The organism is Arthrobacter sp. 1088 (assembly GCF_031455315.1).
In the GTDB taxonomy this organism is placed as follows: Bacteria; Actinomycetota; Actinomycetes; order Actinomycetales; family Micrococcaceae; genus Arthrobacter.
In genome coordinates, this window is sequence record NZ_JAVDSM010000005.1 from 1 (window position 1) to 380,997 (window position 380,997).

Consider the following 380,997-nt stretch of genomic DNA (forward strand, 5'->3'; position numbering starts at 1 on the left):
CCCCGCCAACGCTTCGACTTCTGCACCCCAAATGAGATGATCAGAACCTTCCTGTTGCGATAACCGCTAGAAACCGCCGCCCCTAAACGCGCTCTACTGCGACCTAGACTCACAGTTGGGCGGGGCAGGTGCCGAAGCCGCACGCCGCCGTCGTACTCATTCCGTTACATACCGCCCGGTTCGGTTTCGATCCCATATCGACACGGCCGCGGAGCGATTCTGTGCTGGCCGAAAACCATGCCCACCCCTAATGTCGGATCATCGACGCAGCCACGCCGCGTCTACCCACGCACTGTCGCATAGGGGGAACCATGGATTTCGACTTCACTGCTCTGGAAACAGCCACCTACGTATTCATTGGAACGCTGGTCTTCGCCGCCATTTTGGTGGCGTTTATCGCAGCAGCGGCCATAGCAACAATCGTTCTGATCGGTGCCATGGGAATGGCCTGGTACACCGTCAAGGCAGTCCTGGGCGGCTTGGTGCATGGCATCAATTTTGCGTGGGACAGCCTGGTCCATCACGCAGGACAAGTGGAAATCCCGGCCGAATTCCAGCCCCAGGTTTCCTCTGGCACGGGTAGCTACCCGCGGGTAGCATTGAGGGACAGCTGAAGGGTTCCCACCCGAGGCGGACCCTGGCTCCATCCGGCACAACCGGCTAGAGGAGTTATTCCATGACGTCCGCTACTGACAACAGTCTCACCGCCGCAAGCGTCAACGCCACAGCAGAAGAAGCCCGCGCCGTCGCCGAGGCCGCCCGCGAAACTGAATGGAACCGGCCCAGCTTTGCCAAGGGCCTGTACCTGGGCAGCTTCGACCTCAGCCTGATCCATCCGTGGCCACAAGCCAAAACGGAGGACGTGGAGCGCGGCGAAGAGTTCATGGCCAAGCTCGAGGCGTTCTGCAGGTCCATGTCCGGACGGGTGATCGAACGCGACGCGAAGATCCCGGATGAGTACCTTGCAGGCCTCGCGGAGCTTGGCGTTTTCGGCATGAAAATCCCCCGCGAATACGGTGGCCTGGGATTGTCCCTGGTCTACTATGGCCGCGCGCTGGCTTTGGTGGGCTCCGTCCATCCGAGCCTGGGCGCACTGATCTCGGCGCATCAGTCCATTGGCGTTCCGGAGCCCGTCAAAGAATTCGGCACGCCCGAGCAGAAGCAGGAATACCTTCCGCGCTGCGCCGCCGGCGCCATCACGGCTTTCCTCCTGACCGAGCCCGACGTCGGCAGCGACCCCGCCCGAATGGGCGCTACTGCCGTTCTGTCCGACGACGGCCGGTCTTACCTTTTGGACGGCGTGAAACTCTGGACCACCAACGGTGTCATCGCCGAACTCGTGGTGGTCATGGCAAGAGTTCCGGCCCACACCGACGCCGACGGCACCACGCACAAAGGCGGCATCTCGGCGTTCGTCGTGGAGATGGACTCCCCCGGCATTACGGTGGAAAACCGGAATAGCTTCATGGGCCTACGCGGTATCGAGAATGGCGTGACCCGTTTCCACCAAGTGCGCGTGCCGGTGGAGAACCGCCTGGGTCGTGAGGGCCAAGGCCTCAAAATCGCCCTCACCACGCTCAATACAGGACGTCTCTCCATCCCCGGGCTCTGCGTTGCCGCTGGGAAGTGGAGCCTGAAGATTGCCCGCGAATGGTCAAACGCCCGTACACAATGGGGCCGTCCGGTAGGCAAGCATGAGGCTGTGGGAAAGAAGATTGCGTTCATCGCCGCCACGACGTTCGCGTTGGAAGCCGTGTTTGAATTGTCGGCCGAGATGGCCGACGCCGGTCAGAAGGACGTGCGCATCGAAGCGGCGCTGGCCAAACTCTGGTCCACCGAACTCAGCTGCCGGATAGCCGATGAACTGGTTCAGATCCGTGGCGGCCGTGGCTTTGAAACCGCCGAGTCCCTTGAAGCCAGGGGCGAGCGCGCCGTGGCGGCCGAGCAACTCCTCCGGGACCTCCGCATCAACCGGATCTTCGAGGGATCCAGCGAGATCATGAAACTCCTCATCGCCCGCGAAGCCGTGGACGCGCACCTTGCCGCCGCAGGTGACCTCGCCTCAGCGGACGCGAGCCTGCAGGACAAGGCGAGGGCCGCCGTCGGCGCTTCAGGTTTCTACGCCCGCTGGCTGCCGAAACTCGTTGCCGGAGCAGGCATGGATCCGCGGTCCTATGGCGAGTTCGGGCGCCTGGGCAAGCACCTGCGGTTTGTTGAAAGGTCCTCGCGACGGCTCGCCAGGCAGACTTTCTATGGCATGGGGCGCTGGCAGGCGAAGCTGGAACACAAGCAAGCGTTCCTGGGCAGGATCGTGGACATCGGCGCCGAACTGTTCGCCATGGCAGCATGTTGCTCACGTGCCGAAATGCTGCTTCGTACCCATCCGGAACACGGCGCCACCGCCTTTGAACTCGCCGAGGCCTACTGTGAGCAGGCACGGGTGCGGGTGGACGAATACTTCGACCAGCTGTGGCGGAACACCGACGACGGCGACCACCACCTTTCGCGCAAAGTCCTCGCCGGGGATTACGCCTGGCTTGAGGCCGGAGTCCTGGACCAGTCCGAAGGCACCGGGCCGTGGATCGCCGATGCATCCCCTGGTGCCTCAAGCAAGGAGAACCTGCACCGCAAGTATCGGTAATCCGGCGCGTTCCTTCCCATTTAGTCCCAGGCGCACCTCGCCGCGTCCGCAAGGATACGCGGGCTGAAGCTCCGGTTCGGCCGTTTTTGCCGTGGCAACCGGGAGGGAGCGTTAGCGCACGTCGCCGTCCACGTAGTACCAGACCTTGTCCTCGCGTACGAAACGGCTGAGTTCCCGCTGGACGCCCCGTTCCCCGTCGGACCGATAGTGCGCAGCGAACTCAACAGTCCCGGTGCTGTCCAGGGGCCCGCCCTTGGACGTGCCCAGGATGTCGAGCCTGCGCCAGTGCATGTCAGCGTCCAGTTCCAAGGAAGCCGGGCGGGTTGAGGCGTGCCACGTTCGCAGGAGGTACGCCGGGTCCAGAATGACGAATGCCGAATACCGGGAGCGCATCAGCTGCTCGGCTGTGGGCGCGTCGGCCTCACCGCGGTGGAAGCGCCCACAACAATCGTCGTACTGCTCTCCGGAGAGACAGGGGCATGCACCGTCGCGGAGTCGGCTGAAATCAGGGGTCACTTGATCCCAATCTGAGGCTGAAAATGAGAGCTGGGCAACATATTTTCCCACGCCGTATAACAGCTTCGAAACAACCCTGCCCGAGGGTGGTGCGGGGCGTGATTCCGTCGGTGCTGGACCGTAGGCTAGATGTGCAAGCTGGGTGGGCAATGCGCGCATCGCAAAACGACAGCCAGGGGAGGCTACGTGGAGGATCCGACAACACTCGCCATCAACCTGACATATTTGGGCACAGTGGGGATGGCTATCCTCATGTTCCTGGGCCTGGGTGTGGTCGTCATCATCACTCTGGTAGTTGCCGGAGTGGGACGGCTTGTGTCGGTGATTCTTTTAGCGATGGTCGGCATCTTCCCCAAGAAGGAAACAGTCACCATCGTCCACTTGCCCCCGGCTCCGGAACGCGTACCTGCACCGGCGGGTGACGACGTCGATTACTCCAGTCACGCTGTTGAATCGCCGCTTGAAGATCTTGCCTACGTTCCTGCCGGATCCGCTGCCAAGCCAGCCCACAATCCTGCCGCCGCGGAACCCAAGAAGGACCTCCTTGGCGATGTTCGACGCCGGGTCTCGGATGCCACTTCTGCCGTCAAGGACGGTGCGTGGAAGGTTCGCCCTAAAAAGGTGCCCAAGCCGGTCCACGTTAAGGAAGTGGTGGAAACGCAAACCGCCCACCACCCCTTGCTTGTGGCCGCCAGCAAGGAACCCCCCGTACTTGCAAAGGACTGGGCCGACGCCGTCGCGGAAGCTGACAGGAGGGCGGCCGAGCGCGCAAAGGCAGAGGAACCGCCCGCCATCAAGGTGACGGTCCGGGAGCTGGACGAGCCAACACCGCCGTCCAGCAAAGACGAACCGTCCGCCCCGAAGACCCCGGACGCGCAGCAGTCTCCTGGCAGCGGTCCTGAAAAGTCCGGGCCTCAATCCAACAGGTCCGGCCAAGGGAACGGCCCCACCCAAGGGAACAGCCCGAAGAAATCGGGCCCGAACACTTCCAAGAATGGAAAGTCTTCGAGCCCCATCCGTAAAGGATCGCTCAGCGGGGCAAGCCGCAACTCCTAGGCTGCGAGCTGCCGGAACGATGCTCCGTGGTAGATCAGTGGCTTGGATTCGTGGTTGATGGTGGTGGCCTTGACCTCGAGGACAACGATCGCGTGATCCCCCGCCGGCGTTTCGGAGACAACTTCGCATTCGAAACCCAGCACCGCGCCGTCGATCAGAACGGCCCCCGAGTCGCTGACACTGGTGGACAATCCGGCGAAGCGGTCACGGGTCTTGGAGGACAGCTGAAGGCAGGCAGCTTCCTGGCCTTCGGCCAGCACGGACACACCCAACCTGCTGGCCTGCCGAAGCTTGGGCCACGTTGTGGAGGAGTTCTGCACCGCGAACATCACCAACGGCGGTTCCAATGACACGCCCACAGTGAAGGACGACGCCACCAGGGCCTCCGGCGTGAAATCCACCATGGCACTGAAGGCAGCCACTCCGGACGGGAACTGCGCAAATGCAGCCTTGATGGCCGCCGTTTCTTCCACGGTCGTCTGTGTCATTGTGCTGTCCCCTATCGTGCGTTGCTTGAGTTCCTTTCCCATAATTCACCCGCTTCCGGGAACGGCAATATTTGTTGATTCGAAAGACATTTGTGTTGCCGCATGTCAAGAAATGTCGCGAAGTAAGGCCCCTTCCATTACCTCGCAAGACGAAAAACGAAGAAGTTCTACCGTTTGCATTTCGGGGTCCCACGGCCCTGTGTAGCCTCGATTGGACATCCCTTGATGACGGTTGAGCCATCCACTGGCCCGCAGCTGTCAAACCACTGACCCACCACAGGAAGCCGACATGAGCCTCAACGAGCTACGAACGCTTGGACGCACTGGCGCCCTGATCAGCCCCCTCACGCTGGGTACTTTGAACTTTGGCACCGGGACCGCTCCCACCGGCCCTGCGGAGAGCATCCGCATCATCCAGGCGGCATTGGACGGCGGCATCACCAGCATCGACACCGCAGATATCTACTCGCAGGGTGAGGCCGAAGTCGTGGTGGGCCAGGCAATCCACGGACGGCGCGACGACGTTTTTCTCGCCACCAAATTCCACGGCCAGATGGGGTCCAATCCAGCGCATGCCGGAAATTCGCGCCGGTGGATCGTCCGGGCTGTTGAGGACAGCTTGAGGCGGCTGAACACGGACAGGATCGACCTCTACCAAGCGCACCGTCCCGACTACAACACTGATCTTCTTGAGACGATCACCACCCTGAACGATCTCATCCGGCAGGGCAAGATCCTCTACTACGGCACCTCAGTGTTCAGCCCGGCGCAGCTCGTCGAGGCACAGTGGATCGCGAACACCAACCACCTGACGCCCCCGGTGGTGGACCAGGTTCCCTACTCCCTTCTGGTTCGCGCCAACGAACGCGACGTCTTCCCCATCACCCAGCAATACGGCGTCGGGGTTTTGAGTTATGGACCACTCGACGGCGGTTGGCTGGCTGGCGGTTACCGCGTTGGCGCGGGCCAGCCCGAAAGCTCACGTGCGGCTGCGGTTCCCGGCCGCTTCGACGTGGCCGCTCCCTTCAACCAGGGCAAGCTGCACGCGGCGGACGCACTCGCACAGCTGGCGGCCAGGTACGGACTGACCCTCATCCAGCTTGCCGTCGCCTTTGCCCTGAACCACCCCGCCGTGACCAGTGTGATCATTGGACCGCGGACCGAGGACCATCTCACCGACTACCTGAAGGCCGCCGACGTGGTGCTCAGCGAAGCGGTGTTGGATGAAATCGATGACATCGTGGCCCCCGCCGTCAACTTCCTTGAGCGGGACGCCGGCACGGTCGCTCCCCATCTGGAGTACCCGGAACTTCGACGCCGGTAGGTTCCTTGCGCTGTGAGGCCCGCTCCGTGGCCTTCAGTCCTAGTGAAGCACGTCGGGCAGGGCGCACAATCACCTATTGACGGCATTGGACCATGGCGTGATCCTTGTCCTAAGTGCTGCGGCACGCCCGCAGCGTCAGGTCCAGTAGAACGCCGCCTCCCATGTCCAAACCCCATGTCAAGCAAGAAGCGGCGAAAGCCGTCATCCCGGGACAGCCGACCGAAGGTCCCCTGACCCACGAAGAGTTGCAGCTCTCCGGCCGCAACCATTCAATGCCGCTCGAAGCCCTCCACGACGACATCACGCCGGCGGGCCTGCACTATCTGCTCATACACTTCGATATCCCGCACGTTTCCGCCGAGGCATGGCGCCTGCGGCTCGGTGGCGCGGTTGATCACAGCTTGGAACTGAGCCTCGACGACATCAAGGCGCGGCCCTCCGTGACCATGCCAGTCACCATGGAATGCGCCGGAAATGGACGCTCGCTCCTGCAGCCACGTCCGCTCAGCCAGCCCTGGGTGCTGGGAGCAGTAGGCACTGCAGAGTGGACAGGAACCCCTTTGGCACCACTGCTGGAGGAGGCAGGTTTGGCGGATGACGCCGTCGAGCTTGTCTTTACGGGCGCCGACAGCGGTATCCAAGGCGGAGTTGAGGAACCATACGCCCGCAGTCTTTCGATCGCCGAGGCGATGCACCCCGAAGTCATGCTGGTCTACGCCATGAACGGCAACCCGCTCCCGATCCAGCACGGTTTCCCGCTGCGGCTGCTGGTGCCGGGCTGGTATGGCATGGCAAGCGTGAAGTGGTTGACGTCCATTGAGGCAGTGACTTCACGGTTCATGGGATTCCAACAGGCCGTGGCCTACCACTACCTCCAGGGACCCGATGGGCCAGGTTTGCCCGTGACGCACATTCGCGTCCGTTCCCTGATGGTGCCGCCCGGGATTCCTGACTTCTTCACCCGACGCCGGGTAGTGGATGCCGGCCCAGTCATGCTGCACGGCAGGGCGTGGTCCGGGCACGGTGAAGTGGAACGCGTGGAGGTAGGAATCGACGGCGAGTGGATGCCGGCCCACCTGGAACCTGCTGTCGGTGACTTTGCTTGGCGTTCGTGGACCATGGTGTGGGTCGCGAGCCCGGGAGAGCACGAGTTGCGGTGCCGTGCGATGGACTCCTCGGGTGCGCTGCAGCCCAGCGATCAAGTGTGGAACTACCAGGGCATAGGGAACAACATGGCCCAGCGGGTTGAGGTAACAGTTCGGTAGGGCTTGTCCGTCCGGCTTCTCGAGATCGCTGTCAACGCCGGACTAGACTCGTTCAAATCATGAGTATCCCGTCTTCATCTCCAGCGAATGTCCGGGTGGATGCCTGGTTGTGGGCGATCCGCGCTTACAAGACCCGATCCGCGGCTACCGCTGCCTGCCGCGCCGGCCACATCCGCATCAACGGAAACCCCGCGAAAGCCTCGCAAAGCGTGATTATTGGCGACACCATCAGGGTCCGCGAATCCGGCTGGGAACGCATCCTCGAAGTGAGGCGACTGATCGCCAAACGCGTCGGAGCCGAGGCTGCGTCGCACTGTTTCACCGACCACACTCCCCCACGGCCCGTCGCCCCCAAGCTCGGCCTTCCCCAGCGCGACCGCGGCGCCGGCCGACCCACCAAGAAGGACCGGCGGGACATGGAGAAATTGCGGGGTTAGTTGTCCACATACGGTCACCCGCTGACCCGCTGCTGGCTTGCGGCCGTTTAGCTTGGTTGAGTGATCCCTCTGCCCCCTGCTCCTATCGACGTGAACATCCATACTGGGCCGGTCGAGTGGTGGCAAACTGTTGCAGGGCTGGCGCCCTTGGCTGCGCTGGCCGCAGCCGTCATTGCTGCTTGGATAGCGTGGAAGTCGCTGCGGCAGAAAACGGCGTCCGATAACAGGGCAGAATGGTGGCAAGCGATACCAGATAAGAGGTCGACGATGACGGAGCCAATGAGAACACCGGCACACCACGGCGAACGCAACGGGGCAACCGACAGGATCGACCGCGGCGCTGCTGCGCGTGACCGCGGTGTGCAAATCGCAGCCGCCCAGCTACGTCTGGTCACAGACCGCCGGCTGGGAAAAGAAACTCCCGACTGGGTCAGGCAGCTCGCGGCCGAGAAGCCTCGGCGCGACGTCTCGTAGGCTGCGGGCAAACATCTCCACAAACAACAATAGTTATCCACAAGCGGCCCCCTTCGACGTGAAACCCTGCCTCTGCCCCGCCTAGACTGGCCGACACATCGCCAAACAGCTGCTGGGGGAGCCTGTCATGTCACGCCTTTCTGCCAATTCTTCACGTGCCCTTGTTCGAGGAGCGGTCTTCGGACTCGGACTAACAGCCGCGTTGCTGCTCACTGGCTGCCAGGGCGGCCAGCCCGGCGGTCCTCCTTCCGAAACAAGCTCGACGACGGCGTCACCCACCTCAGGGGTTTTGTCACCACGTCCTTCGGCTACTGAACCTTCGGGGAGTGCTACTCCCGCCGCTGTCTACAAGCCAGCGGACGCGAAGGGCAAGGCAGAGAATGTGCCGGTTCCTGTGATGCCCGAGTTGGCGAAGGAGAACTCGAAGGAGGGGCTGGAGGCGTTTATCAGGTATTGGTACGCGCAACTGAACTACAGCTATGAGTCTGGTGAGACAGGAACGCTTCGGTCCCTCAGTGCCGCGAACTGCTCTTGGTGCACCTCACTTCGCGAAAGTGTTGAGGCTGCATGGAAGGACGGTCGGTGGGTCGCTGGGGCGGGAATACTTACCGCTTCACTGGAAATGGATTTCGATCCTGCAAGATCCTCGCAAGTGGCCATTGTTCAAGTAATACAAGAAGCTGTTGAAATCAGAAACGGCGACGGATCCCTGTATCAAGACCCCACGCCAGCGACGAATTCAGCCAGTCGGGCTGAATTCGAGTTCAAAGATGAATGTTGGATCATGGTCGATCTCGGCCTGATTCGTTGAGCCAATGGTGATCAAACTTTGGCTCCCCGCATCAACTTTTGTCATTGCTGCGGGCGTTATCCTCCTACTGCAGGGCCCCGGGGCCACCGCCAAGGAGCCCAAGATCGACATCGGGTACGTAGACAATGGACTTAACCTGACAGCCACGCACTGGAGGAAGGACCCTGCCACCGGAAGCTTCGTGCCGAAGCTGGACGGCCCGTCCGCTGCGGAAGACCCCAACCAGTACATGCCGGATGTTCACTGCCGCTCGGGAGGGTCAGACACTCCGGACAGGGGGTGCCTAACGATGGAATGCCCCGCTAAAACACCTGGCGGTGAAGAAGGAACACCCGTGATCTGGAAACAAGCTCCAAAGTCAATCGCGAACCCGCAGTGGACTGACTACCCGGCGATCAGCGGACCCACCTGCCTGTACGACGCCCAGCCCGAAAACGTTCTCGCGAACATTGCAGCCCGGATCCTGAACGACTTCCGCCAACTCCCCGTCAACCCGGGAACCCTCCAAGCCCAACCCTTCCCCCACACCCTCAAAGGCGGACCAACAAACTTCTACACCACCGCCACCGAACAAGCCTTCAACATCACCATCCTCGGCCAAACCGTCCAACTGAGAGCAACCCCGGCAAGCTTCACCTACACCTTCGGCGACGGCACCAGCCTCGGCCCCACCCCGGCAGCTGGCTATTCGATCCCCGAAGCCGACTGGCTCCTCAACGACACCCGCACCAGCCACAGCTACACGGCAACAGGGAACTACCCCGCCACCATCACCACCAGCTTCACCGGCACCTACTCCGTAAACAACGGCCCGCCACTGCCCATCAACGGAATCCTGGACCTGACCACCCCACCAAAAACCATCCAGGTCTGGAGAACAGAAAAAGCACTCGTCGCCGACACCTGCCAGGAAAACCCCACATCCTGGGGCTGCCCCAACGCCAAAAAATGACAGGGCCCGTCGCTTCCCGACCCTCATTGAGAGAAAAAGGGAGCCAGATCGCCGGAAAACAGCAGCGTCGACCCGCAAAGAAGGTCAGGAAACCACAGCACCCAAAAGGACCACAGGCAAGGAGATCAGGAGAACCACGTGTCCGGCGGACCCATGAAGAGCAGGAAGCTGAACACGCCCGCGACGCCCACCAGAACAATCGCAACGGCCCGGATGGGGTATCTGAGAATCCAAGCTTGCAGCTTCTCCAGCCCGCCGTGAGGTTCCTCTCCTCCGGCAGCCAAGCGCCAATCGCCGGCAAGGAGGCCTCGACGGTCGAGCGACTTTTCCACGGGAATCGTGGCATACGGGACCACGGCAGAGACGATTGCAAGCAGTCCTGTGCGGGCATTCCATTTCTGGTTGATCCATGTGAAGGCTGCTGTGGCTCCATAGCAAAGGAAGACAAAGCCATGGATGCCTCCGGCTACACTGACGCCCACTTCCGTGGTGTGCGTGACGTACTTAAGGAACAGCCCAATCAGCAACAGCGTCCACGTCACAGCTTCGGCAAAAGCAACGGTACGAAACAGGGTGCGGGGCAGCATGGAAGTCCTCAGCTGGGAAACGGGAGTCACGTCCAATTTACCGTGACAGGACAAGCACGTTCACCCCAGGAGAGGAAGCGAGCCGCGATTCCGGATCTGCGAGTCCCCGAATTCGACAGGCACGGGGGCAATTTCCATCGGCGGCTCACGGCGGGTCCGGGCCTTGCCAACAGCAATGTGGGGCAACCACCGGGGTGACCAGTAACCAAGGGCAGGTGAACTCAGGATGAAGTCGTCGATGTTGTTCAGGCCCAGGTCGTCCAGAAGCACATGGAGCCCCTGGACCAGAAGGGCCTGATAGTCGTGCACCTCTTGGGGAACGTCCACTTCCAGGCCCATGAGGCGGCCACCGCCCAGGGGGATCAGCTTGTCCGACTTTCCCAGAAATCCTTGCAATACAGGCAACCCTGTCAGCCAACCCGCAATCTCCGGAAGTACCTTCTCTGACCGCGACATTCCTTTGGTCCAGGCTTCAATGTCCTGGACCAAATCATCGAGGATACCCACGTGCAGCAACGTCATGTGCAGCCCTTGCGGCTTCCGAAGGAAGTCGACGTAATGGCTTAGTCCCTCGTAATCGGTTTGCCCGGCGCCTATGCGGAGGACAGGCACCTCGACAGTGATCCGAGGTCCATGCGGTTTGCCTCCAGCGGGGTTACTGGCCGTCATGCATGACATTATGCGCCGCCCGCCGCTCCCATGGCAGGCCCCGAACAGAAGCCCAGTGCCGCCGTCGTGCTTGACGCCCTACTTCCTGGAGCGGGCTTGAACCAGATTCGCAAACGGCAGGCGGCCATAGGTCGCAACGAAATCAGCGTGGTAGGCAGCCTCGGCTGCGTTCACTTCCGAAGGAGGTAGTTCTTTCCACGCGATGATCAGGTCCAAGGCGTCCCGAAGCTGCCAGATGAGGCGGGCATCCCAGACGACGGTGGGTCGCCCGCGGCCGTAATCCATGAACTCCTGGATCTGCTTCCGAAGCCCCCGGTTTCCCTGGCTTCCGGCGCTGGCTTTGCCCAGGTACAACAGGGAAGCATCGGGAACCCACTCCGCTTCCAAAGCGTCACGCTTGAGGGATGGGTCTTTCTTCTTGAAGGTTCCGGCGGTGCCCTTGTTGAGGAAAACGGGCTCGAAGCCGGCAGGGCAAAGCAGGGCAAAGACCCCGGGACCTTGGGGGACGCGCATGACGTCGAGGTCGTCCAAGGCTCGGAAGCCCGTGAAACCTTGGGCGGTGAGGGACTTTTTGGTGAAGAGCATGGTCCATTGTGTCAAGCCGCAACCAGCGTAGCGCTGCTGGGCCCAGCCGCCCGATGGCACAGTGAGTAGCCACCGAGTCCTCGAGCGTCTGCCCCTGCCACTAAACTCGCAGGGGTGATCACAGGTGAAATTAAGTCCCAAGTAGACAAAGTCTGGAATACGTTCTGGAGCGGCGGTATCTCCAACCCCTTAGAAGTCATCGAACAGATCACCTATCTGCTGTTCCTCAAACGCCTTGACGAGAAGCACACTCTCGAAGAGAAGAAGGCCAACATGCTGGGCCTACCACTTCAAAATGCCGTATTCCCCGAGGGCTTGGATCCCCAGGGTCGCCCTTACGGAGACCTTCGTTGGTCCAAGTTCAGAGACTTTGGCCAAACCGAGCTGTTCACGGTCTTTTCGCAGAGCATCTTCCCGTTCTTGCGTAACGAACTGCCTAAGCTGGCCAACGGCGAAGACTCCACATACAGCCACCACATGAAGGATGCTCAATTTAAGATACCCAACGCGGGCGTCCTGAAGCAGGTAGTTGATGTCATCGATTCCATCAATATGGAAGGCAAGGACACCAAGGGCGATCTGTACGAGTACATGCTGTCCAAGCTTGCTTCGGCGGGTACGAACGGTCAGTTCAGGACGCCCCGGCACATCATCGATCTCATGGTTGCGATGACCGCGCCGAAGCCGCTGGAGGCAATCTGCGATCCGGCGTCCGGCACGTGCGGATTCTTGGTCCAAGCAGGTGAATTCCTCAGGGACAAGAATCCCAACCTGCTCACCAATGATGAGAGCAGGAAGTTCTTCCACAATGACCAGTTCCATGGATTCGACTTCGACTCCACCATGCTTCGTATTGGCTCCATGAACATGCTGCTGCATGGTGTTGAGAATCCGGACGTCTCGTACCGCGATTCGTTGGCCGATCTCCATGCCGAGGAGGAGGAAAAGTACAACGTAATTCTGGCTAACCCTCCGTTTGCCGGCAGCCTGGACTACGACAATGTGGCCAAGGATCTCCTAAAAGTCGTGAAGACAAAGAAGACGGAGCTGCTTTTCCTGGCACTCTTCATCAAGCTGCTCAAGCCTGGTGGACGAGCTGCGGTCATTGTTCCCGACGGCGTGCTCTTCGGTTCCACAGGGGCCCATAAATCGCTCCGCAAAACACTCGTCGAAGGTCACAAGCTCGACGCCGTTGTGAAGCTTCCGTCGGGCGTATTCAAGCCGTACGCCGGTGTCTCCACGGCCATCCTCTTCTTCACGAAGACCAACTCCGGGGGCACGGACAACGTTTGGTTCTATGACGTAAAGTCCGACGGCTTCAGCCTCGACGACAAACGGACCCCGCTTGGCTCATCAGACCTCCCAGATGTGCTCTCGCGCTGGAATGAACGCACGACGGCGGAGCTTGAGCGGGTGCGCACGGACCAGTCGTTCTGTGTGCCGCTTTCAGAGATAGCAGCCAACGACTATGACTTGTCCCTGAACCGATACAAGGAGATTGAGTACGAAGAAGTCGAGCACGCTACACCCGAGGAGATCCTGGCCGCGTTGGACGAAATCGAGACGGAGATTGCTCAGGGGTTGGATGTGCTGCGGGAGTTGTTGAAGTGAAGCTAGGCGATCTTGTTAAGCCCGCGAAGGTGGAGCGTGCCGGCAGCACCGAATACCCGCTGCTTTCCATGACGATGCGCAACGGGCTTGTTCCTCAGGGCGAGAAGTTCAAGAAGCGCGTCGCCGGAGCCGACCTGTCCCAGTACAAAGTAGTTCAAAACGGGCAGCTTGTAGTTGGATTTCCGATTGACGAAGCTGTTTTGGCCTTCCAACGGACCCTTCCGGCCGGAATAGTCAGCCCCGCCTATGCTATATGGGATATCAAAGACAGCTCCGTCACTGATGCCTTATATCTTGAACGATTCCTCCGGTCACCCGTGGCAATCGCATATTACTTAGCCAAACTTCAGGGTTCGACAGCAAGGCGTCGTTCGCTACCCAATCGAGTCTTCCTGGACATGGAAGTTCCGCATCCGCGCATTCAGGAGCAGCGGAGGATCGCCGCTATTCTCGATGAGGCAGACGAGCTCCGCACCAAGCGCCGCCAAGCCATTGCCCACTTTGACACCCTCACAGAGTCGATATTCCATGAGCTAGAAGCTCAAGCACTTACGATGTCCCGACTCAAACTGGCGGAAGCCTGCTCCAAAATTCAAACGGGCCCATTCGGTTCCCTCCTGCATAAGGAGGACTACGTCGTCGACGGCATTCCCTTGATTAACCCTATGCACATTCGAGACGGCAGGATAGTTGTCGACTCCTCTTTTTCGATCACGACGAACAAGTTCAGTGAACTGTCGGGTTACCACCTCTTTCCAGGCGATGTTGTGCTCGGTAGACGTGGTGAGATTGGGCGATGCGCGGAAGTCTTAGACACCCACGGGCCATTGTTGTGCGGAACCGGGTCCCTAATCGTCCGCCCTTCCCCTCACCATCTTTTGCCCACCTACTTGAGTGCAGTGTTGTCCAGCCAGTCGACACGTCGCCGGCTCGGTGACGTTGCACAGGGTGCCACGATGCTGAATCTGAACACAAAAATTGTGGGAAGCCTGGAGATACCCGTCCCTCCGCTCGAGCTCCAGCAGACCTTCGCAGCCCGCGTCGCCGCCGTCGAGCGTCTGAAGGAAACGCAGCGCAAGCACCTGATCGAATTGGATACCTTGTTCGCTTCGCTCCAGCACCGCGCGTTCCGAGGAGAGCTGTAATGCGACCCCTAAGGTAGTGAGCCTCACTCTGGTCAAGGCGCTGTCGCCGTACGGCAACAAATGCTAAAGTCGGCGTACGGCGACATTTGTGAAAGTTGCCGTACGGCGACAGGAGGCTGGAATGCGAACCGTCCGTGAGGCTGGTCCACTCATACGTGAGCTCCGTGAAGAGCGGGGCTGGGCCCAAGCAGAACTGGCCCGCAGGGCAAACGTTTCGCGAACCTTCGTCATCGACCTTGAGTCCGGCAAGGCCACAGTGGAGACGTCGAAATTCATGGACGTCTTTCAAGCCTTGGGGTTCGAAGTTGCCATACGCAACACTGAAACTGGCCAGGTCCGATGGTAAACGCCCGGGCACTCGACGTCTTTATGGATGGGACCCATTGCGGCCGAGTCGAGCAGACAAGCTCAGGCAATCTGACGTTCCGCTACTCATCCGAGTATCGAGCCATGACGAACGCAACTCCGTTGTCGCTGTCCATGCCGCTGGCCGCCGCTTCGCATAAGAAACGGGCAGTCCTGCCCTTTCTACAAGGCTTGCTGCCGGACAGTGAGGGTGCCCTGCGGACAATAGCCAGGCGCTTTGGGGTATCCTCCTCAAATCCTTTCGCCATACTGGAGCACATCGGAGCAGATGTGGCAGGCGCTCTCCAGTTCATGCCACCGGACACGGAATCTTCCGATAGAGCACTCACGCGCAATGTGGTCACCCCTGTCACCGAATCTGAGGTTGCCGACATGCTGGATCATGTCGTGGCCGAATACGAGGATGGCACGCCCTATGACGACGCTGCGGGACGCTTCAGTCTTGCAGGAGCGCAACCAAAAATTGCCCTACACCAGTTCGCCGACGGCACATGGGGAGTCCCCTCAGACGCAACGCCAACGACACACATTTTGAAGCCTTCCGCCGGCACCTTCAGCCGGCTCGACGTCGTCGAGCAGCTGACCATGAGGGCAGCGGCTTTTCTGGGACTTGATGTAGCAGCATCTGAACTCGCCCGCATCGGCTCTTGGGATGTGTTCGTTACGCGGCGATATGACCGTCAAGTCACAGACGGAACTTGGCGCCGCATTCACCAAGAAGACCTCTGCCAGTCTCTAAGCGTTTCACCTGCAAAGAAGTACCAGCATCGCGACGGCGGCCCAGGAGCCAGCGATATGGCATCCCTCGCGCGGTCGCTTCCTCTCGAGGCAGATCGCCGGACAGCAGGAGAGGTGCTTTATCGTGCCTTCGTCTTCAACACTGTGGCCGGCTGCACTGACGCACATGCCAAGAACTACTCCTTGCTGCTCAACGGCAGCGCAGTGAAAGTGGCCCCGCTCTATGACCTCGCCACCTATGCGCCGTATTGGGACGGAGAATCAAGCATCGACCTCGCAATGAGCGTGAAAGGCGAATATCGCCTGCAGCGAATCAGCAGGCAGATGCTGGTCTCCACGGGTACGCAGTTCGGCGTCGCGGTAGATGTAGCAGAAGACGTCGTCGATCGCTACTGTCGGCACATGGTGGAAGCATTCGACTACGCCAGGGACGATTTGCAGAAGTGGATGGGCCCCCTTCCGAAAGTTGCCGATGACGCAGCGGCCAACGTGCGTAAACTCCCGCTGGTTCAGTCTCCGGACACGAAATAAGACATGAACTGTCACTCCCCCATGGTTGACTGATCCCAGGACATCGGTGCGTGTGAACGGAGACGACTGCATGGGGGCAGTAAACAGCAATTTCGGATTCATGCTGGCCGAATGGCCGGACTTGGCACAGCAGGCCAGACGCGCTGAGCAGTTTGCCCGCATCGATCCCCGAGCGTCCGTGTTCTACGCCCGCTACACAGTCGAACGCCTTGTTGAATGGCTTTACAAGGTGGAAGCGGCACTAGAGCTTCCCTACAAAGACGATCTCAATGCGCTTCTCAACGAGCCTGCCTTCAAGCGGCTCGTGGGCGGCGCCATCGGCAACAAGTTCACCATTATTCGCAAAGCCGGAAACAATGCGGTCCACAACCCTGTGGGACCCACGGTTCAAGGTGCAGAACTCGTCCTACGCGAGCTCCACCACGTTTGCTACTGGCTCGCCCGAAACTACGCCAAGAACGGAAGCCAACTGCCGCCGTCGTTAGTATTCGACGCCGCGGTTCTCGCTCCGGTTCCCAAGTCGCCTGTCCCGCAGCAGTCACCCGAGCAACTCCAGAAGCTTCAAGAAGAACTCAAGGCCAAAGACGAAGCCCTTGCTAAGGCGACAGCGGAATCTGCAGATCTCAACGCACAGCTGATACAGCTTCAGGCGGAGATTGCACAGGTCAAGAAGCAGAACCAATCCGTCCCTGACCAGCACGACTATGACGAAGCCCTTACTCGCCGACACCTTATTGACCTTGATCTCAACGAAGCCGGGTGGCCACTCTCCAGCCCGGAAGATCGTGAATTCAAGGTAGACACCATGCCCACTTCAAGCGGCACGCTGAGCGGCATCGGGTATGTCGACTACGTCCTGTGGGGTGCAGATGGGCTGCCTCTGGCGGTCGTCGAAGCGAAACGTACGACGAAGGACCCTCACGTCGGGAAGCAGCAGGCAAAGCTCTACGCTGACTGTCTCGAACGACGTTTCGGCCGGCGACCTATCATCTACTACACGTCCGGCTATGAAACATGGATCTGGGACGACTCCATGTACCCCGAACGGACTGTCCAAGGGTTCCACACGCGGGATCAACTCCAGCTGTTCGTGAATCGGCGGGAAATCCGTAAACCCTTGGCCGAGCAGCAAATCGACAACTCGATTGTCGAACGGCCGTACCAGCACAATGCCATCCGAGCCGTAACAGAGGCTTATGAGAATGACTGTGAACGCAAGGCTCTTGTGGTCATGGCAACCGGCACCGGCAAGACGCGCACCGTCGTCGCACTCGCCAAGCTGCTGCAGGAAGCCAACTGGGCTAAGCGTGTTCTCTTCCTGGCCGACCGCGTCACTTTGGTAAGGCAGGCAGCAAATGCATTCAAGACCCACCTGCCCGGTTCCGGGCCAGTGATACTTGGCTCCGGTGACGAAGCTGACAGCCGCATCCACGTCGCCACGTATCCCACAATGATGAACCTCATCAATCAGACCGAGGGAAACCTGGGTCAACGCAAGTTTGGAGTGGGCCACTACGATCTCATCATCATTGACGAGGCTCACCGCTCCATCTATCAGAAGTACCGTGCGATCTTCCAGTACTTTGATTCCCTACTCATTGGCCTTACAGCCACTCCCCAGTCAGAAGTGGACCGGAATACTTACAGTCTTTTCGGCATCGAAGACAACGTCCCTACTTTTGCTTACGAACTCAATGAAGCAATCGAGGCTGGCTACCTCGTGCCCCCTCGCGTAATTCCCGTGCCGCTTAAATTCCCCTATGAAGGCATCTCCTATGACGACCTACCCGACAGCGAAAAGGAGCAATGGGACGAGCTCGAATGGAACGAAGACGGTGAGATCCCGGAGTTCGTCGATCCAGCCGTAGTCAATTCCTGGCTGTTCAACACCGACACCGTCGACAAGGCCCTGGAAGTGCTCATGACCCACGGCCATAAGGTTGCCGGAGGGGACCGACTTGGGAAGACCATTATCTTCGCGAAGAACAACCAACATGCAGACTTCATCGCAGCCCGCTTCGATAAGAATTACCCAAACTACAAGGGACACTTCGCTCGGGTAATTACCTACCAGGTGAACTATGCCCAGGCACTCATCGAAGAGTTTTCCACCCGAGACGGAAACCCGCACATCGCGATCTCTGTGGATATGCTGGACACCGGAGTGGACGTGCCGGAAGCCGTCAACCTTGTCTTCTTCAAAATGGTTAGATCCAAAACGAAGTTCTGGCAGATGGTGGGACGCGGAACACGGCTCTGCCCGGATCTATTCGGCCCTGGGGAAGACAAAAAAGACTTCTTCATCTTCGACATCTGCCGCAATGCAGAGTATTTCAACGCCGGAATGCCAGGCAACGAAGGGTCCCTGGGCAAGTCCCTAGCAGAGAGCACGTTCGCTACCCGCGTCCAACTCTTGCGTCTTGCCGCCGACCTTTCGTGGGACGCCGATGCTCCATACGTTGCGGACTTGAGGAAAACCCTGAAGCACACCGTCGACCGGCTGCCGCACGACAACTTCCTGGTGAAGCCTGTACGCAAGTGGGTCGAAAGGTTCACTCATGCATCCGCTTGGGATTCCCTCAAGGCGGAAGACTTCAGCGCTCTTGAGTCAGATATTGCGCGGCTGGCGTCCATAGGAGCCCTGCCGGATACGGAAGAGGCCAAGCGCTTCGACTACTTGGTGCTCCAGACAGAGCTTGCCGTACTGGAGGGCCGGGGCTTAGCTCCTTACTGCAAGAAGATCCAGGCGGTTGCGACGGCGTTGCAAGACCAGCCAAACATTCCCGCCATTGCAGCCCAATTGCCTCTGCTCGAAACAATCCTGGACGACGGTGAGTGGGACTCAATATCGGCTGAGTGGCTGGAAGATATCAGGCTCAGGCTTCGCGAACTTGTTCACCTCATCGAGAAGCGCAAACGCAACGTCGTTTACACAAATTTCCAGGACGAACTCGGCGAACTGGAAGAGATGGAACTCGCCGGAGCCAGCAATGGCACCGTGGACCTAGTCCGATACCGAGAGAAAACACGCCTCTACCTCGCGCAGCATCAGCAGCACACCACCATCCAACGTCTCCGCAGGAACAAACAGCTAACGGCTTTGGATATCGCCGAGCTCGAGCGCATCCTGCTCGAAAGTGGTTTGGGGTCCTCGCAAGACCTGGACCGTGCAGCAAGCGACGGCTTAGGTGTCTTCGTACGCTCCCTTGTCGGACTCGACCGCGATGCAGTGGAGGAAGCACTGTCGGAGTTCGTTGCCGACACCACTCTGACGGCACAGCAACTCGACTTCCTCCAAGTCCTGACCAACCATCTGGTGGAGAACGGGAGAGTGGATCCCGCTGCCCTCTTCGATTCCCCCTACAACGAGTTGGCACCGTCCGGTCCGGACGTGTTGTTCGGCGACGAAGGTGTGGTGAAGCTGTTCGGCATCCTCCGGTCTATCGAGCGTCATGCGCGCGTGAGCTAGGTCCCCGCCGCAATCAGCGGCGCTCGCCCCAACCCCAAAGCGTGAAGCGAATCTTTCAGCGTTGACACAGCCTTGTGACCCGTGCCATATTCGATAACGTGAACCTGTCAGACAGCCGGACAGCCGGACAGCCAGCCCCTCAGGGCTCTTCCACTGGGCATACGCCGATCTCGCGCATTTCCGCGGCTGAGGCTGTCTTCGCGGCACTCAGAAGGGCTATCGAGGGCGGTCAGTTCGATATCGGCACCAAGCTGAGTTCTGAAGCAACGCTGGCAGCCCAGTATGGCGTGAGCCGCTCGGTCATTCGCGAAGCCCTACGGTCCTGCAACACGCTGGGATTGACTGTGACCAAGACCGGTAAGGGCACGTTCATTGTGGCCAACAAGGTCGCCAATGACCTTACCTTGGGCCAGTACAGTGCGCGTGATCTGAACGAGGCACGTCCGCACATTGAGATTCCCGCAGCCGGACTGGCAGCGCAGCGCCGCACCGAGGAAGAACTTGAGCACCTGAAGGACATCGTCCAGGAAATGCTCAACGAGAACGATCCCGAAGCGTGGGTAAACCTGGACGCCAGCTTCCATTCCGCCGTCGCCCGGGCCAGTGGCAACCGGGTGTTCGCCAGCGTCGTCTCCGATATCCGCGACGCCTTGGCCCACCAGTCCGAAACCCTCAACCTCGTCGCTGACCGGCAACACCGCTCGGACGAGGAACACGTTGCCGTGCTGAACGCAATCGAAGCAGGCGACGCCGAAGCAGCGAGCAAAGCGATGGCCGATCACCTTCAGGCCGTCAGCGTCGCACTGGACACGATCCTCAGCAAATGAACCACCCAAAGGACACCATGCCTCAAGCGACCGCGGCAGCAGCGGCCCAAACAGCACAGAGAACACCCAACCACGTCCCGCTCGTCGAACAGACCCGCGACGGCTTGGTGGAGAGCATCCACTATGGATCGTTGATCGCCCTGAACGCCGATGGCAGCAGTGCCATCGAAGCCGGCGAGCCGGACGCGCCGATGTATCCGCGTTCCTCCCTTAAGCCGCTGCAGGCCGTTGCCCTCCTCCGCGCTGGCTTGGACATCCCCCAGAACCTCCTCGCCCTGACGGCGGCCAGCCACTCGGGCAGCAAAGCGCATCGCGACGGCGCCGCCGAGATCCTGGCGCTTCACGGCCTCACCGAAGCGGCACTGGGCAACAGCACTGACCTGCCATACGGCGTCGTTGAGCGCGAAGAATGGCTCCGCGCTGGCAACGGCCCAACCCAACTTGCCCAGAACTGCTCCGGCAAGCACGCGTCCATGACCGCAGTGTGCGTTATTAACGGTTGGCCCGTGGAGGGCTACCTCAGCCCGGAGCACCCGCTTCAGGTCCTGGTTCGTGACACCATCACCGAACTGACCGGCGAGGATGCAGCCGCAGTGAGCACGGATGGCTGCGGTACGCCGCTTTTTGCCCACACGCTTCACGGCATGGCCCGCGCCTATGGCCGCCTCGCCGCCGCTGACCAAAGCACCGTCGAAGGCAAGGTTGCCCACGCCATGCGCCGTTTCCCGGAGATGGTTGCCGGGGAAGGCCGCGACGTCACTGCGCTGATGCGCGCAGTCCCGGGGTTGCTGGCCAAGGACGGTTTTGAAGGCCTCCAGTTGGTGGGCTTGCCGGACGGCCGCGGCGTGGCCGTGAAGATTTCCGACGGCGGTGACCGCGCGCGCATGCCCGTCACCGTTGAGGTTCTCCGCCAGTTGGGCGTCGACGGCGGCAGCCTGGACACGCTTCAAAGCCCACCGGTGCTGGGCGGCGGCCTTCCGGTCGGCGAGCTCCGCGCAGCGCAATTTTTCAGCAAGAACTAAACCAAGGACAGCTATGACCACCGTCGATCAGGCGATCCCCATCCGTTCCGAACACGACCTCCTGGGGGACCGCGATATCCCCGGGAACGCCTACTGGGGCGTCCACACCCTGCGGGCCATCGAGAATTTCCCCATCACAGGACAGCCTCTGTCCACCAACCGCCATCTGGTCCGCGGCCTCGCCGCGGTAAAGCAAGCGGCAGCCCGCACGAATCATGAGCTCGGCCTCCTGGATGCCGAACGCGCCGGAGCCATTGACCAGGCATGCCAGGACGTCATGGATGGCATGCTCCAGGAGCAGTTCATGGTGGACGTGATCCAGGGCGGCGCGGGCACCAGCTCCAACATGAACGCCAACGAGGTCATCGCCAACCGTGCACTGGAAATCCTTGGCCACCCCAAGGGTGATTACTCAAAGCTGCACCCCAATGACCACGTCAACCTGAGCCAGTCCACCAACGACGTCTACCCGACGGCGGTGAACCTCGCCACGATCTTCTCGGTGAAGGAACTCCTCCTCGCCCTGGAAGAACTCGAGTTGGCGTTTGCCGAGAAGGGCCGTGAATTCCGCACGGTAGTGAAGATGGGCCGCACCCAGCTTCAGGACGCCGTTCCCATGACCTTGGGCCAGGAATTCGGTGGGTACGCCGTGACCATTGGCGAGGACCGTGCCCGCCTGGACGAGTCCCACATGCTGATCCACGAGATCAACCTTGGGGCCACCGCCATTGGCACGGGCCTGAACGCGCCAGTCGGTTACGCAGATGCTGCCTGCCGTCATCTGGCCGAAATCACTGGCCTTCCGCTCCTGACGTCTGCGGACCTCATTGAGGCCACGCAGGACGTTGGCGCTTTCGTTCATCTGTCAGGCGTCCTCAAGCGTGTGGCAGTGAAGCTCTCCAAGATTTGCAACGACCTCCGCCTGCTGTCCTCTGGACCGCGTGCGGGTTTGGGCGAGATCAACCTGCCGGCTGTTCAGTCCGGCTCGTCGATCATGCCCGGCAAGATCAATCCGGTGATCCCGGAAGTGGTCAGCCAGGTGGCGTACGAAGTCATCGGCAACGATGTCACAGTCACCATGGCCGCGGAGGCGGGCCAGCTTCAGCTGAACGCCTTCGAACCGATCATTGTGCACAGCCTGCACAAGAGCATCTCCCACCTGGAAGCAGCGTGCCGCACCCTTACGGCACGCTGCGTCCGGGGCATCACAGCAAACACCGAACGGCTACGGCTTACCGTGGAGCAGTCGATCGGTCTCGTCACGGCATTGAACCCCCACATCGGTTATGCCTCCGCCACGGCCATCGCCCAAGAAGCGCTGGCTACCGGCAAGGGTGTTGCAGAACTCGTCCTGGAGCACGGTCTGCTGACTGCTGCCCAGCTTGAGGAACTGCTCAGCCCGGAACGTCTGGCAAACCTGAGCAAGTAAGCCGAAACCGGCCAGTAAGCCCAGCGGCTCAAGAGAGCCGTCCCGCCCGATAAGGCACACCCCCACGAGGCCCTGTCCTGCGCTCCGGCCCCCGATCGGACGCGTCCAGGACACCCCCAACAGGACACCCCTAAGGATTCCAATGACCAACCCACCCATCACGGACCACACGGTCCCGGCCCAAGCGCATGCCAGCGAGAAAGCCCTCCACAAGGAGGACAAGGGCTACCACAAGGATCTGAAGCCCCGCCAGATCCAAATGATCGCGATCGGCGGTGCAATCGGCACCGGGCTGTTCCTCGGCGCCGGTGGCCGCCTCAACGCTGCGGGCCCTTCGCTCGTCATCGCGTATGCCGTATGTGGCTTCTTCGCATTCCTGATCCTCCGCGCTCTCGGTGAGCTCGTTCTCCACCGCCCCTCGTCCGGATCCTTCGTTTCTTACGCCCGTGAGTTCTTCGGTGAGAAGGCAGCTTTCGTTTCCGGCTGGTTCTACTGGATCAACTGGGCCACCACCACCATCGTGGACATCACAGCAGCGGCGCTGTACATGAACTTCTTCGGCAAATACGTCCCGTGGATCGGTGTGGTTCCACAGTGGGCATGGGCGCTTATCGCACTTGTCGTGGTCCTGAGCCTGAACCTGGTCTCGGTCAAGGTCTTTGGCGAGCTTGAATTCTGGTTCGCCCTGGTCAAGGTCGCTGCTTTGGTGGCCTTCCTGGTGGTAGGCAGCTACTTCGTCATCTTCGGCACCCCGGTGGAGGGCCAGGAAGTTGGCTTCAGCCTCCTCTCCGACAACGGCGGCATCTTCCCCAATGGCATCCTTCCCATGATCATCCTCATGCAGGGTGTGCTGTTCGCTTACGCATCGATCGAGCTCATCGGCACCGCCGCCGGTGAAACTCCGAACCCTGAGAAGATCATGCCCAAGGCCATCAACTCCGTGGTCTTCCGTATCGCAGTGTTCTACGTTGGCTCGGTCATCCTGCTCGCTCTGCTGCTCCCCTACACGTCCTACGAGAAGGGCGTCAGCCCGTTCGTGACGTTCTTCGGTTCCATCGGCATCCAGGGCGTGGACGTGATCATGAACCTCGTGGTCCTCACCGCCGCGCTGTCTTCGCTGAACGCCGGCCTGTACTCCACCGGCCGTATCCTGCGCTCGATGTCCGTTGCAGGGTCCGCCCCGAAGTTTGCCCAGCGCATGAACAAGGCCGGTGTCCCCTACGGTGGCATTGCGATCACGGCAGGTGTCTCGCTCCTCGGCGTTCCGCTGAACTACCTCGTCCCGTCACAGGCGTTCGAAATCGTCCTGAACGTTGCTTCCGTGGGCATCATCGTCACGTGGGCCACCATCGTCCTGTGCCAGATGCAACTCAAACGCTGGGCGGACAAGGGCTGGCTCAAGCGCCCGTCCTTCCGGATGTTTGGTGCGCCGTACACCGGTTACCTCTCGCTCCTGTTCCTGGTGGGCGTGCTGGTGATGGTCTTCATCGACTCCCCGCTCACCATGCTGGTCACGGCGATCGCATGCGCACTTATGGTGGTTGGCTGGTACCTGTGCCGCAAGCAGATCCACGAGCTTGCTGCGACCCGCGATGGCTACACCGGCAGCGCCCCGGTGGTTGCCAACCGCCCCATGCGCGGCGGCGACTCCTAAAAGGTCCCCAATAGCGCCAGTTCCAAGTAACGCCCGACGGCGGCACCTGGGTTCCGTAACAACGGAACGCACGTGCCGCCGTCGTTGGTTAACGAACCCAAGTAAGTCGCAGCAGATGCCGTTTTGAGCGCTCAAAAGGGCATCTGCTGCTACGTAGTTGGGTGAGAGCGCGCCTAAGCCAAACATCCGATGATTCGCGACTACTATGGATCCATGGCTGTCACAGATGAGGCGATTGGCAAGATCAAGGACATGCTGATCCGCGGGGAACTCAAGGCCGGGGATCGGCTTCCGCCCGAGAAGGAACTGAGCGAGCGGCTCGGTCTTTCGCGCAGTTCACTGCGTGAGGCGGTGAAGGCACTGGAGCTGATCCGCGTGCTCGACGTCCGCCGCGGCGACGGAACCTACGTCACCAGCCTCGATGCCAAATTGCTCAACGAAGCCGTGGCGTTTGTGGTTGACCTGCATCAGGACCGCTCCATCCTGGAACTCTTTGAGGTCCGACGAATCCTTGAACCGGCCACCGCCCACCTCGCTGCCGGCAAGATCGGGCCAGCAGAGCTTATGGCGCTCCGGGCCACCATGGACGGCATCGATGAAAACACGGACGTCGAAGAACTCGTAGCCCACGATCTCGAATTCCACCGAATCATCACGGAAGCGGCGGGGAACGACTACCTTGGCAGCCTCTTGGAAGCCCTGTCCAGCAGCACGGTCCGAGCCCGGATCTGGCGTGGCCTGACGCAGGAAAAAGCCGTGGCCCATACGCTGGCAGAACACCGCGCTATCGCCGACGCCCTGGAGCGCGGCGACGCCGAACTGGTCCGGGCCCTCGTGACTGTCCACATTAGCGGCGTGGAGAACTGGCTGCGGCAGGCGCTCTAGTCCGGGAAGCTCCAATCCCTGGAAATAGCTAGTCCTGTGGAAGCGGCGTGACCGGCAGCCCGTAGGCGCGGATTGCTGTCGCCTCGAGCACGGCATCCTGTTCAGGGACGCTCAGTGAAGAGACGAGTTCCAACAACACATCCAAGGTCCTGCCGTAAGGCGCACCCAGTGTGCTGACCGGCCAGTCGCTGCCGATCATCAAGCGATCGGGACCGAAGGCTTCCAGCGCTTCGTCGAACAGTGACCGCAACGACTCGGCCGAATACTCCACGCCGGGCAAGTGCAAGCCGGACAATTTGGCCACGGTGTTGGGCAGACGCCCTAGTTCTCGAAAATCAGCGCGCCAAAGGTCCATCGCAGTTGCGTCCGCAAGGGGTGGCTTGCCGAGATGATCCAGGACCACGGTCAGCTCAGGAAGTTCGCGGGCAAGCCGTACAGTGCCTCCCAGGTGGCGTGGGAAGGCATCGGGGACGTCGAAGGCCAGGCCGCGTGCGGCAAGCAAAGCCAGGGATTCGCGTACCGGGGGCAGGTCAAGGAAGTCATCCCGGGGATCATCGTGCACCAAATGCCGCACGCCCCTGAAGACGGAATGAGTGGCGAAGCGGTCCAGTTGGGACGCGGCTTCCGCGGGAGAGTCCAGTTGGATCCACCCCACGACGCCGAGTACCCACGGATTGCGCGACGCCACCCCCAGCATGCTCTCGGTGTCAGCAACTGAGTCGTCGGCCTGGACCAGGACCGCTCCCCTGACCCCCGCTGCGGCCAGGACCTCTTCGGCCTCATCCTCGCCGAAGCTGCGGAACAGCCCACCGTGCTGCGGGCCGAGCCATGAGTAGGGCCGGGCACCTCCCGTTACGAAGGTATCGAGATTCCAGAGATGCAGATGCGCGTCAATCACGCCGCAGGGCCTCCAACGCGTCCCACAATTCTTCGGGCACCGATTCCTGCATACGGCTGGCGTTCGAAGTGACCTGTTCAGGTCTGCTGGCCCCGACTGTCACATTCACCACGGCCGGATGCCGCAGGGGGAACTGGAGTGCCGCCGTCGGGAGTTCCACCCCGAAGTCGCGGCAGACTGCCGCGAGCGCACGCGCACGCTCAACCACTGCACGCGGTGCGCGGTCGTAGTTGTAATGCGCGTCGTCGGGGACTTCTGGACGGGCCAGCAGCCCGGAGTTGTAGACGCCAACATCCACGACGCCGGTGCGGTGCTCCACGCAGCGCTCGAGCAGCGGGGCGCTGGGCTGCTCAAGCAACGTGTAGCGTCCTGCGAGCATGATGAGGTCCAGGTCCGCGGCCTCGACACATTCCAAGGCTGCTTCCGCGGAGTTGGTGCCGACGCCGATGGCTTTGACCAAGCCCTCGGCGCGCAGTTTCTCCAGCGCTGGAAGGGCGTGGGAGATGCCCTTCTGGAGATCGTGGACATCGGGATCGTGGAGGTATGCGATATCCACATGGTCCAGGCCCAGGCGTTCCAGGGAGTCCTCGATGCTGCGCCGGATGCCGGCTTCGGTGAAATCCCATACGCGCCTGCTGGTAGCGGGGACGTCGAAGCCCTCGTCGTCCTTTGCCGAGCCGGCCGCTGCCGGGCCAGCCGTTGCCGAGCCGTCCGTTGCCGAGCCGGCATGGGGGTTGGCTTCCAGCAAGCGCCCCACTTTCGTGGAGATGACGAATTCTTCCCGGGGTTTGTCCCGGAGGACGGCGCCCAATCTCTGCTCGGACAAGCCCAGGCCGTAGTGGGGTGCGGTGTCGAAATAGCGGACCCCTGAATCCCAGGCCGCCAGGACAGTGGCCAATGCTTCCCCATCCGGGATGGCTTTGTACAGGTTTCCGATGCCGGCCCCACCGAATCCGAGCCTGCCGAGAGTCAGTGGTTCAGAGTTCATGGCAGTTCCCATACTTTCTGGATACCCGAATCGTTTCCGGAGTAATCGTCCTGAACCTCAAGAAGTTCTGCCATCCGGGCCTGCCAGGGAACGTTCGCCGGATGATCCGCGAGCGCATGGCGCATGGCTTGGTAGTCCTCGACGTCCACCACGTGGAAAAGGTCCAGCCCGCTGCGCCAGATCCGCCAATTCCGTACGCCGGCTCCTTTGAGGGCTTCAACGAGTTCGGGCGGGATGTTCGCGTGGGCGTCTGCGTATGCCTCTTCGGTTCCGGGTTTGAGCCGGGTGTGGAGGGCGATGCTTTCAGTCATTGAGATTCCCCGGCTTCAGGAAAAGTTCAAGCACGGGCACAGCGACGTCGGGCCGCTGGACGGGGAGCTTGATGGTCAGGGTCCCGGCTGGTTGGCCTCCGGGGGTCATGTTCATGGCCTGCTGTGCGGGGTCCACCTGTTGGAGGAAGACCTCGGATGCGTCGTTGAGGAGTTGGGCATACTCCACTTTGCCGGCCAGGTCCGGGAGATGGACGTATTCAAAGGGCCAGGCGAAGAGATGCACGTACAGGCGGTCCCCGCGCTGGGTGTAGCGGGCATCCGCAGGTGCTGTGAACTGTGAAGTCCCCGCGCCGTAAATCGAGCGGGAATGCAGTTCCATCCACTCGCCGATGCCTTCAAGGGAGGCGAGCGCCCGGGGGTCGATGCTGCCCCGGCCTGTTGGGCCTACGTTAAGCAGCAGGTTGCCGCCTTTGGAGACGCCATCCACCAGCATTCGGATGAGCAGGTCCACGGATTTGTAGTTGAGGTTGTCGCGGTCGTAACCCCAGCTGCCGTTCAAGGTCTGGCAGGCCTCCCAAGTGACGGGGACGCCGTCGACCATCATGGGTCCGGCCGGCTGGTACTGCTCGGGGGTGACGAAGTCGCCGGGGATACCAAGGCGGTCGTTGACCACTATGCCCGGCTGCAGTTCCCGCACCATGGCGAGCAGGGTTTCGGAGTCCCAGTCCTTGGCACCCTTGCCGCCCCAGAACTCTGCGTGTCCGTCTCCTGCGTAGGAGAAATCGAAGAACAGGTAGTCGATGGTGCCGTAGTTGCCCAGGAGCTCGCGCACCTGTCCGTGCAGGTACTCGCGGTAGCGTGCCATGTCGCGTCCGGCGTTGAGGTTTTCGACGTCGGCTGCGTTGCGTTGGGGGTGCACGCCGTCGATGGTGAAGTCCGGGTGGTGCCAGTCGATCAGCGAGTGGTAGAAACCGACTTTGAGCCCTTCAGCCCGCAGCGCGTCCACGTAGGGTGCAATCAGGTCACGGCCCGCTGGGGTGTTGGTGGCTTTGTAGTTCGTCAGGGCTGAGTCCCATAGGCAGAAGCCATCGTGATGCTTGGTGGTGAGGACCACGTATTTCATGCCGGCCCTGCGCGCGGCCCGTGCCCATTCGTGGGGATCGTAGAGATCGGGGTCAAAGCGCCGGAAGTATTTGGAGTACTCCTCCACAGTGGTTTCCTCGCGGTTCATCACCCACTCGTGCCGGGCGGGCAGGGCATACAGGCCCCAGTGTACGAACATGCCAAAGCGTGCCTCTTCGAACCAAGGTGCGTGCTGGATCAACGGGATACCTTCCGTGTGCCGGGATTTGGCAGTGCTTTTTGGAGCGTCAGGCCCGGATTGGGAGCCGCTCAGCGCTTCCCAATCCGGGCTGATTCTATTGGTAGAGGTTGGGCTTAATGGTCTCGGAGTCGATGTTCTTGGCGTCGTACCAGTAGAAGCCGGTATCGATCTTGCCCGGCAACTTCTCACCCTTGATCGCGGCAACGGCGGCCTTGATCGTCTCATAGCCGATGCCAACGGGGTTCTGGGTGACGGCGCCTGCCATGAGCCCGGACTTGATCGCGTCGATTTGCGCCTTGCCGGAGTCGAATCCGACGATCGTCAGCTTGCCCTTGAGGCCAAGCTCCTCCACGGCCTTGACGACGCCGATTGCCGAACCTTCGTTGGTTCCGTACATGCCTTTGAGGTTCGGGTTGGCGGTGATGATCGCCTTGGCAGCGTCTGCCGAGAGCAGCTGGTCACCACCGGCGTACTGGATGGCGACGATCTTGACGCCGGGGTTGTTCTTTTCGATGTATTCCTTGAAGCCGTCCCGACGGTCCGTGCCGGACTTGGACGTCTGGTCGTGGCCGATGATGGCGATCTCCCCTGATCCGCCAATCAGTTCAGCAAGGTGCTTGGCAGCCTCAGCTGCTGCAGCCTTGTTGTCGGTGGAAGCCGTGGTGGCCGGGATGGTGGAGTCAACGCCGGAGTCGAACGCAATGACCGGGATGTTCTTGCTCTTGGCCTGCTCCAGGAGGGGCGTGGCGGCCTGTGAGTCCAGCGCTGCGAAGCCGATGGCTGCAGGCGATTTGCCCAGTGCCGTGGTGAGCATCTGGATCTGCTGGTCGACGTCCTTCTCGGTGTTCGGGCCCTCAAAGCTGATCTCGACGTTGAATTCCTTGGCAGCCTTGTCCGCTCCTTGCTTGACGGCCTGCCAGAACTGGTGCTGGAAACCTTTGGACACGACGGCGATGTACGGCTTGGCGCCGTCGGCTGCTGCTCCGCTGGCGGAGGCGGATCCGGCCGGTGCCTCGCAGCCGGCGATGGCAACGGCACCTAGGGCGAGGCCGGTGAGGGTAAGGAAGGAACGGCGGTTGTGGATGGACTTGCTCACGATTGAAGACTCCCTTTTCTGAGGATGCGTTCTGGAGAAGATGCGTTCTGGAGAGGATGCGATTGGGTGGAGCGGAAGCGGGTGGTTGGAGCCGAAACGCAGCGGCTATTTGGTGGTCTCCTTCCTGCGCAGCATGTCCAGATAGACCGCCACGAGGATCACGACGCCGATTGCCACGTTCTGCCACTCCTGCGGCACGGAGATAATGCGCAGGCCGTTGGTCAGGACGGACATGATGAGGGCGCCGATCACCGTTCCGACGATGGAGCCTTTGCCTCCGGCCAGGGATGTTCCACCGATCACGACGGCGGCAATCGCCTGCAGCTCGTAGCCCATGCCCTGCCCCGGCTGGGCGGAGTTCAGGCGGGCTGCAATGATGACGCCGGCCAGGCCTGTGAAGGCTCCGGCGGCCGTATAGATCCACAATTTCCAGTTCCGCACATTGATGCCGGAAAGTGCTGTTGCTTCCTCGTTGGAGCCGATGGAAAAGGTGTAGCGGCCCAAGAGCGTCTTGCTCATGACGAGTCCGGCCAGTACGGCCACCGCGAAGAAGATGAATACTGCGTTGGGAACTACCAGGCCCGGGATGGGCTTGCCGAGGGCAAGGTTGGCGAAGCCTTCAGTGCTGGTGAAATAGATGGGCTTGGTTCCGGAAACCACCAGGGCCATGCCCTGTGCTACGAGCATCGTGGCCAAGGTGGCAATGAACGGTGGGATCTTCAGGAACGAAATAAGGAACCCATTGACGGCACCGATCACAGCACCCATCAGGATGCCGCCAATGACGCCGGCCCACAGCGGCAGCCCGAGATAGGTCAGGACCACGCCCGTCATGACCGAGCACAGGCTCATGCCGGTACCTACGGAGAGATCAATGCCTCCGGTAATGATCACGAACGTCGCGCCCAGGGCCAGCAACCCGATCACGACGGTGGAGAGAAGGATGTCCGAAAGATTGCTTGGCACCAGGAACCTTGAGTTCATCGCACCGAAAAAGATGACCAGGACAATGAGTGAACCGAAGGCCAGGAGCTGTTGAAGGGATGAACGGAACCGGGTTGCCAGGTCACGTACGGGCTTCTGTTCGGCGGGTCCGGGCTTTGTACCCTGGTTGCGGGACGCGGGGGTCTCTACAAGGCTCATGCTGTCATTGCTCCTGGTGTGGCGATGGCGCGGCGGGTGGCCAGCTCCATGATTTGTTCCTGGGTGGCTTCAGCGTTGCTGAGGAAGCCTGTGATCCGGCCTTCGGCCATAACGGCGATCCGGTGGGACATGCGCAGGATCTCGGGAAGCTCCGAGGAGATCATGATGATCGATTTCCCACCGGCGGCCAGTTCGTTAAGGAGCCTGTAAATTTCCTCCTTGGCACCAACGTCGATTCCACGCGTGGGTTCATCAAAAATGAGAATGTCGCAGTCCTTGACCAGCCACTTGGCGATCACGATCTTTTGCTGGTTGCCGCCGGAGAGATTGCGCGCCAGCTGGTTGATGGATGGCGTTTTGATCCGTAGCTTCCTGCTGTATTCCTCAGCGGTCCTGCGCAACGCCGAATCCTTGATGAAACCACCCGGCGCGTTCGCCGCGAGTGAGGAGAGCATGATGTTTTCCTTCACGTCCCGCTCAAGCATGAGGCCAAGATGCTTTCGGTCCTCGGACAGGTAGCCGATGCCCAGCTTCGCGGCAGCGGCAGGGTTCGGGATGGCCGCATCAACACCGCGTACCTGTAGCCGGGTGAACGTGGCACGATCGGCGCCCACCAGGGCCCGTGCCACCTCCGTCCGACCTGCGCCCATGAGCCCGGCGAAGCCAAGGATTTCGCCGCGTCGCAGTTCGAATCCGACATCCCGCAGCAAGGCTCGCGTCGATAACCCCTCAACCGAAAGCACGACGTCGTTACGCACCTCGGCGGGGACCGCCGTCGGGCGCTGTTCTCCCGAAATCCGACGCCCCACCATCAGGGAGATGACTTCCTTCATGGTGGTTTCCGCTGTATTGACGGTGTCCACGTACTCGCCATCGCGGATGACGGTGATGCGCTGTGAGATCTGCTTGAGTTCGTCCATCCTGTGGGAGATGTAGATGACGCCTGTGGTGGGAGAGATGAATCCACGGATGATCTGGTGCAGGGCGGCCACCTCGGCGTCATTCAGTGCTGCCGTTGGTTCGTCCATGATGATCACTTTGGAATCGTGGCTCAGTGCTTTCGCGATCTCCACCATCTGCTGCTTGGCGACCGTCAGCTGCCCCACTTTCTGACGGGGATTCAACTGCAGCCCGATCCTGTCCAGCAGTTCCCGGGCCTGATGGTTGAGGGCCCGTTCGTTCAGCACTCCGAAGCGCCGGGGTTCGCGGCCGATGAAGATGTTCTGGGCCACGGTGAGGTCCGGCATCAGGTTGAATTCCTGGTGGATGATGCTGATGCCCAGTTCCTGCGCGTGCTTGGGACTGTTGGGGACAAAGGCCGTTCCGTTCAGCTCGAAGGCGCCGCTGTCCGGTGTGTAGATGCCGGATAGAAGCTTCATCAGCGTGGACTTTCCGGCGCCGTTCTCACCCACGAGCGCAAGGACTTCACCATGGCGAAGCTCCAGCCCCATGTTGTTCAGGGCCCGGACTCCGGGGAAACTCTTGCTGACTCCATGAAGGGAGAGCAGCGGTGGTGCTTGCTGGGTCATGCGATCACTTCCTTGTGAGCGTGCACGTGCTGTCGCGGTACGTTATCGGGCCCAGACGGGGCCGTCGGGGAAGGCGTATTCCGTCAGTGTTTCACGCACCATTTCGTTGCCCGCGCCAGGAGCCGACGGCGGCCAGTAGACGCCGCTTCGGACGTCCACGGGTGTGATGAAGTGCTGGTGCAGATGGTCCACGAACTCGATCATCCTGCCTTCTTTGGTACCAGAGACTGCAACGAAGTCGAACATGGACAGGTGCTGAACGGCCTCGCACAGCCCCACGCCGCCGGCATGCGGACACACCCGGATCCCGAACTTGGCCGCGAGCAGCAGGATGGCAATGTTCTCGTTGACCCCGGCTACACGGGCCGCATCTATCTGCAGGACCTGGAGGGAGCCAGCCTGGAGCATCTGCTTGAACACCACCCGGTTCTGGACGTGCTCGCCTGTTGCCACGGGGATGGGGGCAACCCCGCGGGCAATGGCCGCATGCCCCAGGACGTCATCGGGGCTGGTAGGTTCCTCGATCCAGGCGATGTCATAGGGAGCCAGGTGGGCCATCCAATCGATGGCTTCCTGGACATCCCAGCGCTGGTTGGCGTCCACCGCGATCCTGGTGTCCGGACCCACCGCCGCCCGGGCAATCCCGACGCGCCGGATATCGTCCTCCAAGGAGGCACCCACCTTGAGCTTGATCTGCGCAAACCCATCGGCCACGGCTTCCTTGGCAAGGCGCGTAAGTTTCTCGTCGCTGTAACCCAGCCAACCCGGCGTCGTGGTGTAGGCGGGGTAGCCTTCAGCGCGGAGGGCTGCTTTGCGTAGCTCCTTTCCCGGCTCCGCCATCCGGAGGATCGCCAGCGCTTCATCCGGCGTGAGGGCGTCGGAGAGGTATCTGAAGTCCACCAATGCCACGAGTTCCTCGGGACTCATGTCTGCCAGCAGTTCCCAGAGCGGCAAGCCTGCCCGCTTGGCCTTCAGATCCCAGAGAGCGTTGACCACCGCACCTATGGCCATATGTATGACGCCCTTCTCCGGTCCAAGCCAGCGGAGCTGGGAATCGTGGGCCATCAGCTTCCAGGTGGCACCCATGTCGCCCAGGAGGTCCTCCACGTTACGGCCCAGAATGTGCTCCCGGAGGGCGTCGAGGGCTGCCGTCTCAACCTCGTTTCCGCGCCCGATCGTGAACACGAAGCCGTGGCCTTCATGACCGTCACCGGCATCAGTGCGAATGATCAGGTACGCGGCTGAATAGTCGGGGTCCGGGTTCATGGCATCGGAGCCATCGAGGTCCTGTGAGGTGGGAAAGCGGATATCGAAAGTGTCCACTGCGGTGACGACGCTCATTGCGCTCCTTGCTTGGCAGCTGGCGGTTGATCTAGGTAGAGCTAAACATCCGATGTCTACCTTGTCAATGGGTCACATTTCCGTATTATGTAGTGAAACAGCACACTAGAGCTCGGATGTTAGTCCCAAACGCACGGAGGAAGCCATGACCTTGAAATTCGCCAGGCTGGGTACGGCCGGAAACGAACAACCGGCCGTCATCGCCCAGGACGCCGACGGCACAGAGAAGTACTTCGATCTCTCGACGCTGACCAACGACATCGACGGCGTTTTCCTCGCCTCCGACGGTTTCACCCGGACCCGCGCAGCCCTCCAATCGGGGGAACTTGCGGAAATTTCCGTCGAGGGCATGCGCATCGGCGCTCCCATTGCCCGGCCCGGCTCGGTGATTGCCATCGGCCTGAATTACACCGCGCACGCCGCCGAATCCGGGGCCACGCCGCCCGAGGTACCAGTGGTTTTCCTCAAGCCGTCCAACACCATCAGCGGACCTTTCGACGCAGCGCCCATCCCGCCGTCGTCGGAAAAGTACGACTGGGAAGTGGAATTGGCAATCGTGATCGGCAAGGAAGCGTCCTACCTTTCCTCCCTGGACGAGGCCGAAGCATGCATCGTCGGCTACGCAGTGGCCAACGACCTGTCCGAGCGCGACTACCAGATTCCCGGAGCCGCCGGACAATGGACCAAGGGCAAGTCACTCCCCGCCTCCACTCCCTTGGGCCCGTGGCTTGTACCCGCCGCTGACGTTGATGCCAACAACCTCCGGCTGAGGACCCTGGTCAACGGCGAAGCCCGCCAGGACTCGAACACCTCGGACATGATTTTCGATCCCGCCACGATTGTCCACCACCTCAGCCAGTACATGGTTCTGGAGCCAGGTGATGTCATCATCACCGGCACACCCGAAGGTGTGGCCCTCTCCGGTAGGTTCCCGTACATCCAGCCCGGCGACGTCGTGGAACTGGAGATCGACGGCTTGGGCCGGCAGCGCCAGGAATACTACCGCGCGCAGGCCGGCACCGTTTCCGCCGTCCCTGCCCACATCAGCGCCTGATGGCAACCCCTATGGGCCAGGAATTCGAAGGCCTGGCAGCACTCGTAACCGGCGGGGCCTCCGGGATTGGTGCTGCCATCGCCCACCGGCTCTCCGCCGGTGGCGCGCAGGTCGCCGTCCTGGACCTGGCACCTGAAACCAGCCCGCACTTCGGCGTGGAATGCAACGTGGCCGATGACGCCTCGGTGCGTTCCGCCGTCGAGACCGTTGCCAGGCAGTTCGGCCGCCTGGACATCGTGGTCAACAACGCCGGTATAGGCGCCCAAGGTGACATCGCCGCAAACGACGACGACGAGTGGCTCCGGGTCCTGAACATCAACGTCGTGGGAATTGCGCGCGTCAGCAGAGCGGCGCTGCCCTACCTGCGTGAGTCGCCGTCCGCGGCCATCGTGAACACGTGCTCGATTGCCGCGACCGCCGGGCTGCCCCAGCGGGCGCTGTACTCGGCGTCGAAGGGTGCGGTGCTGTCCTTGACGCTGGCCATGGCTGCCGACCACGTCCGCGAGGGCATCCGCGTGAACTGCGTCAACCCAGGCACCGTGGACACTCCTTGGGTGGGCCGCCTCCTGGATTCCGCCGCTGACCCTGCAGCTGAGCGCGCCGCGCTCAATGCCCGTCAACCTCATGGCCGGATGGTGGACCCTGCCGAGGTTGCAGGCGCGGTCGCCTACCTCGCGAGCCCGCTGTCCGGTTCGACGTCGGGAACCTCCCTGGCCGTCGACGGCGGCATGCAGGGTTTGCGGCTAAGGCCGGTTCAGTAGGGGGTGCGTTGGTTGGGGATGGCTCCTGAGTTGGCTCACGGGCTCAGGTCTCGCGGACCGGCAGGCCGCTGAGCTGCGGTGTTGTGTCAAAAGAGAGATGGACAGTGGGACTTCGAACCTTCCGAGGCAGGCGCCGGAACCCCTGGCCTCGAAGCTGGCTGTGCCGACTGCTAGCCGTCCAGCCGATCCGGCGTGGTTATCCTGTCGTGCCCCTCGTCCATACTTGACGTTGGATGCCGAGTGACAATGGGGCGCTGGTTATCGTACCGATGAGAGCAAAGCTTACTACCACTTGCGCGGCTTCCTGTGTCGCCTACGGGGTACCCATCGGTTGTCGCTTGTTGTGGCATTTCGGTTTGTGCCAGGCACGGGTGAGCGTAGCGAGCGACGCCCTGTCTGCTCGGTCTGCTGGCAGATGCCCGGCGACTGACGGGCTGGAACAGCTGGGCAGCGACCGAAGGGTCTGCGGCCGATTCCATCCCACTGCACTGCAACCACCAGTTCCGTTGCCCTTGCGAAACTCGTCCAAACCCTCCCCGGTCCGCCTGCGCTCCCACGCGGTTCCCACTAAGAACCCAAGTGGGACGGTTCTTCACTGCACCTTGTCAAAGTGCTTGAGTAAGGCCGCGTCCCAGATGAGATGACGAGGCACGGATAGTCTGTGGTCGAGGTCCAAGGGAGGAAGAAGGGCCGCTGCGTGAACTCTTTTGTGGCCAGCGGTCAATACATAGTGTGAGCACAGACAGCGAAATCATCAGGCGGTCCCGGGACAGCCCCGCAGTTTTCGGGGAGCTGTACGATCGGCATGCCTCAGCCATTTACAGGTATGCGGCCAGAAGGGCAGGGGAATTCGCCGCGGACGACGTTACCTCGGAAACCTTCCTGGTCGCTTGGGAGCATCTGGAAAGATACGACACGAGCCGGGACGATGCCCGGCCATGGTTGTTCGGCATCGCTACCAACTTGCTTCGACAGCATCACCGGGCCGAAGCCAGCGTCCTCAGAACAGCCGCGAAAACGGCTTCAAGTGAGGCCATAGCCGATGACTCCGACCGGATCGCTGCTGAGGTCGACGCCAAGGTAGCCACCGGGAGAATTGCTCAAGCCCTCCGGGATATGGCTGCGATCGACCGGGAAACGTTGTTGCTCTACGCATGGGCTGATCTGACTTACGAAGGCATTGCCCAGGCCATGGGCGTTCCGGTCGGGACGGTTCGCTCCCGCTTGAACCGTGCGCGGCAAACACTTCAAGCCCAGCTCAACCTTGAAAGACCTACCGAAACGGAGAACCACCATGGACGACCTTCAGCTGCTCCGCGAGATGCGTAGCGATGTCGGCTCAGCACCACCTGCTACGTTGGCCCGGGGCAGGGAAAAAGTCATGGCCAAAGTGCAAGCGTCCGTCAGCTCAGCGTCTCAGCGGAAACCCACCGTTTCGCCTATTCGGTTCCGGCGACGTGCCCTTTTCGCTTCTGCCGCTGCCGCGCTGTTGGTCGGCGGTATCGTCATTGCCGATGTCGTCAGACCTGGAGGTCCGGGAACCACGGCAGAGGCGGCCGAGGTGCTGAACAACGCCGCTGCTGCAACCATTCAAACGTCCGACCCTGTGGTGGGACCCGGCCAGTATCTGAAGATCGCAACGAGGTCGGTCTTTGGAACGGGGGGGCAGGCTGCCAATGTAAGCGACGTGAGATGGGAAGAGACCACAAACAGTCAGATGTACGTGCCAGCCGACAGGGCAGATGTATGGGTCTGGAACCGGGAACCTCGCCTGATTTTGGACTCGCCGAGCGAGGAAGCCAAGGCTCTGCCAGACGAGGTCCGTGAGGCTCAGGAAGCCGAGTGGGATGGGCAGCCTGAGTTCGTCGGGATTCTGCGTTCCCCGGGAGGTGTCTTCTATGGGAGTGAGCCGACCGTCATCGTTGGTACGCCGTTAAGGGAGGCCGCGAGTCTGCCTAGGGATCCACGGGCTCTCCTGGATTTGATCTACGAACGCATCAAGGGCGCCGGGAAGTCTCCCGACGGTGAGGCTTTCACGGCAATCGCGGACGGCCTGCGGACAGGAGTCGTTCCGGCTGACCTGCGCGCTGCGCTGTACAAGGCAGCTGCTCTAATTCCCGGCGTTACGGTGACTGACAGGCACGCAATGATCGACGACCGCACAGGCATCGCCATCGGTATCGCATCATCTGACGGAGTGACGGGAGCGAACATCGTTATCGATCCTGCCTCGGGTCTGGTCATCGGGGTACAGTCCGTGTTGCTCAAGGACTATCCCGGATATCCCGCGGGGACCGTCACGACTTGGACCTCGCTGAGGACCTCAGTGGTGGACTTCGCTCCCTAAGCTGTCGCCCCAGAGAGATTTGCCCCACATCACGGCGGGGCGGTCGCCGTTGGGGGATGACCGCCCCAAGTGGACGGACTGAGCCCGAACGGTCCGTCCACCGGCCCTGCATGCCTACCTCGCGATGATGGTTCTCCTCACCGCTGGGATGAACCCCAGGGACGCTAAACCCCTTTAATCTGGCATAGATTTTGAGATTCGGAAATCTTTGACCGAAGGAGTGCTGGAGAGTATCCGGAAAGTGATTCTCGTTTGTCACGCCCTATGAACTTGTTTTGCGATTCGACAGCAACAGGACGCCGAACGTCGCGAGGCACGTTCAGCAGAACATCATTTCGTTAGAGGAAGAATCGTCGGCTTCACTTAGCCAGCCAATTCCCGCCCACGCGAAGCAGTATTGAGCAGTTTCCCATTGCTGCGGCGTCCTAGGCGAGTTCACCGGCAGAAACAGCGAGCCCGTTACTCCCGCTTTCCGCCCTTGTATTTTCCTTACGACGGCGGCTCCAGATCGCAAAAGGCGTGGCGAAGCCAGATTGTCTGAGGAACAGGTTAGAGTCTGCTCCAGTCGGCGTGGTCGACAACCAAATCTCAATTATGGGGGCAATATGCGGAAGTTAATCAAGGGCGGGATCTCTGGGATCTCGGCCCTGATTGCGGCACTTTTTGTCGTTGTGATCGGCGTGCAGCCGGCTCACGCAGGGTGGTACAACTATTTGGCTGGTCACCCGATGTACAAAGGCACTTCGCCTTGGTGTACCGGCAGTTATGTCATTAACGGCACGAGCGGGACTTTTATCCTGACGGCTGGCCATTGCTTTTCTGTGGGCGAACGGGTGTCCGGCACGGGCGCCCAGTTCGGCACGCTGGAGTACCGAAAGAACAACGGCACTGACGGTGACTCCGGGCTCGTTCGACCCGACGCCGGCGTCGACGTGTACCAGACCATTGTTGATCCGAAGACAGGGAATGCTCCTGGCAGCGGACATGTAACGGGAAAGATGCCCAGTGCTGATCAGACTCTCGGCACTGCGGTCGGCAAGATGGGCAATACAACAGGCTGGACTGAAGGAACGATCCAATACCGCTTTTTGGATTGGAACGGAGTTTACGTCTACTGCGCCAACTATGCCCGAGCCGGAGGTGATTCCGGCGGTCCCGTTTGGCGACAGGACAGCCAAGGTCTGCGAGCTGTTGGCATGCCCGTCGGGGCCCTTAACTACAACGGTTCCGTTCTCGGTTGCTACATCCCCATAGACACTCTTTTGAGTCAGTGGGGAGCGAGCATGAACTTCTGGCCAGCGTACGCAGCTCGTGGGACAGTTTCAGAGGAAGAATTGATGCCTCCAAGCCCGAGCAACGAGCTCCCGCCCGTACTCACAGCCGCCGATGGTGTGCAGCTGATCCTGGACTAGTGGGAGTCTCCGGAAGCGGTAGCTGGGCAAACGTGTTTGCTCGCTAATACAAACTAAATATGGGATGTCCTCCTGGTTGCTCAGAAAACCAATGCAGCAGCTAGGAGGATATCCATTTAATGTGCTGTCAATTCGTCACGGCAACCTGCCCAGCTTGGCGGCTGATGCCAGCTGCCCGGCCAATATCCGTCCAGGAAGCGCCTGCCGCTTTCGCAGCCGCAACGGTCTTATCCAGACGATGCCCGGCCTGCCGGTGCTCCCTCGCCGCCGCCTCCACCCCAGGAATCGCTTCGGGCCTGAGTTGGCTCACGGGCAGTGGTCTCGCGGAGCGGCAGGCCGCTGACCTGTGGTGATGTTTGCGGATGTACAGTTTTTCACGCACTGATGGAACTTGATCTAGTGTCACGGTGTGGCATTGATCAGGAGGGTGCGGACGGCATCTGGCGCTCAGCGACCATCACCATCAACGGCACACGCAGACCTTCGCACCCGACATCGCCAACGAGCAACAAGCCATTCTCGATGCCATCCGGAGTCCAAAACTCACGCACTGAGCAAATGAGCCACGTCAGGCCGGATGGTGGACCCTGCCGAGGTTGCAGGCGCGGTCGCCTACCTCGCAAGCCCGCTGTCCGGTTCGACGTCGGGAACCTCCCTGGCCGTCGACGGCGGCATGCAGGGTTTGCGGCTAAGGCCGGTTCAGTAGGGGCGCTGTGATTGGGACTGCCTCGGTTGGGGCTGGTTTGACGTGGCGTTTCAGTAAAGCCCGTTGAAGATGTTCCAGCCCCAACCGACAGTCTCCATGCCCTTCCAACCACCGCGACCATCGCCGTAGTACATCACCAGATCGCCGGCGGCATTCACGCCATGGACATCATTGAAACCGTCCCGGTTGAAGTCGCCAGCACTGCCAACCATGGTCAGGACGTTCCAGCCTTGGCCGATCTGGCGCACCATGGTCCAGCCACCGTGGCCGTCACCGCCATACAGATACAGTCGTCCGGCTTTGTCTTTCGCCAGGACGTCCACGTTGCCGTCTCCATCCCAGTCACCAGGCCCGATGAGCAGGTCCATGACGTCCCAGCCTTGGCCGACTTTCACGCGAGGATTCCAGCTGCCGAAGGGCTTGGACGGATAGATGTAAAGGTCGCCGTTCGTCTCTGCGCTGAGGAGATCGTTCATTCCGTCCCCGTCGAAGTCCCCTGGTCCAATCGCAAGAACCGTCGGCTGCCACTCCCAAGTGGCTTGCGGGTACAGCGTATGGAACCCTCCGTCGCCCGTTCCCGGGTAGCGGTAGAGCGTCCCCGAGGTGTTCTCGACCATGAGGTCGGCGATGCCGTCGTGGGTCACGTCGCCCGGGGCGATGATCGTGGTGAAGAAGCCCCACCCCGGACCTACATAGCGGGATTCCTTCCACCCTTTGACGTTGTCCTTACCGAGGTACAAAATGAGTGCGCCGCCATGGGTACGGCCAAGCAGCTCAAAAACCCCACGGCCGGTGAAGCCAGCCGCGCGCACCGGTCCCTGCGCTACGGCCGGTGTTGCTTCCGTGACCAGTTCCTGGCCGGGGCACTTGCCGGGCGAAGCCTTGACTATTGCCGAGATTCGCCCGCCGATGTCGTCTTTCTCCAGGACGTAGAGATTCCGGTTGTAGAGCGGGTTCCCGTCTACGGGTTGGCCGTCCCGGAGCCATTGGACGGAGTAGCCAGGATCCCCGTCTCCTCCGCAGCCCGAAAAGTAGTCCTGGGCACCCTGAACGAACAGCGCCGAGCCGACAATAGGTGCACCGGAGATCTTCACGCCAGACGCATCCGCAGCGTGGGCAGGGGAAACGAAGCCCGAAACAACGAGCGCCGGACCGAAGAACAGCGCCGCAATGCTTTTGATGATCGAGTTCTTTGGTGACATGTTCGCCCTCCCCCTCAGTGGGCCTTGAATCAGTGGAGCCCGTTGAAAATGTTCCAGCCCCAGCCGATGGTCTCGACGCCCTTCCAACCGCCGCGGCCATCGCCGTAGTACATCACGAGGTCATCGGCGTCGACAGCTTCCGCGGGCGGAGCAAACGTTGTGCCAATCAGCAAACCCACGGATCCCCCTCTTTACGGCGTGGCCCAGCCAGGTGTTGCGCTTATCTTAGGTGCGGGAAACGACGCCGGGACGAAAGCGGGTGGCGACAGGCCGCCGTCGGGTGTTGGCTGCGTAACGCAACGGGCCTGCAACGTCCCAGGGCGGATGCTTCCCCTATGCTCAACTCCAAGGAATCAACGGCGATCCACCAAGCACACCCAGGAGAAACCCCATGACCAACTGGCGTATCAGGGACTTCCATTCGTCCGATCTTGACGGCATCCTGCACCTCTGGGAGTCACTCAAGGCTGATGGTGTTGAGCCCGTGTACGCACTCTCTGAGGTCCTTGCCTCGTGTGAGAAGGACCATGCAGTGGTGGCTGTCCAGGGCGATCAAGTGGTTGGCGCCGCGGTTGGACGTGCGGCGCATGACCAAGGCTGGGTCGTTTTCCTCGCCACGCTGACGGAGTTCCGTGGCAGGGGCATCGGCACTTCGCTGCTGTCCGCCGTCGAGAACCGCATGGCTCCGCACGGCCTCAACAAGCTGTCCGCGCTCATGCCGGAAACCGAAACCCGCGTGGAAGCGTTCCTGGGGCGCGGCTTCGTGGTGAAGAAGAACCTGCGGTACTTCGAACGGACCATTCCCGTGCAGCGCCAGGAGCTGGAACCGCTGAGCCTTCTCGGTGGCCGGATCCTGGCCCGCGACCTGTGGGAAAACGTGGCGGGCATGAAGCGCGAGAAGGAACTCTTGGAACGCCGTTTGGTCCTTCCGCTGGCTGAGGCGGACCTCGCCGACGAATACGGTGTGGTGCCGCCGCGCGCCGTCGTGCTTTTTGGTCCTCCGGGCACCGGCAAGACGACCTTTGCCAAGGCGATCGCTTCACGTTTGGAGTGGCCGTTCGTGGAGGTGTTCCCGTCGCGCCTGGCTTCTGACCCCAAGGGCCTGGCCGGGGCGCTGCGGGAGACGTTCCTGGAAATCGCCGAGCTGGAACACGCAGTGGTGTTCATTGACGAAGTGGAGGAGATCGCCTCGCAGCGCGCGGGCGATCCCCCGTCGCCGCTGCAGGGCGTCACCAACGAGCTCCTCAAGATCATCCCGGCTTTCCGCGAACAGCCAGGCCGCCTCCTGGTCTGCGCCACCAACTTCATTCGCGCCCTGGACACCGCGTTCCTGCGCCACGGCCGGTTCGACTACGTCATCCCCATCGGCCTGCCGGACGTCCACGCCCGCGAAGCAATGTGGCAGCGGTTCATCCCCGCCACCGTTGTGGACGACGTCGATATTGCCCAGTTGGTGGAACGCACCCAGGGTTTCTCGCCGGCAGACATCGAGTTTGCCGCGCGCAGCGCGTCCCAGCGCGCCTTGGAAAAGGCCGTGTACGACGACGGTGCTGCTTCGGGTGCGTCGTCCGCAGTCTCGTCGAACGGACGGAAGGGGCCGGTCACACAGGACTACCTCGACGCAATCGCCGATACCCGCACGACGGTGAGCGACGAGGTGTACCAGGAGTTCCTCGAAGACATCGATGTGCTGGGGCGCGTGTAAAGTTTGGCAACGGTAATCTTTGACGCATGTCCACAAACCCACTTCGCCATGCCCTGGCCCGCATGGGCGGCCGAGATCCCCACGAGAAGCACCGCACGGCCACTCCGCTGGAGCTGTTTTTCGACCTGACGTTTGTCATTGCCTTCGGGGTTGCCGGCAGCCAGTTCGCCCATGCTGTTGCAGAGGCGCATTTCTGGCCAGGACTCCTGGCGTTCGCGTTCGCCATGTTTGCCGTGATCTGGGCCTGGATAAACTTCACCTGGTTCGCGAGCGCCTACGACACCGACGACTGGGTGTTCCGTGTGGTCACCATGGTCCAAATGGTGGGTGTGCTGATCCTGGCCATGGGCATAGAGCCGGTATTCCACTCCATCATCGAAGGCAAGCACGTGGACAACGTGACCATGGTGCTGGGCTACATCATCATGCGTGTCGCCTTGATCTTCCAGTGGCTGCGCGCCGCCCGCCAGGATCCTGCCCGCCGAGAAACGTGTTTGCGGTATGCAAAATACGTCGCACTGGTACAAGTGGGGTGGGTCGCAGTCCTCTTGATCGATGCGAGCATCGCCACTACCTTCCTCATGGCAGCCCCGTTGTTCATCCTGGAGATGGCGGCGCCATACTTCGCAGAACGGAAGATCCGTACCCCTTGGCATGCCCATCACATCGCCGAACGGTACGGTCTACTGGCCATTATTGCCCTGGGCGAGTGCCTGATCGGCGCCATTGAAACGCTTCGCGCAATCGTTGCCCTCCACGGCTGGACCTTGGATGCTGCGCTGGTTGGTTTGAGCGGGACGGGCCTGGCCTTCGCCCTGTGGTGGATTTACTTCATCCTGCCCTCAGGTCCTGCCCTCCACGTACAGCGGCACCGCTCGTGGATCTTCGGCTACGGGCACCTCCCCCTTTTCGCAGCTATCGCAGCAACCGGCGCCGGACTTCACGTTGCCGCCTACTTCATCGATCATGAGGCACACATCCCGGCGGCTGGCGCGGTCGCCTCGATCGCCATCCCTGTCATCCTGTTCAAGGTCTCGCTGACTACGCTCTACAGCATTATGCTCGGCCCGGACCGGGAGCTTCTCTGGAGCTCAGCGCTGGTGGTGATCGCTTTGGCGGGAAGCATCGCCATGGCGGCAGCGGGCGCGTCCGTACCCCTCTGCATGTTGGAAATGATGGTGGTGCTTGGGCTCTCGATCATTTTCGATGAACGCCGTGGACACAAGGGACGGGCAGCAGCCCTGCGTCGGCTGGAGGCGGCGGCGGGCTGAGGGTGCACGGATGGAGTCGGTACGTTCGTGCCGGTTTTTCACAGGAATGCCTTGATTTGCCGCTGTTTCCGGGTGCAAACTTGGGGAATCGGCACGTTCGTACCGATTCACGAAGTGGGAGGACCTCATGCCAGCCAACAGCCTCATGGCAACTCTCGGTTCTGAAGTCCGCGCCCGCCGCGCCTCATTGAGCCTGAGCCAGCAGGACGTCGCCGATCTCGCGGGCGTCTCCGAACGGTTCGTCCGGTTCGTGGAAACAGGCAAGAGCACAGTCCAGCTTGAGCCCCTTGTGGCAGTGCTGGACACCCTCGGCCTGGAACTTTCCCTCCAACAAGCCGGTAGGCCTGGCGCTTCCTGGACAGCTTCCGAGCCAGCACAATGACCTTCCACCGCATCGCCGACGTCTACAAACGGGGCATCCTCGCGGCGCGCCTCGAACGGCATGAGGGCGGCACCAAGTTCAGCTACCTTCCGAAGTACCTCGACGCCGGCCTACCCGCCGTGGCAACGACGCTCCCTGTGAGCGCCGAGCCTGTTTTCACGCCGAGCGGCGCAGTACCGCCCTACTTCACCGGCCTGCTGCCTGAGGGCCGGCGGCTCAACTCCCTGCGGCGCAGTGTCAAGGCGAGCGCCGACGACGAACTCGCCCTCCTCATGGCAGCGGGCGGCGACGCAGTGGGCGACGTCCAGACGGTCCCCCACGGCGAGGCACTGGCGGAAGGGGGCGCCGCCGTCGTGCTTGATTCAAAACTGCCGCTGGACTTCGATGCGTTGCTGGGCGATTCCGGATTGATCGATCCCGTGGCGCTGGCGGGTGTGCAGGACAAGTTGTCTGCCGGGATGATTTCACTGCCCGTGGCGCAGGCTGGCAAGCGGTACATCCTTAAGCTCAACGCCCCGGAGTTCCCCTCTGTGGTGGAAAACGAGTTCCTGATGTTCCGTTATGCGCGCCGGCTGCGGATTCCGGTGAGCAACGTGCAGTTGGTGCACGACGTCGGTGGCAGGGCCGGTCTCCTGGTGGAGCGTTTTGATCGGGTCACCGCAGCCGACGGCTCGCCTCTGCGGCTGGCGGTGGAGGACGGCGCCCAGATCCTGGGGCTGTACCCCGCGGACAAGTACAGTGTTCCGTTCAGCGAGGTCTGCGCGGCGCTGGCCGGGCATTGCCCTGCCCGCCTTCCAGCACTGCGGAATCTGGTCATCCAACTCGCCTTTGCCTGGCTGACGGGGAACGGGGATCTGCACGCCAAGAACGTTTCCATGGTGGAGGCGCCCGGGGTTCTTGGCGCGCGCGAATTCACCATCGCCCCGGTCTACGACATTCCCTCCACAGTGGTTTACGGCGACAAGACGCTCGCGTTGGCCGTCGGCGGGAAGAAGACCGGTATCTCCCGAAAGCACTTCCTCGCCTGGGCCGCGAAGCTTGGGCTGACTGAACGGGCGGCATTGCATTCGGTAGACATCGCCCTCAAAGCAACCGGCTCCTTGATCAGCGACCTCGACGGCGGCGCCTCGCCCTTCGCGGCGAGGCAAACCAAGGAGTGGACCAAGGAGCTCAAGCATCGTCGGCGCCTGATGGAGGGCTGACTCCCGGGTTACCCAGGAACGATTTCGTCGAGCTCCGGAAGCAGATACGGGTTCACCCGCTGCAGGATCAGCGCCACTTCATCACGCGGCACGGCCCGGTAGAGCACCGGTCGGGCGTCGGCGTAGCGCGTCATGGGCGGCTTGTCGGGCCATTTCTCCGCCAGTGCCTGGACGCGTTCCGGCAGGGAATTGTGGGCATTATCGGCGATTTTGACCAAGGTGGCGTCGTGGTCCTCGGCCACAAACCGGATTCCTGCTTCATAATCGTCGGGGTCATCGTGGAAGCGGCGGGTGACACGTTCGATGATGGCGAGGGCGCGATCGGACACTCCCATGTCCAACAGGGCTTGCCGCGTGATGGGAGTATCCTCGGCGATGTCGTGAAGGTAGCCCGCAATCCGGATGTCCTCGTCAAAGTCGGCGAGCGCGTCCCCCACCGCCAGGACATGCTCCCGATAAGGGCGCTTGAGCTTGTCCTTTTGGCGGTTGTGGGCCACCTCGGCGAGTATCTTCGCCGTCTCAACGGTGAAGCGTGGTTCGGTCATGCGGGCCTCCGGATTGATGTAGGCACCGAACAGGAATCGGACCTCTCTTCAGGCTATCCGTAAAGTCCCTCGCAGCGCCTACCCAGGCACTGGCACTACTCCTGAACAGGTCCTACTCCTGAACGGCGCGGGCGGCGATGCCTACTGCGAGCGCCCTCGGCACGCGCTGCGCCAGACCGGCGGCGATCCGGTTGGCCCAGCCGGACACGACACTTGCCGGCGTTCCGGGGCGGTCCAGCGCTTTGAGCGCTGTTTGCACAACCTGCGCCGAAGTTTGCATGCGGCCAACTGCAGCCGATTCGCTGCCAAGGACATCGAAGAACTCGGTGCGGGTGGCGCCCGGGCAGAGAGCGAGTACACGAAGTCCTGAACTCTTGACCTCGTGGGCGACGGCCTCGGTAAAGCTGAGGACGAACGCCTTCGTGGCACCATAGACGGCCATGCCGGGGATGGGCTGGAAAGCGGCTGTGCTGGCGACATTCAACAGGGCGCCCTTGCCCGAAGAGAGCATGGCTGGCAGGAAGGCCCGGGTGATATCCACCAGGGCAGCCACATTGAGTGCGATCTCGGAAGCGATGACTTCCGGATCTTCCTCTACCAAGGGAGAGCGTGTTCCGAACCCGGCATTGTTGATGAGGGTGTCCACGGTGATTCCGCGCTTGGCCATTTCGTCCACGAGTTCGGCGCCAACACCGGCCCGGCCCAGGTCCATGGGAAGCACTGTGACGGCTACGCCATGCTCGGAGCGCAATTTCCCGGCCAGTTCTTCGAGACGGTCTGCCCGGCGGGCTACGAGGACCAGGTTGGAACCTCGAGCGGCAAAGCGGCTCGCGAATTCAGCGCCAAGCCCGGAGCTGGCGCCTGTGATCAATGCGGTAGTACCCGAATAGGTCATGGTCATGGCAAGTCCAATCTGTAAGCGCCGGCTCCGGATGAAGCCCGCTGACTCGATGTAGTCAATGCCAACATCGTAGGCACTGTCTACATTGTTGTCAATGACTACTTCTCCGCTAGACTATCGGTATGACGGACCAGCCCTACCACCACGGCAAGCTGCGCGAGGCCTTACTGGAGCGCGCCATGGAAACCATTGAGCAAGCCGGCGTCGACGGACTCTCCCTCAGGCAGCTGGCCAGGGACCTCAATGTCAGCCATGGGGCCCCGGCCAAACATTTCCGCGACAAGCAATCCCTCATCGACGCCTTGGCGTTGGCTGGGTTCGAATCAATGAACCATCGGATCCTCGCTGCCTCCCAGGCCGGAGATGACCTTCGTCAGCGCTTCGCAAGCGTGGCCACTGCCTATGTGGACTTCGCAGTCACCCACCCGGCGCTCTTGACCGTCATGTATTCCACCAAGCATCACCCCGGGTCCAGCACCGAGTTGCGGAACATCGGCGAGCAAGGAATCCATGTAGCCCGCGCCCTCATTGCGGAGGCACAGGATGATGGGGCCTTGGCCCCGGGCGACACCGAAACCCTGGCAATGGTGTGCTTCGTGAGCTTGCATGGCGCCGCGCTCCTGGCAGCAGGCAAGCAACTGGACGGCAACAGTGTTGAGGACGTTGTTGCTGCCACTACTGACACCCTGTGGGCCGGCATGGCGGCGGGAGTTCCAGCCGCGCAGCTCTCACAGACAGCGGGCGCCTGACCAGCCTGATGAGGGCCAGCCAGCCTGAGGGCCGGCCAGCCTGAGGGCCAGCGAGCGTGAGGGCGCAGGCAGGACTACGAAAGCCCTGCAATTGCCTCCCGGACGGCTGAACTGAGCAGGAGGTTGCGGCATCCAACTCCTCCCGGCTCGGCCTGTTGCGGGACGTATCCAAAGCCAAGTTCATACACCGGGTCCGCGAACCCCAAAGCCGCGCTGGCGCCGTCGTGCCCGAACGCGCGGTAGCTGCCGAAGGGCATGCGGCTGTGGGGCTTCATGAAGACAGTGGCAAAGCAACCGGCCTCGCCGAAGACGCGATCAATTCCGAACACTTGCTCAGCGGAAACCCTGCGGATGGTCTCCTCCGTCAGGAAGGGTGCGACGGCGTCCTGACCGCCGGCGGCCAACCCCGTTACCGCCGCAGCGTAGATCCTGGCCATCCCCTCAGCGCTGGAGACGCCTGCAACCGAACTCATACCCGCGGCGCGGACCTCGAGGATGTTCGGAAGATCCAGGATGTCGCCCTCTGCAGCATTGGCTGACAATCCGAAGTGGCTGGCGGGGTCTACCCAGGGCCAGGTGGGGTCGGCCGCCCAGCGGAAAGGCGCGAAGCGTTCTTCCTCAGCATCCGGTAGGCCAAGGTAGAAGTGGGCACCGGTGACGGAGCGGATGCGCTGTTCGAAGACCTCCTGGAGCCTGGAACCCGTGATTCGACGGCACAGCTCCTCCATGAAAATGCCGATTGTCAGGGCGTGGTAGCCGAACGCCGCACCGGGCTTCCACAGGGGCGGAAGTTTGGCGAGCTTCGCGGCCGCGAGTTCGGAATTGTTGACTTCCTCAAGGCTCACGCCGCCCTCGACGCCCAACAGACCGGCCTGGTGCGAAAGGAGTTGGGAAACAGTGACGGAGGCCTTCCCTTCAACACCGAACTCCGGCCAATATTTGACCACTTCCGCGTCGGGATCCAGCTCGCCGTCTTGAGCGAGCAGAGCCATAACAAGGCCTGCCATGCCCTTGGAGCACGAGAAAACACCTGTCACTGAATCTGCACGAGTATGGGGCCCGCCGCTGATATCCAGCACCTTGACACCCCGATGGTACGCCGCCAGCTGGGCGGAATATTCAGGGTCTTGTTCGAGGAAACTTTCGAAGAGCCCGGCTACGGATTCGAAACCTGGGGCGATCACCTGTGAATGCATCCAGACAGCCTACTTGGCCTGCCTTCAGCCGTTGGGCGTTTTCCACACCCAGGGCTCCCTTGGCAGCCTTTCGGGGTCGAATTCGGGCACCGCATCCTGCAAGGAACCTGCCGGCAATCCCAACGACTCAAGGAGGAGGTCGCGCACGCGCACCGCTGAAACCCCGACGGCGGCGAGGTCGCCAAGCGTCACCGCACCGTCGCGCTTTGCCAGCCTCACGCCGTCGTGGTTTATAACCAGCGGAACGTGGGCATATTCCAGCACTGGCAAGCCCAACAGGGTGGCCAAGTAAGCCTGCCGCGGAGTGGACGGAAGGAGGTCATCGCCCCTGACCACCTGGTCGATTCCCTGGGCGGCATCGTCTACTACAACGGCCAGGTTGTAGGCCGTGACGCCATCGTTGCGACGCAGTACAAAGTCATCCACCACACCCACGTAGTGTCCGTGCAACTGGTCCTCAACAGCCCACTCAGCGACGTCCGACCGGAGGCGGATCGAGGCCGGACGCGACGCCCGGCGGATCTCGCGCTCGGCCTCGGACAGCCTGCGGCACGTCCCCGGATACGCGCCTTGTGGAGAGTGCGGCGCAGACGGCGCCTCCTGGATTTCGCGGCGCGTGCAGAAGCATTCGTAGGTGCGGCCCTGGACAGTCAGGCGGCCAATTGCGTCCTCGTACAGCGGTCCGCGCTCAGTCTGACGCACGACGGCGGCGTCCCAACTGACGCCGACGGCCTTCAGGTCGCGGAGCTGCTCAGCTTCCGAGCCGGACCGGGCACGGTCCAGGTCTTCAACACGGAGCAGGAAGTCGCGGCCAGTCGATTTGGCGAAGAGCCAGGCGAGGATCGCCGTCCGGAGATTGCCTACATGCAGTTCCCCGGAAGGACTCGGGGCGAAGCGGCCGGCAGACGTCATGATCCAAGCCTATGCGTCCGGGCACAACACAAGAGCCCCTCAGCTACCGCAACGATCCGGTGGCTCAGGGGCTCTTGCTGTGCTGCCCGTCAGGACGGGCGGGTGCAGAATGACAATGCTGTGAACAAGAGTCAATCAGCGGCTGCTTCCTTGCGGGAAACCTGTACAGGGGTCCGGGTGGTGTTCCAGGTGCCTGCTGCCTGCGGGATCCGGCGGTAGCCTCGCCCTGCTTCGTTGTCACCATTTCAACAGTACGCATACAGTAGGTGCAATAGACATGGCATTGAGTGGTCGATCTGACTAATCACAGTTGAATTTGTAGACAGGAAGTGGTCATTTTGCAGGAACTCGATGCGACAGACCGTAGGATCATCGCCGCGCTTGATGAGGATCCCCGCGTCCCCATCATGGTCCTCGCCCAGAAACTTCACCTGGCGCGCGGCACGGTCCAGTCGCGGCTGGAGCGGATGACGGCATCGGGCGCATTGCGCGCCAACAGCAGCCGCGTGCTGCCCTCGGCACTTGGCCGGGGTGTGGCCGCCGCTGTCAGCGCCGAACTCGATCAAAGCCACCTCAACGAAGCCATCGCGGCCCTACGGGAGATCCCTGAGGTACTCGAATGCCATGCACCCGCGGGCGATACCGATCTCATCATCAGGGTGGTTGCCAAGAGCCCGGATGACCTCTACCGCGTCTCGGAGGAAATCAGGCTCTGCCCGGGAATCGTGCGTACGTCCACCAGCATGTTCCTACGCGAAGTGATTCCCTACCGGACAACCGGGCTGCTGAAGGAATAGCGCTCAGACCGGCGGTCCGATATTGGTCTTCAGGTTCTTCATCACCAACGTTGAAGTGAGTCGCTCAACAGCCGGGAGGGCTGCGAGTTCGTCGTCATAGAAGCGTTGATAGGCAGGGAGGTCTGCCGCGATGACCTTCAACAAGTAGTCCGGCGAGCCGAACAGCCGCTGCGCCTCCACAATGTTGGGGCTTGCCGTCACGCGCTCCTCAAACTCCGCCATGATGGTGCGCTCCACCTGCCGGAGCGTGACGAACACAATTGCCTCGAATCCGAGCCCCACCGCTGCTGGATCGACGTCCGCGCGATACCCGCGGATAACTCCCGAAGCCTCCAGATCCCGGAGCCGGCGATGGCACGGAGCAACCGTCAATCCCACCTTCGATGCCAAGGCAGTGGCGGTCATTCGGCCATCCTCTTGAAGGTGGCGCAAAATACTTCTGTCAATGTGGTCAATCACGCAATGATCTTACCCGGATTGAAGGTTTTGGGGATAAATCAGGGAACACTTATCGGGCGATTTTCCTTAGAGTTTTCCTACCACTAACCCTCTGGAGAGATCGTGAACCCACAGCTGTTCCTCGCCTTCATGCTCGTCGCAGTCTCATTGGCCTGCACCCCCGGCGTCGACTGGGCTTACTCGATCTCGGCTGGACTTCGCCAGCGCAGCTTCGTGCCCGCTGTCGCCGGATTATGCAGCGGATATGTGATTCACACCGTGCTCATGACGGCAGGTCTGGCAGCCCTGCTGGCGGGAGTGCCAGGCCTGCTGGGGTGGCTCACGGTTGCCGGCGCCGCGTACCTGTTGTGGCTTGGCTTCGGGACCATCCGTTCCTGGCGAGGGGCCAGCTTTAGTGCGGAAGGCGCCGTCGTGCAGTCCGGAAACCAGCTCCGCACGTTCTTCCAAGGCATGGGCACCAGCGGCATCAACCCCAAAGGCCTGCTGTTCTTTGTGGCGCTGGTGCCGCAATTCGTCAGCCCGGAAGCCGCACTGCCTGTTCCTGTTCAGTCCGGGTTGCTGGGATTAACGTTCGTGATCCTCGCCGGCCTGGTGTACACCGGGGTCGCACTGACCTCGCGGAAACTGCTCGCTTCACGTCCAGGCGCAGCACGCGTGGTGACGCTGGCAAGCGGGATCATCATGATCGGGCTGGGAGCAGTGCTGTTGACGGAGCAACTCCTTCCCATCCTGATGCGGGGCGCGTAGCAGGGGCCGGCCCCGGAACCCGCTGGAACCTAGGCGGCCAGTACCTCATCGAGTCGCTCGTACCCTTCGATCACGCCGTAATTCATGCCTGTGGCGAGGGCCATGTCACGCGCTTCCACCGATGGGTAGACCTCGTGGACGACGATCCTGGTGCGACCGTCAGTTTCCTCGAACCTGGTGGTGCTGATGCCCACTTGGCCAGGGGCCCCGTCGAATTCGAAGGTCATGATGATCAGCTCATCGGTGTCCACGGTGTGGAAGACCCCGCGGAATCCGTACATCGCGTTTTCGTGGCCACTTTCGTAGTGCCAGCTGCCGCCCGTGGTGGCGTTGTATTCGGTGACGTTCAGTATCGCGTCCCGCGGACCAAGCCACTTGGCCAGGAGATCCGGGTCCACGTGGGCCTTGAATACCGCGCTGACTGGCGCATCGAATTCTCGGACAGTATCGACGAACGGAACGCCGTCATCAGCAGTGATTGCTGTTGGATTGCTCATTTCAATTCCTCTTCATCTTGTGGTTGTGACCCCTGGAGGACCCCGTGGCCGGACTCGACCAGGAGTTCGTCGAGCAGCCGGAAGCGACGCTCGGCGATCAGTCGATATTGGCCTATCCATGCCGTCAGCTCTTCGAGGGCGGCTGCATCCAGGTGCACGGGCCTGCGTTGGGCATCACGGGACCGGGTCACCAGCCCTGCGTGCTCCAGGACCTGGATGTGTTTTGAGACGGCCTGCTTGGTGATCGCAAAGGGCTCCGCCAATTCGTTGACCGTTGCGTCTCCCCGGGACAGACGGGCAACGATTCCCCGCCTGACGGGATCAGCAAGGGCCATGAAGGCCTTGTCCAGAGCGTCTGGATCCATAACCCTGCGCGACCTTTCTTTGTCAACCAAATGCTTTATCAATCACTTGGTTGATTACAAGACTACGCTTGCATCAGGGCGTGCACAATGCCTTATTCCCCGCTTAGCTGCCTGAAGTCGTTCTCCCACAAACGGCGCATCTCGGCGTCCTTGCGGATCACTTCCAAGGCCTCCAGCTCTGCCGGCGGGGCGGGGCGTTTGGAACGGGGAGTCAAGGTCCGGCGGCCCTGGTCCAACGCCAGAAGGGCGCGGTCCGTGAGGGCATCATTGCGCAAGGCCAGGCTGGTCTTCCTGCGCCGAAGGACCTCCTTCAGCGCCGCCTGCGCCGATTCAAAGTCGCCACGCGCCCGTTGCGATCGAGCCCGGATCAGGAGCAATGCCGCCGAGAGATCATCCGTATTCAACAGCCCCTCCGTACACATCACCACATCCCGGTGCCGGCCCAGAGCAAACGCTGCGGTGCAGCGCGCCAGAGCAGAAGGCAACGACGGCGGCAAACCCACCACTGCTTCCAACGCCGACTCGATCATTCCCATCTCCCGAAGGCAATGGGCCAACGCGAGGAACACGGACTCCTCGCTGAACAAGACCGGGACTTCAATGCGTTCGGCCACCTCAACCCGGGTGACCACCTGCCCAAGGTAGAGAGCCGAGAACTGGCTCGCGTCGTCGTCGATCCTTGTTGTTAAGCCGCGCCGCAACAACTCAGACGCCCGCAGATAGCCGCCGTGTTTGTACGCCAACAGCCCCGCCATCACGTAACACAAGCCCGCCCACCCCGGATAGACCCGACCCAGGGAGATCAGCCGGTCAGGCTCAGTAGAGGTGAAAACGGCCTCGTGCATTGCCTTTGCCTGCTTGGTGGACAGGCGCTTCAAACGGGGAACATCGCCCAGCACGGAAAGGCGGGCAGGATCCCGGCCAGTCAGGACGCCGGACAACACTTCACCCACGCCGTCGGCCAATCCACGGACGGTCGTGCGCACATATCCTTCGCGGAAGGGAGTGAGATCCCGGGTGTCATGGAAGATTGATTGGAAATCGCCGTTGGGAGCCTGGCTCATGAACCCATGCTAACTGCCACCTGACTGGCCATTCCCCTGCAATTGGAGGCATTTCAGGAGTATTATGGCGGCGTCGGCAAGGTTTTCCGACACCCTTGCCGCGGGACGGCTCTCCATGAGAAGAGCCGTGTAACTGCGTGAAAGGGAGGACTTCATGACCACCGCTTCGCACCCCACCGAACACCATCATGCGATGGGGTTGACTCTTCACAACACCGCCATGGGCGTTGGCATTGTATTTCTGCTCGTGGGTGTTCTGGGCTTCATCCCGGGTATCACCACCAATTACGGCGCCATGACCTTCGCGGGACATGAATCCGGCGCCATGCTGCTTGGTGTGTTCCAAGTATCCATTCTCCACAACATCGTCCATCTGCTGTTTGGTGTAGCCGGTTTGGCCATGGCCAGGACAGCACGCATGGCTCGCCTCTTCCTCATTGGTGGCGGCGCCGTATATCTCGTTCTGTGGATCTACGGCCTGATCATCAACCAGGAAACGGGCGCCAACTTTGTTCCGTTCAACACCGCTGACAACTGGCTGCACTTTGTTCTTGGCGTGGCCATGATCGGTCTGGGTGCTTGGCTGGGCAGGGATGTCATGGACGAGACAACGGCGGCACGGCGGAGGATGTAACGTCGCGGACGTCGGTTCAACGAACGACGGCGGTCGGACCCTTCGTGGGGACGGTCGCCGTTCTTTTTTGTCTCGGCCGAGATGGCATTTAATGCCAATCCTTGGCTCTCGGATTGGCATTAAATGCCATCTCGGCGGGGCTCAGCGTGGTGCGCGCCCACCAAGGCGCGTGGTGACCTTGGCGGCGGCATCGGCGCAAGCTTCACCGAGACTCGTAAGCGTATCCTGCGAGACGCGGAACTTTGGCGCGGGGATGAGCACGGACGCCACAATGTTTCCCCTGTGGTCATAGACGGGCGAGGCCACGCCCACTTCCTCGATGGACGTTTCGCCAAAGTTCACCGTCCAGCCGCGCTTCGTCGAGTCCTCAAGCCGCTGCAGGTACGCCTCCACGGCTTCTTCATCGAGGCCCGGAAGAGTGACCGCACCGCTCCTGAGCAGATTCCGGACGCGATCCTTGTCTTCCGCGGCCAGGAAGACCTGAACAGAGGAACTGAGTGCCTCGTTGTAACGCACGCCCAAAGGGGCCAGGTGCTTGACCTGGTGCCGGCTGGGGATCTGCTCCACACTCATGGATTCAGTGCCGTTCCAGACCATGAGCGCGCTGGTCTCCCCGGTTCGCTCGGTCAATTCAAGCAGTACCGGATACGCCACGCGCCGCTCTTCGAGTTCCGCCAGGAGTGGGCCCGCCATGGCGATCATTCCCAGCCCCAAGCGGAACCTGCGCGAATCGACGTCGCGCTCCACCAAATGCTCTTGCTCCAACGTGGCCAGGATGCGGGAGACCGTGCTCTTGTGCAGGCCAATGCGCCCTGCGATTTCAGTTACCCCCAACAGCGGCTCTTCGGCACTGAAACTGCGCAGGACCGCGATGGCGTTGACAATGACCGAGGTACCTTTGGCTTCGCCGTTGCCTGAAACGTCGCTGGATTCCGTGGGAGTCATGGGTTCACTATATTTGGCTGAAGCTCACGGACAGGGACAGGGTTCGGCCGGTGGACGCCGTGCACTGCGTCCACCGGCCGGATCACCTAGGCTCCGATGATGTTGTACTCGGGGCCGAACGGGAACTTGGTGATGTTCTCCGCACCGTCTTCACCCACCACCAGGATGTCGTGCTCGCGGTAACCGCCGGCACCCGGCTGGCCGTCCAACACCGTAATCATCGGCTCCATGGAAACCACCATGCCCGGTTCCAGCACCGTATCGATGTCTTCACGAAGTTCAAGGCCTGCTTCGCGTCCGTAGTAGTGGCTCAAGACGCCGAACGAGTGGCCGTAGCCGAACGTGCGGTTGGCCAGGAGCCCGTGACCGATGTAGATCTCGTTGAGCTCGGCGGCGATGTCCTTGCAGACCGCGCCGGGCTTGATGAGTTCCAGGCCCCTCTTGTGGACCTCCACGTTGATGTTCCACAGTTCCAATGAGCGGGCGTCCGGTTCGCCATAGAACAGGGTGCGTTCCAGTGCCGTGTAGTAGCCGCTTGTCATAGGGAAGCAGTTCAGGGACAGGATGTCGTGTTCCTGGATCTTCCGCGTAGTTGCCCAGTTGTGCGCGCCGTCGGTGTTGATACCGGACTGGAACCAGACCCACGTGTCACGGATTTCGGAGTCCGGGAACGTGCGGGCGATCTCGTGGACCATGGCTTCGGTGCCGATCAGAGCAACCTCGTACTCGGTGATTCCCGCCGTGATGGCGCTGCGGATGGCCTCTCCACCGAGGTCGCCGATGCGGGCGCCATGCTTGATGACTGCGATTTCTTCGTCCGACTTGATCATGCGCTGGCGCATCGCAGCCTGGGCAACATCCACCAGCGTTGCTCCGGAGAATGCGGCCTGGATCTTGTTGCGGTTATCCAGCGGCAGGGAGTCATCCTCGACGCCGATGCGGCGCGGGTTGATGCCGCGGGTGCGCAGGACTTCCTGGATGGCGTGGATGTAGTTGTCCCGGCGCCAGTCCGTGTACACGAGGTTGTCGCCGTAGCTGCGGCGCCAAGGCATACCGGCGTCGATATTTGCCGTAATGGTGACGGTGTCATCCTTGGTGACCACCATGCCGTAGGAGCGGCCGAAATAGGTGAAGAGGAAATCGGAGTAGTACTTGATGGAGTGGTAGCTGGTAAGGATGACGGCGTCGAGGTCTTTCTCGGCCATGATGTTGCGAAGTCCGGCGAGTCGACGCTCGAACTCTGCATCGGAGAAGGTCAGGGAAACCTTCTCGCCGTTGTTGAGGACCTTGAGTCGATCGAGCTTGGCCACATCGTTGATGGCCTCGTTCTCGGTGATGGTCATGGTGTTCCTTTCAATGGGTTGGTTGGTTTCAGTCCTGCTGCAGTGGCTTCTTGGAAGTCTCGGCGGCGAACAGGACTGCGATGAGGGAAACAAGGGCGGCAGCCACGAGGTACCAGCCGGGGGCCAGTTGATTGTGGGTCATGCCGATGAGGAGCGTTGCCATGAACGGCGCAGTACCGCCGAACAACGCGTTGGAGAGGTTGAAGCTGACAGCGAATCCTGTGTAGCGGACCTTCGTCGGGAATAGTTCGGCCAGGAAGCTCGGCAGGGTGCCGTCGTTGAGGGTCAGCATTCCGCCCAGCAGGATCTGGACCAGCACGATCACCAGGAAGTTGCGAGTATCCAGGAGCATGAACGCCGGGACCGTCAGCACCACGAACAGTACAGACGCCGTGATGAGCATGCGCTTGCGGCCGAACTTGTCCGACGCGATGCCGGTCAGGAAGATGAAGCCGATGTAACTTGCCAGGGCGATGGTGGTGGCAAGGAACGATTCCGCTGCTCCGAAGCCCAGTTCCACGGACAGGTATGTGGGCATGTAGCTGAGGATCACGTAGAAGCCGACGGCGTTCAGCAGCACTGCGCCCGTGGCGATGATGAGCTGCTTGCGGTAGGTCTTGAACATCGCCAGGGCCGGAGCCTTGACAGGGGTCTCCTTCTCGGACAGTTCACGGAACGCAGGGGTGTCCTCGAGCTTGGTGCGGATGTACCTGCCGATCAAGCCCATGGGCGCCGCCAACAGGAACGGCAGCCGCCAGCCCCATTCGTTCAGCTGTTCCGGCGTCAGGACTGAACTCAGCAAGGCCGCCAGCAAGGAGCCCAGCAGGAGACCCGCTGCGGTACTGGCAGGCACGACGGCGGCATAGAGTCCGCGACGATTCGACGGCGCATACTCCACCAGGAAGGCGGACGCGCCGGCGTACTCCCCTGCAGCGGAGAAACCTTGGACCACCCTTACGAGCAACAGCAGGATCGGGGCCATGACCCCGATAGTGGCGTAGCCGGGAATCAGGGCGATGCAGAACGTGGCCACCGACATCAGGACGATCGAGAGCGACAACGCCTGCTTCCGGCCCAGCCTGTCTCCGATGTGGCCCCAGATGAATCCACCAAGCGGCCTTACGAAGAAGCTGACGGCGAAGACACCGAAGGTCGCGAGAAGGGCTGTCTGCCGGTCCGACTCGGGGAAGAAGACGGTCGAGATGATGCCGGCCAGGTATCCGTAGACGGCGTAGTCGAACCACTCAACGAAGTTGCCGATGAAGCTTGCGGTGACTACGCGTCGGCGCGTGTCCTTGCTGACTGTGTGAATGGGGCCGGCTTCGGGAGAAGTGCCGAGTCCACCATTGGACTGATCTCCCGGAACGGCTGCCACAGAGGAAAGTTCATTACTCATGTGTCCACCAAGAATATTTGGGGTTGCATTAGAAGCAACGCTGTTGCACCAGACTACGTGTGGGCCGCGTCACGGTCAAGAGTGTTTTCAAAAGTCATCTTGGGGCTTGTTGAGCGTTCCGGGTATGTTCAACGCTCGCGAACCCGATCCAGTGGTTGTTGCAACTGAAGCGACTGAGTTGCACCAGTCGCCCCGTCCATCGGATGTTCTCTCACATCCAGCGGCCCTTTTCCGGACGCTCTCTCACATCCAACGGCCCATTTCGCGACGCTCTCTCACATCCAACGGCCCCTTTCCGGACGTTCTCCCACATCCAACGGCCCCTTTCGCGACGCTCTCTCACATCCTGCGGGCCATTGCGGGACGTTCTCTCACTTTCATAAAGAAAGCCCGACGCAGGACACCCACGGTGACTGCCGACGTCGGGCTTTAGCGCGTGACAGCGAGTCAGACGCCGCCGCAGGATTTGAGAGAACATCCGCCAAGAGACCGTCGGACGTGAGAGAGCATCCGCCAAAAGACCGTCGGAAATGAGAGAACATCCGCCAAAAGACCGTCGGACGTGAGAGAACATCGGCCAAAAGACCGTTGGACGTGAGAGAACATCCGCCAAAAGACCGTTGGATGTGAGAGAACGTGCCGGCGGCGGAGCCGGCGGGGGCTCTAGAGGACCTTGCGGATCGTCTCTTCGAAGCTGACTACGTGGTGCAGGGCAAGTTCGGCGGCGCGGTCTTCGTCGCCATCGGCGATGGCTGTCAGCAATTCCGCATGCTCGGAGATGTGGCCTGAGACGGAGGGCATCCGTTCCAGCATGTAGCACCAGATGCGGGTAGCCAGGTTGTCATACCGGATCAGGACGTCTTCCAGGTGTGCGTTCGCGGAGGCCTTGTAGATCAGGCGGTGAACCTGGATGTCGTAGCGCATGAGTTCCTGGGAGGAATTGTCCTGGCCTTCAAGATCGCGAATTGCGCCAGCGACAGCGCGGAGTTCTGAACGCATTGAAGCGCTGGCCATGCGGGCGGCCTTCCTGGAGGCGAGTGGCTCCAGGAGCTCGCGGATCTCGGAGACCTCAGCGAGCTGGGTGATGTCCACGCCCGTGGCAAACGTCCCACGCCGCGGGTAGGAGACCACCAGGTGGTCGCTTTCGAGACGCTTGATGGCTTCGCGGACGGGTGTGCGCCCAATGCCGAGCTCGGCAGCAATCTGGCCATCGTTGATGGGGTCGCCGGGCTTGATGTCCAGCATGATGAGCCTGTCGCGCAGGAGCAGGTAGGCGTTCTCCGCCAGGGACGAACCCTGTGGAGCTGATTCCAGTGCTTCCAATGCTGCGCTCATTGCTCTCTCCCGTTGTCGCCAATCCAGTTTGGGTGGATTGCCGCAGACCTGTTGACGACCTTGTGATCTTCAACATACTATGGCAATAGTTCTAATATATCAGTTGCCTAACAGTCGGCCACTAGACAAGCTTTTGAAGGAGAACACCATGGTTGAACCGCTGATCCGCCCGCTCGCACAGGCGGACCCGGAGGTCGATCAGGCGATCGCCCTGGAACTCATCCGCCAGCAGTCCACGCTGGAAATGATCGCCTCTGAGAACTTCGCCCCCACGGCCGTCATGGAAGCACAGGGCTCGGTCCTTACCAACAAGTACGCCGAGGGATACCCGGGCAAGCGCTACTACGGCGGCTGCGAACACGTTGATGTGATCGAACAGCTGGCCATCGACCGCCTGAAGTCCCTGTTCGGCGCAGAATTCGCCAACGTCCAGCCCCACTCCGGCGCCCAGGCAAACGCCTCGGCAATGCACGCACTGATCACCCCTGGCGACACCATCATGGGCCTGAACCTCGCCCACGGCGGCCACCTGACGCACGGCATGCGCATCAACTTCTCCGGCAAGCTGTACAAGGTTGTCCCGTATGGCGTCCAGGAGGACACACACACCATCGACATGGCCGAGGTGGAGCGCCTCGCCCTGGAAAACAAGCCGCAACTGATCGTGGCCGGCTGGTCGGCATACTCCCGCCACCTGGACTTCGCAGAATTCCGCCGCATCGCGGACCTCGTGGGCGCCTACCTGATGGTGGACATGGCCCACTTCGCGGGTCTCGTCGCCGCAGGCCTCCACCCCAGCCCGGTGCCGCACGCCCACATCGTCACCAGCACCACCCACAAGACCCTGGGCGGTCCCCGCGGTGGCGTCATCCTGACGAACGACGCCGACATCGCCAAGAAGGTTAACTCAGCCGTCTTCCCCGGACAGCAGGGTGGCCCGCTGGAGCACGTCATCGCAGCCAAGGCCGTAGCGTTCAAAATGGCTGCCGAGCCGGAGTTCAAGGAACGCCAGGTCCGTGTACTTGAGGGCTCCAAGATCCTGGCCAATCGACTCCTCCAGGACGACGTAGCAGCAGCCGGCATCTCGGTTGTCAGCGGCGGAACAGATGTTCACCTGGTGCTCGCGGACCTCCGCCACTCCGTCCTCAACGGCCAGCAGGCCGAGGACACGCTGCACCACATCGGCATCACGGTCAACCGCAACGCCGTCCCCTTCGACCCCCGCCCGCCGATGGTTTCCTCGGGCCTGCGTATCGGCACCCCCGCCCTCGCCGCCCGCGGCTTCGGCGCTGAGGACTTCACGGAAGTCTCGGACATCATTGCGACGGCGTTGATCGCCGCAGCGAACAGCGGCACCAACGGCGAGGGAACCGAAGCAGGCACCGATGGTGACGTCACCCTTGACGATGCGACCGCCGTCGAACTCCGCCGCCGCGTGAGCGCGCTGGCCGACAAGTTCCCGCTTTACCCACACCTCAGCAACGGCAAGGACGCCGCAGCTGAACTCGAAGAAATGATTGGAGCAGCCCAGTGAGCGCGGACCACCTCCCCGAACACCCCGACTTCCTCTGGCGCAACCCGGAACCAAAGAAAAGCTACGACGCCGTTATTGTCGGCGGCGGCGGGCACGGCCTGGCCACGGCCTACTTCCTGGCCAAGAACCACGGCATGACCAACATCGCCATCCTTGAAAAGGGCTGGCTGGCCGGTGGCAACATGGCCCGCAACACCACCATCATCCGGTCCAACTACCTCTGGGACGAGAGCGCTGCGATTTACGAGCACGCCCTCAAGCTGTGGGAAATCCTGCCGGAAGAGCTGGAGTACGACTTCCTGTTCAGCCAGCGCGGCGTGATGAACCTGGCCCACACCCTGGGCGATGTCCGCGAAAGCATGCGCCGCGTGGGCGCCAACCGCCTCAATGGTGTGGACGCAGAGTGGCTGGAGCCGGACCAGGTCAAGGAACTCTGCCCCATCCTGAACACCAGCGACAACATCCGCTACCCCGTCATGGGCGCCACGTATCAGCCGCGTGCAGGCATCGCCAAGCACGACCACGTGGCCTGGGCCTTCGCCCGCAAGTGCGATGAACTCGGCGTGGACATCATCCAGAACTGCGAAGTCACCGGCTTCATCAAGGACGGAAACCGGGTTACGGGCGTCAAGACAACCCGTGGCACCATCAACACCGAAAAGGTAGGCCTCTGCGCCGCAGGCCACAGCTCGGTCCTTGCCGAGATGGCCGGGTTCCGCCTCCCGATCCAGTCCCACCCGCTCCAGGCGCTCGTGTCTGAACTGCACGAGCCTGTCCACCCCACGGTGGTCATGTCCAACCACGTCCACGTGTATGTGTCCCAGGCACACAAGGGTGAACTGGTGATGGGCGCTGGCGTGGACTCCTACAACGGCTACGGCCAGCGCGGATCGTTCCACGTGATCGAGGAGCAGATGGCAGCCGCCGTGGAGCTCTTCCCGATCTTCGCCCGGGCCCACGTGCTCCGGACCTGGGGCGGCATCGTGGACACCACACTGGACGCCTCGCCCATTGTTGGCCTCACCCCGGTGGAGAACATGTTCGTCAACTGCGGTTGGGGAACGGGTGGCTTCAAGGGCACTCCTGCGGCTGGCCTGACCTTCGCGCACACCATCGCAACCGGCGCCCCGCACAAGCTCAACAAGCCCTTCGCCCTGGAACGCTTCGAAACGGGAGCGCTCATCGACGAACACGGCGCCGCAGCCGTGGCCCACTAGTAAGGACGGGAAAAGACATGCTTCTCATTTCATGCCCCAACTGCGGGCCACGCGACGAAACCGAATTCCACTACGGCGGCCAGGCACACGTTGCCTACCCGGAGAACCCGAACGAACTCACCGACCGCGAGTGGGCCGAGTACCTGTTCTACCGCGAGAACACCAAGGGTGCATTCGCAGAACGCTGGGTCCACAGCACAGGCTGCCGCCAGTGGTTCAACATGCTGCGGGACACCGTGACTTACGACATCCACTCCATCTACGCGATGGGCCAGCCCCGCCCGGATACAACCGGCGAGTACGGCCAGGCCGGCGGAGCAGGCCTCGCCCCCGGCGCCCCCACCACCCCGACGGCCACTGCCGCCCCCACCTCCTCGGAAGGAGTCTAGAAGTGACCAGCAAGAACGCACGCCTCGCCACTGGCGGACGCATTGACCGCAGCATCGCTTGGCGCTTCACTGTGGACGGCCAGGAATTCACCGGCCACCCCGGCGACACCATCGCCTCGGCGCTGCTGGCCAACGGCCACATCAACGCAGGCAACTCCCTTTACGAGGACCGCCCCCGCGGCATCATGGCCGCCGGCGTGGAGGAATCCAACGCCCTGGTCAAGATCGCTCCCCGCTTCCCGGGCCACGTCGCCGAATCCATGCTCCCCGCCACCGCCGTTTCACTCGTGGACGGCATGAACGTAGAGCTTCTCTCCGGTTTGGGCAAGCTTGACCCTGCCGAGGACAAGGCTGAGTACGACAAGAAGTACGTGCACACGGACGTCCTGGTGGTCGGCGGTGGTGTTGCCGGCCTGGCAGCCGCCCGTGAAGCAGTCCGCACCGGCGCCCGCGTCATCCTGATCGACGACCAGCCCGAACTGGGCGGTGCACTGCTCTCCGGTTCCACGGCCGAAGGCCTGCAGGAAACCATCGAGGGCAAGCCTGCCCTGGAATGGGTTGCCGACGTGGAAGCCGAGTTGGTCTCCGCCGAAGAATGCACCGTGCTGAACCGCACCACTGCCTTCGGTTCCTACGATTCCAACTACTTCATCGCAGCGCAGAACCGCACGGATCACCTGACCGTTCCGGCCGCGCCGGGCGTTTCGCGTCAGCGTATCTGGCACATCCGCGCACAGCAGGTTGTCCTGGCACCGGGTGCCCACGAGCGTCCGCTGGTCTTTGAGAACAACGACCGCCCGGGCATCATGCTCGCCTCGGCTGTCCGCACGTACCTCAACCGCTACGCGGTCGCGGCCGGTTCACGCGTCGTCATCAGCACCACCAACGACTCCGCTTACCTGCTCGCCTCAGACCTGAAGGCAGCAGGCGTGGCAATTGCCGCCGTCGTCGATGCCCGTCCGCAGATCAGCGCGAAGGCCGCTGCCGCCGTCGAGTCCGGTATCCGGGTCCTCATTGGCAGCGCGGTTGCTGACACGAGCGCCGATGACAAGGGCCGCCTCAGCGGCGTCACCGTCCGCAGCATTAACGACGACGGCGAGCTCACCTCGGGCGTCGAGCAGATCGCCGCAGATCTCCTTGCTGTTTCCGGCGGCTGGAGCCCGGTGGTGCACCTCCACAGCCAGCGCCAAGGCAAGCTGCGCTGGGACGACGAGCTCGCAGCGTTTGTTCCGTCCACGGTGGTTCGGGACCAGCAGGTTGTTGGCGCAGGCCGCGGCAGCTACGAACTCCAGGACTGCCTCGCAGAGGGCATCTCGGCTGGAGCGGCAGCATCCATCGCTGCTGGTTTTGAGTCCGCAACCACCCCGGTGGACCTGCAGGCACCTGTGGCTAGTGCGCCGACACGGCAGCTGTGGCTGGTTCCCGGCCAGGAAGGCGAACCTGGCGAGTGGCACCACCACTTCGTTGACTTCCAGCGTGACCAGTCCGTGGCTGACGTCCTTCGCTCCACGGGCGCCGGCATGCGCTCGGTGGAACACGTGAAGAGGTACACCTCCATCAGCACCGCCAACGATCAAGGCAAGACCTCCGGCGTCAACGCAATCGGCGTCATCGCCGCTGCGTTGAAGTTCGGCGGCGCGGAAAGCGTTCCCGGCGTCGGCGAGATCGGCACCACCGCCTACCGCGCACCGTTCACCCCGGTCGCATTCGCCGCTTTGGCAGGCCGCCAGCGCGGGGAGCTTTTCGATCCCGCCCGAGTGACCTCCATCCACCCGTGGCACGTTGCCCAGGGTGCGCTGTTCGAAGACGTCGGACAGTGGAAGCGCCCTTGGTACTACCCGCAGTCCGGCGAGGACATGGACACGGCAGTCCTGCGTGAGTGCGCAGCAGTCCGCGATTCCGTGGGCTTCATGGACGCAACCACGCTGGGCAAGATCGAGATCCGCGGCACGGACGCCGGCGAATTCCTGAACCGTGTGTACACCAACGCCTTCAAGAAACTCGCACCGGGATCCGCACGCTACGGTGTCATGTGCACCCTGGATGGCATGATCTTCGACGACGGCGTGACCCTGCGCCTGGACGAGGACCGCTACTTCATGACCACCACCACCAGCGGCGCTGCCAAGGTGCTGGATTGGCTGGAAGAGTGGCACCAGACGGAGTGGCCCGAACTGGACGTCGTCTTCACCTCCGTCACGGAGCAGTGGAGCACCATCGCCGTCGTTGGTCCCAAGTCCCGTGCAGTGATCGCGAAGGTTGCCCCGCAGCTCGCCGAAAACGGTGGCCTGGATGCTGAAGCCTTCCCGTTCATGACCTTCCGCGAAACCACGCTGGCATCGGGAGTGCAGGCACGCGTTTGCCGTATCTCCTTCTCCGGTGAACTGGCCTACGAAATCAACGTTCCGTCCTGGTACGGGCTGAACACCTGGGAAGCCGTTGCCGCCGCCGGTGCTGAGTTCAACATCACCCCGTACGGCACGGAAACCATGCACGTGCTCCGCGCCGAGAAGGGTTACCCGATCGTCGGGCAGGACACCGACGGCACGGTCACCCCGCAGGACGCCGGCATGGACTGGATTGTTTCCAAGGCCAAGGACTTCATCGGCAAGCGCTCCTACCTCCGTGAGGATGCCAAGCGCGAGGACCGCAAGCACCTGGTGAGCGTCCTTCCCGTGGACCACTCGCTGAGGCTGCCCGAAGGCACGCAGCTTGTGGAGAAGGGCATCCCGGTCAACCCGGCGTACGGACCCGTCCCCATGGAGGGCTTCGTAACTTCGAGCTACCACAGTGCCGCTTTGGGCCGATCCTTCGGCCTGGCCCTGATCCAAAACGGCCGCAACCGCATCGGCGAGACCCTCGTGGCCTCGGTGGGAGACCAACTGGTGGACGTGGTTGTTGGCGAAACCGTACTTTTCGATGCTGAAGGGACCCGCAAAGATGGCTGAAACAGCAACACCAGCAGAAACCGCACACGTCGACCGCGTACGGGGTGCCCGCCGCAGCCCGGCCGAGCACCTCGCTGACGCCTTCACTTCCGGCTCAGTGCCGGGCACGGTGACGCTCAAGGAAATCCCGTACCAGGCCATGGTGGGTATCCGGGTTGAGCGAACGTCCGACGCCGGTGCCCGCGTCGCTTCCATCACCGGCGGCTTGCCTGCCACTTGTGGTGAAGTGACGGACGCCGGTTCCGTGAACACACTCTGGCTTGGCCCCACCGAGTTCCTGGTAGTCGCTCCGGAGGAGTCCCACGACTCACTCGGCGGCTCCTTGGTCAGCGACCTGACCACGGCACTGGGCAACGATGAAGGTCAGGTGGTGGACCTGTCCGCCAACCGCACCACGTTCGAGCTCTCCGGCAGCCACGCCCGCGCTGTGCTCGAAAAGACGTGCTCGCTGGACCTTCACCCCCGCGTCTTCAAGGCCGGCACCGCCGTCTCAACGGAGCTCGCACACATCCCCGTGATGCTTTGGAAGACCTCGGATGAGAACTACCGGATCTTTCCCCGGGCCTCGTTTGCCGATTTCCTGGGACGCTGGCTTCTTGATGCCATGCGGGAGTACGCCTCCCCCGAGGTCCCCTAATGGCACTGAGTGTGCTTGACCTGTTTTCTGTTGGCATCGGGCCGTCGTCGTCACACACGGTCGGCCCGATGCGGGCGGCAAAGCAGTTCACGGACGGTCTTGAATCGTCCGGCCAGCTTCCGGCCACGGTGCGCGTCCAGGCTGAGCTCTTCGGCTCCCTGGGCGCCACCGGCCGGGGCCATGGCTCCGACAAAGCCGTGGTGCTGGGGCTGCAGGGCCAATCACCCGAAACTGTCGACACCAAAACGGCTGATGACCAGGTGGCCGCGGCTGCCCTCGACGCCGAACTGCGCCTGGGTGGCGACCACCGGGTGGACTTCAACTGGGACGAGGACGTGGTCCTCCACCGCCGCAAGTCCCTTCCGGCACACCCCAACGGCATGACGTTCCGGGCACTGGACCACACCGGGGCAGTACTGCGTGAGCGCAGCTACTACTCGATCGGTGGCGGCTTCGTGGTGGATGGGGACGCCACGGGCACGGACAAAGTGGTAGCCGATGACACCGTGCTCCCCTACCCGTTCTCCACTGCTGACGAGTTGCTCGCTATTTGTTCACGCGAGGGCATGTCGATTTCCGATGTCATGCTGGCCAACGAACTGGTGTGGCGATCCGAGGACGAGCTCCGCGAGCGGCTCCTCAGCATCTGGGCCGTCATGCGCGAATGCGTGGACAACGGCTGCTCTGCCGAGGGGATCCTTCCTGGAGGTCTGAAGGTCAGGCGACGGGCGCCGTCGTTGTTTAAGAAGCTTTCAGAAACCGACGCCGAGCTGAACGGCAAATCCTCAGCGGACCCCTTGCTCGCCATGGAATGGGTGAACCTGTTCGCGTTGGCCGTCAACGAGGAAAACGCGGCCGGCGGCAGGATCGTCACCGCGCCAACCAACGGTGCCGCCGGAATTGTGCCGGCCGTGCTGCACTATTACACCAAGTTTGTTCCGGGGGCCAACGACGACGGTGTCGTGCGGTTCCTGCTCGCGGCAGCAGCCGTCGGAATTCTGTTCAAGATCAACGCGTCCATTTCCGGCGCCGAAGTTGGCTGCCAGGGTGAGGTGGGTTCCGCCTGCTCCATGGCCGCCGCTGGTCTTTGCGAGGTTCTGGGCGGTACGCCGGAGCAAGTGGAGAATGCGGCCGAGGTGGGCATCGAGCACAACCTGGGCCTCACGTGCGATCCCGTAGGCGGGCTGGTGCAGATCCCGTGCATCGAACGCAATGCCATCGCCAGCGTCAAGGCGATCAACGCTGCCCGCCTGGCCCTGCACGGCGATGGCAGCCACAAGGTGTCCCTGGACAAAGCCATCAAGACCATGCGCGAGACAGGCGCCGACATGAAATCCAAGTACAAGGAGACCTCCCGTGGAGGCCTCGCCGTCAACGTAGTGGAGTGCTAGCCATGACTGCCATCCAAACTGAAACCTCTGTTACCCCTGCCGGAGAAACCACCGTGGAGCACGTCCTTACCCTGGATTGCCCTGAAGGTCCCGGAATTGTGCACGCTGTGTCCGGCTTCCTGCTGGAGCATGGCTGCGACATCATCGACAACAAGCAGTTCGGTGACCGCGCCGAGGGCCACTTCTTCATGCGGGTGCACTTCGCTTCCTCCGGTGACGAATCAACCGTGGACACGCTGCGGGCTGCGTTTTCCCCAGTGGGCGAGAAGTACAACATGAACTGGCAGCTGGAACGCCAGGGCTCCAAGCGTCGCGTGTTGATCATGGTCTCGAAGTTCGGGCACTGCCTCAATGACCTGCTGTTCCGTGCGCGGATCGGTGAGTTGCCGATCGATGTGGTGGGCGTCGTGTCCAACCACACGGACCACCAGGGCTTGGCTGAGTGGCACGGGATTCCCTTCTTCCACGTCCCTGTCACCGCCGCGACCAAACCTGCGGCGGAAGCGCGTTTGCTGGACATCATCGACGAGTTGGACGTGGAACTCGTTGTGCTGGCCCGGTACATGCAGGTGCTCAGCGACGATCTCGCCCGCAAGCTCGACGGGCGCGCCATCAATATCCACCACTCGTTCCTGCCGAGCTTCAAGGGTGCCAAGCCGTACCACCAGGCTTACGCCCGTGGAGTGAAGACCGTGGGCGCCACCGCCCACTACGTCAACGGCGAGCTGGACGAGGGCCCGATCATCTCCCAGCAGGTGGTTGAGGTGGATCACACGTTCGGACCGGACGATCTCGTAGCCGCCGGTCGGGACACGGAGTGCAAGGCCCTCAGCAACGCCGTTCGTTGGCACTGCGAAGGGCGGATCATCCTGAATGGGAACAGGACGATTGTGCTGAAGTAAGGCCTTGCGCGCCCCATTTCGATGGTCCGCTACGCATTAGACGTATTAAAACGTCGTGTGCGCAGCGGGCCGTCGTTTTGGCGTTTAAGGGTTCTGCAGGCGAGCCAACCGCGCAGCCACATGCAGGGCCGCGAGCCGTCCCGTTCCCCGCGGATCTCCCCCACACAGCTCGAAGATCCGCTGCAGCCGATGGTGCATGGACTGCCGTTCCAGGTGCAGATCCCGTGCGGCTTGGGCTGTGTTGCAGCCGGTGTCCAGCCAGACGGTCAGCGTCCGGAGGAGCTCGGATCGCCGCAGTTGGTCATGCTCGACGACGGCCCCCAGCTGCCGCTGAACGAACCCTTCGCGGGTGGCCGGGTCAAGATGTTCCTCGGCGAGACGTTCCACGGCGAAAGCTTCAGCATCCACCACGCCACCTTCCGCCAAATCCAGGTCCAAGGTCCGGCGCGCCTCGGCCAGCGACCACGGGGCCTCATCGATCCCCTTGCCCACCGGGCCAAGCGCTATCGCAGAACCGGCCGGCGTCTCCAGGGTCCTGAGCGCGTCCATCAAGGCAGTCCGGGTGGCAGCGCCATCGCCAACGGACACGAGTGCGATCAGCTCCGCGTTATCTGCATAGCTGGCGCTGTGCGGCACGTTCGCACGCAGCAATGCATCCAACGCCGAGCGGAGATGCCCCGCACCCGTGGAGCGGATCACCAGCGCAGCAACAGGGCCATCGGCGGGAAAACCCGACGCCGGCCCGAGCTGCTGGAGCTGCCACGATTGGCTCCCGGAATTGATGGCCCGCATCAGTTCGATGCCCGCCAATTCCTTCAATCCCGGCGGCATCCGCTGCAACAGGGCCAGGCCAAGAATGTCCACGGACCGCTCTCCCGCCACGCGCGCGAGGCCGCTGTCGCCGTCGTCGGGCACTCGCAGCTCCAAGCGGGCGGCGAGGACGCCACGCACAGGCACATCAACTGTGATGAGCCCGCGGTCCTCCACCGGCGGCGCTGAGCCTGGTGCGGAACCTGCCGCGGAACCTGCTGCGGAACCCAGGGTAAGGCCCGACGGCGATACCAACCGCGCGCTGGCACCCGTCCTTTCTGCCAGGACAGCCAGAAGTTGGTCAAGTCCGCCGCCATGGGCGAGTTCGGCGGCCATCGCGTGGCTGGTTTGGTCGCCGCGTTGAAGCTGTTCGACGGACTCGCTGACCAGGAGTGAGTTGATCTCCTGCATGACGGCGACGAACGGTACAACGTGACGCAATTCAATAACGGGTAGTCCTGCGGCTTCGGCGGCTTCCAACATAGGACCCGGAACCTCGGGCAGTGTCGGTCCGGTTTCCAGGGCCAGTGCGGCTATCCCGCGGGCTGCCAGCTCCCGGACGTATTCGGCTTGCCGCCCGGCGCTCTCAAGGGCAAGCGCCTGGCCGCCGCTGAGGAGCAGCTCGCCGCCGCTGAGGAGCGGAGCGATGTCCAAAACCTCGCTGGAGTGCACCCAACGGACGGGGCGGGTCAGCGCGTCCGCCACTGAATTAAGCAGGCGTGGCTCAGCGGCTTTGAGGCTTTCACGTTCCAAAGCTTGGCCCAGAAGGATAGGCATGACACTCCGTATGGTCGAATGCAGTTTCTTTAGACACATCGTATCTTGTTGCTGTGATCTGTGGCACATACGCTGAAAGAGTCCCTTTCACACACGGAGGCTCCCCCTCATGCAAGACAACCTCTCCCCTGCTTCACCCCAGCCAGGCTCATCGCAGCCAGGCTTGACGCAGCCAGGCGCATCGCAGTCAGTTCCGGCAACGGCGCCGGCCCATGACAGCGAAGCCTGGCTGCAGCCCATCCCCGAGTCAGACCGCACGCGCAAGGTCTCGGGCCAGTTCTGGATCTGGGCCGGCGCCAACCTGGCCCCTATCAACTGGGTGCTGGGCGCACTCGGAATCCACCTCGGCCTCGGCTTCGCCGACACTGTGTTTGTGCTCGTCCTGGGCAACCTCATCGGCATGCTGCTGTTCGGCTGCTTCGTCCTCCTCGGCCAAAAGACCGGTGCCACCGGCATGGTCCTTGCCCGGGCCGCGTTCGGCCGTCGCGGCAACTATCTCCCCGCCGCCATCCAGGCTCTCCTGGTCATCGGCTGGTGCGCGGTCAATACGTGGATCATCCTGGACCTGGTCATGGCGCTCTTCGGAACGCTGGGTTGGGTGGACCCCACTGAAAAGAACTACGCCTGGAAGATCGGCGTGGCCACCGTCATCATGGCCGCCCAGGTTGCCATCGCCTGGTTCGGTTACAAGGCGATCGCCGCTTTTGAAAAGTGGACTGTTCCGCCCACCATCATCATCCTGGCCGTCATGTCCGCCGTGGCATGGTTCGGTATGAAGATCGACTGGGGTTACGCAGGTCCGGCCGGCAACATTCTTGAAGGATCCGAGCGGATCGCGGCGATGAGTGCGGTCATGACTGCCATCGGCATCGGCTGGGGCATCACCTGGTTCACCTACGCGGCGGACTACTCGCGCTTTGTCAGCACCTCGGTTCCCAAGCGCAAGGTCTACCTGGCCTCGGTCCTTGGCCAGTTCATTCCCGTGGTCTGGCTCGGTGTCCTCGGCGCGAGCCTTGCGACAAACAGCGGCGAGATCGACCCCGGCAAGCTGATCGTCCAGAACTTCGGAGTCCTTGCCCTTCCCGTCCTCCTCATGGTGTTGCACGGCCCCATCGCCACCAACATCTTGAACATCTACACCTTCTCCGTGGCCACGCAGGCCTTGGACATCAACATCAATCGCCGCAGGCTCAACCTGTTCGTGGGCGTCTTCTCGCTCCTCGCCGTGGTGTTCTTCATATTCCAGGAGGACTTCGCCTCCGTACTGGACGCCTGGCTGATCGGCCTCGTGGCGTGGGTAGCAGCCTGGGGCGGCGTCATGTTGGTGCACTATTTCTGGCTGGAGAAGCGTTGGCCGGGCAAGGTGGAACGGCTCTTCGATGGCGTCGGCACACGCCGCCTCCCCGTGATCAACTGGGCCGGCATCGTCTCCCTGTTGGTTGGCATCTTCTGCACCTGGCTGTTCATGTACGGGCTGATACCCGTAATGCAAGGCCCCATCGCAGTGGCACTTGGTGGCTGGGATCTCTCGTGGCTGGCCGGCGGACTTACCAGCGCGGCAGCCTACGCCATCCTCGGCCCGCGGGCGCACCGGAAGTACGTCCTCGCGGACGAAAACCACGTCTCCGCCACTGCGTCGGCCGCATCAGTTACTCCCGTCGTTCCCGAAAGGACCACAGCATGAGCCAGCCCGCCTTCGCCGACTCCCTGCACCCGATCACCTGGCCAGAGGGCTTCAAGGCCGCCGCGTCCTTCACCTTCGACGTCGATGCCGAGTCCTGCACCATCGCCCACGATCCGTCCAGCACCCGGCGCATGTCACTCATGAGCCACCAGTCCTATGGCCCTAAGATCGCAGTCCCGCGGCTCCTGCAGATCCTGGATCGCCAGGACATCAAGGGAACGTTCTTCATCCCCGGCTTCACCGCGGAGAGCTACCCGGACGTGGTGCGCAGGATCGCTGATGGTGGGCACGAAATCGCCCACCATGGCTACCTTCACGAGCCCATGCAGGGAATCGACGCCGCAACCGAAGCCAGTTACCTGGACCGCGGTTTGGAAGCTCTCGCGAACGTCGCCGGTGTTCAACCCGTGGGCTACCGGGCTCCGTGGTGGGAGTTGAACTGGCAGTCTCCCGCGCTGCTCGCGGACCGCGGCTTCCTGTATGACTCAAGCCTTCTCGACGGGGATGCCCCCTACCGCATGTCAGTGGCCGAGGATGATCCCCGGGACATCGTGGAGATCCCTGTGGACTGGGCCCTGGACGATTGGGAGCAGTACGCGTTCTACCCCGGCATCACGGGCAGCGGGGTCATCGAAAGCCCGGCCAAAGCCTTGGAAATGTGGACGCTCGAGGCCCAGGCGCACCACGCCCAGGGCAGCTGCTTCGTCCTGACCAACCACCCGTTCATCTCCGGCAGGCCGTCCAGGGCTGTCGCGTTGGAGCAGCTGATCGAACGGGTCAAGGGCCTCGAAGGTATGTGGGTCACCACGCTTGCTGAGATCGCACAGCACACGAAGGATACGGTTCAGGAAATCCATACCCACGCCCGGATCGACGTCCCTTTGTTCCCAGGAGCCGGTGCTTCATTCCGTCCAGCCCAGGTGCGGGTACCCAGCCTCCGCTAGTCCCCGCCGAGATGGCAAAAGATGACAATCCCACGGCCTGGGATTGTCATCTTTTGCCATCTCGGTGAACTAGGACAGCCACACCCCGATGACCCACGTGCTCGCGGCGGCACATGCGAGGCCGAACTCCACGAGAATCCCGATGCCGGTGGCCTTGAGCGCGGCGCCGCTTGAGCGGACGGCCGTACGGAAATCACGGGTCCGCTGGACCTCGCTCAGCAAAAGCCCGACGGCAAACCCCACCAGGAGCCCGATCACTGGAATCACGAACATCCCCACGACGCCAAGGACTATCCCAATCAACACAGACCTGTTGGGAATCCCATGCTGTTTCAGCTTTCGCCCTGTGAGCACGGCACTGGCGGCCATCCCTGCCACCACGAACACCATGCCGATGGCGAAGATCACCCAGCCGAGCGTTCCCGCGCCACCCCAAATGGCCCATGCGAGCAGGCTCGCCCCAATGAGGATGCTTCCCGGGAGGACAGGGATGATGGTTCCGGCCACACCCACGGCAATGGCCAGGCCGCAGAGGATGGTCACAACGAGTTCGGAATTCATGGCCCAAGTCTAGGTGCGGCCCCTCCCCCCAACGTGCAACGCGAGGTCACTTACGGCCCATCCGACGGGGCAACATCGGCCGTAAGTGACCCCGCGTTGCTCCTTAACAAACCGACGACGGCGACGCTCCCCTGCCTGGGAGTCGTCGCCGTCGTCGGTTTTTAGTTGGTTACCGCTACTCGGTCACGGCTGCGGCAACTGCCGCGGTGACAGCCGGTGCTACACGGGCGTCCAGGGGGCTCGGCACGATGTAGTCAGCGGAGAGGTCTTCCTCGGCCAGCTCTGCGATGGCTCGTGCAGCGGCGATCTTCATTGCCGGCGTGATGCGGCGGGCCTTGGCGTCGAGCGCGCCGCGGAAGATGCCGGGGAAGGCCAGCACATTGTTGATCTGGTTCGGGAAGTCGCTGCGGCCGGTGGCGACAACTGCCGCGTACTTCTGGGCAACCTCGGGGAGTACTTCGGGGTCCGGGTTGGACAGCGCGAACACGATCGACTGATCGTTCATCAACTTCAGGTGCTCTTCGTCCAGCTTGGAGGAGGAGACGCCTACGAAAACGTCGGCGCCGGTCAGCCCCTCGCCGGGACCACCTGTGACGCCGCGGGGGTTGGTCCGCTGCGCCATGCGGGCCTTGACGCTGCCGGGATCGGCCACGAGGTCGGCACGGTCAGCGTTGACCACACCCTTGGAGTCGAGCAGGATGACGTCCTCGATGCCAACAGCAAGAAGAATCTCGGCGATGGCAATGCCGGCGGCACCTGCGCCCGAGACAACTACTTTAAGGCCGGAAAGTTCGCGCTTGGTCACCTTGGCAGCGTTGGTCAGGGCCGCGAGAACCACGACGGCGGTGCCGTGCTGGTCATCGTGCATGACGGGGCAGTCGAGTGCTTCGATGAGGCGCTCTTCGAGTTCGAAGCAACGCGGCGCGGAGATGTCCTCGAGGTTCACTGCACCGAAGCTCGGGCGGAGGCGGACCAGGGTCTCGATGATCTCGTCCACGTTGGTGGTGTTGAGAACCAGCGGGATGGAGTCGAGGTCGCCGAAGGACTTGAAGAGGGCAGACTTTCCTTCCATGACCGGGAGGGAAGCGCTGGGGCCGATGTTGCCCAGGCCCAGTACGGCGGTGCCGTCGCTGACGACAACAACCAGGCGCTCAGCCCAGGTGTGGGTGCGGGCAAGCTCGGGGTTGGCGTGGATTGCGCGGCTAACCTGGGCGACGCCCGGGGTGTACGCGATGGAAAGGTCACGCTTGTTGTTCAGGGGAACGGTGCTGGAAATCGTCAGCTTGCCGCCCTCGTGTGCTGCGAAGATCTCTTCTTCGCTCAATACCAAGGCGTCGTTGTCAGTAGCGATTGTCTCAATGGACACGTCTTTGTCTCCTCAGGCTAGCCGTGGACCCACGGCATGGTTCGGGCAGGAACAGAACTGCTGGTTCGGACCAAGGGTGGCTGGCCCGGAAGGTGCATCTGCAGGTTGGGCTGCTAGCCGCTTCGGTCTTTCCAGCGTAGGGAAGCCCGGAGGGTACAAGATTCAATACCAAGAGAGACGATTCGAGAGTAAAACGTTTATGCAGATCTAAAAGTGACTCAGCTCACGCGAAAAAACGCATTCTCAGGGGCCGGTGGTCTAGACCGGAAGAGCTATACGTCATTCCCCCGTCATGAGGCTGCACGCCTTCTTGAGGTCCTTTTCGGCTTCAAAGAGCGACAAGCGACGACACCGGACGGCCTGGACCAGACCACTAACCAGATGCAACAGAATCCTGGCCTTCGGTGCGTCATTTCCGGGCTCTTTGCTCAACGAACCCACAACTTCTTCGGACAAGAGGTCAATCTCCCGCAGCAGCTGGGCGGTATCGCTGTCCTTGCCGGCAGGCCGGATGAGGCAGTGCTCCACGCCGGGCTGCATAACCCTCAGGTGGAAGATCTCCATCATCAAACCTGACAGTGCATGGCCCTTGCCTTTCCTCTGGCGCACGCCGTCGCGAAGCTCGCGCAACTGCTGCCGGTAGACGGCCAACATTAGGTGCGCCGTAGAGGGAAAGTAACGGTAGAGGGTGCCCAGCGGAACGTCCGCTTTCGCGGCAACGTCCGACAAACTCAAGGTGTCGAATTGACGCTGCGCAAAGCCGGAGGCTGTCTTCAGGATGCGGGCATAGCGCAAAAGCTGCCGCGGGGTGGTAGGTGCGGCAGCCATACGGGGCAACCCCGTCGTCAGGTCAAGGGAGTACGGTTCCAGGGAAAACGGTTCGGGCATTTCCGGCGATCTCTTGGCAGGCTGGCAAGGAAACGGCCGGCTCAGGTCACAGGACCCGCGGCAGGCCGATCGCACCAATGATACGTGAGCAAAATGACCGTTTCCTGAGAGCGCCTGCTTGCAACGCGTCCATGCCGTTCCCCGGATTCCCCCCGCTGCGCCCCTAAACTGCAGGAAGCTCAGGTAAACCCAACTAGGTAGCAGTAGAGCGCGTTTTGGACGCTCAAAACGCGCTTAAATGCGACCCAGTTGGGTCCACGCACGGGAGGAAGACCACTATGGGGAATTTTCGACGCCGGATGGCAGCAGCGCTGCTGGCCGCCGCTGTGGCGGCCGTGGCACTTGGCCCCCTGCCGGCGTCGGCGGCCAGCAACGGGCCGGACCCCATAGTCAATGGTGAAGCGTTTGTCGGCAAGACGCTAACAGCAGAAATCGGCCCATATACCTTCTATGGTTGCGGCGGAGGCAAGGGCCCCGACTTCACTGTCTACTGGACAAGGGACGGCTTCCTGGTGGCGGGCGAAACCGGGCGCAGCTACCTCCTGCAGCAGGATGACACGGGCGCACGCATGGCTGTGCACCTGACCGCCAGCAAGACTGCCTGCGGGGGTGAAACCCTTCACAGCGACGAGACCGGACCCGTCGCTGCGCCCAACCGGGCCAATGGTTTCACGGGCCGCAGCTTCGAACTCCTGGCGCGCGGAAGTGACGGCTCGTTGATGTTGTACGGGCGGACAGGCACCGCTTGGGACGCCGCCCGCACCGTGGGCTGGGGGTGGAACGTCTTCAACCTTGTCCTTTCCCCCGGCGACTTCAACGGTGATGGCAAGGGTGACGTGATCGCACGGGATTCGGCGGGGACTCTGTATCTCTACGCCGGTGACGGAACCGGGGGTTGGAAGCCGGCCCAGACCATCGGCAAAGGCTGGAACATTTTCGACTCAATCGTCAGCCCTGGCGACTTCAACGGGGACGGCAACAACGACATCCTAGCCAGGGAACCCGGCGGTGCCCTCTATTTGTACCCCGGCAATGGTTCCGGAGGCTGGCTGGCGAGGACCGCCGTCGGGCAGGGCTGGCAGGTGATGGACGCCTTGCTGACGCCTGGCGATTTCAACGGCGACGGCAAGGTGGACGTGCTTGCCCGTGACCGCAGCGGCTACCTGTATTTCTACGGCGGAAACGGGGCGGGCGGTTGGACGCGGTCGTGGCTCATCGGTGTCGGCTGGAATGCCCTCAAAGCTGCGGGTGCCGCGGGTGACTTCGACAAGGATGGCTTCCAGGACGTTTACGGCGTGGACCAACAGGGCCGGCTGGTGATCTATTACAGCGATGGCCGGACCGGGTGGCGCACATCCCAGTCCGTGGGCAACGGATGGGGCGGTTTCACAGCAATCTTCTAGCTGAGTCCCAGCCGCGGTAAGATTAGCCGCATAAGTCTGGGGAGGACACAATGAACGCTCTATCATGCCGTGTATCAGGCGTGCGCCGAGCGGTAGCCGGAATTGCGGCTGCGCTTATTGCCGCCGTCGCTTTCGCCCCGGCACCTGCCATGGCAACCATGGACCCCGCAGATCCCGTGGTTCACGGTGCGCCGTTTGTTGGCTCAACGCTCACGCTGGAGATCGATCCCGACTCTTACCGTGGCTGCGGCAAAGCGGCCGGCCCGGACTACCAGATTTACTGGACCCGCGACGGTGTTCGAGCCGGGGACCACTGGGAGTGGTGGAACTACAAGCTCGGCGAAGAAGACCGCGGCAAGACCATCGCGGCCCATGTCGCAGCCAGCCAAAACGGGTGTGAACCGCAGGAAGTCTCCAGCCAGGAAACGGCGCCCATCTCAGCATCCAACAGGGCCAACGGCTTCACCGGTCGGGGCGCCTATGAGATGCTGGCCCGCCGCACGGATGGCACCCTCATGCTGTATCCCCGCATTGGCGGCGCGTGGGAAGCCTCCCGGACCGTTGGTCCCGGCTGGAACGGGTTCAGCACAGTCCTCTCCCCCGGCGACTTCAACGGCGACGGCACCAACGACATCCTTGCGAAGGACTCCTCCGGAAGGCTCTTCCTTTATGCGGGTACTGGGGACGGCGGCTTCCTTGCCGGACGCCAAGTGGGCAGCGGATGGAACAGCTTTACGTCGATCGTCTCCCCCGGCGACTTCAACGGCGACGGCAACAACGACATCCTCGCCCGTGATTCCGGCGGACTGCTTTATCTCTACCCCGGCAATGGCAGCGGCGGCTGGCTGACCCGTTCATTGGCCGGCAGTGGTTGGAACGTGGTCAACCAGATCATCACGCCGGGCGACTTCGACGGCGACTACAACGTGGACATCCTGGCGAGGGACTCCGCCGGCAGCCTGCGCCTGTACAAGGGCAACGGCAGCGGCGGCTGGGCAGGCATGGCCGTGATCGGGCAAGGTTGGAACGGCATGGCAGCCATTGGCGCCGCCGGCGACATCGACGGTAACGGCAATGTGGACGTCTATGCAGTGGACGGATCCGGCCAGCTGCTGGCCTACTACGGCGACGGCGACGGCGGCTGGAACGGCGCCCAAACCATCGGCTGGGGCTGGGGCGGTTTTAACGCCTTGTTCTAGGGGTTTGGGGAGACCATGACGACTTTTTCTTCCGTGCGCCCAGCGGCTTTTGTGCATTCGGTACGGTCGGGTTTTCACATCCTTCTAGCCATCCTCCTCTGCTCTGCGCTGGCAATTGCAGTCCCGCCGCCCCGCGCTACAGCTGCGGGAACAATCGTCCCGCTTCCCACCGTGGTTACCCGGACGTCGGCGGCAACGGCGGGTCCCGGGAGCATTGTCTCCTTGTCCTTCACACTGAGCGGTCCCGCGAAGGAAGTAGGTTTCACGTACGTCAATGAGGACACCCTGGAGCAGGCCACCCTCTACGGACCTGCCAGCCAGCTGTCCGGGCCTTACAGCGCGCAAGCCAAACTGCCGGTGGACGGGAGCGCCTTCCAGCGAACCGGGCGCTACAAACTCCTCAGCGTCAACATCATGCTCCCCTTGGGCCAGGGGGTAATCCGCGACGGGCGCGATGGCAACATCATCTTCCTTTCGCAAGGACTGGAAGCACCAACGCAGCGGCCAGGGGCCTTGGACGGCGTCGACTTCGCCGTCAACAATCCCGGCTTCCCACTGGTGGACAATCCAAATATCAAGCCACCAACCATCACAGGCGTGGCACGCTACGACCAAGTGCTGACCGCGGACAACGGCTCTTGGGCCCAACCGCCCACCGGCTTCGCCTACCAATGGCTGCGCAACGGCCAGCCGATCCCTGGAGCCACGCTCAGCAATTACCGCATCGCAGAAGCAGACCTTGACCAGACCCTGTCACTACGGGTCACGGCCACAAGGGCAGGCTTCCGGGCTGTGTCGGCATCCTCGCTCCCACTGACGCCCACGTCACCCATCACAGCTACCGCTCCCACACTCCAAGGCAAGCTGATCATCGGAGAGAAGCTCACCGGCGTCTTCAACGAGGGCAGCGTCTCCGGCGGGACACTCGGCGGCCCCGTCATCGTCAGGTACGAATGGGTGCGCAACGGTACCGCGATCAGCGGTGCCACGTCGAAGACTTACACCCTTCAGGCAGCGGACCGTGGCGCCGTCGTCGGCTTCCGGGCAGTAGTCCAAGCGGGTAATCCAGTGACGGCCACGCGTCCGTTTACGTTTTTCGGCCGCTCCTTAGTTCGAAACAAGCCGCACACAACAGGTTTCGACGCCGGGGCCTCCATGGACCTGTTCGCGCGCGATGCTGCGGCGAACCTGCTCCTGTACCCCACCGACGGCGCGGCCCACTGGCAAGCTCCGCGGACCATCGGCTTTGGGTGGGACATGTTCGATACCGCCTTCAACGCGGGCGACTTTAAAGGAGACGGCTTCAATGACGTCATCGCAAAGGACCACGATGGATCGCTGTTCCTATACCCGGGCAACGGAACCGGCGGCTGGCTTCCACGCAAGCAGATCGGCTGGGGATGGGACGTCTTCGATTCGATCATCGCCGCAGGCGACTTCTCGGGCGATGGCAACAACGATGTCCTTGCCCGCACGCCTTTGGGCGCCCTGGTGCTCTACCCCGGCAACGGGACGGGCGGCTTCAAATCCCCTGGCGCCGTAGGCCAAGGGTGGGACGCCCTCAGCGAGGTCTTCTCGCCCGGCGACTTCGACGGTGACGGCAACCCTGATGTCCTGGGCCGTGACAGCGCAGGAAACCTATGGCTCTACGGTGGCAACGGCAACGGCGGATGGACCACTGCCAGATCCATCGGCACAGGCTGGAACGTCATGTCACGCATTGGTGGGGCCGGAGATTTCAACGGAGACGGCTTCAACGACGTTTGGGCCATCGATGCCGGCGGCCAACTGAACATGTACTACGGCAGCGGCATCGGTGGATGGAAAGGCGCCGGTGTCGTTGGCTGGGGCTGGGGCGGGTTCACGGCGGTTTTCTAAGCCGATTTTGGTTGCGTTTTGAGTTTGACTTGTCTTTCGCGTGAATTTTTGCCAGCAAATTCCCAGACTTTCTGTGTCGCCATGTACTCTCAAGTCACTTACACCCGCCGGCCATCTGCGACCGGCCTAATTTGGGGGAACCATGGGGAGCACTCCTCTGCGCCGCGTGCGCAGCTTGCTGGCCGCATTTATGGGCAGCGTTATTTTGGTCGGCGGGCTGGGTCTGGCACCCGCAGCACATGCTGATGACACCTTCGCACCGGTACCTGTGGCGGTCTCCACGACGCCAGACGCGATCGGCGCTGGAGGGCAGGCAACATCGCGCGTTACCTTCCAGGCATCCGGTCCGATTACCGACGTCTACGTCCTGTTCCGGAATACAGCAACGGGTAAACTCCACACGACGATGACGCAGGGCTCGTACAGTTCCGCTGATTCGACATACTCGTTCGACGTCTTCTTTGCACAGGGGACCCCGCCGGGAACCTACCTTGCCCAGTACATGCAGATTCAAACCGCAGCCGGCCAGGAAGTAGGTTACTGGCGCGACGGTTCCTTGATCCACAACCCCGGCAACCTCCCCGCCTCCGGAACCGCGGCTGTGGCCTTGGACGCCTTGGACTTCAACTACGTGACTCCCGTAGACATCGATCGTCCCCACACGTCCGGCTTCTACCGTGCCGAATATTGGGATTCGTACACGATGAGCCTGTTCGTCCGGGACTCCTGGGGGCGACTCGGCCTGTTCCCGACCGGCGGAAACGGCACCTGGCAGCAGGCATATGAAGTCGGCTCGGGGTGGAACATCTTCAACACGATGTTCGCTGCCGGCGACTTCAACAACGACGGCGAGAATGACGTCATTGCCCGCGACAGTTCCGGTTCGCTCTTCCTCTACCCAGCTGGCTGGCATGGTGGTTGGTACCCGAGACAACAGATCGGTTGGGGCTGGGGGATCTTCAGCACCATCTTCGCGGCAGGCGACTTTAGTGGAGACGGCAACAACGACCTCCTTGCCCGCAAGTCTTCCGGTGAGCTCATGCTGTACCCGGGCAACGGCCACGGCGGCTTCCTGGCTGCCTCGACAGTCGGCTGGGGATGGGGCGGCATGACTTCGGTGTTCTCCCCTGGTGATTTCGACGGCGACCACAAGCCTGATGTCCTCGCCCGTGACGGCGCCGGAAACCTCGTGTTCTACGGTGGCAATGGCCACAGCGGCTGGACTAGCAGCCGCGTGATCGGCCAGGGCTGGAACGCTATCACCAAGCTCGGCGGTGCCGGCGATTTCGACGGCGACGGCGCCAACGATGTCTGGGGCATCGACACCTCCGGCCAGATGCGCATGTACTACGGCAACGGCTCAGGCGGGTGGAAGGGCTCCGCTGTAGTTGGCTGGGGCTGGGGCGGCTTCAACGCTGTTTTCTAGAGTCCGGCGTCAGGCCGTTAGGCGGGGGCCTCGTCCGAATCGATTAGGACGAGGCCCCCGCCAAGTTCATTGTTAATGATCCGGGTTGGCCAGCAGGCCAGCCTTCTTTTTGGAGGAATCCCTTGCATACCAGCACTCCTTTGCCCCCCACCGCGCGCAGGCGCCAGCGTTGGCTTTCGGTCCTGGCCGCATCCGTTGTGACAGGTCTGCTCGTAGCTCCGGCACTCCCGGCGCAGGCCGTCGCACCTGCAATTGCCGCACCAACCCGCTACGTCTACATCAACGGAACACCCCAACTGGGCGGCGATCCAACAGTCGGCGGCTTGCTGAAGTTGGACATCTCGCGGACCTTTGCCCACGTGTCACCTGACGGCGGTTCTCCTTCCGTTTCATTCTCTTGGACGAGAGACGGAGCTGTAATCCCCGGTGCAACGAGTACCACCTACCGCGCAACCGCCGCTGACCTTGGACGGGTGATAGCCGCATACGTCACCATCATCTACGACGCCGACTCCCAGCTCACGGTGCAGGCACGCAATCCGCTGAGGGTAGCAGCCGCCGCCCGTGCCCGCGGATTCAATGGCGACGGAACACTGGATATCTTTGCCCGCGACGCCTCCGGAAGGCTCCTGCTGTACCCCACGGACGGGCGGGGCAACTGGCAAGCGGCACAGGTAATCGGCTGGGGTTGGAACAACTTCAACCTTCTGGTGTCTCCCGGTGACTTTGATGGCGATGGCACGGTAGACGTTCTGGCTCGCGATAATTCCGGCCGCTTGTTCCTTTACCAGGGCAACGGCTCCGGCGGGTGGAAGCAAGCCTTACAGGTCGGCCAGGGGTGGCAGGGCTTTGCTGATCTGATCGCCCCCGGAGACTTCAACGGTGATGGCACTAATGACATACTCGCCACGGACACAGCAGGCAACATCTTCCTGTATCCCGGCAATGGGCGCGGGGGTTGGCTACAACCACGCAAAATCGGTCAGGGGTGGCAGGGCTACTACGCCGTTGGTGCTGGACACTTTCTCGGAACATCAGATCTCGTGGTTCTGACCCGTCCCTTCTGGGGAAATCTTGAAGTGCGCACGACAAACCGTAACGGATGGTTTGAAGAATACGGCCTGCCTGGTGGATTCGCCGGTTCCATCGGCTGGGGCTGGGAGACCGTTGCTCGTTTTGGGGTCGCAGGCGACTTCAACGGAGACGGTGATTCCGACGTTTACGGAATTGATAACAGTGGCCGGCTCACGATGTATCTCGGAGACACAACCGGACTCGCGGGTTCCGGCATCTCCGGCTACCGATGGAAAGGCTCACCGGTCGTCGGCTGGGGCTGGGGCGGCTTCACGGCCGTCTTCTAGGCCTCTAGGCTTACACCACGCTCTTGATCTTGACCACGAACACCGCACCCAGCAGCCCGATGACCGCGGCGGCTACATACAGCGAGACGTAGCCGCCCAAATACGTGACGAACGGGAATGCGATAAGCGGGGCGATGACTTGCGGGAGCGAGTTTGCCACGTTGATCACGCCCAGGTCCCTGCCTCGGTCCAGTGCCGTCGGCAGGACCTGGGTGATCAGTGCGAAGTCCACGGCAAGATAGGCTCCAAAGCCGAGGCCCAGGACCAGTGCCCCCGTGATGGCACCGGCCCACGTGGGCGCAAACCCGAGAATCAAGGACGCTACGGCGATGATCACGGACGACGCGATCACCAAAGGCTTCCGTTTGCCCATCCGGTCGCTCAAAGCTCCGCCGATCACGCTGGTGATAATCACCATGACCGCATACAGGCCTGTCAGGATAAGCACTCCGATCGCGGGTTCGATGCCCTCGGTTTCTTTCACATGCACGGCATCGCTGAGGAAGAACAGGAGATAGAGGGTGACCATGTGGTTGCCAATGTTTACCAACAGTCGCGTCAGCCAAGCCCAGGCGAAATCGGGATAGCGTACTGGCGAAACCCAAAAGCCCTGGAAAAACCGCGCAAGACTGAACGGTGGGCGGGCCTGGGCTGGAAGCGGCTGGTCGTCATTCTTGAAAAGATAAAGCACGACGCCGGCAAGCAGCGCCGCTGCACACACCAGGTAGCCGGCAGCAAAGTTTCCCGCTACGACGGCGGCAATCACCGCGCCGGCCAGGATGCCAACTGTCTGTCCCATGGCTGCCAAACCACCGACCGTGCCACGTTGCGGCACCGGAACGCGGTCTGGAATCGCAGCTGTAATGGCAGCGTAAGCGCCGTTGCATCCGGCCTGCACCAAGCACCACAGCACCGTCATGACCGCGACGTTCGGCGCTCCCGCCAGTCCTACGAGTGCTGCCGCGCCCAGGATTGCTCCTACGAGGACCCACGGAACGCGACGTCCGAAGCGGGAGACAGTCCGGTCGCTGAACGCCCCGAACAAGGGGTTGGCAACCAACGAGACGGCGGCGCCGCAGCCCGTTACCAGCGCCAGGATCGCTTCCTTTTGTTCCTCATCGAAATGAGCCGCCTGCTGGCCCAACAGCACCTGGATGGGGCCGAAGAACGCCGCATTGATGCCCACGTTGATGAGCACGACACCAGTAATCCACAGTGCGCGGACCCGGTCCACTGGTTCGGCGAGGGCAGTGGCCGTGCCGCCCCGGACTATGGCAGGATCCGGCACGGGACCGGGCAAGTCGGACAGGCTCATGGCAGGTTCCCCCTAGTTTCAACGTCTGGATTCAGATTAGCGCGGGTGGAGGGCATGGAACCTAAGTTCATGTCAGTTATCCACATAGCCCTCGACGTGCCGTGCCGCTTACCTGGCGCACGCGTTAGTGTGGCCTCAGAACGTAGTGAGGAGAAGGACATGAACGAGCAGATTAATACGGCTGATCTCTATGACGATCGGGGCGAGGAATTGGAATCGGTTGCTGTCCAATTCCAGAACCTCGGCGGTCACACGCACTTCAGCGGACAGGTACGTACTATCAGGTGCTTCGAGGACAACGCCCTGGTGAAGACAGTCCTTGGGACGCCCGGCGAAGGAGCCGTTCTGGTGGTTGATGGTCAGGGATCATTGAGGACTGCCCTCATGGGGGACATGATCGCTGAAAGCGCGGTGGCCAATGGTTGGGCCGGCGTCATTATTAACGGAGCCATCAGGGATCGGGAAGCACTCGCCCGCCTCCCGCTGGGCATCAAGGCGCTGGGCAGCAACCCGAAGAAGAGCGCAAAGACGGGTGTAGGCGAGGTTGATGTCCAGCTGGTGATTGACCGCGTGAGAATCCAACCCGGAGTAATGATCTACAGCGATCCGGATGGCATTCTCGTGGAACGCTGACCCCTTTGACTGGCCGACTTACGAGGGTTGTTCAAGAAACATTCTTCTTCCGGGAATCAAACAGGCATTAGGATAGTTACTGAAAGCAACTATCCTGCTTAAAATCCACTTTTCTGCCACCTCTGGAGAAGATATGTCCAAATCTGCGCCCGTCCGGGCCGCCGGCGAGGTCCTGACGCATCGTCAGACGCTCACCGTCATGGTGGGACTCATGCTCGGCATGTTCCTGTCCTCACTGGACCAGACCATTGTGTCCACGTCCATCTACACCATCGCCAATGACCTCGACGGCTTGTCACTCCAGGCATGGGCAACTACCGCCTACCTCATCACTTCTACTGTGAGCACGCCGCTCTACGGCAAGCTCAGTGACATCTTCGGGCGCCGTCCGCTGTACCTGGCAGCCATCCTGATCTTCCTGGCCGGATCCCTCTATGCCGGGTCCGTCCATTCCATGACGGAGCTTGCCATCGCCCGTGGCGTGCAGGGCCTGGGCGCAGGTGGTCTTTTGGCGCTGGCACTGACAATCATCGGCGACATCGTTGCTTTGAAGGACCGGGCCAAATACCAGGGTTACTTCATGTCCGTCTTCGGTATCTCCTCCGTCCTCGGTCCTGTCATCGGCGGCGCTTTCGCGGGAACATCGACCATCCTGGGCTTCGACGGCTGGCGCTGGGTATTCTTCATCAACCTTCCCATTGGCCTTGCGGCACTCACTGTGGTGTTCATGTTCCTTCACCTGCCTGCACGGCACGTGAAGCAGAAGATCGACTATTGGGGCGCGGCAGCCATCACCCTGGCAATCGTTCCGCTCCTTCTTGTAGCCGAGCAGGGCCGGTCCTGGGGTTGGGCATCGGGCGCATCCTGGCTGTGTTATGGCCTTGGCGTCGTCGGCATCGTGGCGTTCCTGTTCGCAGAGATGCGGGCCGGGGACTACGCCTTGATCCCCTTGCGTCTCTTTAAGAACGCAACCTTCGGTTTGTCATCCCTGCTGAACTTCATCATCGGCATCGGCATGTTCGGTGCTATCGCCATGCTGCCCATGTACCTGCAGCTGGTGAAGGGCCTGACCCCCACCGAAGCTGGCCTCATGATGATCACGTTCACCGTGGGCATCCTGTTCGGTTCCATCAGCGCCGGCCGCACCATCTCGTCGTCGGGCGTTTACAGAATCTTCCCCATCCTCGGTACGGCAATCCTGACTGGCGCAGCCGCTGTGATGGGCCTGGTGCTCGGCGTGGACACTGGCCTTTGGGTTCCCGGACTCATCGCCGTGTTCTTCGGCGTCGGCTTGGGCTTCTGCATGCAGCCGCTGACACTTGCCATGCAGGTATCGGTGCCGCCCAAGGACATGGGCGTCGGAACCTCTACTGCGGCGTTCTTCCGTTCCATGGGTGGTGCTGTGGGCACGGCCGTGTTCATCTCCATGCTGTTCAGCCTGGCAGCGGACAAGATCGCCGATGGCATGAAAACCGCTGCTTCCAGCCCGGACTACCAAGCGGTCATGAAGGATCCGGCCGTGGCCGCAGATCCCGCAAATGCCAAACTCTTCGATTTCTTCAAGAATGGTGCCACCAACGATTCCCTGAACGACACCAGCTGGTTGCACGCAGCCAACAGCACCCTCACCCGGCCCATCACCGAGGGCTTCGCACAGTCAATTGACACTGTGATGCTCACGGCCGCTGGCCTGATGCTGATCGCGTTCCTCATCAGCTTCGCGTTGCCCAACAAGAAGCTCATGGACCCGAAGGCAGCAGCCAAGGAATCCGTCCCGGCGCACTAAGCGGTACGTGCTCTTCCACGACAAGAACGGCAGGCAGTCCGAGGATTGCCTGCCGTTCTTGTCGTGAAGCCATTGTCGTTCGGTGTCAGTGCCATTCAGGGCTTGAGATCAGTACGAGTCCTGGACAAGGCGTTGCGCCTGCTCAAGGTCATCGCGCAAGTCGCGGTCCTGAACGTCGGATGGCAAAGTGAAGCCTGCCTCCATCATGGCTCGCAGCCTGGGGCTGCTGAATTCGCCCGGACGCCTGCCTTGCGCGCGGAGCGCACGTGACGCACAAAGAAGCTCGACGCCGGCGACGGTCGCCAATGCGTGCGCAGTGGACTCCAACTGCGCCGCACCAAGAGTTGCGAAGCTCGCGTCTTCCTCAGCACCCAAGGACAAGTTGACGGTTTGCAGGCTTACGGGCTGGGCGTTCGCGCGAATACGGCCTACCGCTGCAGCGGCGACGTACTCCAGCATCATGACTCCGGACTGCCCTGCATCGTTGCCTGCCAGGAATCGGTGGAGGCCGGTGAAAGTGGGATCGCAGAGACGGGTGATCCTGCCCAACGTCGTAGTGCACGCGGCCCCAAGGGCCACCTGCAGGGCATCGATGCGCCGCGCCAGTGTGGACATATGGAACAGGCCGTGATGTGCCACGCCGTTCGTGCCATCTTCCACTGAGCCAAAGACCATGGGGTTCTCGTGGCCCGCCACGGACAAGCGCTCCAGAGTGATCCTCATCGATTCGAGTTCTTCCATGACCGCCCCCAGAGAGTGCGGCAACATGCGCAAGCAGTACGGATCCTGAATCCTTGCAGGCTTGCCGGATCCAGCCACCAATTCCTGCAGGGTCGCAGCGACATCAGCCATGGCGTCCGATTCAGTGGCCTTTGCGACTTCGGTGCCGAACGCTTCCGGATTGCCGGACATGGCCGTGAACGACAGAGCACTGATGGTGGTCAGGTTCTCCATCATCGTGACCAGCTTCTGGTGAGCCAGGATCGCCTGCCCGATGGTGAGGGCACTGGAACTGATGAAGGGAAGCGCGTCTTCAGGGGGCCAGGAATCCAAAGCCTTCGGCACCGGCGTGCCATCCATCGTGGGACGCTCACCCAAGAGTGTTAACGCGGTTCCTGCCAGGGCCGGCAGGTCTGCTGTGCCAATACCGCCAAATTCCCGCACTTCGGGCAGGGTATCCGCGTTCAGCATCTGCACGACGGCCTCGACCAGGTCCGGGTTGATTCCGGATGCCCCAGCCGCCAGCTGGGACGCTCTGACCACCAGCATGGCCCTCACCGTTTCGCGGTCAAGGGCTCGTCCGGCATCCACCGCATGGCTCCGAAGCAAGTTGACTCCGTGCTGGTCTGCGGACGCATCCGATGTATCCAGGGTTACGGAACGGTTAGCCCCCACACCAGTGGAGCGCCCATAAACCGGACGTGTCTGTGCCGTTGCCCGGGCTGAGCGCTGCGAGGCGGCCATGCGTTCGATCGCCGACTGCGCAAGAACCACCTTCTCGCCGCCAGCGGCAATTGCCACGATCTCGGCAAGCCCAAGGCGCCGTCCGTCGATCTCGACCATGGAATGATCCCTTCGTGAATTCGGTCAACCAACCAGGTAGCAGCTGATGCCGTTTTCAGCCCTCAAAACGACATCTGCTGCTACCTAGTTGGGGATGGTGGGCTTACTTGCTTTCTGGGGCCACATGGGCGAGGGACCCGGCCTGAGCTTGCGAAGGCAGGGAGCCGGTGGGGATCATGGGGATGCGGACGCCGCGTTCGTTGGCGACTTCGACGGCGCGGTCGTAGCCGGCGTCGACGTGGCGGATGACGCCCATGCCGGGGTCGTTGGTCAGGAGCCGCTCGAGCTTCTCCGCGGCCAGGTCGGTGCCGTCAGCGACGGAGACCTGCCCGGAGTGCAGGGACCGGCCGATACCCACCCCGCCACCGTGGTGGATCGAGACCCAGGTAGCACCCGAAGAGGTATTGATCAGGGCGTTCAGCAACGGCCAGTCCGCGATCGCGTCGGAGCCGTCGGCCATGGACTCGGTCTCCCGGTACGGGGACGCCACCGAGCCGGAGTCCAGGTGGTCACGACCGATCACGATCGGGGCCTTGACCTTGCCCTCGGCGACGAGCTGGTTGAACAGCAGGCCGGCCTTGGCCCGTTCGCCGTACCCGAGCCAGCAAATACGCGCCGGCAAGCCCTCGAACTCCACCCGCTCCTGGGCCGCGTCGATCCACTTGTGCAGGTGCTTGTTCTCCGGGAACAACTCCTTGATCGCCTCGTCCGTGACCCTAATGTCTTCCGGGTCCCCGGACAGCGCGACCCAGCGGAACGGGCCCAGGCCCTCGCAGAACAGCGGACGGATGTAGGCCGGGACGAAACCGGGGAACTCGAACGCCCGCTCGTAGCCGCCCTTGCGTGCCTCATCACGGATCGAGTTGCCGTAATCAAACACCTCAGCCCCGGCGTCCTGGAACTCCACCATCGCCTGCACCTGCCGGGCCATCGAGGCCTGGGCCTTCTTCGTGAACCCTTCCGGATCAGCCTCAGCCTCGGTGTGCCACTCCGCCACGGTGATACCTTCCGGCAGGTACGACAACGGGTCATGGGCGGAGGTCTGGTCGGTGACCACATCGAAGGTCACGTCCCCGGCCTTGTGGCGGCGGAGCAGTTCCGGGAACACCTCAGCGGCGTTGCCCACATACCCCACCGACCAGCCACGGCGCTCGGCCTTCGCGGCCTGGACCTTCGCGATCGCCGCGTCCAGATCCGTTTCGACCTCGTCCAGGTACCGCTTGCCCGCCCGGCGACGCAAACGGGTCTCGTCCACATCCACGATCAGGCACGCACCATCATTCAACGTCACCGCCAGCGGCTGCGCACCACCCATGCCACCACACCCACCAGTCAGGGTCAGGGTGCCGGCCAGGGGACCTTCGGACGAGCCTTCCGCGGCGGGGGCCGGGTGGCGGCCCTCCGCGGCGAGCTTGTTCCCTACCGCGGCGAATGTCTCATACGTGCCCTGCAGGATGCCCTGCGTGCCGATGTAAATCCAGGACCCGGCAGTCATCTGCCCGTACATCATCAAACCCTCTGCCTCCAGGCGGCGGAACTCGGGCCATGTCGCCCAGTCCCCCACCAGGTTCGAGTTCGCCAGCAACACCCGCGGAGCCCACTCATGGGTACGGAACACACCCACCGGCTTGCCCGACTGCACCAGGAGCGTTTCGTCCTTCTCCATCGTTTCCAGGGTGCGGGTAATCGCATCAAACGCAGCCCAGGAACGCACCGCACGGCCCGTACCCCCGTACACCACCAAATCATCCGGACGCTCAGCAACCTCCGGATCCAGGTTGTTCATCAACATGCGCAACGGCGCCTCGGTCTGCCACGACTTGGCAGTAAGCTCAGTACCCCGCGCGGCCTTAACCGGACGGGCACCAGTAGTGAAATCGGCAGTCATTCTTTACTCCTATAAATCCTGCAAACCAGCGGAAGCACGAGGGCCGGGTTTAGCCCAGGTTCTTGCTCTTGAGCCATTCCTTGGCGATCTCGCCGATGTCCTCAAACTTCGCTACGCGGCCGTTCATCTTGATGAGGTCCTCAGTGGTGAGCGCAGCAGAGACCTTGTCCAGTGTTTCCTTCACGGTATCCGTGGACTTCTTCTGGTTGATGACCGGCAGGATGTTCTCGGACAGGAAGAGGTTCTTGTTGTCCTCAAGCGCCACCAAGTTGTTCTCGGCCAGGGCGGGATCGGTGCTGAAGAGGTCGGCAACCTGGATCTGGCCGGAAAGGAGGGCGTTCAATGTCAGCGGCCCACCGGCGTCGAGCGCTGAAAATTCCTTGAACTCAAGGTTGTAGACGGACTTCAGTCCGGCAACGCCGTTGAGGCGGGTCTTCCACTCCGGCGGCCCGCCCAGGACGAGTTCCTTGGCGACCGGCTGGAGGTCCTCGATGGTCTTCAGCTTGTACTGGTCGGCGATGTCCTTCTTCACAGTGAGGACGTCCTTATCCTCCGCTTCCGAAGCCGTCAGAACCGTCAGGCCAGAGGGGATCTTGGTGGCCAATTCTTTGGTGACTTCCTCGGACGATACTGCCTTGGTGGCGGAATCGAGGTATTGGAGGAGCGCACCGCCGTACTCCGGCATGAGGTCGATGGAGCCGTCCTTGAGGGCGGGGATGGTGACCTCGCGGCTGCCAATGCTGGGCTTTTCCGTGACATTGACACCCTTGGCTTTGAGGGCCTCGGCGTAGATCTTGGCGACCAACTGGCTCTCGGGGAAGTCAGCCGAACCGACAATGATGCTGTCGCCGGAGCCCCCAGCTGCCGCGGTGTTGGATGTGCTCATAGGGTCCCCGCCGCCGCAGGCGCTCAGGGTGATGGCGGCGACGGCCGCAAGGGTGAAACCAGTCAAGTACTTCTTCATGTCAACTCTCCTGAAATGGCGCTTACAGGGCATGCAGTGGCCAGGTGGGGGGTGGGTGGAGGTGATTCTTGCGTGCTGGAAGTCCAGCGCAGTGTGTTGCTTAGACCGTGACGGGGGTCTTCACGGGTTCGGCTACTGGAACCGACTTGATGGTTCGCCGTGTCAGTCCGGGTGAGACAACGCGGCGGGTGATGAAGGCGAGGAGCTGGTCGAAGAACAGGGCCAGCAAAGCAACGAGGACAGCGCCGGCGACCATTTGGCTGTAGTCATTTTGGGCCTTCCCGTCGATCAGGAGCCGGCCCAGGCCGCCAAGCGAAATGTATGCTGCGATGGTCGCGGTCGAGATAATCTGCAGCAGTGCGCTGCGGACACCAGACAAAACCAGCGGAAGCGAACACGGCAACTGGACATCCGTAAGGATCTTCATGGTGCGGAAGCCCATGCCCCGGGCGGCGTCGACGGCGGCAGCATCCACTGCGCGCACGCCGGCATAGGTGTTGGTCAGGATCGGAGGCACCGCAAGGAGTACCAGGACGATGAGGCTTGGCAGGATGTAGCCCATCCTCGATGGGAACGCGGGCGAAATGAGCAGAACCAAAAGGATCAGCAGGCCGACGCTCGGCAGGGCGCGCAAGGCATTGGCCAGGCCGGCGATCATGAACACGCCCTTGCCGGTTACGCCAATGTAGATTCCCAGGGGAACGGCGATAACGGCAGCGATAGCCAGAGCGATCAGGGAGTAGAGGAGGTGCTCACCGATCAGGGTCGGGATGCCGTCTGCGCCGCTCCAGTGCGCGGGGTCGAACAAGTAGTTCACGATGCCACCACCTTGGGGGTCCACGGTGTCAGCCACCGGTTGAGAAGGATGATCAGCCCGTCCAGGATCATGGCCAGAATCACGCAGAGCACGATGCCGGCGATGATCGGCGTAAAGAAGCGGAGCTGGAAGCCCTGCGTAAACAGGGAGCCGAGCTGCGGGATACCCAACAGTGCGGCAACGGAGACCAGGCTGACGTTGGATACAGCGGCCACGCGAAGGCCCGCGCAGATAACGGGTACGCCCACGGGCAGCTCTACCTTCAGGAGGCTCTGGTACCCGCGGTAGCCCATCGCCTTGGCAGCCTGGACGGTGTCTTCAGGGACGGAGTCCAGGGCATCTGCCACGACCCGCACCAGCAGCGCAACCGTGTAGATGGTCAACGCCGCCACGATATTCAGCGGGTCCAGGATCTTGGTGCCAAGGACAAGTGGCAGCAGAACGAAGAGTGCCAGGGAGGGGACGGTGTACAGGAGTCCTGCGACGCCCACCAGCAGCGGATAGATCCTGCGGCTCCGGTGTGCCCACCAGCCCAGGGGCAAGGCGATCAGTAGACCAAGGACCAAGGGGATGACGGCCAGCAGGACGTGCCAGCCGAGAAGGAAAACAATGTTGTCGAACTGGCGGCCCAGCCACTCAAAGTTCATCGGGCCGTCTCCAGGTGTGGTTCAGCCTCGATGGCCTTGACGACGTCGGTGGCTGTCACGGTTCCGATCAGCTCACCATGCTCGTTGACAACGACACCGCGGCGGCTGGGCGAGGAGAGTGCAGCGTCCAGCAGTTGGCGCATCGTTCCCGAGGCAGCTGCCGGGATGCCGCTAAGGTTCAGGTTTTCACGCTTGAGCTCACCGTTGAGAAGTTCGGGCTGGGCCCACCCAAGAGGCTTCCGGCCGCCGTCGACTACCAACACCCACGCACCCGAAGCCTTGGCGCGGGCCTCTTCTCCGGAAGCGCCGAGCTGAACCACAGCTTCCTCACCGATGGCCACACTGCCGGCCTTCGTGAAACCGAGGGAGCGATAACCGCGGTCACGGCCCACGAAGTCTGCCACGAACTCATCCGCCGGCGAGGTGAGAAGCTCCGACGGCGTTGCCATCTGGGCAAGCTTGCCACCGACACGCATCACGGCAACCTGGTCGCCGAGCTTGAGGGCTTCATCGATGTCGTGGGTGACCATGATGATGGTCTTGCCGATCTCACGCTGGAGGCGGAGGAACTCCTCCTGCAGCTGCCCGCGCACCACAGGATCCACGGCACTGAACGGCTCGTCCATGAGCATGAATGCCGGGTCCGATGCCAGTGCCCGGGCCACGCCCACGCGCTGCTGCTGGCCACCGGAGAGCTGCCATGGGTAACGCTTGGCGAAGCTCGCGGGCAACCCCACCCGCTCCATGAGTTCCAGGGCCTTGGTGCGGGCCTTCTGGCGGCTCTCGCCCAGAAGGACCGGCATGGTGGATACGTTGTCCACGATGGTCTTGTGCGGGAAGAGTCCTGCATGCTGGATGACATATCCGATCCTCCGGCGGAGCAACGCTGCATCCATGCCGGAGGTGGGCTCGTCATCAAGATAGATGGTGCCGCTGCTGGGTTCGATGAGGCGGTTAATCATCCTCAGCGAGGTGGTCTTGCCACAGCCGGAGGGGCCCACCAGAATGGTCAGCTTGCCGGTCGGGGCCTCCAGGTTGAGGCCATCGACGGCGACAGTACCGTCGGGGTACGCCTTGGTGACATTTTCAAATTTGATCATTTTTCTTCCATGCTTTCCTGGGGCACTTCATGGTTTCCGTCGGGTTCCACGAGGATGTTGTTCGCTACCTTCACCAGTTCCTCGCCAAATGTCCGGGCCTTCGCCTCGTCCAAGCGGTAACTGGGAACGACGATGCTGAGGGCTGCCACGGTTCGGCCGCCGATCACGATGGGCGCGGCAACCGCAGTGATGTCGTCTTCAACGCCGCTGCGCACAATGGCGTAACCGCGGCCGTTCTGCCCGCCAGTCAGGACCTTGCCGGCGGCGGACCCTTCCAGTGGGATGCTCCTGCCGACCCAACTGGTGTGCCGGACAGAGCGGGTACCTTCAACGATGGCGATGTAGATCCCGGTTTCCCCAGGACCGGGAATACTCAAATAGCAGGACTCGCCGGTTTCCGCGACGAGCCGCTTCATGTGCGGCGTGCAGAGCGACACCAGGGATTCCTGACCCAAGGCGAGGGCTCCCAGCTGGATGACGCTGGCTCCCGGACGGAAATTGCCGCCCGGATCCCGTGTCACGAAGCCGCTGCCTTCCAGAGTGCGAAGGAGGCGGAGCGCGGTGCTGGCAGAAAGGTCAACCACCCGCGCAGCGTCACTGAGGCTGATGGAGCCGTCAGTGCAGACTGCGCTAAGGAGAGCCAACGCCCTTTCGACTGTGCGGGTGGAGGAATCTGCTGCCACTGCCTGACCTGCTTTCAAGTGGTCTAAGTCACCATGTCTTGCCACTAAGTAAAAATCAATTTTCATCAAATGGCAAGGCTTGGCTGCAGATTACTTGACATTCCGGGATTTGAGACGTCGCTTGTTCCTGTAAGGCGCGCTCAGGTTTCGAGCCTGTTAATAGTTACTCGAACTCTTGCCATGTGGTGGCATCTGGTTTTTACTTGGTGGCAGTCTTCATCAATCGGAGGAACACGTGGAAACCGTCAATCAGCTCCTTGCCTCAATACAGGATGTGGGCCGCGATGCGGTGCGCGGAGGCTACTCCAGGGCCGTCTACTCGACACCCGAACTTGATCTCAGGCACTGGTTCACTGAGCAGGCAAAAAGCCGCGGCCTGGACGTTGAAACAGATCGCAACGGCATCATCTGGGCCTGGTGGGGAGACCCACAGGATGGCGCCCTCGTCACCGGCAGCCACCTCGATTCCGTCCCTGGTGGCGGCGCCTTCGATGGACCCCTCGGCGTCGCTTCCGCGCTCGCCGCCGTCGATCTCCTCAAAGCCCGCGGAGTTCAGCCGCCGCGTTCATTGGCCGTCACGGTCTTCCCGGAAGAAGAAGGGTCCCGCTTTGGAGTGGCCTGTTTGGGTTCCCGGCTCCTCACCGGCGCCATCGACGTCGACAAGGCACTGAACCTGCGCGACGCGGACGGAAACACCTTCGCCGACGTCGCGCGGGACAACGGCCTCGATCCCCAGCATGTCGGCCCTGATCCTGAGGCCTTGGCGCGGATCGCCGATTTCGTTGAATTGCACGTGGAACAAGGCAAGGGCCTGGGACAAGACGGGCCGGCCATCGCGGTGGGAAGTTCGATCCTGGGTCACGGGCGCTGGAAGATCAGCGTCAGCGGCCAAGGAAACCATGCCGGCACCACCCTCATGGCAGACCGGGCCGATCCTATGGTTGCTGCCGCGCAGATCATCGTCGCGGTTCGCGATACGGCCGCCAAACAGCCCGATGCCCGAGCCACGGTCGGCCGTTTGACCCCCGTTCCCGGCGGCACCAACGTGATCGCCTCGCGCGTCGATCTATGGCTGGATGCCCGCCATCCCGACGACGCCGTGACGGCTCACCTCATCGAGGCCATCTATAGCCAGGCGCAGGAAGTCGCCGCAGCCGAAGGGTGCACGGCAACCCTCACGGAAGAGTCCTACAGCGACACCGTGCACTTTGACCCGGGGCTGAGTCGACGCATCAGCGGCCTGCTGCCCGGAGCCCCGGTCCTGGCAACCGGCGCGGGGCACGACGCCGGCGTGTTGGCCGGATATGTTCCCTCGGCCATGCTCTTTGTCCGTAATCCCAGCGGAATCTCGCATTCACCGGAAGAATATGTGGCCGACGAGGACGCTTCGGCAGGCACCGTTGCCCTCGCGGATGTTCTGGAGGGACTCCTGTGAACGCGTTCTGGTGCGAAACGGCCATCATTACGTCAGACGATTCCGCCGGTTCGAAGGACCGCACCGCCGCACCCACCACGCTGACGGCTGCCGCCGGAGTACGCATCGAAACGCAAAACGGCCGGATTTCCAGCATTACCACCGGAGCTGAACCACAGCCCGGCGACAAGACGCTGACCGGAATTACCTTCCCGGCAGCTGCCAACGCCCACTCCCATGCCTTCCATCGGGTCCTGCGCGGACGCACCCACGACGGCCGCGGAGATTTCTGGGTGTGGCGGGAGCAGATGTACCGAAGCGCATCCGAGCTGACCCCAGAGAAATACGAGAAGCTCGCCACTGCTGTCTTTGCTGAAATGGTGGTCACGGGCTTCAGCAGCGTGGCCGAATTCCACTATGTCCACCACCAACCCGACGGTAGGCCCTACGCGGAACCCCATGCCATGGAGCTGGCCCTGGCGCGAGCGGCAATGTCCGCCGGGATCCGGCTCACTCTTCTGGACACCTTGTATCTGGCCGGAGGAATCGGTACGCCCCTCAATCCCGAACAGGCAAGGTTCGGGGATGCGGATGTGCACGCCTGGCTTGATCGCCTAAGCTCACTCCGGGCAGCTGTTGCCCAGCAATTTCCGCCGGAACTTGTCAGCGTCGGAGCTGCTCTTCACTCCGTCCGGGCCGTCCCGGAGGAAGACCTCAAAGTTGTAGCCAGGCAGCTGCCCGAAGACATCCCCCTTCACATCCACCTCAGCGAGCAACCCGCCGAGAACCAAGCCTGCCTCGAGGCCTACGGCACCACGCCAGCGGGTCTTTTGGAACGCCACGGACTCCTCTCCAGCAGGCTGTCCGCCGTCCATTCAACCCACCTGACGCAGGAAGACATCGCCCTGCTCGGAAACGCAGGCGCCACGGTGGTCATGTGCCCCAGCACGGAAGCCGACCTCGCAGACGGGATAGGTCCCGCGCGGGAGCTTGCCGACGCCGGGGCAGCCATTGCGCTGGGCACGGACCAGCATGCGGTGATCGACCCATGGACTGAAATGCGCACGTTGGAACACGGCGAGCGGTTGGGCACAGGACAGCGGGGAAGGTTCTCACCTCAGGAACTCCTGCGGGCCGCAACGGAAGGGGCTGCCCGGTCCATGGCTACGCCCATTGCCGCGTCGGGGCTTGAGGTGGGCGCAGTCTGCGATCTCATGGTTATTGATCCGGCATCCACCCGCACTGCCGGGTCCCGACCTTTGCAGATGGCATTCAGCGCAACTTCCAGCGACGTCACCGAGGTCATCATCGCCGGAGAACTGGTAGCCTCGCACGGCGTCCACACACAGCTCGGCAGCCCGGGCAGTCTTCTGTCGGAGGCGCTGCAAGAGCTGTCCTAGCGTCACGCATTAGCTCCTCCAAGCGGCCGACGGCGGCATGGTGCGTTGCACTCGCGACGCACCTGCCGCCGTCGTGCTTTGCGTTCAAGTAGTGACGCCAAAGGCAACCTTCCAGGCCTTGGGAAGGCGTGTTTGGACCTTCCAGCCCACTCCCAGCTGCCAGTCAGGACAGGTGCGTTAATTTAGTGAATGCACGTCATCTGAACCACCTTGACTGGAACTTGGCGGATATGGCGTGCCACACTGTGTAGCGCGTGTGCACCGGCGTCCCCGTCGGAACAGCCGACGACGTCCCGCACCGTGAATCCCACACCACCATTCCCAAGGGAGACCCATGTCCAATCCCAGCACCGAAGGCGTGCCACCAGTGTCCAGGAAAGTGATCGGCCTGGCCGTCGCTGGGGCGGTGGGTGGCTTCCTGTTCGGCTTCGATTCTTCCGTGGTCAACGGTGCCGTGGATGCCATGAAGGACGAATTCCTGATGAGCGAGGCCGTCACTGGCTTTGCCGTCGCGGTCGCCCTCCTGGGGTGCGCACTGGGAGCCTATCTTGCGGGCAAGGTGGCCGACCGCTACGGCCGCATCCCGGCCATGAAGATCGGCGCCCTCCTGTTCCTGGTGAGTTCCGTAGGTACAGGACTGGCTTTTGGTGTGTGGGACCTGATCTTCTGGCGCTTGGTGGGGGGCTTGGGCATCGGCCTTGCTTCGGTGATCGCCCCTGCCTACATTTCCGAGATTTCTCCCCGACACGTGCGTGGTCGTTTGGCATCGCTTCAGCAGCTCGCCATCACCACCGGCATCTTTGCGGCACTGCTGTCCGACGCCGTCCTGGCTAATTCCGCTGGCAGCGCCGGCAGCACCTTCTGGCTCGGCATGGAAGCGTGGCGCTGGATGTTCATCGCTTGCGCCGTTCCTGCTGCGGTGTATGGCTGGATCGCATTCCGCTTGCCCGAGTCGCCGCACTTCCTGGTGCTCAACGGCAAGGAAGATGCCGCCCGCAAGATCTTCGACACCCTCATTCCGGGCGACGACACCGAGCGGCACATCCGCGATATCCGCGAGTCCATCCAGCAGGACCTGCTGTCCACCAAGAAGGGCTCGCTGCGGGGCAACACATTCGGCCTGCAGGCGGTAGTGTGGATCGGCATCATCCTGTCCGTGCTGCAGCAATTTGTCGGCATCAACGTGATCTTCTACTACTCAACCACGCTGTGGAAGGCTGTTGGATTCCAGGAGAAGGACTCCCTGACCATCTCCGTCGCCACGTCCGTGACCAACATTCTTGTGACCTTGGTAGCCATTGCACTGGTGGACCGCATTGGTCGCCGACCGATCCTTCTGACCGGTTCCATCGGCATGGCCGCCTCGCTCGGCGTTATGGCATTGGCGTTCTCCTCGGCTGTTGGTACGGGCTCCGAGATCAGCCTCCCGGGCGCTTGGGGGCCAGTTGCCCTGGTTGCGGCCAACGTCTTCGTGATCAGCTTCGGTGCTTCCTGGGGTCCACTCGTCTGGGTGCTGCTTGGCGAGATCTTCCCGTCCCGCATCCGGGCCCGCGCGCTCGGACTGGCGGCGGCCGCGCAATGGATCGCCAACTTTGCCATCACGCTCAGCTTCCCCATCATGGCGGCGGGTTCGCTGCCGCTGACGTACGCCTTGTACGCGGCGTTCGCTGCGGCGTCGTTCTTCTTTGTGATGTTCAAGGTTCCCGAGACCAACGGCATGTCGCTGGAGCAGGCCGAAACGCTTTTCGTCCCCAAGGGCGCGCCGGTGGCACCGCTTCCGGTTACCTCCCACGAGGCCAAATAGCGAGCATCTACACCAGGTGCGGCTCGTGCGACTTCAGGTACCCGCGGCCTCCGAAGGCAATGAGAATCGCGATCACCATGGCGACGGCACCGGCAAAGAAGGGCACCTGCGGCCCAAAGTGCTCGCCTAGCTGGGCGGCGGCAAAGGGGGCCAGCGCACCACCCATCCAACGCACAAAGTTGTAGCCGGCGGACGCGACGGGTCGCGGAGAATCGGAGACGCCCATGGCCAGTTCGGTGTAAATCGTATTGTTGATGCCCAGCAGGGCACCCGCCACGATCACAAGCACGACGACGACAGTCACCGAGTGCCCGGCAGCAAGTCCCAGTCCGAGGAGGTCGAGCATGAGCGCTGCCAATGTGCCGGTCAGGACCTTAACGGCGCCGAAACGCTTCTGTAGCACGGGCGCGACGAACACCGAGAACACGGCAACGGCAACGCCCCAGCCGAAGAACACTCCTCCGATGCCGTATGCATCCATGCCGAGGATGAACGGCGTGAAAGCGAGGATAGTGAAGAAGCCGTAGTTGTAGAACAGGGCGCTTGCCGCGGTGGTGCTGAGGCCCTTGTGTCCCAGCGCGAGAAGCGGATCCCGCAGGCGTGACTTCCTGGCGGGAGCGGGCGTCTTGGGAAGCAAGGCCAGCAGCGCGATAAAGGCGGCAGCCATGAGGACCGTGGTTCCAAAGAACGGTGCCCGCCACTGCCAGCCGCCCAACAAGGCCCCGAGAAGCGGGCCCAGCGAGATACCCAGGCCGAGCGCCGCTTCGTAGAGAATGATGGCCGTTCCGGTCCCACCACTGGCCACGCCAACGATCACCGCCAGGGCGGTCGCGACAAAGAGGGCGTTCCCTAGTCCCCAACCAGCACGGAAACCCACCAACTGCTCAACACTGCCGGACAATCCGGACAACGATGCAAACACTACGATCACTGCCAGCCCGATCAGCAGCGTCTTCTTGCCGCCGATGCGCGAGGACACGAAGCCGCTGATCAACATGGCGATCGCCGTCACCAGGAAGTAGCTCGTGAAGAGCAGGGAAACTTCACTGGTGGAGGCCTCAAGGTTCTTGGCGATTGCCGGAAGAATCGGGTCCACGAGCCCGATACCCATGAACGCGAACACGGCAGCCAGCGCAGTGGCCCACACGGCCTTCGGCTGCCTCAGGAATGAAGCCTTTTCAGCCTCAAGGGTGGTTTCAGTAGTTGTCTCGGCGCTTTCTGAAGCGTCAGCCAATTGGCGTGACATTCAAGGGCTCCTTGTCGATGCGTTTAGTTGTGGTTAGTTCTGGAATGAGCTGTTGAGCTTGCTGATGATGGGGAGCGCCGCGGCGAGTTGCTCGACTTCGTCGCTGCTTAGCTCCTGCAGCAGCCCGGCCACCATCGCGTTTCGCCGCTGGTTGGCGGACTCGACGGCGGCCCTCCCGGCTTTGGTGATGACGACCTGCACGGCGCGGGAATCGTTGACGTCCGGCTGCCTGAGGACGAGCCCTGAGCGTTCGAGCTTGATGATCTGCTCCGTGGCGCTGGGGACCTTGATCCCCAGGTTCTTGGCGATGTCACCCACGCGGAGACCGCCGTCGGAAATCATGGACAGCAGGCTGAGCTGCGCTGCGGTGAGTTCACCCTCCGGATCCAGGCGGCGGAACATGTACACGCCAAGGCGCAGTGACTCGCGGAATTCCTGGGCGATGTGAAGAAGCCGTGGATCTAAAGCCGAAGTACTCGTCATATTTAGGTAGCCTAATAGTTAGGATACCTAAGAGTCAAGCGATGCAGCACGCAAGTGAGTCGCAGGTGAGCGCGTTTAGAGCCCTGAAAACGCGCACAAATGCGACTCAGTCGGGTTAAAGCGTGAGCTTCATGCCCTCGTGGCTCGCGACGAAGCCCAACCGTTCGTAGAAACGGTGCGCAGCAACGCGCGACTTGTCCGTGGTGAGCTGCACCAGGGAGCAGCCACGGTCCCGGGCTTGGTCGATGGCCCACTGGATCATGAGCGCGCCTACGCCTTGGCCACGGAGCACCTCGGAAACCCGCACGGCTTCGATCTGCGCCCGCCAAGAGCCCTTGCGGGACAGGCCCGGGAGATAGCTGAGCTGGAAAGTGGCCACCACGTCGCCGTTCAGTTCGCCCACAACCAAGAGGTGGGCCGGGTCGCCGTCGATCGCGTCAAAAGCCAGCTCGTACGGCACGAGGTCGTCCGGATTTTCACGCGCGGCACCTAATTGGTCATCAATCAGCAGCGCAAGGATGCGCGGCAAGTCGGCTTTGGTGGCGCGCCGAAGACTAAAGGTTCCGGAGCCGACGTCGGCAGTCATCAGGGCGGGCGTGGCGGCAGAGTCTGGGGTCACCACCCCAGCATGCCATTTTGGTCAGAACTCAGTATTGCTAAGTACTGGTACCTAGTTCTACTATGTAGTGGTAGCTAGTAATACTGAGTAGTGAAGGAGGTGTCCGATGGGCAAGCAAATGACAGAGATGCTCAAAGGCACGTTGGAGGGCATTGTTCTGGCCCTCCTCACCGGAAAGGCGGCGTACGGATACGAAATCACAACGCTGCTTCGGGCGCAGGGCTTCACCGAGATCGCTGAGGGCACCGTGTACGCACTGCTGGTCAGGATCGAACAAAAAGGGCTGGTGGACGTCGAAAAGCGACCATCCGAAAAGGGGCCACCCCGCAAGGTGTACACCCTCAACGCGCAGGGCGAAAAAGAACTGAACGAATTTTGGAACACATGGAGCTTCTTGTCCGAACGGCTTGAACAGCTCCGCAAGGGAGGAAATTAGCATGGCAGCAAAGTGGATCGAGCTGGTAACCGGATCGCTCGAGCAGAAGAAGCAGTACAAGCAGGCCAAGGCGCGGCTGGATGCGCTGCCTGAGCCCTACTCCTCCGTGGCGAACGCCTTCAACCGGTACTTCATGTACTACGGCGGGGTCACCGAGGGGGACACGATCGTGCAGATGTTCACCGACCTCGCCGACCTATGGGAACGCGCCGCAGTCGACGGCACGCCCGTGAGCGAGATCGTCGGCGAGGACCCCATCGAGTTCGCCGAGGCCTTTGCCCAGGCATACGGCGGAAAGCGCTGGATTGATAAGGAACGCGAGCGCCTCACGAAGGCCGTTGATAAAGCGAAGGAGGCTGAATCATGACTGCTACCGCAATCCGGGTAGAGGGCATCGAGAAGTCGTACAAGGATCTCCATGTTCTGCGCGGCGTGGACTTCGAGGTGGCGTCGGGCAGCATCTTCGCCCTCCTCGGCTCCAACGGAGCAGGCAAAACCACCATGGTGAAGATCTTGTCCACACTGCTCAAAGCGGATGCCGGCACTGCCGCCGTCGAGGGTTTTGATGTTGCTACCGCGTCGCTCCAGGTACGGCAGTCCATCAGCCTGACCGGGCAATTCGCAGCAGTGGACGAGGTGCTGTCCGGCAAGGAGAACCTGATTCTGGTGGCGAAACTGCGTCACCTGAAAAACGCGGCTCAGATCGCAGATGAGTTGCTGGCTCAGTTCAGCCTCACCGAAGCGGGGTCCCGCAAGGTGGCGACGTACTCCGGCGGCATGCGTCGCCGCCTGGATATCGCCATGAGCCTGATCGGGCAGCCGAAGGTGATCTTCCTGGACGAACCCACCACAGGTCTGGACCCCGAAGCCCGCCTTGAGGTCTGGCAGACCGTCAAAGATCTCGCCCGGAACGGCACAACAGTGCTGCTCACCACCCAATACCTCGACGAAGCCGAGCATCTCGCCGACCGGATCGCGATCCTGCACAAGGGCACGATCATCCAGAACGGCACGCTCGACGAGCTCAAGCGGCTGCTGCCGGCGGCCGAGGTCGAGTACGTCGAGAAGCAGCCCTCGCTCGAAGACGTCTTCCTGGCGCTCGTCGGCGAAACGGCTGAAAAGCAGAAAGAACAGGAGGCATCCCGATGAGCACCCACGTCCTTAGCGATACCAGCGTCCTCACCGGCCGCTCGCTGCGCCACATCCTGCGCAGCCCCGATACGATCATCACCACCGCGGTCACGCCGATCGCGCTGATGCTGCTGTTCGTTTATGTGCTTGGCGGTGCGATCAATACCGGATCCGACGAGTCGTACATCAACTACATGCTCCCCGGCATCCTGCTGATCACGATTGCCTCCGGCATCGCCTACACCGCCTACCGCCTGTTCCTCGACATGCAGGGCGGCATCTTCGAGCGATTCCAGTCCATGCCGATCGCACGGTCGAGCGTGCTCTGGGCGCACGTACTCACCTCGCTCGTGGCCAACCTCGTCTCAGTCGCGATCGTCGTCGGAGTGGCCCTCCTTATGGGGTTCCGCACCGGAGCATCCGTGGGCACCTGGCTTGCAATCGCCGGCATCCTGATCCTGTTCACGCTCGCCCTGACCTGGCTGGCCGTGATCGCAGGGCTCTCCGCGAAAACCGTCGACGGCGCCAGCGCGTTCAGCTACCCGCTGATCTTCCTGCCGTTCATCAGTTCGGCCTTCGTGCCGACTGCGACGATGCCGGGCCCTGTGGCCTGGTTCGCCGAGAACCAGCCAGTGACCTCGATCGTGAACTCCATTCGCGCGCTGTTCGCACAACAGCCGGTGGGCAGCGACATTTGGATTGCGCTGGCCTGGTGCTTCGGCATCCTGGTTCTGGCGTTCGCCTTCGCAATGGCCGCTTACCGACGGAAGATCGCCTAATCCCCCCGGCCTAAGCTCCCCTTTTCCACAGGGGAGCTTTCGCCGTGAGAGCCGATTAGCCATTGGTCAGACATTAGCTATAGCTTTATCGAAACAGATTTGTAACGGCCGTCACCATTTTGGTGGGCTCTTCGAAGGGTTCTTGAACTAATGTCCGACCAGACAACACAAGCGCAACTCCGCGCGTCCAGCAGGGACAGCGAGCCCCACCTGTCACGCTCGCTCAGCAACCGGCATATCCAGCTCCTGGCAATCGGCGGCGCCATCGGAACCGGACTCTTCATGGGCTCGGGCAAAACCATCTCCGTCGCCGGACCCTCCGTGATTTTCGTGTACATGATCATCGGCTTCATGCTGTTCTTCGTCATGCGCGCCATGGGCCAGCTCCTGTTGTCCAACCTGAACTACAAGTCCTTCAGCGACTTCGCCGGCGATCTCCTCGGCCCCTGGGCAGGCTTCTTCACCGGGTGGACCTACTGGTTCTGCTGGGTGGTCACAGGTGTTGCGGACGTTATCGCCATCGCCGGCTATGCCAATGAGCTGTGGCCAGGCGTTCAACTGTGGGTCCCGGGAATTGCGACCATCATCATCCTGCTCCTCCTGAACCTCCCCACCGTGAAGGCATTCGGCGAGACCGAGTTCTGGTTCGCGCTCATCAAGATCGTGGCCATTGTGGCGCTGATCGTCGTTGGCCTGGTCATGATCTTCACCGGCTTCCAGTCCAACGCCGGAACCGCAAGCTTCACCAACCTGTGGAGCCATGGCGGGTTCTTCCCCAAGGAATTCATGGGCTTCGTCGCCGGCTTCCAGATCGCAGTCTTCGCGTTCGTCGGCATCGAACTCGTGGGCACGGCAGCAGCCGAGACCAAAAACCCTGAGCACAACCTTCCCCGCGCCATCAATGCGATCCCCCTGCGCGTCATGCTGTTCTACGTGGGTGCGCTCATCATCCTCATGTCCGTCACCCCGTGGACCGAGTTCAAGGCAGGACACAGCCCGTTCATCGCCATGTTCTCCCTGGCCGGCCTCGGCATGGCGGCAACCGTGGTCAATCTCGTGGTGCTCACCTCTGCCATGTCTTCGGCCAACTCGGGGATCTACTCGACGTCACGCATGGTCTTCGGCCTGGCCAACGACGGCGACGCACCAAAGGTCTTCGGCCTGCTCTCCAGCCGCAAAGTACCCCGGAACGCACTGTTCCTGTCCTGCGTTCTGCTGCTGGCCGGCGTCGTACTCCTCTACGCAGGCAAAGACGTCGGCGCCGCGTTCGACATGGTGACCACGGTGTCCGCCGTCTGCTTCATGTTCGTCTGGTCGATCATCCTGGCCAGCTACCTCGTCTACCGCAAGCGCCGCCCGGAGCAGCACGCGGCGTCACCGTTCAAGATGCCTGGCGGCATCCCGATGGTGTGGGTTGTTTTCGCGTTCTTCGCGTTCCTGGTCTGGGCTCTCACCACGCAGCCGGACACTCTCACGGCCCTGCTGGTGACGCCTATCTGGTTCGCGGTCCTCGGCATCGCCTATGCGGTCGTGCGTAAGTCGCCGCTGCACCAAGCCCGCGTGGCCGAGTGGCGGGCGATGGCTGAAGCGGAAAACGCGGCAGCCACAAAGTAGCCGCGGCGCTCTGAGAGCGTCTATGGGGCTGTGCCCGCTTCGCGATGCCCACCACGCCGCAGCCCCATAGACGCTCTCTCGCTTGGCGGTCATTCTCACCCGCCTTCACCGTCAACCATTTGTGGAGAGGAACTAGGCTTCGGCTTTGCGGTCCTCTATCAGCTTCTGGATCGCCGGGAACAGCGGGTGCGACGGCGGAAGTTCGGTGATGCGCTCGACGGCGGCAGCTGCGTCCAGTTCGGAGAGCATGTTTGCGAGTTCCACGGCTTCGTCGTCGGATCCGTCGTCGAAACGAAGGGCGGCCGACATCGCCTCCAGCAACGCGACCGGCGTGACACCACGCTCGGCGAGCTCAGCCGCAGGACCCACAAACCTCTCGTGCCGGCCAAGCTTCCGCAGCGGTGCCCTGCCGACGCGAACCACGGTGTCGGGCAGGTACGGGTTGGTGAAGCGGGACAGGATCTTCTGCACGTACGCTTCCTGCTCGGCCTCCACGAATCCGTGCTTGGCAACCAGCAGTTCCTTGGTCTCCTCAAGAACAGCCCTGACCTTCGCGGCCACGGACGGATCGGCCATGGCATCGGAGATCTTCTCCAGGCCCGCCGCGTAGCCGAAGTACGCAGCAGATGCATGCCCGGTGTTCACTGTGAACAGCTTGCGCTCGATGTACGGGCCAAGTTCGTCCACGAACGTCGCTCCAGGAATTGCGGGGACGTGGTCACCAAACGGCGTGCGGTCGATGACCCACTCGTAGAACGTCTCCACCGTGACATCGAGTCCTTGGCCCGGCGCCTGGTTCGGGACAATACGATCCACTGCCGTGTTGGCGAACACAGCCACTGAGTCCAAATCGGCTGCGGAGTCGTCCCAGGCCGCCCGGACCTCCACTTGCAGGAGGTGCGTGGCGTTAATGGCGTTCTCGCAGGCCATCACTTGCAGCGGCGGCAACGAGGACTCGCGGGCTGCGAGTCCTCGCGCGATCACCGGTGCCACGAACTTCAGGATGTGTGGCCCCACCGCGGTGGTGACCACATCCGCCGTCGAGATTTCCTCAACAACGGCGGCTTCCTGCGTGCTCGAGTTCAGCGCACGGAACCCGTCCACGGTTTTGACCGCGGGGTTCTCGCCCACTTCATGGACCTCGTAGCTGCTCGCGGAGGCCAGCTGGCTGATCAGTGCGTCCGCAACATCGGCGAACACCACCTCGTAGCCCGCTTCGTGCAGCAACAGCCCCACAAAGCCGCGTCCGATGTTGCCTGCCCCAAAATGGACTGCCTTCACTATGCGTTGACCTTTCCGAACAGCTCCAGCACTTCCTCAACGGTGGTCGCTTCCTCCAACTGGGCCACCTGGGCCTTGTTGGTGAAGATCTTGGCGATCGAGGACAGGATGTGGAGGTGTTCATTGTTGAGGCCAGCGACGCCAACCACGAACTTCACTTGCTTGCCACCCCAATCGATGCCCTCGGGGTACCGAACGATGGAAACTGCGGAGTGCCGGATGTGTTCCTTGGCATCATTGGTGCCGTGCGGGATTGCCAGGAAGCTGCCCATGTAGGTGGACACGGATTCCTCGCGTTCGTGCATGGCATGGACGTAGCTGACATCGACGGCACCGCGGTCAAGCAGGAGCTGCCCGGCTTCGTCGATCGCAGCATCACGGTCGTGCGCTGTTCCGTTCAGCACAACGCTTTCGGGGAGCAGGACTTCTTTACCCCCGACGGCGGCAGCGGGCTCAGCGGCATGCGCGCCGTGGGTGGCGGCTGCTGCTGCTTCTGCTGCGCCGGCTGGATGGGCAGCGGCCGGACCTTCGGTGTTGCTCGTCTTGACCAGCTCCACGATTTCGTCGTACTTGGGACTGTTCATGAAGTTATCCACGGAATAGTGCACCGCGCTGGATGTCCTCGGCTGGGCGCGTTCCGTGAGGTCCTGGTGCGTGATCACAACATCGTACGTATCGCTCAGGTTGGCGATTGCGGAGTTGGTGACCTTGACGTCCGGGAAGCCGGCTGCCTTGATCTTGTTGCGCAGCACCGAGGCGCCCATCGCGCTGGAGCCCATGCCGGCGTCGCAGGCGAACACGATGTTCTGGACCGGCCGGGTGAGCACGGCTACATCTCCCCGCCCGCTCTCACCAACGAGCGCGGAGGAAACGGAGCTCTTCTTGCCCTTCATGGCTTCCATGCGGGACGTTGCGGCGGAGAGGTCATCCTCGCCCTTGTTCCTGGAGGTGCGAAGGATCAGTGAAGCAATCAGGAAGGAAACGGTTGTCGCCAGGAGTACGGCCAGAATCACGCCAACGTAGCTGTCACGCGACGTCTGGGCAATGACGGCGATGATGGAACCTGGCGCAGCGGGAGCTACGAGGCCGGAGTTGGTGATGGCCAGGGTTGCGATGCCGGTCATGCCGCCACCGATGGCAGCGAGGATCAGGATCGGCTTCATCAGTACGTACGGGAAGTAGATCTCGTGGATGCCACCGAAGAAGTGGATGATCGCTGCGCCCGGTGCCGAAGCTTTTGCTGCGCCGCGGCCGAAGAACATGTAGGCCAGCAGGATTCCCATGCCCGGGCCGGGGTTGGCTTCAAGCAGGAACAGGATGGACTTGCCCTGGTCCAGGGATTGCTGGATGCCCAAGGGGGTCAGGACACCATGGTTGATCGCATTGTTGAGGAAGAGAACCTTGGCGGGCTCAATGAAGATGCTGGTCAGCGGAAGCAGGCCATTGTTGACCAGGAACTGGACCACCTGACCGGCGCCATCGGTGAAAATCTTGACGAGCCACGAAAGTCCGTAGAAGCCACCCAAGGCCAGTGCTGCGCCCCAGATACCGGCGGAAAAGTTGTTCACCAACATCTCGAAGCCGGGACGGATCTTGCCATCCCAGAGGCGGTCGAGCTGCTTGATGGTCCAGCCGCCCAGCGGGCCCATAATCATGGCGCCAATGAACATCGGAGAGCTGGTACCCGCGATGACACCCATCGTGGCAATGGCACCCACTACGCCGCCGCGGACGTCGTAGACCATCCGGCCGCCGGTGTAGGCAATCAGCAGTGGCAACAGGTACTTGACCATGGGGCCAACGAGTCCGGGGTTGGTTACTCCCTCAGCGTTGGTCCCGAAACCGCCAAGTTCCGCGACTGGAATCCAGCCTTCTTTGATGAACAGGGCCGTGATGAGGCCCCAGGCGATGAAGGCGCCAATATTGGGCATGATCATGCCGGACAGGAATGTTCCGAACTTTTGGACGCCAACGCGCAGGCTGGTGCGGGGCTTCGCAACGGTCTCTGTTGCCATGTGAATTCCTAACGTGTGTCCCGCGGCGTCGCGGGGTCAGTCGATATAGATCGAGAGAGAACAGCCTTAGGAGCTGCTGGAAATGCGGTGAAGCCACTCAAGGAAGAGCTTCAATTCAGAGCTGGAAAGTTGGTCCGAATGCGAGGCCTGCAGTGCCGCATTCAGGGCGATTGCCGCAACAACCACGGAGGACTTACCGGAGTCCTCCGGTGCGGCGCCACGGGCGGTATCCGTGGAGACGGCGAAAATCATGGAATCCCGGGTCATCGTTGAGAGCTCGAGGTTCCTTTCTTCCACCGGTTCGGCGATGAGCATGAGCGTTACACCCACGTTGGCCGCGAGGATGCTTCGTGCCGCTTCGCGGGGCGGCACGTTGATCTGACCGGCGATGGCGGCCTTGTTCAGCATTTCTTCCAGAAGCGCTTCAGCATCGGCCACGATTGCTGGGCGGCTTTCCGGCCTGATATTGCCGAACATCACCAAATACAGGTGGGGTTGGCTCAGCCCGAACTGGACGTGGTTGTCCCACATCCGCCGGACATCTTCCAAGGGCTCCCCGGAAGGAGCAAAGTCCCTCTCCCCTGCCACGTACTCTTCAAAGCCGGCGGAAACGACGGCGTCGAACAGTCCTTCTTTGTCTCCAAAGTGGTGGTAGAGCGTTGGGGCCGTAACCCCGGCCAACGCTGTGATCTGGCGCGTAGAGACCGCTGACCCCTCCGAATTTGCCAACAATTCAGCAGCTGCACGGAGCAACCGAATTTTTGGCGGAAGCTGGTCATCGAAACTCATAACCGCTACCCTAGCACCTATAGCGTTGCTATATGAAGTGGCTCACAACAGAATTTTGTAGGCTAATTTCGCAGGCTCGTGGTGCCGTCGCCGGTGGGTCTGAACCAACACGCAGGAACAGAGGATTCAGTGCAGAATTTCCAAGGAGTAGGGGTAAGCCCTGGCCGCATCATTGGTTCCGTCCGCCAGATGCCCAAACCGGTGAGTGAACCGCCGTCGGGCGAGCGGCTGGCCGCAGACGTCAGTCCGGAGGACGCCGTCGCGGGCTTGAAAGCCGCAGCGCAAGCCGTCCACGACCAGCTCAAGGGGCGCGCGGATTCCGCCTCCGGCGACGGCAAGGCCGTCCTCGAGGCCACCGCGCTCATGGCCAAGGACACCATGCTCCTGAAGTCCGCGGCCAAGCTCATCAATGCGGGCTCGTCCGCGGAACGGGCCATCTGGGAAGCCGGTGCCTCCGTTTCGGAAATGCTGCACAACCTGGGCGGGTACATGGCCGAGCGCGCCACAGACGTGCTGGATGTGCGCGCCCGCATCGTCGCCGAACTGCGCGGCGTTCCCGCCCCAGGCATCCCTTCTTCGGAGACGCCCTTCATTTTGCTGGCCGAGGACCTCGCACCGGCGGATACGGCCACGCTGGATCCTTCCAAAGTGCTGGCACTGGTGACCTCTGGTGGCGGACCGCAGTCACACACCGCGATCATTGCGCGCTCGCTCGGACTGCCCGCCGTTGTTGCGGCCCACGGCGTTGATTCCATTGCTGATGGCACAGAGGTCTACGTGGACGGGGCAGCCGGCCTTGTGGCTGCCCCGCCGTCGGAAGAGCAGCGCGCTGCGGCGACCGCCTGGGCGGAAACCTCCGCAACGCTCGCCGCCTTTGACGGAAACGGCACGACGGCGGACGGCCACCTGATCCCGCTCCTCGCCAACGTGGGTGGAGCCAAGGATGCCGTGGCAGCAGCTGGCCTCGGCGCCCAGGGTGTTGGCCTGTTCCGCACCGAGTTCTGCTTCCTCGAGCGCGATACCGAGCCCTCCGTCGACGAACAAGCCGCCGCGTACAAGGCTGTGTTTGACGCGTTCCCCGGCAAGAAAGTAGTGCTGCGAACCCTCGACGCCGGCGCCGACAAGCCCCTCCCCTTCCTCACCGACGCCACCGAACCCAACCCCGCCCTTGGTGTTCGCGGCTACCGGACAGACTTCACCACGCCCGGTGTTTTGGAACGCCAACTGCAAGCCATTGCCCGGGCAGCTTCTGAATCCGAGGCCGACGTCTGGGTCATGGCCCCCATGATCTCCACGGCCGCCGAAGCCGGACGCTTCGCCTCATTGTGTGCTGCTGCCGGCATCCAAACGCCAGGTGTCATGGTCGAAGTTCCCTCGGCTGCTTTGACCGCCGCCTCCGTGCTTCGGGAGGTTGGCTTCGCTTCACTGGGCACCAACGACCTCACACAGTACGCCATGGCCGCCGACCGCCAACTCGGACCCCTGGCGGAACTGAACACTCCATGGCAGCCAGCTGTCCTGAGGCTGGTGCAGCTCACAGTGGAAGGTGCAGAGCAGGAAGCATCCGGCCGGGAAGGCAGCAGCAAACCCGTGGGCGTCTGCGGCGAGGCAGCCGCGGACCCTGCCCTCGCCGTCGTACTTACCGGACTCGGCGTCAGCACGCTGTCCATGACCGCGCGCTCGCTGGCCGCCGTCGGGACTGTCCTGAAGACCGTCACCCTGGAGCAGGCACAGGAACTCGCCCGGCTGGCCCTCACTGCACCCAGCGCCACCGAGGCCCGCGAGTGGGTCCGGGCCAAGCTCCCCGTACTCGAAGAGCTCGGCCTCTAACCCGTTTTTCGTCCACCCATAAGGAGAAAACCATGCCAGAACGCACAGCCACCATCGCCAGTCGCTCCGGCCTGCACGCCCGGCCCGCCGCGCTTTTCGCCGAGGCCGCAGGCGAGCAACCGGTGGAGGTCACCATTGCAATGCAAGGCGAACCCGCGGATGAAGCCCTCGACGCCGCCAGCATCCTCTCGCTCATGACGCTTGGCGCCGCTAAGGGCGACGTTGTTGTGCTGCGGGCGGAGGGCGACGGCGCCGACGCTGCCTTGGACGCGCTCGTAGCCTTGTTGGAGACGGATTTGGACGCGGAGTAAATGCCTGTGCCCTGCGCCCGGCGCCCGATTCGATGGCTTGCTGCGTACAAGACGGTAGGAGTCGTCTGGTCAGCAGCGAGCCATCGAATCGGGCTCGACTAGCTACGGCAGCGCCGTTACCACTACATCCTGGTAGGCGGCGCGTCCGTCGAACACGTTGACGCCAACCCTGCCGGAGGCCAGCGCAGAATCCGTGACGTCGATCAGCTGCGTTCCATCCACGGACACCGTGATCCGGTTGCCATTCACTGCGGCATCCAGTGAGTAGCTCACTCCATGGCTCAGGGCTGCGGGCGTGCTCGCAATGACGGTGAATACGCCACTGACCAGCTTGAACACACGCACCTCGCGCAGGTTGGGGTCCAGGTTCACGTAATAGGCGCTGGATCCGTCGGCAGAGGATCTCAGCAACACCGAGCCTGCACCGCCGTACCCTTTCTCCGGAGCCAGATTCCGGTTGAGGAGTTCGCCGTTGAACGGTTCGCCGCCGAACCTCACCGTTGCCTGCACCCTCACGTTGGTGAACGCGGCTGCGCTCATGGCCGTCGAGTCTTTGTCGAACGTACCTGCCAGGCCTGCGCCCGTACTCTCCCATTTGCCGCCCGGGACCAGGACATACGCGCCCAGGTTGTGACGTGCTGTCCCGCTGGTGGGAAGCAGAACGTCCGACGGCGGCGCGGTAGTCACGCGGGCCGTGTCGCTGAGTTTGTGTACTTTGACGGACACCAGCCGGGCGTTCCCTCCGATAGCGGTGAAGGACAGGCCTGTGGAGGTAGGGTCCGGGAAGATCAGCGACGTGATGGCTGACGTACCATCCCCGCCGAAGACTTCCACAGAGGACGCATCCACCAGCATCCGGAGCTTCACTCGACTCTCGGAGCCCACCAGAGTGGAGCTCCATGGCGCCGAGGAATTGTCCGCCGGAGACCCGGCGAAGTACCTCGTGAAGTCCTCCCGTCCGGAGGTGCCACGGTCCACCGTCAAGGTTCCCGGGCCGGCGTCGTACTTCACCGTTGTTACTTGCGCGGATGTCTCTTGCGCGCCAGAGGTGCCGGCCCCTTTCCTCAGCCCGAAGGCAAAGGAGCTGGCCCCGCCGGTGGTGGGAATCCCGACCTCCGCCTCGAGCTCAAAGGACCTGCCGGACGTTCCCGCGAGCGCGTTCGCCGAGCTGGGCGTCACAGTGACATCGGAGGCCTGCCAGGTTGATGTCCGTAGAGACTCTCCCTCCACAACGGGAGTCTGCGTCAGGCGGAGTCCGGCGCCGGCAACATCAACGAGCTTGAGCTCGCGCGGGATGCTGAGCTGGCCGTTCCAGCGGCCCGTTGGCGGGCTGAACGCGTAGTCCCAATTGCTCATCCAGCCGATCATGATGCGCCTGCCATCGGGCGCGCCGTAGAAGCTCATCGCTGCGTAGTAGTCCCTGCCATGGTCAGCCTGCAGGACCTGGGAAGCGGGAGTATCGGGCGTAAATGCGGTACCGTTCCACGTGCCCGTCACATATTGCGCGGCCGAACCGTTCGTGGCTCGGACCGCCCCAGTGCTCCACCACAGCACCCAGCGCTTCACGCCGGACTGTCCCTCCACAGGCATTTCGAAGAAGTCCGGGCATTCCCACACGCCCCCGCGGATCCAGTCGCCGTAGCCGAACGTGCTGGCGAAGGTCCAGTGGATGAGGTCTGTGGAGGAGTAGAAGCGGATGTGGTCTCCGGCGGCCACCACCATGACCCATTTGCTGGACCCTGCATCCCAGGTGACCTTGGGGTCGCGGAAGTCCCAGCCGCCGTCGGGGCCGCCCGGGTTTTCCACTACCGGATCTGCCTGGACGGTCTGCCAGGTGCGGCCTTGGTCCTTGCTGTAGGCCGCACGGACGGACTGGTTTCCGTTCCAGGCGTCGTGATTGAAGCTGGTGTAGTAGGCGATGAGGCCGGAGCCGCCGTCGAAAAGACCACTCGAGTCAGAGGCATCCACCACGGCCGAACCTGACCACGACTCCCCCGCAGCCATGTGTGGGAGGGCGATGGGCAACTGCTTCCAGTGCATCAAATCCGAGCTGACGGCGTGCGCCCAGCGTCCGCGGTCCTGGTGGAACAGGTGGTACTCGCCCTCGAAGTACATCAGGCCATTGGGGTCCGAACTGCTGCCCGAGTTCTGGCTGTAGTGGTAGCCCGGCTGGTAGAGCCCGTTCATATACTGATCCACGCTGTCCGCGCGGACACTCTGGAACCAGGCCGTTCCGGTGGTCAACAGGGCGAAACCGGTGCCGGTCGCCGCGGGCACAGAGCCATTTAGCACGGCTGTGCCATTAATCAGCACAGACGCTTCGCTGCCCTGGACAGTGAGCTGGACACGGTTGAGTTGGTCGGCCCGGAAACTTGTGGAGGGAAGGTTGCCGGAGTGCAACAACGCCGAGGTGGTCCGGTTGTAGAGCTTCGCAGTTCCCGCCCCGGGGTCGATCCTCAGTTCCACGCCGCCGGTGCCGTCGGTACCGCTGCGGACCACCACTGAGGCGGTGGCGGGTGAGGTGACGGTCAGGTCCAAGGAGGCAACGACGTCGGACGCCACCGCCGGGACGTACCTCAGCGCGGTGCCACCCGCCGCGGAAGCCCGGAGGCCCTTGGCATCGGGCTCCCACGAGCCGGCAGCAGAGCGCCAACCCTGCAACGAAGTCTCTAGTCCTCGAAGCGTCATGCTCTGGAACACCGCGGTGCCGTTGTAGGAGCCCAGCCCGACATGGCCGGAAGCATGGGCGGCATCCGTGGCCGTGATGGCCGGCATGGCGCCGTTCGGGTCCAGGAAATCGGTCTGCCAATAGACGGCCAGCTGGTTGCCGAGCGCCGTGACCCGCAGGCGGTACACCTTGTTGAGGGTGATGGCTGTGCTGAACGTGCCGAGCGTGGCGTTGTCCGAGACCCGGTACAGGCGCAAGCGGCCAGCGTTGGGGTCGACCTCCGCGGCGTAACCGGACGTTCCCGACGCATTGGTTCGAAACAGTGCTGTGCCCACGCCGTATTGCGACGTGACCTGAACATCTGTGGAAAAGTCGACATCTGTGGGCAACTGACCTGTGGCCACGGCTCGGATATTGGTGTTCGCAGGGGCAACACCGCGGAAACCTGTGGCCGAGGCCTGCCAGCCGTTCGCGGTGACAGCCCAGCCGCTGATGTTGGCGTCGATAGTCCGCACACCGGGCGTGCCGAAAGACACCGATCCGTTGAACGCATGCAGGCCCACGCGGCCTGATTCGTAGCGATAGTCCGTGGCGTCAATCCTCTTGATGCCATCGATCGCAACGTAGATCCGCGGTCCGTCGACATGGACATCCACCGTGTAGGCCTGCCCCGAATTCAGTGGCAGGGACACCGGCGTAACCACGTCCTGTCCGGTCGCGATGTCGAACAACCTCACCCGGTCCAGGTTGGGGTCGATCGTAGCGGCGTAACCCGCGCCGGCGTCGGGAGTCGCACGGAAGACGAGCGCGCCCACACCGTAGGGACTCCCGGCGTCGACCGTCACCGAAGCCGTGTAGCGGGCGGTTCCCGCCACGACCTGCTCGCTGACAGCCGCCGCATTTTGCCCGGAAGGCGCGACGGCGGTGTACCCGCCCTGCGCTGTCCGGGTCCACGAACCGCTGACTCCGACGACATCCGGAACGGGGCTCGTAGTGCTGTTGAGGGTGACGGGCGCGGGGTCGAGGGCCACGGCCGGAGCAGTGACCCCCGTCCCAGCCAGGCCAACACCAAGGACCGCGGCCGTGAGGCCGGCAACTATTCTCTGATGCATTCAGATCGCCTTTGATCTCAGGGGTGAGAGAGCGTTCGCCAAAACCGCCCATGATGTGAGAGAAGATCGGCGAAAAGCGCTCGGGATATGAGAGAGGGATGGTTTGGGCGGCGGTGCTAGGGGAAGAGCGGGCGCGGTCCTCCCCAGATGTCGGCCATGGTCCAGGCGTCGAAGGTCAGGACGCGGACGGTTCCCTCAGCCGCCGAGAGGGTCACGCGCTCCCCGCCCAGCGTCGGGTAAACACGGGCAGTGAGCGGCTTGCCATTCGCGAAAATCTCGACGGCGGACCTGTCCACCAGGACACGAAGGCGCACGCGTCCGTCGGGCATCGGAACGGGGCCGGACTTGTCCTCCACATCCAGGGCCAGGCCCGCATCGGCTCGAGCCAGGCTGCTGCGGGTGCGGTCCAGTTTGAGCGTGCCGTTTTCGCCCTCAAGATCGCGGCTTAGTTGGACTACCGTCTCCTCAGCGCGATCCTCCGACCCCAACACGCCCAGCCGCAGCACCGCACCCGGTGCCAGCTGCACTTCCAGCTCAAGGTCCAGCTGGTTCCCGGACACTCCCGTATCCAGGGGCTTGCCGGAGCCCACCAGGACTTGTCCCGGAACGCTGACGTGATCCCGGCGGAGCTTCTCCACTTCAGGGACAGGCGCAAAAGTCAGGGTTCCGTCGTTGGCCAAGGTGGTGACGCGCGGCAGGCTCATCACGCCAGACCATCCGGCCTCCACCATCGCGGCGTCGCTACGCCCTTCCTGCATCCAGCCGAACATGATGCGCCGCCCGGACCCGTCCTCGAACGACTGCGGAGCGTAGAAGAACCGTCCGCCGTAGTCGAGCCGGTGCAGGGCTGCAGGCTGGAAGGAATCTCCCGAATAGCGACCGGTCCAATACAACGGGTGACGGGTCTCGCCGTCGTCCCACGCGGAGAAAACCAGCACATCAGGATCGGCGTCCGGCTGAACAGAACCGAGCGAGTCAGCTCCCAGAGCACCTCCACCCGCCCTGAACAGGTCGACGCATTCCCACATGGTCCCGGTCCAGTCAGTATCGGCGGGATCGCCTTGGGATGCATCGCCAATGAACAGGGGCCCGATGTAGTCCCACGAACGCAGATCCGAGGACTCGTACAGGAACGCCGTGCCGCCGCGCCCACGAATGCCCGAGCCCACCAGTTGCCGCCACGTGGTTCCCTCGCGCCACACGCAGTGGTCCCTGTACGCTGTGATGTCCACCCCCGCAGGAGGGGCTGCGATGACCGGGTTCTCGGGCAGCTTGGTCCAGCTCATGAGATCGGCGGATCCCACGGCAACGCAGGGCAGTTCGCGCTCGCCGAGCCGGCCCGAATAGACCAAGGTGGGCGTACCGCCGTCGTTCACCAACACACCTGACCAGCAGCCGTCGGCGTCCGGACCCGCGGACGGTTCCAGGGCCACCGGCTGGTCCGTCCAGGTGACGAGGTCCCTGCTGGTGGCGTGGCCCCACTGGATGCGGTGGTGGAAGGCGCCCTCCGGGTTGTACTGGTAGAAGAGGTGGTAGGTGCCGTTCCACTGGCTCACGCCGTTGGGATCGTTGAGCCAGCCCGCTGGGGAAACGAAGTGGAAGCGGGGTCGGAGGGGGTCGGACTCGGCGCGGGCAACCAGCTCGTCCCGGGGCACGATGGCGAGCGGGTGGGTCAGTTCAGTCATGCGGAAGCCTTCTTGTCAGTCTTTTCGGTCGCCACGGGTTCAGTAGCCACGGGTTCAGTCGCCAGCGCGTGTCCGCCCGCTCCAGCCCGCGGCCGGTAAAGGTGGCAGCGCACCCAATGGCGGTTTGCGGGATCGCCTACTTGATGGCGTACAGGTTCGGAAGCGGAGCAGGCCTGGTGGGGATCGCCGTCGAAAGCGCAGCCCGTGGAGGCCATGACGGCCTGTCGCAGTTCAGCGCGGCGAACGGGATCGTAGGAGCCGGCGCGGGCCGGGTCCGGAACGGCAGAAACCAACAGTTGTGTGTAGGGGTGGGCGGGGTTGGCCAACAGGTCCAAGGACTCCCCTTCCTCCACGAGCTCACCGGCAAACATCACCGCTGTCCGGTCCGCCAGGTAGCGTGCCGAGGCGAGGTCGTGGGTGATGTAGAGCATGGAGATGCCCTGCTCGTCGCGGAGTTTGCGCATCAGGTTCAGCACGCCAATCCGCACTGACACATCCAACATGGAGGTGGGTTCATCAGCCAGGATGACCTGCGGCTCCACGGCGAGGGCACGGGCGATCGCGACGCGCTGCCGCTGCCCGCCGGAAAGTTCATGCGGGTAGGAGTTGAGCATGTCGGCCTGCAGGCCCACGGTGGTCATGAGCTCGTCAAGACTGCGCTGGGTCTGGGACTCCGAGCCGCCCTTCCCGTGGATGGCCAACGACCTCCGCAGGAAATGCTCAATCCTGTGGGCCGGATTCAGCGAGCCGAACGGATCCTGGAAGACCATCTGCAGCTGTGACCGGAAGGCGCGGGACACTTGGAACCGGTCGCGCTTAAGGACGTCGACGCCGTCAACCAGGATCGCGCCGGAGCTCGGCTTTTCGAGCCGGGCAACACAGCGGGCCAGGGTGCTCTTGCCGGAGCCGGACTCCCCCACGAGTGCCACGATTTCGCCGCGGCCAATGGTGAGGTCCACGCCGTGCAGGGCCCGGACGGATTGGCGGGAGAACAAGCCGCCGATGGGGAATGATTTGCCCAGACCGCGGACTTCGAGGGCAGGTGTTTCGGAAGCAGCGGCTTGGCGCGCCGCGCCTTCGATCGCAGGGGACAGTGCAGAGTGGCTCATGGTGCGACTCCTTCCAGAACAAGTGCTTCAGTGTCGGCACCAAACGGTGCCACGAGGTGCCCGGGCGCCACCTCGGTGAGGTCCGGGATGTTCCGGAACTTCACGCCGTCGGGCAGTCCCGTGAGCGGAACGCGAGGACCAGTGAGCGGCGGGAACGCACTCATGAGCGCCTGTGTATAGGGGTGACGCGGGTTGGCGTAAACGTCCTGCGCCTTGGCGGTTTCGACGATCCGGCCGCCGTACATGACGGCCATGCGGTGCGAGAGCTCCACCATGAGGGACATGTCGTGGGTAATGAAGAGGACGGAGAACCCGAGTTCGCGCTGGAGTTCCTTGATCTGCGCCATGATTTCCTGCTGCACCACCACATCCAGCGCAGTAGTTGGTTCGTCCAGGATCAGCAGCGACGGCTTGAGGGCAACGGCCATGGCAATCACTGCGCGCTGCCGCATGCCACCCGAGAGCTGGTGGGGATAGGACTTCAGGCGCGCGGGGTCGATCCTCACGAGCTCCAGCAACTCGCCCGCACGGCGGAGCGATTCCTTGCGCGAGTAGCCGGCGTGCGTGGTGAAGATGTCCACGATCTGCTCGCCGATGGTCAGCACCGGATTCAGCGAGTTCATGGCCGACTGGAACACCATGGCCACGTCCTGCCAACGGAAGCGCCGCAGTTCCTCCGGGCTCATGGCCAGGACGTCCTTGCCGCCGAAGCGGATGCTGCCGCCGGCGATCTTGGCCGGGTCCTTCAGGAGACGCATGATCGAGTTGGCAATCGTCGACTTCCCACAGCCAGATTCACCAGCCAGCCCGAACACCTCACCGGTGCCGATGCTGAAGGAAACGCGGTCGACGGCGGTGGTTGAGCGGGTATCGCCCACGTACTTTACGGTGAGGTTCCTGACGTCCAGGACGGGCTCGTGGGAGCCGAAGGAGACTTGGGAGACAGTCACTTGGCGGCGCTCCTTTCGGTGGTTGCAGGTGTCTTGATTTTCCGCAGCCGCGGATTGGTAACCTCGTCCACGGCGTAATTGATAAGTGCCAGCGCGAACGCGACCAAAGCGATGCAGACACCGGAGGGCACGAACACCCACCAGCTACCGGTCAGCAGGGCGCCTTCATTACCGGCCCAGAAGAGGTTGTTGCCCCACGAGACCGTGCTGACGTCACCGAGGCCCAGGAACTCCAGGCCAGCCTGGGCTCCGATGCCGTAAATGACGCAAGCCAGCAGCGTGCCCATGACGATCGAGGCCATGTTCGGCAGGATCTCGCGGAACATGATCCGGCCCGCCCGTTCACCGGACACCACGGCAGCGGCCACGAAGTCCTTGGAACGGATGGACAGGGCCTGCGAGCGCAGCACACGTGCCGAACCGGCCCACCCCGTGACCACGAGGACCAGGATCACTGTGCCAAGGCCCGGTGGCAGGAACGCGGCCAGGATGACCAGCAACGGCAGGCCGGGAAGGAGCAGGAAGACGTTGGTCACCAAGGAGAGGGCTTCGTCGATGAACTTGCCGAAGTACGCCGAGGCCAGGCCCACGAGGATGCCAACGAATGTGGACGCGAAGCCTACGGTCAGCCCGACGAACAAGGAACTCCTTGAGCCGTGGACGGTCAGCGCGAGCACGTCCTGTCCCTTGGCGGTGGTGCCCAGCCAATGCTCCGGGGAGGGTTCCAGTGAGGCCATCCCGGTGATGCGCGATGGGTCGCCGGGGAACAGCACGGGCGCCAGCAGCGCAAGGGCAATGAACACGAACATCACGGCCATGCCCAGCATGGCTTTCTTATTGGTGAGGAGCCCGTGGACGAAGCTGCGGTTTGGCTTGCGGACAGCCGGGGTTGGAGTTGGCTGCTTCAGAAGTGCGGTTGTCATGATCAGTCCTCTAGTTGCTGCGCACGCGCGGGTCGAGGCGGACGTAGAGGATGTCCACCAGGAAGTTCGCCAGCAGCACGGCGGCGGTGATGGTCAGGAACAGTCCCTGCATGAGGGGGTAGTCCAGGCCTTGGACGGCGTTGAGGAGTTGGTAGCCCACGCCGGGATACGCGAACACCACCTCGGTGAGCAGCGCACCGCCCACCACGAAACCCAGTCCCATGCCGAAGCTCGTGACCGAGGGCAGCATCGCGTTCCGGGCTGCGTAGCGGAGCATGATGCGGCCGGGCCTAAGACCCTTGGCCTCGGCCATGGTGATGTAGTCCTCGGAGTTCGTGGCGATCATGGTGTTCCGCATGCCCAGCATCCAACCACCAATGGAAACCAGCACGATCGTCAGCGCCGGCAGCACCAGGTGCGCACCGACGTCGCCGATGAACTCCCATGTAAACCCGGGCTCCAAACCATCCGTGAACGCGTGGCGGATCGGGAACCAACCCAGCACCACGCCAAACAGGTACAGCGCACCCATAGCGAGCCAGAAGTACGGGAACGAGCCGATGAACACGAGCACCGGCGGCAGTGCCGAGTCGATCGCGCCGCCCCGCCGCCAAGCGGCCAGGATGCCCAGCAGGTTACCCACGACGGCGGCAATCACCAAGGCGGTTCCGCCCAGCAGGAGGGTCCAGCCGATCTGCGAGGAGATAACCTCTGTGACCGGTGTTGGGAAACGGGAGATGGAAACGCCCATCTGGCCCGTGAAGATGTTGTGCATGTAGTCGACGTATTGCTCCCAAATGGGTCGATCGTCCACGCCAAGAAGCTTGCGCAGGGCCTCGATCTGTTCGGGCTGCATTCTGTCCTGGGAGCGGGCAAACATGCGGGAGACGGGGTCGCCGGGCATGAAGCGCGGGAGCAGGAAATTCAGGGTGATGGATGCCCAGAAGGCGATCAGGTAGAAACCCAGGCGGCGCAGGATAAAGCGCACGGTTTCCCTCCATTCGGGAATTACGGAAAGTTTGGGGCACGCCCGGCGGCCGGTCCGTGGGACGGCGGCCGCCGGACGGCGGTGTGCAGGCCGGAGCCGGCGGGGCTGGGCCCACGCCGCCCGGGTTCCCTGGCCGAAGCGCAGCGAGGTTAGGGCGGCGGTGGGGACTACTTACGCGGTTCCAGCGTGGTCAGCACCAGGACTGTGGTGGGTGACCGTACCGAGAGGGTTGCGTACGGGTTGCCCTCGGTGGGCCAGCCGGTGAAGCGGGTGTCATTGAAGGCACCCCATTCCGGGCCGGAGAACAGCGGCACCAGCGGTGCGACGTCGTTGTACTCTTCCTGGAGCTTGTTGGCGATGTCCTTCTGCTTGGACTCGTCGGACTCTGCTGCAAATTCAGCCAGCAGGGCATCAGCCTTGGTGTCACCGAAGCGGTGGTAGTTGTCGAACGTCTTGGTTCCTACCGGCTTCACGGTTGCCGTGCCCATGGAGGTGTTGAAGTACTTGTACGGGCTGGGGTCGTTGGCGCTCCACACGATGCCGGAATCGAAGTCGCCCGTCTCGTAACCCGCAACCACGGCAGCCCAGTCCGGGGAGTCAACCTTTGCCGTGACGCCAACCTCGGCGAGGTTCTGCGAGATCACGTTGGCTACCGAAAGCCAGTCGGAAGAAGACGCGCCCACGGAGATCTTGAACTCGAACGGCGAACCGTCCTTCAGTTTGCGCTTGCCATCAGCACCCTTGGCGTAGCCGGCCTTGTCCAGCAGCTCGTTGGCTTTCTGCACATCCAGCTTGGTCCAGGTGCAGTTGTCCTTGACCTCGGAGTTCTTCCACTTTTCGTAGTTGCCGGAGAGGCCAGTGCAGTCGGCCGGCTTGGCGTATCCGCTCATGCCGATCTTGGTGACTTGCTCGCGGTCAACGGCCATGCTGAGCGCCTTGCGGACGTCAACATCATTGAAGGGAGCCTTGGCGGTGTTGAGCTGCCAGTTGATCATGGCGCCGGTTGCCGGGAACCAGTACTGGCGGTGTTCCTTGTCCTTGGAAACAAACGTCTTTTCGATGTTCGGGATGTACTGCGGGGCCCAGTCCACGTCCCCGTTCGCAGCGGCGAGGTTGGCGCCGTCGTTCCCTGCAAAAGCGAGCATCTTGATGCCGGCGATCTTCTGCTTTTCCGGCTGCCAGTAGTTGGGGTTCTTCTTCAGTACGAAGGACTGGGCCTGGAAGCTGTCCACCTCGGTGTACGGTCCTGTGCCCACGGGCTTGGCGTTGGGGTCCTTCTCCGGGTCGGCCAGCGCGGACCAAATGTGCTTGGGCAGGATGCTGAGCTGTCCGACGTCGTAAAGGGCCGGGGACCACGGCTTGTTGAAGTTGAACGTGACCTTGTTGGTTCCCTCGGCCGTCACGGTGTCCAGGTACTCGTAGCCACCCTTGATCTTCTTCTGAAGGCCAAACGTGTAAGCGACGTCGTCAGCGACGAAGGGCTGGCCGTCGGACCACTTCACGCCGTCACGCAGCGTGAAGGTGATCGATTTGCCGTCGTCGGCTGCCTTCCACTCTGTCGCGAGCCACGGCACCGTGTCTCCCTTTGCCGGGTTGAAGATCAGCAAGGACTCGTAGATGGATTGCTGGACCATCGGGTTGACGGTGGGTGCGAACGGGTTGAAGTTCTGCACGAACGTGCCCATGTCCTCACGCGGGATGGTGAGGAACGCGCTCGCGTTTGCTGCGGCGTCTGTGCCGGCGGTCTTGTTGACGGTGGCGGCACAGCCGGTCAGCAGCATCGCGCCCACCGCCAGTCCGGCCGCCGTGATGCGGGCAGACCTCAGGAATCGGGGTTGTGTCATGATGGTTATCTCTTTCCTATCTTCATCGTCCAAGGTGAAGGGGTGGGTAAGGGGTTTGCTCTTCGAGGTTGATTTCGCGGTCAGACCGAAGAGCGTTCTAGCAGCGGACAGTCGACCAATTGCTGGTCGGCAATGATCGGCTGTCCTGCTGTAAGAGCGGCGAGCGTCTGGACTCCCAGGGCTCCCATTTTTTGGAACGGCAAGGCAACGGTGGTCAGCTTTGGCCTTAGGTAGGCCGCAATGAGCTCCTGGTTGTCGAAGCCGATCACAGCGATGTCTCCGGGGATGGTCAGGCCCCGTTCTTTGATGGCGTCGTAGGCGCCCATCGCCATGCGGTCGTTGAGGCAGAACAGCGCGGTTGGCCTGTCCTTTTCCGGATAATGGTCCAGGATTTGGCAGGCGGCGTCGTAGCCGCCGTCGGCTGTTGCGTATCCGGACACCACCAGTTCCGGGTCCAGCTCAACTCCTGCGACGGCCAGTGCTTCGCGGGCACCTTCCAATCGCCCAACTGCTGCGGGAATGACCGGGTCAAGGTTGATGATTCCGATCCGGGTGTGGCCGGCTTGAAGCAAGCGCTCGACGGCGACCCTGCCACCCGCACGCTCGTCAGGGACGATCGAGGGCAGTTTTCCGTCCGCGTCGTAGCAGTTGATCAGCACGGTTGGTACTTCGTTGGCACTCTGCGGAACGTGCACGCCCCGGTGAAAAGTGGCTGCGTAGAGAAGTCCTTCCACTCGTTGTTCCAGCAGCTTTTCAATGGCGGCATCTTCCAAGCCCTGGTTGGGTCCTACGGCATCGGCCTGGTCGGAGGGCGCGATGAGCAGGAACCGGCGATCAATCCATGCCTGGTCCTGGGCTCCTTTGATGATGTCGACGGCGAACGGTGCCGTCACGATCTCGGTGACGATCCCGTACCAATCACTGCGCTGGGATGCCAGCGCACGTGCTCCGGCGTTCGGGCGGTAGCCCAGCGCCTGCACGGCATCGTTGATACGGGTGCGGGTTTCCTCGGAGATGCTGGCATTTTCGCGGTTGCTCAGCACGAACGAGACTGCGGTCCGGGAGACGCCGGCATGCTTGGCGACGTCATTCATGGTGACTCCCCGCTGCCGCACAGCCGCGGCTTTGTTGGGGGTGGTGCTTTTCGCCATTGAATGCTCCGGGTCCTGGTTCTGATGCCTGTTGGTAATGCGAATGTTGGTAACGCGCGTTACTTGGAACGTGTGATTTAGGTTACGCGCGTTACCTACTTCCTGTCAACGGGTTTCTTTTGCGGGGCCTCCGCCCGATTCGACGACTCGCTGCGCAGAAGACGACTCCTACCGTCTTGCACACAGCGAAGCATCGAATCGGGCTAGCCCCCTCGTCCAGCGCAGCCACCAGCCCGTCCCCCGCAGCCACAAAGTCGGCACCGCGCTAGGCTTCTGCCATGGCATTGATAGCTCCCCGCGTAACAGCTGGCCTCCCGGCCGACGACGCCCGGAACCTGGCACGTTCCCTCCAGGACAGCAACGACATCACCGTGTTCGTCGATGGCACAGTCCACCGCCTCCCCGACCAGGCGAGGGACGCCGTCGTCGATCTTCTTGCGAGGCTGGGCCGCGGCGAAACCGTCACGGTCAGCAGCGTGGAGGAAATGCTCACGACCTCCCAGGCCGCGGAGCTCGCAGGCATCTCACACACCTACCTGCGCAATATGACCGACCGCGGAGAAATCCCCGTTGAGTACCGCGGCACGCACCGGCGAATCCGCCAGGCTGCGATCATGGAGTGGCTTGAAACCCAGAAGCGCAAGCAGGCCGAGACCTCCGTGGGAGATAAGGGCGAAGACAACGGCCGCGATGACGCCGGAAATGACGCACGCAGCGACTAAAAGCGTCGGAGTGATAAGGATCAAGCAACGATCCCAGCCAACGGGCCAGCACCTGATTACCCCGGGGTTACGCTTGTTTGGTGGGCAATTTCAAAGGGTGGCATATCGTGGCCGGGGTGGCCGCAATGGCCCTTGCCGCACCCTTGGGATCGGCCATGGGATTGAACTTCGTAGCCACCTTCATGTTTGCGTGCGTCGCGTTCGTGGCGGTCGCCATGTGGACAGAATCCAAGATCGCCCGACGCCGGGACGCGGCTGACGCTGCCGCCGCCCCCGACGCTTCGCGCGCCGCCGGCGACCCCGCCGAATCGGACGACGCCACACGGGATTAGCATGCGGGCGGGTCGAAGAGCCCCAAACCCGAACCAGGGCTGTTTCAATAGCGGTATGGCTTCGACTTCCCGCTCCGTCGCTTGGCCCGCCGTGCACGATGAACGTCGTGCGCTGATCCAGGATCTGGAACCGCTCCCCGAGCCACTCTGGGAGACGCCTTCACTTTGCCCGGGCTGGGACATCCATGACGTACTGGCGCACGTTGTGGACAGCGCAAAGACCACCCGTTTGGGCTTCCTCAAGCGAATGATTGAAGCCCGCTTCGACTTCGACCGCGACAACGCCGTGGGGGTGGAACGCGAGAAGGCCAAGGATCCCGGCGGCACACTGACGGCGCTGCGCGCTGTAGTGTCCCGGACATCGGGACCACCGGCGGGGATTGCCACACGATTGGTGGAAGCGTTCGTCCATGGCGAAGACATCCGGCGCCCCCTTGGCATGACACGCAACTATCCGGCCGGGCAGGTCGCGCTGGCTCTTGCTTACCAGGTCAAGACAACAACAAGGATCGGCGGCGGCAAGGAGATAGCCGCGGGCTGGCGACTGGTTGCCACGGACACCGACTTCCAGCACGGCGACGGCCCGGAGGTTCAAGGACCGGCCATTTCCCTGCTTCTCGCTGTTTCCGGACGGCCAGTGTCTGAGGACGAGCTAACCGGCCCCGGGGCTCCGGTATTCCTGGAACAGGCCCGGCCTTGACGGGGCGCCGAAGCAAGCGGAGCACGCTGCTGTCTGCCGACGTCGAGGCTCGCGGTCTAGGTGGTCGGATTCTCTGGACGGCGGGATCGCCTCCTCCTGGGACGCACGGGAGCGCACAGCCCGCTTACATCCTTATCCACGGCATCGGCGTCTCGCACCGCTACCTTGCGCGCCTTCACGGCGTCCTGGCAGCGGGCGCACCCACCTACTCGCTGGACCTTCCCGGTTTTGCGGGTACTCCCAAGCCCGGGCGGCAACTGTCCGTGGAAGATTACGGCGCGTTCATCGCAGAAGCACTGAAGGCCTGCGGCATCGAGTCGTACATCCTGGTAGGACACTCGATGGGCGTGCAGTTCGCCATTGAAGCGGCCCTCCATGCGCCTGAACGCGCCTTGCATCTTGTCCTCATGGGTCCCGTGGTGGACTCACGCCACAAGAATGTGGGGCGGCAGTCGCTGGCCTTGTTCCTGGATGGCCTTCTCCGCGAAAGCCCATCGTCCAACTGGATCGTTATCACGGACTACCTGCAATGCGGGCCCCGCTGGTACCTCACCGAGTTGCCCGTAATGATGAAGTACCCGACCGAAAAGCAGTTGGCCAAAGTCCGGACTCCCGTGCTGGTCCTTCGAGGGAGCCGCGATCATGTGGCCGGGCCGGAGTGGGCGCTTAAGCTCTCCCGGGCGGTGCCCCAAGGGCGCCTCGTTGAAATCCCCGGAGTTGGACACGTCGCCCAGCACATGCGGCCGAAAGCTGTTGCGGACGCCATCATAAGCTTCGTCGCTGCCACCTCCCGCCAGAGTTAGGCACTGATGCAAGCACCGATGTACGACGGCGGAACCCGGCGTGCGTGCCCCTTGTTGGGTTTGCGATCTGGAGACTAGGCTGGCCGGGCAAGCACAATAGTAAGTTTGCTTAGGAAGGGTGACCATGACCAGCTATGACCCTGAGGACGATCCCCGGACCTTCGGAGTTTCCGGCGACGCCGAGCCAGCCGACACAACAGGCGACACCGCTGGCGTCACTGCCGGCGACACCGACGATGTCCACACGGATCCCGACATGCGCCAGGACCAGGACGACGATCCAGCAGCTTCCGCCAACCCCGATCCCCTGGACGGCAACGTCACGGGACTTGAGCCTGGAGGCGGCGTACCGCCGGGCGAAACCCCACCCGCGGAGGGCAGCATGAGCAGCGACCAAGGACACGAAGAGTAGCTCGTCCCCAAGCCGCTGTCCCGTCGCTGGCCAGCAACGTATGAGCGGTCCAGCAACGTATTAGCGGTCCAGCAACGTATTAGCGGGGGCAACTCCGGTTACGGCAGCCTCAGTATCTCCCCGAGGTCATAGTCAGCCGGCTCCTCCAGCTGCGAATAGGTACAGCTCTCCGGAGTCCGGTCCGGCCGCCATCGACGAAACTGGGTGGTGTGCCGGAACCGGTCGCCTTCCATGTAGTCATAGGCAACCTCGATGACGAGCTCGGGCCGAAGGGGAACAAAGGAGAAGTCCTTGCCGCCGCTCCACCGGCTTTGCGCGCCCGGCATCCGGGAACCAGTAGCGGCGGCATCTCCTTGGTCGGCCCACTGACCCCAAGGATGTTCGCTGAACTCCGTCTGGTATGGCTCAAGTTCAGCCACCAGGCTTTCGCGCTTGGCCATGGGAAATGAAGCCACCACCCCAACGTGCTGCAGCTGGCCGGCGTCGTTATACAGCCCAAGCAGCATCGACCCGACAACCTTTCCCGTTTTATGCCAGCGGAATCCGGCCACCACGCAGTCCGCGGTCCGTTCATGCTTGGTTTTGAACATGACGCGCTTATTCGGTTGATACGTCCCCTCGAGCGGTTTGGAAAGTATGCCGTCAAGCCCGGCGCCCTCGAGCTGCACGAACCACTCCTGTGCTTGATCGAGTTCCGTCACCGCCGGTGTTACGTAAACGGGCGCCTCAGCCTTGGCCAGTGCCTTCTCCAAGGCGGCGCGACGCTCGGAAAACGGCTTGTCCATAAGGTTCTCGTCTCCCAGCGCGAGGATGTCGAATCCGATGAAGGAGGACGGGGTGCTTTCGGCCAGCATCCGCACACGGCTGTCGGCGGGATGGATGCGCTGCTGAAGACCCTCGAAGTCGAGCCTGTTCCCAGTTATCAGGACGATCTCGCCGTCGATCACGCATTTGTCCGGGAGATTCTTCCGAAGGGCTTCCACCAGCTCAGGGAAATACCGTGTCATGGGACGTTCGTTTCGGCTACCCAGGATGATCTCATCGCCATCTTTGAAAACGATGGTCCTGAACCCGTCCCACTTTGGCTCAAAATGGCCCACATCAGGGATCGAAGGAACGGACTTGGCAAGCATGGGCGAAATGGGCGGCATCACTGGGAGGTCCATACGACTATGTTCTACCTGCCGCCCGCGGCGGAAGCTAGTCTTGGGCCATGGATATCTTGGCCGTACTAGTGGCAGTGCTGGCAGCACCTGCCCTCATTGCGGCCCTTTGGTTCTGGGTCTTGCGCCAGAACAGCAAGGGTAAAGTCCGGCGCGGCGCCACGGGTGGGATGCTTGGTGTGGCGGACGAAATTTTTCGACCCGAGACCCATTACGCACACCAAGTCCAAAGGATCCAGCACGAGCTGCCAGCCCCGGCTCCGGCCCCGGAGCCTAAGTCCTAACGGACCTTCGCGCCGGAAGGCGTCCCGCCCGTTACATTAATGTGACTTTACTATGCCGCTCATGTACCTTCGAAGAGCGACCCTCATCTCCGCTGGGCCGCTTCCGGGTTGACGCCGAGCTCTGCCGCAAACCGGAATCCGCCAGACCCGCGGCAGAGACGGGGGACCCAGAGTTCCCGGGCCTGATTTTTTCCTAGGCCCTTGGGGTGAAGCCGCCATGTGCGGCCGGACGGCCTCGTCCGAACCCGACAGCTAACCTCGCAGGCGTTGAGAGGCAACCACCATGTCCCCAACCATGGACCAGCCGCGCCGCGCCCAAATAGCGCGCGAGCGTACCCAGCCAACCGGACGCCGTCGGGCCCAACCCAGCGGATCCTCCACCAGCACGCCGGAAGCAGAAGCAGGTTTAGCAGGCGCGACGCCGGAACCCGCCACTGCTTCTATTCCCGCTTCTGCTTCCAATCCCCAAACGGCGGCACCCACCACGCGCGCGGCCGCTCGGGCGGCAGAGCGTGAACGGGCAGCCCAGGCAGCTATTTCTGCTGAGACAGTCCCCACTGAAACTGCTCCAGCAGAAACAGCACCAGCGGATTCTGCAACAGCGGACTCTGCTCCGGCGGACCCTGCTCCCGTTGAGCCGGCAACTGCTGCGATTCCAGCTGTTCAGGCGCCCGAACCCGTCGCGCCCGAACCCGCAGCGAATCCCGAACCTGCCACCGCTGCCATCCCGACCGTTCAGGCGCCCGAACCCGTCGCGCCCGAACCCGCAGCGAATCCCGAACCTGCCACCGCTGCCATCCCAATCGTTCAGGCTAAGAGCCCCGCACAGCTCGCCGCAGCCGCGACCGCCGCCTCTGGTCTCGCAAGCCGAAAGGCCCTTCGCGCCCAGGAATCGGGGAGCGGTACGGCCCGTAAGGCGGCAACTGCTGGCGAAACCCCGGCTGGCGGCGCCCCTGCCTTCGGAGCTTCATCACTGGGAGCTTCATCACTGGGTGGATCATCCTTCAGCCATGAACCACACGCCGTGCTCACCAAGGCCGCCTCGGTCAAAACAATGGGCCAGCGCATGGCAGTCGTCGCTGGGGCCTTGGGCTTGGTATTGACCGTTGGCACCATGAGCCAGGCCTTCGAGCTTCCCTTCTTCGGGCAGGAAACACCGGCCCAGGAAGCAAGCGACGCAAAGACGGGTAGCGACAGCAGGCAATCAACTTCGGCTACCCCTGCACCAAGCTCGTCCTACGCCAGCGCCTCAGCGTCGTCGGCCACCAGCGAGGCCGGAAAGCCGGCAACCGTAGCAACGCAGTCGTCAGGAGAGGCACCCGACCAGGCGCCGTCGTCGTCCCTTCCGACTCCGCAAGTTTCACTCGCGGATCCTGTTTGGGTACCTTCGGCAGTCCCGCCGGCTGTTGTTCCCGTCCCGGGCGTGACAACTCCTGTTCCAACCCAGCCGGCCCCGAGCCCGGTTCCGTCGGACACGGTCACCACCCCACCTGCCACGACGACGCCGACCCCCACCGGCACTCCGGCACCCACTCCAACACAGGCTCCGGCGCCAAAGCCAAAGCCGACCGGCAGTCCCAGCACCACAACTCCGTCCAGCGATTCACCCCTGGACCTGGACGGCATACTTGACGGCGCCACAGGGATCTTGAAATGAGCACGCGGCTTCCCAGGACCAGCGCGCACGTCGGATGGCATGGCCGGTACTGCAGCAGCAGCCGCACTGCCACCTTCCGCAATCGGATGGGCCGCTGGAGCTGCCAACGGTTGCGCCGGGCCTAAGGAATCACAGCAACCGGAATCAAGACAACAAGACGAGGCGGGCACCCGACCCTGAACTGCTCCACCCGGGTGCCTGCCTCTTTTGTTTCGTGTGTCGCTTTTTCCCGGCCTCGATCGCTTCTATCCAAGCAGCCACGCAACCATAACCAACGCCCCGATGCACAGGACTGTTGTACAGAGGATGACATCCCGGGCCATTGTCATCCCGCGTCCGTAGGGAGAAGCAAAAAGGAAGACGTTCTGTGCGGTTGGCAGTGCGGCCATGATGACGCTGGCCAAGAGGTGCTGACCCTCCAAGCCGAACACGAAGCGCCCCAGCACCCAGACCACCACGGGCATGCCAGCCACCTTCAAGGTGGTGGCAACTACGGTCTCCACGCGGCCGTCGCCCTTTTGGAGAGGCGCCTTGCCAGACAGCGACATGCCAAAAGCCAGCAGAACCATGGGGACGGCCGCGCCGGCCAGCAGGTCTCTGAACGAGCTCCGGAGCCTCCCACCCCGTCAGGGCCATCACCACCCCCAGGCCCGAGGCGATAATCATGGGATTGGAGAAGGGCTGCAACAGCATCCGTTTCCACGCGATTCTCGTGCCGCCTGCCACGCCCAGGACGCTGAGGTAGAAGGGCGCCATGATCAGGAGTTGAACCAGAAGGACTGGAGCGACGTGCTGCGCCGTGCCCACTGCATACAACGAAACAGGAATGCCGATGTTGTTCGCGTTGGCATAACTGCTTGCCATGGCACCAACCGCCGTTTCCGCGACCGGCCGCCGGAAGAACAGGAAGCTCAACAAACAATAGAGAAGGCCTATGACGGTTGCTGACAGAAGGGCAAGAGGGGCGTCGACCCCGAGGGCGGCACGAATGTCGCTTTCACCTACCACCGTGAACAGCAGTGCAGGGTTGGTGATGTAGAAAGCCGTCCGGGTCAGTGCGCTTTGTACATCCGGGGCCAGCACTTTGTAGCGGGCGGCGAAATAACCCACCGCGATGACCGAGGCGACGATGAGGATCCCCGACACAACGCCGCCCACAGTGCTCCTAAGAATTGGTCAGAAACCGTTTTCTCAGCGTAAGCGACGCCTGGAGGACTGTCCAATTCCGGCCGTTCCGCAGCACACGTTCTACAATACTCGGCGGCCCAAAACACTTGGCGGCCTGAAACCCCGGATATTCGCTAGATCCGGGGCCGCGAAGCCCAGCGCTGTGCCTTCAGTGCAGCGTGCAACTCGAGCCTGATCCCGCCGCTCAACGGATCAGCTCCGATGAGTTGGCGGATCCGGCCAAGGCGGTTGTAGATGCTGCTCCTATGCAGATGAAGTTTCGCTGCGACGTCCTGCACTGAGCTGTCGTTGTCATAGAGCAGTTCCAGCACGGGCAGGAGTTCGCCGTTCTTGTCCTGGTCCTCCAACGTCCGGAAATGAACGGAGCCCGTGTCATCCCAACCGCCCGGCGCCTGAAGACGATCGAAGAGTTGATACACGCCCACCGCCCGGCTCTCCACCAATTCCCCCAGAGGCGGATCCACGGCTGCGGCCTGGGCTGCCACTTTCGATTGCCTGTAGGCGCCCGCCAGTTGCCGGATAACCTGGAACGGCTCACTGATGCCCAGGATCACCCGGTCCACTTTGCGGCCAGCCCGCTTTGCAAGCTCCAATTGATAGTGCACCAGAACCTGGGCGTGATCAGCCCGGCCACCGGATTCGCGGAAGAGGACAACGGAATGGGTTTCCGTCCCGGCGCTGAACAGCGCGGCGTTGACACCAATGGTGGACTGCAACGCTGCTGTTCGGTGCGTTAGCGTTGCGGCAATGGGGTCGACGTCGGTTCCGCCGCCATCCGCGTCCAGGATGGTCACCAGTTGCCAAGGACCGCGGCCTTGGATCTCCTTCCAACCGGCCACCGCTGCCACTGCATTCGATTCGCCTGTGCAGGCCGCCAGAAACTCCTGCTCCCGCCTCCTTCTGAACTCCGATTCCGCGGTGTTTGAGTCGAGCAACAAAGCAGCCAACAGGTCCAGTTCGTCACGTACGCCGGGCAGTTCGGCGAGTATCGCCGTCGCGGTTTGCTCCTCAAGGTCCTGCTGCACCCACAAGTAGCCCACCCGGAAACCGCGCACCAGCAGCGGGACGCAGACGCGGCCGAGCATGCCCAGCTCGTCGTTCGCCGGAACAACAACCGGGCGCACCGCCGTCGCGATGCCGTGGGAGAGCTGCCAGGCACTGACATCGCTGGGCACGCGTTTGCTCAGGAGGAAGTTCACCCTCACGCGGTCGGCGTGCGATTGGTTGGAACTGTAGGCGAGGAGGACGCCGTCGAGGTCCTCCAGGGACAGCCCCCTGCCAAGCTTGAGCGCCACGCGTTCAACGATCTCCTCGACGTCCTGCTGCATCCAGAAAGCGTACCAACATCAGGCGACACCTGACGCTCCAGACCTCGACAAATGTCGAAGCGCATAGCAATAATTCCTTGAATTTCCGCGGTTTTCATTCAGGCGGGCTCCAAGATCCATGTCGCCTGCCTCACAGCCGGATTTATTCTGGAATCACAGCCCACAGCAAATATCCGGCCGAAAAAGCCGCAAACGATGGAGCCAGCAAATGATCATCGGCGTCCCCAAAGAAATCAAGAACAACGAGTTCCGCGTAGCCATCACGGCCGCAGGTGTCCACGAGTTCCGCACTCACGGACACACCGTTCTGGTTGAGCGGGGTGCGGGCCTGGGCTCTGGCATCACGGACGAGGAATACTCGATCGCGGGCGCTGAAATCGTTGCCGACGCGGACGACGTCTGGGGCCGCGCGGACATGGTCATGAAGGTCAAGGAACCCATCAAGGCCGAGTACCACCGCTTCCGCAAGGGCCTCATCCTCTTCACCTACCTGCACCTCGCCGCCGAGCCCGAACTCACTGCCGAGCTCATCAACTCCGGCGTCACGGCCATCGCCTACGAAACGGTGCAGGAAGGCCGCACCCTTCCGCTGCTCGCCCCGATGTCCGAGGTCGCAGGCCGCCTGTCCGTGGTGGTCGGCGCTTCCTCGCTGATGGCACCGGCGGGCGGCAAGGGAATCCTCCTTGGCGGCGTACCGGGCGTCCGTCCGGCCAAAGTTGTTGTCCTCGGTGCCGGTGTTGCCGGAACCAACGCTGCCGCCATGGCTCTGGGCCTCGGTGCTGATGTCACCATCATGGACATCAACATCAACCGCCTGCGGGAACTCGACGCCCTTTACCAGGGCCGCTTGAAGACCGTGGCATCCAACGCCTACGAGATCGAGAAGTCAGTTGTCGACGCAGATCTCGTGATCGGCTCCGTCCTGATCCCGGGCGCCAAGGCTCCCAAGCTGGTCACCAACGAACTCGTGTCCCGGATGAAGCCGGGCTCGGTACTGGTGGACATTGCCGTGGACCAGGGCGGTTGCTTCGAGGACACACACCCCACCACCCACCAGGAACCGACGTACAAGGTCCACAACTCGATCTTCTACTGCGTTGCCAACATGCCTGGCGCTGTTCCGAACACCTCCACGTACGCACTGACCAACGTCACCCTGCGCTACGCCGTGGCACTGGCCAACCTGGGCGTCAAGGCCGCATTCGACCGCGACCCCGCCCTGGCCGCCGGCCTCAACATCGCCGCAGGCCACGTGGCACACCACTCGGTTTCCGAGGCGCACAACCTGCCCCTCGTTGCCGACTGGCACAGCGTGGTTACCGCCTAGGCTTTGCCCTTGCGGCGGTGACAAGTCGCCGGCCCGCTGTTCCGTTGCTGTCCAGCAACGGAACAGCGGGCTTTGCACGTGCTGGGCAGCAAACCCGTGCCGGGCAGAAAATTGCTGGGCACCAAACCCGTGCTCTAGCCGTTGCCGGGGGTGACTGGTTCCTCAGGGACCACGTGAGTGGGAACCGGCACAGGGATATCCGATTGCCGAAGGGTCGGCGGGGTTACGTTGGGGGCCTCGATGCCCGGCGGCGTGATGGGTGCTGCGGGAGTCGGGATGCTGATGTTGCCGGGCTGACCATTCCCGGGGAGCCTGGGTACTTCGGGCGTTCCCCCGTTGGGAGCCTTGGGTGAATTGGAATGTCCGGACGCGCCATTGGTGCCCCCTTGAGGCTCCTGGCCCGGGTTGGCGCCATTTCCCGAGGTGCCATTGCCCCCGGGGTTGCTGCCGGATCGGTATGGGGTTGCCGGAGTCACGGTGCGGCCACGCTCCTGCTCGGAGGGGGAACCAGGATTATGCCCCGATCCATTGCCTGATCCCGGCGTGAGCTGCGAAACTACTGAGCCGATCGTCGAGCCCAGATGTTGGAAAGCACCCGGGATGCCACCCTCGGAAGCAGCCGCGGCCGTAGCGCCGCCTGCCAATGACACTGCCACAGCGAGCCCGGCGATCGCAGTGCGCCGCTTACGACGACGGCGGGCCGCGAGTTCGTCAACGGAAGTTAAGTCAGTGGATCCTTCGACGGACGCAAGTACCGCCGTCGATGCACCCGCCGTGGCGGAGGCGACCTCCGCCGTCGTGCTTGTGCCGCTGGCCGCCCGGCCGCCGATCATCAACGCGCGGACGGCCGCAGAGGGCGGCGGAGCGGTGCTGGCGAGGGAGCGCAGTTCAAGAAGTTCGGCACGGATGTCGCGGGCGTCGTCGAATCCGGAATCGGCCAACAGACGGTCAATGGCCTGCTCGCCTGTATAACCGTCGGCGCCACCGGTCCGTCGTCCGGCCGGGGTGATGTGTTCACTCATGGTGTGCCATTCCTTCGTAGTGCACTTTTCCTCAGTGCACTCAATGCCCTGCGCTGCAGTTGTTTTATTGCCCCTTGGGATTTGCCCATAATGGCCGCCGTTTCTTCCACGGAGAGGTCAGCCACCACCCTCAATGCCAGGACTTCGCGATGATCTGCGGCGAGGTCCTCCAGAAGTTCCGCGACGCCTAGGCTGCCGCGGCCAAATGCCTGGTCCTCTGCCGAGGGCGCCTGCCGCGCATCGAGCTCAGCATCATACGGAGCTGAATCCGGAGTCCGTTCACGCTTGCGGTAATGGTCCACCATGCGCGCGTGGGCGATCGAGAACAGCAGGGTCCTGGCCCCTTGGAGGCCACCCTGCAGATCCGGCAGCTTCGGATACAGGGCGAGGAAGACGTCCTGCGTCACGGCCTCGGGATCGTCCACACCGCGGGCGCGGAGGTAGCCGAAAACCGGGCCGGAGAACTGGTTGTAGGCATCGGTGAAGAGCAGAGCGGGATCGTCATTGTCCGTCTGCACATATTCATCAGCTAATGGGTTTAGCACCCGTGGATGCCTCCATCCCGCGCAGCGCAGCGGCCTCTCTGGAGCACCCTCCCCGGTTCTTTCCCGGGGTCAGGACATCCTTTGCCACTGCCGTCTGTTACGTACTCGACCGTCCGTAAAGTGGTGGGGCTCCCCGTACCAGACGAAGGAGCCCCACCCTTAAACCGTAACCGCTGAGCGCTTAGCGGACCGAATCGAGGCCTGCACCGGGAGCGGCAGGAACCTCGCTGGGCACCTGCGTCGGCAGCGCGGGAGCGGCCGGTGTCGCAGGGACAGCGGGGACAGCCGGGGCACCGTCCGTTCCCGGAACAGCCGGGACAGCCGGAACGGCCGGCACCTTGGCTGCAACGGAAGCGTCAGCGTCTGCGGATCCTGCAGCCTTCAGACCGGCAGCCTTGCCGGCGTCGACTACTGCCTGGCAGTGGGCTTCAACGTTGGCTTCGCCGCCTGCGGCAACAACCAGGGACTTGAAACCGGGGACCTTGGTGTCAGCCTTGAGGCCACCGTTGATGAAGGCAGTGCAGAGACCGAAAGCTTCAGGCGTTGCGGCGACGGCGTCTTCGGCCTTGGACTTCGCAGCGTCAACAGCGTCCGTTGCCTTGTCTTCGCCAGTCTTGGCGGCGTCGGTAGCCTTTGCCTGGGCGGTCTCGACGGCGTCAGTCGCCTTGGCCTGGCCGGCTTCGGCCGCGTCTGCCGCCTTCGTGGCGAGCGGTGCAGGTGCGCCGACGAGGTCGTGGGCGCTCTGCTGGATTTCGGTGGGAAGCGCGCCATTGAAGGCAGCGACACCGGTTCCGCCGGCAGCTACGGCTCCGGCAGCCAGGACGCCGGCGGCGACTTTGCTGGTGGCAAGGACAGTGAACAAGGACATAAAAGCCTCCGACAAACGATGTGGGGATTGCCCCGGCAGCGTTTGGGTCGCTGCCGGATGATCAGCGTGCGGACGTGGCCCGCACACCCTCTACATCGTTCCGGGCACCGCTGAGGTTACGCCTTCCTCAAAAAAATGTTTTCCGGGCAGGACCTGCCTGAACAAATCCACACTTAGGAAGCCAATGCCCGGGCCTGTTCGATCAGCTTCAGCACCGCCACTGAGTCGGCCGGATCCACAGGTGAGGGAAGCGCGGAGGCCGCACCGCCGTCGTCGATCTTTTCGGCGAGGAGGCGATAAAACTCCTGGTAGGCTCCGCGCTCGGTGGCGACGGTTCGGCGCTGGCCGTCCGACTCAAGGGTCCCGTAGTTTTCGGCAGGTTCGACGCCGTACTCGGCGGCCGTCGGCAGTCCACCGCCCAGAATAAAGGGCTCCTGCGGATCGGTGCCGAACTTAACAAAGCCGCCCTTCGTGCCCAGCACGCGGAAGCGGGGGCCGTGGAGGTGGCTGTTGAGGTTCAGGGTCACGTGGCTGACGACGCCGGATTGGTGCTGGAGCGCGATGAAGACGTCGTCGTCGGCCTTCTCCTGCGGCCGTCGGGCTGTGATCTCGGCATAGGTGACGTGCGCGGGCCCGAAGAACTGGACGGCCAGGTCCAGCACGTGTGCACCGAGGTCGAACAGGACCCCACCGCCGTCCTCGGCAGTAGCACTTGCCTTCCACGCTTTCGCGATCTCCGGCGCCCAGCGCTCCATCCCCGCTTCAAACCTGGTCACCGCACCCAGCGTCCCGGCGTCGAGCAGTTTCTTCAGGGTGAGCGCGTCTCCGTCCCAGCGGCGGTTCTGGTAGACAGTGAGGACGCGGCCCGCTTGCGCGGCGAGTTGGATCAGCTCCTCACCTTGGGCACTGTGGACGACAAACGGCTTATCGACGACGACGTCGAGCCCGGCTTCCAGCGCGGCTTTCGCCAGCGGATAGTGCGTGGCGGGCGGTGTGCCAAGGACGACGAGATCCAGTTCGCCAGCTAGCGCCAGGATGTCCTGCGGCGCGCTGACTACCTTTGCCTGCGGGTATCGTTCAGCGGCTCGAGCCTGTCTTTGGGCGTCGGATGTGGCAATGACGGCAAGCTCATAAGAACTGTTGCAAGCAATGAAGGGCGCATGGAACACGCTGCCGGATAACCCAAAACCTGCGATGGCGGTGCGAATCGGCCTGGAAGTCATGCCCCAAGGCTAATTCAGTAAACGTCCCGGCGGTGCGCACAGCGGAAGGTCAGGATGTGAGAGAACGATCGGGAAAAGACCGCAGGATGTGAGAGAACGATCGGGAAAAGGCGGCAGGATGTGAGAGAGGGACCAGGAAAAGGCCGGGAGCCGCCCTGAACCGCTGAACAGTTCAGGGAAGCTCCCGGCCTCGTTGTGTTTAGGTCCTAGGGCAAAGCGTTACTTCTTGGCGCCCTTTTCCCAGCCGAGAGTGGTCCAGTCCGGAACGTTGGACAGGCTCTTGAACAGGGACGGTCCGTAGTTGGCCAGGCCCGTGCGGACGAACTGGATCTCCGGGCCGTTAAGGACGGTGCCCATGGAGAAGTACTTCTCCATGTGCTTCTTCTCTACGTCCATGGCCGCCTTGTTGCGCTCCTTGTCATCTGCGATGGTTGCCAGGCGCTTGATCTCGGCATCCAGCTCAGCGTCGCCCAGGCCGTTCTCGTTGGTGGTGGAGTCATAGAACTGCTTCACTGCGTCGGTTGCGTCTGCACCCACGGTGTAACCGGAGATGGTTACGTCGAACTCGCGGCCACCAATGACCTTGCCGAAGTCGGCGTCTCCGCGCTGATCGATGGAAACGTCCATGCCCGCTGCCTTGAGCTGGTTCTGCAGGGTCTGCGACGTTGCCGCCGTGGTGGGGTCGTCTCCGAAGTTGGTGATCTTGAAGGAAACAGGAACACCGTCCTTCGCCATGATGCCCTTGTCATTCGGGGCGTAGCCGGCATCGGTCAGGACCTTCTTGGCCTGCTCAGGGCCGGTGTCCTTCACGGGGTAGTTGTCCTGGTAGTACTCGGAGAATGGCATGAGCATCATGGAACCCGAGCTTTCCTCGGACCAGTTCAAGCCGTTGAAGCGGACATCGCGGATGGCCTTGCGGTCCACTGCGGTGAAGATTGCCTTGCGTACGGCCACATCGGTAAGGGCCGGGCGCTTGGCGTTCAGGTTGAGGCCACCTGCGAACAGGCGCTGGCCGCGGCGGATATCGGAATCCTTGGTACCTTCGAGCTGCTTGTAGCGGCCCAGGGTACGGCCGTTGGCTGCGTCGATTTCACCATTCTTGAACGCGGCAATCGTGGCGCTTGGCTCCATCTGGCGCCAAACCACCTTGTCAAGGACCGGCTTCTGGCCCCACCACTTGTCGTTCGGAACCATGGTCACCGTTTTTGCGGTGGTGTCGTAGTTTTCAATCTTGAACGGGCCGGCCATCCACTCGGGGTGCATGTTGCCTGCGAAGCCCGTGTTGAAAATTTCAGGCGTGTTGATTGCCGGGTGGATCAGGCCGAAGAAAAGACCTTCCAAAGGGAAGACGGGCTGGGTGGTGGTGACAATGACTTCTTTGTCGTTGGCGCCGGCCTTGACCGAGTCCACGAAAGCGTAAGCGCCCGCCGAAACGATGTCGATGGACTTATCGTCGCCCTTGAGCATCTTCCACGTGTTCTCAAAGGTCTTGACGTCGATCGGCGTTCCGTCGTTCCAGGTCGCCTTGTCATTGACCTTGATGGTGATGGTCTGCTTCCCATCCTTGACTTCGCTCTTGACGTCTTCGCAGAAGTCCTTGTTGGGCTCTGCTTTGCCGTCGAAGTCCAGCTTCCAGCAGCCGCCGATGCCGCCGCTGTTGATGGAGGCCGTATTAACCGGAGTCATCAGCGCAGAGTTGTCTGCGCTGTTGCCCACATTGGAGAAGCCGTTAAAGTCAGGGCCAATGCTGCCTATGGCAAGGGTGACAGTGCCGCCCTGCTCCAGGTCCTTGGCTTCCTTGGCATTAACGCTAATGAGCTTGCTGATGTCACCGCCAGCTTCTTCGGCCTTCTGGGAGGCCGGACCCGACGGCGTTCCCCCGCCGCAAGCGGTCAGCATCAGTGCAGCTGCAACTGCTACGCCGCCGATCGTCGTGTACTTCTTCATGGTTTGCCCTTCATGTTTACGACTGGAAATCTTTACGAATTGAATACAGGGTTCAATCAATGAGTCATTTGTCGTCAGGCATGCACCACCAGCATGTCGGCATCTATTTCCCCGTCCGGGAAGAAGCATGCAAACTCCTGTTGACCTTCTGAAGCAAGTGGCGGCTCCAGAGTAAGGCACTTCTCCTGCTTGGCGGCAGGTAGTGCGGCGAATACCGGGCAACGCGTTGCGAAATTGCAACCCTTTGGCGCATCAAGCGGGCTGGGAAGGTCGCCCTGCAGGATGATGCGTTCACGCGTGCGTTCCAGATTGGGATCGGGTACCGGGATCGCAGAGAGCAGGGCTCTCGTGTAGGGATGCCGCGGATTGTCGAACACTTCGTCCACGTCGCCGGTTTCCACGATCTTGCCCAGGTACATCACCGCCACGCGATCCGAGATATGGCGGACCACGGAGAGATCGTGGGCAACCATCAGGTAGCTCAGGCCCAGTTCGGCACGTAGCTGGTCCAGGAGATTGATAACGCCGGCCTGGACGGAGACATCCAACGCAGAGACAGGTTCGTCCAGCACCACAAGTTTCGGGTTCACTGCGAGCGCCCGCGCAATGCCGATGCGCTGGCGCTGGCCTCCGGAGAACTGGTTGGGGAAACGGTTGACGTGGTCCGCCTGCAGGCCCACGAGCCGCATGAGTTCCATAATGCGCTTCCGGACGGCGGCCTTGGGCATGCCCAGGTTTTCCAGCGGTTCGGCCAGGACTTCGTACACCGTGAAGCGTGGATCCAGTGCACCCGTGGGGTCCTGGAACACCATCTGCATTTCCTTGCGCATGGCCATCTTCGTCCTGGCGTCGGTGGCAACCTTATTGCTGACGCCGCCGATGACCACTTCACCCACTTGGTCCGGGTGGAATTCCATGATTTCCAGGAGGGTGGTCGTCTTGCCGCAGCCGGATTCGCCGACGATCGAGAGGCATTCGCCTTCGCGGATGTCGAAACTCAGCCCGTCAACGGCCTTGACTGTGCCGATCCTGCGCTTGATCAGCGCGCCCTTGAGGAGTGGGAAGTGTTTCTTCACGTCCTTGAGCTCAAGGACCTTGTCCCGCTCAAGTCGAGCGACGCCGTCGAACTTTGAAACGGGCTTGGGCGGCGCCTGGAAAATCTCGTGGACGTCCGCGTCGCCCGATAGCTGGTCCGTTTTGATGCAGGCTGCCCTGTGGCCTTGGGAACCCGGCACCGAAAAGAGTTCGGGCTCGCCGTGCAGGCAGGCATCGCTGGCCAGCGGGCAGCGCGGCGCGAACGAGCAGCCGGTTACGGGCAGCGTCAGGTTGGGCGGCGTGCCTTCGATCGGAACCAGTGACTGTTTGTTGGCGGTGTCAACGCGGGGCACGGCGCCGAGGAGACCCATGGTGTACGGCATCCGAGGGTTGTAGTAGATGTCCTCCACAGTCCCGGTTTCCACCGGCTTCCCTGCGTACATCACCATGATGTCGTCGGCCATGCCCGCCACGACGCCGAGGTCGTGCGTGATCATGACGACGGCGGCGCCGGTCTCCTCTTGCGCGGTGTGCAGGACTTCCAGCACCTGCGCCTGGATGGTGACGTCCAACGCCGTCGTCGGTTCATCGGCGATGAGCACACGCGGATCGTTGGCGATCGCTATGGCGATCATCACGCGCTGGCGCATTCCCCCGGAGAATTCGTGCGGGAAGGCTTTCAGCCGGTCCTTGGGACTGGGGATGCCAACCATCCGCAAAAGTTCGACGGCGCGGGCTTCTTTGGCCTGCTTGCTCATGGTGGGGTTGTGGACGGTCAGGGCCTCGATGATCTGGTTCCCGACGGTGTAAACGGGGGTCAGCGACGATAGCGGATCCTGGAACACCATGGCGATGTCGCTGCCGCGGTGCCTGCACATGGCTTTGTCGCTGAGGCCCAGGAGTTCCTTGCCCTTGTAGCGCACCGAACCGGAGATATCAGCAGTCTCGGGGAGGAGTCCCATGATGGCCATGGACGTCACGGACTTTCCCGATCCCGATTCGCCCACGATGCCCAGGGTCTTGCCTGGCATGAGGTCGAAGTCCACGCCGCGCACTGCGTGGACAACACCGTTCTCGGAATTGAAGCGGACGTTGAGGTCCCGGACGCTCAGGACGGCGTCGCCGGGGGCGTAGAGTCCAGCGTCGCGAAGCCGCTCTGCGGGGGTGTGGGAGATGTTGGTGCTCATTTGCGGGTCTTCTTTACTGTTCGTGCTGTGGTCCGCTTCGCGCGGCCGATCGAACTGGAGCTGGGGTCGAAGGCGTCGCGGAGGCCATCGTTCATCATCGCGAGCGAACCGGTCAGGAGGAACATGACGGTCAGCGGAACCCAGAACATCCACGGGAACGAGGACACCTGGCCGGTGGCCTGGCCGATGAGCACACCCAGGCTCACATCGGGGAGCTTGATGCCGATGCCGATGAAGGAGAACGCCACTTCGGCCAGCACGGCACCGGTGATACCGCGGGTGAAATCGAGGACCAGCAGCGAGCCGATGTTCGGGACGAGGTGGCGCCACACGATCTTGCGGGACGGGACACCCATGTACTTGGCGGCTTTGACGTAGTCCCGCTGCATGAGGGACATCGATAATGAGCGAACCAGGCGGGCCGTGCCCATCCAACTGAAGAACAGCAGCACGATGATCAGCAGGAGCCAGCTGGGAAGGTCCTTGAGTCCGCCGCCCCCACTGGTGGCCACGGCGACCACAAGGATGGCCGGCATCATGATGAGGGCTTCAAGGATGAACAACATCACGGCGTCCACTTTGCCGCCGAAGAACGCCATGGTGCAGCCGTAGACGGCGGAAATCAGGACAGATACGCCGCCCACGATCAGGCCGATGAAGATCGAGATCCGAGTGCCTTCAACGATGAGCGCCATGAGGTCGATACCTGCCTGGGACGTGCCCAGGAAGTGATCCGGTGATGGTCCCATTCCGATGTTGAGGGGATCAATCGTGTCCTTGTCCCAGGGCGTCAGGAACCCGCCGAACAGGGAGAAGAGGAACAGCGCCAGGAAGATGAACAAACCGGCGACGGCGGTACGGTTCCGCATGAAGCGACGGAAGATAATGCGGGTCTTGCCGATAACGACGTCCTGGTCGGCAACCCTGGATTCGTCGATTTCCGCGATGGGGTCAATGATGTTCGTCATTACTGGACCCTCACTCGCGGGTCGACCAGCGTTGTGGCGAAATCGGCAAGGATGGCACCGATTGCGAAGATCACTGAGCCGTAGGCCAGCGTAGCCGTGGCGACGTTGACGTCCTGAAGCCCGATTGCCTGGATACTCCACAGGCCGATGCCTGGCCAGGCGAATATCGCCTCGGCAAAGAAGCCACCGGTAAAGATCGCGGGGATGGTGAAGGCGATGCTTTGCGCCACGGGAATGAAGGAGACCCGCAGGGCATGCCGTCTGATGGCTTGGTTGCGGGTGAGGCCTTTTGCCCTGGCCGTGCGGACAAAGTCGGCATTCACGTTGTCCAGGAGATACTGCCGCTGGGCGATCTGGTAACCGGCCCAGCCGAAGATGGTCATAGCAAAGGTGGGCACGGCGTAGTGGGCCACGAGGTCAACGAAAGCCGGCCAACCCGGCTCGATCCCCGGCGTCGAAATGCCGGTGACGAAAAAGATGCGCTGGCCTACGGTTTCGTTGACGCTGATGGCCCCCAACTGCACCAGGAAGTAGGCGATCGGCGCGGGAAGGATGTGCACCAGGTAGCTGTAGGACGTGATGACGCGGTCCTGGTACTTGTACTGCCGCGCTGCTGAATAAACGCCGAGCGCGACGCCGATGATCAGCGTCAGGATGATGGAGGCGATAAACAGCCTTGTGGAAACAAGTACCCGGTCAGCGAATTCGGCGTTGACGAATGCCCCGTTTGGGCTGCGGCCCCAGTCCCAGCGGGTAATGATGCCGCCGAGCCAGCCAATATAGCGTTCCCAGGGACTGGCGTCAGGGTCCAGTCCAAGGCCACGGAAGGAGGCTGCCACCTGTTCCGGGGTTGGCCGCGGGATCTTCTCCTGTTCCAGGACCGCCGGTTTGAGCGTTGATACTGCCAGGAAATAGCCCGCGCTCGTGGTCAGGAAGATCATGATCAGGTAGATGCCCGACCGCTTCGTCAGATATTTCAGCATGTCGGGCGGCTGCCCTGGATCGTGGCAAAGCTCAATGCTCGTCCTTCCGCGGTTCCCGGCTGTGGCCGGCGTCAGCTACGAATTGGCATGAAGGGTGATCGCCCCCCAGACCCCTCCACGTGAACACCGCCCTTTTATGGCATGGGTCACATTCAAGAGGAAACTACCACAATAACTGCTTCACGTTTCGCTCAAAGAGGCCCCGTTTCAAGCCTGCAGCCAGATTGTTATCTGTATTCGCGTCACGATCCCAACGTCCGCGGCACTGTGGCGCTTACGGCCTACTCTCGTAGGTGGGCTAGGAAGATCGCATGAGGCGCGTGACGAGTTCGCGCCAGGAGTCCGTGAGCCTCTTCGGCGAGATGCCGTGAACCCTCACGTCGTTGACGATTCGTTCCGGATCCAGCGCGGAAAGCAGCGACATTGCCATGACCCACGGATCCGTGATGCCGGCCTCCCGCAGCAGGACCTCTACATGTCGGTGGGCAAGGACGGTGGCCGGCACGTCAAAGCGATTGCGGGCATTGGTTGCGGCCGCTTTGAGGAGCTCCCCGTTTTCCAGGACGAAGTAGATACGGCCCTCACCGAAGGCCACCAGGCGCTCGCTCGGCGTCGCGCCCGGGCCCAGTGGTGGCGGACCAAACATGAAGCCGCGCTGGAATTCAGATTCAGAGTCACTCAGAAGGGTCATCATCAGGCCGGCCCGGCTACCAAAGCGGCGGAACACGGTTCCCTTGCCTACTTTGGCCTTGCAGGCGAGCGCGTCCATGGTGAGCGCTTCTACTCCGAACTCGTCAACCAGCTCGCGGGCAGCGCAGAGCAACCGCTCGCGATTCCGGGCGGCATCGCTGCGCTCATGCGGCGGACCAAGGGGCACGTCCGGCTGGATTGGGATCGAGCTCACAAGAAACATTCTAGACCCGGGAATAGAAACCGGACCGCAGTCCGTTTAGTATCAGTGAAGGTCCCAACACTTACAAAGGAGACACCATGTCAAAGAGCACCGTTCTTACCCTCGTCGGCAGCCTCCGCGCTGATTCCCACAACAAGAAGCTCGCCGAAGCCATCCAGCTGAACGCACCGGAGAACGTCGAAGTCCAGATCCACGATTCCCTGGGCACCATCCCGTTCTACAACGAGGACATCGACGTCGAAGGCCAGGTTCCCGCCGAAGCTGCGGCCCTGCGCGCCGCTGCAGCAAACGCCGACACCCTTCTCCTCGTCACCCCCGAGCACAACGGCACCATGCCCGCATCGCTGAAGAACGCCATTGACTGGCTGTCCCGCCCCTACGGCGCCGGCGCACTCAGCGGCAAGCCGACCGCCGTCGTCGGAACCGCTTTCGGCCAGTTCGGCGGAGTCTGGGCACAGGACGAGGCCCGCAAGGCTGTCGGGATCGCCGGCGCCAAGGTCCTTGACGACGTCAAGCTGGCCGTCCCGGGTTCCATGATCCGCTTCGCTGAACTCCACCCGAAGGACGACGCCGAGGTTGTCGAGCAGATCAAGGCTATCTTCGAGCCCCTGACTGCCGTTCAGGAAGAAGAAGCCGCAGCCTAGCCTTACCGCTTTCCTTGCCCCCGCTCCGTGCCTGCGAATTTGCAGGACGGAGCGGGGGCATTTGCGTTTCCCGTGTCTACGGGACGCAGCGTGATCAACTCTTGTCCGAACCGTCACCGTAGCGGCATTTTGCTCCAAGTCACACGGGCCTAACGTTGAACTACAGGTGGACGGACAGGAGCGTGGGGCTGTCATGCGTGCCGGGCGGAGGCCAACAAGTACGACGGCGATCCCGGCTGCCTGCCTCGTGCTGGGTCTGCTGCTGGCCGGCTGCACTTCGGACCCGGGTCGTTTGCCATCGCCCGAGGCTGGTTCGCCTGTTCCCGTGGCGGGCCCCTCGAGTCCGGCGCGTGATGGCAATGCTGCCGCGGATGGGGCCTCCGGCGCTCCGTCTCTGCCGTCCACGACGACCGGGGGCACTGCGGACCGTGATTCGACAGCCGAACCTTCCAGCACTTCGGGCCCTGGGGGCGGGGGCAGTTCCGGCAGTTCCGGCAATTCCGGCACGGGTACCCCTGGCATTGGGGCGACCGAAACGCCCAAGCAAGGTGACGCCGTCGAGCCTGTACCCGTCGCTACGCCGAGCCCTTCACCGACGGCTGTTGCTCCCGTCGCCCGGGCTGCGACCGTACCCCAGGACCTGAATTTGGGGCCGGCTGTCTACTACGTTGCCGTTGACGACGGGGGCTCAAGAGGTGTCCGCTTCGGATGCAACGACAGTCTGGTGCCTGTCCGGGGCGCCCTGGCGCCCGGCGACCCTTTGACGCTGGCCCTGAGCCGCCTGCTGGAAGCCGGCATGCCCCTGGACACCGGCGCGGGCCTCTACGATTCGCTGGCTAATTCCTCTTTGCACTTCGCGTCGGGATACGTCAGCGGAGCAACCGTGGTGGTGAATTTGAGTGGAACGTTGCGCCCCGGAGGAGTCTGCGACATCCCGCGCATTGAAGCCCAGTTGACCCACACCATCGTCTCCGCCAGCGGAGCATCCCGGGCCGAAATCTACATCAATGGCAAGACTTTGGCTGAGGCGCTGAGCCTGCGTTAGTGCGGTTACTGCGGTTAGCGATCCGGCATCGTCCGGATTTGTTAAGGCTTAGGGCAGCAGCCTCTCAAGCCGTTGCGATGGCCAGCACCCGCCGGAGCGCCCACGCCACGCGGAGCAGCGCAAGCACGGACGCGAAGGCGAGAACGAAGACAACCGCCTCCGGGATCCAGAGGCCCCTGGGACCATCGCCCTCCAGCACCACGGTGACGAGGGCAGCCACCACCAGCAGGCCAAGCCCCGGGATGGCGAACAGGAACACTTCTCCGATCTGGCGACGATGCAAGGCGGTGAGCTTCTCCAGGGGAAGCTCACGCTGCCCGGGCGCCGCCTTTTTGCCGAGCACGTTGATCAGCATGGAGACGCTGGTGAGCGTGAGGCCAGCGGTAGCACCAGCCAACGTAGCGAGGGTTTGGAACAGGGTTCGACGGGCACCTGGATCGACGCCCTCCAGCATCAAGGGCTGCTCCAAAAGCCGGGCCAAGCCAAGCCACATCAGCACAGCCACTACCGCCCACGCATAGTCTGCCGGCGGATGGAGCAGAAACCACCTCCACACCGTCCGGCGTCGCCCGGCGTGCTCTACGTCAACCTCGTACAAGCTCATGATCCGCGCTGCCTTCTGATCCCCCCGCTGGTTTAACATCCCCGGGCTTTGCCTTGGCGGCTTCCTCCTTTGTGGACGCTGCCAGAGCTTCCCGCACTGCCGCCATTCCACCTGCGACGATGTCCGGCACAGGGACCGAGTCTGCTGAGCCTCTGATTTCCGGCAGCGTGAGGGCGAAGAATGCTTCGTTGTCCCTGGCCTGCTTGTTCAGGATGGCGACTGCCTCGGCAGCGGACTTCCGGGGATCGTTGAACACATCGGGGTCCACCTCGATATGGGAGATGAAACGCTCTTTCAGCAGGTCAACCACCTCGCGGTCACCGGTCAGGGAGTCCTTGCCCTCGGCCACGACGTAGTCGAAGTGCTCTACGGATCCCGCCCTGCGGAAGAGGTCAATGAGCTGCTGGATGCGTTCCCGGATCCGCTGCTTGTCCCCGGCCCCTCCCGAACGGCCCACAGTGAGGGAAATCCGGAAGGTTCCCTCAGTCACCAGGCGTGAGGCGCTCTCCAGAACGTCAGCCCATTCACCCTCCATTAACTTTCCGGAGAGGCGTTCAGCAGGAAGCGCGAACTCGAAGCGACTCACCTCAAGCCTGGTAAGGATCTCCTCAATATCCTCACGGACCACCGGGACCAGTCCGGGTTCAAGCCCCAGCATGCCTTCGAGGTACTCCCCCATCCTGGAAGCCCGGGGGCCGTTGCCACTGGTCAACACGGCGATGACGTTCCGCTTCAGGAAGGCAAAGTAGGTGGTTTCCAGAAGATGGTCACCCGGCTCCAAGGGGAGGGGCTTGCGGCGTCCAAGCGCATCCCCAACGCTGGGCAGGTTCGTATCGCGGACCCGATCCAGGAGGATTACCGGATGCGGTGAGAAAGATGCGGTCTGGGCAACCAACACCGTGCCGTCCATGCCGATGAAATGCCGGTCCGTCCCAGCTTCCTGGGCCTTCTTGAGTACCTCCGCAACGCGGCGCGCCGGAAACGGAGCGCGCAGATCCTCGCCATTCAGTTGGTCAATGCGCCAGAACTGCACACTGCGTCTTGCCATCCGCCCTCCCCTGCCTGCGGTCTTTGCTACTGATTCCAAGCTAATGGCGGGGTCAGACATTAAAGCCGGGTTCCGACGTCGTGCGCTTTCATCTGCCCAAACCGCGCTGCTTACGGCCTGTATTTGGGCCCTTGGGCGAAGAGCGCATCCATCTCGTCGTGGCTGCGGGTGCCTGCCAATCCTGCCCAGTTGCCGTCGCCCAGAATTTCCTTCGCCACCCGTGCGACTTTTGCGTAGGCAGCTTTAGCCGTATTGCCGCCGATGCTGACGCGCCGTATGCCGGCGTCGTGAAGTTCGAGTGGCGATGGCGCACCTACTCCCGCAAGGGCATTAAGGGGCGCGGGGATCTTGCTGGAGAGTTCGTGCAGGACGTGAAGGTCCACGACCCCGGGAACGAAGATGCCGTCCGCACCCGCCGTGAGGTAGGACTCAGCACGGCGCAGGGTCTCGTCATAAGCGTTGTCCGAATATTGTCCGGAGAGGTACGTGTCGGTTCGGGCATTGATGAACAAAGGGATTCCACGCTCGTCCGCCACGGCACGTATCAAAGCGATACGCCGCGATTGTTCGTTGATGTCCGTCAGTGGCTCCGCAGCCGAATCCTCAATGTTGATGCCGATCGCGCCTGCATCCAGTACTCCGTGCACGGTGGCCCGAAGTTCATCGTCCGTGCGCCCGTATCCAGTTTCGATGTCGGCAGTTACCGGCAGTTTGGTTGCCCCTACCACCCGCCCGAGCGCCGCCATCGCCAGTCCCCAAGGCACGTGGTCCCCGTCCCGGAAGCCCAGGCTCCAGGAAACTGCCGAGCTTGAGGTAGCTATCGCCGTCGCACCAGCCTCCTGCACCACGCGGGCGGAAGCCGCGTCCCAAACGTTCACCAGGACCAGCGGCGTGGGTCCGGCGTCGTGAAGCTTGTGGAAGAGTTCGGCTTTGGTCACGGATCCCCGGTGCAGTGTCATAGCTACATTCCAGCCCCTACCGTTCCCGGCGTAAAGGAAACCAGGCAAACCGGCGCGTTCTTGAAAACATATGTTGCCTAATTAGCAACCTTCAGGAGTATCCTGTCACTGTGACCCACGAAACATTGGATGCCGGCACCAAGCTGCCCGCTGAAGCTATCGACGCCATTGAGCGGGCCGCCACGGCCGCCGCCCACCCGCACGAGGAACTGTTCTCCGCGCGGGCCGCCAACATCAAGCAGTCCGCTGTCCGCGACGTCTTCGATATCTCCATGCGGCCCGGCCTTGTCTCGCTCGCAGGCGGCAACCCATACCTGCAGTCGCTGCCGCTGGAAAAGCTTGGCCAGACCGCCGCCAGAATCATCGCCGAAGACGGGATGACCGCCCTGCAATACGGCGGTGGCCAAGGGACCGCTGAACTGCGCCAGCAAGTCTGCGCGATCATGGCCGCAGAAGGCATCATGGACGCCCAGCCTGAAAACATCGTGATTACTGCTGGCTCCCAGTCAGCGCAGGATGTGGCCACCAAGGTCTTCTGCAATCCCGGCGACGTTGTCCTCGTCGAAAACCCCACTTACGTCGGTGCCCTGAATACGTTCGAGGCCTACCAAGTGCAGGTGGAGCCCATCGAAATGGACGACGACGGGTTGGTACCTGAGCTGCTTGAGGCCAGGATCGCCGCGCTCCAGGCAGAAGGCAAGAGCATCAAGTTCCTCTATACGATCCCCAACTTCAACAATCCCTCGGGCATCACCCTGGCAGAGTCGCGCAGGCAGAGGATCGTAGATATATGCCGCAAGGCGAATATCATCGTGCTGGAGGACAACCCCTACGGCCTGCTGCGGTTTGACGGCCACCCGATCGCACCGATGCGGGCTGCAAATCCCGATGACGTCATCTATCTGGGGTCCTTCTCCAAGATCTTCGCGCCGGGTCTCCGCATTGGCTGGGCCTTGGTGCCCGCACACCTGCAGCGTCGGTTCTACCTGGCCTCCGAAGCAGTCACGCTTTGCCCGCCGCCCCTGAACCAAATGCTTGTCTCCGCATATTTGCGTGACTACGACTGGCGGGGGCAAATCGAAACCTACCGCGGCCTGTACGCGGAACGCTGCAAAGCCCTTCTCAGCGCCCTGGACGAATACATGCCAGCGGGGCTCTCGTGGACACGCCCCGACGGTGGATTCTTCGTCTGGGTCACGTTGCCCCAAAACGTGGACACCTACCCTTTGTTGAAGAAGGCCATCGATGCGGGGGTTGTCTTCATACCCGGCGCGGCGTTCTCGCCGGCAGATGGCCCGTCCAACAAGCTCCGTCTGGCGTTCAGTGCCGTACCGCCGGATACGATTGCCGAAGGCGTACGTCGTCTGGCCCCTGTTCTCGCAGAGGCCATCAAAGCCACCACTGAAGGAGCAGCACTATGACCGGGGTTGTCATTGTAGGAGTAGACGGTAGCGAGACGGCGATGAGGGCGGCCAAGGCTGCCCAGCAACTGGCCATCGGGATTGGCGCCAGTCTTCGCGTGGTGAGCGCATTTGATAGCAACAAGACCGAGGTAGTTGAGATCGGGACCGATAAATGGATCGTGTCAGACGCTGCCGAAGCCGAAGCCGTCGCCCGCACAGTGGCGGAGCGCCTGGCTGATGAGCGCCTCGAAGTAACGTACTCGGCTGCCCGCGGCAAGCCCGGTGAAGCCTTGGTCAAAGAAGCAGAAATGCTCGATGCGCGGTTGATCGTGGTGGGCAACCGGCGCATGCAAGGCCTTGGTCGCGTCCTTGGCAGCGTAGCCAACACGGTGGCCCACAATGCCCCCTGCGATGTCTACATCGCCAAGACCGACCAACCGTAAGCGACCTGAATCACGCCGCCGGGTGGGGAGCCTCACCCGGCTTTTGGCGTGATTTTGGCCTGTCTCCCGAAGTCATCGTTATAAAATTGAGATGCCCCCAATGGCGTGAGCCATCTTCCATCAACTGACTTCAGGGGACTTCACTTGCTTACTTTGCAGCCGCGCCAGCGCGTTGGACACGACATCCTGCTTGCCCGCCATGGCAACAGCATCAGCACGATGCGTTTTGACCGCGCGAATGACCGCATCATCGCGATGCTCGACGACGGCTCCTGGGACAGCGCCCCCAACGTGATTTCCCCCAGCCTGAACATGCCGGAAACTCTCACCAGCATCATGCGCAAGGACTGGCGGTTCCTCTCCCTTGCCTGCGTCGCAATGATCACCTTCGCAGCCATGGCTATGGGCATCAGCGTGGAGATGGCAAACCACATGTCCACCACGGAACTTCAGGCATTGCTGGTCAACTACCCCGCGTTCTAAAGCGGGGCCGCCCTTGCGGCAGGTGTCCCTCACAGCAGGTGCCCCTTACAGCAGGTGCTGGCCTGGCCTCAGAGCATCCACTCCCGCAGCAGCCACCACAAACCCGCGATGACGGTACCGCCGAACAAAGACCCGGCGACGACTTGACCGAGCGTATGGGCGCGAAGCACCACCCGCGACCACCCCACGGCCGGAACAATCACCAACACCGGCAGCCAAGCTGGCCCAAACATCAAAACGGTAATGACGGCAGCGGCTGCGATGGCCGAAGCGTGTCCACTCATCTTCCAAAAAGCACTCACCACCGCCAGAACGGCAATGCCTCCGAGCAGCGCAATGATCATCAGTGAAACGCTCGTCGGACCCCCGACCAGCTGGAGAACCCCCACGCCCACCAGCACCGAAATCAAGGCAAGCAACAGCAATGGTGGCCGCTGCCGGCGGTCGCTGACATGATGATCGGTGATTCTGCCCAGCTTGACCATCACCAGCACGTACGCCAACGGCACGACACAGACGAAGAGAGCTCCCAGCAGCCCAAAAGCCATGGTCCCGGGAAAGCCGGGTTCGATAGCCGGACTGATCAACAGGAGAGCCGTCACTACGATGGGCGGCTGGAAGGCTTCCGTCAGGATCCGGGCAACAACGCGCCAGGGTCCTGACAGCAACCGGGCACGCACATGACCAGACTTGCCAGCAGCCACAGCGGTGTTCGACCCTGAAGCCGCCGTGTTGGCGGCCGGGCGATCAGTCAAAGCAACCCCGATCAGTCAAGCAATAGGGCCGGTTCTTCAAGGATGGCAGCCACATCGGCCATGAAGCGGGCCGAGAGGTCGCCGTCCACCACCCGGTGGTCAAAGGAGCCACCCAGCGTGGTGATCCACCGCGGAATCACTTCCCCGTCCAAAACCCACGGCTTCTGCTTGATGGTTCCAAACGCAATGATGGCAACCTCGCCCGGGTTGATGATGGGCGTACCCGTATCAATGCCAAGCGCACCGATGTTGGTGATGGTCAGGCTGCCGCCCTGCATCTCGGCGGGCTGCGTCTTGCCCGCCCGGGCCTTGGTGGCGAGATCGTTCAGGGCGAGGGCCAGCTCCTTGAGGGAGAGGTCCTGTGCGTCTTTGATATTGGGCACCATCAAGCCACGCGGTGTTGCAGCTGCAATGCCCAGGTTCATGAAGTGCTTGATCTGGATCTCCGCACCGCCGTTGCCATCAGCGTTCTCCACCCACGTGGCGTTGACACTGGGGTTCCGCGCGGCCGCCCAAATGACTGCCTTGGCCAAAATAAGCAGCGGGGATACCTTGATTCCCTCGAAGTCCCGCGAAACCTTGAGCCGTTTGACGAACTCCATGGTCCGGCTCGCATCGACGTCAACAAAGATGCTGACGTGCGGTGCCGTGAACGCCGACTCCACCATGGCCTTGGCGGTCGCCTTACGCACACCCTTAACGGGTACGCGCTCGATCCTCTGGTCCTGCGGCTTCTTGGAAGCACCCCAGAAAGACTCCGCCTGATCCAGCTCAGCGTCACGCTGCGCCTGATAGCTGACCAGGTCCTCGCGGGTCACCTCGCCTCGCTGCCCCGTGGCTACGACGTCGGCAAGGTCAATGCCGAGATCACGGGCGAACTTGCGCACCGGCGGCTTCGCCAGGACTTTGTTGACGAGCCCACTGATGGTGCCGCTGATGGCAGCACCGCGTGATGCGGCGGTCTGGGCCGTAGACACTCCCGGCGCCGTGCCTTCCGACGTCGTGACTTCCGGCGCTTGGGTGACCGGCGCGACGGCGGCACGTGCCGACGTCGGGCGATGAGGCACCGGCGCCTGGGCTGCTTGGGCAGCCAGAACCGCTTGGTGGTCCTGGACTGTACCTTCGGCGTTTTCGGCGACCGTAGTTGCCTCGCCAGTACCCGCTGGACGCTTGCGCGCACGGCGCTTCACGGCGTCGGCCTTGGGGCCGGAACCCACCAGCGGTCCGCCTGCCGGGCCGTTTTCGCCGTTGTCGGTATCAGCGGGAAGCTTGCCGTAGAGAGGGGCATCGGCCGCGGGAGCCGACGCCGGAGCCTGGGTCACCGGTCCTGCGTCCCCGGGCTGATTGTCCGAAACGGCGATGATTGCCGTGCCGACCTCCACCGTGATGCCTTCCTCGACCAACAGCTCGGTGACCGTTCCGGCGAAGGGCGAAGGGAGCTCAACGAGCGATTTCGCTGTCTCGATCTCGCACAGGACGTCGTTGATGGCAACGGTGTCGCCCGGCTTGACCTTCCAAGCCACTACCTCGGCCTCGGTCAGGCCTTCGCCGACGTCCGGCAGGTTGAATTTCTTTACAGTCACGGTGGTCCTCGATTTCCGTCTGCCCGGCTGTGGAGCCGGACTGGATCAGGGCGGTTTAGTAAGCCAGGGAGCGGTCGAGCGCTTCGAGGATCTTGTCGATATCCGGCAAGTAGTCCTCTTCAACCTTGGCCACGGGATACGGCATGTGGAAACCGCCAACGCGGATCACAGGGGCTTCAAGGTGCAGGAACGCCCGTTCGCTGATCCGGGCGGCGATTTCTCCGCCGATGCCACCGAACGTGGGTGCTTCGTGGGCGACGATCAGCCGGCCGGTCTTCTTGACCGACGCCTCAACGGTGTCGAAATCCACAGGCGAGATGGAACGGAGGTCGATGACCTCGATGCTGCGTCCATCCTCAATTGCCGCGTTTGCTGCAGCGAGGGCAACCGGAACCAACGGCCCGTAAGCCACAATCGTGGCGTCCGTCCCTTCCCGGACCACGTGCGCTTTGAACGGGTCTTCTGACAGACCGGCATTCTCAACATCCACCTCGCCTTTGAGCCAGTAGCGGCGCTTGGGCTCGAAGAAGATCACGGGGTCCTGGCACTCAATGGCCTTCTGGATCATCCAATAAGCATCGTGCGCGTTGGACGGCGAAATGATACGGAGGCCAGCGGTGTGGGCGAACAACGCTTCCGGGGATTCGGAGTGATGCTCGATGGAACCGATGCCGCCACCGTACGGGATCCGAATAACCACAGGAACAGTCAGACGGCCATGGCTGCGGGCATGGATCTTGGCCAACTGCGTGGTGATCTGGTTGAAAGCCGGATAGACGAAGCCATCAAACTGGATCTCGCACACCGGAAAGTAGCCACGCAAAGCGAGCCCAATAGCGGTACCAACAATGCCGGACTCAGCCAGCGGGCTATCGACGACCCGGTCCGCCCCGAATTCCTTGATCAGGCCGTCCGTCACCCGGTAAACACCACCGAGGTGCCCGATGTCCTCGCCCATCAAGAGGGACTTGGGGTTGCTATTCAGCGATGCGCGGAGACCTTCGTTGATGGCCTTTGCAATGGTCATTGTTGCCATCAGTTAGCTGCCTCCTGGTCGGCTTCGAAGCCTGCCGAATATTCTTCGAACCACGCCTGTTCCTCCGCAATCAGCGGGTGTGCTTCGGCGTAGACGTTGGCGAAGGAATCCCGGATGTCCGGCACCTCAAGGCCATGCGTAGTGCTGCGGACATACTTGGCCAGCTCATCGCCGTCGGCCTGCACCTGTTCGAAGAAGGCCTCATCGGCGAGCCCCTCAGTCCGCAGGTATTTCTCCAAACGCTCCAGCGGATCCTTCTCACGCCACGCGGCTTCTTCGGCCAGTTCGCGGTACTTGGTGGGGTCGTCCGCTGTGGTGTGTGCGCCAACCCGGTAGGTGTAAGCCTCGATGAGCACCGGGCCCCTGCCTTCACGGGCATGCTCAAGGGCCCATTCAGTGACGGCGTGGACGGCAATGACGTCGTTTCCGTCCACGCGGATTCCCGGGAAACCGTAGCCCTTGGCGCGGTTGGCCAACGGGACCTTGGTCTGGACTTCGGTAGGCACGGAGATGGCCCAGTGATTGTTCTGGCAGAAGAAGACAACCGGGGCATCGTAGGAGGCTGCGAAAACCATCGATTCGTGGACGTCGCCTTCGGAGCTGGCGCCGTCACCGAAGTAGGCAACCACCGCAGCCTTGGGATCATTGGAATCACCGGCAACCGCGAGCTTCTGGTCCCGCTGGATGCCCATGGCGTAGCCCACGGCGTGAAGCGTTTGGGCGGCCAGGACCAGGGTGTAGAGGTGGAAGTTGTTCCCCCGCGGGTCCCAGCCTCCGTTGGAGACTCCGCGGAATTGCTTCAACAATTCAGCCAGGTCCACGTTTCGCACCAGCGCGACACCGTGTTCACGATAAGTGGGGAAAATGTAGTCCTGCGGCTGGCTGGCGTGGGCCGAGCCTATCTGGGCGGCCTCCTGACCGGTCAGCGGCACCCACAATGCGAGTTCGCCTTGGCGCTGCAGAGCAGTAGCTTCCTGGTCAAAACGGCGGATTCTGGCCATGTCGGCATAAAAGACGCGGAGCTTTTCGGGGTCTATCCGCTTGGCATAGTCAGAGAAGACGGGATCGGTGCCTAGTTTTCCGTCAGGGCCGAGCAACTGGACCATCTCTACGGGTTCACCCGAGGCAGCTACAGCCGCTGAGGTTGCCGCCAGAGTTTCATCGGTCCCGGGGGGCAGTTGTGTCGAGCCCATTCCGTCTCCTTGCTTGCCGCAGCTAGTGCCGGGCAATGTCTGTCGCTGGGATATATGCCCATTCCGGAATGCATTCCGGAATGGGCATATATTTTGGCTTTCGTCCTTACTTTATCGGCAGTAAGTAGCGTAGGCGCATTTGTTAACCGCTAGGAACTGTGCGGAGCCTTTGTATAACCTGCACAGAGTTTCAGGAACCGCGTATTGGCTTCCACTTCGCCGATGCTGACCCGCACTCCCTCATTTCCGAAGGCCCGGACAGACAAGGCCTGCTCGGCTGCCAACGCCGCAAACTCGCCACTGTTCGCACCCAGGTTCAACCAAACGAAGTTCCCTTGGGCTTCCGGCACGAACCATCCGAGATCGCGAAGACCCGAAGTGACGCGGTCTCTCTCGTCCACCAGGCTTTGTACCCTTTCGACAACCTGGTCGAAATTCTGAAGGGATGTAATCGCGGCGCGTTCTGCAATTTGCGAAACGGCGAAAGGTGTAGCCGTGACGCGAAGGTGCTGGGTGAGCTGCGGGCCGGAAACGCTGTAGCCAACGCGCAGTCCCGCCAGCCCGTGGGCTTTGGAGAAAGTCCTCAGCACAACGACATTGGGGTATTTCCGGTAGAGCTTGATCCCGTCTACAGCAGCCTGGTCGCGGACGAATTCCTGGTACGCCTCATCGATGACCACCACCACGTTGGGTGGGACCGACTGGATGAAACGCTCCGTTTCCTCAGCCGTGAGGATGGGTCCCGTGGGGTTGTTCGGGGTGCAGAGCAAGATCACCTTGGTGCGCACCGTCACCGCTGCGGCCATGGTTTCGAGATCGTGACGGCCATCCGGAAGCAACGGGATCTGCACGCTGGCCGCCCCGGCAAGGCCCACACAAATGGGGTAAGCCTCGAAGGAGCGCCAGGCGTAGATCACCTCGTCCGACTTGCCGTCATCATTCTGGCCCGCAAAAGTGGCAAGAATCTGGTTGAGTGCGCCGAGGCTTCCTGAACCGGTGACGACGTCGTCAGCGGGGACGTCCAGGAAACCAGCCAAAGCATTGCGCAATTTGGTTGCCAGGGGGTCTGGGTATCGGTTGATGTCAGTCTGGTCTGCGATGGCCTGCAACACTGCAGGGATCGGAGGCAGCGGGTTTTCATTGGACGACAATTTGTAGCTGGTGAGGCCCTCAATCGCAGCGGGGGGTTTACCAGCCGCGTACTTGGGGAGCCTGTCCACGACCGGTCGAGGGAGTACGCCCTCCGGTGCGTTGTCAGTAGTAGTCATGGATTCAAGCCTACTTGTACCCCTGCGGCGTTTGGGTGTTCTCCCGCCCAACCTTCATCCTCCTCAAGTTCCTTCTCCTAGTGATGTCCCAGCCGAGCCACAGACGAGTGTGAAAGCATGGGCGCATGGGTTCATTCATAGTTCGCGTCCTGATCAATGGCCTGGCCCTGTGGGTCGCCAGCTGGCTGTTGGAGGGACTGGAGATATCCTCCTCCGCCACTGAAAAGGCGGCAGCCAACGCGGGGATTACTCAAGGCGCGGATGCAGCAGGCATCGTCTTGGCTTACCTCTTTATCGGCCTGATTTTTGGAGTGGTCAACGCGTTCGTGCGCCCGCTGGTGAAGATTCTGTCCCTCCCTGTGACGATCCTGACCCTGGGCCTGTTTACGATCATCATCAATGCGGCAATGCTGTACCTGACAGCGTGGCTGAGCAGCTTTACGCCTGTGCACCTCACCATTGACTCGTTCTTCTGGACAGCCATCCTTGCCTCAATCATCATCAGCATCATCAGCCTGGTTGCCGGACTCATCCCAGGCGCCCGCAAACGCTAGAAGCAGTTCCCGTCGCTCGCGCTCCCGGCACCGTTTGGGCTGCACCCACCATCGCGCTGGACTTACCGCGCCCCGGCCACGGATCGTGTCTCTGGAAGATTGGGATTACGAAGGGCCGGCCTCTTGTCAGGCAAGGGTGCCCGTTCCAGTTTGAAATGCGTTACCTTCGCCGCCCCGCCCACACCAACAACACCAGCGAACGCCGCTGTCGAAGCTACAAGCGAGGCATCCCGACTCGCCGTGACCAATTCGGCACCTGCCGCGTAGTTCTCCAGGCGGTGACCGGGCCCCAGGCCTGGGTCCTCCCCCTCGGGTGTTTTGACGTCATTGTTCAGCGTGACCGTGACCCTGTCCTTGGTATCCGGGTTCACGCGGCCATCCGAACCCGGGACCCAGTCCTGGACGTGCTCCAGGTGCAACGCAGCAATTCCCGGTTCCGAGCTAATGCCGCCAGCAGGGGCTCCAGCCGTGAGGACATACCTGAGGTCGAATTCGCTGAGGAATGCCTTGTTCCGGCTGAGGTTCATGGCGTGTGCCCCTCCTTGGCTATGCCCTACTGCTACCACCTGCTCGCCGGCTTCAGCTCCGGCTTCCCTCAACGCCTGACCAATAGCAGGCACCACTTCTTCCGAGTCATAACCGAGGGCTTCACCAACGCCGGGAATATCGAAAGGATTGGTATCTGGTGCTTCGGGTTGTGTTCCCGGAATCAACACCATCCACGAGGACGAGCCATCGTGGTCGAGCTGGATGATCTCAATCTCTCCATCGCCCCGGGCATGGAGTTGCTCGAGTCGCCGGATGCTTTGCGCCATGGATGGATCCACTTGCTCGATCGACTCGTCGATCTTCTCGATGCTCACCGGGCGCGGCCTCAGTCCGGGGACGACGGGTGACTGCAGAAGCCCACGCATGATGTCCCCCGCATCCATGCCCGGTGGAATGATGCTTGTGACCACGTTTTGCGTGATGTCCGGGCCAGGTACCCAGGGAGCACCTGACATCTTCATCTCATCAAGCCTCAACATCCGCGGGACCAGATTCTTGGCCTCTGTTTGCACGTAATCGTGATGGCTGGACCGCACACTCGAGCTGACACCAACCAATTCCTGCCGTACCCTGCCTACATCTTGACCACTTACGGCCACCGCATCGATCGCGGCGCACCCCGAGGCGTACGAGTCGAAGAGGTAGGACCCCAAATCTGCCTTCACCCGGCGGGCTTCCGCTTCCACACCAACCAACTGTTGGACCAACTCGTCAAGCAGTGCCGCTCCACGCAGGAGCTCTTCCAACTGGCAGGATATTCCGCCCACTCCGCCACGAATGCCAAGGATCCCATCGGGGGCGGGCGCCGTAGGTTGGGGGGCTGAACCCGCACCAACAGGAGCAACATCAGCCATCAGTTGCCCCTCCCACCGGAGACAGCTACGTTCTGGGAATGACGGAGAACGGAGGCAGCAGCGACTTCCAATGATTCCCGTGCACGCATTAACGCCGACGCGTGAAGGGCAATAGTTGTCCTGTATGCACTTCCGGCGGGAGACTGCCACTCCTCCAACTGGGTCCGCCGCAAGGATGCCAGCACGGCATCCGTCTGGTCCACGCACGACTTAATACGCCAAGCGAGCCTCTGGACCTCGTGGCTGCGCGAGGCACACTCCAGGGGATCGAAGGTGGGTGGGGTGGCTGCAGGCATCAGGCCGACGCTCATGTCCGTGTACTCCATTGATTGTTCTGCTGATCGGTAGGTATGACGCTACGGAGCCCGGAAACCGGGCGGAAGTGCCGCCGTCGGCTATGTGGATAACGCGCACCGCTGTCCACATAGCGCAGTCATCAACTCGGGCGCCTCCAAGGAACATGAAAGAATAGGCACCATGGCTGAATCCCCTCGTGTGTCCCTCGCTTCCGAACCCCTCGCTCTTGGCGCCCTCGATGGCCGGTACCGTGCCGCCGTCGCGCCCCTCGTTGACTACTTGTCCGAGGCCGCATTGAACCGCGATCGCGTTCACGTTGAGGTTGAGTGGCTGATCCACCTGACCAGCCAGTCTGTGCTGCCTGGCGCGGGTCCCCTGACGGACGAGCAGGTTTCGCAGCTCCGTGCCATCGTCACCGAATTCAACGCCGCATCGGTCGACGAACTCGCCGAGATCGAGGCCGTCACCGTCCACGACGTCAAGGCAGTGGAGTACTACATCGGCCGCCGGCTGCCCGCGATTGGCATCGAAAACCTGACAGCCATGGTCCACTTCGGCTGCACGTCGGAGGACATCAACAACCTCTCTTACGCCGTTGGTATCAAGGGCGCCGTAGAGAATGTCTGGCTCCCCAACGCCACCGCACTGGTCCAGCAAATCGAGGCCATGGCTGAAGCCAACCGCTCCGTGCCCATGCTGTCCCGCACGCATGGCCAGCCCGCCACGCCCACCACACTCGGCAAGGAACTGGCTGTCATCGCGCACCGCCTGAACCGCCAGCTGGCACGGATCGCCAAGACCGAATACCTCGGCAAGATCAACGGTGCCACCGGCACATACGCGGCACACGTTGCTTCCGTCCCGAGTGCCGACTGGGAAGCTGTTGCCAAGACCTTCGTCGAAGGGCTGGGGCTCACCTGGAACCCGCTCACCACGCAGATCGAAAGCCACGATTGGCAGGCGGAGCTCTACGCCGATATTGCCCGCTTCAACCGCATCCTGCACAACGTCTGCACGGACATCTGGAGCTACATCTCCATCGGATACTTCCGGCAGATTCCTGTAGCTGGTGCCACCGGGTCCTCCACGATGCCGCACAAGGTCAATCCGATCCGCTTCGAAAACGCCGAGGCCAACCTGGAGATCTCCAACGGCCTGCTGGACACTCTGGGCGCGACCCTGGTTACTTCCCGCTGGCAGCGCGACCTCACGGACTCCTCGTCACAGCGCAACATCGGCGTCGCCTTTGGTCACTCCCTGCTCGCAATCTCCAATGTCGCCAAGGGCCTCAAGGCCCTGGACGTCGCCGAGGAAGTCCTTGCGGGTGACCTCGACACCAACTGGGAGGTCCTGGGCGAAGCCATCCAAATGGTCATGCGTGCAGAGGCCATTGCCGGTGTGGAAGGCATGGAAAACCCCTACGAGCGCCTGAAGGATCTCACCCGGGGGCAGCGCGTGGACGGCGCCAGGATGCAGGAGTTCGTGCAGGGGCTCGGCCTCTCCGCCGACGCCGAAGCCCGCCTGCTCGCCCTCACCCCGGGCAAGTACACCGGCATCGCTGACAAATTGGTGGACCACCTGAAGTAGCAACAAACGCTGAAGTAGCAACAAACGCTGGACGACGGCGGGCCGGGGCGGGATGCCCAGGCCCGCCGCCGGCGTTTAACCAGGCCCGCCGTCGGCGTTTAAACTAGTGGGCACCCGGCGCGTTCCCGCCCGCTTTGTCACCGGGGCATGCCCGTCCATGTGCGGAGACACGGCGTGTCGGGGCGTTCGCTTGCGTTAGCCGCTGATTGGCTGGAAGCAACTGGGCAGGAACGCGCCGAGTAGGAACGCACCGGGCAGGAACGCATGGCCAAGACAGCAACGATGTAAGGAGCGGAGCACCCATGAAGCTCCTACTGATCAGGCACGGACAGACCCCCGGCAACGTGGCGGGTCAACTGGATACTGCCTTTCCCGGCCCGGGATTGACGGAACTCGGCGAGCGGCAAGCGGAAGCGCTCCCGGAGGCTCTAGCGGACGAGTCCATTCAGGCCCTCTACACTTCCACCCTGCTCCGGACCCAGCGGACGGTGATACCACTTGCCGCCGCCACGGGACTGGAACCGGAAATCCTGGACGGCGTCCATGAGATTGAGGCAGGAGCCTTGGAGAAGAAGACGGATCATGAATCGCATATGCGGTACATGAGCACGGTGTTCGCTTGGTCTGACGGCGACCTCGACGTTCGCATGCCGGGCGCTTTCAACGGCCATGACTTCTTTGCCCGCTTCGATGCCTCAGTGGAAAAGGTTGCGGCCGCAGGACATTCGACCGCCGCCATCGTCAGCCACGGCGCCGCCATCCGCTGTTGGGCCGGCCGCAGGGCAGAGGATATCGACACGCTCTTCGCTGAGACCCATCAATTGCCCAATACCGGAATCGTGGCACTCGAAGGTGATCCGGAATCAGGGTGGCGGGTCCTGCATTGGGACCAGATTCCAGTGGGTGGCCTGGCATTGGCAGACCAGACGGCCGAGGACCCAACAGGCGAGGCGCTCTAAGCATGTTGTGAGGCCTGTTCTGCGCGCCAAATTCCCACGGGAAGGCGCAGAGCAGGCCCCGCAACGCAGGAAATTCAGCAATTCTCCCGAAGCTTACGCGCAGGAAACACGGCGGTAACCACAGCTTCCTAGGCTTAAGACGCATAAACACCTCAGCGAAACCAAGCGAAATGAGGCATCGATGCAGACCAACCCCCGGCTCAATATCCGGCAGGTCACCTGGGCGAACCCGGTAGGCGCTGACCTCCGCGCCGCGCAACAGGCCGAACTGGACGCCCGGTTCGGAACCACGGATCACGAGCCCGGTCCCCCGCCCTCGGAAGCTGACACGGCCGTTTTTGTTGTGGCTTACGAGAAATGCTCCGGACAGCCGCTCGGATGCGGCGGCCTGAGGATGTTGGACGAGAAGACAGCTGAAATCAAGCGACTGTACGTGGTTCCCTACGCACGCGGATCAGGAGTTGCAAGCTCCATCCTCGCCGCACTCGAAGCACAGGCCCACTCACACGGATTCAGCGTCATCGCAGCTGAGGCGGGATCAGCGCAGTCTGATGGACGAAGCTTCTATGTAAGCGCCGGATTCGCTGAAGTTCCCAATTTTGGACCGTATATCGGCGTAAATGGGTCTTACTGCTACTCCAAGCGGATCAACTCCCATAGCGCCTCCCACACGGCGATGGCGTAAACACCTGAGCCCCGGCAGCAACCAAGCGTCGCGCAACATCAAGCACACGCTGCGGTAGTCGGATAATCTCGGAAAATGGAAAAAGCAGACATCACCTTCCGCACGCGTAAATGGGTGCGGCCCGAGGACCTCAATGCCAACGGCACACTCTTCGGTGGAAGCCTGCTGAAGTGGATCGATGAAGAGGCAGCGATCTACGCCATCCTCCAGTTGGGCAATGGCCGCGCGGTCACCAAGTACATCTCCGAAATCAACTTCGTGAGTTCAGCCGTTCAGGGCGACCTCATCGAAATGGGGCTGACGGCCAAACGCTTCGGGCGCACGTCCTTGACCATGCGCGCCGAGGTCCGGAACATGATCACCCGGCAGAGCATCCTGACCATCGAGGAAATCGTGTTCGTGAACATGGGCGCTGATGGCCGCCCGCAGCCGCACGGCTACACGGAAATCACGTACGATCGCGACCGCATCCCCACGCACCACCTCACGGAGACCCTGCACGAGGACTGAACCACCCGGCGTCGTGCGCGCACCCGCCCAGGGCTCCCGCCCAGTTAGCTCCCCCGGAGCCCTGAATGCCCTGTCCAGGCCCAAGTTCGCCCTGGAACCCCGCGGAACCCCGTTAGGTCTGCGGGATGGAGTACGCAGTAAGTGGGCAGGAACGTCGGATCGTCTGCGTTAACGGGTGCTGGCGGCCGCGGGAACGCGGCCGCCAGCCTATGTTTTCCGGTGACGGGAGTGAGTGTCACCGGAACCTATGGGGCGCCTGATTCAGAAAATCAGCGCCGGTCGAACGTCAGCCCGCCGGGCACCTGGAACGTCGGCATGAGCTCAAGCATGCCCACGTTGACGTGGCGCGGCGTTTCGATCGCGTAATCCAGGGCATTGACGATGTCGTCGGTGGTCAGCGACTCATAGCCCTCGTAGTAGGTCTTCCAGGCTTCTTCCATTGCCTCGGGCGTACCGCCCATGTTGCGCCCGAAGATCTCGGTTTCCACCCGTCCCGGGCAGATCTCGGTAACGCGGATCCGCTTACCCACGGTGTCGTTTCGGAGTTGGCGGGAGATTTGGTGCACGGCCGCCTTCGTGGCGTGATAGACGGTGTGGCCGTAGAAGTTGTAGACGCCGGCAATCGAGCTGATGTTGATGACGTGGCCGAGATCGCGCTCCACCATACCGGGCAGGACCAGGCGCGTGAGCTGCAGCAGGCCGCGGAGGTTCACGTCCACGAGCTCGTCGATGTCCTCTTCGGACGAGTCCAGGATGTTGCCCGGCCGGGACACTCCGGCGCAGTTCACCAGGACGTCCACCTTGAGTCCGCTTACGACGGCGGCCAGCGCGGTTGTGTCGGTCAGGTCCACCACATGCGGGACTGCTCCGGTGCGGTCGGCCAGTTCCGCAAGGCGTTCCTCGTTGCGGGCCACGGCGTGGACAGTCAGGCCGCGCTTGGCGAGGCGTTCAGCGATGGCTGCACCCATACCGGTCGAAGCTCCGGTGACGAGGGCGGTGGTGTAGTCGGAAAAAGACATTGGTCCTCCAAAAGGTGGGGATTGGTAGGGGCTCTTACGTCCAGCCACGTGGCCGGACGTAAGAGCCGGAGGTCAGTGATGGCTAGGCGTCACGCAGCGGTTCGTGGGCGCGGTCCTTGACGGTGCTGACGGCGATCAGCGTGCCCAAGGCCGTGATCACTGCGTAGAAGGCCGGCATGTAGATGTTCCCCGTGGATGAAATCAGCCAGGTCATGAGCAACGGAGCCGTGCCGCCGAACAGCGCAGAGGAGATGTTGTAGCCAAGGCCGTAAGCGGAGTAGCGGACCCGGGTGGGGAACAGTTCAACGATGAGGATGTGGATGACGGCGGTGTGGCCGGCGAAAACGACTGCCATGATGCAGGCGCCGAGGATTGCGAGGCCCATTTCACCGGTTGCAATGAGGGCGTAGGAGGGGATGCCGAGGACAGCCATGGCGATTGCGGACCCGGCGATGACCTTCTTGCGTCCAACACGGTCCGAGAGGGCACCCATGAAGGGGATGGCAATACAGATGACCACCAGGCTGCAGGCAGTCACCAGAAGGGCTTGGCCGATAGTGAAGTTCAGCTGCTTGCCCTTGAGGAACGTGGGCATGTAGGAGAAGAGGACGTAGTAGCCGGAGCCGTTCATGAGCGGAATGAAGAGGGCCAGGAGCATGGCACGGCGGTGCTCGGCGGATTTGAAGGCTTCCTTCAGCGGGTTCTTGGAGAGTCCGCCCTCTTCCTTGAGCTTTACGAAGTTGGGGGTATCGGCGATGGCCTTGCGGATGTACCAGCCGATGATGCCCATGGGGATGGCAACGAGGAACGGGATGCGCCATGCGAACGAACCGAAGCCACCGCCGTCGATCGCTGCCTGGGTGAGCCACGGCGACATGGAGAACGCCACGAGCGTACCGGTAAGCAGCGCTGCGAAGGAGGCGATCTGGGCGTATGACGTGATGACACCGCGCTTGCCTTCAGGGGCGTGCTCGGCAAGGAAGGTCATGGCGCCGGCAGCTTCGCCACCAACGGAGAAGCCCTGCAGCATGCGCAGGAGCACCAGCAGGATCGGCGCGGCAATGCCAATGGCCGCATATGGCGGCAAGAGCCCGATGCCTGCCGTGGCAACACTGATCAGGAGAATCACAAAGACCAGTAGCTTTTGCCTGCCGATCCGGTCTCCGAGGTAGCCACAAACAACAGCGCCGAGGGGTCGAACGAAGAACGAGACCGCGTAACCGGCAAACACGAAGAGCAGTGCATTGTCCGGGTTGCCGGGGGCCAGGAAGACCAGGGCCAGCGTTCCCGCCATGAAGGCGAAAATGCCGTTGTCGTAGAGTTCCACGAAGATGCCAACACAACCTGCGGTGACAACCTTGCGGGTTTGGCGGCCCGTGAGCCGCTCATGCTGCGCTGGCGCAGCGTTGGTGCTTGCGGTCATGACTTTTCCTTACTGAGATGAGCGTAGCAACGCCTACTGGTATGACGACAGGGTTTTAGCTGCATGCCGCAACTGGTAGGTCCTGCCACTGGGGTCGGCATCCGATACCGAGAAGTCCGAAGACGGTGTTGACGGATTCGCGGAGGGTTTCCAGTTGGGCCCGCGAGCGCCTGTGGGCGGCAGTTGCTTCTGCCACTGTGGTTTTCCGAAAACGGACTTTGTCCCCTGGCCTTGCTTGGGCCAGGACGTCCAGTCCGGTGCTGGTTGCTACTGCAAGTACGGGATACCCGGCGGTGACGCCTCGTCCCCGGTGCAGTACCAGCAACTCTTCCCGTGAGGGAACCTCGACGGCGCCCACTGGCACTCCGCGGGACAGCACCTCACCGCTGGAAGTTCTTTCGGGAAGTTCTCCGCCGAGCCGCAGGCCGATGTGGTTGCTGCGGCCACTGACGGCGTATTCCGAGGTGAAGAGCAGTTCACCGGATTCGCCAAATTCGGCGACATCCGGCCCATCGGTCACATCGACCAACAGATCTGTTCCCATGCTTGGCCGTTCAAGGCCCAGCCTGAAGAGTGGAAGGTCAAAGTACGGCTGGCGTACCGGGCCAACGCTCCTACGTGTGGGGAGCGTGGTTCCTTCCCGAAGCTGAAGTCCGAATCCCACCACGGTGTCCGGTGCGCAGCTGCCTAGCAGAGTTTCGGCTTCCAGCGAGCCGTGGATAGCCAGGTAGGCGCGGAGCCCGCGGTGGATTCCGCGGATGGACACTGTTTCCCCTGCCCGGACGGACACCGGTTCCCACTGACTGCACGGTCGTCCACCGACCGTGAGCGTGAGCGGGGCACCGGTGACGGCAATCAGGATGTCGGCGTCGGCCTTCATCCGAAAATCAAGGGCCGTGATCTCCACCAGGGGATCGTTGTCCGGATTGCCGGCCAGGATATTGGCGGCCCGGGCCGAGTACTGGTCCAGGGCGCCGTTGACCGGTAGCCCGAAACGCGGTCCGCGGGTCCTGCCGAGGTCTGTGACCACGGAGTTGCCCGGCTGCTGGATCAGGATTGCCCCGCTCATGGCTGCACCTCCAACTCCAGTGGCTCCAATTCCACCCCAGCGAAGGTGTGGAAGTCCTCCGCGCGGATCTGGCGGAACCTGAGGATGTCGCCTGGCTTGTACGGGACCAGCGGTTCGCGCCGGATATTCAGTACGGACAACGGGGTCTGGCCGATGACGCACCAGCCGCCCGGGGCAACAGCAGGCGCGATAACTGCCTGGCGCCCGGCCACCGCCACGGCCCCCGCAGGCACGCTGAGCCGGGGATCCTTCAAACGCGGGACGGGCTTGGGGAACACGGGTCCGTCCATCATGGGCGAGCCCGCAGGCGCACCCAGGCAGCGGACTCTGTAGGTCTTTTCGGTGTGGAGGCGGATGACCTCGTCCACTGGGATGCCCTGGTGCTCAGCAACACGCACCAAATCCGGGCCGTATTCGCCGCCGTAAACCACGGGGACATCGAACTCCCGGGGCGCCCTCTGCGACCCGCCCGCGTGGGCGATCTCCAGGAGCCCGAGCCTGACGAACGCGCGAACCTGGCGGGCGGAAACCAGGATGGGATCGAACTCAACCAGCACGGAGTCGTACGTAGGAACCGCACCGTGAAGGCCCTCGGCGCCGCAGCTTTCCAGCCAGTCGGCCAAGCTGTGGACGGTCAGCCAGTTGTCTTCGCTGGCCTCCGAGATCGCCACGACGCGCAGTGCGGAGTCTCCGGATTCGTAGATCTCGGTCGGAGCCGTTGAGAGTACGGACATGTCAGGCCGCCTTCCTCTTGGCGTCCATGACCTCGGCCAGCGGGGCGACGCGCACGCCGGCGGAGACGAGCTCCGAGCGGATCAGACGGGCAAGTTCCACCGCACCGGGGTTATCGCCGTGGAGGAGGACGGTGTCGACATCGATATCCATGTCCACGCCGTTGGCGCAGCGGATCTTGCCTTCGACAACCATGCGCAGGGTCCGCTCCACGATCTCTGCCGGTTCGTGCAAGACGGCGCCCGGCTGGCTCCGGGGAACCAACGTGCCGTCTTCCTGATAGCCACGGTCCACGATGCCAACGATTGCCACGTCCAGTCCCGCGTTGCGCGCTGCCCTGGCCAGTTCGCCTTCTTGCGCCACCACCATGAGCTCGTTGTCCACAGAGGCAGCGGCTTCCACCACGGCCTGTGCATAGTCGGCGCGGACGGCCACGAGGTTGCCCAGCCGGCCGTGAGGAGCAATGTGGGTGACCTTGGTGCCGTGGAAGGCGGCAAAGCCGTTCAGGGCGCCGAGCTGGTAGAGCACATCGTTCTGTACTTCCTGAGCAGTCAGGCCCATGTCACGGCGACCAAAGCCACGCAGGTCCGGGAAGCTCGGGTGGGCGCCGATGCCTACGCCGCGGCGAACGCATTCAGCAACAGTGGAGGCCATGATGTCGGGATCACCGGCGTGGAACCCGCATGCGATATTGGCGCTTGTGACGATCTCCAGGAGCTCGGAATCGTCGCCAATGGTGTAGGCGCCGAATCCCTCTCCAAGATCCGCTACAAGATCAATTGTCGGGTTCACGTGGTTCTCTTTCCGTGGTTTTGCATTCAAGTCCGGGAAGGGCATAAATAATCCGCTCGAGGATTAGTTGAATTCCCGGGAATGTCTGACGCTTATGGATTCCAAAGCGTTGCCTGAAGTTCTTCCCAAAAGTCTCGCACCGGTCAACCACGTTGCACAAAGACCTAATAGCTATCCCGTGATAGCTCTCCGTTATGACCTGCACCACCCTGTACTGTGGCAGGGGTCCCAGTGCTGCCCCGGATAGAATTTCCTTATGGCATGCCACCCGGGGACGTGGCTCTCTAGGAAGGCAGATCATGGACACACGAAAGCTTTCATACTTCGTGCAGATCGTTGATTCGGGAAGCATTACCAAGGCCGCCGCCGCCCTGCACGTTGCCCAGCCTGCTCTCAGCCAGCAAGTATCCGCACTGGAGAACGACCTCAAACAGCGGCTCCTGATCCGGAGCAAGCAAGGTGTTGAGCCGACCGCAGCCGGGCATACGCTATACCGCCATGCCCAGTCGATCCTGCGCCTGGTTGAGCAGGCCCGGCAGGACGTTGCCACCTCCGGAGCTGCACCCTCCGGCAGGGTCTCCATCGCGATCGCGCCCTACAGCATGGCCTCCAGCCTGACGCCCCAGATCATCAGGGAAGTGGGACGGCGTTACCCGGATATCGTGGTCCACCTGACAGAGATTTTTGGCGGCGTGTTGAGCGAAGCCATCAAGAACGGCCGCCTCGACATGGCCCTCATCTACGAGCCTGGCAAAATCCGCGGCGTACAGTTCACCACCATGATTGTTGAGGACCTGCACCTGGTGGTGCACCCGGACGTGGACCTTGCCCTCGGCAAAGACGGCAAGGACACCATCACGCTCGCGGAAGCGAGCACGGTGGGACTCTTCCTTCCGGAGAAGAACCACACCCTTCGGCAGCTCATTGAGAAGGGCCTGGCCGACCAGGACCTGCCGCTCCGCCTGGTGGGGGAAGTGGAGTCTGTCCCTTCGCTGATCCGGCTTATCCGAGCGAACCTGGGCGGCACTGTCCTACCCAAATCCGCTGCCGACGCCCTCTTCCCGGATCAGGATTTCAAGGTGTTGCGCATCATCGAGCCTGGCCTGCAGAGCAAGATCGCCCTCTGCACTCCGGACCACGAGCCCCTCTCTGAAGCCGCCTCGGCCGTGCTCCTGGTGGTCAAGGAGATGCTGCACCAACAACTGATCAACAAGTACGGAACCGACCCCGTGCAGCTGCCGGCCCATCCATAACAAAGCCTTATCCGGACAGTCAGCTTTGGTCTTATTCAATGCCGTTTTAATTTCCTATTATCGAATTAGCAAGAAATTCGAAAGCAGCTCACGGATTCCGCGGGCAAGTTCAAAGGAAAAAACGGTGAAAAAGATCAGCACGGCCGGATGGGTTTCCAATCCAACCCGCGGAACGCTAAGCGCACGAACCGGATTTCACTGCCCACGGAATGGTTTTTGGCGTCCGATCGGTGGCATTGGTGAACCATTGTTCGTCTTCGAAGGAAGCCTGATGCCCGCCCACGCCGGCAACAGCATCGAATGGCACCTCGTGGACACCCGCCCCGGACACTCCGGACTTGACTGACCCACCCGTCCCAAGCTTCCCGCGAAACCCGGCCAGCCGCCGTCGTACATCAACAAAAGCCGTAGCACCTTAAGGCGCCCTGCCACGGGCAAGGCGCCTTTATCATGCCCAAAAAGGCACGCCAAAGGGCCGGACGCAACGCCTTCCAACACGCGCGACCGGCCCTTTGCGGACAGTTAGTCTTCGACCAGGAGGCCCTTCTCCTTGAGCTTCTCTGTCAGGCCGCAGAGCTCGATGGTGTTGCCGCCGTCGTGGTACAGCTTGATGAGTTCGCGCTCGTGGTCGTCGCGGGCCTGGGACAGTGCGATGACCTCCTCGGCCTCCTCACGACGGACAACCACCACGCCGTCGGCGTCACCGCGGAGGATGTCGCCGGGGTAGATGATTTCGTCGCCGAAGACGATGGGGTGGTTGATCGGGCCGAGGGTTTCCTTGACTGTGCCCTTGATGCTGACGCTGCCGGAGAACACGGGCAGGCCGAGTTCGATCAGGTCCTGGGTGTCCCGCACGCCGGAATCGGTGACCATCGCGGCGATGCCCTTTGCCTTCATGGCGTTGCCCAGGACGTCGCCGAACGTGCCGGCCTCGGTCATTTCCTGCGCCCCTACCAGGACGACGTCGCCTGCCTGGGCGTAGTGGATGGCGACCTGAAGCATGAGGTTGTCCTGCGGCGCACAAGCGACGGTAACGGCCGGGCCGCAGAAAGACATGGAACGGTCGATCGGTTTGATCCTGGAACTCAACGCGCCGCGGCGGCCCTGTGCTTCATGGATGGTCGCTGAGGAAAAGGCAGCGAGGCGGCTGACGACGTCGGCATCAGGGCGCTCGAACTTGGTCTTAACGTGGATCATATGAGGGATCTTTCTGTGGGGCCTGGGACAGGGCGTTGACGGCGTCGCGGATTGAGTCCACGCCGGCGTTGATGGTCTCCAGCGAGGTGGCGAAGGAGATCCGGAAGTAAGGGCCCAAGCCGTAGGCCGAGCCCTGGATGACGGCCACGCGGGCCGCGTCCAGCAGGTAGAGCGTGAAGTCCTGGTCGTTCTCGATGACCTTGCCATCGGGTGCGGTTTTGCCGATAACGCCGCTGCAGTTCACGTACGCGTAGAAGGCGCCTTCCGCCGGAGCGACAGATAGTCCATTGATGGCGTTGAGACCTTCGACGGCGGCGTCCCGGCGCTTGCGATACACCTCCACGCTGTCGCGGACGAAGGACTGGTCGCCGTTCAGCGCCGCTGTTGCTGCGGCCTGGCTGATGGACGAGGGGCACGAGGATGTCTGCGATTGCAGCTTGTTCATTGCCGCGATCAAGGGCGCCGGACCCACACCGTAGCCGAGCCGCCAGCCAGTCATGGCGTAAGCCTTCGAGACGCCGTTGACCAAGAGGATGCGCTCCTTGAGCGCCGGCGCGGCGGTGACCAGGCTGGTGACACGGCCATCACCGAAGTGGATTTCGTCGTAGATCTCGTCGGTGAGAATGAAGACGTGCGGGTGCTCCTCAAGGACCGCCCCCAGTGCCCGTAGTTCCTCGCGTGAGTAAACGGCGCCGGTCGGGTTGGATGGCGCGTTGAGGATGAGCCATTTGGTCTTGGGGGTGATGGCTCGTTCCAGGGCGGCCGGAGTGAGTTTAAAACCGGTATCTTCTCCGCACGCGACGATCACAGGGGTGCCGTCGTTGGCGAGGACCATATCAGGGTAGGAAACCCAGTACGGCGCGGGGACGATCACTTCGTCGCCTTCGTTGAGCGAGGCCATCAGGGCAACGTAGAGGACCTGCTTGGCACCGCCGCCGATGGTCAGCTGATTGGGCTCATAGTGATGCCCGGTGTGGTTCTCGATCTTGCGGAGGATTGCGGTCTGCAGCTCGGGCGTACCGGTCACCGAGGTGTACTTGGTCTCCCCGGCGTTGATCGCTTCGATGGCGGCAGCCTTGATGTGGTCCGGGGTGTCGAAGTCCGGTTCGCCGACGGTCAGGTCCATGATCGGGATGCCTTCAGCTTTCAGTTCGCGGACGCGGGCGGCGGCGGCGACGCTCGCTGAGGACTTGATGCGGGTGACCCTCGACGCCGGCACGTAGTCGGACATGTCTCCTCCAGGAATGTGGAACTCAGGACGCGCGGATTCGCGTATCCCCTTTTTCGAGACTAGGGATCCGCGGGCGCTGTGGATAAGACCTAATGTGCGTGGATCAATAAGGGACTCTTATGACGCGCTTACATGCACTTTGCTTATGGGTTCACGCGGTATTGGTATTTCCTCCGGCGGCTGAAGGATGCCTAGATTCATAGCTCAGAAGTGTTCGCCACTCGTCGGAAAGGAGCCCATGCGAGCCGCAACCGTTTCCGTTCAAGGCCGGTCAGCCACCGGCCGCTACACCTACCGGGCCAAGGCGTCACGGTCAGAAGCCCCGTCTCATGCAGCGGCCAAAGGTGAGCGCGCCAGGCTCGCCCATGCACTTGCAGCGCATCGCCAGCTCCTGTCCCATGCTTCCAGCGCCATCAGGACCCTGACCGCGGCGCGGAACGACATGATCGCCCAAGCCTTGGAAGACGGGCTGACCTTGACCACAGTTGCCGCAGTCACCGGGGAGAACCTGCGGACTGTCCGGACCATCGGTTTGGCTTATGACGACCTCCACGCGAGCGGAGTCCCCCGCGACGCGCACGTGGCCCGGTTGAAGGCCAAGAGTGACGAGTTGAAAGCAGCTGGACTACATCGTGACCGGATCACGGAGGCACGCGAGGCCCTGATCGTCATGGCTTTCCGCACCCAGGTTTTCGATGACCTCGAACTCGCCTCGTTGACCGGGCTCACTCCTGACCACATCCGACGGGCATCCCGGGGCCTTGCGCGGTCGGCGTAGCGCGACGCTCCGTCGGAGTCCCACTGCCGGCCCGCTAACTGGGAAGGAACGTAAGCGCCCACCGTTGAACCCACGAGTCGTGGAGGGTAGAACGGAGGCATGACCGACGTGAACTCCTGGATGAGCCAATATATCCGCGCGTGGACCTCGAATGAGCCCGATGACATCCGGGCGTTGTTCACTGAGGACGCCATCTACTACGACAGGCCGAACACTGAATCACCGTGGAACGGCCATGAAGAAATCGTGAAAGCATGGTTGGACGCGGGCGACACGCCCGACGATTGGACCTTCGAGTGGACGCTCCTTGGCCAGGACGGTGACACGGCTTTCGTCCAGGCCGTGACCACCTACCTCAACGGCGAGCCTACCTACGACAACCTTTGGGTCATCCGCTTTGCGCAGGATGGTCGTGCGCGCGAATTCACCGAGTGGTACATGGCCAGGAAGGAATCAACGCCCGACGCCGAGCCCGACACTACAACCGGGGAAGTGGCTCAGTAGCTGTCGCGCTCCGCCGTTTCGGACACAGGAATGAATGTCGAGGCGAACCCTTCCGAGGCGCGGGCCAGAACAGCAACATCGGCGCCCACCAGCACAAAGGAGGCACCGGCGTCGAGATAGGCGCGGGCGGTGGACTCATTGAAGGCATTGACGCCGGCTGGTTTGCCGGCCGCTTTGGCGGCTTCAAGGCAATGCTCGACGACGGCCCTCACCAAGGGATTTTCCTGCTGTCCCAGCAAACCCATGGAGGCCGCGAGGTCCGAGGGGCCAAGGAAGATGCCGTCCACGCCGTCGACAGCCAGGATTTCCTCCACTGCCGAAGCCGCTGCCTCGGATTCGATTTGCACTGTGAGGCTGATCGATTCTGAAGCAGCAGCAAGGTAATCAGGAACGCGGTTCCAGCGTGACGCCCTGGCCAAGGCGGAACCCACACCACGTACGCCCAGCGGCGGATAGCGGACGGCTGCCACTGCGGAAGCGGCCTCGAACGCAGAATTCACCATGGGAATCAGGAGATTCTGCACTCCGAGGTCAAGGTATTGCTTGATCACCACCGTGTCGTTGACCGGCGGCCGGACCATGGCCTGCACGGGGTAGCCACTCACGGCATGGAGTTGCGCAAGGATCGATTCGAGGCCATTGGGGCTGTGCTCGGCATCGATCAACAGCCAGTCCAGCCCGGATCCCGCACACACCTCAGCCACCAACGGGCTACCGGAACAAACCCACATGCCAGCCAACGGACGGTCAGCCTCTGAGAGGGCCGAATAGAAGGTGGGGCTCAGTCGAAATTGCATGTCACGACTCCCAACGGTCCGTAGTCCGCGTGCACGGTATCACCTTTGTACACCCACAAGGGCCGGGTAAACGAGCCCGCAAGAATAATATCTCCGGCCTTCATTGAGTCCCCGTGCGCGGCGATTTTGTTGGCCAGCCAGTGCACCCCGTTGGCGGGATGATCCAGCACTCCGGCGGCTACTCCGGTCTCTTCCACGGTCTGGTTTTTGTAGAGAATCGCAGAGACCCAGCGGAGATCGACGGCGTCGGGACGCACTGGTCGGCCACCTATCACCATGGCCCCCATCGCTGCATTGTCCGAGATGGTGTCCACGATGGTCCGGCCCTCCATTTCGATCCTGGAGTCCAGGATTTCGAGGGCCGGAACCACGTAGTCGGTGGCATTGAGGACATCGAAAATCGTGCAGCCCGGGCCTTTGAGCCCGTCCTTCAGCACGAAGGCGAGCTCCACCTCCACGCGGGGGTGCGTGTACTGGTCCCATTGCACGGAGCACCCGGTTTCCAGCACCATGTCATCGAAGATCGCCCCGTAATCCGGTTCGGTGATGCCCGTGGCTGCCTGCATGGCTTTGGACGTGAGGCCGATCTTCCGCCCCACCAACGTGCGACCGGCTTCCTCGTTCCGTCGACGCCACAGCTGCTGCACGGCGTAGGAATCCTCCACCGTCATGTCAGGGTAGCGGGCGGTGAGGCGCGGAACCGGCTTGCGGTTCCGGCCGGCTTCGAGCAGTTCGTCGGCAATTGCTTCGATCGTCTTCGCGTCCATCATGGTTTAGACCTGCGCCCCCAACTTGAAGCCTTCAGCGGCCTCACCCGCGGCGCCTTCCGGCCGGGTGTAGGAGAATCCGTCGGCGCCCACCGTGACGGCCATTTCGGATTTCTCTTCGCGTTCGATGACGGGCTGGGGGTTGCCGTCCAGGTCCAGGACCAGGGAGGCTTCGGTGTACCAGGACGGGACGACGGGGTTGCCCCACCAGTCGCGGCGCTGGTTGTCGTGGACGTCCCAGGTGACGGTGGGGTTGTCCGGATCGCCGGTGTAGTAGTCCTGGGTGTAGATCTCCACGCGGTGGCCGTCCGGGTCCAGGATGTAGAGGTAGAACGCGTTGGACACGCCGTGGCGTCCGGGTCCACGTTCGATGCGGTCGGAGATGCGCAGGGCGCCCATCTTGTCGCAGATCTGGATGATGTTGTGCTTCTCGTGCGTGGAGAAGGCGATGTGGTGCAGGCGGGGTCCGTTGCCGCCCGTCAACGCAGTGTCGTGCACGGTCTGCTTCCGGTGCATCCACGCGGCGTAAGTGACGCCGTCGGAGTCCTTGATGTCTTCCGAGACACGGAAGCCGAGGTCTTCCAGGTACTTGCGGCCGCGCGGGACGTCCGGGGTCACCTGGTTGAAGTGGTCCAGGCGGACCAGCTCGCCGGCGGAGTAGAGGTCATAGCGCTGGGTGAGGCGCTCCACGTGCTCAACGTCGTAGAAGAACTCGTACGGGAAGCCCAGCGGGTCCTCCACGCGGACGGAATCGCCCACGCCCTTGGTGAAGCCCTCCTTGCGGCGCTCAACCCGGCAACCGAGTTCGCGGTAATACGCTTCAGCGGCGTCAACCTCGGCCGGGGACTTCACCCGGTAAGCGAAGGCGGCTGCTGCGGCGACCGGGCCCTTGCGGAGGACCAGGTTGTGGTGGATGAACTCCTCGAAGGAGCGCAGGTAGATGGTGTTCTCGTCTTCCTCGGTGACGTGCAGGCCGAGCAGGTCGACGTAGAACGCGCGGGACTTGGCGAGGTCCGTGACCACGAGTTCAAGGTAGGCGCAGCGGACGATGTCCGGAGCCGGGACCGTGGGTGTGGGGATGGGGCCGGTGAAGGGGTTGCTCATGGTGGTCTCTCTTCGTTGAAAGGGTTCTTGTGGGGACCCAACTGAGTCGCAGTAGATGCCGTTTTGGGGGTTCAAAACGCGCACTATTGCGACCTAGTTGGGTACTAGGCGCCGAACTTGGGCGTATGAACGGAGCCGAGCGTGATGTGCACAGCCTGCTGGTCGGTGTAGAAATCGATGGAACGGTAGCCGCCCTCGTGGCCCAGGCCGGAAGCTTTGACGCCACCGAACGGGGTGCGGAGGTCGCGGACGTTGTGGCTGTTCAGCCACACCATGCCGGCTTCCACGTTCTGGGAGAAGTTGTGGGCCCGGGTCAGGTTCTGCGTCCAGATGTAGGCCGCCAGGCCGTACTTCGTGTTGTTCGCCAAGGCGAGGGCTTCGTCGTCGTTCTCGAACGGCGTGATGGCCACGACGGGACCGAAGATTTCCTCCTGGAAGATCCGCGCATCAGGCGCGACGTCGGCAAACACCGTGGGTGCGATGTAGTTGCCTTCGGGCAGGTGGTCGGGTCGGCCCCCGCCAGCGAGGAGCCGACCTTCGGACTTGCCGATCTCCACGTACGACGCCACCTTTTCGTAGTGCTCCGGGTGGACCAGCGCACCGACCTGGGTCTTGGGATCGTGCGGGTCACCCACCACGATGTTCTTGGCCCGGGCGGCGTACTTTTCGCAGAATTCGTCGTAGATGGCCCGCTCGACGAGGATGCGCGAGCCGGCCGTGCAGCGTTCGCCGTTGAGGGAGAACACACCGAACAGGGCCGAGTCAATGGCAGCGTCCAGGTCGGCGTCCGCGAAAACGACGCACGGGGACTTCCCGCCGAGCTCCATGGACAGGCCCTTGAGGTTTGCCGCGGCGTTGCGGAAGATCGTCTGCCCCGTGGTGGTCTCGCCAGTGAAGGAGATCAGCGGCACGTCAGGGTGCTTCACCAGGGCGTCACCGGCTTCCTCGCCCAGGCCGTTGACCAGGTTGAACACGCCATCGGGCAGGCCCGCGTCCTTGAAAATGGTTGCCCACAGAGACGCGGACAAAGGCGTGAACTCGGCAGGCTTCAACACGACGGTGTTGCCGGTGGCCAGGGCCGGGGCGAGTTTCCAGGACTCGAGCATGAAAGGAGTGTTCCACGGCGTGATCAAGCCCGCGACGCCGATCGGCTTGCGGTTCACGTAGTTGATCTGTGAGCCGGGGACCTTCATGGCGTCGTCGAACTGTGCCACGATCAGGTCCGCGAAGAAGCGGAAGTTCTCGGCTGAACGCAACGCCTGGCCCTTCGCCTGCGTGATCGGCAGGCCCGTATCAAACGTCTCCAGCTCCGCGAGGCGCTCTTCCTGGGCTTCCACGGCGTCGGCGATCCTGTTCAGCACACGGGCACGTTCGCGCGGCTTCATCCTCGGCCACGGACCGTTGACGAACGCTTCGCGCGCGGCGGCGACGGCAAGGTCGATGTCTTCCTTCTGACCAGCCGCGGCCGTGGCGTAGTTCTGGTTGGACACCGGGTCCAGGACATCGAAGGTCTTGCCCGACACCGAGTCAACGAACTCACCGTTGATGAAGTGCTGGATGTGCGTGGGCAGGTTCTCGGGAACGTAATGCTTTGCTGTTGTTTCTACAGGGGTCGTCATCGTTGTCTTCCTCTTTCATCCAACGCGGGGTCACTTATGGCCCATGTGCGGTGCGTTTATGGGCCGTAAGTGACCCCGGGTTGCTTTTAGTTGGTGGTGGCCAGGTATGCGTCGAGGGTGGCGGCGCGGTGTCGTCGGGCTGCTTTTTCGATCGTGTCTGCGTCCGCTCCTGTTTCGATGAGCTGGAGCAGCGCCTCGTGTTCGCGCACCGATTCCTGGGCGCGGCCGGGAACGAAGCGAAACGTGGAGGACCTCAGGGAGGCCAGCCGGTTCCATCCACGATGTACCAGGTCCAGGATGTGCGGATTGGGGCAGTGCTCAAACAAGACACTGTGGAAGTCCTGGTTCAAAGCAGTGAAACGAACCGGATCGAAGTGCTCAAGGCATTCCCGCATTTCCTCGTTCACGGCGCGGGCCCGTGCGATCGCAACGGAATCAATCAACGGTGCGGACAACGCGGTGGCCGCACCCTCCACGATGCTTAGGGTCTGCATGGTGTACAGGTACTCGGTGGGATCAATTCCGGAGACGGTGGCGCCAACGTTCCGCTCGAACTTCACCAGGCCTTCGGCTTCCAAACGGCGGATCGCTTCCCGCACGGGGACCACACTGAAGCCCAGATCCTCGGCAATCTTCGCGAGCACCAGCCGGTAACCCGGCGTGTAGACGCCTTCCACGATCCTGGCCTTGACAGCGTCATACGCCTGTTGCGACTTGCTTTGGGCAGCGGCGCTTTCGACGGCGGTTTCAGTCACCTTGGGCTCCTTCCGGGACTTGCCGGCCCTGCCACTGCGCTGCAACCCATTTCTCGTAGCGTGCCTGCCATTCCTTGTTCATCGGGTAAAGTCCATCCACGCTGTTCCCTTCCTTGACCATCTGGAAGATGAATGCCTCTTCCTTTTCCTGCTCGATGCAGTCATCCACCAGTTCCTCGGCGATGCCTGGCGGGATCACCAGGATGCCGTCCGAATCGGCAACGATGATGTCGCCGGGCTGCACCGTGGCTCCGCCGCAGGCAATGGTGATGTCCGTATCCCAGGGAATGTGCCGGCGACCCAGGACTGCCGGATGCGGATTCGCGAAATACGTTGGCATCTCCAGCTCGGCCACTGCTGAGTAGTCGCGGACCCCACCGTCGGTGATGATCGCAGCGGCTCCACGCACCTGGGCACGCAGCGCGAGGATGTCGCCAACGGTGCCGGTGCCCTTCTCCCCGCGGGCCTCCATCACGAGGATTTCGCCTTCATTCACGGAATCAATCGCGCGTTTCTGTGCATTGAATCCGCCGCCGTGGGTCTTGAACAGATCCTCACGGTTGGGCACATAACGCAGGGTCCGGGCGAGGCCCACTACTTTGCGGTCCGGGCGGGTGGCCTGCAGGCCGTCGATGCTTACGTTGTTCAGTCCGCGCTTGCGGAGCTGCGAAGAAAGCGTGGCCGTTGCGACGCTTTCCAGCTTCGCCTTCAGCTCGGGCGTCAGGACGGAGACGTCAGCAGGGAGCCCCGCAGCTTCACGGGATCCGTATGCCTCTTCCCGCTGGGTGTCATCAGTCTTGGGCTTGGCACCAAAGTCCGCGAACGGCGTCGTGCCTTCCGTTACTTTGGTGGTCAGGCGGCCGCTGCTGAAGCTACCGCCACTGACCTCAACCTCGACGACGTCACCAGGCTTGGCAACCGACGCGCCGGCCGGGGTTCCGGTGAGGATGATGTCGCCCTCTTCGAGCGTGAGCAGCTGGGAGAGGTCCGCGACGAGTTGGGTGAACGGGAAGAGCAGGTCTTCGGTGGTGTCGTCCTGGACGAGGTCGCCGTTGTGCCAGGTGCGGATCCGCAGGGCCGCGGGATCGACCGCGTCGGCGGGGATCAGCGCGGGACCCACGGGCGTGAACCCGTCGCCTCCCTTTGACCGGACGTTGGAGCCCTTGTCCGCATAACGGAGGTCGTAGACACCCAGATCGTTGGAAGCGGTCACCCACTCGACGTGGCTCCAGGCGTCCTCGAGGCCAACGCGGCGTGCAGACTTGCCGATGACCAACGCAATCTCGCCCTCGTAGCCCAGCAGTTCACAGCCGACCGGACGTTCAACAGTGCCGGGAGCATCAGCGGAGCCGAGCGCCAGGGACGTGGACGGCTTCAGGAAGTACGACGGCTGCCCGGGAGTACGCCCGCGCTGCGCTGCACGGCTGGGGTAGTTGATGTGGACGGCAATGACTTTGCGCGTACGGGCCAGCATGTCCTGGCTGACTTCCCCGGTCCGAAACTCCAGTGTCACGGCGCCTCCTCTTGTAAATATCTGATCGAACATCCATCAAGTACGAAATCGTATACGATAACTATTGCCCTTGAAGCGCAAGTCGTCAACCCCCTTTCCCAAACGCATTCATCCGGCCATAGTGGTTGTTTTGAGCCCCAAAGCAGGGAAGGAAGTACGTGCCGGAAAAGAACGACCTCCAGTTGCTCAGGTTTGCCAACGGTTCCGAATGGGAGTCATGGCTCGCCGCGAACTACGAAAAAAGGGCCGAAGCCTGGCTCGTGATCGGCAAGAAGAACGCCGGTGCCCAACTACTCAGCATTGGGGAGGCCCTGGACGGCGCCCTGTGTTTCGGCTGGATCGACGGGCAGCGCCAAGGCAATGACGACTCGACTTTCCTGCAGCGATACTCCCGGCGCCGGCCGCGAAGCTCATGGTCACAAGTGAACGTCGGCAAGGCGGAGGCGTTGATCGAATCCGGTCGCATGCATCCTGCGGGATTGGCTGAAATCGACGCCGCAAAGGCTGATGGCCGCTGGGAAGCTGCCTACGTTTCCCAGGCCAACGCGGAGGTTCCGGAAGACCTCGAGGCCGCCTTGGCCAGCAACCCAGCAGCCCGCGAAGCATTCGAAAGCCTCGGGAAGACGCAGCGTTACCTCATCATCCTGCAGTTGCTCAAGGCCCGCACGGCGGACTCACGAGCCAAGGCAATGGCACGTTGCCTTGGGAAGCTGATGGGGGAAGCGTAATTTCTGCTGGATCGGCGCGCACATGACGAGGCGGCCTGCCAAATCATCCATCAAGAAATGCGTGCATCCCCTGCATGGACTCCCGTAGGGTACCCGCATGGACATCATCCTGGTACCTGGTTTCTGGTTGGACGCGTCATCATGGGCGGAGGTGACGCCGCCCCTTGTCGCAGCCGGGCACTCGGTTCACCCCATCACACTTCCCGGTCTGGAGTCCGTTGACGCGCCACGCGCCGGGATTGGCCTTCGCACACATATCGACGCCGTGGTGGACAAGGTGGATTCCCTCGGCGGCGATGTGGTCCTGGTGGGCCATTCCGGCGGGGGCGCAATCATCCACGGCGTTGTCGACGCCCGTCCGGATCGCGTGGATCGGGCCATCTATGTGGACAGCGGACCGCTGGGTGAGGGCGGCGTGATCAACGACGAACTGCCCGACGACGGCGACGAAATCCCCCTCCCGCCCTGGGAAGGTTTTGAAGATGCGGATCTCATCGACCTGACTGACGACCTCAAGGAAGGTTTCCGTGCACGGGCCATCCCCGAACCGAAGGGCGTTGCCTTCGACCAACAACACCTTCACGATGTCCGGCGCTATGACGTCCCGGCCACCATCATCGCCTGCCAGTTCCCATCATCACTGCTTCAGGAGTGGATGGATGCCGGGCACCCGTTCACCGAGGAACTCGCGCGGATCCGGGACGTTGACTTCATCGACCTACCCACCGGACACTGGCCACAGTTCACCAAGCCACGTGAACTGGGCGAAGCCATCCTGTCGGCCGTCGAGCGCGCGAAATAGCGCTCGACGGCGCGCGTGCCCGTAATGGGTCAGGGCTTGGCGGGCGTGTTGGTAGCGGGCCCTTCCGGCGCTGCACCGCCTTCGTCCGTCCAATCGCTTCCTGTCTGATCGTCGAGTGCAGGATCGGATACTACGTCCGACCTGACCGGCGGCGTTGAGGTGGAAGCCGGAGCGGAAGCAGAAGCAGAAGAACCCGTGCTGGAGTTGCCCTGGTGCCCGGACTTTGTCTCCAGGATGCCCGGAAACATGGTCTCCGCCTTCTCCAGGAGCTTCTTGCCCGCGGCGTACAGATTGTCCAGGATGTCCGGGACTGATTCCTGGACGGTTTCGGTGGCGTGATGGACGTTCTCTTGAACCTCCGGATTCTTCCAGACCTTTTGGGCGCCTCCGCGAACGCGCCGATACACCTCCGGCCAAGACTTGGACCCCCACACATAGCCAACAGCGATGCCGGCGGCGAACAATGCTTTCCCTTTCACAGGACCCACTCCTTTCGAGGTGCTATTCCTACGACACTAGTCCGGCCTTCACCCACTGTCACGTGTGCTTTCAAGGGCGGACGGTTAATGGACATTTGCTGAATTGAGAAAGAGGACTAAACTTTAATGCCAACCAGCGGAAATCCCGCAGGCTACAACCACATGGCAACCCGAGGAGTGAAAACCATGGGACTGGATGACAAGATCAAGAATGCCACGGAAGAAGCAACGGGCAAGGTCAAGGAAAAGACCGGCGAAGCAACTGGCGACCGGGACCTCCAGGCCGAGGGCATGGGCGACCAGGCGTCGGCCAATGTGAAGCAGGCTGGCGAGAAGGTCAAGGACGCCGCGAAGGACGCCTTCGGCGATAAGTAGCCGGATTTCACGGCCACACGACCCCGTCCGAGGGGCAAGGGCCCTGACCGGCAAAAATAGCAAGGTTACTTGCTGTTGTTCCCGGGACCAGCTAGCGTTGCTGTTGTAGTACTACGGTCCGGCCCCTTGGACAGGAGTGCTTTTGGCTGCATTTAATAATTCATCGACGTTTGCAAAATAATGTCCCGCCCCATATTCCACTGGGCCTCTTGTGGCCCTGTTACAGCGCTTAGCCGCTGGAACTGACAACCGATGAACGGAACCGCTTCACCGAGTTCATGGAATTTCCATCAACAAGAAAGTAGGAGCAAAAATGGGTTTCTTTGGTTTTCTTTTGCTCGGCCTTTTGGCTGGGGCTATCGCAAAGCTTATTCTTCCGGGACGCCAGGGAGGCGGCTGGTTGGTCACCTTGCTGCTCGGCGTCGTCGGCGCCCTGTTGGGCGGCTGGATCGGCGGGCTGATCTTCGGCGAGGGCCTGACAGAATTCTTCGCCATTCGAACGTGGCTCCTGGCCATCGGCGGATCCATCATCGTTCTGCTGATCTACGGCCTGGCCACAGGAGGACGCCGGGCCCACCATGGCTGACGAAACCACGCCCAACACCAACCAGGACGACCTTGAGGGTCAATACGCAGAAGGTGATTACGGCGCTGCCGGAGCATCGCCTGAAGCCCTGAAAGAGGACGCGGGCGGGGACTACACCGCAGGTGACTACGCCGAGAAAACGGTCCCGTCTGCGGATGCGGAGCTCGACGAGCACAATACGGAGGACACGCCCGAGGACAGGCCGTTCTCGTCCGAGCCGGATGACGAAGCTTCCGGCTCGGGCCACCCTTAGGGCGCCTTCAAGAGTTTCAGCACCTCGTCAAGCGGCAAGACCCTCTGACGATATTCACGGGTAAGAACCCGGAGGACTGCTTCGGCAGCCTCCGGGTTCTCTGTTGCCACGGCTTCGGCCGCATAGATCACCCGAATGTTATGGGCGAAAGCGTCAGCACCAGTCTGGGCAATGCAGTTGTGGGCCGAGACGCCGGCCAGAACCACAGTTTCGACACCCCAGTTCCTGAGGCGCATCCCCAAGTCCGTACCGAAGAACGCGCTGTCGCGGGTTTTGACCATCTGCGGGAAGTCGGCCGTCACCAGGCCTGGAACGAAGTTGGCCTGCTCGCTTCCCCTGAAGATGAAGCCTTGGTCATCGTCCAGCATGTTCAGGCTCCACGTGGACTTGTCCCGCTCGTGCTGGGTAGCAACCAGGAGCACGTTTGCCCCTGCAGCGCGCGCTGCACTGGTCAATGAGTTGCACGCAGCAACAACTTCTTCCTGACGCCGTTTCAGGGCCGGTTCCTCAAAAAAGGCGTTCTGCATATCGATTACCAGCACAGCAATCATGCGGGCATAACCTTTCCAATCCTGGGTCAGAGACCCTTGCCGCCTGTCACCGGAAGCACAGCGCCTGAGATGTAGGATCCTTCGTCGGATGCGAGGAGCACATAGGCCGGTGCCAGCTCAGCAGGTTGTCCGGCACGGCCCAGCGGCGTGTCCTGGCCGAAGGTGGGAAGCTTGTCCGGCCACTCGGTGGCGGGGATCAACGGCGTCCAAATAGGGCCCGGGGCCACAGCGTTGACACGGATTCCCTTAGGCCCGAGTTCCTCTGCCATGGCTTTGGTGAATGCCACCTGGGCGGCCTTGGTCATGGCGTAGTCCACCAGCTGGGCGGAAGGATTAAAAGCCTGGATAGACGCCGTGACGATGATCGACGCCCCCGGGCGCAGGTGCGGAATCGCAGCCTGTGCTGTCCAGATCAAGGAGTACAGGTTGGTTTTGAAGACCCGATCGAATTCCTCGGTAGGAATCGTCTCCAAACCCTCGCGGTTCTTTTGGTACGCGGCGTTCAGGACCACAACGTTGAGGCCGCCGAGCTCCTGCACTGTTCGCTCCACAATCTCAGAAGCAAACTTTTCGTCGCGCGCGTCGCCGGGCAGCAACAGCGCCTGCGCCCCGCACTCACGGATCCATTCCGCCGTCGACTTCGCGTCTTCCTCCTCCTCCGGAAGATAGCTGATGGCCACATCCGCACCTTCTCGGGCATACGCGATCGCTACTGCGGCTCCAATGCCTGAATCACCGCCGGTGATCAGGGCTTTCTTGCCCTGCAGGCGGCCGTGCCCCACATAGCTGGACTCGCCATGATCGGGCTGGGGGTTCAAGGGCTTGGTCAGGCCGGGCTGTTCTTGCTCCTGTTGGGGAAATTCGTCGGAGTGATATCCGCTGCGGGGATCCTTCGGGGCAGAGGTGAGGCGATGATCCCCGCTTCCTTGCTGTCCACTGTGGTTTGGGTCGGCTTGAGTCATGGTTCTGGCCTTTCTCAGATGTCTGATTCCCGGCTTGCGAGGCTACCGTTGGCTGTACCCAGGCACATTGGACTCTAAACGCACGCAAAGGGCTAGGTCCGCAGCGTTTTGGCCTTCACCATGAGGAATATTCCGTAGGCGATCAGGCCCACGGCAACGGCGGCCAGAAGGTACGGACCATACGGTTGCTCCCTCAAAGCCCGCAGGCTTCCATCAAGTCCTGTGGATTGTTCTGGCTGAACACGGACCGCGGCAATGACCACCAGCAGGCCTACGAGCAACAGGGCAATGCCTTTGGCGATGTAGCCCACCACTCCAACACCCGATTGGAACTTGCGGGTCGGCTCCTTAAGGGAGAGCGCGAGGTCCTTTTCAAAGGTCCTCATAAAGCCACGCACCGCGAACACAACGCCGGTGATCATGATGCCGGCGCCAATTGCGACAAGCAGGACTATCCCGAACGGCGCCTTCATGAGCGTCACTGTTACATCGCTGGCAGACTCCCGACTGTTTTTTCCCTGCCCCATAGTGAAAGACAGGATGGTGGCCGCCAAGCCTGCAAACACGATTGCCTGGGCCACAGCGGAAAGCCGCTTGGATGGTTTGTTGTCCGATGCCCTGCGGTAGCCGAGGGTTGCGTTGCCCAATTGCCACAGGGCCAAGGCAGCGCAGGCGCCGAAGCACGCCCAGAGCAGGATGGGACCCACCGGTTGGGCGGCCAGTTCGGCAACAGCGCCACTGACGTCGGCTTCACCACCGCGCCCAAAGGCGAGCTGAAACGCAATAACCCCGATGAGTAAGTGCAGGAGTCCGCTGACGGCGTATCCAGCCCTCGCTACAACAACCAGGGCACGTGAGTTTGAGGCTTCCTCGGCCACATCAGCGGCCTTCTTCATCTCCTCTTTGATGACAAGCCTCCTTATTATTTTGTGACTTGTCACCATGGTGCCACTCGAACGAGCACAAGACCACGGGGCGCAAGTGGCTTGCTAGAAGCCACACACCGACTGCGGCCAGATGCTCCGAAGCCCCACACCCAAAGGGTTGAACTGCTCGCGGACGCTGGTGACGGCACGGGCCTGGCCTGGGACTTCGCCTCCACGGCCGTCAGCTTCCCCGGTACCCGCGAGGGGGTCGGACTTCACGTGGGCAGCTCCGGTATTCAGGGACGTGGCTGCGATCTGGTCAGGCATTTCGGTGGTCCTTCCTGAGAGTTCCCATCAACTCCATTGGCTGATAGTTCAACCATGGGACGGGGCCCTCAAGAAGGACGCCGGGTCATCTCAAGATTCCCTCAAGAATCCGCCGTGCTTCGAAGGCAGGTTCAGAAGGCGAAAAGGACCTCCAGTTGTTGCCCCGTCGACAGGGTAACGTGCCCCCTTACATGCGTGCCGTCGTCGTTAATCACGACGTCGGCAGGAACCGCTGCGGGTGCCTCGCGTCCCAGGTAGACCAGTGAGGCGAAGATGCTGCGACCGCCTGCCAAACGGCCTTCCAGGTATCCGCACGCAGCGTGCCCACCCAACGGCGAGACGCCCTCGGCCCGGAAGGTGCCGTTGTAGAAGAATCCGTGCAAAGGCCATAGGCCTGTGTGAAGTCCGCCGATTCCAAGAACGTGGTCGCCCAGCTCAGGCGGCCGGGTATCTGCGAGCGCATATCCGGCGTCGCGGACGCGCAGCCCGGACGGCGCGGGCCCTGGGTTGTTCGCGTCCACTTTGGGCGCCTCAACCACGTGGACCCTGAGCTCATATCCGCTGGCAGCAGTTGTCGCTGTTGCCACCCGCCAGCGGGAATTGGCGGGATCCTCCTCGTCGCTCCAGACTGGCGCATGCCAGCTTGCGGCCTGGAGATGCCAGGCTTGAAGATGCCCGGCTTTGAGCCGGTGAATCCTCCCGCGACGGCTGGGTGTTCCGGTGGCATCGAGGACGGCGAAGTGGTTGTCCACGGGGTCCTTGGTGAAGAGCGGTGCGGTGTGGCTCGAATATGCGAGGCGGCGGTAGTTGGGGTCGTCCGGTCCGGGGGCGTAGTACTTGTCGCTGCCGTGGTTGAGCACGCGGGCGATACCGTCCACGGCAGTGGAGTGGAGCAGGTAATTAGGGCCTTCTACATGCTTAACGGCGTCAATGCCCTCAAGGGGCGAGGGCTGTTCGACGGCGGTCCACACTGGATGGTCGGCGGGGAGGAGAAGTCCCACGAACGCCTTGGAGGTCCAGTACGGCGACGCTGGACCGGAGTATTCCTGGGTCATCGGGTCAAAGGCGCCGAGCCAACCGAGCGACGGCAGTCCGTCGTCGTAAGCGCCGCCATCGAGGAAGTATTTTGCGGCGCCGCTGGCGATGCGTCGGGTCTGTCCGGGGTTGAGTGGTGTCGCGCCGATGGCCTCCCCGAGGAACAAGGGAGCCACGGCGGCATAGCGGTAGATCAGTGAGCGGCCCTGAAAAACCGGGGCGCCGTTCCCGCCGAAAAAACTCACGTGATCGGCCAGGAACCTGAGGAGCCTGGCCCTGTAGATTTCGGACCTGGCTTGGGCTTCCGGGTGCCGGTTGGCCGCAAACCCGGCCCACAACACCGGATACAGATGAAGGGCCCAGCCGCAGTAGTAGTCGAAGAAATCGCCCGTGCCGTCGTTATCCCCGTCCCGGTACCAGCCGCCGCCGACGTACCAGTCTTCGAGCCGCTTCAGTCCATGTTCGATCTGCGCCGGGTTGTGCTCGAATCCGGCGCCAGCCAGGAACTCGGCGATCAGGACCTGGAAGAGCACCCAGTTGTTGTCCACGCAGGTGCTCCGCGAGGAACCCTGCAGCCACTCGGCCACCTGGGCCTGCTCGTCCCCGGACAGTGTGTCCCATAGCCAGGGTTTGGTCAGTTGCAGGCCCAGCGCAATGGAGGCGGCTTCAACCATCGGCTGCGAGCGGTCACAAATGGGCAGCCACGCTTCAGGACCATCTGGCCGCGTACCCTCAAGGAGGCCCGTCCTGTACAGGTCAAGATGGCCGTACGGGTCGTTGCCCTGCTCTCCCGCCACCCGGAAGGCGGCCAGCATAAAGGTGCGGGCGAACCCCTCCATGCCGTCGGACAAAATACCCGACGACGACGGGCGGCCGCTCAGCCGGATCAGCGCCTTCTGCGCGGAGAAGTAGGGGCGCACCGCCAGCAGCTGCTGATCCGCGAAAGCGACCCAGTGCTCCCGCGTCCATCCGGTGATGGGGCTGAGCTGGTAATCCGGTGCTGGCATGGTGAAGCCGGTGGCCATGGGTCTCCTGCGGGGGTGCGGACACGGTGAGCCCTAACCTTAGGCTCCTCATCGGCCTCATGGCGCGAGTTGAACAAAACTGAACGTGCACCTCTCGTCCCCGACCGAATGTTGCGTGATAGTTCATAATGAACAAACTGAACACAAGTGAACTTGAAGGCGGGAACCTGCATGCTGTCCGAGGATCGTCAACAGCTCATCCTGAGGGAATTGGCCCTTCACGGATCCCTGAACGCTGCCGAGTTCGCGGCCAAGCTTGGAACGTCCGGCATGACAGTGCGCCGGGACCTCGCGCTACTTGCCGGGCAGGGCTTGCTCGAGCGGGTCCATGGTGGAGCTGTTCCCATCGGCGGCCGTGCTTCCGGAAGTAGTGCGACACCACAGCAATCAACGTCCTGGCGACCGGGCGGGAGGCGACCCTTGGCGACGATCGGCATGATCGTTCCCTCGGCGTCGTACTACTTCCCGGGGGTGATCCGCGGCGCCGAGGCGGCTGCCCAGGAAGCGGGTGTGCGGTTGGTGCTGGGCGTGACCAACTACTCAAGCGAGGAGGAACGCCGCCAGCTCCGCCGCCTTTATGAACACGGTGTGGACGGGATCCTGATCACGCCGAGCGAGCAATCCTTGGCTGGCACAGAGACGATGGACCTGTTGGCTGAAGCTGTGGTGCCTGTAGTCGTTGTCGAGCGTTCCATTGACAACGCACTGGACCACGGCCGCCTCGAAGCCGTGCGAAGTGATCACGTGCGGGGCGCGGAAATCGCCGTCAACCATCTCCTGGGCCTTGGCCACCGCAAGATCGCCATGTGCCTTCGCGAGAACAGCCCGACCGCGCCGCAGCTTATCGATGGCTACCACCTGGCCATGCAGCGTGCCGGGCATCGCGACGTGGATTCGATGGTTCGTTCGATGTCCCGGGCTCTGAATGATCCCGAGGCCCATCGACTGGTGGTGGGCGGCATCCTCGATTGGTGTACAAAAACCGACGTCACAGCCGCGATTGTCCACACTGATGAGGACGCACTCCAGTTCGCCAGCGCCTGCCAGGAACGGCAGCTTCGCATTCCGGAGGACTTTGCGATCATTGCGTACGACGACGAAATCGCCGCTTTGGGGGCCGTTCCCCTGACCGCGGTGGCACCACCGAAGTACGACGTCGGGCATCAAGCCTTGGTGATGTGCCTGAACCGGATCGGCGCACGTCGTGGAAGCACGTCCGCGCTGCAGCGCGTGAACCTCTCGCCCGAGTTGGTGGTTCGGGACTCAACACAGGTGTAGAGCCCGCCTCATCGTTTGTTTACTTCTGTTCACTTCGTTGTCTGTGTTCACTTTTGTGGCTTTCATTGTGCCTAGTCCAAGGTGCCCCCAGCGCACACCACGACTTCGCATCGTGAACTTCAAAGGAGAACAGAATGAAGCGTCGCCAGCTTCTGCTAGGAGCAGCCAGCATCATGGCAAGTGCTGCCCTCATCACCGGCTGTGGCAGCACCCCGGCAGCCACGCCAACGCCCACTGAAGACCCGTCCGGGACCATCACTTTCTGGTCGTCGATGGCCGGGATGGACAAGGTGGCCGCAGCCTTTAACGCGAGCCAGGGCAAAATCAAGGTCAACTTCGAAACCGTCCCCAACGGAGCGAGCGGCGGCTACGCCAAGTTGTCCACAGCAATCACCGCCGGCAACGGCCCGGACGTTGCCACCATCGAATACCCGCAGCTTCCCCAGTTTGTGAGCAACGGCCAGCTCCAGCCACTGGACGGGCTGATCAACAAGGCCGAAACAGTGGACAAGCTAACGGACGGGACCAAAGCATTGGTTCAATTCGGCGAAGAGACGTACGCACTCCCCTACGACGCCGCGCCGATGATTATGTGGTACCGCAAGGACATGCTGGACAAGGCCGGCGTCGGCGTCCCCAAAACCTGGGACGAATTCGAAGAGGCCGGCAGGAAGCTGAAGGCAGTAGCCCCGGAAGCACACCTGGCCAGCTTCAACCCCAACGAAGCCGCACTTACTGCCGCCTTGTCGTGGCAGGCCGGAGCCAAATGGTTCGGTACCGAAGGCGACAGCTGGAAGGTTGGCGTGAACGATGAGCCCACCCAAAAAGTCGCCGCGTTCTGGCAGAAGCTGATCGACCAAAAGATCGTCAAGGTCCAACAGTCCTTCAGCGACGAATGGTCGGCAGATTTGGCGAGCGGCGCCGTCGTCGGTGTTCTGGGCGCCAACTGGAGTGCCACCGGCATCCAGAAGCGTACCGAAGCAAGCGGCCAGAAAGGACAGTGGATCGCAGCGGAGGTGCCCAACTGGGGAACTCCGGCAGATGCGTTCTATGGCGGCTCGAGCTTCAACATCACCAAGAGCAGCAAGAACCCGGCCGCTGCGGCCAAGTTCATCGAGTTCCTCGCAACCAACCCGGACGCCATCAAAGCGCGCGGCAACACCGGTTCGGCTTTCCTCGCCTTCCCGGGGCTGACACCGGTTGCGCAGCAGGCATTCGATGCCAGCTACTTCGGCAACGACATCTACGAGGTCTTCGACAACGCGTACTCCACCATCACCCCGGGGTGGCAATGGGGTCCCAATTGGGACATCACCAACACCGCTCTCAAGGACGCCTATGGAAAGTTGACCACCGGCGGCAAGGTCGCGGACGCCGTTGATACCGCCCAGACCGCAACCGTAGCCGGACTCAAGCAGAACGGCCTCTCCGTCAAGGAGTAGGCCCGCACGGTGGGGCGGTCTCTTCATAGGGGCGCCCCACCAGCGAGGAGAATCATCATGGCCAACCAGGCACCTGCTACCTCCCGAAGGAAACCCCGCACGATGTCCGGAACCGGCGGCCGCACAGCCGCGCTCTTCCTGACCCCGTTCTTCGCGGTGTTTACCCTGGCGATGGTGGCACCCGTCATCTACTCGATCGTGCTCAGCTTCTTCGCCCAGCAGAAGTCCGGACTCGGCTTCGGCCAGGCCAAGACCTCGTTCGTGGGACTTGAGAACTATCTGCAGGTCCTGCAATCGGAGAGTTTTGTGGGCGGCATAGGTCGCCTCATCATGTACTGCCTGCTGTACATCCCGTGCATGGTGGGCGGCGCCTTGGCGTTCGCACTGCTGCTTGATGCTGCCGCAGCGCGTGCCCGGAAGCTGTTCCAGCTCCTCGTCTTCCTCCCCCACGCGGTGCCGGGCGTCATCGCTGCATTGATCTGGGCCTACCTCTACACCCCCGGTGTCAGCCCGATCGTTTCGGTCCTGGAAACCGGCGGCATTTCCCTGGACTTCCTGGACAACCACATGATCCTGCCGTCCATCGTGAACATCGCGGTGTGGGAGTGGACGGGCTACAACGTCATTGTGCTGTTCACCGCGCTTCAGGCGGTTCCACGGGAAACCCTGGAAGCCGCCCGGGTGGACGGCGCAGGCGAAATCCGTGCCGCCATCAGCATCAAGCTGCCGCTGATCCTGCCTGCACTTGGCGTCATCATGCTCTTTACAGTGATCGGAACCCTGCAGTTGTTCACGGAGCCGTCCATCATTTCCAAAGCAACGGCCTCCGTAACCAGCACCTGGGTTCCCAACATGTGGGCCTACGATGCCGCCTTCAACCGGCACAACCTCAACCAGGCCGCCGCGGCCTCCATCATCATCGCGCTCATGGCAGCGGTGCTGTCCTGGGCCGTCACCCGCTTCAGCTCAAGGATGAACAAAGCATGAGCACCTCAACGTTGTCCCGTCCAGGGGTTACCGGTCCGGTTGCGCCGTCGAGGAAACGCCGCCGGAGTCGTGGCACCCGCGGCGGCCTGGCAAGTGCGTTCACCGTGAACGCGCTGCTGATACTGGGTTGCGCCTACATGGTGCTGCCTGTCCTGTGGTTGTTCTTTGCCTCCACCAAGAACGCCGCCGATCTCTATTCCACCGGTGCTTATGCTTTCGGGCAACCTTCCTTTGTGGAGAACGTTGGCGCCGTTCTTGGGCAGGATGGTGGCGTGTTCCTCCGCTGGATGGCCAACTCCATGTTCTATGCCGCGTTCGGGGCCATCTTTGGTGGACTGGTCTCTGTCATGGCTGGCTACGCCTTCGATAAATTCCAGTTCCGCGGCAAGGACTCATTCTTCGGCCTGGTCCTTGTGGGCGTGCTGATTCCCAACACAGCCACAGTCCTTCCGATGTATCTGCTGGCCTCCGTATTTGGCATCACCAACACCATCTGGGCCATCCTCATCCCCGTGCTCTGCAACCCGTTCGGCGTGTACTTGGCCCGCGTGTATTCGGCGGCGTACGTTCCGGGCGAAACGTTGGAGGCAGCGCGCGTGGACGGAGCCGGACCGATCCGCTCCTTCTTTTCCCTGGGGTTGCCCATGATGATGCCGGGTTACATCACCATCGCGTTGTTCCAGTTTGTTGGCGTGTGGAACAACTTCATGCTCCCGCTGGTGATGCTCCAGGACCAGCAGCTGCTGCCTGTCAGCGTCGGAATTTCGATCTGGCAGGGATACTCACTCCCCCAGCCCGAGTTCACGCCGATGGTCATCACAGGATCACTTTTGTCCATCATTCCGTTGCTGCTCGCGTTCATCATGCTCCAGCGCTTCTGGAAATCCGGTCTCACGGCAGGGAGCGTTAAATGAGCCTGAACGTTGCCTTGGCCATGCCTGTTCACACTGCCCGGGCGGTGTTCCCGTCCCGAAGCCTGGATCCGCTGGAGCCTGCTTTGAACCTGCTCAGCCGGGATCCGATCGAGGACTTTGGTTCAGTATCCGGCCGGGCACTCCTGGCTGAAGCGGACATCCTCATCACTGGTTGGGGTTGTCCAATGATCGACGACGACGTGCTGGACGCTGCCCCACGGTTGCGTTACGTCCTGCACGCCGCCGGAAGCGTCAAGCACCACATCAGTGGCCCGTGCTGGGAGCGGGGCTTGTTGGTGAGTTCCGCCGCGGACGCCAACGCCATTCCCGTGGCCGAATACACCGTGGCCATGATCGTCCTGGCCAACAAACGGGTCCTGCAGATAGCCCGCGCCCTGCACAGCACCCGGATGGAGGTCCTCCCTGAACAGCTCTTCCCCGACATGGGCAACTACCGCAAGCGCGTCGGAATTATCGGGGCGTCAAAGATCGGCCGTCACGTCATCCGGCTGCTTACCGCTTACGAGCTGGACATCGTGGTGGCCGACCCGTACCTGTCGGCCGCTGAGGCGGGCGCTCTCGGCGTCGAGCTTGTAAGCCTGGACGAACTGGTGGCGGACTGCGACATCGTCAGCCTCCACGCGCCGTCGTTACCGTCCACAAAGAACCTCATCGACGCCGGTCGCATCGATCGGATGCGTCCAGGGGCTACTTTTATCAACACCTCGCGCGGCGAGTTGGTGGACCAGGACGCCCTCTTGGCCCGGCTGGAGCGCGGCGATCTATATGCTGTGCTGGACGTGACGACGCCATGGGTGCTGCCTTCCGATTCCCGGTTCTACACGCATCCCAACGTGTTGCTGACACCCCATCTGGCGGGGTCGCTGGGTAACGAGCTGGAGCGGATGGCGGCGAGCGCAGTAGGCGAAGCTTTGCGGTTGTCCAGGGGGGAAGCGCTGCAATTTCCAGTGGCGGCGGAAGACCTGGCGTTCATGGCATAGCGCATTCCCGGCGGGCTCTCATGGTGCCGCGCCGACGGACCGTAATGTTGCGCAGATCACATTTGCTGCCTACGCTGGGGTGGCTGCAGCGTGGCAGCGAACGGATGAAAGGCAGCATATTGACCAGCGAGAAGCTCTCTGTAGTTGTTCGAGTCGACCTTGACGGAGCACAGATCCAGATCGCAGCAACAGGTCATGTGACCACCTCCAATCTCCACGCGCTGTATCCAATCGTTCAACGCACCAACAGCCTGGCCGACGGCAGGGACGTCGAGATGGACCTTACTGGTGCCTTGATCGAACCGGATGCGCTTGAACAACTGCAGGGCTACGCGATGCTCCACGAGTTGCCTGTTCGGGTCGATGCTGTTCCGGCGTTGGCGGGGGCCGGGCTGGCGGCGTGAGCTACGTCAGCCCTCAAGCCGAGGACTAACCTGACTGACATGACTCAGTCAGCGCGCGCATGGATCGGGACCATCGTCTTCCTGTTCCTCGCGCCTGGCATCGTGGCGGGTCTGATCCCCTGGCTCATCTCTGGATGGCGGCTTTACGACTGGGACGGCGGCACGTGGCTGGTGGTGCCGGTCGCCTGGATCGCGATCACCCTGGGGGTAGCCTTCCTGCTTCACGCCTTCGCGCTGTTCGCCCTTCACCAGGGAACGCCCGCGCCGGTTGCGCCCACCCGGACGCTGGTTGTCACCGGGGTTTATCGATTCGTGCGCAATCCCATGTACCTTGCGGTGCTCACAATCATCCTCGGCCAGGCGCTGCTCTTCGGCAGTTGGTGGCTCGTGATCTATGCTGCGATAGCCCTCATCGCCGTCGTCACTTTCGTGAAGGGTTACGAGGAACCGACCCTCACTGACACGTACGGTGAGCAGTACCTCGAGTACCGGCGCAACGTTCCGGGGTGGTGGCCGCGGCTGACGCCTTGGCGGGGGTAACGGACCGCCTCAACCAGCTCCCTGGCTCAGCCGAACGGCCGCCTCCTGCTGGACGCGGGCAGCCTTGCTTGAATAGTCGGCGATGATCCGGAGTTCGTCGTCGCTGTAGCCTTCCAGTAGCGCGGCCATCCCGGCCATGAAATCGGTGAAATAGGGCGACGCGGCAGCAACCTGGTCACTTACGAGCTCGATCAGGACCTTCCGCTTGTCCTCGCCATGCTTGACCCGCCGGGCCACGCCTTTGCTTTCGAGGCGCTGCATGAGTCCGGTGACCGATGCGGGCGCCAGGCCTGAATGTTCCCCGAACTCACCCGCCGTCATAGGTCCGTGGCGCAGCAGGATATCGATGGCCTTGCCCTCCGTCGCCGAAAGGCCACGCAGTTCAGACAGCGCGGTGTGGAACATGATCGCGGCAGTGGACAGCTCCCGGCCCGACTCATAAACAGCTTCCAGCAGAGCTTCGCGTTGCCCCTGATTCGTCATGCTCCGAGGCTAGCAAAGTCTTTCGCTTGTCCGAAACGATTGACCGGGCAGGGCTAGCCCATTATATTTCTTTTAACCGAACGAAATAAATCCAAAGAAGGAGCTCCCGTGCTGAACTGTCTTGTCATCGGATCGGGCGTAGCCGGCCTTTCAACGGCCCTCTCACTCCAGAAAGCCGGCCACTCCGCCACCGTTTTTGAAGCGCACAATGGACCTTCTGACGGAGTAGGCGCCTTCCTCACCCTCGCCGTCAACGGTTTCGACGCCCTGGACACTCTGGGACTCAAGGAGCACGCCGCGCAACTGGGCTTCAGCACTCCCCTTATGTCCATGTACCTGGGCAGCACGGGTTGCCACCTGATCGATTTCGATTTCGGCGGCACGCTCCCGGATGGCACCACGGCTCGGACCATGACCCGCTCGGAGCTGTACACACTCTTGCGGGAGGAAGCACTCCGCCGTGGGATCCGGATCGAGCACGGCAAGCGTCTGGCAGCGGTGGAGGAACGGCCCGACGGTGTCACGGCCGTTTTCGACGACGGCACCTCCGCCAACGGCGACCTGCTGGTTGGGGCGGACGGGCTGCGCTCGGCGGTGCGGCCGCTGATCGACCCCGCTTCGCCCGCACCGCGCACCATCCCGCTGCTCAACACGGGCGGCATCATTCCTGCCGACACCGCCACTTTGGCGCTCAAGGAGGAGGACCTGGGCGTGTCCCCGGGGCGCATGAAGATGGTGTTCGGCAAGCGCTGCTTCTACTGCTTCATGCCCAGCCCCGACGGCAGGGTCTGGTGGTTCGCAAATCCCTTGCAGCGCTCCAGTGCTGATCCGTCTTTGCTCGGCCAGGAGGATCTCAGAGCTTGGTTAACAAGCTTGGTAAAGGCAGACCGGACGCCGATGGCGGCCCTGATTCGTGCCACGGAAGACATCATCAAGCCGTATTCCACGTTCGATTTTCCCAGCGTCCCCCGCTGGTACCGCGGCAGGATGGTCCTGGTGGGCGATGCCGCCCATGCTGCGTCCCCTTCCTCCGGGCAGGGCGCATCGATGGCGATCGAGGACGCCGTCACGCTGGGCCGCGCCCTTCGGGGGGCCACTGGCGACGACAAAGAAGCCAGCCTCACTGCCCGGTTTGCGGACTACGAGGCGGAGCGCCGCCCCCGTGCGGAGACGGTGGTTGCCTGGGGCCGCCGGAATTCCCAACCCAAGGTCAGGAACCAGTTCACCCGCGTACTCCAGGACCTGGCCATGCGTGCCATCTTCCGGGGACTTGCCCGGAAGGCGGCGGACAACTTCGACTGGCTGTACGGCCATCACATCGACTGGGATGCGGTCCCCGGGTTTGCCGACAGATGACCACCTCACTCACCCGGAAGGAGTTGTGCCAGCTCCCCCGGCCGCTGCCTTCTCCATATAGGACGCCGAGACCCTCCGATAAACGGGCGTCAGGAATGCGATCAGTGCCGCCGCAATGAGAATGAATCCGGCAATCAGGAACACGAGGGCGATCCCGCGGGACGTGCCCTGACCCAATAGTGGTTCAAGTTGGGCGGCGCCCTCTGCGGAGCGGGCGTACGGAATGATCCAGAACTGGGCAAGCGGGGCGATGAGGAAAGCGGTGATGGGCGCTGCGGCGGACTCGAACGCCATGGCGAATCCGAATACCCTGCCTTGCCGGTTCAGGGGAACCACCTGCTGGATAACCGTCTGCTCGGCCGCTTCCACGATGGGAACCAAGGTCAAATACAGCCAGATGCCAGCCACGTACAGCCATGCCCATTCACGCAGGGTGAACACTGCACCAAGGAATCCCATGACGGCGACAACGATCAGCATGGTTCGCAAGGGGTTGGAGCCGAGCCCAAACTTTCCTACCAGCGCGCCACCCACGAGGAAGCCGGTGGAACCCACGGCGAAGAACGTTCCCCACATCTCAACGGAGAACATTTCCAATCCGTACGGATCCATCAACGCCATGTACACACCGCCCACGAAGTTGTTGAACGTGGAGAACACGATCAGTGCGAACAACCCGGAGATAGCCAGCACAGCGGCAAGCGAGCCGCGGAAGTCGAAACCGCCATGTGCGTCAGTGGCTGCCGCTTGCACCTCTTCGGGCATTCGCAAGGTGAGCAGGTGCGCGAACGCCAGCGCGGTAAAAACCAGGGAGGCCACAATGGTCCAGCCCATGCCCAACAGGCCCACCGACAGTCCGGAGAGGACGGAGGTGACAATGAACATGAGACCCTGCACCATCCCCACCATTCCATTTGCATTGGCCCGGCGATCAGGCTCAATGAGGATGGTGACGGTGGTGGAGAGGGCAATGTTGCGCAAGTTCTCAACGACGGCACCCACGAGGATGATCAGGGTGAAAATCCAGAACCATGGCTGTGCCAAGTCCAGCAGAAGACTTGTAGGGGTGAGGAGAAACAGCACTCCTGACAGCACGAACATCACCAGGGTGAACCCGGCAGCGAAGCGCATCACGGCAAGCTTCCGATACCTGTCCACGAACGTGCCGAAGCTGATGCTGGAGAGTGCAATCAGCAGCATGTAGGCACCCCCGACGACCCCCGTCGCAATCACGTTGCGGGTTTCGAGATAAACCCAGAATGTCAGGGCGAACCAGAGATAACTTGTGGTGATATTTGCCAGGGCGGTGTTCACCAGGATCCCCATGAAGGTCCGGGATCGCTGTGCCGGAGTGCGCAGGGAGAGGTCGATAACTTCAGTAACCCCAGCCGGTTCCTGCTCGGTCATGCGTTCCAGTGTACTGACAGCAATTGCCGCAGATAAGGGCCGGCGCAAACGCAAACCTTGTGACAATCCAACCCGGCCAACCTCCGGGTAGGATCGGCAGGGAATCCTAAAGAAGCCTGGGGGAAATTCTTGATGAAAGGTGCAAAAGGCCACCTCGCCTTCACCGACGACGTTAGCCGGGATCTGGAGTTGCGGGAGTACGGCCTGGACCCCGGAGAAGATTCCACCCTGCTTCCCAACGCCGCCGTGATGAGTGCCCTCCAGAACCTCGTGCGCCTTGCCACTGAGCTTTGCGGCGCCCCTTTCGGGGTAGTCAACATCATTAGCGCCGAATACCAATACCAAGTTGGCGCCTGGGGTGTGGAACCGGGCATGTGCTCACGCGAAGATTCCATGTGTGCCAAGGTGTTCCTCTCCCGCGAGATCACCGTTATCCCTGACGCTTCGCTGGATCCGCGGTCCGCTGACAACCCGTTCGTGACCGGTGAATTGGGCAGGGTTCGGTTCTACGCTTCGGTTCCGTTGCAAACAGAGTCAGGATTCGTTCCCGGCACCTTGTGCGTCTTTTCTGACAAGCCCAAAGAGATCCGGCCTGAGCAAGTCGCCATGCTGGAAGTCCTGGCCAAGCAGGTGGTGGAGCTGTTGGAGCTGCAGCACCGCACAATCCAACTGGACCGCACGTATGCAGAGTTGAGGGAGAGCAACGCAAAGCTGGCTGGTTTCGCGGGCCGCGTCAGCCACGATCTCCGGATTCCGCTCACCACCATCCTGGGTTACGTGGAGTTGGTGGAGGACGATCCGGACGTCCAAACGGACAGCGCGGCAGCCAAATACCTGAGCCGCATCGGGGCAAGCGGCCGCCGCATGTTGGGGATGCTGGAAGACGTCCTGAGCTACTCGAGGGTGGGCGGCGGCATCCAGCCGCAACAGGTCTCACTTAAAGAGGCAGCGGGCGAGGTGGCCAGGGACCTCGGCATCGAGGACGACATCCTTGAAGTGCAGGACCTGAACCTCCAGGCAGACAAGGGCCAACTGCGCACTCTGCTGCAGAACCTGCTGTCCAACGCCATGAACTACCGCAACCCCGAAAGGGACCTGCGTGTCCGGATCAGTGGAGTCTCCAATTACCACGGCGCCACCATTTTCGTGGCCGACAACGGTAAGGGCATCAACGCGGAGGATCGGGCCAAAGTCCTGGAACCGTTGGTGCGCCTGCGCCGCCAAGGCGACGGGCCTGGCTCCGGCCTGGGACTGGCCACCTGCAGCAGCATTGCCAAGGCCCACGGCGGCGAACTCACGCTCTCGGAAACTGCCGGCGGCGGAACCACGGTGGCAGTGAGCTTTCCGGCCTGACCATAGCAGCACGCAAGGCAAGAAAACGCTCGACGTCGACCTGCCGCCGTCGTGCGTCTTCCCTCCTCAGGCGTTAGCCGCGGCCGTTCCCCTTACCTTTTTCAGGCTTGGTCTCGCCCTTTCCGCCGCTCTTGGCGTCCGCGAGATCCTGGGGATCGGTGGCTGTACCATCCTGGGCGGGCACCGTGGCTTGACCGGCGGGCGCCGGAACGGGCTGCTGATCCTGCACATCCACCACCTCGACTGCAGGCGCCACCGCTGGCGCCGTTTCCAAGGGAGTCGCTGGCCCGCTGGGTTGGGACTCAATGACGGAGACACCGGGATCAGTCTGCCGCGTCGGTTCGGCTGAAGGTGCCGATGAAAAGACGCCATTGAAGAGCAACGCCACAGCGACCGGAACGGCGAGGGCAGCCGCAACCAGCCCGGCGAGCACCTTGGCCTTCTTGCCAAAAGCCCTTGGACCCGTAGCGGAAACACGCCTTCCCGCGGCTGAAGCAGCGGGCCCGGGGCTTGAGGTAACCACCTGTGGCGGCCGCGACGGCAAAGCCGGCTTCGCTGGGATGGCAGGCGCCGCTGGAACTACCGGCAGGGTTGCCGTTGCCACAGGCGGCAGCTTTCGACGCCGGCCGGACAGGACGTCTTCAACGTCGCCCGCCGTCGGGCGTCGCCCTGGATCCATGTCGGTCATTGCCTGGAGGAGCCCACGCAGTCCATTGGGTAGGTCTTCCGGGATCTCCGGCGCCCGGTGAAGGCGTGCCGAGGCCGTCTCTACCGGTGTTCCAGGGTATTCGGGCTTGCCAGTGAGGCACTCCAGGAGGACCAAACCCAAAGAGTAGATGTCGCTGGCGGGCGTCAGGTGCAGCCCTTGTGCCTGCTCCGGGCTGAGGTATTGCGCCGTGCCGACGGTGAAGCCCGTTGCGGTGAGACGGTTATCGTCCATGACCAGGGCGACTCCGAAATCTGCCAGCTTCACAGATTCGGCTCCATCTGTCCCCTCGGAGACGACGATATTCGCTGGCTTGATGTCGCGGTGAATGACGCCCTGGGCATGCACCTGGGCAAGGGCGCCAGCCAGTCGCACGCCGATGCGGGTGGTTTCGGCATGCGTCAGAGGCCCATCGGACAATACGGCTTTCAGGTCACGACCCTCTACGAGTTCCATGACCAGGTAGGCGCGTTCTTCCTCATTGCGGGTATCCACGCCCGCATCGAAGGCTGCCACCAAGCCTGGATGGTCAAAGGCGGCCAGCAGCCGCATCTCGGTTTCCTGGCGGGCCCTGAATGAGTCGTCGCCGGAGCCAGGGAGGAAGATCTTGATTGCCACGTCCCGGCCAAGGAGCAAATCCGTGGCCCGGTACACCGTGGACATGGCTCCCCGGCCCAAAACAGGTCCCAGCAGATAGCGGCCATCGATAGCAGTCGCACTGGAATCGGTCACGTGGAACTCCACGGCCTCGTCTTTGTTGCCCACGAATTGTCACGCCCTTCAGGCCCACCTGCGTGCCTCGGACCCTAACAGTGTCCGCTGCTACCAGGCAACGCCGCCGATCAAACTTTCACGAGAGCCGCGCGGCCGCCCTGTTCGGCGAAACCGCTACGGCTTGAGCAGTCCTGCGTCAAACAGCATCATCCGGAATTCACCAGATAAGTCATCAGGATACTTAGTATTGACCCGGAAGGGAAACGCGACCTCGCGTCGGACGTTTTCCTTACGTGACGCACGGAACTGCGGCCCGGGCGGCCGGAAGGCACAATGGAAGGCATGACCCTTACTACCTTCGCCCTCGTCCGCCATGGCCAGACCGACTGGAACGCGGAGCGCCGGTTGCAGGGGGCCACCGACATTCCACTGAACGACGTCGGCCGCGAACAGGCACGTGAAGCCGTCGCCACTTTGTCCAATTACCAGTGGGACGCGATCGTTTCCTCGCCCTTGAGCCGTGCCGCAGAAACCGCTGATCTGATCGCCGAGGGCCTGGGCCTTACTGTCGCCCGGCGGGTTCCGGAGCTTATTGAGCGAAGCTTTGGACCGGCCGAAGGCCTGCAAGCCGGCCCGGAGCTCGAAGCACTCCGCATCCCGGGTGGTTTCCGCGGCGGCGAGAGTGATGACGATGCGGCCAGCCGTGGCATTGACGCCCTGGAACAGCTGGCACAGGAATTTTCAGGACAGCGCGTCCTGGTGGTAACCCACGGCACCCTGATCCGACTGACGCTTAGCCGGGCGATTGGACGCACGCTTGATAGCGTCCACAATGCCGTGCTGAACCTCGCCCATCACCATGTCTCGGATGGCTGGAAGCTGGAGTACTTCAACGGCGAGTTGCTGACGGCTGACGTGGACAGCTGACACAACCGCGAAATTCAGCGAATCTTATTGACATTGCGCATGCCAGTTTCTGTATGCTCAAGAGGGTCAAGCAGTTGGCGCCATTCGCTCCGGTTTCCCTGGAGGTCAGCTTGGCTCTCACACTTGTTGGCTCCCGACTCGTGACCACTGAAGCCTGCCGGGCCAACGCAATCACGCTGACGGCAAGGGTAACTCTCGCCACCGACGGCTGGTTTGAACTTCGCGTCATTCAAATACCGGGGCTGGTGCTCCACGTTTCCCGGCTGGAAGAGGCGGCACAAACTGTGCTCGACGCCGCAACTGCCTCAAGCGGCCGGAAGCCGGAAGAGTTCGACGTCCAGTTCCAATGCTGAGCAAGCCGGCGCCGGGTTGGGTCAACGGGCCTCAACCCGGCTTCGCAGTTGCTGTACGAAGTCGGGGTAGGCCGCGGCAATCTCTTCCAGATCCACCGTTTGGGGAAAGTCGATCACGGGTTGGTGCCCGGCCAGAAAGTTGGCCGTCTCTTCAGTGATGATCTGCCCATCCTGGCCGTCCAGCCCGGCCTCGGTCAGGAACTCAGGGGTGATCCGGAAGACGGACTCCCCGGCCTGCCCTTCGGATTCCCAGCGCACCAAGTATTCATCCTGGTTTACGAGTTCCACATCGAATGACTTCTCCATGCCAGCAGCCTACGTGGTGTTCAGCCGTGACCGCTGTTTGTTCACTAGGATGACTGCATGGCAGCCATCGAATCTATAGTTATCGAGGTCGCTCCCACCACACAGCAGGTGGAGGCCTTCTACGCTGACGTTTTCAGCATGGGCGGCAGGGTTCAGGTGCGTCCATCCGAGGCGCCGGCCACGGGCTTTCGTGGATTTACGATGTCGCTTGTGCTCTCCCAGCCAGCCAGCGTAAACAGCCTTATGGACAACGCCCGCGACGCCGGCGCGATGGTCATCAAGCCGGCCGCCAAATCGCTGTGGGGGTACGGCGGAGTCCTCCAGGCTCCGGACGGCACCATCTGGACAGTCGCCTCCTCGTCCAAGAAGGACAGTGGTCCGGCCAATACGCACATTGATGCGATGGTTCTCCAACTGGGCGTCGCGGATGTGGCTGCCAGCAAGCAGTTCTATCTCGACCGGGGCCTCACCTTGGCCAAGAGTTTCGGAAACCGGTACGTCGAGTTTGATACCGGCACCATCAAGCTGACGCTCAATAAACGCAGCGCGCTGGCTAAGACCGCCGGGGTATCACCTGACGGCACGGGGTCACATCGCCTCCTCATCAGCGGCGATGCAGGCACCTTCACCGACCCGGACGGCTTCACCTGGAAATCACCGCTGGGCTGAGAGCTAAACCTCGGGTCGCGGACGCCTGTCGATGATGGTTTCGGGAGCATCGCGACGCTCCACGATATGGTCCGTACGCCGGGTGCGGCTTGCCATGATGATGGAAATGATCAGGCCCAATACGCCTACAGCCATCAGGATGTAGCCGATCAGGACCTGGTCCACGAAGGGGATGAGCCCGGGGGCAAGCGCAAAGGCCAGAATCGCTCCAATGGCGATCAGTGCTATGGAAGAACCTATTCTCATGTCGTGCTCCTCTCACTTCCGACCGGCCCGCGAACGGGTGATCACGGAACTGCGTCGATATCGTAAGCATACTTCCCAATTTGCGGCATGCGATAGATTGTGCCCGCCATTGTTCCCCTCCCGGCCGCCCCGACGTGGGCTGCGGATCAGTGCCCGAAACCTGCAGCAAACCGGGCGACGGCGTCCTCCGGAGTGGGCGGCGGACCAAAAACTTCGGCTTGCCGGCTCGTGTTGGCCACATATCGGCCCGTCTCGAACCAGGCGGACATGCTGGCCATGTCGCTTATCAGCGGTACAAAGCGTTCAGTGACTTTGCCCAGGCCCTTGAGCACAGGCGTTGGAACGGCCATGATTTTGACGTCCTTGCCGTCGGGCCCGCCGTGCCTGGACAGGAGATCCACCGCCTCGGACATGCTGACGGGCCGGGTCCAGCCGATGTCGATGCGTTCGCCATCGGTTATCTCCGCATCCACGGCATCGGCAAGGTATCCAGCGAGGTCGCTGGTGAGGACGAAGGTCAGTGGGGTGTCCTTGGAACCGATCCACATGACGCGGCCTTTCGCCAGAGGGTCGCCGCCCATCCCGGCGGTCTGGTCAAAGAAGGCGCCCGGACGCAGCGCAACGAACGGCACGCCCAGCTGTTCGAACGTATCCTCGGCTTGTTTCTTGTGCCAAAAGTGCGGCACCTGGGGTGTCAGATCACAGGTGAGGATGCTGATGAGGACAAACCTCGGGACACCTGTTTGTTTGGCCGCCACCGCCAGGTTGCTCTGGCCAAAGGTGTCGATCGCATTTGCGTTCTTGTCGTTCCGTGTATACCCGGCAGCAGTGGAAATAACTCCGGCCACACCAGTCATTGCATGGATCAACGACGCCACGTCAAGCATGTCGCCACGGACTACCTCGACACCTTTGGCTTCGAGCTTGCCGGCGTCGGATTTTGCCCGGACCAGCGCCCTGACGCTTTTGCCGCGCTTGAGAAGTGCATCAACTACCTGACTGCCAAGGTAGCCGGTGGCACCGACCACGAGGACAGGCTTTTCTTCAGCCATGATTTGCTCCTTGGACTCGCCGGGTTCGCTCCCAGGAACAGTCGTAGCATGCCTCGCGGCGCTGATTCCAGACTTCACGCAAACGCACGACGGCGACCTGCCGCCGTCGTGCGTTTGACCCCTCCCCGATCAAGCCCTTTGGTGACCATCCGGTCAAATGGTGATGGCGATCTTCCCGCGTGTTTTGCCGGCGTCGAAGTAACGCATGGCTTCCGGAACGTGGTCAAGGGGATAGCTCAGGTCGATAGCCGGGACGATGGTTCCGGCTTGGAGGAGACCGGCGAGGTGCTCAAGGTCTTCCGAACGCTCAGTACCAACGATCATGGTCAGCTTTTGGCTGATGAAGGGGGACAGTGCCAGTGCGCGGAACTGCCTGTCCATGCCACCCGTTAGCGGCCCACCTTCTTCACCTCCAGTAAGGACCGCCGTCCCGCTGTGGGTGAGCGCCCGGCGAAGACGCTTCAGGTTGGGGTTTCCGGCGAGATCGATGATGACGTCATAGTGCTCAGAGCCGTCCGCGAAATCCTGTTTGATGTAATCGATGACGCGGTCGGCGCCGAGGGACAACACGTGGTCCGCCTTGCCGCCGCTGCAGACCGCGGTAACTTCAGCTCCTGCGGCTTTGGCAAGTTGCACTGCGTAGCCGCCAACCTCGCCAGAGGCGCCAGTGATCAGCACTTTGAGCCCCTTCGAGGTTTGCCCTGCCGGCGTCCCGACATCCATCCCACCTGCACGTAGAGCCTGAAGCGCGGTGCAGGCTGAAACGGGGACCACTGCGGCTTGCTCGAAGCTGATGTTTGCCGGCTTGAGGGCGAGGTGACCCTCCCCCGCGACGGCATACTCAGCGAAGGAGCCCTTCCCCACGCCGAAAACGTGATCCCCGACCGCGAAACGGGTTACGCCAGGCCCCACGGCTTCAATGATCCCGGCGAGGTCGAGCCCGGGTACGGGATTCCTGGGGCGCCGGAACCCAAAGGCCAGGCGCAGGGCGTAAGGCTTCCCTGTCATGATGTGCCAGGTCCCGCGGTCCAGCCCTGCGGCGCGGACCCGGACCAGCACCTCGTTGTCCGCTATCTCCGGCTTGGGGATCCGGGCCAAGCGAAGGACGTCGGCGGAGCCGTAGGCATCCTGGACGACCGCCCGCATGGTGACTTCCGGGGTGGGCGCCACATTGGACGCAGACGATTCCTTGGCTTGCTGACCAGTGGTCATGGCCGTTCCTTTCAGGAGTTCAGCTATTTTTCGTACGCTGTACTAACGACGCTACCGTACAATGTACTAAAACGGAACACCCAAAGGAGATCCAGTGTCCGCCGTACGCCCTGAGCGCCTTCCCCTTAGCCGCGAAAGGGTTCTCACATGCGCTGTGGAACTCGCGGACGAGTCGGGCATATCGTCGCTGACCATCCGCTCCCTGGCGCAAAGCATGGGCACCAAGCCGATGTCCCTCTACTACTACGTGGCCAACAAGGACGAAATCCTGGACGGCATCGTGGACATGGTGTTCAGTGAAGTTCCGTTGCCCTTGCCTTCCGGTAACTGGCGGGAGGAAATGCACGATCGGGCACACGCGATGCGCGCAGCCCTCACCCGGCATCCATGGGCGGTTGGATTGCTGGAAAGCCGCTCCGCCCCTGGGCCCGCAACGCTCCGACACCATGAGGCGACGCTGGCCACCTTGCGGGCAGCAGGATTTTCGGTCCAACTGACGGCCCACGCATACGCGGCGCTGGACAGTTACATCTACGGTTTCGCCCTCCAGGAGGCAGCATTGCCCTTTGAAGGACGGGATACCGCAGCCGAAATCACCACGCCCATCATGGAGCGGTTCTCTACCGGGGAGTACCCGCGCATGGTGGAGATCGCCGTCGAGCATGTCCTCAAACCCGGCTACGACTTCGGCGACGAATTCGACTTCGGACTGAACCTGATTCTTGACGGCCTGGACCGCCTGATGGACGATGCCGGCGCAGCAGCCGAATAACCGCCGCATCCGTTGAGGTGCGTGAGGCAAAAGGGTACGGTCAGGGCATACTCGACGCCGTCTGATTTTAAGGATCTGATGCCATGGCCAGAATTGAGGACTATGCGATCATCGGGGACTTGAATACAGCCGCCCTGGTGGCACGCGACGGATCCATCGACTGGATGTGCCTGCCCCGCTTCGACTCCCCGGCCTGCTTCGCCGCCTTACTGCATACCCCTGAAGCTGGCCGATGGATCCTCGCGCCCACAGAGGCAGGGGCGCGGAACGACGGAAACTGTACGCGGCGGCGCTACCGTCCGGACACCCTGATCCTGGAAACGGAATGGGAAGTGGACGGCGGTGCGGTCCGTGTCACCGACTTCATGCCCGTCCGCGATGACGCTGTAGACCTCGTACGGATCGTGGAAGGCCTGTCCGGCGAGGTAGCCATGCGTGGGGAGCTGATTCTCCGTTTCGACTACGGTCGCGTGGTGCCGTGGGTGCGCCACAACAAGCACGGAATCAGCGCCGTGGCGGGGCCCGATTCCGCCTACCTCACGACGCCCGCTCCACTCAAGGGCGTGGACAGGCGCACGATCAGTGAGTTCACAGTCCGCGCCGGGGAACGTATCCCCTTCGTGCTTCGCTGGGCACCAAGCCATGAACCGGAGCCCCGGCGAATCGATGCGGCCAAAGCATTTCACGCCACGGAATCCTTCTGGCGCGAGTGGATTGACCAAAGCGAGATGGAGGGCAAGTACAAGGAACCGGTGGAGCGATCCCTCATCACCCTCAAAGCCCTGACGTATGCCCCAACGGGAGGCATCGTTGCGGCTGCCACAACGTCCCTTCCCGAGCAGCTGGGCGGTTCCCGCAATTGGGACTACCGCTACTGCTGGCTGCGCGATGCAACACTGACCCTGCAGTCGTTGCTTGCCGCCGGATATACGGAAGAAGCAGCAGCCTGGCGGGAATGGCTGCTCCGCGCTGTCGCGGGTGATCCGTCAGAGCTGCAGATCGTCTACGGCCTGGACGGCGCCCGCAGACTGCCGGAGGCTGAGATCCCGTGGCTTTCGGGCTACGAAAATTCCCAGCCAGTCCGAACCGGGAACGCCGCGGCCCCCCAGCTGCAATTGGACGTTTGGGGCGAGGTCTTGGATGGGCTCTCGCTGACCAGGGCAGCTTCCCCGCCGGGCACCGTGGACACGTCGTGGGACATTCAAGTGGCGTTGATGGAGTACCTGGAAGGGGCTTGGGACCAACCGGACAACGGGCTGTGGGAGATGCGCGGCCCCCGCAGGCATTTCACCCATTCCAAAGTCATGGCATGGGTAGCTGCTGATCGCATGGTCAAGGCCGTAAAAACCTCAGGATTACCCGGCCCCGGAGACCGTTGGGCGGCGCTGCGCACGCATATCCATTCAGAGGTAATGACGAAAGGATTCGATGAAGGGCTCAACAGCTTTGTGCAGTCCTACGGAAGTAAGGAACTGGACGCCAGCCTGCTCTTGATCCCCCGCCTTGGCTTCCTGGGGCACCGCCACCCCCGCGTTGCGGGAACGGTGAAAGCCATTCAGGAAGGCCTCACCGAAGATGGACTGGTGCTGCGCTACCGAACCGAGTCCGGCCACGACGGCCTTCCCGGCGACGAGGGAGTGTTCCTTGCATGCTCGTTCTGGCTGGTGGATGCGCTACTGGGCCTTGGCCATGCCGGCCAGGCAACCGCATTGTTCGAGAGGCTGTTGACGCTCCGAAACGATGTTGGGCTGCTGAGCGAGGAATGGGATCCCAGAACCGAGCGGCAACTCGGAAACACGCCACAAGCGTTCAGCCACTTTCCACTGATCCACTGCGCCTTGCAACTCCATCACGGCGAAGCCCACGGCAGTGACACGCCGCTGCGTAGGCCGAAACACCCGGAGCAAGGTACCGACCAGCTCCCGCAACAGGCCATCTCCGAAAGCGGCCCGGGCACCGACCGTCAGGCACCAAAAAAGCGCCCCGAAACCAGCCGCTGAAAAGCGCTGCAGTTACGATTCCGTTTTTTGATCGTCCGGATCCGGGGCTTCAGCCTTGTGCTTCGCTTCCTCCAGGTGTTGATCGAGCTTGCGCTCGGCCTCCCGCCGACGCTGGCCGATAGTCCTCATCTGCTGTGTGGTCGGAGATCCCGCATCGGTATCCTGCCACTGATCGCGTTCCTCTGACCCAGTGCCTGAGGGCACGCCCGGGCCCTTCTTCTCTTCATCGCCCATAAGGAAATCGTCCCATCGCCTGGGCTTCTGCGGTAGGACCGGCTGTCTGGAGAAGGGCCCGGCTGGCCGGACAAAGGACCGGCCGGCCGTACAGGGCCCGACGGCGGCCTCCCGCCGTCGGGCGTTTTCACCACTTAGTTGCGCGGCAGCTGGCAGGCTTCAGCGGCGGGTATCGCGCGTGCCTTCAGTTTCGATGTTCTCCTTGCGGACTTCCTCACGCTCGACCGGCACGGTAGTCACGTTTTCGGTGGTGATGTACTTGCGAAGGCGCGCCCGTCCGGTCGCTGCCCTTTCAGTCCCGACGTTGAGCCGCTCTTCAGAACGGGTCATGGCATCCTCGCCCGCGCGTCCCGTGCCAGTCGTGTCGACGTCCATGCCGCCGACGGCGTCCACCCCGGCCCTTGTGCCCATTCCGGCGCCTGTTTCCATTCCGGCGTCTGTTTCCATTCCGGCGCTGGGGTCCGGGTAGTCACGCCGACCCTCGAAGGCACCCCGGTCCTGGATGCTGTAGTGGTTGTAGAGCCGCTCTTCTTCACTGGGATCGAGGTGCCCATCTTCGGCCACGCGGGGAGCGTCCTTGATGTGATCCTTGCTGTAGGGAACAACGACGTCGTCGCCCTCAAGGGTGGCCCCCTCCAAGGGAATGAATGATTCAGAAGTACCGAAAAGACCGGTTTTGACTGTTACCCATGTTGGCTCCCCCGTGTCGTCATCGGTGTAGAACGTTCCGATTGACCCAACCTTGTCCCCCTCCGTGGTCCGAACGTTTCCGTTGAGGCCCATCAGACGGTCAATGTTCTCCCTGGCGAGCATGATGTCTCCTTGGAATGTGATTGTCTTGCCTTTAGTGCCCGGCGGCCTGCATCACCAGGCGTAGATTCCGGAATCAGGACGGGGAATTGATTCAACCCGCTGACTTCACGGAACAGAAATACATAAGCATGCTTACTATTTTCTTGGCAAGACCTAATCGAAGATTCGAAGCCCTTGAGCGAGGACTTTTCCGGTTGCCGAAGAGAGTCCCTCCGGGAACCCCCATCAACCGGGACTCCCTCAGGCTGAATGCCCATGATGGTCTGGAACCGTGACCACTGATACTTTGCGGGCACCAACAGCCCGTCGCCTGCCGCTTGTTACCTATGTGCTCGCCGCGGGCGTGTTCCTTATGGGCACCACAGAATTCGTGGTGGCCGGGATCCTCCCGGAGATCGCCCAGGACCTGGGTATCACGGTAGGAAATGCCGCGTTGATGATTACCGTCTTCGCGGTCGGCATGATCGTTGGAACGCCCACGATGTCGATTCTCACCCTCAGGATGCCGCGACGCCTCACCCTCAGCCTCGCGTTGGTGGTTTTCGCCGTTGGCCACGTCATCGTCGCCCTCACCACCGACTTCGCGCTGATACTCGGAGCCCGGTTCCTGACCGCTCTGGCCACTGGAGCCTTCTGGGCCGTCGCCGCCGTCGTGGGGGCGAAGGCGGCCGGCGCCGCTTCAGCCTCCCGTGCTTTAGGCGTGGTTTTGGGCGGCGGCATGCTGGCCAACGTGATCGGTGTTCCGTTGGGGGCGTTTGCCGGCCAGTCGATCGGTTGGCGAGGCCCGTTCTGGATCCTCAGTGCCCTGGCACTCATGGCGGCGTTGGTCGTTTACCGTTTGGTCGGCGTCGAACCTGCCTCGGGCCGCGTCCCCTCAGTTCGGGCCGAGATCGCCAGCATGCGTGACGCCCGGGTGTGGCTTGTTCTTTTGGGTTGCGCAATCGTGTGTGGATCATCCCTGGCGGCCTACAGCTTCATCTCACCGCTCCTCACACAGAACACAGGGATGGGGGCAGCGGCAATTCCGCTGGTGTTGGTGGGCTATGGCGTTGGAGCGTTCATCGGTTCCAACCTCGGTGGCCATTTTGGCGCACACCGTCCCTTCACGGCACTTTTCGTCTCGGCAGCAATGACGTTCCTGGTGCTCGGGGCTCTCTGCCTGCTCTCACGCAACGCCGTGCTGACCGTGATCCTCATCTTCTTGCTGGGCCTGTTCGGCATGGCAACCAACCCCATCCTCATAGGCAAAGCAGTCGGATATGCCCACCATGCACCCACGCTCGCCTCGGCCCTCAGCACGTCTTCGTTCAACCTCGGCACAGCAGTGGGTTCGTGGATCGCAGGCTTCGCACTCGAGTCAGCTCTCGGGGCCACTGGCCCCGTGCTGGTGGGTACCTGCATCGCGGCACTGTATTTTCTCCCGCTCACCATCTTGTGGCGGAAAGAACGGTCACCTCAGCCGTCCGAGGCAGCCCTCTCCGGCTCAGCCTGAGCTGCCGTGCCATATTCGCTGGCAGCCCACGAGGCGAGGAGCTGCAGGCGCTCCGCCGAAGGCGACCCCGGTTCCGCACTGTAGATCGTCAGGGTCAAGCCCGGCTCAGCGGCCATTTCCAAACCCTCGTAAGCGAGCGTCAACTCACCCACAACTGGGTGATTAAACGTCTTGAAACCCGTCCCGTGGTGGCGGACGTTATGAGCACCCCAGCGTTTCCGGAACTCATCACTGCGGGTACCCAACTCACCAATGAGGTCATGAAGTTCCTTGTTGTGCGGATCGCGACCGGCTTCGGTCCGCAGGATGGACACAGTCACCTCGGCGAACGCATTCCAATCCGGATAAAAATCATGGGCGCGTTCATCCAAAAACGTGTAGCGCGCTATGTTCGGCGGCTGGCCGGGCATGTCGTCGCAATCCTTGTAGAACGCCCGCGCCAAGGGATTAACCGCCAACAGATCCATCCGGCCGTTGCGAACGAACGCCGGGCCGGCAGTGACAGCATCCAGCGCCCATTGCAGGCTTTGATGCGGAACGTAGGACTTGGAGTTGCGCCGCCTGGGCGGACGGGCCACCGGACTGGCCGCGTGGGCGAGGTCGAACAGATGGGCGCGCTCGGCGTCGTCCAAGCACAACGCCCTGGCGATGCTCTCAAGAACTTGAGGGGAGGCTCCGCTGATCGCGCCACGCTCAAGGCGGGTGTAATACTCCACGCTCAACCCGGCAAGCGTGGCCACTTCACTACGCCGCAGGCCTTTCACCCGCCGATTGGTCCCGGCGGGCAGTCCAACCCGCTCAGGGGCAACATGGGCACGGCGTGAGATCAGGAATTCGCGGACCTCGGCTCGATTATCCATAGCCTCAACGCTAGGCCAAGCAGGTATCAGGAGGGAGTCCCTCCCGATACCTGCTTCGTTAACGCACGACGGCGACCTCCCGCCGTCGTGCGTTTTCCACACCCAATTCCGCGCCCCACATGGCCGTGTCAGTGTGGAACGTTAGGGTTGGTCCAAGACATCTGACGAGGAGAGCAATTGCCGTACATCGTTGACTTCAAGAACGTTTCTACCGAGGGCCTGGAGTCTTCTCCGGTTGCCGCGGCCCTCGCAGGACTGCGCGCGAATGAGGCCCGCTATTACAAGAACAAATACGACCATGACTTCACCGTGAGTCCCGCAAGTGAGGTGCCGGAAGTCGTGGAGCGGGTGAGCCGGATCCTGAAGGAAGAGCGCGACATCGTCATTGAATCCCGCCCCCTTGAGGCGACGGCCTTCGAAGTGGACGGCCTACGGATGGATTACGTGTTCTACGAGTCCGGGCTTTCCATCAACGTCATGTACAGCATCGAGGAAGGCGGGAAGCGGGCGGTTGGTTTCAAGCTCGCCGAGGGCATGGATGTTCCCGAAGAACTGGAACCGCGCTTCAAATTCGCCCGTCAGAAGTCCAAGCTGGCAGGTGTAATCCGGGGATCGTACTTCGTGATCAAGGGTCAATACTGACCGCTGGCTCTGACTACATGCCCTATCCCAAACGCGCCGGGACCCTCTATTCTCTTGACATGGGCGTTTGGGGAGCGTTGTGCCGCACCAAACCCGGTTGCAAGAGCATCGGGCGCGGGTGACACGTGGATCCCCATAACAAGGTTCCTTCCCCGGACAATTACGCCGCATTCCTCGCAAGGTTGGACGCGGCAACCACAAGCCTGACCACCCGGGCGAGGGCCCTTGACAAGGCACTGTCGGCGATCTCGCTGCTCTTGGGACGGTATCAACGGGCCCTTCGAGGCTGGGAACGGAGACTGGTCCGCGTCGATAAGGAACTAGACCGGCACTCCGGCGAGCCCCAGACGTCGGCTGCCCTTCATGAGCTCCAACGAACTGCCGTTCAGATGAGGTCAATGCACAGTGAACAGGTCCTGCGGCTCACGGAGAAACTGTCGCTCAAGCAAGGACAACGAGACGCCGTAGGCCGCTCGCTCCTCGAACTTGAAGTCATCAGGGCCAAACTGGAAACGTCCCGGAGGTTGTCACGGGACCGCGAAAACCTGGGCAGGGCCCTCTACGAGCTTGCGGGTACCGGCAGTGGCGCCGCGAAGATCCCCGATGTGGGATTGCGGAACGACCTTAGGGAAGCACGCGAGGCAGTAATTCTGGCCGAAGCACTCCTCGAAGTGAAGGGATCCTGACCATGGAAAACGCGCCGGACGCTGTTGAAATCGTGCGCTGGATGAGGAAACCCGGCGACAAACCCATTATCAAATTCGTCACTTTCAGCATCCTTGCCGTGATCCTGTGGCTGATCCTGATGATCTTCATGCCTGCCCTGAGAAACGCTGTCCCGGCGTCGATCTTCATTGCCGTGTTCGCCGCGATACTTACTATTCCCACCGTCGTCGCCCAGAGGAACCTGGTGCGTGGCTTGGCAAAACGGATCAACGACACCCTCACGGAGCTGACAGGCAGCCCCGACGACAAGATCTCCACAAAGCAGCTACGGAAATTGATCAAGAGCGGTGAGCAACTTCCACTGCTGATCAATGGGGTTCCCGGTTTGCGGCTGCACGTGAAAAGGGTTGCAAGTGCCAAGGAAGATGGCTCCGAGAAACTCCTCGCGGTCATCACCGTTGCCCCGGTGAGCAGTGGAACTGCAAGCTTTGACCGGCTGCTTGAGGCGGCGTTGTACGGATGACGGTTGGGCTGGCCTTCGCCGGCTCTTGGGGACTGAAACGAGGCTAGTAGGACAACGGTGTTTTGACGCTGTAGTGGTCTGGATTTGGGGTCCCCAATTCGGCTTCAGAAGAAGACCGGTTCAGTGCTGAACGGCACATGTCCGAGCGGGTCAGTCTGTTCTCCTGGCAATCCACGCCCCGGCGCGATCTGTGGGCCCTAAATCTCTGATTCTGAACACATGGTTGATGCCTGGAAACGGTTGGGAAGCTTGTGACACCCAAGGGCAGCGGCACTGCTTCCTAAAAATGTCAGACCCTGGTGAGAGGGTTTATTCATGGGAAGCATTGGGGAAATCATGGCGCGACGGGCAGCGATGCCTGGCGTCGCGATGCGCCCCCGGGGCCTTCCCCGAGGAAGCCACACCGCACCTGCCAGCGTCCAGGCCGGCTGTGAAGGCCCGACGGCGGCGGCTGCGGCAGGCGGCGATTCGGAGAAGCTCAGGGCCATGGCGCTGCTTCGCGGCATTGAACCGAAATCCTTCACTGCACTTAGTGAAGTGGACGGTGAAATCAAGCGTGTTCACGGCCTGGAACCACTGCCTTTCGCTGGCCCTGGGGTCGATCCTGAAGTTGAAGTCGATTCAGGAATTAGGGTCGATCCTGAAGTCAGCCCTGTTTCCCCAGGACTGGGCGGTTCCTTGGGAATTGAGGGCGCGCCGGGGCTTGAGGGTGCGCTGGGGCTTGGGGATGCGCTCGGGCTCGAGGATGCGCTGGGACTTGGGGATGCGCCGGGACTTGGGGATGCGCTCGGACTTGGGGATGCGCTGGCGGACAGCGTTGGGGCCTTGGAAAGTCTGCGTTCCGTCACCGTGGCCAGTGCCCCGGGGTTCGGTTTTGCCGAAGCCGCGGGGTTCGCCGGGCGGGTGGAGGAGATCGCCCGCACCGTGGAATACCTGCAGGTCATCGCGGCGCACGCCGTGGAACGGACCCGCACCCAAGCCCAGCAGGCACGGCCCTCCTCCGCGGCGGGCACTGGATGGCAGACAGGCTGGACCAACCCCGCACCCACAGGACCAAACCCCGCCACCGCCACAGCCACCGCTGCAGGGTCCGCTGCCGCTGCTGGCTTCAATACTGCTGCTGGATCCGCTGTTGCTGCTGGCTTCAATACTGCTGCTGGATCCGCCGCTGCTGCGGCGGACGCTGCTGCGGTGGCCGATGATGGCTACCGCAACGCCGCGGAATTCCTGCGGGCCCGCCTGAGGATCGGCATCAGCGAAGCCCGGCGCCGGCTCGCCCTGGCCTCCCAGGTCCTCCCCGGGACCGGTATCGCCGGGCAACACATCCCGGCCCGCCGCGAAATCCTGGCCCAAGCCCTCGAATCCACACAAATACCCACCCGGTCAGCGAGCATCATCAGCACCGCCCTGGATAAAGTACGGCTCCTCACCGACGAGGAAACCCTCACCCGGATGGAACACGCCCTCACCCGCACCGCCGCCGGGTCCGACCCCGACTTCGTCCTGAAAATGACCAAACGCTGGAACGACCTGATCGATCAGGACGGGCCAGAACCCAGCGAAGAAATCCTCCGCCAACTCCAAGGCACCTTCATCCGCAAACCCCGCCACGGACTGCACCACCTGGAAATCTTCGCCACCACCGAACAATACGAAACACTCACCACCGCCATGAACACCGCCACCAACCCCCGACTCACCACCGGAAACAGCGACACCACCGGAGCCAACGGAGCCACCGGAACCAACGCAGCCACCGGCGAAGGCAACGTCACCGGGGAAACCAACGAGAGCGTCGACGGGAACGTCGACGGTCAGGCACCCGGAACCGTCCACGGCAGTGACCGCGGGAGCGAACCAACGGGGCCGGACCTGGACCGGCGTTCCCGGGCCCAGAAACTCCTCGACGGCCTCGTCGGAGCCTGCGGCGTGGCACTGACCACCGGGAAACTGCCAGCCAACGGCGGACTCCGCCCCCAAGTCACCGTCACCATCAACCACCACGACCTCTTCCAACAACTCACCCGCACCGCCCCGCCCGGCGCAGCCCCCACACCACACGGCGCAGCCGCCACCCAGACCACACGACCTGGGCCTGGAACGGAAGACCCCCGTCCCGGCGCAGCCACACCGCCCGGTGCAACCGCAACACCACACGGCGCAGCCGCCTCCCCACCCGGCGCAGCCGCCACCCAGACCACACGGCCTGGGCCTGGACCGCAACACCCCCGGCTCAGCTCCGGCTCCGCCACCTTCGCCGGCCCGATGCACCCCAACACCATCCGCAAAATCGCCTGCGACGCCGACATCCTCCCCGTCCTGCTCGGCAGCGAATCCCGCGTCCTGGACATCGGGCGCACCACTCGGATCTTCCCGCCCCACATCCGCAAAGCCATCACCGCCCGGGACCAAGGCTGCGCGTTCCCCGACTGCACCATGCCCGCCCCCTGGTGCGAAGCCCACCACATCACCTACTGGTCACACGGCGGCACCACGTCAACCAACAACGGCACCCTGCTCTGCAGCCACCACCACCACCTCATCCACAAAGAAGACTGGCGCATCGACATCACAACAGGGGTTCCGTGGTTCATCCCGCCACCCCACATCGACCCCAAACAAACACCCCGACGCAACCACCACCACACACCCCTCAGAACATAAGAGTCCGCCGCGTCCAATTGCGCTCTGCTGCCTCGCCACAAGGGTGACCGGCCTCGCCACAAGGGTGACCGTCTCGCCACAGGGTGACCGCCCGCCGTCGAGCGCTCCTAAACTACGCCTCGACCCTAAGCTGAGCCTGCGACATAAGCCGAGCCCGCGACCCTAGACCCAGCCGCGACGAAGCCTTACCGCGACGTCGGCCAGCCCGTGTACGACTCAGCCAGGTATGCCTTGGCGTGCTCGGACGAGACCACAGAGTGCAGCTCGCCCAGCTGGCGGGCGCGGTCAAAGTCGTCGGCGCCGGGAACGGTATGCAGCATGGAGGTCATCCAGTAAGAGAAATGCTGTGCCTTCCAAACTCGGTCCAGGGCGCGGTCGCTGTAGGAATCCAGCAGTGTGGTGGAACCGTTGGAATAGAAGGAGTCGAAGCCTTCGAACAAGACCTTCACGTCGTGTATCGCGAGGTTTAGTCCCTTGGCGCCGGTGGGCGGGACGGTGTGTGCTGCATCGCCGGCAAGGAAAAGATTGCCGTGGCGCATAGGAGTGTGGACGAAGCTCCGGAACGGTAGGACCATCTTTTCCAGGACAGGGCCTTCGTTGAGCTCAAAGCCATTACCGTTTACGCGTTTGCGGAACTCGGACCAGATGCGTTCGTCGTCCCAGTCGGCCACGTTTTCCTTGGGATCGCACTGGAAGTACATGCGCTGCACTGTCTCGGTCCTCTGGCTGATCAAGGCGAAACCATGCTCGGAGTTGGCATAGATGAGCTCGTCGGAGCTGCGTGGAGCTTGGGCCAGGATGCCGAACCACGCGAACGGGTATTCGTGGAAGAACCACTTTCGGTTTGCTTCGGGGATCTGGAAGCGGCAGTGGCTGCGGGACCCGTCAGCGCCAACGAGGAAGTCGGCCTGGATCTCGAACTCCTGACCGTCGGAATCGGTGAACCAGATTTTCGGTTTGCCCTCGAGATCGTGGACAGTGGTGTCCGTGACGCTGTATCGAACGTCGCCGTCGTCCGCCTCGCGTCGCGCAGCGAGGTCGGCGAAAACGTCTGTTTGTGGGTACAGCCACACGGATTCACCCACCAGTTCCTTGAAGTTGATGCGGTGGCTTTCGCCGTTGAACCGCAACTCGATGCCATCGTGCCGGTCACCTTCGCGCAGCACCCGGTCTGAGACGCCGGAGTCCACGAGCAGGTTTACGGTGCCGTGTTCCAGGATGCCCGCGCGAACTGTTTGGTGGATTTGTTCCCGGCTGCGGACCTCCACCACCACGGATTCGATGCCTTGCTTGGCCAGCAAGTGGGAGAGCATGAGCCCTGCGGGTCCAGCACCCATAATGGCGACTTGAGTGGTGACGGTTGTACGTGCCATGGTGTTCCTCGCTTCGTTGCGGTCCCGCCGGGACGGGATGAGTCTGGAATCAGTGTGGCGGGTAGTGCGTGACGGGTGTTACATGAATTCCGTTGAACGGAAGCTCTACATTAGTCCCTGAGCTGCCGCCCTATTCCCCGGGCAGCGGTTTGCAACGCCGGAACAAGCGCCTGCAGGCGCATCTCAGCCAAGGGCACCACCACGCCAAGGGCCGCGACCGCTCGCCTCTTGCCGTTCATCACGGGCACGGCGATGCCCCAGGTGTCAGGATCAACGACTCCCGCCAGCTGCGCATAGCCCAGCTGCGCGGCCTCAGCCAACAGGTGGCGCACGACGTCGGAAGTCACCTTTCCTTCCGGGTCCTGGAACTGTTCGAGGTACTGCGCCTGCAATTCCCGGGACTGGTGTGCCATCAGCGCCAGGCCGGCGGAGGATATGTGGACCGGCATGCGTCCGGCGACGCGTGCTCGGTTGGCGACCGATCCTCGGCGCGAAAGCCGCTCCACAAACAGCGCCTCCCAGCCCTCAAGGACTGCCAGGTTCACGTTCTGGTTCAAGACTTGCTGAATATCCTCCATGAAGGGCATGGCCGCTTGACGGAGTGCGAGGGTGGGCGAATTTCTGTTGACGAGCTCCCACAATCGGAGGCCCAGCCGAACGTTCCCGCCAGCACCCAGTTCCAGCAGGCCATGCTCGGAGAGTTGACGGACCAGCCGGTGGGCGGACGACAACGGGAGGCCGGACCTGTCGGCGAGTTCGGTCAGCTGCAGGGAGGGGGCACCTTCAGGAAAGGCTTCAATGACCCGGACTACGCGATCCACCACGGAGTCACCTGATGCTGAGTTGGCCACGATGCGCTCCTTTGCTGCCGCTCCCCTACCCGACCCCGCGGGGGCCTCTTCCATTCAATGGTAGAACGTGCTTCAGATTACTCCCGCCGGTGATACAACTCTCATAACCGACCGGCCGTTCTGCTGGCCACATCCCATTCCCAAAGAGAACTCCCGAGGACACTATGCCAACGATGCCATCTGCCCGCCGCTCACAATGGCCAGTCTGGCTGTGTTGGTTAGCCATGGTCTTGGACGGCTTCGACCTGGTGGTCCTGGGGTCTGTCATCCCCACGCTCATCAAGACCGGCGACATAGGCTTCGATGCCGTTGGAGCCACCTTCGCTGCAACTATTTCCCTGGTAGGCGTGGGGCTCGGCGCACTCTTTATCGCCCCGCTATCCGATAAGTTCGGCCGGCGGAAGCTCTTGATTGCCTGCGTGGCCGGCTTCTCGCTCTTCACGATCGGAGTCGCGTTCGCTCCCAACGTGGCGGTCTTCTCCATACTGCGCCTGCTGGCAGGCCTCGGGCTGGGCGCCTGCCTCCCCGCCGCCCTTGCGTACATGAACGATTACGCACCGGCGGGCTCAGCCGGAAAGTCGACCACGCGGACTATGACCGGCTACCACGTAGGCGCTGTGGCCACCGCGTTCCTGGCCATCCTTGTTGTCCCTGACTGGCGCCTCATGTTTGTCATTGGCGGCGTTGCCGGGCTGGCACTCCTGCCATTCCTGTGGGCGAAATTGCCGGAGTCACTTCCTGAAGCAGCACCCGCGAAGGTGGACGAAACAACAAAGGCGGCTACCGGCGTCGTGCATTCCACGGACGGCAAGCAAAAGACCGGGTTCCGCGACCTGCTGCAGAAGCCCTATCCGCTGGTGGCCGTGGGCATTGGCATCGCGTCGTTCATGGGATTGTTGCTGGTTTACGGCTTGAACACGTGGTTGCCGCAGTTGATGGCAGCCGCCGGCTACACCGTGAGCACGGGCCTGACGCTGCTGCTGGTCCTCAACCTCGGCGCCGTGGCCGGCCTGGTTTTGGCCGGAATTCTTGCCGACCGGCACGGAACCAAGAAGATAGTGCTGCTGTGGTTCGGGCTTTCCGCAGTGTTCCTGGCCATCCTCAGCGTGAAGATCCAGAATGAGTTCCTGCTCAACGCCGCGGTGTTTGTCACTGGCGTCTTCGTCTTCAGCTCGCAGGTTCTGGTTTACGCATGGGTCAGTCAGCTGTTTCCGGCGCGGCTCCGGGGAACGGCACTCGGGTTCGCTGCCGGCGTCGGACGCCTTGGTGCGATCGTTGGTCCTGCCGTGACTGGAACCCTGGTGGCCGCAAACATTGCCTACCCGGCCGGCTTCTACGTGTTCGCCGCAGCGGGACTTTTGGCTGTCGCAGCGCTGTTCCTGGTGCCCCATCAGGTCAAAAGTCCTGAGCCCGTGCCAGCGGGAGAACGGTAACCGAGGCACGACGCTAGGTGCTCCGCTGCCCGTCCAACTTTCCGGGCTGTGGGTGAAGCGACTCGCGGGCCTTGCCCAAGAGTTGCGGTCCGGCCGCGTAGCAGCGATCGGTGTATTGCCGGAGCGCCGGGAGTGCCTGGACGGCGTAGTCGAAGTGTTCCTCACGGATCATCGACTCGATGGCCTTGCACTGGTCCTCTGTCTCAAGCGCACCCACCATTGCCGAGGAGATCTTGAGGCTCAGCACGGCGTCCATGCTGGCATCGGCGTCGTGTTGGCAGAGGCCGTTTGAGATTCTCAATAGTCTGCCCGGCAACATCGAAAGGTAAGTGGAGAGGAAGCGCAAGGCCGGGGTGGGGTCTCCCATCTCATCGGCCAAGGCCTGCAACCTGCACGGTTCCAGAGCCGGAACCTGACCGTCTGCTTCTTCAGTCATGGCTGGCCGCTTGTGGCTGCGCGGCGTCTTCCGGCGTCGATTTGTTGGGGTCCCTGCTCCAGATGGAGGCGAGCATCCCGATGACCAGGATGCCGGGCGCACCGTATATCAGGATGTTCAGGACGAGTGGTTCGCGGAGGGCACGGATGGCGTTCCCGACGTACGGGATGGTCGCGATCTGCTTATCCACGGTTTTGCCCTGCAGGGTGGCGATCCACGGATCGATGCCATTATTCGCGTCGCCCTTGGTCTGGACAGCCACGCCGCCATCGGCCGTAGTGGTGATCTCAGTGATGCGATGCGTCTCCACCCGCTGGTCTTCCACGGGAATGTGGTAGGTGATGATGTCACCCACCTTGACGTCGGCGATTGGCGTTGGAACGGTGACGACGACGTCACCCGGGTTGATCAACGGCGCCATCGATCCTGTCAGCATGGTGGAGGTTTGGTAGCCCAGGATGCGTGGCCCGATTGCCAGGAAGAGGAAAACCAAGGCCGCCATAGCCAGCATCGCGAAACCGAGGAATTTCATCGTTTTAGCAGCGATATGGCGGAACGCAGCGGCTTTCGCGGGGGTCTCGACGGCGGTCGCCGTCAGTGCCGCGGCTGAACGCCGGCCCTTGAGTGCGGTTCCGCTGATGCTGGTCAGTGCGCTCATGGTCCTGGCGTTCCTTCCGGTGTTGGTTATCTTCTGATTGAAAGTCTGGGCTATACGGCTCAGGCTTCCTGCGGGAAATCCTCAAGTCTGGCTCAGGAAATACCGGCGGACCTGATCGGGCAGGGGGGCGCCCGACCAGGCCCGGCGGGGCTCTGTGTTGAAACTGGGTGGTGCTGCTGGGGTGGTGTTACTTGGTGGTTTCGGTGCGTTGGGTGCCGGTGAAGGCGAAGGCGATGGTGCTGGTGGCGCCTTGGAAGGTGTCGTTCGCGGTGGTGGGGAACGCGGTGGTGACTTTGAGGTAGTCGGTTTTGGCCGGGGCCAGGGCGGTGAGGTTGTTCAGGACTTTGTTCGCGGTGATCACCGGGGCGGCGGCCATGACGGTGGTTTTGGTGCCGGTGCAGGTGTAGGGGGCTGCGGCGCCGGTCCAGGCGACGGAGCAGTTCTCGATGGTCAACTGCAGGCCGTTGGTGACGTCGGTGGTAAGCAGTGAGGCGGTGGCGCCGGCGGAGGTGGTGAGGGTGACGTTGTTCAGGTCCGAGTTGCCGGTGTTGGCCAGGGTGACGAGCTTTTCGACTTTGTCTCCGGGCAGCAGGCCCGCGACGGGGACGTTGAGGGTGTTGTTCGCTCCGGTGCCCAGGGCGATGGTGACGGTGCCGGCGGTGACTTGCTGGCTGGCCGAGGTGGAGGACGTGAACGCGCCGTAGGTTCCCATGCCGGCGACGGCGGCTGCGGTGCCGAGCAGTGCGACGGAAGCGAGGACCTTGCCGGAGGTGGTCTTGAGGCTGATGGCCATGGGAATCAGTGTCCTTTCGGGAGGCCACCGCTGCCGGCCGGCCGTTTCCTGTGCCGGCCCTGAGTGGCTGACAAGAACCACTGTGCCGGGCCCGGATCAAGAACCACTCCTGCAATCCATCAACACTTGCTCAGGAAAAGATCAAGGCTCTTTGTTCCGTTTCCCACCCCTTGGCAGGCACTCTGGACTGATAATAAGCAACCTGATAATCCTGTAACGAAGGCTCAACGCTAAACACAGAGGTGGGATCATGGTGGATCGCATTACTGATATATGGGGCACAAGGACTCCGTTTGAGCGAGAAGCAGAGTGGCCTTCCCGCGTGGATTACGCCCTTCAGGAAGGCCTCACTGAGGGCGATGTTGACCATTGGGTCCAATCCGCTTGCGTGCTGTGCAGCAACGGCTGCGGCTGCGATATTGCCGTAAAGGATGGGGTCATGGTCGGCATTCGTGGCCGTGCGGAAGACCGCATCAACAAGGGACGCCTTGGGCCGAAAGGACTCCTCGCAAGCTGGCAAGGCGTCTCGAACAAGGACCGCCTCACCCATCCATTGATCCGCGAAGGCGGCGAATTAGTCCCAACTGATTGGGACACGGCCATGAAGCGGATCGTGGCACGCAGCAAGCAACTCTTGAAGGAGAAGGGCCCCCTCAGCCATGGCTTCTACACCAGCGGCCAACTGTTCCTTGAGGAGTACTACGCCCTGGGCGTGATTGGGAAGGCTGGTATCGGGACACCCCACATGGATGGAAACACCCGCCTGTGCACCGCGACAGCGGCGTCCGCGCTCAAGGAAACCTTCGGAGCAGACGGACAGCCAGGCGCCTACGAGGACATCGACAATTGCGCTGCAATTTTCCTTTATGGCCACAACATGCCCGAGACCCAGACCGTCCTCTGGGCTCGCATCCTGGACCGCCTTTCAGGACCCACACCGCCCAAACTGGTGTGCGTCGACCCTAGACATACGGAGGCCGCGCGCTTTGCCGACGTGCACCTGGCGGTGCGGCCCGGCACCAATCTTGCGCTCATGCACGCCCTGGTCCGGGAGGTCCTGCACAACGGCTGGGAGGACCCCAGCTACATCCAGGAACACGCACTCGGCTACGACGAGCTGAAATCCACTGTGGAGGAATGGACGCCCGAGGCTGCTGCCGAGGTGTGCGGCGTCAGCGCCCACGACATCAGGAAGGCCGCCCGCATCTTCGGCACCTCGGATCGGGTACTGTCCACCGTTTTACAGGGCTTCTACCAATCGTCACAGGCCACAGCTTCCTCCTGCCAGGTCAATAATCTTCATCTGCTGCGCGGCATGCTCGGCCGACCCGGAGCCGGCCTACTACAGATGAACGGGCAGCCGACGGCGCAAAACAACCGCGAATGCGGGGCCGACGGCGACCTCCCGGGCTTCCGTAATTGGCACAACCCGAAACACGTTGAAGAACTGGCCTCCCTGTGGAACGTGGATCCCGCGATCATCCCCCACTGGGCACCGCCAACCCATGCCATGCAAATCTTCCGCTACGCGGAGCAAGGATCCATTAATTTCCTCTGGGTCTCAGCTACGAACCCTGCGGTCTCCCTGCCGGAGCTGCCCCGGATACGGGCAATCCTGGCCAAGCCGGAACTGTTCCTGGTGGTGCAGGATCTGTACCACACCGAAACCGCCAGCCTGGCCGACGTCGTCCTCCCCGCCGCCGCGTGGGGCGAAAAGACAGGAACATTCACCAACGCTTCGCGCGTGGTCCATATCTCTGACAAAGCCGTAGACCCGCCCGGGGACGCCCGCAGCGATCTGGATATTTTCCTGGACTACTCCAACCGAATGGGCTTCACCACCTTGGACGGCACGCCCTTGTTGACGTGGGAGGGTCCGGAGGACGCCTTCGAAGCTTGGAAAGAATGCTCGCGCGGGCGTCCTTGCGACTACACCGGACTGAGTTACTCGAAACTCCGTGGTGGCAGCGGGATCCCTTGGCCCTGCAATGCGCAAAACCCGGATGGCACCACACGCCTCTATACGGACGGGGTTTTTCCCAGCGATCCTGACTACTGCGAGAACTACGGTCACGACCTCTTGACGGGGGCCGAAGTGGAGCCGGAACCGTACCGCGCCAAAATGCCCAAGGGCCGCGCCTGGCTCAAAACAACCAAGTACCATCCACCGCACGAAGAACCGGACGACGACTACCCGCTCCGGTACACAACCGGTCGGACGGCGTATCACTTCCACACACGGACCAAGACGGGACGTTCCAGGACTCTGAACGCGGCGGCGCCACGGATGTGGGTGGAGCTCTCGGTCGAAGACGCTTCAGCGCTGGGGATCAAGGAGGGCGACATCGTCCGCGTATCGTCGCGGCGAGGTCTGATTGAGGCGCCGGCTCGAGTCAGTGGCGTCCGGCCGGGCACAGTTTTCGCACCTTTCCACTATGGATACTGGGACTCGAGCGCACCCTCCAGCCCGGATGATTCTCCCAAGGATTCGCAGAAGACTGCAGCCAACGAGCTCACCATTACCGAGTGGGATCCGGTGTCAAAGCAACCGCTTTTCAAGAATGCGGCGGTGAAAGTAGAGAAAATCCGTGACGGTGATGGGCCGGCTCCGGCGCCCAACACCACCGCTTCAAGGCAGGCAGGACAACAACAATGAACCTCAACATCTACCTGGGTTTACTGCATCAGGGTGAAGCGACGCTGGCCACGTCTTTCCGGCAAGTCTCTGATGGCCACGGCTCGGAGCCTGACATACATTTCCTCTGCCAGACTTTGGCCAAGCAATGCGACAAGCACGGGGAACTCCTCCTCCCCCTCGTGCAGCGATACGGGAAGGACACATCCGGCCACGAGCCCGAGCGGCTCCACGCCGACGGCTTGTCAGAAACCCGGAGCGGCCCTGTCGGCCTCCTTCGCGACCTGCAGGACCTGTATCTGCTGGCGAGCTTGGTTGACGTCACGTGGACTGTGGTGAATCAAGCCGGATCCGCACTTCGCGACGCCGGGCTGCTCGCCGTCGTCGCGCAATGCCACAAAGAGACGGAAGTCCAGCTCAGTTGGCTGCAAACCCGGATGAAGCAGGCAGCGCCGCAGGCGCTTCTGGTCGCAGACTAAGTCAGTAGAGGACTCACCAGCAGGCTAAGTTAGTGGGGCAGCAGCCCCAGGATCGGGAGCGAAGCCGCCGTCGAAATGGCCATGGCCGCGGTGTTGCCGATGACCGGATGGAAGCCCTCCGGCAGCTGGGCCGAAATCGCCCTGGCAATGGGAGGGGCCAGCAGCGCTCCAAGCAATGCGCCGCCGATGATGCTCCACCACGAGCCGTCATAGGCGAGCACGGCGGCCGGGGCCACAGAGACGAGTGACGCGTAGGTGGCCGCCCACCCACCGTTGCGGTACCAACTCCGCCAAAGAACCACGCCGATGGCCGAGGTGAGGGCCTGCGCAAACAGGATGTGCGGAACCAGGTTGGAACCGTACCCGGGGAGCGCAGGATTCAGCACGAATGCCACCCCGACGCCAAAGATCACGCCCGCGCTGGCGAGCTCGTTGGCGAAGAAATGGGTCTCGGTGAAGTCGGCGAGGACCCGGCGCGCCGCCCACGCTGCGTCCGTAAGAACACGGTTAACGCCCGACGGCGGCTGGATGGGTTGCGTCTGCGGAGCCGGTTTCCGTAGGACAAGCCAAGGCAATTTCCGGGCGATGAGGAAAGCCAGTACTGATCCCAGGGACATCGCAAGGACGTTCGCCACCACGGGCGGCAGTCCCAGCGGCGCAGTGAGCGTTGGGATCAGCAGCAACGCCAACGGCGTGACGGTGAAGGCGCCGAGTACAGCTCCGGTCACGCAGGTCCGCCAACCGGGTCCATACATCAGGACAATTGCCGGGGCCACGCAGACGAAAGGCACGAACGTGGGCTGCCATCCGTCGTCGAGCATCCGGCCGAAAACTACGTTGGACAACAGCAGGCTAAGCGACGCCGAGGCCAGCACCCACGGCCACAGTCCGGTGCCATATGCCAGCTGACCCGGCCAGGTCTTGCCCCGCCGGCCAGCCCACCACGCCAACAAAGCCCCGGCAAGCAATCCGCATGCCGCCAGCTCTGATTTGTAGAACAGGGGCTCAGTCATGTCGCCAAGGAGCCACCTGACCGCTGCGAAAGGGGAGTTGGTGGCTGATGCAGCCCAGCCCTCGAACGCAGGGCCGAGCCGTGGCGATTGCTGCGCGAGCGTGTGGAGGACAAGTGCGAGCACTCCCGCGAGGACGACCGAAGCCAACGCGCCCAATGCTGTCCCGAGGGCGCCAAGTTCAGTTGCATTCTTCTTTGGGGCAGGACCCGGCCGACGGCGGGGCGCGCCATCGACAGCTGAGGTGAGCATCGTTGATAACCCTTAGCGTGCGATGTGGTGTAACTCGAAAGCAGCGTATCCGAGCTTTCCAGAGCGGCCCCATTCGTGTTGTTGCGGGAGATTTGTGACCGGGAGTATTCCGATAGAAGAGCTTCCGTTGACACTAACGTTTCTTCGAGAGAACGTTAGTGCATGAGCCACGTAACTACTGCCCAAGCCGCGGCGCGATTGGGCATTACGCAGGTAGCTGTCCGTAAGTTGATCGGCACTGGGCAACTGATCAGCTCAGGTGTCGTTGGGCGGGCCATCCTGCTCGACGCCGCCTCTGTGGAGCGATTGGCCCGCGAAGGCACACGCCATGGCCGGCCATGGACTGAGGCGAATGCCTGGACCGCGCTCCTCCTGCTTTCCGGGGAAAACGGGGTGGAGTGGGTTGACTCCACCCAACTTTCTCGGCTGCGACGCAAACTGAGCCGTATGGAACCTGCTGAATTGCCCATTCTGGCGCGCAAGCGGGCGGGCGTGCATCGATATAGAGCGACGGCCGATGTGGTCCAAAGGCTAAGGGACCATGTGCTTCCCACTGCTGCCGCGGCCATGGCGGACGAGAACGTTGGCCAAAGCTTTGGTCTCACTGGTGGCGGGGGAATTGTGGATGGTTACGTCATGTCCGGCGATGCAGGTGCACTTAAGGAAGCGTACGGACTAATCGACGATCGGGAGGGCAACGTAGTGCTGCGGGAAGTCACCACCAGCCAGGCGTTTACAGGGGGAGTCCCGCTGGCGGCCATTGCCTTGGACCTGTTGGAGTCCTCGGTCACCCGTGAGCGCAGCGCTGGACTCCGTGTTCTGGAGGAGCTTTTTAGTGGACGATGACCATCGCGTGACGGAACGAGTGCAGTGGGAGGCTTCGCCGCCCGCGGGTGGCTGGGGCCGGCCATGGCCCCAATGCGCTGAACTAGCCCGCGCCTTGCCTTCTGATCAGTGGACGCTGGTTGGGGGACTTATGGTTCAACTGCACTCCGCCGTTGCGGGTCTCGCTGTTTCGCGGCCTACCACCGACGTCGACATCGTCCTTCACATGGAAACCGGTGCGGCAACCATGCCCGGCGTCGCGTCAGTGCTCCGTTCACTCGGTTACTCGCCCAGGCAATCCATCAATGGCGATAGCCCCGCACATCGTTTCCTTCGCGGTAATGAGCAGATCGACCTCATGGTTGCCGACCATCTTGCACCCGGATTGGTTCCCCGTATAGGAGGACGCAAAGTCTTTCAGGTGACGGGTGGGACCCAAGCCCTCCGGCGAACAGTAGACTGCCGGGTCCTCGTGGACCATCGGGGTCCGGTGTCCATAAGCATCCCGAACGCACTGGGCGCGCTGGTCCTCAAAGGCGCTGCGTATCAGGAGGATTCGCGGGAAAGGGGCCGCCACCTCGATGACGCAGCAACACTCCTGGCAACAATTACCGGGCCCTTGGAACTTGTGGCCGACATGGGAGGCAGTGATCGCTCGCGGATTCTTGGGCTCAACCGGGTCCTCGGCGATCCAGACCATGAATCCTGGAAGGTCCTTGACCCCGGCGATAGGGCACGGGCAATCAGCAACCTTGCGGTGCTCTGTGCCAATCCCGACCGCCTCCCTGTTAGGCGCCTTGGGTAGACAGCGCCGACGACGGAGGCCCCAACGCATTCGCGTCAGGGCCTCCGGGAGCGCGGTGAATCAAGCCTTCCGGCGGGTGACCAGTCCCCAGATGACCAGTACGATCAGCGCACCTCCGATTGCGAGCAACCACGTGGAGATCGACCAGAATTCGTTGATGCCAACCTTGAAGATGGCACTACCGATCCAGCCACCCAACACGGCACCCACGATTCCCAGCAGGAGCGTAGCGATCCAGCCGCCTCCCTGCCTGCCCGGCATGATGGCCTTGGCGATGGCTCCTGCGATCAAACCCAAAACAATCCAACCAATGATTCCCATTTGTTTCCCTTTTCTCGTACGTAAGCCTCGGTCAGGCACCAATACTTGGTGCCGCGGTCGGCCTGATTGCTAGCTGCCCGCTTGTGCGGCGACGTATCCCGACAACAGCTGGGCGGGCAGACGTTTTTATGGCTCCCCTGTTACTGAAGGAAGGATTCAATCTCCCCAACCGGCAGTCCGGCTACTTCAGCAAGAGCCCGGGGCTCGACACCGGCGTCGACGGCCTTCTTGAAGGCCAGGGCGAGTGTGTTCTGGGAAATGGCCAACTCATGTTGAAGGCTTTGGCGGCGAAGTGCTGCGACCCACACACCGCTGACCGGGTCCAAGGCGTCGATGTCCATTCTGAAACCGCAACCGCATGCCCACTCCGGCCATATTGGCTCCACTGTGATCCACTGCATGGAGTCATGGCCGGGTCCTGCGGAGATTGCCATGTGCGAACCGCAGTGGACGGGCCCCATCGGCAGCACCCCTTCCGCAGCATGGTCCACGGTATTCCCAGCGACTGGTGTGGAGCTTGGTTCACGCAGTGCGACTGTCATCGTCTTCTCCCACACATCCCTAGTAACTATCTTGGCTATCTAGTTATATGTGTACTTACGATTTAAGTCCAACCAGCCGGCACGGTTGCACCCACCCGACGCCAAAGGGCGGGCGCCACCACCACGGCAACGCCGACGGCGGCACCGATCACCGTTTCGATGATGCGGTCCCGCAACAGGAGGCCGGGATCAACCGGGGCTGCCAGCAAAGTAGCGATCAGGGCAAGCGGAGTCACGAAGATCTGTGCGACAAGGTACTGGCGGGCGATAAACATCTCAGCACCGAACTGGCAAGCTGCTATCACCAGGACCATGGCCCAGGGCGCGGGATTGAGCCACAGGATGCCGGCAAGCAGCACCAATCCAATCACCGTTCCGGCGATTCTTTGGATGCCACGGCTGACGCGGTGGCGCGTCGAATGTCCCACCAATGGAACCACCGCTGCAACCATGGCCCAATAAGTGTGGCCGAAGCCGAGCCGCTCCCCCACCAGAGTTGCGATGGTCCCCGCAAGGCCTGCGGCAATCAGATATCCGCCGCCTTCCAACCAGATCGCACGACGTTCCAACGTAGTGTGGCGGATGCGGGGCGGCCGTTTCCACGGGGTTCTGTGAGTTTTGAGCACCCGTGACGACATGCCGATCAGCAGGCAGAAGAGGGTGGTCCCTACCGCGACCAGCATGGCCTCCCACAAGGGCGGCTGAGCAGGGATGGATGCGATCGCAGCGAAGGCGAAGATGTGAAAGAGGGAGCCGCCTGGCCGCAACCTCCAGGCCGCGACCACCACCGAGCACGCGCCCGCCACGAGCGTGGTCGCAGCAGTCAAGAGCCACGAATACGCGGCGCCCTCGATGCCAATGGCTTGCACTGCACGAGCCATGAGCGTGGCCAACAAAATGATAAGCAGCATGAAACCACCGGCACGCACTTGGCTTCTGAAGCGCAGGCTGTGCGGTTCATTGCGGCCGTAGATGCCGGTAAATGCACCGAACGAGGCAAACACCGCCAGGTCCAACCGCCCCATCAGGGTCAGCGTAATCAGCGGCACAAAGACACCAACAGCGCAGCGGAGAGCCGGGTGATGGTCCTTGTTTCCCGGACCCATCGTGAACATTTCCGCTACAGCCTTCAAGGGGCGGCTCGCCTTTCGTCGCAGGATCAAACGTACGACGGCGGCGCTGGCGTCCGCTTCAAGGCTACGCTCCGGGCGCTGGGCTACTCCGGCTTTGGGTACAGATAGTGCCCCTTATCACGAGGAATAAGGGGCACTATCAGTTGCGCACTACTTGTCGCTAGAAGCGGGAGGGTGCTCCCTGGAAGGGCCCTGTTCCGAGTGGGTTGCCTGCTACGTCCGTCAGGCCAGTGACGGGGGTGTAAGTCGGGAAGATCGTGGTCGACGTAAGCGTCGAGCCTCCGCTGGTCCCTGCTCCAAGGGTGATGGTGAGTGTATTGGCGGTGGGGTTCCAGGTAAGGCTTGAGCCGCTTGTGTTGTTTCCAGCGAAAGTAAGGGCGGTGGAGGTGTTGGTGTTGTAGTCGCCGCCGAGGCTGATCGATCCGACCCTCAGGGTGGTGCACGCCGTCCCGGTCACGGTCAGCACGTCACCGGCGCTGATGTTGACTACAACCTGGCTGCTACCGTTGCCGTTTTGCGCTTGCGTAGTGGTGTTGCTTGTCCACGCACCGCAGATGGTGTTGGCGCTGAGCGGCTCGGAGAACGTCAGGGTAACCGAGTCTCCTTGCTCTACCTTGCCAAGGGTGCCGCCCGAACGGTTGTTCAGCTGGACCCCCGTCACCGTTGGCGAACTCACGTCCTTGGTGGATGTAGCAACTCCCGCAGGACCAGTGTTACCTGCGGCGTCGGTTGCCTGTGCGGAGTAATTAATGGTCCCTGGGCTGAAAGCGCTCAGGTTCAAGGGGGTCGCTGCCCAGTTCCCGGAGCTGTTGACGCTGATGGTCTGGGTCACGGGCAGGGCTCCCGTTCCCGTTACGGTCAAAGTGACCGAGGACAAGGCCTCTGCCGTCCCGCTGACTGGAACAGCGGTCACGTTTCCGCTGTAGACATATGGTGGCGCCGTCACGGACGGGGCGAGGGGTGCGGTGGCATCCACGGCAGTAACTGCGCTTCGTGTGCTTTCAGCGCCCTGCCACTGGGAGAGTTTGGGCGTAATCGTGTAGTACCAGTTCCCCGTGGTGACACCGGTGTCCACGCAGCTCAGCCCGGCTACTGTTCCTGCACAGGTTCCGGCTGCCGCAACGGCCGTGCCGCCGGTGGCTGAGGCGTAACGGACGATGCTGTACCCGGTCACGGACCGGCCAGCCGCTGTCGTGCTTGCTGTCCAGGTGACCGTCACGCTACTTCCGGAAACGGCGGTAGTGGGCTTTGCCCCTTGTGCGACGGCGTCGGCACGGGCCGCACCGAAGTTGCTGCTAACGGAACTCCAGAAAGCACTGGCTGCGGGACCGCCCCATGAGACGAGGAGAATGCCGAGAATGATCACGAGGGCGCGGTTCCAAGCGCCCATCGTCACCCGCGTTGAGGATGATGAAGCAGCGGACTGGCGAAGCGGGCTCACTTCCGTACCTCCAGCGTGACGGGGACGTTGAATTGGGCGCCCTGGCAGGCGGAAAGTGAAGCCGCGCTCATGCTGGCCGCACCCTCAAGAGTCAGCAGGATGGATGTATTTGCCTGGATGGTCACAGGTTGGGGCAACGGCGCGGCGGGAGGCGTGAACGTCACGCCAGTGGTGGTGCAGCCGGGATGCGCGGCGTCTGCAGTCACGGCGCCGTTGGCCGCGATTCCATAGACGGTAACTGCATGGCTATTGGGGTTGGTTGCCCGGAGGATCACGTCGGCTGATCCACCTGGAACGAGGCTGGTCTGCAGGGTGTCGCCCGGGATGAGCGCATCCACTGTCACGGTTTGCATTGTCCCGTTGGTCGCCGAACCGCTGCCGATTCCGGTGGTAGCCCAGTAGGCGTAGGCAGTCCCTGCACCGCCCAGGATACAAAGGGCCACGGTGGCCGCAGTGGTGCGGGCGATCCGTCCGCTACGGGGCTTCCGGTTGAGCGTCTTCATGTCAGTTCGCCTGTCCCGTCCCGGAGTACGTGAGTTGGAGGGTCGCACCCTTGCAACCGTCCTGGAGCTGCAAGGTGTCCAGCATCCTCACTTGGGGCCATTTGCTGCTGTCATTCACGCCCAGCGAGGTCAGCGAGCTGGGCCCGGGAGGAGCTGCCAACGGGTAGCTCCCGGAGTATTGGGTGACCTGGTAGTCGGCACTGCTGCAGGGGAGGTTGGCCGCTACCGCTGCCGGCGTCCGCACCACTTGCGCAATCGAAACCGTCAGGTTGGTGATGGCGATGCTCTTGTTCCCGGGGTTGGAAATCTGCAGCTCCACTGCTCGGGACACCCCTGGCGCCAGGAGCCCACTCAATGAGCCGGTGACACCGAAGGTCCGTTTGACTTCCTGGACCTGCAACTGCCCGGGCGCCGCGTTCGACTGGACCGCGTTTTGGCCCGTGCCGCTGGCTCCCTTCACAGTGAAGTCGGACTTGCCGACCGGCGTTGTGGGAGACGTGGCGACGGTCAAAGCCACCTGCGCTGTGCTGCCGGATCCCAGAACCACCGACGACGGCGACCATGCGGCTGTCGCTCCAGCCGGAAGACCCGTAACGGTAAACGCTACTGGTCCGGTGAAACCGCCCGTGGAGGTGGCTGACACTGTGAAGGTGGTGGACTGCCCCTGATCCAGGCTGCGGCTGGAGGGCGACAACGCCACCGTAATCCCCTTGGCTACCTTGACCGGGCTGCCTTGCGTAGAGCTCTGCCCACTGCTTGCGGCGACAACCGCCACCGGAACAAGGGCCACCACGAGCGCAAGTATCAGCGTCCGGAGTGGTACGGCAGCTCGAGGGTTAGGCGCGGGGCGCTCTGGCCGGTGGTCCATGGAAGCTCTTTTCGGACGGAAGCGTTCAGTCGGGAGGAATGCGGAAGCCGGGGACCACCACTCGCAAGGTGGTCCCGGCATTCACGCGCTACTGGCTGGAGACGTTGACCGTGACGGTCGCGGACTTGCAGGCGTCCTGGTTGGCGGTGCTGTCGTTGAACTTCAAGACACCGCTGCCAACGGACGTTCCCGTGGCCCCGGCGGCGACGGTCGAGTTGCTGGTCACGGCGGTGACTTCGAACCATGACGGGAGGCATTCGGGGACGCTGGTGGTGACATTTGCCGTCAGGGCTCCGACTACCGTGCTGGACGTCGTCGCGTTGTCCGCGGTGTAGGCCACGTTGGTTTGGTTGCCCGGCGCCAGGCCGGCATTGAAGGTGGCGTGCAGTGTGACAGTTCCGCCACCGCCTGAGTTGGCGGCCGAGCCGGTGCCTGAACCCGTGGTGGTCCAGTAGGCGTAGGCAGCTCCGCCACCTACGGCTACCAATGCCACGCCTGCGACGGTGGCGGTGATCCGGCTCTTTTTGGAAAGCTTGCGCATGGTATACTCCTTGGTTGATCTTTTTCCGGGGAGCCGCATCGCAACCCCCAGCACCCGACCGTTTCCGGCGGATGAAGCGATGCCCCCAATAGTTCAGCCAGCAGTGGCACCGTGGCTACTCTTGGGTGTACGCCTCTTTTCCGCCCGACCAAGGGGTCAGGAATACGCTGAACCGGCAAGCGAGTACTCAGTTTTCGTATCGGGGACTACTTGGTCCCACTTTGCGTCATCCCAGCGCGGCATAGGCTTGTGCGCCCATCTGATAGCCCGCTTTGCTACACCAACGCTGGCCTGCGGCGAATCTGAGCATCCCGGCAGCGGTTGGATCAGGAGTACTCAGTTTTTTGACGGCCCGGTACCTGCCCCCGGGAGTCGCTGCGGGCAGGGCATTTCGGAAATTCAGCTGCCACTGAGCCAACATTGTGCCCATCTTGAGCAAAAACTGCGCTGGCGTTCGAAGATGTTCGGGGCTGACTGCATGCATTGCGGGACGTTTTAGTTGGGGCCCCTGCCCTTGCTTTTTTCGTTTCCGTGGCCTCTTTGGTCGGATTGGCCGCCGCCTTGGACCCCGTCCGCCGGAGATTCGGTTTCCTGCGCAACCTCAGTTGGCACGCTTTCCTGGCTGGCCGCTGGCGATGGAACGTCTCCTCGCCCGCTGCCAGAGTCGGACGGCGGCAGCTGAACGGTTTGCACCGGCCCCGGAATAAGAACTGTTTCCACTGGCCCAGGGGTGGTAATTGTTACCACTGGCGCGGGCGTTCCAACCGGGGAAGGAAGGCCGGATTCCTGCACAACCGGCGAAGGCGAGGTAACGTCTGCCGGCAAGGGTTCCTGACCAGATAATGCCACCGCGAGGGGGACTGCTATCGCCGCCGCGAGAAGGACCATCAACAGAGCTCCGAGCCTGCCGCCTCCCCTACTCCTGTGAAGCTTGGGGGACACTTCGGTTGTTGCCCCGATGGCGGGCGCCCGGGCAGGCAGTGGGGGCAAAAGCGCCGTAGCTGCCGGGTGTGCATACGCCTCCTGCCAAGGGCGAGCCAGGAATTCTTCGATCTCCGCGGCAGTCGGCCTATTGTCTGGTTCGAGGTCCGTCATGGACTTCAGCAGTTCGGCTATGGGGTGATGGATCTGCTCAGGGATGACGGGGGCACGGTGAAGGCGCGCTGCAGCCGACTCAATAGGCGTCCCCGGATATTCAGTTCTGCCCGTAAGGCATTCCAAGAGCACCAGGCCGAGGGAGTAGATATCGCTGGCAGGAGTCAAGGGACGGCCGAGGGCCTGCTCCGGGCTGAGGTACTGGGCGGTTCCCACCGTCATTCCGGTGGCAGTCAGGCGGCTACCTTCCAATATTCTTGCCACGCCAAAATCGGCAAGTTTCACTATGCGATCCGGGCCTGGAGTTTCCGAAACCAGGATGTTGGCAGGTTTTATGTCGCGGTGAATCACTCCGCTCCCGTGAACTTGCACGAGGGCACCTGCAAGGGCGTGGCCGATGTGCGTTGTTTCCCCGAGGCTGAGCGGGCCCGCAGCAAGCACCGAACGCAGATTATTTCCGGAAACCAGTTCCATGACCAGGAAAGCCTGCGGCGGGCCGGAAGTTCCGGCGTCCACACCGGCGTCGTAAATATGCACCAGGCCTGGGTGGTCAAATCCTGCCAGCAACCGCATCTCTGCCTGCTGGCGCTCCTCGAAACCCTCGTCGCCTGAGCCAGGGGAAAAGATTTTCAGGGCAACTTCACGCTGCAGGACCTCATCCCGGGCCTTGCAGACAGTGGACATCGCCCCGTGCCCGAGTAGCTCCAGAATCCGGTAGCGGCCGTTGAGAATGTCCCCGCCGCCTGCTGGATCAACGAAAGCTTCTCCGCCTGCCCTCACGGCCCTACACCTCTTGCGTCCAAGCGCGCTGCGCCGATTTACCCCCATTGATCCTGCGCTGCTATGCAGTTGCTAAGTAACCTTCTTACGGCAAACGTACAGCCTCCGGCCCACCTTGCCAACCATGAAGTGTGCTACTACTTTTCGGGGAAAAATCGGGGGAATTCGCACCTAAAACTGCGGTTACCGAACCCCTTCGACGACGGGTTGTGGCGTTGGAAGCGCGTCCAAGGAATTGAAGCTGTAGAGCTGGATTCCCTCTATCCCTGGTCGGACAGAGAGCTCCTCAATGAGCGCGTCCGGCGTGTACCGTTCCCCGATCAGAAGCCTCCGTGCCAGCGGGCCTTTGCGGCTGAGGAATTTCAAGGAGGACCCCACTCCGATCTTCGTGGCAAGCGAGACCAGCTTTACCTTGGGCACGGCCCCTGCCACACCTGCCCAAACTGGAAGGAGCACACCCTCACGGCGGAGCATAGCCACGTAGTCCTGGATCCTGTCCGCCGAGAAACACATCTGCGTGACTATTTTCGTGGCGAACTCCTGCTTCTCCAGCAAGGCATCAACCAAGCGCAGGCTGGTGATATCCGGATGCCCTTCCGGGTAGCCGGCCACTCCAACGGCCATTTCGCCGGACGTGATCTGGGCGATGTCGCGCAGCAACTCCCCGCCCGTGGAATACGAACCCGATGGCTGCCCGTCGCCACCGATGGCGAAGACTTCAGTGATGCCCGACGCCGAGCAGTCACCCAGTATGGCTGTCAACTCTGGGCGATTTTCAACAGCCTTGGCAGCAAGGTGGGGAACCACGGTATAGCCGAGCTCCCTCAGCTGGACTGCAGCACGGAGTGTGGCACCGACACCATGCTTCGGCAGGCAGGTAATGCTGATTGCGGTGGACGTAGGCAGGGCCTTGCTGACGACGTCCACGATTCCCTCGGACGGGATGATCTCAACACGAACGGGAAGCACGATGTGTCCTTTTGCTGTGGCTTAGGCGTGGGCGGCGAGGATGGTGGAGGCTTCCTGGCGGGTGGTGCCGGAGGACTCGATGTGGGCCAGGGCGGCGGGGATTTCCCAGCCCTTCTTGCGCATCGCGGTGGCCCACAAACGCCCGGCCCGGTAGGAGGAGCGGACCAGCGGCCCGGACATCACACCGAGGAAGCCGATTTCCTCGGCCTCGTGCTGGAGGTCCACGAACTCCTGCGGCTTGACCCACCGGTCCACCGGCAGATGCCGTTCGGACGGGCGCAGGTACTGGGTGATCGTGATCAGGTCACACCCGGCCGCGTGTAGGTCCCGCAACGCTTCGGAGATTTCCTCGCGGGTTTCGCCCATGCCCAGGATCAGGTTGGACTTGGTCACCATGCCAAGGTCCCGGCCCTGGGTGATGACATCCAGGGAGCGTTCGTACCGGAACGCCGGACGGATCCGCTTGAAAATCCTGGGCACGGTTTCGACGTTGTGCGCGAACACCTCGGGCTTGGAATCGCAGATTGCCTTGATGTGTTCGGGTTTGCCGGAGAAGTCCGGGATCAGCAGCTCCACCCCGGTGCCCGGGTTCAGTTCGTGGATCTTGCGGACCGTTTCGGCGTACAGCCACACGCCCTCATCGGCGAGGTCGTCACGGGCCACCCCGGTGACGGTGGCGTAGCGCAGCTGCATGGCCTGCACGGACCGGGCCACCTTGGTGGGTTCGAACATGTCCACCGGGGAGGGTTTGCCGGTATCGATCTGGCAGAAATCACAGCGGCGCGTGCATTCGGACCCGCCGATCAGGAACGTCGCTTCCTTGTCTTCCCAGCACTCGAAAATGTTCGGGCAGCCGGCCTCCTCACACACGGTGTGCAGGCCTTCCTTCTTCACCAGGTTCTTCAGACCGACGAACTCGGGCCCCATCTGAACCTTGGCCTTGATCCACTCGGGCTTGCGTTCAACCGGGACAGCCGAATTACGCTGCTCAACGCGCAGCAACTTACGGCCTTCAGGTGCCAGGGTCATGGGTTTACTTCCTTGTTGGTTGTCTCGTTTTGTCCGTTGCCACAACGCAGGTACGTGTCAGCATTCGACGACGTTGACGGCCAGGCCGCCCATCGCGGTTTCCTTGTACTTGGAGGACATGTCCTTGCCGGTCTCGCGCATGGTCACGATCACCTCATCCAACGACACCCGGTGCGTCCCATCCCCCCACAGCGCCATCTTCGCCGCGTTGATCGCCTTCGCCGCCGCGATCGCGTTCCGCTCAATACAAGGAATCTGCACCAACCCCCCGATCGGATCACACGTCAACCCCAGGTTGTGCTCCATCGCGATCTCCGCCGCGTTCTCCACCTGCCCCGGCGTACCACCCATCACCTCGGCCAACCCCGCAGCAGCCATCGACGACGCCGAACCCACCTCGCCCTGACAGCCCACCTCAGCCCCCGAAATGGACGCCTGCTCCTTGTACAACACCCCCACCGCCCCCGCAGCCAGCAGGAACTTCACCACCACATCGTCCTTATCGGCCTGGGTGGCCTTGTCCATGCCCGGCGCATAATGCAACGCGTAATACAACACCGCCGGGATAATCCCCGCCGCACCATTCGTCGGCGCCGTGACCACCCGCCCACCGGAAGCGTTCTCCTCATTGACCGCCAACGCGATCAGGTTCACCCACTCCTGCCAATACTTCGGATCGTTACGGTCCTTGTCCTCCTTCAACAACCGCTCCAGCCAGTCCGGAGCACGACGACGGACCCTCAACCCCCCGGGCAACACACCCTCACGCTTCAGGGACGTCTCAACACACGCCTCCATCACATGCCAGATATGCAACAACCCCTCCCGGATCTCCTCCTCAGACCGGGACGCGCGCTCATTGATGAACATGATGTCGCTGATCCCCAACCCCTTCGAGGAACACCGGCCCAGCAACTCAGCAGCCGTCCGGAACGGCAACGGCAACTCCGCCTTCGTCTCCTCCAACTCCGCCCGCGCCGCGTCCTCCTCACCCTCCCGGACAATGAACCCGCCACCAACCGAGAAAAACGTCGCCTCCCGCAACGTAGCGCCCTCAGCATCAACCACAGCAAACTTCATCCCGTTCGTATGCCGCGGCAACACCGTCAACGGATGCAACACCATATCCTCCACCGCATACCGCAACTGCACCCCCGCACCAGCAACGCCAGCACCAGCAAGATTCAACACACCCGTCTCAGCGATCGCAGCCAACCGCTCCTCCACCTCATCAGGCAGGATCAACTCCGGATGGTAACCCTCCAAACCCAACAGCGTCGCAGTCATCGTCCCGTGACCACGGCCAGTCGCAGCCAACGACCCATACAAATCAACCCGCAACCCCGCAACCGAATCCAGCACCCCGGACTCGCGCAACTCGCCAGCGAACACCGCAGCAGCACGCATCGGCCCCACAGTATGAGAACTCGACGGGCCAATACCCACAGAGAACAGATCGAAAACACCAACAGCCATGGCTGGATCCCTTTCAGGGAGGAGTCAAACACAACAAAAATGTGGGGGCCGGGCCAAATCCCGAGCCAAGGCGGCCCGGCCCCCTGGAGGTCCCAGTGCGAACCTCCAAACCCGGTTTTGTGTGCGGCATTCGTTCCCAGCAAATGCCACACCCGGGAGATCAAATCGAGTCCCGCCGATTCGTGGACTCCCTGCCAAACATGCCGTGCGCACGGCACACCCCGCAGCAACCCCACGAAACGGAAGACCAAAGCATCCTCGCGGCCCACCCTCGGAAGCTGCCCGTCCCAAGAAGGCGACCCGCCCCGGCGGCCCCTTCGGGGCCGGCATCCGGAAGCGGGCGTCCAAGGGAGCATCGCATCCGCTCAGCGGGTGCCTATGCGACCGAGCCCGCGGAGGATGTCGGCCCCGACGGGCCCACACACCGGCCAGCGTCGACGACCCAACCCGCAAGGCTCAGGCGAGGTTTGCAACTCCCGGGTACAGCGGATGCGCTTTCGCAAGAACCTCAACCCGGTGCCGCAACCCGGAAAGGTCCGCATCGGCGTCGGCAATCAACACTTCGGCGATGATGTCCGCAACTTCGCGGAAGGCCGCTTCCCCGAATCCGCGCGTGGCGAGGGCCGGGGTGCCGATGCGCAGGCCGGAGGTGACCATGGGCGGGCGTGGGTCGAACGGGACGGCGTTGCGGTTGACGGTGATGTCGATCGCGGCGAGGCGGTCTTCGGCTTGCTGGCCGTCGAGTTCGCAGTTGCGCAGGTCGACGAGGACCAGGTGCACGTCGGTCCCGCCGGAGACAACGGAGATACCCTTTTCGGCAACGTCGGGCTGGACCAGGCGTTCGGCCAGGATCCGGGCGCCGGCCAGGACGCGTTCCTGACGTTCCCGGAACTCCGCCGAGGCTGCGATCTTGAAAGCAACGGCCTTGCCCGCGATCACGTGCTCCAGCGGTCCACCTTGCTGGCCCGGGAACACGGCCGAGTTGATCTTCTTGGCGATGTCGGCGTCGTTGGAGAGGATGATGCCGCCGCGCGGACCGGCGAGGGTCTTGTGCGTCGTCGACGTCGTGACGTGGGCGTGCGGCACCGGCGACGGGTGCAGGCCAGCGGCAACCAGGCCGGCGAAGTGCGCCATGTCCACCATGAGGTAGGCACCCACGGAGTCGGCAATCCGACGGAACTCAGCGAAATCCAGCTGCCGCGCGTAAGCGGACCAGCCGGCAACGATCAGTGCCGGCTTGTGCTCCTGCGCCAGGCGTTCGACTTCGGCCATGTCCACCGTGTGGGTGTCCTCGCGGACGCCGTAGGGGACCACGTTGTAGAGCTTGCCGGAGAAGTTGATCCTCATGCCGTGCGTGAGGTGGCCGCCGTGGGCAAGGTTGAGGCCCATAATGGTGTCGCCCGGCTTGATCAGCGCGTGCATCACTGAGGCGTTCGCCTGCGCACCGGAGTGTGGCTGGACGTTCGCGAACTCCGCACCGAAGAGGGACTTGATGCGGTCGATCGCGAGCTGCTCGATCACGTCGACGTGCTCGCAACCACCGTAGTACCGCTTGCCCGGGTAGCCTTCGGCGTACTTGTTGGTCAGCACGGAGCCTTGGGCCTGCATCACGGCAACGGCTGTGTGGTTCTCTGAGGCGATCATTTCCAGGCCGTCGCGCTGGCGGCCCAGTTCGTCGTCGATCTTCGCGGCGATCTCCGGGTCCAGCTCGGACAGCTTCGCGTCCAACGACGCCGAAACAACCTGCTCGAATTCCGTCACGACTGCCGGGTTCACAGTTCGCCACCGTTCGCTGCAGCGTATTCCTCAGCCGACATCAGGGGGCCCTCTTCAGCGGCCGCCACCTTGAACAGCCAACCAGCGCCGTAAGGGTCGGTGTTGATCAGGGCCGGATCGCTGACAACGGCGTCATTGATCTCGGTCACCTCACCTGTCACCGGCGAGTACAGGTCCGAGACCGACTTGGTGGACTCGACCTCGCCGCAGGTCTCGCCTGCAGTCACAGTAGAACCGACCTCAGGGAGGTCAACGTACACAATGTCGCCCAAGGCATCCGCAGCAACCGCAGAGATCCCAATCCCCACAGGCCCGGCTCCATCCGAAGCAACCCATTCATGCTCAGCCGAGTACTTCAGCTCGGCAACTACTTTGCTCATTCCAGTTCCTTCTCTCGTGGCTATTTTTGGCGCTTGTAGAACGGCAGCTGAACGATCTCGAACTGCTCAGCTTTTCCGCGGAGGTCCACCTCGACTACCGTGTCCGGTGTGGAGTGCTCGACGTCGACATACGCCAGGGCGATCGGGTAACCGAGCGTCGGGCTCGGCTGGCCGGAGGTGACTTCGCCGATGAGCGAGCCGTCCTTGAGGACCGAATAGTGGGCGCGGGCTGCACGTCGGCCGGTTCCCTTCAGGCCGACCAGTTTCTGTCCGATGGTCGATCCGACGCCGGCTGCCTTGATCGCAGTCAGGGCTTCCTTGCCGATGAAGTCGCTTTCCTTGGCCAGGGAAACCACCGGGCCAAGTCCTGCGGCGTAGGCGTTGACGTAGCGGGAGAGCTCGTTGCCGTAGAGCGGCATGCCGGCTTCGAGGCGAAGGGAGTCGCGTGCTGCAAGGCCCGCGGGGATGAGGCCGTGGCCTTCGCCGACCTCGAGGAGTGCTTCCCAAAGGCCGGCTGCGTCAACGTTCGGGATGTAGATCTCGAAGCCGTCTTCGCCGGTGTAACCGGTGCGGGCAAGCAACAAGTCCTGCCCGTTGATCTCAACCTCAACAGCCGCGTAGTACTTCAGCTCGGTCACGAGGGCGTGCTGCTCTGCCGGAACCAAGGTCAGCAGAATGGCTTCCGCGTTCGGACCCTGGACTGCGATCAGCGACGTCTCAGCCGAGGCGTCCTCAACCACGACGTCGAAGCCGGCCGCCCGCTCCAGCAATGCTGCCGCAACTACCTTGGCGTTGCCTGCGTTGGGGACCACGAGGTACTGATCCACGCCTTCTTCGGGAGAAGGGCGGCGGTAGGTGATGAGGTCGTCGATGATGCCGCCGTCGGCGTTGCAGATCAGCGAGTACTTGGCCTTGCCCACGGCGATCGCGGACAACTTGCCCACGAGCGCGAAGTCCAGGAAGGCCGCCGCGTCCGGACCACTGACCCAGACTTCGCCCATGTGCGAGAGGTCGAAGAGGCCAGCTGCGTTACGGACTGCGTGGTGTTCGGCGAGTTCGGACTCGTACTTGAGCGGCATCTGCCAGCCGCCGAAGTCCGTGAACGAGGCCCCGGCTTTTTTGTGCTGCTCGTAGAGAGCGGTGTAGTTCTCAGTCATTGAGCCAGTCCTTTAGTTCTCGAAGTCTGCGGTGTTGTCCTCGAACGCTTCGAGGGGCGGGCAGGAGCACACCAGGTTGCGGTCGCCAGCAGCGCCGTCAATGCGTCCGACCGGCGGGAAGTACTTGTCCTGCTTAAGGTGGTGGACGGGGAACGCGGCCTGCTCCCGCGTGTAGTCGCGGTCCCATGCAGAACTCACGACGGCGGCAGCCGTGTGCGGCGCGTTCCGCAGCGGCGAGTTCTCAACAGTGAAATCGCCGGTGGCAACCTGCTCGATTTCGGCACGGATGGTGATCATGGCTTCAATGAAGCGGTCGATCTCGGCCAGGTCCTCGGACTCGGTCGGCTCCACCATCAAAGTGCCCGCAACCGGGAACGCCAGCGTGGGTGCGTGGAAACCGAAGTCGATGAGGCGCTTGGCCACGTCCTCAGCCGTGACGCCGGTGCGGGCAGTCAGTTCGCGGAGATCCAGGATGCACTCGTGGGCAACAAGACCGCCTTCGCCGGTGTAAAGAACCGGGAAGTGCTCATCCAAGCGGGAGGCAATGTAGTTCGCAGCGAGCAGCGCGGACTTGGTGGCTTCGGTGAGCCCTTGGCCACCCATGAGCTTCACGTAAGCCCAGGAAATCGGGAGCACACCGGCGGAGCCGTAGCGGGATGCAGAGATGGCCACGCCACCTTCAGATGAAACATTGTTCGCATCCCCGGGCATGAACGGTGCCAGGTGTGCCTTTGCCGCAACCGGACCAACACCGGGTCCACCGCCGCCGTGCGGGATGCAGAAAGTCTTGTGCAGGTTCAGGTGGGATACATCGCCGCCGAACTTGCCCGGCTGGGCGAGCCCAACGAGTGCGTTGAGGTTTGCGCCGTCAACGTACACCTGGCCTCCGGCAGCATGGATCGAGTCGCAGACCTCCCGGACGTCAGCGTCGTAAACACCGTGCGTGGACGGGTACGTGATCATGATGCAGGACAGGACGTCCTTGTTGGCCTCGATCTTGGCGGCCAGGTCTTCGTGGTCGATGGTGCCATCAGGGGCGGTGGCCACCACTACTACCTTCATGCCAGCGAGCACAGCCGAGGCCGCGTTGGTGCCGTGCGCCGAGGCAGGAATAAGGCACACGTTGCGCTGCTCGTCGCCACGGGAAAGGTGGTAGCCGCGGATCGCAAGGAGGCCCGCGAGCTCACCCTGGGAACCGGCGTTCGGCTGGATGGAGACCTGATCGTAGCCGGTGATCTCAGTGAGGTCCGCTTCCAGCCCTTCAATGAGCTCGCGCCAGCCAGCGGTCTGGTGATCCGGAGCGAACGGGTGGATGGAGGCGAACTCCGGCCAGGAGATTGCTTCCATCTCGGCGGTAGCGTTCAGCTTCATGGTGCAGGAACCCAACGGGATCATGGTGCGGTCCAAGGCGAGGTCGCGGTCCGAAAGCTTGCGGATGTAGCGCAGCAGCTGGGTCTCGGAACGGTGCGTGTTGAACACCGGGTGCTGCAGGAAATCACTGGTTCGGACCACGTCTGAGGGCAGCTCAAACCCGGAAGCGTCCTTCACCGGACCGGCACCAAAGGCGACGGCTACCGCAGAGAGGACCTCCGGCGTCGTGGTTTCATCGAGGGAAACGCCAACCGTGTCAGCATCGATGCGACGCAGGTTGATACCGCGGGCTTCGGCGGCCGCGATGACTTTGTCAGCCTTGCCGGGTACGCGGACAGTGAGGGTGTCGAAGAAGGATTCAGACACGAGTTCACGGCCGGCGGTCTTGAGGGCAGTGGCCAGCGTGCGGGCGTGGCCGTGCACGGTTTCGGCGATCGCCTTCAGGCCTTCCGGACCGTGGTAGACCGCGTACATCGAAGCCACGATCGCGAGTAGTGCCTGCGCGGTGCAGATGTTGGACGTCGCCTTTTCGCGGCGGATGTGCTGCTCGCGGGTCTGAAGGGCCAGACGGTAAGCCGGGACTCCGGCGTTGTCCTTGGAGACGCCGACGATGCGGCCCGGGAGCGTGCGCTCCATGCCTTCGCGGACTGCCATGTACGCAGCGTGGGGGCCGCCGAAGAACAGCGGAACACCAAAGCGCTGCGCAGTTCCGACGGCGATATCGGCGCCCTGCTCGCCCGGGGGCGTGATGAGGGTGAGCGCCAAAAGGTCGGCAGCGACAGTGACCAGCGCCCCGCGCTCCTTGGCGTCAGCGATGACGCCGGAGTGGTCGAAAACGCGGCCCGAAACACCGGGCTGCTGCAGGACGATGCCGTTGATATCGCCGTCGGGAAGCCCTGCGGAGAGGTCGGCAATCTCCACCTCGAAGCCGAGCGCCTCGGCGCGGCCCTTCACGATGGCGATGGTCTGCGGGAGGAGGTCGGCGTCCAGGACAGTCTTGCCGTCCTTCGCGGTCTTGGACTTGTTGGCACGACGCATCAGCAGCGAAGCCTCGGCCACAGCGGTGGCTTCATCCAGCAGCGAAGCGTTGGCCACGGGAAGTCCGGTGAGGTCCTGGACCATGGTCTGGAAGTTCAGGAGAGCTTCAAGACGGCCCTGCGAAATCTCGGGCTGGTAAGGCGTGTACGCCGTGTACCAGGCCGGAGCTTCCAGGATGTTGCGTCGGATAACCGGCGGCGTAACGGTGTCGTAGTAGCCCTGGCCGATCAGCTGGATGGCGGTCTTGTTCTTGGACGCAAGCTTGCGGAGCTCGGCGAGGACCTGGGTCTCGCTAAGGGCGGCCTGGAGCGTCAGCGGCGTGGCTTGCCGGATGGAATCGGGGACCGCAACATCTACCAGGCCGTCTACGGAGTCGTAGCCGATTGCCTTGAGCATGGTGTCAACGTCGGCCTGACGGCGGGCGCCGATGTGCCGGTCCGCGAAAGCGGTGGGGGTTGATTGAACAGTCAAGAGGAACTCCATGATTCAGGCGCCCTATGTGCGCCACGATGATGTGGGTTCCTCCCCGCTCTGTATTGGACCTGAGAGATTCCGCAGGAATGGTTGCCTGCTTGCACCGTCGGTGAGCCCAGTTACCTGGACTGCTTTCCAGAGTTGCCTCGCCGTGGCGGTACGTGGGCCTGAGAGATTCCTGGGGAGGATTTGCTCCTACGGCGCCTGACTGGATGTACCGGCAGGACTCTCCCGCCACAGATCAAAAGCATTGCGTCACGTCAGTGACACGGTTCACACCATAGCGGGTTATCTGGAAAAAGCGCAAGCAAGGGATACCTACCGGTGCATTGCCTCGTGGATCTGGAGCGCGAACCACAACTGGGCAACAGTGGAGGTTTCACCCATGTCCAGCCCCGTCAATTCGCCGATTTTCCGTATCCGATAGATGATGGTTTGCCGGTGCGCGAACAGGGCAGCGGCGGTTTTTTGCCAGGAACGCTGCGAGTCCAGATAGGTCCTCAGCGTGACGATGAGATCGCCTTCCTGGCTCTGCTCGTAATCGAAAATCGGGCCGAGGAGACGCCGGACCAGGGCAGTTCCTTCCTCGAAACCCGTCAGCCCCAGCCATGATGGTCCCTGCGCGTAGCGGGCCAGGCCAAGCTTGTTCGCCCGGGCCGATCCGAGCGCCCACAGTGACTCCTGCAGCGCGCGCTGAATGCCCGCCACACCCGCCGGAGCGCTGATCCCGATCGCGGCATCCGCCCCGGCACAATGAACCAGGATGTCGTCCGGCACATCAGCAGGGACCACGACGTGGAGCCGGTTGTTCCGCTTCAGGGAAGCCGACGCAACCCCGTGCCGCCACAGTTCGATGTGCACGTTAGCCAGCCTGTCGCCGTCGTCCGCTGCTTTATTGCCGGCGTCCGCGTAGAGCGAGGCGAGCAGGAAATCCTGGGGCGGAACATCAAAACCGGCCAGCCGGCTCTCCATCTCGGCCGCCCCCAATCTCCCATCCATGGCCTGCAGCAGGAACTCACCCGCCAGCCGATGGCGGCCTTCCAGCGACAGGACGATGCGCGAAAGCTGCAGTCCCAGCACGGTTGCGGCGTGCAGAAGTACGACGGCGTCCGGGTGCGGTTCGCTGTTGGGCAGCACCACGAGGAGCGCGTTGGCGTGGGTCGGGATGTCCATGGTCAGCACGTGCCGGCCCCGGATCCGGTGCCACTGGAAGTTCTTTCCCGCCAAGGACACCTGCCCGGAAAGCGGAGCCCATTCATCGGCAAGGAACCGTGGGACTGGCTGTCCCTCCGGGTGCCAGGGATGCAGGCAGCGGCGGTCCACCACGAACAGCTCCGCATCCAGTTCGGTGGCGAGCCGTTGGACCAGGCTCTGCCAATGGTCCTCCGAGGCGCCGGCCGTTCGGAGCAGGTCGTAAACCCTGGCCGTCTGCCGCAAGCGCCGGGACTCTTCGAGCAGGGAGGACTCGGCAACCGAGCGGGCGATCGCGATGAACGGCAGGGGGTAGGGGATGTTGATCAGCGGCAGCGGCAGCCGGTCACAGGCCGCCAGGAACTCCTGGGTCAGCGGAGGCGCGTGCATCTTCTCGCCGATGGCCAAGGCGCTTGCCCCGCTGTCCATAAGGGCCTCGGCGAGCGCCACTTGTCCCGCGGCGTCGGCCGGAATCGAGAGTCCATTGGTCATCATCAGCTCTCCACCTGTGACCCACTCCCAGAGCCTGGGCAGATCGGAGGTGTGGGCCCAGGTGATCCGGTTGTCGCGGCCCGCGTCACCGGCCAGAAGGCTGAGCCCGAGTTGGGGTTCAGCCACGAGTTCGGCGACCGTGATTGCCATCGGATGGGGTCCTGACTCTATGATTCCCGGGGCCCGTTCCGAACCTTTTAGACATTCGTCTAAGCGTCTGGGCCATTTGTAGTCAATGTACCGCTATTCGCCGTGACCCGCGTCACCAAGAATGGAATTACTTACTTCCCGCTCAATGGCGAGCACCCCTCACACCAAGGAACCGGCAATGACAATCCACAAGCCCATCGGCCCTGTCGACGCAACCAAAGTCCCCCGGTATGCCGGACTCGGCACCTTCGCCCGCCTCCCCCAAATTGACCGCGTCCCGGACTATGACATTGCGATTGTCGGCGTACCGTTCGACGGCGGAACCTCCTTCCGGCCCGGCGCCCGTTTCGGTCCTGCCGCGGTTCGCGAGGCCTCGCGTCTCCTGCGCCCGGGCTACCACCCGGAGCTCGACGTCGAACCCGTTTACGAAGCCCAGGTTGTGGACGCCGGCGACATCGCCTGCACGCCCTACGACATCACCCGCGCTGTTCGTGAGATCGAGGAGCAGGCGTTGCCCCTCATCAGCGAAGACAAGCGGCTGATCTCGATCGGCGGCGACCACACGATTGCCCTGCCGATGCTCAGGGCCCTGAACAAGGTCCATGGTCCGGTGGCTTTGCTGCACTTTGACGCACACCTGGATACGTGGGACACGTACTTTGACCAGCCCATTACGCACGGAACCATCTTCCGGCGGGCGTTCGAGGAAGGCCTCCTTGTGGAGGACAAGTCGATGCACGTCGGCATCCGTGGCCCTGTGTATGACCGCAATGACTTCCTCAGGGACCACGAGTTCGGGTTCCAGATCATCCGCTGCTCGGACCTGGATGTCATCGGTGTCCCGGCGGCAATCCAGCAGGTGAAGGACAGGCTCGGCGACACCCCGGTGTACGTCTCCATCGACATCGACGTCCTGGACCCCGCATTCGCTCCCGGTACGGGCACCCCGGAGATGGGCGGACTCCACTCCCGCGAACTCCTGGCCCTGCTCCGCGGCCTGAACGGCATCAACATCGTGGGCGCCGACGTCGTGGAGGTCGCTCCGGCCTACGACCATGCGGACATCACAACCGTCGCTGCGGCCACCCTTGTTTTCGACCTTCTCGGCCTGATGGTGAACCGCAGCAAAGCCACTACAGTCCGTGAACTGGCTTCGACGTCCCGGAGCGCATCATGAATGCGCCCTTGGCCACCCACGAAGTTCCCCGGCTTGAGGACAAAACCATCCAGCCGATCCCGCTGAATGAGCGGCACGGCAAGGCGCGCGATCTCTTCACCATCTGGTTCGGTTCCAACATCATGATCATGACCATCGTGACCGGCGGACTTGCCACCACGGTATTCGGCCTCGGTTTCGTGCCGGCGCTGGTGGGCATCATCATCGGCAACGTCGTGGGCGGCATCTTCATGGCGCTGCACTCGGCCCAAGGCCCCCAGCTGGGCGTGGCGCAGATGATCCAGACCCGCGGCCAGTTCGGCTCCTTCGGCGCCCTCTTGATCGTGGTCATCGTGGTCATCATGTACGTCGGGTTCTTCGCCGCAAACCTCGTCTTTGGCGGAGAAGCAATGGCCGCGGTCAGCCCCGGCATCAGCGTGGATGCCGGCATCATCATCATCGGCGTGGTCAGCGTCATCGCCACGATTTTCGGTTACCGGCTCATCCACGCCTATGCCAGGATCCTCAGCGTTGCAGCGGGCCTGGCTCTGTTGCTCGCCTTCGTGTGGATCCTCGTTGTCCACGGCCTTCCCGCCAGCTTCCTTGCGGAGGGCAATTTCAACTGGGTTGGCTTCATGGGGACCATCTCCGTCTCGGCCCTGTGGCAGCTGGCCTACGCGCCCTACGTCTCCGATTACTCCCGCTACATGCCGCAGGGCACGGGCTCGGCACCGGCGTTCTGGGCTTCCTACTCGGGCTGCGTCCTGGGAACGTTGTTCCCCATGATCCTGGGCGCCTTGGTGGGCACGCTCGCCATGACGATGAGCGCCGACAACGTCGAAATCGTTGGCAGCCTGGGTGCGTTGCTGCAGCCGTGGACCCTGATCATCGTGGGCATCTTCTGCCTGGGTGTCGCCGCGTCCAACGCCATGAACCTCTACTGCGGCGTCCTGTGCACTCTCACCATCGGCCAAACCTTCAAACCCTCATGGTTGCCCCGTGCCAAGACCCGCAGCATCGCGGCAGTCATCCTGTTCGTCGTCGCAGTCTCCATCGCCTTGTTCGCCCGCGACAACTTCATCCTCTTCTACACCAACTTCCTCTCCTTCCTGATGTACGTCCTGGTCCCGTGGACTGCCATCAACCTGGTGGACTACTACCTTCTGCGGCACGGCGACTACCGGGTTGAGGACTTCTTCAAGCGCGACGGCGGTGTGTACGGGCGGTTCAATTGGGTCGCCATCGGCTCCTACCTGGCAGGCGCCCTGATCCAGGTTCCCTTCTCGGCAACCGCAATCTACACCGGCCCCCTCGCGGCCGCGTTGGGAGGGGTGGACATCTCCTGGCTCGTCGGCCTCGTAGTGGTTGCTCCCCTCTACTACTTCGCGGCACGCGTGTTCCGGAAAAAGACAGAAGCCGCCCCCTTTCCATCCCCTGCACTCGCAAACTGACCTATCTGAAAGCGAATTGTCATGACCCTCACAGACACTGCCCACCCCGAAACCGTCCAGTTCACCGTTCGACGCACCTCCTCTGACCATGGCAGCAGCCTGCCTGCGCAGCTGCCCTTGCCTCCCGCCGGGCACTTCATCAACGGATCGTTCGTGCCCGGCTCCACCGGTCAGCTGATCGACGTCGTGGATCCCACCACCGAGCAGGTCATCGCCTCAGTGCAGGCGGGCACGGCGGACGATGTCGACGCCGCTGTAGAGGCCGCCGTCGTCGCCCAAAAGACCTGGGGGGCTACTACCCCCAAGGAGCGGGCGGACGTCCTGAACCTGATCGCCACCATCATTGAGGAGAACCGGCAAGCGTTCGAGCTCATCGAGTCCGCCAATACCGGCAAGCCGCAGGCAGTGGCCGAGGACGACGTCACCAGCACCATCGATACGTTCCGTTTCATGGCCGGCGCCTCCCGCACGCTGACTTCCATGGCCGGCGGCGACTACGCCACTGACCACACCTCCGTGATCCTCCGCGAACCCGTGGGCGTCGTAGGCGTCATTACCCCGTGGAACTACCCGCTGCTGATGGCCGCCTGGAAGATCGCACCGATTCTGGCTGCCGGCAACAGCATCGTCCTCAAGCCGTCCGAGCAGACCCCGTTGTCCACGCTGAAGCTGGCGGAACTGCTCGCCGGACGGATCCCGGACGGGATCCTCAACGTGGTCACTGGCCAGGGGCGCACTGTTGGACAGCGGCTTTCGGAGCACCCATCGATCGCTTTGGTCGCCCTGACGGGCAGCGTCGTTAGTGGCCAGGCCGTTGCGGAAACTGCAGCAAAATCCGTGAAGCGCGTCCACTTGGAACTTGGCGGCAAAGCGCCGGTTGTTGTCTTCCCCGACGCCGATCTCCGCGCCGCCGCCGCTGGAGTCCGCAATGCAGGATTCTGGAATGCCGGCCAGGACTGCGGTGCTGCCTGCCGCGTGCTGGTCCACGAGTCCGTGGCCGAGGAATTCACCGAGCACTTGGTACGCGAAGTCAGCACGCTGGTGGTCGGCGCACCCGAGGCTGGGGACGACGTCGAAATCGGTCCCATGATCTCCCGGCCCCACTTTGAACGCGTCAAGGAATCCTTGGCCGAAGCCCGCGAGGCGGGACTGAATATCGCGATTGGCGGCTCGGCACTGGAAGGCCCCGGATACTTCATCGAGCCAACGGTCATCAGCAACGTCCCCGCCGGCGCGCACATTGCAACCCATGAAATCTTCGGCCCCGTGGTCACTGTGGAGACCTTCTCTTCCACTGAAGAGGCCGTCACCCGTGCAAACGAAAGCCCCTACGGACTGTCCGCCTCCGTGTGGACCAAGGACTCCAGCCTCTCCCTGCGGATTCCCAAGCAGTTGGACTTCGGCACCGTCTGGGTGAATGCGCACCTGGTCCTTGCGTGTGAGGTACCGTGGGGCGGATTCAAGGGCTCAGGCTATGGGCGTGACCTCTCGCTCTACGCCCTGGATGATTACTCGCGCACCAAGCACGTCATGATCAACCACGGCGCGTAAGCCTTCAAACAAGCAACGGAGCTTAGCAATGACCACCAAAGACCTTTCCCGCGCCGCCACGCCTACGGCACCTTTTGGAACCGACATCACCTGGACCAACTGGGGCGGGAACCAGAGCGCGACGCCGGCCTTCACCGTCCGGCCAAGGAATGAACAAGAAGCGCTCGACGCCGTCCGTTTCGCCATTCGGGAAGGCCTGCCTGTGCGGGCGGTCGGCTCAGGGCACTCGTCCTCACCTCTTGTTCAGACTGGCGGCGTCCTGATGGACATGTCCGGGCTCTCGGCGATTACGGGAACTGACAAAGCCGGGCGTCGGGCGCGGGCCCTTGCCGGAACCACGATCAACGCCTTTGGAGATCCGCTGTGGGAGCAGGGCCTGGCCCTGGGCAACCAGGGCGATATCGACAAACAGCAGATTGCCGGCGCACTGGCCACCAGCACCCACGGGTCCGGAAAGCACCTGGGCAGTTTCTCGTCCAACCTCCGCTGGGTGAAGCTCATCAACGGCTACGGCGACATCGTGGAAATCGGCGAGGGTCAGCTCCGCGAACTCCGGGCCGCCCAGGTGGCTTTGGGGACGCTCGGTGTTTTCCTGGAGGTGGAACTGGCTGTTGAGGACAGCTACTACCTGCAGGAACAGATCACCTACCCCACCTGGGCGGAAACTGCTTCGACGTGGCAGGACGATATCGACAACAACCGGCACTACTCGTTCCTTTGGTGCCCGGAGAACGATTCCTGCGAGCTCCTGGATCTTCCCGGCGCACCCGGCCTGAGCATGGCCAACCGGAGCTACACCAAGCGGTATAACGTTGCTTCCATTCAGGACGAGCGCGGGATTTCGACCGTGGAAGGTGCCCGGCTTGACCGCTCGTACCGGATCTATCCTGGTGGCTTCACCACCCAGTTCCACGAACTTGAGTACTTCGTCCGCAGCGAGGACGGCTTTTCCGCCGTCGAGGCCATCCAGGAGCTGATCCGCAGCAAGTATCCCGAGCAGAAGTACCCTGTCGAGGTCCGCTGGGTGAAGGCCGACGACGCCTACATGTCCCAGTTCCAAGGGCGAGACAGCACCGTTATTACCCTGACCACCGAGCCTGGAACCGACTACTGGCAGTTCTTCCGGGACGCCGACGCCGTCCTGCAGGAATTCGAGCCGCGGGCCCACTGGGGAAAGATCCACTTCATGACACGGGGCCGCCTTGAGCGTCTCTACCCCGAGCTGGACACCTTCATCCAGGTCCGCCGCGAATTCGATCCCCGCGGAATCTTCCTGAACGACCACACCCGGGCCCTCGTAGGCTGATCCCAACGAACAAGCCCGATGCTCTCTCACATCCACACCCCCAGGCGGCATCCCTCTCTCACATCCCCTTGACACCCGTTTGAAACCTGCAAGTGGTAGTTTGTTCTCTGCCTAAGCCACACACCCGTACCCATCCGGAGGACATTCCATGCTTAAGGGTTTCAAGGACTTCATACTTCGCGGCAACGTGATTGAACTGGCCATTGCCGTCGTCATCGGCAGTGCCTTCACCGCTCTCGTAGCAGCCTTCACCAACCACATCATCAACCCCGTGATTGCTGCGGCCGGCGGCATGAATGCCGAAGGGCTTGGCTTCAAAATCTGGGAGAACAACCCGTCCACGTTCGTCGATTTCGGCGCGGTGCTGACTGCCCTTGTGACCTTCGTGATCACTGCGGCAGTGGTCTACTTCATCTTCGTGGCGCCCATGAACAAGATCAACTCCATGGTTAAGGACCGCCTCTCCACCGAAGAACCCGAGGAAGAGCCGCTGCCTGCGGATACCGCACTGCTGGCCGAGATCCGGGATCTCCTGAAGGATGCAGCGGCCCACCGTGGTACGGACCGCGATTCCGACCTCGACCCGGACAGCGTCCGCTAGGCCGGAGCAGTAACGACCAAGCACGAGCGTTCCTTCCCGGTTGCTTTGCAAAGCCCGGCGTTCCCACCGCGGGAACGTCGGGCTTTTGCGTTGCCGGCGTTGGGCACATGGGCACTAAGTGGACAGGAACGCAGCACCCACCAGCGTGTCCCCAGAACGTGACGCGGAGGCAACCGTCCTGAAACAGGCGCGGGGCAGCATGAAACCATGAAGCCCAAAATGAGCTCTCCCGTTACTGCGGATCTTCGGTGCGATGTCTGCGGACAGTTGCCCGAACCGCCCAAGGCCCGGCTCACCTTGGCCAACATCGCGGTGATGCTTCCCATTGAACTGCTGGTTCACGCGGCGGTTGTGGAAACCCATCTCCCCTATGTGGCCAAAGTGCTGCTGCTGACCGTGACTGCCACAGTGCTGGTTATCTGGGTGGCCGAACCGTCTGCTGCCAAGGTCCTCCGGCGATGGTTGCATGCTCCAGCCCTCCGCCAGCGGCACAAGCTGCACGCCGCACCTGCGTTGTGGCGGGCCCGGACCCTGCTGCGGGACCAGCCCGGCTCCCTGCAAAAAATCACCCATTCCTTGGCCAAGCTGGACACGAACATCCTCAGCATCCACGTTCACCCGATGGATGCCCCGGGCCGCCAGGGTACACAGGGCGCCCAAATAGTGCTGGACGAGTTCGTCCTCTCCGCCCCGGGTGAGGTCACCGAACATGAACTGCTGAAAGCACTCGACGACGGCGGCGGGCGTGAGTCACACGTGTGGCCAACCACAGCGCTTGCCATGGCTGATGGCCAAACCAAGGCCCTGAGCCTGGCCACCCGCATTGCCGGAAACCCAAAAGAGCTTCCGCACGCGGTAGCCGAACTGCTTTCCGCCAAAGTGGTCCCCAACGACCCCGAGAACCCGGCAGCCGAGGCGAGTGCCGGCGTCGAACGTTCAACGGACATCCTGAAGATTCCTACCGCATGGCATGGACCGCTGGTCTTTTCCCGACCAGGCGAGCCGTTCACGCCAGCCGAGTCCGCACGCGCGCACCGGCTTGCTGAGCTCGCCGAGATTCTGGCATACAGTCCGGAAGCCTCCCCAAGCTCGGCATACCAGGACTAGCCAGCACTCCTTCCCACTTACGACCCCGAAAGCCCGGCATTTCCCAGAAAACGCCGGGTTTTCGTGCGCTAAGGCAGGAGTAACCGGGAAGGAAGGCGCGCACGCATCCCACTCGGTCACATTTTGCCAACAGACTTTGTATACCAAATCCCTTGACAGTGCGGCCCGTCACATCTAACTTGGATTTTGGGATCCCAAAACGGGATCCCAAACAGACCCGCTACCGGCTGCGGCCCCCGCCACCAAAAGGGCAGGGACCGCAACAGTTGCCGCCGGCACGGGTCCGGCTGCAGCGATATCCACGCCCGGCTCATCCCCCCAAAGACATACCCCCAAAGACATACCCCAAAGACATTCCACCCCTGTTGACTCCTCTGAAGGAGAAGCTGTGTCTCCCCAAAACACCCAACTGGCAACCCAGGAAAACCAGGAAAACGAGCCCAAAACCGCCAAGGACGGTGTGCAGCGACGCACAAACGTCCGCTGGAAACTGTTCATCCTGCTCCTGGTCCTGGTCGCCGTCAATTACATCGACCGCGGTTCAATATCCGTTGCGCTCCCCATCATCCAGAAGGAATTCAACCTCCCGCCCGAGCTTGTGGGGCTTCTGTTGTCGGCGTTCTTCTGGACCTACGCGCTCATGCAAATCCCTGTCGGCTGGCTGATCGACAAGTTCGGCCCCCGCAAGATGGTCACTGCTTCCTGCATTGGCTGGGGCGCAGCGACTGCTGCTTCCGGCTTCGCAGGCGGCTTCCTGAGCATGTTCATCGCACGCCTTGGCATCGGTGTCACTGAGGCCGGCGTCATGCCTGCCGGTGGCAAGCTCAATGCCATCTGGATGCACAAGAAGGAACGTGGCCGCGGTGCCACCATCCTCGACGCCGGAGCTCCCCTGGGCGCTGGCCTGGGCGGCATCCTCATCACCTGGCTGATCGCCTCCACGGGCAGCTGGCGCATGTCGTTCATCATCGCCGGTGCCGCCACGATTCTCATGGGCTTGGCCGTCTGGTGGTACATCCGCGACAACCCCCGCCAGCACAAGGGCGTCAACGATGCCGAAGCTGAGTACATCGAAGCCTCGCATGCCGAGGACGACGCCGAGGCAGCCAAGGAAGGCGCACAGGGCAAGCGAGCCCTTCTCCCCTACCTGAAGTTCCGTTCGTTCTGGGCAATGTGCTTCGGCTGGCTAGGCTTCAACGGCGTCTTCTACGGTCTGCTGACGTGGGGCCCGCTGTATCTGGCCCAAGCCAAGGGCTTCGACCTGAAGACCATCGGCTGGTCCACATTCGTGATCTTCGGTGCCGGCTTCGTCGGCGAAATCCTCGGCGGAATCATCGCCGACAAGTGGCGCGCATCCGGCGCATCCGCAAACCGCGTCATGCGTACCCTCCTGGGATTCTCCAGCGTCGTAGTGGTGGGCGGCCTCGTAGGTGTCACCGTGGTCGCAGACCCGATCACCGCCGTCGTGCTTCTCTCTGTAGTCCTGTTCTTCCTGCGCTGGGTTGGCCTGTTCTGGTCCATCCCGTCCATCCTGGGCGGCCGCACCAACGCCGGTGTGCTCGGCGGGGCAATGAACTTCAGCGGCAACATCGCCGGGTTCGTCACGCCGATTGTGGTAGGCCTGATTGTCGGGGCCACCGGCTCCTACACCTGGGCGCTGCTGTACTTCGTTGGATCCGCGGTGATCATGGGCATCTCCGTCCTCGTCCTGGATTACAACAAGCGACTCCCGGTCTAACTCGCCTGACCGGGCCGGCCGGACGGTACTGAACCGCCGGATGGCCGGAAGCCCGCCTGGTCGCCGGGCGCACCGCCTCACACATCACGAAATGGAGCTGGAAATGCTAGCCGCAGAAGACACGAACATCACTGACCGCCCCCTCCGGGAGTCAGTGCGTGACACGCTCCGTTCCAGGATTTTTGAGGGGCACTATGCGCCCGGCACCAGGCTGGTGGAGCGCGACCTCGCCGCCGAATTCAACGTCTCCCGACTGCCCATCCGCGAAGCACTCCGCATGCTGAGGCAAGAAGGACTGATCCGGGACCGCGCCGGCCGCGGCTCCGAGGTCAGCGGCTTGAGCGCCAAGGATGTGGAGGACCTCTTCGACGTCCGTCAATCCTTGGAAGTCCTTGCCTGCCGCTTGGCTGCCAAGCGCGCAACCGCCGCGAATCTTGAACACCTCGCCGGACTGCTGGATGAGGCCGATCGGTGCCTGGCCAAGGGCTCCATCCTGGAAGCCCACCGCGCCAACAGCGATTTTCACGATGCCATCACGGCCATCGCCAACAACGACTTTCTCCGCTCCGCGCTGGAACCACTCCAGGGACGCATGCACTGGCTGTTCCGCCACGTCAGCGATCTCCCGGAACTCATCCAGGAACACCGCGACCTCTACGCCGCGATCGCCAGTGGCGATCCTGACCGCGCCGCTACCCAATCGGCGTCGCACATCGGCAAGTACCGCGAGCAGTTCCCGGAGGATTCCAGCCGCACTGAGCCCAAGCTGCAACGGAAAAAATCATGAAACTCCTGGTCATCAACCCCAACATCAGTGACGACGTCACGGCACTGATCGAGGCCGAGGCCCTGCGTTCAGCAGGACCGGATACCGAACTGATCGTGCGGACCGCCGGACACGGCGTCGAATATATCGAAACCCGCTTCGAGTCGCTGATCGCTGCTGGCGCTGTTGCCGAGCTGATCGCCGAATACGCGCACGACGGCGGAGCCAGCCTTGGGCGTGAACGCGGCGATGCCGCTGTGGACGGCGTCGTTGTGGCTGCCTTCGGGGATCCCGGCATGCCTGCCCTGAAGGAACTGGTGGACGTACCGGTCATCGGGATCACCGAAGCCGCACTCTGCGCGGCAGCACTCCAAGGCCAGCGTTTCTCCATCATCGCCATCTCGGACCGCATCCAGGCCTGGTACCTCGACTGCGTAGAGCGGTTCGGTTTTGGCGGCCGTCTCGCCTCCATCCGATCCATCAACCAGAGCCTCAATTCGATCGGATCCGTACAGGCCGACTTCAAGGAAACGCTCCTGGCACTTAGCCGGCAGGCGGTCGCAGAGGACGGTGCCGACGTCGTGATCCTTGCAGGTGCGCCGCTAGCAGGACTTGCCCGCGAGCTCGAAGGCCAGATTCCAGTGCCCGTGGTGGACGGCATCTCGGCCGGCATCCGCATGACGGAGGCCGTGGTCGCGTTGAAGTCGGGGGCACATCGCGGCGGCTCGTTCGCCGCGCCACCGGTCAAGCGCCGTCAGGGTCTCTCCGAAAACCTCGACGCCGCCCTGACCGTCGCACAGTCGGCGCACCTTTCCTCGTCCCCCACTCTCTAACGCTTCCCAAGAACAAGGAGGACAACGATGTCCCATTTCCCGGATCTCGTCATTGCCAACGGCACCGTGGTCAACAGTTTCGGCCGGCAGGCGGCCCACGTGGTGGTGGACAGCGGACGCATCGTCCAGCTCATTGACGCCACCGAACCCATTCCCGCGGCTGCCCGCACCATTGAAGCGCACGGCCAGCTGGTCATTCCCGGTGGCATCGATGGCCACTGCCATGTTGCCCAAGTGACGGGCCGATTCCGCACCCTGGATGACTACCGGACCACATCAACGGCTGCGCTGTGGGGTGGCACCACCACGATCATCGACTTCGGCATCCCCCGCGATGCCCAGGAGACACCACTGGAAGCTGTGCTGAACAAGAAGCGCCTGGCCGCCGAGTCGCGCTGCGATGTTGCCTTGCACGGCTCGGTTGTCGCCTGGGATGAGACGGTCCCGTGGCAGCTCGAACAGCTAGCCGCCGAGGGTGTCCGCTCGGTGAAGATGTACACCACCAACCGCGGTTCAACCATGGCCGACGGCGACACCATCCTGAAGGTCATGCGCGAAATGGTGCGCTTGGATGGCCTCACGTACATCCATGCAGAGCACGATCCCATCATCACCGATTGCACTGACCAGCACGTCGCGGATGGCCGCATCGGCATCGAACACCTGCACCGTACCCGGCCTGAGCTTGCCGAGGAGATCTCGGTCAAGGAAACCCTGGCGATGGCTGAGTACACCGGAGCGCCCGTCTACTTCGTCCATCAGTCCACTCCGGGCGCCGTGGATCTGGTCACCGAAGCCCGCGAGCGCGGCCAGGAAGCGTACTCCGAGACGTGCCCGCACTATTTGACCCTGGATGACACCGTCTACGGTTCAAAATTCCCCGAGTGGTACGCCTGCTGTCCGCCGATGCGGAGTGCCGAAACGGTGGCCGCGCTCAAGGAACGCCTCGCGGCCGGGGCAATCCACACTGTTTCCTCGGACCACTCCTGCTACGACCTCTCGCAAAAACGCGAGCGCACGGACGACGTCCGCTACATGCCGCACGGCCTCCCCGGCGTCGAGACGCGGATGCCCGTGACGTTCACGGCATTGGTCACTGAGTCGGGCGGCTCTGTGGAGGAGTTCGTTGAGGTCTTCTCCGCCGGCCCCGCACGGATCAACGCCGTGCCGCGGAAGGGCGCCATCGTGGAAGGCTTCGACGCCGACCTCGTAATCTTCGATCCCGCCTTCCAGCAAACCGTCGACGGCGGTGCGCTGCACATGGGGACTGATTTCTCGCCTTTTGAAGGGAAGACGCTGAACGGTTGGCCCGCCGTCGTGGTCTCTTCCGGGCGAGTGGTCCTCGACGAGGACGGTTTCCACGATCTTGGCGCCGTCGGACGTTTCGTCGCCCGGAACGGGTTCGCTGAACACCGCGACGCCCTCTCCGTTCCCGTCCTTCCCTCTGCCGAATCCCTCAGCGCCTAGGAGCAAGCATGCCTTCAAACAACCGCCCCATCCGCATCGGCATGATCGTGCCGTCCTCCAACACCTGCCTTGAGCCACAGACCTACCGGATCCTGGGCGATCGCCAGGATGTAACCATCCATTCAACCCGCATACCGGTCACGCGAATCGCCCTGGACGACTCCTCGGACAAGCAATTCGATTCCTCTGTAATGCGTGCCGCCGCCGAGTTGCTGGCCACGGCGAATGTGGACGTCATTGCTTGGAACGGCACCTCCGGATCCTGGCTTGGAGCTTCCCACGACCATGCCTTGGTCAGTGAGATCACGGACGCCACAGGCATACCGGCCACCACGTCCACGCTCGCCTACTTGAACGCGTTTTCTACTTTTGGCACCGAGCGAATCGGATTGTTCACCCCCTATACGGCAGACGTGAATGAGGCCGTGATCGCGTCCTATGCCAAGGAAGGCATCAAGACGATCGATCACCGGCACCTCGACCTGACTGATAACGAATCCTTTGGCCGGGTCGCCGATGAGGAGATGCTGCCGGGTTCCCTGGAGCTGGCAGCCGCCCACCCGGACGCCTTGGTCTACCTGTGCACGAATCTTTACGGAGCCAACATCACGGCCGAGGTGGAGGCCCGGACCGGCGTTCCGGTGCTCGATTCTGTGGCAGTGACCCTCTGGCATGCACTCAAGCTTGCCGGAGCTCCGTTGCTGGACCCGAAATGGGGGCGCTTGCTGGCTGAGTAGATGAGCTTGCCCGTCACGGCTCATTCCTCATCGATGCGTTCGAGCAGCTTGCCGAGCGCATCCCGGATATCGTCATAGTCGTTCTGCGCCGCACGGCTCTCGGCAGAGATGACCGCACATCTGTGGATCTTCTTGAAGTCGCCGAAGGGAAATTTGTAGTGGCCCTTTTGGTCAGCAGGATGATCGTCGTCCACGCCGAGGTACCACTTGGAATACTCGGCTTGGCCGTTCTTCTCCAGGAACTCATTCTCGTCCTTGGTGGACGGGGCGTGCTCGCTCCAGTCATCCCGGACATCCTTGACGATCTTGCCGTCACGGATCAGGTGCTTCGCGTTGTCGAAGGCTTTCTTGTTGAGTTTCACGGTCATGGCGCAACCTCGCTTCGATGTGGCGGTTCGGCATGGGTTGGGTAACTCGTACGGTTCAGCTTAGGACGACGGCGGATGGCCGGGAAGAGCCAGGGCCGCGCGCACTCCCAGGATTGCGTTCAAGGGATGAGCCGTACCCGGAGCCCTGTTCCGGGTTCCTTCACGACCAACCGACGTTCGATTGCTCCAAGTTGTTTGAGCCATAGAACCTTGCCGTCGGCAGTCACGGCCTCCACCCGGCCTTGGTCCACGATCTTGTTGCCACGCCAGATCTGCACATCCTGGCCAACGAGTGGCCTCCAATCCGTCACCCTCTTGCTTTGTGGTTTGTCGAAGCGCGAATCGGGCGTCGAATCCTTCATATCGTCTTGCAAATCGCTGACTCCTAGCCATTCATCTTTCCGCAGTCGCCTTCTGGGCAGACTTCTGTACAAAAGATGTGGCTCTGCAAGCCCGGATATGACGCGAATATCGGCGCCGAATTTAGGGGGCCAACCCTGCTAGAGCGCCTTCACAGCGCCCAACACCTTGGTCAACGAATCCTTTGCGTCGCCGAACAGCAAAGTGGTCTGAGGTTCGTAGAGAAGTTCGTTTTCGATGCCGGCGAATCCTGGACGCATGGAACGTTTGAGGAATACCACCTGCCGGGCCTCAGCTACTTCCAGGATGGGCATTCCGTAGATCGGCGAACCTGAGGTGGTCTTGGCTGCAGGGTTCACGACGTCATTGGCACCCACCACAAGGGCAACGTCCGCGGTCTTAAACTCCGGGTTGATGTCGCTCATTTCCTTCAGCGATTCATAGGGCACGTTGGCCTCGGCCAGAAGGACGTTCATGTGACCGGGCATGCGTCCTGCTACGGGATGGATGGCGAAGTCCACCTCAGTCCCGCGTGCTTCCAAAGCCAAGGCCAATTCAGCGGCTGTGTGCTGGCCTTGCGCCACAGCCAAGCCGTACCCGGGAACGATGATCACCCGCTGGGCGTAGCCGAGCAGCACCGCAACATCTTCCGGGCTGGAGGATCTGACCGGACGCTCACTCACGGCAGTGGACCCAGCCGTGGAGCCGCCCTTGAAGGCACCGAACATGATTCCCGCAACGCTGCGGCCCATCGCGGCAGCCATGGCCCGGGTGAGGATGGTGCCTGACGCTCCAACCAGGGTTCCGGCAACCACCAGGAGTACGTTACCCAGCACCAACCCCGACGCGGCAACGGCCAATCCGGTGAAAGCGTTGAGCAGCGAGATGACAATCGGTACATCGGCGCCGCCCACCGGGAGCACCAGCAGGACACCGGCCACAAGACCAAGGATCAGCAGCACTAACGCCAGCATCAATGAACCATCCAGTATCACCACCACCCCTGCGCCCACTGCGGCCAGCAGCACCACGCCCATCAGGACGGGCAGGCCCGGGAACGTCACCGGCCGGGTGGTCATCAGCCCTTGCAGTTTGGCAAAAGTGACGCCAGAACCCGCAAAGGAAACCGCTCCGACCAGCAGCGTGAACACAATGGCCAAGCGAACCCACGCATCACCTGTATGCGAGAGCTCCAGCAATGCCACGAGCGCAGCCGCACCGCCACCCACGCCGTTGAACAGGGCCACGAGTTGCGGCATCTGTGTCATCTGAACGCGGCGCGCCACAGGTGCGGCCACCACCGATCCCACGGCTATTGCCCCAACGATCCACGGAACGTTGTCCAGTTTCACCGAGACGAACACAGTAACCACGGCCAACAAAGCACCGAATGCCCCGATGAGGTTTCCGCGCCGTGCAGTCCGAGGGGAATTCAGTCCCTTCAAAGCAAGGATGAAACAAGCAGCCGCTGCGAGGTAAAGGAGAGCCGTCCACGTGGGATCCAGAAGAGTCACCGGCCGCGCTCCTTGCCCGCATGTTCCCCGGAGGAGACAACTGACGACGACGGCCGTTGCTTCCCACGGAACATCTCCAGCATGCGGTCCGTCACCACGAATCCGCCCACAAGGTTGGCCGTGGCCAGGACTACAGCCAGCAGGGCGACTGCCAGTACCCACGGATCAGAGGCCTGGCCCGCAACGATAATGGCACCCACCAGAATGATTCCGTGGATCGCATTTGCCCCGGACATCAGGGGTGTATGGAGGGTACTGGAGACTTTGGAGACGACCTCGAAGCCCACGAAAACTGCCAGTACGGTGATCGTGAGCAGACTCATGCCATCCATCAATGCACTCCTTCACTGCCAGGGTTGGCCGCTGTGTGGGCACTTCCAAAGGGGCCGGTCTCACCCGCGAGCGCCGCGAGTGCTTCAGCTGTTGGCGCGTGCCGCACCTCGCCGTCGTGGGTGAGGCAGGTTCCCGCCACAACCTCGTCCTCAAAGTCCGGGGTCACCACTCCCTCCCTGGTCATCAATGCGATCAGGTTGGCCACATTCTTGGCGAACAAACGGGAGGCATCTGCGGGCATCGCGGATGCTGGGTCCTTGAGCCCCACCAACGTCACTTCACCTTGCCCATCAGCGGTGGGGATGTGGATGTCCTGCCCGGGGATGCTGCCTTCCACGTTGCCGCCTGACTCAGCCGCCAGATCTACTACGACGGATCCGGGGCGCATCCCTTGGACCATTTCACGGCTCACCAGCAGCGGTGCGCGCCGACCGGGTACGGCGGCCGTTGTGATGAGGACATCTGCCTGCGCCACGTGCGGGGTCAAGAGCGCACGCTGCAAAGCACCCCTGTCTGCGCTGAGTTCACGCGCATACCCTCCTGAAGCTTCAGCGGTTTCAAGGTCCAGCTTGATGAATGTCCCGCCCATGGAAGCCACTTCGTCCGCCGACGCCGGACGGATGTCATTGGCCGAAACCCGCGCGCCCAGCCTCTTGGCGGTGCCGATCGCTTGTAGCCCGGCCACACCTGCACCCAGCACCAGGACACGGGCCGGCGGAATGGTCCCGGCCGCGGTCATGTACAAGGGGAAGAACCGTGGCAGACGCGTCGCGGCCTCGAGGACGCAGCGGTATCCGGCCACCAATGCCTGTGAGGTGAGGGCGTCCATGGACTGTGCCCGCGAGATCCGGGGAACCAGTTCCAGCGCAAAGGATGTGATGCCACCTGCGGCGAGCGCCCGCACCGTTGGTAACTCCGACGACGGCGACCCCAACCCGACGGTGACCGAACCGGGGCGGAGGGCTCCCGCCGTCGACGGTTCCATGGGACGCACGTGGCAGTAAACGTCCAGGGATCCGAGATCCAAGGACTGCACAACGGAAGCGCCGGCCTGCCGGTATTCGTCGTCGCTATGTCCGGAGGCGATCCCCGCCCCGGACTCGATCTCAACATCAAGGCCCAACCCGGTCAATTGCTTGACCGTTTCGGGCGTGGCTGCCACTCTGCGCTCACCGTCGAGTGCCTCGCGCGCTATGCCTGCTTTCACCCGCCACCCCTCTTTGGGAACTCTCCAGAACCAGTTGGCACGAGTCTATGGCCGCAAGGGTCCGGACGGGAGTAGGGGGGTGCGCTATGTGGACAAGTCCATTAGGGTCGGTGGAAGCTGGGGCACCCAGCCTCCACACCGTCGACGAGCCGGTTCCGGCCGTGCCGTCGGGAAGGAACGCCGCCATGGACACATTCAAAATCGGCTATTTCGTCGGAAGCCTCTCCAGTACATCTATCAACCGCGTCCTCTCCAAAGCCCTCATCAGCGTGGCGCCTCCGGAACTGGAGTTCCATGAGATCGCCATCCGGGACCTCCCGTTGTACAGCTCCGACTACGACTCCGACTTTCCGCCTGCCGGCAGGGAATTGAAGGATGCGATCGCCGCATCGGACGGCATCCTGTTCGTCTCACCCGAGTACAACCGTTCCATTCCAGGCGCTTTGAAGAACGCCATCGACTGGGGATCCCGGCCGTGGGGCACCAACTCCTTCGCCCGGAAGCCCACCGGCATCATCGGAGCGTCGCCGGGCGGCATCGGAACCGCGGTGATGCAGTCCTCCATGCGCAGCGTGCTCAGCTTCCTCGACGCACCGCAGCTGAATGCGCCCGAGGCTTACATCCGCTTCGTCGCGGACGCGTACGACGACGACGGCTCGGTTAAGGACGAGGGCACGGCAGGGTTGCTGCGCCACTATATGGCGGAATACAGCGCGTTCGTCCAGCGTGTACTGGCAGCCAACGCTCCGGGCCATATCGGCGACCAGGAACCGGATTCGGCCAAGCTCACGCGCTAGCCCCTCATTGGTCAGTATGCTTACTAGTACGAGGATTCGCGAACACGCCCTTTCCCATAGGAGAAACGATGCTTCGTAGATTAGCCCTGGCAACCCTGGCACTGACCCTCTTCACGGGGTCCCTGTTGTCAGTCGCGGCAGCAGCAAACGCAGCAAACGCAGCCGCTCTGCAAGGCCACGTGGCTGCCACCACCCCCACGCCGTCGGCCTCGCCGAGCAACCCGTCCGGCCCGTCAACGGCAACACCCACAAACCCGGCTCCTTCGTCGGGCGGGCAAACCACGTCCAACCCGGCAACCAGCGGACCTGCCAACCCAGGGACTGGCGAGTCGGACCCGCAGGAACAAACCCGCACAGACGTGACACCGTGGATCCTGGCCGCCGTTGCTGCGATCATCGTCATTGCGCTGATCATCTGGGCGGTTCGAGGACGCGGCCGGAATGAGGAAGTGAGGGACGAGCAGCTCTAGGCGAAGCTAAGACGGGACCGAGCGTCCGGCGCGCTGTCTAGCGCTGGAAGCAACTGCAGCCTGCCTCTGTTCCTATAGATACGTGATGAGAGAACAGAGAGTTGGCTGACATGACTGAGTTGCACGATGGGCACCCTTCCGACCTAACGGGTGGTGGGCAGGCTTCGGATGTCAGGCACGAGACCTTCAGCATCACGCGGGATTTTGAGGCGAACCGGGCGGACGTCTTCGCCCTGTTCGCGGACGATCGGTTGCGCCGGCGCTGGTTTCGGATGCCGGGAACGGGAGCCAATTACGATCACGACTTCCGCATTGGCGGCGGTGAGGAGGCGAGCAGCACCTTCGAAATGCCAGACAGCCAGGACCAGGAACTGCGCAATCGATCGCGCTACCTCGACATCACGCCCGATCGCCGAATTGTTTTCGTCTACGAAGCCATCGTGGACGATGTAACCCGGTGGGCATCACTGGTAACGGTGACCCTGGCCGATGCGGAAATCGGCACAACCAGGCTGACCTGGACGGAGCAGGTCACGTTCCTCACGCGAACCGGAGACGGCAGCGCTGACTTACCTCATCTGCGCACAGGGACGACCCTTCGCCTCAACGGGATACCGGGCGCGCTCAAAGCATAGGCTGGTGATACCGTCGGCTAGCCCACGCGCTCAAACACCATCGTTGCCTGGATGCGGTCCCCGCCGCCGATCATCCCCTTGCTCCCGCTGCTCGCCGTGGTAATCGTGTGCAGCCGGTAGCCCTTCGCGGCCTGATCGTTGATGGCCTTCTCCAAGGAGGTCAGATTGCCCGAACCGGTTCCCCACAGTTTCTCCTTGAGGATCACTTGCAGGACGACATACTGCTGCATGACACCGCTCCCTTCCGTTGCTGGTCAATTGGAGGCAATGCTACTCAACGCGGCGGCGGCCGTGGTGCCGTCTAACCGCGGACTGTCTCCGTCGTTAGCCTGCCAATGGCGCTGCTTTCCAGATTCTCCAGCAGGTGCCGCGGATTGTCGTAGACCTCCGCGGCGCCTGCGTCGCGGAGTTCTGCCTCGCTGATACCACCACAAGTCAGGGCAATAGCGGGAACGCCGATTGCCGCCGCAGCCTTCACATCCCAGACTGCATCGCCAACAAATACGACGTCGGCTGGCTCGAGTTCCAGCTTCTTCAAACACGCCAGGAGGATATCCGGGGCCGGCTTGCTTTCGTCCGCGTCATTGGAGCTGGTCCACGCGTCGATGGATCCGCCGGCGTCGAGGAGCCGCCTGCTGACATCAAGGTCGCGCTCTTGGGCTGACGATGCCAGCCCAACCGCCAGCCCGGAGTCGGAGCAAGCGGCAAGAAGGTCCCGTGCAGAATCGAAGGCGCGCAGTGACGGCCAGAACGTCGAAAAGACAGCCCCGTGCGCGGATTTGAGTTCCTTTTGTAGATCTTCCGGACAGTCCGGAACCAGGTGCTGGACCAGCTTGTCGCCACCCATTCCGACGCAGCGATGAATGCTGGAGATCTGGATGTCCATTCCTTCCCGCCTGAACGCCTGCCACCAGGCGAACGCGTGGAAGTAGCTGGAGTCGATCAACGTCCCATCGACGTCAAAGAGGACACCGCGTTTCTTGGAACTGGAGTTGGCTCGAGTAGACATTTAGTAAGTCTACTTATGACTACCATCCACGGAAACTCACCTCTGACTTCGACATAATGCGTAACGCCGGAAATACGCGTCTGCAACATCTTGTTGGCCTGATTATGACAACAATCGGAATCATCGGTGCAGGACACATTGGCAGCCAGGTGGCACGCAAGGCAGTGGAACTTGGCTACGACGTCGTGATCAGCAATTCACGGGGGCCGGAAACCCTTGCGGAACTGGTCACAGAACTCGGGCCGCGTGCCCGGGCCGCGACGGCAGCTGAGGCAGCAGCGGCGGGTGATTTCGCCGTCGTAACCGTTCCCCTGAAGAACTATCAGGACATCCCCGCAGAACCGCTCGAAGGCAAAATCGTCATCGACACCAACAACTATTACTGGGAGCGCGATGGCCGCATTCCCGCGCTCGACAACGGCGAGGCCACAACGTCAGGCCTGCTCCAGAAGCACCTGCCCACATCCAAGGTGGCCAAGGGTTTCAACCACATCTTCGCCAAAGACATCACCACCGACGGCACCCCTGCCGGCACGCCCAACCGCCGGGCATTGGCCACGGCCAGTGACTTCCCGGAAGCCGCCGAACTCGTGACCAGGCTGTACGACGAGTTCGGTTTCGACACCGTCAACATCGGGCCACTCGAAGACAGCTGGCGCGTCGAGCGCGACCGCCCCGCCTACGTCATCCGTCAGAACGCGGACGAACTTCGCGACAACCTCGCCAAGGCAACGCGCACCCTCTGATAAGCGCGGACCATCTGATAACAGAACACGCACGACGGCGGCAGGCGGCTTACGCCTGCCGCTTCCTTTGTACTGGGGTGCCTGGGTGCTGCCACTCCATGAGGGCGGCCACGATTTGAGGCCGGGATTTGCATCACGAATTGGCTGCTGGACGCACATGATGAGTGGCTGCCTCCCAGGAAACCCCGCGCATAGGGCATTCCGGGAGGCAGTCGCGCCTATTAAGCCCCGAACCCGAGGAGTTGCTATGTCTACCCGAACTGAGAAATGGCCTGCAGGAACACCCGCATGGGTGGATCTGGGCGTCGACGATCTCCCTGCCGCGACGTCCTTCTACACCGAACTGTTCGGCTGGAATTACCTCTCCGGCGACGAGGAAGCAGGGGGCTACCTGCTGGCCCAACTCGACGGAAAGGCAGTTGCGGGACTTGGCCCTAAACAGGATTCCAACATGCCAACCGTCTGGACCACCTATCTTGCTTCGGACAATGTAGACACCACGGCTAAAGAGGTAGGAGCGGCTGGCGGCCAACTCATTGCTCCGCCCTTCGATGTGATGGATTCCGGCCGCATGGCAATTGCTGCGGACAGTGTCGGCGCGGCCTTTGGCATCTGGCAGGCAGGCAGCCATATCGGGGCAGAGCGGGTCAACGAGCACGGCACATTGTGCTGGAACGAACTCCACACCCGCGACTACGCGCTGGCCCGGTCCTTCTATGCAGATGTCTTCGGCTACACCTACCAGGACATCGACCAGGACGGATTCATTTACGCAACCATCAAGCGCCCATCCGATGGCCGCGAAGTGGGCGGCATTCATCACGACACCGAAATTGCCGAGGGCGTCCCGAACCACTGGTTGGCGTGGTTTGCCAGCGACCACGTCGATCGAACTGCCGCAACAGCCTTGGAACTCGGCGCTTCGGCGTTGATGCCCCTCACGAACAGCCCCATGGGGCGGATGGCTATCCTGCAGGCACCGCAGGGAGAAATCTTTGGCATCATCGACGCACCCCGGACCAAGGACTAGGCCCGGAGTAAGGACTATGCCCAACCCAACGGCTACGTCAGGACAGCGTCCAAAGCTTCGCTGATGACCTCTTGGGCGTGTGCCGCTGCGAGCGGCGCCGCGAGACGGTGCACCGCCTGGAAGGTCCGGCGGACTTCCGGCCCATGCCATTCGGGCGGGAGGTAGTCCGCCGGGAGGTTGGGGTCCCGGTAAGGGAACTTGCGCCACAAGGTGAGCATCGGGATGTAGTAACGGAAAGCGTCGCGTCGCACCTCGGCCGTGGAATCAGCCAGGGCCGCCGCAGGGTCGGTGCCCACCAGGTCAACCCACTGCTGCTCCGCGCCCCGGTAGATCTCAAGGAACTCCGTGAATTGTTCATCGAGTTCCTTGAGATCCCACCATTCGGAGATCTTGGGCCGCATGGGGCCATCGAAAACGTAGTCGCTGCGGAAGAGGTCGACGAATTCGATCAGCCCGCCGGCAGTCAGGCGTTCGCGGGCCTGCTCCAGCTTGTGCGCCGGAGCGATCCATACACCGGACGCCACGGACCCAAATCCCAGGCTGGACAAAGCGGACCTCAGCTGGTGCCGGCGGTTCCGCATCGACTCGGGCACAGAGAACACGGCGAGCACCCACGTATCCACGGGAGCTGGCTGTTCCGGGGCGAAGATCCGCCGATCACCTTCACGGAAGACGTCGCTCACCGATTCGGCGATCTTGTACTTGGCAATGCCGCCTTCCCGGACGCTCTTCAGGACACCTTTTGCCTTAAGCCTGGAAACGGAGGATCTCACACCCGGCGCGTCATAGCCGAGCGTACCGAGCATCGAAACCAGCGCGGAGACCGGCAACGCATCACCAGCATTCCGGCCATAAAGACCGAAGATGGTGACCAGGAGCTGCTGATGGCGCACCGGGGGTGCCGGGACGGCGAACATTGAAGGACCCTCATTTCCGCGCCATGGTGAGGCGCCAGTCATGTTCATCATAGGTGCGCCATAGATAACACAGATGACTTTAAGGCCCATGTTGAGCTTCAACATGGGCCTCAAAGTCATCCGGCGGGATGCTATGCGGCAGACCGCACAGCCCGCACGAAATGTTCCGGCCAAGGCTGGGACGCCGTTGTGCCGTTGGGGACGTGCACCGTGGTTACCGTCCCGAAGGCTGCCACCTCGCTGCCCTCCAACGACCCAACCTGAGACGACGCACCTTGGTGGGTGCCGCCGTCGGGCATTCCGCTGGCCGTATCTTCAAGCGGGTGGCCCCGGACCTCGAAGGCCATGGTGAGCGAGGTCCGGCCGAGCGCGTGGATTTTCACCGTGGCGGTGACGCGCTGGCCGAACCAGAGCTTGGCCTTGTAGTTGATCACCTGCTGGACGCGAGGAGCGTTGGGGAAGTAGTCGGGCAGTTCCAAGGAGCGGAACAGCTCCGCCTCGGCAGCTTCCACCCATCGGAGGATGGCTGAATTGTGTTGGTGGCCGGAGGCATCGGTGTCCACCCACTCGACCGTCCGCTCAACGCTCGCTTCAGGAAACGCGTCCATAGTTCTCCTAGCGGGGGCTGACTGCTGCGGTCTCGTCGTCCGGATCCGCGACGCCGGCTCCCGCCTTGGACGTAACAACGGTCACCTCGGGTTGCGGCTTCGGAATCATTGCGACGGCGGCCGCGGCCACCACTGCGATACCGGCGAAGATGGCGAAGTTGGCTTCGAAGGGAAGCTTGGAACCTGCGATCCAGCCGCCGATCAAGGGTCCGGAGATTGCGCCGAGACGGGCAAAGCTGAGGGCCCAACCCGTAGCCGTACCGCGAACTTTGGCCGGGTAGTAGTCGGCGATGTAACCGGTCAGGACCAGGGACGTGGAGATCGAGCCAACGCCTGCGAATGCTACGAACAGCAGGTTGACCACCATGGTGTTGGGGAAGACCAGGAGCATGATGCCCAGGCCACCCAGGATGTAGAACACCACCAGGATGAGCTTCTTGCCGTATTTGTCTGCCGCGCGGCCCAGGAGCAGGCCACCGATGGCCGAGGCCAGGCTGAAGACCAACAGGAACGTCAGGGATGAACCCAGATCGTAGCCGGCCTTCTTCATGATGCTCGGCAGCCAGGTGTTGAGCCCGTAGACGAGTACCAGGCCGCAGAACAGGGAAACCCAGAAGAACACCGTGGACCGCAGGTATTTCCTGGAGAACATGGTGGTGATGGTCTTCCACCACGGATCGGCGATGTGTGAACCGGGCTGCGCGACAGTTGCAACCGGCCGGTAGTCGACGATCGCCAGCTTGGCAGCCAAGGTCTTCGCTTCCTTCTTGCGTCCCTTGGACTCGAGGTACTCCAAGGACTCCGGGAGGAACTTCCAAATGATCGGCAGGAGGACAACCGGCGCGGCACCAATAGCAATCACGGCCCGCCAGCCACCAACCGGCAGCACGAACATTGCAGCAAGCGCGGCCGCAACGATGCCCAGCGAGTAGCCGGAATACATGAGGCCATAGTTGTAGGAACGCCTGTTGGGAGCTGAGTACTCGATGGTCAGGGCTGCGGCCACGGGGATGACACCGCCCATACCGAGTCCGCCGATGAGCCTGAAGAATCCAAACAGCTCGGGCGTCGGAGCCCAGGCCGCACCTGCCTGCGTGAGGGTGAAGATCACCATGGACGCCAACAGCATCTTCTTGCGGCCTACGAGGTCGCTCAGGGTCCCGATGAACAGGGCTCCGATAAGCATGCCGATCAAGGCATATGATCCGAGGCCACCGAGGGCCAGCGGGCTGAGGTTCCATTCTTTGTACTCGGCCAGCGCCGGAAGCACTGCCCCCAGAACGCCGACGTCATAGCCCTCCGCGAGGATGGCGAGCCAGCAACAAATCAACACCAAGCCGGTGGTGCGCTTGGGCACGTTCCAGTCATTGACCGGTGCGGCGGCCATGGCTACTTCACCAGCGCAGACGCAGTGGCGGACGCGGGTGTCCAGCGGAGGTGGTTGGTTGTTTCTTCAGTGTCGGGTTCGCGGAGGAGGGACAACCGGGGGCGGACGGCATCGGTCCGGGTGCTGGGGGGCTTGCGGCGGCCGGCGCGGAATTGCGGGATCCATGCGGCGCCGGGGCCATGGTATTCCTGTTCAGCGGCGGCGTGCAGGGTCCATTGGGGGTCATAGAGGTGGGTTCGGCCCAAGGCGATGAGGTCCGCTCGTCCTGCCAGGAGGATGGAGTTCACGTCGTCGTAGCTGGAAATCGCTCCGACGGCGATCACGGCCACCCCGGCAGGGGCGGCGACTTCCTGGCGGATGCGGTCCGCGAACGGGGTCTGGTAGCTGCGCCCGAACGCGGGCTTCTCTTCCTTGGCTACCTGGCCGGTGGAAACGTCCAGCCCGGCAGCGCCGTGCTCCACAAAGGCCTTGGCGATCTCGACCGAATCGTCGGAGGTGTTGCCGCCTTCGATCCAGTCCGTCGCGGAGATCCGCACCGTGACCGGCTTGTGGGCGGGCCAGGCCGCGCGGACGGCGTCGAATACTTCCAATGGGAACCGCAGCCGGTTCTGAAGGCTGCCACCGTACTCGTCGGTGCGCTTGTTCGAGACCGGGGAGAGGAAGGAAGAGAGCAGGTAGCCGTGCGCGGCGTGGATTTCCAGGAGGTCAAAGCCTGCCTCACCAGCGCGGATCGTGGCGGCGACGAACTCATCCCGGATGGCGTCCATGCCTGCGCGGTCCAGTTCCGCCGGGGTCTGGTTTTCCGGGCCGTAGGGCACGGCGGACGGACCAACGGCCTGCCAGTTGCCGGTCTCGAGGGGCTGGTCGATGCCTTCCCACATGAGTTTGGTGGAGCCCTTCCGGCCGGAGTGGCCCAGCTGCGCGCCGATCTTGGCGGTGGAACGGGTGTGGACGAAGTCCACGATTTCCTTCCAGCTGTCGCGTTGCTCATCGGTGTAGAGGCCGCTGCAGCCGGGGGTGATACGCCCGGTTTCGGACACGCAGACCATTTCGGTCATGACCAGGCCCGCACCGCCGAGGGCTTTGGAGCCGAGGTGGACTTTGTGGAAGTCCCCCGGGATCCCGTCGGTGGCGGAGTACATGTCCATGGGCGAAACGACGATGCGGTTCTTCAGTTCCAGTTCTCCGATGCGGAAGGGCTGGAACATCGCCGGCGCTACCTGGGACAGGCCCTGGGATTCAGCGAAGTTGCGGTCCACGGCGTCGGCGAATTCGGGGTCGCGCAGGCGCAGGTTTTCCTGGGTGATGCGGCGGCTGCGGGTAAGCAGGTTGAACGCGAACCGGGTGGGGTCCTGGTCCTTGTACTGGCCGATCCGTTCGAACCACTCCAGCGAAGCCTGCGCAGCGCGCTGCGTTGAGGCGACCACGGGACGGCGCTCGGCCTCGTACGCGGCCAGGGCGGAATCCACATCCGGGTGTTCATGCAGGCACGCGGCCAGGGCGAGGGAATCTTCCATGGCCAGTTTCGTGCCCGAGCCGATCGAGAAGTGGGCGGTATGCGCGGCGTCGCCGAGCAGGACCACGTTGCCCTTGCGCCAGCTCTGGTTCCGCACGGTGGTGAAGTTGATCCACTTGGAGTTGTTCGACAGGACCTCGTAGCCGTCCAGCTCCTCAGCGAAAATCTCGCGGATCTTCGCAATCGCCTTCTCATCCGAAACCCCGGGAGGGAAGACCTCGTTGGCGGTCTCGTCGAACCCCGCTGCCTTCCAGACGTCCTGGTGCATTTCCACGATGAACGTCGAACCCTCATCGGAGTACGGGTAGCCATGGATCTGCATGACACCGAACTCGGTTTCCTTGACGAAGAACTTGAACGCCTCGAACACCTGGTCCGTACCCAGCCACATGAACTTGTTGGTCCGCGGGTCCAAGTCCGGGCCGAACGCGTCCGCATACCGGGCACGAATCTGGGAATTCACACCATCAGCTGCCAGCACAAGGTCATAGTTCGCCTCCAGGTCCTCGATGGCCGGGGCCAGCGTGGAGAACCGGACATCGACGCCCAGTTCGATGCAGCGGCGCTGCAGCAACTCCAGCAATTCCTTCCGGCTCATTGCTGCGAAGCCCTGTCCGCCCACCGTGACCACCTCGCCCCGGAAATGGATGTCAATATCGGACCACCGCGCAAAACGGCGGCTCATGTACTCCGCGACCACCGGGTCCGCGTTGCCGATCCCGCCGAGGGTTTCATCGGAAAACACCACACCGAAACCAAACGTGTCACTGGCAGCATTCCGCTCCCACAAGGTGATCTCATGCGACGCATCCAGCTGCTTCATCAGTGCTGCGAAGTACAACCCACCCGGGCCGCCTCCAACAATTGCGATCTTCATGCTTATGCTCCTTCTCAAGCCTGGCTTTGGCCGGCGGGGGTAAGTTGTTGGGTTTGTGCTTCGCCTGTGGCGCTCTCGTTGAGGAGGCCATCGCGGAGCTTGAAATGCTGGAGTTTGCCGCTGGGATTCCTCGGCAGCTCGGTGACGAAGCGGACATCGCGCGGGTACTTGTACGGGGCGATGGTCTGCTTCACGAAGTCCTGGATTTCCTTACGCTTCGCGGCGTCGCCAATGACGCCCTCGCGCAGAACGATAAACGCGCAGACAATGCTCCCGCGCTCAGGATCAGGGCGGCCGATCACCGCGTTCTCCACCACGTCCGGGTGCTGGTCGATGGCCGTTTCCACCTCGGGCGCGCCGATGTTGTAACCGGAGGAAACGATCATGTTGTCGGAGCGGGCCTGATACGTGAAGTACCCGTCCTCATCCATCGAGAAAGTGTCGCCCGTGACATTCCAGCCATTCACGACGTAATTCGCTTGGCGTGCGTCGTCCAGGTAGCGGCAACCCGTCGGCCCAATCACGGCCAGACGGCCGGACTGGCCAGGGCCGAGCTCCTCGCCGTCCTGATCAAGAATGGTGGCACGGAACCCCGGCACGGCCTTGCCTGTAGTACCTGGACGAATATCGTCCCCGGCAGCGGAAATGAACACGTGAAGCAACTCTGTGGCGCCGATTCCATTGACCAGCTTCAGGCCGGTCGCGTCACGGACCGCTTGCCAGGTCTCCTTGGACAAGTGTTCGCCCGCCGAAACGGCAACGCGGAGGCCACGGAGCAAGTCTCCGCGCTTTTCCTTCAGGATCGCCCGGTAGGCAGTAGGAGCCGTGAAAAGGATGGTGGCCCCTGCAGCCGAAGCATGCTCGGCCAGTTCCACAGGCCCGGCTTTCTCCGTCAAAAGCGACGACGCGCCAAACCGCAGCGGGAAGATCACCAATCCGCCAAGCCCGAACGTGAAAGCAAGCGGCGGGGAACCGGCGAAGACATCATCAGCGGTGGGCTGCAGGATGTGGCGGGCAAAAGTGTCCGCATTCGCCAGGACGTCCCGATGGAAATGCATGGTCACCTTGGGCACACCCGTCGTCCCGGACGTCGGCCCCAGCAGGGCTACGTCGTCCGCAGCCGTGTCCACAGCCGTGAACTCCCCGCTCTTTCCTTCGCAACGGACGGTGAGGTCGCCGTCGTCGGGTCCTCCGTAGCTGAGGACGGTGACGTCCTCGCCCGCCGCCGTCGCGAGCTCATCCACGAAGCGGTGATCGGAAATCGCGACCACGGGCTTGGTGATCTGGATCAACGTGGCTACTTCGTTGGAACGCAGCATGGGCATCGTGGTGACCACCACGGCGCCCGCCTTAAGCACGCCCAGCCAGGCAGCAACCAGCCACGGATTATTCGGACCGCGGAGCAGCACACGGTTTCCGGGCTCCACCCCGAGGTCTTCGCTAAGGACCTGGGCAACCTGGTTGGAGTGCTTTTGCAATTCGCCGTAGGTCCAAACCGTGCCATCCGGGGTACGGAGCGCTGGCCGGTCCGGGCCGTACGTCTCGACGGCGTTGTCGATCAGTACGGCGGCTGCGTTCAGCCGCTCCGGGTAGTGGAGTTCGGGAAGGGTAAATTCGAGCGCCGGCCAAGTGTCGGCGGGCGGCAGGTGGTCGCGGGTGAACGTGTCCACGTGGGCCGATGGCGTCATGCTCATGGCCGTTCCTTTCAGTGGTGCATCAGTGAAGCTGGGGATGGTGTTGGGGTAAGACTGTTCAGGCGCGGATCATGCCTTCTTGGGCGACTGTGGCGAGGAGCCTTCCTTGCCGATCGAAGAAGCGGCCCATCGCCAGGCCCCTGTTGCTTTGGCCTGATATGGCCTCTTGTGCATAGAGGACCCAGTCGTCGGCGCGGCCATCGCGGTGGAACCACATGGAGTGGTCAAGGCTGGCGGTGGTGAGCCCGGGACTGGACCAGTTAAGTCCGTTGATCCGGAGTAGCGGCTCCAGGATCGTGTAGTCGCAAACGTAGGCAAGGGCAGTACGGTGCAGGTTGGCGTCGTCAGGGAGGCTATCGAAAGCCTTGACCCAAATCGCCTGCTGCGGCATGGATCCACCCTCAAGCTCGATGTATACCGGTCCCGGAATATGCCGCATGTCGAAACTACGGCCTGTAGACCAATAGTCTGCGGCTGGGCCTTCTGTCCCGTCCAGTGCTTCGGCTGCGGAGCGCAGCGATTCAGGCTCGACGGCGGCAGGAGCCTCCGGCTGGAAGTCCGGACCATCTTCGGGAACCTGGAACGAACCCATCGCGGCATATACAGGCTTGCCATTCTGGAAACCGCGGACATTACGGGTGGAGTAGCCGCGACCGTCGCGCAAACGCTCCACTTCATAACGAACATGGGCACCGATGTCCACAGGCCGCATGAAGTAGCTGTGCATCGAGTGGAGCTGCCTGTCGGCGTCCACGGAAAGCATCATGGCCGCTGCGGCCTGGGCCACCATGTCCCCGCCGTAGGCTTTGGGCCACGGCACGTATTGGGTGGTCGCTTCATAGGCTTCGTCGAAAACCTGGGCCTCTGTTGGGGTGAGGTCCACAGCCCTGAGGAAGGTCTCCGAGGTCAAGGTTCCAGTGATCATGGTGGTTATGCCCGGCGGTAGTCGGCGAGGGTTTCGTCCGGGACGTCTTCGAGGTTGACCACGAGGTTCTCCGGGGTGCGGGCGGTCAGCCACACGAGTTCTTCGGTGACGGACATGTTTGCTTCGACGTGCGGCATGAACGGCGGAACGAACACCCAATCGCCGGCCTTCATGTCGATGAACTCTGAGTAGTTCTCGCCGAAGTAGATGCGGCCGTGGCCACGAAGTACGTAGCCGCCGGTTTCGGCTTCGCCGTGGTGGTGGGGCAGGGAGCGGTACCCGGGGGTGTTGGAAACCTGGCCGAACCAGATCTTGGTTGCCGGAGTGTGTTGGATGCTTACACCGGAGACGCGGATGCAATCCCCGGACTGGGCGGTGTTGGTGTCTTCTTCACCCGCGCGGGTCACTACGGGGACGACCTTGCCGTTAGCGCCGGCATAGATGGAGTTGTCGCCTTCAAGGCGGTATTCGGTGGTGGTCTGGCTCATGGGGTTCTCCTTTTGGCGGTGGGTCTTAGGCGTTGGCCGTGGGTTTTAGGCGTTGGCGGGGACTGGCGCCGGCGCGTGGATCCGGAACTGGTTTTCCAAGCGGCCGATGCCGTCGATTTCGGTTGCGAGGACGTCGCCGTCGTTCAGGAAACGCGGCGGGGTCATTCCCATGCCTACTCCCCCTGGCGTGCCCGTGAGTACGAGGTCGCCGGGGCGCAGGACCGTGAACTGGGAAATGTAGGACAGGAGTTGTGCGGGGCCGAACACCAGGGTGCTCGTGTTGCCGCGCTGTACGAGTTCACCATTGACGTAGCCGCGGACTTCGAAGCTTTCGCTGGCCTCGTCCGCAGTCAGCATCACCGGGCCCACCGGTGTGGTTGCGTCGAAGGCCTTGCCCTGGAACCACTGCAGCGTGCGGTTCTGCCAGTCACGCATGGAGACGTCGTTGGCAACCGTGTAACCGGCAATGGCCTTCCGGGCCTGATCTTCGTCAGCACGGAACAGTTCAGAACCCACGACGACGGCGAGTTCGGCTTCCCAGTCGACGCGTCCGCTGCCGTGGACTTCTACGGCGTCGGTAGCGCCCACCAGGGTGTCCGCGTACTTGGCGAAAAGGGTGGGGTACTCAGGAAGATCGCGGCCCATTTCCTGGATGTGGTCCCCGTAGTTCAGTCCGCAACAGATGACTTTTCCGGCGCGGGGCAGGAGCGGGGCAAAGTCGGCTTCAGTTGCTGCGATGACGGGCCGCCCTGCTTCCGCTGCCTTCTCGGCGATCAACCGCCATTCCGGCTGGGCCAGGAGCGCGCCGACGTCGGTGGCCGGCAACGCAAGGTACGTGTCGACGCCCGTGGCGAGTGCCGCCGTCGTACTTCCGCCGGAGGTGCGCAAGGTGGCAAGTTTCATGGGTTCTGCTCCTTCGGGATTCAATGTGTCGACTTTTTTACGATCGTCACATATGCTCAACGTAGCACGGCGGAAATGATCTGCACAGAGGCATTTCAAAAGTTTTTGCAATTGCCACAACGAGGAGGAACAGCATGAGCCACAAGACGATCAACCCTGAGTCGCTCCCCAAGCCATCCGGTTTTGCGCACGGCATGCTTGCCGGCAACACGGTGTTCCTGGGTGGACAGACGGCTTTGGACAAGAACATGAACATCGTCCCCGGCGGCATCGTGGAGCAGTTCACGCAGGCGTTCTCCAACGTCCTCACCACGCTGCGCGAGGCTGGCGGACAGCCGGAGGACCTGGTCAACGTGACGATCTACCTGACGGACGTGGACGACTACATGGCGAACGGCCGCGAGATCGGACGGATCTGGCGTGAAATGGCTGGCACACAGTACCCGGCGATGGCCGGCATCGGCGTCACCCGGCTGTGGCAGAAAGAGGCCATGATCGAAATCCAGGGCATCGCAGTTATTCCTGAGGGCTAAATCTCTGGCTCTTGCACTTGCGGTGACGGAGGATGTCACCATGGGAACCGTCACCGAATACTTGGCCAGCGTCAGCGAAGACAACCGGCGGATGCTGGAGCGGATCGTTGACATCGCCCGGGAACTCGCGCCCGACGCCGAGGAAGGCACCAGCTACGGCATGCCTGCCTTGCTTGTGGACGGCAAGGGCTTCGTGAGCGTGCTCGAAACCAAGAACCATCTGGCCCTGTACCCTTTTAGCGGCCAGATCCTGCCGGAGATGTCGGAGGAGTTGGGAGGCTACTCGTGGTCGCCGGGGACATTGCGGTTCTCTGCGGACAACCCTGTTCCCGACTCCATGGTTCGGCGGATTCTTGAGACGCGGCTGGCTGCGATCAGGAAGTAGAGGCGCCCGTCCGGCGAATCAGTGTTTGGCGGACACGTCCTGTGAGATCGCGTTGGCCGTTGCGACGACTTCCTGCCGCACCGACTCAAGATACTTGTCCGGGTCCGGCTCCGCCGCGACAGCCTGGGCCTGGAGGGACACGTTGATTGCCGCAACGTTATCGCCATTGTTGTGGTTCCACACCGGCGCCGCGATGGACATCAGGCCGATTTCCAGTTCCTGGTCCAACAGGCACCAGCCTTGCGCACGGACATGCTCGACGGCGGCCCTCAAGTCTGTCGCATTGGCCACGGTTCGCGGTGTGATGGGCTTGAGTTCGACCCTGGCCAGGTATGCCTCGAGCTTGGCCTGTGGGAGACCGGCGAGCAGCACACGGCCCATGGAAGTGGCGTAGGCCGGGAAACGGGTGCCCACGGTGATGCCGACGTTCATGATGCGCTTTGTGGCTACGCGAGCCACGTAAAAGATGTCCTGGCCGTCCAGCACGGCCGCGGAGGTGGACTCCCCCAGCTTCAGCGACAGTTCCTCCAAGTGCGGCTGCGCCAACTGCGGCAGTGACAATGCCGAAAGGTACGAATACCCGAGCTGCAGCACCTTGGCCGTGAGTGCGAAGGTTTTGCCGTCGGTGCGGACATACCCGAGCTCCACAAGGGTGTGCAGGAAGCGCCGCGCGGTTGCCCTGGTGAGGTCGGTCCGGGCTGCGACTTCGCTGAGGGTCATGACCGGATTGTTCGCATCGAACGCCCGGATCACGGACAGACCCCGGGCCAACGACTGAACGTACTGGTCGCTGGCCTGCGGGGTTACTACCGATTCGCTCATGGTTACCAATCCTAGGGGGCGTTGTGGGGCCTGCTCTGCATCCCCACCGCCTCCCTAACCTCGCAAGCTCGGCCAGGGAACCCGGGCGATGTGGGCCCTGCCAGGGCAATACCAAGCAGAGCGGGCCTCACAACCCGGGGGAGTCTTAGGCGCCGGGCTTCAGGGGCAGCGGGACCAATTCCTGGATCTCCTCGAAGGTGCACCCGAACGTCTCGCGGACTGTCACACCATCGGGCCCCGTGAGGAAGACGGCCTTGTCGGTGTACACGCGGGTCACGCAGCCCACGCCGGTCAACGGGTAGGTGCACTGTTCCACGAGCTTGGACACGCCCTCGCGCGTCAACAAAGTCATCATGACGAAGACGTCCTTGGCGCCCGTGGCCAGATCCATCGCCCCGCCCACGGCGGGGATCGCGTCCGGGGCGCCCGTGTGCCAGTTGGCGAGGTCGCCGGTGGCGGATACCTGGAAAGCGCCGAGGACACAGATGTCCAAGTGACCGCCGCGCATGATCGCGAACGAGTCGGCGTGATGGAAGTACGAGGCTCCGGGCAGCTCCGTGACGGGGATCTTGCCTGCGTTGATCAAGTCACCATCGACGTCATCCCCAACGGCGACCGGACCCATGCCGAGCATCCCGTTCTCCGTGTGGAGCGTGATGTTCTGTTCCTCGGTGAGGTAGTTGGACACGAGCGTCGGCTGGCCGATGCCAAGGTTCACGAACGAACCCGGTGCGATGTCACGTGCCACCAGCTGGGCGAGTTCGTCGCGTCCCAGCGGCTTCTCGGACGTCTGGATACTTGTTTGGGTGCGCATGATCAGGCCACCTTTTTGTTTGAATCGGCAGAATCGACGCGGACCACGCTGTTGACGTAAATACCCGGCGTCACCACGTTCTCCGGATCCAAAGACCCGGTCGGCACGATCTCCGAGACCTGCACAATGGTGTGCTTGGCAGCGGCAGCCATGATGGGGCCGAAGTTGCGGGCAGTCTTGCGGTACACGAGGTTGCCCTTGCCGTCCGCCTTGAGTGCCTTGATCAGTGCGACGTCGGCATGAATCGGCGTTTCGAACACCTGCCACTTTCCATCCAGCAGGCGCGTTTCCTTGCCTTCGGCCAGCGTGGTGCCGTAGCCGGTGGGTGTGAAGAACCCGCCAATCCCAGCGCCCGCGGCACGGATGCGCTCAGCCAGGTTCCCCTGCGGGACCAATTCCAGCTCAATCTCGCCGGCATGGAACTTGGCATCGAAGTGCCACGAATCGGACTGCCGCGGGAAGGAGCAGATCATTTTACGGACCCGGCCTTCCTTGATCAGCAACGCCAGGCCTTGGTCACCCTGGCCGGCATTGTTGTTCACCACGGTGAGGTCCTTCGCGCCGCAGTCCATCAGGGCGTCGATCAGTTCGAACGGCTGGCCGGCGTTGCCGAAGCCGCCGATCATCACCGTGGAACCGTCCTTGATGCCGGCGACAGCTTCACCAACAGTGTCAATAAATTTCAGCATGATCCACCTATTCCGATACGCCCGCAGAAACGTTTTCCAGCACCACAGCCAGGCCCTGCCCAACACCGATGCAGATCGCCGCAACACCCCAACGCTGTCCGGAGGCCTGCAGGGACCGAGCCAGCGTGCCCAGAATGCGGGTGCCGGAGGCCCCAAGCGGGTGGCCCATCGCGATCGCGCCGCCGTGGCGGTTCACGATGGACGGGTCAATCCCCCACGCGTCAACGCATGCCAGCGACTGCGCGGCGAACGCTTCGTTAAGTTCGACGGCGCCAACCTGGTCCCAGCCGATGCCCGCCTTTGCGAGGGCCTTGTTAGCGGCCTCCACCGGCGCGAACCCGAAGAACTGGGGATCGTTGCCATGGGCACCCCTGCCCGCGATGCGAGCCAAGGGATCCATGCCAAGGATCGACGAAGCAGCCTCAGAACCAATCCACGCAGCCGAAGCACCATCGGACAGCGGCGAGGCGTTACCGGCGGTGACCGTGCCGCCGTCGGGCCCTGAAGACTCAGGCCGGAATACCGTCTTCAAACCGGCAAGCTTCTCGGCCGAAGAACCAGCCCGGATGCCTTCATCCCGCACCAGGTCCGTTCCCGGCACCTGCGACACAAGGTTGTCGTAGAATCCAGAACTCCAGGCGGCATCGGCCAGGTTGTGCGAGTCCGCAGCGAACTGGTCCTGACGCTCACGCGTGATCCCGTACTTCTCGCGCAGCCGTTCGGTGGCCTCGCCCAGGGAGATGGTCCAGTCCTTGTTCATGGCCGGGTTCACCAGACGCCAGCCGAGCGTGGTGGATGCCAACGTCATATCACCGGCCGGGTACGGCTTGGAAGTCTTCGGCAGCACCCACGGCGCACGGCTCATGGACTCTGCCCCACCCACGAGCATGAGCTCAGCATCGCCGGCATTAATCTGGCGGGACGCAATGATTGCCGCGTCCAACGACGAACCACAGAGACGGTTGACCGTGGTCCCGGGGATGGACACCGGAAGCCCAGCCAGCAGGGTAGCCATGCGGGCCACGTTGCGGTTTTCTTCGCCGGCGCCGTTGGCGTTGCCGAAGACGACCTCATCAATCCGTTCAACATCCAGCCCTGGAGCCCGGCGGACAGACTCGCGGACCACATGGGCTGCGAGGTCATCGGGACGCACAGCAGCAAGTCCTGAGCCGAACTTGCCAAAGGGTGTGCGTACGGCGTCGTACACAAAAGCCTGGTTCATGGGTTTCTCTTTCTGCTTGCCCAACTAGGTCGCAATAGTGCGCGTTTTGGGGGGTCTAAACGCGCACAAGTGCGACCTAGTTGGGTTCGTTGGCGTCGATCTCGGCGAATACTTTCTGCGCCGTCTTGAAGGCCGAGTTGGCCGAGGGCACACTGCAATAGATTGCGGTCTGCAGCAGGATTTCCTTGATCTCGTCCCTGCTCAGACCGTTGTTGAGGGCCGCCCGGACGTGCATCGCGAGCTCCTCCCAGTGACCATGGGCCACCAATGCCGTGAGGGTGACGGCGGAGCGCATTTGTCGGCTAAGACCGGGCCGCGTCCAGATGCCGCCCCAGGCGATCCTGGTGATCATGTCCTGGTAGTCCTCGGTAAAGGAATCCTTGTTGGCGTTCGCACGGTCTACGTGCTCATTTCCCAGCACTTCGCGGCGGACCACCATGCCGGCGTCGTAAATGTCCTGCGCAGTCGCTTGCGGCTGCACGGCACCGTTCCGCTCGGCACCGTTTTGCTCAGTTGAAGAGCTCATCGTCCGTTCTCCTTCATGAAGGTCCGCATCAGCCCGGCCACAACTGCAGGCGCCTCCGCTGGCGCGAGGTGACCGACGCCGTCGAGCGTTTCAACAACAGCAAATCCGCCACCAGCGGTGATACCGGCGACAACAGCTTCAGCGAACGACGGCGGCGCAACCGAATCCTCGACGCCGGCAATCGCCTGGGTGGGGACGGTGATGCTGCCGAGTTGCTCGCGGACGTCGAACCCGGCGAGGGCTTCGCAGCAGAACGAGTAGCTGAAGCGGTCGGCATCGCGGAGTGAGTGCAGGAGGCGGCTGCTGATTTCCGGCTGGCGGTCCATGAACCCGGCAGCGAACCAACGCTCGGCGGAGCCCTGGATCATCACAGGCGTCCCCAGTCGGCGCACGGTTTCAGCGCGCTCCAGCCAGCCCTCGGGTGTGCCGAGTTTAGCGCCGGTGCACTGGACGGACAGGCTGCGGAGGCGGTCGCCATGCTTGATGCCGAGCTGCAGGCCGGTGGCCCCGCCCAGCGAGACGCCCGCGTAGTGGAACCTTGCGCCCGGGCTCACAAGGTCAACAAGATCGACGACGGCGTCCGCCAGTTCCGCGACATCGAAACCTTCCGTGGCAGCTGGCGAGATGCCATGGCCGGGGAGGTCCCAGCCGATGACGTCGTACTCATCACCAAGCAGCGCTGCCGTTTCGGTCCAGAGCACGGTGGAGGTGCCCAGCGATGGACCGACCACGAGGAGCGGCTTGGCTCCCAGTTCGCCCTGCGGGGATAGCAGCACGGCCTTGACGGTTGGCTTAGCCACGGGTGGCTCCTTTCGATGAAGATCCAGTGAAGTCCGGGTAGGCGGCGAGAATCCGACGGCTTATTTCGGCAGCTTCACCGAGGTAGCTCGCGGGGTCCAGCAACGCTTCGAGTTCGGCGTCGGAGAGCTTGTCCGCGGGGACGGTTTCGCGCAGCAGCTTGGTGTAGATACGGGACTGCTCGGCGGCAGGAGCCTTCAGCGTTTCGTCGACGACGGCCTGCAGCTTCTGCTTTCCATCCGCACCCAGAAGAGGCGCGACGGCGGCCACCACACCTTCGCTGAGCAGCAACGGTCCCGAGATTTCCAGGTTGCGGCGCATGGCCTCGGGGAAAACGCGGAGGCCTTCGGTGAGTTCGCTGACGTGACCCGCGGCCCCCAAGGCCAATGCGAGCAGCTGACGCAGGGCCGGCCATTCGCTGTGCCAGGCACCGTCCGGGCGCTCATCGTTGAAGGTTGCCGCGGCGAGGTGGAGCTGCGATGCGAGACCGGGTGCCTGCAGGGCCGCACTGCGGACGAGTACGGACAGTACGGGGTTCTGCTTCTGCGGCATGGCCGAGGAGACCCCTCGACCCGCGGCGAGCGGTTCGCCGAGTTCGCCCACTTCAGGCCTGCTCAGGAACAGCAGGTCCGCGGCGATCTTGCCGAAGGAATCGATGAGGGCCGTGAGCGAGTCGCCCAGGGCCGTGACGGCGAGGCGGTTGGTGTGCCAGGGAGCTGGAGCCGTTGCGAGGCCAAGCTTCGAGGCCAAAGAATCCGCCAATTCAAAAGGCGTGGTCTGCGAGGAAGCAGTCAGCTTGGTCCCCGAAGCCAGCGTTCCTCCGGCACCGCCGAACTGAACAGGCAACTGAAGCGACTCCAGCCGGGCAGCCGCCGCAGCAACCCCTTGGAACCACTGCGCAGCCCTGAGCCCAAACGTGTACGGAAGCGCGTGCTGCGTCAGGCTCCTCCCGACGCACAGCGTTTCCGCATGCTGTTCCGCCAAGGTGGCGAGCGCCGTCGTCGTGCGCTTAACGTCAACGAGCAATGCAGAAACGGCGCGGCTGGCGAGCAGCATGAGGGCGGAGTCCAGGACGTCCTGGCTGGTGAGGGAGGTGTGCACGGCGGTTGCCGCGCTCGAATCCATGGATTTCACCTTGGAGCGCAGGTCACCAAGCAAGGGAATCACAGGGTTGCCCCCGCCCTGGGCGCGTTCCGCCACCGAAGCGACGTCGTAAGAACCGGGATCAGCGGCTTCGGCCACAACTGCGGCGGAACCTGCAGGGACGAGCCCCGCTTCCTCAAGGACGGCAGCCCAGGAGGCCTCGACGTCGAGGATTGCCGCGATCACGGCACGGTCGCCCGTCAGCGCCGCGACAGCGGGCGACGCCGACACTGGGCTAAGGAGGCCGAAGTCGCCGTCGGTCATGGCTGTGAGTCCGCGTTGACGCTGGTCTCGAGTGAACCGTCCTGCTGGAAGTCCAGGAACACGGTCTCGTCGCCGCCCTGGAGCCGGATGTCCCAGGTGAGCCCACCGTCGGGGTCGCGGCGGGCGATGAGCGTCTTGCGGCGTTCCGGGTCCAGGGAGCTCAGCAGCGGGTCGCTGGCCAGTGCTTCCACGTTTTCCGGCAGGTATACGCGGGTGAAGAGGCGGTTCATGAGGCCGCGTGCGAACACGGCTACGGAGATGAACGCCGCAGCGCCCCGCTTCGTGGGGCCGGGGTTGACCGTGGTGAAGGTATAGACGCCGGAGTTACCGACCGAGCCGCGGCCCCATCCAGTGAACGTGTAGCCGTCGCGGACCAGGGAGCCCGTGCGCTGGACGATGTTGCCGTCGGAGTCCGGCTGCCAGATCTCAAGGATGGCGTCCGGGATGGTGTTGCCGGCGCCGTCGTAGACGGTTCCCTGCAAGCGGATGCTTCCGGGGCTGCCCGGAGCCAAGAGTTCGTTGTCCTTGTTAAAGGGAAGGGCGTAACCGTAGAAGGGTCCCACCGTCTGGCCCGGTGTGGGTGTCAGCTTGCTCATATGCCTACTCCTCGTCCCCGGCGTCGCCGAATGCTTCGTTTTCCGTCCACGTCCGCTTGGAGCCGGTCAGGATGATGTCCCACTTGTAGCCGAGGGCCCATTCGGGACTGGTGAGCTCATGGTCGTACTGTGCCACGAGGCGGTCGCGGGCATCCTGGTCCACGATCGACTGGTAGATGGGATCCAGCGGGAAAAGCTGATCGCCCGGGAAGTACATCTGGGTGACGATGCGTTGCGTGAACTCCGAGCCGAACATGGAGAAGTGGATGTGGGCCGGGCGCCAGGCGTTCAGGTGGTTCTTCCACGGGTACGCGCCGGGTTTGATCGTAGTGAAGCTGTACGAGCCGTCATCGCCAGTGATGCAACGGCCTACGCCGGTGAAGTTGGGGTCCAGCGGGGCGGGGTGCTGATCACGCTTGTGGATGTAGCGGCCGGCTGCGTTGGCCTGCCAGATCTCCACGAGCTGACCGGCGACCGGGCCGCCGTCGCCGTCCAGGACGCGGCCAGCGACGATGATGCGCTCACCCTGCGGCTCGCCGTTGTGCTGGATGGTCAGGTCCGATTCCAGCGCGTGCACATCCTGGTGGCCGAACGCGGGCGAATAGAGCTCGATGGTTTCCGGGTCCGCGTGGTGCAGGCTCTTGGTGGGGTGCCGAAGGATGCTGCTGCGGTACGGCGCGTAATCCAGCCGGGGCATGGTCTCCGGCGCCTTTCCGTTCTTCAGGGCCTCCGCATAGCGGTCCCCGATGCCCTTCATCTCAGCGCTGAGATCCGCCTGGGTTTCCACTTTCCTGGAATCATGCGCTGCATGTGCCTCAGCGGGAGGCACGAGCTCCTCGGATTCGAGCGCTTGTGCAGAGTTGACTTGTGCAGTCTGTTCTTGCGGCACAGCCGGCTCCTTTCGATGGGTTGGATTGTTGCTTCAGGGTTTATGACCGGTGTAGCGAGTCGTATTGGACGGCGTGGCGAACCGGTGCATTGGGCGCTCCGTAGCCGTCGTAGTTGCCGCGGCGTTCCACCATTTCGAAGAACACGCTGCCAACCGTGGCGGTGTAGAAGTGGAGGAATTCTCCGTTGGCGTCCCGGTCGTAAAGGAGGTTGAGCTCCTTTAGGGTTGCCAGGAAGCCGGGTTCGAGGTCGAAACGGGCGTCCAGGTCCTCGTAGTAGTTGGCGGGAATCTCCAGGAATTCGAGGCCACGATCGCGTGCGGAACGGGCCGTTGCCACGAGGTCTCCCACGGCGAAGGCGATGTGTTCCTGGTAGGTCTTGCGTGCAGTCTGGGCCTGCTGCGCCGGTGCGAGATTCAGGACCAGCCTGACTGAGCCGTCCGAGGTCTCCATGACCTGCGAGCGCACCAGGCCGCTGGGGCTTGGGACCTCGGCGAAGGGCTGCGGCTCCAGGGCCAGGGCGCTGGTGTAGAAGAGAACGGCTTCGTCGAAGTGCTGCCAGGGCTGGGCGAGGTTCACGTGGTCAATCACAGCGTTCCGCGGCGCTGCGGAGTGCTCCAGCCCCTCGCCAAACTCGTGAGTCCATGCGGCAGTCCCGTCCGGGCTCCCCTGGCAGAGGAAGATTTCGGTGGAGTCCGGCGCGGAGATGCCTTGGAAGACTTCCTCATCGGCCTGAACCTTGCGGGCAACCACGGGCGCCTTGAGTTGCTGGGCGCGAGCGGAGGCAATCACTGGAGAGTCGACGTCGAACCCCAAAGCGGCGATAGCTGGTTCCGAGTGCGAAGCCGCTTGCTCGTTGATGATTACGCGGGCCTGACCCATGGTCCAGAGCTGGACGTCTTTGGTGCGGTGGCGCCCTTCGAATTCGAAGCCGAGCTGGCCAAGGAGCTTCTCGAGCTGCGCGGTGTCGTCGGCTTTGACCTCGGCGAAGTTGAAGCCGGCGGGCTCGTTCACCTTGGGCAGCGTTGCCAGTTCCATGGGATAACGACGGCGGGAGGCGCCACCGTTGACCGACTCGCCGTCCGCGGAGGTGCTCGCCAGCCACTTGGCGCTCTGCTCCTCCAACCAGATCAGGGAGCGCATGGCGTCGACGGCGGTGCGCTCGGTGTCGGACTGACGGAAAACATCGTTGAAGACCTCAAGGGAAACCGGGCCCGTGTAGCCGGCCCGGACCACATGGCCCATGAACTTGGCGAGCTCGAACTGCCCCTCGCCCGGGAACACCCGATAGTGCCGGCTCCAAGAGAGTACGTCCATGGAGAGCTTGGGGGCGTCGGCAACCTGGACGAAGAAGATCTTGTCCGCGTTGATCTGCTCGATCGGCGCAGTGTCCCAGTCGCGGGAAAGGATGTGGAACGAGTCCAGGCACGTTCCGAGGTTGGGGTGGTCCACCATCTCGACCAGACGGTACGCGTGCTCGTAGTCGTTCACGTACTTTCCCCAGGCCAGGGCTTCGTAGGCAACTTTGACGCCATGATCCCCGGCCAGCTCCGCGAGTTCCGCTAGCTGGGAGGCGCGGAGTTCATCGTCGTCAATCGTTGCAGTAGCGACGTTGGAGCAGACCAGGATGGTGTCCATGCCCAGGCGTTCCATCAGGTTGAACTTGGCCTCGGCCCGCTTGAGGTTGGCCTTCAGCAGGTCCGGAGTGACGCCGTCGAAATCGCGGAAGGGCTGGTACAGATCCAAGCCGAGGCCAAGATCCGCGGCCATTTTCCGCACTTCCTCGGGACTCAGGGGCGAAGTGACGAGATCCTGCTCGAAGATTTCGATGCCGTCAAAGCCCGCGATGGCGCAGGCCTGCATCTTTTCTTTCAGCGTGCCGGACAGGCAGACCGTTGCGATTCCGGTGCGCATCAGTGACCCGCCTTTGCCAGAGCCGGGGCTCCGGTAGCGGCGAGCGCATCCTCGACGGCGATCAGCTCAAGGAAGTGGGCCCGCATTCGGTTGCGATCGGCGTCGTGGCCCGTGAAGAGCCGGAAGGCGTCGGCAGCCTGACCAACCGCCATGCGTCCGCCGTCGAGAACCTTGCAGCCCTTGGCGCGCGCTTCGCGGACCAGCTGCGTCTCGATGGGGCGGTAGACGATGTCCGCAACCCAGTGCCGCGGTTCCAGGAGGTCGATGTCCAGGGGCAGCCCGGGGTGGGCGGCCATGCCGATCGGGGTGCAGTGAACCAAACCGTCGGCGAGGGGCATGATCTGCGGGAGCTCGTCCGTGCTCCGCGGCGTGACCGTGGCGGCCGGGAAGAGTTCGCCAAGTTCGGCGGCGCGCTCTGCGGCCCGCGCCGGCTCCATGTCCACCAGGTCCAGCGTGCCGACCCCGGCGGTGAGCAGGGCGTAGGCGACGGCGGAACCCGCACCGCCCGCACCCAGCTGGACCACGCGCTCCAGCTTCGCACCGGGGAGTCCGTCGGCGAGAGCCGAGCCGAAACCTGAAAAGTCGGTGTTGTGGCCGATGAACCGGCCGTCCTGGATGAGGACTGTATTGACGGCACCCAGGCGACGGGCGTCGTCGGAAATTTCGTCAAGGTGCTCAAGGACCAGCTGCTTGCACGGGTGCGTGATGTTCAGTCCGTTGAAGCCCATGCGCTGGGCCGCGGTGAGGAGATCCCCGACGGCGGTGGCCGGCAAAGCCAGCTCCAGCAGGTCGATGGGGCGGTACAGCAAGCGAAGGCCCTGCACATCGGCTTCGCGTTCGTGCATGGGCGGAGTCAGCGACGGCATGACGCCTTCGCCAATCAGGCCCACCAGAACGGACTCGGCTCGGTTGCTCATCCTAAAGCTCCTTTGACTTCAGCACCCCTGGCTTTTGGCACTTTCTGGGGCGCCAACTGCCCGGGTGTCTTCCAGATTACTACAAGTGTTCATATTCCGCACGCTTGTTCTTACTGCGAACAAACGCGATGTGCTGACCCAACTGAGTCGCAGTTGTGCGCGTTTAGCGGCCTCAAAACGCGCTTAAGTGCGACACAGTTGGGCTAACGCTGGGGCAGGCGGGCCGCGAGTTCAGCCGCGGCTTCCTGCAAAGTAGGGACGTGGGCGATGAGCTCATCCATGGTGAGACGAAATACCGGAACGGCCGTGGCGAGAGACGCAAAGGCGTGGCCTTGGGAATTGAGGACCGGTACTGCGACCGCGCGCATGCCGATCTCGTTTTCTTCGTCCATGACCGCGTAGCCCTGCCGGCGCACTTGCTCGATCTCCGCCCGGAATGCAGCCCGATCGGTAATGGAGCGCTCAGTGAGAGGCTCCAGAGGCAACTCTTCGAGCAGTCGTTCGCGTTCGGCGTCGTTCTCAAAAGCGACTATCGCCTTACCCACGGACGTCGTGTGCAGCGCACCAAGATGGCCAGGATCGCTGGTGACGCGGAAGGTCTTGGGGCCGTCCACCTTATTGACGGTTAGATGATGGTTCCCGTCGCGCACCGAGAGGATGGTTGCTTCTTCGGTCCGCTCCGTGACGCGCTGGAGCACAGGAAGGGCCGTTGCCGCGAAGCCGTGGTGATTGGAAACCCGCTGGCCCAGCTGGAAGACCCGCAATCCCAGATGATACCGACGTCCGTCGGGCTCGTAATCCACAAATCCGTCGCGCGTCAGCGAACCGAGCAGCCGGTACGTCGTGCTGAACGGAAGTCCCGCACTCCTGGCCAGATCCGCGGCGCTCGCACCCTTGGGCTCATTCCCCAGCAATACCAACAGGCCCAGGGCCTTGCCGACCATGTCGGTCTTTGTGTCCTCTTTCACACTCATGCTTAGATGCTCTCACATAATGAGAGCTATTTCTAGATAGTGGGGACAAGTCTTGACAAGTGACCCCAATCACGGCCACTATTGCTGTATTGCACAAGTAGCTCTCACCATGTGGTTACTTTGGGATTGATCCGGCCGCACCTCGCTCTGGTCTTCCCGCAGAAGCTAGATCCGCGACATCGTCGTCACAGAAGGAACACCATGAGCCACACAATGCCGTCAGCGACGCCAGGCACAGTTACGCCAGCAGGAACCCCCAAGAAAGCGGCACTCGCCAGCTTCCTTGGAAGCGCAGTGGAGTACTACGACTTCTTCATCTTCGGCTCCGCCGCCGCGTTGATCTTTCCGCACGTGTTCTTCCCGGACGCGGACACCAACGCAGCCATCATGTCCTTCGCAACCTTCGGCTTCGCCTATGTTGCCCGCCCTGTAGGCGCCGTCATCCTGGGCCACTTCGGCGACAGGATCGGCCGGCAGAAGGTCCTCATGTTCACGCTGGTCCTGATGGGCGCCGCCACCTTCGTGATCGGTTGCCTCCCGGACTTCAAGACCATCGGCTGGTGGGCTCCCGTCCTGCTGGTACTCGCCCGCCTCGCCCAAGGTCTTTCGGCTGCCGGCGAGCAGGCCGGTGCCTCCTCAATGACGCTGGAGCACGCTCCGGACAACCGCCGCTCGTTTTTCACCTCGTGGACGTTGACCGGCACCCAGGGTGGCCAGATCCTTGCAGCCCTGGTGTTCATTCCAGTTCTCGCGCTCCCGGACGAGGTCAAGTACGGCATCGGCTGGCGCATCCCGTTCTGGCTCAGTGCAGTAGTTGTCATCGTGGCCTACTTCATCCGACGCACCCTGCACGAGCCGCCGGCATTCGCAGAGGCCAAGAAGAACAACCAGATCGCCAAGCTGCCCATCGCCGACCTCCTCAAGCTGCACTGGCGCGACGTCCTCCGGGTTGTGTGCTGTGCCTTCATCGCCGCCGTGAGCACGGTATTTGGAACCCTGGCCATCAAGTACGCCCAGGACGTGGCACACGTCAGCGGCACCATCACCTTGTGGCTCGTTGTAGTGGCCAACATTGTGGCCCTCGGTACCCAGCCGCTCTTCGGCATGCTCGCCGACAAGATCGGCCGGAAGCCCGTCTTCATCTACGGTGCCGTAGCCAGCGCCATCATGACCCCGGTGTTCCTGCTGACCCTCGAATCCGGCAACGTCCCGCTGATGTTCCTGGTGTCCGTTGTGTTCTTCTCCTTCGGCTACGCAGCCGCCAACGCCGTATGGCCGTCCTTCTACGGCGAAATGTTCAGCACCAAGGTCCGCTTCTCCGGCCTGGCCATCGGCACGCAGCTCGGCTTCCTCATGGCAGGCTTTGCTCCGACCATCGTCACGGCCCTGGGCGGCACCAAGCCTGGTGGCTGGGTCCAGATCTCCATCTTCACGGCAGTCATCTGCGTGATCGCAGCGGTCTCGGCCATGACGGCCCGCGAGTCAGCAAAGGTCCCGACGGCGGAACTCGGCTTGCACAAGTAAGGCCCGCCTCGCGGAAGGGCGCCCGCGCTGAAATCGCCGGAAAACCTCCAGTTCCGCTGGAAGTTTCCCGGCGATTTTCGCGCATTTCCAGCGAACTGGTGTCGCCGACGCCGGCAGGACCTACCGCGGATTCAGCACCACTGGCATGAACTTCCCGGCACCCGTTCCGGAGTACATCAGCAACGTGCCGTCCCCGGCAACTCCCACCACGGAGGGGTCCCCAGTACCCGTAAATCCGTTGCCGAGGGCAGCGATGCTGGAGAACATGTTCCACCCTGAACCGAGGTTGGAGCGCGCAAGGAAGCCGCCAGAGCCGTTGCCCGGGTAGAGCCAAAGCCCGCCGTCACCGGTTCGCCCAAGGAGGTCTTCCCTGCCGTCGCCGTTGAAGTCACCGGCCTGCAGGACCAGGTTGAACATGTCCCACCCGGTGCCGATCTGCTTGCGGGCAAGGAAGCCTCCGGAGCCATTGCCGGGGTAGACCCACAACACGCCGTCGCCGGATTGGGCAACGATGTCCGGCTTTCCGTCGCCCGTGAAATCGCCCGGGGCCAGCAACTGCTCGAAGCCTTGCCATCCGGTCCCGATCTGTTTACGTGCCAGGAACTGTCCCGTGCCGTCCGTCGGGTAAAGCCACAGTGTCCCGTCGGAGGCCCGGGCCACAAGATCGGGGTGCGAATCGCCGTCGAAATCTCCCGCACTCAGCACGGACGTGAACTGGCCCCAGCCCCACCCGACTTGAACACGCGGAAGGAAGCTGCCCGATCCGTTGCCCGGGTAAAGCCACAACGCGCCGTCGGTTCCGCGCGCCAGGATGTCGGCGGCAGCATCGCCGTCGAAATCGCCTGCTTCCCAAACCTGACGGAACTGGTTCCATCCGGTCCCGATCGCAAGCCGATCCGCGAAGCCAATGCCGTCACCTGGATAGAGGGTCATGCCCCCGCCCGCTGCAGCGGTCAGGACGTCCACACGCTTGTCACCTGTGAAGTCCCGGCCGCCAACGATGTCACCTACCCCGTTCCAGCCAGTTCCGACGGCGGCACGCGGCAGGAAGCCGCCCTTACCATCGCCGGGGTAGACGTAGAGCGTGCCGTCGCTGGCCCGCGCCAACAAACCCGGGGCACCGCCGCCGAACGAACCTGACGCTGCCAGGCTGTTGAAGGAATCCCAGCCCTGGCCGATCTGCGTTTGGGCGAGGAAACCACCTGTCCCATTGCCTGGATACAACCAGAGGCGCCCATCCGCACCGGCGGCGATCAGGTCGCTCCGGCCATCGGCGTTAAAGTCCCCCGCCGCGACCAACTGCGTGAAGCCCTGCCAACCAAATCCGATCTGGCTCCGGGACAGGAATCCACCCTTGCCGTTGCCGGGATAAAGCCACAATGCGCCGTCGCTGGTTCGGGCAAGGATGTCCGCAAAGCCGTCACCGTTGAAGTCCGAGGTCCCCAGCACGGCGTTGAAAATGCCCCAGCCCGAGCCGATCTGCACGGAATCATCAAGCCGGTTTCCAGGGAGGCCGCTGAACAAGAGCAAGGACCCGTCGGCTTCGCGCGAGATGACGTCGGCCAGCTTGTCGCCGTCGAAGTCGCCCGCAGAGAAGCGCATGCGTGCCTTGAGTTTGGGATCGGCGTTGATGGTTACGGTCGCCGAGGTTGTGGAGACGGAGTTGATGGTGACCTGGGTGCCCGTGTATGTGGTGAAGGTGCTGCCTGCTTGCCACGCGTGCTTCGTGGCGTAGTACTGTTCCTGGAACGGGATGGTGGATGGCATGAGGATCAGCGAAGACGCGATGGTGGCGCCGCCGCGCTGGACGATCTTGACTCCCCTGTTGCCGGCTGGCCTGCCCTCGTCCCCAAGGTAGCTGTCGTACCCCACCGGCTGCCTGAGTTCCAGGTAGTAGACCTCTTTGCTGACCGGGTCCGTGAACTTGATGGCGCGCTGCGCGTCCGTGCCACCCCATGGCTTGAGCGTGTAGCTTTTGACGCCGGTGGCCACACCGACATCGCGGATTTCGTCGCCGCGGCCCAGCCCTGCGTAGTCCCAGAAGCTGGAGCTCACCACCGGTTGGGCGTACTGTGCCGCGCCCATGAGGTCCGTGGTGTCTCCGTATTCACGGATGTAGCAGGAGCTGTCCGTGAACCGCCCGGTGCTGTCCACGCCGACGTCGGATGCGCCGCTATAGCACTGCAACGCATCGGCGTGCATTAGTCCGATCACGTGCCCGAATTCATGGCTCATTACGTTGTTGGAGAACTTGCTGATTTGCGGCATCAGCACCCGCCCGCTGTAGCTGCCGCTGCTGTAGCCGACGCCCAGGGCATTCCCGGAAAGCGTGGACGTCGGAATAAAGATCACCAGCGCCGTGTAGGGGCTTGCCGTCCATTTCAACTCACTGGTGATGGTGGACATGATGGTGCTGTAGCTGTCGGTCGACTTGGCTTTGGATTGGAACCCGGAGACCTTGCTGTCCACTGTCATGGACAGCTTGTTGTCCGTCATGGCTTTCCAGTAGCTGCTGGTGGCCCCAACAGTCTGCTCGGCCGCTGACATGGAGACCGGGTTGGTGTTGTCGGCAAGTTTGGCCGTGACCAATCGAACCCGGATATCGCCATTGGGGCCGGTTGCTGCTGCCCCCTCGCCGAGAAGGGATTCGACGTCGGTGATCTCGCCACTGCTGGATGGCGCCTGTCCGGGTGGCGTCTCAAAGACGTGCTCCGAATGCGGTGTCCCCTCAAAGAACCGTACGTTCGGATTATCCGGTGTGGGTTCCGGCACTGCCGAAGCAGGGGCCTGGACGAAAAACAGGCCGGTGGCAAAAACCACCAAGCCTGTGGACACCGCGATTGCACGTCGCAAAAAACCCATCAAATCTCCCGGGGACGGAGTCTGTGGTTCCTGTGAGTCTCAAGAACCGTGTTCAGGTTACCGTCGCGCCCGCGCGGGTCCGCGGAAGCAGCCACAAAGCGAAGGCGAGTCCTGCCGCCGGTGGCACCTATCGCCGTCGGACGTAACCCGAAACGCAAGCATCCCGGAATGCTAACCGGACCCTAACCACGCCGAAATACTCCGGCAACAATGCCCCGCCACACTGGAATAGCCGGCAAGTGCAGGCACCAGCTCCAGTTCAGGAGGACACCATGCTGAAGGAAGTCACTACTCACACAAAACGTATACGCGCGATCAGCCAGCTCCACCGCGGAGACGAGATCGAGGCCCGAATGTCCGTTGGTCCCGCTTACGATGACGTGGTCATCCGCCGCGGACGGGTCCAGGAAACAGCGCCGGGAATCGGCGTCGTCTGGATCATGGACCACGTCTCCGGGATGAGGAAAGCCATTAATACCGACGAATGCAGTGTTTGGCGCGTCGCCTGAACCCCGGCTTGACCCCAAATACCCGCTTAGCCACCGGCCACGGACTGGATAATCAAGACCTCCTGACCGGCCGCAACCTCCGTATCAAGACCTTTCAGACGCCGGACCTCATCGCCGTTCACGTAAATATTCACGAAACGGCGGAGGGCACCGGTTTCATCACGCAAACGCCTGGCCAGAACCGGATATTCTCCGGTTACCGAGTCCAGCAACTGTCCAACGGTCACAGCCCCGTCGGCGGACGCAGTCAGATAGGACTGTCCGCCGACGAGCGGCTGCAGGACACCCGGCAACACCACCGTAAAGTCAGCCACAACGGGCCTAACCAGGCACCGGAGCGCTGGCTGATGCTTCCCGCGCCCCGCCGCTGCGGTTTCCAACCACGACGGCGGCACGCACGCACAGTACGTCCGGCAAGTGCGAGGCCACTTCAGTAAAGGTCTCGCCCTCGTCGGCGCTGGCGTAGACGTCCCCGCCGCGGGTTCCGAAGTACACGCCAGTCGGTTCGGCGGTGTCCACGGATGCGGCATCGCGAAGCACAGCGTTGTATTCGTGGTCCGGCAGACCGGTGTGAAGCTCTCTCCACGTTCCGCCGGCATCCTGCGTGCGGTGCACGCTGAGCTTGCCGTCCGGCGGTATGCGTTCGCCGTCGGCCTTCAGTGGGATGACCCAGGCTGTGCCCTCGCGCCGGGGATGGGTCAGCATCACGAAACCAAAATCCGCGGGCAGTCCGTCCGCGATGGAGTTCCAGTTCTCGCCGTCATCGTCCGTGCGGTACACGCCATGGTGGTTCTGCGCGTACAAACGGCCCTCGACGGCGGCATCCGCAGCAATCTTGTGAACGCACTGGCCAAACTCTGGATTGGGATCAGGCATGAAGTAGGCCGAGATTCCCTTGTTGCGGGGCTCCCAGGAGGTCCCGCCGTCGAGCGATCTGTAAACGCCGCCCGTGCTCATGGCTACATGGACCTTCTCGCCGGACGGATCCACCACGATCGAGTGGGCCGCAGCGCCACCGTACCCCGCACCCCACTCGCTGCGGTGGGGGTGGTCCCACAGCCCGCGGTTCAACTCAAAGTGCTCGCCGCCGTCGGTTGATTTCCACACTGAAATCGGTTCGCACCCGGCCCAGACCACGCCAGGCCGGGACTCGGCGTCGGGGTAGATCTGCCAGATGCGTTCCAAGGCAGCGTCTGCGCCGTCCGGGAACTTGATGGCGCCCTGCTCGGGCTCGGTCCAGGTGGCGCCCAGGTCATCGGAATGGGCGACGGTGGGTCCCCAGTGCTCCGAACGCACCCCGACCATGATCCTGGTTTTGCCGTCCCTGGTGTCTATCCCGATGCTGGGGATCTCGCTCATCAGGAAGTGCGGGCCGGAGAGGGACCACTCCTTGCGATCCGGGCTGGTTGCCAGCCACAAACCCTTCTTGGTCCCGATCGCCAGGACATAACTTTCTGCGGTATCTGCGGTAGCCATGAACCCCATCGAACCATCAGGGCGCATGGGTGGCAACGGGTTCCTTGGAGCATGTGGATAACCGTCCTGGTTTGAAGCCGACCATAGACGAGACTCGCGTCACGTTTCGGCACTCCGCGCACTAGATATTCGTGAAGGTGTGTTTCAACCGGGCAACCCTTCTGTTCGCTGGCAAGCGCGCCACTGAACTGGGTCACTTTAGATTGGGGAAACAGATGAAAAGGCTAGACAGCATGAGCGATAGGGCCACTTCCATTAAGAACTATGGCTACACCATCAGTTGGTGAGTTCGTGAGTATATTTGCGCAATCCCTAGTTCGACTGTTCGGGGGGAAAGGGTAACACATGACTATTGATTCAGCACGAAAATCTCAAGGTGTAGGTCAGCGCCCAAAACGCGGATTGAAGGCTTTCACAAAAGCTTCTGTGATAGCTGTCCTGCTGGGGGGCACGCTCGGATTCGGTGCGGGCGCCGCATACGCCACGAATACGCAGAGTCTAATCGGCCAGTTCTCGACCGGTGGGAGGACATACCAAACGTTGGCCGCGCTTGATACCACGTGGGACGGCGGTCGCGGGAAGGCGGCATCCTTTATTTACGCCCAAGGAGGTGACGTCCCCGTCGGCTGGATTTATGCACGCGGCCGTGCCTTTATTGGTGGAAACTTCTGCGATGAGGGGTGGGATGTTTACAACGACATAGTCGCCCACCAGCTTGATAACGGTGTGTGGCTTTCATGCGGCTATGGGGCCTACCAGTCCTATGGAGTCGTCGGTGCCTGGAACGGCAACGGCTACAACTACTACTACACTCACTGGACACCGGCAGCCTACGGGGGACTCTAGGCATGAAATCATTTACTCAGCATCGCAAGGCCTTTGGCGTCGCGGCCACTACCATCGCTATTGCAATCGGCGGTGTCGTCGGGTTTGCCATCACCACGGCAAATGCCGGGGCACCGACTGTCCAAATTGAACAAGGAGACAAGGTGGACTTCCCCAAGAACGCGCGAGGTGAGACCTACGGGTCCGCAATGGAGGCGCGGACACCGGCCGACGAACCAGATCTCATCAGATCCGTCGGGGACGACGGAAAGATCGGCTATCTAAAGAAGGCTGATCTGGATCAGGGAACACCTAAGTCGCCGGAAGAAGCCATTCAGATGCAGAATGCTCGGAAGGACGGCGCTGGCCGCGTTTTGAAGCTCTACGCTGAAGACGGCACGACTGTCATCAGTCAACGCACAGTCGGCAAAGCCGCACCGTAGGATAGGTACAGATAGACGAATCCGTTTGACGTAGGCAGCCACCCTTCGGCGGCAGGGTGGCTGCTTCGTGTTGTCTGCAGTTGGCGTCTGACGCATCGGGTTCATTGGTGGCTAGCGTGGAAGCCAGGCTCGGGCACCGGCCCGCCGAGAAAGGCAACCACCCGCCGTCGTAGTACACGGAAACACTCCGTGCTGTGTCACACCCCACCCGTACTCTGTCTATATGGCCCGTTTTGCCCTTGACATTGATTCCGTCCCCCGCCCTGCCCGTTCCCAGTCCCTTCTTGACGCGGTGAACCAGCGCGTCGTCATCGCCGATGGCGCGATGGGCACCATGCTGCAGGACCGGGAGCTGTCCCTGGACACGGACTTCCAAAATCTTGAAGGCTGCAACGAAATCCTCAACGACACCCGCCCGGACGTCGTCGCCGACATTCACGACGCCTACTTTGCCGTGGGCATCGACGCCGTGGAAACCAATACTTTCGGCGCGAACTGGTCCAACCTCTCGGACTACGGCATCGATGACCGCATCGCGGAGCTGGCGTACAAGGGCGCGAAAATCGCCCGCGAACGCGCCGAGGCAGCTGAAGCGACGGACGGCCGCGAGCGCTGGGTCCTGGGGTCCATGGGTCCGGGCACCAAGCTCCCCAGCCTCGGCCACACCAGCTACGACCACCTCAAGAAGACGTTTGCGCTGCAGGCCGAGGGCCTCATCGACGGCGGAGCCGACGCATTCCTCATCGAAACGAGCCAGGACCTCCTGCAGACGAAGGCCGCCGTGAACGGTTGCAAGCAGGCGATCGTTTCCCGCGGCGTCCGCCTCCCCATCTTTGTTGAGGTGACGGTGGAGACCACGGGAACCATGCTGATGGGTTCCGAAATCGGCGCTGCACTCACCGCCTTGGAGCCGTTGGGCGTCGATGCCATCGGCCTGAACTGTGCCACGGGTCCGGATGAGATGAGTGAGCACCTGCGGCACCTCTCCAAGCAGTCCTCTGTCGCTATCGCCTGCATGCCCAACGCCGGGCTGCCGATCCTCGGCGCGGCCGGCGCGCACTATCCGCTCTCCCCCGCGGAACTCGCCACCGCGCACGAGCAGTTCGTGCGTGAATTCGGCTTGGGCCTGGTGGGCGGCTGTTGCGGTACGACGCCGGAGCACATGGCCGCCGTCGTCGAACGTCTTGAGCCCTTCCGCAGCAACGGCAACACGCCCGACGCCGGGACCGTCACCGGCAGCACGAAAAGCGCCGGCGGCCGGGTCCCCACCGAGCGGGAGGCCGGCGTCGCGTCCCTCTACCACCACGTTCCGTTCGACCAGGAGTCCGCTTACCTTGCCATTGGTGAGCGCACCAACGCCAACGGTTCCAAGGCGTTCCGCCAAGCGATGCTGGAAGAGCGCTGGGACGACTGCGTGGATATTGCCCGCGAGCAGGTCCGGGTCGGCGCGCACCTGCTCGATGTTTGCATCGATTATGTGGGGCGCGACGGCGTTGCGGACATCAAGGAGATCGTCTCGCGTTTCGCGTCGGCCTCTACCCTCCCGTTGGTCATCGACTCCACAGAGCCGCCTGTGCTGCAGGCCGGACTTGAGCACATCGGCGGCCGCCCAGTGGTCAACTCGGTCAACTACGAAGACGGCGACGGCCCCGACAGCCGCTTTGCGCGCATCATGCCGCTTGTGAAGGAACACGGCACGGCCGTGATTGCCCTGACAATCGACGAACAGGGCCAGGCCCGCACCACCGAAGGCAAGGTGGCCATCGCTTCCCGCCTCGTAGACGCGTTGGTGGGCGAATGGGGAATGCGCGTCGAGGACATCATCGTAGATGCCCTGACGTTCCCCATCGCCACGGGCCAGGAAGAAACCCGCCGGGACGCCATCGAAACCATTGAGGCCATCCGCCAGATCAACACGAAGTATCCCGGCATCCAGACCACCCTCGGCGTCTCGAACGTGTCCTTTGGCCTGAACCCTGCCGCGCGTATGGTGTTGAACTCGGTATTCCTGCACGAGGCCGTCCAGGCGGGCCTGTCCAGCGGCATCATCGACGCCGCGAAGATCGTCCCGCTTGCATCGCTGCCGGATGAACAGCGCAAGGTGGCCCTGGACCTCGTGTGGGACCGCCGCGAGTACGACGCCGACGGCAACGTCACCTATGACCCCCTGGCCGTCATGCTTGATCTGTTCGCGGGCGTGGACAGCGCCGCGCTCAAGGACCAGCGCGCCGCGGAACTCGCTGCACTGCCCACCGGTGAACGCCTGCAGCGGCGCATCATCGACGGTGAAGGCAAGGGCCTCGAAGAGGACCTCGACCTCGCACGCAGCGAAGGCATGACCCCGCTGGGCATCATCAACGACCAACTGCTGGAGGGCATGAAGGTTGTTGGTGAGCGCTTCGGCGCCGGCGAGATGCAGCTTCCATTCGTGCTGCAATCCGCTGAGGTGATGAAGAACGCGGTCGCACTGCTTGAGCCGCACATGGAGAAGTCGGATTCATCGGGCAAGGGCACCATGGTGATCGCCACCGTTCGCGGCGACGTGCACGATATTGGCAAGAACCTCGTGGACATCATCCTCACCAACAACGGCTACAAAGTGGTCAACATCGGCATCAAACAGGGAATCGCCGAGATCATGGCCGCTGCGGAGGAGCATGACGCCGACGTGATCGGGATGTCTGGGCTGCTGGTGAAGTCCACGGTCGTGATGAAGGAAAACCTTGCCGAGCTCCAGTCCCGGGGCCTGGCGAAAAAGTGGCCGATCATCCTCGGCGGTGCGGCACTGACGCGCGCCTACGTGGAGCAGGACCTGGCAGAGCAGTTCGAAGGCACCGTCAGGTATGCCAAGGACGCTTTTGAGGGCCTCTCCCTCATGGAACCGTTGGTGCAGGTGGCCCGCGGCGCTGACCCTGACGCGGTGGGCCTTCCGCCACTGAAGAAGCGGATCCACAAGAGTGGCCCGAAGTTCACGGTGACCGAACCGGAGGCAATGCCCGGCCGGTCCGACGTCACCGCCGAAAACCCTGTCCCCGCTCCCCCATTCTGGGGCACGCGGATTGTGCGCGGCGTCGCGTTGCACGACTATGCTGCTTTGCTCGATGAGCGCGCAACCTTCATGGGCCAGTGGGGGCTCAAACCTGGGCGGGGAGACGACGGCGCCTCCTACGACGAACTGGTGGAACTTGAAGGCCGGCCCCGTCTGCGGTACTGGCTGGACCGGATCCTTGCCGAGGGAATGCTCGACGCTTCGGTCGCCTACGGCTATTTCCCCGTTGTGTCCGAGGGCGAACAGGTGGTGGTGCTGCACCACGGTGAGGACGACGACGGCGTCCTCGGCATCCCCGGTCTGCTCGCCCCCGATGGTGGTTCAGGCGGACCCATCGGCACCGAGCGCCTGCGCTTCGACTTCCCACGCCAGCGCCGGGACCGGCACTTGTGCCTCGCCGACTTCGTGCGCTCCCGGGAATCGGGCCAGATCGACCTCCTGCCGATCCAGCTGGTCACCGCCGGCTCGAAGATCGAAGAAGTGACTTCCAAGCTTTTCGCGGGAAACCACTACCGCGACTATTACGAGCTCAATGGCCTGGTCATGCAGCTCACCGAGGCACTGGCTGAATTCTGGCACGCGCGGATCCGTTCCGAGCTGGGTTTCGCAGCCGAAGAGCCCAAGGACAAAGCCGGTTATTTCAAGCTCGACTACCGCGGTGCACGCTTCTCCCTGGGATATCCGGCCTGCCCGGACATGGAGGACCGCCGCAAGGTCACGGAGTTGCTGAAGCCCGAACGGATGGGCGTGATCCTCAGCGATGAACTCATGCTCCACCCGGAGCAGTCAACGGATGCTTTCGTGTTCCACCACCCGGAGGCCAAGTACTTCAAGGTGTGAGTTGGTGCGGGCCTTTGGGTTGGGGACGTTGGGGACGGTCATTCTTCATGCCCGTCTTCCTGGACCCCGCGTCCTCAGCCCGGGTAGTTCGAACGCCCGGGCCGGAGACCGGCTTCGCCCGCCTGAAAGCGGCGAGGATAGCCCGTCCCACCGCAAAGATTCCGATGATGGTAGTGATGGCGCGCAAGGTGTCCCATCCCGCCGTCGAGGTCAAAAGGGAGTAGAGCAGGAAGCTGCTGAGGTTGGTGGCCAGTGGTGCGCCGGGCACGTAGGAAATGCCGGTTCCGGCACCGACGGCGAACGGCCAGAACCACAGGTTGGTGAGCAGACCGAAAACGTAGGACGCCACGATGCCGTAGCCGCAAAGCATCCATAGTTCAGCTCGTCCGCGAAACCTGCGCGGCAACAGGCCCGCCCCCGCCGCCACCCATGCGCAGGCGAAGATCTGGAACGGCGACCAAGGGCCTATGCCGCTCCACAGTGCACTGGAGACCGCGATCGTGGCCGCGCCAAGGAGCATTCCGAATCTGGCACCGAAGGCGCGGCCGGCCAGGATCAGCAGGATGAACACTGCTTCGACTCCCCCGACGCCGGTGCTCGCCACGCGAACTGCCGAACCGACGGCGGCCAGGACGCCCAGCAGGGCCACGGTGTGTGCGGAACGGACCGAGCCGTCCAGGGCCACGATAATGCCGACAACGGCAAGGGGTGCAATCGCCAGGGCGGCGAAAGGCACGGCCGCAGCCGCATCCTCGGGCAGGGCCGACGCGAGCAATGGCCAGCAGAACGCGCCCAGTGCCAAAACGTTGGCAGCCGCGAGAATCGCGATCTCCAAGGCCCGTGGCAAACGGAGGTGGTGGGCCCTCTTTGGGGTAGCAGCATTTGCCGGTCGGGTGTCTTTTGCCCCGTCGATGAACTGGGAGGCCTCAACGTTCCCGATGGCTCCGGGCTTCTCTGCTGCCGTGGGTGTGGAGGTCGCCGGGCCGGCGTCGCTATCGGATGGGAGTACGACTTCGGTTTGGGGGGCCGGTGCCACGCCGTCGTCCATCTGCACGATCCGGGCGCCCAGGTGGTGGGCGAAATCGAGGTCATGTGTGGCGATCAGGACCGCCGCGCCGGTGTCCGCCAACGCGAGCAAGGCGGCCGAGACGCCTGCGCGGGCCTCCGGATCGAGCCCACGGGTGGGCTCATCAATAAGGAGGACTGGGGGATCGTCGGCGGTCTGAAGGGCGATGGCGAGGATACGGCGCTCTCCGGCCGACAGGTCCCGCGGGTGCTCGTTTCCTGTTGGAATCCGGACGTCATCACGCAATCGGGCCAGGCGTGCCGCTGCCGGTTCTGGCACGGTCCTGTCCGAGCCATTCCCGCCGGATTTACGCCGGGCGCGCGCTTCGCGTCGATCTGCCGCCCGGAGTTCGGCAACCACCGTGTCCCGCGTGAAAAGGTCGTCTGAGGCGTCTGGAACCAAGGCGACCCGGCCGCCGTCGACAGTGCCGCTGGTTCCTTCACCGAGCGCGAGGGCCACCAGGAGCGAGGACTTCCCGGCCCCGTTGGGTCCGACCAAGGCAACCACTTCGCCACGGCCCAGGGCCAGGGAGGCTTCGCGGACGAGCGGCTTGCCGTTACGGTGCACCGCGAGCTTGACAGCAGTCAGCACGGGCGGGTGTTCCGGTGACGGTACGGACGCCGGCGTCGGTCGGATCCCACCCGGGCGCGAACGTGCTGGCGCGGCGCCTGCTACCAAGCCGCCGTCGTGAATCCTCCACCACGAATCGGCGACAGGCACCAGCGGCTCCGCCCGATGCTCAGCCACAATGATGCAGATGCCCGATCCATGGGCGAGGGTGTCGAGTACGGCTATGACGCGGGCGCGGGCCGTGGTGTCGAGGTCAGCAAGCGGCTCGTCAACCAGGAGCAGGGCCGGGCGCTCCACCACGGCGGCGGCGATTGCCACGAGCGTTGCCTCGCCGGCCGAGAGGGAGTTGAGGTTCCGGTCCAGGAGCGCAGACACTCCAATCCACTCCGCGACCTCCACCGTGCGGGCCTTGGCGATGGCGGGTGCAACGCCGCGCAGTTCAAGGGAAAGCGAGATTTCGTCCCGGACGCGGGTGCTGGCGAATGCCGCGCGCGGGTTTTGCAGGACAACGCCTACGACGCCGGCAGTATCGCGCGGCGGCGCTCCGGCACGGTCCACTCCGGCGACACGGACCGTGCCAGTGAGTTCTCCGCCGTCGACGTGTGAAAGCAGTCCCGCTACACCCCGCAGGATGGTGGACTTACCGGAGCCGGTGGGTCCGGTAATTACCGTTACTGTCCCGGGGACTGGCTTGAATTTTTCGACCTGCAGCCGCGTATCGCCGATGCGGAATTGGGCGTTCCTGATCTCAAGGGGCAACCCGGGATCGCTGGCGGGTTGGTGAGCCGCCTTGCTCCCGAAGCCGCGCAATTCCAAGGCTGCGGCCACGCGGCTCGCGTGCTCAAGAGTTCGCTCGAGTACGGGAACAAGGGCTCGCGGGCCCAGGCGTTCACCCCGCAGCCGGAAGGCCAAGCGGACGGAGGCAACGGCGTCGGCGAGCGCGGGGAGCGCAGCCCAAGCCACCACGAGTGTGCGGGCTATGCCCTGGAATGGACCGCCGCGGGCCAGCCGCATGAAGCCCCTTGCCACGTCCACGAAGGAGTTGAGCAGTCCGAAGCCGAAGATGATCCCGGCAATCGGCAGGGCTGAAGCAACCGCCTCCCACAGACCAGGCGATGTTACTGGGCCGAGGAAGACCACGTGGGCGTATGGGGCGGGCAGCCGCACTGATGGCAACTCCAGCAGTACCGGCCCAACGGTGCCCGCGCCGTTGAAAAGGATGCGGTAGATGACCCGCGCCGCTATGAACACGACGGCAAGCGCCGCGGCAGCGCGTAACGGCGCGGGTCGAAAGGTCATACCTTGGGTGCGGCCGGTGCGCCGTCGATGGTGTACAGCAGTTCGAGGCTCTCGCCTGGCTTCACCTGTTGGGTGGCGAGGCCTTCCTGGGCGTAGGCCCAGTCACCGGAGGCGGGCTTGACCCAAATGGACCAGTAGGCAAAGGCCGCGGGCATCTTGCTGCATTCTTCGCGGTATGTGCCGCCCTTGTGGGTGATGTCGAAGTCGGCAGCCGGCACGCCGTTGACCCGGCACACCAGTTCGGTGGGGTACTGGGTGGTGCCTTCGGTCTTCACCTTGGCCTCATCGAGCACTTTGGCAGCGGTCGTCGGCGCATCCACTGCCACGCAAACGGTCGTGTCGGCGGCGGGTTGCTTCAGGGCGCCGGAATCGACAATGACCTTCACGCCGCTGCAGGGCCCGGCAGCAGTAGCTGAAGCGCTTGCTTCAGAGGCGGGGGCGGAGGCGCTTGGCTGGGTGGCGGCCGGCGTGGAACAGGCAGCGAGGGTAATCAGGAGACCAGCGGCGGCGAGGGAGTTCGCGGCGGCCGTGCGGATCTTGGAAAAAGTCACGATCCAAGGGTAGGACGTTGCTTGGCTGGATTTGGATGTGCCGGGTTGTGTGACGTTCAGTGGCGATGCTCTGGCGCTGAGACGCTCAACAAATCTCGCAGAAATTGTTGACAATTGACAGTAGGCGATTTAGATTCATAGTGAATCAAAAACCTCCACTCGCTCGCATCAGAAGGCCCATTGCCTGAAACGAGCGAGCGCTCCCTCCCGCTGGACCTCCACTGAAAGGACCCACCATGGCCACTACAGGCTCCCGCCCGAAGTACATCTCCTTTGACATCTACGGCACACTGATCAACTGGGATACCGACTCCACTACCCGCCGCCTGCTCGCGGGCCGTTTGCCTGAAGAGCAGTGGCCTGCGTTCAAGAAGGTTTTCCGCGGATACCGCTTCGACGAGGTCCTTGGCGACTACAAGCCATACGAGCAGATCCTTCAGAATTCCCTCGACCGGGTCTGCAAGTTTTTTGGCATAGGCCCAACCCCGGGCGCAGGGGCAGAGTTCGCTGACGCTGTACGCGGTTTTGATGCCCACGACGACGTACCGGCGCCGCTGAAGCTCATGGGCGACAACTACAAGCTGGTGGCGTTGTCCAACGCCGACGACAGCTTCCTGGAGATCAGCATCCCCAAGCTCGGTGCTGACTTCCATGCCGTGCTGACCGCCGAACAGGCCCAGGCCTACAAGCCGCGGTACCAAGCTTTCGAGTACATGCTCGACACCCTGAACGCCAAGCCGGAAGACTTCCTTCACATCGCCTCGCACACCCGGTACGACATGCATCCGATGCACGACATGGGCTTCCGCAACCTCTGGGTGCTGGACCGCGGCTACGACCCCATCACCGGCGGCTACGACTACAACGCGGTCAAGTCCCTGGACGAGATCAACAAGCACCTCGGCCTCTAACCGCTTGCCGGCTCTCCGTCGATGAAAGGGTGAAATGAGCGATTCTGCTTTTATCCAAGCAGTGGCATCAGAGAGTGGACTCCTGGCGGAACATCCGCAGCTCGCTGACCCCGCCGTCCTGGAGCTGCTTGAACAGTTCTACGGCCTGAAGGGAACGCTGGTTAGGATTCCCACCGAGAAGGACGAGACTTTCCGGCTCCGGGACGGGGACGAAACGTATCTGGTGAAGATCTCTCCCTCGGATGAGGACCCAGTGATCGTCCACCTTCAAACGGCCTGCATGGAGCATTTGGAACGGACTGCCCCCGAACTTCCAGTCCAGCGTCTCGTCAGGAGCCTTGGCGGAGAGCCGCAAGTCCTCATCCCGGCGCCTACGGGAGCCTATGACCGGGTACTGCGGGTGATGCAGTTCCTGCCTGGGGACCTGCTGGCCAATCAGGACGCGTCCGCTGGCCAGCTGCGATTGGTGGGCTCAAGCCTGGCCCGCCTGGGGCTTGCTTTGCAGGATTTCGAGCATCCCCGCGCGGACCGCTTGCTCCTCTGGGATCTTAAGCATTTCCACCGGATGCGCCCCCTTCTTGACTATGTCGATGAGAAGGAAAAACGCTCCCTCGCAGAGGACATTTTCGATCAGTTCGACGAAAAGGTGGTTCCGCTCCTCGGCACGCTGGCGTCCCAGGTTGTCCACGGGGATTTCAGTCCGTTCAATGTCCTCGTCAATCCCGGCAGGCCCGATTACGTCACCGGGATTATCGACTTCGGAGACGTCGTGCGAACCCCCGTCATCTTCGACATCAGCGTCACCATGGCCAATCTCCTGGGTGCCGACCCGGCCAGCCCCTGGGAGCAAGCACTCCACGTCATGAACGGTTATCGAAGCATCCGCCCCCTGCCGGGGCAGGAGTTGGAAGCCCTGATCGTCTCCGCCCAGGCGCGCCTTCTGCTGCGGGCCCTGATAACCCAATGGCGCGCAAGCCAGTTGCCGCAAAGGCGCGACTATCTCCTCTCCCACTCAAAGTCTGACTGGGACCGGCTCGCGTCCACCGCCGCGGCCCCGGCACCAGAACTTTCTTGCACACCTTGAACCGACCCCCTAGCTTCCAGGAGAAAACATGGGCACTTCCCCAATCCGCAAGCCCTCCCGGGCCATGATCAATGGCTTCGATCCCAGCCGCCTGGACGAGCTCCCGGACCAGATACAGAAGAGCATTCGACGCCGGGACAAGAGTCTGGGGCCCGGCTACAGACTGTTCTACGACGAGCCACTGGAAATTGTTCGGGGCAAGGGTGTCACGTTGTTTGACCGGGACGGCAATGAATATCTCGACGTCTACAACAACGTTCCCTCTGTAGGTCACGGCCACCCGCGTGTCATTGAGGCTGTCCACCAGCAGATGCAGACGCTGAACACCAACACCCGCTACGTCCAGGAATCCATCCTGGATTACTCGGAACAGCTGCTTTCAACGTTCCCCGCCGAGCTTGGCCATGTCATGTTCACTTGCACTGGATCAGAGGCCAACGACCTCGCGATGCGCGTCGCAAAATATGTGACCGGACAGCAGGGCATCATCGTCACCGCCGGCGCATACCACGGCCTTACTGCCGAGGTCTCGTCGTTCTCACCTTCATTGGGCAAGGGTGTGCCCCTGGGTGCGAACGTGCGGGTCATCGACGCCCCCGACGCCCTGCGCTACTCATCTGATCAAGGCTCGCTGCAGGATCACCTGCGTACCCAGGTGCGTGCAGCCATCGCCGACCTTCACCGGCACGGCATCGGAGTGGCTGCTTTCATCGCCGACAGCATCTTCTCCTCCGACGGCGTCTTCGCTGGCCCGACAGGCTTCCTCCGCCCCATCATCGAAGAGATCCATGCCGTGGGCGGCCTGTACATCGCAGACGAGGTACAGCCAGGATTCGGCCGTACCGGTGAGGAATGGTGGGGCTTCCAGCGCCACGGAATCGTCCCCGACATCGTGACCATCGGCAAGCCCATGGGTAACGGCATTCCCGTCGCGGCAGCAATCTTCAAGCCCGAATTGCTGCAGGAGTTCGGCAGGAACATCCGCTACTTCAACACCTTCGGCGGAAATTCAGTAGCCATAGCGGCGGCCCAGGCCGTCCTGGACGTCATCCGGGACGAATCACTCATGGAGAACGCCTTGAAGGTTGGCAGAAAGATCCTCACTGGACTGGAGGATCTCACCCGGAATCTGGACCAGGTGGCAGAGGTACGTGGAAGCGGCTTCTTCATCGGCGTCGACCTCGTGACCGATCGATCCACCCTCGCACCCAATGGGGAGGCTGCCGCCGGCATAGTCAATGCCCTCCGGCAGGACCGGATCCTGATCTCGGCTTGCGGAGCCCAGGGCAACGTCCTGAAAATCCGTCCGCCAATGCCCTTTTCCAGTGACGACGCCGATCGCCTGCTCGAAGGAATGGGCCGTGCCTTCAAGGCTCTGCGCTAGGTCGCAACAACAAACAGGGGCGCAACAAACAGGCCAGCCTGGCGCTCCCACCAAATGCTTGGGGATTGTGCCTTCCACCGTGAAAGCACTCTGTGTATTACACCAGCCGAAATCACTTGAAAGGTTGCACCATGAAGACGACACACAAGATCCAAACAGCTGCTGCGGGGCTCGCTGTCCTGTTGGCCCTGACTGCATGCGGTGGCGCCGCAACAGGCACTGAAGCGACGGAGATTCCGAAGACCCAGAACACCCGTGACATCTCAGAGGGTGTCCAGCCGGACGCAGACGCGGTGGCGTTGCTGCCGAAGGCCATCAAAGACAAGGGCGAACTGACGGTCGCGATGGACCTAAGCTCCCCGCCGATGACGTTCCTCGCCGAAGACAACAAAACCCCCATTGGCGTGAACCCGGATCTTGCCCGCCTGGTAGCAAAGAAGCTGGGCCTGAAGCTGAAGTTCGAGAACACGGCGTTCGACACGATCATTCCCGGCATCGACGGCGGCCGCTTCGACTTCACAGCCACCACCATGTCCGCTACAGCCGAGCGGCTGAAGGTGCTGGACATGATCAACTATCTCAAGGGAGGCTCGGCAGTAGCCGTAGCGAAGGACAACCCGCTCAACCTGACCAATGACACGCTCTGTGGCAAGAACGTTGGCGTGACCAAGGGCTCAACGCAGCAACTGAAGCACCTGCCCAATGTCTCGGAGTGGACTTGCACCTCCCAGGGCAAGCCCGCCATCAACGCGATCACCCTGCCCAACGTCCAGGAAGCCCTGACACAACTGGACTCCAAGCGGATCGACGCTGTGTTTTACGATGCCAGTGCCCTGGCGTGGGCCAACGATCAGCAGCCCAACCACTTCACCACCTTGCAGCCGCGCATGGATACCCGCACTGATACCAATGTCGCCATGGGCGTGAAGAAGGGGTCCCCCCTGACCCCGGCACTCCAGAAAGCAATCCAATCCGTCCTGGAATCCCCCGAATACAAGAAGTCCCTGGACTACTGGGGCCTGGGAGAATCGGCTATTACTGAGGCCAAGATCCGCTAGTACCGGCCCCCACACGTCCCGGCTTCGCTCTGATATCTCATTAAGGTTGTGCTATGCGTACCAATCCCACCGCAAGGGACCACACCAAGGCTTGGGTTCTTGATGCTGTCCTTTCAGAGGCGCCCTTGACGCGTACCAGGCTCATCGAGCTGACACGATTAAGCCAGGCCACGGTATCCCGGAAGGTGGATGAGCTTCGTTACGACGGTCTCGTCGTCGAACAGGGAGTCAACGCTGTTGCGCGTCGTGGCCGGCCCTCCACCTATCTGGATGTGCCCGGCACGGCGGGGCATGTTGTGGGCATCTCGTTCGGAGCACGGACCACTTGCGTCCTGGTGACGGACCTGCGGGGCCGCGAGGTCAGGCATGTGATCGTGCCCAGCTTGGAGGGCGGCGATGAAGAAGCCATCGCCGGGTGGTTGCTGGACCTGATTGTGGATACCAGCGATTCCGCCGAGGGGCCACTGCGCCAAATCGTCGCCGCCCTGCCTGGCCGTATCCGGACGGGTACGGCAATTCTTCAAGAGACGATTGAAGATCGGTTGAAGGCTCCCGTGGTGCTTGAGAGCGATGCCAGCGCATCCCTCCGGGGGATCCTGAAGGGTGACGCGACCATAGGAAACGCTGTTCTCTTCATGCTGAGTACGGAGCTGAGCTTCGCCAGTTGCACTGATCATGAAATCGCACAGGGCCGGACTTCGGCTTTCGGCCACCTTGGTGAGGTTCTGTTCGCCGGCGTTGGCAACGAGACACTCGAGGGACTGTTAAGCACAAAGGGACTCCTCCAATTCGCAAGTGGACGGGGACTGGACCTGGACGACATCCAAGCGCTCTGGTCCCAACCGAAGGATGCGGCGTCCCGCGCGGAGGTGCTTGAGGCATTTACGACGGCGGTGGTCGCCGCCGTCGGTGCCGTTGCCGTGACGCTTGACCCGGAGTCCGTATATTTCGTGGGCCGCCTGAGTCCGCTTGTGGACGAAGTCCTTCCTGAGGCACTCAGGCGTCTGGCGCAAATCCTTCCGGTAGTCCCTGGGATCACCGTGGTGCCGCAAGTCGTCGGACTCTCGGTGGCCCAGGGAGCGGCCTATGCGGGACTGGCGTTGGTCCAGTCCCGGCTCCGGGAATCTATGCTCGAAGCCCAGTAGCAACCACGGAATGAACCCGCGCGGTCTTTGGATAGTTTTCTGCTTCGCGCTGCTCCGTAGCGGGGAATTCAAAGAGATCAATCATCAATTGCTGCTCGTAGGCGAGACCCTGTGGGCTGGACATGATGACGTGTCCGTCAACGGAGAACTCCGCCCCGGTCCCGGACCAGCGCACACCGTATGTGTGCGGCGTGGTGGCATCAATGGGCAGCTGGATGTCCCGGACGTCGGTGGTCAGCCGGGGATCGTGGTGTGCCTTGATCCCGACTCGAACAGTGCTGCTGTCTGGCGCGATCTTGTCACCGAAAAGTTCAGCGATGCACAACTCCCCGGAGTCGGCCGGACTGGACTCTTCAAATCCCACCAACCATATTGCGAGCATGCAGGTCGGGTCCGCGCTTGCGCTCACCCTTACCTGGACCTCTCCCGTGACTGGGGTCCATAACCGGCGTGTCGGCTGGGGAGTCACCACCTGCAGTCCATCGAGTCGGTGGCGGTGTGTTCCCCGCGTGGTCCCGAGGCCCCCGGAGAAGGTTCCCGTTTGGAGATTACTGACCCGAAAGGGACCGTCGGCTTCACGCCAGGCAGGCTGGTCGGCATCAATACGCAACCGCAATCCGTCAACGTCGAAATCGTAGCGGGCCCGGGACCGGTCCGGCTCGGTCCATTGGGGAAGGTAGTGCTCAACCCAAAGGGCAGGGTTCAGTGCTGAATCGGTAAAGCGCTCATCAATGATTTCTCCGGTCATCAGCAAATCCTAGTTGAATAGGCCCAGCACTTTTCGGGACCAATCCGTTGACAATCTACAACCAACCCGAGTATTGTCGACAATCGACGGTACTTCTCAACGTGCTCTCGTCGACAATCGACGAGACCAAACAAAATCAAACTGGAGGAAAAAATGGCATTCGACATCAAGCCGAAGTTCGCAACGTTCGACATGAACGGAACACTGATCAAGTTCGCTATAGCCGACGCGACCCGTGCGGTCCTGGGCGAACGCCTGCCGGCGGAGCTCGCCGATGAATACCTGCAGGCCACCAAGGCATATCGGATCGATGAGTGCATGGGCGATTACAAGCCCTTCCACCAAATCATCGCCAACTCCATGGAACGCGCCTCACGCAGGCTCGGCCTTGAATACTGCGCGGCCGACGCAAGGGCGGTTTACGAAATTGTCCCCACGTGGGGCCCGTACCCGGGCGTGACCGAGGCCCTGAACCGCCTGGCCGAGGCAGTCCCCCTGGCCATCATCACTAACAGCGACACCGCGCATGCCGAGCGGCTTTCGGAAAACCTCCAAGCTCCGTTCGCAAGCGTCATCAGCGCCGAGCAGATGGGCATGTACAAACCCCGTCTCGGAGCGTTTGAGTACATGTTCGACAAGCTTGGCGTCACGCCCGACGAGATTGTGCACGTCTCCGCGAGCCCGATGTACGACCTGCGGTCCGCAGCCACCTTGGGCATCAAGAACAAGGTGTATGTAGATCGCGGCTTCGAACACGACGAGCACTGGCTCGGCTACGAGCGGATCACCGACATTGCCGAGCTCCCCGTCCTCTTCGGCCTTCCGCGTCCTGCTGCTTCCTAAGAAGGACTCGTTTACAGATGAGCGTCACTACGGCGGGCTCGGCTTTGGATCGACTCCGGGCCATGGGCCTGGAGCTTCCAACCCTTGCTGATAGCCCTTACTACGTGGACCACCGCGCGGTGGGTTCCAGCATCCACATCGCTGGCCAACTGCCATACAAGGACGGCGTCCTGCTGGGCCAAGGCGTCGTCGGCCGGGACGTGGGGCTGGAGACAGCGCGGGAGCTCGCCCGCCATGCCGCGCTCAATTGCCTTGCCGCGGCTGTGCAGGCGGTAGGAGACCTGGACCGGGTCCGGATCGTGCAGATGCTGGTGTTCGTGGCCAGCACGCCGGACTTCGGCCTGCAATCGCGGGTCGCCAACGCGGCCAGCGAATTGCTCATCGAAGTGTTGGGAGAGAACGGCCGGCACGCCCGCACAGCAATTGGCGTCGCCGGGCTGCCGGCCAACACTCCTGTAGAGATCCAGATGATCTGCACAGCCGCTTAGGCACGGACATGTTGGCGGTAAATTCATGAGGAGAACAGCGTGAACCGTATCCAGGGAGCATTCAACGCTCTGGTCGAACGGGTCGACACCCCGGCGCCGATCGTGCTGGTCGACGTTATGCAGGACAATATCGACCGCATGCAGGCCTTTGCTGCCCAGCAGGACCTTGATGTCAGACCGCATGTAAAAACGCACAAATGCGTCGAAATCGGCCGTCGCCAGGTCAAGGCCGGAGCTGTGGGAATCACCGCAGGCAATGTTGGTGAGGCCGAAGTCTTCGCCGCAGCCGGCTTCGACCATATCTTTATCGCCTACCCCATCTGGCCTTCGGGAACGAAAGGCCTTCGCATCCGCAAACTTGCGGTAACCACCCGGCTGCGGGTCGGCGTCGACAATTTCGCGGCGATCGATGCCCTTGCTGATGCGATGGGATCCGAGGCCGAACGGCTGCAGGTTGTCATCGAGGTGGACTGCGGTGCGCGTCGTTCCGGCGCACCACCCGAGTTCGCCGGCGAACTTGCCGCCGCCGCCCGGAGGCGGGGACTGGTGCCGGTGGGCGTCTTCACCTATCCAGGTCATGGAAGCGCCAGCCCGGACGCCCGCCAGCGTGCCGCCATGGACCAGGAAGCCGCGCTCACCACAGCGGTGCGGAGCTTCAGCGCTGTGGGCATCGGCGCAGACGTCGTCAGCGCCGGCTCAACACCCACCATCGAGTACGCCACGAGCAACGTGATTACCGAGATCAGGCCCGGCGAATACGTGTTCAATGACTTGAACAACATGCGGCTCGGGGCCTGCACCGAAGACCAGATCGCCCTGTTTGTCGCCGGCACAGTGGTCAGTGACTGGGTTCCCGATCAGGTCATTCTCGATGTAGGCACCAAGGCACTAGGCCGGGAAGGCAGTCCCCAGATCGGCTATGGCGCTGTCCCCGGGACGTCGGCCGTTCTCTCCAAGCTCAACGAGTACCACGGCTTCCTCCCCCTGCCTGCCGGCGATTTCCATCCCGGCGTCGGCAAGGTTCTCCCGATCGTGCCGAACCATGTTTGCCCGGTCGTGGTCAATTTCGAGGAGTACATCGTCACTGACAGCACGGGAACATCGCTGGAACGGTGGCGGGTGGATGCCCGCGGATTCCTGAGCTGATTCGTGGGAACCGTACGTCCGCCCCAGCCCGCAACCAAGCAACTTACCGACCAAGGAACGACCATCATGAGACTTGATAAGACCACTGCCGTCATAACCGGCGCCAGCAGCGGAATCGGGGAAGCAGTGGGTTCCCACTTCCGCCGCGAAGGCGCCCGGCTGCTGCTCACCGGCCGCAGGGAGCAACTCGACAGCGCCCAAACCGATGACGTGTACGTCCCTGGAGATCTCAATGACGAGGCATTCGTCGAAGGTCTCGCCCGCCAGGCCTCCGAAGCGTTCGGCACCGTGGACGTCGTCGTCCTTAACCATGGTCTGCAGGTAAGCGGCCCGCTGACGGAGATGGCGTATGAGGATGCCAGGAATGTGCTCCACAGCAACCTCCTCAGCGCCTTCCTGATGATGAAGCACTTTGCACCGTTGATGCCTGCTACGGGAGGCTCGTTCGTCCTGGTCAGTTCACGGCTGGGCATGGTTGGCAAGCCCGATGAAGTCCTTTACTCCGCGGCCAAGGGCGGCCTCATCATGCTCGCCAAGGGAGCCGCAATCGAGTGGGCCTCCCGCAACATCCGCGTCAACGTCGTCGCGCCGGGACTGACCGTCACCCCCGTCATCGAGGCCTCGTTCCAGCGCAGGCCCGATCCCGAGGCCTACCGGGCAGAACGCGAGGGGCAGATCCCGCTCCGGCGCCTGGCCACTCCGGAAGAAATTGCCGACGCCATACTTTTCATGGCGTCCCCGGAATCGTCCTACATCACGGGCGCTGTACTGCCCGTCGACGGCGGTTACACCGCTTTCTAAGCATCGCACCGCCTTCCACTGGCTCACCAACTCCCCACAAAGTAGGACAAGATGAAAGCCCTCACAGCAACACCCCGAAACGGAGACCTCGGCTTCTGGATGGCCGGACTCGCAGAAAACCGGCCAACGTACCCGCGTTTCGAAGGCGAAGGCTCCGTGGATCTGGCAATCATAGGCGGTGGCTACACAGGCCTCTGGGCGGCATACTTCGCCAAGAAGCTCGAGCCCTCACTCTCGGTGGCGGTTTTTGAAGCGGAACAGGTCGGCTACGGAGCCTCCGGGCGAAACGGCGGCTGGCTTTCGGCGATGCCCCCGGGAAACCGGGCCACCTTCGCCCGCGCATCCGGACAAGGGCTGGACGCAAGCCGGGCATTGCAGCAGGAGTTCGTGGCCGGCGTCGACTCCGTCCTTAATATCCTTCAGGCCGAGGGAATCGACGCGGACCAGCACAAGGGCGGCGCGCTCGTCGCTGCCCACACCAAGGCGGGGCTGGGCCGGCTGGTAGCCCGGCGTGACGCCGACTGGAAGTACGGGTTGACCGAAGACGAAGTCCACTTGCTCGACCGGGACGAATTCCAAAGCAGGATCAACATCTCCACCGTCCACGGCGGGCTCTTCTACAAGCCCTGCGCCCGCATTCATCCGGCAAAACTTGTCTACGGCCTGGCGGACACCCTGACGTCCATGGGGGTGGCGATCTACGAAAACAGCCGGATAACCAGCATCGACGGCAAAACCCTGACCTTGGCCAATGGACGGGTCGCGGCGGCCAAAACGTTCATCTGCACGGAAGGGTACTCCGGTCAGTTGCTGGGCAGCAGGTCCTTGATACCGATCAACTCCTCGATGATCGTGACCAAGCCACTCTCCGACGAGGCCTGGCAGCAGATCGGCTGGAACGGGCTTCAGTGCCTCAGCGATTCCGCACACACGTTCATCTATTCGCAGCGGACAGCGGACGGACGCATCGCCATTGGCGGCCGGGGAAGGCCCTACCGCTACGGCTCCGGAACGGGCGGCGCCGGTGCCACAGCCCAGTCAACTGTTGACTTGATCTCCACGAAGCTTCGGTCCTTCTTCCCGGGCATCCACCTCGAAGTGGACCACGCCTGGTCCGGAGTCCTGGGCGTCACCCGCGACTGGAACGGCGGCGTGCAATGGGACCAGGCATCCGGAATTGGCTCGTCCACGGGCTATGCCGGACACGGCGTTACAGCCGCCTATGTGGGCGGGCGGACACTCGCGGAATTGGCGTTCGAACGGCAAACGGAACGGACCACGCTCCCCTGGGTTGGGTACCGCGCACGGAAATGGGAACCGGAACCCATTCGCTGGATGGGTGTTCACGGCATGTACCGGCTTTTCGGTCTTGCTGATCAGTGGGAAGAGCGCAAGGATTCCACCAAGACGTCCCTCCTGGCCAGATTCGGCAGCAGGCTCGCCGGACTACACGAATAGAGAAACGCCCCCGGAGGCACACCATGAAGACCATAAGCAAGATCCAGGCTGCAGCCGCAGGGTTTGCACTGCTGCTGGCCCTCAGCGGGTGTGGCGGGACGACAAGCACGTCCCCAACAGATCCGAAAACGGCCGATATCTCCGTGGGCGTCCAGCCCGACGAAAAGGCCGTAAGCCTCCTGCCGGCGTCCTATAAGGACAAGGGCGAACTGACGGTCGCCATGGACTTGCACTACCCGCCGACGACGTTCCTTGCTGAAGACAACTCGACGCCGATCGGCCTGAACCCGGATATCGCCCGCCTGATAGCAAAGAAGCTCGGCCTGAAGCTGAAGTTCGAGAACACCGTCTTCGACACCATCATTCCTGGCATTGACGGTGGCCGGTACGACTTCACCGTCACCACCATGGCACCAACGCCGGAGCGACTGAAGGTCCTGGACATGATCGACTACTTCAAAGCCGGCAACTCAGTGGCCGTGGCCGCGGGAAATCCTTTGAAGCTCACCAACGAAACCCTGTGTGGGAAGAACATTGCCGTCACAGCAGGCTCCACAGGCCAACTCAAGCGACTCCCGGCCCTCTCGGAGCAGACCTGCACTTCCAAGGGGCAGCCCGCGATCAACGCCGTGACCCTGCCCAACGTCCAGGAGGCCCTGACACAGTTGGCGTCCAAGCGGATCGACGGCATCCTCTACGACACAACCTCCCTCGCCTGGGCCGAGAAGCAGCAGCCCAAATCGTTCACCATCCTGACTCCCCAGGTCAACGTCGGCTCCAGCGACTTGACGGCCATCGGCCTGAAGAAAGGCGCTCCCCTGACCCCCGCCCTCCAGGCCGCCGTCCAGTCCGTCCTGAACAGCCCGGAATACAAGAAATCCCTCTCGAATTGGGGCCTCGAATCCGGCGCTATCACCGATGCCAAGCTCAACTAGGAGACGTACTCCCCTCATGCAAACCATTAGCCACAGAAGCATGGGCTTTGCCCCCGAAACCCGCGAAACCCGCGCAACCCGTCAAACCCACGAAACCCGTCAAACAGCAGGCACCCTGCTGTTCATGCATGAAGATTTCGAGGTGGTCTGAGCCATGGACGGAAAACTCGCCGTCATCGGCCTGGGCAGCATCGGAAGCATGGCACTCTGGCAGGCTTCACGCCTTTCCGATTCCGTGGCCGGCTTCGAAACACACACCCCCGCCCATGGACGCAGCGCCGTAGGCGGGGATACCCGTCTGTTCCGCATGATCTACCGCGGCAGCCCCGCGCTCTATCCCATCCTGGAGCGCTCACGGGATCTCTGGGCAGAACTCGAGGCAGAAACGGGACAGGACATCCTCACCCGCTGTGGCGGGCTCTCCATCGGCACCACCGATGGGCCATACCTCCGCAGCGTTCTGGAGACTACCCGGATCAATGGGGCTGCCCACCGGATCCTGAACCGTGAGGAGATGGCCGAACGCTACCCCCAGCACAACCTCCGTGCTGACGACTCCGCGGTGTTCGACCCGAACGCCGGCGTCCTGCGGACTGACCGGGCGGTAACGGCAGCGATTGCAGCTGCACAGGCCAACGGGGCAACGGTCCTTGCCAACACTCCTGTTACCAGCATCCGGGAAACGAACGACGGCGTTGTGGTCACCTCCGGGGACACCTCCTGGACCTTCGAGAACGTCATCGTCGCCTCAGGGGGTTGGTCCCGGCGGCTCATGCCTGATGACTTGAAGGCGCACACTGAAACCCGCAGGGTTTTCCTGAGCTGGTTCGTTGCCCGCGACGCAGCACAGTTCACCCCGGAGAAGTTCCCCACCTTCAGCCGGATGTACGAGGACCGTTCCATGTACGGGGCACCCGCCGTTGACGGCGTTACCGTCAAAGCCACCCTGGACGGCCGAGGCACGGTGACAACGGACCCCGATGCTTTCCCCAGGGAACTGTCAACAGCCGAAATTGCCGACACGTTGGAAACCGTCACCGAGTTCCTGCCCGGCCTGGTTCCCAGCATCGTCCGCTCCGATGCCTTCCCGGACCTCTACAGCGAAGACCGCAATCCACTGGTGGGCTGGCTAGGTGGGTCAAGCAGAATCTACTGCGCCACAGGCTTCTCCGGAGGCGGTTTCAAGAATGCCACCGGCTTCGGCCACATCGCCGCGTACGAGGCGCTCGGTAAACAGTCGCTCGACGGCCTGGAATTCGTTCGCCCGGAACGGTTCAGGACGAGCTAAGCCGGTATAATCGACAATCGACAAGGGAGGCGGAACATGGACCGCAAGTTCACGTGGCAGGAACAGCGGATGACGACGCCGGACGGTGTCTACCGCGTTCTCCGCACCGCCATCCTGAACGGAACTGTGCCACCCGGTGAACAACTGCGCGAGACACACATCGCCGCAGACCTCGGTATCAGTCGATCCCCGCTCCGTGAAGCGCTGACAAAGCTCGAGGAAGAAGGGCTGGTAGTCAAGGTCCCCTTCCGGGGGTCCTTCGTCGTAGAAGTCAGCGCTCGTGACGTCGCAGAAATTGCATCGATCCGGGTACTCGTCGAGCCCTATGCTGCCGAGCTCTCAGCCCCCACCCTGCGGGGTCCCGAGCGGCTCCGGCTCAAGCAGACCATCGAGGAACTGTACCGGGCCACCGACACCAATGACATCCCCGGCAGCATTGACGCCCACCTTCGTTTCCACAGGCTCTTCTACGAATTTTCGGGAAATACCGCCCTGCAAAACATGTGGAACGGGTGGGAGAACAAGCTGCGCCTGTACCTAGCGGTCGATCACCGTACGTACAGCGACCTCCACGAAATCGCTGTTGAGCATGAGAAATTGGCTGAACTGGCGCTGGCCGGAGACTTCGATGCCTTCCGCCAGGAAATGGTCAGTCAATTCCAGAATGCCCTCCATGAAGAACCTCTACAGCAGAAGTAAGCGGGGCAGACGTAAACCGGCTGTCCGCGACGCTGGCCCGGCCTTAGTCCACGAACTCCGACTGCGTCTCAATGAAGTCCCAATCCTGCACAGTCAGCACCCCACTGACTTTGTCCGGATGAGGGCCGCCGGCCTCGGCAATATGCTGCAGGACCTGCAACGGAAGTTCCTCGGCACGCAGGTTTTCGCGTAGCCATTCCTTGCTGTCCAAGTGCAGGTCCAGCCACCACATGAAGATTTCCATCGCAGACCACCTTCCTTCGGATTAACCGTAGGCCGGGGCCGGGTTGTCTACAAGGGCTGCCCGTCTGCAGGTGTCGCTGCATAAGTGCAGGGCTTTCAGGGTCCCCGAAGAATCATGTCAAGATGCCCGTCTGGGTTGATTCGTGGAATCATTTGGTTTTGCCCGGAGGGTTGGTTGGGGTTTGGCTGCGCGTTTGGCGGTGGTCAGGGTCAGGAGGTCGGCGCTGAGGGCCTGGATCTGGCGCTGGATGGCGGCCGGATTCAAGGGCTTGTTTTCACGACGCAGTCTTGTTTTCACGTCCCGTGAGACAGTGCCGGTATCGGCCAGGACACGTTGGTAGGGCGTCGCGGGCGCGTCGTAGGTCTTGGTGATCTTCGCCCCGGTCCGGACCTTCGCGAGGAGTTTCTGTTGCGGTCCGAAATGGTTCGTCAGCAGCCGCTGCAGCGCCCAGATCCGGTTCAAGAGTTCCAGTTCGGCGGCGGTGTCGTAGCGGTGGTAGCCGACGGTCTGGCGGACGATGTGCCAGTTCTTCTGTTCCACGTGCGCCCCGTCGTTCTTGTTCCCGGAGCGGGATCGGGTGAACGTTAGGCTCTCCTGTTCGCACCAGGCCAGCAGCTCCCAGTTGATGAACTCCGTGCCGTTATCGGAATCGATGCCAAGGATGGGGAACGGGAACGCGGCGGTCGCGTCTTTGATGGCCGCGAAAACCCATTTCTGGGCCTTGTTCCGCACCGATCTGGTCTCGGTCCAGCCCGTTGCAATGTCGGTGATATCCAGCGTGAAACAGAACTCGCCCCGGCTGTTGCCACCCTCGTGGCCCACCAGATCGATTTCCACGAACCCGGGCACCGCGTCGTCCCATTCGGCCCAGGTCCGCATCGGGATGGAGTCTTTCAGCAGTGTCCCGGGCTTGGTGTGGGACCGGCCCCGGGGATCGAGTTTTGCCCGGTCCGGCTTGAGCCGGCGGTCAATGGTCGCCGGTGCGATACGCAGTAATTGCGCCGCCGTGCTGTCATCGATCTGCAGCTCGTTGAACCGGCGCAGGCGTGGCACCAGATCAGGCAGGGCCGCTGCGAGCAGCCGCCCGCACGGGGTCCCCTGCACCGCCCAGTAGAACCGCAGCGCCTCGATCACCGGCTCCCCGTAGAGCGGAGGCCGCGGCGCCCGCGGCCGGACCGGTTTCAACACCAGAGCCTGCCGCAAAGCCTTCCGGGCATGGTCCCGGTGCCAGCCCGTCGTCGCGCACAACTCGTTCAGAACCTGTTTCTTCGCCGCCCGGTCCGAGCGGGCATAACGGGTGGCAATCGCCTTGGTGACAGCCCTGCGTTCACTCATCGAAAGCTCCATGGCTCACACTGCCGAAGCGGCGGACACCAGCCCCGGCGGACACGCCGCTACGCGGGCATTCTCAAATGATTCCTCGAATACCGCTACGCGGGCATCTTTGATGAGTCAACGCGGGGTCTTGTGGGGAATCCGGCGAAGGGCCAATCTGTACCTAGGACGCTGGCGCACAGGTTTCAAGAACCCGTGCCGACGCCCGCTCGCACAAGGGATCCGCGATGGACTGTGACATCGAGCTGGAGATCGATACCGGCTCTGCACGCGGCGAATACACGGTGCACGTGGTCCGTGCTCCGGCGGGAGGCCACGCTTCGGGGATGTTCACCTTGGACGTTGAGGGCATCCTGGACCGGCTGCCCCAGCTTGAAGCGACCGTTCTTGCCTCTGCCGTGGCTGCCCGCCGCACCATGCCCGTGGCCGAGATGGCAGTCCGCGAAGTTGGTCAGCAGTTGTTCCAGGCGTTGTTCACCCGCGAGGTCTACGGCACGTACCGGGCCAGCCTGGGCGCGGCCCAACACGCAGGGCAGCAACTCAGGGTTGTCCTGCGGCTTGCCGCCCCGGAATTGGCTACCATGCCGTGGGAGACCCTCTTCGACCCCGAAACCGAGACGTATCTCTGCCAAACAGAACCCCTGTTGCGGCACATCCCTGCCCCTGACTACAACCAGAATCCCTTGGACGTTGCTCCCCCGCTGCGGATCCTTGGCATCGTCGCTTCGCCCAGGGACCTTCCTACCCTCGATGTCGATGCCGAGAAGGACCACCTGAGCAGGGCGTTGGCCGGTCCTGTAGCCGAGGGACGGGTGGAGCTGGTGTGGTCCAGGAGCGGAACCTGGGACGACGTCCAGTCCATGCTGCTTGCCGGCCCGTGGCATGTGGTGCATTTTGTGGGCCACGGCGATTACGATTCCCGGACCGATGAAGGCAGGATCGCCTTGGTGGGGCCGGATGGCAGGGCCGCGATGGTCCGGGCGGTGCGGCTCATGGCCTTGCTCAGTGTTGCTGCACCACGTCCGCGCCTGGTTGTGTTGAACTCTTGTTCCTCAGGCGAGATGGGCCAGTCGGACCTCTTTTCCGGCACCGCTTCCTCGTTGGTCAGGAGCGGGATAGGCGCCGTGGCGGCAATGCAATTCGCCATCAGTGACTCCGCGGCCATCGCCTTCGCCCATGGCTTCTACGCTGCGATCGCCAACGGCCGGACTGTGGACGAGGCAGCACGGGTCGGCAGGATCTCGGTCATGGCCAGCCCGGACGGCACACTCGAATGGGTCACTCCTGCCCTCTACGTCCGCGGCGGTTCCACCCAACTCTTTACGCTGCGTGGCACACCACGCTCAGCGGTTTCGGAAACACGTTCGACGCCGGCACCCCCCTTGGGCGGGCAGGCCGGCCAAGCTGGGGTCCCGACGCCGGCACCCACCTCGGGCGGGCAAGCGTCAGTCCCGCTGCAGGCCCCGGGAAGCTCGGGCGTGGGAGACGGCGCCGCCGCGAAGGCGGCACAAATCAACGCCGACCAGGCCATGAAGCGGGCCCAATTACGTGCCCTTTATGTCCAGGCCTCCGCGGAGTTAAGGGCACGGCGTTTCGAGCAAGCCGTTGAATTGTTCGATGACCTCCTGACCTTGGAGCCCGGCTACCGTGACGCCACGGCGCTAAGGGAGAGCGCGCAGCACCGGCTGGACATGTCCCGCACATACCGTGAGGCACTCGCTGCTGAAGAGGCAGGCGATTGGCTGGCCGCGGCGGACGGCTTTGCCCTGGTGCAGGACGATCCGGAATTCCCCGAAGCAGCAAGGCGCCGTCAGGACTGCGAGCGCCGTCAACGCATCTCCGACCTCCAGGGCGAACTCCGCTACCACTCGTCTTTGGGCTCGTGGGGAGCCGTGGTGGATGTATCAGCTGAACTTGCGACGCTCGATCCGGCCGCGGCCGACCCCGACGGACTTGCGAGCGCCGCAAGGGCCGAGATCGAGAAGTCGAAGCCACCAGAACCGGAGCTTGCAAAGCAGCCTTCCCCGGAAAGAGGTTCATATACGGTCGCGGACCTGCCTCCAGGGCCCCGGCGGCCAGAACCTCAGCGGCCAGCGGCGACCCCCGCAACGCGGATCCCGGCACCCACCCAGGTCCCGGCGTCGGGCATTCCATCCGCGAAACCGCCGCAACCAGCACTCGCCTGGACACCGCTCGCGTGGGCCGGTGCCGCCTTAGCGGTGGCTGGTGGCTTGGGGACGTGCATCGTGGTGTTCTTCATGTGGTTCGACGAGGCTTACTGGCAGGACAACGGCGGCGACATCGTGCTCCGGATCCTGTACGGCCTGCTGGCACCACTCGGTTATCTGCTGCTCATGGTCGCCGGGCTGCCTGGACGGACCGTACCAGCGCGTCTTGCGATGAGCGGCGTCGTGCTTTCCGCTGCGATCTTTGGGCTCGCCGGCTTGAACTACACGGTGGAAGTGACCGCGGTCGTGGCCAGTTTTATCCTTGCCGCCTTCGGACTTTGGGCGGGCATCCTGGCCCTAAAGGACCCGGTCGGGCGGACGTTTGCGTGGCTCCTCCTGCTGCCCACTGTGTTGCAACCGATCATCTGGATCCAAGGGAAAGGCGTGTTCATGGAGAGCTGGTACATGTCGCAGGCGCTGCCGTTGCTGCTGCATTTGATGCTTCTTTGCGCGGTGGGCGTGGTGTTCGTCGTGATGGCACGGCGGCCCCGCACTGTCCCCGCAGCAGGACCGGCAGCGGGACCTGAAGCGGGGCCTGCTGCCAAGGCGGGAACGTCGCCGTGAGCCGGCTGGTTGAGTTCACCACCGACGACGGCGGCACGGTAGTTGTGGAGGTCGCGAGCACAGCCGGGAGCATCGTGACCCGGGGTGGCGATCATGCGGGGGATCATTCCGGCGTTTTCGCGAGGGCGCAGCAGACGTTCCAGCGGGCCCTGGAGCATGTCCGACCCGCCGTACAGGGCGTGATTGATGAGCTTTTGAGCCTGGAGAACCGGCCTGACGAGGTCAGCGTGGAGTTCGGCATAGACCTCCACGCCGAGGCCGGGGCGTTCATTGCATCGGCCAGCACGGCGTCCAATTTCAAGGTTCGGCTGACGTGGAACAAACCACCCCAAACCAACTAGGTCGGTGAGCAGACAGCCTGTTCAAGGACTGCTCGCGGCGCAACAATAAGGTATGGCTGCGGAGAATTTCAGCGGACGGATTCCTTTGGTTGTGGGCGTCCTGCCCGACCAGCATGTGGAGGTGCTGCAAACGGCCCGGACGCTGGCTGAACAACTCGGCGTGCCGCTGGTTTGTGCGTACGTGGACGAGGCCAGCTACCTCGTGGAATGGGACCCTGCGCGGGAGACACACCGGATGTCGCTTCATCCGGAGAAGGATGACGAGGACGTCGCAGCTGTTCGCAGTGACCTGGGCAAGCTCATCGGCGAGGCCATGGATGGCGGCTCAGCGGATTGGACTTTGCGGTTGCTCGCCGGAGACCCCGCACGCGCGTTGGGCCGGCTCGCCGAGGATATCCATGCCTCGATGATCATTGTTGGAACGCCGGAACCTGGCTTGGGCCACCGCATTTCCGAGGCTTTGAACGGCTCTGTGGCGGCCTGGCTGAGCCACCACCAACGCCGGCCCGTGCTGATTGTGCCGCAGAGAAAGCCCCAGGAAGCTGGCCGTAAAAACTAAAGTGAAAGTACTTATTCGAGGTGGTGGCAATGCCGTCGCGCCCAACGTAGAGTGATTACTGCAGGACGGCGAAAGCACCTGCTCAAAGACCGCTCCGGAGTGCGTATCCCCCAATAACGCACTCCGGAGCTCTTTGTTTAACACTCAGAGGTGGCCGCAGCTACCTCATGAAGCAGCTACCTCACGAACGTGTACAGCAGCGCCGCCATAGCGAAGCCCACGATGGACAACACGGTCTCCAGCACGGTCCAGGTCTTCAGGGTGTCCTTGACGGACATGTTGAAGTACTTGGAGATGATCCAGAAGCCGCCGTCATTGACGTGGCTGGCAATGATGGAGCCCGAGGAGATGGCCACCACGATCAGGGCGAGCTGCGGCTGGGAGTAACCGGAGGCAAGGCTTGGGGCCAGGATGCCACCGGTGGTTACGATCGCCACGGTTGCCGAGCCCTGCGCAATGCGCATGCCCGCGCTGATCACGAAGGCGGAGAGGATGATCGGCAGGCCGGCCTGGGCCAGCGAGTCGGCCACAGCCTTTCCTACACCGGTAGCCGAGAGAACCGCGCCGAAGAAGGCACCGGCGCCAACAACCAGCAGGATCATGCCCACGGGACGCAGCGATGAACCGGTGATTTCGCTGAGTTCGGCGGAGCTCATGCCGCGTCGGATGCCCAGGAGCCACATGGCCAGCAGTACGGCGACGGTCAGCGCGATGGCCGGGTTGCCGAAGAACTGCAGGACGTCCCGGAATACACCGGGAGGAGCAAAGATGTTGCCGAAAGTGCCGCCGAGGATGAGGATCATGGGCAGGCCGATGGCCAGCAGCACCAGTCCAATGGACGGCTCGTGGCCCTTGGCTTCCTCGGCCTCGGGGACAATCCGGTCCTCGGGAACATTGACCATGACGCGCTTGCCGATCCACGTGCCCCACAAAATACCGGAAGCGAACCAGGCCGGGATACCGCAGATAAGGCCCATGAGGATGATCCAGCCAAGGTCAACATGGAAAAGGCCGGCGGCAGCGACGGGTCCGGGGTGCGGTGGCAGGAAGGCGTGCGTCACGGAGAGGCCGGCCAGCAATGGAAGTGCGTAGAGTGCCAGCGACTTGCCACCGCGGATTGCAGCGACGTAAACCAACGGCGCCAGGACGAAGATACCGATATCGAAGAACACCGGGATACCCAGCACAAAGCCGGTGATGCCCATCGCGAGCGGGGTGCCCTTTTCGCCGAAGATCTTCACGAGCCTGCCGAGCAGCACTTCCGCGCCACCGGACCGTTCGAGGATGGCACCGAGCACTGTGCCAAGGCCGATGATCACTGTGATGTGGCCGAGGATGCCAGCGAAGCCCTTCTCAATCAGGGCGTCACTGCTCTTGGTGGCCGAGCCGACCAAGGCTTCCACTGAGACCCCACCCACCAACGCCACGATCACGCCGGTTCCCACCAGGGCGATGAACGGTTCGAGCTTGACCTTGATGATCAGGAACAGCAGGAGGGCAATGCCCGCGCCTGCCAGGAGGAGCAGGCCGGCGGTGTCGTGCCGCAGCCATTCGAGGAATTCATTCATGGGGGTTTCTTTCTGGGTGAGTCCTACTTGAGGGTGCCGGTAAGCGCGGCGGCACGGGCCGCGATGTCTGCCCAGTTGCCTGCAGCTACTGCTGCGGGCGGGACCACGCTGGTGCCGCAGCAGACTGCGGCAGCACCGGCGTCGAGGTAGCTCTTGGCGTTGGAAGCGTCGATGCCTCCTGAAGGCAACAAGCGGATGCCCGGGTAGGGGCCTTGCAGGTCCTTCAGATACGCCGGCCCAAGCTGTCGGGCAGGGAAAATCTTGACGACGCCGGACCCAAGGTCAAGTGCCTGTGCCACTTCGGTGGGCGTCATGGCTCCGAGGCTGAACGGGATGCCGGCGGCCACGGCGACGGCTGCAACCTCGGGCCGGATGCCTGGTGTTACCAGGAACCTGGCTCCAGCGTCGATCGCTGCGCGGGCTTGGTCTGCGGTCAGGACCGTGCCGATTCCGACGGCGGCACCGTGGTCCGCCGCGGTCTCTGCCGCGCGCTTGACGTGCTTGAGCGCATCCGGGGTGGTGAACGTCAGTTCCACGCTGCGGATGCCGCCGTCGGCCAGTGCCCGGCAGAGATCCGCGGCGTCCGTGATGGACGGAGCGCGGACCACGGCGAGGGTGCGGTCGGCTTCGAGCTGCTGGATGAATTCTTCAGGAGTCATTGGGTGGTACTGCTTCCTTCTCGGGTGAGTCCGTCACGGCTTCGACGCAGGGCACGGCCGGCGCGGGCACCGGTGGGCCGGCCGCCGTCGATCGCTGCTGCGCCGTTGACGAAGACGTAATGGATGCCGCTGGCGGCTTGGCGGGGATTCTCAAAAGTGGCTTCGTCGCGGATGGTTTCCGGGTCGAAGAGCACGACGTCGGCCGCGTAGCCTTCGCGGACCAGGCCCCTGTTGTGGAGCTTGAGTCGTGCGGCGGGACGGCCCGTCAGGTGATGGACCGTTTCCTCGAGGCTGAGCAATCCGAGATCGCGGGAGTAGTGGCCGAGGTAACGAGGGAAAGTTCCCCATGCCCGGGGGTGTGGCTTGGCGCCGACCAAGAGGCCGTCGCTGCCGCCGGTGTGGGTGCGGTGCTTCATGATGGCCTGGACGTTTTCCTCGTGACCCACGTGTTGCAGGATTCCGGTGCCGAGGCGGTCTTCGGTGAGGATCCGCACGAAGACATCGAACGGTTCCTCGTTGGTCTCGGCGGCGATCTCCTTGATGGTCTTCCCGACATAGCCGGCGAGCGCCGGGTTCTGGACGCCGCTGATTTCCAGGGTGTCCCACTCGGCAACTACGCCATGGCAGCCGTCGGATCCGTAGATCTCCACGGCTTCCCGGATGCGTGCGCGGGTCTCGGGGTCTTTGAGACGGGCAAGCGTCGCTTCCGTGCCTCCGGACGATGCCCAGCTGGGGAGGATCGCGGAGAGCGTCGTGGCTCCGGGGAGGTAGGGGTAGGTGTCCAGGGTGATGTCCACGCCGTCATCAAGCGCGCTATCGATCAGCTCAAGGAGTTCGCCTGCCCGGCCCTTGTTCTCCGCGAAATTCATGGTTGCGTGGGAGAGGTGCAGCGCGCAGCCTGTGTCCCGGCTCAGGCCGATCATCTCGGCGTAGGCATCCAGTGCGCCCTTGCCGTAGGAACGGTGGTGCGGCGCATAAAAGCCGCCCAGCTCGCCAACAGTCCTGCAGAGGCCGGCGAGTTCTTCGGTCTGCGCGTACATGCCCGGCGTGTAGGTCAGGCCGGAGGACATTCCCACGGCGCCTTCCTCCATCGCGGTGCGGATCACGTCTTGCATCTGCTGCTGTTGCTGCGGGGTGGGATCACCTTCGGCGAAGCCCATCACCATGGCCCGGACGGTTCCCTGCGGGACGAGGTAAGCGGCATTGGTTGCGATCCGGCCTGTAGTGCCATCGTCGTCGGTGCTTTCGTCATCCAGCCGATCCAGGTACTCACGCACGGTCCGCCAATTCCAGTCGAAGTCCGCCGGGTTGTCGTTCCACCCGGCGATCTTCTCCCGCACACCTGCAAGAGTGGCATCATCCACGGGTGCGTAGGACAGGCCGTCCTGGCCCAGCAGTTCCGTGGTGACGCCTTGGCTGAGCTTGGCGTAATGCTGCCGGTTAACAAGCAGCTGCAGATCAGAATGCGCGTGCATGTCGATGAAACCAGGGCTCAGGACCAGGCCCGTGGCGTCGATGGTGCGATCGGCCCCGCTTTCGCCTGCGGTGAGGGTTCCGGCGTCGACGACGGCGGCAATCACCGCGCCGTCCAACAGGACGTCCGCCGGGCGGCGGTCCGCTCCGGTTCCGTCCACCAAGGTGGCGTTGCTGATGAGGGTCTTCATGGCGTTCGTCCTAGAAGAAGGTATGGATGAGGTCGACGACGGTCTGGTCACCGTTGGTGTCTGCGAGTACCGGGATGACGCTCCATTTGTCGAAGGCTGTGCAGGGGTGGGACAGGCCCAGACGGACGACGTCGCCGGGACGAACGGTGGTGGTTTTGGTGTCGAAGGTCATGAAGGAATGCTGATCGTTGACCGAGGTGATTTCGGCCCCAACCAAAGGCTCCATGGCTCCGCCGAGAACCGGTCCGATGAACTGCGGCTCGGGCAGGCCTTCGTCGAACGGGAGGTCCCGCTTGCCGGCGTCGAGGATGGCAAGGCCCGGCTCTGTCTGCGAAACCACGCGTGCCCAGCCATGCATTGCGGCATGGAATGGTTGATCGCCTTCCCGGGAAAACGGCGAGATTCCGCGGTAGAAGCCGTCGTCGTGGATGATGTAGGCGCCGCTGCGGATCATGAGGTCCACACTGGGATCTCCCATTTCGGCGCCGGTGCTGATACAGGGCGAGAGAACGGAGATGACGTCGTCGAAGTACGCGCTGCCTCCTGCCGTGATGATCACCGACCCGGAACCGTAGAGGCCTTCGGCGAGGAGTTCCTCGTGAAGCAGCCGCATCTGGGCGAGGTAGCCGCGGACGACGCCCAGTCCGGCGTCGTCCGCGGTGTGCGCGAGCGAGCCTTCATAACCGCTGACGCCTACCAAACGCAGGTTCGGTGAGGCGGAGATCGCGCGGGCAACCTGCATCGCGGCGTCAACACCCCGGGCGCCTGTCCGGCCGCCGTGGGCCCCGAGCTCCACGAGCACGTCCAGCACGGCATCGCTCCCGGTGAGCACGCGGTTAAGAACTTCCACCGTTTCCACGGAATCCACCCAGGACAGGATGGGCGCTTCGGCAGTGGCGTTGGCTGCGACCCACTCGATGGCGTGCGGATCCGTGAGGCTGTTGGCGAGCTGAAGGTTTGCGACGCCGAACTCGCGGGCTACGCGAAGCTGCGCGAAGTTGGCCAGGGTGATGCCCCAGGCGCCGCGGTTGAGCTGTTCAGTCCAGAGCTGCGGAGCCATGGTGGTCTTGCCGTGCGGGGAAAGCACCACGCCGTGTTCCTTGCACCAGTCAGCCAGGCGATCGGCGTTGGCCTGGAGCGCCGTGTTATCGAGTGTCAGCAGCGGCGTCTGCAGATCGCCCAGGGTGTGCTTGGCGGCGAGGAATTCGGCGTGCGTGATCCCGTTGGCGGTTGCCGGAATGGCCTTGTGCCGCCAATCAAGCTGACGGCCTGCAAGGCCGGCCACGGCATGTGCCGAGATGGCTTCGGAAGTGTTCACGGGTTCATTCCCTTCGCGGGGCTGCGTTTTTGAAGCTGCGGTGTGGGCTGTTCAGTATGCGATTCTCAGTTGCGTTGCGTATTTTGCAACGCTGGTTGCAAACCTGTTGGTGATATGTCTAACATGGTGGCGGATGGAGAGTCAAGACCGCTGAGAAGCGCACAACTAGTGGGAGAACGATGCTGTCAGCTGTATGCGTTGGCGAGACGATGGCCATGCTCACCCCAGCCCAAGCTGTTCCCCTGCACCAAGCCACGGAGCTCCACTGCGGGATCGGCGGTGCAGAGTCGAACGTTGCCATGGGATTGGCTGCCATGGGCCTGGACACGCACTGGGTCAGCCGGGTGGGCCACGATGGCTTCGGCACTCGCATTCTGGACGACCTCCGGGCGCACGGGGTGGGAGTCACCGGCGTCGAGGTGGACGAATCCCGGCCAACCGGCCTCTACGTGAAGGTCCCCGCCCAGGAATCAGATCCCGACGGCGGCAGTTCAGTTTTGTACTACCGGCAAGGTTCCGCGGCGTCGGCCATGGGACCCGGCACACTTTCCAATCCCGCCGTTTCCTCACTGCTGGAGAACGCAGCGCTGATCCATCTGAGTGGCATCACCGCTGCCCTGTCCCCCGAGTGCCTGTCTCTCTTGGGAGCCTTGCTGGCCGAACCCCGGAACGGGCGCATCGTCAGCTTCGACGTGAACTGGCGTGCCGCTCTTTGGGCAGGCCAAGACCGTTCCGTCCTGCAGCGTCTGGCGAACCGGGCCGACGTCGTGCTTGTTGGAAAAGACGAAGCCGAGCACGCCTTCGGCACCACAGATGAAGCCGAACTCCGCCGTTTGATGCCGGACCCTCAAGTGCTGGTCATCAAGAACGAGGCGATCAGCGCAATCTCCCTCGACCGGAGTGGCACGCGGGAAGAGGTTCCCGCACTGTCCGTCGCCGTCGTCGAGCCTGTGGGCGCAGGCGACTCGTTCGCCGCCGGTTACCTCAGCGGCATGCTGTTTGGGCTCGGCCAGAAAGCGAGCCTGCGCAGGGGGCACGTCGCAGCCGCCTGCACCTTGACTGTTCATGGCGACCGCGGTCCCCTACCCGACGCCGGGGAGCTCGCGGCTATCCTCGATTCTTCGGATGAGGACTGGGCTGCTATCCATGTTGAAGAGGGACATTTCAACACCAGAACCGGAGCGTGACATCTTGAGCCAGAGCCTCATGCGGGCCATCGACCTGCTCGCAGAACTCGCAGCGAAGCCCGCCACCCTTGACGAGCTCTCGTCCAAAGCATCCGTGCACAAGACCACCGTGATGCGGCTCCTGCACGCCATGGAGGAGAAACGGTTCGTTGTGAGGGACGAAGAGCAGCGGTTCATGCTGGGTTCCAAACTGTTCGAACTGTCATCGCTGGCCCTGGAGCAGCGGGACATCCGCAAGGTAGCGCACCCGCACCTGGCCGAACTGAACGGGCGGACTGGGCACACCGTGCACTTGGCCGCATTCGAAGGGAATGAGGTGGTGTACATCGACAAGTTCGAGTCGCACCACCCCGTCCGCATGTACTCGCGCATCGGCCTGACTGCATCGCTGCACTCGGCCGCTGTGTCCAAAGTCCTCCTCGCCGACATGCCGCGCAGCCGGCAGGAAAAGATTGCCGCGGGGCTGGACTACGTAAAAGTTACCGAGAACACCCTGACCTCGCCGGAGGCCCTGCTGGCCGAACTCGAGCAGGTCAGGGAACAGGGCTGGGCCCACGACAACGCCGAGCACGAAGCATTCGTGCACTGCATCGCGGCCCCCATCCGCGACGCCAGCGGCGCCGTTGTTGCCGCAGCCTCTTGTTCGGTACCGGTAGTAATGCTCAGCTATGAAGGCTTGCTGGAGCTGCTGCCCGACCTCAAAGCCAGCACCGAGGCCATCTCGAAAGACCTCGGCTGGATCAGCCACGAAAGGAACTCAGCATGAGTGAAAAGACCGTAGTACTGACCGAAAACGCCCCCGCCCCGGCGCACGTATTCTCCCAGGGCATCAAGAAGGGCGGCATGTTCCAGGTCTCCGGCCAGGGCCCCATGGATCCCGCCACCAACCAGTACATCGGTGAGGGCGACGTCCGCGTCCAGACCCGTCGCACGCTGGAGAACGTCAAGGCCATCCTCGAAGCCGGCGGGTCCTCCGTTGAAGACGTCCTCATGTTCCGCGTCTACCTCACCACCCGCGACGACTTCGCCGCCATGAACGAGGTTTACGGCGAGTTCATCCGCGAGAACGTCCCCAGCGGTCTGCTGCCGAGCCGCACTACTGTCTTTGTTGACCTCCCCCACGAGGTCATGCTGGTGGAGATCGACGCCCTGGCTGTCACTGCCTAATCCTGGCTGCGACACCCACTTTCGTTAGAGCCACAGTTTCGGGCTGGCGACACCTATATTCAGGCGTCGTCAGCCCGTTTCTGTATCCCCAGTGATTTTGCGCGGCCTCGGCGTTCTCTTGGGCTAGGGAGCCGGGGTGTCGCTCTTGTTCTTGCGGCGGTTTTGGATCCCAAGGATGAGGAAAGTGATGCCCATGCCCAGGAATGCGATCCAGGCAGGGTTGACTATGATCGCCATGGCCACTGCGACAATGAGGAAGACGATTCCAAGTGGAAGCAATGCCGAACTCCCGTACTTGTCAGCTCGGGTGTTCCGTTCCACGGTTGGCTTTCCGTCATGGCTCATCTACGCGAGGCTACGTGGGCTGGTGGGCGAGGCGCAAGCGTTGGGCGAGTGCCGCCGTCGAGCGTTTTCTTGGGGGCTTGTTTGAGTGTCGCTTCCCGACCCACTTTGACTCCCAGTGCGTGCCGACACGCCGCATTCCCCCGCGCCTCGAGAGGCCCGCGGCGTGAAAGAAGGTCAGGAAGGCACACGGCTGGGGGCGCGGTGCGGGTCGCATGATGACAGGATGGGCTCGTGACGACGCCGAGCATGAGCCAAGCCCTCCATACTTATCTTCAGGAAGTCTCGGGCCATCGGCTGGGCTCACTCGCATCCCTGATACCCCAAAGCTTCGCCCACGTGATCCGTGTACTGAGCCCCGCCCTGGTTCCCGGCGGCAGAAGACTGCATTGGTCCGATCTAACAGGCGATGCCATAGCGATTGGCTCAGAAACTCAATGGAATGAAGTAGTAGCCGCGGCGTCGCCCGATCTGGGCCCCTACCTTGAACCCGACATGGGGACCATTAATGGGCACGTGGCGCAGTCTCTGCTTGCAATTCTTTCAAGGCATACGTCCTCACAGGAAGCCACGTTCCTTGTCTGGGAGGGATACAGCGGTCTCAAAGATGAGGTGGCCCGTTCGCCAACTGTGACAGCGGGCCTTGGCCGGGTGATGCATGTCCGTCATGGGGCACTCAGTCTTGCCCTTGACCCTATCGACTCACCGCCCAACAGGCTCGCGATGACGTGGTTGCCTGACGATGGAGCATGGTTTGTGGGGAACGACATCTACGCCAGATCGGTATTCGTGGGAGGTTCGGCGGAGTGCATCGGCGCCGTCCTGAGTCAAGCGGACCTTGAAGCCTACCCAGTGGGAGCAGGCTACTCAGTGGCTCCTGAGGATTTCTAGCGCGAGGTGCGGTGCTTCCTTGACCCACTTTGACTCCCAGTGCGTGCCGAGACACCGCATTCCCCGGCGCGTCGAGAGGCCCCCGGCGTCAAAGAAGGTCAGGATGCCACACGGCGAACCACCGACGGCGGGACCGCCGGAACCCGCTGGCGCTTGGCGTAGATCCTGGCTCGTTGGCTGGATAGAGCCAGGAGCACCAGTATGTCCGTGGCCAAGCCGGAAAGGCCTGCCTCAAGCGTGAGATTGGTGGTCCCCGTGGAGGCGTCGATGGCCTGGACCACGATCGAGATGGAGCTGAGTGCCATCGCAATCACGCGGGCGCCGTTGCTGCCCAGGAATATCCGCCATGCAAGGAACACTTCGCCGAGCCCGAAAACCAGGACGATCACAGCTATGGTGACGATTGCCGCCGTCGTGGTTTGTGGGTCAAGGTTGGCGTCCTCGACGGTGATGTTGCCACCCGAGCCCAGCAAAGTGACGGCCAAAGCAAGTGCAGCAAGGGCCCGGATGACCACGAGGAATGCGCCCGTCATGGTGGGTGCGGGGCGGCGGTCGCGGCTGTCCGTCCGACTGGCTGGCTGGTCGGCGGGGACGGGCACGCCGCGGGCGTCGATGATGGGCAGGTCGCCGTCTGTGGAGATGGAGTCCCCTCCTCCATTGCGCGAGTGGTATCCGGTGGAAAAGTCCTTGATGACGCGCACTGTCACGGCAGGTTCAGCCGCGGACACCGTTCGTACGATGTGGTCCCGCTCCACGTCCGTATTCTGCTCGATCTTGTGCGTGATCTGCAGGGTGAACAGGGAGAAGCCAACGCTGCGGTCGTAGGTGCCGGCGGCGAGCCAATCCACCTTGTGCCCGCCCGGCAGCATCCAGCCCTCGGGGCAGCGCCAAAAGCGGACGTGGTGGCGCTTGCCGGGGTTACTGTCCACTTCCTGCTGGTAGGCGAAGTCCTGCTGGCGGTCAAAGAGGTAGAGGGGGCTCACGGGAGCCTGTGTGTAGCTCTGCCTCAAAAGCGTAGAGCTCACGATGCGCCGGCTGCTGGCAAAGGTCACGTCGTCCGCGATGGTCCACCCTGCGGCACGCATGATCGCGTGGATCTGCGGCTCGGTGCCCATCAGGGCCACATTCACCGGGTCACCGAGCAGCCCGTCGCTGGTCCGGGCCCGGCCGATGAAGTAGCCGGGAACGTAAATGGTGGTCAGGATGCGGTGGAGGCGAGGCAGCAGCAGGTAGGCCAGGAAGGCCCAGAACACAAAGGAGAACCACACCTGGCCCCACCCCAGATGAAAGCTCTCCCCAACCAAAAGGAATGCCAGCCACACCGCAGCTGCTCCACCCAGGACGAAGAACGCGTGGTCGAGCCGGCCGTCCGTGACTCCTTTGTTCGGCGCTTTGTACATTCGGAACTCCCCCTGGGTGCACGTGCTCCTTAAGCTTCGCCTCCTGGCCTCCGCGTGTACACAGTCCCGGGCATTAAGGTTCGACGCCGGAACTTGGCCAGGTGCCGTCGTCGAGCTTAAAAGCATTCCACTTGTGTCATTGACTCACCATTCCACTTGTGTCATTCTTTTCTTAGAAAGCGTGACCGGCATCACGCAATGACCTGCCAATGGAGAGAACAATGAAGCTCGAACACATCCTTCTTGGAGTCCTGCTGGAGCATCCGAGCACGGGCTACGACATCAAGAAGTACCTGGACACCCATGGCCGCTTCCTGCGTTCCAATACGCAGATGAGCCAGGTTTACCGCTCGCTCGGGAGCATGGAGAGCCAAGGTTGGGTGACCCACAGCGTGGACCCCCGTCCCGGCGCGCAGGACGCAAAGACCTACCGCGTCACTGACGAAGGAGCCACCGTGTTCCTCGATTGGCTCACCGGCCCGTACCACCCGGCCAGCCGTTTCCAGGACCCCGAACTCGCTGCCCGATTGTCCTTTGCCGGCTTCATGAGCGCCGAGCAACTCCTCCGGATTCTCGACGTCGAAATCCACACCCGCCAGGACGAAATCGCCAGGTACCGCAACCGTGACCGCAGGGAACAGTGGGCCCCCACCATCGCCTTCGACACCGAGCTCGCCGAATCGGTGGGAGAGCGCCTGCACGTCATGGGTGCGAGCGCCATCGATGCACACGTTGCCGGACTGATCAGCCTGCGCAAAGAGCTTCTGGATGGGCATCTCTCGTCCCGTTCGCTCACCGCAGTACCGGCGGAGTTGCAACCATGAAGGCCATCATCCTCATGTTCGACAGCCTCAACAGGCATATGCTCTCCCCTTACGCGGCGGACACGTTCGTAGATGCCCCCAACTTTGCCCGCCTGGCAGCAAAGACGGCGACGTTCGACAACTTCTATGCCGGTTCGATGCCCTGCATGCCGGCACGCCGCGAGATGCACACCGGCCGCCACAATTTCCTGCACCGCAGTTGGGGCCCGCTGGAACCTTTCGACGATTCCATGCCGGAGATGCTGGGAAAAGCAGGAGTGCACACGCATCTCGTATCAGACCACCCACACTATTGGGAGGACGGAGGCGCCACCTATCACCCGCGCTACACCACCTGGGAGTTCTTCCGTGGCCAGGAAGGTGATCCCTGGAAGGGTGTAGTAAATCCTCCCGGCGGAAGCCAGGACTGGCGTGCGGGGATGAAGCGACAGGACCTCATCAACCGCAGCTATATGCCCACCGAGGCAGACCACTCCCAGACCAAGACCGTGGACGCCGGCCTGCACTTCATCGATACGAACCATGAAGCAGACAAGTGGATGCTCCAGATCGAGCTTTTCGATCCGCACGAGCCCTTCTTCACCCACAGCAAATACAAGGCTTTGTACGAGCATGATTACGACGGCCCCGAATTCGACTGGCCGGGATACCAGAAGGTCACCGAACCTCAGGATCAAGTGGAGCACGCCCGCTACGAATATGCCGCTTTGGTCTCGATGTGCGACAAATCGCTTGGACGGGTCCTGGATGCCATGGACCAGTACAACATGTGGGAAGACACCCTCCTCTTGGTGAACACAGACCACGGCTTCCTACTGGGCGAACACGGCTGGTGGGCCAAGTCCGTTCAACCATGGTTCAACGAACTCGTGCACCTGCCAATGTTCCTGTGGGACCCTCGCACCGGCGGCAAGGACACCCGGCGTGGAGCCCTCGCCCAGACCATCGACATTGCACCAACCATGCTGCGTTTCTTCGGCGTCGAACCTACGGAGGACATGCAGGGCCAGGACCTGGCCGCCATCCTGCAGGACGACCACGAAGTACGTGAAGCGGCCCTGTTCGGTATCCATGGTGGCCACGTCAACGTCACTGACGGCCGCTACGTCTACATGCGTGCCGCCGTCGATCCTTCCAACGCCCCACTGGAGGATTACACGCTGATGCCCACCCACATGCGGTCACGGTTCTCCACAGCCGAACTCGCGCAGTGGGAACCTGCGGAAGCGTTCAGCTTCACCAAGGGACTGCGGACAATGCAACTCCAGACCACCTCCATGATGAACTCATGGGTCCACGGAACCCTCCTGTTTGACCTGGAAAAAGACCCGCACCAAACGAACCCCATCATCGACGACGAGCTGGAACTGCGCCTCCTGAAAACACTGGCCAAACTTATGCACGCCAACGATGCACCGGAAAGCCAGTTCCAGCGGCTCGGAATTCCTTTCGATTCCGAACCCACAGCCCAGCACCTGCTCGCCGCCCGGCAAGCGGACAGGGCGCGGCTCGCTTTGGAACCCCTGCCGCCGATCGACAGCTTCGCCGACGGCGGAGCTGCCCTGACACTGCCCCTTCTGGAACTGCTCCAGGACGTCCGCGGCCGCGAAGCCGTGGAGAAGCACCTCCCCGACCTCATCAGCACTGAACTGGTTAACATCCCCGCCCAGCTCAGCCTCTACCAGCTCGCAGCCGTCATCCCGGTTTCCTCGAGCGCCCTCGGGTCCATTGCCGAGGAATTGGCTGCCGTCCCCACGGCGTAACTCCAAGCCAGTGACACATCCCCAACCCAGCCTGACAATGTAGACAGGACCTACAGCCCATGACCACCCAACCCAGCCCTGCCCTCGCCACGGAAGCTCCAGCAGAAGGAGCAGCCCAAGCCAGCAAAGTTCCCCACCGCTGGCGAAACCTCGCTGTCCTCACCGGCGTTACGGTCGTGGACAATACGGAAGCCGGCCTCAGCGCCACCCTGTTCCCGACCATTGCGGCGGCCCTGAAACTGCAGAGCAGCCACCTCGGCCTGCTGGCCGCACTCGGCAAAATCATTGCTGTCCCAGCCGGTCCGGCGTGGGCCTGGCTTGCCGGGAAGATCGGCCGACGGAAAGCGCTGATCGCCACCACCCTGGCCGGCGGCGTCTTCGGCATAGCAGCAGGTTTCTCCCAGGACTTCGTTCAACTGTTGATCCTCAACACGCTGATGTCGGCGTCGATCATCGGTGGAAGCCCGATCGCCAACGCCATCATCGCGGACTCCTTCGATGACAGCCAGCGCGGCAAGGCTGCGGGCTACTTCTACGGGTTCATGAGCCTCATCAGTTCCTTCATTGCCCCGCTCATCGCATTGTTCACCGGTATTACTGACGGCTGGCGCTTCGGCATGTGGACCATCGGTGGCATTTGCATCCTTGCCGGCCTGCTGGTGGCACTGCTCCTGAAAGACCCCGGAGTGGGAGCGTCCGAGAAGCAGCTCGCAGACCTCAGCGGCCGCGAGCGCCTCACCCCGAAAGTCACTGTCCGCTCGGTGGCCTCCCTGTTCCGGATTCCCAGCTTCTCCATCATGATGCTCTCGCGCCTGCTCTCCGGGCATCTCCTCATCGCGATCTTCGGTATCCAGTTCCTCGTGGTGGAGCGGGGCTTCACCAACGCGGTGGCGGCCATCGTGCTGGTGCCCTTTGGGCTCGGCTACTTCGCCGGGACCGCTGGTGGCGGCTGGCTCGTCGCGCTCCTGGACCGGGTCCTTCCCGACAGGGGCCGGGTTGCCTACCTGCAGGGCGCCCAGGTTCTCTTCGCCGCCGTCGCATTCTTCGCAACCCAATTCGACTACGACAACATCGGCATCTACAGCGCGTTCTGGGCCCTGATCGGCTTCGCCCAAGGAGCCAATCCGCCCGCCAACCGTCCGATCGTCGCGGCCGTCGTCCTCCCGGAACTCCGAGGCCAGGCCTTCGCTATCTTCCTGACCGTTTTCGAGACCATCGGGTGGGCCGTCTTCTCCCTTGGAGCGGGCGCCCTGGCCTCAAGCCTCGGAATCCAGGCCGTGTTCCTCTGGACCCTGGTGATCCTCATGCTGGTCAACGCAGCAGTCCTCACCGCCCTCTACTTCTGCTACCCACGGGACGTGGAGCGTGTCCGGAACGCGTTGGAGCAGCGCCGGCAGGAAGCACTGCACCAGGGCTGACTTAGGCAACCGCTCGGGCTAGACGTCGGCACTCAGGTGAGTGCCGACGTCGCGGTTTAACTTGTGGCGAGGTTTCCGACGCTGAGTTGTTTGTGGTCGATGAGCCACTCCAGGGACTCGCGGACCGCTTGTTCCGGCTCATACCGGGGTGCGTAACCCAGCAGGGACTTGGCTTTTTCAATGCTGAAGCAATGGTTGCGTGACAGGTGGCTCCAGCTCGTGTCCGCGTGCCCAGGTGCGGTGGTCCTGCGGAACTCCTCCCAACTGACTGGCTCGAGGCGAGCTTCCTTCCCGAACCACGATGCAGCGATCCCGACATATCCGCGAACTGTCAGTGCGGTGGGAGCAACAATGTTGAAGTCCTCCCCGGCGGCCACTTCACGTCGCTGGATGGCCTTCTCGAAGGCTTGCGCGACGTCGTCGGCGTGCACGTGATGCATCAGCTCGGTGCCACCTCCGGGAACCTTTAGCGGCCGGCCTGCGGCGATCGTCTCCCACACGGATGCGTCCAGGTTTCCCAGCGGTCCGATCGGCTGCCAACCAGGTCCGACGATGTGACCGGGGTGCAACGAGGTAGTAGCCAGTCCGCCGGAAGCCGTCTCTTCCTTCAACATGCGGGCTATAGCGCGCTTCTGGATGCCGTACTCATCGGTTGGGGCAGCGGCCGAATCCGAGCCCTCCGCGATGGGCAGCTTCATGCTGGCGCCATACCGCCAAATAGAACCGCAATGCAGGAGGTGGCCTACCTCGCCGCGGAGTCGGTTCACTAGCGCAGTCGCAGAGTCGAGCGAAAAGCAGACCAGGTCAATCACGACGTCGGCACCCAGTTCCACGATCCGGTCACCAAAGATGCCGTCCCGGTCCTCCTGCTCCCGGTCCGCTGTGACCTGGCGGACCTGCTGCCACTCGGGCGTATCGGTGTAGGCGTGCCGGATCCCACGGCTAATGTTGGTCACTTCATGGCCGGCGTTGACGAGCCTGGGCACGAGGAACGAACCAATGTGGCCACTGCCGCCGATGACAACTATTTTCATGGGTAACCTTCGCTTTTTGGGCCTGCTTGGGTTGGAGTTCCAGAGTAGTTCCTCTATGCAGGCGCGGCGTGGGCGGCCTCACTTAAGCGGGGACTGCGGAGACATCAAGCGACGATTGGCCAGCAACCTGACGACTCACTTCTCCCAAGCTCGACAAACCCCATGCCCTCGTGACTAGCATGAATACTCCGGGCAAGCCCGGGTACGTGACCTCTTGAACGACCCCCTCGGACGGTCGGCGTTGACGCGGCGACCACGTAAAGGAGAAAGCTGTGCGGGAGCCTGTAGTCAGCGAGAGCCTGTCAGAAACCAACGGGAATCCAGAGGAAACAACGGAGGATCCGCAGGAAACGCAACCCGAGGAAACCGCCACAGAGTCACCCGAGATCACGTTTGACGAACAGTTCTATCCCGCCCGCCCGAAAGCCCTCCGGCCGATCGCCCGACGCCGGCAATTCTTCGCAGCCAGGCCCTCCTTGGAATTCGATGGGCGCAATCCGACATATGTGGACTGGCTTCGCAACCAGTCGATGCTCGGCGATGCCAACACCATGGCCCGGCAACTCTCTGGCCAGGCGAGCATGTGGCAGAACGCCTACGCCCGACCAAACCCGCGGGCGGCAGTGGAGCGTGCACCTGTGTGGTTCACGGCCTACCCTCTCTCCTTCATTACCCGCGAGGGTCAGTCATTTCTGTCCGCGCTGGGAGAGCCGGGCCTCTGGAAGGCGTTCCGGGAGATCGGCATCCGCGGACTCCACACTGGCCCCGTAAAGCTCGCCGGAGGCATCAGCGGTTGGTCCCAGACGCCCAGCGTGGATGGCCATTTTGACCGCATCAGCATGGCGATCGATCCGGCGTTCGGCACGGAGGAAGAATTCCGCCGGATGTGCGAAGTCGCCGCAGATCATGACGGGACGGTCATCGACGACATCGTGCCCGGCCATACAGGCAAAGGCGCCGACTTCCGTCTTGCTGAGATGAACTTCCGGGACTACCCGGGCATCTATCACATGGTGGATATCCCCGAGGAAGACTGGCACCTGCTGCCTGATGTTCCCGAGGGCGAAGATTCTGTGAATATCAGTCCCGATACCGAGCAGGCCCTGCAAAAAGCCGGATACATCATCGGCAGGCTCCAACGCGTGATCTTCTACGAACCCGGGGTCAAGGAGACCAACTGGAGCGCCACCAGGCCGATCGTGGATACCACCGGCAAAACCCGTCGCTGGGTTTATCTCCATTACTTCAAGGCCGGGCAGCCATCCATTAACTGGCTGGACCCTACCTTCGCCGGGATGCGGTTGGTGGTGGGCGATGCGTTGCACTCCCTCCTGGACCTGGGCACCGGTGCCCTGCGGCTGGATGCCAACGGCTTCCTCGGCGTGGAGAAGAGCGCGGAGGAACAGCCGGGCTGGTCGGAAGGCCACCCCCTGTCCGAGGCAGCGAACCAGCTCATTGGCTCCATGATCCGCAAAGTGGGCGGGTTCTCCTTCCAGGAACTCAACCTCACCATTGATGACATCAAGGCGCAGTCCGAGTCGGGCCCGGATCTTTCCTACGACTTCATCACCAGGCCCGCCTACCACTATGCGCTGGTCACCGGTGACACCGAGTTTCTCCGGCTGACCCTTCGATTGGCCATGGAGATCGGTGTGGACCAGGCCTCCCTGGTGCATGCGCTGCAGAACCACGACGAACTGACCTACGAACTGCTTCACTTTGCCGCTGGACACAGGGAAGACATCTTCGAGCTTGGGGGCGAAGAACTGACCGGCGCCGAGGTTGCCGAGAAGGTCCAGAGCACCCTGCGGGAACGCCTCACCGGTGAGAACGGGCCCTACAACGCGGTCTTCACGACCAACGGCATCGCCTGCACCACGGTCAGCTTCCTCATGGCGGCGCTGGGAATCAAAGACCCGGACTCGATAACGCAGGAACAAGAGGCCCAGGTCCTGGATGCCCACGTGCTCCTGTCCATGTACAACGCGCTGCAGCCTGGGGTCTTCGCGCTTTCCGGATGGGACCTCACCGGCATCACCGCGTTGGATCGGGAAACAGTCCGGGAGCTCACCTCGCAAGGCGACACCCGCTGGATAAACCGCGGCGCCCACGACCTCATGGGCACCAGCCCCGACGCCAAGACCTCCCTCGCCGGCATGGCGCGGGCCCGGAGCCTCTACGGTCCGCTGCCTGAACAGCTCAAGGATCCAGCATCCTACGCCCGGCGCCTCCAGCAGATCCTGAAAGTGCGGGAAGAATCAGGGATCGCAACGAGTACCTTGCTGGACGTGCCCGACGTTTCCAACCGCGGGCTGCTGGTCCTGGTCAACCAACTCGGCAGCGGCGAGCTTGAAGTCACCGTCCTGAACTTCTCCGACCAGGACATCGCAGGCAGCATCCAGTCCTCGCACCTTGTCCCTGGCGCCAGCGTCCACGATCTCTTCAGCGGCGAAAACGTGGGGCAAGTGGATGACCTTGGCAGCTTCTTCCTCGAACTGCGGGCGTTCCAAGGGACCGCCCTCGTTCTGAAGGAAGCGGAGACCGAATAGAACCCCGACGTCGGCACTCGCGCAAGTGCCGACGTCGGGGTTAGGTTTCCTGCCGCCTCGCCAGCGCTACGGCTCGGCAGTGGTGAACAGGCGCCGGACGATGCTTCCATTTGCCAGCGCATCCAAGGCTTCATTGATCTCGGACAACGGTTTGGTGTCGGTATGCAGCAGTTCCACGGGCAGTCGCCCTTCCCGCCACATCTGGATGTAAAGCGGAATGTCCCTGGTGGGCACCGAATCCCCCATGTAGGACCCCAGCAGACGTTTGCCCATGCCGGCGAACTGGAGGGCCTGGACGGTCAGGGTTTGGTTTGGGTCAGGTAGGCCCACCGATACGAGAGCTCCGCCGCGCGCCAGCAGTGAGAGACAGGTTTCCATAACTTTGGCGTTCCCCACTGCCTCGATTGATACGTCAACGCCCTCGTCCGTGTGGGCGGCGACCAAGTCGGCGGCCTCATCGGGCCCTGCCGCGTAGTCGGCGCCGCAGCGCAATGCGAGTTGCTGTTTTTCTGTCAGGGGGTCAATGGCAATGACTGTTGTTCCGGGTATTTGCGCTGCTGCCATCACGGCCATTAGCCCGACCGCCCCTAGACCGAACACAATGACTGACTGGCCTTCCCTTACTTGGGCGGTGTTAACTACCGCGCCGACGCCAGTGAGCGCGGCGCAACCAAACATGGCGGCCACATCCATGGGCACGTCCTCATCGATCACAACAAGGGATTCGCGGGCTACGACGGCATACTCGGCGAAAGCAGAAACACCCAGGTGATGGTTAATGCGTTCACCTGAGCTGCCAATGAGCAGGGCATCACCGTGGAGCAGGTCGCCTCTGGTATTTGCGTCGCCACCCCGTGGACATAACGCCGGGCGCCCAGCGCTGCACACCGAACAGGTACCGCAGCTGGGCACGAAAACGATAACGACGTGGTCTCCGCGCTTAAGATCGATCACGCCAGAGCCGACTTCGGTAACCGTACCCGCAGCTTCATGGCCCAGAACCATTGGAAGGGGTCGGGGTCGGCTTCCGTTGACAACGGAAAGGTCCGAGTGGCACAAGCTCGCACGCTCGATTCTCACCTGTACCTCCCCCGCGCGCGGTTTTGGACGTTCAAGCTCTTCGAGTTTGAGGGGGCTGCTGTCCATATAGGGGTACGGGGCGCCCGCGCGGCGCAGCACGGCGCTACGCATCGCCGCGGCCTTCATACGTTTCAATGGTTCGGCTCTTCAGGCGCGGAAGGATCTGCCCAATGGCCATGGTCTTGAAATGTTCGTACGTACGATGGGCGGCGAAACCAGCTGCATCAGTGTACTTCTCCAGGATCACGAAGTGCCCTGGATCGTTCACGGATTGAAAGTAGTCGTAGGCCAGATTCGCCTCCTCCTGACGGCTGGCTTCGGTCAGCTTGTCGAGCAACCCTGCGACATCCTCTATTTCCTGGGTCACGGCGTGATAGTGGGCAATTACCTGGAAGTGCGTCTCTGACATTCCGTTCCTTGTCTTATTGGTTGAGTATCAGTTTGTTGACGTTTCGACCCTGTCTCGTCCGGCCAAATCCCACAGCTCGGCAGCGCTGGTGGAAACCGCTTTGGCACCTTCCCTCAGGGCCCTTGCCACATCGTTGCCAGTCCGGATGAAGCCGGCAGCGATGAAGGGGGTGAGGCTGCTGAGTTCTGCTGGTGAAAGGTGGGCGATAACGGGCCAGGGCATCACCTGGACCAAGTGGGGTTTGCTCTGTTCAACAGCCCCGGTGCTGCGCGGCAGGTTGGACCGGTCCGTCACGAAGACCTTCTGCATGGTCACCATTTCCATGGTGTTGGCGCGCTGTATCAAAGCCGTCTTGGTGCTCACCAATCCCTCAGTGCCGATCTTCTTTAGATATTCCACGGCGCCCCGGTCCTGCCCCAGCCCGGAGCAGGCATCGATGTTCACGAACGTGAACTTGCCGGCAGCCGTCAGAGAGTGAAGCAGTCCTTCAAGCTCATGCAATGCCACATGGGCAAGGATGCACACTTGACAACCTGAGCTGAGAAAGCCTGGCACCGCGTCGACGCCGAATACGGAGCCGATCACAGGATTGCGGCTGAGCCGAAGGTCCAGTTCCTGTGGAAATTCAATCATCTTTGGATCCTCGTCGTTGTAGGCGGGTCACCTGCACAGGCGCACGCTAAAGACCCAGTTTGCCCGGGTTCAGAAGGTTCTTGGGATCCAGCGCACCTTTAACCGCCCGGAGTACTTCGAGCCCTCCGCCCAAGGACGCCTCCATGTAGGGTGCGCGCAACAAGCCAACGCCGTGATGATGGCTTAGCGTCGCCCCATGCCGGATGATGACTTTGTTGGCGGCGTCCCACGCGGACCTGTACCACTTGGCACGTTCATCCACTTCAACGTCGCCGCGCAAGGAGAAGTACAAACATGCTCCATCAATGTACGCGTGCGATTGATGCGCGGAGCCTGCGAGAGTACCGGGTATGGCGGTGAGTGCGTCGACGACTTCGGTATAGATGGCGGGCAATTCCTTCCAGTTGCCGATCATCTCCAAGGTGTCGGCCACAAAACCGGGTCCTCGTTTGAAACCCTCGGCACTCTTGCCCGTGAGGTACCTGGTATCGAGCCATCGCTCGAAGATCATTTCTCCGTTGAGCTTGCTACCCGTTGCGGCGCAGACGCGTTCACTGATTACCATCCCTGCATCCACTAGTTCCTGGGTACCCTCATCTGCCACCAACAGGACGTTGGTATCCGGCAGGTCGAATTGCACGCCACTTTCAAGGTTGTCGTATAGGCGGAGCGCGGCCGGCGTTGCCCCCTGCTGCATTATTTGCCGACATGCTTCCAGCCCTTCGGCGAAGGTCGCGAACCCATAGGCAACCGCACGGCCGTAATCGGGCAGCCGATGCAGTTTGAGACGGACTTTGGTGATAATGCCCAAAGTTCCTTCCGACCCGATGAAGAGCTGGAGCAGATCGGGACCGACGGCGGCCCGGGCACCATTGCCTACACTGATCAGTTCCCCGTTAGCCAGAACCACATCGAGTCCGTGGACCATGTCCTCGATCTTGCCGTAACGCGTGGAAAGTTGGCCGGCGCCGCGGCAGGCGACCCACCCACCCACTGTGCTGATGGCATAAGAGGAGGGCCAATGGCCCATGGTCATGCCGTAGTTGGCCTGGATTGTCTGCTCGAAAATGTCCCCAAAGACGCCGGCCTCCACTTCAACGATCTGGCTCTCCTCATCGAAGCTGATGATTTTGTCCAAGCCACAGACGTCCAACACGAGGCCGCCGGCAATGGGCAGCGCCGCACCGGTGACGTTGCTGCGTCCTGCCGAGACCGTTACCGGTATGCCCGATTCCGAGGCTATCCTCATGATGTCCTGCACCTGCTCAACGCTGGAGACGTGGACAATCACGGCGTCCGAAGTCGCTGGCTGCCCGCCCGTTTCTGCAATCATTGTTCCGGCCCACCAGTCGCGGGTACCGTCCAGCACTTCTTGGGGTTCAGTGACAATCCTGTCCGCGACTGAAGCCAACTTCTCCAGAATGTCCGTGTTGATCGCGGCTGGGTTTGCGGAGTAGGCAGCCTTACCGTCAAGGGACCCCAAGGTCTGGGCGAAGTGTGGCTGAGTCGGCGCACCTACAGTGTAATTGCCTCGGTTGTAGCCGCGTTTTACTGCTTCCTTGCTGATCATTGTCTAGTTCTCTCCCATCAGGATGGCGCGTTCATGCGCGGTTTGGTTCTTGTAGCTGGCAACCTGGGCATCAATTTCCGTTGCGGGCAGGTCTAGTTCTTTCATGAGCAGCTGGCCCACCCGCTCTGCAGCTTCCGCAGAGGCGTCCCGGGCGACAAGCCGGGCCCGGGTCCGGCGAGACATGATGTCATCGACATTGCGGGCCATCTCATGGCGTGCGGAATAAATGACCTCCGCTTCCAAGTAGGGCAAGCCGTCAATGATCGGCTTGTTCAGCCCTGGGTCCTCCGCCAGAATGTCCGTGACGAATCGGGCTTCTGTCCCGTACCGCTCCCCCAAATGCGAAGCAAGGCCACCTGAGGCAACAATCGCCTCAGCGTCGTAACCAGCAGCACCTAGCAGGTAGGCGTTCTTGGTTCGGCAGCGGCGGTTTTCTCCCAACACTTTCTGCGCTGCGTCAATGGTCTGTTCGGCCATGTGCCTGGAAGTGGTGAGCTTGCCTCCGACGACGGTCACCAGCCCATCCGGGTCGGTACGGATCTCGTGGTTGCGTTTAACTTCCAGGGTTTTCCCTCCCGGAGGTGCAACCAGGGGCCGGCAACCGCCTATGCTGCCAAGCACGTCCTCCGGCTCTACATCGATGTTGAGTGCGGACCGGGCGCCTTCCAGGAGGAAGTCCATCTCCTCGCGAGTACAGTTCACATCGTCGAGGTTGCCGTTGTAGTCCTCGTCAGTGGTGCCCAGGTAGGACGTATTGCCCCAGCGGGTGATAGTGGCGCGCCGGTTGCGTCCTGGAACCGGGATGGTTACCGTGCAGTCGTTGCGGATTTTGGTCCATGGGACTGCAATGTGAACGCCCTTGGCTGGCCGGATATTGGGCGCGTCAACTTCTTTGCCGGCACCGGTCCAGTCCCGAAGCCAAACACCAGTGGCGATGATGACAGCGCTGGCGCTGGCGCGAAGCTCCCGGGTTCCGGTTTCGATAACTACTCCGTTTACTTGGCCGCCCTGGCGGGTCACCTCAGTGACTTTTGCACCGTTAAGCACGGTTGCTCCGTGGAATGCTGCGGTGCGGGCCAAGGTCAGCGTCAGCCTCGCGTCGTCGGCGCGTGCGTCGTAATACAGGAAGCCGCTCTCAAGGTTTTCAGCTTTGAACGTAGGGCAGTGGGAAAGGACTTCATTTTTGGTCAACTTCTGATGGAGTATGCCCTCGCGCCACCCGCCCGCCAGATCGTAGGTCCAGAGAAGACTTTCAAATCCTGCTGCAAGGCGGCGGTCAAAGACACCCGCATGCGAGAGCACCGGAAACAGGAACGGCAACCGTTGGACCAGGTGTTGAGCGTTTTTACGCAGTCGCTGGCGTTCCAGGAGCGAGTGTCGCACCAGCGGTAGGTTGCCCTGTTCGATATACCGAAGCCCGCCATGGATCATCTTGGACGATTTGGAGGAGGTGCCCGAGGCGAAGTCATCCTTTTCCAGCAATGCCACCTGGTAGCCGCGTAGTGCCGCGTCCATGGCCGCATAGGCTCCTGTGACACCGCCACCGACAATAATGATGTCGAATTCTCCGCCATCCAGGCGATTGATCTGCTCAGCCCTGTCCAATTTCAGGGGGCTGTCCGTAACCATCCGGGCACGCCCGGCTTTCGGTTTGCGTGAGGGCATGGAAATCATGAAGGTATGTCTCTCTCAATTGTCTTGGGTCGTGGCTGGTAGTCGGTGTCAGGAGTCACGGACAAGCGCCAACTCACTGGCGATACGCGAATTCCATGCATCGCGGCGGCCGAGTTGTTCAGCGGCGGTTAGTCGTGGTTCGAAGAGGTCTCCTGGACCCAGGCATTCGACGGCTTCGGTAAGGGAACTCCAGAGCAAACCGTCCGCGGCACCCATGAATGCGGCGCCACGCAGGCTTGCCGTGTCACAGGAATTCAAGCGACGCATGGGGATGCCTGTCAGGTCAGCCTGCATCTGGATCAGGGGATCACTGGCCGACATTCCGCCGCCCACTGCGATCTCGGTTACGGAAATGCCGGACACTGCCTCGTTGGCCTCCACACTGCTGGCCACAGAATGGGCAATGCCTTCCAGGATTGCGTAGGCGATTTCCGGCAAAGTACTGGACATCGAGAATCCAGTCAGCGATGCACGGGCGTTCGGCTCTACAACCGGCATGCGGAGACCGGTCAGAGCGGGAATGAACATAACGCCGTTGGAGCCGTCCACCGTGGCAGCCAGTTCACTGATTCTCTGCGGAGAGTCGAACCAGCCAAGAGTCCTGCATACCCAGTCCAGCGCCGAACCCGTTGTTGCGGTAAATGTTTCCACCGCATAGGTGGTTTCGTGGTGCCGGCGCCATGCAGCCAGGCTTAACGTCCCTTCGTACAGCCCCGGCCGCGCCGGCATGTTGCTGCCCGTCACAAGATCGACAAAGCTGCCCGTGCCATGAACGCACATTGCTTGTCCGGGACGCAAGCATCCCAAACCCACCGTACCGGCATGCTGATCACCCATGGCGGACAGCACTGGCACTGAAATGCCCAATTTGGAACTGTCGCTGTGACCAAGGTGATCGGCATCCTGACGCAACTCGGGCAGTAAGTCCGAGGGAAAACCCATGGCCTCGATCCAGTCCCGCTCATAAGCATGGTCGCTCAGAATGTAACCGCCGGCCGACGTCGCATTCGTGGTTGTAGCAACGTATGAGCGCTCGGCGGTGAGGCTCCACAACAGCCAGGTCTCAACGGTGCCAAAGCCTAAGCGGCGTTCCCGAAACGCGACTTCCACTTCGCGGGTTTCCCTCAGATGATGGGCGGCCCAGAGATAGGGGGAACGTACTCCCGCAGGGCGCCCAACTGATGCGACAAGCCGTTCGTTCCATTCCTCTCCCAAGATGGCAAGTTCAGTAGCGTATCGGCTGTCCTGCCAAACCATGGCCGGCACCAGTGCCTGCCCTGTAACGGTGTCCCAGAGGACGGCAGTCGAGCGTTGCGTGGCAAGCGCGATCCCTTGAATGTCGACACCTTCATCAGCGGCGCGATTGAGGACTGCACGGCACGCGTCCAGCGTCTTGTCCAGAATTTCGTTGGCGTCCTGCTCCACCACACCAGGGCGGGGGCTTGAGACAGACAAACGTCGATACTCCAAGCCATGGACTCCGCCGTCGGAGGTAACCCACGCCGCACGTGTCCCTGTGGTGCCTTCGTCTATTGCCAGAACGGCCGGATTTCCCATAAAGCTTCCTCTTTTCCGTGTCAGCGGGTGGGGACGGCGACTTGGGCGGCGTCGTTCCTGAATTGAGGCGCGTCGGTCTCCTCGTCGGGGCTGACGGGTGCGCGGGTTGGATCCCACTTGATGATTGAGCAAATGATGCAGGCAGCCAGGGGAACCGCGGACAGGATAAGGAACGTTGGCCCCAGTCCCAGTTCCGCTTTCAAAAGCGGGAAGATCAACAATCCCAATGCCGCGCCGGTACTGCCCAATGCTCCGATCACACCGTTGGCGCCCGCCCGGAGCTCGCTCCGGAAGGAGAGCGTGGAGATGCTCTTGCCGTTAGCGCCTGGACCACCGGAGTGGAACAGGATGAACAAGGAGGGCACCAGGAAGGCAAGGAACATCGGCAGGGTCTCGTAGAAGAAGCCCAGGATCAGGAGCATCACGAACACGGCCCCAAATCCGATTGCTGAGGCCCGACGAAGGCCAAGTACCTTGCCGATCCTTGGCGACATAAAGCCGCCGATAATGCCAAATACGTTGAAGACCAAGGCACCTAAGGTTGCCACTACGAAGTCTGACCCGAAAAGGGTGAGGCTGATGATGGGTAAGTACCAGCCGACCGCGAAGTACTGGATGGACTGGCCAATCTGCACGGTGGCCGCCAGGATCGTTCGTGGCAGATAGGTACCCCGGAAGATGAGGGCGATATTGGCAGCGCCCCTGTTAGCCATGTTCAGGATCGGGGTGCGGTCCGCCAGCGGAGCGGGAGTGAAGTCCTGCCCGTAGATTTTGCTCATGGAAGCAGCGGCGCGGTCCAAGAGCCCTTTTCGGGCCGCCCAGGTGGGGCTTTCAACCATGAAGATGATCTGTGCCAGGAACAGCGCCAGTGCCACCACCCCGGCAGAGCCAACCGCAAACCGCCAAATCGAGTCGCCGACTCCCAAATTGTAGAAAGCAATCGCCAGAATCAGATTGCTGCTGACAGCCGTGTACCAGATTCCCTGCCACGTATTCAGGCGGCTCTTCAAGCGTGCGGGCGTGAATTCCGCCAAAACGGCCATCGCAATCGCAAAATCAATGCCGTACGCAGCACCTACGAAGAACCTGCCCACCAGAACAAGCTCAAAAGTCGGTGCGAAGGCCGCGAAGCCAGCGCCGGCGAAAGCAAGAAACTTGGCAAAGATGAGCGGTGGGATCCTCCCCCACCTGTCCGCCATCCAGCCGCCGATTGGATTGAACGCAATGGCTACCCAGGAGGCCAAGGACGTCAGGATCGCTATCTGTGTTGGGCTGAGGTGCAGGTCTCTGGTCATCGGACCGAGCCCGGCACTCAATGCCGAGTTGGAAAAGGCATCCAGGAACAGGCCACCCAAAGCCAGCCACCAGATAAGGCCTGCTCGACCGGAAATTCTGGGGCGGGCGTCGATGTAGGACACGACATCGTGCACACCGCGAAGGACCAAGCTAGACATTCGTTCGACCTCTCTGTCGTGAAACCGTTTCGTCAGAGGTCGTCGCCTGTAAAACAAAAAATGGGCAGATTGAGACCTCCAACAGGAAGTCTCAATTCTTACCCTGTGCCAGTGATTCTATTCACAGTTCCTACGGCGCTGCAAGCGCCGGTTCGCAGATTTCAAAACCCATGACGGTTGCAATCGGAACCTGAGTGCCGGCGTCGGGGGTTTATGGCTGGTTTATTAGACGTGGCTTGGCCGAAACGTCAATCCAGTAACGCCGAAAATACCGCCCGCTCTCAGCCTCCCGCAGATCCTCAAGCTGGCCGCCACAACGTTCAATGGTCTTGGCGGACGCCGCATTGGCATCATCACAAGTCAAAAGAACGCGGTCGGGCTCTCCCGCCGCAGCCAAACGGGCGCAAACTTCCTGCAGAGCCCAGGCCGCGAAGCCTTCCAGGCTTGCGATGTCGTCGTCCGCCAACAACCCCGCACCGTCCTGATGGGCCCATCCCACTCGCGGTGCGACTCGGCAAACGAGTGGTCATAGGAAGCATCCGGTGCAACGAGTTTGAACATGTGGACGACTATATCCGTGGTCAAAGTAACTGGAGCCAAACGCTCCGCCTTGGTAGCTTTCAACGCATGGCCATCAAATTTGAGAATGTGGGTATCGCTGTTCGCGACATCGAAGAAGCAATCGCCTTTTTCACCGATCTTGGTCTTGCCGTCATCGGCCGTGACACGATCAGCGGCGAGTGGGCGGACATTGCCGTAGGACTTGATGGAAACCATGCCAAGATCGCGATGCTACAAACTCCGGACGGGCAGGGTCGCCTTGAACTCTTCGAATACATCCACCCGGAAGCGATCGAGTCGGACCCCACTCGCCCCAACGACATTGGCATGCACCGCGTGGCCTTTTCGGTTGACGATATCGATAGGGCCCTTGAAGTAGCTGCAAAGCACGGATTCCACCCCCTTCGCGGCGTGGCGACCTATGGCGACGTTTACAAGCTCACATACCTTCGCGGCCCCAGCGGAATTCTCGTCATGCTCGCCGAGGAATTGAAGAAGGCCTGACAGCCGAGCATTAGTGGCCCGACTCTCGGGCGATTTTCTGGGCAAAATCGTTCAATACTGCAGCCACAGCTTCCGGATGGCTTAAGGCTGCGTAGTGACCCCCTGGGATTTCCACCGGCTCGATTCCAAGCCGCTGATGTACTTGGCGTCTCATGAATGAAGCCGGAAAGAACCGGTCGTCACGGCACAGTATTGCCATGGTGGGGACGGCTGGATGCCGACCAGGCCAGGGCCCTGCCATCCAAGCACCTCGCTGATCGCGCTCCCTGTCGCGGGCCTGATCCGCGAGGTCTTCAGGGACCTCGTTGAAGAAGGCTTCCTGAGGGTCCGGGTCAATGGTCTCCCGGTTGTGTCGGGTGTTGATCCACCAGTCGCCGAATGTCTCGCCTGGCAGTGGGATCATTCCTGCTAAATACACAAGGCCTTCCGAGTGGAGCTGCTCGCAAACCAAGGGTGCCGTAAAGCCTCCCAGCGAGTGGCCCACCACGATGGTGTTCTGAGCATCGCCCACCGCTGCAGTCACTGCTTGGCTGTAATCCCCAAGCCCTGCAGTCTCGTCCTCGATGGGCAAGTCAACCGCGACGACGCCGTGCCCCGATGCCTCAAGCAGTGGCCTGACCAGATGCCAGTCCCATGCCGAGGAACCGCCACCGTGGATCAGTACGAAAACGGCCACATTCCCACCCCGCTTTCCAGGGACATCACGCGTGAGCTGTTACCAGCGGATCGGGCTTCTGCGAGCTGACGCCGGAAGCAGTCTCAAGTGGTAGGCCGTTCCGGATCCAGTACTCGATTCCGCCTATCATTTCCTTCACGGAATATCCCAGCTCGGCGAATGCGAGCGCCGCGAAGGTGCTGCCGTTGCAACCCGGACCCCACGAATAGACCACCACTTTTGAGGCCGCCGGGATCAGGTTTGAAGCCAACGCCGGAATCTGCGCGGTCGGAATATGTACCGCACCGGGAATATGCCCGTGGTCCCATGAGGACTGCCGCCGCGTGTCCACCACAACGAGGGAGCCCTGCTCCGAATCCGCCACTTCCATGACGTCGATCTCACACTGCAACTTGGCGCGAAAATAGGCAGCAGGATCGAGTTCTTTGGTGGCCGGTGAGGTTTTCACGTGTCCTCCTTTATGAAGAGCGGATTCAGCGGAGATCCTCGTTCCGCCAAAGCAAACATTACGCTGAGCCTCCCCCTCCCGATGCCGCCGGGGTAGACTCCAGCCCACGACGCGGGCAAGTCTGTGGCATTTTGGGGGATTTCAGTGGGAACTGTTGCCGGTAATTCAGCTCTGCTTTTTCATCGCACTTCAGAGAAACCACGACGGCGGTTGGCCGCTGTGCTTTCGGCCGCCGCCTTGCTGTCCCTGGTACTTAGCGCGATGCCGGGTAATCCGGCGCGGGCCGACGTCGTGGTGAACAACATTAGCGTGGGCGAGGGAGCCAGCAACATTGTCGTCAACCCTGTCACCAACACCGTGTACGTCACGACGAACGACGGGCTAACCATCATCAATGGGAGGACGCAAGCCACTGCCAAGGTGAAAACAGGTGGGGTCCCGGCGGATCTGGCCCTTAATATCGCCACGAACAAGATCTATGTGAGTAACAAAGGCGGCGAAGCGAGCGGAACGGTTGCAGTTATTGATGGCAGTACGCATGCCGTGACCCAAGTCTCCGTTGGTCCCGATCCATATGCCATCGCCGTCAACCAAACCACGAACAAAATCTACGTCGGTGGCGGGGCGGGCCTGTCTGTGATCGATGGAAAAACGAACGCCAGCACAACCATCAACACTGACTGGGTAACACAAGTAGCGATCAACCAGGCTACGAACCGCGTTTATGTCTTGGCCAACGGCGTGAAAGTGATTAATGGTGCCACTAACAGCGTGACTCAGATCGACATGGGCTCCAGCGTTGCTTGGCCCACCAACTTGGCTGTCAACCAGGTCACCAACAGGGTCTACATTGCTTCGCGTGTCCGCAATTACATGGAACTCGAAGTCTTGGACGGGACTTCCAACCAAGTGCAGCCGATCTACTCGGATCTGAACTCAAGCCCGGCTGGACTCACTGTCGATGAAACGAACAACAGGGTCTACCTGGGCCGCATCTTGCTCGGGGACGGAACGCTGTCATCGCTGACTGGGGTCCTGTCCGTTTTCGGTGGTGAGGGTGGCGGTCCCATCGATATCAGGACAGGGGAAACGCCAGAGAAAATCGCGGTCAATGGAAAGACCAACAAGGTGTACCTCGGTGGAAACTACCTCGGTGTCAAAGTCATCGATGGCACAACTTTTGCTTTGTCGACGCTATTTGTGAAGTCCGGAACCGCTATTGCGGTTAACGATGCCACCAACAGAATCTACGTCGCCAAATGGGCCGGAACCGTGGCTGTTATTGACGGGAGCATTCCGTCCCAGCTGAAGAACGACTTTAGTGGAGATCGGAAAACGGACCTCCTTGCCCGTGACATGTCAGGTTTGCTATGTCTCTACCCCGGAAACGGCGCGGCTGGATGGCAACCCCGCACACAGGTGGGGTCGGCTTGGAACTCCATGACCGCCGTCGTAAGTCCTGGCGATTTCAGCGGCGACACGAAACCGGACGTCCTGGCCCGCGACGGCGCTGGCCATTTGTGGATGTATCCCGGAAACGGGTCGGGCGGCTGGTTGCCCCGTGTACACGTCGGCTCAGGCTGGAACGCCATATCCGCCATCGTGACACCGGGCGACTTCAACGGGGACGGCACGTCGGATATTTTGGCCCGGGACACGTCGGGAATCCTCTGGTTGTACCCGGGTGACGGCCGCGGGGATTGGCTTCCCCGAACCAATCTGGGGGCGGGATGGAACGCCCTGACCGCGATCGTTGGCCCTGGTGATTTCGATAGCAACGGTACGTCCGATGTCCTCGCCCGCGACGGCTCCGGGCTCCTGTGGCTCTATAGCGGCGATGGGATGGGAGGCTGGTGGGGGAACCGCAAGCAGGTGGGACAGGGATGGAACCCGATGACCGCGATCGTCGCCCCGGGAGACTTCAACGGCGACGGGCGTCCGGACATTATGGCCCGCGACAGCAGCGGCACACTCTTCCTGTATCCCAGTGCGAGCGGCGGAGCGTGGCTGCCCACTGTACGAATTGGGCAGGGCTGGAACAGTATGACCGCCATCCTTTGACGCGACAGGCCAGCGTTCTTCACGGCGGACACCGGCAGCCCTAGGCTGGAAACATGCCGAAGGTGAGTGTTAACGGCGTCGCGCTTTACTACGAGGAACACGGCGAGGGCGTGCCTATTCTTGGTTTACATGGCACGCCTGGTTCGGCAGCTCTGTGGGCCGGAGCCGCTGTGGCGCTGAGTAATCACGGGCGGTGCATCATTTTCGACCGCCGCGGTTTCCACCGCAGCGCACTCGTCCCGCCTCCGTCCACCTTGGACCTTATCCAGCACGTCGACGACGCCGCGGCCCTCCTCGCCGCACTCCACGCAGGGCCCGCCGTGGTCATCGGCCCGGGCACTGGCGGGCTCATAGCCCTGGGGTTGGCGCGGCATTTCCCGGACAAGGTGAAAGCGCTCGTCCTGCTGGAGCCAGCTTTGTTCACAATAGATCCCGACGCCGACACTTGGGCTCGCGGGCTGCGGCAGCGGGTGCTGGGGGCCTCGCGCGACCGTCCGTTCGGAGTGGCGGAGGTTGTGATGCGCGAAGCCTTGGGCGTTCAGTCTTGGGATGCGTTGCCTGGCGACATCCATGAAATGCTCACCCACACCAGCCCGGCAGTCCTGGCCGAGATTCGTGGCCGGGGACTCGATCTCAGTGATTCCCCTTTGGAGATGAATGAGGACGATCTTGCGGACATCCGACGGCCAAGTCTCATCCTCTCCGCCGAAGGCTCTCCGCATGTGCTCCGACTTATCACCTCGCGGTTGTCCGGTGCACTCCCCTATACAGAATCAGTGCTGGTATCGGGAGGCCATCTGATCAAATCCAGCACATCCCGCCGTTCTGGACTTTGTAGACAGAATGGCTGCAACATCCAGTTCGTGGGTTTAGCTTCCATCGAGAAGATACCCCCAGGGGGTACTTGATTTGATACCCCCAAGGGGTATACATTCAATGCATGAGCCATGCAGACCTGAGTATCAGTCAACCGGGCGGCGACTTCCCGACCATCGAAGTCGACCTTGAGCACGCCGCACCACACGGGTACACCAGCAACAAGGACGCCTACCTGCGCCGCCTGAAACGCATCGAGGGGCAGGTCCGCGGTATCGCGCGCATGGTGGAAGAGGACAAATACTGCATCGACATCCTCACGCAGGTAGCTGCTGCCACCAAAGCCCTGCACGCCGTCAGCCTGGGACTCGTTGAAGAGCACATAGGCCACTGCGTGGTTGGCGCCGCCTCCGAGCCCAATCCTGAAGCCCGCGCCGAACAGATCGATGCCAAAGTAAAGGAGGCCACCGATGCCATCGGGCGCCTGCTGCGGTAATTCCGCCAACACACATCACACCATTCAACTCACCACCAAGGAGCGCATCATGAGCCAGACCATCCAGACAAACGTCAACGTTTCCGGCATGACCTGCGGCCACTGTGTTTCAAGCGTGAGCGAGGAACTCGAAGCACTTAACGGCGTGGAGGACGTCTCCGTGGACCTCAACCCCGGCGGGCTGTCCACCGTAACCATCACATCCACCAGCCAGCTCTCGCCCTCCGAAATAGGCGAGGCCGTCGCAGAAGCCGGCTACTTGGTGGTAGCCAACGAAGCCTAGGAGTCGTCTTGACTAACCAGGAGACCTTCAATCAGCCCGAAACCCGGGTCATCGAACTGGACATAGAGGGCATGACCTGCGCCTCGTGCGTCAATCGGGTTGAACGGAAGCTCGGCAAGCTCGAAGGCGTCGAAGCCAGCGTCAACCTTCCCCTGGAATCAGCCCACGTCACCGTCCCAGCCACGGTGACAGACCAACAAATCGTGGACACGGTCAACGCCACGGGCTATAAAGCCAAAGTCCGCCAACCCCCGGCCCCCCACACCAGGGAACACCACGATCGTGGCGTCCAGGGTCACCAACCAAACTCCGTCACCGAGCTCACGAGTGACCTCCCAGATCACAAGGACCACGCAAAAACGTCCACCGACAATGGACACGCGGCGCAGGCCGAACCGCCCCAAGCCACGGAAACCGGAACCGGACACGACCACAGTGATGCGTCCGGCGCCATGCGGCAGCATGCGTCCAAGGGAGGAACGACCGAGCAGGCAGAGCATGGCGCCGGGGGCGTCACGCAAGGCAACCACGAGCATGCCGAGCATGGCACCGGCGGCTCCGCGCCAGCAGAGCATGCCGAGCACGCGAATCACATGTCGCACGGCCCAGCGGCGTCAACACTCCGCCCACGCCTGATCACGGCGGCGGTACTGACCGTGCCCGTCTTCGCGATTTCCATGGTTCCTGCCCTGCAGTTCACCAACTGGGGCTGGATTGTGGGTGCATTGGCGCTGCCTGTGGTCAGTTGGGCTGCGTGGCCGTTCCATAGGGCCGCCGCTATCAATGCCCGGCATCTCGCATCCACCATGGACACGCTCGTTTCCATCGGGGTGATCGCGGCCTACCTCTACTCCGCGTGGCAGTTGTTCGCGGATCCCAGGATGACGGAGCACCCGGGCATGGAAAGCATGTCCGGTGGTGGGCTGTATTTCGAAGTCGCCGCCGTTGTCACCACATTTCTGCTTTTGGGACGGTACCTAGAAGCAAATGCGAAGGCCAAGGCCGGCGACGCTTTGAAAGCCCTGCTGAATCTGGGCGCCAAGGATGCCACGATTTTGGTGGACGGACGGGAACAGAAAATACCTGCTGAAGAACTCCTGGTAGATGACGTCATCGTGGTCCGCCCTGGTGAGAAGATCGCGACCGATGGTGTGGTGATTGACGGCGCGTCCGCCGTCGATGCCTCTCTCGTGACTGGCGAATCTGTTCCGGTCGAGGTCGGTCCGGGGAGCCCTGTCACCGGCGCTACCATCAACACCTCAGGCCGCCTTTTGGTCCGGGCCACGAGGGTGGGTTCTGACACCACCCTCGCCCAGATGGGCCGTTTGGTCAGTCAGGCGCAGACCGGAAAGGCGCCAATCGCGCGGCTCGCGGACAGGATCAGCGCGGTGTTCGTGCCGATCGTGCTGGTGCTTGCTGTGGTGACGTTCGTTCTGTGGCTGTTCTTCTCGGGCGACCTCAACGCGGCGTTCACCGCTGCAGTTGCCGTCCTGGTGATCGCTTGCCCCTGCGCCCTTGGCCTCGCAACTCCCGTCGGGCTGTTGACCGGAACGGGCCGCGGCGCTCAGCTGGGCATTCTCATCAAGGGTCCGCAGGTGCTGGAGGACACCCGGCATGTGGACACCATCCTGCTGGACAAGACCGGCACCGTGACCAGCGGAAGGCTTGCCGTGGACCATACGGTCGCCCTCAATGGCCACTCCCGGGCAGCAGTCCTGACGCTTGCCGGTGCGGTCGAGTCAGCGTCGGAGCACCCCATTGCCCATGCGATTGCGGCAGCAGCCACGGAGGCAATGCCCGATGCCGGCGCTCTCCCCGGTGTGGATGGCTTCAGTTCCGCTCCTGGCGGCGGAGTCCGCGGAACCGTGGCGTTGGACGGCACTAAAAAAACGGTTGTGGTTGGGCGCTCGGGCTGGCTTGAGAAGAACGGCATCGCCCTCGATGCCAGCCAGCGGGACGAGCTCGCAGCTCAGGAGAATAGCGGCGCAACTGCAATTTGGGTGGCTGTGGACGGTCAAGCTGCCGGAATCGTCAGCCTGAGCGACACCATCAAGCCCGGCTCCGCAGCTGCGATCCAGCGACTGAAGGATCTCGGTATCCGTCCGATGCTCCTGACGGGTGATAACGCCGCTGTCGCCGCCCAAGTAGCTGCCGCCGTCGGGATTTCCGCTGACGACGTGTTCGCTGGGGTCCTGCCGGAAGGCAAAGTCGACGCAGTCCGGAAGCTTCAGGCCTCCGGCGCAACGGTGGCAATGGCAGGCGATGGCGTGAATGACGCCGCTGCCTTGGCCCAGTCGGATCTGGGAATCGCGATGGGGTCCGGCACGGACGTTGCAATCGAAGCGTCTGACCTCACCGTGATGGGCAGCGACCTGGGCCAGCTCGTTCAGGCTATCGAGCTCTCCCGCAAGACGCTCTCCACCATCAAGACCAACCTGTTCTGGGCCTTCTTCTACAACGCGATCGGCATCCCAGTGGCAGCCATCGGATTGCTCAATCCGATGATCGCAGGCGCAGCGATGGCGGCGAGCTCCGTGCTTGTTGTCGCGAACTCCCTGCGGCTCCGCTCATTCGGGAAGTAACCCATCCGCGTAGCAGCACAGGGCGCTCCGAGCTCTCAGAACGTCATGTGCTGCTGCGCAGTTTGAGGACTTGTGCCCGGGCTAAGCCGTCCCGAAGCGGACAGCAGCCCGGGCCTTTGCCTTGGCGGCTTCCTCGTCACGGTTCTTCGCCGGGCCATGGCTCACCAGCGAATCCAGCAAATGCTGCGTGATGTGGGCGATCTCGTGGACGGCCTCAGCGAAGGCTTCCTCGTTGGCTTTGGACGGTTTGGTGGAACCGCTGACCTTGCGCACGTATTGCAGCGCGGCGGCCTCCACCTCTGCCGACGTAGCGTGTGGTTCGAAGTTATGAAGAGTCCTGATATTCCGGCACATAACCCCATGCTAACTATGGGCAGCGCTCCATGGGGAGGGGTGCCCATCGACGCCTTTTCGAATCCCACGATAGGTTTTAGCTATTGGATCTTCCGGATGAGCCGGAGGCCGCTGGGGATGCCGAAGAGCTCGGGTCCGAACAAATGAAGGAGAATCTCATGGCTATTTGGGGTGCAGATGTTGATCAGCTTCGTCAGCTCGGTAACAAGCTGAAGGCTGGTGCCGAGAACATCGAGCAGCAGCGCTCACAGCTGAAGGGCGCCCTTGACGGCACCGACTGGAAGGGCCCGGACGCCGACAAGTTCCGCGGCGAGTGGGACAGCCAGCACGCTTCCAACCTGAAGAAGGTTGCCGACGCCCTTCGCGAAGCCGGCGACCGCGCTCAGAAGAACGCTGAGCAGCAGCAGCAGGCTTCCAACTAGGACCGTTGGGAAACCCCGGACGCTACGGCGTCCGGGGTTTTCGCTTCTTAAGATCCAAACTCGAAGATGCCCTTAGTCCCGCGGGACCTTGGCGACGCGCCCCGACGGGACGGGTTCGACGTCGTTCGCGTGATCCAGGACGCGGGCCCGGGCAGCCTCCTCAGCGGTCCGGGCGGCCTTACGGTCACCTCGCAATTCGTCCACGCGGACCAAGACCACACCGCCCACAATCAGAAGCCCACCCAGCAACTGGATGGTGCTCGGCAATTCACCCAACAGCAGCCAAGCCCAGATCACGGCGAACAGCACTTCCGTCAGGGACACGAAAGACGCCACTTTGGACCCCAGACTGCGTGCTGCCATGATGCCGGAGACGTAGGCGAGGACGGTCGCAAGAATAACAAGTCCCACAGCTGACACCCACCAGGGTATGGTCCAGGGGCCCAGGGCCGTATCAGCGGTACTGAAAGTCATGGGGATCAACCCCACAGCACCCACCAGCCACATGACCAGGGCGCCCACCAGGAGACCGCCCGAGGCAAGCACGAGAGGAGGAAGGGTGTCGTTTTCCTTGGCTGTAATGAAGAAGTAGATCACCAGGCACACGGCAGCAGCCATACCCCAGAGGACGCCGATGAAGTCCACCTTCACAGCGCCGGTAAGGTCGAGCACAAGGACTAGTCCACCCAACGAAAGCAATGCGCCAGCGGCGGTAAGGGCCCGTGGGCGGCGACGGCTGGCGATCCACAGCCACAGCACGATCATGACCGGAGCAAGGTATTCGAGCAGCAGCGCGACACCCACGGACAACCGGGCTACTGCATTGAAGTAGAACAGCTGGCAACCTGCGACTCCGATGAGCCCAAACAGCAGGATAGTCAGCCAGTTGTCCTTGAGCTGGTGCCAGCGGCCGCGAAGAACCACGACGCCGGGAATCGCCAGGATCAGCGCTGCACCGGTGAGTCGCACGGCAACAGCAGCGCCAGGTGACCAGCCGGTTTCAAGCATGGACTTGGCGAACGAGCCGGAGGTACCGAAAACCGCGGAGGAGAATAAAGCGATGCCGAGTCCTGAGGCCAGGAAACCTTTTGCATCAGCCTTCGTCTTTGTAGCTGACACAGCAGCCTCCTGTCAGGAGTAAAGTGGGCTTATGGTCATGACAGTACTCCCGAAACATGTAAGGAGTCAAAGTGCATTTTGCGCCTGACACCGAGATTGCACTACGCACCGTCGTTAATCTCGTCAACACAGCAGCCAACGGCGAGGATTCGCTGGCATCAGTAGAGGACCTCGACGCCTTTTTGGAGGCCGAAGAATTCTCGGGTTCGAGGACCCATGACGAAGCAGAATTGCGCAGCGTCAAGCGGCTGCGTAGCGAGCTGGCATCACTCTGGGCCGCCGATGAGGACACCGCCGCAAAGACCGTGAACAAACTGCTCATAGACGCGCAGGCACTCCCGCAACTCGTCAAGCACGATCACTGGGACTGGCATCTCCACGCGACCACACCGGAAGCACCACTCGCCGACCGCATGGGCACTGAGGCCGCTATGGCCATCATCGACGTCATCCGCAGCCAGGAAATGGATCGCATGCGTATTTGCGCCGCAGACGATTGCGATGCGGTGGTCCTGGACCTCAGCCGTAACCGCTCCAAGCTCTATTGCGACACAGGCAACTGTGCCAACCGCGCACACGTCGCAGCGTATCGGGCGCGGAAAGCGGCCGTGGGCGAGTAGATCTCCTCCCCGCGGAAAATGCACGGCACCACTGCGGCCCCACTCTACGAAAAAGCGCTCCCCCACCTGTAGTGAGGAAGCGCTTGAAGGTTAGTGGCCGCCGTCGGGCGTTTCAGTCTCGTCTGTAACGGAACCGGGAGCGGCGGGACCACCATGCCCGGGACGCTTCGAACTGAGGTTGATGCCAGAGCCCTTGCCCAGATGTTCGGCGTTTTCCTTGTGGCTCATGGAGAGCATGGCAGCCACCACGAGGCTCACGATAAACGCGATACCAGCGCCGGTGAAGGCGAGGTCGAACCGCGGAGCGCGTGCGCTGCCGCCAGACGCGAAAATGAGCACGGCAACGAATGCCAGTACTGCGAAGAACGCGGAGAACATGAGGGGTCCCTTGACCGAGGTCCGCATCTTGCGCGGCTCTCCTGGTGTCTGGTCTGCCACGATCATTCCTCCAATGATGGCGGGCCTGTTCGGCTCCCCGCCGGTCTGCAAAAGTTCTACAACGAGTAGAACGTCCAGCTACTAGTTTACGGCCTCCGGGGAAGCACCCGGCGCAGTGGCCTGGTTGCCCGTGTGAGCATCGTGCCGGAGCGTCAGCCCGGAGAGAATCCACAGCACGCCGGAAAGGATCGCTCCGCCACCGGCAACACCCAGAAGTGCGTGCGCGCCGAGCGATATGAAGAACGGCAACGCCACAGCAGTACCCACAGCGATAACACCGGACACCAGCCAATCACGGGTCAACGAGTCGCGATTCCGCAGTGCGTGGACCAGTTCAAGAACGCCAAGTACCAGCAACGCGGCGGCGGCAGAAAGCGCGACGCCGGCATCTGACTGAGTGACCAATGCCCCCACACCGCCGATCGCGACAACCACCGGAACTGCCGCAGGCAGAACGCGCGAGACCCACAACGAACCCGCTGTTGCGAGCAGGTACAAGCCAACGGCCCAAGCCAGCACCTGCACCGAAGGCGATCCCCAGAAGATGGTGACCAGGCCGAACACCAGCGCAACCACTGCCCGGGTCAGCACTGGTTTCCAGAGCCCGGGCACGGACGCAGGAGGTGTCTGGGAAGGAGTCGTGGGGAGAGTCACGCATCCAGTTTAGTGCGAACCAAGCACTACCCATTTGTCCGTGCGCGCCCGCAGCCCCAAAGTGACCCCGCGCGCCAGCATGTAGCCCAGCGCAAAGACGACCCACAGCCACACCAGCCCCGCCGCGCCGTCGGGCCTGGTCAGGTGGACGGCCGCCAGGAGCGGCAAGTAGACCGCAAGATTCACGACGCCGGCAATCGCCAGATAGCGCGCGTCACCGGCACCGATGAGGACGCCGTCCAGGACGAAGACGTAGCCGGCCAAAGGCTGTCCGACTGCAAGGACCCACAGGGCGACGGTCAATGCCTCACGCACACCGGCGTCAGACGTGAAGAGGTAGCCGGCCCATGGCGCGGCCACGGCAAGCAGCACGCCGGTTATCACCCCGAACCCCAGGCCCCAGCGGATCATGGTTCGCGTCAATTCCCGGACGCGGACAGCATTTCTGGCGCCCAGTTCCTTGCCGATCAGGGCCTGCGCCGCGATGGCGAGCGCATCCAAGGCAAAGGCGAGGAACGAGAAAATGGTCATGGCCAGCTGATGGGCTGCGAGGTTCACTGCGCCTTGTGCAGTGACTACCAGGACTGTGGAGAGGATGGCGAGGCGGAGGCTTAGGGTACGCAGCATCAGCCACGAACCAACCTTTGTCATGGCCCGAATGCCATGCCAGTGGGGCTTGAGCGAGACACCGTGCTGCCGGGCGCTCCGGCCAACCATCACCAGATACACGGCCGCCATGGCCCATTGCGCAACGCTTGTGCCGATGGCCGAACCAGTAACGGACAGATCCAATCCGTAGACGAGGAACCAGTTCAGCGCGATGTTCAGCGCAAATCCTGCCGTGGCAACCACCAAAGGTGTCCGGGTGTCCTGAAGGCCGCGGAGCACGCCCGTGCCTGCGAAGATGAGCAACATCGCGGCCAGCCCGGGCATCGACCAACGCAGGTAATCCACTGCGAACCCGCGAACCTCACCCGTCGCGCCCATCAGGCCAACCAGGGGTTCGGCGGCGACAAAGCCGGCGACGGCGAGAACCGCACCGAGGATCAGAGCCAGCCACACGCCGTCGCGCCCTGCCGCCAAAGCCTTGCCGAGCTTGCCGTCGCCAATCGCCCGGGCGACTGCCGGCGTCGTCGAATATGCCAGGAAGACCATAAGTCCAACAGCAGTGTGCATCAGCGTGGATGCCAGCCCAACGCCGGCGAGCTGGTCCACGCCAAGGTGGCCCACAATGGCGGAGTCAGCGAGGAGGAACAGCGGCTCGGCTATGAGCGCGCCGAACGCGGGTACTGCCAGGCGCAGGATCTCGCGGGCATTGGAACGAGTGGTGATGGTTGTGGTTTGAGGCACTAAACAAGCCTAGTCCGCTTGGGCACGGGTAAATTTGGGGCCGTGTCACACAAGCATCCCGTTACAGTTTCCGTCGCCCGCACCATCCTCCCGGGGTACACCCGGCAAGCAAATGCCTGGGCACACGCCGGCCAGGAACTGGCGCGCGAGTGGCCCGGATATCTGGGCTCGGGATGGGTCCGGAGTGGGGCCGGCTCGAACGAATGGCACATGCTGTACCGGTTCGCCGATGCTGAAACGCTGCATGGATGGGAGCAGTCCGAGGAGCGGCGTTGGTGGATCGACAGCGCGCGGGAAATGATGGAGACCACGCGGGTTGAGCGGCGTACAGGCATCGAGGGCTGGTTTTCGCAGCCCGGCGATGCCTCCGTGGTTGTTCCGGAAACTGTGGTGCCACCGCGTTGGAAGCAGGCGATCAGCATCTTCCTACCCTTCTTCCCTCTTAGTCTGTTGGCCAATTTCCTGCTGCACCCCTTGACGCAGGGCTGGCCGCTGGTGTTCCAGGTGCTGCTCAACATCGTCATCCTGACACCGCTGATGACGTACATCTTCCTGCCCATCACGACGCGCCTCCTCCAGCCTTGGCTGCAGGCAAAACCACGTGGGATGAGTCACGGAACTTCTTAATTAGTTGACTCTTCAACTTATCTCCGGGAAGGTTGAAGGCATGAACAAGTCCACCTTGAGCACTACAGCCCTGACCGTCCTGCGCGTTATTGCAGGTTTTCTCTTCGCCGCGCACGGTTGGCAGAAGTTCAACGAATTCACCATCGCCGGCACCCAGGCCTCCTTTGCACAGATGGGCGTACCGGGCGCTTCCGCGGTAGCTCCGGTTGTTGCAACCCTCGAGCTTGTGGGCGGCATCGCCTTGATCCTCGGGCTCCTGACCCGGGTGTTCGCGGCCCTCCTGGCCATCGACATGCTGGGAGCACTGTTCCTGGTTCACGCTCCGGCCGGCGTCTTCGTCGCCAACGGCGGATACGAGCTGGTCCTCCTCTTCGCCGGCGCAGCCTTGGCCCTCGCCCTGGCTGGAGCAGGCAAGATCTCCGCCGACAACGCCCTCTTCGGCCGCTCCGCCAGCAAGCTCCGCGTCCTCGCGTAATTTGCCCCCAACCCCCCGATGTTCTCTCACATCCGAGCCTGAATAGCGGAACGCTCGCTCACTTTCGTCAAGAAAGTGAGCGAGCATCGGCGTTAAGGGGTCACGATGTGAGAGAACGTCTAGCCTTCGACGCCGGTCAGTTCGTTCGGGACGTGCTCAAGCTGCACGGACTTCTTCACCTTGCCTGTTTTCAAGTCCACCGCGTGAATAGTTTGCGTCGCAGGTTCGGTGACAAACGCCGTCGAGCCTTGAACGAAAAGCGTGGGGCGCGGGTCCTGCCACGTGGCGGATTCTTCCCACGCGGCGACTACAGGGATGGTCGAGGTCACTTCTCCCGAGAGCGGGTCGATGACGCGCAGGCCGCCGTCAGTTCCGAGCACCAGCGCTTCGCCGGCCGGTCCGCGGCCCAGCGAGCGGAACGAGTAGCTGGTTCCAATATCCACAAGCCGGAGGGTTGCGGTTTCAGTGTTGACCAGGGAAATCCGCGTGGGCCGTTCCAGCTCAGCGGCTTTGTCCACTTTGTAGTCGCCCAGGATCACCGGCGACTTCTCCGAGCCCGCCTGGTTGCCCATGCGCCCATATGCATCCGGGCTTGCGACCTTGGTGATGGCTCCGTCCTTGTAGATCAGCATGCCATTCTCGCAGCCAACCACCACAGCTTCTCCTGCAGCAACTGCCTCGCCGTGCACACCAGGGCAGTCTTCGTTGCGCACAAGTTCTTTACGGTCCTGCCCCTTGCCGGCCTCCAGGACAACGATGCCGGTGCGGCCCTCGTCGTTGCCCAGGGTGACCAGCAGCTTGCCATCCTCCAACTCCACTGCGACGCCGTGGTGAGCCTCGGCCGTGGTGTAAACGTCCGTGGCGGGCAGTTTGCCAGACTCGACAGCGTCGCTCAAAGCGCTGGATTCGAAGGTTTCCACCTTGCCGGAGCCGTCACTGAACAGCGCCGTCTTGTCCGCGTGCCGCACGACGTGACCTGCCTTGCTCGCCTCGAACGACAGATCGGTCAGCTTGGGTTCGGCAACGTAGTGATGGCTGTGGTCGCCGTGCGGCTCGGTCCAGGCGCCGGCGTCGAAAACGCGGAACGCGTCGCCCGTGGACACCAGGACATGCCGGCCGTCACCTGCAGGGTTGAGGCGGTTGAAGCCGTCGAGCTCCGCTTCGCCGCCCACGGGTTCGAGCGTCTTTGCGTCTACCACGGCGATGCCGCCGTCGTACGTGTAAACGAGCCGAGGCGAAGGAGCGCCCGCTTCCTTTTCCTTCGATGCTGCTGCATGGGATTCGGTTGGCGCTTCAGCCGGGCTGGCCCCGGGGGCAGCGCACGAGGTGAGGAGAAGCGCAGAAAGCCCGACGGCGGCAAGCGGCTGGGCGCTTCTGCGGCGCCTTGTTCGGGTGGTTGGGCGTGGCGAAGTAAGGGTGGGGTGATGAATCATGAGTTAAATGATATTGATTCTCATTTGTGTATCAAATCGCCTGGGTCGTCCGTTTCGATGGCTAGCTGCGCATTCGATGGTTCGCCCGGCATTGTGCGCAGCTAACCATCGAATCTGCCGGGCCGAAGGTCTGGCCAGCCGGACGGCGGGCGCACGACGTGGACACGTAACAGAAACCCACCAACAGTAAACTTCGAGCATGAGCGAGTCCCCCAGCAACTCCCTAACCCTCCGCTTCCTCGCCGCCCCCATGGATGTGGGCCACAGTGGATCCGTCGACGCCGGCACCGTCCTTGAGTGGGTGGACAAGGCTGCGTACGCGGCGGCCGTTGGTTGGGCGAAGTCCTATTGCGTCACGGCCTACGTGGGCAACATCCACTTCACAGATCCGGTGAACAGCGGCGACATGGTGGAGGTGACGTCCACCATCGTCTACACCGGCCGTTCTTCCATGCACATCCACACGGTGGTCAGCTCGCGCGATCCCAAGGGTGGACCGGAGACGATGCACAGCCAGTGCATGGTGATTTTCGTGGCCGTCGGACCTGACGGCAAGCCCATTCCTGTGCCACAGTTCGAGCCCTCCACTCCGGACGAGATCGAGCAACGCGATCACGCGCTTGCCCGCATTGAAGTCCGCGAGCAGATCGTCAATGCGATGAACGCCCAGGAATATACCGACGCCGGCACCGCCGAACGCGTGACGTTGCGCTTCATGGCGTCCCCCACTGATGTGAACTGGGGTGGCAAAGTCCACGGTGGCATCGTCATGAAATGGATCGATGAGGCCGCCTACGTTTGCGCCTCCAGGTACTGCGGCCGGGATACTGTGGCGGTGTTCTCGGGCGGCGTGCGCTTCTACCGGCCGTTGCTGATCGGCCACGTAGTGGAGGTGGAAGCGCGGCTGGTGTACACCGGCGCAAAGGGAATGCACATCGCTGTCCACGTCCGCTCCGGCGATCCGAAAACCCGCGAAATGAACCTGACCACGTATTGCCTGACGGTCATGGTGGCCCGTGACGAAACCGGAACAGCCGTACCCATTCCGCCGTGGGTGCCGGTGTCCGAAGAAGACAAGAAACTGCACGCGCACGCCAGGGAATTGCTGGAGATCCGCGGCAGGGCCCCCGGAAACCGGCTGCCCGACCACTTGCTGAAAGCAGGCGGCTACCAAGAGGCATGACTTCGGCTTAGTCAGGCCCGATGGAACAGACCGCGTTGGCCGCGGGCGCGAAACACGCCCGCGGCCAACCCTCGGTCTAGGCCTTGTAACCCGTCGGCGGTGTGAGAACGCCGCGCTCGATGAGCTTCTCGATATTGGCGGCCCGTGTTGAGTCTTCCCGGGCAAGCCAGCCCTCGGCCGGGGGCGCGTCGAGGTACTGGTTCTTCGGATAGATCGGGGTGTCGTAAATGACCCGGTACTGCTCCGTGCGCAGGTCCTTGAACTGGTTGTACAGGCCGTTCGAGAGACGGGCACGGCGCAGCGCCTCGATATCGATCGTGGTGCAGACGAACGAGTCGCCCGAGGTCCAGCCCTGCTGCTTGGTCAGGATCTGGCCGCGTGGACCGACGATCATGGACTGGCCACCGAACAGGTCCTGCATTGACCCGTCGTCACGGACTTCGGGCCCCAGGTTCGGAGCGACGACGTACGCCGAGTTGAACATGGCGTGGGCCCGGTTCTGCAGTTCCCACATGCCGTTCTGCACGGCCGGCTCGATCAGGGTGCCCCGGATAATGATCTCGGCACCGTTCATCGCGAGCCCACGCGGCACCTCGGGGTATACACCCTCGTGGCAGATGGCGTACCCGATGTTGCCGATCTCGGTCCTGGCCACAGGGAAAATGGCGTCCATTGCATTGCCATCGCCCTTCTTTTCAATCCATTCGTCCCAGACGTCGTGCGGGTTCATGTTGCCAAGCATGCCGCCCTCGTAGGCGTCACTGGTGGCTTTGTAGCGCTTGTAGATGATGTCGCCCTGCGGATCGATGATGAAGGCGACATTGAAGTGGCGGTCCGGGAAGTCCTCGTCCTTGACCATGTACAACTCAGCAGCGATGTAGGTGTTGAGTTCCACGGCCTTTTTCGCGAGTTCGTCCGTCTCCGGACCGGGGATTGTCACGGCAAAGTGGCGCTCCTTTTCGCGGTTCCCCGGCGTGTTGGCGATCATGCCCTGGATTGCCATTTCGGGCAGGACGACCAGCTTGACCGGAGAGCCTTCCCAGGACCCGACCATGACTGCCGTGTCGATGAATTCGTTGATGCGTTTGACGTTCGCTACGCCGTCGCCGGGATTTTTCACGTTGATGGTCCGCGGCGAGACTGCGACGACGACAAATGGATCGACCATTGTTTCTTTCTCTTTTCTCTTCTTTGAGTACCTGAGTTAGCGCTAACTCACAGTATTCCGGTTTAGTTAGGGATTGCAAGAACTCGGAGTGGTCCGGTTCTTAGGGGTGGACCAGAGACCATTGATGGCCCTGGTCGGGAGTTGAACCCCGGGTATGGCGGGGCAGGCGGCGCTTTGTGTTAGCGCTTGCTTCGCGGCGGTGCTGTGGTGTCGCGGAGTATGAGGCGTGGCTCCAGCAGGGGGATGTCTCCCTCGGCTTCCTCTTTGATCATGGCGAGGATACGGCTTACAGCGATATTACCGATTGCTTCGAAATCCAGCTTTACAGTCGTTAGTGCCGGGCGGAAGAACGGCGCTTCTTTGACGTCGTCGAATCCCACCACGCTGACATCGACCGGAACGTCGCGCCCGGCCTCGTCCATGGCCTTGATTACTCCCAGCGCGAAGGGGTCGTTGGCGGCAAAGACCGCCGTGACGTCCTTCTTTGCGGCGAGTTCACGGCCGACACGGTATCCCTCGGCGGCCGACCAGTCGGAAGTTGGCAGCGGCGTCGGAACGACTCGTCCGGCAGCCCCGAGCTCGGCTGCCCATCCCTGGACCCGGGCAGATGTTGCCATCCAGCCCGGCGGGCCTTGGACGTGCCACACGGTTTCGTGTCCGAGGTCCAGCAGGTGGCGCACCACCATCCGCGCACCACGCACTTCGTCAACAGAAACGCTTGTCGGGCTCGGCTGCGATCCTTGCTGGAAGGTCACTACGGGAACACCGACGTCGAGGCCCTCAAGCACCGTGATCGCATCCAACAGGGGCGCGAGCACGATCACGCCGTCAACTGTGTCCGAATTGATGGATTCGAAGGCAGCCCTAATATCTTCCCGGCGAAGACTGGCCAACGTGACTAAACGCGTCGCATAGCCATGTTGCCGGGCTTCCTCGGAAATACCGTACAAGGCCACCGTTGGTCCGAGGACCGACAGTTCGAAGCTGACAACGCCGATTGTCATGGTCCGGTTGCTGGCGAGAGCCGCTGCCGCTGGATTGCGGCGGTACCGCAGCTGTGCGATGGCGTGCTCAACGCGTTGACGGATGTCCGGGTCCACGTTGGTCGCTCCCCTGACAACCCGTGACACCGTCTGCTGGGAGACCCCCGCGAGCCGGGCAACATCGGACATCCGGGGGGCCTTTGACCTGGAGGCCAGCCGCTCCCCGCGCCCGTTGGAGTTCCGGGCTTCTGAAGGTGCAGGGGTCGTGGACACCACTCCATTATCCCCGGTCACCCTCGACGAACCCCTGAACGCGACGCCGGGCGTTGCGCCGGCAGTCACGGGCGCCTGTACCGCAGGACTTCGGGATGCTGGTCGTACGGCCACTCGGCCCCCTCCACCATGTACTTTCGGGTTGTGTAGCTGCCGTCCATCGTTGAGGCCAGCGACGGGGGTCCGTCGAAGCCGATGACACCCCAACCGACCCGGTTCTCGTTGCCTCCGTAAACCGGGTCGCCGTAAAACCCCTGACGGGTGTTGAGCACCAGCAGCGGGAAGAACTCCAGAAAGTCCTCGTTGACCGGTTGGTTGCCCGCCGGCGCGCCGCCAAGACCAGCTTCGGAGTGCTCCAGTGAGAAAGCGTTCGGCTTCTCCGCGCCCGATAACGTCTCCAACACCGCGTCCTGGTCATCCGCCGGAAGTTCGAGGAACCCGACGTCGGCACGTTCCTTCGCCAGCCGGTCCAACTCCACAACGCCTTCACGGTAAAACTCCCGGCGCTGCTTGATGCGCTCCTGCCACGCGGCCTCGTCGCGGCCCTCCATCCGGAGGAACCCGTTCCCGTCAGCAGCCGGGAAGATGAACTGCGTTCCCGCCAGCATCCGGTCAATGAAGCGCACAACCTTGGCCTCACGCGCGCCCGGATGATGGTCAGTGGGGATGATCCGGGCCGTTGCGGCCTCGATCGTATTCCACTCGTGCTCGGTGAAAAAGACCGGCCCTTCGACGTCGCGTGTTGAGATCGGTACCGTAGCCCATTCCGCCTGTCCCATGTGAGATCTGTCCTTTCGTATCCTGTGTGGGGTGCAAATCAGTTTTCGGACCAGCCGTGGCGGTCGACCTGGAGGATGCGGTCCGAGCACCGCCAAGCGTTCGCCATGATCGTCAGGGCCGGGTTGATGCCGGTCGCGGTCGGGAAGAAGCTCGCATCGAAAACGTAGAGGTTTGGTACCTCGTGCGAGCGGCACCAGCGGTCGACGACGGACGTCGCCGGGTCGTTGCCCATGCGGGCGGTGCCCAGTTCGTGCGAGGTATTGCCCGTGATGCGCTCCATGTTGACCGGAATGACCTTCTTCGCCCCTGCGGCCTCGAGGATTTCCCCGTTCTTGGCGACCTGCCAGCGTTCCTGGGCGAAGTCGTTGGAGTGGGGCGTGTGGGTAATGCGCGCTACCGGCAGCCCCCAGGCGTCCTTGACGTTCGGGTCAAGGTCGACGCGGTTGTCCTCAACCGGCAAATCATGCAGCAGGACCCCGATTTTCATGCTGTGGTTGAAAAAGTCGCGGTCCGCGTCCTTCGCCGCCTGTCCCCAGGTCGGCCTGCCGGGGAAGCTCCAGTTCACAGGGTGCCCGATCATCGAGGGGAAGATCAGAGACCCGAGAATGTGGCCCCGGCTCTCGTCCGTTTCGTAGAAGTCGAACGAACACAGGCTCATGTAGTGGCCCGCCCACCCGTACAGCGGATCACTCACCTCACGGTCAAACAAGCCAACCGAGAAAGAGTATTGGTGGAAGGTCGCGTTCTTGCCAACCATGCCGCTGCCGTTGCCGAGGCCGTCCGGGAAGAGTCCCGACTTGGACATGAGCAGCAGCCGCGGGGTCTCGATGCCGCCGCCACAGACGATAACGGCTTTGGCGTGTTGGACGAATTCGTCGCCGTCCTCGTCCTGGTAGCGGACACCGGTGGCGCGACCGTCCTTGCCAACGAGTATCTCGCTGACGTAGGAGTCTGGGCGGAGGTCGTAGCGGCCGGTCGCTATCGCGTCAGGGATAAAGCTGATCAGGGTCGATGACTTGCCGGTGCCCGGATCGGGGTACTGCTGCCAGAAGCCGTTCTCGCTGAAGGGTTGGCGCCCCCGGTAAGGTTCGGTGACCATGCCCTGCGGCATCGGGAAAGTGCCGTGGCCGAGCTTGGACATCGCGGTGGCGAAGGTCCGCCCGATCTGGCTCAGCGGTGATGGCTTGGTCGGGTAGCCCCGGCTGCGCCACGCTTCCCACTTGTTCGCCCCCGCCAGGCCCGACGTGCCGAACTCCCACTCAACGCGCGTGTAGTACGGCTCCAGTTCGTCATAGGAGATGGGCCAGTCGACCAAGCTGGCACCCGGCACGTCGCCGTGCAGGCTGCGCAGCTTGAAATCGCTCTCGGCCATGCGCGGCACCATGCCACCCCAGTGGGTGGTACCTCCGCCGACAACCTGCGGCGTCGCCGAGAAGTTGGTGATTTCCGCCTCGACCTTGTCGTTCGGGCGGTAGGTCCGCGGCTTCACCTTCGGGTCCTGCCAGATGAAATTCCGGTTGAGGAACTTCAGCTCGTCTCCCGAGGCGTGCTCAGGCTTCAGCCATGGCCCCCGCTCCAGGCCCACCACCTTCAGGCCAGCCTCGGACAGCACCTTTGCCGCTGTGGCCCCGCCGGCGCCTGCGCCGACGATGACGACGTCGACAGGCTCGGGCTGCTTCTTCCTGGTCATTATTTTGGTTTCCTTTCGTAAAGTCCTGCTTCGCGCACTGGCGCTCAGACCGTCACGGCTTCAATGCCGTTGCGGCCCACGCTTGCAAGAGGCAGGAGCTTGTCCCAGAGTTCCTGGGGGATGTCGTGGTTAAGCAGGTGGAGGGTCTCCTCGACGCGGTTCGGGCGGGACATTCCAACGATGGTGGATGCCACGCGCTCGTCGCGCACGGAGAATTGCAGGGCAGCCGCTGCGAGTGGGACACCGTACTGCCCGCACAGCGCCTCCATGCGCAGGACCCTGTCGATCGTCGCCTGGTCGACAGGGGCGTAGCAGTATCGCGGGACGGCCCGCGGGCCCTTGACGAGCATGCCGCCGCCGAAGGGGGCGGCATTGACGAAGGCGACTCCGCGGCGGGCTGCGTCCTCCAGGAGCGGCTCGGCGGTCTGTTCGACGAGGGTGTAGCGGTTGTGGCTGATGACGGCGTCGAACGCATCCGTCGCAAGGTACTGCAGCTCCAGGTCAATCGGGCCTCCGGCGACGCCCAGGCACTGGATAACGCCCTGATCCCGGAGATCTATTAGAGCTTCAAGGGGACCTCCCTTGGCCACACCCTCCTCGAACGAGATCTTTTCGGGGTCGTGTAGGTAGACGAGCTGGAGCTTATCGAGGCCCAGGCGCTCGAGGCTTTCCTCGACGGACCGGCGGACGCGGTCACCGGAGAAGTCAGTGCTGCCGGGAACGGGGTCGACCTTCGTGGCGACTACGTATCCCTCGGGGATGCCGCCCCGCTCGGCGATCGCCCGGCCAATCCGCTCTTCGCTGGCACCCCCGCCGTACTCATTTGAGGTATCGATGAAAGTGAAGGGCCCGTCAAAGACGCGGTGAATCGTGGCGACGGCGGTGCCTTCATCGACTTCGTAACCGTACTGGGCGGGAAAGCTGCCCAGCGCGCTCGTGCCGACACAGATATCGGAGACAGTCAGGCCGGTGCGGCCCAGGGGACGAATGGACATGATTCCTGCTTTCTGGAGCTGAATGGGTTGACGGTTTGGGTTTTAAGCAACCCGGGGGCGCCGGAAATATTTGGCGAAGAATCCGGAAATCCTCTGGACGCCGCCCGCGCTGGAGAGGAAGACGGCGAGGATGATCACTGCGCCTTTTATGAGCAGCTGCGGTTCGGAGGAGATTCCGACGAGGTTCATGATGTTGATGATGGTCGTCAGGATGAATACGCCGATCACTGCGTTTAGGGGGTCGCCCTTGCCGCCCATCAGGGAGGCGCCGCCCACGACGACGGCTGCTATCGCGTCGAGTTCGTAGCCTACGCCGATGAGTGAGCTGCCTTGCCGTAGCTGGGCCGCCGCGACAAGTCCGGCCAAGCCGGCAAGAACACCGGAGATGGTATAGGTGATGATCAGGTTCCGCGCGACCGGCAGGCCCGAAAGCCGCGAGGCTTCAGGATTGCCGCCAATCGCGTAGAGGGAGCGGCCGAACGTCGTGTATTTGGCCACAAGCGCCGCCACCACTGCCACGATGATGAAGATCAGGACCGGGTTGCGGATACCGAGGAAGCTGCCGCGGGAGAAGGCCTGAATGAGTCCCTGGTCGCGGATCTCGATCAAGCTTGTCGACTGGATGATGTAGCTGAAGCCCTTGACGGCGCTCATCATGGCAAGCGTTGCGATGAACGGCGGAATGTTCAGCCAAACGACGAGGACGCCGTTGATCAGTCCTGCGACAGCGCAAGAGGCCAGTACGAACACGACGGACGCGCCAGCGGGCATTCCGGCCTGCAAGGTGAGTGCGGTAAGGACTGTGGACATGGCCAGGATCGACCCCACAGACAGGTCAATGCCGCCTGTCAGGATAACGAAGTATTGTCCGATGGCCAGCACGACGACGATCGATGCGGCCGTGATCACGTTTTCGGCATTGCGGAACGTCAGGAAGTCATCGGAAACGTAGTAGCCCACCGCGATGATCGCGAGGAGGACCAGGATCAGATAACTCTTGGGCAGGGCGCGCAGGGCGCTGCCCCGCAGCCGCGAGGTGATGCTTGAGGATTGGGACGTGGTGTCACTGCGCTGGGGCAGGGGCGACAGGGTCCGGGACATGGTTGTTCTCCTGTGTAGAAAGTCTGATGGATAGCGCCGTCAGGCGAAGCGTTCGAGAATGGCGTTGCCGGAGGGGTCGATGTCATCGTGTGCGAGTTCTGCGACGACCCGGCCGCGGGCCATGACGAGGACGCGGTCGCACATCATCGCCTCGGTGATCTCCGAGCTCGCCACTACGACGGTTCCTCCGGCCTGCGCGAACTCGCGGATGAGTTCGTACATGTCCTCCTTCGCGCCGACGTCTACTCCGCGGGTTGGTTCGTCGCACACGAGGATGCGTGACTGGCGGACAAGCCAGCGGGCCAGGATGGCCTTCTGCTGGGTTCCCCCACTCAGCGTCTTGAGCGGCTGGTTCACCCCGGAGACCTTCATGCCGAGTCGTGCCACCATCTCGCCGGCCACGCCGCGCTCCCGCCGGGACTGGATAACGCTCAGCCGGCTGAACTGCGGAAGGCTGGCCAAGGTGATGTTGCCGGCGACGCCCATGTCCGGGATGAAGCCTGCGGCTTTCCGGTCCTGCGGCAGCAGCCCGATCCCTCGGCGGATCGCATCGCGCGGGGCACGGAAGTCCACTGCTTTCCCGTCGACGCGGATCTCGCCTGAGGTCCGGCGCCGCGCACCCGCGATGAGGCCAGCGAGTTCTGACTGGCCACTGCCGATGAGCCCGGAAATGCCGAGGACCTCGCCTTCATGCAGTTCGAACGACACCTTGTCCACGTACCCCTCCTCGGAGAGGTCGCGGGCTGAGAGGATGACGCTCTCCCGGGGGCCTGCACCGAGGCTGGGTGAGCGTTCCCCGCGCAGGGCCGCCTCGGCAATGGAGCCTTCAAGGCTCTTGCCGACCATTGCCGTGACGACATCGGCGGGTTTGGAGTCTGCAGTCTTCAAATCCGCGGCGTTCACGCCATCGCGCAGCACAGTCACGGCGTCGCAGAGCGAGAAGAGCTCGTCCATGCGGTGCGAGATGTACAGCAGCGTCACACCCTGCTCGGACAGGGACCTCAGGACCGTGAAGAGCCGTTCGACGTCGGGCATCGGCAACGTGGACGTGGGTTCGTCCAGCAGCAGCACCCGGGCGTCCTTGTGCAAGGCCTTGGCCAACTCCACGGCCTGCTGCTCCGCGGTGGAGTAACTTGCTACGGGGCGGCGAACGTCCAGGTCGAAACCCACCCGGTCCAGGGCGGCCCGCGCCTGGGCCTGCATCCGCTGCCAGTCCACGGCCGCGCCGCCGCGCAGTGGCAGCTGGCCCAGGAAGATGTTCTCGGCCACGGACAGGGAAGGAACGAGCGAGAGCTCCTGGTAGATGGTGTGAATACCTGCCTGCTGGGCATCCATTGGATCCCGGAAGCGCTGGAGCTCGCCACCAAGGCGTATGCTCCCCGAGTCCGGTGATTCGGCGCCGGAAAGGATCTTGACGAGCGTGGACTTGCCGGCCCCGTTTTGTCCGGCCAACGCGTGGATCGATCCTCGGCCGACGCTGAAGCTGACACCCTTCAGCGCCTTCACGCCGGGGTAGGACTTGGTGATGCCCTCGAGTTCGAGCTCTGGGGCGCTGAAATGGGATTTCCCCACGGTCCCGGTGGCTGATGCCACCGGTGCCTGGTTGTTGGCGGACATAGATGTTCCTTATCTAGGACTTTCGGGGCCGGGAGGGTTTCGGCGCAAGATTGCTGTCCGGGACGGCAGGTTCTTAATCTTTGGCGCGGACGTACGTGTCACCGGGGACGTAGTATTTGGCCGCGTCAGCGGGCGTCACCACGGTTGTATCGATGTACTTGGTCTTGCCGGGGCACTGGGCCTGGTCACCCTGGACGGCGGCAACTGCCATTCGCACTGCTGCGGCTCCCTGGTCCCAAGGCTGGTTGGATGCATCCGCCTGGAGCGGTCCCTTCGGGTTGTCCACCATCTCCTTGATGGCGCCCATGCCCCCGTCGTAGCTGGCCATGATGATCCCGTCACCCCACAGGCCGGCCTGCTGCAGGCCCTGGACGATGCCGCCGTGCATGACATCGCTCATGCTGTAGACGACCTTGAGGTCGGGGTTGGCGGTGGCGACGTCACGTATTGGGGCCAGGGCCTTGTCCGGTTTCCACTCACCGTACTTGGTGTCAAGCTTGACGGTGGTGACACCGGGGTGCTTCTCCATAATGCGGTTCCATCCGGTCATGAAACCGTTGAACCGAAGGTCGCTCAGCACATCTCCGGGGAAGCCGCCGATACCGACGAGCTTAATCTCGCCCTTCTCTCCGTACTTCTCCAGCGCGCGCTGTGCAGCTACCTCGCCGGCGAGCGAGCCGGTGTGCTCCTGATCCTCGGCAACGTAACAGAACATGTCCGGAACCAAGGACTTATCTACGCTCGAGTTGACCGTCACAACGGGTATGCCCGCGTCCTTCAAGGCCTGAATCGAGGGACCAACGCCAAGCGGATCATTTGGGTTCATAACGACCACGTCCACACCCTTGGTGATCAGGGTCTGCACGTCGGCGTTCTGCCGGACTGTGTCACCGTTGGCGTCCAGCAGCTCCACACGCGCGCCGACCTTGCCGGCCTCGGCCTGGCCGCCCTCAACAAGAGTCTTCCACCAGTCACTGCCGCTGATGCCGCGCTGGCTCCAGCCGATGACCAGCCCCTTGCCGCTTGCCTTCTCCCCCGCGTCGTCCGCGGCAGCGCCGCCCTTACAGCCAGCCAGCCCAAGCATGGAGACCGTCAGGACAGAAGCACACAGTGCCGCTCTGCCAAGTCTCTTGTTTCGACGAATTCCAGTTGTAGTTCTCTGCATGAACAACACTCCCTTGTGTTCGTGATCACCCCAACTTTGGGGCACGAGAGTCACGTTACAGTCTGAGTTAGCGCACTATCAAGAGGCTGGAGGAAAATTTAATGAAGCTGGCGTTTTCCGAATAGGTCCTGCAAAATAAAGGGAAAGTCAGAGGTATCCCATGATCAGGTCAGTGATAGGCATCCTGATTTATCGCTAACTCGGAAGTATCTTTCTTCCCGCGGACGCATCGAAGCGGCCCGCGGCCAACCAGGTAGGACAGATGTGCTGGCACCTTGACGAGAACCCTCCCCCGGAGCAACGGGGACAGTTGCGGCATCCTGATTTGGGGCCAGGCGATCGGCTCCATGAGGGCGCAAGACCGAAGACCACCTTCGCCAAACCTGCCGCAACCGTCATTGATCGTGTATCGATGGTGGATGTTGCCGTACGGGCCGGAGTCTCGACGCAGACCGTGTCCCGGGTGGCGAACGGGAGCCGCGATGTGCACGATGACACCAGGCGGCGCGTCACTGCTGCGATGAATGAATTGGGATATCGGCCCAACAGTGCGGCACGGGCGCTGAGGCGCGGAAGTTTCCGGACCATCGGCGTGATCACGTTCTCGTTGTCGTCCTTGGGGACCATGCGTACGCTTGAGGCAATCGCGCTGCACGCAGCCCGGCAGGACTTCGCCATCACACTGATCCCCGTCACCGCCCCCACCCAAGCCGGTATCCAGGGTGCGTTCTCACGCATCGGCGAACTCGCCGTCGACGCGGTGATTGCCATCATGGAGGTCCACCTCCTCGAGGCAGCGACAGCGACTCTGCCCCCGGGAGTGAGGGTCGTCGTCGTCGATCCCGACGCCGGTGAGCAGTACAGCGTGGTGGACACCGACCAGGCCGGCGGCGCCCGCAAGGCCGTCAAACACCTCCTGGACCTCGGCCACGAAACCGTCTGGCACGTCGCCGGCCCCGAAGCGTCCTTCGCCAGCGAACGCCGCGCGGCCGCCTGGCACGCGGCGCTCACCGACGCCGGCAGGCCTGTCCCGCCGCTGCTGCGAGGCGACTGGTCAGCGGACTCCGGCTACGCCGTCGGTCTGCGGCTCGCCGACGAGCCCGGCTGCACCGCGGTATTCGCCGCGAACGACCACATGGCGCTCGGCATGCTCCGGGCCTTCCGCGAAAAGGGGAAATCAGTTCCAGGAGACATCAGCCTGGTCGGCTTCGACGACGTCCCCGAAGCGTCCTCCTTCACTCCCCCGCTCACCACGGTCCACCAGAACTTCGCCGACGTCGGCAACCAGTGCGTCGACAACGTCCTACAGCAGATCCGCACCAAGACCACCAAACGCGGTGTCACCCTCATCCCCACCCAGCTCGTTGTCCGCCAAAGCACCGCTGTGCCTCCCAAAGCAGCACCCCCGGTTCAGAATTTACGAAGCGACGCGACACATCCACCGGAGGGCCCCATCATCGAACAGGAGACATGAAACCCGTTACCACGTGGTGGGCTTCCCGTGCTTATCCAGCTCCTGAATCTTATGGTTTCTGAGCCGGGTAAGCAGCCAGCTTTCCGCCTTCCCTATCCGGCGTCCCCTCAAAGACAACAGGTCCACCGATACGAGCCAATCCGTATAGGGGTAAGCCTCCAGTTGTAGCTCGATCAGTTGGCCGCCGTTTATCTGGTCCACGATCAGCTGCCGTGGCAAAGTTGCCCACCCCAAGCCCGCCGATGCCATCGAAATGAGAGCCTCATAGTTATCGGCACGCCACACCTGTGCGGACTGCAGGTATTCAGTGGTCGGCAAGCTGGCAGCATGCGCGGTGTAAACAATGTGCCTGTGCGCGCGTAAGTCGTCAAAGCTCACAGTGGTCTTCGCCGCCAACGCATGCCGGGCATGGGCGACGTGGGTGAGGATCAGTTTCCCGAGTTGATGAAACTGAATTTCCCGGGGATACCGGGGCTGGGCAAAAGCAATCCCCAGGGCGGCCTCACCGCGTTGGACCAAGCCGGCGACGTCACCGTGTTCAGGATTTCGGATAACAAGGTCCGTGTGGGGAAAGTTCTCGGCGAATTCCACCAGAACGGCCACCAGGTTCTGGTACGGGATGCCTGCCGCAATGGTGAGGCTCGCCGGGTCGCCTTCCGACATGGCATCCGCGTGGCTTTCCAGTGCTTGGCATCGATCGTAAACAATTAATGCCTCGACCAGCATCGTTTCGCCGGCTGGGGTCAGGGTGGGAATACGTGTCGTCCGATCAAACAACTCCAGCCCAAGAGCTATCTCCAGGTTGGCCACGGCAGCACTGATGGTGGACTGGCTGCGCCCTAATGCTCTGGCCGCAGCGGAGAAGGAACCCCACTTGCAGCTCATCACGAAAGCCTCGACCTGCTCCAACGAGTACCGCATCATCCCTCACCTATCGTCTGCTCGGATAGTAAATCACTTCTTCTGCAGCGTTTGGCGGCATATCGTTGCATGAGCTCGGGCACAGAGTCCCGTCGGAACCACGAAAAGACCTCACCGCCAATGTCCCTGGCGCCGTTGAGGTGAAAGGACCAGCATGAACAACGACCTCGAATATCTCCGCCGCGCCATCATCGTTTCGCGGAACGCCCGGGACAACGGCAACCACCCCTTCGGCGCAATTCTCGTAAACGCCAACGGCGACATCGTCCTGGAAGCTGAGAACACCGTGACAACCGAGAATGAGGTCACAAATCACGCCGAAACCAACCTGGTGCGCTTGGCGTCGAGGTCCATCCCCCACAATGAGCTTCCCAGCCACACCCTGTACACATCCTGTGAGCCCTGCGCCATGTGTGCGGGCGCGATCTACTGGGCCGGCATCGGCCGGGTAGTTTACGGCCTGGCAGAAACCGGTTTGCTGGCGATAACCGGCAGTCATCCGGAAAACCCCACTCTGTCTCACCCCTGCAGGCTTGTATTCGCCGATGGAGGCCGCCCCACCGAGGTCTCGGGCCCGCACATCGAAGAAGAAGCCGCGAAACCACATGCCGGCTTCTGGAACTAAAAGAACGAGGCACCATTTCCCTCAGAGCCGTGCAAGGATGGCCCTGGCCAAGCAATGAGGCGCCTGTCTGGGGCCGAAACAGACCCTAACTCCGGAGCGGGCTGTCGAGCTGCTCCAGCGGGACGTCAGTAGTGATTCAAAAGTCGTCCTTGCCCCCGACTTCCGGATCACCAGGGAGACGGCCCACAGTATCTGCGCCAAGCGCGGACGTTAGGAACCCTCTGCGCTGCCGAGTAAATCCTCTTGGCCCAGCCGAGGGACGTCTACTCGTCCTATTTGGGGGCCGATAACCGACGTTCCGTCCAGCCTGGGAATGAACTACGACCGCGGGCTCCTGCGGCAGAAGCTCACGACTGCGTCCTCTGCGGACTCACGGACGAGCGTGCATTGCGGTCTGCATGGACGAGCCATCGGGGCCGTCCATCGATCAAGTACTCACGTCTGCTTTGCCTGGCGCAGGTACTGGTAAACAGTTTCCCGGCTGATGCCGTAATCGTTGGCCAGGACAGATTTTGGTATTCCGCTGTCCGCCCTTAGCACGAGCTCGGCGGCGCGTTCGGGGCTAAGGCTCCTTTTGCGTCCGTGGTAGGCGCCGCGTTGCTTGGCGAGGGCGATGCCTTCTCGTTGGCGTTCCTTGATGAGGGAGCGTTCGAACTCGGCGAAGGCACCCATGACCGAGAGCATGAGGTTGGCCATGGGGGAGTCCTCCCCGGTGAAGAGGAGGTGTTCCTTGACGAACTGCACGCGTACTCCTTTGCGGGTGAGGCCCTGGACCAAGGAGCGCAGATCGTCCAGGTTGCGGGCGAGCCGGTCCATGCTGTGCACGACCACGGTGTCGCCTTCGCGGGCAAACCGCAGAAGTTCAGCAAGCTGCGGCCTTGCCGTGTCCCGGCCGGAGGCTTTATCCGTGAAGACGCGATCCAGGACTTCGCCATCGAGTTGGCGTTTCTCGTTTTGGTCGAGAGTGCTCACTCGCACGTATCCGATTCGTTGACCATTCACCGGAATCCTCCCGCCGCCGTCCCTTTGAGTTTGAGAGTCCTTGGCAAGCAGCGTCAAGACATTCATGTCCCAACGGCGTCAGAGTGGACAGGCTTCAACGAAGCACCGGGTTCCCGGCCGGCGCTCGAATAGTTCCGGGTTCCAATCGCTTCGGCCAATTGTCCAAAGAACTTTGGACAATTGGGCGGCCAGGCAGGCGTTTTATGCCTTGGCGTTGCCGTCGTTCGGGCCGGCTTCCTTTGCGCAGCGGGTTGCTGCGCAAATGGCTGAAATCCTTGCCGTACGGCGTAAACAGCAAGGGCGATCGCGGGGGAGAGGGCCTGAGGTAGACTCTCAAAAATAAAAGTTAGTTGAAGCTTCAAGCATTAACACGACATAACGTCGGTTATCGGCGTTTGAGTGGGACGAGTAGAAGTAGATGAGATAACTCGTCCAAACCTGTCATGCAGCGTTTTCCCACGTCAGCTACGGGTGTGCTGAGGGTGTCGTCGA

The 380,997-nt window shown here is 62.5% G+C and carries 364 protein-coding genes, 3 pseudogenes and 2 riboswitches; of the genes and pseudogenes, 171 read left to right on the forward strand and 196 right to left on the reverse strand.

Annotated features, from left to right (window positions below; translation table 11 throughout):
- Positions 1-311: 311 nt before the first annotated feature.
- Together J2Y41_RS08665 and J2Y41_RS08670 are read left to right on the forward strand one after the other, a co-directional pair.
- Positions 312-614, forward strand: coding sequence for a hypothetical protein (locus tag J2Y41_RS08665; protein ID WP_224093514.1), 303 nt, complete (start codon positions 312-314; stop codon positions 612-614).
- A gap of 62 nt (positions 615-676) precedes the next feature.
- Positions 677-2,641: an acyl-CoA dehydrogenase family protein gene (locus J2Y41_RS08670; RefSeq protein WP_309928052.1), complete on the forward strand. Its 1,965-nt coding sequence runs from the start codon at positions 677-679 to the stop codon at positions 2,639-2,641.
- 111 nt (positions 2,642-2,752) lie between these two features.
- Here the strand turns inward: J2Y41_RS08670 and J2Y41_RS08675 are convergent, their stop codons facing one another.
- A complete protein-coding gene (locus J2Y41_RS08675; protein WP_309928054.1) occupies positions 2,753-3,157 on the reverse strand; it encodes a YchJ family protein in 405 nt (134 codons plus the stop codon).
- A 186-nt stretch (positions 3,158-3,343) separates the two neighbouring features.
- Between J2Y41_RS08675 and J2Y41_RS08680 the strand changes: the two genes are divergently transcribed.
- Entirely contained in the window at positions 3,344-4,213 is an 870-nt protein-coding gene (locus J2Y41_RS08680; RefSeq protein WP_309928057.1) for a hypothetical protein, read from the forward strand.
- Here J2Y41_RS08680 and J2Y41_RS08685 read toward each other — a convergent pair.
- Positions 4,210-4,701 (reverse strand): flavin reductase family protein, encoded by a 492-nt coding sequence (locus J2Y41_RS08685; RefSeq protein WP_224093506.1) that lies wholly within the window; start codon positions 4,699-4,701, stop codon positions 4,210-4,212. The two genes, J2Y41_RS08680 and J2Y41_RS08685, sit on opposite strands and share 4 nt — an antisense overlap.
- A gap of 289 nt (positions 4,702-4,990) precedes the next feature.
- On the opposite strand from J2Y41_RS08685, the gene J2Y41_RS08690 reads away from it, so the two are divergent.
- The 6 genes from J2Y41_RS08690 to J2Y41_RS08715 all read left to right on the forward strand — a co-directional run bounded on the left by J2Y41_RS08690 (position 4,991) and on the right by J2Y41_RS08715 (position 9,964).
- The gene (locus J2Y41_RS08690; RefSeq protein WP_309928059.1) at positions 4,991-6,025 is read left to right on the forward strand and encodes an aldo/keto reductase; all 1,035 of its coding nucleotides are present in this window, start codon (positions 4,991-4,993) and stop codon (positions 6,023-6,025) included.
- 161 nt (positions 6,026-6,186) lie between these two features.
- Positions 6,187-7,290, forward strand: a complete 1,104-nt coding sequence (locus tag J2Y41_RS08695; RefSeq protein ID WP_224093502.1) for a sulfite oxidase — start codon at positions 6,187-6,189, stop codon at positions 7,288-7,290.
- A 59-nt stretch (positions 7,291-7,349) separates the two neighbouring features.
- Positions 7,350-7,727: an RNA-binding S4 domain-containing protein gene (locus J2Y41_RS08700; protein ID WP_055975330.1), complete on the forward strand. Its 378-nt coding sequence runs from the start codon at positions 7,350-7,352 to the stop codon at positions 7,725-7,727.
- 60 nt (positions 7,728-7,787) lie between these two features.
- Complete coding sequence (locus tag J2Y41_RS08705) at positions 7,788-8,201, forward strand: hypothetical protein (RefSeq protein ID WP_309928064.1); 414 nt, start codon at positions 7,788-7,790, stop codon at positions 8,199-8,201.
- 127 nt (positions 8,202-8,328) lie between these two features.
- Positions 8,329-9,012, forward strand: coding sequence for a DUF6318 family protein (locus tag J2Y41_RS08710; RefSeq protein ID WP_309928065.1), 684 nt, complete (start codon positions 8,329-8,331; stop codon positions 9,010-9,012).
- A 4-nt stretch (positions 9,013-9,016) separates the two neighbouring features.
- On the forward strand, positions 9,017-9,964 hold the full coding sequence (locus J2Y41_RS08715) for a hypothetical protein (protein ID WP_309928066.1): 948 nt from the start codon (positions 9,017-9,019) through the stop codon (positions 9,962-9,964).
- 125 nt (positions 9,965-10,089) lie between these two features.
- On the opposite strand, the gene J2Y41_RS08720 is transcribed toward J2Y41_RS08715, so the two are convergent.
- From J2Y41_RS08720 to J2Y41_RS08730, 3 genes are all read right to left on the reverse strand, one after another.
- Positions 10,090-10,551: a DUF3817 domain-containing protein gene (locus J2Y41_RS08720; protein ID WP_309928067.1), complete on the reverse strand. Its 462-nt coding sequence runs from the start codon at positions 10,549-10,551 to the stop codon at positions 10,090-10,092.
- Between the two features lie 60 nt (positions 10,552-10,611).
- On the reverse strand, positions 10,612-11,220 hold the full coding sequence (locus J2Y41_RS08725; protein ID WP_309928068.1) for a hypothetical protein: 609 nt from the start codon (positions 11,218-11,220) through the stop codon (positions 10,612-10,614).
- Between the two features lie 78 nt (positions 11,221-11,298).
- Positions 11,299-11,805 (reverse strand): hypothetical protein, encoded by a 507-nt coding sequence (locus tag J2Y41_RS08730; protein ID WP_309928367.1) that lies wholly within the window; start codon positions 11,803-11,805, stop codon positions 11,299-11,301.
- Between the two features lie 114 nt (positions 11,806-11,919).
- Between J2Y41_RS08730 and J2Y41_RS08735 the strand changes: the two genes are divergently transcribed.
- From J2Y41_RS08735 to J2Y41_RS08780, 10 genes are all read left to right on the forward strand, one after another.
- The gene (locus tag J2Y41_RS08735) at positions 11,920-13,416 is read left to right on the forward strand and encodes a class I SAM-dependent DNA methyltransferase (RefSeq protein ID WP_309928069.1); all 1,497 of its coding nucleotides are present in this window, start codon (positions 11,920-11,922) and stop codon (positions 13,414-13,416) included.
- On the forward strand, positions 13,413-14,561 hold the full coding sequence (locus J2Y41_RS08740) for a restriction endonuclease subunit S (protein ID WP_309928070.1): 1,149 nt from the start codon (positions 13,413-13,415) through the stop codon (positions 14,559-14,561). Before J2Y41_RS08735 ends, J2Y41_RS08740 begins: the two co-directional genes overlap by 4 nt.
- 121 nt (positions 14,562-14,682) lie before the next feature.
- On the forward strand, positions 14,683-14,907 hold the full coding sequence (locus tag J2Y41_RS08745; RefSeq protein WP_309928072.1) for a helix-turn-helix domain-containing protein: 225 nt from the start codon (positions 14,683-14,685) through the stop codon (positions 14,905-14,907).
- 23 nt (positions 14,908-14,930) lie between these two features.
- Entirely contained in the window at positions 14,931-16,196 is a 1,266-nt protein-coding gene (locus J2Y41_RS08750; protein WP_309928368.1) for a HipA domain-containing protein, read from the forward strand.
- A gap of 70 nt (positions 16,197-16,266) precedes the next feature.
- A complete protein-coding gene (locus J2Y41_RS08755) occupies positions 16,267-19,665 on the forward strand; it encodes a DEAD/DEAH box helicase family protein (RefSeq protein ID WP_309928073.1) in 3,399 nt (1,132 codons plus the stop codon).
- 98 nt (positions 19,666-19,763) lie between these two features.
- Positions 19,764-20,492: a FadR/GntR family transcriptional regulator gene (locus tag J2Y41_RS08760; protein WP_309928075.1), complete on the forward strand. Its 729-nt coding sequence runs from the start codon at positions 19,764-19,766 to the stop codon at positions 20,490-20,492.
- Complete coding sequence (locus J2Y41_RS08765) at positions 20,489-21,514, forward strand: asparaginase (RefSeq protein ID WP_224093487.1); 1,026 nt, start codon at positions 20,489-20,491, stop codon at positions 21,512-21,514. Before J2Y41_RS08760 ends, J2Y41_RS08765 begins: the two co-directional genes overlap by 4 nt.
- Positions 21,515-21,527: 13 nt before the next feature.
- Positions 21,528-22,943 carry an aspartate ammonia-lyase gene (locus J2Y41_RS08770; protein ID WP_224165619.1) on the forward strand — a complete coding sequence of 472 codons (1,416 nt, stop codon included), beginning with the start codon at positions 21,528-21,530 and terminating at the stop codon, positions 22,941-22,943.
- 142 nt (positions 22,944-23,085) lie between these two features.
- Positions 23,086-24,597, forward strand: coding sequence for an amino acid permease (locus J2Y41_RS08775; RefSeq protein ID WP_309928077.1), 1,512 nt, complete (start codon positions 23,086-23,088; stop codon positions 24,595-24,597).
- Between the two features lie 213 nt (positions 24,598-24,810).
- Positions 24,811-25,482: a FadR/GntR family transcriptional regulator gene (locus J2Y41_RS08780; protein ID WP_224093485.1), complete on the forward strand. Its 672-nt coding sequence runs from the start codon at positions 24,811-24,813 to the stop codon at positions 25,480-25,482.
- Positions 25,483-25,510: 28 nt separating this feature from the next.
- On the opposite strand, the gene J2Y41_RS08785 is transcribed toward J2Y41_RS08780, so the two are convergent.
- The 8 genes from J2Y41_RS08785 to J2Y41_RS08820 form a co-directional block, all read right to left on the reverse strand.
- The gene (locus J2Y41_RS08785) at positions 25,511-26,380 is read right to left on the reverse strand and encodes an amidohydrolase family protein (RefSeq protein WP_309928078.1); all 870 of its coding nucleotides are present in this window, start codon (positions 26,378-26,380) and stop codon (positions 25,511-25,513) included.
- Positions 26,373-27,368: an aldo/keto reductase gene (locus J2Y41_RS08790; RefSeq protein WP_224165621.1), complete on the reverse strand. Its 996-nt coding sequence runs from the start codon at positions 27,366-27,368 to the stop codon at positions 26,373-26,375. The genes J2Y41_RS08785 and J2Y41_RS08790 overlap by 8 nt, the downstream gene beginning before the upstream one ends.
- Positions 27,365-27,679, reverse strand: coding sequence for an L-rhamnose mutarotase (locus J2Y41_RS08795; RefSeq protein ID WP_224093482.1), 315 nt, complete (start codon positions 27,677-27,679; stop codon positions 27,365-27,367). Before J2Y41_RS08795 ends, J2Y41_RS08790 begins: the two co-directional genes overlap by 4 nt.
- Positions 27,672-28,964 carry an alpha-L-fucosidase gene (locus J2Y41_RS08800; protein ID WP_224165622.1) on the reverse strand — a complete coding sequence of 431 codons (1,293 nt, stop codon included), beginning with the start codon at positions 28,962-28,964 and terminating at the stop codon, positions 27,672-27,674. The genes J2Y41_RS08795 and J2Y41_RS08800 overlap by 8 nt, the downstream gene beginning before the upstream one ends.
- A gap of 94 nt (positions 28,965-29,058) precedes the next feature.
- Positions 29,059-30,060 carry an ABC transporter substrate-binding protein gene (locus J2Y41_RS08805; RefSeq protein ID WP_224165623.1) on the reverse strand — a complete coding sequence of 334 codons (1,002 nt, stop codon included), beginning with the start codon at positions 30,058-30,060 and terminating at the stop codon, positions 29,059-29,061.
- Between the two features lie 105 nt (positions 30,061-30,165).
- On the reverse strand, positions 30,166-31,203 hold the full coding sequence (locus J2Y41_RS08810) for an ABC transporter permease (protein WP_224165624.1): 1,038 nt from the start codon (positions 31,201-31,203) through the stop codon (positions 30,166-30,168).
- Entirely contained in the window at positions 31,200-32,732 is a 1,533-nt protein-coding gene (locus J2Y41_RS08815; RefSeq protein WP_224165625.1) for a sugar ABC transporter ATP-binding protein, read from the reverse strand. Before J2Y41_RS08815 ends, J2Y41_RS08810 begins: the two co-directional genes overlap by 4 nt.
- Before the next feature lie 42 nt (positions 32,733-32,774).
- Positions 32,775-34,073: an L-fuconate dehydratase gene (locus J2Y41_RS08820; protein WP_224165626.1), complete on the reverse strand. Its 1,299-nt coding sequence runs from the start codon at positions 34,071-34,073 to the stop codon at positions 32,775-32,777.
- 145 nt (positions 34,074-34,218) lie between these two features.
- Between J2Y41_RS08820 and J2Y41_RS08825 the strand changes: the two genes are divergently transcribed.
- From J2Y41_RS08825 to J2Y41_RS08845, 5 genes are all read left to right on the forward strand, one after another.
- Positions 34,219-35,127, forward strand: a complete 909-nt coding sequence (locus tag J2Y41_RS08825; RefSeq protein WP_224165627.1) for a fumarylacetoacetate hydrolase family protein — start codon at positions 34,219-34,221, stop codon at positions 35,125-35,127.
- Complete coding sequence (locus J2Y41_RS08830; protein ID WP_224165628.1) at positions 35,127-35,888, forward strand: SDR family NAD(P)-dependent oxidoreductase; 762 nt, start codon at positions 35,127-35,129, stop codon at positions 35,886-35,888. Before J2Y41_RS08825 ends, J2Y41_RS08830 begins: the two co-directional genes overlap by 1 nt.
- 732 nt (positions 35,889-36,620) lie before the next feature.
- Positions 36,621-37,217: an RNA polymerase sigma factor gene (locus J2Y41_RS08835; RefSeq protein ID WP_224093477.1), complete on the forward strand. Its 597-nt coding sequence runs from the start codon at positions 36,621-36,623 to the stop codon at positions 37,215-37,217.
- On the forward strand, positions 37,183-38,235 hold the full coding sequence (locus tag J2Y41_RS08840) for a CU044_5270 family protein (protein WP_224165629.1): 1,053 nt from the start codon (positions 37,183-37,185) through the stop codon (positions 38,233-38,235). The genes J2Y41_RS08835 and J2Y41_RS08840 overlap by 35 nt, the downstream gene beginning before the upstream one ends.
- Before the next feature lie 605 nt (positions 38,236-38,840).
- Positions 38,841-39,647, forward strand: a complete 807-nt coding sequence (locus tag J2Y41_RS08845) for a trypsin-like serine protease (protein ID WP_309928082.1) — start codon at positions 38,841-38,843, stop codon at positions 39,645-39,647.
- 127 nt (positions 39,648-39,774) lie between these two features.
- Here the strand turns inward: J2Y41_RS08845 and J2Y41_RS08850 are convergent, their stop codons facing one another.
- Positions 39,775-39,957 (reverse strand): hypothetical protein, encoded by a 183-nt coding sequence (locus J2Y41_RS08850; RefSeq protein WP_224093471.1) that lies wholly within the window; start codon positions 39,955-39,957, stop codon positions 39,775-39,777.
- Between the two features lie 261 nt (positions 39,958-40,218).
- Between J2Y41_RS08850 and J2Y41_RS08855 the strand changes: the two are divergent.
- A pseudogene (locus J2Y41_RS08855) lies at positions 40,219-40,353 on the forward strand (SDR family oxidoreductase); the annotation flags it as partial.
- A 50-nt stretch (positions 40,354-40,403) separates the two neighbouring features.
- On the opposite strand, the gene J2Y41_RS08860 reads toward J2Y41_RS08855, so the two are convergent.
- Both J2Y41_RS08860 and J2Y41_RS08865 read right to left on the reverse strand, forming a co-directional pair.
- Positions 40,404-41,555, reverse strand: a complete 1,152-nt coding sequence (locus J2Y41_RS08860) for a VCBS repeat-containing protein (RefSeq protein ID WP_224165631.1) — start codon at positions 41,553-41,555, stop codon at positions 40,404-40,406.
- 29 nt (positions 41,556-41,584) lie between these two features.
- Positions 41,585-41,734 (reverse strand): hypothetical protein, encoded by a 150-nt coding sequence (locus tag J2Y41_RS08865; RefSeq protein ID WP_224165632.1) that lies wholly within the window; start codon positions 41,732-41,734, stop codon positions 41,585-41,587.
- 212 nt (positions 41,735-41,946) lie between these two features.
- Here J2Y41_RS08865 and J2Y41_RS08870 point away from each other — a divergent pair, with 212 nt between their 5' ends.
- The 4 genes from J2Y41_RS08870 to J2Y41_RS08885 all read left to right on the forward strand — a co-directional run bounded on the left by J2Y41_RS08870 (position 41,947) and on the right by J2Y41_RS08885 (position 46,115).
- Positions 41,947-43,260, forward strand: coding sequence for an ATP-binding protein (locus J2Y41_RS08870; protein ID WP_224093469.1), 1,314 nt, complete (start codon positions 41,947-41,949; stop codon positions 43,258-43,260).
- A 26-nt stretch (positions 43,261-43,286) separates the two neighbouring features.
- Positions 43,287-44,531, forward strand: a complete 1,245-nt coding sequence (locus tag J2Y41_RS08875) for a low temperature requirement protein A (RefSeq protein WP_224093468.1) — start codon at positions 43,287-43,289, stop codon at positions 44,529-44,531.
- A gap of 127 nt (positions 44,532-44,658) precedes the next feature.
- Positions 44,659-44,913, forward strand: a complete 255-nt coding sequence (locus J2Y41_RS08880; RefSeq protein ID WP_224165633.1) for a helix-turn-helix transcriptional regulator — start codon at positions 44,659-44,661, stop codon at positions 44,911-44,913.
- On the forward strand, positions 44,910-46,115 hold the full coding sequence (locus tag J2Y41_RS08885; RefSeq protein ID WP_224165634.1) for a type II toxin-antitoxin system HipA family toxin: 1,206 nt from the start codon (positions 44,910-44,912) through the stop codon (positions 46,113-46,115). Before J2Y41_RS08880 ends, J2Y41_RS08885 begins: the two co-directional genes overlap by 4 nt.
- 8 nt (positions 46,116-46,123) lie before the next feature.
- Here the strand turns inward: J2Y41_RS08885 and J2Y41_RS08890 are convergent, their stop codons facing one another.
- On the reverse strand, positions 46,124-46,660 hold the full coding sequence (locus tag J2Y41_RS08890; RefSeq protein ID WP_224165635.1) for a phosphohydrolase: 537 nt from the start codon (positions 46,658-46,660) through the stop codon (positions 46,124-46,126).
- Between the two features lie 112 nt (positions 46,661-46,772).
- On the reverse strand, positions 46,773-47,561 hold the full coding sequence (locus J2Y41_RS08895) for an SDR family oxidoreductase (protein ID WP_224165636.1): 789 nt from the start codon (positions 47,559-47,561) through the stop codon (positions 46,773-46,775).
- Positions 47,562-47,683: 122 nt separating this feature from the next.
- On the opposite strand from J2Y41_RS08895, the gene J2Y41_RS08900 reads away from it, so the two are divergent.
- On the forward strand, positions 47,684-48,310 hold the full coding sequence (locus J2Y41_RS08900; RefSeq protein ID WP_224165637.1) for a TetR/AcrR family transcriptional regulator: 627 nt from the start codon (positions 47,684-47,686) through the stop codon (positions 48,308-48,310).
- 74 nt (positions 48,311-48,384) lie between these two features.
- Here J2Y41_RS08900 and J2Y41_RS08905 read toward each other — a convergent pair whose 3' ends face one another.
- The gene (locus tag J2Y41_RS08905) at positions 48,385-49,506 is read right to left on the reverse strand and encodes a serine hydrolase domain-containing protein (protein WP_309928091.1); all 1,122 of its coding nucleotides are present in this window, start codon (positions 49,504-49,506) and stop codon (positions 48,385-48,387) included.
- Positions 49,507-49,530: 24 nt separating this feature from the next.
- Positions 49,531-50,418 (reverse strand): tRNA glutamyl-Q(34) synthetase GluQRS, encoded by an 888-nt coding sequence (gene gluQRS / locus J2Y41_RS08910; RefSeq protein WP_309928093.1) that lies wholly within the window; start codon positions 50,416-50,418, stop codon positions 49,531-49,533.
- A gap of 338 nt (positions 50,419-50,756) precedes the next feature.
- Here gluQRS and J2Y41_RS08915 point away from each other — a divergent pair, with 338 nt between their 5' ends.
- The gene (locus tag J2Y41_RS08915) at positions 50,757-51,215 is read left to right on the forward strand and encodes an Lrp/AsnC family transcriptional regulator (RefSeq protein WP_223937668.1); all 459 of its coding nucleotides are present in this window, start codon (positions 50,757-50,759) and stop codon (positions 51,213-51,215) included.
- A 3-nt stretch (positions 51,216-51,218) separates the two neighbouring features.
- On the opposite strand, the gene J2Y41_RS08920 is transcribed toward J2Y41_RS08915, so the two are convergent.
- A complete protein-coding gene (locus J2Y41_RS08920; RefSeq protein WP_224165640.1) occupies positions 51,219-51,674 on the reverse strand; it encodes an Lrp/AsnC family transcriptional regulator in 456 nt (151 codons plus the stop codon).
- A 102-nt stretch (positions 51,675-51,776) separates the two neighbouring features.
- Here J2Y41_RS08920 and J2Y41_RS08925 point away from each other — a divergent pair, with 102 nt between their 5' ends.
- Positions 51,777-52,421 carry a LysE family translocator gene (locus J2Y41_RS08925; RefSeq protein WP_309928097.1) on the forward strand — a complete coding sequence of 215 codons (645 nt, stop codon included), beginning with the start codon at positions 51,777-51,779 and terminating at the stop codon, positions 52,419-52,421.
- 29 nt (positions 52,422-52,450) lie between these two features.
- On the opposite strand, the gene J2Y41_RS08930 is transcribed toward J2Y41_RS08925, so the two are convergent.
- The 3 genes from J2Y41_RS08930 to J2Y41_RS08940 all read right to left on the reverse strand — a co-directional run bounded on the left by J2Y41_RS08930 (position 52,451) and on the right by J2Y41_RS08940 (position 54,347).
- Positions 52,451-52,918 carry an SRPBCC family protein gene (locus tag J2Y41_RS08930; RefSeq protein ID WP_309928098.1) on the reverse strand — a complete coding sequence of 156 codons (468 nt, stop codon included), beginning with the start codon at positions 52,916-52,918 and terminating at the stop codon, positions 52,451-52,453.
- Positions 52,915-53,283, reverse strand: a complete 369-nt coding sequence (locus J2Y41_RS08935; RefSeq protein WP_309928099.1) for a metalloregulator ArsR/SmtB family transcription factor — start codon at positions 53,281-53,283, stop codon at positions 52,915-52,917. Before J2Y41_RS08935 ends, J2Y41_RS08930 begins: the two co-directional genes overlap by 4 nt.
- A 92-nt stretch (positions 53,284-53,375) precedes the next feature.
- Complete coding sequence (locus J2Y41_RS08940; RefSeq protein WP_224093453.1) at positions 53,376-54,347, reverse strand: hypothetical protein; 972 nt, start codon at positions 54,345-54,347, stop codon at positions 53,376-53,378.
- A 154-nt stretch (positions 54,348-54,501) separates the two neighbouring features.
- Between J2Y41_RS08940 and J2Y41_RS08945 the strand changes: the two genes are divergently transcribed.
- Positions 54,502-54,981 carry a DUF4383 domain-containing protein gene (locus J2Y41_RS08945; protein WP_224093452.1) on the forward strand — a complete coding sequence of 160 codons (480 nt, stop codon included), beginning with the start codon at positions 54,502-54,504 and terminating at the stop codon, positions 54,979-54,981.
- Between the two features lie 141 nt (positions 54,982-55,122).
- Here J2Y41_RS08945 and J2Y41_RS08950 read toward each other — a convergent pair whose 3' ends face one another.
- The 4 genes from J2Y41_RS08950 to J2Y41_RS08965 all read right to left on the reverse strand — a co-directional run bounded on the left by J2Y41_RS08950 (position 55,123) and on the right by J2Y41_RS08965 (position 60,000).
- Positions 55,123-55,926, reverse strand: a complete 804-nt coding sequence (locus J2Y41_RS08950) for an IclR family transcriptional regulator (RefSeq protein ID WP_309928102.1) — start codon at positions 55,924-55,926, stop codon at positions 55,123-55,125.
- An 86-nt stretch (positions 55,927-56,012) separates the two neighbouring features.
- Complete coding sequence (locus J2Y41_RS08955; RefSeq protein ID WP_309928104.1) at positions 56,013-57,269, reverse strand: aminopeptidase P family protein; 1,257 nt, start codon at positions 57,267-57,269, stop codon at positions 56,013-56,015.
- Positions 57,270-57,297: 28 nt separating this feature from the next.
- Positions 57,298-58,665, reverse strand: coding sequence for an MFS transporter (locus tag J2Y41_RS08960; protein ID WP_309928106.1), 1,368 nt, complete (start codon positions 58,663-58,665; stop codon positions 57,298-57,300).
- A gap of 663 nt (positions 58,666-59,328) precedes the next feature.
- Positions 59,329-60,000 carry a GntR family transcriptional regulator gene (locus tag J2Y41_RS08965; RefSeq protein ID WP_309928108.1) on the reverse strand — a complete coding sequence of 224 codons (672 nt, stop codon included), beginning with the start codon at positions 59,998-60,000 and terminating at the stop codon, positions 59,329-59,331.
- 148 nt (positions 60,001-60,148) lie between these two features.
- Between J2Y41_RS08965 and glyA (J2Y41_RS08970) the strand changes: the two genes are divergently transcribed.
- The 7 genes from glyA (J2Y41_RS08970) to purU are packed head-to-tail and all read left to right on the forward strand — an operon-like array spanning position 60,149 to position 69,018.
- On the forward strand, positions 60,149-61,534 hold the full coding sequence (gene glyA, locus J2Y41_RS08970; RefSeq protein WP_309928110.1) for a serine hydroxymethyltransferase: 1,386 nt from the start codon (positions 60,149-60,151) through the stop codon (positions 61,532-61,534).
- Positions 61,531-62,751: a sarcosine oxidase subunit beta family protein gene (locus tag J2Y41_RS08975; protein ID WP_309928111.1), complete on the forward strand. Its 1,221-nt coding sequence runs from the start codon at positions 61,531-61,533 to the stop codon at positions 62,749-62,751. The genes glyA (J2Y41_RS08970) and J2Y41_RS08975 overlap by 4 nt, the downstream gene beginning before the upstream one ends.
- A gap of 17 nt (positions 62,752-62,768) precedes the next feature.
- Positions 62,769-63,140, forward strand: coding sequence for a sarcosine oxidase subunit delta (locus J2Y41_RS08980; RefSeq protein ID WP_224093433.1), 372 nt, complete (start codon positions 62,769-62,771; stop codon positions 63,138-63,140).
- A gap of 2 nt (positions 63,141-63,142) precedes the next feature.
- Positions 63,143-66,088, forward strand: coding sequence for a 2Fe-2S iron-sulfur cluster-binding protein (locus J2Y41_RS08985; protein WP_309928112.1), 2,946 nt, complete (start codon positions 63,143-63,145; stop codon positions 66,086-66,088).
- The gene (locus J2Y41_RS08990; RefSeq protein WP_309928113.1) at positions 66,081-66,725 is read left to right on the forward strand and encodes a sarcosine oxidase subunit gamma family protein; all 645 of its coding nucleotides are present in this window, start codon (positions 66,081-66,083) and stop codon (positions 66,723-66,725) included. Before J2Y41_RS08985 ends, J2Y41_RS08990 begins: the two co-directional genes overlap by 8 nt.
- Positions 66,725-68,116 carry an L-serine ammonia-lyase gene (locus tag J2Y41_RS08995; protein ID WP_224093426.1) on the forward strand — a complete coding sequence of 464 codons (1,392 nt, stop codon included), beginning with the start codon at positions 66,725-66,727 and terminating at the stop codon, positions 68,114-68,116. The genes J2Y41_RS08990 and J2Y41_RS08995 overlap by 1 nt, the downstream gene beginning before the upstream one ends.
- Before the next feature lie 2 nt (positions 68,117-68,118).
- Positions 68,119-69,018, forward strand: a complete 900-nt coding sequence (gene purU / locus J2Y41_RS09000; protein WP_309928115.1) for a formyltetrahydrofolate deformylase — start codon at positions 68,119-68,121, stop codon at positions 69,016-69,018.
- Positions 69,019-69,102: 84 nt separating this feature from the next.
- On the opposite strand, the gene J2Y41_RS09005 is transcribed toward purU, so the two are convergent.
- Positions 69,103-70,605 carry a PucR family transcriptional regulator ligand-binding domain-containing protein gene (locus J2Y41_RS09005; protein WP_309928117.1) on the reverse strand — a complete coding sequence of 501 codons (1,503 nt, stop codon included), beginning with the start codon at positions 70,603-70,605 and terminating at the stop codon, positions 69,103-69,105.
- A 109-nt stretch (positions 70,606-70,714) separates the two neighbouring features.
- Here J2Y41_RS09005 and J2Y41_RS09010 point away from each other — a divergent pair, with 109 nt between their 5' ends.
- Both J2Y41_RS09010 and J2Y41_RS09015 read left to right on the forward strand, forming a co-directional pair.
- Positions 70,715-72,289, forward strand: a complete 1,575-nt coding sequence (locus J2Y41_RS09010; RefSeq protein WP_309928118.1) for a cytosine permease — start codon at positions 70,715-70,717, stop codon at positions 72,287-72,289.
- The gene (locus J2Y41_RS09015; protein WP_309928119.1) at positions 72,286-73,233 is read left to right on the forward strand and encodes a polysaccharide deacetylase; all 948 of its coding nucleotides are present in this window, start codon (positions 72,286-72,288) and stop codon (positions 73,231-73,233) included. The genes J2Y41_RS09010 and J2Y41_RS09015 overlap by 4 nt, the downstream gene beginning before the upstream one ends.
- 69 nt (positions 73,234-73,302) lie before the next feature.
- Here J2Y41_RS09015 and J2Y41_RS09020 read toward each other — a convergent pair whose 3' ends face one another.
- From J2Y41_RS09020 to J2Y41_RS09030, 3 genes are all read right to left on the reverse strand, one after another.
- Positions 73,303-73,794: a DUF456 domain-containing protein gene (locus J2Y41_RS09020; RefSeq protein WP_309928120.1), complete on the reverse strand. Its 492-nt coding sequence runs from the start codon at positions 73,792-73,794 to the stop codon at positions 73,303-73,305.
- Positions 73,795-73,969: 175 nt separating this feature from the next.
- Positions 73,970-75,160 carry an NADP-dependent malic enzyme gene (locus J2Y41_RS09025; protein ID WP_224165655.1) on the reverse strand — a complete coding sequence of 397 codons (1,191 nt, stop codon included), beginning with the start codon at positions 75,158-75,160 and terminating at the stop codon, positions 73,970-73,972.
- 279 nt (positions 75,161-75,439) lie between these two features.
- Entirely contained in the window at positions 75,440-76,048 is a 609-nt protein-coding gene (locus J2Y41_RS09030) for a TetR/AcrR family transcriptional regulator (RefSeq protein ID WP_224165656.1), read from the reverse strand.
- Positions 76,049-76,326: 278 nt separating this feature from the next.
- Here J2Y41_RS09030 and J2Y41_RS09035 point away from each other — a divergent pair, with 278 nt between their 5' ends.
- The 5 genes from J2Y41_RS09035 (at position 76,327) to J2Y41_RS09055 (ending at position 83,315) form a co-directional block, all read left to right on the forward strand.
- Positions 76,327-77,451, forward strand: a complete 1,125-nt coding sequence (locus J2Y41_RS09035) for a VCBS repeat-containing protein (protein ID WP_309928123.1) — start codon at positions 76,327-76,329, stop codon at positions 77,449-77,451.
- 50 nt (positions 77,452-77,501) lie between these two features.
- Positions 77,502-78,650 carry a VCBS repeat-containing protein gene (locus J2Y41_RS09040; RefSeq protein WP_309928124.1) on the forward strand — a complete coding sequence of 383 codons (1,149 nt, stop codon included), beginning with the start codon at positions 77,502-77,504 and terminating at the stop codon, positions 78,648-78,650.
- A gap of 15 nt (positions 78,651-78,665) precedes the next feature.
- Positions 78,666-80,528, forward strand: a complete 1,863-nt coding sequence (locus J2Y41_RS09045) for an FG-GAP-like repeat-containing protein (protein ID WP_309928125.1) — start codon at positions 78,666-78,668, stop codon at positions 80,526-80,528.
- A 142-nt stretch (positions 80,529-80,670) separates the two neighbouring features.
- The gene (locus J2Y41_RS09050) at positions 80,671-81,954 is read left to right on the forward strand and encodes a VCBS repeat-containing protein (protein WP_309928126.1); all 1,284 of its coding nucleotides are present in this window, start codon (positions 80,671-80,673) and stop codon (positions 81,952-81,954) included.
- A gap of 122 nt (positions 81,955-82,076) precedes the next feature.
- Positions 82,077-83,315 carry an FG-GAP-like repeat-containing protein gene (locus J2Y41_RS09055; protein ID WP_309928127.1) on the forward strand — a complete coding sequence of 413 codons (1,239 nt, stop codon included), beginning with the start codon at positions 82,077-82,079 and terminating at the stop codon, positions 83,313-83,315.
- Positions 83,316-83,325: 10 nt separating this feature from the next.
- Here J2Y41_RS09055 and J2Y41_RS09060 read toward each other — a convergent pair whose 3' ends face one another.
- On the reverse strand, positions 83,326-84,630 hold the full coding sequence (locus tag J2Y41_RS09060) for an MFS transporter (RefSeq protein WP_309928128.1): 1,305 nt from the start codon (positions 84,628-84,630) through the stop codon (positions 83,326-83,328).
- A gap of 159 nt (positions 84,631-84,789) precedes the next feature.
- Between J2Y41_RS09060 and rraA the strand changes: the two genes are divergently transcribed.
- Complete coding sequence (rraA, locus tag J2Y41_RS09065; protein WP_224093390.1) at positions 84,790-85,263, forward strand: ribonuclease E activity regulator RraA; 474 nt, start codon at positions 84,790-84,792, stop codon at positions 85,261-85,263.
- Between the two features lie 133 nt (positions 85,264-85,396).
- Positions 85,397-87,049, forward strand: a complete 1,653-nt coding sequence (locus J2Y41_RS09070) for an MDR family MFS transporter (RefSeq protein ID WP_309928129.1) — start codon at positions 85,397-85,399, stop codon at positions 87,047-87,049.
- 108 nt (positions 87,050-87,157) lie between these two features.
- Here J2Y41_RS09070 and J2Y41_RS09075 read toward each other — a convergent pair whose 3' ends face one another.
- From J2Y41_RS09075 to J2Y41_RS09105, 7 genes are all read right to left on the reverse strand, one after another.
- Positions 87,158-88,612 (reverse strand): aromatic amino acid ammonia-lyase, encoded by a 1,455-nt coding sequence (locus J2Y41_RS09075; protein ID WP_309928131.1) that lies wholly within the window; start codon positions 88,610-88,612, stop codon positions 87,158-87,160.
- A gap of 103 nt (positions 88,613-88,715) precedes the next feature.
- Positions 88,716-90,500, reverse strand: coding sequence for a urocanate hydratase (locus J2Y41_RS09080; RefSeq protein WP_309928133.1), 1,785 nt, complete (start codon positions 90,498-90,500; stop codon positions 88,716-88,718).
- Between the two features lie 49 nt (positions 90,501-90,549).
- Positions 90,550-91,464 carry an ABC transporter substrate-binding protein gene (locus J2Y41_RS09085; RefSeq protein ID WP_224165670.1) on the reverse strand — a complete coding sequence of 305 codons (915 nt, stop codon included), beginning with the start codon at positions 91,462-91,464 and terminating at the stop codon, positions 90,550-90,552.
- Between the two features lie 100 nt (positions 91,465-91,564).
- A complete protein-coding gene (locus tag J2Y41_RS09090; protein ID WP_309928134.1) occupies positions 91,565-92,317 on the reverse strand; it encodes an ABC transporter permease subunit in 753 nt (250 codons plus the stop codon).
- A complete protein-coding gene (locus tag J2Y41_RS09095) occupies positions 92,278-92,928 on the reverse strand; it encodes an ABC transporter permease (protein ID WP_224093363.1) in 651 nt (216 codons plus the stop codon). Before J2Y41_RS09095 ends, J2Y41_RS09090 begins: the two co-directional genes overlap by 40 nt.
- Positions 92,925-94,028, reverse strand: a complete 1,104-nt coding sequence (locus J2Y41_RS09100; protein WP_309928136.1) for an ATP-binding cassette domain-containing protein — start codon at positions 94,026-94,028, stop codon at positions 92,925-92,927. Before J2Y41_RS09100 ends, J2Y41_RS09095 begins: the two co-directional genes overlap by 4 nt.
- Positions 94,025-94,756, reverse strand: coding sequence for an IclR family transcriptional regulator (locus J2Y41_RS09105; protein WP_396133513.1), 732 nt, complete (start codon positions 94,754-94,756; stop codon positions 94,025-94,027). Before J2Y41_RS09105 ends, J2Y41_RS09100 begins: the two co-directional genes overlap by 4 nt.
- A gap of 190 nt (positions 94,757-94,946) precedes the next feature.
- Between J2Y41_RS09105 and J2Y41_RS09110 the strand changes: the two genes are divergently transcribed.
- The 3 genes from J2Y41_RS09110 to J2Y41_RS09120 all read left to right on the forward strand — a co-directional run bounded on the left by J2Y41_RS09110 (position 94,947) and on the right by J2Y41_RS09120 (position 99,329).
- Positions 94,947-96,146: an allantoate amidohydrolase gene (locus tag J2Y41_RS09110; RefSeq protein WP_309928137.1), complete on the forward strand. Its 1,200-nt coding sequence runs from the start codon at positions 94,947-94,949 to the stop codon at positions 96,144-96,146.
- Positions 96,143-97,525, forward strand: a complete 1,383-nt coding sequence (locus J2Y41_RS09115; RefSeq protein ID WP_309928138.1) for a formimidoylglutamate deiminase — start codon at positions 96,143-96,145, stop codon at positions 97,523-97,525. The genes J2Y41_RS09110 and J2Y41_RS09115 overlap by 4 nt, the downstream gene beginning before the upstream one ends.
- Positions 97,526-97,859: 334 nt before the next feature.
- Complete coding sequence (locus J2Y41_RS09120; protein ID WP_309928139.1) at positions 97,860-99,329, forward strand: sugar porter family MFS transporter; 1,470 nt, start codon at positions 97,860-97,862, stop codon at positions 99,327-99,329.
- Between the two features lie 7 nt (positions 99,330-99,336).
- Here the strand turns inward: J2Y41_RS09120 and J2Y41_RS09125 are convergent, their stop codons facing one another.
- The 3 genes from J2Y41_RS09125 to J2Y41_RS09135 form a co-directional block, all read right to left on the reverse strand.
- Positions 99,337-100,575, reverse strand: a complete 1,239-nt coding sequence (locus tag J2Y41_RS09125; protein ID WP_309928140.1) for an MFS transporter — start codon at positions 100,573-100,575, stop codon at positions 99,337-99,339.
- Between the two features lie 33 nt (positions 100,576-100,608).
- The gene (locus tag J2Y41_RS09130; RefSeq protein ID WP_309928141.1) at positions 100,609-101,058 is read right to left on the reverse strand and encodes a MarR family transcriptional regulator; all 450 of its coding nucleotides are present in this window, start codon (positions 101,056-101,058) and stop codon (positions 100,609-100,611) included.
- Positions 101,059-101,173: 115 nt separating this feature from the next.
- Positions 101,174-101,644, reverse strand: coding sequence for a GNAT family N-acetyltransferase (locus tag J2Y41_RS09135; protein ID WP_309928369.1), 471 nt, complete (start codon positions 101,642-101,644; stop codon positions 101,174-101,176).
- A 139-nt stretch (positions 101,645-101,783) separates the two neighbouring features.
- Between J2Y41_RS09135 and J2Y41_RS09140 the strand changes: the two genes are divergently transcribed.
- The 5 genes from J2Y41_RS09140 to cycA all read left to right on the forward strand — a co-directional run bounded on the left by J2Y41_RS09140 (position 101,784) and on the right by cycA (position 105,637).
- Positions 101,784-102,113, forward strand: coding sequence for a PadR family transcriptional regulator (locus J2Y41_RS09140; protein WP_224093327.1), 330 nt, complete (start codon positions 101,784-101,786; stop codon positions 102,111-102,113).
- A 1-nt stretch (position 102,114) separates the two neighbouring features.
- The gene (locus J2Y41_RS09145) at positions 102,115-102,480 is read left to right on the forward strand and encodes a DUF1048 domain-containing protein (RefSeq protein WP_224165678.1); all 366 of its coding nucleotides are present in this window, start codon (positions 102,115-102,117) and stop codon (positions 102,478-102,480) included.
- Positions 102,477-103,262: an ATP-binding cassette domain-containing protein gene (locus J2Y41_RS09150; protein WP_309928142.1), complete on the forward strand. Its 786-nt coding sequence runs from the start codon at positions 102,477-102,479 to the stop codon at positions 103,260-103,262. Before J2Y41_RS09145 ends, J2Y41_RS09150 begins: the two co-directional genes overlap by 4 nt.
- Positions 103,259-104,023 carry an ABC transporter permease gene (locus tag J2Y41_RS09155; protein ID WP_309928143.1) on the forward strand — a complete coding sequence of 255 codons (765 nt, stop codon included), beginning with the start codon at positions 103,259-103,261 and terminating at the stop codon, positions 104,021-104,023. Before J2Y41_RS09150 ends, J2Y41_RS09155 begins: the two co-directional genes overlap by 4 nt.
- 150 nt (positions 104,024-104,173) lie before the next feature.
- Complete coding sequence (gene cycA, locus J2Y41_RS09160) at positions 104,174-105,637, forward strand: D-serine/D-alanine/glycine transporter (protein ID WP_309928144.1); 1,464 nt, start codon at positions 104,174-104,176, stop codon at positions 105,635-105,637.
- 132 nt (positions 105,638-105,769) lie between these two features.
- Here the strand turns inward: cycA and J2Y41_RS09165 are convergent, their stop codons facing one another.
- The 3 genes from J2Y41_RS09165 to J2Y41_RS09175 all read right to left on the reverse strand — a co-directional run bounded on the left by J2Y41_RS09165 (position 105,770) and on the right by J2Y41_RS09175 (position 109,722).
- Positions 105,770-106,918 carry a mannitol-1-phosphate 5-dehydrogenase gene (locus J2Y41_RS09165; protein ID WP_309928145.1) on the reverse strand — a complete coding sequence of 383 codons (1,149 nt, stop codon included), beginning with the start codon at positions 106,916-106,918 and terminating at the stop codon, positions 105,770-105,772.
- Positions 106,918-108,933 carry a PTS mannitol transporter subunit IICBA gene (locus J2Y41_RS09170; RefSeq protein ID WP_309928146.1) on the reverse strand — a complete coding sequence of 672 codons (2,016 nt, stop codon included), beginning with the start codon at positions 108,931-108,933 and terminating at the stop codon, positions 106,918-106,920. Before J2Y41_RS09170 ends, J2Y41_RS09165 begins: the two co-directional genes overlap by 1 nt.
- Positions 108,934-108,999: 66 nt before the next feature.
- Positions 109,000-109,722 carry a TetR/AcrR family transcriptional regulator gene (locus J2Y41_RS09175; RefSeq protein ID WP_224093309.1) on the reverse strand — a complete coding sequence of 241 codons (723 nt, stop codon included), beginning with the start codon at positions 109,720-109,722 and terminating at the stop codon, positions 109,000-109,002.
- Positions 109,723-109,851: 129 nt separating this feature from the next.
- Between J2Y41_RS09175 and ptsP the strand changes: the two genes are divergently transcribed.
- Entirely contained in the window at positions 109,852-111,552 is a 1,701-nt protein-coding gene (gene ptsP, locus J2Y41_RS09180; protein WP_309928147.1) for a phosphoenolpyruvate--protein phosphotransferase, read from the forward strand.
- A 32-nt stretch (positions 111,553-111,584) separates the two neighbouring features.
- A complete protein-coding gene (locus J2Y41_RS09185) occupies positions 111,585-111,863 on the forward strand; it encodes an HPr family phosphocarrier protein (RefSeq protein ID WP_224093305.1) in 279 nt (92 codons plus the stop codon).
- Positions 111,864-111,965: 102 nt separating this feature from the next.
- Here J2Y41_RS09185 and J2Y41_RS09190 read toward each other — a convergent pair whose 3' ends face one another.
- The 8 genes from J2Y41_RS09190 to J2Y41_RS09225 form a co-directional block, all read right to left on the reverse strand.
- Positions 111,966-115,643: a GH32 C-terminal domain-containing protein gene (locus tag J2Y41_RS09190; RefSeq protein WP_309928148.1), complete on the reverse strand. Its 3,678-nt coding sequence runs from the start codon at positions 115,641-115,643 to the stop codon at positions 111,966-111,968.
- 116 nt (positions 115,644-115,759) lie between these two features.
- Complete coding sequence (locus tag J2Y41_RS09195; RefSeq protein WP_309928150.1) at positions 115,760-117,328, reverse strand: glycoside hydrolase family 32 protein; 1,569 nt, start codon at positions 117,326-117,328, stop codon at positions 115,760-115,762.
- The gene (locus J2Y41_RS09200; protein ID WP_309928152.1) at positions 117,325-118,437 is read right to left on the reverse strand and encodes an ABC transporter ATP-binding protein; all 1,113 of its coding nucleotides are present in this window, start codon (positions 118,435-118,437) and stop codon (positions 117,325-117,327) included. The genes J2Y41_RS09195 and J2Y41_RS09200 overlap by 4 nt, the downstream gene beginning before the upstream one ends.
- Positions 118,434-119,387: an ABC transporter ATP-binding protein gene (locus J2Y41_RS09205; protein WP_309928153.1), complete on the reverse strand. Its 954-nt coding sequence runs from the start codon at positions 119,385-119,387 to the stop codon at positions 118,434-118,436. The genes J2Y41_RS09200 and J2Y41_RS09205 overlap by 4 nt, the downstream gene beginning before the upstream one ends.
- Positions 119,384-120,310, reverse strand: coding sequence for an ABC transporter permease (locus tag J2Y41_RS09210; RefSeq protein ID WP_224093294.1), 927 nt, complete (start codon positions 120,308-120,310; stop codon positions 119,384-119,386). Before J2Y41_RS09210 ends, J2Y41_RS09205 begins: the two co-directional genes overlap by 4 nt.
- A 10-nt stretch (positions 120,311-120,320) precedes the next feature.
- A complete protein-coding gene (locus J2Y41_RS09215) occupies positions 120,321-121,298 on the reverse strand; it encodes an ABC transporter permease (protein WP_224165690.1) in 978 nt (325 codons plus the stop codon).
- Positions 121,299-121,465: 167 nt separating this feature from the next.
- Positions 121,466-123,142, reverse strand: coding sequence for an ABC transporter substrate-binding protein (locus J2Y41_RS09220; protein WP_309928155.1), 1,677 nt, complete (start codon positions 123,140-123,142; stop codon positions 121,466-121,468).
- Between the two features lie 80 nt (positions 123,143-123,222).
- Positions 123,223-124,293: a LacI family DNA-binding transcriptional regulator gene (locus J2Y41_RS09225; RefSeq protein WP_309928157.1), complete on the reverse strand. Its 1,071-nt coding sequence runs from the start codon at positions 124,291-124,293 to the stop codon at positions 123,223-123,225.
- 278 nt (positions 124,294-124,571) lie between these two features.
- Here J2Y41_RS09225 and J2Y41_RS09230 point away from each other — a divergent pair, with 278 nt between their 5' ends.
- The 5 genes from J2Y41_RS09230 (at position 124,572) to J2Y41_RS09250 (ending at position 127,262) form a co-directional block, all read left to right on the forward strand.
- On the forward strand, positions 124,572-125,015 hold the full coding sequence (locus J2Y41_RS09230; RefSeq protein WP_309928158.1) for a helix-turn-helix domain-containing protein: 444 nt from the start codon (positions 124,572-124,574) through the stop codon (positions 125,013-125,015).
- A gap of 80 nt (positions 125,016-125,095) precedes the next feature.
- Positions 125,096-125,347 carry a hypothetical protein gene (locus tag J2Y41_RS09235; RefSeq protein WP_224165694.1) on the forward strand — a complete coding sequence of 84 codons (252 nt, stop codon included), beginning with the start codon at positions 125,096-125,098 and terminating at the stop codon, positions 125,345-125,347.
- 55 nt (positions 125,348-125,402) lie between these two features.
- The gene (locus J2Y41_RS09240; protein WP_309928160.1) at positions 125,403-126,047 is read left to right on the forward strand and encodes a maleylpyruvate isomerase family mycothiol-dependent enzyme; all 645 of its coding nucleotides are present in this window, start codon (positions 125,403-125,405) and stop codon (positions 126,045-126,047) included.
- Positions 126,044-126,850 (forward strand): alpha/beta hydrolase, encoded by an 807-nt coding sequence (locus tag J2Y41_RS09245; RefSeq protein ID WP_309928162.1) that lies wholly within the window; start codon positions 126,044-126,046, stop codon positions 126,848-126,850. Before J2Y41_RS09240 ends, J2Y41_RS09245 begins: the two co-directional genes overlap by 4 nt.
- 124 nt (positions 126,851-126,974) lie before the next feature.
- A complete protein-coding gene (locus J2Y41_RS09250; RefSeq protein WP_309928164.1) occupies positions 126,975-127,262 on the forward strand; it encodes a DUF6480 family protein in 288 nt (95 codons plus the stop codon).
- 98 nt (positions 127,263-127,360) lie between these two features.
- On the opposite strand, the gene J2Y41_RS09255 is transcribed toward J2Y41_RS09250, so the two are convergent.
- Positions 127,361-128,428 (reverse strand): ATP-dependent DNA ligase, encoded by a 1,068-nt coding sequence (locus J2Y41_RS09255; RefSeq protein ID WP_309928166.1) that lies wholly within the window; start codon positions 128,426-128,428, stop codon positions 127,361-127,363.
- A gap of 47 nt (positions 128,429-128,475) precedes the next feature.
- On the opposite strand from J2Y41_RS09255, the gene J2Y41_RS09260 reads away from it, so the two are divergent.
- Both J2Y41_RS09260 and J2Y41_RS09265 read left to right on the forward strand, forming a co-directional pair.
- Positions 128,476-128,709: a hypothetical protein gene (locus J2Y41_RS09260; protein WP_224093271.1), complete on the forward strand. Its 234-nt coding sequence runs from the start codon at positions 128,476-128,478 to the stop codon at positions 128,707-128,709.
- 129 nt (positions 128,710-128,838) lie between these two features.
- Positions 128,839-128,990: riboswitch (cyclic di-AMP (ydaO/yuaA leader) on the forward strand.
- A gap of 2 nt (positions 128,991-128,992) precedes the next feature.
- Entirely contained in the window at positions 128,993-130,366 is a 1,374-nt protein-coding gene (locus J2Y41_RS09265; protein WP_309928167.1) for a hypothetical protein, read from the forward strand.
- A gap of 245 nt (positions 130,367-130,611) precedes the next feature.
- Here the strand turns inward: J2Y41_RS09265 and J2Y41_RS09270 are convergent, their stop codons facing one another.
- The 3 genes and pseudogenes from J2Y41_RS09270 to J2Y41_RS09280 all read right to left on the reverse strand — a co-directional run bounded on the left by J2Y41_RS09270 (position 130,612) and on the right by J2Y41_RS09280 (position 132,882).
- Entirely contained in the window at positions 130,612-130,914 is a 303-nt protein-coding gene (locus tag J2Y41_RS09270; protein WP_309928169.1) for an AEC family transporter, read from the reverse strand.
- Between the two features lie 220 nt (positions 130,915-131,134).
- Positions 131,135-131,524 (reverse strand): annotated as a pseudogene (locus tag J2Y41_RS09275) (AEC family transporter); the annotation flags it as partial.
- A 143-nt stretch (positions 131,525-131,667) separates the two neighbouring features.
- Positions 131,668-132,882: a helix-turn-helix domain-containing protein gene (locus J2Y41_RS09280; RefSeq protein ID WP_309928170.1), complete on the reverse strand. Its 1,215-nt coding sequence runs from the start codon at positions 132,880-132,882 to the stop codon at positions 131,668-131,670.
- Between the two features lie 208 nt (positions 132,883-133,090).
- Here J2Y41_RS09280 and ald point away from each other — a divergent pair, with 208 nt between their 5' ends.
- On the forward strand, positions 133,091-134,209 hold the full coding sequence (gene ald / locus J2Y41_RS09285; RefSeq protein ID WP_216926266.1) for an alanine dehydrogenase: 1,119 nt from the start codon (positions 133,091-133,093) through the stop codon (positions 134,207-134,209).
- 134 nt (positions 134,210-134,343) lie between these two features.
- Here ald and J2Y41_RS09290 read toward each other — a convergent pair whose 3' ends face one another.
- The 9 genes from J2Y41_RS09290 to J2Y41_RS09330 all read right to left on the reverse strand — a co-directional run bounded on the left by J2Y41_RS09290 (position 134,344) and on the right by J2Y41_RS09330 (position 144,891).
- Positions 134,344-135,231 (reverse strand): hypothetical protein, encoded by an 888-nt coding sequence (locus J2Y41_RS09290; protein ID WP_309928171.1) that lies wholly within the window; start codon positions 135,229-135,231, stop codon positions 134,344-134,346.
- Positions 135,228-135,776, reverse strand: a complete 549-nt coding sequence (locus J2Y41_RS09295; protein WP_309928172.1) for a sigma-70 family RNA polymerase sigma factor — start codon at positions 135,774-135,776, stop codon at positions 135,228-135,230. Before J2Y41_RS09295 ends, J2Y41_RS09290 begins: the two co-directional genes overlap by 4 nt.
- A 181-nt stretch (positions 135,777-135,957) precedes the next feature.
- Positions 135,958-136,644, reverse strand: coding sequence for a hypothetical protein (locus J2Y41_RS09300; RefSeq protein WP_309928173.1), 687 nt, complete (start codon positions 136,642-136,644; stop codon positions 135,958-135,960).
- 173 nt (positions 136,645-136,817) lie between these two features.
- Positions 136,818-137,867, reverse strand: a complete 1,050-nt coding sequence (locus J2Y41_RS09305; RefSeq protein WP_309928174.1) for a Gfo/Idh/MocA family oxidoreductase — start codon at positions 137,865-137,867, stop codon at positions 136,818-136,820.
- A gap of 219 nt (positions 137,868-138,086) precedes the next feature.
- Positions 138,087-139,814: an ABC transporter family substrate-binding protein gene (locus J2Y41_RS09310; protein ID WP_309928175.1), complete on the reverse strand. Its 1,728-nt coding sequence runs from the start codon at positions 139,812-139,814 to the stop codon at positions 138,087-138,089.
- 74 nt (positions 139,815-139,888) lie between these two features.
- Entirely contained in the window at positions 139,889-142,036 is a 2,148-nt protein-coding gene (locus tag J2Y41_RS09315; protein ID WP_309928176.1) for an ABC transporter ATP-binding protein, read from the reverse strand.
- The gene (locus tag J2Y41_RS09320) at positions 142,033-143,004 is read right to left on the reverse strand and encodes an ABC transporter permease (RefSeq protein WP_309928177.1); all 972 of its coding nucleotides are present in this window, start codon (positions 143,002-143,004) and stop codon (positions 142,033-142,035) included. Before J2Y41_RS09320 ends, J2Y41_RS09315 begins: the two co-directional genes overlap by 4 nt.
- Entirely contained in the window at positions 143,004-143,987 is a 984-nt protein-coding gene (locus tag J2Y41_RS09325; RefSeq protein WP_224093251.1) for an ABC transporter permease, read from the reverse strand. The genes J2Y41_RS09320 and J2Y41_RS09325 overlap by 1 nt, the downstream gene beginning before the upstream one ends.
- Positions 143,988-144,285: 298 nt before the next feature.
- Complete coding sequence (locus J2Y41_RS09330) at positions 144,286-144,891, reverse strand: TetR/AcrR family transcriptional regulator (RefSeq protein ID WP_224093248.1); 606 nt, start codon at positions 144,889-144,891, stop codon at positions 144,286-144,288.
- An 86-nt stretch (positions 144,892-144,977) separates the two neighbouring features.
- Here J2Y41_RS09330 and J2Y41_RS09335 point away from each other — a divergent pair, with 86 nt between their 5' ends.
- Together J2Y41_RS09335 and J2Y41_RS09340 are read left to right on the forward strand one after the other, a co-directional pair.
- Entirely contained in the window at positions 144,978-145,544 is a 567-nt protein-coding gene (locus J2Y41_RS09335) for an NAD(P)H-dependent oxidoreductase (protein ID WP_224093246.1), read from the forward strand.
- A gap of 166 nt (positions 145,545-145,710) precedes the next feature.
- Positions 145,711-146,589, forward strand: a complete 879-nt coding sequence (locus J2Y41_RS09340) for a GerMN domain-containing protein (protein ID WP_309928178.1) — start codon at positions 145,711-145,713, stop codon at positions 146,587-146,589.
- Positions 146,590-146,653: 64 nt separating this feature from the next.
- On the opposite strand, the gene J2Y41_RS09345 is transcribed toward J2Y41_RS09340, so the two are convergent.
- From J2Y41_RS09345 to J2Y41_RS09355, 3 genes are all read right to left on the reverse strand, one after another.
- On the reverse strand, positions 146,654-147,193 hold the full coding sequence (locus tag J2Y41_RS09345; RefSeq protein ID WP_309928179.1) for a hypothetical protein: 540 nt from the start codon (positions 147,191-147,193) through the stop codon (positions 146,654-146,656).
- Positions 147,174-148,241 carry a hypothetical protein gene (locus J2Y41_RS09350; protein WP_309928181.1) on the reverse strand — a complete coding sequence of 356 codons (1,068 nt, stop codon included), beginning with the start codon at positions 148,239-148,241 and terminating at the stop codon, positions 147,174-147,176. Before J2Y41_RS09350 ends, J2Y41_RS09345 begins: the two co-directional genes overlap by 20 nt.
- A 110-nt stretch (positions 148,242-148,351) precedes the next feature.
- Positions 148,352-149,200, reverse strand: coding sequence for an isocitrate lyase/phosphoenolpyruvate mutase family protein (locus J2Y41_RS09355; RefSeq protein ID WP_224165713.1), 849 nt, complete (start codon positions 149,198-149,200; stop codon positions 148,352-148,354).
- A 110-nt stretch (positions 149,201-149,310) separates the two neighbouring features.
- Between J2Y41_RS09355 and J2Y41_RS09360 the strand changes: the two genes are divergently transcribed.
- The 3 genes from J2Y41_RS09360 (at position 149,311) to J2Y41_RS09370 (ending at position 151,529) form a co-directional block, all read left to right on the forward strand.
- Complete coding sequence (locus J2Y41_RS09360) at positions 149,311-150,621, forward strand: PLP-dependent aminotransferase family protein (protein ID WP_309928184.1); 1,311 nt, start codon at positions 149,311-149,313, stop codon at positions 150,619-150,621.
- Positions 150,618-151,046, forward strand: a complete 429-nt coding sequence (locus J2Y41_RS09365; protein ID WP_309928187.1) for a universal stress protein — start codon at positions 150,618-150,620, stop codon at positions 151,044-151,046. Before J2Y41_RS09360 ends, J2Y41_RS09365 begins: the two co-directional genes overlap by 4 nt.
- A 144-nt stretch (positions 151,047-151,190) precedes the next feature.
- Positions 151,191-151,529, forward strand: a complete 339-nt coding sequence (locus tag J2Y41_RS09370; protein WP_309928189.1) for a hypothetical protein — start codon at positions 151,191-151,193, stop codon at positions 151,527-151,529.
- A gap of 68 nt (positions 151,530-151,597) precedes the next feature.
- Here J2Y41_RS09370 and J2Y41_RS09375 read toward each other — a convergent pair whose 3' ends face one another.
- The 5 genes from J2Y41_RS09375 to J2Y41_RS09395 form a co-directional block, all read right to left on the reverse strand.
- Positions 151,598-152,194 carry a phosphatase PAP2 family protein gene (locus J2Y41_RS09375; protein ID WP_309928370.1) on the reverse strand — a complete coding sequence of 199 codons (597 nt, stop codon included), beginning with the start codon at positions 152,192-152,194 and terminating at the stop codon, positions 151,598-151,600.
- A 101-nt stretch (positions 152,195-152,295) separates the two neighbouring features.
- Positions 152,296-153,867 carry a dihydrolipoamide acetyltransferase family protein gene (locus J2Y41_RS09380; RefSeq protein ID WP_309928191.1) on the reverse strand — a complete coding sequence of 524 codons (1,572 nt, stop codon included), beginning with the start codon at positions 153,865-153,867 and terminating at the stop codon, positions 152,296-152,298.
- Between the two features lie 55 nt (positions 153,868-153,922).
- The gene (locus J2Y41_RS09385; RefSeq protein WP_309928193.1) at positions 153,923-154,903 is read right to left on the reverse strand and encodes an alpha-ketoacid dehydrogenase subunit beta; all 981 of its coding nucleotides are present in this window, start codon (positions 154,901-154,903) and stop codon (positions 153,923-153,925) included.
- Positions 154,903-156,096, reverse strand: a complete 1,194-nt coding sequence (gene pdhA, locus J2Y41_RS09390) for a pyruvate dehydrogenase (acetyl-transferring) E1 component subunit alpha (RefSeq protein ID WP_309928195.1) — start codon at positions 156,094-156,096, stop codon at positions 154,903-154,905. The genes J2Y41_RS09385 and pdhA overlap by 1 nt, the downstream gene beginning before the upstream one ends.
- Positions 156,097-156,245: 149 nt before the next feature.
- Positions 156,246-157,364 carry a histidinol-phosphate transaminase gene (locus J2Y41_RS09395; RefSeq protein WP_309928197.1) on the reverse strand — a complete coding sequence of 373 codons (1,119 nt, stop codon included), beginning with the start codon at positions 157,362-157,364 and terminating at the stop codon, positions 156,246-156,248.
- Positions 157,365-157,489: 125 nt separating this feature from the next.
- On the opposite strand from J2Y41_RS09395, the gene J2Y41_RS09400 reads away from it, so the two are divergent.
- Positions 157,490-157,918, forward strand: a complete 429-nt coding sequence (locus J2Y41_RS09400; RefSeq protein WP_309928199.1) for a phage holin family protein — start codon at positions 157,490-157,492, stop codon at positions 157,916-157,918.
- Between the two features lie 62 nt (positions 157,919-157,980).
- Here J2Y41_RS09400 and J2Y41_RS09405 read toward each other — a convergent pair whose 3' ends face one another.
- Both J2Y41_RS09405 and J2Y41_RS09410 read right to left on the reverse strand, forming a co-directional pair.
- A complete protein-coding gene (locus J2Y41_RS09405) occupies positions 157,981-159,321 on the reverse strand; it encodes a hypothetical protein (protein WP_309928201.1) in 1,341 nt (446 codons plus the stop codon).
- Positions 159,321-159,632 (reverse strand): hypothetical protein, encoded by a 312-nt coding sequence (locus J2Y41_RS09410; RefSeq protein ID WP_224093189.1) that lies wholly within the window; start codon positions 159,630-159,632, stop codon positions 159,321-159,323. The genes J2Y41_RS09405 and J2Y41_RS09410 overlap by 1 nt, the downstream gene beginning before the upstream one ends.
- 166 nt (positions 159,633-159,798) lie before the next feature.
- Here J2Y41_RS09410 and purB point away from each other — a divergent pair, with 166 nt between their 5' ends.
- The 4 genes from purB to J2Y41_RS09430 all read left to right on the forward strand — a co-directional run bounded on the left by purB (position 159,799) and on the right by J2Y41_RS09430 (position 163,359).
- Positions 159,799-161,205, forward strand: coding sequence for an adenylosuccinate lyase (gene purB / locus J2Y41_RS09415; protein WP_224093186.1), 1,407 nt, complete (start codon positions 159,799-159,801; stop codon positions 161,203-161,205).
- Positions 161,206-161,507: 302 nt separating this feature from the next.
- Complete coding sequence (locus J2Y41_RS09420; protein WP_216926240.1) at positions 161,508-162,164, forward strand: histidine phosphatase family protein; 657 nt, start codon at positions 161,508-161,510, stop codon at positions 162,162-162,164.
- A 181-nt stretch (positions 162,165-162,345) separates the two neighbouring features.
- Positions 162,346-162,849 (forward strand): GNAT family N-acetyltransferase, encoded by a 504-nt coding sequence (locus J2Y41_RS09425; protein WP_224093183.1) that lies wholly within the window; start codon positions 162,346-162,348, stop codon positions 162,847-162,849.
- 75 nt (positions 162,850-162,924) lie between these two features.
- Positions 162,925-163,359, forward strand: coding sequence for an acyl-CoA thioesterase (locus tag J2Y41_RS09430; protein WP_224093181.1), 435 nt, complete (start codon positions 162,925-162,927; stop codon positions 163,357-163,359).
- A 269-nt stretch (positions 163,360-163,628) separates the two neighbouring features.
- Here J2Y41_RS09430 and J2Y41_RS09435 read toward each other — a convergent pair whose 3' ends face one another.
- The 5 genes from J2Y41_RS09435 to J2Y41_RS09455 form a co-directional block, all read right to left on the reverse strand.
- Complete coding sequence (locus J2Y41_RS09435; protein WP_224093172.1) at positions 163,629-164,378, reverse strand: SDR family oxidoreductase; 750 nt, start codon at positions 164,376-164,378, stop codon at positions 163,629-163,631.
- Positions 164,379-164,460: 82 nt separating this feature from the next.
- Complete coding sequence (locus J2Y41_RS09440; RefSeq protein WP_223934937.1) at positions 164,461-165,801, reverse strand: MFS transporter; 1,341 nt, start codon at positions 165,799-165,801, stop codon at positions 164,461-164,463.
- 55 nt (positions 165,802-165,856) lie between these two features.
- Positions 165,857-166,870, reverse strand: coding sequence for an allophanate hydrolase (locus J2Y41_RS09445; protein ID WP_309928202.1), 1,014 nt, complete (start codon positions 166,868-166,870; stop codon positions 165,857-165,859).
- Entirely contained in the window at positions 166,867-167,604 is a 738-nt protein-coding gene (locus J2Y41_RS09450) for a carboxyltransferase domain-containing protein (RefSeq protein ID WP_309928203.1), read from the reverse strand. The genes J2Y41_RS09445 and J2Y41_RS09450 overlap by 4 nt, the downstream gene beginning before the upstream one ends.
- Position 167,605: 1 nt before the next feature.
- Complete coding sequence (locus J2Y41_RS09455; protein WP_309928204.1) at positions 167,606-168,394, reverse strand: 5-oxoprolinase subunit PxpA; 789 nt, start codon at positions 168,392-168,394, stop codon at positions 167,606-167,608.
- Positions 168,395-168,693: 299 nt separating this feature from the next.
- Between J2Y41_RS09455 and J2Y41_RS09460 the strand changes: the two genes are divergently transcribed.
- Both J2Y41_RS09460 and J2Y41_RS09465 read left to right on the forward strand, forming a co-directional pair.
- Positions 168,694-169,647 carry a LysR substrate-binding domain-containing protein gene (locus J2Y41_RS09460; protein WP_224165727.1) on the forward strand — a complete coding sequence of 318 codons (954 nt, stop codon included), beginning with the start codon at positions 168,694-168,696 and terminating at the stop codon, positions 169,645-169,647.
- Positions 169,648-169,771: 124 nt separating this feature from the next.
- Positions 169,772-169,993 carry a hypothetical protein gene (locus J2Y41_RS09465; protein ID WP_309928205.1) on the forward strand — a complete coding sequence of 74 codons (222 nt, stop codon included), beginning with the start codon at positions 169,772-169,774 and terminating at the stop codon, positions 169,991-169,993.
- Between the two features lie 176 nt (positions 169,994-170,169).
- On the opposite strand, the gene J2Y41_RS09470 is transcribed toward J2Y41_RS09465, so the two are convergent.
- Positions 170,170-170,844 carry a 4-carboxy-4-hydroxy-2-oxoadipate aldolase/oxaloacetate decarboxylase gene (locus tag J2Y41_RS09470; RefSeq protein ID WP_309928206.1) on the reverse strand — a complete coding sequence of 225 codons (675 nt, stop codon included), beginning with the start codon at positions 170,842-170,844 and terminating at the stop codon, positions 170,170-170,172.
- Entirely contained in the window at positions 170,831-172,075 is a 1,245-nt protein-coding gene (locus J2Y41_RS09475; RefSeq protein ID WP_309928207.1) for an aspartate transaminase, read from the reverse strand. Before J2Y41_RS09475 ends, J2Y41_RS09470 begins: the two co-directional genes overlap by 14 nt.
- A gap of 238 nt (positions 172,076-172,313) precedes the next feature.
- Here J2Y41_RS09475 and J2Y41_RS09480 point away from each other — a divergent pair, with 238 nt between their 5' ends.
- Both J2Y41_RS09480 and J2Y41_RS09485 read left to right on the forward strand, forming a co-directional pair.
- Entirely contained in the window at positions 172,314-172,853 is a 540-nt protein-coding gene (locus J2Y41_RS09480; RefSeq protein ID WP_309928208.1) for a hypothetical protein, read from the forward strand.
- A 99-nt stretch (positions 172,854-172,952) separates the two neighbouring features.
- Positions 172,953-173,357, forward strand: coding sequence for a nuclear transport factor 2 family protein (locus J2Y41_RS09485; protein ID WP_309928209.1), 405 nt, complete (start codon positions 172,953-172,955; stop codon positions 173,355-173,357).
- Here J2Y41_RS09485 and J2Y41_RS09490 read toward each other — a convergent pair.
- The 6 genes from J2Y41_RS09490 to J2Y41_RS09515 all read right to left on the reverse strand — a co-directional run bounded on the left by J2Y41_RS09490 (position 173,351) and on the right by J2Y41_RS09515 (position 179,912).
- On the reverse strand, positions 173,351-174,154 hold the full coding sequence (locus tag J2Y41_RS09490; protein WP_309928210.1) for an HpcH/HpaI aldolase/citrate lyase family protein: 804 nt from the start codon (positions 174,152-174,154) through the stop codon (positions 173,351-173,353). The genes J2Y41_RS09485 and J2Y41_RS09490 overlap by 7 nt on opposite strands.
- Entirely contained in the window at positions 174,139-174,924 is a 786-nt protein-coding gene (hpaH, locus tag J2Y41_RS09495; protein ID WP_309928211.1) for a 2-oxo-hept-4-ene-1,7-dioate hydratase, read from the reverse strand. Before hpaH ends, J2Y41_RS09490 begins: the two co-directional genes overlap by 16 nt.
- A gap of 3 nt (positions 174,925-174,927) precedes the next feature.
- Positions 174,928-176,025, reverse strand: a complete 1,098-nt coding sequence (hpaD, locus tag J2Y41_RS09500) for a 3,4-dihydroxyphenylacetate 2,3-dioxygenase (protein WP_309928212.1) — start codon at positions 176,023-176,025, stop codon at positions 174,928-174,930.
- A 104-nt stretch (positions 176,026-176,129) separates the two neighbouring features.
- Positions 176,130-177,644 (reverse strand): 5-carboxymethyl-2-hydroxymuconate semialdehyde dehydrogenase, encoded by a 1,515-nt coding sequence (hpaE, locus tag J2Y41_RS09505; RefSeq protein WP_224093157.1) that lies wholly within the window; start codon positions 177,642-177,644, stop codon positions 176,130-176,132.
- A gap of 86 nt (positions 177,645-177,730) precedes the next feature.
- Positions 177,731-178,399, reverse strand: coding sequence for a GntR family transcriptional regulator (locus J2Y41_RS09510; RefSeq protein WP_309928213.1), 669 nt, complete (start codon positions 178,397-178,399; stop codon positions 177,731-177,733).
- A complete protein-coding gene (locus tag J2Y41_RS09515; RefSeq protein ID WP_309928214.1) occupies positions 178,392-179,912 on the reverse strand; it encodes a fumarylacetoacetate hydrolase family protein in 1,521 nt (506 codons plus the stop codon). The genes J2Y41_RS09510 and J2Y41_RS09515 overlap by 8 nt, the downstream gene beginning before the upstream one ends.
- A 158-nt stretch (positions 179,913-180,070) precedes the next feature.
- On the opposite strand from J2Y41_RS09515, the gene J2Y41_RS09520 reads away from it, so the two are divergent.
- Positions 180,071-180,640 (forward strand): YdeI/OmpD-associated family protein, encoded by a 570-nt coding sequence (locus J2Y41_RS09520; protein WP_309928215.1) that lies wholly within the window; start codon positions 180,071-180,073, stop codon positions 180,638-180,640.
- Positions 180,641-180,737: 97 nt separating this feature from the next.
- Positions 180,738-181,442 carry an alpha/beta hydrolase gene (locus tag J2Y41_RS09525; protein WP_309928216.1) on the forward strand — a complete coding sequence of 235 codons (705 nt, stop codon included), beginning with the start codon at positions 180,738-180,740 and terminating at the stop codon, positions 181,440-181,442.
- Between the two features lie 29 nt (positions 181,443-181,471).
- Here the strand turns inward: J2Y41_RS09525 and J2Y41_RS09530 are convergent, their stop codons facing one another.
- A complete protein-coding gene (locus tag J2Y41_RS09530; RefSeq protein ID WP_224165735.1) occupies positions 181,472-181,921 on the reverse strand; it encodes a hypothetical protein in 450 nt (149 codons plus the stop codon).
- A gap of 186 nt (positions 181,922-182,107) precedes the next feature.
- Here J2Y41_RS09530 and J2Y41_RS09535 point away from each other — a divergent pair, with 186 nt between their 5' ends.
- The 3 genes from J2Y41_RS09535 (at position 182,108) to J2Y41_RS09545 (ending at position 183,135) form a co-directional block, all read left to right on the forward strand.
- Entirely contained in the window at positions 182,108-182,296 is a 189-nt protein-coding gene (locus J2Y41_RS09535) for a CsbD family protein (RefSeq protein WP_224093815.1), read from the forward strand.
- Positions 182,297-182,609: 313 nt separating this feature from the next.
- The gene (locus tag J2Y41_RS09540; RefSeq protein WP_224093148.1) at positions 182,610-182,882 is read left to right on the forward strand and encodes a GlsB/YeaQ/YmgE family stress response membrane protein; all 273 of its coding nucleotides are present in this window, start codon (positions 182,610-182,612) and stop codon (positions 182,880-182,882) included.
- The gene (locus J2Y41_RS09545) at positions 182,875-183,135 is read left to right on the forward strand and encodes a hypothetical protein (protein WP_224093138.1); all 261 of its coding nucleotides are present in this window, start codon (positions 182,875-182,877) and stop codon (positions 183,133-183,135) included. Before J2Y41_RS09540 ends, J2Y41_RS09545 begins: the two co-directional genes overlap by 8 nt.
- Here J2Y41_RS09545 and J2Y41_RS09550 read toward each other — a convergent pair.
- The 5 genes from J2Y41_RS09550 to J2Y41_RS09570 form a co-directional block, all read right to left on the reverse strand.
- Positions 183,132-183,686, reverse strand: coding sequence for an isochorismatase family cysteine hydrolase (locus J2Y41_RS09550; protein ID WP_309928217.1), 555 nt, complete (start codon positions 183,684-183,686; stop codon positions 183,132-183,134). The two genes, J2Y41_RS09545 and J2Y41_RS09550, sit on opposite strands and share 4 nt — an antisense overlap.
- A gap of 26 nt (positions 183,687-183,712) precedes the next feature.
- Positions 183,713-184,648 carry an SDR family oxidoreductase gene (locus tag J2Y41_RS09555; RefSeq protein WP_309928218.1) on the reverse strand — a complete coding sequence of 312 codons (936 nt, stop codon included), beginning with the start codon at positions 184,646-184,648 and terminating at the stop codon, positions 183,713-183,715.
- 92 nt (positions 184,649-184,740) lie between these two features.
- The gene (locus tag J2Y41_RS09560) at positions 184,741-185,544 is read right to left on the reverse strand and encodes a DUF1206 domain-containing protein (RefSeq protein ID WP_309928219.1); all 804 of its coding nucleotides are present in this window, start codon (positions 185,542-185,544) and stop codon (positions 184,741-184,743) included.
- A 93-nt stretch (positions 185,545-185,637) separates the two neighbouring features.
- Complete coding sequence (locus J2Y41_RS09565) at positions 185,638-185,841, reverse strand: hypothetical protein (RefSeq protein WP_224093121.1); 204 nt, start codon at positions 185,839-185,841, stop codon at positions 185,638-185,640.
- A 131-nt stretch (positions 185,842-185,972) separates the two neighbouring features.
- Positions 185,973-187,901, reverse strand: coding sequence for a DUF2264 domain-containing protein (locus tag J2Y41_RS09570; RefSeq protein WP_309928220.1), 1,929 nt, complete (start codon positions 187,899-187,901; stop codon positions 185,973-185,975).
- Between the two features lie 171 nt (positions 187,902-188,072).
- Here J2Y41_RS09570 and J2Y41_RS09575 point away from each other — a divergent pair, with 171 nt between their 5' ends.
- The 7 genes from J2Y41_RS09575 to J2Y41_RS09605 all read left to right on the forward strand — a co-directional run bounded on the left by J2Y41_RS09575 (position 188,073) and on the right by J2Y41_RS09605 (position 194,467).
- A complete protein-coding gene (locus tag J2Y41_RS09575) occupies positions 188,073-189,179 on the forward strand; it encodes a substrate-binding domain-containing protein (RefSeq protein WP_224093112.1) in 1,107 nt (368 codons plus the stop codon).
- A 134-nt stretch (positions 189,180-189,313) separates the two neighbouring features.
- Entirely contained in the window at positions 189,314-190,621 is a 1,308-nt protein-coding gene (locus tag J2Y41_RS09580) for a sugar ABC transporter substrate-binding protein (RefSeq protein WP_309928221.1), read from the forward strand.
- Positions 190,622-190,678: 57 nt separating this feature from the next.
- Entirely contained in the window at positions 190,679-191,608 is a 930-nt protein-coding gene (locus tag J2Y41_RS09585; protein ID WP_309928222.1) for a sugar ABC transporter permease, read from the forward strand.
- Entirely contained in the window at positions 191,605-192,522 is a 918-nt protein-coding gene (locus J2Y41_RS09590; RefSeq protein ID WP_224165742.1) for a carbohydrate ABC transporter permease, read from the forward strand. The genes J2Y41_RS09585 and J2Y41_RS09590 overlap by 4 nt, the downstream gene beginning before the upstream one ends.
- A complete protein-coding gene (locus J2Y41_RS09595) occupies positions 192,519-193,523 on the forward strand; it encodes a hydroxyacid dehydrogenase (RefSeq protein WP_309928223.1) in 1,005 nt (334 codons plus the stop codon). The genes J2Y41_RS09590 and J2Y41_RS09595 overlap by 4 nt, the downstream gene beginning before the upstream one ends.
- Before the next feature lie 119 nt (positions 193,524-193,642).
- Positions 193,643-193,927 (forward strand): hypothetical protein, encoded by a 285-nt coding sequence (locus J2Y41_RS09600; protein WP_224093099.1) that lies wholly within the window; start codon positions 193,643-193,645, stop codon positions 193,925-193,927.
- Between the two features lie 39 nt (positions 193,928-193,966).
- Positions 193,967-194,467 (forward strand): isoprenylcysteine carboxylmethyltransferase family protein, encoded by a 501-nt coding sequence (locus J2Y41_RS09605; protein ID WP_309928224.1) that lies wholly within the window; start codon positions 193,967-193,969, stop codon positions 194,465-194,467.
- Positions 194,468-194,476: 9 nt separating this feature from the next.
- Here J2Y41_RS09605 and J2Y41_RS09610 read toward each other — a convergent pair whose 3' ends face one another.
- Positions 194,477-194,950 (reverse strand): MarR family transcriptional regulator, encoded by a 474-nt coding sequence (locus tag J2Y41_RS09610; protein WP_309928225.1) that lies wholly within the window; start codon positions 194,948-194,950, stop codon positions 194,477-194,479.
- A gap of 108 nt (positions 194,951-195,058) precedes the next feature.
- Here J2Y41_RS09610 and J2Y41_RS09615 point away from each other — a divergent pair, with 108 nt between their 5' ends.
- Complete coding sequence (locus J2Y41_RS09615) at positions 195,059-196,306, forward strand: NAD(P)/FAD-dependent oxidoreductase (RefSeq protein WP_309928226.1); 1,248 nt, start codon at positions 195,059-195,061, stop codon at positions 196,304-196,306.
- Positions 196,307-196,315: 9 nt separating this feature from the next.
- On the opposite strand, the gene J2Y41_RS09620 is transcribed toward J2Y41_RS09615, so the two are convergent.
- Positions 196,316-197,713 carry an MFS transporter gene (locus J2Y41_RS09620; RefSeq protein WP_309928228.1) on the reverse strand — a complete coding sequence of 466 codons (1,398 nt, stop codon included), beginning with the start codon at positions 197,711-197,713 and terminating at the stop codon, positions 196,316-196,318.
- 132 nt (positions 197,714-197,845) lie between these two features.
- Between J2Y41_RS09620 and J2Y41_RS09625 the strand changes: the two genes are divergently transcribed.
- Positions 197,846-199,066, forward strand: coding sequence for a GAF domain-containing sensor histidine kinase (locus J2Y41_RS09625; protein WP_309928229.1), 1,221 nt, complete (start codon positions 197,846-197,848; stop codon positions 199,064-199,066).
- Positions 199,067-199,139: 73 nt separating this feature from the next.
- On the opposite strand, the gene J2Y41_RS09630 is transcribed toward J2Y41_RS09625, so the two are convergent.
- Positions 199,140-200,504: a protein kinase domain-containing protein gene (locus J2Y41_RS09630; protein ID WP_309928231.1), complete on the reverse strand. Its 1,365-nt coding sequence runs from the start codon at positions 200,502-200,504 to the stop codon at positions 199,140-199,142.
- A 315-nt stretch (positions 200,505-200,819) separates the two neighbouring features.
- Between J2Y41_RS09630 and J2Y41_RS09635 the strand changes: the two genes are divergently transcribed.
- Positions 200,820-201,413, forward strand: a complete 594-nt coding sequence (locus J2Y41_RS09635) for a histidine phosphatase family protein (RefSeq protein ID WP_309928232.1) — start codon at positions 200,820-200,822, stop codon at positions 201,411-201,413.
- Positions 201,414-201,523: 110 nt separating this feature from the next.
- Positions 201,524-201,766, forward strand: a complete 243-nt coding sequence (locus tag J2Y41_RS09640) for a hypothetical protein (RefSeq protein WP_224165752.1) — start codon at positions 201,524-201,526, stop codon at positions 201,764-201,766.
- A 21-nt stretch (positions 201,767-201,787) separates the two neighbouring features.
- Here J2Y41_RS09640 and J2Y41_RS09645 read toward each other — a convergent pair whose 3' ends face one another.
- Complete coding sequence (locus J2Y41_RS09645; protein ID WP_309928233.1) at positions 201,788-202,072, reverse strand: hypothetical protein; 285 nt, start codon at positions 202,070-202,072, stop codon at positions 201,788-201,790.
- A 57-nt stretch (positions 202,073-202,129) separates the two neighbouring features.
- Here J2Y41_RS09645 and J2Y41_RS09650 point away from each other — a divergent pair, with 57 nt between their 5' ends.
- Entirely contained in the window at positions 202,130-202,741 is a 612-nt protein-coding gene (locus J2Y41_RS09650; RefSeq protein WP_309928235.1) for a glyoxalase, read from the forward strand.
- Positions 202,742-202,744: 3 nt separating this feature from the next.
- Here the strand turns inward: J2Y41_RS09650 and J2Y41_RS09655 are convergent, their stop codons facing one another.
- From J2Y41_RS09655 to J2Y41_RS09665, 3 genes are all read right to left on the reverse strand, one after another.
- Positions 202,745-202,987 (reverse strand): DUF6458 family protein, encoded by a 243-nt coding sequence (locus J2Y41_RS09655; protein WP_224093076.1) that lies wholly within the window; start codon positions 202,985-202,987, stop codon positions 202,745-202,747.
- Between the two features lie 146 nt (positions 202,988-203,133).
- Positions 203,134-204,039: an SDR family oxidoreductase gene (locus J2Y41_RS09660; RefSeq protein ID WP_309928236.1), complete on the reverse strand. Its 906-nt coding sequence runs from the start codon at positions 204,037-204,039 to the stop codon at positions 203,134-203,136.
- 153 nt (positions 204,040-204,192) lie between these two features.
- A complete protein-coding gene (locus J2Y41_RS09665) occupies positions 204,193-205,251 on the reverse strand; it encodes an NAD(P)-dependent alcohol dehydrogenase (RefSeq protein WP_309928237.1) in 1,059 nt (352 codons plus the stop codon).
- A gap of 94 nt (positions 205,252-205,345) precedes the next feature.
- On the opposite strand from J2Y41_RS09665, the gene J2Y41_RS09670 reads away from it, so the two are divergent.
- Both J2Y41_RS09670 and J2Y41_RS09675 read left to right on the forward strand, forming a co-directional pair.
- Positions 205,346-206,023, forward strand: a complete 678-nt coding sequence (locus tag J2Y41_RS09670) for a TetR/AcrR family transcriptional regulator C-terminal domain-containing protein (RefSeq protein ID WP_309928238.1) — start codon at positions 205,346-205,348, stop codon at positions 206,021-206,023.
- 83 nt (positions 206,024-206,106) lie between these two features.
- Entirely contained in the window at positions 206,107-208,023 is a 1,917-nt protein-coding gene (locus J2Y41_RS09675) for a glycoside hydrolase family 15 protein (RefSeq protein WP_224093070.1), read from the forward strand.
- Between the two features lie 12 nt (positions 208,024-208,035).
- On the opposite strand, the gene J2Y41_RS09680 is transcribed toward J2Y41_RS09675, so the two are convergent.
- Together J2Y41_RS09680 and J2Y41_RS09685 are read right to left on the reverse strand one after the other, a co-directional pair.
- Complete coding sequence (locus J2Y41_RS09680; protein WP_224093068.1) at positions 208,036-208,257, reverse strand: hypothetical protein; 222 nt, start codon at positions 208,255-208,257, stop codon at positions 208,036-208,038.
- A gap of 162 nt (positions 208,258-208,419) precedes the next feature.
- A pseudogene (locus J2Y41_RS09685) lies at positions 208,420-209,070 on the reverse strand (DUF2382 domain-containing protein); the annotation flags it as partial.
- A 271-nt stretch (positions 209,071-209,341) separates the two neighbouring features.
- On the opposite strand from J2Y41_RS09685, the gene J2Y41_RS09690 reads away from it, so the two are divergent.
- The gene (locus J2Y41_RS09690) at positions 209,342-210,562 is read left to right on the forward strand and encodes an MFS transporter (protein ID WP_224093066.1); all 1,221 of its coding nucleotides are present in this window, start codon (positions 209,342-209,344) and stop codon (positions 210,560-210,562) included.
- Here the strand turns inward: J2Y41_RS09690 and J2Y41_RS09695 are convergent.
- Entirely contained in the window at positions 210,526-211,422 is an 897-nt protein-coding gene (locus J2Y41_RS09695) for a helix-turn-helix transcriptional regulator (protein ID WP_309928239.1), read from the reverse strand. The two genes, J2Y41_RS09690 and J2Y41_RS09695, sit on opposite strands and share 37 nt — an antisense overlap.
- A gap of 177 nt (positions 211,423-211,599) precedes the next feature.
- Between J2Y41_RS09695 and J2Y41_RS09700 the strand changes: the two genes are divergently transcribed.
- The 4 genes from J2Y41_RS09700 to J2Y41_RS09715 all read left to right on the forward strand — a co-directional run bounded on the left by J2Y41_RS09700 (position 211,600) and on the right by J2Y41_RS09715 (position 215,917).
- Positions 211,600-212,064: a phage tail protein gene (locus J2Y41_RS09700; protein ID WP_309928241.1), complete on the forward strand. Its 465-nt coding sequence runs from the start codon at positions 211,600-211,602 to the stop codon at positions 212,062-212,064.
- Positions 212,065-212,189: 125 nt separating this feature from the next.
- The gene (locus J2Y41_RS09705; protein WP_309928242.1) at positions 212,190-212,750 is read left to right on the forward strand and encodes a hypothetical protein; all 561 of its coding nucleotides are present in this window, start codon (positions 212,190-212,192) and stop codon (positions 212,748-212,750) included.
- 2 nt (positions 212,751-212,752) lie between these two features.
- Positions 212,753-213,253 carry a hypothetical protein gene (locus J2Y41_RS09710; RefSeq protein ID WP_309928243.1) on the forward strand — a complete coding sequence of 167 codons (501 nt, stop codon included), beginning with the start codon at positions 212,753-212,755 and terminating at the stop codon, positions 213,251-213,253.
- Between the two features lie 315 nt (positions 213,254-213,568).
- On the forward strand, positions 213,569-215,917 hold the full coding sequence (locus tag J2Y41_RS09715; RefSeq protein WP_309928244.1) for a DUF222 domain-containing protein: 2,349 nt from the start codon (positions 213,569-213,571) through the stop codon (positions 215,915-215,917).
- A gap of 185 nt (positions 215,918-216,102) precedes the next feature.
- On the opposite strand, the gene J2Y41_RS09720 is transcribed toward J2Y41_RS09715, so the two are convergent.
- Together J2Y41_RS09720 and J2Y41_RS09725 are read right to left on the reverse strand one after the other, a co-directional pair.
- Positions 216,103-217,290 carry a 4-hydroxybenzoate 3-monooxygenase gene (locus J2Y41_RS09720; RefSeq protein ID WP_309928246.1) on the reverse strand — a complete coding sequence of 396 codons (1,188 nt, stop codon included), beginning with the start codon at positions 217,288-217,290 and terminating at the stop codon, positions 216,103-216,105.
- 110 nt (positions 217,291-217,400) lie between these two features.
- On the reverse strand, positions 217,401-218,141 hold the full coding sequence (locus tag J2Y41_RS09725; RefSeq protein WP_309928247.1) for an IclR family transcriptional regulator: 741 nt from the start codon (positions 218,139-218,141) through the stop codon (positions 217,401-217,403).
- Positions 218,142-218,305: 164 nt separating this feature from the next.
- Here J2Y41_RS09725 and J2Y41_RS09730 point away from each other — a divergent pair, with 164 nt between their 5' ends.
- A complete protein-coding gene (locus J2Y41_RS09730) occupies positions 218,306-219,574 on the forward strand; it encodes an aromatic acid/H+ symport family MFS transporter (protein ID WP_309928248.1) in 1,269 nt (422 codons plus the stop codon).
- 13 nt (positions 219,575-219,587) lie between these two features.
- On the opposite strand, the gene J2Y41_RS09735 is transcribed toward J2Y41_RS09730, so the two are convergent.
- The 3 genes from J2Y41_RS09735 to J2Y41_RS09745 form a co-directional block, all read right to left on the reverse strand.
- Complete coding sequence (locus J2Y41_RS09735; RefSeq protein WP_309928249.1) at positions 219,588-220,010, reverse strand: Hpt domain-containing protein; 423 nt, start codon at positions 220,008-220,010, stop codon at positions 219,588-219,590.
- Positions 220,003-220,668 (reverse strand): signal peptidase I, encoded by a 666-nt coding sequence (locus J2Y41_RS09740; protein WP_309928250.1) that lies wholly within the window; start codon positions 220,666-220,668, stop codon positions 220,003-220,005. The genes J2Y41_RS09735 and J2Y41_RS09740 overlap by 8 nt, the downstream gene beginning before the upstream one ends.
- A gap of 187 nt (positions 220,669-220,855) precedes the next feature.
- Positions 220,856-221,461: a TasA family protein gene (locus J2Y41_RS09745; protein WP_224094101.1), complete on the reverse strand. Its 606-nt coding sequence runs from the start codon at positions 221,459-221,461 to the stop codon at positions 220,856-220,858.
- A 250-nt stretch (positions 221,462-221,711) separates the two neighbouring features.
- Here J2Y41_RS09745 and J2Y41_RS09750 point away from each other — a divergent pair, with 250 nt between their 5' ends.
- Positions 221,712-224,117 (forward strand): nitrate reductase, encoded by a 2,406-nt coding sequence (locus J2Y41_RS09750; protein WP_309928251.1) that lies wholly within the window; start codon positions 221,712-221,714, stop codon positions 224,115-224,117.
- Positions 224,114-224,575 (forward strand): hypothetical protein, encoded by a 462-nt coding sequence (locus J2Y41_RS09755; RefSeq protein ID WP_309928253.1) that lies wholly within the window; start codon positions 224,114-224,116, stop codon positions 224,573-224,575. The genes J2Y41_RS09750 and J2Y41_RS09755 overlap by 4 nt, the downstream gene beginning before the upstream one ends.
- A gap of 29 nt (positions 224,576-224,604) precedes the next feature.
- Here J2Y41_RS09755 and J2Y41_RS09760 read toward each other — a convergent pair whose 3' ends face one another.
- Positions 224,605-225,837 (reverse strand): hypothetical protein, encoded by a 1,233-nt coding sequence (locus tag J2Y41_RS09760; RefSeq protein ID WP_309928254.1) that lies wholly within the window; start codon positions 225,835-225,837, stop codon positions 224,605-224,607.
- Between the two features lie 162 nt (positions 225,838-225,999).
- Between J2Y41_RS09760 and J2Y41_RS09765 the strand changes: the two genes are divergently transcribed.
- Together J2Y41_RS09765 and J2Y41_RS09770 are read left to right on the forward strand one after the other, a co-directional pair.
- The gene (locus J2Y41_RS09765) at positions 226,000-226,683 is read left to right on the forward strand and encodes a helix-turn-helix domain-containing protein (protein WP_309928255.1); all 684 of its coding nucleotides are present in this window, start codon (positions 226,000-226,002) and stop codon (positions 226,681-226,683) included.
- On the forward strand, positions 226,673-227,467 hold the full coding sequence (locus tag J2Y41_RS09770) for a hypothetical protein (RefSeq protein WP_309928256.1): 795 nt from the start codon (positions 226,673-226,675) through the stop codon (positions 227,465-227,467). The genes J2Y41_RS09765 and J2Y41_RS09770 overlap by 11 nt, the downstream gene beginning before the upstream one ends.
- Before the next feature lie 60 nt (positions 227,468-227,527).
- On the opposite strand, the gene J2Y41_RS09775 is transcribed toward J2Y41_RS09770, so the two are convergent.
- The 16 genes from J2Y41_RS09775 to J2Y41_RS09850 all read right to left on the reverse strand — a co-directional run bounded on the left by J2Y41_RS09775 (position 227,528) and on the right by J2Y41_RS09850 (position 246,194).
- The gene (locus J2Y41_RS09775; RefSeq protein ID WP_224093026.1) at positions 227,528-227,788 is read right to left on the reverse strand and encodes a GlsB/YeaQ/YmgE family stress response membrane protein; all 261 of its coding nucleotides are present in this window, start codon (positions 227,786-227,788) and stop codon (positions 227,528-227,530) included.
- A gap of 140 nt (positions 227,789-227,928) precedes the next feature.
- A complete protein-coding gene (locus tag J2Y41_RS09780; RefSeq protein WP_224093024.1) occupies positions 227,929-228,330 on the reverse strand; it encodes a hypothetical protein in 402 nt (133 codons plus the stop codon).
- A 62-nt stretch (positions 228,331-228,392) separates the two neighbouring features.
- Positions 228,393-229,463: an FUSC family protein gene (locus tag J2Y41_RS09785; RefSeq protein ID WP_309928257.1), complete on the reverse strand. Its 1,071-nt coding sequence runs from the start codon at positions 229,461-229,463 to the stop codon at positions 228,393-228,395.
- A 160-nt stretch (positions 229,464-229,623) separates the two neighbouring features.
- Positions 229,624-230,904 carry a hypothetical protein gene (locus J2Y41_RS09790; protein ID WP_309928258.1) on the reverse strand — a complete coding sequence of 427 codons (1,281 nt, stop codon included), beginning with the start codon at positions 230,902-230,904 and terminating at the stop codon, positions 229,624-229,626.
- Positions 230,901-231,407, reverse strand: coding sequence for a hypothetical protein (locus J2Y41_RS09795; RefSeq protein ID WP_224165774.1), 507 nt, complete (start codon positions 231,405-231,407; stop codon positions 230,901-230,903). Before J2Y41_RS09795 ends, J2Y41_RS09790 begins: the two co-directional genes overlap by 4 nt.
- Before the next feature lies 1 nt (position 231,408).
- Positions 231,409-232,275 (reverse strand): hypothetical protein, encoded by an 867-nt coding sequence (locus J2Y41_RS09800; RefSeq protein WP_309928259.1) that lies wholly within the window; start codon positions 232,273-232,275, stop codon positions 231,409-231,411.
- Positions 232,276-232,363: 88 nt separating this feature from the next.
- Positions 232,364-232,816 (reverse strand): hypothetical protein, encoded by a 453-nt coding sequence (locus tag J2Y41_RS09805; RefSeq protein WP_224165776.1) that lies wholly within the window; start codon positions 232,814-232,816, stop codon positions 232,364-232,366.
- A 495-nt stretch (positions 232,817-233,311) separates the two neighbouring features.
- On the reverse strand, positions 233,312-234,691 hold the full coding sequence (locus J2Y41_RS09810; protein WP_309928262.1) for a protein kinase domain-containing protein: 1,380 nt from the start codon (positions 234,689-234,691) through the stop codon (positions 233,312-233,314).
- A 183-nt stretch (positions 234,692-234,874) separates the two neighbouring features.
- Positions 234,875-235,660, reverse strand: a complete 786-nt coding sequence (locus J2Y41_RS09815) for a methylenetetrahydrofolate reductase (protein ID WP_309928264.1) — start codon at positions 235,658-235,660, stop codon at positions 234,875-234,877.
- 21 nt (positions 235,661-235,681) lie between these two features.
- Positions 235,682-236,689, reverse strand: coding sequence for a lipoyl synthase (lipA, locus tag J2Y41_RS09820; protein ID WP_223936751.1), 1,008 nt, complete (start codon positions 236,687-236,689; stop codon positions 235,682-235,684).
- 57 nt (positions 236,690-236,746) lie between these two features.
- Complete coding sequence (locus J2Y41_RS09825; protein ID WP_309928266.1) at positions 236,747-238,165, reverse strand: L-serine ammonia-lyase; 1,419 nt, start codon at positions 238,163-238,165, stop codon at positions 236,747-236,749.
- Positions 238,166-238,621: 456 nt separating this feature from the next.
- Positions 238,622-239,941, reverse strand: a complete 1,320-nt coding sequence (glyA, locus tag J2Y41_RS09830) for a serine hydroxymethyltransferase (protein ID WP_309928268.1) — start codon at positions 239,939-239,941, stop codon at positions 238,622-238,624.
- Entirely contained in the window at positions 239,938-240,321 is a 384-nt protein-coding gene (gcvH, locus tag J2Y41_RS09835; RefSeq protein ID WP_224093000.1) for a glycine cleavage system protein GcvH, read from the reverse strand. The genes glyA (J2Y41_RS09830) and gcvH overlap by 4 nt, the downstream gene beginning before the upstream one ends.
- A 20-nt stretch (positions 240,322-240,341) precedes the next feature.
- Positions 240,342-241,478 (reverse strand): glycine cleavage system aminomethyltransferase GcvT, encoded by a 1,137-nt coding sequence (gcvT, locus tag J2Y41_RS09840; protein WP_224092998.1) that lies wholly within the window; start codon positions 241,476-241,478, stop codon positions 240,342-240,344.
- Positions 241,479-241,490: 12 nt separating this feature from the next.
- Positions 241,491-244,358, reverse strand: a complete 2,868-nt coding sequence (gcvP, locus tag J2Y41_RS09845; RefSeq protein WP_309928270.1) for an aminomethyl-transferring glycine dehydrogenase — start codon at positions 244,356-244,358, stop codon at positions 241,491-241,493.
- Positions 244,359-244,506: 148 nt separating this feature from the next.
- A riboswitch (glycine riboswitch) is annotated at positions 244,507-244,605 on the reverse strand.
- Between the two features lie 74 nt (positions 244,606-244,679).
- Positions 244,680-246,194, reverse strand: coding sequence for a PucR family transcriptional regulator (locus tag J2Y41_RS09850; RefSeq protein ID WP_224092996.1), 1,515 nt, complete (start codon positions 246,192-246,194; stop codon positions 244,680-244,682).
- A 178-nt stretch (positions 246,195-246,372) separates the two neighbouring features.
- On the opposite strand from J2Y41_RS09850, the gene speB reads away from it, so the two are divergent.
- The 11 genes from speB (at position 246,373) to J2Y41_RS09905 (ending at position 258,907) form a co-directional block, all read left to right on the forward strand.
- The gene (gene speB / locus J2Y41_RS09855) at positions 246,373-247,371 is read left to right on the forward strand and encodes an agmatinase (RefSeq protein ID WP_224092994.1); all 999 of its coding nucleotides are present in this window, start codon (positions 246,373-246,375) and stop codon (positions 247,369-247,371) included.
- Positions 247,368-248,801: a cytosine permease gene (locus J2Y41_RS09860; RefSeq protein WP_309928271.1), complete on the forward strand. Its 1,434-nt coding sequence runs from the start codon at positions 247,368-247,370 to the stop codon at positions 248,799-248,801. The genes speB and J2Y41_RS09860 overlap by 4 nt, the downstream gene beginning before the upstream one ends.
- 21 nt (positions 248,802-248,822) lie before the next feature.
- A complete protein-coding gene (locus J2Y41_RS09865) occupies positions 248,823-250,352 on the forward strand; it encodes an aminobutyraldehyde dehydrogenase (protein WP_309928272.1) in 1,530 nt (509 codons plus the stop codon).
- Positions 250,353-250,380: 28 nt separating this feature from the next.
- On the forward strand, positions 250,381-251,658 hold the full coding sequence (locus J2Y41_RS09870; RefSeq protein ID WP_309928273.1) for a D-arabinono-1,4-lactone oxidase: 1,278 nt from the start codon (positions 250,381-250,383) through the stop codon (positions 251,656-251,658).
- A 148-nt stretch (positions 251,659-251,806) separates the two neighbouring features.
- A complete protein-coding gene (gene mscL / locus J2Y41_RS09875; RefSeq protein ID WP_309928275.1) occupies positions 251,807-252,259 on the forward strand; it encodes a large conductance mechanosensitive channel protein MscL in 453 nt (150 codons plus the stop codon).
- 207 nt (positions 252,260-252,466) lie between these two features.
- Positions 252,467-253,366: an amino acid-binding protein gene (locus tag J2Y41_RS09880; RefSeq protein WP_309928276.1), complete on the forward strand. Its 900-nt coding sequence runs from the start codon at positions 252,467-252,469 to the stop codon at positions 253,364-253,366.
- A 388-nt stretch (positions 253,367-253,754) separates the two neighbouring features.
- The gene (locus tag J2Y41_RS09885; RefSeq protein ID WP_224165788.1) at positions 253,755-255,104 is read left to right on the forward strand and encodes an MFS transporter; all 1,350 of its coding nucleotides are present in this window, start codon (positions 253,755-253,757) and stop codon (positions 255,102-255,104) included.
- A gap of 103 nt (positions 255,105-255,207) precedes the next feature.
- A complete protein-coding gene (locus J2Y41_RS09890) occupies positions 255,208-255,891 on the forward strand; it encodes a GntR family transcriptional regulator (protein ID WP_309928277.1) in 684 nt (227 codons plus the stop codon).
- Positions 255,888-256,703: an aspartate/glutamate racemase family protein gene (locus tag J2Y41_RS09895; protein WP_224092980.1), complete on the forward strand. Its 816-nt coding sequence runs from the start codon at positions 255,888-255,890 to the stop codon at positions 256,701-256,703. The genes J2Y41_RS09890 and J2Y41_RS09895 overlap by 4 nt, the downstream gene beginning before the upstream one ends.
- Before the next feature lie 27 nt (positions 256,704-256,730).
- Positions 256,731-258,170, forward strand: coding sequence for an amidohydrolase family protein (locus tag J2Y41_RS09900; protein WP_309928278.1), 1,440 nt, complete (start codon positions 256,731-256,733; stop codon positions 258,168-258,170).
- Between the two features lie 8 nt (positions 258,171-258,178).
- Positions 258,179-258,907 carry an aspartate/glutamate racemase family protein gene (locus J2Y41_RS09905; protein WP_224092976.1) on the forward strand — a complete coding sequence of 243 codons (729 nt, stop codon included), beginning with the start codon at positions 258,179-258,181 and terminating at the stop codon, positions 258,905-258,907.
- A 20-nt stretch (positions 258,908-258,927) separates the two neighbouring features.
- On the opposite strand, the gene J2Y41_RS09910 is transcribed toward J2Y41_RS09905, so the two are convergent.
- From J2Y41_RS09910 to J2Y41_RS09930, 5 genes are all read right to left on the reverse strand, one after another.
- Positions 258,928-259,275, reverse strand: a complete 348-nt coding sequence (locus tag J2Y41_RS09910) for a hypothetical protein (RefSeq protein ID WP_224092974.1) — start codon at positions 259,273-259,275, stop codon at positions 258,928-258,930.
- A 119-nt stretch (positions 259,276-259,394) separates the two neighbouring features.
- Positions 259,395-259,637, reverse strand: a complete 243-nt coding sequence (locus J2Y41_RS09915) for a hypothetical protein (protein WP_309928279.1) — start codon at positions 259,635-259,637, stop codon at positions 259,395-259,397.
- 138 nt (positions 259,638-259,775) lie between these two features.
- Complete coding sequence (locus tag J2Y41_RS09920) at positions 259,776-261,149, reverse strand: NAD(P)(+) transhydrogenase (Re/Si-specific) subunit beta (protein WP_309928280.1); 1,374 nt, start codon at positions 261,147-261,149, stop codon at positions 259,776-259,778.
- The gene (locus tag J2Y41_RS09925) at positions 261,146-261,481 is read right to left on the reverse strand and encodes an NAD(P) transhydrogenase subunit alpha (protein WP_224092964.1); all 336 of its coding nucleotides are present in this window, start codon (positions 261,479-261,481) and stop codon (positions 261,146-261,148) included. Before J2Y41_RS09925 ends, J2Y41_RS09920 begins: the two co-directional genes overlap by 4 nt.
- Positions 261,481-262,689: a Re/Si-specific NAD(P)(+) transhydrogenase subunit alpha gene (locus tag J2Y41_RS09930; RefSeq protein ID WP_309928281.1), complete on the reverse strand. Its 1,209-nt coding sequence runs from the start codon at positions 262,687-262,689 to the stop codon at positions 261,481-261,483. Before J2Y41_RS09930 ends, J2Y41_RS09925 begins: the two co-directional genes overlap by 1 nt.
- A 185-nt stretch (positions 262,690-262,874) precedes the next feature.
- Between J2Y41_RS09930 and J2Y41_RS09935 the strand changes: the two genes are divergently transcribed.
- From J2Y41_RS09935 to J2Y41_RS09945, 3 genes are all read left to right on the forward strand, one after another.
- Entirely contained in the window at positions 262,875-263,486 is a 612-nt protein-coding gene (locus J2Y41_RS09935; protein WP_216927281.1) for an NADPH-dependent FMN reductase, read from the forward strand.
- A gap of 68 nt (positions 263,487-263,554) precedes the next feature.
- A complete protein-coding gene (locus J2Y41_RS09940; RefSeq protein WP_224092961.1) occupies positions 263,555-263,956 on the forward strand; it encodes a membrane protein FAM174 family protein in 402 nt (133 codons plus the stop codon).
- Between the two features lie 110 nt (positions 263,957-264,066).
- Positions 264,067-264,591 carry an SRPBCC domain-containing protein gene (locus tag J2Y41_RS09945; RefSeq protein WP_309928283.1) on the forward strand — a complete coding sequence of 175 codons (525 nt, stop codon included), beginning with the start codon at positions 264,067-264,069 and terminating at the stop codon, positions 264,589-264,591.
- 17 nt (positions 264,592-264,608) lie between these two features.
- On the opposite strand, the gene J2Y41_RS09950 is transcribed toward J2Y41_RS09945, so the two are convergent.
- A complete protein-coding gene (locus J2Y41_RS09950; RefSeq protein ID WP_224092958.1) occupies positions 264,609-264,821 on the reverse strand; it encodes a DUF4177 domain-containing protein in 213 nt (70 codons plus the stop codon).
- Between the two features lie 71 nt (positions 264,822-264,892).
- On the reverse strand, positions 264,893-265,600 hold the full coding sequence (locus tag J2Y41_RS09955) for an HAD family hydrolase (RefSeq protein WP_309928284.1): 708 nt from the start codon (positions 265,598-265,600) through the stop codon (positions 264,893-264,895).
- 104 nt (positions 265,601-265,704) lie between these two features.
- Here J2Y41_RS09955 and J2Y41_RS09960 point away from each other — a divergent pair, with 104 nt between their 5' ends.
- Together J2Y41_RS09960 and J2Y41_RS09965 are read left to right on the forward strand one after the other, a co-directional pair.
- A complete protein-coding gene (locus J2Y41_RS09960) occupies positions 265,705-266,346 on the forward strand; it encodes an NADPH-dependent F420 reductase (protein WP_224165799.1) in 642 nt (213 codons plus the stop codon).
- A 247-nt stretch (positions 266,347-266,593) separates the two neighbouring features.
- Positions 266,594-267,376, forward strand: coding sequence for a VOC family protein (locus J2Y41_RS09965; RefSeq protein ID WP_309928286.1), 783 nt, complete (start codon positions 266,594-266,596; stop codon positions 267,374-267,376).
- 32 nt (positions 267,377-267,408) lie between these two features.
- On the opposite strand, the gene J2Y41_RS09970 is transcribed toward J2Y41_RS09965, so the two are convergent.
- From J2Y41_RS09970 to J2Y41_RS10005, 8 genes are read right to left on the reverse strand one after another with little or no spacing between them, the layout of a single operon-like run.
- Complete coding sequence (locus J2Y41_RS09970) at positions 267,409-268,413, reverse strand: PaaX family transcriptional regulator C-terminal domain-containing protein (protein ID WP_309928287.1); 1,005 nt, start codon at positions 268,411-268,413, stop codon at positions 267,409-267,411.
- An 11-nt stretch (positions 268,414-268,424) separates the two neighbouring features.
- Positions 268,425-268,901 (reverse strand): thioesterase family protein, encoded by a 477-nt coding sequence (locus tag J2Y41_RS09975; protein ID WP_309928288.1) that lies wholly within the window; start codon positions 268,899-268,901, stop codon positions 268,425-268,427.
- A gap of 7 nt (positions 268,902-268,908) precedes the next feature.
- Positions 268,909-270,288, reverse strand: coding sequence for an aromatic acid/H+ symport family MFS transporter (locus tag J2Y41_RS09980; protein ID WP_309928289.1), 1,380 nt, complete (start codon positions 270,286-270,288; stop codon positions 268,909-268,911).
- Positions 270,289-270,290: 2 nt separating this feature from the next.
- A complete protein-coding gene (locus J2Y41_RS09985) occupies positions 270,291-272,681 on the reverse strand; it encodes a bifunctional salicylyl-CoA 5-hydroxylase/oxidoreductase (protein WP_309928290.1) in 2,391 nt (796 codons plus the stop codon).
- Positions 272,682-272,695: 14 nt separating this feature from the next.
- Positions 272,696-274,375 (reverse strand): AMP-binding protein, encoded by a 1,680-nt coding sequence (locus J2Y41_RS09990; RefSeq protein ID WP_309928291.1) that lies wholly within the window; start codon positions 274,373-274,375, stop codon positions 272,696-272,698.
- A gap of 58 nt (positions 274,376-274,433) precedes the next feature.
- Entirely contained in the window at positions 274,434-275,300 is an 867-nt protein-coding gene (locus J2Y41_RS09995) for an acyl-CoA thioesterase domain-containing protein (RefSeq protein ID WP_309928292.1), read from the reverse strand.
- A 5-nt stretch (positions 275,301-275,305) separates the two neighbouring features.
- On the reverse strand, positions 275,306-275,788 hold the full coding sequence (locus J2Y41_RS10000) for a cupin domain-containing protein (RefSeq protein WP_224092924.1): 483 nt from the start codon (positions 275,786-275,788) through the stop codon (positions 275,306-275,308).
- Positions 275,789-275,833: 45 nt separating this feature from the next.
- Positions 275,834-276,691 carry a fumarylacetoacetate hydrolase family protein gene (locus tag J2Y41_RS10005; protein WP_309928293.1) on the reverse strand — a complete coding sequence of 286 codons (858 nt, stop codon included), beginning with the start codon at positions 276,689-276,691 and terminating at the stop codon, positions 275,834-275,836.
- Positions 276,692-276,825: 134 nt separating this feature from the next.
- Here J2Y41_RS10005 and J2Y41_RS10010 point away from each other — a divergent pair, with 134 nt between their 5' ends.
- On the forward strand, positions 276,826-277,224 hold the full coding sequence (locus tag J2Y41_RS10010) for a RidA family protein (protein ID WP_309928294.1): 399 nt from the start codon (positions 276,826-276,828) through the stop codon (positions 277,222-277,224).
- A 40-nt stretch (positions 277,225-277,264) separates the two neighbouring features.
- The gene (locus J2Y41_RS10015) at positions 277,265-277,609 is read left to right on the forward strand and encodes a DUF1801 domain-containing protein (RefSeq protein WP_309928295.1); all 345 of its coding nucleotides are present in this window, start codon (positions 277,265-277,267) and stop codon (positions 277,607-277,609) included.
- 18 nt (positions 277,610-277,627) lie between these two features.
- On the opposite strand, the gene J2Y41_RS10020 is transcribed toward J2Y41_RS10015, so the two are convergent.
- From J2Y41_RS10020 to J2Y41_RS10075, 12 genes are all read right to left on the reverse strand, one after another.
- Positions 277,628-278,431 (reverse strand): IclR family transcriptional regulator C-terminal domain-containing protein, encoded by an 804-nt coding sequence (locus J2Y41_RS10020; protein ID WP_309928296.1) that lies wholly within the window; start codon positions 278,429-278,431, stop codon positions 277,628-277,630.
- Between the two features lie 145 nt (positions 278,432-278,576).
- Positions 278,577-279,245, reverse strand: a complete 669-nt coding sequence (locus tag J2Y41_RS10025) for a 3-oxoacid CoA-transferase subunit B (protein WP_309928297.1) — start codon at positions 279,243-279,245, stop codon at positions 278,577-278,579.
- A 2-nt stretch (positions 279,246-279,247) separates the two neighbouring features.
- Entirely contained in the window at positions 279,248-279,934 is a 687-nt protein-coding gene (locus J2Y41_RS10030) for a 3-oxoacid CoA-transferase subunit A (protein WP_309928298.1), read from the reverse strand.
- Between the two features lie 7 nt (positions 279,935-279,941).
- A complete protein-coding gene (locus J2Y41_RS10035; RefSeq protein ID WP_309928299.1) occupies positions 279,942-281,156 on the reverse strand; it encodes a thiolase family protein in 1,215 nt (404 codons plus the stop codon).
- A 76-nt stretch (positions 281,157-281,232) separates the two neighbouring features.
- The gene (gene pcaC, locus J2Y41_RS10040) at positions 281,233-281,682 is read right to left on the reverse strand and encodes a 4-carboxymuconolactone decarboxylase (protein WP_224092914.1); all 450 of its coding nucleotides are present in this window, start codon (positions 281,680-281,682) and stop codon (positions 281,233-281,235) included.
- A complete protein-coding gene (locus J2Y41_RS10045; protein ID WP_309928300.1) occupies positions 281,679-282,482 on the reverse strand; it encodes an alpha/beta fold hydrolase in 804 nt (267 codons plus the stop codon). The genes pcaC and J2Y41_RS10045 overlap by 4 nt, the downstream gene beginning before the upstream one ends.
- Positions 282,475-283,887 (reverse strand): adenylosuccinate lyase family protein, encoded by a 1,413-nt coding sequence (locus J2Y41_RS10050; protein WP_309928301.1) that lies wholly within the window; start codon positions 283,885-283,887, stop codon positions 282,475-282,477. Before J2Y41_RS10050 ends, J2Y41_RS10045 begins: the two co-directional genes overlap by 8 nt.
- Positions 283,884-284,483: a protocatechuate 3,4-dioxygenase subunit alpha gene (gene pcaG, locus J2Y41_RS10055; RefSeq protein WP_309928302.1), complete on the reverse strand. Its 600-nt coding sequence runs from the start codon at positions 284,481-284,483 to the stop codon at positions 283,884-283,886. Before pcaG ends, J2Y41_RS10050 begins: the two co-directional genes overlap by 4 nt.
- Positions 284,484-284,487: 4 nt before the next feature.
- Complete coding sequence (pcaH, locus tag J2Y41_RS10060) at positions 284,488-285,372, reverse strand: protocatechuate 3,4-dioxygenase subunit beta (RefSeq protein ID WP_309928303.1); 885 nt, start codon at positions 285,370-285,372, stop codon at positions 284,488-284,490.
- 40 nt (positions 285,373-285,412) lie between these two features.
- Entirely contained in the window at positions 285,413-287,284 is a 1,872-nt protein-coding gene (locus J2Y41_RS10065; RefSeq protein ID WP_309928304.1) for a TIM barrel protein, read from the reverse strand.
- Positions 287,284-288,201 (reverse strand): shikimate dehydrogenase, encoded by a 918-nt coding sequence (locus J2Y41_RS10070; protein ID WP_309928306.1) that lies wholly within the window; start codon positions 288,199-288,201, stop codon positions 287,284-287,286. The genes J2Y41_RS10065 and J2Y41_RS10070 overlap by 1 nt, the downstream gene beginning before the upstream one ends.
- A 203-nt stretch (positions 288,202-288,404) precedes the next feature.
- Positions 288,405-289,175, reverse strand: a complete 771-nt coding sequence (locus J2Y41_RS10075; protein ID WP_224165817.1) for an IclR family transcriptional regulator — start codon at positions 289,173-289,175, stop codon at positions 288,405-288,407.
- 201 nt (positions 289,176-289,376) lie between these two features.
- Between J2Y41_RS10075 and J2Y41_RS10080 the strand changes: the two genes are divergently transcribed.
- Positions 289,377-290,699 (forward strand): MFS transporter, encoded by a 1,323-nt coding sequence (locus tag J2Y41_RS10080; RefSeq protein WP_309928307.1) that lies wholly within the window; start codon positions 289,377-289,379, stop codon positions 290,697-290,699.
- Between the two features lie 120 nt (positions 290,700-290,819).
- On the opposite strand, the gene J2Y41_RS10085 is transcribed toward J2Y41_RS10080, so the two are convergent.
- Positions 290,820-293,561, reverse strand: a complete 2,742-nt coding sequence (locus J2Y41_RS10085) for a VCBS repeat-containing protein (protein ID WP_309928308.1) — start codon at positions 293,559-293,561, stop codon at positions 290,820-290,822.
- A gap of 272 nt (positions 293,562-293,833) precedes the next feature.
- Here J2Y41_RS10085 and J2Y41_RS10090 point away from each other — a divergent pair, with 272 nt between their 5' ends.
- Positions 293,834-294,070, forward strand: a complete 237-nt coding sequence (locus J2Y41_RS10090) for a hypothetical protein (RefSeq protein ID WP_224092898.1) — start codon at positions 293,834-293,836, stop codon at positions 294,068-294,070.
- 26 nt (positions 294,071-294,096) lie between these two features.
- Here J2Y41_RS10090 and J2Y41_RS10095 read toward each other — a convergent pair whose 3' ends face one another.
- Entirely contained in the window at positions 294,097-294,384 is a 288-nt protein-coding gene (locus J2Y41_RS10095; protein WP_216924633.1) for a MoaD/ThiS family protein, read from the reverse strand.
- 7 nt (positions 294,385-294,391) lie between these two features.
- Positions 294,392-295,555, reverse strand: coding sequence for an exo-alpha-sialidase (locus tag J2Y41_RS10100; RefSeq protein WP_309928371.1), 1,164 nt, complete (start codon positions 295,553-295,555; stop codon positions 294,392-294,394).
- A 531-nt stretch (positions 295,556-296,086) separates the two neighbouring features.
- On the opposite strand from J2Y41_RS10100, the gene J2Y41_RS10105 reads away from it, so the two are divergent.
- From J2Y41_RS10105 to metH, 3 genes are all read left to right on the forward strand, one after another.
- On the forward strand, positions 296,087-296,392 hold the full coding sequence (locus J2Y41_RS10105) for a hypothetical protein (RefSeq protein WP_224092895.1): 306 nt from the start codon (positions 296,087-296,089) through the stop codon (positions 296,390-296,392).
- Positions 296,393-296,394: 2 nt separating this feature from the next.
- On the forward strand, positions 296,395-296,814 hold the full coding sequence (locus J2Y41_RS10110; protein WP_224092893.1) for a hypothetical protein: 420 nt from the start codon (positions 296,395-296,397) through the stop codon (positions 296,812-296,814).
- Positions 296,815-297,037: 223 nt separating this feature from the next.
- Complete coding sequence (gene metH, locus J2Y41_RS10115; RefSeq protein ID WP_309928310.1) at positions 297,038-300,703, forward strand: methionine synthase; 3,666 nt, start codon at positions 297,038-297,040, stop codon at positions 300,701-300,703.
- Here metH and J2Y41_RS10120 read toward each other — a convergent pair.
- Both J2Y41_RS10120 and J2Y41_RS10125 read right to left on the reverse strand, forming a co-directional pair.
- The gene (locus tag J2Y41_RS10120) at positions 300,693-303,638 is read right to left on the reverse strand and encodes an ATP-binding cassette domain-containing protein (RefSeq protein WP_309928311.1); all 2,946 of its coding nucleotides are present in this window, start codon (positions 303,636-303,638) and stop codon (positions 300,693-300,695) included. The two genes, metH and J2Y41_RS10120, sit on opposite strands and share 11 nt — an antisense overlap.
- Positions 303,635-304,189, reverse strand: coding sequence for a hypothetical protein (locus tag J2Y41_RS10125; RefSeq protein ID WP_309928312.1), 555 nt, complete (start codon positions 304,187-304,189; stop codon positions 303,635-303,637). Before J2Y41_RS10125 ends, J2Y41_RS10120 begins: the two co-directional genes overlap by 4 nt.
- A 236-nt stretch (positions 304,190-304,425) precedes the next feature.
- Here J2Y41_RS10125 and J2Y41_RS10130 point away from each other — a divergent pair, with 236 nt between their 5' ends.
- From J2Y41_RS10130 to J2Y41_RS10150, 5 genes are all read left to right on the forward strand, one after another.
- The gene (locus J2Y41_RS10130; RefSeq protein WP_309928313.1) at positions 304,426-305,100 is read left to right on the forward strand and encodes a haloacid dehalogenase type II; all 675 of its coding nucleotides are present in this window, start codon (positions 304,426-304,428) and stop codon (positions 305,098-305,100) included.
- 34 nt (positions 305,101-305,134) lie between these two features.
- Positions 305,135-306,184: a phosphotransferase gene (locus J2Y41_RS10135; RefSeq protein ID WP_309928314.1), complete on the forward strand. Its 1,050-nt coding sequence runs from the start codon at positions 305,135-305,137 to the stop codon at positions 306,182-306,184.
- A 28-nt stretch (positions 306,185-306,212) separates the two neighbouring features.
- A complete protein-coding gene (locus J2Y41_RS10140; protein WP_309928315.1) occupies positions 306,213-307,568 on the forward strand; it encodes an aspartate aminotransferase family protein in 1,356 nt (451 codons plus the stop codon).
- A 131-nt stretch (positions 307,569-307,699) separates the two neighbouring features.
- Positions 307,700-308,626: an ABC transporter substrate-binding protein gene (locus tag J2Y41_RS10145; protein WP_224165823.1), complete on the forward strand. Its 927-nt coding sequence runs from the start codon at positions 307,700-307,702 to the stop codon at positions 308,624-308,626.
- A 53-nt stretch (positions 308,627-308,679) separates the two neighbouring features.
- Positions 308,680-309,771, forward strand: coding sequence for an ROK family protein (locus J2Y41_RS10150; protein ID WP_309928316.1), 1,092 nt, complete (start codon positions 308,680-308,682; stop codon positions 309,769-309,771).
- On the opposite strand, the gene J2Y41_RS10155 is transcribed toward J2Y41_RS10150, so the two are convergent.
- The gene (locus J2Y41_RS10155) at positions 309,752-310,519 is read right to left on the reverse strand and encodes a glycoside hydrolase family 16 protein (RefSeq protein ID WP_309928317.1); all 768 of its coding nucleotides are present in this window, start codon (positions 310,517-310,519) and stop codon (positions 309,752-309,754) included. The two genes, J2Y41_RS10150 and J2Y41_RS10155, sit on opposite strands and share 20 nt — an antisense overlap.
- Positions 310,520-310,672: 153 nt before the next feature.
- Here J2Y41_RS10155 and J2Y41_RS10160 point away from each other — a divergent pair, with 153 nt between their 5' ends.
- The 9 genes from J2Y41_RS10160 to J2Y41_RS10200 all read left to right on the forward strand — a co-directional run bounded on the left by J2Y41_RS10160 (position 310,673) and on the right by J2Y41_RS10200 (position 318,177).
- On the forward strand, positions 310,673-311,362 hold the full coding sequence (locus tag J2Y41_RS10160) for a haloacid dehalogenase type II (protein ID WP_309928318.1): 690 nt from the start codon (positions 310,673-310,675) through the stop codon (positions 311,360-311,362).
- A 17-nt stretch (positions 311,363-311,379) separates the two neighbouring features.
- The gene (locus J2Y41_RS10165) at positions 311,380-311,850 is read left to right on the forward strand and encodes a RidA family protein (RefSeq protein WP_224092830.1); all 471 of its coding nucleotides are present in this window, start codon (positions 311,380-311,382) and stop codon (positions 311,848-311,850) included.
- A gap of 39 nt (positions 311,851-311,889) precedes the next feature.
- Positions 311,890-312,996: an alanine racemase gene (locus tag J2Y41_RS10170; RefSeq protein ID WP_309928319.1), complete on the forward strand. Its 1,107-nt coding sequence runs from the start codon at positions 311,890-311,892 to the stop codon at positions 312,994-312,996.
- 66 nt (positions 312,997-313,062) lie between these two features.
- A complete protein-coding gene (locus J2Y41_RS10175) occupies positions 313,063-313,797 on the forward strand; it encodes an SDR family NAD(P)-dependent oxidoreductase (RefSeq protein ID WP_309928320.1) in 735 nt (244 codons plus the stop codon).
- A gap of 51 nt (positions 313,798-313,848) precedes the next feature.
- On the forward strand, positions 313,849-315,255 hold the full coding sequence (locus J2Y41_RS10180) for an FAD-dependent oxidoreductase (protein WP_309928321.1): 1,407 nt from the start codon (positions 313,849-313,851) through the stop codon (positions 315,253-315,255).
- A 23-nt stretch (positions 315,256-315,278) separates the two neighbouring features.
- Positions 315,279-316,190, forward strand: a complete 912-nt coding sequence (locus J2Y41_RS10185; RefSeq protein ID WP_309928322.1) for an ABC transporter substrate-binding protein — start codon at positions 315,279-315,281, stop codon at positions 316,188-316,190.
- Positions 316,191-316,206: 16 nt separating this feature from the next.
- Positions 316,207-316,341 carry a hypothetical protein gene (locus tag J2Y41_RS10190; RefSeq protein WP_309928323.1) on the forward strand — a complete coding sequence of 45 codons (135 nt, stop codon included), beginning with the start codon at positions 316,207-316,209 and terminating at the stop codon, positions 316,339-316,341.
- 3 nt (positions 316,342-316,344) lie between these two features.
- Positions 316,345-317,478: an FAD-dependent oxidoreductase gene (locus J2Y41_RS10195; protein ID WP_224165831.1), complete on the forward strand. Its 1,134-nt coding sequence runs from the start codon at positions 316,345-316,347 to the stop codon at positions 317,476-317,478.
- 36 nt (positions 317,479-317,514) lie between these two features.
- Positions 317,515-318,177: a GntR family transcriptional regulator gene (locus tag J2Y41_RS10200; protein WP_224092819.1), complete on the forward strand. Its 663-nt coding sequence runs from the start codon at positions 317,515-317,517 to the stop codon at positions 318,175-318,177.
- Between the two features lie 43 nt (positions 318,178-318,220).
- Here the strand turns inward: J2Y41_RS10200 and J2Y41_RS10205 are convergent, their stop codons facing one another.
- Both J2Y41_RS10205 and J2Y41_RS10210 read right to left on the reverse strand, forming a co-directional pair.
- On the reverse strand, positions 318,221-318,421 hold the full coding sequence (locus J2Y41_RS10205; protein WP_224092810.1) for a hypothetical protein: 201 nt from the start codon (positions 318,419-318,421) through the stop codon (positions 318,221-318,223).
- Positions 318,422-318,538: 117 nt separating this feature from the next.
- The gene (locus tag J2Y41_RS10210) at positions 318,539-319,756 is read right to left on the reverse strand and encodes a transposase family protein (protein ID WP_309928324.1); all 1,218 of its coding nucleotides are present in this window, start codon (positions 319,754-319,756) and stop codon (positions 318,539-318,541) included.
- A 227-nt stretch (positions 319,757-319,983) separates the two neighbouring features.
- Between J2Y41_RS10210 and J2Y41_RS10215 the strand changes: the two genes are divergently transcribed.
- The 3 genes from J2Y41_RS10215 to J2Y41_RS10225 are packed head-to-tail and all read left to right on the forward strand — an operon-like array spanning position 319,984 to position 323,448.
- Positions 319,984-322,548 (forward strand): CHAT domain-containing protein, encoded by a 2,565-nt coding sequence (locus J2Y41_RS10215; RefSeq protein ID WP_309928325.1) that lies wholly within the window; start codon positions 319,984-319,986, stop codon positions 322,546-322,548.
- Positions 322,545-322,889 (forward strand): CU044_2847 family protein, encoded by a 345-nt coding sequence (locus J2Y41_RS10220; protein ID WP_224092806.1) that lies wholly within the window; start codon positions 322,545-322,547, stop codon positions 322,887-322,889. Before J2Y41_RS10215 ends, J2Y41_RS10220 begins: the two co-directional genes overlap by 4 nt.
- A 52-nt stretch (positions 322,890-322,941) precedes the next feature.
- Positions 322,942-323,448 (forward strand): universal stress protein, encoded by a 507-nt coding sequence (locus J2Y41_RS10225; RefSeq protein WP_224092804.1) that lies wholly within the window; start codon positions 322,942-322,944, stop codon positions 323,446-323,448.
- 176 nt (positions 323,449-323,624) lie between these two features.
- On the opposite strand, the gene J2Y41_RS10230 is transcribed toward J2Y41_RS10225, so the two are convergent.
- From J2Y41_RS10230 to J2Y41_RS10245, 4 genes are read right to left on the reverse strand one after another with little or no spacing between them, the layout of a single operon-like run.
- A complete protein-coding gene (locus J2Y41_RS10230; protein ID WP_224092802.1) occupies positions 323,625-325,016 on the reverse strand; it encodes a GntP family permease in 1,392 nt (463 codons plus the stop codon).
- 23 nt (positions 325,017-325,039) lie between these two features.
- A complete protein-coding gene (locus J2Y41_RS10235; protein ID WP_309928326.1) occupies positions 325,040-325,675 on the reverse strand; it encodes a bifunctional 4-hydroxy-2-oxoglutarate aldolase/2-dehydro-3-deoxy-phosphogluconate aldolase in 636 nt (211 codons plus the stop codon).
- Positions 325,672-327,339 (reverse strand): D-aminoacylase, encoded by a 1,668-nt coding sequence (locus J2Y41_RS10240; protein WP_309928327.1) that lies wholly within the window; start codon positions 327,337-327,339, stop codon positions 325,672-325,674. The genes J2Y41_RS10235 and J2Y41_RS10240 overlap by 4 nt, the downstream gene beginning before the upstream one ends.
- Positions 327,340-327,349: 10 nt before the next feature.
- Entirely contained in the window at positions 327,350-328,657 is a 1,308-nt protein-coding gene (locus J2Y41_RS10245; protein ID WP_309928328.1) for an alanine racemase, read from the reverse strand.
- 179 nt (positions 328,658-328,836) lie between these two features.
- On the opposite strand from J2Y41_RS10245, the gene J2Y41_RS10250 reads away from it, so the two are divergent.
- From J2Y41_RS10250 to J2Y41_RS10260, 3 genes are read left to right on the forward strand one after another with little or no spacing between them, the layout of a single operon-like run.
- Positions 328,837-329,844 (forward strand): sugar kinase, encoded by a 1,008-nt coding sequence (locus J2Y41_RS10250; RefSeq protein ID WP_309928329.1) that lies wholly within the window; start codon positions 328,837-328,839, stop codon positions 329,842-329,844.
- Positions 329,804-330,610, forward strand: coding sequence for an IclR family transcriptional regulator (locus J2Y41_RS10255; RefSeq protein WP_309928330.1), 807 nt, complete (start codon positions 329,804-329,806; stop codon positions 330,608-330,610). The genes J2Y41_RS10250 and J2Y41_RS10255 overlap by 41 nt, the downstream gene beginning before the upstream one ends.
- Entirely contained in the window at positions 330,607-331,011 is a 405-nt protein-coding gene (locus J2Y41_RS10260; RefSeq protein ID WP_024818727.1) for a RidA family protein, read from the forward strand. The genes J2Y41_RS10255 and J2Y41_RS10260 overlap by 4 nt, the downstream gene beginning before the upstream one ends.
- Positions 331,012-331,134: 123 nt before the next feature.
- Here the strand turns inward: J2Y41_RS10260 and J2Y41_RS10265 are convergent, their stop codons facing one another.
- The gene (locus tag J2Y41_RS10265; RefSeq protein WP_224165839.1) at positions 331,135-331,356 is read right to left on the reverse strand and encodes a hypothetical protein; all 222 of its coding nucleotides are present in this window, start codon (positions 331,354-331,356) and stop codon (positions 331,135-331,137) included.
- Between the two features lie 231 nt (positions 331,357-331,587).
- Between J2Y41_RS10265 and J2Y41_RS10270 the strand changes: the two genes are divergently transcribed.
- Entirely contained in the window at positions 331,588-332,244 is a 657-nt protein-coding gene (locus tag J2Y41_RS10270) for a hypothetical protein (protein ID WP_224165840.1), read from the forward strand.
- A 98-nt stretch (positions 332,245-332,342) separates the two neighbouring features.
- On the opposite strand, the gene J2Y41_RS10275 is transcribed toward J2Y41_RS10270, so the two are convergent.
- The gene (locus J2Y41_RS10275) at positions 332,343-333,644 is read right to left on the reverse strand and encodes an LssY C-terminal domain-containing protein (protein ID WP_309928332.1); all 1,302 of its coding nucleotides are present in this window, start codon (positions 333,642-333,644) and stop codon (positions 332,343-332,345) included.
- A gap of 221 nt (positions 333,645-333,865) precedes the next feature.
- Between J2Y41_RS10275 and J2Y41_RS10280 the strand changes: the two genes are divergently transcribed.
- Genes J2Y41_RS10280 through J2Y41_RS10290 form a run of 3 tightly spaced genes read left to right on the forward strand, consistent with a single transcriptional unit; the run spans position 333,866 to position 337,649 of the window.
- A complete protein-coding gene (locus tag J2Y41_RS10280; protein WP_309928333.1) occupies positions 333,866-334,468 on the forward strand; it encodes a PadR family transcriptional regulator in 603 nt (200 codons plus the stop codon).
- A complete protein-coding gene (locus J2Y41_RS10285) occupies positions 334,465-336,231 on the forward strand; it encodes a sulfatase-like hydrolase/transferase (RefSeq protein ID WP_309928334.1) in 1,767 nt (588 codons plus the stop codon). The genes J2Y41_RS10280 and J2Y41_RS10285 overlap by 4 nt, the downstream gene beginning before the upstream one ends.
- Before the next feature lie 59 nt (positions 336,232-336,290).
- A complete protein-coding gene (locus J2Y41_RS10290; protein WP_224165844.1) occupies positions 336,291-337,649 on the forward strand; it encodes an MFS transporter in 1,359 nt (452 codons plus the stop codon).
- A 56-nt stretch (positions 337,650-337,705) separates the two neighbouring features.
- Here J2Y41_RS10290 and J2Y41_RS10295 read toward each other — a convergent pair whose 3' ends face one another.
- Entirely contained in the window at positions 337,706-338,683 is a 978-nt protein-coding gene (locus J2Y41_RS10295) for an NAD(P)-dependent oxidoreductase (RefSeq protein WP_309928335.1), read from the reverse strand.
- A gap of 272 nt (positions 338,684-338,955) precedes the next feature.
- Here J2Y41_RS10295 and treS point away from each other — a divergent pair, with 272 nt between their 5' ends.
- Entirely contained in the window at positions 338,956-341,232 is a 2,277-nt protein-coding gene (gene treS / locus J2Y41_RS10300; protein ID WP_309928336.1) for a maltose alpha-D-glucosyltransferase, read from the forward strand.
- A 66-nt stretch (positions 341,233-341,298) separates the two neighbouring features.
- Here treS and J2Y41_RS10305 read toward each other — a convergent pair whose 3' ends face one another.
- The 8 genes from J2Y41_RS10305 to J2Y41_RS10340 all read right to left on the reverse strand — a co-directional run bounded on the left by J2Y41_RS10305 (position 341,299) and on the right by J2Y41_RS10340 (position 350,075).
- Positions 341,299-342,423 carry an alcohol dehydrogenase catalytic domain-containing protein gene (locus J2Y41_RS10305; RefSeq protein WP_309928338.1) on the reverse strand — a complete coding sequence of 375 codons (1,125 nt, stop codon included), beginning with the start codon at positions 342,421-342,423 and terminating at the stop codon, positions 341,299-341,301.
- Positions 342,416-342,721: a putative quinol monooxygenase gene (locus J2Y41_RS10310; protein WP_309928339.1), complete on the reverse strand. Its 306-nt coding sequence runs from the start codon at positions 342,719-342,721 to the stop codon at positions 342,416-342,418. Before J2Y41_RS10310 ends, J2Y41_RS10305 begins: the two co-directional genes overlap by 8 nt.
- Positions 342,722-342,748: 27 nt before the next feature.
- A complete protein-coding gene (locus J2Y41_RS10315) occupies positions 342,749-343,354 on the reverse strand; it encodes a glycerol-3-phosphate responsive antiterminator (RefSeq protein WP_309928340.1) in 606 nt (201 codons plus the stop codon).
- A 46-nt stretch (positions 343,355-343,400) separates the two neighbouring features.
- Complete coding sequence (locus J2Y41_RS10320; protein ID WP_309928341.1) at positions 343,401-344,924, reverse strand: FAD-binding oxidoreductase; 1,524 nt, start codon at positions 344,922-344,924, stop codon at positions 343,401-343,403.
- A gap of 3 nt (positions 344,925-344,927) precedes the next feature.
- Positions 344,928-346,598, reverse strand: a complete 1,671-nt coding sequence (locus tag J2Y41_RS10325) for a glycerol-3-phosphate dehydrogenase/oxidase (protein ID WP_216924552.1) — start codon at positions 346,596-346,598, stop codon at positions 344,928-344,930.
- 48 nt (positions 346,599-346,646) lie between these two features.
- Positions 346,647-348,155, reverse strand: a complete 1,509-nt coding sequence (locus tag J2Y41_RS10330) for an FGGY family carbohydrate kinase (RefSeq protein ID WP_309928343.1) — start codon at positions 348,153-348,155, stop codon at positions 346,647-346,649.
- A 20-nt stretch (positions 348,156-348,175) separates the two neighbouring features.
- Positions 348,176-349,609 (reverse strand): MFS transporter, encoded by a 1,434-nt coding sequence (locus J2Y41_RS10335; RefSeq protein ID WP_309928344.1) that lies wholly within the window; start codon positions 349,607-349,609, stop codon positions 348,176-348,178.
- 211 nt (positions 349,610-349,820) lie between these two features.
- A complete protein-coding gene (locus J2Y41_RS10340; protein WP_224092776.1) occupies positions 349,821-350,075 on the reverse strand; it encodes a GNAT family N-acetyltransferase in 255 nt (84 codons plus the stop codon).
- Positions 350,076-350,236: 161 nt separating this feature from the next.
- Between J2Y41_RS10340 and J2Y41_RS10345 the strand changes: the two genes are divergently transcribed.
- A complete protein-coding gene (locus J2Y41_RS10345; RefSeq protein ID WP_224092774.1) occupies positions 350,237-350,674 on the forward strand; it encodes a VOC family protein in 438 nt (145 codons plus the stop codon).
- 10 nt (positions 350,675-350,684) lie between these two features.
- On the opposite strand, the gene J2Y41_RS10350 is transcribed toward J2Y41_RS10345, so the two are convergent.
- Together J2Y41_RS10350 and J2Y41_RS10355 are read right to left on the reverse strand one after the other, a co-directional pair.
- On the reverse strand, positions 350,685-351,350 hold the full coding sequence (locus tag J2Y41_RS10350; protein ID WP_309928346.1) for an alpha/beta hydrolase: 666 nt from the start codon (positions 351,348-351,350) through the stop codon (positions 350,685-350,687).
- 25 nt (positions 351,351-351,375) lie between these two features.
- Positions 351,376-351,720 carry a rhodanese-like domain-containing protein gene (locus tag J2Y41_RS10355; protein ID WP_224093951.1) on the reverse strand — a complete coding sequence of 115 codons (345 nt, stop codon included), beginning with the start codon at positions 351,718-351,720 and terminating at the stop codon, positions 351,376-351,378.
- Positions 351,721-352,017: 297 nt separating this feature from the next.
- Between J2Y41_RS10355 and J2Y41_RS10360 the strand changes: the two genes are divergently transcribed.
- Genes J2Y41_RS10360 through J2Y41_RS10380 form a run of 5 tightly spaced genes read left to right on the forward strand, consistent with a single transcriptional unit; the run spans position 352,018 to position 358,036 of the window.
- Positions 352,018-353,859: an FG-GAP-like repeat-containing protein gene (locus tag J2Y41_RS10360; protein WP_309928349.1), complete on the forward strand. Its 1,842-nt coding sequence runs from the start codon at positions 352,018-352,020 to the stop codon at positions 353,857-353,859.
- Between the two features lie 53 nt (positions 353,860-353,912).
- Positions 353,913-354,767, forward strand: coding sequence for an alpha/beta hydrolase (locus J2Y41_RS10365; RefSeq protein WP_309928350.1), 855 nt, complete (start codon positions 353,913-353,915; stop codon positions 354,765-354,767).
- 32 nt (positions 354,768-354,799) lie between these two features.
- Positions 354,800-355,171, forward strand: a complete 372-nt coding sequence (locus J2Y41_RS10370; RefSeq protein ID WP_223947386.1) for a metal-sensitive transcriptional regulator — start codon at positions 354,800-354,802, stop codon at positions 355,169-355,171.
- 49 nt (positions 355,172-355,220) lie between these two features.
- Positions 355,221-355,454, forward strand: coding sequence for a heavy-metal-associated domain-containing protein (locus J2Y41_RS10375; protein WP_224092768.1), 234 nt, complete (start codon positions 355,221-355,223; stop codon positions 355,452-355,454).
- 8 nt (positions 355,455-355,462) lie between these two features.
- Complete coding sequence (locus J2Y41_RS10380) at positions 355,463-358,036, forward strand: heavy metal translocating P-type ATPase (protein WP_309928351.1); 2,574 nt, start codon at positions 355,463-355,465, stop codon at positions 358,034-358,036.
- Positions 358,037-358,117: 81 nt separating this feature from the next.
- Here the strand turns inward: J2Y41_RS10380 and J2Y41_RS10385 are convergent, their stop codons facing one another.
- Positions 358,118-358,390: a DUF2277 domain-containing protein gene (locus J2Y41_RS10385; RefSeq protein ID WP_309928352.1), complete on the reverse strand. Its 273-nt coding sequence runs from the start codon at positions 358,388-358,390 to the stop codon at positions 358,118-358,120.
- A 158-nt stretch (positions 358,391-358,548) separates the two neighbouring features.
- Between J2Y41_RS10385 and J2Y41_RS10390 the strand changes: the two genes are divergently transcribed.
- Positions 358,549-358,812 (forward strand): WXG100 family type VII secretion target, encoded by a 264-nt coding sequence (locus tag J2Y41_RS10390; protein WP_011776688.1) that lies wholly within the window; start codon positions 358,549-358,551, stop codon positions 358,810-358,812.
- Between the two features lie 72 nt (positions 358,813-358,884).
- Here J2Y41_RS10390 and J2Y41_RS10395 read toward each other — a convergent pair whose 3' ends face one another.
- The gene (locus tag J2Y41_RS10395; RefSeq protein ID WP_224165851.1) at positions 358,885-359,931 is read right to left on the reverse strand and encodes a DMT family transporter; all 1,047 of its coding nucleotides are present in this window, start codon (positions 359,929-359,931) and stop codon (positions 358,885-358,887) included.
- A gap of 71 nt (positions 359,932-360,002) precedes the next feature.
- Here J2Y41_RS10395 and J2Y41_RS10400 point away from each other — a divergent pair, with 71 nt between their 5' ends.
- Positions 360,003-360,551 (forward strand): CGNR zinc finger domain-containing protein, encoded by a 549-nt coding sequence (locus J2Y41_RS10400; RefSeq protein WP_224092762.1) that lies wholly within the window; start codon positions 360,003-360,005, stop codon positions 360,549-360,551.
- Positions 360,552-360,641: 90 nt separating this feature from the next.
- Here J2Y41_RS10400 and J2Y41_RS10405 read toward each other — a convergent pair whose 3' ends face one another.
- The 3 genes from J2Y41_RS10405 to J2Y41_RS10415 all read right to left on the reverse strand — a co-directional run bounded on the left by J2Y41_RS10405 (position 360,642) and on the right by J2Y41_RS10415 (position 362,993).
- Entirely contained in the window at positions 360,642-360,995 is a 354-nt protein-coding gene (locus tag J2Y41_RS10405) for a hypothetical protein (RefSeq protein WP_309928353.1), read from the reverse strand.
- Between the two features lie 75 nt (positions 360,996-361,070).
- A complete protein-coding gene (locus J2Y41_RS10410; protein ID WP_309928354.1) occupies positions 361,071-361,643 on the reverse strand; it encodes a DUF308 domain-containing protein in 573 nt (190 codons plus the stop codon).
- 9 nt (positions 361,644-361,652) lie between these two features.
- The gene (locus tag J2Y41_RS10415; protein ID WP_309928355.1) at positions 361,653-362,993 is read right to left on the reverse strand and encodes an MATE family efflux transporter; all 1,341 of its coding nucleotides are present in this window, start codon (positions 362,991-362,993) and stop codon (positions 361,653-361,655) included.
- Between the two features lie 42 nt (positions 362,994-363,035).
- Between J2Y41_RS10415 and J2Y41_RS10420 the strand changes: the two genes are divergently transcribed.
- Both J2Y41_RS10420 and J2Y41_RS10425 read left to right on the forward strand, forming a co-directional pair.
- Positions 363,036-363,620 carry an antibiotic biosynthesis monooxygenase gene (locus J2Y41_RS10420; protein ID WP_309928356.1) on the forward strand — a complete coding sequence of 195 codons (585 nt, stop codon included), beginning with the start codon at positions 363,036-363,038 and terminating at the stop codon, positions 363,618-363,620.
- 40 nt (positions 363,621-363,660) lie between these two features.
- Complete coding sequence (locus J2Y41_RS10425; RefSeq protein WP_224092745.1) at positions 363,661-364,095, forward strand: DoxX family protein; 435 nt, start codon at positions 363,661-363,663, stop codon at positions 364,093-364,095.
- 119 nt (positions 364,096-364,214) lie between these two features.
- Here J2Y41_RS10425 and aztD read toward each other — a convergent pair whose 3' ends face one another.
- Positions 364,215-365,528, reverse strand: coding sequence for a zinc metallochaperone AztD (aztD, locus tag J2Y41_RS10430; RefSeq protein WP_309928357.1), 1,314 nt, complete (start codon positions 365,526-365,528; stop codon positions 364,215-364,217).
- A 199-nt stretch (positions 365,529-365,727) separates the two neighbouring features.
- Here aztD and J2Y41_RS10435 point away from each other — a divergent pair, with 199 nt between their 5' ends.
- Entirely contained in the window at positions 365,728-366,711 is a 984-nt protein-coding gene (locus tag J2Y41_RS10435) for a hotdog domain-containing protein (RefSeq protein WP_309928358.1), read from the forward strand.
- Between the two features lie 76 nt (positions 366,712-366,787).
- Here the strand turns inward: J2Y41_RS10435 and J2Y41_RS10440 are convergent, their stop codons facing one another.
- The 8 genes from J2Y41_RS10440 to J2Y41_RS10475 all read right to left on the reverse strand — a co-directional run bounded on the left by J2Y41_RS10440 (position 366,788) and on the right by J2Y41_RS10475 (position 376,483).
- Complete coding sequence (locus J2Y41_RS10440; protein ID WP_309928359.1) at positions 366,788-367,879, reverse strand: nitrilase-related carbon-nitrogen hydrolase; 1,092 nt, start codon at positions 367,877-367,879, stop codon at positions 366,788-366,790.
- 179 nt (positions 367,880-368,058) lie between these two features.
- A complete protein-coding gene (locus J2Y41_RS10445) occupies positions 368,059-369,051 on the reverse strand; it encodes a substrate-binding domain-containing protein (RefSeq protein ID WP_309928360.1) in 993 nt (330 codons plus the stop codon).
- Positions 369,052-369,200: 149 nt separating this feature from the next.
- Positions 369,201-369,914, reverse strand: coding sequence for a gluconate 2-dehydrogenase subunit 3 family protein (locus J2Y41_RS10450; RefSeq protein ID WP_224165859.1), 714 nt, complete (start codon positions 369,912-369,914; stop codon positions 369,201-369,203).
- 38 nt (positions 369,915-369,952) lie between these two features.
- Positions 369,953-371,605, reverse strand: coding sequence for a GMC family oxidoreductase (locus J2Y41_RS10455; protein ID WP_309928361.1), 1,653 nt, complete (start codon positions 371,603-371,605; stop codon positions 369,953-369,955).
- A gap of 44 nt (positions 371,606-371,649) precedes the next feature.
- Complete coding sequence (locus J2Y41_RS10460; RefSeq protein ID WP_224092728.1) at positions 371,650-372,600, reverse strand: aldo/keto reductase; 951 nt, start codon at positions 372,598-372,600, stop codon at positions 371,650-371,652.
- Between the two features lie 42 nt (positions 372,601-372,642).
- Positions 372,643-373,701 carry an ABC transporter permease gene (locus J2Y41_RS10465; RefSeq protein WP_309928363.1) on the reverse strand — a complete coding sequence of 353 codons (1,059 nt, stop codon included), beginning with the start codon at positions 373,699-373,701 and terminating at the stop codon, positions 372,643-372,645.
- A 39-nt stretch (positions 373,702-373,740) separates the two neighbouring features.
- Positions 373,741-375,318, reverse strand: a complete 1,578-nt coding sequence (locus J2Y41_RS10470) for a sugar ABC transporter ATP-binding protein (RefSeq protein ID WP_224165863.1) — start codon at positions 375,316-375,318, stop codon at positions 373,741-373,743.
- Positions 375,319-375,391: 73 nt separating this feature from the next.
- Entirely contained in the window at positions 375,392-376,483 is a 1,092-nt protein-coding gene (locus J2Y41_RS10475) for a substrate-binding domain-containing protein (protein WP_224092724.1), read from the reverse strand.
- A 262-nt stretch (positions 376,484-376,745) separates the two neighbouring features.
- On the opposite strand from J2Y41_RS10475, the gene J2Y41_RS10480 reads away from it, so the two are divergent.
- On the forward strand, positions 376,746-377,957 hold the full coding sequence (locus J2Y41_RS10480; protein ID WP_309928364.1) for a LacI family DNA-binding transcriptional regulator: 1,212 nt from the start codon (positions 376,746-376,748) through the stop codon (positions 377,955-377,957).
- Positions 377,958-377,963: 6 nt separating this feature from the next.
- On the opposite strand, the gene J2Y41_RS10485 is transcribed toward J2Y41_RS10480, so the two are convergent.
- Positions 377,964-378,881, reverse strand: coding sequence for a LysR family transcriptional regulator (locus J2Y41_RS10485; RefSeq protein ID WP_309928365.1), 918 nt, complete (start codon positions 378,879-378,881; stop codon positions 377,964-377,966).
- Positions 378,882-379,032: 151 nt separating this feature from the next.
- Here J2Y41_RS10485 and J2Y41_RS10490 point away from each other — a divergent pair, with 151 nt between their 5' ends.
- Positions 379,033-379,503 (forward strand): nucleoside deaminase, encoded by a 471-nt coding sequence (locus J2Y41_RS10490; RefSeq protein WP_309928366.1) that lies wholly within the window; start codon positions 379,033-379,035, stop codon positions 379,501-379,503.
- A 435-nt stretch (positions 379,504-379,938) separates the two neighbouring features.
- Here J2Y41_RS10490 and J2Y41_RS10495 read toward each other — a convergent pair whose 3' ends face one another.
- Positions 379,939-380,505 (reverse strand): recombinase family protein, encoded by a 567-nt coding sequence (locus J2Y41_RS10495; RefSeq protein WP_224093937.1) that lies wholly within the window; start codon positions 380,503-380,505, stop codon positions 379,939-379,941.
- Positions 380,506-380,997 lie beyond the last annotated feature (492 nt).

Coding starts and splice junctions, on each gene's coding strand:
- J2Y41_RS08665 (WP_224093514.1), top strand. CDS start 312: ATGGATTTCGACTTCACTGCTCTGGAAACAGCCACCTACGTATTCATT.
- J2Y41_RS08670 (WP_309928052.1), top strand. CDS start 677: ATGACGTCCGCTACTGACAACAGTCTCACCGCCGCAAGCGTCAACGCC.
- J2Y41_RS08685 (WP_224093506.1), bottom strand. CDS start 4,701: ATGACACAGACGACCGTGGAAGAAACGGCGGCCATCAAGGCTGCATTT.
- J2Y41_RS08690 (WP_309928059.1), top strand. CDS start 4,991: ATGAGCCTCAACGAGCTACGAACGCTTGGACGCACTGGCGCCCTGATC.
- J2Y41_RS08695 (WP_224093502.1), top strand. CDS start 6,187: ATGTCCAAACCCCATGTCAAGCAAGAAGCGGCGAAAGCCGTCATCCCG.
- J2Y41_RS08700 (WP_055975330.1), top strand. CDS start 7,350: ATGAGTATCCCGTCTTCATCTCCAGCGAATGTCCGGGTGGATGCCTGG.
- J2Y41_RS08710 (WP_309928065.1), top strand. CDS start 8,329: ATGTCACGCCTTTCTGCCAATTCTTCACGTGCCCTTGTTCGAGGAGCG.
- J2Y41_RS08715 (WP_309928066.1), top strand. CDS start 9,017: ATGGTGATCAAACTTTGGCTCCCCGCATCAACTTTTGTCATTGCTGCG.
- J2Y41_RS08720 (WP_309928067.1), bottom strand. CDS start 10,551: ATGCTGCCCCGCACCCTGTTTCGTACCGTTGCTTTTGCCGAAGCTGTG.
- J2Y41_RS08725 (WP_309928068.1), bottom strand. CDS start 11,220: ATGACGGCCAGTAACCCCGCTGGAGGCAAACCGCATGGACCTCGGATC.
- J2Y41_RS08730 (WP_309928367.1), bottom strand. CDS start 11,805: ATGCTCTTCACCAAAAAGTCCCTCACCGCCCAAGGTTTCACGGGCTTC.
- J2Y41_RS08745 (WP_309928072.1), top strand. CDS start 14,683: ATGCGAACCGTCCGTGAGGCTGGTCCACTCATACGTGAGCTCCGTGAA.
- J2Y41_RS08750 (WP_309928368.1), top strand. CDS start 14,931: ATGGATGGGACCCATTGCGGCCGAGTCGAGCAGACAAGCTCAGGCAAT.
- J2Y41_RS08755 (WP_309928073.1), top strand. CDS start 16,267: ATGGGGGCAGTAAACAGCAATTTCGGATTCATGCTGGCCGAATGGCCG.
- J2Y41_RS08765 (WP_224093487.1), top strand. CDS start 20,489: ATGAACCACCCAAAGGACACCATGCCTCAAGCGACCGCGGCAGCAGCG.
- J2Y41_RS08770 (WP_224165619.1), top strand. CDS start 21,528: ATGACCACCGTCGATCAGGCGATCCCCATCCGTTCCGAACACGACCTC.
- J2Y41_RS08775 (WP_309928077.1), top strand. CDS start 23,086: ATGACCAACCCACCCATCACGGACCACACGGTCCCGGCCCAAGCGCAT.
- J2Y41_RS08780 (WP_224093485.1), top strand. CDS start 24,811: ATGGCTGTCACAGATGAGGCGATTGGCAAGATCAAGGACATGCTGATC.
- J2Y41_RS08790 (WP_224165621.1), bottom strand. CDS start 27,368: ATGAACTCTGAACCACTGACTCTCGGCAGGCTCGGATTCGGTGGGGCC.
- J2Y41_RS08795 (WP_224093482.1), bottom strand. CDS start 27,679: ATGACTGAAAGCATCGCCCTCCACACCCGGCTCAAACCCGGAACCGAA.
- J2Y41_RS08810 (WP_224165624.1), bottom strand. CDS start 31,203: ATGAGCCTTGTAGAGACCCCCGCGTCCCGCAACCAGGGTACAAAGCCC.
- J2Y41_RS08815 (WP_224165625.1), bottom strand. CDS start 32,732: ATGACCCAGCAAGCACCACCGCTGCTCTCCCTTCATGGAGTCAGCAAG.
- J2Y41_RS08820 (WP_224165626.1), bottom strand. CDS start 34,073: ATGAGCGTCGTCACCGCAGTGGACACTTTCGATATCCGCTTTCCCACC.
- J2Y41_RS08825 (WP_224165627.1), top strand. CDS start 34,219: ATGACCTTGAAATTCGCCAGGCTGGGTACGGCCGGAAACGAACAACCG.
- J2Y41_RS08830 (WP_224165628.1), top strand. CDS start 35,127: ATGGCAACCCCTATGGGCCAGGAATTCGAAGGCCTGGCAGCACTCGTA.
- J2Y41_RS08840 (WP_224165629.1), top strand. CDS start 37,183: ATGGACGACCTTCAGCTGCTCCGCGAGATGCGTAGCGATGTCGGCTCA.
- J2Y41_RS08845 (WP_309928082.1), top strand. CDS start 38,841: ATGCGGAAGTTAATCAAGGGCGGGATCTCTGGGATCTCGGCCCTGATT.
- J2Y41_RS08860 (WP_224165631.1), bottom strand. CDS start 41,555: ATGTCACCAAAGAACTCGATCATCAAAAGCATTGCGGCGCTGTTCTTC.
- J2Y41_RS08870 (WP_224093469.1), top strand. CDS start 41,947: ATGACCAACTGGCGTATCAGGGACTTCCATTCGTCCGATCTTGACGGC.
- J2Y41_RS08875 (WP_224093468.1), top strand. CDS start 43,287: ATGTCCACAAACCCACTTCGCCATGCCCTGGCCCGCATGGGCGGCCGA.
- J2Y41_RS08880 (WP_224165633.1), top strand. CDS start 44,659: ATGCCAGCCAACAGCCTCATGGCAACTCTCGGTTCTGAAGTCCGCGCC.
- J2Y41_RS08885 (WP_224165634.1), top strand. CDS start 44,910: ATGACCTTCCACCGCATCGCCGACGTCTACAAACGGGGCATCCTCGCG.
- J2Y41_RS08890 (WP_224165635.1), bottom strand. CDS start 46,660: ATGACCGAACCACGCTTCACCGTTGAGACGGCGAAGATACTCGCCGAG.
- J2Y41_RS08895 (WP_224165636.1), bottom strand. CDS start 47,561: ATGACCATGACCTATTCGGGTACTACCGCATTGATCACAGGCGCCAGC.
- J2Y41_RS08900 (WP_224165637.1), top strand. CDS start 47,684: ATGACGGACCAGCCCTACCACCACGGCAAGCTGCGCGAGGCCTTACTG.
- J2Y41_RS08905 (WP_309928091.1), bottom strand. CDS start 49,506: ATGCATTCACAGGTGATCGCCCCAGGTTTCGAATCCGTAGCCGGGCTC.
- gluQRS (WP_309928093.1), bottom strand. CDS start 50,418: ATGACGTCTGCCGGCCGCTTCGCCCCGAGTCCTTCCGGGGAACTGCAT.
- J2Y41_RS08930 (WP_309928098.1), bottom strand. CDS start 52,918: ATGAGCAATCCAACAGCAATCACTGCTGATGACGGCGTTCCGTTCGTC.
- J2Y41_RS08935 (WP_309928099.1), bottom strand. CDS start 53,283: ATGGATCCAGACGCTCTGGACAAGGCCTTCATGGCCCTTGCTGATCCC.
- J2Y41_RS08940 (WP_224093453.1), bottom strand. CDS start 54,347: ATGAGCCAGGCTCCCAACGGCGATTTCCAATCAATCTTCCATGACACC.
- J2Y41_RS08945 (WP_224093452.1), top strand. CDS start 54,502: ATGACCACCGCTTCGCACCCCACCGAACACCATCATGCGATGGGGTTG.
- J2Y41_RS08950 (WP_309928102.1), bottom strand. CDS start 55,926: ATGACTCCCACGGAATCCAGCGACGTTTCAGGCAACGGCGAAGCCAAA.
- J2Y41_RS08955 (WP_309928104.1), bottom strand. CDS start 57,269: ATGACCATCACCGAGAACGAGGCCATCAACGATGTGGCCAAGCTCGAT.
- J2Y41_RS08960 (WP_309928106.1), bottom strand. CDS start 58,665: ATGAGTAATGAACTTTCCTCTGTGGCAGCCGTTCCGGGAGATCAGTCC.
- J2Y41_RS08965 (WP_309928108.1), bottom strand. CDS start 60,000: ATGAGCGCAGCATTGGAAGCACTGGAATCAGCTCCACAGGGTTCGTCC.
- glyA (WP_309928110.1), top strand. CDS start 60,149: ATGGTTGAACCGCTGATCCGCCCGCTCGCACAGGCGGACCCGGAGGTC.
- J2Y41_RS08980 (WP_224093433.1), top strand. CDS start 62,769: ATGCTTCTCATTTCATGCCCCAACTGCGGGCCACGCGACGAAACCGAA.
- J2Y41_RS08990 (WP_309928113.1), top strand. CDS start 66,081: ATGGCTGAAACAGCAACACCAGCAGAAACCGCACACGTCGACCGCGTA.
- J2Y41_RS08995 (WP_224093426.1), top strand. CDS start 66,725: ATGGCACTGAGTGTGCTTGACCTGTTTTCTGTTGGCATCGGGCCGTCG.
- purU (WP_309928115.1), top strand. CDS start 68,119: ATGACTGCCATCCAAACTGAAACCTCTGTTACCCCTGCCGGAGAAACC.
- J2Y41_RS09005 (WP_309928117.1), bottom strand. CDS start 70,605: ATGCCTATCCTTCTGGGCCAAGCTTTGGAACGTGAAAGCCTCAAAGCC.
- J2Y41_RS09010 (WP_309928118.1), top strand. CDS start 70,715: ATGCAAGACAACCTCTCCCCTGCTTCACCCCAGCCAGGCTCATCGCAG.
- J2Y41_RS09015 (WP_309928119.1), top strand. CDS start 72,286: ATGAGCCAGCCCGCCTTCGCCGACTCCCTGCACCCGATCACCTGGCCA.
- J2Y41_RS09020 (WP_309928120.1), bottom strand. CDS start 73,794: ATGAATTCCGAACTCGTTGTGACCATCCTCTGCGGCCTGGCCATTGCC.
- J2Y41_RS09030 (WP_224165656.1), bottom strand. CDS start 76,048: ATGCCCGAACCGTTTTCCCTGGAACCGTACTCCCTTGACCTGACGACG.
- J2Y41_RS09035 (WP_309928123.1), top strand. CDS start 76,327: ATGGGGAATTTTCGACGCCGGATGGCAGCAGCGCTGCTGGCCGCCGCT.
- J2Y41_RS09040 (WP_309928124.1), top strand. CDS start 77,502: ATGAACGCTCTATCATGCCGTGTATCAGGCGTGCGCCGAGCGGTAGCC.
- J2Y41_RS09045 (WP_309928125.1), top strand. CDS start 78,666: ATGACGACTTTTTCTTCCGTGCGCCCAGCGGCTTTTGTGCATTCGGTA.
- J2Y41_RS09050 (WP_309928126.1), top strand. CDS start 80,671: ATGGGGAGCACTCCTCTGCGCCGCGTGCGCAGCTTGCTGGCCGCATTT.
- J2Y41_RS09060 (WP_309928128.1), bottom strand. CDS start 84,630: ATGAGCCTGTCCGACTTGCCCGGTCCCGTGCCGGATCCTGCCATAGTC.
- rraA (WP_224093390.1), top strand. CDS start 84,790: ATGAACGAGCAGATTAATACGGCTGATCTCTATGACGATCGGGGCGAG.
- J2Y41_RS09070 (WP_309928129.1), top strand. CDS start 85,397: ATGTCCAAATCTGCGCCCGTCCGGGCCGCCGGCGAGGTCCTGACGCAT.
- J2Y41_RS09075 (WP_309928131.1), bottom strand. CDS start 88,612: ATGGTCGAGATCGACGGACGGCGCCTTGGGCTTGCCGAGATCGTGGCA.
- J2Y41_RS09080 (WP_309928133.1), bottom strand. CDS start 90,500: ATGACTGCCGATTTCACTACTGGTGCCCGTCCGGTTAAGGCCGCGCGG.
- J2Y41_RS09085 (WP_224165670.1), bottom strand. CDS start 91,464: ATGAAGAAGTACTTGACTGGTTTCACCCTTGCGGCCGTCGCCGCCATC.
- J2Y41_RS09095 (WP_224093363.1), bottom strand. CDS start 92,928: ATGAACTTTGAGTGGCTGGGCCGCCAGTTCGACAACATTGTTTTCCTT.
- J2Y41_RS09100 (WP_309928136.1), bottom strand. CDS start 94,028: ATGATCAAATTTGAAAATGTCACCAAGGCGTACCCCGACGGTACTGTC.
- J2Y41_RS09120 (WP_309928139.1), top strand. CDS start 97,860: ATGTCCAATCCCAGCACCGAAGGCGTGCCACCAGTGTCCAGGAAAGTG.
- J2Y41_RS09125 (WP_309928140.1), bottom strand. CDS start 100,575: ATGTCACGCCAATTGGCTGACGCTTCAGAAAGCGCCGAGACAACTACT.
- J2Y41_RS09130 (WP_309928141.1), bottom strand. CDS start 101,058: ATGACGAGTACTTCGGCTTTAGATCCACGGCTTCTTCACATCGCCCAG.
- J2Y41_RS09135 (WP_309928369.1), bottom strand. CDS start 101,644: ATGACTGCCGACGTCGGCTCCGGAACCTTTAGTCTTCGGCGCGCCACC.
- J2Y41_RS09140 (WP_224093327.1), top strand. CDS start 101,784: ATGGGCAAGCAAATGACAGAGATGCTCAAAGGCACGTTGGAGGGCATT.
- J2Y41_RS09145 (WP_224165678.1), top strand. CDS start 102,115: ATGGCAGCAAAGTGGATCGAGCTGGTAACCGGATCGCTCGAGCAGAAG.
- J2Y41_RS09150 (WP_309928142.1), top strand. CDS start 102,477: ATGACTGCTACCGCAATCCGGGTAGAGGGCATCGAGAAGTCGTACAAG.
- J2Y41_RS09155 (WP_309928143.1), top strand. CDS start 103,259: ATGAGCACCCACGTCCTTAGCGATACCAGCGTCCTCACCGGCCGCTCG.
- cycA (WP_309928144.1), top strand. CDS start 104,174: ATGTCCGACCAGACAACACAAGCGCAACTCCGCGCGTCCAGCAGGGAC.
- J2Y41_RS09170 (WP_309928146.1), bottom strand. CDS start 108,933: ATGGCAACAGAGACCGTTGCGAAGCCCCGCACCAGCCTGCGCGTTGGC.
- J2Y41_RS09175 (WP_224093309.1), bottom strand. CDS start 109,722: ATGAGTTTCGATGACCAGCTTCCGCCAAAAATTCGGTTGCTCCGTGCA.
- J2Y41_RS09185 (WP_224093305.1), top strand. CDS start 111,585: ATGCCAGAACGCACAGCCACCATCGCCAGTCGCTCCGGCCTGCACGCC.
- J2Y41_RS09190 (WP_309928148.1), bottom strand. CDS start 115,643: ATGCATCAGAGAATAGTTGCCGGCCTCACGGCCGCGGTCCTTGGTGTT.
- J2Y41_RS09195 (WP_309928150.1), bottom strand. CDS start 117,328: ATGACTGAACTGACCCACCCGCTCGCCATCGTGCCCCGGGACGAGCTG.
- J2Y41_RS09200 (WP_309928152.1), bottom strand. CDS start 118,437: ATGAGCCACTCTGCACTGTCCCCTGCGATCGAAGGCGCGGCGCGCCAA.
- J2Y41_RS09210 (WP_224093294.1), bottom strand. CDS start 120,310: ATGACAACCGCACTTCTGAAGCAGCCAACTCCAACCCCGGCTGTCCGC.
- J2Y41_RS09220 (WP_309928155.1), bottom strand. CDS start 123,142: ATGACACAACCCCGATTCCTGAGGTCTGCCCGCATCACGGCGGCCGGA.
- J2Y41_RS09225 (WP_309928157.1), bottom strand. CDS start 124,293: ATGGCGAAAAGCACCACCCCCAACAAAGCCGCGGCTGTGCGGCAGCGG.
- J2Y41_RS09230 (WP_309928158.1), top strand. CDS start 124,572: ATGGCATTGATAGCTCCCCGCGTAACAGCTGGCCTCCCGGCCGACGAC.
- J2Y41_RS09240 (WP_309928160.1), top strand. CDS start 125,403: ATGGCTTCGACTTCCCGCTCCGTCGCTTGGCCCGCCGTGCACGATGAA.
- J2Y41_RS09250 (WP_309928164.1), top strand. CDS start 126,975: ATGACCAGCTATGACCCTGAGGACGATCCCCGGACCTTCGGAGTTTCC.
- J2Y41_RS09255 (WP_309928166.1), bottom strand. CDS start 128,428: ATGGACCTCCCAGTGATGCCGCCCATTTCGCCCATGCTTGCCAAGTCC.
- J2Y41_RS09260 (WP_224093271.1), top strand. CDS start 128,476: ATGGATATCTTGGCCGTACTAGTGGCAGTGCTGGCAGCACCTGCCCTC.
- J2Y41_RS09265 (WP_309928167.1), top strand. CDS start 128,993: ATGTCCCCAACCATGGACCAGCCGCGCCGCGCCCAAATAGCGCGCGAG.
- J2Y41_RS09270 (WP_309928169.1), bottom strand. CDS start 130,914: ATGTCGCTGTCTGGCAAGGCGCCTCTCCAAAAGGGCGACGGCCGCGTG.
- J2Y41_RS09280 (WP_309928170.1), bottom strand. CDS start 132,882: ATGCAGCAGGACGTCGAGGAGATCGTTGAACGCGTGGCGCTCAAGCTT.
- ald (WP_216926266.1), top strand. CDS start 133,091: ATGATCATCGGCGTCCCCAAAGAAATCAAGAACAACGAGTTCCGCGTA.
- J2Y41_RS09290 (WP_309928171.1), bottom strand. CDS start 135,231: ATGAGTGAACACATCACCCCGGCCGGACGACGGACCGGTGGCGCCGAC.
- J2Y41_RS09300 (WP_309928173.1), bottom strand. CDS start 136,644: ATGTCCTTGTTCACTGTCCTTGCCACCAGCAAAGTCGCCGCCGGCGTC.
- J2Y41_RS09305 (WP_309928174.1), bottom strand. CDS start 137,867: ATGACTTCCAGGCCGATTCGCACCGCCATCGCAGGTTTTGGGTTATCC.
- J2Y41_RS09310 (WP_309928175.1), bottom strand. CDS start 139,814: ATGAAGAAGTACACGACGATCGGCGGCGTAGCAGTTGCAGCTGCACTG.
- J2Y41_RS09315 (WP_309928176.1), bottom strand. CDS start 142,036: ATGAGCACCAACATCTCCCACACCCCCGCAGAGCGGCTTCGCGACGCT.
- J2Y41_RS09320 (WP_309928177.1), bottom strand. CDS start 143,004: ATGACGAACATCATTGACCCCATCGCGGAAATCGACGAATCCAGGGTT.
- J2Y41_RS09325 (WP_224093251.1), bottom strand. CDS start 143,987: ATGCTGAAATATCTGACGAAGCGGTCGGGCATCTACCTGATCATGATC.
- J2Y41_RS09335 (WP_224093246.1), top strand. CDS start 144,978: ATGTCAAAGAGCACCGTTCTTACCCTCGTCGGCAGCCTCCGCGCTGAT.
- J2Y41_RS09345 (WP_309928179.1), bottom strand. CDS start 147,193: ATGAGCTTGTACGAGGTTGACGTAGAGCACGCCGGGCGACGCCGGACG.
- J2Y41_RS09350 (WP_309928181.1), bottom strand. CDS start 148,241: ATGGCAAGACGCAGTGTGCAGTTCTGGCGCATTGACCAACTGAATGGC.
- J2Y41_RS09355 (WP_224165713.1), bottom strand. CDS start 149,200: ATGACACTGCACCGGGGATCCGTGACCAAAGCCGAACTCTTCCACAAG.
- J2Y41_RS09365 (WP_309928187.1), top strand. CDS start 150,618: ATGACCGGGGTTGTCATTGTAGGAGTAGACGGTAGCGAGACGGCGATG.
- J2Y41_RS09385 (WP_309928193.1), bottom strand. CDS start 154,903: ATGGCAACAATGACCATTGCAAAGGCCATCAACGAAGGTCTCCGCGCA.
- pdhA (WP_309928195.1), bottom strand. CDS start 156,096: ATGGGCTCGACACAACTGCCCCCCGGGACCGATGAAACTCTGGCGGCA.
- J2Y41_RS09395 (WP_309928197.1), bottom strand. CDS start 157,364: ATGACTACTACTGACAACGCACCGGAGGGCGTACTCCCTCGACCGGTC.
- J2Y41_RS09400 (WP_309928199.1), top strand. CDS start 157,490: ATGGGTTCATTCATAGTTCGCGTCCTGATCAATGGCCTGGCCCTGTGG.
- J2Y41_RS09405 (WP_309928201.1), bottom strand. CDS start 159,321: ATGGCTGATGTTGCTCCTGTTGGTGCGGGTTCAGCCCCCCAACCTACG.
- J2Y41_RS09410 (WP_224093189.1), bottom strand. CDS start 159,632: ATGAGCGTCGGCCTGATGCCTGCAGCCACCCCACCCACCTTCGATCCC.
- purB (WP_224093186.1), top strand. CDS start 159,799: ATGGCTGAATCCCCTCGTGTGTCCCTCGCTTCCGAACCCCTCGCTCTT.
- J2Y41_RS09420 (WP_216926240.1), top strand. CDS start 161,508: ATGAAGCTCCTACTGATCAGGCACGGACAGACCCCCGGCAACGTGGCG.
- J2Y41_RS09425 (WP_224093183.1), top strand. CDS start 162,346: ATGCAGACCAACCCCCGGCTCAATATCCGGCAGGTCACCTGGGCGAAC.
- J2Y41_RS09430 (WP_224093181.1), top strand. CDS start 162,925: ATGGAAAAAGCAGACATCACCTTCCGCACGCGTAAATGGGTGCGGCCC.
- J2Y41_RS09435 (WP_224093172.1), bottom strand. CDS start 164,378: ATGTCTTTTTCCGACTACACCACCGCCCTCGTCACCGGAGCTTCGACC.
- J2Y41_RS09440 (WP_223934937.1), bottom strand. CDS start 165,801: ATGACCGCAAGCACCAACGCTGCGCCAGCGCAGCATGAGCGGCTCACG.
- J2Y41_RS09445 (WP_309928202.1), bottom strand. CDS start 166,870: ATGAGCGGGGCAATCCTGATCCAGCAGCCGGGCAACTCCGTGGTCACA.
- J2Y41_RS09450 (WP_309928203.1), bottom strand. CDS start 167,604: ATGTCCGTACTCTCAACGGCTCCGACCGAGATCTACGAATCCGGAGAC.
- J2Y41_RS09460 (WP_224165727.1), top strand. CDS start 168,694: ATGGACACACGAAAGCTTTCATACTTCGTGCAGATCGTTGATTCGGGA.
- J2Y41_RS09470 (WP_309928206.1), bottom strand. CDS start 170,844: ATGATCCACGTTAAGACCAAGTTCGAGCGCCCTGATGCCGACGTCGTC.
- J2Y41_RS09475 (WP_309928207.1), bottom strand. CDS start 172,075: ATGTCCGACTACGTGCCGGCGTCGAGGGTCACCCGCATCAAGTCCTCA.
- J2Y41_RS09480 (WP_309928208.1), top strand. CDS start 172,314: ATGCGAGCCGCAACCGTTTCCGTTCAAGGCCGGTCAGCCACCGGCCGC.
- J2Y41_RS09485 (WP_309928209.1), top strand. CDS start 172,953: ATGACCGACGTGAACTCCTGGATGAGCCAATATATCCGCGCGTGGACC.
- J2Y41_RS09490 (WP_309928210.1), bottom strand. CDS start 174,154: ATGCAATTTCGACTGAGCCCCACCTTCTATTCGGCCCTCTCAGAGGCT.
- hpaH (WP_309928211.1), bottom strand. CDS start 174,924: ATGATGGACGCGAAGACGATCGAAGCAATTGCCGACGAACTGCTCGAA.
- hpaD (WP_309928212.1), bottom strand. CDS start 176,025: ATGAGCAACCCCTTCACCGGCCCCATCCCCACACCCACGGTCCCGGCT.
- hpaE (WP_224093157.1), bottom strand. CDS start 177,644: ATGACGACCCCTGTAGAAACAACAGCAAAGCATTACGTTCCCGAGAAC.
- J2Y41_RS09525 (WP_309928216.1), top strand. CDS start 180,738: ATGGACATCATCCTGGTACCTGGTTTCTGGTTGGACGCGTCATCATGG.
- J2Y41_RS09535 (WP_224093815.1), top strand. CDS start 182,108: ATGGGACTGGATGACAAGATCAAGAATGCCACGGAAGAAGCAACGGGC.
- J2Y41_RS09540 (WP_224093148.1), top strand. CDS start 182,610: ATGGGTTTCTTTGGTTTTCTTTTGCTCGGCCTTTTGGCTGGGGCTATC.
- J2Y41_RS09545 (WP_224093138.1), top strand. CDS start 182,875: ATGGCTGACGAAACCACGCCCAACACCAACCAGGACGACCTTGAGGGT.
- J2Y41_RS09550 (WP_309928217.1), bottom strand. CDS start 183,686: ATGATTGCTGTGCTGGTAATCGATATGCAGAACGCCTTTTTTGAGGAA.
- J2Y41_RS09555 (WP_309928218.1), bottom strand. CDS start 184,648: ATGACTCAAGCCGACCCAAACCACAGTGGACAGCAAGGAAGCGGGGAT.
- J2Y41_RS09560 (WP_309928219.1), bottom strand. CDS start 185,544: ATGAAGAAGGCCGCTGATGTGGCCGAGGAAGCCTCAAACTCACGTGCC.
- J2Y41_RS09565 (WP_224093121.1), bottom strand. CDS start 185,841: ATGCCTGACCAGATCGCAGCCACGTCCCTGAATACCGGAGCTGCCCAC.
- J2Y41_RS09570 (WP_309928220.1), bottom strand. CDS start 187,901: ATGGCCACCGGCTTCACCATGCCAGCACCGGATTACCAGCTCAGCCCC.
- J2Y41_RS09575 (WP_224093112.1), top strand. CDS start 188,073: ATGCTGTCCGAGGATCGTCAACAGCTCATCCTGAGGGAATTGGCCCTT.
- J2Y41_RS09580 (WP_309928221.1), top strand. CDS start 189,314: ATGAAGCGTCGCCAGCTTCTGCTAGGAGCAGCCAGCATCATGGCAAGT.
- J2Y41_RS09585 (WP_309928222.1), top strand. CDS start 190,679: ATGGCCAACCAGGCACCTGCTACCTCCCGAAGGAAACCCCGCACGATG.
- J2Y41_RS09590 (WP_224165742.1), top strand. CDS start 191,605: ATGAGCACCTCAACGTTGTCCCGTCCAGGGGTTACCGGTCCGGTTGCG.
- J2Y41_RS09595 (WP_309928223.1), top strand. CDS start 192,519: ATGAGCCTGAACGTTGCCTTGGCCATGCCTGTTCACACTGCCCGGGCG.
- J2Y41_RS09605 (WP_309928224.1), top strand. CDS start 193,967: ATGACTCAGTCAGCGCGCGCATGGATCGGGACCATCGTCTTCCTGTTC.
- J2Y41_RS09610 (WP_309928225.1), bottom strand. CDS start 194,950: ATGACGAATCAGGGGCAACGCGAAGCTCTGCTGGAAGCTGTTTATGAG.
- J2Y41_RS09620 (WP_309928228.1), bottom strand. CDS start 197,713: ATGACCGAGCAGGAACCGGCTGGGGTTACTGAAGTTATCGACCTCTCC.
- J2Y41_RS09625 (WP_309928229.1), top strand. CDS start 197,846: ATGAAAGGTGCAAAAGGCCACCTCGCCTTCACCGACGACGTTAGCCGG.
- J2Y41_RS09635 (WP_309928232.1), top strand. CDS start 200,820: ATGGAAGGCATGACCCTTACTACCTTCGCCCTCGTCCGCCATGGCCAG.
- J2Y41_RS09645 (WP_309928233.1), bottom strand. CDS start 202,072: ATGGAGAAGTCATTCGATGTGGAACTCGTAAACCAGGATGAATACTTG.
- J2Y41_RS09650 (WP_309928235.1), top strand. CDS start 202,130: ATGGCAGCCATCGAATCTATAGTTATCGAGGTCGCTCCCACCACACAG.
- J2Y41_RS09655 (WP_224093076.1), bottom strand. CDS start 202,987: ATGAGAATAGGTTCTTCCATAGCACTGATCGCCATTGGAGCGATTCTG.
- J2Y41_RS09660 (WP_309928236.1), bottom strand. CDS start 204,039: ATGGCTGAAGAAAAGCCTGTCCTCGTGGTCGGTGCCACCGGCTACCTT.
- J2Y41_RS09665 (WP_309928237.1), bottom strand. CDS start 205,251: ATGACCACTGGTCAGCAAGCCAAGGAATCGTCTGCGTCCAATGTGGCG.
- J2Y41_RS09675 (WP_224093070.1), top strand. CDS start 206,107: ATGGCCAGAATTGAGGACTATGCGATCATCGGGGACTTGAATACAGCC.
- J2Y41_RS09680 (WP_224093068.1), bottom strand. CDS start 208,257: ATGGGCGATGAAGAGAAGAAGGGCCCGGGCGTGCCCTCAGGCACTGGG.
- J2Y41_RS09695 (WP_309928239.1), bottom strand. CDS start 211,422: ATGGATAATCGAGCCGAGGTCCGCGAATTCCTGATCTCACGCCGTGCC.
- J2Y41_RS09710 (WP_309928243.1), top strand. CDS start 212,753: ATGGAAAACGCGCCGGACGCTGTTGAAATCGTGCGCTGGATGAGGAAA.
- J2Y41_RS09715 (WP_309928244.1), top strand. CDS start 213,569: ATGGGAAGCATTGGGGAAATCATGGCGCGACGGGCAGCGATGCCTGGC.
- J2Y41_RS09720 (WP_309928246.1), bottom strand. CDS start 217,290: ATGGCACGTACAACCGTCACCACTCAAGTCGCCATTATGGGTGCTGGA.
- J2Y41_RS09730 (WP_309928248.1), top strand. CDS start 218,306: ATGCCAACGATGCCATCTGCCCGCCGCTCACAATGGCCAGTCTGGCTG.
- J2Y41_RS09735 (WP_309928249.1), bottom strand. CDS start 220,010: ATGACTGAAGAAGCAGACGGTCAGGTTCCGGCTCTGGAACCGTGCAGG.
- J2Y41_RS09740 (WP_309928250.1), bottom strand. CDS start 220,668: ATGAGCGCACTGACCAGCATCAGCGGAACCGCACTCAAGGGCCGGCGT.
- J2Y41_RS09745 (WP_224094101.1), bottom strand. CDS start 221,461: ATGGCCATCAGCCTCAAGACCACCTCCGGCAAGGTCCTCGCTTCCGTC.
- J2Y41_RS09750 (WP_309928251.1), top strand. CDS start 221,712: ATGGTGGATCGCATTACTGATATATGGGGCACAAGGACTCCGTTTGAG.
- J2Y41_RS09755 (WP_309928253.1), top strand. CDS start 224,114: ATGAACCTCAACATCTACCTGGGTTTACTGCATCAGGGTGAAGCGACG.
- J2Y41_RS09760 (WP_309928254.1), bottom strand. CDS start 225,837: ATGCTCACCTCAGCTGTCGATGGCGCGCCCCGCCGTCGGCCGGGTCCT.
- J2Y41_RS09765 (WP_309928255.1), top strand. CDS start 226,000: ATGAGCCACGTAACTACTGCCCAAGCCGCGGCGCGATTGGGCATTACG.
- J2Y41_RS09775 (WP_224093026.1), bottom strand. CDS start 227,788: ATGGGAATCATTGGTTGGATTGTTTTGGGTTTGATCGCAGGAGCCATC.
- J2Y41_RS09780 (WP_224093024.1), bottom strand. CDS start 228,330: ATGACAGTCGCACTGCGTGAACCAAGCTCCACACCAGTCGCTGGGAAT.
- J2Y41_RS09795 (WP_224165774.1), bottom strand. CDS start 231,407: ATGAAGACGCTCAACCGGAAGCCCCGTAGCGGACGGATCGCCCGCACC.
- J2Y41_RS09800 (WP_309928259.1), bottom strand. CDS start 232,275: ATGGACCACCGGCCAGAGCGCCCCGCGCCTAACCCTCGAGCTGCCGTA.
- J2Y41_RS09805 (WP_224165776.1), bottom strand. CDS start 232,816: ATGCGCAAGCTTTCCAAAAAGAGCCGGATCACCGCCACCGTCGCAGGC.
- lipA (WP_223936751.1), bottom strand. CDS start 236,689: ATGACCCTGGCACCTGAAGGCCGTAAGTTGCTGCGCGTTGAGCAGCGT.
- J2Y41_RS09825 (WP_309928266.1), bottom strand. CDS start 238,165: ATGGCTGTTGGTGTTTTCGATCTGTTCTCTGTGGGTATTGGCCCGTCG.
- gcvH (WP_224093000.1), bottom strand. CDS start 240,321: ATGAGCAAAGTAGTTGCCGAGCTGAAGTACTCGGCTGAGCATGAATGG.
- gcvT (WP_224092998.1), bottom strand. CDS start 241,478: ATGACTGAGAACTACACCGCTCTCTACGAGCAGCACAAAAAAGCCGGG.
- J2Y41_RS09850 (WP_224092996.1), bottom strand. CDS start 246,194: ATGGCAATCACGGTCGCCGAACTCGTGGCTGAACCCCAACTCGGGCTC.
- speB (WP_224092994.1), top strand. CDS start 246,373: ATGACAATCCACAAGCCCATCGGCCCTGTCGACGCAACCAAAGTCCCC.
- J2Y41_RS09860 (WP_309928271.1), top strand. CDS start 247,368: ATGAATGCGCCCTTGGCCACCCACGAAGTTCCCCGGCTTGAGGACAAA.
- J2Y41_RS09865 (WP_309928272.1), top strand. CDS start 248,823: ATGACCCTCACAGACACTGCCCACCCCGAAACCGTCCAGTTCACCGTT.
- J2Y41_RS09870 (WP_309928273.1), top strand. CDS start 250,381: ATGACCACCAAAGACCTTTCCCGCGCCGCCACGCCTACGGCACCTTTT.
- mscL (WP_309928275.1), top strand. CDS start 251,807: ATGCTTAAGGGTTTCAAGGACTTCATACTTCGCGGCAACGTGATTGAA.
- J2Y41_RS09880 (WP_309928276.1), top strand. CDS start 252,467: ATGAAGCCCAAAATGAGCTCTCCCGTTACTGCGGATCTTCGGTGCGAT.
- J2Y41_RS09890 (WP_309928277.1), top strand. CDS start 255,208: ATGCTAGCCGCAGAAGACACGAACATCACTGACCGCCCCCTCCGGGAG.
- J2Y41_RS09895 (WP_224092980.1), top strand. CDS start 255,888: ATGAAACTCCTGGTCATCAACCCCAACATCAGTGACGACGTCACGGCA.
- J2Y41_RS09900 (WP_309928278.1), top strand. CDS start 256,731: ATGTCCCATTTCCCGGATCTCGTCATTGCCAACGGCACCGTGGTCAAC.
- J2Y41_RS09905 (WP_224092976.1), top strand. CDS start 258,179: ATGCCTTCAAACAACCGCCCCATCCGCATCGGCATGATCGTGCCGTCC.
- J2Y41_RS09910 (WP_224092974.1), bottom strand. CDS start 259,275: ATGACCGTGAAACTCAACAAGAAAGCCTTCGACAACGCGAAGCACCTG.
- J2Y41_RS09915 (WP_309928279.1), bottom strand. CDS start 259,637: ATGAAGGATTCGACGCCCGATTCGCGCTTCGACAAACCACAAAGCAAG.
- J2Y41_RS09925 (WP_224092964.1), bottom strand. CDS start 261,481: ATGGATGGCATGAGTCTGCTCACGATCACCGTACTGGCAGTTTTCGTG.
- J2Y41_RS09935 (WP_216927281.1), top strand. CDS start 262,875: ATGGACACATTCAAAATCGGCTATTTCGTCGGAAGCCTCTCCAGTACA.
- J2Y41_RS09940 (WP_224092961.1), top strand. CDS start 263,555: ATGCTTCGTAGATTAGCCCTGGCAACCCTGGCACTGACCCTCTTCACG.
- J2Y41_RS09945 (WP_309928283.1), top strand. CDS start 264,067: ATGACTGAGTTGCACGATGGGCACCCTTCCGACCTAACGGGTGGTGGG.
- J2Y41_RS09950 (WP_224092958.1), bottom strand. CDS start 264,821: ATGCAGCAGTATGTCGTCCTGCAAGTGATCCTCAAGGAGAAACTGTGG.
- J2Y41_RS09955 (WP_309928284.1), bottom strand. CDS start 265,600: ATGTCTACTCGAGCCAACTCCAGTTCCAAGAAACGCGGTGTCCTCTTT.
- J2Y41_RS09960 (WP_224165799.1), top strand. CDS start 265,705: ATGACAACAATCGGAATCATCGGTGCAGGACACATTGGCAGCCAGGTG.
- J2Y41_RS09965 (WP_309928286.1), top strand. CDS start 266,594: ATGTCTACCCGAACTGAGAAATGGCCTGCAGGAACACCCGCATGGGTG.
- J2Y41_RS09970 (WP_309928287.1), bottom strand. CDS start 268,413: ATGACTTTGAGGCCCATGTTGAAGCTCAACATGGGCCTTAAAGTCATC.
- J2Y41_RS09975 (WP_309928288.1), bottom strand. CDS start 268,901: ATGGACGCGTTTCCTGAAGCGAGCGTTGAGCGGACGGTCGAGTGGGTG.
- J2Y41_RS09980 (WP_309928289.1), bottom strand. CDS start 270,288: ATGGCCGCCGCACCGGTCAATGACTGGAACGTGCCCAAGCGCACCACC.
- J2Y41_RS09985 (WP_309928290.1), bottom strand. CDS start 272,681: ATGAAGATCGCAATTGTTGGAGGCGGCCCGGGTGGGTTGTACTTCGCA.
- J2Y41_RS09990 (WP_309928291.1), bottom strand. CDS start 274,375: ATGAGCATGACGCCATCGGCCCACGTGGACACGTTCACCCGCGACCAC.
- J2Y41_RS09995 (WP_309928292.1), bottom strand. CDS start 275,300: ATGATCACTGGAACCTTGACCTCGGAGACCTTCCTCAGGGCTGTGGAC.
- J2Y41_RS10000 (WP_224092924.1), bottom strand. CDS start 275,788: ATGAGCCAGACCACCACCGAATACCGCCTTGAAGGCGACAACTCCATC.
- J2Y41_RS10005 (WP_309928293.1), bottom strand. CDS start 276,691: ATGAAACTTGCCACCTTGCGCACCTCCGGCGGAAGTACGACGGCGGCA.
- J2Y41_RS10010 (WP_309928294.1), top strand. CDS start 276,826: ATGAGCCACAAGACGATCAACCCTGAGTCGCTCCCCAAGCCATCCGGT.
- J2Y41_RS10015 (WP_309928295.1), top strand. CDS start 277,265: ATGGGAACCGTCACCGAATACTTGGCCAGCGTCAGCGAAGACAACCGG.
- J2Y41_RS10020 (WP_309928296.1), bottom strand. CDS start 278,431: ATGAGCGAATCGGTAGTAACCCCGCAGGCCAGCGACCAGTACGTTCAG.
- J2Y41_RS10025 (WP_309928297.1), bottom strand. CDS start 279,245: ATGCGCACCCAAACAAGTATCCAGACGTCCGAGAAGCCGCTGGGACGC.
- J2Y41_RS10030 (WP_309928298.1), bottom strand. CDS start 279,934: ATGCTGAAATTTATTGACACTGTTGGTGAAGCTGTCGCCGGCATCAAG.
- J2Y41_RS10035 (WP_309928299.1), bottom strand. CDS start 281,156: ATGAACCAGGCTTTTGTGTACGACGCCGTACGCACACCCTTTGGCAAG.
- pcaC (WP_224092914.1), bottom strand. CDS start 281,682: ATGAGCTCTTCAACTGAGCAAAACGGTGCCGAGCGGAACGGTGCCGTG.
- J2Y41_RS10050 (WP_309928301.1), bottom strand. CDS start 283,887: ATGACCGACGGCGACTTCGGCCTCCTTAGCCCAGTGTCGGCGTCGCCC.
- pcaG (WP_309928302.1), bottom strand. CDS start 284,483: ATGAGCAAGCTGACACCCACACCGGGCCAGACGGTGGGACCCTTCTAC.
- J2Y41_RS10065 (WP_309928304.1), bottom strand. CDS start 287,284: ATGCGCACCGGAATCGCAACGGTCTGCCTGTCCGGCACGCTGAAAGAA.
- J2Y41_RS10070 (WP_309928306.1), bottom strand. CDS start 288,201: ATGAGCAACCGAGCCGAGTCCGTTCTGGTGGGCCTGATTGGCGAAGGC.
- J2Y41_RS10075 (WP_224165817.1), bottom strand. CDS start 289,175: ATGAGTGTGAAAGAGGACACAAAGACCGACATGGTCGGCAAGGCCCTG.
- J2Y41_RS10080 (WP_309928307.1), top strand. CDS start 289,377: ATGAGCCACACAATGCCGTCAGCGACGCCAGGCACAGTTACGCCAGCA.
- J2Y41_RS10085 (WP_309928308.1), bottom strand. CDS start 293,561: ATGGGTTTTTTGCGACGTGCAATCGCGGTGTCCACAGGCTTGGTGGTT.
- J2Y41_RS10090 (WP_224092898.1), top strand. CDS start 293,834: ATGCTGAAGGAAGTCACTACTCACACAAAACGTATACGCGCGATCAGC.
- J2Y41_RS10100 (WP_309928371.1), bottom strand. CDS start 295,555: ATGGGGTTCATGGCTACCGCAGATACCGCAGAAAGTTATGTCCTGGCG.
- J2Y41_RS10110 (WP_224092893.1), top strand. CDS start 296,395: ATGAAATCATTTACTCAGCATCGCAAGGCCTTTGGCGTCGCGGCCACT.
- metH (WP_309928310.1), top strand. CDS start 297,038: ATGGCCCGTTTTGCCCTTGACATTGATTCCGTCCCCCGCCCTGCCCGT.
- J2Y41_RS10120 (WP_309928311.1), bottom strand. CDS start 303,638: ATGACCTTTCGACCCGCGCCGTTACGCGCTGCCGCGGCGCTTGCCGTC.
- J2Y41_RS10130 (WP_309928313.1), top strand. CDS start 304,426: ATGGCCACTACAGGCTCCCGCCCGAAGTACATCTCCTTTGACATCTAC.
- J2Y41_RS10135 (WP_309928314.1), top strand. CDS start 305,135: ATGAGCGATTCTGCTTTTATCCAAGCAGTGGCATCAGAGAGTGGACTC.
- J2Y41_RS10140 (WP_309928315.1), top strand. CDS start 306,213: ATGGGCACTTCCCCAATCCGCAAGCCCTCCCGGGCCATGATCAATGGC.
- J2Y41_RS10145 (WP_224165823.1), top strand. CDS start 307,700: ATGAAGACGACACACAAGATCCAAACAGCTGCTGCGGGGCTCGCTGTC.
- J2Y41_RS10150 (WP_309928316.1), top strand. CDS start 308,680: ATGCGTACCAATCCCACCGCAAGGGACCACACCAAGGCTTGGGTTCTT.
- J2Y41_RS10155 (WP_309928317.1), bottom strand. CDS start 310,519: ATGACCGGAGAAATCATTGATGAGCGCTTTACCGATTCAGCACTGAAC.
- J2Y41_RS10160 (WP_309928318.1), top strand. CDS start 310,673: ATGGCATTCGACATCAAGCCGAAGTTCGCAACGTTCGACATGAACGGA.
- J2Y41_RS10165 (WP_224092830.1), top strand. CDS start 311,380: ATGAGCGTCACTACGGCGGGCTCGGCTTTGGATCGACTCCGGGCCATG.
- J2Y41_RS10175 (WP_309928320.1), top strand. CDS start 313,063: ATGAGACTTGATAAGACCACTGCCGTCATAACCGGCGCCAGCAGCGGA.
- J2Y41_RS10180 (WP_309928321.1), top strand. CDS start 313,849: ATGAAAGCCCTCACAGCAACACCCCGAAACGGAGACCTCGGCTTCTGG.
- J2Y41_RS10185 (WP_309928322.1), top strand. CDS start 315,279: ATGAAGACCATAAGCAAGATCCAGGCTGCAGCCGCAGGGTTTGCACTG.
- J2Y41_RS10190 (WP_309928323.1), top strand. CDS start 316,207: ATGCAAACCATTAGCCACAGAAGCATGGGCTTTGCCCCCGAAACCCGC.
- J2Y41_RS10195 (WP_224165831.1), top strand. CDS start 316,345: ATGGACGGAAAACTCGCCGTCATCGGCCTGGGCAGCATCGGAAGCATG.
- J2Y41_RS10200 (WP_224092819.1), top strand. CDS start 317,515: ATGGACCGCAAGTTCACGTGGCAGGAACAGCGGATGACGACGCCGGAC.
- J2Y41_RS10205 (WP_224092810.1), bottom strand. CDS start 318,421: ATGGAAATCTTCATGTGGTGGCTGGACCTGCACTTGGACAGCAAGGAA.
- J2Y41_RS10210 (WP_309928324.1), bottom strand. CDS start 319,756: ATGAGTGAACGCAGGGCTGTCACCAAGGCGATTGCCACCCGTTATGCC.
- J2Y41_RS10215 (WP_309928325.1), top strand. CDS start 319,984: ATGGACTGTGACATCGAGCTGGAGATCGATACCGGCTCTGCACGCGGC.
- J2Y41_RS10225 (WP_224092804.1), top strand. CDS start 322,942: ATGGCTGCGGAGAATTTCAGCGGACGGATTCCTTTGGTTGTGGGCGTC.
- J2Y41_RS10230 (WP_224092802.1), bottom strand. CDS start 325,016: ATGAATGAATTCCTCGAATGGCTGCGGCACGACACCGCCGGCCTGCTC.
- J2Y41_RS10235 (WP_309928326.1), bottom strand. CDS start 325,675: ATGACTCCTGAAGAATTCATCCAGCAGCTCGAAGCCGACCGCACCCTC.
- J2Y41_RS10240 (WP_309928327.1), bottom strand. CDS start 327,339: ATGAAGACCCTCATCAGCAACGCCACCTTGGTGGACGGAACCGGAGCG.
- J2Y41_RS10250 (WP_309928329.1), top strand. CDS start 328,837: ATGCTGTCAGCTGTATGCGTTGGCGAGACGATGGCCATGCTCACCCCA.
- J2Y41_RS10255 (WP_309928330.1), top strand. CDS start 329,804: ATGTTGAAGAGGGACATTTCAACACCAGAACCGGAGCGTGACATCTTG.
- J2Y41_RS10260 (WP_024818727.1), top strand. CDS start 330,607: ATGAGTGAAAAGACCGTAGTACTGACCGAAAACGCCCCCGCCCCGGCG.
- J2Y41_RS10265 (WP_224165839.1), bottom strand. CDS start 331,356: ATGAGCCATGACGGAAAGCCAACCGTGGAACGGAACACCCGAGCTGAC.
- J2Y41_RS10275 (WP_309928332.1), bottom strand. CDS start 333,644: ATGTACAAAGCGCCGAACAAAGGAGTCACGGACGGCCGGCTCGACCAC.
- J2Y41_RS10280 (WP_309928333.1), top strand. CDS start 333,866: ATGAAGCTCGAACACATCCTTCTTGGAGTCCTGCTGGAGCATCCGAGC.
- J2Y41_RS10285 (WP_309928334.1), top strand. CDS start 334,465: ATGAAGGCCATCATCCTCATGTTCGACAGCCTCAACAGGCATATGCTC.
- J2Y41_RS10290 (WP_224165844.1), top strand. CDS start 336,291: ATGACCACCCAACCCAGCCCTGCCCTCGCCACGGAAGCTCCAGCAGAA.
- J2Y41_RS10295 (WP_309928335.1), bottom strand. CDS start 338,683: ATGAAAATAGTTGTCATCGGCGGCAGTGGCCACATTGGTTCGTTCCTC.
- J2Y41_RS10305 (WP_309928338.1), bottom strand. CDS start 342,423: ATGCGTAGCGCCGTGCTGCGCCGCGCGGGCGCCCCGTACCCCTATATG.
- J2Y41_RS10310 (WP_309928339.1), bottom strand. CDS start 342,721: ATGTCAGAGACGCACTTCCAGGTAATTGCCCACTATCACGCCGTGACC.
- J2Y41_RS10315 (WP_309928340.1), bottom strand. CDS start 343,354: ATGATTGAATTTCCACAGGAACTGGACCTTCGGCTCAGCCGCAATCCT.
- J2Y41_RS10320 (WP_309928341.1), bottom strand. CDS start 344,924: ATGATCAGCAAGGAAGCAGTAAAACGCGGCTACAACCGAGGCAATTAC.
- J2Y41_RS10325 (WP_216924552.1), bottom strand. CDS start 346,598: ATGATTTCCATGCCCTCACGCAAACCGAAAGCCGGGCGTGCCCGGATG.
- J2Y41_RS10330 (WP_309928343.1), bottom strand. CDS start 348,155: ATGGGAAATCCGGCCGTTCTGGCAATAGACGAAGGCACCACAGGGACA.
- J2Y41_RS10335 (WP_309928344.1), bottom strand. CDS start 349,609: ATGTCTAGCTTGGTCCTTCGCGGTGTGCACGATGTCGTGTCCTACATC.
- J2Y41_RS10345 (WP_224092774.1), top strand. CDS start 350,237: ATGGCCATCAAATTTGAGAATGTGGGTATCGCTGTTCGCGACATCGAA.
- J2Y41_RS10355 (WP_224093951.1), bottom strand. CDS start 351,720: ATGGAAGTGGCGGATTCGGAGCAGGGCTCCCTCGTTGTGGTGGACACG.
- J2Y41_RS10365 (WP_309928350.1), top strand. CDS start 353,913: ATGCCGAAGGTGAGTGTTAACGGCGTCGCGCTTTACTACGAGGAACAC.
- J2Y41_RS10370 (WP_223947386.1), top strand. CDS start 354,800: ATGAGCCATGCAGACCTGAGTATCAGTCAACCGGGCGGCGACTTCCCG.
- J2Y41_RS10375 (WP_224092768.1), top strand. CDS start 355,221: ATGAGCCAGACCATCCAGACAAACGTCAACGTTTCCGGCATGACCTGC.
- J2Y41_RS10385 (WP_309928352.1), bottom strand. CDS start 358,390: ATGTGCCGGAATATCAGGACTCTTCATAACTTCGAACCACACGCTACG.
- J2Y41_RS10390 (WP_011776688.1), top strand. CDS start 358,549: ATGGCTATTTGGGGTGCAGATGTTGATCAGCTTCGTCAGCTCGGTAAC.
- J2Y41_RS10405 (WP_309928353.1), bottom strand. CDS start 360,995: ATGATCGTGGCAGACCAGACACCAGGAGAGCCGCGCAAGATGCGGACC.
- J2Y41_RS10425 (WP_224092745.1), top strand. CDS start 363,661: ATGAACAAGTCCACCTTGAGCACTACAGCCCTGACCGTCCTGCGCGTT.
- aztD (WP_309928357.1), bottom strand. CDS start 365,528: ATGATTCATCACCCCACCCTTACTTCGCCACGCCCAACCACCCGAACA.
- J2Y41_RS10435 (WP_309928358.1), top strand. CDS start 365,728: ATGAGCGAGTCCCCCAGCAACTCCCTAACCCTCCGCTTCCTCGCCGCC.
- J2Y41_RS10440 (WP_309928359.1), bottom strand. CDS start 367,879: ATGGTCGATCCATTTGTCGTCGTCGCAGTCTCGCCGCGGACCATCAAC.
- J2Y41_RS10445 (WP_309928360.1), bottom strand. CDS start 369,051: ATGTCCGATGTTGCCCGGCTCGCGGGGGTCTCCCAGCAGACGGTGTCA.
- J2Y41_RS10450 (WP_224165859.1), bottom strand. CDS start 369,914: ATGGGACAGGCGGAATGGGCTACGGTACCGATCTCAACACGCGACGTC.
- J2Y41_RS10455 (WP_309928361.1), bottom strand. CDS start 371,605: ATGACCAGGAAGAAGCAGCCCGAGCCTGTCGACGTCGTCATCGTCGGC.
- J2Y41_RS10460 (WP_224092728.1), bottom strand. CDS start 372,600: ATGTCCATTCGTCCCCTGGGCCGCACCGGCCTGACTGTCTCCGATATC.
- J2Y41_RS10465 (WP_309928363.1), bottom strand. CDS start 373,701: ATGTCCCGGACCCTGTCGCCCCTGCCCCAGCGCAGTGACACCACGTCC.
- J2Y41_RS10470 (WP_224165863.1), bottom strand. CDS start 375,318: ATGTCCGCCAACAACCAGGCACCGGTGGCATCAGCCACCGGGACCGTG.
- J2Y41_RS10475 (WP_224092724.1), bottom strand. CDS start 376,483: ATGCAGAGAACTACAACTGGAATTCGTCGAAACAAGAGACTTGGCAGA.
- J2Y41_RS10480 (WP_309928364.1), top strand. CDS start 376,746: ATGTGCTGGCACCTTGACGAGAACCCTCCCCCGGAGCAACGGGGACAG.
- J2Y41_RS10485 (WP_309928365.1), bottom strand. CDS start 378,881: ATGATGCGGTACTCGTTGGAGCAGGTCGAGGCTTTCGTGATGAGCTGC.
- J2Y41_RS10490 (WP_309928366.1), top strand. CDS start 379,033: ATGAACAACGACCTCGAATATCTCCGCCGCGCCATCATCGTTTCGCGG.